Source organism: Microbacterium sp. Root280D1, from assembly GCF_001428975.1.
GTDB lineage: Bacteria > Actinomycetota > Actinomycetes > Actinomycetales > Microbacteriaceae > Microbacterium.
This window is the reverse complement of record NZ_LMJK01000003.1, coordinates 506,650-840,545: the sequence shown is the minus strand read 5'-3', so window position 1 is coordinate 840,545 and position 333,896 is coordinate 506,650. Positions and strand designations below refer to the sequence as shown.

Genomic DNA, 333,896 nt, shown 5'->3' with positions numbered 1-333,896 from the left:
CCAGCCGAAGCTGAATCGAGGTTATTTGGCATTTGACAAGTGCACGCTGTTGAGTTCTCAAGGATCGGATGCTCCCACGACCCAGTCATCACAACCAGGCCCGAAGGGCAACTTCTCTATCTTAGCCATCCCGTCCCGCTTGTCAAATCAGCGCGCCGCGCGGATCTTGGATCCGCTGCGCAGCTCTTGACAGCCGCAGATGGGGTGGATCTCCCATCCTAGACGCAGGCGCCTGTTCTCACAAGTGAGTGGATCGGGAGGTGGTTCTCCGCTTGAGGGGGGTGAAGCTCTCGGCTCCTCCGCTTCCCTGTGGGGCGAACAAGTAATAAGTTACGTGGGTTCTGGGGTTCTGGCAAATCGGGCCACCACCCCCGGGCGTGTCGCCGCACCAGGTGGCAACACTTTTCCCAGTCCAGCGCCGGTATTCCGCCGAGATCGCCGCCACGAGTACGATCGCAGCGTGACCCAGCTGCCGAATCGCGCCCCCTCCGCTGCTCTGTTGGACCGCGTGTGGTCCGCCCTCGGGCTCGCGCCGGTGGAGGTCGATTCCGGCGCCCCCTTCGTTCACGCCGTGCCTCTCGAGTCGCGCCTCGCGACGGCGGATCTGGCCTGGGCGAGCGTTCGGGCCGTGTGTCTGGCGGCCGGCGTCGACTCCCTCCCCGACCCCGATCGCATCGCCGTCGCGTACCGGAGCGATCGGGTGCTCACCGTCGACGGACGCGCCCCCGATGTCTGGTCTCCGTACTCGGGATTCTTCCGGGCGTCCGACGGGTGGATCCGCACCCATGGCAACTACCCCCACCACGCGATGCGCCTTCTGACCGGTCTCGGGCTCGGAATCGACGCAGCGGGCGAAGACGTCCGAGCGGCCATCCTGACTCAGTCGGCCGCCGACGCTGTCGATCGGATCGTCGATGCGGGCGGACTCGCCGTGCCCGTGCTGCCGGAGAACCCCATCCACGACGCTCAGCTGCGGTCCGCTCCCCTGCTCCAGGTCGATCGGATGCCCTCCCCGAGCGGCGAGGAGCCGCGCCGGCGAGACGGCGACGATCGTCGTGCACCACTCACCGGCACCCGCGTGCTCGATCTCACCCGGGTGATCGCCGGTCCCGTCTGCACCCGCACGCTCGCACTGCTGGGAGCAGACGTGCTGCGCGTCGATCCCCCGCAGCTGCCCGAGCCCGAGTGGCAGCACTTCGACACCGGTCACGGGAAGCGATCGACGCTGCTCGACGCCGGAACCGAGCGTTTCGACCAGCTGCTCGCCGAGGCTGACGTCGTCGTCCTCGGGTACCGACCGGCAGCCCTCGCGCGACTCGGCCTCTCCGCATCCGCCCTGATCGAGCGGCACCCGAGTCTGGTGATCGCGGAGCTCAGTGCGTGGGGCGACGACCACCCCTCTCGCGCAGGGTTCGACAGTCTGGTGCAAGCGGAGTCCGGGATCGCCATGATCGAGACGCCGGACGGCGACCGCCCGGGGGTCCTCCCCGCGCAGGCCCTCGATCACAGTGCCGGGTACCTGCTCGCAGCCTCGATCATCTCGCTGCTCGAGCGGCGCCGTCGAGAAGGTGGTGGCTGGGTGGTGCGCACGTCGCTGCGTCGAATGGCCGCCGAGCTTCTCGGGATGCCACGGTCCTCGGGATCGCGATCGGTACCGGCGTCGGAGCGGGAACGGGTGCTGGACCTCGCCGCCCACACCGCGACGTTCGACGTCGCAGGGCAGACGATCACCACGGCACGATCGGCGCTTCCCGGCCTCGATCTCGCCGCCCCCCATCGCTGGGGATCCGATCAGCCGCGCTGGTGAATGCGCCGGAACACCGGCAGCGACAGACAGAGCACGAAAGTGAGCACACCCCACAGGGCGCACGCCGGCGGCAGCATCCGGTAGGCCAGATGCCGGTAGGTGAACTCCTCGGTGAACGGCCCGTAGCCGGCGTAGCCGAGGGCCCACGCCGTGATCAGCACCACGGGAAGTGACAGCCACCAGGCGATTCGGACGCCCGACGGCAGCACGCGATCCACTCGTTCGCGGGGAACAGCGCGGTTCACCCGGAGAATCCCCCAGATACCGATCACGAGCAGGCCGATCACGCTCGAGCCGTACTGCAGCCACTTGTATCCGATGAACGGCCCCCACACATCGTCGAGCGCGGGAAGCACATCGACGCCCCAACGCCCCTCGTGCGTGAAGAGATCCCAGACGATGTGCGACAGCACTCCCAGCACCAGCGATGCCGCGAGCATCGCCGGGTACAGCCGATCTCGAGCACCGACGCCGACGGCGGCTCGGGCCGCTTCGACGCCGGACTGCGACCAGTCGACAGGAACCCGGCGAGCCAGCCAGAGCGGAGAGAGCTCACCGACGGCCGGGCGCAGCACGACGCGCCACAGCAGGAACAGCACGAAAGCGACCAGCGCGGTCCACACGACGTTGCCGAATGAGTGGGTGAACGAGTACGGCAGGCCGACCCCGCGGATGAACAGCGGAAGGTCGGGCGTCATGGCGCCGATCGCGATCGCAGCGGGCACGAGCGGCGTGCGGATGAACGGGAGGGCGACCACTGCATGACTCGGCGTGAACGGCATCGGCAGGCTCCTGTCGAGTGTGAACGGTGGAAGCGTGACGGCGGCCGTCCGAGGACTCTCAGACGACCGCCGTCAGGCGATCAGGGTCGGATGTTCACGCGAGGAAGACACCTGCGAGGGTCTTCTTGCCGCGACGGAGCACAGAAACCCCACCGGGCAGAGATCCCTTGACGGTGGCTGCATCGTCTTCCACACGCGATCCGTCGAGCGACACTCCACCCTGGCTGATCGCGCGTCGCGCTTCGGACGAGCTGGAGACCAATCCCGTGGCGACGAGCGCATCGACCACCGATGACCCGGAATCGACCGTCGCGTTCGGCAGCTCTTCGAGCGCCGTGCGCAAGGTCGACGCGTCGAGGGCAGTCAGGTCGCCCTGTCCGAACAGGGCCTCGGATGCCGCGATCACCGCAGCGGCCGCATCGATGCCGTGCACGGTGGCGACGACCTCGAGCGCGAGACGCTTCTGTGCGGCGCGACGGAAGGGCTCGGACTCGACCAGCGCCTCGTACTCCTCGATCTCGGCGCGGGTGAGGAAGGTGAAGACCTTCAGCCTGCCGATCACGTCGGCATCCGCGGTGCTCAGCCAGAACTGGTACATCCGGTACGGACTGCACATCTCGGGGTCGAGCCAGATGGCGTTCCCCTCGCTCTTGCCGAACTTGGTCCCGTCGCTGTTCGTGATCAGCGGTGTGCCGATCGCGTGCGCCGACGCACCCTCGGCACGACGGATGAGGTCGGTGCCGCTGGTCAGGTTCCCCCATTGGTCGGAGCCGCCGGTCTGCAGGACGCAGTCGTACTGACGGTAGAGCTCGAGGAAGTCCATCCCCTGCAGGATCTGGTAGCTGAACTCCGTGTAGCTGATGCCCTCGTCGGAGTTCAGTCGCGCGGCGACCGCATCCTTCTTGAGCATGGTCCCGACGCGGTAGTGCTTGCCGATCTCCCGCAGGAAGTCGATCGCCGACAGCGGCGCCGTCCAATCGAGATTGTTGACGATGCGGGCGGCGTTCTCGCCCTCGAAGCTCAGGTAGCGCTCGACCTGCGTCCGCAGGCGTCCCACCCACTCCTCGACGGTCTCGCGAGTGTTGAGCGTGCGCTCGGCCGTGGGGCGCGGGTCGCCGATCAGACCGGTGGAGCCGCCGACGAGACCGAGCGGCTTGTGGCCGGCGAGCTGGATGCGACGCAACGTCAGCAGCTGCACCAGGTTGCCCAGATGCAGGCTGGGAGCAGTCGGATCGAAGCCGCAGTAATACGTGATCGGGTCCCCGGCGAGAAGGGCGCGCAGCGCCTCCTGGTCAGTGGACACGTGGACGAGGCCGCGCCACAGCAGTTCGTCCCACACGTTCTCGAACGTGGGGTCGATCGCCGGCGGGGCGGTCGTCAGAGCGGAATTCGACACGCGCCCCAGGCTATCAGCGGTGAGGGTCGGTGAATCGCCGGGCCGCCGTGGATCAGGTGTGTGCCGCCCACCACACGAGGAACGCCGCGCCCAACCCGATGACCCAGCTGACGAGACTGCCGACGAGGAAGTACTCGGCCCTGGCACCTGTCTCACCGTCGCGGGAGATCTCAGGGAAGCGCACGATCCCCTTCGCCGCCAGCATCGCGGCGAGGATCGGATACGCCGCAGCCAGGGTGAGCAGCATCACCAGGACGCGCTCGAGCGGGCCGATCAGTCGACCGCCCTTGAATCCCGCGCGCGGGTCGCGCAGAGCCGTGGCTTCATCCGGTCGGCCGGGCTTGTCCGCCATCGTGGCGTCGGTCGACTCCCTGCCGCCGATCGCGTCGCCGGGCGTGGTGGCCTCGGGCGCCGCAGGTTCCGCGTCGACCTCGTCGCGCATCGCCGATCGACGCAGTTCAGCCGGTCGCCAGGTGTGCTCACCGTCGAGCGCCGCGCGCACCACGAGGTTCGCCGACTCCAGGAGGAAGACCCCGGTGCCGAGCGTCAGGATCGCAAGATCGAACGGGACGTCGCCGAACGGTGAACGGAGGTTCCACACGGTGCCGATCAGGCCGGCATCAGTGCGCGCCCCCAGCCATACGACCGATCCGATGCTCACGAGACCGAGCAGCACCGCGGGCCAGAACCCGAGCGGTGCGCGGCGCTCCGACGGCATGCACCAGACCCAGATCGCTCCGACCACGAGCCCTGCGAGCATGGGCAGCAGCGCGTCGCTCACGCTGCCGAGCAGCAGGAACATCACGGCCACCGTCAGGTACCCGGCCCATCGATGCGGAGCGAACTGGCGGACGAGATCGGCGGATCCGACCGCGAGCAGGATGAATCCGGCGACGATCATGCGCTCGCTCCCCTCAGCGTGATCGCACCTTCGATGAGTGCGGCGCTGCCGGCGTTGCGCAACGACTTCGAGACGCTGGGCTGCGAGATGCCCTCTTCGGCGGCGAGGTCGTGCTGCGATCTGCCGACCATCCGTCCGTAGGTGAGGCGGCGCTCGCGCTCGTTCATGGCGCCGACCAGCTCGTCACGGACGAGGAGGTAGGCGTTCGATGCTGCGATCACGCTCTCCATGACCTCATCCTGCCCCGGGGCTCCGACAATCCAGATCCGGGTGCGCGGCACGGTGCGTGCCTCTCTCGCGTGGACGGTCTCGATCGCCGCGCGCGCCGCATACCACCCCGGCCCGTCGGCGAGCTCGCCGTGGACGGAGTCGACGGTGCGCACCTCGCCGATCCCGATGCCGAAACGGAAGGCGATGCCGTCGGGAAGAGCGAGCTGGATCATGAGAAGGGACACCATAGCGTCTTCGAGCCGAAGATAGACACCCTGCTGCTCATCCCCCACCGTGGGGGTGAGCGGGTGATGTGCCAGAGGCAGGTCGGCCTCCACCCGAGCGATCGTGTCATCGAGCACGCGCTGCGCCGCCGTGCGATCGTCGAGCTTGCGCGATCCCACGATGTCGGCGAGTACGGCGATGACCATGTGATAACCGTATCACGAATAACTGTTATTTATGCCCTATTAGGTTATATACTTGGAACATGCCTGAATCAGACATCATCCGGTGGGACGAAGGTTCCTGGACCCACTCACCCGCCGCACTCACCACGATCTCCGCCGACGGGGTCGAGCACCTGGACGTGACCGCCGCGGAAGGCAGCGACGCCTGGCGACACACGGCGTACGGATTCGTCCACGACACCGAGCACGCGCTGCTGGCTCCCCTGGCCGTGGGCGAGGCGATGGACGTCTCATTCCGCGCGCCATGGGACGGCCAGTTCGACCAGGCAGGAGTCTTCGTGCGCATCGACGACGAGCACTGGATCAAAGCGGGCATCGAGTACGCCGACGAGCACCTCGGACTCGGCGCCGTCGTCACCGACATCCGCTCCGACTGGTCCGTCGGATACGTCGACGACTGGCACGGCCGAGAGATCACCGTCCGCGTGAGCCGGTGGCCGGACGCGGTGATCGTGCGCGCACGCGCGGACGACGAGGACTGGCGACTGGTTCGCGTCGCTCCGTTCACCGGCGACGCCGCTGCATCCGCCGGCCCGTTCCTCGCCGGTCCGACGCGCGCGGGACTCGTCGTGCGCTTCACCCGGTGGACGAGGTCGACCGCCGACGTCGCGCTGCACTGAGGTGCCCCGCCGGTCGCCGCACATCGCGTCGACCGGCGGTGCACAACCGACTACAGGCCCAGGGCGTGCGCCGCAGCCTGGGCTCTGGCGACGAGCTCGGCACGCTGCTCGGCGACTCGGACGGGAGCCGTTCCCCCGGCTCCGGCGCGCGATGCCACGGAACCCTCGATCGTGAGAACCTCACGCACCTCGGGGACCAGATGCGGAGAGACCGAGAGCAGCAGCTCGTCGGAAGCGTCCTCGAGACCGATCCCCTGTTCTTCGCAGGCCCGCACGAGCGCGCCCGAGATCTCGTGCGCGTCGCGGAACGGCACCCGGCGCTTCACGAGCCACTCGGCGACATCGGTCGCGAGCGAGAATCCCTGGGGGGCGAGTGCCGCCATCCGCTCGGTGTCGAAGCGCAGCGTCGCGATCATGCCGGCGAACGCGGGAAGGACGACCTCGAGGGTCTGGACCGAATCGAAGACCGGCTCCTTGTCCTCCTGCAGGTCGCGGTTATAGGCCAACGGGAGGCCCTTGAGCGTCGCCATGAGCCCCGACAGATTGCCGATCAGGCGCCCCGACTTTCCGCGAGCGAGCTCCGCGATGTCGGGGTTCTTCTTCTGCGGCATGATGCTCGACCCCGTCGAGTACCCGTCGTGCAGCGTGACGAAGCCGAACTCACGTGTGTTCCAGAGGATGATCTCCTCGCTCAGACGCGAGATGTCGACACCCGTCATCGCCGCGATGAAGGCGAACTCGGCGACGACGTCGCGTGCCGCGGTGCCGTCGAGCGAGTTCTCCGCCGGTCGATCGAGTCCGAGTTCCGATGCGACCAGCGCAGGATCGAGTCCGAGGGTCGAGCCCGCGAGCGCTCCCCCGCCATACGGCGAGACGCCTGCGCGACGACGCCAGTCGACGAGACGCTCGAGCTCGCGCACGAGCGGCCAGCCATGGGCCTGGAGGTGGTGCGCGAGGAGCACCGGCTGCGCGTGCTGCAGATGCGTGCGGCCGGGGAGGATCGCGTCGGGGTGGGCCTCGGCCTGCGCGACGAGCGCGTCGATGACACGGAGGATGTCGCGCGCGATCACTCGAGCGTGATCGATCAGGTACATGCGCACGAGAGTGGCGATCTGATCGTTGCGGCTGCGTCCGGCGCGCAGGCGTCCGCCCAGTTCGGGACCGAGCTCGGCGATCAGCGCCTGCTCGAGCGCACCGTGCACGTCCTCATCGGAGGGGACGGGCTGCAGCGTGCCGTCGGCGACCTTGCGCGCCACGGCATCGAGCCCCTCATGCATCCTGGCCGCCTCAGCAGGTTCGAGGTAGCCGGCAGCCGCGAGCGCCGTCGCGTGCGCATGCGAGCCCGCGATGTCGTACGGGGCGAGGATCCAGTCGAAATGCGTCGATCTGCTGAGCTCGACGAGCTCGGGCGACGGCCCGCTCGCGAAGCGGGCGCCCCACAGTGCGCCTTCGTTCGTGCCTTCGTTCTTCGAGTCGACCATCACGCGTCCTTCTTGCCGAGCAGCCAGACGAGCAGGGCCTTCTGCGCGTGGAGACGGTTCTCGGCCTCATCCCAGACGACGCTCTGCGGTCCGTCGATGACCTCGGAGTCCACCTCGTAGCCGCGGTCGGCGGGAAGGCAGTGGATGAAGATGGCCTCGGAATCGGCGATCTCCATCGTCTCGGGGGTCACCTTGTAGCCGCCGAGATCGCGGATGCGCGCGAGCTTCTCCTCCTCCTTGCCCATCGACACCCAGGTGTCGGTGACCACCACGTCGGCGCCGGCCGCAGCCTCGACCGCATCCGTGAACAGCGTGATCGAGCCGCCGGTCTCCGCAGCCCGGCGGTCGGCCGCCTCGACGACGTCGGCGCGCGGGGCGTACTCCGCAGGTGACGCGATGCGCACATGCATGCCGGCAGTGACACCGGCCAGTGCGTAGGAGTGCGCCATGTTGCTCTGCCCGTCGCCGAAGAACGTCAGGGTCAGCCCCTTGAGCTCGCCCTTGTGCTCTCGGATCGTGAGCAGGTCGGCGAGCAGCTGGCACGGGTGGAAGTCGTCCGAGAGGGCGTTGACGACTGGCACCGTGGTGCCGGCGGCCATCTCTTCGAGCCCCGCCTGCGCATAGGTGCGCCAGACGATCGCCGCGACCTGGCGCTCGAGAACCCGCGCGGTGTCGGACGGCGTCTCCTTGCCGCCGAGCTGGCTGCTCGCGGTCGAGATGATCAGCGGCGTGCCGCCGAGGTCGGCGATGCCCACCGCGAAGGAGACGCGGGTGCGGGTGGACGACTTGTCGAAGATCACCGCGACCGTCTGGGGACCGGCGAGAGCCTTGTTCGCCCAGCGGTCCTTCTTCAGCTCGATGGCGAGATCGAGGATCTCCGCCTGCTCGGCGGGGGTCAGATCGTCGTCACGCAGCAGGTGGCGGGTCATGCGAGGGCCTTTCCGGATTCGGCGAGGGATGTCTGTACGTCAGCGAGCGAATCGGCGAAGAGCTTGCGGAACTCGGCGAGTTCAGCGTCTCCGATCGTGAGAGCCGGGGCGATGCGCACCGTCTCGGGGTTGGCTGCGTTCACGATGAGGCCGCGCTCCTGAGCGGCGGCGACCACGTCGTTCGCGACGGGGGCGCCGAGTGCCACTCCGATGAGGAGCCCTCGGCCACGCACTCCCGTGACGAGGGGCGAGTCGATGTCCGCGATGATCTGTCGGATCTCCTCGCCGCGACGCGCAGCGTTCTCGACGAGTCCGGCGTTCTCGATCTCGGTGAGCACGGCGTCGGCCACGGCGGTGGCCAGCGGGTTGCCGCCGAACGTCGATCCGTGCGAACCCGGCGTGAAGAGCGAGCTCGCCGCACCGTAGGTGACGAGAGCGCCGATCGGGAAGCCTCCGCCGATGCCCTTCGCGAGCGTGATCGCGTCGGGAGTGATGCCCTCGTGGCTGAAGCCGAACCAGGCCCCCGTGCGTCCGGCACCCGTCTGGATCTCGTCGACGATCAGCAGCGCCCCGTGCTTCAGCGTGAGCGAACGGGCGGCCTGCAGATAGCCGTCCGGAAGCTCGACCACGCCGGCCTCGCCCTGGATCGGCTCCACGATGACGGCGGCGACCCGGTCATCGATCGCGGCTTCCAGAGCCTCGACGGTCGCCGGGATGTGCTCCACTCCTCCGGGCATCGGCTCGAACGGCGCGCGCATCGCGGCCTTGGCCGTCAGCGCGAGTGACCCCATGGTGCGCCCGTGGAATCCGTTCTCGAGCGCGAGGATGCGCGGCTTGTCCGTTCCCCCGTGGAGTCGGGCGAGCTTGAACGCCGCTTCGTTCGCCTCGGCGCCGGAGTTCGAGAAGAACACGCGGCCGTCGATCCCGGCGCCCGCGAGGCGCTTCAGCCGTGCGGCGAGCGCGAGCTGCCAGGGCGTCGCGAAGTAGTTCGACACGTGCGCGAGAGTCGCGGCCTGTCTCGACACGGCCTCGACGAACACCGGGTGCGCGTGACCGAGCGAGGTCACCGCGATGCCGGCGAGGAAGTCGAGGTGGCGCTTGCCCTCGGAGTCCCAGAGGTAGGACCCCTCGCCTCGTGTCAGCATCGCCAGGCGCGGGCCCGCGTTGAGGACCAGATCGCTCGCTGCGTCATCCTGCCAGTTGCTCATGCGTTCATCCCTGCGCTTCCCAAGACCACTTCAGTTCCGATTCCCTTGCTGGTGAAGAGTTCGACGAGCACCGAGTGCGGCACGCGTCCGTCGATGATCGCGGCGGCATCAACGCCGCCTTCGATCGCATCCAGGCAGGCCTTCATCTTCGGGATCATGCCGGATTCGAGTGTCGGCAGCATCTCTATGAGAGCCTCCGAGGTGAGGTGCGACACGAGCGAGTCGCGGTTGGGCCAGTCGGCATAGAGCCCCGGCACGTCGGTGAGGATGACGAGCTTGCGAGCGTTGAGCGCCACGGCGAGGGCGGCCGCCGCGGCATCCGCGTTCACGTTGAGCGACTGGCCGGGGTGATCGAGGTCGGGCGCGATGCTCGAGACGACGGGCACGCGTCCCGCCGCGAGGTGATCGAGCACGGGCGTCGGGTCGACCTCCACGACGTCGCCGACGCGTCCGAGGTCGATCTCCTCGCCGTCGATCACGACACCGCGACGACGACCACCGAACAGGCCGGCGTCCTCCCCGCTCAACCCGGTGGCGATCGGACCGTGCGAGTTGATCTTCGAGACGAGCTGCGGGTTCACCTGGCCCGTGAGGACCATGCGCACGACGCTGATCGCCTCGGTGTTGGTGACCCGGTAGCCGCCCTTGAACTCGCTCGGGATCTCGAGTCGCTGGAGCATGTCGGAGATCTGCGGTCCGCCGCCGTGCACGACGACCGGCAGCACGCCGACGTAGCGCAGGTACGCGATGTCCTGTGCGAACGCCTCCTGCAGCTCGTCGGAGACCATCGCATTGCCGCCGTACTTGACGACGACGATCTGGTCGCGGAACTTCTTCAGCCACGGGAGCGACTCGATGAGCGTCGCGGCCTTCACGGCGGCGACGTCCGGGGTGGTGTCCTGAATGTCGGTCATGAGGCGTAGGCGCTGTTCTCGTGCACGTAATCGTGGGTGAGGTCGTTCGTGAGGATCGTCGCGGTGGCATCGCCGACCTTGAGATCGATCACGAGATGCGTGGCACGCGGAGTGAGGTCGACCTCCTCGCGCGGACGGTCGGGGCCGCCCTCGCTGCACACCCGGACGCCGTTCATCCAGACGTCGACGTCGTACGGGTCGAACTGGGCGTTCGTGGTGCCGATCGCTGCGAGCACCCGCCCCCAGTTGGGGTCGTTGCCGAAGATGGCGGCCTTGAAGAGATTGTTGCGCGCGACGGAGCGGCCGACCTCGACCGCCTCCGCCTCGGTCGCGGCGTGCTGCACCTCGATGGTGATGTCGTGGCTGGCCCCCTCGGCATCGCCCTGCAGCTTGACCGCGAGCTCCTGGCATAGCTCTGCCAGCGCGGCGGAGAAGTCCTTGAGGTCGGGCACCACCTCGGAAGCGCCGTTCGCGAGCAGTGTGACCTGATCGTTGGTCGACATGCATCCGTCCGAATCGAGGCGGTCGAACGTCGTGCCGGTGGCGAATCGCAGCGCCGCATCCGCCTCGAGAGGCTCGAGCACGGCATCCGTCGTGATGACGACGAGCATCGTGGCGAGCCCGGGAGCGAGCATGCCCGCTCCCTTGGCCATGCCGCCGATGGTCCAGCCGTCTCGGCTGACCACGGCGGTCTTCGACACGCTGTCGGTGGTCATGATGGCCTCGGCCGCGACATCGCCGCCGTCTGTCGACAGCTCGGCGATCGCCTGTTCGGTGCCCGAGAGGACCTTCGCGCGGAAGACCTCGTCTCCGACTCCGATGAGGCCGGTCGAGCACACGAGCACGTCGCCGGCGCCGACGCCGAGCAGCTCGGCCGCCTTCTCTGCGGTCTGGTGCGTCGTCTGGAAGCCGAAGCTGCCGGTGAAGCAGTTCGCGCCTCCGGAGTTCAGCACGACGGCCTCGACCACACGATCGGCGACGGCCTGCTGCGACCAGATGATGGGGTTCGCCTTGGCGCGGTTGCTGGTGAACACAGCCGCACCGACCTTGCGCGGGCCACGATTGACCACGACGGCGACATCGGGCTTTCCGGTCGATTTGAGACCTGCGGCGACTCCGGCCGCTTCGAATCCTGCGGGGGCGGTGACGCTCACGGCGCGACTCCGTTCACTGAGAGGGCGCGGGACTCGGGCAGCCCCAGCGCGAGGTTCATGGATTGGACGGCAGCGCCGGCGGTGCCCTTGACGAGGTTGTCGACCGCGGTGACCACCGTCACGCGGTTCGCCGCGCGATCGATCGCGAGACCGATCAGGGCGGTGTTCGCACCGAGGACATCGGCCGTGCGCGGGAACTGACCGGCGGGCAGCAACTGCACGAAGGTCTCGTCGCGGTAGGCGTCCTCCCAGGCGGCGCGGATCTCCGCATCGCTGACATCGCCGACGATCGGCGCGGTCGAGGTGGCGAGGATGCCCCGCGACATCGGAACCAGCACAGGCGTGAACGAGATGCGGATGCCGTCGGCTGGGGAGCCGGATGCCGCGGCGAGCGCCTGGCGGATCTCCGGGATGTGCCGGTGCGTGCCCCCGACCGCGTAGGGATTGGCTGTGCCGAGGATCTCGCCGGCGAGCAGGTTGGTCTTGAGGCTCTTCCCCGCTCCGGACGGGCCGACGGCGAGCACCGAGACGATGTCCCCCGCGTCGATCACCCCTGCGGCGACCCCGGGGGCCAGGCTCAGGCTCACGGTCGAGGCGTTGCAGCCGGGAGCGGCGATGCGCTTCGCCTCGCGCAGCCTCTCGCGCTGCTTGACACCGCCGACGAGCAGCTCGGGAACGCCGTAGGCCCACGGTTCGTGGAAGTCGCCGCCGTAGAACGCGTCCCAGGAATCCTGCGACGTCAGTCGGTGGTCCGCTCCCGCGTCGATCACGAGCGGCGTGTCGCCGAGCGCGTCGGTGTATTGCCCGGACTGCCCGTGCGGCAGAGCGAGGAAGACGATGTCGTGCCCGGCGAGCGTCTCGGGCGTGGTGTCCTGCAGGGTGAGGTGTGCGAGCGACCGCAGGTGCGGCTGATGCTGCACGAGCGGCTGACCGGCGTTCGAGTGCGCCGTCACCGTGCGGATCTCGATGTCGGGATGAGACGCGAGGAGGCGCAGGATCTCGCCGCCCGCGTAGCCGGATGCGCCGGAGACGGCGACGGAGTACGTCATTCTTCTACCTTAACGGTCGGACCCCTCGGCGAACGCGGGGTGGAGTGTCGGGAACCGGGGCGGCGACACCGGCACTCGACCGCCGTGCGTACGCAGGCAGAAGCGCAGGGTCGCCTAGAGTCGGCGGCCGCTGCGGCGTCGGCGCACGGCGATGACGCTCGGAACGAGCGTCAGAGGAGCGGTGGCGGCCGAAGGCATGCCGCGACGATAGCGCGCTCGTCGCGGCATGCGCAAATCCGGTCCGTCATCCGCCGGACGCGCGGAGTGCCGGCGCCGCGAAGAAGGCGAGTTCGTGCGCGCTGGAGACCTCGAAGGCGCGGAGCATCCGTCGCCGCCCCGCGGCATCCGACTCCGTCGCCGCATGCATCACATGGTCGATCGCCTGCTCCGTCGCCTTCTCGAACGCGGGATCGGCATATGTCGCGAGCCACGATGCGTAGGGATGCTGCGGGTCTCGGGCGTACGCGTCGAACTCCCCCGCGTGCAGGCGGGTTCCGAGATCGGTGTACAGCCAGAAGCACGGCAGCACGGCCGCGATGAGCTCGGCGTAGTCGCCGCCGAAGGCCACGGAGCGCAGGTGGTCGAGGTACGCGACGGTCGCAGGCGCCGGATCGACGGCGAAGGTCGCCGCTTCCACTCCCGCGCCCGGCGCCAGCCACGATGCATGGAGCTCGAGCTCTCCGGTGATCGCCCCCTGCGCCGACTGAGCCCAGAACGCCTGCTCGTGCGGTGTGGGCGCGATCCGCGCGGCCGCTGCGAGCACTCGGGCGTACTCCCGGAGATAGAGGGCGTCCTGTCGGAGGTAGAAGAGGAACCGTTCGCGGTCGAGAGTCCCGTCGGCCAGAGCGCGGATGAAGGACAGCTCGTCGATGTCGGCCCGCACGTGCGCGATCCGGTCCCACCACCGATCGCGGAGGTCGGCACGGTCGGGTGCGGCCTCGAGTCCCCCTCGTCGCCAGAGGCCGCCGAAGTGGTTCACCGGTCCGTGACCGCTGCCGATGTCGAGCGCATCGCTCTGCCTCAGGGATTCCCGCAGCCAGGTCCTCGCCGATTCCACCGCGTCGACAGGGGACTCCCCTCCGGCGAGGCGGGTGGCGAGGGCCGACGACAGCGAGCATCCGGTGCCGTGCGTGTTGTGTGTCATGATGCGCGACCCGGGATAGCCGTGTCTGACGCCTCCGGCGACATCGATCAACGCGTCCGGAACGTCGTCGCCGTCGAGGTGCCCTCCCTTGACGAGCACCGCCCCGCCGATGCGGGCGGAGAGCTCGGCCCCGGCCTCGAGCGCGTCGTCCCACCCCGTGATCGGACGATCGGAGAGCTCGGCGAGCTCGGCGAGGTTGGGCGTCACGACATGAGCGCGCTCGAGGAGCCCGCGGAGTGCGCGCTCGGCATCCTCATCGAGAAGGCGATCACCGCTGGTCGCGACCATGACCGGGTCGAGCACGACGATCGGCGGACGGACGGCGTCGAGCCAGGCGGCGACGGTGGCGATCACCTCCGTGTTCGCCAGCATCCCGATCTTCACCGCGTCGATGACGATGTCGTCCGAGATGGCATCGAGCTGCTGCCGGAGGAACTCGGCAGGAGGCACGTGCACCGCTCGGACTCCCCTGGTGTTCTGCGCCGTGAGCGCCGTGACAGCCGCCATGCCATAGCCCCCGTTCGCGGCGATCGACTTGAGATCGGCCTGGATCCCCGCCCCGCCCGACGGGTCGCTCCCCGCGATGCTGAGCACGCGAGGTGTGCCCGAAGCCCTCCATCGGCTGAGGAATGCCCGGGCCGTCCTCGTCGGATCGACGGCGGCGCAGATGGCGGAGACGACGGCGAGCCCCGCCGCACCCGCATCCCGAAGGCGCTCGATGTCGTCGATTCCCACGCCGCCGATGGCGACGCATGGCAGTGCGGTCCTCGCGGCGAGCGCACCGAAGCCGTCGATTCCCAGGGCCGGCGGGTGATCCGGCTTGGTGGCGGTGGGACGGATCACGCCGACGCCGAGATAGTCGACCGTTCCCGCCGGCAGCGCGGCCACGGCGTCGAGATGCTCCGACGTGTTCGCCGTCAACCCGATGATCGCCTCGGGTCCCAGCCGCTCGCGTGCCCGCAGCACCGATACGTCGCCTTGGCCGAGGTGCACGCCGTCGACCCGCGCTCCCCTGGCGCGAGCGATCAGCGCCGCCTCGACGCGGTCGTTCACCACGAGCAGTGCACGGCCGTCGATCACCCGAGAGAGCTCGATCAACTGATCGGCGGTCTCGGCATCCGTCGCGCCCTTGTCGCGCAGCTGGACGATGCGCACGCCCCCGTCGACGGCGAGTCGCACCGTCTCCGCGACGCCCCGCGCGCCGCAGAGGGTGGGATCCGTGACGAGATAGAGGGAGAGGTCCGCGATCACAGCGCGTGCTCCTGCACACGCGCGGCGAGGGCGAGGTCCTCCGGCTGCACGGCGGCGAGCGCGTCGAGCAGTGCGACGGCGAAGCTGCCGGGGCCCGCGGCCCGCGCCGCGGCACGCTCGGCGGCGATCGTGTACACGAGGCTCGCCGCCGAGACGGCGGTGAGCGGATCCGCAGCCGTCGAGCGCGCCGCACCGAGGAACGCCGCCATGACGGCACCCAGCGCGCATCCGCCGCCGGTGACACGGGTGAGCAGTTCATGACCGTTCGCGATGCGGAGCAATCGTGCTCCATCCGTCACCAGGTCGACCGGTCCCGACACCGCGACCACCGCGCCGTGCCGCGAAGCGAGTGCGAGTGCCGCTTCGGCCGCGGCATCGGTCGTGTCCGTCGCATCGACGCCGCGCCCCCCAGCGCTGAGCCCCGCGAGGGCGAGGATCTCCGAGGCGTTCCCCCTGATCGCCGTGGGGCGTGCGTCGGCCAGCTCGTGCGCGAGTGCCGTGCGCACCGGCAGCGCGCCGATCGCGACGGGATCCAGCACCCACGGAGTACCTGCGGCGAGGGCTCCTGCCGCGGCTTCACGGCTCGCCGCACGCTGCTCCGGAGTCGGCGTACCGAGGTTGATCAGCACCCCGGAGGCCACCCCGGCGAACATCCCCGCCTCACCGACGATGTCGACCATCGCCGGCGCCGCGCCGAGGGCGAGCAGCACGTTCGCGGTGAAGCCCGTGACGACGCTGTTGGTGATGCAATGGGTCAAGGGTGGGCTGTCGCGCAGCCCTGTCAGGAGCTCAGCCGCCGAGGTGGCCAAGGTCGATTCGGAGTCAGGACGCAGACGATCGCTCAACGCGACATCCCTTCGCTAGTATGAACTAGATCAGGTTCGACGGGTCTGTTCTCAGCCGCGGATGCGGCACCCCGTGTCACTGATCGCAGTCTAGCGAGGCCCCGATCAGTCGATCAGCTGCAACAGCGCGAGTTCGTCGGCGCGAGTGAGCCCTGCCCGCCGGTCCCGATCGACGCCGCGCGCCTGCTCGTCATCGACCACGGCGGCGATCGTCTCGTCGAGCGGACGAAGCCGACCTCCTGCCGCGCGGTAGCGGGCGTTCGACCTGGTCATGAATCCGGTCATCTCGCTCGGCAGCCACAGCGGCAGCGACCGCTCCCCCGCCCAATACGCCACACCGTGCTCGACGAGCCAGGCGTCAGATGCCGCGACCGTGTCTCCCCGGTGCCCCGCACGTCTGCGCACGGCGTCGAGGACTTCGCTCAGCCGATGCCGATCGCCGATCGTGTTGATCACGCCGGTGGCCCCCGTGGTGGCGACGAACTCGGACAGGTCGTCGACGTCGATCACCTGCACGTCGCGCTCCTCGACAGGCGGAAGCAGCACCGGGCCGTCCTCGGCACGCAGAAAAGCGGCAGCCCAATACCCGAAACGATCACTCGGGTCGTCCGCCCCGACGATCAATCCCGGGCGCACGATCAGGGTGCGGTCGCCGAGTGCACGGACAGCGTCCTCGGCGGCCACCTTCTGCCGGCCGTACTCGTCGTCTCCCCTCTCAGCCGGCGGATGCAGCGTCGCCGACTCGTCTGCACCGACCGTCTCCTCGTCGGAGTATGCCGACATCGACGAGACGTACGTCCAGCGGCCCGCTCGCTCACCGAGTGTCGCGACCGCAGCGGAGACGTGGGCCGCGTTCGACGAGACGTCGATCACGTGATCCCACTCCCGACCGGACACCGCATCGTAGGCGTCCCTGGCGTCACGATCGGCCAGCACCAGGCTCGCGCCCTCCGGAGACGGTCGTCCTCCGCGCGCCAGGCACATCACCGTCGCCCCGCTCAGGAGCAGCCGTCTGGCGATGCGGCCGGACAGCCAGCCGGTGCCGCCGAGGATCAGAACATCCGTCATGACCCCATGCCACCATCTTCGCCGCGCGAGGGGAAGGGTCTTCCGCTCAGGGCGGATGCCGGTCAGCTCGTGCGAAGATCCGACAGGCCGGACAGTTCCGGGACCGTCCACGAGGGATCCGGGCGCCAGTAGCGCCATTCGGCGTCGAACGGCCAGTCACCGTGATGGAAGGACTCGATCGCCGCGTCCGCGTGTCGTTCGATCTGCGCGGCCTGCTCAGAGGTGAGACGTCCCTGCTCGACGGCCGCGATCACCTCGTCCTCGTCCTTGAGGTGCACCTGACCGTCCGCCTGGATCTCCACGTCGAGGATGTGATCCGATGAATACGTGTCGCGGTCGGTGCGCAGATGCGCGTTCTCGAGATTCACGTACCACCCGGCGAACTCCCACTCGGGACCGCTCACATCGCTCCAGAACAGCCACACCGACCACGCCGCACCGGCCGGAGCGATGCGGAGGATGCCGTTGCCCCACCACTCCTCCACGATCCGGGTACGCGGATCGAGCCACCGACGCTCGAGCGGAACGGTCCGGATGCGCTCGCCCGCCGGAGTACCCTGCCCCTCCTGGAGCGTGCCCGGAGCGAGCCATGCCACCAGACCGCGTTCATCGTCGCGGACCACCCGCATGGGCGTGATGGTCGACGCATCGCCGGGCTGCCAGCCGGGCTTGCGGTAGTGCCAGGAGATCTGGTCGCCGGGTTCGAGGAACGGCGCTTCACCCATCGGTCGGACACCATCGGGAACCGCCGCGGGAGTGCTGTGGGGCAGGATGCTCATCCCGACACGGTACCTCGCAGGTCCACCGCGCTCAGGTCGGCTCGGCGGCGTCGGCAGCATCCCGAGAGAGCACGCGCACGCGGACCGCACCGTTCGAGTGCGGTCCGCGTGCGGGTCGGTTCAGGCGGAGCTTCAGTCGCGCAGGGTCGCGTCGAAGCGCTCAGCTGCGACAGAGACACCCGCGAGCTTCGCCTCTGTCGCCTCGGCTGCGGTGAGCGTGCGGTCGTCCGCGCGGAAGCGCAGCGCGAAGGTGAGACTCTTCTGACCATCCGCGACGCCGTCCCCCCGGTAGTCGTCGACGAGGCGGATCGACTCGAGAAGCGCACCGGCGCCCTCGGTGAGCGCAGCGCGCACGTCGCCCGCCGGCACATCAGCGCCGACCACCAGCGACACGTCCTGTGTCGCAGCGGGGAACGTCGACAGCGAGGCGGCGACCGCACGGTTCCCGCCGAGCGCGATGACCTCGTCGAGGTCGAGCTCGAGCACGGTGGCACGACCGGGAAGGTCTGCTCCGGCGGCGACCTCGGGGTGGAGTTCGCCGACGTAGCCGATCTCGACGTCGCCGACGGAGAGCACGCCGGTGCGTCCGGGGTGCAGCGCCGCGCGCTGCCCCTGCACCACATCGAGGTCGACTCCGGCTGCAGCCGCGATGACTCTGGCGGCGTCGAGCGCCTCGGAGAGCCCGTAGGGCTCCGCGGCGCGTCCCGGCTGCTTGGTCACGACGTTGCCCGTGAACAGCGCCGCGACATGACGGTGCTGCGGTGGGATCGACGCGTTCAGTTCGGCGAGCGTGTCGTCCGACGGACGCTCGCCGAGCGGCGGCACCTCGTCCGTGCCGTACTCGACACTCGGCTCGGGCAGGAACACGACTCCGGTCTCGAACAGCGCGAGGTCCGTGAGGCCGCGCGAGATGTTGCGGTGCGCGGTCTGCAGAAGCCCGGGGATCAGCGATCGACGCAGGAACGGAGCGGAGCCGTCGAGCGGGTTCGCGAGCCGGATGCTGGGCAGATGCTCTCCCGACGCCGAGCCGTGCAGGTCGTTCTCCGCCTCCGTCGTGAAGGGGAACGAGGGCGTCTCGACGAGACCGGCAGCCGCCAGCGCGTCGGCGACGCGGCGACGACCCTGCTGGTGTGAGGTGAGACCGCGGCCGGACGGCGGCGTCGGCAGCACGGACGGGATGCGGTCGAGACCGTGGATGCGAGCGACCTCTTCGGCGAGAGACCACTTGTCGGTGAGGTCGGGACGCCAGGTCGGCGGGATCACGGTCCACCCGGCATTCGACCCGGAGACCTCTGCGCCGATGGTCGTGAGCGCGCCGACGATCTCGTCGTCGGAGTAGTCGACGCCGATGAGCCCCTGCACGAATCCGCGCGGGAGGTCGATGTCCGCGACGAACACCTCGGCGAACAGAGCGCCGCCCTCGTCGGTGAGCGTGCCGCCGGCGAATTCGACCATCAGGTCGGCTGCACGGCGGGCTGCCACGAACGGCACGAGCGGGTCGACACCGCGCTCGAACCGCTTGGATGCCTCGCTGGGCAGCTTGTGACGGCGTGCGGTGCGGGCGATCGTCACAGGGTCGAAGGTCGCGGCCTCGATCAGCACGTTGTGCGTCGTGTCGCTCATCTCGGTCGTGCCGCCGCCCATGACGCCGGCGAGACCGATCGGACCCGACTCATCGGTGATCAGGAGGTCCTCGACGTGGAGCTTCCGCTCCTGGCCGTCGAGGGTCGTCATCGTCTCACCGGCCGTCGCACGACGCACGGTGATGCCACCGGAGAGCCTGTCGAGGTCGTACCCGTGCAGCGGCTGCCCCAATTCGAGCATCACGTAGTTGGTGATGTCGATCAGGATGCCGAGCGAGCGCATGCCGGCGAGCGACAGCCGCGCGATCATCCACGGCGGGGTCGGCCGCGCGGGGTCGACGTCTCGGACGACGCGCGTGACGAACTCGCTGGCGCCGACGCGGCCGCGTACGGGGGCTGCATCGTCGACGATCGCCGTGTGACCGGCGCCCGGCTGGAGCTCGGTGAAGTCGCGCTCGGCCGGGTCGCGGAACGGTGCTCCGGTCGCGTGGGAGTACTCACGGGCGACACCGCGCAGCGAGAACGCGTACCCGCGGTCGGGCGTGACGTTGATCTCGACCGCGACATCGTCGAGTCCGAGCAGGCTGATGGCGTCTGTGCCGACGGGTGCATCGATACCGAGGTCCGCGAGGACGAGGATGCCGTTGTGTTCGTCGCCGAGCCCCAGCTCACGCGCAGAGGCGATCATGCCGTCGGACACGTGCCCGTAGGTCTTGCGGGCGGCGATCGGGAACGGCCCCGGCAGCACTGCACCGGGAAGCGTCACGACGACCTTGTCACCCGCGACGAAGTTGTGCGCGCCGCAGACGATTCCACGGATTCCGCCGTTCGCCTCACCGACATCGACCTGGCACCAGTTGATCGTCTTGCCGTTGGACTGCGGCTCGGCCTCGAGCGAGACGACCTGTCCGACGACGACGGGACCCGAGATCTCGAAGCGGTGGACGTCCTCCTCCTCGAATCCGACGGTCACGAGCGCTGCGAGGACGTCTTCCGGTGTCGTATCCGCTGCCAGATCGACGTACTCACGCAGCCACGAAAGCGGGACGCGCATCACACCACCATCCCGTACTGCTCGCTGAAACGGACATCGCCCTCTGCCATGTCCCGCATGTCCTGCACATCGCTGCGGAACATGAGTCCCCGCTCGACGCCCATTCCGAACGCGAAGCCGCTGTAGACGTCGGGATCGATCCCCGCCGCGCGGAGCACGTTCGGGTTGATCATGCCGCAGCCGCCCCACTCGATCCAACGGGCGCCGCCCTTGAAGGTGGGGTGCCAGAGGTCGAGCTCGGCCGACGGCTCGGTGAAGGGGAAGAAGTTCGTGCGGAAGCGCGTCTTGGCCTCGGGGCCGAAGAGCTGACGCGCGACGTGGTCGAGCGTTCCCTTGAGATGCGCCATCGAGATGCCCTTGTCGACGACGAGTCCTTCGAACTGGGTGAAGACGGGGAGGTGCGTCGCGTCGAACTCGTCGGTGCGGTACACGCGGCCGGGGCAGAGCACGTAGATCGGCACCTCGCGATCGAGCATCGAGCGCACCTGCACGGGGCTCGTGTGCGTGCGCATGACGAGGTGGCGCGACGGCGGGTCGACGTAGAAGGTGTCCTGTTCCTGACGGGCGGGGTGGTCGACGTCGAAGTTCAGAGCGTCGAAGTTGAACCACTCGTGCTCGAGCTCGGGTCCTTCCGCGATCTCCCAGCCCATGCCCACGAAGATGTCCGAGATCTGCTCGCTCAGCAGGGTCAGCGGATGCCGGGCGCCGACGCGTGTGCGCGAGGGTATCGCCGTGATGTCCAGCCGCTCGGCCTCGAGGCGCTCAGCGACCTCCGCGGCGGCGAGCTCCTCCTCCTTGGCGGCGAGGGCCTTGGTGACCTGACCGCGGCCCTGGCCGACGAGCTTGCCGAAGGCGGCCTTGTTCTCGGGGGCGACCTGACGCATCGAGGCGTTCAGGACGGCGAGCGGCGATCCGTCGGCGACGTGCGCGGCGCGAGCGGCTTTCAGTTCGGTCGTATCGGCGGCTGCGGCGATCGCTTCGAGCGCGGCCGCCACGGCGGCTTCGACCGCTTCCGGGGTGATTTCGGGAGACTCAGACACGAGACAGGAGTCTACCGGCGCGAGGCGGTCGCCCCGCGCCGGTGGACATCACTTCGGATCGGAGCTGTCCAGCCCGCCTACACCACCGGTGCCGCCGAAGCCGCTGCCCCCGCGCTGCAGCGTGATGAGCTCGGTGTCGGTGCCGTCGCCGTGCTGGCGGGGATCCTCTGCCGCGTGGATCGCCTTCACCTTCGGCGAGCGACGGGTCTGGATCTCGACCCACTTCGCGATGCCCGACAGGATGAGGCACATGACGATGTAGATGCCGCCGATGACGAAGGCCGACTGCAGGATCGGGCGACCCTGCTGCGACGTCAGCTGCTTCGCGTAGTACAGCAGCTCGGGGTAGGTGATGATGAAGCCCAGAGCGGTGTCCTTCATCGTGACGACCAGCTGCGCGACGATCACCGGGAGCATCGCCCGGATCGCCTGCGGCAGGAGGATGAGACGCATCACGCCGCTCTTGCGGAGCCCGATCGCGTAGCCCGCTTCTTTCTGCCCGCGAGGCAGGGACTCGATGCCGGCCCTCAGCACCTCGGCGAGCACGGAGCCGTTGTAGGCCATCAGTGCGATCACGACGGCCCAGTAGGGATCCATCTTGATTCCGACCACGGGGAGCCCGTAGTAGAGCAGCATCATGAACACCAGTACCGGAACGGCACGGAAGAGCTCGGTGACGGCTGTCACGGGGATCCGCACCCACGCGTGCTCGGAGAGCCGCCCGATGGCCAGCACGAAGCCGAGGACGACGCTGAGGACGGCGGCGAGCGCGAAGGCTGCGAGCGTGTTGCCCAGGGCCTTGAAGATACCCATCCACACGTTGGAGAACGTGAACACGTACCACTTCTCCGCCGAGAACTGGCCTGTCTCCACCATGCGGAGCACGATGAAGCCGATGGCGGCCAGGACGAGGACGACGGTGGCGACCGCGATGATCCGGTTGCGGGCGATCGCCCGGGGTCCGGGGACGTCGTACAGTACAGAGCTCATCGCGCGATCCTCCAACGGTTCTCGAGATATCGCTGCAGCCAGCTCAACAGCAGCACCAGGGCGACGAACACGACGGCGACCCAGAGGAGGACCTCCATCGGGTTGCCCGGACGGTCGGCCGAATCGTTGATGGTCGACCGGAGAGCCGCGAGCTCGGCGACCGAGAACCCGGCTGCGACGGTCGTGTTCTTCAGGAGCGCGATGAAGACGCTCATCATCGGCGGGACGACCGAGCGGAACGCCTGCGGCAGGATCACGAGACCCATCACCTGTCCGAAGGGAAGTCCGATGGCCCGCGCGGCCTCGGCCTGACCGACGGGCACCGTGTTGATACCCGCCCTCAGGACCTCGGCCACATAGGTCGCCGTGTAGATGCCGATGGCGAGGATGCCGAGCACGAGGTTCGACAGTTCGGGCAACCCGAGTTGCGGGTACCCGAAGATGAAGAAGAAGAACACGAGGGTGAGCGGGGTGTTGCGCACGGTGTTCACGTACACCGTGCCGACGCCGCGGGCGATGGGCACCGGGGAGACACGCATGGCCCCGACGATCAGACCCAGGATCAGTGCGATGATCCCGCCCGCGAAGAACACGATCAGCGTGTTGCTGATCGCCTGTCCCCACAGGTCGAGGTTGCCGAAGATGACGTCCACGCCACCCTCCCTTCTTCAGAGTGAATGGGCGGCCCCCCTGAGGGGGCCGCCCATGTCGATCAGTAAGCGTCGACCTCGGGCTGTTCGACCTCGATGCCGCTGGAACCGAGGTTCGCGTCGAAGATCGCCTGCCAGATGTCGCCACCGTCGGTGAAGAGCTCGTTGATGTGCGTGCGCAGCGCGTCGTCGCCCTTCGTGAGGCCGACACCGTAGCGCTCCTCGGTGAAGAGGCCGCCGGTCACCTTGACGTCATCCGGGTACTGGGCCGCGTAGCCGATCAGGATCGCCTGGTCGGTGGTCACGGCGTCGACCTTGCCGTCGATGAGGTCCTGGACGCAGGCGGAGTACAGGTCGTACTCCTGCGTCTTGATCTCGGGGAAGTTCGCCTTGATGTTCTGGATCGGCGTCGAGCCGGTCGCCGAGCAGACGGTCTTGCCGTTGAAGTCCTCGAGAGCCTCGGCGTCGTCCGCGTCGGCGGCGACCAGGAGTCCCTGACCGGTGATGAAGTAGGGACCCGCGAAGTCGATGAGCTCCTTGCGCTTGTCGTTGATCGAGTAGGTGCCGACGTAGTAGTCGATGTCACCGTTGGTGATCGCCTGCTCGCGGTTCGCCGAAGCGATCGGCTTGAACTCGATCTTGTCCTCGTCGTAGCCCAGGGATGCGGCGATCCACCGTGCGATGTCGACGTCGAAGCCGGTGCGCTCTCCGGTCGTGACATCGAGGTAGCCGAGCCCGGGCTGGTCCTCCTTGACGCCGACGATCACCTTGTCGCGCTCCTGGATGGCGTCGAACGTCGGGCTGCCCTCGAGCTGGACGTCGTCAGCGACCTCGAACCAGGTGGAGTCCTCGCTCTCTTCGCCGCCGGTTCCGGCGCCGGGGCTGGACGGGCTGCCGCTGTTGCAGGCCGTCAGCGCGAACAGTGCAACCGTCGCGATCCCGATTCCTGCCAGTGTCCGTGTGCGTCGCATGTGCGTCTCCTTCGTGTGCTGTGTGTGCAAAGGTCTGTGAGGCTCGTCAGTGCGTGAGGAGCTTGGAGAGGAAGTCCTTGGCGCGGTCGCTCTTCGGGTTCGTGAAGAACTCCTCAGGCGTCGCCTCCTCGACGATCTTGCCGTCGGCCATGAACACGACCCGGTTGGCGGCCTTGCGAGCGAAGCCCATCTCGTGGGTCACGACGATCATCGTCATGCCGTCACGGGCGAGCTCCACCATGACGTCGAGGACCTCGTTGATCATCTCGGGGTCGAGCGCGCTGGTCGGCTCGTCGAAGAGCATGACCTTGGGCTGCATGGCGAGAGCGCGGGCGATCGCGACGCGCTGCTGCTGTCCGCCGGAGAGCTGTGCGGGAAGCTTCGAGGCCTGCTGGGCGACGCCGACGCGCTCGAGAAGCATCATCGCCTCCTTGTCGGCATCGGCCTTCTTCATGCCGCGGACCTTGATCGGGCCGAGCGTCACGTTCTCGAGGATCGTGAGGTGCGCGAAGAGGTTGAACGACTGGAACACCATGCCGACGTCTGCGCGCAGATGCGCGAGGCCCTTTCCCTCAGCGGGGAGCGCCTTGCCGTCGATGCTGATCGTGCCGCTCGTGATCGTCTCGAGGCGGTTGATCGTGCGACACAGTGTCGACTTGCCCGAGCCTGAGGGACCGATCACCACGACGACCTCGCCGGCGTTCACCGTGAGGTCGATATCCGTGAGCGCCTGGAAGTCGCCGTAGTGCTTCTGGACGTTGTCGACAACGACGAGGGGCTTACCGGTGGTCATCATTTCTCCAAACTAGCCAGGTCGCTCACGTGGCTCCACAGTGATGCGTCGACATTTACACGTTCGTAACCACGCGATGGGGCCGATCCCGCCCGATAACCGGAGTGCCCCACGGTCCGCCCCCGCGGACCGTGGGGGCGTCCCTGCTGCTCCGTTCCTCCCCCGAGTAGAACGTGGCAGCAAGCCTCCGACCGGATCCGATCGCAGGACGACTCCGGAGAATGGCCGAGTCCGCGCCTCAATGAGGGGCGTGGACTCTGTGGCATCTGAATTCTCCGTTGAATCGAGCGCGATCGACCCCCACATTGGCAGAGTGACATGCCGGAATGAGACTTCTTGAGGATTTCTTGAGGCCTCAGTCCCGCTGGTCCCGGTAGTACTCGACGGCCCCCGGATGCAGGTCGACCGGCCCCGTGAAGATCGCCTGCCTGCGGTCGAGCAGGGACGCGACCGGAACCCGCTGCGCGATATCGGTGCGGACCGTGAAGAGGCTCGTGAGGACGTCCCGTACGACGCCGTCCGGAGTGTCGGACGAGGTGACCAGATAGTTCGGCACCGCCATCGTGGGCGCGGACTCGTCGAGTCCATAGAGCCCGACGGGGAAGTCGGACGGCCGATACGCATCGGAGTATCGAGCGTTGATCGTCGTGACCCATGTCTGCTCGATCGGCACCAGCCGCACGGGCGTCGTCGTCGCGAGCTCCGCGATGCCCGGTGTCGGGATGCCGCCGACCCAGAAGAATCCGTCGATCTCGGATCTCTCGAGCGCGCTGATCGACTCACCGAGATCGAGCCGGGGATCCGTGATCGTCGCGACGTCGACGTCGGCGGCGTCGAGTGCTCGCGCCGCGATCACATTGACGCCGGAATTCTCGGCCCCGAGCGACACCGTCCTGCCCGCAAGGTCGCTGAGGGCGGCGATGTCCGAATCCGCGCGTACGACCACGTGGAGGTACTCGTCGTACAGGCGAGCGACAGCCTGCACCGGCATGGGCTCGTCGAACGCTCCCGCTCCGGCGACGGCGTCGGCCGCGGCATCCCCTTGCGCGAAGCCGAGGAGGGCCTCCCCCGAGCTCACCCGCAGGAGGTTGTCGACGGACCCGGCGGTCTCGGCTGCCGACACGCGGATGCCCAAGGACTCCGACAGCTCCCGAGCGAGTTCGTCGCCGTAGGCGTAATAGACCCCGTTGGCTCCCCCGCCGGCGATCTCGTAGGCAGAGTCGTTCCACTCCGTCGATCGAGCGCTGCACGCGCTGCTCGTGGCGGCGAGCAGCAGCACGAGTGCCGTCGCCACCCCTCTGCGCCACCATGCGCGGCGGCTAGCCCGCCCGCTCATCCCTCAGCTCCGTCCGGCAGCATCAGCGACACCAGCAGACCGCCGTCGTCCGGCGTATCGACCCGCAGCTCGCCGCCGATCGACTCCAAGAGGTCGGTCGCTATCGCGAGGCCGAGCCCTGACCCCGGAACCCCGCCGCTGTCGTCGCTGCGCCAGAACCGGTCGGCGGCGTTCGCGGCCTGCTCTCGCGTCAGGCCGGGGCCGTGGTCGCGGACTGTCAGCACGCAGAGTCCACCGCTGCGGTGCGCGTCGACCTCGACGGCCGACTCGGCGGGCGAGAACTTCACCGCATTGTCGATGACGGCGTCGAGCGCGCTCTCGACGATCGTGCGGTCGGTGATGCTCATCACCGGGCCCACTCCTGTCGAGAGCATCCGGACGCGTCGCTGTGACGCGACCTCGCTCCAGGCGTCTGCGCGGCGGGTGGCGAGCGTCGTCAGATCGACGGCTGAGATCGTCGTGTCGGCGCGTCCGCCGCGCGCGAGTCCGAGGAGCGTCTCGAGGATGCGAGCCATCCGGCGCCCTTCCTCCCTCGTCTCCTCGACGTCGTCCTTCCAGTCGGCTCCGAGACCGGTCGAGAGGTGCTCGACACGCAGCAGCAGCGCGTTGAGGGGATTGCGGAGCTCGTGCGAGGCGTTCAGGGCGAACTCCTGCTGACGCGTCATGACGCGCTCGATCTCATCCGCCATGCCGTTGAACACGCGCGTCATCCGGCGTAGCTCAGGAGGCCCCGTGTCCTCCGCGACCCTCGCATCCATCTCGCCGCGTTCGATCGCGATCATCGCCTCATCGAGACGTCGGACCGGAGAGAGCACCCACCGGGCGAGTTGGAAGACGAGGAGCACGCCGAGTCCGATCGAGACGATCGACACGACCGTCAGCACAAGAATCTGCTGCAGGATCTGGGTCCGTGGCGCCTCGACGTCCGCGGAGAGCATCACGGCGCCGATCACGTCGCCGTCGTCGAAGACCGGCTCGACGAGCGAGGACTCTGCCGCGATCCAGGGGAACACCGGCTCGGGCGCCTCGGCGCGGCGCCCCGAGAGCGCGAGGCCGACCCGTGCGGCATCGTCCTCTGACAGGACTTCGCCGCCGCCGTCGCGCGCTGACCACACCCCACCGGAAAGATCGAAGACGATCACATCGATCCCGTACACCTCGTGGAAGCGGGCGACCTCGGCATCGATCACCGTCGCGCTGCCCGACCGCAGCGCCTGCCGCGCGCTGGTCACGAAATACCCGAGGTCACCGAGCTGCTCGGTGTAGAAGGCCTGCTGGATGCTGCGGGTCGCGCTCCACGCCGTGGCGCCGCCCAACGACAGCAGGATCGCGACGAGCGGCACCAGGAAGACGACGACGAGACGTCTGCGCATCGAACGCTACCCGGCCAACCGATAGCCGACACCGCGCACGGTCTCGATCAGATGCCGCTGACCCGCCTTCTTGCGGATCGCGCCGACGTGCACCTCGAGCGAGTGCCCGAAGCCGCGCCAGTCGGTGTTCCAGACCTCGCGGATGAGTCTCTCCTTCGGCACGGCGACGCCGGGGTACCGGGCGAGCACCGCCACGATGTCGAATTCCTTGCGAGTGAGTTCGATCGGAGCGCGTCCGATGATCACCTGCCTGGCGACGAGGTCGATCTCGATCTCGCCATCCTGCAGACGTACGCGCGCCTCGGATTCCGGTCGCACGGGTCGAGAGCGTCGTGTGACCGCCTCGATCCGGGCGAGGAGCTCGTGGACGTCGTAGGGCTTGACGACGAAATCGTCAGCGCCGGCACGCAACCCTCTGATGCGCTCCGTGACCTGGTTGCGTGCGGTGACGATCACGATCGGCACCTCGGAGCGTGCGCGGATCCGACGGCAGAGATCGATGCCGTCGACATCGGGCAGACCGAGGTCGAGGAGCACCACCTCGGTGTCCGCACCCAATTCCTGCAGCGCGGAGGCTCCGTCCGCGGCTCGCACGGTGGCGTACCCGGATCGCGCGAGGAAGGCCTCGAGTGCAGCGGCGACACGCTCGTCGTCCTCCACGATCAGAATCTGCATCGACCCTGGGTCCCCTTCTCCGCTCGAGCAGGGACAAACCTACCAGCAGGACGGGCGGCCGCTCGTCCGCCGGAGATCAGGCCGAGGATGCCGCCCGCTGCGCGAACGCGCTCTCGTACAGGCAGACGCTCGCTGCCGTGGCGAGGTTCAAGGATTCGGCGCGGCCGAAGATCGGCAGCTTCAGCACCTGGTCGGCCTGCGCGAGCGCCTCGTCCTCGAGACCGCGCGCCTCATTGCCGAACAGCCACGCCGTAGGCTCGGCGAGCACTCCGTCCGCCCGCGCATGAAGAAGATCCTCGCCCTTGACGTCCGCGGCCAGAATCCGGAGTCCGGCGGCGTGAGCCTTCTCGACCACATCCGAGAGCTCTGCGCCCACGGACACGGGCAGATGGAACAGCGAACCTGTCGTGGCGCGCACGACCTTCGGGTTGTAGGGGTCGACCGTGCGGCCCGTCAGCACGACGGCGTCGGCTCCCGCCGCATCGGCGGCCCTGATGATCGTGCCGAGGTTTCCCGGGTCCCTGATCTCCTCGCAGATCGCCACCAGACGGGGGGATGCCGCGAAGATGTCCCGCACCGACGTGGGCGCCTGCCGGACGACGGCCACCAGCCCCTGCGGAGTGACCGTGTCGGCCATCGCGTTCAGCACGTACTCCGTGACGTACTCCACGTCGATGCCGGCATCCGATGCCTTCGCGCGGATGTCCGGATGCTTCTCCCAGCCGGTCGGGGTCGCGAACAGCTCCACGATCGCCTGAGGACTGTAGGTCAGCGCCTCGCGAACCGCCTGGGGACCTTCGAGGAGGTAGAGCCCTGTCTCGGCGCGCGCGCTGCGCTTGGTCAGCTTGGCGACGGCACGGACTCGGGGCGAACGGGGGTTCTCCAGCACGTTCACAGTCTAGAGAACGGCAGGACCGTTCCTGCGCAAACGCCGGACGAACGACAGAGGACGCCCTCCCGAAGGAGAGCGTCCTCTGTGGTGAAGAGCTGCTTACGCAGCCGACTTCGGAGCGTTGACGTCGGAAGGCAGAGCCTTCTTCGCCGTCTCGACCAGCGTCGTGAAGGTCGCTGCGTCGTTGACCGCGAGGTCGGCGAGCATGCGACGGTCGACGGTGACACCCGCGAGACCGAGGCCCTGGATGAAGCGGTTGTACGTGATGCCGTTCTGGCGTGCAGCGGCGTTGATGCGCTGGATCCAGAGACGACGGAAGTCGCCCTTGCGCTTGCGACGGTCACGGTACGAGTAGACCAGCGAGTGGATGACCTGCTCTTTGGCCTTGCGGTAGAGGCGCGAACGCTGACCGCGGTAGCCGGAGGCGCGCTCGAGGATGACCCGACGCTTCTTGTGGGCGTTTACCGCCCGCTTGACTCTTGCCATTTTCCTGTGTTCCTATCGTGCGTTCGGGCGCGTCAGCGACCGAGAAGCTTCTTCGCGACCTTGGTGTCAGCCTTCGACAGCACCTGGTCCTGGTTGAGGCGGCGGGTGCGACGGCTCGACTTGTGCTCGAGGTTGTGGCGCATTCCGGCCTGCTGCTTCTTCAGCTTGCCGCTGCCGGTGATCTTGAAGCGCTTCTTAGCACCCGAGTGGGTCTTCTGCTTCGGCATCTTCTCTTCCTTCGTATGGCGCCTTCTCAGGCGACGGTGTCAACCCGCGGTGCGGGAGTCTGGGGGCGGGAGTTACTCCGCTGCGGCCTCGGCCGGCTCGTCGGCGTCGGTCTTGGCTTCGCGGGCGGCCTGCTTGTTCGCTGCGCGCTGGGCGTCGCGAACCGCATTCTGCTCCTGCTTCGCCTCGGACTTGCTCTTGAGCGGAGCCACGATCATGACCATGTTGCGGCCGTCGATGGTCGGGTTCGACTCGACGGTTCCGAGTTCGGCGACATCCTCGGCGAACTTGCGGAGGAGACGGACGCCCTGCTCGGGACGCGACTGCTCGCGACCACGGAACAGGATCATGGCCTTCACCTTGTCGCCGGCCTTGAGGAAGCCCTCGGCGCGCTTGAGCTTCGTCGTGTAGTCGTGCGCCTCGATCTTCAGTCGGAAGCGGACCTCTTTGAGGATGGTGTTCGCCTGGTTGCGGCGAGCTTCCTTCTCCTTCTGGGCGGCTTCGTACTTGAACTTGCCGTAGTCCATGATCTTGACCACGGGCGGCTTCGAGTTGGGCGCGACCTCGACGAGGTCGAGATCTGCTTCCTGCGCAAGGCGCAGCGCCGCCTCGATGCGGACGACGCCGATCTGCTCACCCGCGGGACCGACGAGGCGGACCTCGGGGACGCGGATGCGCTCATTGGTGCGGGGATCGCTGATGCGTAGCTCCTTAGACGATGGGATTCGGCCACCAGGATGCTGTCAGCACCCCGGGCGAAATCAGAATCGTCCCACCCACCGGCATTCAGACGCCGGCTCCGCACCCTGCCTGCCGGACCCCGTCTGACGACGCGATCCGGTGGAGTGCAAGACCCGGTAGCCTGGAACGGCAAGCGCGGGTGGGAAGTGAATCCTCTTTCGTACCGGAGCATGACGCTCCGGAGCCCGACAAAGTCTAACAGAAGGCAAGGCGAAGTGACGAACCAGGCATCGGATGAGGCTGCACGCGAGCGCGAAGAGCGCTGGGCACGGCAGGAGGAGGCGGCGTCCTCCGCCACGCGGGACATCGCCGATGTGCCGGCGGTCGAGGTCATCACGACCGCAGCCGTCCACCTCATGAGTGCCGCGGCGGTCAAGCTCGGCCTCGCCGACGACCCGCACGCGGCGGAGCAGCTCGACCTCGATGAGGCGCGCAAGCTCATCAACGCCCTCGCCGGGCTGATCACCGCCGGCGCACCGGAGATCAGCGACATGCACGCGCGGTCCCTCCGAGACGGGCTGCGCTCGCTGCAGCTCGCGTTCCGCGAGGCGTCGACCATTCCCGACCCGATCGGCAAGGGTCCGGGCGAGAAGTGGACAGGCCCGGTCAACTAGGGACTGCCGGCCGCTGCGGCTGACCGGTCGGTGGCAGCACCGAGCCGGTCAGGCCGAGCGACGCAGCTTCACGGTGAGAGAGTCGGCGAGCACCGCGATACGATCATCCGCCGCCCACCGCTGCGCCAGGCGCGCGAGCACGGCGTCGAGCAACTCGCGCTCGAGCCCGTCGACCAGCTCGAGGATGACGATCAGTTCTGGTCCGCGCAGACGGGCGTCCGGGTCTCCGGCCGCGACGGCGACGTCGATCACGGCGAGTTCATGCGCGACACTCTCCTGCAGAGCAGTCAAGACCTCGGGCGAGAGGAAACTCGGCTCCCACCGATGACCCTGCGCGACTGCCCACACCGCGGGACGACGGAGGACGAACTCGGTGTCGGACGTCGGGTCGAGAACGATCAGATCCGTCTCCTCCGCCGACGCTGCGAGAGCGGCGCGCACGGCTTCCACCGGGATCGGACGGGCCGTCGCGTCCCAGCGCTGCATCGCCTCGACCGACGAGAACACCGGCTGCACGCGACGGCCGTCGGGAGCCGCGACCGTCACGATCGAGAGCTCCTGAGTCTTGTCGACAGCGAGACCGCTCGGCGCCACGCCCTCCTCGCCCTTCTCGGCGATGAGCGGGATCAGGACCCGCGCCGAACGGAACGCGTCGACGACCTCGGTCTGAGCACCGTCGCCCGCCCGAAAACGCAGCAGCGCGTCGAGCAGAACCGGGTCGGCCGATCCGTCGTCGGCGGCATGAGGGTTCGACTGGAAGCTGCGGCCTTCCCAGGGCACACCGGCCGAGTCGCCCCGATCGCTGGACGGGTGCTCGTGCGACCCATGACGGTCGTGGGGACCGTGGTCCCCGGCGTCGTCAGTCCCCTGCGACATCCAGCGCCTCAGCCAGCGTGAACGCGCCGGCGTAGAGTGCCTTGCCGACGATGGCGCCTTCGACGCCCAGCGGCACCAGTTCGCGGAGCGCCACGATGTCATCGAGGTTCGAGATGCCTCCGGATGCCACGACGGGCTTCGGGGTGCGGGCTGTGACCTCGCGCAACAGCTCGAGGTTCGGCCCCTTGAGGGTCCCGTCCTTGGTGACGTCGGTCACGACGTAACGGCTGCAGCCGGCATCCTCGAGGCGCTCGAGCACCTCCCAGAGGTCGCCGCCCTCCTTCGTCCACCCGCGAGCGGCCAGCGTCGTACCGCGGACGTCGAGCCCGACAGCGATCGCTTCGCCGTAACGGCTGATCACGTCGGCGGCCCACTCGGGGTTCTCCAGCGCGGCCGTGCCGAGGTTGATGCGGGTCGCACCGCTCTCGAGAGCCGCCTCGAGCGTCGCGTCGTCACGGATGCCGCCGGACAGCTCGACGTTGACGTTCTTGAACTGCTTGATGACCTTGCGGAGGATCGGCGCGTTGCTGCCGCGTCCGAAAGCGGCATCGAGGTCGACGAGATGGATCCACTTCGCCCCCTGTGCGACCCACTCCCCCGCGGCGTCGAGCGGGTCGCCGTAGCTGGTCTCGGTGCCGGCCTCACCCTGAGTGAGGCGGACGGCCTTGCCCCCGGCGACATCGACGGCGGGAAGCAGGGTGAGAGCGGGAGACTGCGCGAAGTCGTTCATGACGTCCTCAGGTGAGATGGAGAGACCGATTCGTCGGCACGAGAATCGACACTAGCCCGCGTATCGGCCCGCTCCAAAACGATGACAGCAGAGAACCTCCCGTGCCACGCGGTAGCCTCGATGACGCCCCTGTTTCGGTGTGTGAGGAGATGTTCCATGGTGCGCGATGCGGAAGCGCGAGGAGGCGGACCCCTGCGACGCGGGAATGCGCTGCCTCCCGAGACTCCGGATGAGCGCGCTCAGATGCCGGCTGGACCCGACGCGGAGCCCACAGCCCCGCACCCCCGACCGGCACCCCAGCCCGCCCCCGCGCCGGGGACACGAGCCGCAGCGGCATGGGCAGCAGCCTCCGCCGCAACTCCTCCTTCCGATGATGCGCGACCGGCCACGCCCGCTGTACCGATCTCCGCACCGCCTTCGGTCCCCGCTGCGCCACCCGCCGCCCCTGCAGTACCGCCCGCGCCCTCAGCCGCATCACCCGCAGCCCCTGCGGTACCGACGACGCCGGCACCTTCCGGTGCGCCCGCTGCGACCGGATCGCTTTCGACCGCGTGGTCGGAACAGCAGAGCTCTTCGACTCAGGACAGCACCGCGCGGCCCGCCGTTCCGGCGGCCACGGCGCCGCGCCCCCAGTCTTCCGACGTACCGCCTGCTCCGCCGCTGCCCGTGCCCGCCTCGGCCCCGTCCGCGCCCAACGCCGCCGCTGCAGAGTCGGCGTCCTCGGCATCCTCGCGTCGTCAGCAGCGCGAGCAGGGCGTGGGGCGTCGCTCGTTCCTTCAGGAGGAGCGCCGTGAGGAGCCAGCGCGTCAGGGCGGACGCGGGCTGCTCAACCGCGTCGGGTTCACCCTCGGCCCGAGCGCTCGCGAACGCGCCGTCCGCGACGACGAGCACGCGGTGAGCCGCCATTGGCCGGGCCCCCGCACCGTCGCTGTCGTCAACGGGAAGGGCGGGGCGGGAAAGACACCGGCCACCGTGCTGCTGTCGGCGGTCTTCGCGCAGTACGGCGGCGCCGGGGTTCTCGCGTGGGACAACAACCAGACCCGCGGCACCCTCGGCTGGCGCACCGAGACGGGGGCGCACGATCGCACACTGCTCGAACTGCTTCCGCAGACCCAGCGCCTGCTGGGAGCCCAGGGACAGTCAGCCGACCTCGCGCACTTCGTGCATCACCAGCCGCAGGAGAAGTACGACGTCCTGCGGTCGAAGCCCGTCCGACTGGCCCACGAGAATCGGCTCCGGCCCAGTGACGTCGACTCCATCCACGCGATCGCGGCCAAGTTCTACCGTCTGATCATCATCGACTCCGGCAACGACGAGTCCGATCCGATGTGGCTGCGGATGATCGACCTCGCCGACCAGATCGTCGTGGCGACGACGACACGTGACGACCATGCCGAGGCCGGGGCTCTGCTGCTCGAGGCACTCGAAGACCGCGACGAGCGATCCGCACGGTTGGCTCGGGAGTCAGTGGTCGTCGTCAGTCAGGCGGACCCGAAGGCATCCCCCGCCGAAGTCGCAGACGTCATCGCCGGATATCAGCCGCTCGCGCGCGAAGTCGTCGGCATCCCCTTCGATCGGGAGATGGTCGACGGTCACCTCCGTCTTCGTGCACTTGCGGCGCCGACGCAGCGGTCGTGGCTCTCTGCCGCGGCCGCCGTCGCCCGAGGCTTCTGAGCCGTTCGGCAGAGGACCCGACGGACCGGTCGTCCGAGGTTCGGATCGACGGCGGCTCAGCGGGCTGCCGACGCGTCAGGACCGAAGGCTGTCGACCCAGTTGCGGAGCAGCTGGATTCCGGCCTCTCCGGACTTCTCGGGATGGAACTGCGTCGCGGAGAGCGGCCCGTTCTCGACCGCGGCGAGGAACGGATCGCCGTACGTCGACCACGTGAGCACCGGCTGAGGGAACGGCGGGATGACATCGAGCTCCCACGACTGCGCGGCATAGGAGTGCACGAAGTAGAAGCGTTCGTTCTCGATGCCCTTGAACAGCACCGATTCGGCGCCCGGCTCGACCGTGTTCCACCCCATGTGCGGCAGCACCGGCGCGTTGAGCTCCGTGACCGCTCCCGGCCATTCGCCGAGACCCTCGGAATCGTGCCCGCGCTCGACACCGTGCGCGAACAGAACCTGCATGCCGACGCAGATGCCGAGCACCGGGCGCCCGCCTGCGAGCCGGCGATCGATGATCTCGTCACCGCCGTGCGCGTAGAGCGCATCGCGGACGGCCTGGAACGCGCCGACTCCGGGCACCACGAGACCGTCGGCCTCGAGCGCCTCCGTGCGGTCGCGCGTCAGCACCGCATCAGCACCGGCGGCGATGAGCGCCTTGACAGCCGAGTGGACGTTGCCGGATTCGTAGTCGAAGACGGCGACCCGGGGAGCCCTGCTCACAGTGCGCCCTTCGTCGACGGGATGCCGTCGACCAGGGGGTCGAGGGCCTTGGCCTGGCGGAACGCCCGAGCGAATGCCTTGTACTCGGCTTCGGCGATGTGGTGGGGGTCGCGGCCCCCGAGAACGCGTACGTGCACCGTGAGTCCCGCGTTGAAGGTGATGGCCTCGAACGTGTGGCGCACGAGCGAACCGGTGAAGTGGCCGCCGATGAGGTGGTGCTCGAAACCGGCAGGCTCCCCCGTGTGAACGAGATAGGGACGCCCCGAGATGTCCACGACAGCCTGCGCGAGCGCTTCGTCGAGCGGCACGAGAGCGTCGCCGTATCGCGAGATGCCGGACTTGTCGCCCAGCGCCTCGCGGATGGCCTGACCGAGAACGATCGAGATGTCCTCCACGGTGTGGTGTGCGTCGATCTGCGTGTCCCCCGAGGCGCGCACCGTGAGGTCCGTGAGCGAGTGCTTCGCGAAAGCCGTCAGCATGTGATCGAAGAACGGCACCGACGTGTCGATACGGCTCGCACCGGTGCCGTCGAGGTTCAGCTCGAGCTCGACGGTGGACTCCGACGTGCTGCGCACACGCGTGGCGGTGCGCGGGGTCTGGGCGGGGCTGCTCATGAAGCCGATCCTATCGAGGCGAGGGCATCGAGGAATGCCGTGGTCTCCGCCTCGGTGCCCGCGGTGACGCGGAGGTGCCCGGGTATCCCGACGTCGCGGATGAGAACACCCTGCTCGTAGAGCTGCTGCCAGACCTTCTGGGGCTCTGCGACACCCCCGAACAGGACGAAGTTCGACCAGGACTCATGCGGGGTGTACCCCAGCGCCTCGAGCGTCGCGGAGATGCGATCCCGCTGCTCGACGATCTCCTCGACCATGCCGAGCATCACGTCGGAGTTGCGCAGAGCGGCGACGGCTGCGGCCTGCGTGAGAGCGCTGAGGTGGTACGGCAGGCGCACGAGCCGCAGAGCGTCGATGAAGGCAGGATCCGCGGCGAGGTACCCCACGCGGGCACCCGCGAAGGCGAAGGCCTTGCTCATCGTGCGGGAGACGGCGAGCCGCGGTCGTCCCTCGAGAAGGGTCAGAGCCGATGCCGCGTCGTGCGGCGCGAACTCCTGGTACGCCTCGTCGACGACGACGATTCCGTTCGACGCCTCGTACACGGCTTCGACGACGTCGAGGCCCAGCGGCGTGCCTGTCGGATTGTTCGGAGAGCACAGCAGGATGACGTCAGGATCGACATCTCGCACCTGCGATGCCGCCTCTTCGGGGGTGATCGTGTAGTCGGGCTGCCTGGTGCCGGCGACCCAGCGCGCTCCGGTGCCCTTCGAGATCAGCGGATACATCGAGTAGGTCGGGGCGAAGCTGAACGCCGTGCGGCCCGGCCCGCCGAACGCCTGCAGAATGTGCTGAAGGACCTCGTTCGACCCGTTGCCCGCCCAGATCTGAGCCGGTTCGAGACCATGACCGAGGTACTCCGCGAACCCTTCCCGGAGCGTGGTGAACTCGCGATCCGGGTAGCGGTTGACATCGCGGAGCGCGACCGCGATGTCGTCCAGGATGTCACTGGCGACCGCGTCGGGAACCGGATGCGTGTTCTCGTTGACGTTGAGTGCGATCGGAAGAGGCGCTTGCGGCGCTCCATAGGGCGTGAGCCCTCGGAGGTCGTCGCGAAGAGGGAGGTCGGCGAGTGATGCAGTCACCCTTCCCATGGTAGGCCGCCTTCGCTACACAGACGCCCGTGGTGACGGAGTGTGAACGCGCATCCGCGCCGCACCGCTCGATCGAACGGCCCTCACGGGTTCATTCCGAATACTGCGCCGGAATCGCCAGCTCCTGGCCGATCTGCAGCTCGCCGCCGCGCAGCAGGTTCAGACGCGTGATGTCGCCGATCACGTCGCGCGGATCCGCGCCGGGGGCCACGCTCTCGGCGATCGACCACAGCGTGTCGCCGGGCATCACCGTCACCGTCGCGAACGATGCCGTGGCGGTCTGTTCGCCTGAGGCCATCGCACTGCCGCCGCTGAGTGCGGCGAATGCGATCCCGGCTGCGAGCGGCACGGCCGCGACAGCGAGAACGACACGTCGACCGCGCGCCGTCAGCTTGAGCCGCGTCGCCGGACGAGCCGGAAGGACTGCTGCACTGCTGAAGGTGATGGTGCTCATGTCGTGCTCCTCTGCATCTACCGCGTGGGCGGTGAAGTTGGCGTAGCGTTCGCATTCGCGCCTCGGCCGGGAGCCGTGAATGCGAAGCTACGTTCCGAAGTTATCTTCGAATTCGAACATCTGTCAAGCGTTCTTCGAAACAGAAGTCCGGGAATCGGCCGACACGCTCGAACAGATCTTCCACTTCGGCGCGATTCTCGGATACGGTTTCGATGTCAACACCCCACCACGGGCCTCCGACATTCGAACTGAGACGCCGGAATCGCACACCTGAGGAGCACCATGAGCGACATCTCCGCCCCCGACGCCGACGTCCCGCGCACCCGTCGCCGCAAGAGCCTGAGTCCCAAGCAGATGGCGATCCTCGAGGTCATCCAGACGTCGATCAGCCGTCACGGGTACCCGCCGAGCATGAGAGAGATCGGCGACGCCGTGGGCCTCAAGTCGCTGTCCAGCGTGACCCACCAGCTCGGCCAGCTCGAGCTGAGCGGATATCTGCGACGCGACCCCGGCAAGACCCGTGCCATGGAAGTGCTCATCGACCTCCCCGGCACCAGCGGAGAGAATCCCGCCGATGTGGCGACCCCCGTGGGCGATGCGGCGCTCGTGCCGCTCGTCGGCCGCATCGCCGCAGGTGTCCCGATCACCGCCGACCAGCAGGTCGAGGAGATCTTCCCGCTCCCCCGGCAGCTCGTCGGCAAGGGCGACCTGTTCATGCTCAAGGTGTCCGGCGAATCGATGATCGATGCGGCGATCTGCGACGGCGACTGGGTCGTGGTGCGGTCGCAGAGCAGCGCCGAGAACGGCGAGATCGTCGCCGCCATGCTCGACGGCGAGGCGACGGTGAAGGTTCTCCGTCGACGCGACGGCCACACCTGGCTGCTGCCTCGCAACTCCGCATTCGAGCCGATCCTCGGCGACGAGTCCGTCATCCTCGGCAAGATCGTCGCCGTGCTGCGCGCGGTCTGACTCCCCTCCCACCCTGCCGGTGACGGCGGGCGTCGACGCACCATAGGCTCGAACCATGTCGTCGCCGTTCGGTACCTGGACCTCTCCGTTCACCCCCGACCGGATCGCCGCGTCGTCTCCGCGGATCGATGGCAGCGCCTTCGTGGCTGACGAGATCTGGTGGGGTGAGTCGATCCCTGCCGAGGGCGGTCGCCTGACCGTGCGAAGTTCGACGGGTGCCGAGATCCTTCCCGCGCCATGGAGTGCTCGGTCTCGCGTGCACGAGTACGGCGGCGGGGCGTGGACCGCGGATGCCGACGGCACGCTGTACTTCGTCGATGCCAAGGATCAGCGCGTGCACCGCATGCCCCGCGGCGGTGTCCCCGTTCCTCTGACACCCCCGGGCCCGGCGCACGGCGGTCTGCGTCTGCAGAGCGGCCGCCTGTTCGCCGTGCGGGAGGATCTGTCCGTCTCCCCTCACCGACGCGCCATCGTCGAGATCCCGACCGACGGGTCGGCATCCGACCGGCCTGCGCTGTTGAAGACCCTCGTCGAAGGCGAGTCGTTCTACGCTCATCCGGCACTGTCTCCCGACGGTTCTCGTGCCGCGTGGGTCGAGTGGTCCGGCGATCGGATGCCGTGGCAGCGAGCGTCGTTGGTGATCTCGGACGGCACCGCGCGCACAGAGCTGTCCACTCGCGCCGCGCTGCAGCCCGAGTGGACGGCTGACGACGAGATCGTGTACTCCGACGATCCCTCGGGCCGCTGGGCTCTGCACCGACAGCGTGTCAGCGGAGCCCAGGCGGTCGGCACGGCGGAGCAGATCACCGACGACGACGCCGACACGGGATACGGCCTCTGGGTGCTCGGCAATCGCTGGTACCGCCCGCTCGCCGACGGTCGCGTCGTGGCTGTGCGCACGAACGGTCGCGACCGGGTCGTCGTCATCGACCCCGACGGCAGCGCCCACCGCATTCCCCTCCCCGCAGACGGCCACGTGAGTGTCGACGATGTCGCGGGCTCCCGCGCGCTGCTCTCCGGAAACAGCTCGACGACAGAACCCGGGGTCTGGTGCGTCGACGTCGACACGGGTCGCGTCGAGGCCGTCGCGGGAGCTGCGCCGACCGATCCTGCGTGGATGCCGCCCGCATCCGAGGTCCTGGTCGACGGCTCGCACGGGCCCGTCCATGCCTTCGCGTACCCGCCGACGAATCCCTCGGCCCACGCTCCGGCCGCGGATGACGAGCTCCCGCCCTACATCGTGCTCGTCCACGGCGGCCCGACCGCGCATGTGACCGGCGCGGCGTCCGCCGCCGTCGCGTTCTGGACGAGCCGCGGCATCGGCGTGCTCGACGTCAATTACGGCGGATCGACGGGCTACGGCCGTGCGTACCGCGAACGGCTGGACGGCGGATGGGGCGTGGTCGACGTCGACGACGTGATCGCAGCGGCCCGCGGCCTCGCCGATGCCGGGCTCGCGGATCCCGCCCGCATCGCGATCAGAGGCGGCTCGGCGGGCGGTTGGACAGTGCTCTCGTCGCTGGTGCGGGGAGGGACGTTCGCCGCGGGGATCAGCCGATACGGAGTGGTCGACCTGCAGATGCTGAGCGCGCACTCCCACGACTTCGAGGCGCACTACATCGAGGGGCTGGTGGGTCCGCTGCCCGAGGCGGAGGCACTCTACGTCGCGCGTTCGCCCCTGACACACGCCGACCGGATCGACGTGCCGGTGCTGCTGATGCAGGGTGCGGACGACCGTGTCGTGCCACCGGCACAGTCCGAGGCGATCCGCGATGCGCTGGCGACGAGTGGTGTGGAGCACGAGTACGTGCTGTACCCGGGTGAGGGCCATGGCTTCCGGTCGAGCGAGACGATCATCGACGCCCTCGAGAGGGAGCTCGCTTTCCTCGGACGCGTGTTCGGATTCACGCCCGCGCGCTGATCACTCCCCCACGCGGTTGCGCAGGCGCATCGCGCGCTCGGCTTCGCGGGTGTCCTGACGCTCGCGGAGGGTCTGGCGCTTGTCGAACTCGCGCTTTCCCTTGGCGAGAGCGATCTCGACCTTGGCGCGACCGTCGGAGAAGTACAGCTTCAGCGGGATCAGCGTGTAGCCGCCGGCGGAGACCGCGTGCTGCAGCTTCGCGATCTCCTCACGGTGCAGCAGCAGCTTGCGGACGCGCTTCGCCGAATGGTTGGTCCAGTGGCCCTGCGAGTACTCCGGGATGTGCACCGAGTCGAGAAAGACCTCGTTCCCCTTGACGAACGCATATCCGTCGCTCAGGTTCGCGCGCCCCTGGCGCAGTGACTTCACCTCGGTGCCGGTGAGCACCATCCCCGCCTCGTACGACTTCTCGATGTTGTAGTCGTGACGTGCGCGACGATTGGTCGCGACGACCTTCTCCCCGCGTTCCCTGGGCATGATTCTCTCCTGATCCGCGTCGCGCAATGGTTCCGGTGCCCGTCACGGGCGCACGACAGCCTGTCAGTCTATACCGCCGCGCGGGTCAGGTGCGAAGCCAGCGACGGATCGCGAAACCCGCCGACAGCGCGGCGAGCACGACGCCGATGCCGATCAGCACCGGGACGACGACGGCAGCGTCCTGCATCGACACCCAGGTCGTGATGAACGGCACGCGTCCTCGGAGGTAGCCGTCGACGCCGAAGTGGACGCCGGCGACGACGGCCGCGCTTGCGAGGGCCGAGCCGAGGAAGGCAGCGAAGACGCCCTCCAGGACGAACGGCGTCTGGATGAAGCGGTTGGACGCCCCCACCAGGCGCATGATCCCGATCTCCTTGCGTCTGGCGTACGCGGAGAGCCTGATGGTCGTGCCGATCAAGAGGATGGCGGCGATCAGCATGAGCGCTGCGATACCGACCGCGATGTAGGTCGCGACCGTCAAGGCGGAGAACAGGGGTTCGAGGTACTGGAGCTGATCCTGGACCTGCTCCACCCCCGCGACACCGTTGAACGCCTCGGAGATGACCTGCGACTGGCCGGGATCCTTCATGGTGACGAAGAAGACCTCGAACGCCTGCTCGGGCGAGATCACGCTCGCCTGGTCCTCGCCGAGCTGATCGACGAGCTTGGCGTACGTGTCTTCCTTGGAATCGAAGCTGACCTCGCTGATGAGAGGAGCGAGCGCCTCGCCGTCGAGCTGTGCTCGCACGGCGTCGACCTGCTCCTCCGAGGCGCCGCCGTCGACGCAGGTGTCCTGCTCCGAGATGTCGGAGCACATGTAGACGGCGACCTGCGCCCGCTCGGTCCAATAGCCGCGCATCGTGCCGATCTGCGCCTGCATCAGGATCGCGGCGCCGACGAAGGTCAGCGAGACGAATGTCACGAGCACGACGGAGATGACCATCGAGATGTTGCGACGAAGCCCTCCGAGGGCCTCCGCGAGGATGAGTCCGATTCTCACGACGTCGGCCCCACTTCTTCCGTGCCGTCGTCGGACAGACCGAGTCGATCGGCCACCCCGAGCTCGGCGACGTCGACCTGCGGCAGCACGATGGGATGCGTCCGCGCCGCGAGGGCGACCGCCGGCTGCTCGTCTATCACCGGCGGCTCGATCGGCGCCGCCTGAGCCTCGGGAGTCTCGGATGCGGTCGGGACGGCGTCTGCGGACGCCGATTCCGCCTTGCGCTGCGCGCTGAGCTCCTCAGCGAGCGCGGCGCGGACCAGCGAGAGGTCGGCGGTCTGGCGCTGCACCTCCTGCACAGCAGTGAGTGCAGCGGCCGCGGCGGCACCGCGCACCTCCTCGGGAACCAGACGCGGGATGTTCGACGTGTCTCCGTAGCCGCCGTGCACCTCGTCTCGCACCATCTCGCCATCGCGAAGTTCGATGACCCGACGCTGCATCTGGTCGACGAAGCCCGCCTCGTGTGTCGCCATCAGCACGGTGGTGCCTCCGGCATTGATCCTGGCGAGGAGCTGCATGATGTCGACCGACGTCGCCGGGTCGAGGTTTCCGGTCGGCTCGTCCGCGAGCAGGACCTGGGGGCGATTCACGAGCGCCCGTGCGATCGCGACGCGCTGCTGCTCGCCGCCGGAGAGCTCGTGCGGCATCCGCTTCTGCTTCCCGTCGAGTCCGACCAGCGCGAGCGCCTCGGGCACGGCCTGCTGGATGAAGCCGCGCGACGAGCCCGTCACCTGCAGAGTGAAGGCGACGTTCTGGTAGACGGTCTTCGACGGCAGCAGTCGGAAGTCCTGGAACACGGATCCGATGTGGCGGCGGAAGTACGGCACCTTCCGGTTCGCAAGCGAACGCAGATCGCGGCCGAGCACGGCGACTCGACCCGTCGTCGGCACGTCCTCGCGGAGGATGAGTCGCAGACAGGACGACTTGCCCGACCCCGACGCGCCGACGAGGAAGACGAACTCCCCGCGCTGCACTTCGAAGTCGACATCGGACAGAGCGGGCCGCGAGGTCCCGCGATAGCGTTTCGTGACGTTCTCGAACCGAATCATGGCGGTTCGAGCCTAAGCGCGCACCCTCGTCTGCCTGCGAGCGACACCCCGCTCGACCCCCCTGCGTGTCGCACTCCACTGCTATACATGGAGGTGCCGATCCGTGCCGTCAGCATGGACGATACTCCGAGGGGGAACCATGACGACGCCTGCAGGCTGGTATGACGACGGATCCGGGCGTCAGCGGTGGTGGGACGGCACCCAGTGGACCGAGCACTTCGCCCCCATCGTGGAATCCGCCCCGTCTGCAGCAGGCGAGTCGGCCGGCGGTCTGACCGGCGAAGCGACCACGGACCGGGGTTCCGAGTCGGCTGACGTATCGGGCCACTCCTCGTCCGACGCGATTCCCGATTCGGCAGCAGCCGCGGAGACGGCCGCTGCGATCGAGTCGGTCGCCGCGGTCGAGAGCCAGTCGTGGAACACGCCCGCACCCTCCGACTCCCGCGCCGACGCGGAGACTCCGGCCGAGCCGTCCGCCCACCAGGACGCGGGCGCCGCGCCCTCATACGGCGCGCCCGTGACCGATGCCCTTGTCGACGAGGCCGGCACCACGCATGAGCAGGGTTCCACCTCTCCGGAGTCCCCGACGCCGACCGACGACATCGTGCCCCCGTATGCGAACACCGCGGGTCCCTCCGAAGGTGGTGCACCCTCCTACCCGGGCACCGCAGCCCCCTCGTATCCCCAGGAGTACCCGGTCGCGCCCGCATACCCGGGTTCGGCGGCACCCTCACCCTCGTACCCCGGCGCCGCCGCGTACGCTCCCGCCGGACAGCAGTATGGTGCGCCCGCCGGATACCCGCCCGCATACGGCGCCACGACCCCGGTGGCTCCGGCCCGCCCGTCGGTCCTCGGGCTCGTCGGGCTCGGACTCGCGGCGCTCGGAACGATCCTGTCGTGCATCCCGGTGATCTTCTGGCTCGGATGGCTACTGCTCGGCGTGGGCTTCATCGTCTCGCTCATCTCGCTCTTCCTCAAGGGCAGGAAGTGGCCCGGCATCTCCGGACTCATCCTCTCGATCATCGGCGCGATCATCGCGGTCGTCATGTTCTTCGTCATCGTCTTCGCGACGGTGTCCGAGGCCGTGCGCGATCTGCCGTCCGCGCCGCCGTCGAGCGATTCCGACACCGGAATCGACGACGGCACGACCGACGACGGCACGGGGTCCGCGCAGGTCGAAGAGGGCACGATCGGCGACACCGTCGCACTCACCTTCCTGGGCGGGAGCGGCGAGATCACTGTCACCGAGGCGCGCTGGGCGACCAGCGACGGCTCGAGCGTCCCCTCGACCAACGGCGGTTACGTGACCCTCGAGACGACGTGGACCGGTGTCGAGGGCACGACGGCCGCGAACCCGCTGTTCACCTCTCTGGAGACGGCAGAGGGAGTCGAGGGTCAGGTCGACTTCTTCGTGACGGGCGCACCGAACGAGCTCCTCGACCCGGGGCAGACGGTCAGCGGCCCGATCACCTTCGACATCGCCCAGAGCGAGTCCTACGTCTTCGTCGTCACTGACGAGGCCGGACGCGACATCGCGCGCATCGACGTCGCTCCGTCGGCCGGCTGAGACCCGAGCGGAACGGCGATCATGACGGTCCCGGCAGGGTGGTACGACGACGGAGCGGGCCGACAGCGCTGGTGGGACGGCGCAGTCTGGACTGAGCACACCGTGACCACCGAGACGTCGTCCGTGGCGAACACGCCACAGGGGCACGGCCAGCATGCCACGGAGGAGCCCACGGTCGCCGCATCGGCGGACCCGATCTTCGAACCGCCCTATGCCTGGCAGTCGTCGAATCCCTCCCCCGGGGCCTCCGCAGAAGTGCCGCAGTACGGGCGCGCGTCGATGCCCGCGACCTCGGCAGGCGTCGTCGCCTCCCACGATGCGACGGCAGGGTTCGGGTCGTACGGCCCTGTGCCCCCGAAGGCGAACACGAAGGTCTCTGTGCTCGGCATCATCGGTCTCGGCATGGCCGCGCTCGGCGTGGTCCTCTCGTGCATCCCGCCGATCTCGATGGCTGGTGGGGTTCTGCTCGGGATCGGATTCGTGCTCTCGCTGATCTCCCTGTTCCTCCGGGGTGCGAAGTGGCCGGGAGCGGTGGGCATCGCGGTGGCCGTGCTGGGTGGTGTCGTCGCGATCGCCATGATGCTGCTGACCCTGGGCGCCTCGGGGCTGTCGTCGATCGTGCCGACGTCCACCTCGACCCCTCAGGCGACCCAGAGCACAGAACCCGACGACACCGCCGAAGGCTCTCCCGGCAGCGCGGGAACCGAGACCGTGACGGTCAACGAACTCGAGGTCGGTCACTGCATTCCGCTCATCGAATGGGAGGAAGAGGTGTACGAGCTTCCGATCGTTCCGTGTGACGCGCCGCACACCGACGAGGTCTATTTCATCTTCGATGTGCCAGAGGGCGAATTCCCCGGGGACGACGAACTGCAGACCATCGCCGCCGAGAAGTGCGACGTCGCTTTCGAGGAGTTCGTCGGCATCCCCTATGCCGATTCGGAGCTCGACAACTATTGGTTCGTACCGACTGAGTCGTCATGGAAGCGGATGAACGACCGCGCAGTCCAGTGCATCGTGATCAGCTACGACGAGATCACGGGCACCCTCGAAGGCGCCGACCGCTGAGACGAGCGTCGCTCAGTCCTCGTCTTTGCGCTTGCGCCAGCGGATGCCGGCCGAGATGAACCCGTCGAGATCGCCGTCGAACACGGCAGCCGGGTTGCCCGACTCGTGTCCGGTGCGGAGGTCCTTCACGAGCTGCTGACCGTAGAGGAAGTACGAGCGCATCTGGTCGCCCCAGCTCGCCGTGATGTTTCCGGCGAGCTCCTTCTTCTTCGCGGCTTCCTCCTCCTTCTGCAGCAGCAGGAGTCGGGTCTGAAGCACGCGCATCGCGGCAGCACGGTTCTGGATCTGCGACTTCTCGTTCTGCATCGAGACGACGATGCCGGTCGGGAGGTGAGTCAGGCGCACGGCGGAGTCGGTGGTGTTGACGGACTGCCCGCCGGGACCCGACGAGCGGAAGACGTCGACTCGGATGTCGTTCTCGGGGATGTCGACCTCGGTCGCCTCCTCCATGAGAGGGATGACCTCGACAGCGGCGAAGGACGTCTGCCGCTTGTCCGCCGAGCCGAACGGGCTGATGCGGGCGAGGCGATGCGTCCCTGCCTCGACCGACACCGTTCCGAATGCGTAGGGAGCGTCGATCTCGAACGTCGCCGACTTGATGCCGGCACCCTCGGCGTACGAGGTGTCGAGAACCTTGACGGGATACTTGTGGCGCTCGGCCCAGCGCAGGTACATGCGCATGAGCATCTCGGCGAAGTCGGTGGCGTCGTCGCCGCCTGCACCCGAGCGGATGGTGATGATGGCGGAGCGCTCGTCGTACTCGCCGTCCATCAGCGTCTGCACCTCGAGCTGATTGATGATCTCGGTGAGCGCGTTGAGCTCGGCGCGCGCTTCGACGGCGGAGTCCTCATCGCCCATCTCGTTCGCCAGGTCGACGAGAACCTCGAGATCGTCGAGCCGACGACCGATGCCCTCGACTCTGGCGAGCGCCGACTGGCGGTGGCTCAGAGCACTGGTCACCTTCTGGGCGCGTTCGGGGTCGTCCCAGAGGTCCGGCACGCCGGCTTCCTCGCTGAGGCGCGCGATGTCGGAGCGGAGGGTCTCGACATCGATGACCTCGCGGATGTCACCGTAGGTGAGTCGCAGGGCCTGGATGTCGGCGGAGAGATCGAGTTCGAGCATGTCGCGTCCAGCCTAACGTGCCGCCCCTGCGGGCGGGGACGGCGTTCGAACGGGAGTAGCGTGAATCGGGTGAGCAGCGCATCCACGGTCCTCAGGCGATTCGGACCGATGGTGTACCTCCCGACCGTGCTGTTCTCGCTCGGTGAAGGCGCGGTGATCCCTCTGATCCCGGTGATCGCTGCGCGGATGGGCGCCGACGTCGCCTTCGCCGCCCTGGTGGCATCCGCCCTCGTCGTGGGTCAGCTGTGCGGCAACCTTCCTGCGGGCTGGGCCGTCGCGCGCATCGGCGAGCGCTTCACGATGGTGATCGCGGGTGCGATAGCGATCCTCGCCGGCGTCGGAATGGTGTTCGCCCCCTCGCTGGGCGTGCTGGCCGCCTCCGTGTTCCTCCTGGGGTTCTGCGCGGCCGCCTTCGGCCTGGCGCGTCATGCGTTCATGACGACGAGGGTTCCCCTCGCGTTCCGTGCTCGCGCGCTCTCGCTGCTCGGTGGCAGCTTCCGCCTCGGAATCTTCATCGGGCCGTTCGTCGCCGCTGGGCTCCTGCAGCTGTTCGGTTCGGAATCAGCCGCGATCTGGTTCTTCCTGGGCTGTCTCGTCGTGATGGTGCTGCTCGTGCTGCTGGGCCCCGATCCCGAGAAGACGATCGCCCCGACGACCCCTGTGCGCACCGCCGCACTCGCGGATGATTCCGGCGAACCGGTCACGGGCTCGATTCCGACGACCGCGCGCGCGGGCATCTTCCGCACGATGTGGCAACAGCGCAGCGTGCTCGGACGACTGGGACTCGCCGCCGCGTCGCTGTCCGCGGTGCGATCGGCACGTCAGGTCGTGCTTCCCCTGTGGGGACTCTCACTCGGACTCGACGCCTCGACCATCGCCCTCGTCGTCGGAATCTCGGGAGCGATCGACTTCGCCCTGTTCTACGCCAGCGGCCAGGTGATGGACAGGTTCGGGCGTCTGTGGGCGGCTATGCCGGCGATGGTGCTGATGGGCGCGGGGTTCCTCGCCCTGTCCTTCACGCACGACCTGGAAGCCGCGGTCCTGTGGTTCGGCATGTTCGCCGCCGTGCTCGGGGTGGGCAACGGGCTCTCGAGCGGCATTCTGCTCACACTCGGCGCCGACGTCGCGCCGAAGGAGGAGCCCGCCGCGTTCCTCGGCTCGTGGCGCACGCTGACGGATGCCGGCGGAGCGGCCGCTCCGCTGCTGGTGTCGGCGATCGTCGCGATCGCGTCACTGCCGATCGCCGCAGCGGCGATGGGTGCGATCGGCCTGATCGGCGCGGGTGGATTCATCCGCTGGATCCCGCGTTTCGTTCCGCGCAGCACACAGGAGGAGTCATGACCGCTGCCCTCCGCGCAGACGTGCGCCGCCTGGTCGTCGCGGCTCCGTCGTCGACGGATCACGATCGCGATGCCGCGGCCTACTTCGCGACGTTCTTCGCCGACGATCATGGGCCGGTCTCCCGCGACGACGGTCCCGATCACGCGACCGCTTCGGCGCTCGTGTTCGACCGCTCACTCACTCGCACGCTGCTCGTCTTCCACGCCAAGGGGCAGTTCTGGGTGCAGCCAGGCGGACATCTCGAACCCGACGACACCTCTGTGGCGGATGCCGCTCTGCGCGAGCTGCGGGAGGAGACCGGTGTGGACGTCTCCGCCAGCGCGGAACCGCTCGTGTACGACCTCGATCATCACGCGCTGTCCTCGGCGTTCGGTCGGTGCGCATCCCATCTCGACATCGGGATCGGCGTCGTCATCAGCGACGATGCCGACCTGATCGTGAGCGACGAGTCGGAGGACGTGCGCTGGTGGGCGATCGACGCGCTGCCGTCGCAGGTGCCGCAGGGCTTCGCCGGGCGGGTGCGACGACTGCGCGATCGTCTGGTGAGCTGACGTCGCATCCGGCGGAGGTCGCCCTCGTGCAGGTCGACCCGAGCGAACGATCACCCCAGAGCGGTGCGACTCATCCCCGTCGCCTCGAGGCGCACCCCGTCCGTCACGAACAGTGACACGAGCGGCGGATGCCACAGGGTCGAGACGGTCACGCGTGCTGAGTGCCCGTCGGGGCTCGACGCTGAATCGAGGTCCACGGGTGACGGCAGCGCGGCGAGCAGTGCGTCGACCTGCTCTCTGACCCCCTGATCGGTGAGGTCCGCCCGTGCCGTCGTTCCGTCCACAGCCAGGGTGAAGCCGTCCGCTCCGGCGAGCGCTGCGGCGTCAGCGATCGCATCCAGCCGCTTCTGCGAGATGTAGAGGTCGGTCGCGCAGACGCTCACGAAGATGAGTGCGAGCGCCAGCAGGGCATAGCCGAGCGTCAGCAGCAGCACGCTTCCGTCGTCACCCGCCCCTCTCATCCCGTGCCCCACAGGCGAGAGACCTTCTGGACCGCCGACCCCTCGACTCGGATCGCGGCCGCCGAGTCCGATCCGAAGACCGCCGGCATCAGTGGCAGGGACACCGACGCCGTGACCGTGACGGTCACGACCGCGCCGGCCGACGGACACTCCGTCCCGACGGGCACGCACGCCACAGACACCTCGGTCGATTCCTCATCGATGCCGTACTGATCGGTGACGTCGGCGAGCACGAGCTCACTCCGCACTGCTGCAGTGGCGGCATCCGGTGCGAGCACGATCGTGCGCGCGACGTGGCGCGCGGCCGCCCCGACTCCCAGTGTCTGCTCCTGAATCGCGCCCAGCGCGATGATCAGGTAGACCAACGGCACAAGCAGGATGACGCCCACCGTGATGAATTCGAGTGCCGCCGAACCCTCGTCATCGATCATCGAAGGACTCTTCCGGCGCATGCGCCTGCACCTCCAACGCGAAGGGCACCCCGAGCAGCCCGATCACGGGGAGCGTCGTTCGGACGCGCACCTCGATCGTCGCGCGATCCAGTGCCGTCGATCGAACGGCCGTCACATCGTGGGCGTACTCGGCCCCGACCGCGAGGGTGATCGCCGCGCGGGCGCGCTCCACGCCCTGTTCCATGGGCGTGTCTGCCAGGGCCGCGTAGTAGGCCCCTTCGACCGCCGCGTCGTGCACGACATTGCGCACGTAGACGGCGAGCGCGAGCTGCATGACAGCGAGAGTGAGAAGGGTGAGGAGCGTGCCCACGAGCACGAACTCCACGGGACTCGATCCGCGTTCATCGCCGAGAAGGCGCCGCGGTGGATCGACAGTCATCAGGGAGACCTGTCAGAGACCGGAGACGCGTTGGATGGCCTGCTCGAACAGTGCGCTGAGCGCCGGGCCGGCGACCGCCCAGATGAGCACCACGAGACCGGCGGTCATCAGTGTGACGAGCACCCATCCGGGTACGTCCCCCGATTCGTCGCCGACGAGATCGTCCATGAGATCGGGGGTGAGCGAGGCAACCCTGGTGGTGCCCAGTGGTCGAGAGGTGTTCATGTCGTCCTTTCGTGGTCGCTCAGCCGATGCCGAGTCGCAGGATGAAGAGACCGGGGTAGATGGCGAAGAGCACGGACAGCGGGAGGATCAGGAAGACGAGCGGGAGGAGCATCAGGATCTCCTTCCGACCGGCCTGTTCGATGAGGACCCGCTTGGCGTCCTCGCGAGCGTCCCCCGCCTGCGCATGCAGGACGGCCGAGAGCGGCGCGCCATGCTCGAGCGCGGCGGTCACCTGGTCGATCGCACGGGAGAGCCCCGGAAGCTGCAGTCGCGCGGCCATCTCCGTGAGCGCGTCGGCGAGCGGCGACCCCGTGCCGACAGCGATCACCACGCGGCGGAACTCATCGGTCAGTTCGCCGGAGCCGACCGCGGCCACCCGACGCAGCGAGTCCAGGAAGCCTTCACCCGCCGACAGGCACAGCGCGAGGAACTCGAGAGTGGTCGGCAGCTCGTCGGTCAACCGGGCGCGACGCGAAGCGACGCGAGCCGTGAGCCGCATGTCGTATGCGAACCCCGCTGCGGCTCCGAGGATCCCGGGCAGCAGGGCGATCGGCGGGCTCATCCGGCCCGTGATGGCGAACACGATGACAGCGATCGAGCCGATGACGATGCCGACGAGCACCCAGCCGAGCTGACGCCCGCGGAAGGCCCCCTGCTCCAGAGGAATCCCCGCCTGCTCGATCCTCCGATGCAGAGCGTCGCCGCCGCCCACAAGGCGTTCGAACAGCACACGTGACCGAAGCCAGAATGCGCGGTCACCCGCGGAGAGCACGCCGACTCGCGGGAGCGCGTTTCCGGGCAGGTCTTCATCGGCGACCGCATCGCGCACATAGGGCGCGATGCGCAGAGCCAGCGGCGCTGCCGACCACCGTGGAAGCGACGCGAGTATGCAGAGCAACCCCATGCCGAGTGTTCCGCCGCCGAGCACGGCGACAGCGATCGCGGACATCGGGTTCACCCGAACCACCGCCCCGGCTCGGGGAGCCGACCGATACGGATCATCAAGCGATAGGCGATCACCGACACGGCAGCTCCCGCGCAGATCACCAGCATCCCTTCACCGGTGCCGTAGGCGGCCGCGCCCTCGGGGCGCAGCACCAGCAGGCCGAGGATCACCCACGGCGCGACGGCACCGAGCACGGCAGCGCCTCGGATCCATGACTGTCTGGCTTCGACCTCGCCGCGCAGCACGGCGTCCGCGCGCACCGACGACGACAGCGCGCGGAGGACGCCTGTGAGCTCGGTGCCGCCGACCTGTCGCGCCATGCGGAGCGTCTCGATGATCCGATCGGCGATGGGATCAGCCAACGCCACCTTCAGCCGGTCGAGGCTCGTCTCGAAGCGGCCGGTGGCGCGCAGGTCTCTGGCGAACACGGCGAAGGCCGGCCGCATCATCGTCGGCGATGACTCGGCCAGACTCGCGACGGCGTCCGGCAGTGACAGTCCGACACGGATGGATGCGATCAGCAGGTCACAGACGTCGGGCCAGAGCTGGCGACGAAGTCTGCGCAGCCGGAGGCGTCGGGAACGCACGAAGACGATCGGCACGACGGCCGCGGTCGCGCCTGCCAAGCCCGCGAGGACCGGGATGGCTGTGAAGAGCCAGACAGAGGAAGCCGCGGCGAGCGCGACCGTCAGCATCACCAGCAGGAGCGTGCGCGGGCTGACAGATGCCATGCCGCCCTCTTCGAGAAGGCGAGTCAGACGGCCGCGGTGCCGGACCCTTCCTCCATCTTGAGGCGGAGGCCAGAGCCACGGCGATGCGCACAGCAGCAGACCGGCCGCGAGCATCGCACCGAGCAGGACCGTCACAGAGTGCCTCCGCGACGCCACGCCGTCTGTTCAGTGGACGCCTCGTCGCCGCGGATGTACACGGTTCGCGTGATGATCCGGCCGTCGACCATGGCGCCCGTCGGCGCGATGACCTCGTGCACCCGTCGCACTCCGGTGTCGTCACGCACGCAGTGCACCACGAGATCGACCGCGCCGGCGAGGGCCGGCACGATGAACGATCGATCGATGTTCCGTCCCGCGAGGAGCGGCAGAAGCGTGAGCTTGTCGAGCGCCTCGGCCGCGGAGTTCGCGTGCACGGTCGCAGCACCCGGCACCCCCGTGTTGAGTGCGAGGACGAGGTCGAGCGCCTCCGCATCTCTGACTTCGCCGACGACGAGGCGATCGGGTCGCATCCTCAGCGCCTCCTTCACGAGCCTGCGCAGCGTGATCTCCCCCGTTCCCTCCAGACTCGCCTGACGCCCCTGCAAGGACACGACATCCGGTCCCTGCACCGCGAGCTCGAAGGTCTCCTCGACGGTGATGATCCGCTGACGGTCGGCGCACGAGTCGAGCAGCGCACCGAGGAAGGTGGTCTTGCCTGCGTGGGTGGCACCGGACACGACGACACTCCTGCCCGCGCGCATCGCGTCACGAAGCATCGCGGCCAGGTCCGGAGTCAGCGCCCCGTGGTCGACGAGCGCCTCGAGGCTTCGATACCGGGGCAGGAACTTGCGGATGTTGACGGACCACGATCCGCGGACGACGTCCGCGATCGCGACATGCAGTCGCGCGCCATCAGGAAGAGACGCATCCACGAACGGCTGACTGATGTCGACACGGCGCCCTGTCGACTGCAGCATCCGCTCGATGAGATCGCGCAACGACGATTCCGTGAGACGCATCTCGATCCGCTCGGCGACCCCTCCGCGTGCGACGTGGATGCTCTCGGGGCCGTTGAGCCAGATCTCCTCGATCTCAGGGTCGTCGAGGAGCGACTGCAACGGACCGAAGCCGCTGACCGCCGCGAGCACGTCACTCACGCATGCAGCTTCGTCGTCGATCACCGCCGCGCCCCGCGCCAGCGCCAGATCGTTGAACTTGCGCACCTCGGCGAGCGTGACCGAGCGCGCTGCCGAGGAGTCGAACGTCGGGTCCGTTCCTTCGGCGCGGAGCCGCTGACGAACGCGCTCGGCGACGAGGACGGAGGGCTGGATCACCCGAGCATCCTCGCAAGGATCGGGTGACACGCGCCGGAGTTATCCACAGCGGCGGCGGTGCTCCTGCGGGCGGATCCCCAGCAACGCACGATCCCCCGATCAGTAGACTTATCCCAGCGCGCGGGAGTGGTGAAATTGGCAGACACGCAGGATTTAGGTTCCTGTGCCCTAGGGCGTGTGGGTTCAAGTCCCACCTTCCGCACCGATCTGTCGCACCCCCTGCGACCGACGACTTGACCGCCGCACAGCGCACGACGACGGGAAATCCATGCATCACGCCGCTCTCATCCCCTGGCTCGACCCCGCCACGATCATCGGCTCGGCCGGCCCCTGGGCGCTTCTCGTGGTGTGCTTCATCGTCTTCGCGGAGACGGGCCTTCTGGTCGGGTTCCTGCTTCCTGGCGACACGCTGCTCGTGATCTCAGGACTCCTGTCGCACCCGATCGCGGGCTCGGAGCACGGGGTGTTCGGCATCAACGTGTGGATCGTCGCGCTGCTCATCGGGCTCTCGGCGTTCGTCGGCGGTGAGGTCGGCTACCTCATCGGCCACAAGGGCGGACCCGCAGTCTTCGAACGCAAGGAATCGGGCCTGTTCAGCAAGAAGAACGTCGAGCGGACGAACGCCTTCTTCGAGCGTTTCGGCGGCATCACCGTCATCCTCGCCCGCTTCGTGCCGATCGTTCGCACCTTCGCCCCGGTCGCCGCCGGCGTGGGCCACATGCCATGGCGCCGCTACACGCTGTACAACCTCATCGGTGCGATCCTCTGGGGCTTCGGTCTGACGATGTTCGGGTACGCCATCGGCTTCATCCCGCCGGTCGCGCACTTCGTCGAGAGCTACATCGACCTGATCCTGCTCGCTGCCGTCGGCGGCACGGCACTCATCACGCTCTGGCACTACCTGTCCGAGCGTCACAAGGCGAAGAAGGAAGCCGCGGCCGGCGAGGGTGAGACAGACGCCACCGAGGCCGAAGGGCTCGCCCTCGACCCCGAGGTCTTCGACCGTGCTCCGGACTTCGACGGAGACGGCAAGCACTGATCTCGGTGCAGAAGAAGGCGCGCTGTCTCAGCCCGCCTTCTTCTTGCTCGGGCTCTTCTTCGTGCTCGCCTTGTCGCCGGTCGACTCCGACCGAGCGGCCTTGGTGCGAGCCACACTGGCGCGCAGCGCCTCCATCAGGTCGATGACCTCACCGCTCTTGGCATCGCCCTCGGCCTCGCCGAAGGTGTCCGAGACATCGAACGTGTCGCCCGCCTCGATCTTCGCATCGATCAGAGTGCGCAACTCCTTCTGGTACTCGTCGACGAACGACTCAGGATCGAAGTCAGCCGAATAGCTGTCTACGAGGGATGCCGAGAGCTCGAGCTCCTTCTTCGAAATCCTCACATCCTCGTCGAGCACCGGGAACGCCGCCTCACGCACCTCGTCGGCCCACAGCAGCGTCTGCAGCACGAGCACCTTGCCACGCACACGGAGTGCGGCCAGTCGGGTCTTCTGTCGCAGCGTGAAGCGCACGATCGCCGTGCGGTCGGTCTGTTCGAGCGTCTTGCGCAGCAGCACGTACGCCTTCGGTGACTTGGAGTCCGGTTCGAGGTAGTACGGCTTGTCGAGGGTCAGCAGATCGACCTGGTCGGAGGGCACGAACTCGACGACGTCGATCTCGCGGCTCTTCTCCGCCGGCAGCGCCGCCAGATCGTCCTTCGTGAGCACGACCGTCTGCCCTTCCTCGACGTAGGCGCGATCGATGTCGGCGTAGGCGACGGTCTCGCCGCACACCTCACAGGTGCGCTGGTACCGGATCCGGCCGCCGTCCTTCTCGTGCACCTGGTGCAGCGGCACATCATGGTCCTCGGTGGCGGAATACACCTTGACGGGCACGTTCACGAGGCCGAAGGTGAGCGCACCTTTCCAGATCGTTCTCATGACCCCAGTGAACACCAGCCGCGCGGCTCACGGCCAGTACCTTGACTACGCTGGCGTCATGGTCGCAGAGGCGCAGAACGTGCAGATCGATGGCCGCCGGCTGCGCATCACCAACCTCGACAAGGTCGTCTACCCCGAGACCGGCACCACGAAGGGCGAGATCATCGCCTACTACACGGCGATCGCGCCGCACCTCCTCCCTCTGCTCGCGGGCCGCCCCGTGACCCGCAAGCGCTGGGTGGAAGGGGTGGGGACCGCGGATGCTCCCGCCGACGCGTTCTTCACGAAGCAGCTCGAGCCGGGAGCTCCGGAATGGATCCCCCGACAGCCGATCCGGCACTCGGACGGTCCCAAGGAGTATCCCCTCGTCCAGGACGTTCCCACGCTGGTCTGGCTCGCGCAGGTCGCCGCGATCGAGCTGCACGTGCCGCAGTGGCGCTTCGCCTCCGACGGCATGCCGGGAAAGCCGGATCGGCTCGTCCTGGATCTCGACCCGGGCCCGGGGGTCGGGCTCGCCCAGTGCGCCGAGGTCGCACGGATCGCACGCAGCCTGCTCAGCGACATCGGACTCGATCCGGTGCCCGTGACCAGCGGAAGCAAAGGGATCCACCTCTACGCCGCCCTCCCCGGGCAGCAGACGAGCGCAGAGATATCCGCGGTCGTGAAGGAGATCGCCCGTCTGATCGAGACCGAGCATCCGGATCTCGCCACGAGCACGATGGCCAAGGCCGCGCGCGGCGGCAAGGTCTTTCTCGACTGGAGCCAGAACAACGGCAAGAAGACGACGATCTCGCCGTACTCGATGCGTGGTCGCGCGCACCCCTGGGTGGCGGCTCCGCGCACCTGGGACGAACTCGACGACCCCGACCTCGCGCAGCTCGACTTCGCGACGGTGCTCGAGCGTGCGGGTTCCGGGCAGGACCCCATCGCTCCGCTTCTCGCCGCCCAGGAGGGCCCCCCGGACACCACCTCTGCGCCGGGCCCCCGCGTCGACGCACACGGCGCGAACTCGCATGCGAGCCGCCACCGCCCGCGGACGACCGGTGCGGCACCGCTGGCCTCGTCGTCTCCCCCCTCCGTCTCCCCCATGCTGGCCGAGAACGGCACGCCGGCGATCGCCCGCACTCTGAGCTCTCCGTCGTGGGTGGAGGTGAAGTGGGACGGCATCAGGGCCATCGGAACCTGGGCGGACGGACGGATGCTGCTGCATGCCCGCAGCGGCACCGACATCACGGCCCGCTACCCCGAGCTGACTGCCGACGGCGCGCCGTTCCTGCCCGTGTCCGATGCGATCATCGATGGCGAGATCGTCGCCTTCGATGCGCAGGGCAGGCCGAGCTTCTCGATGCTGCAGAACCGCATGCACCTGACCCGGCCCCGCGAGATCGAACGCGAGGTCGTGCGCACGCCCATCGTCTACATGGCTTTCGATCTGCTCCGACTGAACGGTCACGACCTCAGCACCATGGCGCTGTCGGAGCGACGGACCCTCCTCGAGGAGGTCGTCGCCGACCTCGATGCGCCGGTGCAGGTCCCGCCCGTGTTCGACGATCTCGACGCCGCTCTCGCGGCGAGCGACGAGTTCGGCCTCGAGGGCGTCGTCGTCAAGGATCCGTCCTCGCGGTACCGTCCGGGCCAGCGCTCACCGGCCTGGCTGAAGATCAAGCACACCCGCATGCAGGAGGTCGTGATCGTCGGTATCCGCCCCGGCAAGGGCGACCGGGAGGGCACGTTCGGCTCCCTGCTGCTCGCGGTCCCCGAGTCCGGACGGCTGCGCTATGTCGGTCGCGTCGGCACGGGATTCACCGACCGGATGCTGCGCGACCTGCTGAGCCGGCTCGCTCCCCTGCGCACCGACTCCGCGCCCCTCGAGGACGTGCCCGCGCTCGATGCGTCGGATGCGCTCTGGGTCCGACCTGAGCTCGTCGGCGAGGTCGAGTTCGCGAACTGGACCCCGGACGGCGTTCTGCGTCACTCCCGTTGGCGGGGCCTCCGGCCGGATAAGACTCCCGACGAGGTGATCGTCGAGTCCTGACCGTCAGACGTGGTGCGGTTGGCAGTCGGACTGCTCCGCGGGCTCGATCTGGAAGGTCGAGTGAGCGACGTCGAAGTGGTGCGACAGACACGACTGGAGGTCGCTCAGCAGCTTCGCCGAACGTCCATCGGCGAGGAGGGCCGGGTCGACGCTGACGTGCGCGCTGAACACCGGAGCACCACGAGTGAGCTGCCAGACGTGCACGTCATGCACGCCGACGACTCCGTCGTAGTCGAGGAGGTGCTGTCGGATCTCGCTGACCGCAGTGCCCTGGGGCGCTGATTCGGAGAGCACCGAGAACACCTCGCGGAGCAGCGCGATGGCTCGCGGGATGATGAGCACGGCGATCATGATCGACGCGAGCGCGTCGGCGGGCATCCATCCGGTCGTGACGATCACGATCGCTGCGATGATCACCATCGCCGACCCGATCAGGTCGCCCATCACCTCGAGGTAGGCGCCGCGGACGTTCATGCTGGTGCGCTGCGCGCGGCTCAGCAGCCACATCGAGATGGCGTTCGCGACAAGACCCACGACGGCGACGATGAGCATCAGCCCGCCGACCACCTCGGTCTCCCCCGGGTTGATCAGACGACCGATGGCCTCCACCCCCACCCAGCCGGCGAGGAGGATCAGGATGATCGCGTTGATGAGCGCCCCGAACACCTCGGCGCGCTGGTATCCGAACGTGCGGCGGTCGTCGGCAGGTCGGGCGGCGACGGCCGCCGCGATGAGCGCGATCACCAGAGCCGAGGCGTCTGTGAACATGTGAGCCGCATCCGCCAGCAGCGCGAGAGAACCGGTCAGCAGTGCACCCACGATCTGCACGACCATGATCGTCGCGGTCAGTGTCAGCGAGATCGCCAGAAGACGGCGATGGTTCGCGGAGCGGATGCCGCCCGCGGCGGGCGCATGATCGTGCATGTCTCCAGGCTAGACCGGCTCGCACACCCGCCGGCGTGACTCAGCCCAGTCGGGAATGGTGATGATTCTCAGTAACCGCGGGGCCGTCAGCGCTGGCGAGAGTATTCGAGCACGACGCACCCGTTGTCGAACGAGCGCACCTGGTCGAGACGGAAATGGGTCGGGGCGAAGGGGTGGCTCGCCATCGGGATGCCGGACCCCGCGATCGTCGGGTACTTCTTGACGATGAGGCGATCGATCTCGTCGAGGAGCACCCCGGCGAGCCCGGCCCCACCCGCGAGGTAGATGCCGAGGCCGGGTTCCGCCTTGAGCGCGCGGACCCGCGCGACAGGATCGGTGCGCACGATCTCGACGTTGGCTTCGCCCGGATCGTCCAGCGAGCGACTGAACACGACGGTCCGCAACTGCGAGTACGGGTCTGTGATGCCGACCTGCAGTGCGGGTTCGTAGGTCCGACGCCCCATCACGACGGTGTCGAAGCGGGTGACCGCTGCGCTTGCGCCGCCCCGCGCCGCGCGCACATGCGCAGGCTGGATGTCGGGGAGTTCCGTGCCGAGAGCGTCGGCGAACGCAGCGGTCACGGGGAAGAAATCGACCTCGTCGTCCGGGCCGGCGATGAATCCGTCGAGCGTGACGCCGACGTAGTAGGTGAGTTCTCGCATGTCGTCAGAGTAACCACTACGCATGAAGTACGTCAAACGTAGTGAATACCGCCGACTCAGAGAGCGGCGAGCAACGGCAGCAGTTCCGCGAACGCGCGCGCACGGTGCGACTGCGCCTGCTTCTCGCCTGCAGTGAAATCGCCGACCGTGCGCTCCGCCCCCTCGGGCTGTCCGTCCGGGACGAAGATGGGGTCGTAACCGAATCCGCCGCCTCCGGATGCTTCGCGCGCGAGACGTCCCGGCCAGTTCCCGACGACCACGTGCTCGGCTCCGTCCGGAGTCACGAGCGCGATCGTCGAGTTGAAGTGAGCAGCGCGGTGAGGATCCGCGATGTCGCGCAGCTGGTCGAGCAGCAGCTCGAGGTTCGCCGCGGCATCCTTCTTCTGCCCCGCCCAATAGGCCGAGAAGACACCGGGCGACCCGCCCAGCACGTCGACGCAGATGCCGGAGTCGTCGGCGAGCGCCGCGAGTCCCGTGTGCGCCGACGCGGCGCGAGCCTTGATCAGCGCGTTCTCCGCGAACGTGACGCCGTCCTCGACGGGCTCCGGTCCGTCATACGCGATGATCTCGAGATCAGGGCGAGCGGATGCCACGATCTGTTGGAACTCCGCGACCTTGTGCGGATTGTGCGTGGCGAGGACGACCTTCATCAGCCCGCGAGCGCCTTCAGCTGGTGATCCTTCAGGTCGGCGCAGCCCGCGACGCCCAGGTCGAGCAGGGCGTCGAGCTCGCGCTTGTCGAACGGCGCTCCTTCAGCCGTGCCCTGCACCTCGACGAAGAGCCCGCGGCCCGTGACCACGATGTTCATGTCGGTCTCGGCGCGGACGTCCTCGACATATGCCAGATCCAGCATGGGCTCGCCGTCGATGATCCCGACCGAGATCGCAGCCACGGAGTCGAGCAACGGCGTCGCGTTCTTGCCGATGAACTTCTTCTCGCGTCCCCACTCGATCGCATCTGCGAGGGCGACGTACGCTCCGGTGATCGCGGCGGTGCGGGTGCCTCCGTCGGCCTGCAGCACGTCGCAGTCGATCACGATCGTGTTCTCACCCAGCGCCTTGGTGTCGACCACTGCGCGCAGAGCACGGCCGATCAGCCGCGAGATCTCGTGCGTGCGCCCGCCGATGCGCCCCTTGACGCTCTCCCGGTCGTTGCGGCTGTTGGTCGCACGGGGCAGCATCGAGTACTCCGCCGTCACCCACCCCTTGCCCTTGCCGGTCAGCCAGCGAGGAACGCCATTCGTGAATGATGCCGTGCACAGCACCTTGGTTCCGCCGAAGCTGATCAGAGCTGAGCCCTCGGCGTGGCTGCTCCACCCGCGCTCGATCGTGATCTCGCGGAGCTGGTCGGTGGAACGGCCGTCGGCGCGGACGATGCTGGTCATGGGATTCCTTCGGTGGAGGCGGATGAAGCGGATGCTGCGGTCGGGCTACTGTCCGGGGACAGGCTCCGGAAGCGTGATGACACCGGTCTGCACGAGCTGCACGTCGCGCACCTCCCGGCCCATCAGGCGGTTGGCGAGGGCGGTGAACTCGGTCGTCGAGTCCCCCGTCGCCTCGTAGACGTACGTGGCCGTGGCGTCGGGAGACGCGAGAAGATCGCCTCGCACGAGCTGGCGATAGACATCCCCGGCGGTCTCGTCATCACTCGAGACGAGGGTCACCCCCTCCCCCATCACGTAGCTGATCGCGCCACGCAGGAAGGGGTAATGGGTGCAGCCGAGAACGAGTGTGTCGACATCCGCCTCGCGGAGCGGCGCGAGGTACTCCTCGGCGGTGGCGAGCACTTCAGGCGTGCCGGTGATGCCCCCCTCGACGAACTCGACGAAGCGCGGGCACGCCGCGGTGAAGACCTCGAGCCGTTCGTTCACCTCGAGCATGTCCTGGTAGGCGCGGGAGCCGATCGTCCCCACGGTGCCGATGACCCCGACGCGGCCGTTGCGAGTCGTCGACACGGCTCGTCGGACTGCCGGGCCGATCACCTCGACGACCGGAATGTCGTAGCGCTCTCTGGCGTCGCGCAGCATGGCCGCCGATGCCGTGTTGCAGGCGATCACGAGCATCTTGACGCCCTGGTCGACCAGGGAATCGAGCACTTCGAGGCTGTACCGCCGCACGTCCGCGATCGGCTTGGGGCCATAGGGCGAGTGAGCCGTGTCGCCGATGTAGACGAACGATTCCCGGGGCAGCTGGGCTCGGATGGCCCGGGCCACCGTGAGTCCGCCGACACCGGAGTCGAAGATTCCGATCGGGGCGTCGTTCATGACTACCCAGCCTACCCGCGTGCGGCGCGCGTCACGCTCAGCGACCCGGACGGCTCCCCTCACTAAGCTGAGCGGATGACGACGTCCACGGCGCTTCTGACCGATCGTTACGAACTGACCATGCTCGCCGCCGCACTGCGCGACGGCACCGCATCACGGCCGAGCGTGTTCGAACTGTTCTCACGCAGGTTGTCGGGAGGACGACGTTTCGGAGTCGTCGCCGGTACCGGTCGGCTCCTCACGCTGCTGCGACAGTTCCGCTTCGAGGATGACGAACTGCGATTCCTGCGTGACAACCAGGTGGTGGATGCCGAGTCCCTGACGTACCTCGAGAACTACCGCTTCACCGGCTCCATCCGTGGCTACCGCGAGGGCGAGCTGTACTTCCCCGGCTCCCCCATCCTCACGGTCGAGGGCAGCTTCGCCGACGCTGTCCTGCTCGAGACCCTGGCTCTCAGCGTGCTCAACCACGACTCCGCCGTCGCCACCGCCGCCTCCCGCATGAGCATCGCGGCGGGCGAGCGTCCGCTGGCCGAGATGGGCTCTCGGCGTGCCGCAGAGCAGTCCGCCGTCGCAGCCGCGCGCGCGGCCTACATCGCCGGTTTCCGGGCCACGAGCAACCTCGAGGCCGGACGACGCTGGGGTATCCCCACCATGGGCACGGCCGCGCACTCCTGGACCCTGCTGCACGAGACCGAAGAGGAGGCGTTCCGCTCGCAGATCGACTCCCTGGGAACCGACACCACACTGCTCGTCGACACCTACGACATCCGCGCCGGAGTTGAGACGGCCATCCGCGTCGCAGGTACGGGACTCGGCGGCGTGCGGATCGACTCGGGTGACCTGCCGATCGTCGCCGCCGAGGTGCGGGCGCAGCTCGACGAGCTCGGTGCGACCGGGACACGCATCACGGTCACGAGCGATCTCGACGAGTATGCGATCGCCGCGCTGGCCGCGTCGCCCGTCGACGCTTACGGCGTGGGCACGTCGGTGGTCACGGGATCGGGATACCCCACCGCGAGCATGGTCTACAAGCTCGTGGCGCGACAGGACTCGGACGGCGCATGGATCGGCGTCGCGAAGGCGTCGACCGACAAGGCATCCCACGGCGGGCGCAAAGCAGCGTTCCGCACCCTCGTCGACGGGGTGGCGGAGGCAGAGACCGTCGTTGTCTCCGACGGATTCGAGGAACTCGACACCCCGGCCGAGCATTCGGACGGGCGGGCGCTGCAGACGACCTTCGTCGAGAACGGCGAGATCGACGACTCGTTCGAAGGACCCGAGGGAACGGCCTCCGCCCGAGCGCACCATCTGCGGGTGCGGGAGGAGCTTCCGGTCAGAGCGCTCGCCCTGAGCAAGTCCGACCCGGCGATCCCCACCGTCTACGTCGACGCGAGCTGACGCGGCCGAGGCGGTTCAGTTCAGCCGACCATCGATTCGTAGATCTCCTTGCACGTGGGGCAGATCGGGAACTTCTCCGGATCACGGCCCGGCGTCCACTTCTTGCCGCACAGCGCACGCACCGGCTTGCCGGTGATCGCCGATTCGAGGATCTTGTCCTTCTTGACGTAATGAGAGAAGCGCTCGTGGTCGCCCGGCTCGACATTCTCCTCGCGGAGGAGTTCTTCCAGTTCGCGATCAAGCGTTGCCACGCCGCCCTGATCGGGGCTGTCCAGCGGAGTACTCATGCCGAGAGTCTAGCCTCGGACGCACCCGGTTGGGCGGTCGTCACGCGGTCTCGACGAACTCCATCAGTCGCTCGCCCTCATGCTCGAAGATCCGCCCGCCGACGCCGACACCGATCGCGAAGAGCGCCGCCCCTGTCGCGAGTCCGGCCCAGAACGTCGCGGGGGCGAACTGCGATCCCTCGAGCATCGTGAGCACGAGCAGCCAGATGGTCGGCACGCTCACGAGGATCGCTCCGAGGAACGCCGCAGCAGGACCGTACGCGCCACGCGACGTCGGCCGCTGAGGCTGCTGGAACGGGCTGTCTCCGGGACGCGACACGGCGTACGGCGCGATCACAGAGACGATGCTCGAGAAACCGAGCGCCGACAGCAGCAGACTGGCCCCGAGGCCGGTGAGGGGCAGAAGGAGACGCCAGTCATCGATCCAGAGCATCGTGAGAGGCACAGCGATCGCGAGCACGGGAACGGCCACGAGCATCACCGGGACGAGTCGGCCCAGACGATCGGGGATGCCGCGCACGCCGCTCGCCACGTGCGTCCACAGTGCGGTGGAGTCGTAGGCGACATCGTTGTGCGGCAGCCAGCCGAAGAACAGGGCCATCACCGGAACGGGCACGAGAGCGGCGATCTCGAGCGGCACGCCCGCGACGAGGAGTGGCAGGACGGACAGCACGCCGGCGATCGGGACCACGATGAGATTCATGATGTAGCGGCGGTCACGCAGCCAGTAGACGAGGCTGCGAGACGCGATCGCACCGAAGGCGTTCGAGGGAAGCAGTCCGAACCAGCCGAGACCGGAGCGCTCGCGAGAGGCTACAGGACGCTCGGTCGTGGTGAGCAGTCTGCGAACCAGCCACGACCACACCGCCCAGAGCACCACCGCGGTGAGGAGGGCCACGATCCCGCTGATCGAGTTGCCGGCATCGTCATCCGTCGCGAACGAGAACAGGAACCTCGACGATGCGGCGAAAGGGGTGAACCCGATCGTCGCCGTCAGTGCCCCCACTGCGGCGGGGACCTGCCCGTCCCACTTGAGCGAGGCGAGGAACACCGCCACGGGGAATGCGATCACGATCACGGCCAGCGCGAAGAGGGCGGTGAGCTCGCGCGATCGACGCTCCGGCAGCAGCAGCGCGTTCACCGCCATGCCGATACGCGCCGCAAGCACCGTCGAGAACAGGCAGACGACGCTCATCAGCACCGCGATGAACCACGGCGCTCCGAGCCTGATCGCCACGATGCACACGCTGATGTTCACAGCGATGAGAGCCAGGCTGGGAACGCTGACCAGTGAGGCGAGCGCGAGGATCCATGGCATCTGCCGCTCGTCGACCCCGAACACGGCGAATCTGCGGGGATCCAGCTGATCCACGGCACCCACGAGGATGGGACCCACCAGGAATCCCAGGAGCAGTGCCGCGCTGCCGAGGACGATGACCGTGCGCGCGACAGCGACGGGTGCGTCGTCGAGGCTGAGGATCGCCGCGCAGACCACACCCGTGAGAATCGCCACGACGGCGAGCATGATGAGCGTCCGTACCCGACGTTCGCCGCGGAGCGATCCGATCAGGAGCGCGGCTCTCAGTCGGAGAACGTGTGCAGCCACTCGAGCCCCTCCACCTCGCCGATGCCACCGGACAGCTCGACGAACCGCGCTTCGAGCGTCTGGCCTGCGCGGACCTCGTCGATGGTGCCCTCGGCGAGCACTTCTCCCCCGACGATGATCGCGACGCGCGAGCAGACCCGCTCGACGAGATCCATCCCGTGGCTCGAGAGCACCACCGTTCCGCCGTGCGCGACATAGGCGCGCAGAATGTCGAGGATGACCGCGGAGGACACCGGATCGACGGCCTCGAACGGCTCATCGAGCACCAGGACCCTCGGCGAGTGGATCATGGCTCCCGCGAGCATGATCTTCTTGGTCATACCGGCCGAATAGTCGGAGACGACGCGATTGAGCGCCTCTCCGAGATCGAATGCGCGCGCGAGATCGGCGACGCGCTTCTCGATGACCGCCGAGGCGAGCCCCCGCAGGAGCCCGTAGTAGTAGAGCAGCTGCCGCCCGGTGAGTCGATCGAACGTGCGGAGCCGGTCGGGCAGTACACCCATCATGCGTTTCGCGGCAAGAGGCTTCGCCGACTGATCGATGCCGCAGATCACGATGTCGCCTGCATCGGCGCGCAGCAGCCCGGCGACGATCGACAGGGTCGTCGTCTTGCCGGCGCCGTTGGGACCGACGATGCCGTAGAACGAACCTGCAGGCACCGTCAGGTCGATGCCGTTGACCGCGGTGTGATCCCCGAAGTTCTTGACGAGGCCCCGAATGCGGATGGCCTCCGCACCGGAGGCCGCCTCGACTCCGGTGACAGCCTCCTCGGTCGCGTCCGCATCGGACACCGGCTCGGAGATCTCGGATGTCGTGCTCTCGTCGGCGGATGCCGTTTCTGCAGACGCGGTGGCGTCGGCGACGTCCGCCGTCGCGTCGTCGACCGGCGTGGCGTCGTCGACCGGCGTGGCGTCGTCGACCGGCGTCGCGTCGACAACCGGTGCGGCGTCGTTCATAGGGGTCTCCTCCGCCGGAGCGGGCAGATCTGTCTTCGCCCCCTCGGCTGCAGCCTCAGGCTCGTCTCCCTGAACGTGGGCAGGAGCCGGCATCTCGATCTCGATCGCCGCTTCGCTCTCGACCTGAGCGTCCGCCTCTGCCTCGGCCTCGGCCTCGGCCGCAGCAGCCTTCGCGGCAGCTGTCTTCGCCGCAGCGGCCTTCGCGGCCGCGGCCTTGGCCGCCGTGGTCTTCGCCGCGGAAGTGCGTGCTGCGGACTTCGCCGACGCGCTCTTCTCCACCGCAGCCTTGGCGGCGACCGTCTTCGCCGCGGCCGCCCTGGCGGCCGGAGTGGATCCCTGCGCGGCTGAGGTCTTCGCAGCAGCGGTCTTGGCCGCAGCCGTCTTCGCGGCTGTGGTCCTCGCAGCGGTGGTCTTGGCAGCAGCGGATCGCGCCGATGACGTCTTCGCCCCAGCCGCGCGGGCGGTCGTGTCGCGGGTCGCGTTCTTGGCGGCAGTCGTGCGAGCGGCGGCGGTCTTCTTCGATGCCGCCGATCGCGGAGCGCCGCTCTCGGTGGTCCGGTCGATCTTCAGCGCCGGTTCGGCGACCACCTCGACGGTGACTGCGGCCTTGTCCGCCGCAGCTTTGGAGGGAACGCGCGCTCCACCCGTCTTCTTGGCAGGCGTCGTGCGAGCGGAAGTCTTCTTCGGGGCGGCGGGCGTGGCGTCGACCGCCTGAGCAGCGGGATCGTCGGGGGAAGAAGCAGTCACCGTCCTACGGTATCAACGGGGGCAGGATTTCTTCGGGTCACCGCAACATTTCGCCGACCTGGTGAGCCCGTTGGACATTTCACTCCGGATCTGGACGAATCTGAGTGTTGGGTGTGTACTGGATCACGAATTGGCCACAGCGATGTCAACCCCCGCGGGTTCTCAGGCGGGATCGCTAGCATGGCTCTCGGCACGACGAAGTGTCCGGTCGGTGAACCGACCATGAACACATACTTCATTTAGGAGCACTCGTGACTCTTCAGACCGTCATCCTCGCAGCAGGCATGGGCTCACGCCTCGGCCGCGCGCTGCCGAAGCCGCTCACGGAGTTGAGCGACGGCCGCACGATCATGCGCCAGCAGCACGACAACATCCGCGCCGCCTTCGGATCGGACGCCCGCATCACCGCCGTCGTCGGGTACCGCGCAGAGACCATCATCGAGGCGTTCCCGAACGTCAATTACGTGCACAACGAGCGCTACGACGAGACCAACACGTCGAAGAGCCTGTTGCGCGCTCTCGGCGCCACCGGCAAGTCGGGCGTGCTCTGGATGAACGGCGACGTGGTGTTCGACCCGATGATCCTGGGCCGCGCTGCGGCGTACATCGAGCGCGACCAGTCCTTCGTCACGGTGAACACCTCCAAAGTCAGCGACGAGGAGGTGAAGTACACGGTCACGGCCGAGGGCTTCATCAACGAGCTGTCGAAGACCGTCAAGGGCGGTCTCGGTGAGGCTGTGGGCATCAACTACATCTCCTCCGCAGACAAGAAGGCGTTCATGCGCCAGTTGCAGCGCGTCGAAGACCAGGACTACTTCGAGCGCGGCCTCGAGCTCGCGATCGCCGAAGACGGCCTGCTCCTCGAGCCGATGGACGTCTCCGATCTCTACGCGGTCGAGGTCGACTTCGCCGAGGACCTCGAGCGGGCGAACCTGTTCGTCTGATCGCCTTCCACGAAAGCTCGGCCCCGTCAAGGGAGCCGGGCTTTCGGCTTTTTCGCGGCCTGGCTTCCTAGGATCGATCCATGGCCCCCAAGGTGCACAAGATCCACTCCCTCCCCGACGACGCCGCGTGGGACAGGGGGGTGCCGCCCGTCGGCTCGGCCGAGCATCCGCTGATGGTCCGCGGGCTGGACCGCGTTCTCGCGATCCAGCGCCCGCTGGTGCTGGCGCACATCCGCAGCATCCGCCTGCGCAACCCGCACGCTTCGCCCGAGCAGATCATCCGCATCCTCGAGCGGCGCTATCTCGCGGCGGTGACCACGGGCGGCGCGGCGGTCGGAGCGACCGCCGTCGTGCCGGGGATCGGCACCGGCATCACACTCGCCCTCTCCGGAGTCGAGACGGTGGGCTTCGTCGAATCGACGGCGCTCTTCGCGCAGTCCGTCGCAGAGGTCCATGGCATCGCGGTGTCGAACCCCGACCGGGCCCGCGCGCTGGTGATGACCCTCATGCTCGGCAAGGAGGGCGTGGCCCTCGTCGGACAGCTGGCAGGCGAGGCCACCGGCCGCGGCGGCTCGAGGTCGTCGTACTGGGGCGAGATGGTGACGAAGTCGTTGCCGCGCGCTGCCGTCGGCCCCCTCGTGGATCGACTGAAGAGCATGTTCGTGAAGCAGTTCGCGGCGAAGGGCGGTGCCTCGTTCATCGGGAAGGCACTGCCGTTCGGCGTCGGCGCGGCCGTCGGAGGCGCGGGCAACCACATTCTCGGACGCCGCGTGCTGACGACGTCGCACCACGCATTCGGAGCGGCACCTCTGGACATGCCGCTCGAGCTGGAGCCCGTCGCCGGCGCAGAGAAGATGGAGCTGCGAATGCTGCACGGTGCCCAGTTCGTCGGGGGCGCCGTGGCCGGAGCGGCCGGATCGGCGGTCCGCGGCGTCGGCTGGGCGGGACGGAAGATCGCGTCGGTCGGACGTGGCCGCAACAAGGACGTCGGCGAGATCGAGCAGGCCGGCACCCACGACCTGCCGGGCACGCTCGGTGCCGAACACCGCGAGTGACGGCCGCCCTCGGGACACGCGGGGTTCACGAGAGCCGCCAAAGGATCTGACGACCCGTTGTAGCGAGCATCCAACGGACGGGGCCACCGCGACGATAGGGTGGAATCCGTGACGGACAAGCCCGAACTCTCGACCACCGCCGGCAGAATCGCAGACCTCCGCGCTCGCTACAACGAAGCCGTTGTCGACGCCGAGAAGGTCGCGCAGGAGAAGCAGCACGCCAAGGGCAAGATGACCGCCCGCGAGCGCATCGAACTGCTCGTCGACCCCGGAAGCTTCGTCGAGTTCGACGAGTACGTGCGCCATCGCACCACCGCGTTCGGCATGGATCGCAACCGGCCCTACGGCGATTCCGTCGTGACGGGTGTGGGCACGATCCACGGCCGCACGGTCGCGGTGTACTCGCAGGACTTCACCACGTTCGGCGGATCTCTCGGCGAGGTCTCCGGCGACAAGATCATCAAGATCATGGAGTTCGCGCTGTCGGGCGGTATGCCGATCATCGGCATCCTCGACTCCGGTGGAGCCCGGATCCAGGAGGGCGTGCTCGCCCTCAGCAAGTACGGCGAGATCTTCCGCCTGAACACTCGGTCGTCGGGGGTCATCCCGCAGATCTCGATCATCATGGGCCCGGCCGCCGGTGGAGCCGTCTACGGCCCCGCTCTGACGGACTTCGTGATCATGGTCGACAAGACCAGCCAGATGTTCGTGACCGGCCCGGACGTCATCAAGACGGTCACCGGCGAGGACGTCGGCATGGAGGAGCTCGGAGGAGCCCTCACGCACAACACTCGCTCGGGTGTCGCGCACTACCTCGCCGAGGACGAGGACGACGCGATCGACTACGCCCGCACGCTCCTCGGCTTCCTCCCCGACAACAACATGGCGGAGATCCCCGCGTACGAGAGCGGCTTCGAGTGGGAGACCACGGATGCCGATCGCTCTCTGAACACGATCATCCCCGACTCCCCCAATCAGCCGTACGACATCCACACGGTCATCGAGCACGTCGTCGACGCGGGAGACTTCATCGAGGTCCAGCCGCTTTTCGCGCCGAACATCGTGATCGGCTTCGGCCGGGTCGAAGGGCGCTCGGTCGGGATCATCGCCAACCAGCCGTCCCAGATGGCCGGAACGCTCAACATCGAGGCGGGTGAGAAGGCCAGCCGATTCGTGCGGTTCTGCGACGCGTTCTCGATCCCTATCGTCACGCTCGTCGACGTGCCCGGGTATCTCCCCGGTACCGATCAGGAGTGGACCGGCGTGATCCGCCGCGGCGCCAAGCTCATCTACGCCTACGCGGAAGCGACCGTGCCGCTGGTCACGGTCATCCTGCGCAAGGCCTACGGCGGCGCCTACATCGTGATGGGATCGAAGCAGCTGGGCGCCGATGTCAACCTCGCCTGGCCGACGGCGGAGATCGCCGTGATGGGCGGCCAGGGTGCGGTCAACATCCTCTACCGCGGCGAGATCAAGCGTGCCGAAGAGGCCGGCGAGGACGTCGCCGCCGTGCGCACGCGGCTCGCGAACGAGTACACCTACAGCGTGACCTCGCCGTTCCTCGCCGCCGAACGCGGCGAGATCGACGGCATCATCGAACCGGCGAACACCCGAGTCTCGATCGCCAAGGCGCTCCGAGCCCTCCGTGGGAAGCGCGCCGAGCTGCCCCCCAAGAAGCACGGGAACATCCCGCTGTGACCGAGCCCGCGACGTCGGACGAGCGCCAGCTCCCGACGATGGAGATCACCCGGGGCGTTGCGACCGAGGAGGAGCTCGCCGCTCTCATCGCCGTGGTGAGCGACGCCTACTCGCAGGAGGCGGCGGATGCCGTGGCCGAGGAGCCTCGCGTATCGGCGTGGGCCCGCACCCAGCGACCGCTGCGACGCGCACTGCGACGAGACATCCCGTGGGGCCGCTTCGCACGCTGACGCCCTCGCATCGGAGAGTCTGCGAGACCCGGAGCCCCCCAGCTACCGGGCCACGCAGACGACCCTCCGATTGATGCGGGGCCGTCGCCCCTGGCACCTGTAAACCCCAGACGGCGCATCTCTTCGATAATACATCGACTGGAGTAATCACTGAGGGCGCTTCAACCGATATACCGGTATGCGAATTGATGGCTCCGTTCAATCCTCGAGGTAGAGGTCGGATGCTCGAGGCGTGAGCACCGCGTCGAGCACGACGCAGGCGGCCCCCACGGCACCGACATCCTCTCCCACCACCGCGCTGTCGACGCGCAAGGCCCGAACCGACCTCGTCGCACTGCGACGGTTCAGCTGCTCTGGGATCTCGCGCAGATAGACCTCGGACAGAGGGGCGCAGAACGGCCCGCCGAGCACCACACGATCGACATCGAGGATGTTCGTGAGCACCGAGATCAGCACTGCGAGATGTTCGGCAGAGCGACGCAGAACGCCCAGTGCGCGGATCTCGCCCGCGGAAGCGAGCTCGCACAGACGGGCGAACCGCTCCTCCACTCCGCGCGCACCTCCGTCGTCCGGCTCATCGCGGAACACCCCGGCCGCCTCCGCCTGCTCGACGATCGCCTGCGGGGTGCATACCACTTCGACGCATCCTCGCGAGCCGCACGCGCAGGGCGGCCCGTCTGGGTCGACCATGATGTGGCCGATCTCGCCGAAGTTGTGGGTGCTGCCTGTGACCACAACCCCCTCACGCGCTGCGGCGGCCCCGAGCCCCGTGCCGAGGTAGACGAACAGGAACGAGTCCTCGGCTGTCGCGGAGCCGGTCCACAGCTCCCCCACTGCGGCGGCAGTGGTGTCCTTCTCCAGCGTGACTTCGAAGCCCGTCGCTTCTGCGAGAACGGAACGCAGCGGCACCCGATGCCATCCGTCGAGCTTCGGGGGGTCCACCACCGTGCCCTTCGCCGCGTCGAGCGGCCCGGGGGCAGCGACGCCGACCCCGGCGACGAGTGCGCGATCGATGCCGGCCTCGTCGACGAGGCCATCGATCGTCTGCGCCATCGTCTCGACGATGCGGTGCGGGTCCCGGTCGTGCGTGCGCACGACTCGTCGTGCGATCACCGCACCGGACATGTTCAGCAGCACGAAGGTGATCACCGACGGGTCGAGATGCACCCCCACCGAGAAACGACTCTCCGCGACCAGGCGCAGCGTGACTCGCGGCTTGCCGGGCCCGTTGATGGTCCGCCCTGCTTCGGTGATCAGCCCCTCGTCGAGAAGGCGACGGGTGATGTTCGTGATCGTCTGCGCCGAGAGGCCGGTCGCATCGACGAGCTCGATCCGGCTGAGTCCCTCTCCGGACCGGCGGATGGCCTCGAGGATGACGGACTGGTTGAAGTCACCCATGCGGGGGAGATTGGTTCCGCGACGCATTCCCATGCCTCATCATCTCGCACCGGCGTCGATTCCGTGTCCCCCAAAATACCTACAGACAACGACTTGACTAACCATGAGACTGAGTAAGACGCTTCGCGTTCGGCTGGTCTCTCTGTCCCAGGGTAGATAGACGCAGACCGGCCACCAGCGGACGGTTTTCGGGTAACTGGTCCGCATGGCGAGGGGCTGGCGGATTCGCCGCCCCTCGCCCACTCTGTCTGACCTCGACTCTGACCCCCTCCCCCGGCCAGAGCCGAGGACAGGGGCCTCACTGGCGTGGAGCGTCTCTCGGGATCTCGTGCCACACGTCGACGGCATCGTCGTCGCTCTGCCCGCCGGCGCCGGCCCGGCCGACCACCGTCACGGCCGTGTGAGCATCCCTGGCCGCTCGGATGATCCACCGCTCCGCATCCGCATCGCGCAGCACCCGGGCGAGCTCGTCGCGGATCATCGCGCGTCGTCCCTCATCGACGTCGTCCAAGCCGCCCTCGTCGAAGACGGTGACGACGGCACCGCGGCGACGCGCGTCCTCGATCGCATCCCGCACCGCATCGTTGAGCAGATCGGCTCCCCGGAGCTCGTCGCGCAGGCGACCTTCCGCCAGACGCGCCTGCAGACGCTCCTCCTCGCTCAGCGCGCCACGCGATGCGACGGTGCGACTGAGCACCGGCCCCGCGACCGCCAGCGCGAACTGCGTGCGCAGACGACGTTCCTTCTGGCGCACCTGCTGGGTCGCGTGCCAGGCGGACACCGCCTGCTGGATGCCGGCGAGGCGCTCGGTGTCGCGGACGGCTCTGTCCCAGAAGATCACCAGGAGGTGAGCGATCGCGACCCACACGAGCGAGCCCACCAGGCCGAGGGACAGCGCCACGAAGACACCCAGATACACCGACGATGTGGCGACGAGGACGAGCACCACCAGCCAGCCGATCACGAAGCGGCGCCGGACGACGCACACCACGCCCATCAGACCGAGCGCACCGATGTACCAGGTGGCGAACGGCGCCGTGCGTGTCAGCGGATCGAGTGACAGCGTCACGAGAATCGGAATGAGGACGCTCGAGACCAGCGTCAGCAGCGCCGCCCAGAGCGGCATCCGCACCGAGATCGCCGAGTCCCAGAGGATCGCGACGTTGACGACGACGAGGTACAGCGCGATCGCCGCGACCATCAGCAGCGGCGCGGAGGGCTGCTCGATCCACCACACCCCTCTCGCGGCGAAGTACATCGCGAAGCCCACCGCGAGTGACGTCGCGACACTGCGCACCGTGCGATTCATGGCCGCTCCCAGCCCAGCGTCACGGTGGTGCCGCACTCTCTCGAATCGATCTCGGCGGTGCCCGCCACCCCGGCCATCCGTGCGAAGATCGACGCTCTGATCCCGAGGCGGTCGGCGCCGATCGCCCCGATATCGAATCCTGGGCCGGTGTCCGTGATCGTCACCGTGATCCCCTCGTCACCGCGGCCCTCGACGAGGATGTGCAGCCCGCGCCCACCCGCATGGGTGACCGCGTTGCCGAGCGCCTGTCTGGCGGCGAGCACGAGTGCTCTCGCGGCGCGCCCGGGGATCAGGCCGATCCCTCCCCGTTCCTCGACGATCGCATCCGCCCCGAGCTCGGACAGGGCACGACGGAGCTCGACGACGATCTGAGCGGCGCCCACCGGTTCGTCGCTGCCCTCCTGGGCCACCGCGGCCTCGGTGTTCGCCAGGCGGGTGAGAGCCTCCCGGGCCATCCCCACGGCGAGGTCCTGCGCCCGATCGCCTTCGGCCCGTTCCGCGGCGATCAGCGCTGCGAGGACGCTGTCGTGCATGAGCGCCGACATCGCCGCACGCTCCTCCTCGGCTGCGGCGGCTGCCGCTGCGCCCGCGTACGACGCGACGGCTCGGGCACGGGCCTCATCGACACCCGCGGCGACCGAGCGGAACATCCATCCCAACGCGATGATGACACATCCGAGGATCAGGGTGAACGACACGTCGAACGCCGTCGTCACCCAGAAGTCTCGCGAGAAATCGCCTTCGACGAGGCGGACATAGCCGTAGACGAACGGCAGGCACACCGCCCAGACGAACTGCAGCCACAGAGGGAAGGCGAGCATCGCAGCCACGACGCCCACGTTGACGAGGAAGAAGATCCACGGCTGGTCGGCGGCTCTGCCCACAGGGTCGACCAGACTCGGCCAGGCGGCGAGCGCGAGTGTGTACACGATGGCGAACGCGCCGGACGCGGTCCTGACGCCACGTCCGATGACGCACGCGACGAGCATGACGATCAGCGGCACGAAGACCACGAGCAGCATCGTGATGCGCGCGGCATCCGATCCCGTCGTCGTGACCCCCGCGATCAGTGCCTGTGCGCCGAGAACACCCGATCCGATCGCGACGACCGTGGCGAGGATGCGCTCCATGCGTTTGCCGGTGAAGCGCTCGAACTCGGTCTCCACGCTGCCGGGCGAAGGGATCTTGCTCCATGCCTCCCGGATGCTGAGCGGGTCAGCGGCCACTCGGCGCCCCGTCTGCGGCGACGATCCCATCCTCCATCGCTCGCCGCAGAAGGTCGACCTTCGTCGGGGCCGGTCGCCCGACCTCCACGTACTTGACCCGGATCCGGGTGATGTTCTCCTTGGCGGTCGAGTACGCGACTCCGAGGCGCTCGGCCACGGCCTTCAGCGGCAGGCCGGTGGCATACAGCCGGAGCACCTCCCGCTCGCGTGTCGACAGCTGGGCGTCCGCGAAGTCGCGATCCCCGTCGACAGCGCTCGCCCACTCGACGTTGTTGAGGGCTTCGCCCTGCGCGACGGTGCGGATGGCGTCGAGCACGTCGTCCAGCGCAGAGGATTTGCTCACGACGCCGGCGGCACCGGCAGCGAGGGCCTCGCGCACGGCCGCCGGTCGATCGGCGACGCTGTGGATCACGACGCTCGCGCCGTCGGCGACGAGCGACCGGACGTTCTCGGTCACCGTGGTGCCGTCTCCGAGGGTGAGGTCGAGCACCACCACGTCGGCAGGCTGCGGCGACGTCGTCGACCTCCACTCGAGGTAGGACACGACGGTGCTGCCGGAGAAGACGACGGTCTGCTCTCCGTCACGAGCGCACGCCGCCTCGAGACCGAGGCGGACGGATTCGTGATCGTCGATGAGTGCGACCCTGCTCATCCGCCCAGCCTACTGAGTACTCAGCCCCCGCAGATCACGATCACCGGGTGAGCAGCGCGACGACCTCGAAGTGATGCGAGTGCGGGAACAGGTCGAAACCGCGCAGCGTCCCCACGTTCCACCCGTGTTCGCGGAAGGTTCCGAGGTCCCGCGCCAACGCCACAGGGTCGCAGGCGACGTAGGCGATCGCCTCGGGGGCCAGAGAGTTCAGTGCATCGACCACCGCGCGTCCGGCACCGGCACGCGGCGGATCGAGTACGACCGCTCCTGCTCGCGTGTCGGAGGGGAGACCGGCGAGATAGCGGTCGACCCGTGCTGTGACGGCATTCACGGCGAGGGGCGCGAGGTTCTGCTGCGCGTGAGTCGTCGCCCGCCTGCTGGACTCGACGGTGACGATGTCGGTGCCACCGAGGTCTGCGAGCGATGCGGCGAAGAGCCCGACTCCTCCGTAGAGGTCGAAGTGCGTCGTCTCCGGATCGACGTGCCCGTCGAGGATGCCGTAGACGGCGCCGTCGAGCACCGAGGCGGCTCGCGGGTGCACCTGCCAGAATCCACCGGCGTCGACCTGGAACCGGCGATCGCCCACCTGCTCGTAGACGACTTCGGGCGCCGGGCGGCGGTGCTGCCCCCTGGCCGGTCGCTCGTCGAGGCGATCTCGTCGGATGACCCGCACCTGGCCGTCGCCCGGTTCGACCAGGTCGACGCTGCCCGCCTCGCCACCCGCGAGACGGAGGGCCGCCTGTGCGACCGCCGGACGCGCGAGCGGGTGGGAGCTGACCGGGATCACCCGGTGGCTGCGAGCGGCGTAGGGTCCGACGCGCCCCTGGTCGTCGACGTGCAGGGTCACCCGGGAGCGCCAGCCGGTTCCGTCGGTCGAGTCCACGGCCTCGATCTCGGGAGCCTCGAGACCGGGTCCGGCGAAACGATCGAGCGCCTCGGTGAGCACCTGACGCTTGAGCACGCGCTGATGCGCGAGATCGATGTGCCCCAGGTCGGCGCCCCCCGGCCGGTCCTCGGGCGCGCGGGAGACGTCGGCCTCCGCCCAGATGTGGGGGCGACGATGCGGCGAGGCGTCCAGGACCTCGACAGTCTCGGCACGCCAGAAGCTCTTGGACTCACCCGTGGAGTCCTCGGTGAGCCGCGCGCGGACCCGCTCACCGGGGATGGCGTCGGAGACGAAGACGACCCGGCCTTCGTGTCGGGCGATGAACGTGCCGCCGTGCGCGATGCCGGTGATGTCCAGATCGAGCAGGACTGGGGAGGAAGTCATCCTTCGAGGATACGGTGGTGAACATGCGCGTCTGCCTGGCCTCCACCTCTCCCGCCCGCCTCATGCTGCTGCGTCAGGCGGGTATCGAGCCTCTGACCCAGTCGCCGGGAGTGGATGAGGATGCGGTCGCCGCCGCTGCCACGGCCGAACGGGGCGCGGAGCTGACTCCGGCGGACCTCGTGCTCCTGCTCGCCCGGGCGAAGGCGGCGGACGTCGCGCAGCGCCTCTCTGCGGACGGCGAGTTCGACGGCATCGTGATCGGCGGAGACTCGATGTTCGAACTCGGCGGGCGCGTGTACGGCAAGCCCTACACGCCCGAGGAGGCGACCAGACGCTGGCAGGAGATGCGCGGGGCCACCGGCATCCTGCACTCGGGGCACTCGGTCTTCCGTGTCTCGCCGGGCACCGACCCGGTCGAGGCCACCGCCACGGCCGAGGCTTCGGTGACCTTCGCCGATGACGTCACGGATGCCGAGATCGCCGCCTACGTCGCCTCGGGTGAGCCCCTGCTCGTCGCCGGTGCGTTCACGGTCGACAGTCTGGGCGGCGCCTTCATCACCCGCGTCGACGGCGACCCGTCGACGGTGGTCGGGATGTCGCTGTCGACCGTGCGCCGCCTCGCCGCCGATCTCGGCGTCACGTGGACCGACCTCTGGTCGTAGAGTCTCGTCGACGTTTCTGCCTCTTTCTTGTGGAGAGTCGTCAAAGCGAACGGGAGCCTTCTCGCTAGGCTGGCAAGCATGCCTGATATCGCCAAGGTGCTCATCGCCAACCGCGGCGAGATCGCCGTCCGCATCATCCGTGCCGCTCGCGACTCGGGGATCGCCTCCGTCGCCGTGTACGCCGACCAGGACCGCGACGCTCTGCACACCCGCCTCGCCGACGAGGCCTATGCCCTCGGCGGCGCCACGAGCGCCGAGACCTACCTGCAGATCGAGAAGATCCTCTCGGTCGCCCGCCGCGCCGGCGCCGACGCCGTGCACCCCGGATACGGCTTCCTCGCCGAGAACGCCGAATTCGCCCGCGCCGTCATCGGTGCGGGGATGACCTGGATCGGGCCTTCCCCCGACGCCATCGAGGCGCTCGGCGACAAGGTCACCGCCCGCCACGTCGCCGAGAAGGTCGGCGCGCCGCTCGCTCCCGGAACGCCGGGACCCGTCTCCGGGGCCGACGAGGTCGTCGCCTTCGCGAAGGAGTTCGGTCTGCCGATCGCGATCAAAGCCGCGTACGGCGGCGGCGGTCGCGGCCTGAAGGTCGCCCGCGAGCTCGACGAGGTCGCGGAGCTCTTCGAATCCGCCACCCGCGAGGCGGTCACCGCCTTCGGCCGCGGCGAGTGCTTCGTCGAGAAGTACCTCGACAAGCCGCGGCACGTCGAGACCCAGTGCCTGGCGGATGCCGAGGGCAACGTCGTCGTCATCTCGACGCGCGACTGCTCGCTGCAGCGCCGCCACCAGAAGCTCGTCGAGGAGGCACCCGCGCCGTTCCTCACGGACGAGCAGAACGACCTGCTCTATTCCGCGTCGAAGGCCATCCTCAAGGAGGTCGGCTACGTGGGCGCAGGCACCTGCGAGTTCCTGATCGGCGCCGACGGCACCGTCTCGTTCCTCGAGGTCAACACCCGTCTGCAGGTCGAGCACCCCGTCTCCGAGGAGGTCACCGGCATCGACCTGGTGCGCGAGCAGTTCCGCATCGCCGCCGGCGGCACGATCGACTACGACGACCCGAAGCCGACCGGACACTCGATCGAGTTCCGCATCAACGGCGAGGACCCCGGTCGAGGGTTCCTCCCGCAGCCGGGTCCGATCCACGTCTTCAAGACCTTCGGCGGACCCGGCATCCGCCTCGACTCCGGCGTCACCGCGGGCGACTCGGTCTCGGGCGCCTTCGACTCGCTTCTCGCGAAGATCATCGTCACCGGCAAGGACCGCGCCGAGGCTCTGGAGCGCTCGCGCCGCGCCCTCGAGGAGTTCGAGGTCGCAGGTCTGCCCACCGTGCTCCCGTTCCACCGCAAGGTCGTGAACGACCCCGCGTTCACCGCGGAGAACGGCGAGTTCGGCATCTTCACCCGCTGGATCGAGACCGAGTTCGAGAACGACATCCCCGCCTGGGACGGCGAGCTCGAGTCGCCCTCCGCCGGCGAGAACCGGCACACCGTCGTGGTCGAGGTCGGCGGCAAGCGCCTCGAGGTCAGCCTTCCCGATCGCGTCGCGGTGGCGGCCGGCACGGCAGGACGACCGGCCGCGGTTCCGCCGTCCCGCCGCAGCCACGCGACCTCGGTCAGCGCCGGCGCATCGGGAGACGCCGTCAAGTCGCCGATGCAGGCGACCGTCGTCAAGGTCGCCGTCGAAGAGGGGCAGCAGGTCGTCAAGGGCGATCTGGTCGTCGTTCTCGAGGCGATGAAGATGGAGCAGCCGCTGCAGGCTCACAAGGACGGCACGATCGGCAACATCGGCGCCGTCGCCGGTGCGACGGTCTCGGCCGGACACCAGCTGCTCACGATCAGCTGACCACCCTCGCACACGAGAAAGGCGCCCCGCTGCTGCGGGGCGCCTTTCTCGTCTGATCCGCGGCGGATCTAGGAGATGTTCGCGTTGACGAGGTGCATCGCCCTGCTCGCGTCGGTGATGCTGCTCGACAGCGACGGGTATGCCGCGAAGACGCGAGAGACCTGGTCGACCGTCAGACGACGCTCCACGGCGACCGCGATCGGGTAGATCAGCTCGGAGGCCTTGGGCGCGACGATCACGCCGCCGATCACGGTGCCGGATCCCTTGCGTGCGATCAGCTTCACGAAACCGTCCTTGATGCCCATCATCTTGGCCCGAGGGTTCGCGGCGAGGGGCAGCTTGTAGACGAGGCCGTCCGCGACGCCGTCTTCGACGTCCTTCTCGGAATAGCCGACCGTGGCGATCTCGGGCGCCGTGAAGATGTTGGAGGTGATCTTGATCAGCTCCAGAGGGATCACGATGTCGCCCAGCGCGTGGAACACGGCCGTGCGGCCCTGCATAGACGCGACGGAGGCGAGTGGGAAGAAGTTCGTGCAGTCGCCGACGGCGTAGACGTTGGGCACAGAGGTGCGCGCGACGCGGTTGACCCGCACGTGCCCGGTCTCGTCGAGCTCGACTCCCGCGTCTTCGAGACCGATGCCAGCGGTGTTCGGGATCGAGCCGACCGCCATGAGGCAGTGGCTCCCCTCGACCGTGCGGCCGTCGGAGAGCGTCGCGCGCACGCCGTCCTCGGTGACCTCGACCTTCTCGGCGCGGGCCTTGGAGAGCACCGTCATCCCGCCGCGCTTGAAGACCTTCTCGAGAACGTGCGCGGCATCCTGGTCCTCACCCGGCAGCACCTGCTCGCGGCTGGAGATCAGCGTGACCTCGGCGCCGAGGTTCATGTAGGCGGACGCGAACTCGGCGCCCGTCACACCGGAGCCGACCACGATCAGGTGATCGGGAAGCGCCTTCATGTCGTAGAGCTGCGTCCACGTGAGGATCCGCTTGCCGTCGGGCTTGGCCGAATCCAGCTCGCGCGGCGACGCGCCCACCGCCACGATGATCGTGTCGGCCTCGACGCGGTCGAAGTCGGTGCCCTTCTGCCCGGTCGAGACCACGATCGCCGTCGGTCCCTCCAGACGGCCGTGGCCGGACAGGATGCGCACGCCGGCCTCGAGCAGCGTCGTGCGCATGTCCTCGGACTGCTGGCCCGCGAGCGCGATCAGACGTTTGTTCACCGCGGCGAGGTTGATGGCGATCTCGGGCTTGAGCGGCTTGCCGTGCTCGCCCTTGGCGTAGAACTGCACTCCGAGGTCGGAGGCCTCCGAGATCGCGACCGCGGCATCCGCCGTGGCGATCAGGCTCTTCGAGGGGACGACATCGGTGAGCACTGCCGCTCCGCCCACGCCCACACGCTCGACCAGGGTCACCTCGGCTCCGAGCTGAGCGGCCGCGAGGGCCGCCTCATAACCGCCGGGACCGCCGCCGAGGACGGCGACGCGCTGTGTGCGCTCAAAAGGGGTGGAAGACATGATCTCCATTCTTCCGCAATCCTGGCCCCGGAGCCTGCACCTTCCTAGAGTGGATCCATGTCTGAAACACACAGCAACCCCCTCGACGACCCGAATGCGAACCCGTTCGAGGTCGCAGCCGACGCAGCCGCCGACATCGCGCGCCTGACCGGAGTCGAGAAGCACGACATCGCCCTGACCCTCGGCAGCGGGTGGGGCAAGGCCGCCGACATCATCGGCGAGACCACGGCGACCATCCCCGCCACCGAGGTCACCGGCTTCTCGAAGCCCGCTCTCGAGGGCCACGTGGGCACCCTGCGCAGCATCCGCACTCCCGATGGCAAGAAAGTCCTCGTCATCGGTGCTCGCACCCACTACTACGAGGGCCACGGCGTGCGCCGTGTCGTGCACTCGGTGCGCACCGCCGCGGCCACGGGCGCCAAGATCATGGTGCTGACGAACGGCGCCGGCGGAGTGCGCGAGACCTGGACCCCCGGCCAGCCCGTGCTGATCAGCGACCACATCAACCTCACGGCCGACTCCCCTCTCGAGGGCGCGACGTTCATCGACCTGACCGACCTCTATTCGACACGTCTGCGCGACATCGCCCGGAGCGTCGACCCCACTCTCGACGAGGGCGTGTACACGCAGTTCCGCGGCCCGCACTACGAGACGCCGGCCGAGGTGCAGATGGCCAAGCACATCGGCGGACACATCGTGGGAATGTCGACAGCGCTCGAGGCGATCGCCGCTCGCGAGGCCGGTATGGAGATCCTCGGGTTCTCGCTCATCACCAACCTCGCCGCCGGCATCCAGAAGACGCCGCTCAGCCACGCTGAGGTCATCGAGGCCGGTCGAGAGGCCGAACCGGTCATCTCGGCGCTGCTGGCCCGAGTGGTCGAGGCGCTGTGAACGACGAGCGTCTCGCGCAGGCGCGCGCGTGGATGAGACAGGACCCCGATCACGAGACCCGCGACGAGCTGGCCGTGGTCATCACGCGGGCAGCGGATGGCGACGAGTCGGCCGCCGCCGACCTCGATGATCGCTTCAGCACCCGACTCGCGTTCGGCACCGCCGGTCTCCGCGGAGCCCTGGGGGCCGGCAGCAACCGCATGAACCGCGTGCTCGTCGCGCAGGCGGCCGCCGGGTTCGCCTCGTACCTGCGCGAGAAGTCGCACGGCCGCACGCCGACCGTGGTGATCGGCTATGACGGACGCCGCAACTCCCGCGTGTTCGCGACCGACTCCGCCGAGCTGTTCGCCGGAGCAGGGCTGCGCGCGATCCTGCTGCCCAGACTGCTGCCCACGCCCGTGCTCGCGTTCGCGGTGCGTCACCTGGGCGCGGATGCCGGTGTCATGGTGACCGCGTCGCACAACCCGCCGAACGACAACGGATACAAGGTCTATCTGGGCGGCGCCGATCAGGGCTCGCAGATCGTCGCACCCGCCGATGCCGAGATCGCCGCGCACATCCAGCGGGTCGCCGATGCGGACGACGTCACGTCGTCGCCTCGCTCCACCGACTATGAGACGGCCGGCGAAGCCGTGGTCGACGCGTACGTCGCCGCGACAGCGGCGGTCGCTCCCGCACCAGCCGGCGCGTCCGATCTGCGCTGGGTCTACACCGCTATGCACGGGGTCGGCTGGGAGACGCTGTCGAAGATCGTCGCGGCCGCCGGATACCCTCAGCCGATGGTCGTCGGAGAGCAGCTCGAACCCGACGCGACGTTCCGCACCGTGTCGTTCCCCAACCCGGAGGAGCCGGGGGCGATGGACCTGTCCTTCGCCCGGGCCCGCCGCGTGCAGGCGGACTTCATCATCGCCAATGATCCGGATGCCGACCGACTCGCCGTGGCGATCCCGGATGCGTCGTCGGAGGGCGGATGGCGGCGACTCACCGGCAACGAGGTCGGGCTCCTCCTGGGCGCTCGCGCCGCCAGGGCCGCCGAGGGCACGCCGGGTGCATCGCTCGCGTGCTCCCTGGTCTCATCGCCCGGCCTCGGCGCCGTCGCCGCCCATCACGGGCTCGACTTCCACGAGACGCTCACGGGCTTCAAATGGATCTCCCGCGCCCCCGGCATCGTCTTCGGCTTCGAGGAGGCACTCGGCTACCTCGTGAATCCCGAGACCGTGCGCGACAAGGACGGCATCTCGGCGACCGTGGCGATCCTCGGACTCGCCGCCGAGGCGCACGAGCGCGGACGCTCTCTCGCCGACCTGTTGTCCGAGCTCGGTGACACGTACGGTCACTTCGCCAGCGGTCAGGTGTCGGTCCGCGTGCAGGACCTCTCGGTCATCGGCACCGTGATGCTCTCGCTGCGCACGCTGCCGCCGACGCACTTCGGCAGCCACTCGATCGCCTCCGTGGAGGATCTGCTGCACGCCGACGCAGGGCAGCCCTCGGGCGACGTGCTGCGGTATCGACTCACGGACGGCTCGCGCATCATCGTCCGTCCGAGCGGCACCGAGCCGAAGCTCAAGGTCTACATCGACGCGGCCGCGGACTCCGCAGAGCGCGCCACCGCGACCGTCGCCGAGCTCGAGGCCGCGGTGCGCCTGCTCCTGGAAGAACGCTCGTAGGCCGCATGCCGAGAAGACATGTCGTGATCAGCGCGCACAACGGGGTGCACGCGCGCCCCGTCGCCGAGCTCGTGCGGCTCGTGCAGGCGCATTCGCACGCGGTGACCCTGCGGACGTCGTCGGGCGCGGTCGTGGACCTCAGCAGCGTTCTCGCGCTGATGGACCTCGCACTCGCGCCCGGCGATGCCGTGGTGCTCGAGACGGCGGACTCGGCCGGCGCCGACGCCGTGCTCGACACCCTCGCCGGCGTCCTCGACCCTCGGGGCTGACCCGGCGGTCACCCGTCGATGACGGCGACGAGCTCGTCGAGGAACGCCTCGAAGGTGGTGCCCCGGCGGAGGATTCGCTGCACGCTCTCCCGTTCGCTGAACACCTCGACGAGCTGCTCGAACACCGTCTGGAACGCGGCGCGGTCGCTCTCGCTGAAGGCGGCGAGAGCGACCACCTGCACGCGGCCCTCACCCCACGCTGCCGACCCGTCCGTCACGCCGATCGCGATCGCGGTGCGCGTGGCGGTCATCTGGAGCGCGTGCGGCACCGCGAGCGCGTCTGTGAACGCCGTCGACGACATCCGTTCGCGGAGGATGGTGTTCTCGACGTAGTCGTCGCCGATCAGCCCCGCATCCACGAGGAGACCGCCCAGTCGCCGGATGATCGCCTCCTCCCCCGCATCGGGCAGCGGATAGACGAAGGCGTCGGCATCGAAGTATCGTGCGAGCTCGCCACGGAGCCTGGTGAGGCGTCGGCCCCGCCGGACGCGTGCCGCGGCCTGCTGGATCCGGTCGACATCGGCATCCGTGAGGAACGGCTGGATGCGGACGAAGCGATCGCCGGCAGCGCCCGGCTCGATCGTGCTGAGCACCAGGTCGGTGTCGAACGACGCCCAGTCCGGGTCGACCTTGGTGATGACGCTGGTCACCTCGATCGCGGACCCGAGCGAGCGGTCGACGCTCGATCGGAGCAGCTCGTGCAGCTCGTAATACCCCGGGCACACGATGGTCGCGGTGAGGATCGACTCGGCCTTGCGGCTGCGCTCGAGTCGTCCGCCGACGTGCATCGCGATGTAGGCGATCTCGTCGTCGTGGATGGGCGTGCCGAGGCGATCGTGCAGTCCGCTGGCGATCGAGACCGCCACCTCGAAGATCATCGGATACGAGGTCTTGAGCGAGCGGGTGAGCGGATTGCGGGTCAGCGCGCTCTCCTCGGCGCGACGCATCAGGTTCTGCACGTGCAGGGCGAGGCGCAGCACGAAGGTCTCGTCGACCAGGTCGACTTGGAAATCCTCCGCCGCCCTCGCGATCTCCGCCCGCACGGCCGCCTCGACACCCGGGTCCACGCCGCTGCGGGCGACATCGCCCGCAGCGTCCTCCCCCGGAGCCACGATGCGCGTGAGGACGAGGGACGCGAGATGCCCGCTGTCCCCGTCGCCCAGCGCGACCGAGAAGTGCTGCTGGGCGAGCCGGGCGATCACAGCCCCGACCCGCGGGATCTCCTCCCGCGCACCGGCAGGACCGGCTTCGAGCGCGTGGCCGGCCGCAACCCTCTCGGCGGCGATCGCGATGTGCAGAAGGACATCGGAGATCGCGAGCTCGTTGACGTAGTAGCCCTGTTCTCCGAGTTCGCGCACGAGCTCGGACTTGAAAGGCCCGACGGCGTCGGCGGCGATGACTCCTCCGGCGAGCGCTCGGCGGAACGTCTCGGGGTGGAACGACGCGGCATCCATCTCGTCATGTGCGAGTCGCGACAGCAGACGACGCTGTGCCGCCTCGTTGCCTCGCAGTCGCACGATCTCGCGGTCTCTCTCGAGTGCGAGATCGGTGCCGTCGAGCAGTGTGCGGACGCGGGCGAGGTCCGCCTCGAGAGTGGCTTCGCTCACATGGAGCGCACTGGCCGTGGCGAAGACGTCGACACCTTCCGGCACATCGAGCAGGGTGCGGACGAGACCGTGCAGTCGGTCACGCGGGGCGGAGTCGCCGCTCTGACGCGTGCGCAGTGCGTCGCGAGCCCCCGACCCGGCGCGGTATCCCGCCGGGCCCGACTCGACGGCATCCGCTCCACCGGTTCTCGCGTTCAGCGCGGCGACGTACGAGCGGATGCTGCGCGGGGTGACCCCGAGCTGATCGGCGAGACTGGCGGCCGTCACCCACTCGCCCTGACGGAGCAGGGACGACAGGAGCTGATCCTGACGCTGTCGCGACATGATGCTCCCTCCTCCGTGCCGACCGCACTGTCCTGACGTGACTTCCATGATGTCAGCAAGCGGGGGGCGGTGCTCCGAAACCGAGGTTCCGCAGGGGCGGAAAGGAACCTGTTGGCGAGCACACCCCCCTTGTTCCCAGACTGTTCTCAGGAAAGGTGAGCATCGATGAAGATCCTCGTGGTGTGCGGCGCTGGCGCGTCGAGCACGTTCGTCGCGCAACGACTCCGCCGGGCGGCTTCCGAAGCCGGCCTCGACTGGGACGCCGCAGCCGGCATGGAGCAGTCCGTCGCCGGCAGCGACCACGACCTCATCCTCATCGGCCCTCATCTCGCCGATCGCCTCGAGGCGATCCGCCAGGCGGCGCCCGCTCAGGTGGCCGTGCTCCCCGACGACGTCTTCGCCGATCGGGACGGCACCCGCACGCTGGCACTCGCACAGTCGATCGTCTCCAGCGCCAGGAACACCCCGAAAGGAACATCATGACCGTCTCTCGCACCGTCCGCATCGGCTCATCCCATGGACTCCACGCCCGTCCGGCGAAGCTGTTCGCACAGGCGGCGAAGGACTCGGGGATTCCCGTGACCATCGCGAAGGACTCGGGGAAGGCGGTCAACGCGGCCAGCATCCTCGGCGTGATCGCACTGGCGATCGAGCACGGCGACTACGTCACGCTGACGGCCGACGGCGACAGCGCGGAAGGCGTGCTCGACACGCTCACCGAGCTGCTCACGACCGACCATGATCAGGACGCCGGAGTATGAGCGAACTGCGTGGAGTCGGCATCGGTCTCGGAGTCGCCCAGGGCGTCGTCGTCCGGATGACCGAGGCGCTGCCCGCCCCGGAGAACACCCCCAGCGGTCAGGGAGCCGACACGGAGCGCGCACGTGTCCGCGAGGCCGTGACGGCCGTCGCACAGGAGCTGACGGCCCGCGGCGAGGCCGCCGGCGGCTCGGCCCAGGAGGTGCTCGAGGCGCAGGCGATGATCGCCGAGGACCCGACGCTGCAGGACGAGGTCGACGCACGCATCGACGACGGCGCGACGGCCGAATGGGCCGTGCATGACGCGTTCGCCGGTTTCCGGGCGACGCTCGAGGCCGTCGGGGGCTACCTCGGCGAGCGCGCCGCCGATCTCGACGACATCGCGCAGCGGGTGCTCGCCCGGCTTCGCGGCGTGGATGCGCCAGGGGTCCCCGACCCCGGGCATCCGTTCGTCCTCGTCGCTCGCGACCTCGCACCAGCCGACACCGCGCTGCTGAACCTCGATCAGGTGCTCGCCCTCGTCACCTTCGACGGCGGACCCACCTCGCACACCGCGATCCTCGCCCGCGAGAAGGGCATCGTCGCGATCGTCGGAGCGGCATCAGCCTCGGAGCTCGCGACCGGCAGCCCGGTCATCGTCGACGCCGCAGCCGGAATCGTCACCGTCGATCCGACCGACGACGAGAAGGCGCGCGCCGAGCAGCGCGCCGCCGCCCGCCGTTCGGCGGACGCCGCACCACTCACTCCCGGCGCCCTCGCCGACGGCACGCCGATCCCGCTGCTGGCGAACCTGGGGAAGCCTGCAGACGCATCCGATGCCGTCGAACGCGGGGCCGAGGGCGTCGGGCTGTTCCGCACCGAGTTCCTGTTCCTCTCGTCGGCGCAGGCGCCGACGGTGCAGCAGCAGCGAGAGTCCTATCGGGAGCTGCTCGCGGCCTTCCCCGGCAAGAAAGTCGTCGTGAGGATGCTGGATGCCGGCGCCGACAAGCCGCTGGCGTTCCTCAACGACGCGCACGAGGAGAACCCGGCCCTGGGCCTGCGGGGGCTGCGTGCTCTGCGGGCGAGCGAGGACATCCTGCGCGAGCAGCTGACGGCCCTCGCCGAAGCGGATGCCGCGACCGAGGCGGACCTCTGGGTCATGGCGCCGATGGTGGCGACCGTCGAGGAGACGCAGTACTTCACCTCGCTCGCCCGGGAGTACGGCCTGAAGACCGCCGGTGTCATGGTCGAGATCCCGTCCAGTGCGCTGCTCGCCGACCGGATCCTCGCGCACGCCGACTTCGCCTCGATCGGCACGAACGACCTCACGCAGTACACGATGGCCGCCGACCGTCTGCTCGGCTCCGTCGCGGCGTTCCAGGATCCGTGGCACCCCGCCGTGCTCCGTCTCATCCGTGAGGTCGGCACGGCAGGTGCCCGGCTCGGCAAGCCGGTCGGGATCTGCGGTGAGGCCGCCGCCGATCCGATGCTCGCCGTCGTGCTCGTCGGGCTCGGCGCAACGAGCCTCTCCATGGCGCCGTCCGCCCTGGCGGACGTGCGTCACACCCTGTCGCAGCACACTCTCGACGAAGCCCGCAACTTCGCCGGACTCGCACTGGCGGCGGACGACGCCGCCGGTGCTCGCCTCGCCGTGGCTGACGCCGCGGCACCCCTCCCCCCTCACCAGAAAGAGACGACATCATGACGACGACGTCACCCGCCGCCACGAAGGCAGGCGGCCTCCGAACGGGCGTGCAGCGCTTCGGCACGTTCCTCTCGGGCATGATCATGCCCAACATCGCCGCGTTCATCGCGTGGGGATTCATCACGATGCTCTTCATCCCGGCCGGATTCTTCGGGTCCGAGAGCCCGTTCGGCTGGCACTGGGCCGGTGTCGCCGAGACCATCGGCGGCGGCGGCGATTCCGCAGTGGTCGGCTGGCAGGGCGCCATGACCGCGGTGGCCGAAGGCGCCGACGGCAACATCTTCGCGTACGTGGGCCTCGTCGGACCGATGGTCACGTACCTGCTGCCGCTCCTCATCGCCAACACCGCGGGCCGCATGGTCTACGGCGAGCGCGGTGGAGTCGTCGCGACGATCGCGACGATGGGTGTCATCGTCGGCACCAACATCCCGATGTTCCTCGGCGCGATGATCATGGGGCCGCTCGCGGCCTGGATCACCAAGCAGATGGACCGGATGTGGGACGGCAAGATCCGCCCCGGCTTCGAGATGCTGGTGAACAACTTCTCGGCCGGCATCCTGGGCATGATCCTCGCGATCGTGGGATTCTTCGCCTTCGGTCCCGTGATGCTCGGCATCAGCGCGGTTCTCGGCGGTGCCGTCGACTGGCTGGTCGCGCTGAACCTGCTGCCCCTCGTGTCGATCATCGTGGAGCCCGCGAAGGTGCTGTTCCTGAACAACGCCATCAACCACGGCGTGTTCACTCCGCTCGGCATCGAGCAGGCGGCCGAGACCGGCAAGTCGATCCTCTTCCTGATCGAGGCGAACCCCGGTCCGGGCCTCGGTCTGCTGCTCGCGTTCTCGTTCTTCGGCGTCGGTGCGGCCAAGGCGTCTGCGCCCGGAGCGGCGATCATCCAGTTCTTCGGCGGCATCCACGAGATCTACTTCCCGTACGCGCTGAGCAAGCCGACCACCATCCTCGCCCTGATCGCGGGTGGCGCGGCCGGTGTCACGACCAACATGGTGCTCGGAGGCGGCCTGGCGTTCCCGGCAGCCCCCGGCAGCATCATCGCCGTGACCGCGGCCGCCGTCGGCCCCGGCGTCCCGAACCTGCTCGTGGTCTACCTCTCGGTGATCATCGCCGCGGTCGTCACGTTCCTCATCACCGGCGTCATCCTGCGGGCCTCCCGCAAGCGCGACCTCGAGGCCGAGGGCGACAGCTTCGGCGACGCGATCGCACAGACCGAGGCGAACAAGGGCAAGTCCTCCGCCGCGATGGACGCCCTTCGCGCCTCGTCGGGTACGGGAACTGCCGGAGCAGCCGCTGCGGCTGGCACGGGCGTCGCCACGGACCGTCGCATCGAGAACATCGTGTTCGCCTGCGACGCCGGAATGGGATCGTCGGCCATGGGCGCGAGCGTGCTGCGCAACAAGTTCAAGAAGGCAGGGGTCGAGGGCGTCACCGTCACGAACCAGGCCATCGCGAACCTCGACGGCAGCGCCGACCTGGTCATCACCCAGCAGCAGCTGACCGACCGGGCGAAGGCGCAGTCGCCGAACTCGGTGCACGTGTCCGTCGACAACTTCATGAACTCTCCGAAGTACGAAGAGGTCGTCGAGATGGTGCGCGAACAGCGCGACACCGACGCGTGACAGACCAGGCGGGGCGGGTGCTGCGGCATCCGCCCCGCCTCCACATACTCAGAAAGAAGGAATCACCATGAGCGTTCTCACCCTCGATCAGGTCCGCATCCACTCCGGAAGCAGCACGCAGGAGGAAGCCCTCCAGGAGGCGACCGACATCCTCGTCGCGGCAGGCGCCGTCACCCCCGCCTATGTCGACGCGATGCGTCAGCGCGAGCAGACGGTCTCGACCTACATGGGCAACGGTCTGGCGATTCCGCACGGCACGAACGACGCCAAGGATGCGATCCTCGGATCCGCGCTGTCTGTCGTCCGCTACGACGGCGGAGTCGACTGGGACGGGGAGGCCGCGACGTTCGTCGTCGGCATCGCCGGCCGTGGCGACGAGCACCTCGAGATCCTCTCGCAGATCGCGATCCTGTTCTCCGATGAGGACGACGTCGCGAAGCTCAACGCGGCGCAGACGCCCGACGAGCTGTACGCCCTGCTCTCGGCGGTGAACGACTGATGAAGGCCGTGCACTTCGGCGCGGGCAACATCGGCCGCGGATTCGTGGGGCTGCTCCTGCACGAGGGTGGATACGAGGTCGTGTTCTCCGATGTCGCCGACGCTCTCGTCGACGCCATCAACGCCGTCGATTCGTACACGGTGCACGAGGCCGGACCCGGCGGCACCGACCACGTGGTGACCGGCTTCCGGGCGGTCAACAGCAGGACCGATCCGGATGCCGTGGCCGACGAGGTCGCGACCGCCGATGTGGTCACGACGGCGGTCGGACCGACCGTGCTGCGCTTCGTCGCCCCCACGATCGTCGCGGGCCTCGCCCTGCGCCCTGCCGGAGCCGCTCCCCTGCAGGTCATGGCCTGCGAGAACGCGATCGGGGCGACGGACACCCTCCGGGCGGAGATCGAGAAGGCGGCGGGCGCGGACGCCGAGGAGCTGCTGTCGCGTGCGGTGTTCGCGAACACCGCCGTCGACCGCATCGTCCCCGGTCAGCCCGCAGACGGCGGCGTCGACGTCACGGTCGAGCCGTACTTCGAGTGGGCGATCGAATCCCAGGCCTTCGGCGGCGCGCTGCCGAACATTCCCGGCGCTCATTTCGTCGACGATCTCGCCCCGTACATCGAGCGCAAGCTCTTCACGGTGAACACCGGCCACGCCGCGACGGCGTACTTCGGCGCACGGGCCGGCATCGAGCGCATCTCCGACGCCCTGGCCGACCCCGACATCGTCGCACGCGTCTCGGCCGCTCTCGAGGAGACCTCCGCGGTGCTGGTCGCCGAACACGGGCTCGACCCGGCCGAACTGGCCGCGTACCGAGCGACGATCCTCGAGCGGTTCCGCAATCCGGCGCTCGTCGACACCGTGCAGCGGGTCGGCCGTCAGCCGTTGCGCAAGATCTCCCGACACGAGCGCTTCATCGGACCGGCGGCGATGGCTGCCGAGAGAGGGCTCTCCACGATCGCGCTGGTCGGCGCGGTCACCGCAGCGCTCGAGTTCGAGGATCCCGATGACGAGCAGGCGGTCGAGCTGCAGCAGCTCCTGCGCACGGAGGATGCGCTGGCGTTCACCTCGTCCGCAACGGGGCTCGACCCCGAGCATCCGCTGTTCCCGGCGGTCCGCGACGCAGTCGTCTCCCGTCAGACAGCACTGAACGCCTCCTGACGACGTCGCACGCCGTGTTCTGCGCCCTCTGCCGATACGATCGGCGGAGGGCGCAGTGGCGAGCACAGCGAGGTGCGGGAGCAGCATGAACAGATACGCCGTCATCGGTGCAGGTCCGTCGGGCCTCGCCGCCGCTCGGGCGCTGACGAAGCGCGGCGTCGGGATCGACGGGTACGAGGCCTCGACCGGTGTGGGCGGCCTGTGGGACATCGACAACCCCCGCAGCACGATGTACGAGTCCGCGCATCTGATCTCCTCGCGCACGACGACCGAGTTCGCCGAGTACCCCATGCGTTCGACCGTCGACTACCCCGACCATCGGACGCTGCGACAGTACTTCGAGGACTATGCCGAGCACTTCGGTCTCACCGGGCTCTTCCGGTTCGAGACGACCGTCACGCGACTCGAGCCGCGGGACGACGGCTGGGATCTCACGAGCTCGGGGCCCGACGGCGAAGAGACCCGGTGGTACGCCGGCGTCGTGCTCGCGAACGGCACGCTCGCCGAACCGAACGTGCCGACCTTCGTCGGAGAGTTCAACGGCGAGATCATGCACACGAGCGAGTACAGGTCGGCCGCACAGCTCACCGGCCGGCGTGTGCTGCTGATCGGGGCGGGGAACTCGGGGTGCGACATCGCGGTGGATGCCGTGCACCACGCCTCCTCGGTCGACATGAGCGTCCGCCGCGGCTATTACTTCGTCCCGCGCTATCTGTTCGGCAGGCCGAGCGACACCCTGAATCAGGGCCGTCCCCTGCCCGCGCGCGTCAAGCAGGCGGTCGACAGCCGGGTGCTCCGGGCGTTCACCGGCGACCCTGCGCGCTTCGGTTTCCCGAAGCCCGACTACCGCATCTACGAGGCTCATCCGATCGTCAACACGATGATCCTCAATCACCTCGGGCAGGGGGACCTGCGTATCCGCCCCGATGTGGAGCGCCTCGACGGCACGACCGTGCGCTTCCGGGACGGGACGTCCGACGACTACGATCTGCTCCTGCTCGCGACCGGATACCGGCTCGACTACCCGTTCGTCGACCCACAGCACCTGCACTGGAGCGGCGCGGCACCACGGCTGTTCCTCCACGTCTTCCCCGCATCGTTCAACGGTCTCTTCGTGATGGGCATGATCGAGGCGTCCGGCATCGGCTGGCAGGGGCGGTACGAGCAGGCGGAGCTGCTGGCCGCATACCTGGACGCGGCGGAGAACGATCCGCCTCGGGCGGTGCGATTCCGCGATCGGGTGACCTCCGAGCCGTGGCCCGATCTGACCGGCGGCTACCGATACCTGCGCCTCGACCGCATGGCCTACTACGTGAACAAGGACGCATATCGGGGTGCGGTGCGACGCGAGCGATCAGCGCTCGAGCGGCCCCTCCCCGAGCACGCTCACATCCGCACCCCGTAACGTGGGGCGAGTGCAGAAGAAGCGTGGTCGTCGTGTCCTGAAAGTGATCCTCTGGGGAGTCGTCGGCGTCCTCGTGATCGGCATCGTCGGAATACTCGCCTGGAGCCAGATCGGCGTCATGTCGGCCGAGAAGGATCCGCTCGCCAGCGTCGAGGACAACTCCGCCATCCATGTCGAGGACACCGAGCAGGGGATCGTGCTCGCCCCGGCCGACGGCGAATCAGACCTCGGCCTGGTGTTCGTGCCCGGTGCGAAGGTCGATCCGTGGGCGTACGCACCGATCCTGCAGAGCCTCGCCGAAGAGGGCGTCACGGTGGTGATCACCCGCCCGTGGCTGAACCTCGCGTTCTTCGATCTGCGCGGTCTCGACTCCTTCACCTCTGCGGCCCCCGACATCGATGACTGGGCGGTCGGCGGACACTCGCTGGGCGGCGTGCGCGCGTGCCAGCTCGCCGCGGATGCCGAGGCACTCGTGCTGTTCGGCTCCTACTGCACGACGGACGTGTCGGACACCGATCTCGCCGTTCTCAGCATCTCGGGCAGCGAGGACGGACTGTCGACGCCCGAGAAGATCGCCGACGCTCGTGACCTGCTGCCGGCCGACGCCGAGATGGTCGAGATCGAGGGAGCGTCGCACGCGTCGTTCGGCGACTACGGGCCCCAGGCCGGTGACGGCGAGCCGACGATCTCGAGCGACGAGATGCACGCACAGGTCTCTGAGATCCTCGATGCCTTCATGGCGGACGTCGCCGCGCGCTGAGCAGCGTCGACTGCTCCGCTCAGCCGATGACGGGGTCGAGCAGCGGATGCAGGTGCCGTGTGCCCAGCACGGATGCCGCCGCGCGTGAGCCCGCAGCGAGGGCGTCCGGAACGCAGGCCCCCGAGAGCCGGGCATCGAGGACGCCGGCCAGGAACGCGTCGCCCGCGCCATTGGTGTCGACGACATCGACCGGCACGGCTGCGACACGGTGTTCGGTGCCGTCTGCGTCGATCGCGACCGCCCCGTCGGCGCCCAGGGTGCACACGGCGAGCGAGGCGCCGCCAGCGACGCATGACCGGAGGAAGCGCACCGGATCGGCCAGACGGTCGGCGTTGCAGAACACGGCCTGCGCTGCAGCGAGGAAGGGCCGGTGGAACTCGGATTCGCCGTCGTAGTCGTGCACGTCGACCCAGATCGGGCGCCCGGTCGCGACGGCCGCGGGGAGGAGTCGTAGCGGCTCGGCCGCGAGGTCGAGCACGATCACCTCAGCGCCGCTCATCGCGGTGTGCAGAGCTGAGTCATCTCTCCCGTCCGTCGCCGAGGGGGACGCGAGATACAGCGAGACTCGCTTGCCCTCGCGGGTCATGAGGTTCAGATGGCGCTCGGTGGCGTCGCCCGTTCCCCACCGCGCACGCACACCGGCATGTGCGAGCGCATCGCGCACGCGGTGTCCCGGTTCATCCGCCGCGGTGAGGGCGTACAGCAGAGCGGAGCGCCCGAGCGAGGCGAGTGTGAGGGCCTTCCCCGCGCTCGTGCCGCCGACGGTCTCCCAGGTCTCCTCGGCGAACTGCATGTGCGGCACCGGCTCAGGCAATCGATCGAGCACGACGATCGAGTTCCACGATGCCGGTCCGGCTATGAAGACGGTGGCGGTCATGAGTACATCCTGCCGTCCGAGACCCCGCTTCAGCCGATCCGCTTGATGAGCGAGTCCAACCCCATGCCGTAGTCGATCCGCACGACGGGCAGGGCGAGCTTGTCCGTGCCGATCTCGACATACCCGGGCTCGATGGTCCGCGCCATCTCGAACCCGGCCTGAGCGACGCCCTGCTTCGACGTGTCGTCGAAGTGACCGAACGGATACGCGATCACCTCGCGCACCCCGAGCACGTCGGCGGATGCGTTCAGATCGGCGGCGATCTCGTCCGCCGTCCAGTTCACCATCCGGCCCTTGCCGTTGTCGCCGGCCTGATGCATGTCGTGCGTGTGAGATCTGCGAAGGACGTACATCGACGGCGCGGGGTCCTGGCGGTCGGCGGTGATCATGAACGAGGTCGACAGCAGCCTGTGCGCATCGATCACCGGAACCGCGAGGTCGAACCAACTCTGGTCGGCGTCGTCGTCGGTGATGATCACCGAACGAGCAGGCAGCGACAGTCGACCGTCGATGAACGCGCTGAGCTCATCCCAGGTCGGCAGGTAGAAGCCCGTCGTCGCGATGTGGTTCATCTGCGCCTCGAAGTCGCCGATGTACGCGTAGTTGCCGCGGAGCCAGCCGGTCTCGCCCTCGGGGTTCGAGGTGAACTGGTGGTACATCAGGATCGGGACCTGCACGTCCGCCGCGGCATTCGCCTCGGGCGTCGTCCACGCCGCGAAGAGCTCGATCTGCTGATCGACGCACACGACGGGGTCGGCTCCGTTGATCCGCGCGGCGACCGTGCCCCCGGCGGCATCCGCTGCGGTCGAGTACCAGCCGGCGAACACCCGACCGTCCTGCGCCGGTATCGGAAGCGCCACGTACAGTGCGTCCTGCCGCTGCAGCATCGGTTCCTGCGGCGCACCGTCGCCGATGAAGCTCACCGCGCACGCGAGCGGGTCGCCGGCATCCGCGACGAGCTGCTGCGCAGGTGTCAGCGGACGCTCGATGGCGTCGCCGCCCGCTCGCGGCACGAGCACCTCGGGCACTCGGGTCGACCATGAGAAGGCCGCGATTGCACCGCCGACGACGATGACGACGGCGCTGACGATCACTGCGACGCCGATACGGCGTCGCTTCCCCCCGGAAGCCATGATCTAGATGTCGAATCCGTCGGCGATCATCTCGACAAGCTCCTCGCGCTCCTCGACGGGCAGAAAGGCTCCGGCCGCCGCGTTGAACTGGAAGGTCTCGAGATCGTCGAGATCGTACTCGAACGCCTCGACCAGGAGCGACAGCTCCCGGGTGAGCGAGGTCGCGCTCATGGTGCGGTTGTCGACGTTGACCGTCACGGCGAAGCCGAGCTGGTAGAGCAGGTCGAAGGGATGGTCGGCGAGCGTGTTGCCCCACGACGCGATCGCGCCGGTCTGCAGATTCGACGACGGGGACAGCTCGAGCGGGATCTCTCGGTCTCGCACCCAGCGGGCGAGGTCGCCGAACTGGACCTGCACCTCGTCGCCCTCCTGCGTGATGACCTGCAGGTCCTCGGCGATGCGCACGCCGTGGCCGAGTCGCAGCGCTCGCCCGTCGATGAGCGCCGAGCGGATCGAGTCCGGCCCGGCAGCCTCCCCCGCGTGGACGGTCACAGGGAAGAAGTTCTCCGCGAGGTAGTCGAAGGCGGCGCGATGGTTCGACGCCGGGAATCCGTCCTCGGGACCGGCGATGTCGAAGCCGACGACCCCTCGTCCGCGGAAGCCGACGGCGAGCTCGGCGATCTCGCGCGAGCGGTCTGTGTGGCGCATGGCGGTGATCAGCTGACCGACGCGGATGCTGTGGCCGTCGCGATCCGCGGCGTCCTCACCCTCCTCGATCCCCTGCTGCACAGCCTCGACGGTCTGCTCGAGGGTGAGCCCACGCGTGAGATGCTGCTCGGGCGCCCAGCGCACCTCGCCGTAGATCACGCCGTCGTGCGCGAGATCCTGCACGAACTCGCGAGCGACACGGGTCAGGCCCTCCTGCGTCTGCATCACAGCCGTGGTCAGATCGAAGGTCTTGAGGTACTCCACCAGCGACCCCGAGTCGCCCTGCTTCGCGATCCACCTGCCGAGAGCGGCCGGCTTCGATTCGGGAACCTCGAGCCCGATCACATCCGCCAGCTCGATGATCGTCGAGGGTCGCACCGCGCCGTCGAGATGGTCGTGCAGCGACACCTTGGGAAGGCTGCGCAGGGATGCCCCCTGGATGGTGACATCGCCGTTCGCGTCGATCGACATGGGGATTCCTCTCGGTCGCGGATTCGCTCTGTTCAGGCTAGCGGTCGGCGGATCAGGCCGTGATGCGCTCCCGCACGATCGGCCCTGCGGCCGGAGCCTCGTCGCCGATCGCCCAGGACCCCTCGAGCGCCTCGAGAGCGCGGGGGAACCGAGCCTCGTCGGCTGCCGAGAGCGTGAACAAGGGCTGTCCGGCCGCTACTCGATCACCGGGCTTGGCGTGCAGGTCGATCCCGGCCTCGAAGATCACCGGGTCCTCAGCCCGCGCGCGCCCCGCACCGAGACGCCACGCCGCGATGCCGAACGGCAGCGCGTCCATCTGCGACACCACGCCGTCGCGGGGAGCCGTGACCACATGGGTCTCGCGGGCCGTGGGCAGCGGCGCGTCGGGGTCGCCGCCCTGAGCGCGGATCATGGCCTTCCACCCGTCCATCGCGCGTCCGTCGTCGAGAGCGGCCTCCACGTCGGCATCCGGCTGTCCTGCGAGCGAGAGCATCTCGCGCGCCAGGGCGATCGTCAGTTCGCGGACGTCGGCGGGTCCTCCTCCGGCGAGCACCTCGACGGACTCGCGAACCTCGTTCGCGTTGCCGATCGCGCGACCGAGCGGCACGTTCATGTCCGTGAGGAGGGCGGTGGTGGCGACGCCGGAGTCCGTGCCGAGTGCGACCATGGTGCGCGCGAGCTCGCGTGCCCGGTCGATGTCCTGCATGAACGCACCGGAGCCGAACTTCACGTCGAGCACGAGAGCGTCGGTGCCCTCGGCGATCTTCTTCGACATGATGCTCGAGGCGATCAGCGGGATCGCCTCGACGGTGCCGGTGACGTCGCGCAGCGCGTAGAGCTTCTTGTCGGCGGGCGCGAGGCCTGAGCCTGCCGCGCAGATCACGGCGCCCACATCGCCCTGCATCTGGGCGAACATCTCCTCGTTGCTGAGCGCGGCGCGCCAGCCGGGGATCGACTCGAGCTTGTCGAGCGTTCCGCCGGTGTGGCCGAGACCGCGACCGGAGAGCTGCGGGACCGCCACCCCGAAGACCGCGACGAGCGGAGCGAGCGGAAGAGTGATCTTGTCGCCGACGCCGCCCGTGGAGTGCTTGTCGACCGTCTTCTTGCCGAGGGTCGCGAAGCTCATCCGCTCCCCCGACGCGATCATCGCGTCGGTCAGCACGCGGATCTCGTCGCGCTCCATGCCGCGCTGGAAGATCGCCATCGCGAACGACGCCATCTGTGCGTCCGAGACGTAGCCGCGGGTGTAGGCGTCGACCATCCAGCGCAGCGCCTTCTCGGGCACCGCACCGCCGTCGCGCTTGGCACGGATCACATCGACGGCGTCGAAGGGCTCAACGCTCATCGGGCGTCCTCCAGGTCTCGGGGGCCGAAGGCGTCCGGCAGTACTTCGTCGATGGTCCGGATGCCGGAGACGGTCTCCAGCAGCATTCCGGGCATCGCGTGTTCGTAGAGCAGCTGACGGCAACGGCCGCACGGCATGATGGTCTGCCCGTCGTTGTTGACGCACACGAAGGCGACGAGCTGGCCGCCGCCCGACATGTGCAGGTCGCCCACCAGCGCGCACTCGGCGCACAGCGTCACCCCGTACGAGGCGTTCTCGACGTTGCAGCCGGCCACGATGCGGCCGTCGCCGACGAGCGCGGCGGCTCCGACGCGGTAGCGGGAGTACGGCGCATAGGCCTTGGTCATGGCGTCGGTCGCGACCTGACGGAGCTCGTCCCAGTCGATGTCTGTCATGTCTCTCCTAGGACTTGATGTACGGCTTGCCGCTGGCTGCCGGACCGCGGATCTGACCGGCGAAGCCGGCGACCGCGAGCAGCGTCACGACATACGGGAGCATCAGCATGAACTCGCCGGGGATGGGGGTCTTGAGGATCGACAGCAGGTTCTGCAGGTTCGTGGCGAAGCCGAACAGCAGCGCCGCGAGCGTCGCGCGGATCGGATCCCACCGGCCGAAGATCACCGCGGCGAGGGCGATGAAGCCGAGGCCGGCGGTCATGTCCTTGCCGAACTGCGGCACCGAGACCAGCGTGAAGTACGCTCCACCGATTCCGGCGATCGCGCCCGCGAGCAGCACATTCCAGAACCGGGTCGCATTGACCTTGATGCCGACCGTGTCCGCGGCCTGCGGGTGCTCGCCGACCGCACGGACGCGGAGTCCCCACTTCGTGCGGTAGAGCCCCCAGGCGACGATCGCGACGGTGATGAACATCAGGTACACGATGAAGGTCTGATTGAAGAGCACCGGGCCGATGATGGGGATGTCGCTCAGCAGCGGGATCTCGATGCGGCTGAAGCGCACCGGCGTGTTGAGGGCGGCCTCGTTCGGCGCGAGCAGTGCGCCGTAGAGGAATCCGGTGAGGCCGCTGACGAGCACGTTGAGCACGACACCGACGATGACCTGCTCGACGAGGTACTTGATCGCGAATGCGGCCAGCACCGCGGCGACGAGCACGCCGCCCAGCATCGCTCCGAGGAGTCCGACGAACGGGCTGCCCGTGACGCTCGAGAGCAGAGCGGCCGCGAACGCTCCGAGCAGGAGCTGACCCTCGATCGCGACGTTGACCACACCCGCGCGCTCGCCGATGACGCCGCCGAGCGCGCCGAACACGAGCGGGACGGAGAGCGAGACGGCTCCGAAGAGCAGGCTGCTGACGGGCACGAGTCCACCCGCGCCCGCCCAGACGAGGAACCCGAAGACGGCGAGCACGCTGAACGCGATCACCAGCCAGATCGACGGCTTGCGATACGACCACGCCCGAAGGAACGCGAGCACCGACAGCAGCGCGAGGATCACGATCACGACCCAGCTGGTCGGCCCGGTCGGCAGAGCGATATCGGGCAGTGCGAACGGCGACGACGGGTCGTTCAGCCGGAAGCTGCTGGTGCCGCTGCGAGGCACGAGCAGGAAGAGGAGCGCCAGCAGCACCGTGGCTGCGGCGAGGACGATCGGCGCCTTCAGGTGCCGCTCGCGCACGGTGGCGAGCTGCACGGTTCCGTCGGCGGCTTCGCTCTGGACGAGGGAGGTCATGCGGTCACCGCCTTCTTCGCGGCTTTGGCTCTCGCCTTGGCCGCCTTCTCCGCGTCGGTCTTGGGAAGGAAGAACACCGTGCGCAGCAGCGGCGGCGCGGCGATGAACAGCACGACGAGCGACTGCACGACGAGCACGATGTCGACCGGGATGTCCTGAGCCTGCATCGAGAACGAGCCTGCCTTCAGTGCGCCGAACAGGATGCCGGCCGCGAACGTGCCCCAGGCGCGACTGCGGCCGAGCAGTGCGACCGTGATGGCGTCGAAGCCGATGCCGGCGTCGATCGTCTCGGTGATGCCGGTCGTGACGGCGCCCTGCACCTGGTTCATGCCCGCGAGACCGGCGAGACCACCGGCGAGGAGCATGGCGTAGACGTAGACGCGCTGGACGCTGATGCCGGCCGCACGCGCGGCGTGCGGGTTCTCGCCCACGGCGCGCATCCGCATGCCGAGGGAGGAGCGCTCGATCAGCCACCAGACGAACAGGGTCGCGATGATGACGATCACGAATCCGAGGTCGAGCAGAGGGAACTGCGGGCCGAGGAGCGAGGGGAACTGCGCGCTCTCAGGAGTGGCATAGCCGAGCGCCTGGTTCGTTCCGGGCTTCTGGAGCAGTCCGGGGGTGCGGATCATCCACAGCAGCAGGTAGTACGCCACATAGTTGAGCATGATCGTGAGGATGACCTCGTGGGCGCCCGTGCGTGCCTTCAGCAGACCGGCGATCGCCCCCCACAGCGCACCACCGGCGATGCCGGCGATCAGCGTCACGGGGATGTGCAGCCAGAACGGCAGGTCGAGCTGGAACGTGAGGAGTCCTGCCGCGGCGACGCCGATCAGCATCTGGCCGCGGGCACCGATGTTGAACAGACCGACGCGGAACGCGAGGGCGACACCGAGACCGGCGGCGATCAGCGGCGCGGCGAATCCGAGAGTATTGGTCAGCGGACGGATCTGAGCGGCGAAGTCCGCACCTCGTGCGTTGAAGATCGCTCCGCGGAACAGCGCCTCATAGCCGTTGTAGATGGCGTTCCATGCGGCGGCGATCGTGTCGGTCGGACGCGAGAAGAAGTACCCGGAGGCCTCGATCACGTCTTCGTTGGTGAAGGCGATCAGGATGCCGCCGACCACCAGCGCGAGGAAGATCGCGAGGATCGTCGTGACGGCGCTGCCGCGGAGCATCTCCTTGAGGATCACGTTGCCGCGCGGCGGCGGCGGGACGTCACCCGTGTCGCGCTGCGTCGTGGTCGTGTTCAGCGAGAGCTGGTCGCCGGACACGTCGCCCGCCGGTCCACTCCCCTGTGGCGTGATACCGCTCATGCGGCCACCTCTCCCTCGGCGGCGCCCGCCATCATCAGTCCCAGCGTCTCGCGCGGGGTGTCGCCGGGAACGATCCCGACGATGGTGCCTCTGTACATGACCGCGATGCGGTCGGCGAGAGCCGCGACCTCATCGAGCTCGGTCGAGACGACGACCACGGGGATTCCCGCATCCCTGGTCTCGATGATCCGCTTGTGGATGAACTCGATGGAGCCGACATCGACTCCGCGGGTCGGCTGCGCAGCCACGAGCAGCTTCAGCTCGCGACTCATCTCGCGGGCGATCACGACCTTCTGCTGGTTTCCGCCCGAGAGCGTGCCGGCCGGCGTGTGCGGTCCCTGGGTCCGGATGTCGTACTCGCTGATCCGCGCGCGGGCGAAGTCGTCGAGCGCGGCACGGCGGATGGTCCCACCACGGCTGAAGTCGGCGTCGCCCGTGCGGTCGAGGATCAGGTTCTCCGCCACCGAGAACCCGGCCACGAGCCCGTCCTCCGTGCGGTCCTCCGGAACGAAGCCGACACCGGCGTCGAGGATGCCCCGTACGCTCTTGCCGACCAGTTCCGCGCCGCCGAGGGTGATCGATCCCTCGACCCTCGCCGCGAGGCCGACGATGGCCTCGACCAGCTCGGTCTGACCGTTGCCCTGCACGCCGGCGACGGCGAGCACCTCGCCGGGTCGCACCGAGAAGTCGACGCCGTCGACGACGATCGCTCCCGCGGCGGTGAGCACCCGGAGCCCCGAGACCTCGAGGCCGCCTTCGCCGAGCCGCGGCGGATCCTTGTGCACCGTCAGCTCGACGGCGCGTCCGACCATGAGGGAGGCGAGCTCCGCGTTGGTCGCGGACGGCGACGCCTCGCCGACGATCTTGCCGAGGCGGACGATCGTGATGGTGTCGGCGACCTCGCGCACCTCGCGGAGCTTGTGGGTGATGAAGACGATGGCCGTGCCCTCGTCGCGGAGCTGACGCATGATGCCCATCAGCTCGTCGGTCTCCTGCGGCGTGAGCACGGCGGTGGGCTCGTCGAAGACCAGGACCTTCGCGTCGCGCGAGAGCGCCTTGATGATCTCGACCCGCTGCTGCACGCCGACGGGCAGATCGCCCACGATCGCGTCGGGGTCGATGTCGAAGCCGAAGCGGGCGGCGACGGCGCGGACGTGCTCACGCGCCTTCGTGATGTCGAGGGTGCCGAGTCCCTTGGTCTGCTCGTGGCCGAGCATCACGTTCTCGGCGACCGTGAAGACGGGGACGAGCATGAAGTGCTGGTGCACCATTCCGATGCCGGCGTTCATGGCGTCGCCGGGGCCCCGGAACCGCTGGACGACGTCGTCCAGGAGGATCTCGCCCTCGTCGGCCTGATAGAGGCCGTAGAGCACGTTCATCAGGGTGGACTTGCCTGCGCCGTTCTCACCGAGCAGCGCATGGATCTGACCCGGTTCGACCACCAGGTCGATGTGGTCGTTGGCCACCAGGGTTCCGAACCGCTTGGTGATACCGCGAAGTTCGAGCTTCATATCTGCACCTTATCCAGAAGTGTCATCCAGAGGAGTCCGAAGAATCTCCGGCGCATCGCACGGGGATCACCCGGATGCACCGTGAACAGTCGTCATGGTCCGTCCACGGCGCGGGGCGAGTGGCCACGTGCACCACTCGCCCCGCGCTGGAACTCGATGAATTACGGGGAGTTCGGGGACTCCACCGTGATGTCGCCGGCGATGATCTGCTCCTGCAGAGCCGAGATCTCGTCGAGCAGACCGTCGGGCAGGTCACCCTCGAAGGAACCGAAGCCCGAGAGCTTCACACCCTCGTTCTCGAGCGTGCCGACGTAGGGAGCCGGGTCGAAGTCGCCCTCGGACGCGGCGATCGTCGCATCCTCGACCGCGACGTCGATGGCCTTCATGATCGAGAAGAGGGTGACGTCCGCCACGCTCTCATCGGCGACGGCGAGGTCGCTGTCGACACCGACGAGGAGCGTGTCCTTGCCGCTGTCCGCGATAGCGGCCGCAGCGCTCTGGTAGATCGGTCCGCCGACGGGAAGGATGACGTCGACGCCCTGGTCGAGCACGCCCTGAGCGGTCTGCTTGGCCGTGTCGTTGGCGTCGAAGCCACCGGTGAACGAGCCCTTCTGCGTGGCGGTGTCCCAGCCGAAGACCTCGACGGCGCCCGACTTGTCCTCGTTGTACTTCTCGACACCGAGCTGGAAGCCGTCCATGAACACGGCGACCGACGGGATCTGCATTCCGCCGAAGGTGCCGACCTTGTTCACGCCGGACTCAGCCGACCAGCCGGCAGCGGCGTATCCGCCGAGGTAGGCGGCCTGAGCGGTGTCGAAGACGAGGGGCTTGATGTTCGGGGCATCGGTGGTGCCGTCGAAGTCGTTGTCCGCGTAGTCGTCGATGATCGCGTAGTTGATCTCGGGGTTCGCGAGCGCCGACTCGACGGTCGCGGCCGACAGCTTGAAGCCGACGGCGACGATGAGCGAGCAGCCTTCCGAGACGGCGGTCTCGAGGTTGGGCGCGTAGTCGTTGTCGTTGGCCGACTCGAACTCGAGCGGCTTGACGCCGAGCTCGTCAGCGGCACGATCCATGCCCTCCTTGGCGGACTGGTTGAACGACTTGTCGTTCCAGCCGCCCGCGTCCGAGACGAGGCAGGGAAGGAAGTCGGACTCAGCCTCGCCGCCGCCGGTGCCGCCCGATTCGGTCGGAGCCTGGCCGCAGCCGGCGAGTGCGAAGACGACGCCAGCGGCGATGGTTGCGCCGAGCAGCTTCTTGGTGGTGGAGATGGTCAACTCATGCCTCCTGAACGGTGCCGCGGCCCTCGCGGATCGCTCAAAGTTACCTAGTGTTTCGACTTTTGTGCACGTGCGAGGGCGAGGCGCTGACGAATGGTTACAAACCTGAAACCAAGACAGCCGATGAGCGGCGACCCCTGCTCATCAGAGCACGTCGCCCCGTCCGGTCAGCTTCAGGGACTCCACCACGCCCTTCACGCGCTGCGCGTGCTGCACCGTCGTCACGAGCAGAGCGTCCGGTGTGTCGACCACGACGATGTCCTGCACGCCCACGAGGCTGATCACCCTCGATGTCTGACTGACCAGGATGCCGCTGGCCGCGTCGGAGAGCACCCTGGCGTTCGGGCCGAGCACGGCCAGGTCGTTCTTGCGCCCGTTCGTGATGAGCTTGGTGAGGGAGGCGAAGTCCCCGACGTCGTCCCAGTCGAAGTGTCCAGGTACGACTGCGAGGCGTCCGCGACGTGCCGCCGGCTCGGCCACCGCATAGTCGATCGCGATCTTCTTCAGTCCCGGCCAGATGCGATCGACCGCAGACCCCCGACGATCGCGATCGTCCCAGGCTTCGGCGAGTTCGATCAGGCCGGCGTGGAGTTCCGGCTCGTTGGCCGCGAGTTCGTCGAGGAGGACGCTCGCCTTCGCGATGAACATGCCCGCGTTCCAGAGGTAGCCGCGATCCGCGATGTACGCCTGAGCCGTGGCGAGGTCGGGCTTCTCCACGAAGCTCTCGACGAGGGCTGCCTCGCGCGCGCCGTCGACGACCAGCTCCGGCCCCTTCTTGATGTAGCCGAAGCCGACGGCCGGCTCGGTCGGCGAGATGCCGATCGTGCAGATGTACCCCTCGCGCGCGACCTCCACGGCGTCGCGCACGGCGAACTCGAACACCCGCGTGCCGCGGATCACGTGGTCGGCGCTGAAGGATCCGATGATGACGTCGGGATCACGGCGGTGCAGGATCGCCGCGGCGAGGCCGATCGCAGCGGCGGACTCCCGCGGCTCGGACTCGAGGAAGACGTTCAGATCCGGTATTCCGGGCAGTTCGGCCTCTACCGCCGCCCGGTGAGCCCGGCCGGTGACGACGGCGATGCGATCGGCGCCGGCCAGTGGCTCGAGCCGGTCCCAGGTGTCCCGGAGCAGCGAGTGCCCCGAGCCGGTCAGGTCGTGCAGGAATTTCGGCGCGTCCGCGCGGGACAGAGGCCACAGCCTGCTGCCGATGCCGCCGGCGGGAATGACGGCGTAGAAGTCCTCGATAGGTTCGCTCACAGAGTCAGGGTATCCCGACGAAACCTCTCGACATCGAGACACTTAGGCTCGCCTTCGTCGCCCGCACCCGTCACACGGGAATAGGATGGTGTCCGATCGGCCGTGCCTGACGACAGCAGGCTCACGCTTGGAAGACGCATCGCACGCGACCGAGTCACATCGATCCAGGGAGGACGACCGTGTCCACAAGCGCTCGCTTGACACCGTCGATTTCGGAAACCACTTCCAAGACGCCGCGCGGCACCCTCTACCGGGGTCGCGAGGGCATGTGGTCGTGGGTGCTTCACCGCATCACCGGAGTCGCCATCTTCTTCTTCCTGTTGGTGCATGTGCTCGACACTGCACTCATCAGGGTGTCGCCCGAGGCCTACAACGCGGTCATCGGAACCTACAAGAACCCGATCATGGCCCTCGGCGAGGTCGTGCTGGTCGCCGGCATCGTGTTCCACGCGATGAACGGCCTCCGCATCATCGCCGTCGACTTCTGGTCGAAGGGCGCGAAGTACCAGCGTCAGCTGTTCTGGGGCGTGCTCCTCGTCTGGGGCATCATCATGGCCGGCTTCGTGCCGCGTCACCTGATGCTCGCGTTCGCCGGCTTCGGAGGAGGACACTGATGGCCGCTCAGACCGTCGCCGCGCCCATCCGCCGTCAGCGCGGCTTCAACCTCGAGAAGTGGGGCTGGGTGTTCATGCGCGCCTCGGGCGTCGTGCTCGTCGTGCTGATCTTCGGCCACCTCTTCATCAACCTGATGGTCGGCGAGGGCATCCATGCCCTCGACTTCGCGTTCATCGCGGGCAAGTTCGCCACGCCGTTCTGGCAGTGGTGGGACGTCCTGATGCTGTGGCTGGCACTGATCCACGGCGCCAACGGCATGCGCACGATCGTCAACGACTACGTGACGAACAACACCGCTCGCAAGGCGCTGACCTGGGCCCTCGGCCTGGCCGCGGCGCTGCTCATCATCCTCGGCACCCTGGTCGTCTTCACCTTCGACCCGTGCCTCGGCGTGACCGAGTCGAGCACACTGTGGGAACAGTGCCAGACGCTGGGCAAGTAGAAGAGAAGGCATACGAGAAGTGACTACCGAGACCCAGGATTCCGTCGTGCGCGACGGCGTGCATTACCACCAGTTCGACATCGTCATCGTGGGCGCTGGCGGCGCCGGCATGCGAGCGGCCATCGAGGCCGGCTCCGGCGCGAAGACCGCGGTCATCTCCAAGCTCTACCCCACTCGCTCGCACACGGGTGCGGCGCAGGGCGGCATGGCGGCGGCGCTGGCCAACGTCGAGGAGGACAGCTGGGAGTGGCACACCTTCGACACGGTCAAGGGCGGCGACTACCTCGTCGACCAGGATGCGGCGGAGATCCTCGCCAAGGAGGCGATCGACGCGGTCATCGACCTCGAGAACATGGGTCTCCCCTTCAACCGCACGCCCGAGGGCAAGATCGATCAGCGTCGATTCGGCGGCCACACCGCCGAGCACGGCAAGACCCCGGTACGCCGGGCCTGCTACGCCGCTGACCGCACCGGCCACATGATCCTGCAGACGCTCTTCCAGAACTGCGTCAAGCTCGGCATCAACTTCTTCAACGAGTTCTACGTGCTCGATCTGCTCACGGTGAAGGATGCCGACGGCAAGACCCAGGTCTCAGGCGTCGTCGCCTACGACCTCTCGACGGGCGAGCTGCACGTGTTCCAGGCCAAGGCCGTGATCTTCGCGACCGGCGGCTTCGGCAAGATCTTCAAGACGACCTCCAACGCCCACACCCTGACGGGTGACGGAGTCGGCATCGTCTGGCGCAAGGGCCTCCCCCTCGAGGACCTCGAGTTCTTCCAGTTCCACCCGACAGGTCTCGCCGGCCTCGGCATCCTCCTCACCGAGGGAGCGCGAGGCGAGGGCGCGATCCTGCGCAACGCATCGGGCGAGCGCTTCATGGAGCGCTACGCTCCGACCATCAAGGACCTCGCGCCTCGTGACATCGTCGCGCGCTGCATGGTCCAGGAGGTCGCGGAGGGCCGCGGTGCCGGCCCGCACAAGGACTACGTGCTGCTCGACTGCACCCACCTCGGCGCAGAGGTCCTCGAGACCAAGCTGCCCGACATCACCGAGTTCGCACGCACGTACCTCGGCGTCGACCCGGTCGTGGAGCCGGTTCCGGTCATGCCGACCGCGCACTACGCGATGGGCGGCATCCCCACCAACAACGCCGCCGAGGTGCTCGCCGACAACACCACCGTCGTGCCCGGCCTTTACGCGGCCGGCGAATGCGCGTGCGTCTCGGTGCACGGCGCCAACCGGCTCGGAACCAACTCGCTGCTCGACATCAACGTGTTCGGCAAGCGCGCAGGACGCAACGCGGTGGAGTACGTCAAGACCGCCGAGTTCGTGCCGCTGCCCGAGAACCCCGCGGCATTCGTCTCCGACATGCTCGAGGGCCTGCGCAACAACCAGGGAACCGAGCGCATCGCCGTCCTGCGCAAGGCGCTCCAGGACGAGATGGACAAGGGCGCGCAGGTGTTCCGCACGCACGACTCGCTCGAGCACGTCCTCGGCGTGATCGCCGAGCTGCGCGATCGCTACAAGAACGTGCACGTCGACGACAAGGGCAAGCGGTTCAACACCGACCTGCTCGAGGCTGTCGAGCTCGGCTTCCTCCTCGACATCGCGGAGGTCGTCGTCTACGCGGCCCAGAACCGTGAGGAGAGCCGTGGCGGCCACATGCGCGACGACTTCCCCACGCGTGACGACGAGAAGTACATGCAGCACACGATGGCCTACCTGACGGGTGACCCGCACTCCTCCACTCCGAGCGATCACATCAAGCTCGACTGGAAGCCGGTCGTCTTCACGAAGAACGAGCAGGGCGAGTTGAACTACCCGCCGATGGAGAGGAAGTACTGAGCATGTCGAACGCCATCGCCGAAGCTCCCGCGGACACGACGGAGGAGACGGGCATCCAGTCCTTCATCGTCACGTTCAACATCCGCCGGTTCGATCCGGAGATCGACTCCGAGCCGCACTGGGTCGACTACGACGTGGAGCTCTACTCCACGGACCGCGTCCTCGACGCACTGCACAAGATCAAGTGGGAGGTCGACGGGTCGCTGACGTTCCGGCGCTCGTGCGCCCACGGCATCTGCGGCTCCGACGCCATGCGCATCAACGGCCGTAACCGCCTCGCCTGCAAGACGCTGATCAAGGATCTCGACATCTCGAAGCCGATCTACGTCGAGGCGATCAAGGGTCTGCCTCTCGAGAAGGACCTCGTCGTCGACATGGAGCCTTTCTTCGCGTCGTACCGCGAGGTGCAGCCGTTCCTCGTCGCGAACTCGGTGCCCGAGAAGGGCAAGGAGCGCGTCCAGAGCATCGCCGATCGCGAGATCTTCGATGACACCACCAAGTGCATCCTGTGCGCCGCATGCACCTCGTCGTGCCCCGTCTTCTGGACCGACGGACAGTACTTCGGACCGGCGGCGATCGTGAACGCGCACCGGTTCATCTTCGACTCCCGCGACGACAACGCTGCGGTCCGTCTCGACATCCTCAACGACAAGGAGGGCGTCTGGCGCTGCCGCACGACCTTCAACTGCTCCGAGGCGTGCCCCCGCGGCATCGAGGTCACGAAGGCCATCGCCGAGGTCAAGCAGGCAGTCCTGCGCGGTCGTCCCTGACACCGTCGCCGACCTGAGAACGGGCGGGCACCCTGATGGGTGCCCGCCCGTTCTCGTCGCTTGGATAGGGTGAGGACGTGTCCGAACACCACGCCGCCCCCGAGCCCGGTCGCCTGGACGCGGCCGTGGAGAGGGCGACCGCTCTGACCCAGCGCACTCTGGGCCTGTTCCCCGTGCGTGTCTGGCGTCATTTCCTGCAGCACAACGGATTCCTTCTCGCTGCCGGGGTCAGCTATCAGGCCCTCTTCGCGATCTTCGCGGCTGTGTACCTCGCCTTCGCCATCATCGGGATCTGGCTCGGTGGCAGCACGGAGGCGGTCGACGGTCTGATCGTCATCATCAACAGCTACGTTCCCAATCTGATCCTCGATCAGGGCGGGGTGTTCACCCCGGATCAGGTGAAGGAGATCGCCGCGAGCACGGCCAGCCTCCTGGGAGTGACAGGTCTCATCGCCCTCGGCACGGTGATCTGGACCGCGATCGGGTGGGTGACCTTCTCACGTCGCGCCACGAGGGACATTTTCGGCCTCCCTCCGGACACTCGCAGTTACGTGATCCTCAAGGCTCGGGATCTTCTCGCCGCGCTGATCTTCGGCGTCTCGCTCATCGTGGGGTCGATCCTCAGCTCCGCCAGTGCGGCGATGCTGAGCTGGCTCCTGAGCCTCCTCGGCTGGGACTCGGGATCCGACGGGCTGAACCTCAGCATCCGCATCGGCACGGTCATCGTGTCGTTCGTCCTGATGTCCGCCGCTCTGGCCGCGATGGTGCGCTTCCTCACGGGGACGACGCTCCACTGGCGCACGATCTGGCCCGGCGCGATCCTCGGCGGCGCCGCGATGACGGTGCTGCAGTACGGTGCAGGGTTCCTCCTCAGCTACACGCCCTCCAACCCGCTTCTGGCCACGTTCGCGATCTTCATCGGCCTGCTGCTGTGGTTCCGGGTGAACGGGGTGGTGATGCTCGTGGCATCGTCATGGATCGCCGTCGCCGCCCAGGACCGGGATCTGCCGCTGCTGGCTCAGTCGGAGGCCGAGCGTCGGATCGTCGAGCATGAGACCCTGCTAATGGCCGCCCGCATCCGCGTCCGCGACGCGCACGCGGCACGCGACACCGCACCCTGGTACGGCGTATGGGGCGCGCGTCGAGCCGTGCAGGCGGCGGAGCGGGAACTGGCGGAGCTGGAGGCGTCCGCGCCCCCGCCCGTCGACACCGCGTCGCCACTCGCGCAGCGGCTGCTGGCCGAGCTGCAGCGGACACGCGATGTCGGTGGCGCTCGTTAGGCTGGAACCATGCCTCATCTGCGAATCGCCACGGTCAATGTCAACGGGATCCGAGCGGCGGCTCGCAACGGCATGAGCGCGTGGCTCGACGCGGCAGACGTCGACGTCCTCACTCTGCAGGAGGTCCGCGGCCAGGACGAGCATCTCGAAGCGGCCTTGCCCGGATGGACGTTCGTGCACGACGAGGCGACCGCCAAGGGTCGCGCCGGCGTGGCCATCGCCAGCCGGCTGCCGGCTCTCGCCTCGCGCACCGACTTCGGCGATGCCGACTTCGACTCGAAGGGTCGCTGGATCGAAGCGGACTTCCTCATCGGCGACCGCCCTCTCACGGTCGTGAGCGCTTACGTACACAGCGGCGAGGCCGACACTCCGAAGCAGGAGGAGAAGTGGAAGTTCCTCGACGCGTTCGGTGCCCGACTGGCCGAGCTCGGCGCGGACGACGGGGCACTCGCGCTCGTCACCGGGGACCTGAACGTGGGCCACCGCGAACTCGACATCAAGAACTGGCGCGGCAACCGCAAGAAGGCGGGATTCCTGCCCCGTGAGCGGGCGTACTTCGACAGATTCCTCGGAGCGGCGGGTGAGACCGTCGAGGGCGTCGACGGCTCGACCGGCACCGGTCTCGGCTGGGTCGACGTGGGCCGGGTGTTCCACGGCGAGGTCGAGGGGCCGTACACCTGGTGGTCGATGCGCGGGCAGGCGTTCGACAACGATTCCGGGTGGCGCATCGACTACCACCTCGCCACTCCGGCTCTCGCCGAACGGGTCACTGCCTATCACGTCGCCCGCGCGGCCGCCTATGACGAGCGCTGGAGCGACCATGCTCCGGTGGTCGTCGATTACACCTACTGAACAGCAGGCGGCGCCCGGGTTCGGACGGACCCGGTTCGCGCGGTCCGGCACGACCGGCGCCGCCTAGGATTGATGTCGTGACGAAACCTCGCCTTTACTCAGGAATGCAGCCCTCCGCCGACTCGCTTCAGATCGGCAATTACATCGGAGCGCTCCTGCAGTGGCGGGATCTGCAGAGCTCGTACGACGCATACTTCTCCGTCGTCGATCTGCATGCGCTCACCGTCGCACAGGATCCCGCCGAGCTGCGCGAGAAGACACGCCGCACCGCTGCTCAGTACATCGCCGCCGGCATCGAGCCCTCCCTCTCGACGCTCTACGTGCAGTCTCACGTCCGCGCGCACGCCGAGCTGGCCTGGATCCTGTCGACGATCACCGGTTTCGGAGAAGCCGGTCGCATGACGCAGTTCAAGGACAAGTCAGCGCGCTACGGAGCGGATGCCACCAGCGTCGGTCTCTTCACCTACCCGGTTCTGATGGCAGCTGACATCCTGCTGTATCAGACCGATGTCGTGCCGGTCGGCGACGACCAGAAGCAGCACGTCGAGCTGACCCGCGACCTCGCCGAGCGCTTCAATTCCCGTTTCGGGGACACGTTCGTCGTGCCCCGCCCCGTGATCCAGAAGGACACGGCGCGCATCTACGACCTGCAGAACCCGACGTCGAAGATGTCGAAGTCCGCCGAGAGCGATGCGGGAGTCCTCTGGATGCTCGACGACCCGGCGAAGTCGGCGAAGAAGATCATGCGGGCCGTCACGGACAACGAAGGATCGGTGCGCTTCGACCGCGACACCAAGCCCGGCGTGTCCAACCTGCTGACCATCTACGCCGCGCTGTCGGGACGTCAGGTTCCGGCGATCGAGGATGAGTACGCGGGCCGCGGTTACGGGGACTTCAAGAAGGGACTCGCCGAGGTCGTCGTGAACGAGTTCGAGCCGGTGCGTGCCCGCGCGCTCGAGCTGCTCGACGACCCTGCTGAACTCGATCGGATCCTCGCGCAGAACGCCGCGCGTGCGGATGCCGTCGCCGACGCCACTCTCGGAGCGGTCTACGACCGGGTCGGACTGCTTCGTCGCGTCTGACCTGGCCAGCCATAGGATGGGGGCGTGACTGATCCGCAGCAGCCCCCGTCCGGTGCCGTCCCCCCTGTGCCTCCCGCGCCCCGATCGGCCGACGAGCAGCAGCACTTCGCTCCGCCCGTGCCGCCAGCGCCCGCTGCGTACTCGTCGACTCCCCCGGCGCCGCCCGCATACCAGAGCGCTCCCCCGGCCTATCAGGGTGCTCCGCCCGCATACCAGAGCGCTCCCCCGGCCTATCAGGGTGCTCCGCCCTCATACCAGAGCGCTCCCCCGGCCTATCAGGGTGCTCCGCCCTCGTACCAGGGCGCTCCCGCACCGCAGGCGGCTCCTCCCGGCGCCTACCAGGTTCCGGTCGGAGGCTACGCAGCGCCCGCGGGCGCATACCAGGCACCGGTGATCGCGGAGAAGAAGTCAGGGCTGCTCGGCATCCTGGCTTTGATCCTGGCGATCGTGGCAAGCGTGGTCACGCCGATCGTCGCCGGCATCATGGGCTTCGAGATCGGACGTCGTCTTCCGGGCGGTCTCGACACGACGGCACCGGACTTCCTGTCGATCCTCTCTCCCGCGAGGGACCAAGTCCTGTGGGCGGAGATCTCGTTCTGGACGGGGACCATCCTCGGCATCGCCGCCATCGTCATCGGCATCATCGCCATTCGCAAGAAGCAGGCGCGCGGTGCGGGCATCGCCGCCCTCGTGGTCGCCGTGCTCGGCCCGATCATCTTCTGGGTCGTGCTGCTGGTGACACTGTCGACGGGAACGGCGACCGGCTTCCTGCCGTAGCCGCGGGGCACGCGACGGGTGCACCGCCCCGTCTCTCACCGTGGAGCGTGGTGCTTCTGCTGAGCGGCGAGCAGTCCGTCCTCGACGAGCAGCTCGACCGCGTCCGCCGCGTCGGACACGAGGATGGGCAGGTTCGCGCGCTCGTCCTTGCCGAACGGCGAGAGCACCCAGTCCGCGGGGTCCTGGCGCCCCATCGGTCGACCGATGCCGACCCGCACCCGCGGGAAATCCGGAGTGGTGATGGCACGGGCGATGTCTCGGACGCCGTTGTGCCCGCCGTGGCCTCCGCCGGTCTTGAGCTTGACGGTGTCGAACGGGATGTCGAGCTCATCGTGGACGACGATGATCTGCTCCGGCGGCACCGAGTAGAACCGCGCCAGGGCGGCGACCGGCGTCCCGGACACGTTCATGAACGTGTTCGGCTTGGCGAGCACGAGCTTGTCGCCGCCCGGGCGCAGCCAGGTCTCGACGACGCGCGCGCCGCCCTTGTGCTCCCGAAAGTTCTCGCCGCGGCGTGAGGCGAGCTCATCGACGACCATCTGGCCGATGTTGTGACGCGTATCCGCGTATCGGGGGCCGGGGTTGCCGAGTCCCACCACGAGCCAGGTGGATGCCATGTGGTCGTCCTCTCGGAATGCGGGCCCTTCGCGGTGCCCGGGTCAGAATATGACAGAGGGGGCGCGATATGCTCGCGCCCCCTCTGTGTTGCAGTCAGCTGTGCGCTGCGCCTGCGGAGATCACTCCGCGGCGGGAGCCTCCTCGGCGGCAGCCTCGTCGGCGCCGGCCTCGTCCTCTTCGAGCGACTCCTCGGCCGGGATCGAGATCGCGACGACGAGAACCTCGGGGTCGGTCAGCAGCGTCGATCCCTTGGGGAGCTTGACCTCGGCGGCGGTGATGTGCGTGCCGTCCTCGAGACCCTCGACCGAGACCTCGACGTTCTGCGGAAGATGCGTGGCCTCGGCCTCGATCGACAGCGTGTTCGCGTCCTGGTTGACGATCGTTCCGGGAGCCGACTCTCCGGTGACGACGACGGGAACGTCGATCGTGACCTTCTCGCCCTTGCGGACGACGAGCAGGTCGATGTGCTCGATGATCTGGTGCACCGGGTCGCGCTGGACGTCCTTGACGAGGGCGAGCTGGTCCCTGCCGTCGATGTCGAGCTCGAGCAGAGCGTTCGCACGGCGGATGATCAGCGAGACCTGGTGGCCGGGCAGTGCGACGTGCACCGGGTCGGTGCCGTGGCCGTAGATCACGGCGGGGATCTTGCCTGCGGCGCGCAGACGACGGGCGAAGCCCTTGCCGAAGCTCTCGCGGAGCTCGGCCTTGACCTTGGTGTCTTCAGACATGGGGTTCTCCTTCGGGGCACGCAGCGACAGCTACGCGGTGGTCTTGGAATTGTTCTCGAACGCAGACACGTGAGGAAAGCCACCGGCTTGCTTCGCCGCGTCGATAACGGATGCCAGCGCACGCGCAGAAGCATCCCTCGCCGAGGTACTCCTCTCATGGTACCGGATGAGCCGGTAGGCTGAGAACACCGATCCCCTCTCTGCAGAACACGGAGTTCTCTCATGCTCGACGGCGTCTTCTTCTCCCACGCGATCGCCTGGCTCATCGGCGCGATGACCGTGTGCGCCGCAGGCTTCACCTTCGCGGCCCTGTTCTCCCTGGGGCGCTCGGGATACCGCAAGGACTGACCTCCTCGCGTCCGTCACCACCCGTCACACGGGAGCACCACCCCGGACGCCGCGATAATCTGGGAGCATCCCCTTCTTCTCGATCTAGGAGCCATCTGTGCCCGAAGCATCAGCGAACATCGGAGTCGTCGGACTCGCCGTCATGGGTTCGAACCTCGCCCGCAACCTCGCCAGCCGCGAGGGCAACACGGTGGCGATCTTCAACCGCAGCTACGAGAAGACCGCGACGCTCGTCTCCGATCACCCTGAGGCCGGCTTCATCCCCGCCCAGACCTACCAGGAGTTCGCCGACTCGCTGCAGAAGCCGCGCACCGCGATCATCATGGTCAAGGCCGGCGGCCCGACGGACGCCGTGATCGACTCGCTGGTCGAGGTCTTCGAGCCGGGCGACATCATCGTCGACGGCGGCAACGCGTACTTCCCCGACACGATCCGCCGCGAGAAGGCGGTCCGTGAGACCGGAATCAACTTCGTCGGCGCCGGGATCTCGGGCGGCGAGGAGGGCGCACTCACGGGCCCGTCGATCATGCCCGGCGGCTCGGACGAGTCGTGGATCACCCTCGGCCCGATCCTCAAGTCGATCGCCGCGATCGCCGAGGGCGAGCCGTGCGTCACGCACGTCGGACACGACGGTGCCGGACACTTCGTCAAGATGGTGCACAACGGCATCGAGTACGCCGACATGCAGCTCATCGCCGAGGCCTATGACCTCATCCGCCGCGGCACGGGCAAGTCGCCCGCCGAGATCGCCGAGATCTTCGCCGAATGGAACAAGGGCGAGCTCGAGTCGTACCTGATCGAGATCACCGCAGAGGTGCTGCGCCAGGTCGATGCCGAGACCGGCAAGCCGCTCGTCGACGTCATCCTCGACCAGGCCGGAGCCAAGGGCACCGGAGCGTGGACCGTCCAGACCGCGCTGTCGCTCGGCGTTCCCGTCTCCGGCATCGCCGAGGCCACGTTCGCCCGCTCGCTGTCGTCGCACCCCGAGCAGCGCGAGGTCGCCGGAGCCCTCCCGGGCCCGGACGAGGAGTTCGTCGTCGCCGACGAGGCCGCTTTCATCGAGGACGTCCGTCTCGCGCTCTACGCATCGAAGATCGTCGCGTACTCGCAGGGCTTCGACGAGATCCGCGCGGGCGCTGCCGAATACGGCTGGAACATCGACCTGGGCGCCATCAGCAAGATCTGGCGCGGCGGCTGCATCATCCGTGCGCAGTTCCTCAACCGCATCGCCGATGCATACGCGGCAGAGCCCGGTCTTCCCGTGCTGCTGACGGCTCCGTACTTCACCGAGGCGATCACGCGCGCTCAGGCGCCGTGGCGTCGCGTCGTGGTCGCGGCGGCACAGGCCGGCATCCCGGCTCCGGCGTTCTCGTCGTCGCTGTCGTACTACGACGGCATCCGCGCCGACCGCCTCCCCGCAGCCCTCGTGCAGGGCCAGCGCGACTTCTTCGGGGCGCACACCTACAAGCGCATCGACAAGCCGGGCACCTTCCACACGCAGTGGTCGGGCGACCGCACCGAGATCGAAGCCGAAGACACGCACTGAGCGCGTCGCAGACATGAAGAAGGCCCCGGCGATTCCGCCGGGGCCTTCGTCATGTCTCACCGGGTGATGTCCTGCACCGTGCCCTTCGCCAGCCGAAGGCGTCTGGTGGCCCGGCGCGCCACCGCCGAGTCGTGAGTGACGACGATCATGGTGATCCCTTCCGCGCACAGCCCCTGGAGCAGCGTGAGGATCTCATCACGCATGCTCTCGTCGAGGTTGCCTGTGGGCTCGTCCGCGAGCAGCACGCGGGGTCGCTTCACGATCGCCCGCGCGATCGCCACACGCTGCTGCTGACCGCCCGACAGCTCGGTGGGCAGGTGGTCGCCGCGGTCGGCGAGCCCGACGTGAGCGAGAGCCTCGGCGACGCGAGCCGTCCGTTCGGTCCGGCTCAGGTCGGTGGGCTCGAGGGCCATGTCCACGTTCTCGGCCGCCGTCAGCGTGGGGATGAGGTTGAACCCTTGGAACACGAAGCCGATCTCTTGGGCACGGATGCGGCTGAGCTCCCTCGCGGATGCTGACGCCAGCTCGATGTCACCGAGCTTCAACGAGCCGGAGGAGGGCTTGTCGAGCGCGCCCAGCATCTGCAGGAGAGTCGACTTGCCCCCTCCGGTCGGCCCCTGGATGGTGACGAACTCACCGGGAAGGATCGTGAGGTCGACCCCCGTGAGCGCCTTCACCGTGCGTCCCTTCTGCGTGTACGTGCGAGTGACACCCTGCGCGCGGTACAGCGGCGCCGCGGCATCCGTGCCGCTCGCAGAAGGGGCGATGTCTGCGATGGTCATGTCGTATCTCCTTGTCGTGCGATGGGTGATCGAGGGTCCGTCAGGCGACGGAGCGCAGTGCCTCTGCCGGGCTGAGGCGGGCCGCGCGCCAGCCTCCGAATGCTCCTGCCACGAGACCGCCGAGCACGGCGAGGCCGACCGCGGCGACCAGCACCCACGGTGTGAACGGTGCGTGCAGCACGATGTCGGCCGCCTGTTGCGTCTGGAACATGTCGCCACCTCCGGTGGGCCCGCCGCCCATCCCGCCGGGGCCACCTTCCGCGGTGCTCGCGGCAGCAGCCGCGACGGTCGGCTTCACGAGATCGATCACAACGATGCCGGCGATGCCGAGTGCGAGCCCCACGACGCCACCGATCAGCCCCTGGACGATCGACTCGCCCGCGACCTGGCGCACGACGCGACCGTTCGACCAGCCGATCGCCTTGAGCGTGCCGAACTCGCGGGTGCGGCGCGAGACGCCGGACAGCGTCAGCAGCACCGAGAGCAGCACGGCCACGGCGAGCACGATGATCGACAGCCAGGTGCCGAGGTTCGTGATCAGCGACGTGGCACTGGACAGCGAACCGGAGACGGTGGCGGCGAGCTCGGACTGCGAGGTGATCGTCGCGTCGGGCAGCTCTTCTGCGAGGGCCGCCTGCACCGCGTCGATCGACGATGCGGACTCGGCCTGCACGTACACCGTGGAGACGATGTCTCCGGCTGCGGAGAGATCCTGCGCCGTGTCGAGGGGCAGATAGACGTCGGCAGCGGTGTCGGCGGAGTCCGCGGTGGAAGCCACGATCCCCACGATCTCCACATCGGAGCCTGCGACGTCGATGGTGTCGCCGACGGCGATCTCGTTCGTGGTCGCGTACGTCGCGTCGACGAGCGCGACGAGTGCCCCGGCGTCTTCCGTGTCGAGAGCCCGGCCATCGCCGACCTCGACCGAGGCGAGCGGACCCACTGACGTCACGGCCGGGTCGATGCCGAGCACGGTGAATGAATCGACGCCGAACGAGCCGCCACCCGTGCCACCCGCTCCACCTTGCGGCGGCGCCTGACCCTCGGCCGGCGCAGTGCCCTCTGTCGTGGCGTCCTGCTCGCCGAACCCGCCGCTGGGCAGCTCGCCCGAGAACGTCGAGTTCGTGAGGCTGAGAGCAGCGGATGCCGCCATCACGCCATCCGTCGAGGTCACCGTGTCGAGCACGGACGCGTCGAGCGTGCCGCGCATGAAGTCCGTCATGAGAGTCGACTGGCTCAGTGTGGTCGTGTCGCCCTCGGTCGCGCCGTCCTCCGAGCCGAAGTCGAAGCGCTGCCCGCCGCCCTCCCCCGGTTCCGCCGCGGCACCGGTGACCGTGAGGTCGGTGCCCACGCCGTACACCGATTCCAGCGCCTGCGCCTGCGCATCCCGAACTCCTGCCGTGAGGGCGTTCACGATGATCACCAGGGCGATCGCGATCGCGAGTCCGATCGCGACGATCATCGTCTGCTTCTTGCGGCCCGCCAACTCGCGCCGCAGATATGTCCCGTACATGTGTCTCCTTCTGCCGCGCCGTTCGCGGGGCCGATGTCGACGCTAAAGACCGGACTTTTGCGATATCGAGGGACCGATGATGAGAAGGCTATGGGTGCTTTCTCACAGGCGACGCATAGCGCACTCCATAGAAACCCCATAGGTGATTCCGCAGAATGTACTCATGAGCACTGATCTTCCCGAACTGCGCCGCCCCGACGGCTCCCCCCTGCGCATCCTCGCCGTCGACGACGAGCAGATGCTCACCGACCTGCTCGCGATGGCTCTGCGGATGGAGGGCTGGGAGGTGCGCACGGCGTCGTCCGGCCTCGAAGCTCTGCAGGTCGCGCGCGAGTTCGAACCCGACGCTCTCGTGCTCGACATCATGATGCCCGACCTCGACGGCATGGCCGTGCTGCGGCGCCTCCGCGAGTCGGGCAGCCTCGTGCCCGTGCTGTTCCTGACCGCGAAGGATGCCGTGGGCGACCGCGTCGCCGGCCTCACCGCCGGCGGCGACGACTATGTCACCAAGCCGTTCAGTCTCGAAGAGGTCATCGCACGTCTGCGCGCGATCATCCGTCGCACGGGACACGCGACCGCCGACGACGGTCAGTCGATCCTCCGCGTCGCCGACCTCACCCTCAATGAGGACAGCCACGAGGTCATGCGCGATGGCACCGAGATCGAGCTGACCGCGACCGAGTTCGAGCTGCTCCGCTACCTCATGCGCAACGAACGCAGAGTGCTGTCGAAGGCGCAGATCCTCGATCGCGTGTGGAGCTACGACTTCGGCGGCAAGTCCTCGGTCGTCGAGCTGTACATCTCGTACCTCCGCAAGAAGATCGACGCCGGACGCACCCCGCTGCTGCACACCGTGCGCGGTGTCGGCTACATGATCAAGGCGCCTCAGTGAGCAGCACGGGGATGGCCAGACGGCCGATGAGTCTGCAGACACGGCTGATGACAGCCGTGATCGGCTTCGTCTCGCTCATCCTCGTGATCGTCGCCGTGATCACCAGTGCGCTGCTCGGCAGCACGCTCGAACGGCAGCTCGAGGATCGCCTGCACAGCTACTCGAATCAGGTGACGCAGTGGGTCAGCCGGGTACCGGCCCAGTTCGCGAACATGGACAACATCCTCGAGATCAACGATGCGCGGGTTCCGGGACTCCTGCTGGCGGTGTCCAGCACCGAGGGTGGCACCAGCGGCGTGCTCTTCCCCGACACCAAGGACGAGTGGGGCGGCGTCCCGCAGAAGTTGACCAGCGCGGACCTCGAACGGATCGACGCAGCACTTGCCGGCCAGCCCAGCGCCACCGTCGCCCTGGACGACTTCGGTTCGTACATGGTCTTCGCGAAGCAGGCGCCCAACGGTGTGAATGTGGTCACCGGTCTCCCCCGGACCGAGATCCAGAATCAGCTGGCCACACTGCTCACCGTGATCGCCCTCGCAACGATCGGCGGTCTGATCCTCCTCGCTCTCACGACGGCGATCACGATCCGCGTCGGACTGAGACCGCTGCGTGCGGTCGCCGCGACGGCGACGCGGGTGGCGAACCAGCCCCTCGACCGCGGAGAGGTGCAGATCACCGAGCGGGTGCCTGCCGCGGAGGCCGATCCGCGGACCGAGACGGGTCTCGTCGGCTCCTCCCTCAACAAGCTGCTCGACCATGTCAACGCCTCTCTCGCCTCCCGTCAGAAGAATGAAGAGCGGATGCGTCGGTTCGTCGCCGACGCGAGCCACGAGCTGCGCACACCTCTGTCGTCGATCCGCGGCTACTCCGAGCTCTCTCTGCGTGCGCTGAAGCAGCAGGGCGGAGAGGCGGCCGTCGAGAGCACCACGACGTCGCTCGAGCGCATCCAGGCCCAGTCCCTGCGCATGACGCGCCTGGTGGAGGATCTGCTGCTGCTCGCCCGTCTCGACGAGGGACGAGAACTCGTCTACGGCACCGTCGATCTGACGCAGCTCGCGCTGGAGGGGCTCTCCGACGCGCGCCCGACCGCAGCCGACCACCACTGGAACATCGAGGCGCCGGACGAGCCCATCGTCATCGTCGGCGATGCGGGCCGCATGCACCAGGTCGTCGCGAACCTGCTCGCGAATGCGCGGACGCACACGCCTGCCGGTACGTCGATCACCCTCAGCGTGGCCCGTGAAGGCGACGAGGCCGTGCTGCGCGTGCACGACAACGGCCCGGGCATCGACCCCGGGGTGCGGGACGAGCTCTTCGCACGCTTCGCCCGCGGTGACAGCTCCCGCGCCCGCCAGACGGGCGGCACGGGGCTCGGACTGGCCATCGCGAAGGCGATCGTCGAAGGACACGGCGGTCACCTCACGGTCGACAGCGAGCCCGGAGACACGACCTTCAGCGTGCGGCTCCCGATCAACCCGGCGGCCGCCTCGGACTGACGGCGCCTTCGTCTCCCCTCGGTCCCGCAGAGCCGTCTGCGGGACCGAGGCACTTCTGCAAGGCGAACCGACGACTTTGATCCTGCAACCGTGCTCTCATCCTGCAGACGGAACACGCTCCCCTCTGTGCCGGCCCTCCCCCCGGGCCGGCTGCGGGGCCGCGGCACGCTTGCAGGACGAACCGACGACTTCGATCCTGCAACCGTGCTCTCATCCTGCAGACGGAACACGCTCCCCTCTGCGCCGGCCCTCCCCCAGGGCCGGTTGCGGGGCCGCGGCACGTTCGCAGGACGAACCGACGACTTCGATCCTGCAACCGTGCTCTCATCCTCCAGACGGTGAAGCAGACGACCGCACGGACCCACGACTTCTCTTCTGCACAGGTCGGGCTATCAGCCGATACCTTCCACGACCCTCGACTCCTCTCCGTCCCCCGCCTCAGAACGGGCAGGATCGATCAGATGCCGACCGCCGCACACGTCCTCTCTCACCTGGGTGATCTGGCCAGGGGTACGACTCTTCGCCAGTTCGGGCTGAGCAGACGGATGCTCTCGTCAGCCATTCGCGACGGCACGATCACTCGCGTCCGCAACGGCGTGTTCGCGACGCCATCCGCTCCCGCCGACGTTCTCACCTCTGCCGCGCACGGAGGCGCGCTGACCTGCTCTCGTGCACTGCGCATGCACGGCATCTGGACGCTCGAGGACGATACGAATCCGCATGTCTGGCTCGGCACGCACGGCCGAAACCACCACATCGCATGCACCTGCACCGGCCACTACTTCGGCGGACGGACGGTTCTCGGCCTCGCTCCCCTCGAGGACGCCCTTGTTCACGTCTATCTCTGCAAGGGCGATGAGTCGTTCTTCGTCTCGATCGAGTCGGCCCTGCAGCTGCGCAAGATCGGAGCGGCAGGGCGCGCCCGCATCCGATCCCGCCTCCCGGCGAAGGCTCGGTGGCTGGTCGATCTGGCTCGGACGGATGCCGACAGCGGCCTCGAGTCGCTGCTTCGTCTTCGGCTTCACCTGCTCGGGATCCATCTCGAATGTCAGGTCGACATTCCTTCGGTCGGGCGCGTGGACTTCGTGCTCCATGAGCTGCTCATCCTCGAAGCCGACGGGGCGGAGAATCACGACAGCGCATCGCACCGCCATCGAGATCTGCTGCGCGATGCGGAGGCATCCAGGCAGGGATATGAGACGTTGCGCTTCGACTACGCGATGATCGTCCACGACTGGCCGGTCGTGGAAGCCGCCATCCTTGCGGCCGTCGATCGCCTTCGCGCACGCATCTGACGTACCGGTTGCAGGACCAAGGCACGAATGCAGGATGGAATCAGGAAAACCACCCCGCAGAACGTGCTGGCGTCCTGCACGCGGCACGCGGCACCGGGAGACCCACCCCCGCGATCTACGGCGCGCTTCGGCGACGCACAGCCTGTACCACTTGCAGGACCGAGGCACGAATGCAGGACGGAATCAGGAGAACCGGCCCGCAGAACGTGCTGGCGTCCTGCACGTGGCGCCGGGCGACACCGAACAGACCGGACTCAGTACCCGGCGAAGGCGTCTGTCGTGAGCGACCGCGCCTTCTGCAGGGCGGGAGCGAGGTCGGCGATCAGCCGCGGCGGGCCGGAGATGTAGGAATGCCTCTCGCCGATGTCCGGGACGTAGTGCTCGAGAGCCGCCGCGTCGAGGCGCACACCCTGGGCCCAGGTCCAGCGCGAGGGCAGGTCGACAGGCTCGTCCCGGGTGAACACGATCACGCGCGCACCGGTCGCGGCCAGCTCGTCGCGGAACGCGAGCTCCGAGCTGTCGGATGCCACGTAGACGAGAACCACGTCACGCTGCTGCTCGGTCAGCATCAGCTGTCGCAGTTGCGACACGAACGGCGTGACGCCGATGCCCGCGGCCACCATCAGCACCGGGGTCTCGGCGCGTGGAAGCAGGAAGTCGCCCCATGTGCCGGTCACCGCGAGCGCAGCACCCGGCTCGGCGGCCGCCAGCGCGCGCTTGTAGCTCGAGGGATGCTTCTGATCGCCGTCCTTGTAGGCGATGCGCAGCGTCGGGAGGTCGGCCGGCGCCGAGACGATGCTGAACTCGCGACGGGTTCCGCGCGCATCCGGGCGGGCGTGCGGCACGTCCAGCTCGAGGTACTGCCCCGGCAGGAACTTCAGCGTGCCCTTCGCATGGAACGTCAGCTCCTGAGCCGTCGGCGTGATGAACTGCCGCTTCTCGAGCACGAGACGCACGGATCCGCGCAGCGCGAAGGCGAAGGCCAGGAGGTTTCCGATGAGCAGAGCACGCTCCTGCCCGAGCGTGAAGAGGCCGCCGATCGCGATCGGCCAGCCGGCGAGCACGCCGACGAGAACTGCCACCGAGAACTGCTGCCACCGGCGCGGCGGCAGAGTCAACGGCTCCGACAGCATGAACGCACCGAGGAACAGGAACGGAGACTGCAGGATCGCGAACGAGAGGGCGGAGCCGGCGTCGAAGTCGATCGCGAACTCCTGCGCCTGCACGGCCTGACGAAGGACCGAGACGGCGATGGCGACGACGAGGAACACGACGACGATCCGCACCTTCTCGGTGCGCCACAGCACGGCGAGCCCGAGGATCAGGACGGGGATGAAGAGTGACGGGGTGCCCACCCACCAGGACGACGAGGTCCCGAGCCATTCGAACGCTCCGAACGACCCGAGGATCGACACGACGGCAGCGCCGAACGCCGCCGGGTTGAGGATGTGCCGACCCCGCCACGCGATCAGGTACTTGGAGAGGCTCGCGACGGCTCCGGCGATGGCGAGGCCGAGCAGGGCATTTGGCTCGATGCCGGGGCGGAGCACGAAGAGCAGGATCAGCGCGGTGACCAGCGACGACTCGATACGCCATGGAAGGCGCAGGATTCGCTGGGCCGCTGCGTCCACCAGCGAGATGACCATGGCCAGGACGACGAAGGATGCGAGGATCTCGACCGGCGTGGGTGAGACGATCACGCCGAGAGCTGAGAGCACCACAGCGATGAGCGCCAGCGTCAGCAGCGCGAACAGCACCAGGCGATACATCGAGATGCCGCCGAGCAACGCAAGGACCCGCTGCCGCAGTGCGGTGATGGAGGTGATCACAGGTCTACTCTTCCCTACTTCGTTGATTCAACGGCGGGTGGTGAACAGCTGAGCGGGGCAGCCGTTCGAGCGTTCCGCCCGCCCGTCGGTCGTCATCCGCACCCACTCCACGCCCCACGATGCGGCGATCTCTGGCCCGCCCTCGAAGAACAGGGCAGTCGCGACCGCGTCCGCTCGCATCGCGTCGGGGGCGATCGCCCACGTGGCCGCCCATGTCCGCACGGGCACGCCGGTGCGAGCGTCGAGGACGTGATGCAGTCCGTCGCCCCACGCACGGCGATTGACCGCCGAGGCGCACAGCGCGGCATCCTGCAGTTCGATCACTCCGATCGCCTTCGTCGGATCGTATGGATGCTCGAGGCCCACCCGAACGGCATCGCCGCGAACTCTCATGTCACCGCCGGCATCGACCACGACACTCCCGGGAACGTCGGAGAGCACCGCGGCGACGAGGTCGACGAGGCGTCCCTTGCCGAGGGCCCCGACATCGAGGAGGGCGGGAACGGATGCCGTGGCCTCCCCCGGCGTCCAGTCCAGCAGGGACGTCCAGTCGCCGGGCGCAGCGACGGGATCGTGCGCGACGAGCGAGTACGACGAGTCGTAGCCCAGGGCCGACAGGCTGTCGGCGACGAGCGGGTTGACCGCCCCGTGGGTCGCGCGGGACAGCTCGCGGAAGGCATCGAGCATCGTTCCCGTATCAGGCGAGGAGATCGAGCCGCCGTCACGGCCGACCCGCGTGACCGAGGAGTCGTCACGGAACCGCGACCACTCTCGGTCGAACCGCTCGATCTCGGCCCCGACTCGCTCACGGTCACGCTCGTCGAGCTCGTGCGACGTCTCGATCTCCCAGGCCGTGCCGATCGCGTCGAAACGCCAGATCGCCATACGTGGTCAGGCGCCTCAGGCGGCCGCCTGCTCCTTGATCGACTCGACGGCCTCGTTGAACCCGCCGCTGGTGAGCGACGATCCGGCCACTCGACTGACCTCGATCTCGTCGAGCGACTTGCCCACGACCTCATCCGAGATCCCGTCGATGAACTGCCCCTGGTACTGCTCGCTCTCGCGTGCCTGCGGGTCACCGGTCACCTCGACCTCGGTGACCAGGCCGTCGGCGACGGTGAGGGTCACGCTGATCTTCTCGACCGTCTCGGGGGTCTGGTACGAACCGTCGGCCGTGTACGTGCCGTCGGTGTAGTCGCCGCTCGTCGATGCGCCCGAATCCGTCGACTCGGTGCTCGTGTCGGTTCCGGCGTCGGTGGACTGGTCTTCGGCATCCGCGGTGCCGGAGCAACCGGCGAGCACGAGGAGCCCGGCGACGCCGACCAGGGCGGCGCTCTTGCGAACAGAAGTCGGTACAGTCATGCGGATCATGATGGTCCTCCCGGCCTTGATCGATGTGTTGATTCGACCGTAGGGAGCCCGTCTATGTGCAGGCTGTGCCCGATATATGAGTCGCTTACGCGTCTCCGCCGAACATGCTCGTGACGGATCCGTCTTCGAAGACCTCGTGGATCGCACGCGCGAGCATCGGGGCGATCGGGAGGACCGTCAGCTTGTCCCAGCGACGCGACTCGGTGAGCGGGATCGTGTCGGTGATCACGACCTCGTCGATCGAGGCGTCCTGCAGACGCTCCGAGGCCGGATCGCTGAAGATCGCGTGCGTCGCGGCGACGATCACGCGATGCGCGCCGTTGGCCTTGAGCGCCTGCGCGGCCTTCACGATGGTTCCACCGGTGTCGATCATGTCGTCGACGAGCAGGCAGGTGCGACCCTCGACCGCTCCGACGATCTCGTGCACCGATACCTGGTTCGCGACCTTCGGGTCGCGTCGCTTGTGGATGATCGCCAGCGGGGCGCCGAGGCTGTCGGACCATGTGTCGGCCACGCGGACACGACCCATGTCGGGCGAGACGACCGTGAGGATCTCTCGGTCGGCGGGGCTCAGCGTGCGCTGGAAGTACTCGAGCAGCACGGGCTTGGCGAACAGGTGGTCGACGGGACCGTCGAAGAAGCCCTGGATCTGTGCGGCGTGCAGGTCGACGCTCATCACGCGGTCTGCGCCGGCGGTCTTCAGCAGGTCGGCGACGAGGCGGGCGCTGATCGGCTCACGGCCGCGGCCCTTCTTGTCCTGACGCGAATACGGATAGTACGGGGCGACGACGGTGATGCGCTTGGCGGACGCGCGCTTCGCGGCGTCGATCATGATGAGGGTCTCCATGAGCCACTCGTTGACCGGCTCACCGAAGGTCTGGATCAGGAAGAGGTCGCAGCCTCGGATCGACACCTCGAACCGGGCGTAGATCTCACCGGATGCGAAGGTGCGGTGCTCTGTCGGCACGACCTCTGTTCCGAGCGACGCGGCCACCGCCGCGGTGAGCTCGGGGTGCGATCGACCACCTGCGACCACGAGTCGCTTCTTGGTCTTGGCAACGAGACCCGGAGCGATGCCGTTGTCCCTGTCCAGATCGACCGTCTTCTTCTTGCGCGCCATCGTTCTGCCTACTCCGCCACTCGGGTTCGGGCTGCGGCGTCTGCCGCGCCCGTGCCTGCCCTGTTCTTCTCGACCCAACCCTCGATGTTGCGCTGAGGGGCGACGCTCATGGCAAGGGAGCCGGCGGGGACGTCCTTGCGGACGACAGCGCCAGCACCTGTCTTGGCGCCGGCTCCCAGCCTAACGGGCGCGACGAGGGTCGTGTGCGAGCCGGTGTGCACCTCGTCCTCGACCACCGTGCGGTGCTTGTTCACGTCGTCGTAGTTCGCGGTGATCGTGCTGGCACCGAGGTTGACGCCTCGCCCGATGGTCGCGTCTCCGACGTACGACAGGTGCGGCACCTTGCTGCCTTCGCCGATCTCGGCGTTCTTGGTCTCGACGTAGGCGCCGATCTTGCCTCTGGCCCCCAGGACGGTGCCCGGCCGCAGGAAGGAGAACGGTCCGACCGTGGCCTCGGCACCGATCACCGCGAGCGTCGCATCGGTGCGGCGGACGATCGCGTCCTCTCCCACCTCGCAGTCGACGAGGGTGGTGTCCGGTCCGATGATGGCGCCCTCGGCGATCGTCGTCGCCCGCAGGATGTGCGTGTTCGGGAGGATCGTGACGTCGGGCGCGAGGGTCGCGTCGTCGTCGATCCACGTCGTCGCCGGATCGATCACGGTGACGCCCTCGAGCTGCCAGCGCCGCACGATGCGGCGGTTGAGCAGACGACCGACCTCCGCGAGCTGAGCGCGGTCGTTGACGCCGTAGGTGACGGTGACGTCGGAGACGACGGATGCCGCCACACGGCTGCCATCGCGGCGGAGGAGCCCCGGCACGTCGGTCAGATACATCTCGCCCTGCGCGTTGTCGACGCCCACCGACGGCAGGTACTTGCGGAGCGTCGAGACGCGGAACACGTACATGCCCGCGTTGATCTCGCTGACGGCAGCTTCTTCGGTCGTCGCATCCTTCTGCTCGACGACGCGATCGACGCCGCCGTCGGCGTCGCGGATGACGCGGCCGTAGCCGGTCGGGTCCTCGACCACGGCGGTCATGAGGGTCGCCTCCGCCTGCGCGGCGCGGTGCGCGTCGAGGAACGAGCCCAGCGTGTCCGCATCCGCGAGAGGGCAGTCGCCCGAGAGCACGAGCACGTCGCCGTCGAAGTCGGCAGGGAGCGCGTCGACAGCCACCTGCACTGCGCGTCCGGTGCCGGGGACGTCGTCCTGATCGATGAAGACCGCGGTCGGGTAGTCCTTCTCGAGTGCGGCGACGACCTGGTCGCGTTCATGCCGCACGACGACCTCGATGTGATCGGCGCCGAGTCGCGTCGCGGTGGTCAGCACGTGGCCGACGAGCGGACGCCCGCCGATCGGGTGCAGCACCTTCGGAAGACGCGAGCGCATGCGGGTGCCCTGGCCTGCGGCGAGGACGATGATCGCGAGATGGTTCCCAGTCATGCTCCGCCGCCAGGACTCGAACCTAGACCTAACAGCTCCAAAGGCTGTCGTGCTGCCATTACACCACGGCGGACCGCGGCCCCCGAGGGCGCCGCGGATCAAGTCTGCCACGTCCACCTGCGTGCTACCGGCGATAATGGACGGATGACTGAGGCGGATGAGGTTGATCGGATCGTCGGCGCCTGGAACACCCAGCGCCCCGACCTCGACTTCTCGCCTCTCGAGGTGCTGTCGCGGATGGATCGCCTGACCAGGCTGCTCGACCGGGCTCGCAGAGATGTGTTCCGACGCAGCGACCTGGAGGCCTGGGAATGGGACGTGCTGTCGGCTCTGCGCCGCGCGGGCGCGCCCTTCCAGCTCTCCCCCAAGCAGCTGCTGCAGCAGACGCTGGTGTCGAGCGGCACCATGACCAATCGCATCGACCGTCTGGTCGGCCGACGTTTCGTGCGACGGGAGGGCGACCCGGCCGACGGCCGCAGCGTGCTCGTGACGCTCACGGACGACGGACGCATCCGGGTGGATGCCGCGATCACGCGCCTCGTCGACGTCGAGGACGACCTGCTGCAGGCGCTGTCCCGCGGTGACCGCGATCGGCTCGCTGCGTTGCTGCGCAAGCTGAGCCTGAGCTTCGACGCGTGAGGGGCTGACGGATGGGCATGCTCTCCCCTCTTCCGGTGCGCGGCGGCGTCGGCGCGACGCGTCTGCACGTGCCGATGAGCGGCGAATGGCCGACCGTCGGCGCGTACATGATCGAGCGCTTCTTCCACCTCGATCCCGAGGGGCTGCTCAGCCGCTTCGATCGCGGTGAGATCGTCGCCCGCGACGGCACCCCTCTCGCACGGGACACGCCCTTGGGGGTCGAGGAGTTCATCTGGTACTACCGCGACCCGCCCGTCGAGACCCGTCTCCCCGTGGAGATCGAGGTCCTCCATCAGGACGACGATCTGGTGGTCATCGACAAGCCGCATTTCCTGCCCACCATCCCCGGCGGGAAGTTCCTGCAGAACTCGGCGCTGATCCGACTGCGCAACCTTCTCGACAACGACGAGCTCGCCCCCATCCACCGCTTGGACAGGGCCACGGCAGGAGTGCTGATGTTCTCGGCGCGACCGGCCACGAGAGGGCCGTATCAGCTGCTCTTCGAGACGCGGCAGGTGCAGAAGGTGTACGAGGCCGTGTCGGCTCGTCCGGCCGACTGGGATGCCTCACGATTCCCGCTCGTCTACCGCAACCACATCGTGAAGCTCCGCAATGAGCTGAAGGTCCAGGTCGACGACGAGCGGGAGCCGAACGCCGAGACGCAGATCGACGTGATCGATGCCGACGATCGCGTCGTGCACACGCTCCTGCACCCGCACAGCGGCAAGATGCATCAGCTCCGCGTGCATCTCGCCGCGCTGGGGCTCGGCATCCTGAACGATCCGTTCTACCCCGAGTTGCGTGGCGAGAAGCCCGACGACTTCGAGAAGCCGATGCAGCTGCTCGCGCGCGAGCTGCACTTCGTCGATCCGCTGAGCGGCGCGCCGCGGGTCTTCACCACGACGCGCACGCTGCAGGAGGCTCCCGTCAGCGCCGCATGATCCTGCGCGCGAGCCACGTGCCGAGCATCTGCACGAGGTGGACGAAGACGACGATGAGGACGATCGCCGTCCACATGACGACCGGCTCGAACTGCCGGAAGCCGTAGATCTGGGCGAACGCGCCGAGGCCGCCGCCGCCGATGAGGCCTGCCATCGCGGTCATGTCGATCAGTGCCACCACGATGAACGTGTAGCCGAGGATCAGCGGTCCGAGCGACTCGGGGATCGCGACCGTGAACAGGATGCGCGCGGGACCTGCGCCCATGGCGCGCGCGGCTTCGATCACGCCGGGCGACACCGACACGAGGTGCTGCTCGACGATGCGGCCGATGGCGAACGCCGCGGCCAGACCGATCATGAACGCGCCGGCCGTGGTGCCGATGCCGGTGCCGACCACCGCGCGGGCGAACGGCTGCGCCACGGCGACGAAGAGCACGAACGGGATCGGGCGGAAGAAGTTCACCCCGAGGTTCGCGATGACCGACACGGCCCGGTTCTCGGCGAGCCCGCCCGGACGGGTGACATACAGGATGACGCCGATCGCGAGACCGAGGATGCCGCCCAGCACGAGTGCGAACGACGTCATGTACAGGGTCTCGAGGGCGGCCTTCCAGAGGTCGGGCCACAGTTCGTTCAGACGATCCATCAGCGTGCCTCCTCTTCTGCGATCTCGGTGACTTCGACGCGCTGGCCGATCTGCTCGAGCGCGCGGTCGATCACGGCGCTCTCACCCCGGATCGCGAGTGTGAGGTGGCCGAAGGCGCGCCCCCGGATGTCGTTGATCCCGCCGTACACGAGCTCGAAGTCGAGTCCGGCGCCGGCGAGGTCGAGGAAGACCTGAGCCTGCGACGAGTCGCCGTCGCGGAACGAGAACGTGACGAGGCGGCCCCGGTGGCGCTCCCGCAGCACGCCGAGCTCGGACGGCGACGGGACGCCCTTCACGACCGTTCCGACGAAGCGCTGCGAGGCCGGATTCTGCGGGGCGGAGAACACGTCGAAGACATCGCCCTGCTCGATCACCCGTCCGTTCTCCATGACCGCGACCTTGGTGGCGATCGTCTGGATGACGTCCATCTCGTGGGTGATGACGACGATCGTGACGCCCTGCTCCTGGTTGACCCGCTTGAGCAGGTCGAGCACCTCGTGCGTGGTCTGCGGGTCGAGTGCGCTGGTGGCCTCGTCGGCGAGGAGGATGGCCGGGCCGGTGGCGAGGGCGCGGGCGATGCCGACGCGCTGCTTCTGGCCACCGGAGAGCTGTTCGGGGTACGCCTTCGCCTTGTCGGCCAGGCCCACGAAGCTCAGCAGCTCGGCGACCCGCTTCTCGATGTCCGGCTTCGACCATCCGGCCAGCTTGAGCGGGTAGGCGATGTTCGCCTTGACGCTGCGCGAGGAGAACAGGTTGAACTGCTGGAAGATCATCCCGATGCCGCCGCGGACCTTGCGCAGCTCGCTCTCCTTGAGAGCTGTGATGTCGACGTCGTCGACGGTGATGGTCCCGCTCGTCGCCGGCTCGAGCGCGTTGATCAGTCGTACGAGCGTGGACTTGCCGGCGCCCGAGTATCCGATGATCCCGAAGACGTCGCCCTTCTCGATCGACAGGGTCACGTCGTCCACGGCCACGACCTCGGACTCGTCACGCGTGCGGGAGGGGTAGGTCTTCGAGACATTCGTCAGGGTGACGATCGGCATGCGGTACTCCGGTCTGTCTGCTTCGGGAACGAAGAATCGGGTGACGCACGAAGCGCCACCCGATTCTCCCTCATCGGACGGGGGTGTCACCCACCCCGGTCGTCCTACTTGTTGGCCTCGGTGTCCTTCTGGACCTTCTCGAGCGAGGCGACGAGATCCTCGACCGGGGTCTGCAGCGGCACGGCGGTGTCACCCGACGACTCGAGCAGGCCGGCCTGGACGTCCTCATTGGTCTGGAAGATCTCGACGAGCTTCAGGTACGTCTCGTTGTCGGCGTCCTCGGCGCGGGCCGCGAAGATGTTCACGTACGGCAGCGCGTTCGGGTCTTCAGGGTCGTCCTGAGCGATCGCATCCTCGAAGGTCAGACCCGCATCCTCGACGAAGTCGTTGTTGATGATCGCCGCCGCGACGTCGGGCAGCGACGTCGGGATCAGCGCGGCCTCGAGCGCGGTGACCTCGACCTTGGACTTGCCCGTGTCGATGTCGGAGAGGTCGGAGAAGATCGTGCCGCCGCTCTTGAGCTCGATGAGTCCGGCCGACTGCAGCACGAGCAGCGCGCGAGCCTGGTTCGATGCGTCGTCGGGAACCGCGACGGTCTCCCCCTCGGGGATGTCGTCGACATCGTCGTACTTCTGCGAGTACAGGCCCAGCGGGTAGATCGCCGTCGAGCCGACCGGCGTCAGGTCGGAGCCGGATGCCGTGTTGTACTCGGCGAGGTACACGATGTGCTGGAACTGGTTGAGGTCGATCTCACCCTCGGTCAGAGCGGGGTTCGGCTGCTCGTACGAGCCGAAGTCGACGAGCTCGACCGTGATGCCCTCGTCAGCGGCTGCCTCGACGAAAGGAGCCCACTGTGCGTCTCCCTTGCCGACGACACCGATCTTGACGGTCTCGTCCTCGGAGCCGCCGGAACCGGCGTCGGACGATGCGGTCGCGCAGCCTGCGAGTGCGACGAAGAGCGGGACCGCGGCGAGCGCGGCGATGACGGATGTGGTCCGACGGGATGCTGTGATGGACATGAGTGTTCGGGTTCCTCTCTTGGGGGACTCGAATACGTTAGGCAGGGCGACGCGCTGCGCGACAATCGAGTGTCACAGAGCGTCACAGCTCTCAGTCGTAGTCCTCGATGCCCTGCAGCCGGACCTGTTCGAGGTCGAGTCGTGCCGAGATCCGACGGACCACGAGGTCGTCGATCGTCCCGTCTCTGCGCAGCCCGAGCAGCACCTCGCGTTTGCGGTCGATGAGCGCGAGCTTGAGGCGCGTGTGCTCCTCGTGACGCAGCAGCGGCGACCGCTGCATGACGTCGACGTCGGCCGAGGTGGCGATCATCTGCAGAGTCCTGACCTCGCCGTCCGCGAGCTCACCGTCGTCGCCGACACGAGTCGCGTCCGGCAGTCGCAGCGCGACCGACGCCTCCGCGGCACCGGCATCCGCTCCCCCGCTCATCTGCTGGCCGCCGCCGAGCGGATCGGGCTCGTCGAGCATGACGTCGAGCGCCTGGGCCTCGGCATCGACGATCGCCTGTTCGCGCGCCAGCGCACGCGCGTTCGAGAACTCGAGCATCTGGTAGCCCTCGGCACGCACCTTGTCTCGGATCTCCTGACCGACGCCGTGCTCGACGGCGAGGTCGTCGAGGGCGGCCAGTGCCGCGCCCGAGATCGTCCGCTCGGCGAGCTCGTACTCCTCGGCCTCCATGTGATCGACCGGGAAACGCGCCCAGCGAACGATCGCCGGCAGCAGCGGCCCCTGTACGAGCAGGCTGAGCAGGATCACTCCCGCCGTGACGAAGACGATCTCGTCGCGTCCGGCGATCTCGCCCTCGGTCGCGCTGGCGGCCGGAACCGACAGCGCGATCGCGAGCGAGACGGCACCCCGCATGCCTGCGACCGTCGACACCGCCATCGATCGCGCCTTGGCACCACGGGACGGAAGCGCCGGATTGCGTCGCTGGAAGGGCGCGTTCAGCAGCTGGAAGAGATATCTGACGACGAGCAGCGTCCCCCACACCGCGAGGGTGATGAGCACGAGCCGGCCGATCGCTGCCGCGGAGATCTCATGCGCGACGAACTGCACCTCGAGCCCGATCAGCACGAACAGCGCTCCGTTGAGCAGGAAGACGCCGAACGGCCATGCGGCGTCGGCCTGCCGCCGCGACGAGGCTGTCGTCACCCGGGGGGAGACATAGGCGACGATGAGACCGGCGACGACGACGGCCAGCACGCCGGAGGCGTGCACGATCTCCGCGAGGAGGAACGCGCTGAACGGGATGAGCAGCAGCGCGACGTTGATGACGATCGTCGAAGAGGTGCGACGCAGCAGCAGGTACCCGAGGCCTGCGATCACGACACCGGCCGCTATTCCTCCGACATAGGAGGTGAGCACCGACATCGTCACCGACAAGGGCGTGATGTTGCCGCCGAGAGCCAGCGAGACGGCGATCGCGTAGAGCACGAGCGCGGTTCCGTCGTTCGTGAGGCTCTCGGCCTTGAGCTTCATGAACATGCGCCGGGGCAGCAGCCTGCCGAGGGCTGCCACGGCCGTCGCATCCGGCGGGGCCACTGCGGCGCCGAGGATCAGCGCGGTCTCCCACGGCATCCCGAACAGCAGACCGATGCCCGCGACGGCGAATGCGGATGCCACGACGAGCACCGTGCTCATCGGGAGGATGTAGCGGAAGTCACGGCGGATCGATCGCAGCGAGGTCGTGAGGCTCTCCCAGAACAGCATCACCGGGAGGAACAGCAGCAGGACCGTCTCAGGGGGCAGCTGGATCTCGCGGAGCTGCGGGACGAAGCCGAGCAGGAGTCCGAAGATCACGAGGACGAGCGGCAGCGCGAGTCGAACGCGCGGCGCGATCAACGTGCCCACGAGGATCGTGAGTCCGATCAGGACGGTGACCTCGAGTCCTTCCATCTGAACCTCCCGGGTACCGCAGGATCAAGCTGTGCGATCCCGGCTGGCATCGAACCCCGCCCAGAGCACAGCGCATTCGACTGCCACCGTATTCCCGCGAGGGCGGAAGGGCCAGACCTCTCGTCAGTCGAGCTCTTCGGTCAGCTCGAACCAGCGGAGTTCGAGTTCCTCGATCTCGGCCTGCTGGTCGCTGATCGCCTTCATCTTGTCGCCGAGGCCGGCGAAGTCCGACTGGTCGTGATCCGCCAGAGCGGTCTTCGCCTTGTCGACCTGCTGCGTGAGCTTCTGGATGCGGCGCTCGAGCGACGAGACCTCTTTCTGGGCGGCGCGCAGTGCGGCACCGTCGAGGCTGGGGGCCTTCTTCTCGGTGTTGACGGCCGTCTGCGACCTGCCCGGTGCCGAGGTCTGCAACTGGCGCAGGCGCAGGTACTCGTCGACGCCGCCGGGCAGGTGCCGCAGGTGGCCGTCGAGGATCGCGAACTGCTGATCGGTGACGCGCTCGAGGAAGTACCGGTCGTGGCTGACCACCAGCAGGGTTCCCGACCACGAATCGAGCAGATCCTCGATGGCCGCGAGCATGTCGGTGTCCAGGTCGTTGGTGGGCTCGTCGAGGATCAGCACGTTGGGCTGGTCGAGGAGCACGAGAAGCAGTTGCAGGCGGCGCTGCTGACCTCCGGAGAGATCCTTCACGGGGGTGGAGAGCTGCGCCGAATCGAAGCCGAGCCGCTCGAGGAGCTGGCCCGGCGTGAGCTCCTGCGCCTTCGAGCCGGATCCCATCGTGTACGAGGTGCGCAGTCGCGAGATCACGACACGCACCGGCTCGCGTCGGACGTCCTCGAGTTCGTCGAGGCGCTGCGTGAGCGTCTTCACCTTCACGGTCGTGCCGCGCTTCACACGGCCGACGGTGGGCTCGACGGTTCCCGAGATCAGGCCGAGCAGCGTCGATTTGCCGGCGCCGTTCACACCGAGGATGCCGGTGCGCTCCCCCGGTGCGATGCGCCACTCGACGTCGCGGAGGACTTCGCGGGTGCCGCCGTCGGCGGTCGGATAGGTCACTCCGACGTCGAGCAGGTCGACGACGTCCTTGCCGAGACGAGAGACGGCGAGCGACTGCAGGGAGACCTTGTCGCGGATCTCCGGCACGTCGGCGATGAGCTCGTTGGCCGCATCGATGCGGAACTTCGGCTTCGCGGTTCGCGCGGGCGCCCCTCGACGGAGCCACGCGAGCTCCTTCTTGGCGAGGTTCTGACGCTTGGCCTCGGTCGCCGCCGCCATGCGGTCGCGCTCGACGCGCTGCAGGATGTACGCCGCATAGCCGCCCTCGAAGGGCTCGACGATGCGGTCGTGCACCTCCCAGGTCTCGGTGCAGATCTCGTCGAGGAACCACCGGTCGTGAGTCACGACCATGAGCGCTCCGGAGTTCGGGCTCCACCGCTTCTTGAGGTGTCCGGCGAGCCAGGTGATGGCCTCGACGTCGAGGTGGTTGGTGGGCTCGTCGAGGGCGATGACGTCCCAGTCCCCCGTCAGCAGCTTGGCGAGTGACACGCGTCGGCGCTGGCCTCCGCTGAGGGAGCCGATCTCCGCATCCCAGGGCAGGTCCTTCAGCAGTCCCTCGATCACGTCGCGGATGCGCGGGTCGCCGGCCCACTCGTACTCCGGGGTGTCACCGACGACCGCCGCGCTGATGGTCAGGTCGTCGCTGAGGGTGTCGGCCTGGTCCAGGACGCCGATGGTCGTGCCACCGCGCACCGTGACGCGGCCCGAGTTCGGCTCCTTGATGCCGGCGAGCATTCCGAGGAGGCTCGACTTGCCGTCGCCGTTGCGGCCGACGATGCCGATGCGGTCACCTTCTTCGATGCCGAGGGTCACGGAGTCGAAGACGACCCTCGTCGGATATTCGAGATGAAGGGCTTCTGCCCCGAGAAGATGTGCCATGTCACTCCCCAGGGTAGTCGCGCGGTCTGGGTGGCCCGGTCAGCCTCCTGTCACGGCTGCCTCGCATCCGGCACCCTGCGCACGAGCGCGCCGGCCGAACAGCTCCGGGAGCGACGCCGTGAACTCCTCGAAGTGGCTGTACCAGACAGTGTGCGCGGCTCCGGGGATGCTGCGCACGTCGATGCCGTTCGCCTCGAACCGGGCGACGTCGGCGGCGGTCACCCAGTCGCTCGGGTCGGCGCGGACGATGATCGACCCCGGGTCGGGAAGCCACATGTGATCGCGGCCGCAGGAGACGGATGCCATGGTCGTCGGGTCGAAGCGGCGGGCGGCGAGGGCCTCGATCTCGGCATCCCTCTCCGAGTAGAACGGACGCGAGGCGCGGAGGTCCTCCGGCGACAGTCGCGCTTCGCGATCGCGGGCGTACCGCTCGATGAGATCGTCACGGTCGCTGCCGCCGGGGAGGACGAGTGCGGCATCGATATAGATGCCCGGTTCAGGTCGGAGCAGCGGGGCCGCCTGTGCGAGCACGCTCGCCCCGTAGGAGTGCCCGACGGCCGCGAGCGGCCGCCCCGGGGCGAGACTTCGGACGGTCTCGACCACCGACGATGCGGCCCGCTCGATCGTCAGACGCGGGTCTCGCGGGGACAGACCGTGACCGGGGAGATCGATCGCCAGCACACGGAAGCCCTGTGCAGCGAGCACCGGCATCACACGCCACCAGCTGTCGGCCGAGCCCATCATCCCGTGGAGCAGAACCACCGTACGAGGGCCGTCGCCGACGTCGACGGCGTGAAGGAGCATGACGTCAGTGTCGCATGAGTCATCACTCTTCCGGGATCATGTCGGTTCGGGAATGTCTCGAAGCTTTGTTCGAATGTCGGTGGTCCGTGATCTACTCGGAGACATGACAGCACTGCTCGACGCGACGGACACGCAAATCGCGAATCTCGCCGATCTCGTCGCCGCGTTGCAAGTCGCAGAGGCGACAGTGAGCAGCATGAGCGCCGCGCGCGACGGGCTGCTGGCGATCGCCGGTCGGCTCGCGGTCGACATCGCGAAGCAGGGGGATCACCCGGACCGGGGAGACCACTCGATCAGAACCATCGCGGCCGAGATCGGAGCCGTGCAGCATGTCAGCGATCGCACCATCGAGCGGCGGATGGCGGCGGCGGAGCTGCTGGTCGATCGGTTCCCCGCCGTCTGGGCCGCACAGGGAGCGGGGCGGATCAGCGCCGCGCACTCCCGCGTCATCGTCGACGCAGGTTCGGGCCTCGAGTCGCCCGATCACCGCGAGGCATATTCCGCGGTGATCCTTCCGCTGGCGGAGGTGGAATCGCCGAACCGACTGCGCGCGCTGGCACGCCGTGTGGCCGAGCGCTTCGCTCCGACGACAGTGTCGGAGCGGCATCGTCGCGCCAGATCTCAGCGGCGAGTCTGGGCGACGGATGGCGAAGACGGGATGGCAACGCTGCACACGCACGCGCCTGCCGCGCTCGTCCACGGCATGTTCGACCGTCTCTCGCAGATGGCGCACGCACTGCGCGTCGAGAACCTTCGCGCGAAGCGGCGGGCGGCTCGCGACGGCGATGAGTTCGAGGCGGATGATCGGACGGTCGACGAGATCCGCGCCGACCTGCTCGCCGACCTCGTGCTCAGCGGCCAGCCGACCGGGCACGACAGCGAAGACGGACTGCTGGCGACCATCAGTGCGCGCATTGAGATCACCGTTCCGGTGACGACCCTGATGGACGACGATGCGCACGAGGGGTCGGGTGCTCCGGATGCCGAGGCGGCGCCGCCCGCCGAGCTCGACGGCGTGATTCCGATCGACGTCGATACCGCGCGCCGATTGGCCGGGCAGACGAAGGGATGGGAGCGGGTGCTGACGCATCCGATCACCGGTCGCGTCCTCGCCGTCGACCGATACCGACCGAGCGGCCACCTGCGCAGGCACCTACGGGCGAGAGATCAGCGATGTCGATTCCCGGCATGCGGAGTGGCGGCGCGGAAATGCGACCTCGACCACAACCATGCTGCCTCGACGGGTGGCGCGACCTGCGAATCGAACCTGGCATCGTTCTGTCGCCGACATCACGTTCTGAAACATCACACGCCATGGCACGTCGAGCAGAAGCCCGGCGGGGTCATGGAGTGGACGAGTCCCATCGGGCGGACGTACATCGACACTCCCCCTGCACCGAACACGGTGATCTTCACCGAATCGGATGCCGTGCGTGCGCCGTTCTGAGCGGAGACGTTCGCGCTGGCGCGGACCTGTGGAGAAACGCGACGCGAGCCTGGCCGATTTCACTACGGTGGCGCGGTGACTCCTCCTCCATTGCGCCCCTTGTCCGTTCTTGCGATTCGTCACGGCAGAGGCGGTGGTGCGGCAGTTCCACGGTTGGGCGCGCGCATAGTTGCTGTCGCCGTAGTGGCGTTGGGGGTTGGCGCTCTCGCGGGATGCACCACTGAACCCGAGCCCGCCCCTACGCCCACCGCGGCCTTCGCCAACGAGGAGGAGGCGTTCGCTGCAGCGGAGAAGGTGTACCGGGCGTACAACGAGGCGTTGAACGAACTCGATCCGGCGCTCCCGGAGACGTTCGAACCGCTGTTTCTGCTAGCGAGCGGGGGTCTTGAGGCTGCGGATCGAGAGAACTTCTCGGTGATGCACGCGGAAGGCCACATCATCAGCGGCGACGCAAGGGTGGCGAGCTTCGAAGGCGAGTCGAGCTCGCCGCCCTATGACCTTGTCATCGCCGCGATATGTCTGGATGTGAGCGCGGTAAATGTGATGGATGCCAACGGCAATTCACTCGTCGCACCCGGGCGGCCGGACATGTACGCCCTATCCGTTGAGTTCGTGGCGGGGGATGACCGGCCGCTCACCATGGACTCCTCACGTCGCGTGGGAGACGAACAATGCACCGACTGATAGCTGTTGCTGCAGTCGCGGGCGCGCTCTGGTCGATGATGGCTACGGCTGACGGAAGCGACAGCGCGGGCGACTATCTGTACGGCACAGATGGTTCCTCCCTCACCATCTCCGGCACCCAGCAGCAGCCGAGCACTGATCCCGGCACCGACTCGAATTGGAGTGATGGCGGTCCGGGCGACGGCAAGGGTCCGAGCACACCGTCGGGACCGAGCCAGGAGGCGATCGACCTCGCGGCATGCATGGACGACTCGGGCACCACGCGCTGTGCGCCGCGCCCGAACCGGCCCGCTCCCCCGGCCTCCGCTCCGTCGACGCCGGGCGCGCCGACGATCACCATCTCCGACCTGGCGCGATTCGCACCGGCATCAATCCGTGCGACCGCCGAACCCGGCAACGTCGGGATCGCCGGGATGCCGACGAACTTCACGGCCGCAGCATCCACGCAGATCCAAGACGGCGAGCTGTTCGGCGCCCCGCTGCGTGTGCGCTTCGCGCCGGCCAGCTACATCTACACGTACGGCGACGGGAGCTCGGCGACCGTGACCACGCCGGGTCAGACGTGGGAGGCGCTCGGTCAGGCGCAGTTCACGCCGACCCCGACCAGCCACGTCTACCGCGAACCCGGCGTGTACCCGGCCCGCGTGGACATCCGATTCACCGCGCAGGTGGACCTCGGCGGCGGATGGATCGACATTCCCGGGCAGCTCACGACCAGCGGCGCCACGCAGGAGATCCGCATCCTCGAGGCCCGCACCGCGCTCGTCGCCCACACCTGCCACGAGAACCCGGCCGGCGTCGGCTGCTGAAGAACGCACCACAGCAGCACGACAACAAGAAAGAGCCGCCGGCCCCGAAGGTCCGAGCGGCCCTCTTCTGCCCGATGGCTGATCGCTTTCTCGTACGACTCGACGATCTCGAGGAGGCTCGGCCTTCCGAGAGCAAGTTCGCCTACGGCGCTCTGCTCCTCCAGAGGCAGCCGCCGACCGATCCCCTCCGGCTTAAACTAGGCAGGTGCCATGGAGTCGCCGGGTGTTCTCGCTCTCACTAGCCGACCGCAAGGCAAAGCTGGTGCAGTCGAGAAGGCGACCCGGTCGCTTCGAGCTCAGCGTGGATGGAATTGCGCAGTCCGTCGTCTCGATGACCGAGCCGACCGACCTCGAGTACAGCTACACCCAACACATCGCCCGCGCAATGGATGCCGCCGCCGAGCCTGGTGCGCCGCTGTTCACCGTGCATCTGGGGGCCGGAGCACTCACGCTGGCACGCTACGTCCAGGCGACGCGCGCCGGATCACCTCAGCTGGTGGTGGAGTTCGAACCCGCGCTCTACGCCGCCGTCATCGACGCGCTGCCGTTGCCTCCCGGGTCTGACATACGAGTCATCCTCGGTGACGCTCGAACGGTCGCGGACGCCGCTTTTCCGAATGAGAAGACATCGCCGGTGCAGTCATCTCCGTCCCCCGGACTTGACGACGCCGCGAGTTATCGCACCGCAATCGACACCGATTGGGTGGAGGCGTGCTTCACCGTCGTCGATCTCTGGGATGCCGCCGTCATCCGGCATCGTGTGGCCAGCCAGGAGTTCTATCGCCGGGTCGCCGCGCGCTCCGCAGCAGCGGGCGTGGTCGCCGTGAACCTGCTCGACGGGCATCCGTTCGAATACTCACGACGACAGGCCGCGACCCTGAGCACCGTGTTCGATCACGTCGCTGTCGTGCTCGACGCAGAGCCGGAAGATGCGGAAGGGCCACTCGGCAACGTCGTCATTTTCGCGAGCGATGAGCCGCTGGACAAGGTCACCGCCTCCGTTTTGCTCGACACACCGCGGCCTCATCTCCTCCGCGATGGCCCTCTGACGTCGTGGATCGCTGAAGCGCGCATCATGACAGATGCCGACGGCACAGACTCTCCCGATCCCGACGACCCCGTCTGGGGCTAGCGCCGTGTGCGGACGTCCTCCGACAGGACGTCCGCTTCCGGCCAGCGGCTCGTCCGCGCGCGGTGTGAAAAGTCGACCCGACATGGCGAAGAGCCGCCCGGACCCGAAGGTCCGGACGGCTCGTCTGCGGTGAGTGCGATGTCGCTTACTGGTACGACTTCACGATCTCGAGGAGGCTCGGCACGTTGGCGTACGCCTCAGCAGCGTTCTCCTTGGTGACGATGATCGGGTCGAGCAGGTACGCCGGAACGACCTTGGCGCCGTTGTCGTACGACTCCTCGTCGTTGACATCGACGGTCTCGCCCTTCTGCAGCTGGCCGACCATCTTGATCGACTGCTCGACGAGCAGTGCGGTGTCCTTGTTGATCGTGGAGTACTGGATGCCCTCCATGATCGACTTCACCGACTCGACCTCGGAGTCCTGACCCGTGACGACCGGAACCGGCTTGCCGGCCTGCTGCACCGAGGTGATGATGGCGCGAGCAAGGGTGTCGTTCGGCGACAGCACGCCGTCGACCACGGTGTCACCGCTGTACGACGAGGTGAGCAGCGTGTCCATACGGTTCTGCGCGTTCTCCGGAAGCCATCCCTCGGTCGCGGTCTGCGCGATCTCGGTCTGCTTCGACACGACCACCAGGTTGCCGTTGTCGATCTCCGGCTGGAGCACGTCCATGGCGCCGTCGAAGAAGACCTTCGAGTTGGCGTCATCCGGCGAGCCGGAGAAGAGCTCGATGTTGTACGGAGCCTCGTGGCCCGCACGCTCGGCGAGACCGTCGAGCAGGGCCTGGCCCTGCAGCTGGCCGACCTTGAAGTTGTCGAACGCGACGTAGTAGTCGACTGCCTCGGTGTTCTCGATGAGACGGTCGTACGCGATCACGTATGCGCCGGCATCCTTGGCCGCCTGCACCTGGGTGGCGAGCTGCTTGCCATCCTTCGCGCCGATGATGATGACCTTGGCGCCGTTGGTGACCATGGCCTGGATCTGGTTCTGCTGCTCGGCGACCGTGTTGCTCGCCGGAGCGTACTGCACGTCTGCCTTGAAGCCGGCCTCTTCCAGGCCGTCCGTGAAGAGCTGACCCGCGAGGACCCAGTTCTCACTGGTCTTGTCGGGAAGGGCGACACCGATCGAGGAGTCGGCGGCGAAGCCTGCTTCGGCCTCTTCGCCGGATCCCGTGTCGGTTCCGCCGCCGCGCTCACCGGAGCAGCCCGTGAGTGCGAAGGCAGCCGTCGCGACGAGCGCTGTCGCTGTGACGATGATCTTCTTCATGTGATCTCTTTCTGTGTGATGTGACGGATTCTGCGTGCGAGCACTGCGCGGAGAGTCCGCTTACTCGGCCCTCGTCTTATCGACGGGAGGGGCTTGGTAAGTCCTGTTGGGTTCGAAGGTCGCGGTGGCCTCCGGGTCGCTCCTGCGGCCCGACCGGCGGGTCAGGAGACCGATGAGCGACGGACGGCCCTGCTGCTTGTTCCAGACGTCGATGCCGACCGCGAGCAGCAGCACGAGGCCCTTGATCATCGAGACGACGTCGGCACCCTGGCCGAGCAGAGCGAGACCGTTGTTGAGGAACGCCATGACCAGACCACCGATGATCGAGCCGATCACGGTACCGATACCACCGGCGACCGCAGCACCACCGATGAACACCGACGCGATCGCGTCGAGCTCCCAGCCGGTGCCGTCGTTCGGTCCGGATGCCTGCGAACGGGCGACGAAGATCATGCCGGCGAGTGCGGCCATCATCGACATGTTCATCATGACGAAGAAGTCGACCCAGCGGTCCTTCACGCCGGAGAGGCGTGCGGCCTGGCGGTTGCCACCCACGGCGTAGATGTGGCGACCGAAGACGGTGTTCCGCGTGATGAACGAGTAGATGATCACGAGGGCGAGCAGGATCAGACCCGGAACCGGGAAGCTCGTGCCCGGGCGACCCGTCGCGAACATCCACGCAGCGGCGAGCACGACGACCGAGAGCAGCACGACCTTGACGACGCTGACCCACAGGGGCGCACTGTCGGAGCCCATCTTGTGCTGCTGGCGACGGGTGCGGATCTCCCAGAAGACCAGCCACGCCACCGCGACCAGCGCGAGGATCATGGTCGGCACGTTGAAGTCCAGCGGGAGCCCGACCTCAGGAAGGTAGCCGGTGCCGATCACCTGGAAGCCCTTGGGCACCGGGATCGTCTGAGCGTCACCGATCCACTGCTGCGCGCCACGGAAGAAGAGCATGCCGGCGAGCGTCACGATGAACGCGGGCACCCCGACGTAGGCGACCCAGAACCCCTGCCAGGCGCCCACCAGGGCACCGACGCCGAGGCCGAGCAGGATCGCCAGCGGCCAAGGGAGGTTCCAGTCGGCCATCGACTTCGCGACGATGATGCCGGTGAAGGCCGCCACGGAACCGACCGACAGGTCGATGTGCCCCATGATGATGACCATCACCATGCCGATCGCGAGGATCAGGATGAACGAGTACTGGTTGATGACGTTGATCAGGTTGCCCGACGTCAGCGTCGCGCCGTTCGGTCCGTTGCGCAGCAGCGTCAGCACCTCGAAGAGGACGATGATGACGATGAGGCTGCCCAGGATGCCGAACTGGCGCAGTGACGAGGTGCCGTTGCTTCCGAACATCTTGCGGATGTCGCCGAAGTGGAAGCCGCGCTTCGTTGTCGTGAGGTCGGTGGTCATGCGGATGCTTTCTGAGTCGCGGAGGTCATGCTGCGCATGAGAGCCTCGGGTGTCGCCTGGTCGGCCGGGATGCAGTCGGTGACCCGACCTTCGAAGACTGTGTAGATGCGGTCGGAGATGCCGAGCAGCTCGGGCAGCTCGCTGGAGATGACGATGACGCCCTTGCCCTGGGAGGCGAGCTCGTTGATGATCGCGTAGATCTCGTACTTCGCTCCGACGTCGATGCCGCGCGTGGGCTCATCGAGGATCAGCAGGTCGGGGTCCGTGAACATCCACCGGGCCAGCACGACCTTCTGCTGGTTTCCTCCCGAGAGCTTGCCGACGCCCTCTTCGACGCTGGGTGTCTTGATGCGCAGCGCCTTGCGGTAGCGCTCGGCGACCGAGTACTCCTCGCGCTCGTCGACGACGCCGCGCTTCGAGATCTTCGACAGCTTCGCCGCCACGACAGACCGCTTGATGGTGTCGAGCAGGTTGAGCCCCAGCACCTTGCGGTCCTCGCTGACGTACGCGAGTCCGTGCTTGATCGCCGAGGAGACGTCGGGGATGGTGATCTCCTGGCCGTCCTTGACGATCTGTCCGCCGAGGAACGTGCCGTAGGAGCGACCGAAGATGCTCATCATGAACTCGGTGCGGCCCGCGCCCATCAGACCGGCGATGCCGACGACCTCGCCACGACGCACGTTGAGGTTCGACCCCTTGACGACCATCCGCTCGGACACGGTCGGGTGCTGCACCCACCAGTCCTTGACCTCGAAGAACACGTCGCCGATCTCGGGGGTGCGGTCGGGGTAGCGGCTCTCGAGCGAGCGGCCGACCATGCCGCGGATGATGCGGTCCTCGTTGATCTCGCCGCGCGAGATGTCGAGCGTCTCGACCGTGCGACCGTCGCGGATGATCGTGATCTCGTCGGCGATCTGCTCGATCTCGTTGAGCTTGTGGCTGATCATGATCGACGCGATGCCCTTGGCCTTCAGACCCAGGATCAGGTCGAGGAGGTGCTGCGAGTCGTTCTCGTTCAGTGCCGCGGTGGGCTCGTCGAGGATGAGGAGCTTGACGTCCTTGTTGAGGGCCTTCGCGATCTCGATCAGCTGCTGCTTTCCGACACCGAGCGTCTTGATGGCGACGTCGGGGTCTTCGCGCAGGCCGACGCGGGCCAGCAGCTCGACCGTGCGCTGACGCTGGGCGCGCCAGTCGATCGCGCCGAAGTGGCGGATCTCGTTGCCGAGGAAGATGTTCTCGGTGATCGAGAGCTCAGGGATCAGCGCGAGCTCCTGGTGGATGATCGCGATCCCGGCCTGCTCGCTCGCCGCGATGTCGCGGTAGCGCTGCTCCTCGCCGTAGAGCAGGATCTCCCCCTCGTACGTGCCGTAGGGGTACACGCCGGAGAGGACCTTCATCAGGGTCGACTTCCCGGCGCCGTTCTCGCCGCAGATCGCATGGATCTCTCCGGCCCGGACGGTGATGGACACGTCGGACAGCGCCTTGACACCCGGGAACTCCTTGGTGATGCTGCGCATCTCCAGGATGGGGCCTGACACGACCGGCAACGTTGCTGTGGTGCTCACAAGATCTTCCTCGCGACGGGCGGTCACCTTCGATGTGACCGTTCACATTAGATTACATAGTCTACGCTCGCTGAGACGGTGTCAAGACCACTCGCGAAAATGTGGCCTTATCGAGGCGCGGACGATTCCCGCGTTCGAAGGGTCGTCTGCAGGGGCCCGAACTGCGGCACCTGCTCACCACGGATCTGCGCGAGCAGGATGCGCACGGCGCGGCGACCCAGCTCGGGGAAGTCCTGATGCACCGTGCTCAGCGTCGGTGCGACATGCGCCGCGACCGGGATGTCGTCGAACCCGACGACGCTCACGTCCTCGGGCACGCGGATGCCGGCATCCCTGAACCCGTGCAGCAGCCCGATCGCCATCTGGTCGTTCGCGACGAACACGGCCGTGAAGTCACGCCGTCGGGCGAGCTCCTGCCCCGCGAAATAGCCGAAGTCGGCCGTCCAGTCTCCGCGGATCGGCGGGAAGGTGGGCAGATCGGCCTCCCGCAGAGCATCGAGGTATCCGCGCATGCGCGACTCGGCCTCGATCCAGTCCTGCGGCCCGGCGATGTGGATGATGTCGCTGTGCCCGAGCCCGATCAGATGCTCGGTGGCGGTGCGCGCGCCCGCGACCTGGTCGGCCGACAGGGTCACCCCGTCGGAGCCGGAGGCCGTCTGCAGCGAGACGAACGGCATCTCGACCGCCATGCCCTTCAGCACATGGAACGCCCGGACCTGCGGGGCGAGCACCACGATGCCGTCGACCTGCTCGCGTGCCAGCTGCCGCAGGGCGTTGCCGATCGCCTCGGGCGTCGTGGCCGAGAGGTTCAGGGTCGAGACCGAGTACCCCTCCTCGCGAGCGGCGTCCTCGATGCCGACGATCGACGACGTCGGTCCGAACTCCCCCACCGTGGCCGAGAGGATGCCGAGCATGTTGGACTTGCTCGTCACGAGCGCCCGCGCCGCGAGGTTGGGGCGGTAGTCCAGCACGGCGATGGCGTCGAGGACCTTCGCCTTCGTCTCGGGACGGATGCTGGGGTGGTCGTTCAGCACCCGCGACACGGTCTGGTGCGACACCCCCGCGAGTCTCGCCACGTCGCGGATGCTCGGCATCCGGGCACGCTCGGAGGCAGTCGACATCACAGACCTCCTTGTATGTGCACGGTCACATCGTCTCTTCATTATGTATGCCAGGCGCGCGGAGCGCACCTCGCCGAGGCGAGGATGCGGGCGGGCCGGGTCAGGCGAGGATGCGCGCGCCGGGCACCGGCCCGTGCACGTGCAGCGACTCGAGTCCGTGCTCACGCAGCAGCGACTGGACCTCCTGCGCACCCTCGGGGCTCGGGCAGAGGAGAGCGACGGTGGGTCCCGAACCCGACACGATGCCCTGCAGAGCGCCGGCGTGGATGCCGCGCAGGATCGTGGTCTCCAGCTCGGGCCGCTCGTACAGGGCGGCCTCCTGCAGGTCGTTGTAGATGCTCTCGGACAGCAGCTCGGGATCGCCGGAACGCAGCGCCTGCAGCACGGGAGCCGGCACCTCGAGCGACAGCGGCGGATCGTCGGCGAGCGAGCCCTCAGCGTCTCGCAGCGCATCGAGTCGCGCATACACGACGGGCGTGGACAGCCCGTCATCGCTCGGGACGAGCACCCAGTCGAACCGCCCCCTCGCCAGCGCGGGATTCAGCTGATCTCCTCGGCCGGTTCCGACGGCGGTGCCGCCGTGCAACGCGAACGGGACGTCCGCGCCGAGCCGGGCGGCCAGCTCATGCAGGCGGGCGGTCGAGAACCCGGTACCCCACAGTGCGTCGCACGCGACGAGAGCGGCCGCGGCATCCGCCGACCCGCCGCCCATGCCTCCGGCGACAGGCACGCTCTTGCGGATCTCCAGCGCCACCCCGCCGTCGTACTCGGCCGCGGTCGCGAGCAGCTTGGCGGCGCGCATCGCGAGGTTGCGATCGTCCAGCGGCACGGTGTCGGGGTCGTCGACGCCCGAGACGGTGATCGAGAAGTCGTCGGCGTGCCGGGCGATCACGTCCTCATAGAGCGAGACCGCCTGGAACACCGTGGCCAGCGCGTGATACCCGTCGTCGTGGCGGCCGCCCACACCGAGATAGACGTTGATCTTGCCGGGCGCGCGCACGTGCACGGAGTCGACGGGGGCGGCGAAGCTCATGTCGGTGTTCCCGTCACAGCTCCGTCGACGTCGCCCACAGGTCGACGTCGATGGCACCGGCCGCCTCGTCGATGCGGCCGAGCTCGTCGTCGGTGAATGCCGGACCGTTGACGGCGGCGATGTTCTCGTCGAGCTGCTCGGGACGCGATGCCCCGACCAGCGCGGAGGCGACGACCGGGTTGCGCAGCGTCCATTGGATCGCCATCTGCGCCAGGGACTGCCCGCGCTGCTCGGCGATGGCGTTGAGCGAGCGGAGGGTCTGCACGGCGGCATCCGACAGCGGCGCATCCGGCAGCGAACCGCGCTTCTGCGCACGGGCGGCCGTGCCGTCGCCGAGGTACTTGTCGGTGAGGAGCCCCTGCGCGAGAGGTGTGAACGCGATCGTACCGACGCCGGACTGCTCGAGGGTGTCGGTGAGGCCGTCTTCGACCCAACGGTTGAGGATCGAGTAGGCGGGCTGGTGGATGACGAGCGGGGTACCGAGGTCGGTGGCGACGGCGACGGCCTCGGCCGTGCGCTCGGCGCTGTACGACGAGATGCCGACGTAGAGGGCCTTGCCCTGGCGCACGAGCGTGTCGAGCGCCCCGATGGTCTCGGCGACCGGCGTCACGGGATCGGCGCGGTGCGAGTAGAAGATGTCGACGTGGTCGAGGCCCATGCGGGTCAGCGACTGCTCGGCGCTCGCGAGGATGTACTTGCGGCTGCCGAAGTCTCCGTACGGACCCGGCCACATGTCCCAGCCCGCCTTCGACGAGATGATCAGCTCGTCGCGGTAGGGGCGGAAGTCCTCGGCGAAGATGCGGCCGAAGTTCTTCTCGGCCGAGCCGTAGGGCGGGCCGTAGTTGTTCGCGAGATCGAAGTGCGTGATGCCGCGGTCGAAGGCGTGACGCAGCAGCGCGCGCTGGTTGTCGAGCGGGATGTTGTCGCCGAAGTTCCACCACAGGCCCAGCGAGATGGGCGGCAGGAACAGCCCCGAGGTGCCGACCTGGCGGTACTCGAACTGCTGGTAGCGGCTCTCATCGGCGGCGTACGGCCGGTGGAGCTCGGGGATGTTCGGACGGAAGCGAGGAGAGTCGGTCACGGTGCCAGGTTAGTCGGTGACGACGGCGTCTTCGATCTGAGCGACGTGCCGCGCAATACGGTGATAGTCATCGACCGTGAGGTCCTCGCCACGAGCGGTCGGCGCGACTCCGGCCGCGATCAGGATCGCGGATGCCGCGGCGGAGCTGCCGAAGAGCTCGGACAGCGCCTGTCGCAGCATCTTGCGGCGCTGGTTGAAGGCGGCATCCACGATCTTGAAGGTGAGTCGGCGTTCGTCCTCTGTGCCGCGCTCGCCCTCCGACCGGTCGAATCCGACGAGCAGGCTGTCGACGTTCGGGACCGGCCAGAAGACCTGACGGGACACGGTGCCCGACAGCTTCCACTCGCCGTACCAGGCCGCCTTGACACTCGGGGTGCCGTAGATCTTGGAGCCCGGCTTGGCCGCGATGCGCTCGGCGACCTCGGCCTGCACCATCACGACACCGCGCTTCAGGTAGGAGAAGTTCTCGAGGAAGTGCAGCAGCACGGGGACCGAGACGTTGTAGGGCAGGTTCGCGACCAGCACGGTCGGCTCGCCCGGCAGCTCCGTGATGCGCAGCGCGTCGGCATCGACGACCGTGAGCATGTCGGCGGGAACGCCGTGCTCCTCGGCGGTCTGGGCGAGCCGGGCGGCGAGCCGGTGATCGATCTCGACAGCGGTGACGGATGCGCCGGCCTCGAGGATCGCGAGGGTGAGGGAGCCGAGCCCCGGGCCCACCTCGACGACCCGCTCCCCCTGCTGGACGCGGGCGGCGTGCACGATCTTGCGCACGGTGTTCGCGTCGACGACGAAGTTCTGTCCGAGCTTCTTGGTCGGGGTGACATCGAGCTCGGCGGCGAGCCGGCGGATCTCGGTGGCGCCGAGCAGGGTGACTGTCATTGCTCCATTGTCCCCCACCCCCGCCGGTGTCCGAGCCGCCCAGTAGTCTGCTGTGATGCCCTCCCTCGGTGAACTGATCGCACCACGGCGCATGGGCAGGGATTTCCGCTGGCTGCTCGCATCATCGTGGACGAGCAACGTCGGAGACGGCGTCGCCCTCGCGGCCGCTCCCCTGCTCATCGCGTCGATGACGTCGTCGCCCATCCTCGTCGCGTCCGGGGCGATCCTGCAGTTCCTCCCGTGGCTGCTGTTCGGGCTGCACGCCGGAGCCATCGCCGACCGGTTCGACCGTCGGCGCCTCGTGATGTTCGCCAACGCGGCACGGGCCGTGGCGCTCGCGGGGCTCTGCGCGTTCCTGCTCACCGGAACCGCGAACATCTGGATCGTGCTCGCCGTGGCCTTCCTCTACGGCACGGCGGAGGTCTTCGTCGACACCGCCGGCAGCACGCTGCTGCCGATGCTCGTGAAGCCGGCCGACCTCGGCATCGGCAACGCGCGGCTGCAGGCCGGGTATCTGGTCGCGAACCAGTTCGCCGGGCCGCCGCTCGGCGCGTTCCTCTTCGCCGCCGGCGCGGCGTGGCCGTTCCTGCTCGAGATCCTCTGCGTCCTCCTCGCGGTCGTGCTGATCTCGCGCATGGCCCGCACCCCCGTGCCGCCCCGGTCAACGGGAGACGGCGTGAAGTCGCACGTGCACACCGACATCGGCGAGGGACTCCGCTGGCTGTGGCAGAACCCGCCGGTGCGGATGCTGGTGCTGATCATCCTCGTCTTCAACGTCACCTGGGCGGCCCCGTGGGGCGTGCTCGTGCTCTATGCCACGGAGTATCTCAACATGGGCGCGGTCGGCTACGGCGCCCTGACGACCGCCTCGGCGGCCGGAGGAATCCTCGCCACCCTCTGCTTCGGCTGGCTCGAGCGCCACGTGTCGTTCGCGACGCTGATGCGCGTCGTCCTCTCGCTCGAGGTGCTGATGCACCTCGCGTTCGCACTCACCACCGCGGGCTGGGTGGCGCTCGTGATCATGTTCGTGTTCGGCGCCTACGCGTTCGTGTGGGGCACGATCTCGACGACCGTCCGTCAGCGTCTGGTCCCCGCCGAGCTGCAGGGCCGCGTGGCCTCGGTCAACATGGTCGGCGTGTTCGGCGGCATGGTCATCGGCCAGGCCCTCGGCGGGGTGATCGCCCAGGTCTGGGGTCTCACGGCTCCGTGGTGGTTCGCCTTCGTGGGCGCCGCGCTGACCCTTGTCCTGGTCTGGAAGCCGATCTCGCAGATCGTCAGTGCCGCACCGGCGGATCAGTCGGTGAACGAGCCGTAGACCCGCAGGGAGTTTGCGGCGAGTCGGGTCGACAGCTCGTCGACCTCGATGCCGAGCTCCGCCGCCATGAACCGCACCGTGATCGGCACGAGATAGGGGGCGTTTGGACGACCGCGCAGCGGCGTCGGGGTGAGGAACGGCGCATCGGTCTCGACGAGGATGCGGTCCAGGGGCGTCACCTTCAGCGCGTCGCGCAGGTTCTGCGCGTTCTTGAACGTGACGTTGCCGGCGAAGGACAGGTGGTAACCCGCATCCGCGCAGATCCTCGCCATCGCATCGTCGCCGGAGAAGCAGTGGAAGACCGTCCGCTCGGGCGCCCCGACGCGACTCAGCGTCTCGAGCACCGCGTCATGCGCGTCACGGTCGTGGATCTGCATCGCGATGCCGTGCTTCTTCGCCAGCGCGATGTGCGCCTCGAACGACTCGAACTGCGGCGCTCGGCGCTCGGGCTCGGTGCGGAAGAAGTCGAGACCCGTCTCGCCGATCGCCCGCGTTCGCGGGTGCGCCGCGAGCTCGTCGATCACCGCGATGGCCTCATCGAGACGACCCTCCTCGGCGTAGGCGGGCGCATCATTCGGGTGGATCGCGACAGCCGCGAGCACGCGCGGGTCCGACTCGGCGGCCTCGACCGCCCACCGGGACGACTCGATGTCACCCGATGCCTGCACCACCCCGGCGATGCCCACGGCCGCCGCACGATCGAGCTGCTCGGTCAACGAGAGCGGCTCATCGCCGTCGAGGATCTCGAGATGCGCGTGATTGTCGTAGACGGGCACGGCAAGGGGCTCCGGAGCCGCGGGATACCGGAGATCCTTGCGCCCGCCGCCGTCTCGCTGCTGCACGTACGTCATGCTCAGGCGGTGGACTCCACGCGCGGGAACAGCGGGGTGAGACCGTCGACGCTGGTGCCGGGACGCAGCACGCCCCAGGCTCCGGCCTCGCGGATCGGCTGGTCCTGCAGACGTCCGAGGCTCTCTGCGGCGCCGAGGGCGACCCAGAGCTTCTCCGTCGACTGCGGCATCACGGGCGAGAGCAGCACGGCGAGCGCGCGAAGTCCCTCGGCGCACGTGTAGAGAACGGTGCCGAGACGGCCGCGCTGAGACTCGTCCCGTGCCAATGCCCACGGCTCGTTCTCCGTGATGTAGCCGTTGAGAGCGTCGACGATCGTCCAGATCGACGAGATGGCCTCGTCGATGCGGAACTGCTCGATCGCGGCATCTGCATTCGAGGCGGCATCCGCGACGATCCTCTGGATCTCGAGATCCTTCTCGGTGTAGTCGGCGGGCGGCGGCACGATGCCCTCGAAGTACTTCTCGATCATCGCCGTGGTGCGCGAGGCGAGGTTGCCGAAGCCGTTGGCGAGCTCCGCCTGGTAGCGGGCCGAGAGGTCCTCCCACGAGAACGAGCCGTCCTGGCCGAACGCGATCGCCGAGAGGAAGTAGTAGCGGTAGGCGTCGGATCCGAAGACGTCGGTGATCTCGGTCGGCGCGATGCCGGTGAGCTTCGACTTCGACATCTTCTCACCGCCGACGAGCAGCCAGCCGTGCGCGAACACGCCCTTGGGCACATCGAGCCCTGCGGCCATCAGCAGAGCCGGCCAGATCACCGCGTGGAAGCGCAGGATGTCTTTTCCGACCACGTGATAGGCGGGCCAGCGGCGGTCGAAGGTCTCCTGATCGGAGCCGTAGCCGACGGCGGTGGCGTAGTTGAGCAGCGCATCGACCCAGACGTAGATGACATGCGACTCGTCCCACGGCAGCGGGATGCCCCAGTCGAACGTCGAGCGCGAGATCGAGAGGTCCTTGAGACCCTGACTGACGAAGGAGACGACCTCGTTGCGCGCCGAATCGGGGCGCACGAAGTCGGGCTGGGTCTTGTAGAGCTCGAGCAGACGGTCCTGGAACTCGCTCAGCTTGAAGAAGTAGTTCTTCTCCTGCAGCAGCTCGAGCGGCTTCGAGTGGATGGCGCAGACCTTGAGGCCCTCGAACGGACCGGTGCCGTCGACGATCTCGGACTCGGGCTTGAACTCCTCACAGCCCACGCAGTACAGCGCCTCGTACTCGCCCGCATAGATGTAGCCACGGTCGTAGAGACGCTGGAAGAACGTCTGCACGTTGGTCTCGTGGCGCTCCTGCGTCGTGCGGATGAAGTCGTCGTTCGCGACGTCGAGCGTCTCGAGCAGGGGGAACCACGCCTCGGTGACGAGCTTGTCGACCCACTCCTGCGGAGTGACGTTGTTCGCGGCCGCGGCACGGAGCATCTTCTGGCCGTGCTCGTCGGTGCCCGTCAGCATCCAGGTGTCATCGCCGCCCTGCCGGTGCCAGCGCGCGAGCGCGTCGACCGCCACCGAGGTGTACCCGTGACCGATGTGGGGCACATCGGAGGGGTAGTAGATGGGCGTGGTGATGTAGAACGATTCGCCTGCGGGCATGGGGACAATTCTAGGTGGGATGCAGGGGGTCGTTACGCTCAGGCGACAGACACCTCGATGCGGTGCCACCCCTGGGCGCCGTCGGGCACGACATCGGCCGGATCCGAGGTCTGCGTCTCCCCGTCGGCGCTGATCGCGCGACACTCGATCGTGTGCGCTCCACTCTCGGCCGCCCAGTCGAGACGCCACTGCACCCAGGTGTCGTCGGAGATCGCGGCGCCGAGCTCGGCGCGACGCCACTCACCGTCGTCGATCCGCACCTCCACACCCTCGACGCCCACGTGCTGCTGCCACGCCATGCCCGCGATGACGGCGTCGCCGGCCTCGATCCTGGTCCCCCGCCGGGGCACGTCGATGCGCGACTGCAGCTTCACCGGTCCGCGCTCCGACCATCCGCGGTCGGTCCAGTAGGCGGTCGTGCGGTCGAACCGGGTGACCTCGAGGTCCGTCACCCATTTGGTCGCCGACACATAGCCGTAGAGGCCCGGCACCACCATGCGCACCGGGAAGCCGTGTTCGAGAGGCAGCGCATCGCCGTTCATGCCGACCGCGAGCAGGGCATCGCGCTCGTCGGTGAGCGCCTCGATCGGCGTCGAGGCCGTGAACCCGTCGGATGAGGTCGACAGCACCATGTCGGCGTCGGGATCGACTCCCGCTCTCGCGAGCAGATCGCGCACCGGATGCCCGAGCCAGAGGGCGTTGCCGATCAGGTCCCCGCCGACCTGGTTCGACACGCAGGCGAGGGTGACGTGCGACTCCTGCATCGGCAGCGCGACCAGTTCGTCCCACGTGATCACGATCTCGCGATCGACCATCCCGTGGATGCGCAGCGACCAGTCGGCCGGGTCGATGCGCGGCACGATCAGTGCGGTGTCGATGCGGTAGAAGTCGGCGTTGGGGGTCACGACAGGAGCCAGGCCGGGGATGTCGAGCTCTGCACCGGCCGGCACCATCGGCGCGGGGGCGGCAGCCTTCGGCAGCCGCAACGTCGAGCGGATCGCCTCGATCGACCTCGTCGCGCCGCGGGCTGCGCTGCCGATGACGAGCGCCACGACGCCGGTCGCGGCGACGCCGACGGTCCACAGCAGGAACTGGCGGCGTTCCTCATGCTCGGCGCGGAGATAGGGGATCGGATGCACCTTGCGCATGAGCAGCCGCAGCGCGACGACCGCGGTCGCGCCGGCGACGAGACCGGGGAGCCAGGCGAAGGGGCCCGCGCCCGGACGGATCATCGCGGCCACCAGCGCCAGCACGCCGAGAGCGGCGAGGATCGCGGATCCCACGCCCGCGCGGCGGGATTCCAGGATGCCGGCGAGCGCGGCGACCCCGACGAGGACCACCGCTATCCCGGTGATCAGCGCCACCTTGTCGCCGGTGCCGAACAGTGCGATCGCCGCATCCTTCGCCCAGCTGGGGGCGAGATCGATGAGACCGCTGCCGATCACGGCGAAGGGGCTCGCGCTCGGCTCGACGATCGCTGCGACCAGCTCTGCCAGGCCGACCGCGACGACGGCCGCGCTCAAGCCGGCGGCCGCCGATCGAAGCCTGTCTCCGCGCTTCGCGCGGACTGCGTGGGTCATGATCAGAGCGTAACCCCGGGGCTGGGCCCCGGGGTCGTGCGGCTCAGAGCCCGTTGCGGCGTGCGACCTCTCCGAGCCAGGCGAGCGAGGGCTTCGGCGAACGCTCGAACGTCTCGTGATCGAAGCCGATCAGGCCGAAGGTCGGGCGGAATCCGCTCGCCCACTCGTAGTTGTCGAGTGCGCTCCAGTGCTGGTAAGCCTTGACCTCGATGCCGTCGGAGATGGCACGGTGGAGTCCCTCGAGAGCACCCTGGGTATAGGCGATGCGCCGCGTGTCGTCGCCGGTCGCGATGCCGTTCTCCGTGACGAGCACCGGCACGCCGCCGCTGCGCTCCCACGCGCTGCGCACGCCCATCTCGAGCGCCTCGGGGAAGAACTCCCAGCCGGTGAGCGTGGTCTCGACGTCGTCGGCGACCGGACGCGGACCCTCGGGGCCGATGAAGGTGCGGGTGTAGGCCTGCACGCCGACGAAGTCGTCACCGGCCGACTGATCGAGGTACCAGTGGTCGCGGGGGTCGCCGTACTCGGCCAGCATCTCGTCCGCCCCCGGCTCACCGGTGGAGTGGAAGGCCTGCGTCGCGATCGTCCATCCGGCCTGCACGCCCGAGACGGAATGCAGGATCTCGGAGGCCCGGTGGTGCGCGTCGAGCAGCGTGTCCGCGACGGCGAGGTCGGGGTTCGGCAGTCCGAAGGCGACGAGGTTCGAGGCATCCTCTCCCCCGGCGAGCATCGCCGCGATGTTCGGCTCGTTGATCGTGCAGACGTAGGTCACGCCCTCGAGGATCGGCAGCACGGTCTCGACGTAGCGGGAGAACAGGTCGACCGCGTCGTCCGCACGCCAGAAGCCGTCCTTCTGGAACCACTGCGGCACCGTGAAGTGCATCAGCGTCACCGTCGGGTCCAGACCGTTCTCCCGGGCCGTGTCGATCATGCGGCGGTAGTGATCCAGCATCGCCCGCGACACGAAGCCGCGCTCGGGCTCGATGCGCGCCCACTCCATCGAGAAGCGGTACGAGTTCAGACCGGCATCCGCCAGCAGCCGCATGTCCTCCGGGTACCGGTGGAAGTGGTCGGCGGCATCGCCCGAGGGCTCCACCATCGTCGAGCCCGGAGCATGCTCCATGGCCCACCAGTTGCTGGTCGTGTTGTTCCCCTCCACCTGATGGGCTGCGGTCGCAGCGCCCCAGAGAAAGCCGTCAGGGAATGTGAGCACGAGTGCTCCTCTCTATTTCGAGATTCGGGATGGGTTGGGCACGGCGTCGAGCAGCTGCACCGTGTACGGGTCCTCCGGATGCTGGAGGACCTGAGAGGTCTCACCGCGCTCGACGACGCGACCGCCGTTGAGCACGAGGATGTTCTCGGTGACGAGCCGCGCGCTGAGCAGGTCGTGCGTGATGTAGAGCATGCTGATGCCCCACCTCTCGCGCAGGTCTTCGAGCAGCGCGAGCACTCCGGCACGCAGCGACACGTCGAGCATCGACACCGGCTCGTCGGCGATCAGCACCTGCGGATCGCTCGCGAGCGCCCGGGCGATGACCACGCGCTGACGCTGACCGCCTGAGAGCTGATGCGGCAGCTTGGCCGCGAACTGCTCGACAGGTGTCAGGCCCACGGTCTCGAGGAGCTCGAGCACGCGGGCTCTCGCCTCGTCACCGCGCAACGGCGTGTAGTTGCGGATCGGTCGGCTCAGCGCGTACTCCACCGTGTGCAGCGGGTTGAGCGCGGCATACGGATCCTGGAACACCATCTGCACGTCCTTGCGCAGGTCGCGCAGGCCCGCACGGCGCAGGGCAGCGACGTCGACATCGCCGAAGCGCACCGTGCCCTCGGTCGGCTTCTCGACACCGGTGATCAGCTTCGCGATCGTCGACTTGCCCGAACCGGAGGCGCCGACGAGTGCCAGGGCCTCGCCGGGTTCGAGTCGGAACGACACATCGTCGACCGCGGTGACGGGCTGCTCGCCCCGACGCGGAGCCGGATACCGCTTCGACACGCCCTCGACCACGATCGCGGCGTCCGCCCGGCGCGTGTCGCGCTGCGACACGGTGGGCAGGGTCTCGGTCAGGTCGGTGCGTGAGCGCCCCTCGCGACGGCGCGTGCCGAGGTCGACGAACCCGGGGATCGAGATCGACTCGGCCCGAGGATCGGCGTAGTGGCTCAGCAGCATCCGCGTGTACTCGTCCTGAGGACGCTGCAGGATGTCGAGGCTCGGCGCGTCTTCGACGATCCGACCCTCATGCATGACCATCACCCGATCGGTCGCCTCGAGCACGATGCCCAGGTCGTGGCTGATGAGGATCGCGGTGAAGTGCTCGGTGCGCTGGAGATCCTTGATGGTGTCCATGACGGCGTGCTGCACGAGCACGTCGAGCGCCGTGGTCGGCTCGTCGAACACCATCAATTGCGGCTCGAGCGACAGTGCCAGCGCGATCGAGGTGCGCTGCCGCATGCCGCCCGAGAGCTCGCTCGGGTATCTGGCCAGCACTGCGGGGTCGAGACCGACCTTGCCGATCAGCTCGCGCGCCCTCGCATCCCGATCGCCGCGGGCCACGTGTCCGTGCGCGGCGAAGATGTCGCGGAAGTGGTTGCCGATCGTGCGCACCGGGTTCAGCGCGTTCATGCCCGACTGCAGCACCATCGCGAACCCGCCCTGGCGCTGACGGCGCAGCTCCTCGGCGTCGAGCTCGCGGATGTCGCGCCCGTCGAACAGGATGCGCCCGCCGCTGATGCGAGCCGGCGGCTTCTGGAGCCGTGTCAGCGCGAAGCCGAGCGTCGACTTGCCCGAGCCGGACTCGCCGACGAGACCGACGAACTCGCCGCGACGCAGCGTGAACGAGACGTCCTCGACGGCGGTGACCGGCGTGGTGCCGGGCGAGGCGTACTCGACCGACAGGCCCTGGACATCGAGCAGCACGTCATCCGTGGGGATGTTCGCTTCCATGGCGCTCATCGGCCCTTCCCCTCTCGCAGGCGCGGATTGGAGATCCCATCCACGCCGAAGTTGATCAGTGTCAGGCTCAGGGCGAGCAGGGCGATGCAGAGACCAGGGGCGAACAGCAGCAGCCACTGCCCGGTGAGCAGCGAGTTGGAGTTCTGCGCCCAGTAGAGCATGGTGCCCCAGCTGACGATGCTCGAGTCGCCGAGCCCGAGGAACTCGAGGCCCGCCTCTGCGAGGATCGCCGCGGTCGCCGCTCCGAAGAGCGTGCCCGCGATGATCGAGGTCATGTTCGGCAGGATCTCGCGGAACACGATGCGCGCCCTGCTGTCACCCGAGAACTGCGCCGAGGTGACGAAGTCGTTGCCTCGCAGCGACTGCGTCTGGCTGCGCAGCACGCGCGCACCCCAGGCCCAGCCGGTGACGACGATCACCGCGATGATCATCAGGATGCCGCCGTTCTGCAGGTACGCGGCGATCACGATCATCAGCGGCAGACCGGGGATCACCAGGAAGAGGTTGACGATGAAGCCGACCACCTCGCCCAGGAATCCGCGCATGTAGCCCCAGCTGAGCCCGATCAGCACTGCGACGATCGTCGAGAGGATGCCGGCGGCCATGCCGACCAGGAGGCTGATCTGCGAGCCGTAGATCAGCTGACTCAGGACGTCTTCGCCGGCGGCGGTGGTGCCGAGCCAGTGCGCGGCCGACGCGTCGGCGTTGCGCTCGAAGGTGTTCTCCTTCGGTCCGTACGGGGCGAGCAGCGGAGCGAACACCGCCACCAGCACGAACAGACCGAGGATGATGAGGCCCAGACGGGCCTTGCCGTTGGACCAGAGGGTGCCCACCATCCGGGCGAACGAGCGCCACGGGCTGGGAGCCGCGATCCGGTCGGAGGGAACCTTGACATTCATGGTGGAGGTCATCGGCGGGTCCTTGGATCCAGCACGCCGTACAGGATGTCGACGAGGAAGTTGGCGACGAGCACGCTGACGGTGATCATCAGGAAGAGCGCCTGCATGAGCGGGTAGTCCTGCCCGATCACGGCGTTGAAGAGCAGGTATCCGATGCCGGGATAGCCGAACACCTGCTCCACGAGGATCGATCCGCCGACCACGCCGCCGAGCGTGAGCCCGAAGCCGGTGAGGTTCGGCAGGATCGCGTTTCGTGCGGCATAGCGGAGGGCGATGGTGCGACCGTGCAGGCCGTTCGCCTCGGCGAACGTCACGTAGTCGTCACCCAGGGTGTTGATCATCGCGTTGCGCATGCCGATGATCCATCCGCCGAGAGAGGTCAACAGGATCGTGACCGCCGGGAGGATCGCATGCTGCACGAGATCGATGAAGAAGTCCCAGGTGAAGCCCGGCGTGGTCGTCGCCGAATACGCGCCGGTGGTGGGGAACCAGTGCAGCACGTACCCGAAGAAGAACAGCAGCAGCAGCGCTGTCCAGAAGTAGGGGAAGGTGCTGAGGAAGGAGCCGGTCAGCGTCGGCAGCGAGTCCAGCCACGTGCCGCGGCGCCAGGCGGCGGCGGTGCCGATCAGGGTGCCGATCACGAACGCGAGGATCGTGACGATGCCGACGAGGCCGATCGTGTACGGCAGCGCGGTCGAGACCATGCTCGACACGGTCTGAGGGTAGAACGTGTACGAGACACCGAAGTCGAGTCGTGCGACCTGACCGAGGTAGGCGACGTACTGATCCCAGATCGAGCCGGTCGGCACACCGAGCTGCGCCTCGATCGCGGCTCGCGTCGCATCGGACACCGGGCCGTTCTGCGAGAGCTTGGCGATGGCGGCGTCGGCAGGCGAGCCGGGCATCAGCCGCGGAAGGAAGAAGTTCAGGGTGATGGCCGCCCACAGCGTGAGGACGAACAGCCCGATCTTCTGGAAGACGTACTTCATCGGTCGTCCTCCTTCACGCGCTCGAGCCGGGTGAAGATGCCCAGCGGTGCCGAGTCGTAGTTCTGCGGGATCATGTACGGGTCATCCTCTGAGGGCCAGCCGGTGAACTTGGAGTCGTTGAACAGGCCCCAGATGCCGCCGTAGTAGAGGCCGATGACCGGCATCTCCTCGTAGACGATGGCCTGCAGCTCCTGCACGATCTCGGTCTGGCGGGCGGGGTCGACCGTCTCGCGATACTCGGCGAGCAGCGCGTCGGCCTCATCCGACCGATACCGCTCGAAGTTGTTCGCGGTCGTCTCGCCGGACGGCACGTAGAACTCGCTCGAGAGCAGGTTGTTGTATGCCTGGTAGACGTCGCCGTTGCCCATGCCGCCGATGGCCATCTCGAAGTCGCCGTTGCTGATGGCGCTCTGGTATCCGGCCGGCTGCGGGAGCTTGAGCGTCACCTTGACGCCGACGTCGGCGAGTTGGCTCTGCACGGTCTGCGCCGCACGGGTCCAGTCGGAGAATCCGTTGGCCGTCGTGAGCGCGAACTCGAGCTGCTCGCCGTCTGCACTCACCAGCCGGTCGCCGTCGAGGGTGTACCCCGCCTCGGCGAAGGCCGCGAGTGCGGCATCCCTGTCCTGCGTGATCATGCCCTGATCGGGGATGCCGGGGTCGAGGAACTCCTCCTGGTTCGGGAGCACGAGGCCGGTCTGCCCTGCGGGCTCCATGTAGCCCTCGGAGGCGGTCTCGGCGATCTCCTCGCGGTCGAGCGAGAGGGCGATGCCGCGGCGCACGTTCACGTCGTCGAACGGCGCGACCTCGAGGTTGGGCATCAGCGCGATCACGCCTCCCGGCGGGAACCACCAGTCGTTGTTCTCACTGGCCGCACCCCACGTGCCCTCGACGTCGGAGATGAACGAGTACGCCCAGTCGTAGCCGCGGGTGACGGTGTCGAGCTGCGAGTTCGTCGACGGCAGGATGATGTGCTCGATCTCGATCTTGTCGGCCTGCCAGTAGTCGGGGTTCTTGTCCATCGAGTACTGCTGGTCGTTGTAGTTGCCCAGCACGAACGGGCCGGTGCCGACCGGGTTCTCATTGCGGTACGTGCCCGGGTCCTTCACGTCCGACCAGAGGTGCTCCGGCACGATCATGGTCTGGCCGAGGATCGGCAGCGAGGGCGCGTCATCGGTCTGCAGGTGCATGATGACGTCGTCGCCGTCGACCTCGACGGTCTCGAGGTGCTGCCAGGCGCCCTTGATGTCGAGGGAGGGGTTGTCCTTCAGCAGCTGGAACGTGAACGCCACGTCGTCGGGCGTCAGCTTCTCGCCGTCGCTCCACTCGACGTCATCGCGGATCGTCATCACGACCGTCCGGGCATCGGGCTGCGACCATTCGCTCGCGAGCCACGGGTTCTCGGTTCCGTCGAGCGGGTTCACCAGGATCAGGGGCTCATAGATCCACCGCGACGCGGTGCGCGTGTTGGTGAGATACGGGTTGAAGTTCCGCGTGAAGAACGGGTTCCCCTTGTCCGCGTTGATGAGCATCGTGTCGTCGCCGATCGATGGATCGGGCTGCGAACTGATCTGGATGCTGCAACCGCTGAGCACGACGGCCGCTGCCGCCAGTCCCACGATCGCGGCTCTCCGCCAGCGCCGGAGCATGTGCGTCTTCGCCACACTGCCACCTCATGTCGTCTGTGTCATGAAGGGGGTCCCACGGGTCGGGGCACCCCGCGGCCGAAGCCGCATCAGCAATTGTAAGCGCATACATTTGGCGGCTGCAACCCCCCTCGCATGACGCCGAGAGCCCCCACTCCCCTGCGACGACCGGCGTGGGAGCGGTGTCAAATCCCGTCTCAGTGGGGGGCGCGGCGCAGCGAGTCGATCATGCTGCGCAGAGCGCGGAGCGCGGCGGACTGCTCTGCCGGGGTCATCCCGGTCAGCATCCTGACCTCGACCGAGCGGACGGCGGCCGTCGCCGCGGCGAGGCTCTTCCGCCCCTTCGGCGTCAGGCTGGTCGGCAGCACCTTGCCGACCGGAGCCTCGTCGGCCCGCGAGACGAATCCGTCACGCTCGAGAGACTGGAGGAGCACGTTCATCGACTGACGCGTGACGAACGCACCTCGGGCGAGTTCCGAGTTCGAGAGCCCAGGTCGCTGAGCGAGGAGTTCGAGACACGAGTAGTGGGTGATCGTCATGCCGAGGGGCTTCAGCACTTCCTCCATCGCGATGCGGAGAGCGCTCGACGCCTCCTTCAGCAGGTAGCCCAGCGAGGTGTCGAGGTCGATGCCGGCTCGGTCTTGACTCATGTCAGTATTCTGACATAGATTCAGACATGTCAGATAACTGACACGACAACGAAAGAGCGCGATCATGCCCGTCACCGGACCCGACTTCATCTCCCTGCAGGTGCGCGACCTCGACGCCTCACAGGCGTTCTACGAGCGCTATCTCGGACTCGTCAGATCGCCGGCGGGTCCGCCTCACGCCGTGGTCTTCGAGACGACGCCGATCGCCTTCGCGCTGCGCGACCTCGCCCCGGGAACGGACCTCGACTCCGTCGACCAGCCCGGGATCGGCACGGCGGTCTGGCTGCACGCCACGGATGTCCAGGCGATCCATGACGCCCTCCTCGCCGACGGCCGCGCGATCGTGTCCGAGCCGATCGACGGCCCGTTCGGTCGCACGTTCACTTTCGCCGACCCCGATGGCTACCGCATCACCCTGCACGACCGCACCTGAACGCCGCCAGCCGTTCAGTCGGGGCGCTGGGAGCTCTCGCGGACGAGGATCTGCACGGGCAGGCGCACCGTCATCGGCTCGCCGTCCGGGTTCTCGAGACGTCGCGAGAGCAGCTGCACGGCGGCCCGCCCGAGATCGATCATCGGCTGGCGGACGGTGGTGAGGGCGGGACGCGACAGCGCCGCCGCCTCGATGCCGTCGAAGCCCGTGACCCGGACATCGTGGGGCACGCGGATGCCGGCCGATCGGAACGCGTCGATCGCCCCGAGGGCCATCTGGTCGTTCGCGGCGATGAGTGCGGCGGGGACGCCGTCGGCGATCAGCTGCTCAGCCGCCCGCCGCCCGGATGCGCGGGTGAAGTCGCCGCGCAGCACCGTCACGGCATCCGTCGCGATGCCCGCCTCGGCGACCGCCGCGGCGAAACCCTCCCAGCGCTGGGCGCCGTCGGGCGAGTCCTCGGGGCCGGCGAGAAAAGCGAGCGTCCCCTGATCGGCCTGCGCGAGCACCAGTCTGGTCAGCTCCGACATCGCCTCGGCGTTGCTGACGGTCACGTGGTCGTAGCTGTCGCCGCGCGCCGGCCCCGAGAGCACCACCACGGGGATCCGCTGAGCGAGCCGGGCGAGCACGTCGTCGGGCACGCTCTGCGCCAGCACCATCAGCCCGTCGACGCGTCCGGCGATGTCCCGCACGGTCTCGCGCGTCGGATCGTCACGGCCGACGCCGATCATGAGCACGAAACCCTGCTTCCAGGCTTCGAGCTCCGCTCCGCGCAGCACCTCGTCGAGGAACAGCATGGTCGGATGCTCTGCGCCCGCGTCGGCGGACGCCTGCTCGACCGTGAACGGCGGCGCCTCGCCCTGGTCATCGGCCAGCACGTCGAGGACGGGCGCGTCCTCCGAGGCATCGAAACCGGGGAAGTACAGCCCGAGCACGCCGGTGCGGCGCTCGGCCAGACCGCGCGCGCTGCCGCTGGGCACGTAGCCGAGCGCCGAGACGGAGTCGAGCACGCGCTCGCGCGTGGCGGGGCGCACGGCATCCGGCTGCCGCAGCACGCGGGAGACCGTCGCGATCGACACTCCGGCGCGGTCTGCGACGTCGTAGACGGTCGCCCTCTTGCTCACGCTCGGTCCTCCTCCGCTTGCGTGTGCACCAGGCTACCCGGCGAGCGAGTCACCGCCTGCGTGCTTCGAGTGAGCCGTGAGGGCGGGCGCTGATCTCGCCGGGTTCGCGGCCCCGGGTGTCACTCGACACGACCTCGAAGCCCGCGTCGGCGAGAAGCCCGGCGAGCGCCTCGGCAGACCAGAAGTACGCCGGCGCGACGGCATGCGCGAACGGCTCGCGCGGCTCGCCGTCGAAGAAGCCGATCAGGATGCTGCCTCCGGGAGCCAGCACGCGGGCGAACTCTTCGAGGATCCCGGGGATGTCAGCCGGCGAGGTGTGGATCAGTGAGTACCAGGCGAGGATGCCTCCGACCGACCCCGCCGCGAACGGCAGGTCGCGGAACGAGCCGACGTCGAAGGAGATGCCCGGATGCCGTTTCCTCGCCGTCGCGATGAACTCCTCCGACAGGTCGATCCCCTGCGCCACGCGTTCGCCGAGACTCAGGAACTGGGTCCAGTGCCCGGGCCCGCAGCCGGCATCCAGCAGCAGGCCGGGGGCCGTGTCACGCCAGGCCTCGATGACCGCAGTATCCCGGGCATCCATCTGCTCGATCGCACCGGCGAGCTCCACGTACTCCGCGGCCCGCGCGTCGTAGGCAGCGGCGACGCCCGCGTCCGAGGTGCCTTCCATCAGCTGCGCGCGGCGAGGGCTGCCTGATACAGGTCGCGCGACGACAGGCCCGTCGCCGCGGCGACCTCGGCGCAGGCCTCCTTGAGACGCACGCCGGATGCCACGAGTCGCTGCACCTGCGCGAGAGCGTCTTCCGCCGACGCCTCACGAGGCGCTGCACCCTCGACCACCACGACGATCTCACCCTTGACGCCCGCCGTCGCCCACTCGACGAGCTCGGCGGAGGTGCCGCGGCGCACCTCTTCGTAGAACTTGGTCAGCTCGCGGCAGACGGCGATGCGGCGGTCGTCGCCGAAGGCTGCGCCCATGTCGGCGAGCGACGATGCCAGGCGGGCGGGAGATTCGAAGAAGACCATGGTGCGTGGCTCTGCGGCGAGCGCCCGCAGCGTCGAGCGCCGATCCCCGGGCTTGCGCGGCAGGAACCCCTCGAACGTGAAGCGGTCGGTCGGCAGTCCCGAGATGGAGAGCGCCATCAGCACGGCGCTCGGCCCCGGGATCGCCGTCACCGTCACTCCCTGAGCGACCGCCTCGGCGACGAGCCCGTACCCGGGGTCGCTGATGGCCGGCATCCCCGCGTCGCTCACGACGACGACATCCGTCTCGACCGCGAGTGCGGCGAGCTCCGCCGCTCTCTGCTTCTCGTTGTGATCATGGAGTGCGATCAGCCGGGGGCGGTTCGAGATCTGCAGAGCCTGCATGAGCCGCTGCGTGGTGCGCGTGTCCTCCGCGACGACGACCTCGGCATTCTCCAGCACCTCGACGAGGCGACGCGAGACATCCCCGAGGTTTCCGATCGGTGTTGCGGCGAGGATGATCACCCGCCCAGCTTAGGCGGCGCCCATCGGCGGAGTGTCTAGGCTGGTGCGGTGACCGCGCCCCTGCCTCTGCTGCCTCCGCCCGAGCAGCGACTGACGCGCTACGAGCGACTGCGCGACCGCGTGCTGCAGGACCCCGACTGGGGGCGCATGGTGCGCTGGTTCGCGCCGCTCGTGGTGACGGCCCTGGCCGCCGTGCTGCGCCTGGTCAACCTCGGCCATCCGCACCAGCTCGCCTTCGACGAGACCTACTACGTCAAGGACGCCTGGTCGCTGTGGACTCTCGGATACGAAGGCACCTGGGGCAAGGACGCGAACGAGGCGTTCATCACACTGCAGCAGCTGCCGCTGTCGGATGCCGGGTCGTTCGTCGTGCATCCACCCCTGGGCAAATGGCTGATCGCCCTGGGGATGGCCATCGGAGGACCCGACAACACGGTGGGCTGGCGCATCGCGACGGCACTGCTGGGCGCCGCCACCGTGCTGCTCGTCTATCTGGTCGCCCGCCGCCTGACCGGCTCGATCGTGGTGGCGACGGTCGCCGGCACCCTGCTGGCGATCGACGGCCTCAGCATCGTGATGAGTCGCACGGCCCTGCTCGACGGCCCTCTGACGTTCTTCCTCATGCTCGGCGCGCTCTTCATCCTGATCGACCGCGACCGGGTGATCCCCGTGCTGGAACGCGCAGACCCCGATACCGACCCCGACTCCCCCGCGCCGATGTGGGGTCCTGTGCTCTGGCGGCGTCCGTGGCTGATCGCCGCAGGTGTCGCGCTCGGCGCCGCCTGCGCCGTGAAGTGGTCGGGGCTCTATGCGCTCGCGGCCTTCGGCCTGTACGTCGTGGTGACGGATGCCCTGGCACGACGCCGCGCGGGCGTCGTGCTCTGGCCCACCGCGGCGGCCTTCCGTCAGGGACCGGTCTCCTTCGTGCTGCTCGTGCTGCCGGCGCTCGCCACCTACCTCGCCAGCTGGACCGGGTGGCTCGTCACCGCCGGCGGCTATGCCCGGCAGAGCGATCCGAATCCGCTGATCGCGCTGTGGAACTACCACGAGGCGATCCTGAACTTCCACGTCGGTCTCAGCAAGGGCCACCCGTACGCGAGCCCCGCGTGGGAGTGGCCTCTGCTGCTGCGCCCCACAGCCGTCTGGGTGGGCAGCGACCCCGGGCCCTGCGGCGTCGATCACTGCATCGCGGTGATCTCGACGATCCCCAACCCGCTGATCTGGTACGCCGGTGTCGCCGCGGCTCTCTACCTGCTCTACCGCCTCGTGCGCGGGTGGGCCGAACGTCGCCCCGTCGGTCCAGCCCTCACGTTCCCCCTGGTCGGGCTCGCGGCGACGTACGTGCCCTGGCTGCTGTTCCCTGAGCGGACGATCTTCCAGTTCTACACGGTCGCGATGGCGCCGTTCCTCGTGCTCGCACTCGCGGTCGTTCTCCGTCAGATCGCGGGACGCCGGGAGGATCCGCTGCACCGCCGGCAGTCGGGCGAGCGCACCGTGATCGTCTTCCTCGCCGTCGTGGTGCTGGTCTCCGCGTTCTTCTACCCGGTGTGGACCGGCATGAGCGTGCCCTACCAGTTCTGGCTCCTGCACAACTGGCTGCCCGGCTGGATCTGACCCGACCAGCGGCAGCACGTGCGCGCGGTCAGCCCTCGACCACTCCGTCGCGCTCGCCGGCCACCCCCGGGCGAGAGACACCGCGTGTCAGGCGGGCGACGACCAGCAGCACCGCAGTGAGGCCGATCGTGAGCAGCAGCTGCACACGCGCAGCCTCGTCGATCATGGTGAGCGCGATCACTCCGGCGAGCAGCGCCAGGCACAGCCACGACAGCCAGGGGAAGCCCCACATGCGCATCGGCATCGCCGCACCCTCACGATCGGCACGGCGGCGGAGGATGATCTGCGAGACCGCCGTCGCCGTCCAGATGATGAGCAGCGTCGATCCGACCACGTTGAGCAGCGCCGGCAGCACCACATCGGGGAACGCCCAGTTCAGCCCGACCGTGATGAAGCCGAACGCGACGGAGGCGAGCACGGCCACGACCGGCACGCCCGTCGACGTCGTTCGCGTCGCCGCGAGCGGTGCGAGCCCGCGCTCACCGAGCGAGTAGGCCATTCGCGACGCGCCGTAGATGTTCGCGTTCATCGCCGACAGCAGCGCGATCACGACGATGAGGTCCATCACGAGGCCGACGCCCGGCAGCTGCAAAGTGTCGAGCACTGCGGAGAAGGGACCGTCCTTGACGGCGGGATCGTTCCACGGGAGCACCGACACGATCACGAAGATCGAGCCGACGTAGAAGATCAGGATGCGCACGAGGACCTCGCGCACGATCCGGCGGATGTTGCGTGCGGGGTCGTCGGACTCCGCCGCCGCGATCGCGACGACCTCGGTGCCGCCGAACGCGAAGACCACGATGAGGAGCGCCGCCGCGATGCCCGTGAGGCCGTTCGGAGCGAAGCCGCCGTTGTCGACGAGATTACCGATGCCGGTCGCGGGCACGCCGGGGATGAAGCCCAGGATCGCGCACACGCCGACCACGAGGAACACGATGATCGCCGCGACCTTGATCGCCGCGAACCAGAACTCGAACGTGCCGTAGTTGCGCACCCCGAAGAGGTTGACCGCGGTCAGGGCGACGACGAAGACGAGCACCCACACCCAGGCCGGGATGCCGGGGGTCCAGGCCGCGATGATCCCGGCGGCGCCGGTGGCCTCGGCGGCGATCACGACGACGAGCTGGATCCAGTAGAGCCACCCGACCGCGCTGCCGGCGCTGCGGCCCATCGCCTTCTGCGCGTATGAGCTGAAGGCTCCTGAGCTCGGGCGGGCGGCGACCATCTCGGCGAGCATCGCCATGATCAGCACGACGATGCCGCCGGCGACGAGGTACGAGATGAGCACGGCAGGACCGGCGATGCTGATCGCCTGTCCCGACCCGACGAACAGTCCGGCGCCGATCGCCCCGCCGAGTCCCATCATCGAGATCTGCCGACGGGTCAGCCCGGGGTGCAGACCCTTGGTCGTGGTCGTCGTGGTGGGAACCTCGGTCATGCGCGTGCCTCCTGCGTGCGATGAGCAGACTGCTCAGCCTACGCGGCTCCGCCCGCCGTCCAGGATCGCAGCCTGAGCTCACCGCGCGAGCGGGAGGTCTGCGGGGTCGCGCACCGGGAGCCGGCACACGAACGAGCGGCAGTCGAACGCCTGCTCCATCGCGTCGCCCTTGCCGTCGAACAGCTCGAAGCCGGCATCCGCGAATGCCTGGGCCTGCACCGGGGTGACGATCGCGACGACGTCCGCGTCGGCCCTGCGGGCTGCCGAGGCGAGTGCACCCTCGGGCGTCTCGGTGACGACGACGAGCTGCCTCGGCGCATCGACGAGACCCGCTGCCACACGCAGCAGGCTGCCGTGCGCGAACGGCTGTGCAATGGCGGGCGCGGCATGCTCGCGCACGCGTTCCGCGGCTGCCTCGCGATACCGATCCCCCGCGCCGAGACGCCAGGCGGTGAGAGATGCCGCAGCCACGGCCGCCGAATCCGACGGCAGATCGCCATCGGTCTGATCGGGCGCTGCGGCGATGCCGTGCTCGGCGAGCAGCGGGTCGCCCACGAGGCCCTCGATCGCCGCGTCGAGCAGTGTGCGTGCCTCCACCGCCCACGCCGCCTCACCTGTGGCCGCGGCGAGCGCGAACAGCCCGTCGGCCAGGAGAGCGACATCGGCCGCGGTGGCGACCGCACCCGAGGCGACCCCGTCGAGCGAGGCCCGCACGAGAGCCCCGGTCGCATCCCTGTTGACTCGCAGCACGTACTCGGCAGCCTCGGCCGCGGCCCGCACCCAGGACCCTTCCGCCAGAGAAGCTCCCGCGCGGGCGAGACCGGTGATGGCCAGACCGTTCCATCCCGTGATGACCTTGCCGTCGACGGCAGGGAGCTCGAGACCGGTCCTCTCGGAGGGCGGTCGCAGGTAGTAGCCGCCCTCGCTGCGTTCGCCGTCGATCCACGACTCCGAGTCCTGAGCCGCGCCGAACCCGCCGCCCGCCCTGCGCAGCGTGCCCAGGAGGAAGTCGGCGATGCCGCGTGCGGTCGCGTCGTCACCCGCGTCGAGCGCCACGTCGAGCAGCTGCGCGTTGTCGGTCAGCATCCGCTCGTAGTGCGGCACGCTCCAGTCGCGTCGGGTCGCGTAGCGGAAGAACCCCCCATCGGCATCGCGCAGATCGGAGGCGGCCATCGCGGCGAGCGCCCGGTCGGCCGACTCGGCGGCATCCGGGGCCTCTCTGCGCACGAGCGGCGTCTGCAGCATCCTCAGGGTCGTCGCGACCGGGAACTTCGGCGCATCGCCGTAACCGCCGAAGCGGCGATCCTCCCGAGCCGCGATCGTCCGCGCCGCGCCGGCGAGAGCATCGGCGTCCGGAAGATCGGAGGGGGTCGAGGCGCCTGCGCGGGCGAGGGCGTCCGTGACGGCATCCGCAGACTCCTCGGCCTGGGCACGGCGCTGGGTCCACGCCTCCTGCACCGCGGCGAGCACGTCACGGAACGCGGGCATCGGCTGTCGTGCCTCGGGCGGCCAGTAGGTTCCGGCGTAGAACGTGCGGCCCCGCGGCGTCGTGAAGACGGTGAGGGGCCAACCGAGATTCTGCGTGAACGCCGAGGCAGCTGCCATGTAGGCGCCGTCGACGTCGGGATGCTCCTCGCGGTCGACCTTCACCGCGACGAAGTCGCGATTGATCAGCGCAGCCGTGTCGGGGTCGGCGAACGACTCCCTGGCCATCACATGACACCAGTGGCAGGTCGAGTACCCGATCGAGATCAGCAGCGGCACATCGCGGCGCTGCGCCTCGGCGAAGGCCTCCGGGCCCCAGGGATACCAGTCGACAGGATTGTCGGCGTGGGCGCGGAGGTACGGGCTGAGCGTGTCGGCGAGCCGGTTCGTCATACGTCCACGCTACGCCGATCGGCGCCTGACGAGACGGTCAGGAGACGAGCAGCTCCGCCGGCCGGGATGCCGCATAGCCGACGAGCGGCAGCGCACGCTCGGCAGCGAGGGCGATGCGCGCGTGGAGCACGTCGGAGGCGATCACGTAGCCGTCGAAGTCGGTGTCGCTGGCGTAGACACCCAGGGGCAGCGTCAGCGCCTGGAAGAACGCGAACAGCGGCCGCAGCTGGTGCTCGATGATGAGCGCGTGGCGTTCGCCGCCGCCGGTCGCCGCGAGCAGCACCGGCTTGCCGACGAGCTCGTACTGACCCACGAAGTCGAACAAGTGCTTGAAGAGGCCGGTGAAGGATGCGCGGTAGACGGGGCTGCCCACGATCAGCAGGTCTGCCGCCTCGATCGCCACCAGCTTCTCCTCGACGCGCGCCGGAAGCTGGTCGCGACGCAGCGCTCCTGCGAGCGACGGGCCGATGTCGGTGAGCTCGATGACCTCGATCTCGACCTCGGCGCGCTCGGCGATCGCCCCGGCGATCGCACGGATGAGCGCCGTGGTCTTGCTGGGCTCGTGCAGAGATCCGGAGACGGCGACGACGCGGTAGGGAGCTGTCATGCGGACGACGCTACTCACGACGACGCCCCGTGTCGCGGGAAGCGACACGGGGCGTCATCTGTCGACACGGAGCGTGTCAGTTCACGTCGTCGGGGTGCGATCCGACCCGACCAGAGCCGTCGAGCGGGTCGAGGGCGTCGATCGCCGCGACCTCGGCGTCGGTGAGCTCGAACCCGAACACGTCGAGGTTCTCGCGCAGGCGCTCGGCGCGCACCGACTTCGGGAAGACGATGAATCCGCGCTGCAGGTGCCAGCGCAGCACCGCCTGCGCGGGGGTGACGCCGTGCGCCGCCGCCGCCTCGGCCACCGCCGGCGTGCCGAACAGGTCGTACTTGCCCTGGCCGAGCGGGCCCCACGACTCGATGCGGATGCCGTGCTCGGTCGCCCAGTCGACGACGTCGCGCTGCTGGTAGGCCGGGTGCAGCTCGATCTGGTTGACCGCCGGCGTCACGCCGGTCTCGGCCACCACGCGCTCGAGGTGCGGAACGAGGAAGTTCGAGACGCCGATGCTGCGTGTCAGTCCTGCCTCGCGCAGCTCGATGAGCCGAGCGAAGGCGTGCACGTAGTCGTCCTTCGCCGGAGTGGGCCAGTGCACGAGGTAGAGGTCGACGACATCCAGCCCGAGCTTCTCGAGGCTCTCGCCGATCGCCGCACGCGGCTCGTCGTCGTGGTGGCGGTCGTTCCAGAGCTTGGTCGTGATGAACAGCTCGTCGCGCGGGATGCCGGAAGAGGCGATCGCCGCCCCGACGCCCTCTTCGTTGCCGTAGATGGCGGCCGTGTCGATGTGGCGGTAGCCGATCTCGAGCGCCTCGCTCACGGCGCGCTCGGTCTCGTCGGCCGGAACCTTGAACACCCCGTAGCCGAGCTGCGGGATGGAATGGCCGTCGTTCAGTTCGAGTGCAGAAATCGTCATGAATCCACCCTACGACCTGTGATGACAGGTCGACCAGGAGGAACCTCCGCCATCCTCGAGGCGACCCAGCCGACCAGCCTCTCGAGCGGGCCCCTCCCGAACAGGATCGACCACAGCGTGGTCGCGAGAAGCAGCGCGACGGCCGTCGCCAACCAAAAAGCGTTGCTCGAGAAGAAGCCGCCGGGTCCTGCCACGAGCGCGACCGAGACGACGTGCACGCTGTAGGCCGACAGGGGCATCGACCCCAACGCCCCGAGCGGAAGGAGCACCGCACGCAACGGCCCGCTGAGCAGCACGCACAGCGCGATGACCGACAGTGCGAACCCGCCCGAGCCGAGGATCTCGGCCGTTCCGCCGGAGTGCGGTTCGACGGCGAAGATCGCCCGGACGACGGCCCCTGCCGGATCCGCTGCGGCCAGCGCGTCGGAGTAGGTGCTCCACCCCGCGGCGGGCTCGCCGCCGAAGATCGCCGAGCCGGAGCCGAGGCGGGTGACTCCTCCGACGAGGCCCAGTCCGTAGCCGACGACCATGAGTCCGACGCCCGCGCCCAGCGTGATCGCCGCGGTCTCGAGCTTCTCGACACGCAGGCGCCCGAGCGCCATACCGGCGAAGACGAACGCGAGCCACGCGGTGATCGGATACGAGCCGTAGAGGACGAGGCTGACGCCCGCGCCGGTGGGGTTCAGGGTGAGTGCGGCGAGCAACGCGAGCAGCGCCGGTGCCGCGAGTGCCAGGATGCCGGCGGCGATCAGCAGCTTCCACGGCTGCCACCGGAGGAACGGGATGACGGCGACGTAGAGCAGTCCGTAGAGCGTGAGGATCACCGCGATCGGCGTGTTCAGCATCTCCAGCGCCAGACCGATCAGGAAGATGACCGCTCCGCGACCGATCAGCTGCAGGCGGAGGCTCGGCATCCGCTCGGGATCGGGCAGCACGCTGCGGCCGGTCATCAGGGCGATCGAGACGCCGGCGAGCACGGCGAACAGGATCGACGATCGCCCGTGCACCAGGTCGGTCCAGGTCGACAGGTCGAAGGGATCGAACGCCTCGGTCTCGCCGATGTGCGCTCCGGCCATGCCGAGGATCGCCAGCCCTCGGGCGACGTCGAGTCCGAGGATGCGCGGAGCCCGCCCGAACTCGTGGAACCACCGCGATGCGGGAGGAGGCTTCGACACAGTGCTCACGGATGAATCGTACGATGGGAGTTCTATGCCTTCCCCCGTGATCTTCTATCCTCCCGAGCTGCCGGTCAGCGCTGCGCGGGAGGAGATCGCCGACGCCATCCGCGACAACCAGGTCGTCATCGTGGCGGGAGCGACGGGCTCGGGGAAGACGACGCAGCTGCCGAAGATCTGCCTCGATCTCGGGCGCGAGCGCATCGCGCACACGCAGCCCCGACGACTCGCCGCCCGCACGATCGCCGAGCGCGTCGCCGAGGAGCTGCAGGTCGAGCTCGGCGGCCTCGTCGGATACAAGGTGCGCTTCACCGACAAGGTGTCCGACGACACGCGCATCGCGCTGATGACCGACGGCATCCTGCTCAATGAGATCCACCGCGACCGGCTGCTGCGCCGCTACGACACGATCATCATCGACGAGGCGCACGAGCGCTCGCTCAACGTCGACTTCCTTCTGGGATACCTCGTGCGGATCCTTCCCGAACGACCGGATCTCAAGGTGATCATCACGTCGGCGACGATCGATCCCGAGAGCTTCGCCCGACACTTCGCGACGCCCGAGGGTGTGCCCGCGCCGGTGATCGAGGTGTCCGGCCGTACCTTCCCCGTCGAGATCCGCTACCGCGAGCAGACGGAGGAGACCGAGGAGTCCGACGAGGTGACCGCCATCGTCGCGGCCCTCCGTGAACTCGACCGCGAGGAGCCGGGCGACGTGCTGGTGTTCCTGCCGGGCGAAGCCGAGATCAGGGATGCCGCCGATGCCGTGCGCGGCGCGTACGCGAAGGATCGCTCCCCCACCGAGGTGCTGCCGCTGTACGGCCGGCTGTCGGCGGCGGAGCAGCACCGGGTGTTCGAGAAGAGCCGCGTCGCCGGTGTGCGGCGCCGGGTCGTGCTCGCCACGAACGTCGCCGAGACCAGCCTCACCGTTCCCGGCATCCGCTACGTGATCGACACCGGCACCGCGCGCATCTCGCGATACAGCAACCGCTCGAAGGTGCAGCGGCTGCCGATCGAGGCGATCTCGCAGGCCTCCGCGAACCAGCGTTCGGGCCGCGCCGGGCGCACGAGCGACGGCATCGCGATCCGCCTGTACAGCGAGGAGGACTTCGACAAGCGCGCGGAGTTCACCGAACCCGAGATCCTGCGCACCTCGCTCGCCTCGGTGATCCTGCAGATGCTGTCGCTCGGCTTCGGCGACATCACCGCCTTCCCGTTCCTCACCCCGCCCGACTCCCGGGGAGTCAAGGCCGCCGTCGACCTGCTCACCGAGCTGGGCGCCGTCATCGGCAGCGGAGACGCACCTCGACTCACCCGCATCGGTCGAGACATCTCCCGAATCCCGATCGACCCCCGCTTCGCCCGCATGCTGATCGAGGCCGGACGCCCCGGCGGCGCCGACGTCACCCGTGACGTGCTCGCGATCGTCGCCGGAATGTCGATCCAGGACGTGCGCGAGCGGCCGTCGCAGGAGGCGCCGCAGAGCGTGCGCGACGAAGCCGACCGCATGCATGCGCGCTTCACCGACCCGACGAGCGACTTCCTGTCGATCCTGAACCTGTGGAACCACCTCAGGGAGCAGCAGCGCGAGCTCGGTTCGAGCGCCTTCCGTCGCCTGTGCCGTTCGGAGCATCTCAACTACGTCCGGGTGCGTGAATGGTTCGACGTGCACCGTCAGCTGCGGTCGCTCGTGCGGGAGAAGGACTCCTCGCGCGGGGGGACCGCGGATCCGGATGCGATCCATCGGGCTCTGCTCGCCGGACTCCTGTCGCAGATCGGCATCCTCGACGAGCGCAACACCGGCAAGGGCCTCGATCCGAAGAAGAAGAGGATGGCGGAATACCGTGGCGCCCGCGGCATCCGCTTCTCGATCTTCCCCGGATCCGCCCTGCGCAAGAAGGCCCCGCAGGCGGTCATGGCCGCCGAGATCGTCGAGACCTCACGCACCTACGCCCGCACGGTCGCCGCGATCGACCCCGCCTGGGCGGAGGCGCTCGCGGGCGATCTCGCGAAGCGCCAGGTCACCGAGCCGCACTGGTCGAAGGATGCCGGCGCGGCGGTCGCGTACGAGAAGGTGACGCTGTTCGGGGTCGAGATCATCCCCCGGCGCCGTGTGCAGTTCGCCCGCATCGACCGGGCGGCGTCGCGTGAGATGTTCGTGCGACACGCCCTCGTCGAGGGCGAATGGGATCCGACGCGCATCGACAAGCGGGTCAGCGCTTTCTGGCGCAGCAACGCCGAACTGCGCAAGCGCCTCGAGAAGCTCGAGGAACGTGAGAGGCGTCGCGACATCCTGGCCGGCGACGAAGCGGTGTTCCGCTTCTACGACGAGCGGATCCCGACCGACGTCTTCGACGTGCGCTCGTTCGAGAAATGGTGGCGCGACGCGCTGGCCGCGACCCCGAAGCTGCTCGTGATGCGCGAGGCCGACCTGCTCGACGACGAGAGCAGGGCCGATCAGAGCGAGTTCCCCACCCGGTGGACGCAGGGCGACCAGGTGCTCGGGCTCGCGTACCGTTTCGAACCGGGGGCGGCCGACGACGGCGTGAGCGTCGTGATCCCGTTGCCTCTGCTCGCGCAGATCGAGGACAGGGGCTTCGACTGGCAAGTGCCGGGGCTGCGCGCCGAACTCGTCACCGGCCTGCTCCGCGCACTGCCCAAGGCGATCCGACGGCACGTGGTGCCTGCGGCCGATTGGGCCGACAAGTTCGGTGCCGAGCTCGCCGGAGACGGCCCCGAGTCGCACGGCGGCCTTCCTCATCGCACGCTCAAAGAGGCGCTGGCACGCCTCATCCAGCCGCTCGCGAATCAGCTCGTCTCGGCTGCCGACTTCGAAGACGATCGCGTGCCCGCACACCTGCGGATGAACTTCCGCGCCGTCGACGAGCGCGGGCGCGTCGCGGGATCGAACCGCGACCTCAGTGCGCTGCAGGCCGAGCTCGCCGACCGTGCGCGCAGCAGCGTGGCCCGGTCGATCGCGACCCCGCCCCGCCGCCCCGGCCCCTCGAAGGGACCGCAGCCCGCTGCCGCCGCCACCTCGATCGAGAAGGACGGCCTCACCGCCTGGACGTTCGGCGACCTGCCCGAGGTGCTCGACACCCGCGTGGCCGGCGGAGTGGTGCGCGGGTACCCGGCGATCGTCGACCAGGGGAAGACCGTCTCGGTGCGCGTCGAGTCCACGGCGGATACCGCCGCCACCGCCACGCGGGCGGGCGTGCTGCGCCTCGTGCTGCTCGGTGTGCCCTCGTCCTCGTCGTACGTGCAGCAGCACCTCACCAGCCAGGAGAAGCTCGCACTCGCCGCGTCGCCCTACCAGTCGGCCGCCGCGCTCATCGAGGACTGCCGGGCCGCGGTCGTCCAGAGCACGATCGATCGGCTGGCGCCGGGCGGCCTCGTGCGCACCGAGGCCGAGTTCGTGCGCGTGCGCGACGCGGTGTCGGCGTCGCTCGTCGACGACCTCTTCGCCTGCGTGTCGCTCGTCGCTCGAATCCTCACGAAGACCCGCGATGTCGAACGCGGCATCCGTTCGCAGAACTCCCTCGCACTGCTCGGGCCGCTGAACGACATCCGCACGCAGCTCTCGGGACTCCTGCACCCCGGGTTCGTCTCGGCGGCAGGCGTCGAGCGCCTCACGCACTTCCCGCGATACCTCGACGGGATGCTCGAGCGGCTGAAGACGCTCGCGAACGAGCCCGGCAAGGACCGCACGCGCATGAGCGAGTTCGAGCGCATGGCGAAGGCCTTCGAGGATGCCGGGGGCGCGATCCCGCTGCCCGCCGACGCGCCGCCGGCCCTGGTCGAGACCCGCTGGCTGCTCGAGGAGTACCGGGTGAGCGTGTTCGCGCAGCGTCTCGGCACCGCGCAGCCCGTCTCTCCGCAGCGGATCATGAAGGTGCTGTCGTCTCGGGGGTAGCCTGAATCCATGGCTCGCGCGATCGTCTACACAGAGTTCGGTTCTCCTGATGTGCTGCACCTGATCGAGATCCCCGATCCGATCGCGCTCAGCGGCGAGGCCGTGGTGCGCATCGAGGCGGCGGGTGCCAACCCGATCGACGCCAAGCTGCGCAGCGCGAAGCGCCCCTCGCCGCCGATCACCGAGCCGCGTGCCGTCGGGTTCGACGGTGCCGGGGTCATCGAATCGCTCGGCGACGACGTCGACGGATTCGCGGTGGGCGACCGCGTCGCGATCCGCGACACCGTCGGCACCTACTCGAGCATGCTCGCCGTACCGGTCGACAAGCTCGTCGCGCTGCCCGATTCCGTCACCGCAGCGGAGGGTGCCGGCATCGGCATCCCCGCCGGCACCGCCTATCAGGCGCTCCGCTCGCTCGGAGTCACGGACGGTGACGTGCTGCTCGTGCACGGCGGTTCGGGCTCGGTCGGCCAGGCAGCCGTGCAGTTCGCCGTCGCCTGGGGCGCCACCGTCATCGCGACCGCCAGCCCGGCCCGACACGATCAGCTGCGTGACCTCGGTGCGATCCCGGTCGCATACGGAGACGGGCTGCTGGAGCGCGTACGCGAGGCCGCACCGGTCGGGGTGACGGTCGCGCTCGACTGCGCGGGGACCGATGAGGCCATCGAGGTGTCGCTCGAGCTCGTCGCCGACCGCGACCGCATCGCGACGATCGTCCGCGGCCCCGATGCCGCGTCGTTCGGCATCCGGGCGTTCTCGGGCGGTTCACCCGTGCCGCTCACCGAGCAGGAGCTCGCGTGGCGCGCGGAGGCCCTCGGCGCGACCGTCGACCTGCTGGCGGCGGGCGACTTCACGATCGAGCTCGGCCCCGAACTGCCGCTGAGCGAGGCGGCACACGCTCATGAGCTCATGGAGTCCGGAGCCGCCTCGGGCAAGATCGTGCTGATCCCGTAGGCCGCTCAGGACCAGACGCGGGCAGCCGTGGACGCCGTCGCCATGGAGAGGGAGTTCGCGGCGATCAGTCGGCGCGTGGCTTCGGCCAGCAACGCTCTCATGCTCTCGAGCGCGTTCGACCACTCCCGCTGGGCACGGTCATAGGCCCGTTGCGCTTCCCCGTCCCAGGTCGATTTCAGTAGCGTCGCCTCGGAATCGAAGGCATCGAGTTCGTGCTCGATGGCTTTCACGGTGAGCGCGAGCTCGGCGACGGTCTGTGCCACGGCGTCGTGACGAACAGCGACCTTCATCGTTCCTCCGAGAGTTCGTTCGAGAGATCCAGCTCGCGAAGCACGCACGGCTGCGAGACGGCATCGGTGAGGTAATACGTGTAGAAGATCACCGCGGCTTCGTCGGCGGTGAAGATCTCGTTCGAGAACACGCGCACCGCTCGGTCGTCGCTGATGGGGATGAGGGTGGTCCTGCCGTCTGCGGGCTCGGGCCGTCCGACCGTGTACAGGTGCGACTCACCGTCGGGGCCGGGAAGCCGCACCTCGACGGTCATAGCGTCCGCGGAGCCTGCGGCCTGCATGAAAGAGTCCGTCGCCCGCTCACGAAACCCAACGATGCTGCGTGAGTCCGCGCCTCGCCAGATGACGTACGTGTGCTCGTTCTCGGTACCCAGGAGGCGGAGCATAAGTCGCAGGTGTTCGGACGCGGGGCGTCGATTCTCCGTGATCCACCCCATCTGGCCACTGGTGAACTGTTGGGCGTGAGTTCTGCGATTGGTCACGGCACAATCTCTATTTCCACTCGTGTGACAAGGATCTCTTCCCCGTCCAGCTTTCCGCGGGCCGGTGTCCCTCCGTCGACGGCTTCATCGAACTGTCGTTGGGTGCTGCCCGGTCTGTTGTAGCCGTCGATGGCGTTCCCGGATTTCACTTCAATGCCCGTATACGTGTTGGGGCCATCATCATTCTTCACCAGGCCGTCGTACGACCGTCCATTCTGCGGCGAACCCTCATAGTCGACTTTCACCTTCGAACGGATCACATCAGACTGCTCCCGCCTCTCATATTGCTCGAGCCCGATCTTCTCTTTGTCGACCCAAGGCGGGGGATTCTCACCGGCAGCGAACTTTCCCTCGTAATCGCGCCGATCTCCGCGGTTGAGGCCGTGAACGCGGTCACCAGCCCCGTGGCTCTCGGTGAGCCATCGGCAGGCGGCGTCGCCCATCATCGTCGCGCCTGCACCGGCCACTCCGACTCCGGCGACGACCAGTGCGGGCGAACCTGCCAGCGCACCGGCTCCGGTGAAGGTGATGGCGCCGCCTCCGGCTGCCAGCGCCGCGCCGCCGAGGAAGGTTGCAGCGCCGCCCAGGAGTTCGAGGATGATGTCGGGGTGTTCCCAGAGCGTCTGCGCCGAGATCGCGAGCATGTCCATCGCGGCTCGGAACGGCTGGACGACAGCGAGGTTGACGATCACCTCGGTCGTCGCGTGCTGTGTTCGTGTCGCGGCCTCCGCGTCGGTCAGCGGAATCCGCGCCGCATCCGCGGCATCGTCCAACCGGATCGCGCAGTCGCGCGCATAGACCTCGAGAGTCGCCCGGGCGTTGAACAGGACCTCCCGCGCTTCATCGTGTGCAGGACCTGACGGATCGACGAAGGGCACGTCGGCCTCGGGGTGCCGGAGCCCTTGCCCGACGCGCAACTCCCGCACGTGTGCACGGTGGGCGGCCAGCGCCGCAGCAGCCTGTTGCTCTGCCTCGTTCCAGAGAGTGGGTGCCTTCGTCGAAGATCCGAGCGGTCGTGCTCAACCTGTCTACGAAGTCTTCGGTGTCGGCCACACGGACGCAGAGCCCGTCGGACCATGCGCTGCTGAAACGCGTCGCGGCTGCGACGACCCACTCGTGTCCGGCGTCAGCAGGCTTCGCGGCATCGGACGAGCCCAGCTCGCCGACGATGCGACGTGCCTTCGACGCCATAGCACGCAGCACGTCGGTATCGACTTCGTAGAATGCTCCGCCCGCGGCTGCCATGCGTCGACGTTAGCAAGCGATACGTCGTCATATGGGGACAGCAAGAAGTATGCCGATACTCTCGCAAAAGGACACCAGCCCACCCCCGACGGTGACACGTCAGAGGTGGGCCGGTGCTGATCTCTCGACCGATCAGGCAGGCGCGACCGGCCTCCCGATCGACAACATCAGACGGTTCGCCCAATTGAAGAACGCGGCGCCATGGATCACGTCGGCGATCTCGAGGTCATCGAGTCCCGCCGCCCGCAGCCGGGCGATCCCGTCGGCGCCGAAGGTGCTGGGCGTGTCGGTCAGGGCGACGGAGGTCGCGACAACCGCGTTCCACCGCTCCCCGAGGTCGGCGTCGACTCCCTGATCCAGCAGGAGATCGACGTCGTCGACCCGCTTGCTGTGGTGCGCCGCGAAGCGCGAGTGCACCGAGGCGCAGAACACGCAGCCGTTGCGACGCGAAGCCGCGGTTGCCGAGAGCTCGCGCTCGGCCCGGGGAAGACCCTCCTTGGCGTTGTAGAAGATGTCCTTGTCGACGAGCGTGCGCGCCTTGAGCACCTCGGGGTCGCGCGCCAGCAGCCGGAAGTAGTCGTTCTTCGCCCGAGAGGCGTCGACCAGACCGTCGTAGTGGCGCTCGGTGAGCTCCTCCTCCGCGAGCGGCGGCAGATGCGGGGTCCACCCCACCTCGGCTCGCGTGAACGCCTCGGGGTGCGGTGCGTCATCGCGCAGAAGCTCGGTCATGCTGCCTCCTCCTCGGAGTCGGATGCCGCGGCGATGCCGGCGGCGGAGAGAACCCTCAGGCCCGTGATGACGCGCTGCTGGAACGCGAGGAACGAGACGAGCTGCGAGAGGGTGACGATGCCGTCGGCCGACCACCCCGCATCCACCAGCCGCTGGATGTCGACGGCCGCGGATTCGCGCGGCCGGAACACGAGCAGGTGCGTGTGCGCGAGCGCGGCGGCGACCCGCCCGCCGAGCACCTCTGCGATGTCGGGCGACGGCGCGTAGCGCTCGCCCTCGGTGTTCTCGTCCTGCAGTCCCGCTTCGGTGTACGAGCCGAAGGGCCCGGTCACCGCAGCGTTCGTGGCCTCGGCGATCACGACGGTGGCGCGCTGCGGGTCCACAGCCAGGGCCCGGTCTGCGTAGAACTCGGCCGTCGCATCCGCGTCGCCGGCGAGGCGCGTCGCGAACGCGGCGATCAGCTCGCGCTCGGCCTGCGACACCTCCTCCGTCGACACCGGCGCGAAGAGCGCGTCGAAGCTCGCCTGCAGCTGCTCCCTGGTGACGGGCCGACGGCGCCGCAGCGCATCGAGCTCGGGCGTCACCCCTACGATCTGATCGACGATGTCGGTGGTCATGCCTTCTCCTTGATGGTGTCGGTGAGGGTGTATCCGAGAGCGGGGGCGACGTGCTCTGCGAAGAGCTCGATCGAGCGCAGCACGTGCTCGTGCGGGGCGTCGACCGAGTGCACCTGGAACGCGACCTCGGTCGCCCTGTCGAGCGTGGCGTCTGCGGCGAGGGACTCGGCGACCTCCTCCGGGGTGCCGAGGTGGGTGTCGAGGGCCACGATCAGCTCATCGAGGGTGTCGCCGGGGATCGTCTGGCCCTGTCGGCGGAACCCCTCGGCGGCACGACGCAGCCCGACCTCAGCGAAGCGCAGGGCCTCCGCGCGGTCATCCGCGACGAACACGGTGCGCGAGGCGGTGACACGCGGGGCGACGCCGTCGGGGAGAGCCTCGAGGTACGCGTCGATGATCGGATCCTGCAGCGCCGAGAGCGGGGCGTGCAGCGCGTCCGTCGACCGCGGCTGAGTGCGCGAGAGCAGGAGGCCATGCCCGTGGATGCCGGCGCGATGGCCGCCGGGGGCCGAGAAGGTCGCCTGCCAGATGCGGTCGCCGAGAGTGCCGGCATCCGGATAGAGGGTGTTGTCGGCGCCGATGTCCCGCCCCCCGAGCGCGTCGAGCAGCAGTCGCAGCTTGCGGTCGTAGGTCGGCGCCTTCTCGCGCACGTCCTCACCGAACGGCACGAAGGACGAGGGGGTTCCGCCGCTGCCGAGCCCCAGGTCGATGCGTCCGCCCGAGAGCAGGTCGGAGACCACCGCATCTTCGGCGACACGCACCGCATCTTCGAGCGGCAGCGTGACGACCCCGGTGCCGAGACGGATGCGCGAGGTCTGCGCGGCCACGTTGGCGAGATAGACGAGTGGCGAGGGCAGGCCGCCCTCCGCGGCGCGGAAGTGGTGCTGTGCGACCCAGGCGCGACCGACGCCGTGCCGTTCGGCGTGCCGGATCTGCTCGGTGGCCAGCGCGTAGCGCTCGGCGGGCGACGCGTCGTCGAGCAGCCGGGTGAAGAAGGCGATCGTGGGTGCGGTCATGCGGGCTGCTCCGTTCGTCCGGGGACGGCCGCGAGCAGCTCCCGGGTGTAGTCGTGCTGGGGGTCGTGGAAGAGCTCCTCGGTGACGCCTTCCTCGACGATCCGCCCGCGGCGCATCACCGAGACGGTGTGACTGATCCTGCGCACCACGGCGAGGTCGTGCGAGATGAAGAGGTAGGTGAGACCGAGTTCGGCCTGCAGCGAGGTGAGCAGTTCGAGGATGCGCGCCTGCACCGTGACGTCGAGGGCCGACACCGCCTCGTCGAGCACGACGATCTCGGGGTCGATCGCGAGGGCCCTGGCGATCGCGACCCGCTGTCGCTGCCCACCCGAGAGCTCACGCGGTGTGCGCTGCGCGAGGTCGCTCGGCAGCGACACCCTGTCGATCAGGGCGAGCGCCCGATCCCTGCGGTCGGAGCGGGAGCCCACCCCGAAGTTCTGCAGCGGCTCGGCGATGATGTCGACGACCTGCTGTCGCGGATCCAGCGATGCGAAGGGGTTCTGATAGACGAGCTGGATGCGCCGGCGCAGCGCGCGCAACCGCTGGCCCGACAGCCCTGTCACGTCTTCGCCGTCGATCTCGATGGCCCCGGCATCCGGTTCATGGAAGCGCGTGATGAGGCGCGCGGTGGTCGTCTTGCCCGATCCGGACTCGCCGACCAGCGCGTGCGTCGTGCCCCGGCGCACCCGGAACGACACGTCGTCGACGGCCCGGAATCGCTCACGCCCCGCGACCCTGAACTCCTTGACGAGACCGCTCGCGGTGATCGCGAAAGGGTTCTCGGCCGCGACCGCCGCGGCATCCCGCAGGAAGGGCGGCGCCTCGGGGCGGCGGAACCCCGTCGTGAACGCCGGGGCGTCGGCGAGGAGCTGCTTCGTGTATCCGTCCGAGGGTGCCGCGAGCACCTGGGCGCTCGCTCCCTGCTCGACGATGCGGCCGTCCTTCAGCACGACGAGCCGTTGGGCGCGGTCGGCCGCGACGCCGAGGTCGTGGGTGACCAGCAGGATGCTCGTGCCTTCCTCTCGACGCAGCTCGTCGAGCAGATCGAGCACCTTGCGCTGGACGGTCGCGTCCAAAGCACTCGTGGGCTCGTCGGCGATCAGCAGCCGTGGCCGCAGCGCGATCGCCGAGGCGATCAGCACACGCTGGCGCATACCGCCCGAGAGCTCGTGCGGGTACTGCCGCGCTCGGAGGTCCGGATCATCGATGCCGACCCGGTCGAGGAGCTCGATCGCCCGCGCGCGCCGCGAGCGACGATCGCGGTGGCCGTGCAGCTTCAGCACCTCTTCGACCTGGGCGCCGATCGGGCGCACGGGATCGAGCGAGGTCACCGGGTCCTGCGGCACGAGTCCGATCTCCGGACCCCGGATGCCGCGCAGTGCGCGATCCGTCCAGCCCGAGATGTCGAGCTCGCCGAGGCGCACCGTGCCGCCGTCGACCCTGCCGCCCTCGGGCAGCAGACCGAGCAGGGCGTGCGCGGTGGTGGACTTGCCCGATCCCGATTCGCCCACGAGCGCGAGTGCCTCTCCCTCGGCGATCTCGAAGGAGACCCCGTGCACCACCTCCCGGCGACCGGCTCTGGTGGCGTACGAGACGGCGAGGCCGTCGACGGTGAGCACGCTCATCGCGAGTTCCTTCCGATGCGGTGCGAGATGCGGTTGGCGCTGAGCACGACGACGACCACGATGAGTCCTGGCAGTGCCGTGAGCCACCAGGCGGTCGCGATGTAGTTGCGTCCCTCGGCGATCAGCAGCCCCCATTCGGGGGTGGGTGGCGGAGCACCGTAACCGAGGAATCCGAGGGTCGAGATCGCGAGGATCGCGGTGCCGAACTGCAGGGCGGCGAGCGCGACGATCGGCGTGAGCGAGTTCGGCAGGACATGGCGACGGAGCACCGTGAAGAAGGTGCCCCCGCTGCCGTACGCCGCCTCGACGTATTCGCTGCGGCGCACTCTGGCGACCTCCGACCGCATCAGGCGGGCGAAGGCGGCGACGCTGCCGAGGCCCACGGCGATCGCGGCGTTCACCGTGCCGAAGCCGAGGAGGATGATCACCGACAGCGACAGCAGCAGGCCGGGGATGGCGAGCAGCACGTCGACGACGCGCATCAGGATGTCGTCGACGACGCCGCCGATCGCGCCGGCGATCGCACCGAGGATCGTCCCGAGCGCGAGGCCCACGGTGACGGCGATGAGCGCTCCCGAGAGCGAGTGCACGGCGCCGTGGACGACGCGGCCGAACAGGTCGCGACCGAGCGTGTCGGTGCCGAAGAGATGCGCCGCGCTCGGTGGCAGCAGCTTGTCGGCGGGGGTGCCGGTGAGAGGGTCGCCGGGTGCGAAGACCCCGGGGATCAGCGCCCAGAGCACGGCGAGCGAGACGACGGCGATCGCGAGGTAGAGCCCCCACGGCAGAGCGAGCAGTCCGCGCGCGCGTCGAGGCGATCGGGTGAGCGTTGCGGCATCCTGCTGCGGTGTCTCGGGCGGGGTGTCGACGGATGCGGCCACGGCGGCGACGGTCATGCCGATGCTCCTGACTTCGAGAGGGCGCGCTGGCGCGGATCGATCAGCGGGGTGACGAGGTCGACGGCGAAGCTGATGAGCACGAAGCCGAGGGCCGACAGCAGCACGACGCCCTGCAGCACCGGGATGTCCTGGTTCGACACGGCCTGCTCGGTGAGGCGGCCGATGCCGGTGCGACCGAACACGGTCTCGGTGACCACGGCCCCTCCCACGAGCTCGCCGAACAGCACCCCGGCGATCGTGAGCGTCGGCAGGGCCGCGTTGCGCGCGACCGACCGGGTGAGCACCCACGACGGCGGCGCGCCCTTGGCACGGACGACGGTGATGAACGGCTGCGCCTGCACCTGATCGATGGCGCGCACCAGCACCTGGGCGAGCGGAGCGGAGATCGGCACGGCGAGGGTCAGCACGGGAAGGACGAGCCCGGCGACAGGGTCGGCGCCGACGATCGGCACCCACCCGAGACCGAACGAGAAGACCTGGATCAGCAGGATGCCGAGCCAGAACACCGGCACCGCGACGAACAGCCCCGGCACCTGACGGATGCCGTCGCGCAGCCACGCGAACGGTGCGAGAGACGAGAGCCCTGCGACGAGCACGGCGATCAGCAGCGCGACCACGAGTCCCAGCGACGCGAGCAGCACGGTCGACGGCAGTGCCTCGGCGAGCATCTCCAGCACCGGGGTGCCGAACTGCGTCGAGTAGCCGAAGTCACCGGCCGCGAATCCGAGACCTGCGTGCACGTACTGCTGCCACCACGGCAGATCGGTGCCGTAGGTGGCGCGGATGCCGTCGAGCTGCTCCGGCGACAGCCCGAGGCTGGGGTCGGAGAACTTGATCAGGATCGCATCCCCCGGCAGCAGCTGCAGGAGGAAGAAGGTGGCCGTGAAGGCCGCGATCAGAACGATCGCGGCCTGCCCGGCTCGTCGGAGGACGAAGCTCATCGGTGCACCGTCTCAGTCATGCTCAGTGCTCGGCGAGCCAGACGCCCGAGAAGGTGGGGCGACCGACCGACTCGAAGTCCACGCCGTGCACGTAGGTGGCGGCGCCGTAGACCTGCGGCTCCTCGAACAGCGGGATGACGTAGGCCTGCTCGGCGATGTAGTCCTGCACGGCCTGCGAGGCCGCCGCTCGCTTCTCGGTGTCCGGCTCCGAGGCGACCGCCTCGAGCAGGGCGTCGAGCTCGGCGTCGTTCGAGATCAGCGCGTCACGGTTCTTCGTGTAGTACTGGCTCTTGATCACGTCGAAGTCGGCGCGGCCGACCATCGAGTGGTAGAAGCCCGTCTTGAGCGGGTCACGGGTGTCCTCGGCATACGACCCGGCATCCGCCGGCTTGACCGTGAGCTCCACGCCGACCTTCGCGAGCTGCTGGGCGACGAGCTCGAGCGTCTGCTTCGACAGCGGCTGCGGTGCGGCCTCGTACACGGTGATCGCGAGGCGCTCGCCGTCCTTCTCGCGGATGCCGTCGGCCCCGGCCGTCCAGCCCGCCTCGTCGAGCAGCTTCTCGGCCTTGTCGGGGTCGTATGCGTAGTGCTCAGACTCGTCCTTGTATCCGAGCGCCTCCTGCGACAGCACCGAGGTCGCGACGGGGTAGTTCTCGGTGAACAGGGTGTCGACGACCTCCTGGGCGTCGACCGCGGCGACGAGCGCCTGACGCACCCTGATGTCGCTCAGCAGCGGGTTCTCGGGACGCAGCGAGATGGAGTTGTTCACGCCACGGGTCTGCGGTGCGTACAGCGTGAAGCCCGCGCTCTCGACCCGGTCCTCGTCGAAGGCCTGCACGTAGCGGACGTAGTCGGCCTGACCCGCGAGCAGCGATCCGATGCGCACGGAGTCCTCGGGGGTGACGAGCACGTGCACGGCGTCGACGTACGGACGGCCCTGGTTCTCGGCGCTCTCCGGCGCCCACGCGTAGTCCTCGCGGGCGGTGAGGGTGAACTCTGTGCCCAGCTTCTCGTCGGTGAGGGTGAAAGGCCCGGCGCCGATGATCTCCTCGGCGTTGCCCGCTCCGAAGTCCTCGATGGTGCCGTCGAGCGTCTCGGGCGAGAGCAGGCCGGAGTTGATGGTCGACGTCGCCTGCAGGAACCCGGGGGCCGGGGCCGAGAAGCGGAAGGTGACCGTGTCGTCGTCGACGACCTCGCTCGAGGCGTAGTTGTTGATCGCCTCGGAGACCGTGAGGCCGCGCTCGGGGTCGCCGAGGCCGTACGTGTCGAAGTTCTTCGCCACGGCCGCGGCGTCCAGCGGCGTCCCGTCCGAGAAGGTGACGTCGGGTCGCAGGTCGAACGTGTACTCGGTGGCGTCGTCGTTCACGGTCCAGGCCGAGGCGATCCACGGCTCGATCTCGAGCGAGTCGGGGTTCTGCCACGTCAGGCGCGCGGCGATGTTGTTGACCACGCCTCCGTTCGGGTAGAACCCGGCCTGCGGCGGGTAGAGGTTCGTGAAGGTCTGGTGCTCCAGATAGGTCAGCGTTCCCCCGGTGACGGGGTCGCCCGCGTCGGCGGAGGCGCCGCTCGGGGCCGGCGAGGACGCGCAGGCGGCGAGTCCCGCCGCGAGGACGAGCGGAAGCGCGACGGCGGCTGCGCGGATGAGACGGCGGTTCATGCGGGTCCTCCTGGACGGGATGCTGTGGTTCGGTGTGCGGGTGAACGTCACGCTAGGGACTCTCACGGTCGTGACGCGAATGGGGTCGTCATGTGCGGACCCGGCCTGTCACGAGGCGTCATGACGGGTCACCAGACGCAATCCGATGTAATGGATGACGCGGTTCAGCGGACGAGAAGCGATGATGCGGCACGCTGCTCGCTGCCGACCTCGACGCCGACGCCGACGCCGACGCCGAGACGGTCCCGCAGCGGGGTGGGCGCTCCGTCGCTGCGACCGAGCAGGCCCCGTCGACGCAGTTCGGGCGCGGCGAGGCGGGTGAAGGCCTCGAACTGTGCGGGCTGGAACGCGGAGAGCACGTTGAACCCGTCGGCTGCACCCTGGTCGCGCCAGGTCTCGAAGTGGTCCGCGATCGTCGCGGCGTCGCCGACCACGAATGCGGCGGGCACGGCATGGGCCGCGACGAGGTGGCGCCAGGTCAGCGCCGTCTCGCCGTCATCCCCGACGCGGAGTCCGGCGATGAGTCGCAGGCGCTCGATCAGCGCCTGCCCTGCCTCCCCGAGGCGCCCGGCCTGATCGCGGGTCACGACCTCGTCGAAGCCGGCGGAACGCAGCGGTTCGTCGGCGCCGACGCCCAGGGCGTCGGCCAGCGCGACGACCGATCTGTTCGCGGGGAATGCCGTGCGGGACGACTGATGCCCCTCGTCGAGCGGGACGAGCGCGAGCAGCCGTTCGACGATGCGGTGAGCGTCGGCATCCGTCGGTGCGACCACAGGAAGCACGGGCGCGATCACCGCCAGCCCCTCGGGCGCGCGGCCTGATCGGAGCGCGATGTCGCGCAGCTGCCGCCGGGTGGCGATCGCATCGGCGATGTTCGGGGCGGCGATGAGCGCGAGGTCGGCCTCGGTCGCGGCGAGCGCGCGCGACCGCGGCGAAGTGCCCGCGTGCACGAGAGGGATCCGCCCCTGCGGGGGGCGGGCGACGTTCAGCGGTCCGGAGACGCGCACGTGCTCGCCCCGGAGGTCCGCACCCCGGAGCCCGTCCGGGTCGATGAGCACGCCGCGTGCGGCATCCGCGATCCAGGCGTCCTCGCTCCACGAGTCCCACAGACGGCGCAGGGCGACGACGAACTCCTCGGCGCGGTCGTATCGGCTCTCGTTGTCGGCGTGCGCTTCGCGACCGTGGTTGCCCGCGGCTCGTGGCTCGGCTCCGGTGACGAGGTTGACGCCGGCGCGACCGCCTGTCAGCAGGTCGAGGGATGCGAGCGAGCGCGCCGTCGCATACGGATCGGCGTAGGTCGTGTTCACCGTCGCGATGAGGCCGATGCGAGAGGTGACCCCGGCGAGGTACAGCACGGCGCTCACCGGGTCGATCCGCGCGAGCAGGTACGGGTCGCGGAATTCGAGGTCCGGCCCGGTGGCCAGCCAATCACCGAAGAACAGGTAGTCGAGCCCCGCGTCCTCTCCCTCTCGCGCGATGCGACGGAGGATCTCGGCATCGGCCGAGGGGTCGCGATGCGCGCCCGGCTGACGCCAGCCGGAGGGATACGCGCCGAGAGTGCGCACCATGGCGCCGATGATGAGGGGTTCGGTCATGCACCCGAAAGTATGAGCGAGCTCGGCAGCGGGCCAATCGGCGGGGAAGCGCAGCGAAACGGATCGCAACACGGCGACACATCCTCCCCGAGTGTCGGAGCCCGATCGGAGGATGGGACCATGACCTCGACCTCCTCCCCCGCGCTCTGGGCACCGCGGTGCTGACCGCATGACCGAGTTCGCCACGAAGCGCCTGTCGGCCGGGCTGGAGGATCCGAGCGATCTGATCGCCGACCTCGACCGCGCGTTCGCGCTCGTCTGAACGGCATCCGTTCCGGCCGCCCCCGGATGCCCTGGTCTGAACACCCCGTGCTCAGCCTCCACCCCCTACGCTGAGATGATGACTGGTCTTCGTTGGGGAATCCTCGCGACCGGCGGCATCGCCGGCGCGTTCGCATCCGATCTGCGCACCGCCGGGCTCGATCTCGTGGCGGTCGGCTCGCGCTCGCAGGAATCGGCCGACGCCTTCGCCGCCCGCTTCGACATCCCGCGCGCGCATCCCTCGTACGAGGCGCTCGTCGCCGACCCCGAGGTCGACATCATCTACGTCTCGACCCCGCACCCGATGCATCATGAGAATGCCCGCCTCGCGCTCGAAGCCGGCAAGCACGTGCTGGTCGAGAAGGCGTTCACCCTCAACCACTCGGAGGCGGAGGACCTGCAGCGTCTGGCCGCCGACCGGGGTCTGCTCGCGATGGAGGCGATGTGGACGCGCTACCTGCCGCACATGGCCCGCATCCGCGAGATCATCGCCGCCGGGACCCTCGGTGAGATCCGCGCCGTGAGCGCCGACCACACCCAGCTGCTCCCCTCCGACCCCGAGCACCGCCTCAACGCCCTCGAGCTCGGCGGCGGTGCCCTCCTCGACCTCGGGATCTACCCGATCTCCTTCGTGTGGGACATCCTCGGCGCCCCGACCGGCATCCACGCCGTCGGGCGCCTGATCGAGACCGGAGCGGATGCCGAGGTCGCCACCGTCATGACCCACGACGGCGGAGCGATCTCGACGACGCTCTCGTCGTCGCGTGCCGCGGGCCCCAACGCGGCGAGCATCATCGGCACGACGGCGCGCATCGACCTCGACCGCGTCTGGTACACCCCCACCACGTTCCGCGTCGTGCAGCCGGACGGCACGGTCGTCGAGGAGTACGTGTCGGAGGTCGACGGTCGCGGCATGCAGTACCAGGCCCTCGCGGCCGAGCGCCTCGTGGGCGACGGCGTGCTCGAGGGCGACATCCTGCCGATCGCCGAGAGCGTCGCGATCATGGGCACCCTCGACGAGATCCGCGCGCAGATCGGCGTGCGCTACCCGCGCGAAGGAGTGAACCATGGCTGAGGCCACCGACGCCCGCGTCGCCGTCTACCTGGACTTCGACAACATCGTCATCTCCTGGTACGACCGTGTGCACGGACGGAACGCCTATGGCAAGGACCGCCAGCGGATCACCGAGAACCCGACCGATCCGGAGGTCACGGAGCGGCTGTCCCGCGCCATGATCGAGGTCGGCGCGATCATCGACTACGCGGCCTCCTTCGGCACGCTCGTGCTCACCCGGGCGTACGCCGACTGGTCGTCGCCCGTGAACGCGGTCTACCGGTCGCAGCTCGTGGCCCGCGCCGTCGACCTCGTGCAGCTGTTCCCGGCCGCCGCCTACGCGAAGAACGGCGCGGACATCCGCCTCGCCGTCGACGCGGTCGAGGACATGTTCCGTCTGCCCGACCTCACGCACGTCGTGATCGTCGCCGGAGACAGCGACTACGTCCCGCTCGCACAGCGCTGCAAGCGTCTGGGTCGCTACGTCATCGGCGTCGGCGTCGCGGGGTCCACCGCGAAGTCCCTCGCCGCCGCGTGCGACGAGTTCGAGGCGTACGACTCGCTTCCCGGTGTGGTGCGCCCGAGCAAGACCGCGCCCGCGCCCGTCGTCACCGTTCCCGAGGTCGCCGTCGAGCCTGTGGCCGAGCCGGCCGCCGAGCCCGCCGCGAAGGCCAAGTCGCGACCGCCGACGAAGGCCGCCAAGGCGAAGGCCGCCGCAGCGGCGGCGACCGCTGCGGCACCGTCGTCGTCCGCGAAGCTCGACGAGCACGGAGAGGGCACCGAGCAGGGCGAGGCGACGGAGCTGCTGCATCGCGCGCTGCGCCTCGGGCACGACAAGGCCGATGCCGACGAGTGGCTGCACAGCTCGGCGGTGAAGACGCACATGCGTCGCATGGACCCGTCGTTCAGCGAGAAGGCCCTCGGCTACCGCTCGTTCTCGGACTTCCTCAAGTCGCGCGAGAGCATCGCGGAGCTCGAGGAGACCGGCCACGAGCGCCTGGTGAAGCTGCGCGACTCGGTCTGATCCGCGCCGCCGGTCACGTCGTCACTCCTCGAAGTCATACTCCTGGAACGCCGCGACCTCGGGCACCCAGCGTTCCGAGACGAACGCGGTGTGCGCGGGGTGCGCGTCGTAGGAGCGGTACGCATCGCGGTCGCGGAACACCATCGAGAACTGATGCTCGAGGTCGCTCTTCGGGCTCACCTGGCGACGGATCGTGAAGTCCTCGACACCGGGGATCGACGTGAGCACCGCTCTGCCCGTCGCGAGGAACTCGCGCTCCTCGGGGCTGCCCGCCTCGTGCACGAGGCGGAAGACGACGGTGTGCTGGATGGTCATGCGGGATCTCCGGTCTGCTGGCTGCTGAAGGCGGCGTCGAACGCGGCGGTGGGCGCGGGCCAGAGCAGCGACCGCACGTAGGCGAGGGCCTCCGGCGCGCCGTGCAGGCGGTCCATTCCCGCGTCCTCCCATTCGATCGAGATGGGGCCGTCGTATCCGATCGCCTCGAGCGCGCGGAACGCGTCCTCCCAGGGCACGTCGCCGTGGCCGGTCGAGACGAAGTCCCACCCGCGTCGGGGGTCGCCCCACGGCAGATGCGATCCGAGCACGCCCGCACGCCCGTTGTGCGGTCGCATCCGGGTGTCCTTGCAGTCCACGTGGTAGATCCGGTCGGCGAAGTCGACGATGAACCCGACGGGATCGATGTTCTGCCACATCATGTGCGACGGGTCCCAGTTGAATCCGAACGCCCCGCGGTGGTCGATCGCCTCCAGCGCCCGCACGGACGACCAGTAGTCGTAGGCGATCTCACCGGGGTGCACTTCGTGCGCGAACCGCACGCCCTCGCCGTCGAACACGTCGAGGATCGGGTTCCAGCGCGCGGCGAAGTCCTCGAACCCGCCTTCGATGACGGATGCCGGTACCGGCGGGAACATCGCCACATAGGGCCAGATCGATGAGCCGGTGAATCCGACGACGGTGTCGACGTCGAGCTTGCGCGCGACCCGCGCCGCCCGCTTCATGTCGTCCGCCGCACGGGCGCGCACGCCCTCGGAGTCGCCGTCGCCCCACACGTAGTCGCGCAGGATCGCCTGGTGACGGAAGTCTATGGGGGCGTCGCACACCGCCTGGCCCGCGAGATGGTTCGAGATCGCGAAGATCTGCAGACCGTGCCGGTCGAGGATCTCGCGGCGCGAGGCGACGTAGGCGTCGTCCTCGTCGGCTCGCCGCAGGTCGAGATGGTCGCCGGATGCTGCGACCTCGAGGCCGTCGTATCCCCACTCGGCCGCCAGCCGGGCGACCTCCTCGAACGGCAGATCGGCCCACTGGCCGGTGAACAGGGTGACCGGGTGCGTGGTCATGGACACTCCTTCGTATCGCGTGACGGGTCAGGTGCCGAGCGCTCTCAGCGCCTGGATGCTGCGGGCCGCGAGCTCGTCCTGGCTCGCCGCGAGTGGTCGCCAGACGGATGCGGCGACGGCTATCGTCGCGTTCTCGCCCGTGAAGCTCTCCAGCCCGAGCGGCCCTCGATAGTCCGCATCGTCGAGGGCACGGAGGATCTCCGGCCAGTCCGTGTGGTCGTCGCCCACGGCGCCCCGATCGCTGCCGCACACCTGCACGTGCGCGATCGCCGAGCCCGCCGCGCGGATGGCCTCCGCGGGCTTCTTCTCCTCGATGTTCAGGTGGTAGGTGTCGAGCGCGAGCCCGACGCCTGCGCCGAGCAGCGGTGCGAGCGCGTCGAGGCTCTGCTCGACCGTGTTGAGCACGCTCGTCTCGTAGCGGTTGAGCGGTTCGACGGCCAGGGTGATCCCGGCGGAGGCGGCCTCGGCCGCGACCGGCTCGAGGTTCGTGCGCAGCTCGCGCACCACTCGCGAACGGTCCTCGACGGACATCCGCCAGGTAGCCCCGGTGGGTGCGTAGAAGGGACCGGCGACGACCGCGGAGCCGAGCGTCGCGGCCGCCACGATGCACGAGCGCAGGTAGTCCTGTGTGGCCCCGACATCACCGGCCTGCGCGAGCAGCGAGCGCCGCGGGCCCATGGCCCCGACGACGATCGAAGCGAGGCCGAGGTCGTCGAGCACGTCGCGGGCTCGCGACGGATCCCAGTCCCCGACGCTCTCGAGCGGAAGCTCGAGCGCCTGATACCCCATCCCCGCCGCCTTCCGCGCGAGCGGCTCGAGAGTCGCGTCGGTCAGTGGAGACGTCCACACCCACGTGTTGACGGCGATCGTGCGAGGCATCCTGCTCCTTCGGGGATGACGCGAGTGCTCCCACCCTCCCATCCGCGAGGCGCAGAGGGGAAGGGTGGGAGCATCACCGCGGGTTACGGGATCTGGCGTTCCTGCCAGACGGTCGGGTAACCGGGAAGGTTCTCCCCGCCGAACTTCGCGTAGTGCCCGTCCGGCATTCCCTCGTTGGCGGCGAGGTAGTCGTCGAGCTCTGCTTCGGTGATCGGCTTCTGCGGGAGCACCCACTCCTTCGGAACCTCTTCGCCGGCGAAGATCATCTGCGCGGCGAGCAGCGGCGTGCGCCACTGGAAGTTCGAGTACACCGGGGCAAGGCCCGTGAGACCCGTGTCCTTCCACTTGCGGAGGAAGCTCATCTCGTCCTCGCCGGTCATCACCGGGTAGTCGGCGCCGGCATCTTCGAAGGCTTCGATCGCGGCGACAGCGCCGTCACCGGCATCCATCCAGATTCCCTGCACGTCGCCCTTGGCGAGCTCGTCGCTGATGATGCTCTTGATCTCCGCGGGGTCGGCGCCCGTGAAGTAGTCCACGGCCTCGATCCCCGCCTCGTCGAAGAGCTTCTCCGCAGCGGCCCACCGGTGCTCGAGCACGTCGACTCCGGGGAGGATGCGCAGCGCCACGACCTTGTCGCCCTCTTCGAGGTTGTCGATGAGGAACTCGGCCGTGTCGATGCCCCACGCGAATCCGCCGATCGGGTGGATGAACGTGACCGGGCAGTCGGTGTCGACGCCGCGGTCGAACACGATCACCGGCTTGCCGGTCTCGCATGCGCGCTCGACGGCCGGCGTCATCGCCGCGGTGCTGTTGGGCGAGATGAGGAAGACGTCGCAGCCGCCCTCGGAGATGAAGTAGTCGATGTCGGCGATCTGCGTGTCATCCGAGTCCTGCGCGTCGCGGGTCTCCATCTCGCTGATCGCACCGGCCTCCTGCAGTGACTTGAGCTGCTCGTTCATCGTGATCCAGCCCGTCTGCCGCCACGGGTTCGAGATCGAGGCGTTCGCGAAGCAGGCCTTCTTGGGCCCCTCGCTGGCGAACTCCGACGTGTCGACCATCTCGGCGTTGATGTGCTGGAGATACGGCTCGGTCGCCGGCCCCTGGGGCTCGACACCCCGCTCCTCCATCTGCTTGTCGAACAGCTCCTGGTCGAACCATTCGGTGGTCTCGGTCGACTCCTCCGGGTTCTCCGACTCCGCCGGCGCCACGGACGGGTCTGTCGTACACCCGGCGAGCGCGATGAGGCCGAAGAGAGCCACCCCTGCGGTGGCGATCTTCATCGATCGTCGCATTGCTAATCTCCTCTGGTTTCTGTGTGGATGGTGCTGGTTGTTACGGGTTCTGAGGTCTCTGTGAGCGGAACGTCCGGAGACGACTGCGGGCCTCGCCGGCGCCGTGCCCGGAAGGCGACCGCGGAGTACGCCACTGCGGCGATGATGATCACGCCCTGCACGGCGTCTCGCAGCGTCGAAGGGACCCCCGCGATGTTCAGCAGCATGAAGAGGGCCTCGAGCGCGAAGGCTCCCGCCGCCGCCGCGACGATCCATCCCCGGCCTCCGCCGAGCACGACCCCGCCGAGGACGACGGCGGTGATGGCGACGAACTCGTAGCCGCGGCCGACCGAGGGATGCACCCCGGCGTACCCGACGAGCAGCACGGCGGAGAGCGTGGCCGAGAGCGACGAGATCACGAACGCCCGTGTCGTCACCCAGGCGCTGCGCGCCCCGGCGAAGTCGACCGCGGTCGAGTTGTCGCCGACCGCGATGAGGAGCTTGCCGAGCGGGCGCTTGGTGATCCAGATGCCCAGCGCGAGCCACCCGATCAGGATGAACACCGCCCAGGGGATGAACTCGAGCACCGGCACGTCACGGATGCCGCCACGGCCGATCTCGCGGAAGCTGTCAGCCGGGTTGCCCGTGGCCGCTCCCCCGGTCCACCACATGACGCCGCCGAGAAGGGCGAGCATCATGCCCAGCGTGACGATGAAGGAGGGCACCTTGAGCAGCGTGGTGATGACGCCGTTCACGAGTCCGACGACCACCCCGAAGACGATCATGAGCAGCAGCACGGGCACGGTCCGGGAGTCGTCCTGCCCGACGAGGTTGCCGGCGACGATCACCTGCGCGGTGATCAGCGAGCCCTGCGACAGGTCGAACTCGCCCGCGATGATGACGAAGTACTGGCCGATCGCGACGATGGCGATCGGTGCGACGCGCTGGATGAACCTCATGAACTGCCCCGGCTCCGCGAAGCTCGGGTTGAGGATCATGACGGCGACGAGCAGGATCACCAGCAGCAGGAACACCGCGCCCCGAGGGCTCACGAGTGTGCGCAGAGCGTTCACGACCGGCCTCCTTCCGCCACGGTGCTCGTATCGGCGAGTTCGGATGCTGCGGCCGCCATCTCGGACTCGGCCGCCTTGGCGGCGTCGTCTCCCCCGGTTCTCGTGCCGCCGGCGCCGAAGCGCGGACGGCGACTGACGATCGACCGACGACTGTAGACGGCCACCGCGGCGACGATCACCACGCCGCGGACGACGTCCTTCAGGAACGGGTTGACCTGCATGACGCTCATCACGTTGTCGACGACCGCGAGGATCGCGACACCGCCGATCGCACCCCAGATCGAACCGCGTCCGCCGAGCAGCAGGGTGCCTCCGAGCACGACGGCTGCGATCGACAGCAGCGCGTAGCCGCCCTGCTGCCCGACCGTGGGACTGCCGACGCCGAGACGGCTGGCGAGCAGCAGGCCGGCGAGGCCCGCGAAGACGGAGCACAGCACGTGCGCGGCGATCAGCGGCGGGCGGGTGCGCACCCCCGACAGGCGCGCGATCTCGGGGTCGCCGCCGACCGCATACAGGTGGGCGCCGGTGCGCGTGCGGTTCAGCAGCAGCCAGACGACGACGGCGAGCGCGATCATGATGATCGTCGACACCGGCACGGGCCCGACGCCGGTGGCGCCGATGAGCTGGAACTCCCACGGCACGCTGCCCGCCGAGCCCTCGAAGTTGGTGTTCAGGATCCCCTGCAGGATCAGCCCCACGCCGAGCGTCGCGATGAACCCGTTGACCTTCAGCACGGTGACGATGAGTCCGTTGACCAGACCGATCCCGGCGCAGACGAGCAGAGTGATCGAGACCGCGGCCGGGATGTTCCCGGGGTTGCCGTTCATGATCGTCGCCGCCAGGAGGCTCGACAGACTCACGACGTAGGTCACCGACAGGTCGAGCGACGCGCCCAGCACCACGAGGGTCTGCCCGATCGCGACGAGCCCGAGGACGCTCATGCCGGTGAGGATGTCGCGGATGTTGCCGGGACTGAAGAAGTTGCGACCGACGGTGCCGACGAGGATGGCGCCGACGATGAGCGTCAGGATGAGGATCCCGAGGACGATGACGGTCGAGTCGATCCGAAGTCTCTTCATCGTGCACCCCCGTCGACCGTCGCGCCCGTGGCTGCGCCGAGGATCTCGTGCTCCGCGGAACCCGCCGGCAGCTCGGCGACCAGCTCGCCGTCGTGCATCACGAGAATCCGATCGCTCATGCCGATCACCTCCGGCAGCTCGCTCGACACCATCAGCACCGCCTTGCCCTGTGCCGCGAGGTCGCGCATGAGCTGGTACACCGCGTACTTCGCACCGACGTCGATACCGCGGGTCGGCTCGTCGAAGAGCACGATCTGCGGCTGTGTGAGCAGCCACTTGGCGAGCACGACCTTCTGCTGGTTGCCGCCCGAGAGGAAGCGCACCTCCTGGTCGAGACCGCGGGAGCTGATCTCCAGCGAGCTGAGCACCCCCGGCACCTCTCGACGGGACGAGGCGGTGCGAGCGGTGAAGACGCTGCGGATCACGAGCAGGGTGTTGTCGAGCACCGACTGCCCGAGCGCCAGTCCCTGGGCCTTGCGATCCTCCGAGACGAGGGCGAGTCCCGCGCGCACCGCCGCCCTGGCGCTCGTGATGCGCGTCGATGAGCCGTCGACCCGCATCGAGCCCCGCACGAACGGGTCGATGCCGAAGATCCCCTCGACCAGTTCGGTGCGTCCGGACCCCTGGAGCCCGGCGATCCCGACGATCTCCCCGGCGCGGAGGGTGAGCGAGACGCCGTCGACGAAGGCGTTGCCGCAGCCGTCGAGCTCGAGCCGCGGCTCGCCGACGACGGTGCCGGCCACGGCATCCGGGTAGTACGACTGGATGGATCGGCCGACCATTCGGCGCACGAGTTCGTCGGTCGTCAGGGCGCTCGTCTCATCGGTCGAGACCAGAGCGCCGTCTTTGAGGATCGTGATGCGGTCGCACAGGTCGAAGATCTCCTTGAGCCGGTGCGAGACGTAGATCACCGCCACCCCGCGAGACGTGAGCCGGCGGATGATCGCGTACAGCAGCTCGACCTCGCGGTCGCTCAGCGCGGCGGTGGGCTCATCCATCGAGATGACCTGCGCCTCGAACGACAGCGCCTTGACGATCTCGACGATCTGCTGCTCGGCGACGGTCAGCGAACCGACCCGGGCCTGCGGGTCGATGAACGAGACGCCGAGGTCGGCGAGGAGCTCGCCGGTGCGACGGATCATCGCCTTCTGATCGACGAAGCCGCCGCGTCGGGGCTCACGTCCGAGATACACGTTCTGCGCGACCGTGCGCTCGGGCAGCAGCGTGAACTCCTGGAAGACGGTCACGATGCCGTCATCCATCGCCTGCCGCGGGTGTGCGTGCCGCACCTCCGCGCCGCGGTAGCGCACCACGCCGTCGTCGGCGGGCTGCACCCCGGCGATGATCTTCATGAGCGTGGACTTGCCCGCGCCGTTCTCGCCGACGAGTCCGTGCACCTCCCCCGGACGCACATCGAAGTCGATGCCCTTCAGCACCTCCACTCCGAAGAACGACTTGCGGATGCCCGAGACCTCGAGCACCGGCTGTGTGATCGTCGCGGTCATGCCGCCACCTCCGTCCATCGTCCGTCCGCGGCCGCCGAGGCGAGGACCGCCTCGGTGAGCACCGCCGAGCGGACACCGTCCTCGAACGTGGGCAGCCCGTCGGGGGTCGCGCCGCCGATCGCCGCATACACGTCGGCGATGAAGCCGTTGAACGCGTCCTGATAGCCCATGGCATGCCCCGAGGGCACCCGCTGCAGACGAGCCGAGTCGGGCGATGCGGTGGAGGGGTCGCGCAGCAGCAGCCGGGACTCCTCTCGCATGCCGATCCACAGCTCCTCCGGGCGTTCCTGCTCGAAGCGCAGGGTCTGCCTGGTCCCGTGGAGTTCGAGAGTCAGGGCGTTCTTGCGTCCGGCGGCCATCTGCGAGACGAGCAGGGTGCCGAGGGCACCGGACTCGGTCTCGACGAGGATCGCGACGATGTCCTCCGTGTCGACCGCCCGTCCGGCTCGCTCGGCGAACACCCGGCGGGTGCGGGCGCTCAGCGACCGGATCCGCTGGCCCGTCACGAACTCGATGAGGTCGCAGAGGTGCGAGCCGATGTCGGCGAACGCCCGTGATGCCCCGCCGGATGCCGACCGCACCCGCCAGTCATCGTCCGTGGAGAGGAGCATCCAGTCCTGCAGGTACGAGCAGTCGAGGGTGAGGAGCTCCCCGATGCCGCCCAGGGCGACGCGGGCCCGCGCCTCCCGCACCATCGGGTGGTAGCGGTAGACGAAGGGAACCGCGGTGACGCGGCCGAGAGACCCGGCGACCCGTGCGAGTTCACGGGCGTCCGCCGCGTTCGTGGCGAGGGGCTTCTCGCAGATGACATGCTTGCCGGCTTCGAGCGCGCGCAGCGCAAGTCCGGCGTGCGTGGCGTTGGGGGTGCAGATGTGGACGACGTCGATGTCATCGGCCGCGAGGAGAGCGGCGGCATCGGCCTCAGCACGCACGGCGCCGAGTTCGTCCGCGGCCTGACGCCCGCCCGCGAGGGAGCCGGTGGCGACGGCGCGGAACTCGCCTCCCGCGTCCCTGGCCGCGGTGCGATGCACGCGAGCCATGAATCCCCCGCCGAGGATGCCGACTCGGATCGTCCCGAGACCGGTGTCTGTGACATCCGTTGTCATGGCGGTGAGTCTGACACGGCTCCTCGACTTTTGCTAGGTATTCGTCAAAAGTTCTTCGTAACGAATCGGAAGTCGACCGAGCGGTGGCGCAAGTCTGTGGTTTACTGACGCAATGGTCGACGCACTCCGCACCGCCGCGGCGGCGAATCCCGGGGCGGGCGAGATCTTCCAGATCCTTCGCGACGGCACCGCCCGCACCAAAGCCGAGCTCGCGACCATCACGGGTCTCGCGCGGTCGACCGTCGCGCTGCGGGTCGATGCCCTGCTCGCCGCCGACCTGCTGCGACCGGCAGGCGAGGCGGTCTCGACGGGCGGCCGACCGCCTGCGCGACTCGCCTTCAACTCCCGTGCCGGAGTCGTGCTCGCCGTCGACCTCGGTGCCACTCACGCCACCAGTGCCGTCGCCGATCTCGCCGGCGTGATCCTCGACTCGCGCACCCGCACGATCGACATCGGCGACGGGCCCGAGAGCCTCCTCGATCTGATCCTCGACGATGCGGGCGCTCTCCTCGAGGCCTCCCGCGCTGCCGGCATCCCGCTGCTCGGGGTGGGCATCGGCGTGCCGGGTCCCGTCGAGCATTCGACCGGGCGACCGACCAACCCGCCGATCATGCCCGGCTGGGACCGCTTCGACATCCCCGCCTACGTGCAGCGCACGTTCGACGTGCCGGTGCTCGTCGACAACGACGTGAACATCCTCGCGCTCGGCGAGCAGGCCACCACGTGGCCGCACGTCGATGACCTCGTGTTCGTGAAGGTCTCGACCGGCATCGGGTCCGGCATCATCGCCGGCGGACAGCTGCAGCGCGGCGCGCAGGGATCGGCCGGCGATCTGGGGCACGTCCAGGTGCCGAGCGGCGCAGGCTCGACGAGGGAGCCCGGCGACGAGCGCGACCTCGAAGCGCTCGCGAGCGGGTCGGCGCTGGCCGCAGCTCTGCGGGAGGCCGGGCTTGCGGCGCACAGTCCCGCAGATGTGGTCGACCTCGTCCGCTCGGGCAATGCCGCTGCGATCGAGGCGACCCGTCAGGCCGGCCGAGATGTCGGCGAGGTGCTCGCGACCGTCGTCAATCTGCTCAACCCGTCGATCATCGTGCTGGGCGGCAGCATCGCCCGCGCCGGCGAGCACCTTCTCGCCGGGGTGCGCGAGGTCGTCTATCGACGATCCATCCCCCTGGCGACCCAGCACCTCGCCATCGTGCAGTCGCAGGCGGGTGACCGGGCCGCCGTGCTGGGCGCCGCGATCATGGTCGCCCGCGAGGTGCTCTCACCCGCGAACGTCGACCGCTATGTGGCGACGAAGGCGCGCTGACCGCACCGCCGCCGCCACAGCGGCTGACCTCAGAGAGTCGCCTCGAAGGGATCGAAGTCGGCATCCAGCGAGCCCACCTCGTCGATCGTGCTCTCGACCTGCACGAAGCTGCGCGATTCGGCGGCCTCTTCGATCGACAGCAGCGTGTCGAGCACGTGATAGCCGAATTCCCCCGTGGCGACATGCGTCCGGCCGGCGGCGATCGACCGCGCCATGTCCAGCAGACCGACGCCGCGTCCCGAGAGCACGCCCTCCTGCTCGACGTCGACGACGTCCTGCACGGTCGGTTCCGGCGGCACGAACACGCGGGACAGCGGTCGCGTGATCGTGATCGGTCCGCCGAACGTGTTGGGGTCGGGGATCACGATCGTGCCCTCGGTGCCCGTGATCTCGACGATGCCCTGGCGCAGCAGAGGTGAGTCGGTGCTGTAGAGGCTCTGCGCCTGTCCGCCCTGCTCGAAGTCCATCAGCACGCTCAGCGTCGACGGGATCTCGACCGGGAACTCCTGTCCGGCGAGCTCTCCCACCTGCACCGTGCGCGTCGGAGCACCCTGGAGTCCGAGGGCTGCGACGGCCGCCACCGGACCGAACACGTGCACGAGCGCCGAGACGTAGTACGGCCCCATGTCGAGCAGCGGACCCGCACCCTTGGCATACAGGAACGCGGGGTTCGGATGGAAGATCTCCGGCCCCTGCCACTGGAACGTGGTCTGGGCGAAGAGGGGACGACCGATGTCGCCGCGGGCGATCGCGCGCTTCGCGGTCTGCACGCCGGGTCCGAGCACGGTGTCGGGGGCGACGCCGACACGGAGACCGGCGGCCTCCGCCCTCTGCAGCAGGCGCTGCGACTCGTCGCGGCTGACGCCGATCGGCTTCTCCGTCCACACGTGCTTGCCGGCGGCGAGGATCGCCTCCGACACCTCGACGTGCACGGAGGGGATCGTCAGGTTCACGACGATGTCGATCTCGGGGTCGTTCAGCACGAGCTCGACACCGCCCGCGCGAGGAACGCCGTACTTCTCGGCCTGCGCCTTCGCGCGGTCCTCGAGCAGATCGCCGACGGCGATCACGCGCACGTCGGGGAAGGTCGTGAGGTTCGACAGATACTGGTCGCTGATGTTGCCCGCGCCGATGATCCCGACGCCGACGGGTCCGTTGCCGATCGCCATCAGCCGGCGACCTTCTCGTCGAGGTAGACGCGGCTGCGCTCGACCGCATCCCAGAGGTCGCCGTCGAAGTGGTCGAACTCGACGATCGCGAGCTCGAGAGCGGGGGCGGCCGCGATGGCCTCGATGAGCGGCACGGTGCCCTCGCCGGCTGCCACCTGATCGGCGGGCGGGTAGGCGCTCAGGAGCGCGGGATCGAGCGTGCCGTCCTTGGCGTGCACCGCGATCACGCGGTCCCCGAGGCGCTGCAGCAGGGCGACCGGGTCGACCCCGCCGCGTGCGACCCAGTAGAGGTCGACCTCGAGCACGACACGCTCGTCGAGCAGGCCGGCGAGCACCTCGAGTCCGGTGACGCCGTCGAAGACGGCCTCGAGCTCATGGGCGTGGTTGTGGTAGCCGACGCGCACGTCGACGGTCGCGCCGACGGCGGCCGCCTCGTTGAGCAGGCGCGCGGTCTGCTCGATCTGATCGATCGACTCCCAGCGCGCGGGCTCCGTGTAGGGGTCGATGACGGTGCCCATGCCGAGCACCTTCGCCGCGGCGAACACCTCGGCGGGCGACGGCACCGGAAGAGTGGTTCCACTGCCGTCCGGGTTGACGAACGACTCGGAGGCGAGGAACGCGTGGCCGGAGGGAGCGGTCAGGCCCGCCGCAGACAGGGCGTCGGCGAGCGGCTGAGCCCGGCGCACGAAGTCGTAGGGCTCGACGGCCGTGAAGCCTCTGGCGGCCACCTCTTTCAGCGAGCCTTCGAGGTCGGTCTCGAGCTGATCCTTGATCGTGAACAGCTGGATGGAAGTCTGAATCGCCACGGGGTCTCCTTCGGTCGTCGGTGACGTGCGGGCTGCCTTCACCCGTCTGTCCGAGCACGCTATCACCAAATACCTCCGCGCGGAAGTTTTCAATCTGTAGACTCGCCTCATGAGTCAGGATCAGGATCGCCCGCGGCAGCGCGGTGCCTACGCGAAGGGCATCGCCCGTCGCCAGGAGATCCTCGATCGCGCCATCGAGGTCTTCGCCGCACGCGGAGCCGACCGCACGAGCCTCCGCTCCATCGCCAGTGCCGTCGGCGTCACTCACGCGGCCCTCACCCACTACTTCGGGTCGCTGGAGGAGCTGCTCGTCGCGGTCTACCAGGAGAGCACGGCGCCCGGTCGCCAACAGCCCGACGCCCTCCCGGCCGAGGCGACGCCGGTCGAGCGGATGATCGAGTCCGCGCGCACCAACCGCGAGGTCCCCGGGCTCGTCCAGCTCTACTCCATGCTCGTCGCGACCGCACTCGAAGAAGGGCACCCGGCTGCCCGCGAGTTCGCGACGACGCGCTTCGCGCGGTTGCGCACAGACATGGCCGCGCTCGTGCGAGAACAGCAGGACACGGGTCTCATACGCGAGGACGTGGATGCCGAGGCCGTCGCCGCCCTGGTCGTGGCCGCCTCCGACGGCCTGCAGACGCAGTGGCTCCTCGACGACACCGCGCCGCAGCATGAGGCACTCGCCCTGCTCGATCGACTGCTGCGTCCGACCTCTCGCTAGGGTGAGGGTGTGACAGCACCCGGCACTGATCGACGGTCGCCCTACGAGCGCGCGCTCGGCGAACGCATCTCGGAACTCCACCCGAAGACCGCCTGGTATTTCCGCACCATCCCCGACGGGCATGTCGGAGTCGGCACGGGCGTGTTCACGAGCGCGGGCTCGCGCCATCGCTGGTTGTGGCCGGTGTTCCGCATCGCGGAATCCCTCGGAGTCGCGTTCGCCGGATGGGAACACGACGTCCCGTTCCGCATCGAGAACCGCACGGTCGCGGGCGAGGCGCTGGCCGTCAGGCACTTCGATCTCCCAGGACGCACCTGGGTCATGCCCGACGTCGTCTCCCTCGGCGCGAACCGCATCCTCCGCAACGAGATCGGCCCCCGTCGCACGGTCGTCACGACCTTCGACATCGACGTGCGTGACGGTGCCGTCGTGCTGACCATCCGCCGGGTCGGGATGCGGTTCGGGCGGCTGCGCATCACCGCTCCGCGCTTCCTGAGTCCGCGCATCGGTCTCGTCGAGCGCTGGGACGAACAGCGCGAGCGGCACCACGTGAACATGACCATCGACGCCCCGCTGCTCGGCCGCGTCTACGAGTACACGGGATTCTTCGAGTACGCGATCGAGAGCGAGACCCCGTGACGGATCCGATGCCCCGCTCCGCAGGACCCGTCGTGATCGGCGGATCGACCGGCTTCATGGGGCAGTACCTGATCCCCCGTCTGCGGTCAGCGGGGCGGGAGGTGATCACCGTCTCGCGATCCGGCGCCGACATCTCCTGGGGAGACCAGGCGGCGATCGATCGGGCCGTCGACGGTGCGTCGCTCGTGATCGGCCTGGCGGGCAAGAGCGTGAACTGCCGCTATACGCCCGAGAACCGCGCCGCGATCTTCCGCTCGCGGCTCGACACGACCTCGTCGCTGAGCTCCGCCATCGCGAAGGCCGCGAATCCTCCCCCACTGTGGGTCAACTCCTCGACGGCGACCGTCTACCGTCATGCCGAAGAGCGTCCGATGACCGAGTCGTCGGGCGAGATCGGCACGGGGTTCTCCGTCGAGGTGGCCAAGGCGTGGGAGCGCGCGTTGTTCGCGGACGACCTCCCCCGGACGCGGCGGGTGGCCCTGCGCAGTGCGATCGTGCTCGGCCACGGCGGCGTGCTCGGCCCGCTGAAGAACCTGGCACGACTCGGCCTCGGAGGGGCGCAGCACGACGGGCGCTGGCCGATCAGCCGCGCACGCCGCGCCGCGGGCACGGGCCACCGCCCCGGCGCACGCCGCGGACGACAGCGGTTCAGCTGGGTGCACGTCGAGGACGTCGCCCGCATCATCGATTTCCTCGAGGTCACGCCGACCCTCGACGGGCCCGTGAACGCCGCATCTCCGAATCCGACCGACAACGCCGACTTCATGGCCACCGTGCGGCGGTTGCTGGAGGTGCGCGTCGGTCCGCCGATGCCTCGGTGGATGCTCGAGCTCGGCGCCATCGGCATCCGCACCGAGACCGAGCTGATCCTCAAGAGCCGGTGGGTCATCCCCGAGAAGCTGACGCTCGCCGGGTTCGAGTTCGCGTATCCCCACCTCGAAGACGCCCTGCGGGAGTCCTTCGATCTCGAGCGCGTCGGCTAGCTCGACGTGTCCGCGGCCCCGCTCGACGACGCGTCGCCCTCGTCTCGCCGGCGCTTCTCGATCTCCTGACGCAGCCGCCACTCCTCGATCTCACGATCGAGATCCGCGATCTGCTGCTCCGTGCTGCGAGCGTCGACCGGCGGGGCCTGGCGTAGCTCGGGTCGGCGGGTCGCGGGGCGCGCAGCCGGCCGCATCCGGGGCAGCCGCAGACCCGCCTCCGAGTACTCCCTGCCGATCGCGAACCACAGCAGACCGCCGATCAGCGGCAGGAGGATCACGATGATGATCCACGCCATCTTCGGCAGGAATCTCACCTGCGCGTCGTCTCGGCGGATGATGTCGACCAGCGCGCCGATCATCAGCGCGATGACGAGGAGCGAGAACAGGAACGGCATGTGTTCAGGGTAGACGACGCCCGCGTCTCGCGCGCCTGCTACGGGAGCAGGTGACCCGCCGCGCGGAAGAGCTCGTACCACTCGGCGCGCGTGAGCTCGATGTCGGCGCCGGCAGCGGCATCCTGCACCCGCTGCGGGGTCGTGGTTCCGAGCACGACCTGCATCTTCGCGGGGTGACGCGTGATCCACGCCGTCGCGATCGCGATCGGTGCGACCGCGTACGACGCAGCCAGCCGATCGATCACGGCGTTGAGCTCGGCATACTCGGGGTTGCAGAGGAACACCCCCGTGAAGAAGCCGCCCTGGAAGGGCGACCATGCCTGGATCGTGATGCCGTTGATGCGGCAGTACTCGACGATGCCTCCGCCGTCGCGGACGATGCTCTGGTCCTCGCCTGCCATGTTCGCGGCGACCGGCTGCGCGAGGATCGGCGCGTGCGTGATCGACAGCTGCAGCTGATTGGCGACCAGGGGCTGAGTGACCGCGGTGCGCAGGAGGTCGATCTGCCGCGGCGTGTGGTTCGAGACGCCGAACGAGCGGACCTTGCCTGCGGCCTCGAGCTCGTCGAACGCCCTGGCGACCTCCTCGGGCTCGACCAGCGCGTCGGGGCGGTGCAGCAGGAGAACGTCGATGTGGTCTGTGCGAAGCGCCGCGAGCGACCCCTCGACCTGGCGGACGATGTGCTCGTATGAGAAGTCGAACGTGCCCTCGGCGGGGTGGATGCCGCACTTGGTCTGCAGCACGATCTCGTCGCGCTCGGCGGCCGTGAGGTCCAGCGCATCGGCGAAGCGGCTTTCGCAGAAGTGCATGCTGCCGCCGTAGATGTCGGCATGATCGAAGAAGTCGATGCCGGCATTGCGGGCGGTGTCGTACAGTTCGCGGATCTGCGCATCATCCTTGTCATCGATGCGCATCATTCCGGCGACGACGGCGGGGGCTGTGGCGGATCCGAAGGGGATGGTCTTCATACCCCCACGCTAGTGCGGTCAGGGCGTGAGCCGTGCGACCGATATGTCGAGCGCCTGCGCGATGTCGGCCAGATCGGCCACGGTGAAGTCGGCCTCACCCGCGAGCTTCCTGCGGAGCGCTGCGCGGGCGATTCCCGCTCGATCGGAGAGCCAGGGTGCGTCCCGGCCCCCGCGACGCAGTTCTTCTTCGATCGCATTCGCCACCGCACGTCGCACATCTGTCGTCATTCATAGACAGTATCGCCGCATACGGGGTGCGACAAGCGTTCAGCGCACCAGTATGACGGCATCCTGGCTTCATGCCGGTGCTATCGTGACTCACGTGAAGACACCGGGCGAGCAGTTCAATGCGGCGGTAGGCCGCCAGCTCCGCGCCGAGATCGCCGCCGCCGGAAGCAGCATCGCCGCGATGGCGCGCGAGGTCGGCATCGCGAGGAGCGCTCTCGACAACTACGTCACGGGCAAGCGCTCGATCCCGGTTCCCATCCTGTACGCGGTCAGCGCGGCCCTCGACATCGCACCGCACGTGGTGATCACGCGTGCCGAAGAGCGGCTCCGTTCCGAGGGCTTCCGCGGCGGCGCCACGATCACCGCCCTGCACCCCCGCACCGATGTCCGTGGTCGACGCCAGGATGAATCCGAAGTCGCGTTCGAGTCTCCTCTCGCGCACGCTGACGACACCGACGATCTCTACGACTGACGACCACCCGGCGAGGAGGATCATGGAGGCCCTCCTTCGCCTGCTCGAAGAGAACGGGCTGCACCTCATCGAACGTCGAGGTCGGCGCCCCGGCGGCTACGAACCGCACACCGCGACCATCCGGGTCACCCCCGGTCTCAGCGCGAGGGCCACATCCAGCGTGATCGCGCACGAGCTCGGGCACGCGATGCTCGGTCACACCCCCACCGCGGATTCGTCGATCCGCGCGCGACAGGAGCGCCGAGCAGATGAGTGGGCGGCCCGACTGCTGATCGACGCCGACGCGTACGCCGAGGCCGAGAGAGCGCGAGGCACCCACCCCGCCAGCCTCGCCTTCGAGCTGGGAGTGACCGTCGAGCTCGTGACCGCCTATCGACGGCTGCTGCGTCGCGTCGGGGACACCACGTACGTCGGCGCGAGGATGGGGCGGGGCCAATGGGAGCATCGCGCCCCGATCGTGTGACATGGCGCCGGGCGCGGCGCTGATTGAATGGCTGCATGACCTTCCGCACCGCTCCGGCCCCGATCACCCTCACCGGCCGCCTCGTCGAACTCCGACCTCTGGAGACGTCTCATCACGACGGCCTCCTCGATGCGCTGCTCGAGGGTGAGCTGTGGAAGCAGGCGTGGTACACCTCGGTGCCCTCCCCCGACGGGCTCGCCGCCGAGATCGACCGTCGGATCGGCCTGATCGACACCGGTGGGATGATCCCGTTCACCGCGTTCGACGCCGAAGGACGGATCCTCGGCCTCACGTCCTATTACGACCTGGAGGCCGACGTCCCCCGGCTGCACATCGGCTACACCTGGAATCGCCCGTCGGCCCACGGCACCGGCACCAACGCCGAGTCGAAGCTGCTGCTGCTCCGGCACGCGTTCGAGGACCTCGGCGTGTTCCGTGTGGGCCTGACGACGCAGTGGGTCAACTTCCAGTCGCGGGCGGCGATCGAACGTCTGGGAGCGAAGCAGGACGGTGTCATGCGCGCGATGAGCCGATACCGCAACGGCGCGCTGCGCGACAGCGTCGAGTTCTCGATCATCGAGCCCGAGTGGCCCGCGGTGAAGGCCAACCTCGAGGCGAGGCTGGCCAGACGCGCCTGACTACTCGGTGGCGTTGCCCGACCAGTTGTCCTTGCGACGGGTGGCCGAGCCGCTGGCGCGCATCACGAACGCGAGCGACAGACTCACGATGAGCAGGCCGGCGATGAAGACGATCGCCTGGAAGTCCTCGAGCGACTGCGCGAGCCCCATGAGCCAGATGCCTCCGAGGAAGAGGATCATGAAGAAGATGAAGCTGAGGATCACGGGATCTCCTGTCGTAGCGGCCGTCATCCAGGATACCGCCTAGCGCACACGCGGCAGCGACGGAACCCCCTGGGCGATCGCCCGCGGGGGTGATTGCGTGCAGGGATGAGCACACGACTGACTGCCCTCGCCATCTCCTGCACCCTCAAGCCGTCTCCCGCGGAATCGAGCAGCGACCTCCTGGGGTCCCAGATCCTGCAAGCTCTCGCGGAGCACGGAGTCGCCGGCCAGCTGGTGCGCGCCGTCGATCACTCGATCAGTCCCGGCGTCGAGACCGACATGGGCGAAGGCGATGAATGGCCGACTCTGCGCGAGCAGGTGCTGGCGGCCGACATCCTCGTGTTCCTGACCCCCACCTGGATGGGCCAGCACTCGAGTGTCGCGCAGCGGGTGCTGGAACGCCTCGACGCCGAACTGAGCGAGACCGACGATGCGGGTCGACCGATCCTGTTCGACAAGGTCGCGATCGCCGGAATCGTCGGCAACGAGGATGGAGCCCACCACATCGCCGCGATCCTGTTCCAGGCGCTGAACGACGTCGGGTACTCGCTGCCCGCCCAGTCGTCGATCTACTGGAACGGCGAGGCGATGCAGACCATCGACTACAAGGATCTGTCCACGACCCCTGAGAAGGTCGCGCAGGCCACGGCGACGGCAGTGCGCAATGCCGTGCACCTGGCCCGCAGTCTCCAGGCAGACGGATACCCCGCGGAGTAGTTCAGGACTTCGGCGCGCTCCCGCTGTCAGCCTTCGGCTGCACGTAGTCGTCGATCACGAGCTCGCCCGTCGCGTTGAGAGCGCGCATCATCTCTTCGATGCGCGCCTTCTCGATGTTGTGCGGGTCCGGAGAGGTGAAGAGGAACTGCAGCGGGATCGCCGGGTGCATCCAGACGGTGAGACGGCCGGGGTCGCCGCCTTCGCGAGGATGCCAGGTCATCATGAAGCTCTCCTGGCGACGGAGCTTCGTGCCGACGATGACCTTCAGATGAGCGAGCGTCTCGTCGTCGATGAGGATCGGCTCCGAAGTGCCGTCATATCGCAGTCTTCCCATGAAGGAAACCGTACCCCGACGCGCGTGTCATCGAGTACTCGCGTGCGCGCTCTGGCGCGGCGAGAACGTCACAACCTCATCACGGCGCGAACGCTCCACGTCGAGCCCTGCGAGCTCGAGTCGTCGGAAGACCCGACGCGGAAGCACGGGCAGTTCGGCCGTGCGGCCCGACGGCGGCTTCGCGAGCCCGGTGATCAGCGAGAGATCGACGCCCGCGCCGCGCACCTCGATGCGGGCGTAGTCCGATCGCGTCCGCCAGACGAGGTGCTGCAGCTGCCGGAAGGGGATGCGGTGGGTCGCGTTTCCGGCGCGGATGCGCAGGTCGTCATCGCCGAACGCGACGCTGCAGGACAGCGTCCGTCGCCTCAGCACGGCGCGGAGCGTCAGATAGACCGGCAGTCCGACGACCGCGCCCGTGAGGATGATCGCGAGGCGGGCGCCCATGTGCATCACCGCGTCGTCGAATGCGATGAGCAGCACGGTGCCCGCGGTGCCGACGACGAGGACCACCGCCACGATGGCGACCGTCAGCGCCCGCATGCGCAGGTCGATGGCGGAGAACTGGACGTGGGATCCGTCGCCGTTCTCGTCACGCTCCCATTCGGGTGCGACAGGAGGCGGGCGCCTGAGGGCATCACGCCGTCCGATGCGGTCCGTGAGGCGCGACAGAAGGCCCAGCCAGATCCATCCCGCGGCGGGACCGGCGGCGATCTGCAGCACGACGATGACCGCCCGCACGGGTTCGGGCAGGCCGGCGAGCAGCTCGCTCCCGGCGTCGATCACGACGATCATCACAGCCGTCAGCACCACGGCGACACCGAGGTGCACGGCGACGCCGGCGCGCACCGGGCGCATGTCCATCGTCGCGTTGACGAAGGAGAAGGCGATGCTCCAGCCGCCGAGCAGCATGAGCAGGAACGGGAAGAAGCTCAGGTCGTCGCCCGCGATCGTCCACACCGTCGCGGCCACCAGCAGGAGCACTCCCCACGCGAGCGGAGCCCGCACGAGCCGGCGACCGATCTCGCGCCGCAGCCTCCGCTCCGAGGTCGTCGTGGGCGCGGTGTCGGTCATCGCCCCCATCCTAGAGCGAGGCCGGACGTCATCACGGGGTCACGACGTCGCGTGCGGCAGTACCGTGGATCCATGACCGCTCCTGTTGATCCGACACTCACTCCCGCCTGGTCCGAACTCGCCGCGCTGCGCGAGTCGATCACCGCCGATCTGCGAGGCTGGTTCGCCGCGGATGCCGACCGTGCGGAGCGATTCTCGTTCCCGCTCGCAGACCTCCACGTCGACCTGTCGAAGAACCTCGTCACCGACGACGTTCTCGCAGCGCTTCTGCGCCTCGCCGAGCAGACGGGAGTCGCCGAGCGATACGCCGCGATGCTCCAGGGAAGCCACCTCAACACGTCCGAGGACCGCGCCGTGCTGCACACGGCACTGCGTCGACCGGCCGACTCCTCCCCCGCGCTCGTCGTCGACGGACAGGACGTGGATGCCGACGTGCAGGCCGTGCTCGACGCACTCAGCGCTTTCGCCAGCAGAGTTCGCTCCGGAGAGTGGCTCGGCATCACCGGACAGCGCGTCACCCACGTCGTCAACATCGGCATCGGCGGCTCCGACCTCGGGCCCGTCATGGTCTACGAGGCGCTCAAGCCCTATGCGGATGCCGGGATCGAGGCGCGGTTCGTGTCGAACATCGATCCCACCGACCTCGCGCAGAAGACCGCGGACCTCGACCCCGAGACGACCCTCTTCATCGTCGCGTCCAAGACCTTCACCACCCTCGAGACGCTCACCAACGCCCGCCTGGCGCGCGATTGGCTGTGGGCCGGACTCCAGGCCTCGGGAGCCATCTCCGACGACGAGGACGCCCGCACCGACGCCGTCGCGCACCACTTCGTGGCGGTGTCGACCGCCCTCGACAAGGTCGCGGCCTTCGGGATCGATCCGGCGAACGCCTTCGGATTCTGGGACTGGGTCGGCGGCCGCTACTCGGTCGACTCCGCGATCGGCCTGTCGCTCGCGATCGCGCTCGGACCCGATACCTTCCGCGATCTGCTGGCCGGCTTCCATGCGGTCGACGAGCACGTGCGCACCACGCCTCTCGAGCGCAACGTCCCGGTGCTGATGGGTCTGCTCAACGTCTGGTACGTCAACTTCCACGGCGCGCAGTCGCATGCGGTGCTGCCCTACGCACAGCAGCTGAGCCGGTTCCCGGCCTACCTGCAGCAGCTGACGATGGAGTCCAACGGCAAGTCGGTCCGCTGGGACGGCACCCCGGTCACCACCGACACCGGCGAGGTGTTCTGGGGAGAGCCCGGAACCAACGGCCAGCACGCGTTCTACCAGCTCATCCATCAGGGCACCCGGCTGATTCCGGCCGACTTCATCGCGTTCGTGAACCCGGCCTACCCTCTGACCGACGGCGGGCAGGACGTGCACGAGCTGTTCCTGGCGAACTTCCTCGCGCAGACGAAGGCTCTGGCCTTCGGCAAGACCGCCGCAGAGGTCGAGGCCGAGGGAACCACCGGAGCGCTCGTCGCGGCACGCACGTTCGCCGGCAACCGCCCGACGACCTCGATCTTCGCAGCCGCGCTGACACCGCAGGTGCTCGGTCAGCTGATCGCCCTGTACGAGCACATCACGTTCACGCAGGGCACGATCTGGGGCATCAACTCGTTCGACCAGTGGGGCGTCGAGCTGGGCAAGCAGCTCGCGATGCAGATCGCTCCGGCCATCGGCGGGGACGAGGCGGCCATCGACGCGCAGGACGCCTCCACGAAGGCGCTGCTCTCCTACTACCGCGCGAACCGGAAGTAGGCGAGACAGCGGGAGCGGCGGATGCAGTCGGTCACACGCGGCGACGCGCACGTCAGTGCGCGTCGCCGGGCACTGGTCGTCGTCGCCGTCCTGGTCGTCGCGGCCGGTCTCGTCACACACGTCGCCGGTCGGGGTCCGATCGCGGACGCACTCGGCGACGCCCTCTATGCGGTGATGATCTACGTCGTCATCGCGATCGTGCTCCCACGAGCCCCGGCCTGGATCGTGGGTGCGAGCGCCGCGGCGCTGTGCATGCTGATCGAGTGCTTCCAGCTCACCGGTCTGCCGGCGATCTGGTCCGAGGCCTTCTGGCCGGTGCGACTCGTCCTGGGCGTCGGATTCGATGCGCGCGACCTCGTCGCCTACGCGGTGGGCGCGGGTGCCGCCGCCCTCTGCGACCACGCGATCGGTCGCCGTCTCTGCGCACGCGCACAGTAGACAGAAGAAAGACCCCCGAGCGATGCTCGGGGGTCTTTCTCGTCGGTGGACCTAAGGGGATTCGAACCCCTGACCTCCTCGATGCGAACGAGGCGCGCTACCAACTGCGCCATAGGCCCTGACGTCTTCTACGCTATCACGCTCGAAGACCCTCTCGTGCCGCGAGGATCAGCCCGCTGCACGCTTCGCGAGGAGGTCGCGCACATGCGCCTCGATCTCCGCGTCGTCGACGTATCCCATCTTCGCGAACGGAGACGCAGCGGCCTGCGCGGCCGCCGGAATCTGCACGGGTGCGGCGGGCGCCATGCGCTCCGCTCGCTCACGAAGCTCGGCGAGACGAGCCGCAGCGCGGCGCTTCTCCTGCGCATCCAGCTCCGCTCTCGCCACCTGCGCGCGCGAGCCTGCGACCGACACCAGCGGCTCGGGCAGCGGACGCGGGGTCCATGTCGCCGGGCCCTGATCGTGCAGTTCGGGCTCTGCCCTCTGCACGGGCTGCTCGACGACGCGCACCGAACGCCGGGCGGCGCGGGCGGCGACAGCCGACATGCGCTGCAGGGCGAAGCCGGCGACGACGATGATCGACCCGCCGACCCAGAGCAGCAGCTGCGCCTGAAGCGCGATCAGCTGCCACACGCCGAGCCCGGTGACGACGAGACCGAGAAGCAGGGTCGAGGTGGCGACGATGCGCACACGGCGACGCGCGCGGGCCTGTCGCATGACGGGATCAGCCCTCGTGGCAGCCAGCTCTTCGCGGAGCTTCATGAGCTCCGCGGCTTCCTTCTCGGACTGCAGGCGCTTCGCGAGCTTCTGCTGCGCGAGGGCGGTCCGCGCGTTGAGTTCGAGGCGGACCTCGCCGGGGGTCTCGCTGGTCTCGGCCAGCACCCGCAGGGCCTGGTTCAGTCTGACGGCGTTGCGCTCCGCGGCGTCGTACTGGAAGCGCCCACGCCAGGAGGGCAGCAGGTAGAGCATCCACAGGAGCACAGCGACGAGGACTATCACTCCCCCGCTCAGCACCGGCCCGTCCATGTCGACAACGGTACGGGAACATCGCTGGTCACGACGCTCAGTCGGAGCGTGTGTCGCGAGGAGTTCTGAAGTCAGCGGCGTGTCAGAGCGCGAAACGGTCCGACGGCGGGATCGTCGCGGCGTCCGGAGGCACCTCGCCGTTCAGCCACCGGGCCAGCACGCCCTGCGGCACATCCTCGCGAGTGAGGGCGAACGCGTAGTGATCCCGCCAGTCGCCGTCGATGTGGATGTAACGGCGACGCAGCCCTTCGTAGCGGAAGCCGAGCTTCTGCACGACCCTCAGGCTCGCGACGTTCTCGGGCCGGATGCAGATCTCCATGCGGTGCAGCGCATACTCCGTGAAGCAGGCATCGGTCGCGAGCGCGACGGCTGTGGGCGTGATGCCCTTGCCTGCGAAGCGCTCGCTCACCCAGTACCCGATGGTCGCCGAGCACAACGACCCCCTGGCGACTCCCCACACGTTGAGCTGCCCGGCGATCTCACCCTCGTACTCCATGACGAACGGATAGCCCGCGCCGTCGCGGTACTGCTGCAGCAGACGGCGGATGCTGAGTCGCATGTCGAACGAGACCGATCCGTACGGGACGGTGGCCTCCCACGGCTGCAGCCAGGAGCGATTGCTCAACAGCTCGTGCTGAAGAGCCCTCGCATCCCGAGAGCGCACGAGGCGCAACTCGATGGGACCATGCCGCATCCCCGTCGCCTGATCCATCCGCGCGCTCCCGACGCCGCGTCGACGCCTAGAGGCGTTCCGCGAACTCCTTGAGCCACGGCCGCAGCTCGGGGCCGAGGTCGTCGCGGTCGGAGGCGAGCTGGACGATCGCCTTGATGTAGTCGACGCGGTCGCCGGTGTCGTACCGGCGACCACGGAAGATGACGCCCACCACACCGGGGCCGTCGGCACTGGTGGCCAGCTCCTGCAGCGCGTCGGTCAGCTGGATCTCGCCGCCCTTGCCGGGTTCGGTGCGCTCGAGCACCTCGAAGATCGAGGCGGGCAGGACGTAACGGCCGATGATCGCCAGGTTCGACGGCGCGTCCTCGGGTGCGGGCTTCTCGACGAGGTCGGTGACGCGCACGGCATCCGATCCCTCGATGTCCTCGACGGCGGCGGCGCCGTACATGTGGATGCTCGCGGGGTCGACCTCCATGAGGGCGATCACCGCGGCGCCGCTGCGCTCGTGCTCGGCGATCATCTCGGTGAGCAGCTGGTCGCGCTCGTCGATGAGGTCGTCGCCGAGGAGCACGGCGAAGGAGCTGTCGCCGACGTGCGTGCGGGCACGCAGCACCGCGTGACCGAGTCCCTTGGGCTCACCCTGACGGACGAAGTGGATGTCGGCGAGGTCGCTCGAATGGATGACGCGCTCGAGACGCCCCGTGTCGCCCTTCTCCATCAGCTTGACCTCGAGCTCGGGGACCGAGTCGAAGTGGTTGGAGATCGCGTTCTTGTTGCGGCCGATGATGACGAGGATGTCATCGATCCCGGCGCTGGCGGCCTCTTCGACGACGTACTGGATCGCCGGCTTGTCGACGACCGGCAGCATCTCCTTCGGCATCGCCTTCGTCGCCGGCAGGAAACGCGTTCCCAGACCGGCAGCAGGAATGACAGCCTTCATCTTCCGTATACCCATCCACCCAGCCTAGTGGGGATGCCGCCGTAGACTCGGAGCCATGTCCCACGACGTAGAGCATGAGAAGCGCGCGCTTCGCGCCGAGCTCCGCGAACGCCGCCAGCTGCTGAGCGACTCGCAGCGGGAGGCCGCGGCATCCGCCATCACGCAGCGCCTCGACGAGCTGGTCGACGCGCTCGGCGCCCGGTCGATCTCATGCTTCCTCTCGACCACGACCGAGCCGGGCACCCGGGAGTTCGTCACCGGCGCGGTGCGCCGCGGCATCCGGGTCCTGCTTCCTGTGACACGGGCCGACGGCCTTCTCGACTGGGCCGTGGCGACCGATGACGACGACGTCGCGGAAGGCCTCTTCGGGCTTCCCGAGCCGACCGGCGAGGTGCTCGGTCCGATCGCCGTCAACGATGTCGACCTGATGGTGATCCCCGCCGCGGCCGTCGACCGCACCGGGATGCGCATGGGCTGGGGGCGCGGGTACTTCGACAAGACCATCGGTTCGATGGAGAAGTGCCCTCCAGTCTACGCAGTCATCTATGATTCCGAGGTACTCGACTTCCTGCCGAGGGAGGTTCACGACCAGCCGGTCACCGGCGTCGTGACTCCCACGCAGACCCTCCACCTGTCGCCCACGCGACGCTGACCCGCGAGGATCGCAATGCCCACCTATGCCTATGCCTGCCGTTCGTGCGGTCACGCCTTCGACGCCGTGCAGAGCTTCTCCGACGACGCCCTCACCGTCTGCCCCGAATGCGGCGGCGAGCTGCGCAAGCAGTACGGATCCATCGGCGTGACGTTCAACGGATCCGGCTTCTATCGCACCGACTCGCGAGCGGGCTCCGGCTCTTCCGCATCCGCCCCGGCATCATCGAAGGCAGAGCCGGCCAAGACCACGACCCCGGCCCCCGCGTCGACCAGCACATCTTCTTCCTGACCCCATCAACTCCCCGGAGGCATCCATGCTCAAAGGTTTCAAGGACTTCATCCTCCGCGGCAACGTGATCGACCTCGCGGTCGCGGTCGTCATCGGCACCGCGTTCACGGCGATCGTCACCGCCGTGGTGAACAGCATCATCACCCCGCTCGTCTCGCTGTTCTTCAAGGCGGATGCGACGGGCAACTTCGGACCGCAGGTGCAGAGCATCTACGGAGATACCGTCACGTTCCCCATCGGCGATCTCATCTCGGCGATCATCAGCTTCCTCTCGGTCGCTCTGGTGGTGTACTTCGTCTTCGTGCTGCCGATGAACACGTTCAAGGCCCACGTCGAGGCTCGCAAGGGCACCGCGGCCGAGCAGCCGGAGGAAGAGCCGGCGGCCGCCACCGAGGCCGAGCTGCTCGTCGAGATCCGCGACCTGCTCGCCGGGAACAAGCCGCGCAGCTGACTCGCAGTCCGCACCGCGAAGCGCACGGTCCGATTCGGCCCGTGCGCTTCGTCGTCTCCCGAACACGCCTGAGCCGCCGGTGCTCAGTAGTGCGGGGGCACGTCCTGCATCAGACGGTCGTCGTTGGGCCCCTTCGGGCCCGTCGTCCGCTGAGGTTCCCGGACGACCCGATCCGGGTCCGTGTCGGTGCCCGGCACGGGAGTCAGCCGGGCACGCCGCGATCCGGCGACCCGCACGACCTTCTGCCGCGGGGCACCGGAGTCCGGCTGATCAGTCATTCTGCGGATCGGTGAGATCGATCGGCTGCGTGTCGTTGTCGGCTCGAGCCGCGGATGCCGAGATTCCCAAGACTCCCGCGATGCGCGTGGCCGCCGTGACGGGGTCGCTGTAGAGGTCGAAGGCGTGCACGCGCACGTAATGCCACCCGAGGCGGCGAAGCACGTTCGGGCGCAGCCGCAGGGCCTCGCGCAGTGACTCGCCCCGAGACTCCGGGTCGGACTCGATGACGACGGCCTTGCCGTTGTGCTGTGCGACGAGCGGCAGCAGACCGCGGTAGTCGACGTCGACCGCTGCGCCGAGACGGCGAAGCTCTCGTGCGAGGGCGAGCGTCAGCGGGTCGGCGAGATCCTCCAGGCGTGCGTCGCGTCCTCGGGTGGCGAGGCCGCCGAGAATCGACATCAGGGTGGCGGCGCCGAACTCGAGGCGGCCGTCGTCGAACGACGAGGGGCGGATCGACGAGACGATCACCATGGACCGGCGGGCGCGGGTCATCCCGACCGTCAGCAGCCGCTCGCCATCCGGCGTGGACAGGTCGCCGAAGTCGCTGAGCACTCGGCCGTGCTTGGTCAGGCCGTAGCCGAGTGAGAAGATCACCCGGTCGCGGCTCTCAGCCACGGACTCCTCGAGGGTGAGCACCGCGAAGGGCTCGGCCGTGTCGCGACCGACGAAGTCGGCGACGTCGGAGCGCCCGGCGAATGCCGAGGTGACGGCGGCCCTCACGCGCTCGGCGTGACGCCTGCTCGCGGTGACCACCATGAGCGACTCGTCCGGGCGATGCACGGCGTGCTCCACGACCAGCGTGACGACGCGTGCGACCTCTGCCTCGGGGCTCTCCACCGCACCCGACACGGGGTCGGGCGCCCCGGTGCCGCCTTCGACGTAGTCGACGGTGAGGCTGCCGCGACCCAGGTACGAGCCCGCCCAGGGCAGAGAGACGATCTCGCCGCCGTAGAACGCGTCGTTGATGAGTTCCGCGAGGTCCTCGCCGCCCGCGCGGTAGCTGCGCGTGAGGGTCATCACGGGAAGCAGTTCGGACAGGCGCTCGAACACCGACACGGAGTCGAAGGGCACCTCGTGCTCCCATTCGGGGCCGGGGTCCACGGCGACGTGGAACGCTGTCGGAAGCTGAGTGACCGGATCGCCGAAAGCGACGACCTGACGGGCACGGCGGATCGCCGGGGCCGCTTCGGCGAGGTTGATCGCGGCCGCATCGACGAGGAGCACCGTGTCGAACTCGACGGAGTCGGGGATCTGCGGCACGAGGTAGGGAGACGAGATCCATACCGGCGCGAGCACGCCGACGAGGGTGGGCGCGGAGCTCACGATCTCGGCTGTCGTCGTCGCCGGCTGCTTCAGTGCGCGCCTGAGGTTCTGCGACTCCTGCGGTTCATCGACGATGGCGATCTTCCACTGGTTCGCGAGCTGCCAGGCGAGCAACGGACCGGCCATCGCGGCGTGCGCCTCGTCGACGAGACGGAAGTCCCGCTCGAGCCGGTCGACCACCGCCGTGTTCGCACCGAGCAGCGCTCGATCCTCCTGCAGAGCCCGTTCCAGCAGTGTCTGCCACCAGGCGAACTCCAGCTCGTCACCCACACGCGACTCGGCGACGTGGCGAACGGACAGCTCCGCGAGCAGCGGCTCGAGACCGAGGTCGGCCAGCCGATCGCGCAGCTGCGCGCGCTCCACGAGGTTGTCGAAGACGTCGGACTTCGCCGCGAGACCGGCGAGAGTGCGCACGAGGCGGGCGACGGGGAGCGTCGACAGCGGTTCCCTGCGGCCGAGCGCGACATCGAGCTCGGCGAGCTCAGCCGTGACGCGCTGCCACGAGGAGTGGACGTCGGCGAGCCCGAGTGGAACCTCGGGCGCCACTCCGGCTTCCACGAACCGCTGCCACTGGGTGCGCTGCGCCTGGATGCGCAGCAGCGACTCGTGCATCTCGGTGACATGGACGCCCGGGCGCACGTACTCCTTGGCGAGACGACGCAGCCGACGCCGGTTCGCCCCGGACATCGCGGGCGCGTCGCGGCGCGATCCGTGAGCCTGGATGAGCTCGCCCAGCGGACGCTCGAAGACGGTGGGGCTGAACCGATCGAGAGAGTCGCGGATGCCCTGCAGCAGCCGCAGGTACTCACCGAGCTCGTCGATCGTCGAGAACGGGCGCATATGCGTCTGGGCGATGAGGGCGTACCCGCGCTCGAGGAGTGCCGGCACGCTGTCGGAGTGCAGACGCGCTGCCAACTGGTGCGCCGACTTCGCCGCCTCGGTGCTCGAGAACGTGACTCCGTACCAGGGCGAGTCGTCGGGTCCGAAGCGGAACTCGCCGAGGCGCGCGGCCTGCGCGAGCGCCGCTGCCGCCGACGAGCGATCGTCAGCGAGACGGCGGAGGGTCTCGGCGCTGAGTCGCGCCGTGGTCGACGGCGGGGTGGGCAGGGAGGCGAGCCTCGTGAGATGCCTGGTGGCGTCGAGCACCGACGAGTTCGTCCCCGCGACCGGAGCGGTGAGAGCGCTGCGGTAGTCCCTGAGCACCGTGCGGAGACGCACGAGAGCGTCATCGACGTCGCTGACCTTCGGAGCCGTCGCCTTCTCGTTCCGGCCGATCGCGCGGACGAGGTCCCGACGCACGTTCGCGGGCGATACCGCCAGGCTGTCGAGGCCGATGCCCGCAAGACGGTGCCGCACGCCGTCGAGGGTCGACCGTCGCGCCGAGACGACGAGCACCCTCTTGCCGGCCCGCACGAGTTCGCCGAGCGCGTTGATCACGGTCTGTGTGCCGCCTGTGCCGGGGAGCGTCGCGACGGTCAGCGAATGTCCGGCCGCGATCCGGGCGAGGAGCGCCTCCTGCTCGGCATCCGCATCGAGCAGCAGATTGTCGGATGCCGGCGCCCGGTCGTCCGGTCCGGTGTGGTGCGGCGCGGGTCGGCGGGCCGAGACCTGCTCGCGGTCACCGACGTGACCGGCCAGAGCGTTGAGCACGACGTGGTCCAGACTCCCGCCGTCGCGGGACATGGCACCGCCGACATCGGCGAAGGTCGAGACCACGAGCCGCGGCAGCACCGTGAAGGTGTCGATCGACCGCGTCGTGGCCCGAAGGCTGTCGATCACGGGCTGCGGCTTGAAGATCCCGCCGTCGTAGGCGAGGGAGGCGAGAGCCGCGGCGTCGATCGTGATGCCGAAGTGCTCACGCGCGATGCGCACGAGCTCGGGGTTCACCTCGAACGCGCCCTGCAGCTTGAGTTCGAAGTCGGAGTGGTGCCGACGGATGGCGAGGGGGCGAAGCAGCACGGGCGCCGAGAAATCCGCCCCGCCGATGCGCCAGCCGGCGACGCCGACTGCGAGGTGCACCGCCTCGATGCCGCGAACGGTGCGCAGCTCGGTGTTCTTCGCCGTGATCCGCTCGGCGGCGAGCCTCGCAGTGCGCAGACCGACCTCGTCGCGATAGAGATTCGACAGCAGGGTCGATTTGCCGGTGATGAACTGGGGAAGACTGCCGGGGTGGGCCTTCGAGATGTCGATGCTGGATTCGACCGTGTCGCGGAAGTTCACGAGCGGCGATGAACCGCCGAGGTCAGCAGCTTCCGCACGCAGCCGAGTGCGCTCGGCCTCTGCCGCATGCGCGATGCCGATACCGGAGACCGGCTCGTGCGATTCGCCGAGGGTCACTGCGGCATCGGTCGCTGCGTCATCCGCAGCCTTGCCTTCACGTCGCCACACACCTCACACACTAAGCGCGCCTCGCCCCGCAGGCGGTATCCCGGGCGGGTTTCACCGTATTTCCGCCCGCTCGAGGGCGGAGCGACGACCCTGCGGACTGCTTCTGCACCCGAGCGACGAGTCGGTGCGGTCTCCCCCGGTCGCGCTCGTGGGGACGCCCCCGTACCCCCGCTCCGGTCAGTATGGAGGCATGACCTTCCGCTATGACTTCGCACCGACTCCGTTCGGCGACGCCCTCGCGGTGTTCTCCGACGAGGGGCTCGTCCGATTCGACCTCTCGGAGTCGAATGATCCATCGGTTCCCTGGCTCCTCGAGAACGTCGCGAGCCAGCTCCGGGCCGTCCCGGAACCCGACCCCGGTGCGGCAGACGAGGTCACCGAACTCCTCGACGCGTACTTCGGTGGATCGCCGGTGCTATTCCACGATCACCTGGCGCTCGACTGGCGCCTCATCGACGGGTTCGCGCGCACGGCGCTGCAGACCATCACCACCATCGAATGGGGAGAGACGATCAGCTACGGGGAGGTCGCGGTGCTGGCCGGGCGCCCCGGTGCCGCGCGGGCCGTCGGCACCGCCTGCCGTCTCAGTCCCTTCTCCATCGTCGTCCCCGTCCACCGCGTGGTGCGGTCGGATGGCACGACGGGTCAGTACGGCGCGCATCCCGAGCGCAAGAGGTTCCTTCTCGACCTCGAGTCGCACGGCTGACCGCACACGGGGACCCCGACGAGTAGGCCGTCGGGGTCCCCGTTCGCGTCATCGGCCGCTCAGTGGTCGACGGCCTTCTCGGCCCCGAAACCGGTGAGCGAGCGCACTTCCATCTCGGCCGCCAGGAGCGGCGACTCCTTGGTCCGGCTCGTGACCGTCCCGAGCCAGCCGAGGAAGAAGCCGAGCGGGATCGACACGATTCCCGGATTGTTCATCGGCCACAGCACGATGTCGATCCCGGGGATCATCGAGGTCGGCGACCCGGAGAACACCGGCGACAGGATGATCAGGATGATCGCCGCGGCGAGGCCGCCGTACATGCTCCAGACTGCACCGCGGGTGTTGAACCGTCGCCAGAACAGCGAGTAGAGGATCGTCGGCAGATTCGCCGAGGCGGCGACCGCGAACGCGAGCGCCACCAGGAAGGCGATGTTCTGCCCCTGCGCACCGATGCCACCGACGATCGCGAGGATGCCGATCACGACCACCGTTCGGCGTGCGACGCGCACCTCGCCGTTGGGATCCGGCTCGACGGGGTTTCCGGCCGAGTCCTTCTTCCCCTTCTGGATCACGTTCGCATAGATGTCGTGCGCGAACGAGGCTGCTGCCGTGATCGTGAGTCCGGCCACCACCGCGAGGATGGTCGCGAAGGCGACGGCCGAGATGAACCCGAGGAGGACCGGCCCGCCGAGATACAGGGCGAGCAGCGGCGCCGCCGAGTTCGGCCCGCCGGGTGCCGCCGCGATCACGTCCGCGCCGACGAGCGCGCCTGCTCCGTAGCCGAGCACCAGTGTCAGCAGGTAGAAGCCGCCGATCAGCCAGATCGCCCACACCACCGAACGACGAGCCTCCTTGGCGGTGGGGACCGTGTAGAAGCGCATCAGCACGTGCGGGAGCCCCGCCGTTCCGAGCACGAGAGCCATGCCGAGAGAGACGAAGTCCCAGGGGTTCGCTCCGTACTGCAGTCCCGGCGCGAGGATCGCGTCGCCCTTGTCGGAATTCGCCACAGCCGCCTCGAGCAGCGTGTTGAGGCTGAATCCGTTGATCGCCAGCACCCAGATCGTCATCGCGATCGCACCGCCGATGAGCAGGAACGCCTTGACGATCTGCACCCAGGTCGTGCCCTTCATGCCGCCGATGAGGACGTAGACGATCATCAGCACGCCGACGACGGCGATCACGATCGACTGACCGAGTCGGCCGTCGATTCCGAGCAGCAGGGAGACCAGCCCGCCGGCTCCCGCCATCTGGGCGAGCAGGTAGAAGAAGCACACTGCGAGCGTGGTGATCGCTGCCGCCATGCGCACTGGCCGCTGCTTCAGTCGGAACGACAGGACGTCGGCCATCGTGAACTTGCCGGTGTTGCGCATCAGCTCGGCGACGAGAAGCAGTGCGACGAGCCAGGCGACGAGGAATCCGATCGAATACAGGAAGCCGTCGTAGCCGTTGATCGCGATCGCACCGCAGATTCCGAGGAAGGATGCCGCAGACAGATAGTCGCCGGCGATCGCGAAACCGTTCTGCGGCCCCGTGAACGAGCGGCCCGCGGCGTAGTAGTCCGCCGCCGTCTTGTTGTTCCGGCTCGCACGGATGACGATGAACAGTGTCACCGCCACGAAGGCGACGAAGATCGAGATGTTGAGAACAGGATTGCTCTCCACCGCGATCTCCCCCGCGGCGGCGTGAATGCGGTTCATGCGTCAGCCTGCGCCTTCTCGAGCTCTTCGCGGATCTCGGTCGCTATCGGATCGAGTCTCCGGTTCGCGAATGCGACGTACCCCATCGTGATCGCGAAGGTGGTGACGAATTGTCCCAACCCCATGAGCAGCCCGACGGTGATATCTCCCCACACTCTCTGCGACATGAATTCGGTCGCGAAGGCAGCGAGCAGGACGTAGACGAAATACCAGATGAGGAAGAATGCCGCGAGCGGGAAGATGAATGAGCGCTGCGTCTTCTTCAGTTCGCGGAATCGTGGTGATTCCTCGACAGCGATGTAGTCGATCGCTCCCGGCGAATCTGCCGTCGGATGGTCGGTCATGGGGCCTCCTTGCCTCATGTTCTGCGGCTCGCCCCGCATTGCCAGGCGAATGATAGGGTCGACGCTACGAAACGGGGACACAGCGCCGTCACCCCCGAAAGTAGGTAGTCGTGAGCACATCGACCGAGATGGAATCAGAGACCGAGCTCGTCGCCAGAGCAGTGCGCGAGCTCGCGCAGCGCACCCGGTTCCCGGTCGCCTTCGGCGGCCTGATCGACGAGGGCGTGGTCAGCGTCACCAGCATCGTCGGAAACCGCACGCACAGCCTCGACGGGTTGCGCGTCAGACCCGAACGCGGTCTCGGCGGACGGGCGATGATGGAGCTGCGCCCTCGCATGACGAGCGACTACGGGTCATCGCAGCAGATCACGCACGACTACGACGTGTTCGTGCTCGGCGAGGGCCTCAGGACTCTGCTGGCCCTGCCGATCGTCGTGAGCGGCCGTCCCCGAGGAATCCTGTACGCGGGGGCCTGGGACCGGACACCCGTCGGCGGCGTGACCACGGCGCCGGCGATGCAGGTCGCACAGTCCGTCGCAGAGGAGCTCCGAGTTCGCGACGAGGTGGAACGTCGCCTTCGCTCGGTCACGCCGTCGTCCGCATCCGTCCCCCCGCGCCATCGCGAAGAGCTGCGGGAGAGCTTCGCCGAGCTTCGCAGCATCGCGGCATCCGTCGATGATGCGGATCTTCGGGCGCGCATCGCACAGGTGGAGCAGCGCCTCGTGATGCTCGCGGACGACGCGGTCTCCACCGGCACCGGGCCGATCCCGACGGTTCATCTCTCCCGCCGCGAGACCGATGTGCTCGCCTGCGCCGCCCTCGGCGCGACGAATGCGGAGATCGGCGGGCAGCTCGGCCTTCGCGAGGGCACCGTCAAGGCGTATCTCGGCACGGCGATGTCCAAGCTCGACGCCTCGACCCGCCATGCCGCCGTGGCCAAGGCGCGGCGGGCCGGACTGCTCCCCTGAGTCACGCGCGGCGCTCCGCGGCACAGCGCTGCACAGGCCCTGCCCAGCGCTCAGGGCTATCGTAGATACTGGTCGGTGAACCCCGGCCCCGGACGAGGCAGACCAGTACCCGGTGAGCGAAAAGACTGGTCCGAAAGGACCGTCATGTCGTGGATCGTGCTTATCGTCTCCGGAGTCCTCGAAGCTGTATGGGCGACTGCGCTCGGCAAATCCGAGGGATTCACCAAGCTGTGGCCGAGCATCATATTCGCGGGCGGTCTGATCCTCTCGATGCTCGGGCTCGCATTCGCCATGCGTGATATCGCCACCGGCACCGCCTATGCGGTGTGGGTCGGCATCGGCGCGACTCTGACAGTGGTGTGGGCGATGATCACCGGCGACAGCGACATCTCCTGGCCGCGGATTCTGCTGCTCCTCGGCCTCGTCGGCTGCATCGTCGGCCTGAAATTGATCGACCCTGGTCACGAATAGCACTGCGGGCTCGGATATTCGGCAGTACTGTATTCCCATGGCAAGAAGAATTGTGCACCAGCTGGTTGACGACATCGACGGAAGCATCCTGGAAGTGGGCGAAGGCGAAACGGTCCATTTCTCGCTGAATGGCACTTCTTACGAGATCGATCTGAATTCCGCGCACGCAGAAGAACTGCGCGCGGCATTGGAACCGTATATCTCGGCTGGACGACGGGCCGGCTCGGCGGCCTCGTCGCGGTCAGCAGCACCGCGGAAGCGCGCGGGTCGCAATCCCGAGGTCGCGGCGATCCGCGCCTGGGCGAACGACAACGGCTACACGCTCTCAGAGCGGGGCCGCATTCCCGCCCCGGTCGTCGAGGCGTACAACGCCGCGCACTGACTCAGTCTGAGGTCGCGACTCCGGGTTGAGCCCACGGCTCATCCCGGAGCGTGATCTCCTGGGCCATGTCGGACAGGAACCGGATGACGACGTCACGCTCGTCCGGAGTGAGTCGCGCCGCCGAGTAGAAGCGCTTGGCCTGCTGACGACCCACCGTCTCCATGGCCGCCTGCCGCGTCTCCGGCGTGATGGTGATCGCGAGAGCGCGCCGGTCCGTCGGATGCGGCGCCCGCCGGATATGTCCGCCCTTCTCGAGGCGGTCGAGCAGCTTCGTCGTCGACGCGGTCGATATGCCGAGGTGTGTCGCGATCCCCCCGGGAGTGGCCGTGGCCCCGCGGTTCGCGCACACGATCAGGTAATGCAGTGCGCGCATGTCCGTGTCGTTCAGGCGCATGTAGCGCCGTGAGGCGAGTGACAGCTTCTGCTCCGCGTCGCGGAGCTCACCGAGGGCGCCCATGACGAGCGCGATCTGGCGCAGGTCCTCGGGGTCGACACCTGATCGATCGATCAGCGTGCTCCGCGGATCCGCCGACTCGACGTCGTAGATCGCCGCGTGCGCGAGGCCATCCGGAGAGATCGGGTCCTTGCGAGACAGCACATCGGACGCACCGCTTCCGCGGGGGGTGGCGTCCGGTCCGTCGTGCATGCCATCATGCTACACACGATTGTTTCGTGTTATGTTGATTATTAGCTAAGCTAGCGAAAATCGAGGAGGTTCCCCGTTGGATGAGGTCACCCTCCTCTCTGCAGACGGAGTCGCGATAGGCGTGTTCGCGAAAGACGCGGTACACACCACCGATACTCCTCTTCACCTCGCCTTCTCCTGCCATGTCTTCGACCGGCAGGGGCGTCTTCTCGTCACGCGGCGAGCGCTGACGAAGCGCACCTGGCCCGGCGTCTGGACCAACAGCTTCTGCGGTCACCCCCGCCCGGGCGAGGACATGACACAGGCAGTGCATCGACGCGCGCAGGACGAGCTCGGACTCCGTCTCACCGACATCTCCCTGGTGCTGCCTGACTACCGCTATCGCGCGGTCGACGCGAGCGGGATCGTCGAGAACGAGATCTGCCCCGTGCACGTCGCCATCGCAGACGGCCCCCTCTCCCCCGATCCCGACGAGGTCGCCGAGTGGGCCTGGGTCGATCCGGCCGAGTTCGCCGACGCCGTCATCGGCGCCCCCTTCGCGTACAGTCCCTGGCTCGTGGAGCAGCTGCCCCGGCTGCGCGACCTCGGGGTGGTGTGATCATGACCGCGACCGTGACGCAGACCGCGCCGCGAGAGGACATGAGCACCCGTGTCGAAGAGGTGCTCCGACAGCGCTTCGCCATTCACTGCGAGAACGCCGAGGTGTACGGAGCCGAGTTCGCCGCCCTCTGGCGCGCGACCGCCGACCACGCTCTCGGCGGCAAGCTCGTGCGCCCGCGGCTGTTGCTCGACATCCACCGCGCGCTCGTCCCGACCGCAGGCGAGGACGCGATGATCGGGGCCGTCGACATAGCGACCCATATCGAGCTCCTTCACTATGCCTTCCTCCTTCACGACGACGTCATCGACGGAGACCTGACCCGCCGCAAGCGACCCAACCTGATCGGGCAGCTCGCCGCCGGCACACCGGGCGCCTCCGAGCAGGACGCGCTGCACTGGGCCAGGTCCAGCGCGATCCTGATGGGCGATCTGATGCTCTCGGCCGCGATCATGGGCTTCGCCCGGGCGGATGTGCCGGCGCACACACGAGGACGCCTCCTCGACCTGGTCGAGCAGACGATCCTCGAGACGGTGGCCGGCGAGCACACCGACGTCGCATTGAGCCACGGGATCATCGCCTCCGACGTCGACACCGTCCTGTCGATGAGCGTCTACAAGACGGCCACCTATTCGTTCTCGCTCCCGCTGCGCGCCGCGGCGCTCCTCGCCGACTCCTCCACCTCGGCCGAGAAGACGCTGCAGGCCGTCGGCCGCCATCTGGGTCTCGCCTACCAGCTTCAGGACGACCTGCTCTGCGTCTTCGGCGACCACCGGACACACGGCAAGGACCCCTTCTCCGACCTGAGAGAGGGCAAGGAGACGGCCATCATCGCCTTCGCGCGGTCGACGAGCGCCTGGCACGACATCGAACCGCGGTTCGGTTCGGCGGACCTCAGCCTGCAGGACGCCACCTCGATGCGCGAGCTGCTCCGCGAGTGCGGAGCGGAGCGATTCGTGATCGGCCTCATCGGCGATCAGCTCGACGCGGTCTACGCGCTGCTGTCCGAGGCGGAGCTCGCCGGCGAGATCAGCTCGGATGCCGCACGGTCGATCCTCGTCTCCACCTCCCGCCTCGAAGGGCGTCACGCATGACCCCGAACCCTCACGACGCATCGGGTGCGAGTCTGGGGCGGTTCAACCGCGCCGCCGACACCGCATCCACCGAGGTCATCCGCACATATTCGACATCCTTCGGACTCGCGACGCGCCTGCTCGGCGAGAGACACCGTCAGCACGTGCGCAACATCTACGCGATGGTGCGCATCGCGGACGAGATCGTCGACGGAGTCGCCGCCCAGGCGGGGCTCGACGAGTCGGCGCAGAGCGGAGCGCTCGCGTCGTACGTCTCGGAGACGCACCGGGCGATGCGCGTGGGGTACAGCACGGACCTCGTCCTGCACGCCTTCGCGCGAACGGCGAGGGAGTGCGGGATCGGCGAAGATCTCACGCATCCGTTCTTCGACTCGATGGCCGCCGACATCGCTGCGGAGTCGCACTTCACGTCCTACGACGCGGCGGCTCATGAGCGCTACGTCTACGGCTCTGCCGAGGTGGTCGGCTTGATGTGCCTGCGCGTCTTCCTGCGGGACGAGCGGCGCACCGACAGAGAGCTCGAGACCCTGACGCACGGAGCACGGCAGCTCGGTGCGGCATTTCAGAACGTGAACTTCCTGCGCGACCTCGCGGATGACACGGATCGACTGCAGCGCGGTTACCTCGGCGACGGCGGCCGCCTCACCGACGGCGATCGGGACGAGTGGGTGCGCACGATCACGGCGCAGCTCGATGATGCGGCGCGCTCGATCCCGCTGCTGCCCAAGGACTCTCGCGCCGCGGTCCGCAGCGCGCTCGCGCTGTTCGCGGCTCTCACGCGCCGGGTCGCGAAGACTCCGGCCTCGAGTCTCTATGAGCAGCGGGTGCGCGTACCCGATCCGGTGAAGGCGATGCTGGCCGCGCGCTCGGTGCTCGTGACCGCGATGGAGCGGAGCCGATGAGCCGGGTAGCGGTCATCGGCGCAGGCGTCGCCGGTCTCGCCGTCGCCGGGCTGCTCGCCCGTGACGGCCACGATGTGACCGTCTATGAGAAGAACGGCCGTGTCGGTGGTCGTGCAGGCACCATCGAGCGCGACGGCTTCCGCTTCGACTCCGGGCCCTCGTGGTACCTCATGCCCGAGGTGTTCGATCACTTCTTCGAGATGATGGGCACCTCGACCCAGGAGCAGCTCGATCTGACCCTCCTCGATCCCGGGTATCGCGTATTCCGTGCGCCCCTCGCGGACGGGCGCACGGCGCCGTCCGTCACGGTTCCCACCGGTCGTGACGCGGTCTCGCGCCTCTTCGAGTCACGCGAGCCCGGCGCCGCACAGGCCCTGGATGCCTACCTCGACTCGGCGCACGACGCCCGCGTGATGGCCGAGCGCTATTTCCTCTACAACCCGTTCACGAGGCTGCGCACGCTGATGACGCCGGAGGTGCTGCGCGCACTCCCCCGTCTCTTCAGCCTGCTGGGCACACGCCTGCAGTCATTCGCCGCGCGGCGTTTCCGTGACCCGGTCATCCGGCAGCTGCTCGGGTACCCCGCCGTGTTCCTCGGCACCGACCCCCGCACCGCACCGGCGATGTACCACCTCATGAGCGCTCTCGACCTCGATGAGGGCGTCAGCTACCCCCAGGGCGGATTCTGGCGCGTCGTCGAGCGCATCGCGGAGCTCGCGGAGGCGGCCGGAGCCGAGATCGTGCTGAATGCCGATGTCACGGCGATCAGCACCGGCGTCCGGTCGGGTGCTCCGACCGTCACGGGCATCGAGTGGCGCGATGCCGACGGAATGGCGCACCGGGCCGAGGCGGACATCGTGGTGTCCGGCGCCGATCTCCACCACACCGAGACGGCGCTGCTGCCGCCGCACCTGCGCACCTACCCCGATTCCTGGTGGCAGCAGCGCACGAGCGGTCCCGGCGCCGTGCTGGTGATGCTCGGCATCCGTGGTTCCGTCCCCGAGCTGCCGCATCATTCCCTGTTCTTCACGGAGGACTGGGATGCGAACTTCGACGCGATCTTCGGCGACGACCCCGAGATCCCCTCGCCCGCCTCGATCTATGTCTGCCGCCCGAGCGCGACCGACCGCACCGTGGCCCCCGAGGGCCACGAGAACCTGTTCGTGCTCGTGCCGATCCCCGCCGACACGGCGTTGGGAGCGGGCGGCTCCGACGGTGCAGGCTCCGCCGCGATCGAGGAGGCCGCGGATGCGGCGATCGACCAGATCGCGAGCTGGGCCGGCATCCACGACCTGCGTGAGCGCATCGTGGTGCGCGAGACCAAGGGCCCCGCGGACTTCCTCGAGGACTACAACTCGTGGCGCGGCGGGATGCTGGGGCCGGCGCACATCCTGTCCCAGAGCGCGATGTTCCGTGCTCAGAACGAGTCGCGCCAGGTGTCGGGCCTGTACTACGCGGGTGCCACGACCGCGCCGGGCGTGGGGGTGCCGATGTGCCTCATCAGCGCGGAGATCGTTCTCAAGCGCATCCGCGGCGACCATTCCAGCGGCCCTCTCGATGTCACGGCCCCGGCAGGGTCGACCCGCGGGGAATCCTGATGGGCTTCCTGTATCTCGCGCTCCTGCTCATCACGCTCGGCTGCATGCTGCTGCTCGACCGGCGGTTCCGACTCTTCTTCTGGAGCGACGCGGTGACCGCGGCGATCGTCACGGCGATCGGACTCGCCTTCTTCCTCGCGTGGGACGTCGCCGGCATCGTCGGAGGGATCTTCTTCCGGGGCGAGGCCGCCGTCGCGACGGGGATCGTCCTCGCCCCCGAGCTCCCCATCGAAGAGCCTGTCTTCCTGCTCTTCCTCGTCGTCTGCACCATGGTCGTCTACACCGGGGCTGTGCGGATCCTCACCCGACTGCGCCGACGCCCGGTGGAGGTCGCCTCGTGACCTACATCGAGCTCTCCGCATGGTTCGTCGGCGTCGCCGTCGTGGCGGCCGCCGTTCTCTCCGTGGTCGCTGGTCGGAACAGAGCCCATCTCGGCGCGATCGCCGCGACCGTCGTCGTGCTCTTCCTCCTCACCGCCGTCTTCGACACCGTCATGATCGCCACCGGACTGTTCCACTACTCCCCCGATCACCTCCTCGGGGTGCACATCGGTCTCGCACCGCTCGAGGACTTCGCCTATCCGCTCGCAGGGGCCGTGCTGCTGCCGACCCTGTGGGCAGCGCTGCGCGCACGTCGACGCGCTCGCGCCGGCCTCCGAGGCGCCGAGGAGGATCCCTCGTGAGCTCCTCGACCCGCGGATCCACCGGTCGCGACGCCCGGCAGATCGTCCTTTCCTCCCGCCCCATCAGCTGGATCAACACGGCATTCCCCTTCGCGGCCGCCTACCTCCTCAGCACGCGCGAGATCGACCTGACGCTGATCATCGGCACCCTCTACTTCCTCGTGCCGTACAACCTGGCCATGTACGGCATCAACGACGTGTTCGATTACGCGTCCGACCTCGCCAACCCGCGCAAGGGCGGGATCGAGGGCGCGCTTCTCGCCCCCCGCATACACCGCGCGACCCTGTGGGCGGCGGTCGTGACGAACGTCCCGTTCCTGGTCTACCTCGTGGCGGTCGGGAATCCCGCATCCTGGCTCTGGCTCGCGATCAGCGTGTTCGCGGTGATCGCCTACTCCGCACCCGGGCTCCGGTTCAAAGAGCGGCCGTTCCTGGATTCGACGACCTCGAGCCTGCACTTCGTCACTCCGGCGATCGTGGGGCTGACCCTTGCCGAGGGCGCCGTCACCTCGACAGCGGTCATCGTGCTGCTCGCGTTCTTCCTGTGGGGCATGGCCGCGCACGCCTTCGGAGCGGTGCAGGACATCGCACCCGACCGCGAAGGGGGCATCGGCTCGATCGCGACCGTGATCGGAGCACGGGCGACCGTACGGCTGTCGATCGCGCTGTGGGCACTCGCCGGCATCGCCATGCTGTTCACGTCCTGGCCGGCGCCCTTGGGCGCCGCCCTCGCGCTGCCGTACATCGTCAACGCCGCACCCTGGTGGAACGTCACCGACGACACATCGGCGGGGACCAACCGCGCGTGGCGGCGCTTCATCTTCCTCAACTACTTCGCCGGGTTCCTCGCGACGATGATCCTCATCCTCGCCTGGGTCTCCTGACGCACCCCGATCCCCTGCACCTTCCGAGAGGAATCTGATGTCCACCCCTGAGCACGCGCCCACCCCGCCGACCCGAGAGCGCACGCGTCGGCACTCCTGGGCGCGCGTCTTCATCCCCGTCGCCCTCATCCTCATCTGGCTGGTGGGCGCAGGGCTCGGCGGCCCGCTGTTCGGCAAGGTCGACGAGGTCTCATCGAACGATCAGACGAGCTACCTGCCTGAGTCGGCCGATGCGACGCAGGTGCAGAAGCTCCTCGGCGAGTTCAACGACAGCGATGCCATTCCGGCGATCGCGGTGTTCGTCGCCGATGACGAGCTGTCGGAGTCAGACCTCCAGACCATCTCGGATGCGGTGGCCGACGCGCCCTCCGTCGAGGGCGTGAGCGAGGACGTCTCTCCCGCTCTGACGTCGGACGACGGCAAGGCCGTCCAGGCGTTCATCCCGATCGAGGGCGACGCGGAACTCGCCGACGCGATCGATGCACTCGGCACTCAGCTGCGGGATGCCGCGCCTGACGGCGTCACCGTCTACATCACGGGTCCTGCAGGATTCAGCGCCGACCTCGTCGCCGGGTTCGCCGGCATCGACGGCCTCCTCCTGGGCGTGGCCCTGCTCGCGGTGCTCGTCATCCTCGTGCTGGTCTACCGCTCGTTCCTGCTGCCGATCGTCGTGCTCTCGACGAGCCTCTTCGCACTCTGCGTCGCGCTCCTCGTGGTCTGGTGGCTGGCGAAGTTCGAGGTGCTGCTGCTCAGCGGCCAGACCCAGGGCATCCTCTTCATCCTGGTCATCGGAGCGGCCACCGACTACGCGCTGCTCTTCGTGGCGCGGTTCCGCGAAGAGCTGCGCGTCACCCGAGACAAGGGGGCCGCCGTGCTGGCGGCCTGGAAGGGCTCCTTCGAGCCGATCGTGGCCTCCGGCGGGACTGTCATCGCCGGACTGCTCTGTCTGCTGCTCAGCGACCTCAAGTCGAACAGCACCCTCGGTCCGGTGGCCGCCATCGGCATCGTGTTCGCGATGCTCGCCGCGCTCACACTGCTGCCGGCTCTCCTGCTGTTGTTCGGCCGCGCGGTGTTCTGGCCCCGTCGCCCGAAGTTCGAGCCCGAGGTCGTCGCTGACGAGCACGGCATGCGCAAGACGGGCCTGTGGGCACGGCTCGCGAACCTCATCACCCGCCGCCCGCGCGTCATCTGGATCGTGACGACCCTGGTGCTGCTCGCCGGCGCTTCGGGCGTCCTGCAGCTGAACGCCGTCGGCGTGCCCCAGTCCGATCTCGTGCTCGGCGCGTCCGAGGCGCGCGACGGTCAGGTGGCTCTGGGCGAGCACTTCCCCGGCGGCTCCGGCAGTCCCGTGTACGTGGTCGTCGCGGAGGACGAGCTGCAGGATGCCGCCGACGTGCTGCTGGCCGACGATGGAATCGACGGGGTCTCTGTCACGGCCGCTGACTCGCCGAGCGGTTCGGCGCCGGTCACGGAAGACGGCCTGGTCGCCGTCGGCCCTCCCGGGACCCCGGCGCCCGAGCCCACCGTCGTCGACGGAGACGTTCTCCTTCAGGGCACTCTGACCGACGCGGCCGACTCTGACGCGGCGGCCGCGACGGTGCGGGACCTGCGCACCCAGCTGGACGAGCTCGATGCTCTGGTCGGCGGAGTGACGGCGACCGCGATCGACACGAACGACGCCTCGATCCATGACCGCAACCTGATCATCCCGGTCGTCCTGGTCGTGATCATGCTGATCCTGATGCTGCTGCTGCGGTCGATCCTCGCGCCGGTGCTGCTCATCATCACCACGGTGCTGTCGTTCGGCACGGCGATGGGCGTCTCGGCACTGGTCTTCAACGGAGTGTTCGACTTCCCCGGTGCCGATCCTGCGGTTCCGCTCTACGGATTCGTGTTCCTCGTGGCACTCGGCATCGACTACAACATCTTCCTGATGACGAGGGTGCGCGAGGAGTCGCTCGAGCACGGCACACGCGAAGGCGTGCTTCGCGGACTCTCGATCACCGGCGGCGTGATCACGTCTGCGGGTCTCGTGCTCGCAGCGACCTTCGCCGCCCTGTCGGTGATCCCGATCCTGTTCCTCGCGCAGCTCGCGTTCATCGTCGCGTTCGGAGTGCTGCTCGACACCTTCGTGGTGCGCTCGCTGCTCGTGCCGGCACTCGCCTACGACCTGGGTCGAGTGATCTGGTGGCCGTCGAAGCTGTGGCGCAACGGCCGTGACTGAGATGTGCCCTCGACTGGATTCGAACCAGCGACCTGCCCTTTAGGAGAGGGCTGCTCTATCCTGCTGAGCTACGGGGGCGAGGATTCCATTCTAGAGGAAGCCTCGCCCCCGCCTTCCGTTCACGCGGCGAGGGCCAGGTACGGCTCCCATCGCGGGTCGCTCCGCTCCGTGCCGCGGACCGTCCACGCCGTCCCGTGCGGAGGACGAGGCGCGAACCTCAGTTCCCAGCGCATCTCCTGCGGCGTGCGGTCGCTCTTGGTGTTGTTGCAGCGCAGGCAGCACGCGACGAGGTTCTCCCACGAATCAGCCCCTCCGCGCGAACGCGGCATCACGTGGTCGATGGTCGAGGCGGCCTTGCCGCAGTAGCCGCAGCGATGGTTGTCACGGCGGAGGACCCCCCGCCGTGTGACCGGGACGCGTCTGCTGATCGGAATGCGCACATACCGCGAGAGGACGATGACGGCAGGACGGTCGTAAACGCCGTGACTGCCCCAGACGGGGTCGTCCTCGACACGTTCGATGACCGTCGCCTTGTCGTTCATGACCAGGACCAGGGCTCTCTTGAACGACACGATCGCGAGCGGTTCGTATCCTGCGTTCAGTACAAGTGTGCGCATCGTCATCCTCTCGATCCGCCGGGACGGCTTCCCGGCACTCTCGACTCACACGAAGCCGCACAGGACGGAAGCGTTCGCGGGGATGAAAAAAGGCGCTGTCTACAGACAGCGCCTCATGCGCACGGCAAGACCGTGGCGTCCCTGCGGACGATGCAGAAGGACGTGACGACCGAGGGCATCCATGGTTCGGATGTTCGGTATTCGCTCCATCAGCTTCTCCCGACTATGCGACAACGGGTTCAGGCTAACCCATCAGCAGCACAGGAGGGTCAAACTGCGGGTGAACGCACGAAGGCGTGTCCGCGCGGGAAAGATGAAGGTGCGAGCGATCAGCCCGCGTTGGCGCCGAGCCAGGCGATCGGCTCCATGAGGCCGCCGTTGACCCAGACCTCGAAGTGCAGGTGGTTGGCTGTCGAGCGTCCGGTGCTGCCGACGAAGCCGATGAGCTGTCCGGCGGCGACGGTCTGCCCCGCCTGGACCTGACGCGAACCGTAGATCATGTGACCATAGGTCGTCTGCACGCGCTGACCGCCCACGACGCTGTCGAGCATGACGGCGACGCCGTATCCGCCGATGCTCTCGGCAGAGGCACGGACGACGCCCGCAGCCGCAGCGTAGATCGGGGTGCCGGCCGGGGCGAGCATGTCGGCGCCCTGGTGAGCGCCGCCGACGGTGCGGCTGACGTTGTAGGAACCCTGGGGAAGCGGGTACCGGACCTCCCCGGAACCGGGCGACACCAGCGCGTAGCGACCGATGTCGAAGCTGGTGTTCGACGCAGAGGCGACGGAGGCTGCAGCAGCGGCCGCGCGGGCCTTTGCGGCCTCTTCGGCCTTCTTCTTCTCGATCTCGTCCGGAGTCGTGGCGCTGAAGGTACCGCGACTCAGCGGAGCGGCGGTCGCGTCTGACGCGACGACCAGCGACTGGGCGTCGACAGCAGCGAGCTGCTGGACGGTCGCCGCGGTCTCTGCCGGCTTCGATGCGGCGTAGGCGGGAAGAGCGACAGCAGCGACGAGAGCACCGACGGCCCCGAAGATGGCGATCGAACGCAAGGGCTTAACGACCTTGCGAGCGTCGACGCGGCTGCGAGAGCTGCGGGCGACTGCTCGATCTTCAGTTGTCTTCTCGGGCGATTCGATGTCTTTGGCCAAAACTTAGTCCTCCTGCGCCTGCACGCTCGGGAAGCGCTGGCTCGTCGGCACTCTGCTCTCGTGGCACGTATGTAGCTCGGGTACGTTGTGCGGTCTGACCGGGAGGTCGACGAGCCTGGAAGGCGAATCCTCTCGGGTGTCGTCAGCGGGCTTCTTCGACGACTCGTCCGAGGTTACCGGAAGATAACGATCCTGTCACCCTGCGAACCTGGCAATCCTCGGAGAGGCGGAATCACGCGGATGTCGGGCCCTTCAGCCTCGAAGTTCAGGCGGGCTCGCCGACCAGGAAGATGTGCGAGGCGAGTTCGACGGGGAGCTCCAGACCGTCTTCCTTGCCCTCCATCTGGATGAGCACGTAGCCCTCGTTGAAGCGATAGTCGCCCTTCGCACCGGGAACCACGCCTGCGTCTCGCAGCTGCTCGAGCAGCTCCGGGTCGACCTGAGCGGGCTCGGCGAGACGGCGGACGGTGCCATCGATCGGAGCGCCGGCGGCGTTCAGCTTCTGCACGAGCCCGATGACGCCCTCCTCGAACGTGCGCGCAGGCGCGTCGCCGAGCTGGTCGAGGCCCGGGATCGGGTTGCCGTACGGGGACTCCGTGGGGTGGCCGAGCAGCTCGACGAGACGACGCTCGACCTGCTCGCTCATCACGTGCTCCCAGCGGCACGCCTCTTCGTGGACGAACGCCCAGTCGAGGCCGATCACGTCGGAGAGAAGGCGCTCGGCGAGGCGGTGCTTGCGCATGACGTTGACCGCCTTGCGGCGGCCGGCGTCGGTGAGTTCGAGGGTGCGGTCTTCGGAGACGACGACGAGGCCGTCGCGCTCCATGCGCCCGACCGTCTGCGAGACCGTCGGCCCCGAGTGGCCGAGCCGCTCGGAGATACGCGCACGCAGCGGCACGATGTTCTCCTCCTCGAGTTCGAGGATGGTGCGGAGGTACATCTCCGTGGTGTCGATCAAGTCCGTCATGTGGCCCTCCGGGTCTTCTTAGGCAAGCCTACATTCCCGCGCGGACACCAGGGCGTCATGCGGTGAAGGCACCGGGGGCCCACGCCGTAGAATCAACGCATGGCGATCGAGATTCCCCGTGACCTCCTGCCCGCTGACGGCCGCTTCGGCTGCGGTCCCTCGAAGGTGCGCACCGAGCAGCTCGATGCGCTGCTCGCCGCAGGTCCGACGTTGCTCGGCACCTCGCACCGACAGGCACCCGTCAAGAACCTGGTGGGCAGCGTCCGCGAGCAGCTCGCAGCACTCTTCCGCCTTCCCGAGGGATACGAGATCATCGTCGGCAACGGCGGCTCGACGGCGTTCTGGGACGCCGCCGCCTTCGGCCTGATCGAGCGCCGCAGCCAGAATCTGGTGTTCGGGGAGTTCGGCGGCAAGTTCGCCGCCGCCGCTGCCGCACCGTGGCTCGAGGCGCCGGATGTGCGCAAGTCCGAGCCGGGCTCGCGCACCGCTGCAGAGGTCGTCGACGGCATCGACGTCTACGCCTGGCCGCACAACGAGACGTCGACCGGCGTCTCGGCACCGATCGAGCGCGTGGTCGCCGACGGCGCTCTGACCGTCATCGACGCGACCAGCGCGGCCGGTGGCATCGACTTCGACGCCTCTCAGGCGGACGTCTACTACTTCGCGCCGCAGAAGAACCTCGGCTCCGACGGGGGCCTGTGGTTCGCCGCGGTGTCGCCCGCCGCCGTCGACCGCATCGAGCGCATCGCCGCTTCGGGTCGGTACATCCCGGAGTTCCTCAGCTTGAAGAACGCCGTCGACAACTCGCGACTCAACCAGACGCTGAACACTCCCGCACTGACGACGCTGCACCTGCTCGACAGCCAGCTCAGCTGGATCCTGTCGAACGGCGGCCTCGCCTGGGCCGGCGCCCGCACGGCGGAGTCGTCCGGCATCCTCTACGACTGGGCGGCGGCATCCGAGGTGGCGACCCCGTTCGTCACGGACGCGGCGCACCGGTCACCGGTCGTCGTGACCATCGACTTCGACGACAGCGTCGATGCGGCGGCGGTCGCCAAGACCCTGCGCTCCAACGGCATCGTCGACACCGAGCCGTACCGCAAGCTCGGTCGCAACCAGCTGCGCGTCGCGACCTTCGTCTCGATCGAACCGGACGACATCCGACAGCTCACCCGCTCTCTCGACTACGTCCTCGGGCAGCAGGGCGCCTGACACCCACCGACGAAGACGAAAGGGGCCGCGTGCGAACGCGGCCCCTTTTCTCATTCGTCCCGTGGACGATCATTCCTCGTCGTCGGAGTCCTCGTCGTCGTCGGAGTCGTCGGAGTCATCATCCTCGTCGTCGGAGTCGTCATCCTCGTCGGAGACGTCGTCCTCGTCGTCATCCGACTCGTCCTCGTCGTCGTCGTCCGCGTCGTCGTCGTCCGCGTCGTCGGAGTCGTCGAGCTCGTCGATGTCGACTCCGTCGAGGTCACCGGCGTGCAGCTCTCGCGGCTCCGCGGCCAGTTCGTCCTCATCGATGTCGTCGTCGTCGTCGTCGAGTTCATCGTCGTCATCGTCGTCGAGGTCATCGCCGTCGAGATCGTCATCGGAGTCGTCGTCCTCGACCGATGCGGCATCCTCGTCGTCCGCGGCGGCCGCGGCCGCCTGCTCCGCGAGCTCCACCTGGTGGGCGCGGTACTCGGCGAGGCGTTCGGCCCACGGCACCCATTCGGGTGCGAGCAGGGCGCCGTCGCCCGGCAGCAGCTCGAGTTCGAGCACCGTCGGCTCCTCGTCATCGACGCGAGCGACCGTGACGGTCCAGAACCAGCCGGGGTATCCGGGGAGCCGGTTCTCGAAGCGCAGCGAGACCGAGCCGTCCTCCTCGGGGAGATAGTCGGCTGCGGGTCCGACGGTCGACGCCGGAGTGATCTCGTGCAGGGCGGCGAGCGCGAGATCGTGAGCGTCGATCAGACGCTGGTCCGCCTCAGGCTTCGAGGTCATCGGCTACCTTGCGCAGAACTGCCGCGATCTTGCGGCCTTGTGCAGACGAGGGGTAGCGGCCGCGACGCAGGTCGCCGCCCATTCCGTCGAGGAGCTTCACGAGATCCTCGACGATGATCGCCATGTCGTCCGCGGGCTTGCGCTTCGCCTTCGCGAGGCTCGGCGGCGCTTCGAGCACCCGGACGGACAGCGCCTGCAGGCCGCGCTTGCCGTCGGCGACACCGAACTCCACGCGTGCACCCGCCTTCACAGCGGCGCCGGCCGGCAGAGCGGAGGCGTGCAGGAAGACGTCCTGGCCGTCATCGGCGGCGATGAAGCCGAAACCCTTGTCTTCGTCGTAGAACCTGACCTTGCCGGTGGGCATGGAAGAAACCTCGCTGAGTCGGTGTGGAGCTGGATGGGACGCACGTGTGCGGCCACCCCCAGCCTACCGGTCGCCGGGCACGGAATCCGTAGGTCACGATGCGGAACCGTGCCACCCCGCAACGACTAGGCTGAGACGGATGAGCACCAAGAGTCCCGAACCTGAGGTTCCCGTTCGCCGCATCGATCGCATTCTGGCGTTCACGGCACTCGGACTCGCTGCGGCGTCCATCATCTGCTTCTTCGCGATCATCATCGGCACAGCGGTCGGCATGCAGCAGGAGGACTTCGGTTCAGGCGCATGGCCGTTCATCGCCGCGATCCCCTACTGGGGGCTCCCCGCCGCCTTCGTCATGATCATCGTGCTCCTCGCCATGAGCTTCATCCGCAAGGGGCGCGCGGCATCGCGGCCCTGAGGTATCCGGCATGAGCACGCACGCCCGACCGCTGGCCGAATGGCTGTCCGCGGCGAGCGACGAGCAGCTCAGCACCCTCTTCGCGGCACGGCGCGTGCGCCCGGACGTCAACTGGCAGGACTTCTTCGACGCCGCCGAAGCGCTTCTCGATCCCGCGTCGCTCGCTCGGGTCCTCCCCACCCTGACGCGCGACGAGGCCGCAGCCCTTCTCGCGTTCGCAGCGAGTCCCGCGTCGGAACACTCCGCGCAGCGCGAGACCCTCGAAAGCCTCGCGCTGCTGCGCCCGGACGGGGCGCCCTTCCCGCCGGTGGTCACCGCCGTCGCAGATCGTGCGGAGCCGAGTGCGCCCAGCGACACCGTGCCGGAGCCCACGACCGACACCGAGACGGCCCACGCTGCCGAGCGCGCCTTCACCACCGTCTCGGCCCTGGCCGATCTGCTCCTGCTCGCCCGCGAGAAGCCCTTCACCCTGCTGGCCGGCGGCAACGTCAGCGCCGGCGAGAAGCGACAGCTCGGCGAGTCGGGCGTCGTGGCCGAATCGATCGACGCGCTGATCGCCATCGCCGTCGACTCGCGCCTCGTCGCACCGGACGCGCGCAGACTGCGCACGACGCCACAGACCGAGGAATGGCTGCGATCGTCCGTGGCCGATCGGTGGAGCACCCTGGTCGAAGGCTTCCGCGACGCTCTCCCCCGCGGTCTGCGCACCACGGAGGGCGGGTGGATCCCCCCGAGCGACTGGGCCGACGCTCACCCCTGGGACCCTGCCTGGGCAGAGCAGAGCACGGCTCTGCTGGAGCGCGCCCGTCTGCTCGGGCTCATCGCCGACGAGGGCCGTGAGCCCGCATGGGCGGCGGCGATCCGGCGCGGCGCGAGCGTCGACGCCACTCCCCTCACGGCACTCCTCCCGAGCGAGGTCGATCGCATCTTCCTCCAGAACGATCTGAGCGCGATCTCCCCCGGCCCGCTGGCCCCCGGTCTGGACGTGCGGCTGCGCACGATCGCCGCGCGCGAGTCCGCCGCTCAGGCCTCCACCTATCGGTTCACTCCCGAATCGATCGCGCACGCACTCGTCGCCGGCGAGACGGAGCAGTCGATCCTCGAGTTCCTCGAGTCGCTCTCGCTCACCGGCATCCCCCAGCCGCTCCGGTATCTCGTCACCCAGACCGCCCAACGGCACGGCCTGGTGCGGGTGTCGACAGACGCCGAGACCGGGCGAACGCGCATCGAGAGCAGCGACCAGCATCTGATCGAGGCCATGTCCGTCGACCAGGGGCTGCGGCCGCTCGCCCTCACGAAGCACGTCGCCTCGCTCACGACCCGCGTCGGGCGCGACACCGTGTACTGGGCGCTCACGGATGCCCGCTACCCGGCGACGCTCGTCGACGAAGACGGACACGCGGTGGCCGGCGAACGGAACCCGGTCTCGGCGGCGACGCCCGACCCGGCGCCGGACTACTCGGGCCTCATCGCCGCGCTGCGCTCGCACCAGGGTGCCGACGCCGACGCGGCCTGGCTCGACCGCGAGCTCGAGGCCGCCGTGCGCGCGAAGGCCGTGCTGCGGGTCAGCGTGGGCATGCCGGACGGATCGACCAGGGAGCTGATCCTCGAGGCGACCGGGCTGGGCGGAGGCCGGCTGCGCGGGCGCGACCGGGCGGCAGACGTCGAGCGCACGCTTCCGGTGTCGAGCATCCGCGCCGCCACCGTGATCGCACAGTAAACTGGACAGCTATGTCTGATGGCCCCCTGATCGTCCAGAGCGATCGCACCGTGCTGCTCGAAGTCGCCCACGCCGATGCCGAGAGCGCCCGCCACGAGCTGGCGATCTTCGCGGAGCTCGAACGCGCGCCGGAGCACATCCACACCTACCGGATCACGCGGCTCGGCCTGTGGAACGCCCGCGCCGCCGGGCACACCGCCGAGGACATGCTCGACACGCTGGACCGCTGGTCCCGGTTCCCCGTGCCCCCGTCGGTGGCCGTCGACCTGCGCGAGACCGTGAACCGCTATGGGCGCCTCGTCATCGAACGCGACGACGAGGGCACCCTGATCCTGCGTTCGACCGACCCCGCCGTGCTCGCACAGGTGGCGAACAACAAGCGCATCCAGCCGCTGCTGATCGGCCACCCGGCGCCCGACACGTTCGTCGTCGATGCCTGGGCGCGCGGTCAGATCAAGCAGGAGCTCCTGAAGATCGGCTGGCCTGCAGAAGACCTCGCCGGCTACACCCCCGGCACCCCGCACGAGATCGAACTGGCAGAGGACGGATGGGCGATCCGCCCCTACCAGCAGGATGCCGTCGACGCCTTCTCGAAGGACGGCTCGGGCGTCGTCGTCCTCCCCTGCGGCGCCGGCAAGACGATCGTCGGCGCCGGCGCGATGGCCGCGACGAAGACCACGACCCTCATCCTCGTCACCAACACGGTCTCGGCTCGGCAGTGGCGCGACGAACTGCTCAAGCGCACGAGCCTCACGCCCGAGGAGATCGGCGAGTACTCGGGGCAGGCCAAAGAGGTCAAGCCGGTGACGATCGCGACCTACCAGATCCTCACGGCCAAGAGAAAGGGCGAGTACGCCCACCTCGCCCTGCTGGATGCTCTCGACTGGGGCCTCATCGTCTACGACGAGGTCCATCTGCTCCCCGCACCGGTGTTCAAGCTGACCGCCGACCTCCAGGCGCGTCGCCGGATCGGCCTCACCGCCACGCTGGTCCGCGAGGACGGACGCGAGGGAGACGTGTTCAGCCTGATCGGGCCCAAGCGGTTCGACGCCCCGTGGAAGCAGATCGAGGCGCAGGGTTTCATCTCCCCCGCCGTCTGCTACGAAGTTCGGGTCGACCTCCCGCCGGACGACCGGCTCGAATACGCCGCCGCGACCGACGACGAGCGCTACCGCCTCGCCGCCTCCGCCCCGGCGAAGATCGACGCCGTGCGCGAGCTCATCGCGAAGCACAAGGACGAGCGGATCCTCGTGATCGGTCAGTACCTCGACCAGCTGGACTCCCTGTCGCAGTCGTTGAACGCGCCGCAGATCACCGGCGCGACGCCCATCGACGAGCGCGAGGAGCTCTACCGCGCGTTCCGCGAGGGCGAGATCTCGCTGCTCGTGGTGTCGAAGGTCGCGAACTTCTCGATCGACCTCCCCGAGGCGTCCGTCGCCATTCAGGTGTCGGGTTCGTTCGGTTCCCGCCAGGAGGAGGCTCAGCGCCTCGGCAGGCTCCTGCGTCCCAAGCAGTCGGGCCGCACGGCGAGCTTCTACACGCTCGTCGCACGCGACACGATCGACCAGGACTACGCCCAGAATCGCCAGCGGTTCCTCGCCGAACAGGGATACAGCTACACGATCATGGATGCCGACGCGATCGCGGCCTGACCGTCTTCACTCCCTCGGAACAGCGCCGCTACGCGGAGGGCGAAAGCGCCGCTCCGAAGGATAGTCAGCATCCGCATGGCCGAAGTCACCATAATGGGGACATGACTGATGCGCGCATCCTGGTCGTCGACGACGAACCCAACATCCGCGACCTGCTCTCGACGGGTCTCAGCTTCGCCGGGTTCCAGGTGAAGACCGTCGCCAACGGCGCCGCCACGATCTCGGCGGTGCTCGAGGAGGAGCCGGACCTCATCATCCTCGACGTGATGCTTCCGGACATGAACGGCTTCAGCGTGACCAAGCGTCTTCGCGGCGCCGGGTTCACTGCGCCGATCCTGTTCCTCACGGCGAAGGACGGCACGGACGACAAGATCGAGGGGCTCAACGCCGGCGGCGACGACTACGTCACCAAGCCGTTCAGCCTCGACGAGATCGTCGCCCGCGCTCAGGCCATCCTGCGCCGCACGATGCAGGCCGACGAGGAGTCGATCATCCGGGCCGGCGAGCTGTCGATGGATCAGGACACCCACGACGTGCAGGTGGGCAAGGAGTCGATCGAGCTGAGCCCGACCGAGTTCAAGCTGCTGCGCTATCTGATGCTGAACCCGAATCGCGTGCTGTCGAAGGCCCAGATCCTCGACCACGTGTGGGAGTACGACTTCAACGGCGATGCCGGCATCGTCGAGAGCTACATCTCGTACCTCCGCCGCAAGATCGACCCGCACACCGAGGAGTCGGTGATCCAGACGAAGCGCGGCTTCGGATACATGCTCAAGGTCGGCAAGTAGTCCGGCACACCGCCGCACGCTGACGCCGCACAGCATCCGTCTCCAGGGAGGTCCGCATGGCGCACAAGCCTGACGCGATCACCCGGTGGTGGCGGTCGATCAGCCTGCGCGCCAAGGTGACGGGTGTCACGGTCGCAGTGCTCGCACTGGGTCTTCTCGCCGCGGGCATCGGCACCGTGCCGATCCTGCGCAACTCGCTCATCAGCAACATCGATGCGCAGCTTCCGGCCCTGGTGTCGGCGGATCTCGCGAGCCGCTACTTCGAGGTGACGGTCGAGGACGGCGAGACCGTCTACACCCCCACCGACTCGCCGCGAGACTTCTTCGTCGCGATCTACGACGCCGAGGGCGTGCTGCAGACGACCACCGGGAACTCCGCCAACGGACAGCCGCTCTTCCCCGCGACCTATTCGCCTCTCGACGTGCAGGCGAACGAGGACACGCCGTTCACGATGGAGGGGACCGAAGGGTCGAGCTTCCGCGCCGCTGTCGCGCGGGTGCCCGGAGAGGGCGACGGATCGCTGCGTATCCAGATCGTCGCGATGCCGCTCGAGTACGCGGATCGCATCATCAGCCAGTACTTCGGCATCTACATCACGGTCGCGTTCGTCACGATCTTCCTGGCCGCTCTGCTGACCCGCGGTCTGGTGACGCTGACATTCCGTCGGCTCGGGCAGGTCGAGTCGACCGCCATGTCGATCGCCGCCGGCGATTTCACCCAGCGTCTCACCGATCTCGAGCCCACGACCGAGGTCGGCCGCCTGAACAGCGCGATCAACACGATGCTCGACCGCGTCGACGCGTCGCTCGCGCAGCGAGATCGCACCGTGCAGCACATGCGGCGCTTCATCGGAGATGCCAGCCACGAGCTGCGCACTCCCCTGGTGAGCGTGCGCGGATACGCCGAGCTCTACCGCATGGGCGCGATCAAGGGCGAGGAAGACACCGCACGCGCGATGGAGCGGATCGAGAAGGAGGCGATCCGCATGGGCGTCCTGGTCGAGGACCTCCTCGCTCTTGCGCGCCTCGACGAGGAGCGGGAGCCCGAGATCGAAGCCCTCGATCTTCGACCGATCGCGCGGGACGCCGCTCTCGACCTGCGCGCGGCGGCTCCGGCGCGCACCGTGACCGTGGTCGATCGCACCGTCGAGGCTCCGCTGATCGATGTCACCACGCGCTCCACACCCGTCGTTCCCTCCGCTCCGGAGACGCCAGCACCCCGTGGACTCTCACGCGGAACGCTCGCGCGCCTGCGCCGTCGCCCCCGGAACTCCGGTGCGGCCGTGCCGGCGATCGACTTCACCGAAGCGGCGGACATCCCCGTGCGCACGCCGCCGATCGTGCTCGGCGAGGAGAACAAGGTCCGCCAGGTCGTCACGAACCTGCTGGGCAATGCGCGACGCTTCTCGGCGGAGGAGAGTCCGATCGAGATCGTGGTCGACGCAGATCGTGTGCGAGGCACGGGGAGCATAGCCATCGTCGATCATGGTGAGGGGATCCCGCCGCAGATCCGCGAGCAGATCTTCGAGCGCTTCTGGCGCGCCGACACCTCGCGCGCTCGCGAGACGGGAGGGTCGGGCCTGGGTCTCGCGATCGTCTCGTCCATCGTGAAGGCGCTGCACGGAAGCGTCGCGGTGTCGGAGACGCCCGGCGGCGGAGCGACGTTCACCGTCACCCTCCCCCTCGCACCTTCACGCGCGACACCTGCGCATCTTCTCGAGGACACCCAGCCGATCGAGCCGCTCGACATCTGACGGCTCCTGCTGCACGGAGAATCCTCCGCGCAGGTTCTCCACAACGGCTGCGGGCGATCGCGCCGCATCGGCATCCGGCAGTCGCCCCTCCCCTACCGTCGGAGAACCGAACGAGAGGAGTTCCCATGTCCGTCATCACCGTCGACACCGAAGCAGTAGGTGCCGCCCAAGGAGCCGCACTGGCCACGATGGAGCGTCTGCAGACCGAGTCTGCGACGCTCATGTCCCAGCTGACGCAGCTGCAGGCATCGTGGGTCGGCACCGCCTCAGCCGCGTTCCAGTCATGCGCTGAAGAGTGGCGAGGAGCCCAGCTGCACGTCGAGCAGGTGCTCGAGTCCATCGGGCACTCGCTGGGCAGTGCGGCGACGCAGTACGCGGATGCCGATCAGTACTCGGCGAGCCTGTTCCGCTGACTCACGGGTTCGACCGCCCGCGAACGCAGAAACGCCCCGACCGAGGTCGGGGCGTTTCTGTTCAGCAGTGATGGATCAGAAGTCCATGCCACCAGACGGGTCACCCATCGGGGCCGGAGCCTTCTCGGGCTTGTCAGCCACGACGACCTCGGTGGTGAGGAAGAGAGCCGCGATCGATGCTGCGTTCTGCAGCGCCGAGCGGGTCACCTTCGCCGGGTCGATGATGCCCGCTGCGAACATGTCGACGTACTCACCGGTAGCCGCGTTGAGGCCCTGACCCGAGGGAAGCTCGGAGACCTTGTTCGCGACCACACCCGGCTCGAGGCCGGCGTTGAGGGCGATCTGCTTCAGCGGAGCCTCGATCGCGACGCGAACGATGTTCGCACCGGTCGCCTCGTCGCCCGAGAGCGAGAGAGCGTCGAGAGCCTTGGTGCCGGACTGGATCAGCGCGACGCCACCACCGGGGACGATGCCCTCCTCGACGGCTGCCTTCGCGTTGCGGACGGCGTCCTCGATGCGGTGCTTGCGCTCCTTGAGCTCGACCTCGGTTGCCGCGCCCGCCTTGATGACGGCGACGCCACCTGCAAGCTTGGCGAGGCGCTCCTGCAGCTTCTCGCGGTCGTAGTCGCTGTCGGTGTTCTCGATCTCGCGACGGATCTGCGTGACGCGACCCTCGATCTGGTCTGCCTCTCCGGCACCCTCGACGATCGTGGTCTCGTCCTTGGTGACGATGACCTTGCGAGCGCGACCCAGCAGGTCGAGCGTGGCGTTCTCGAGCTTCAGGCCGACCTCTTCGGTGATGACCTGACCACCGGTGAGGATCGCGATGTCCTGCAGCTGCGCCTTGCGGCGGTCGCCGAAGCCGGGTGCCTTGACGGCGACCGACTTGAAGATGCCCTTGAGCTTGTTGAGCACGAGAGTCGCGAGAGCCTCGCCCTCGACGTCCTCGGCGATGATGACGAGCTCCTTGCCGTCCTGGATCACCTTGTCGACGATGGGCAGAAGGTCCTTGATGTTCGAGATCTTCTGGTTCGCGATGAGGATGTAGGCGTCTTCGAAGACAGCCTCCTGGCGCTCCGGGTCCGTCACGAAGTACGGGTTCAGGTAGCCCTTGTCGAACCGCATGCCCTCGGTGAGCTCGAGCTCGGTGCCGAAGGTCTGCGACTCCTCGACGGTGACGACGCCCTCCTTGCCGACCTTGTCGATCGCCTCGGCGATGAGCTCGCCGATGGCGGGGTCAGCAGCCGAGATCGAAGCGGTCGCAGCGATCTGCTCCTTGGAGTCGATCTCCTTCGCGCTGGCGAGGAGCTCCTCGGTGATGGCCGCGACGGCCTTCTCGATGCCGCGCTTCAGCGAGATCGGGTCTGCGCCGGCTGCGACGTTGCGCAGACCCTCGCGGACCAGAGCCTGGGCGAGCACCGTGGCGGTGGTGGTTCCGTCACCGGCGACGTCGTCGGTCTTCTTGGCGACCTCCTTGACGAGCTCCGCACCGATCTTCTCGTACGGGTCGTCGAGCTCGATCTCCTTGGCGATGGAGACGCCGTCGTTCGTGATCGTGGGGGCGCCCCACTTCTTCTCCAGCACGACGTTGCGACCGCGCGGGCCGAGCGTCACCTTGACGGCGTCGGCGAGAATGTTGAGGCCGCGCTCGAGGCCGCGGCGGGCCTCCTCATCGAAAGCGATGATCTTTGCCATGAGTTTTGTCGTCCCTCCTGGACGTAGACGTTGGGTTTAGCACTCAGAGTGAGAGAGTGCTAACGCCATTCTGGCACTCGACCCCATCGAGTGCAAGCTGCGGGGAGGGACCGCGCGGCGCTCTACGGGGCAGGGGTGTCTGCGGGAGTCTCGGGAGCGGTGGTCGCGCGATCGAGTCCGATGACCACCGTGAGCTGCTTCGCGCCGGTGTCGTTCAGATCGGTGTAGAAATCGCTCTGCTCCACCTGCGCTCCGCCGATGAGGTTCGCGAGGCCGATGGCCGCGAGCTCGTCCTCGTCGGCGACGTAGTAGACCGTCGTCGTCGAGAAGTCCTGGCTCGCGCTGTCGGTCGCGAACACGACGTCCGCTGCCCAGCCGTTGTTGATCAGGACGTCGCGCATCTGCTCGTCGAGCCCCTCGTCCGGGGATGCGTTGAGGATCATCACCGAGTAGGTGACGTCGACGACTCCGGTCTCGACGGGTGCAGGACTGGCCGTGGGGACGGCCTCCGGGAAGAGGCTGATGCGCCCCATCACCACCAGCGAGCCGAAGATGCCGCCGATGATGAGCACCAGAGCGGCCACGAAAGACCAGAGGAGCACGACCCAGCCGTTCATCCCCGGGGCTTCGGCGCGATGCGCTCCGACGCGTCCGGATGATCGGGGGACGTCGTCGAATCGATCTCGGCTGGGCTTTGACACCCCTCGATGCTAACGGCACCGACCTCTGTATCCGCATCGAGCGCCGTCGGCGCGTGGCGGACGCGCGAGTCAGCCGACGAAACCGGGCGTGCGAGCGGCTCTCTGGAATGATCTCGAGTCGCGGATGCGCCGCAGCCGACGCACCAGCATCGGGTCGTACTCGAGGGCGGCCTCCGACTCGATCAGACGTCCGAGGAGCTGGTAGTAGCGCGCGGCGCTCATACCCAGCTGGGCGCGGATGGTCTCCTCTTTCGCGCCGCCGTGGCGCGGCCACGCGGTCTCCAGCGCGAGGATCGCACGATCGCGCTCGCTCAGCTCTCCCAGCATGAGATCAGATTAGGTCGCCGCCCCGCCGATTCCGGCACGCCACTCCCACCATCGCCCGAGTGGGTCGGCGGCTGCGCGCACCTGCCCGTCGAGCGCCACGACGAAACCGGGCCACTCCGCGGCGACGACGGGCGGATCCCAGGCGTCGAGGAGCGCGGGAGGGTCGATGGTCAGCCAGCGCGCGCCGAGTCCCCGGATGCGGTCGACGAGGGCTTCACGGGCCTCCCGGGGAATGTGCACCAGCACGCCGGGAGTCGTGACGACGAGGGCGGCGCCGCGGGGCGCCTCGGCGGCGAGCTCGTCGATCTGCTCGAGCGCGTCGCCTGCGACGAGGTGGGGAGGGGCGGATGCCGCGATGTCGAGCGCCGCCGACACCCGTTGCTCGCGCCCCTCCTCCCCCGGCCACACCAGACCCAGCAGCCAGCGCCGGTCACGCTCGTCTCGCGCGTCGAGCGGCGCGAGGTCGATGCCGGCTCGCCACACCACATCGGGCATCCGCATCGGCGGGAGGGCTCCGTCGACACGGCTCTCGAGGATCACGGTGGAGGGGCCGTCCGCGGGGTCGAGCGACGCGCGCAGCCGCCCGTCCGCGCCCACGAAGCGATACGAGTACCTGTCCGGATAGAGGCACAGTCCTGCGGCGGCTCCGACCTCGAGCAGCGCGATCGGGCCGTCGATCTCCGACAGCGCGGGCAGAAGCGGCGCGAGACGCAGAGGTTCGTTCGTCTGCAGGCGCCGGCCGCTGCACTCGGCCACGATCTCATCGGCGCGCGCGATCACGAACGACCGCCAGGCGCCGTAGCCGACGAGGCCGGCGCCCAGCATCCGTGTCACCGCGAACACGAGCGGGGGCTGCCGTCTGTTCTCCGGAATCCGCGCGAGCACGCCCTGTACCTCGGAGTCGGCGGCGACACCGTCGGCCCACTCGACATACAGGTCGCTGCGCCCCGGCGCCTCCTGCTCGGCGAAACGCGCGTAGCGCTGCTGCACGGCATCCGTCATGGATCCATTGTCTCGTGGCGCCGAGCGCCTCTGAACGCGAGAGAATGGATCAGACCCCCAGGAGGACCGATGTCGTACAGCGTGGACAAGACCGAAGAAGAGTGGCGCGAGGAGCTCGGCGAGGAGCAGTACGCCGTGCTGCGCGAAGCCGCCACCGAGCGCGCCTGGACGGGCGAGCTTCTCGACGAGGGCCGAGCGGGCCTCTACACCTGCGGCGCCTGCGGTGCCGAGCTGTTCAAGAGCGGCACGAAGTTCGACTCCGGATGCGGCTGGCCGAGCTTCTACGAGTCGATCCGCCCCGACGCGGTGCAGCTCATCGAGGACACGACGCTCGGCATGGTGCGCACCGAGGTGCGCTGCGCGAACTGCGGCTCTCACCTGGGCCACGTCTTCCCCGACGGATTCGGCACGCCCACCGGCGACCGCTACTGCATGAACTCGATCGCCCTGAACTTCACACCCGAAGAGTCGTGAACGCCCTCGAGGCGGTCCGCGCACGGCAGTCCTGGTCGAAGGTGACCGACGACGCGCCGTCGCGCGATGAGCTGCTGACGCTCGTCGCCGCAGCGGGTCGTGTGGCCGATCATTCGTCGCTGCGCCCGTGGCGTCTCATCGAGCTCCGCGGGTCCGACCGCGAGGTGCTCGGCGCGGCGATCGCGAAGGCGGAGGGTGACAAGTCCCCGTCGACCAAGCCTCTTCGCGCTCCGCTGCTGATCGCCGTGGTCGCCAGCTATCGCAAGAGCGACAAGGTTCCCCGGTGGGAGCAGGAGGCGGTCGCGTCAGGCGTCGCCCACATGCTCAGCCTGCTGCTCGACGAGGCCGGCTGGGGTGTGCTGTGGCGCACCGGTCGGTACACGCGCTCGAAGGCCATCGCGAAGGCTCACGGCATCGGCAAGAACGAAGAGCTGCTCGGCTGGCTGTATGTCGGCGGCAAGCCGCAGGGCAAGAAGCCGGGACGCCGCAAGCCGGTCGACGCCCGGGCACTCGTGACGCGGATGCCGCAGCCGAAGAAGAAGTAGGGCGCTCAGCTGCGTCGGCGCCGCGGGAGTGCGACGACCACGGATGCCACGGCGACGATCACCATGCCGACGATCTGCCAGAGCGCCGGCCCCGCGGCCGCGGGCCAGATGAGGTCGATGATCACCGACGTGGCGAGCTGACCGAGCACCGAGCCGAGGCCCATCAGCAGCACGCCGGTATGCGCGACGATGAAGGCGCCGAGCAGGATGTACGCCGCGCCGAGGAATCCTCCGAGGTACAGCCACGGCTCGGTCGGCAGCGCATCGGGCACCCCTCGCACGGCGATGCTGATGCCCGCGGCGGCCAGCAGCGCGACGGTGCCGGCGATGAAGCTCATGAAGGTGGCCGCGAGGGGCGACCTCACGCGCTGAGCCAGCCTGCCGTTGGTCGCCGCCTGCCAGGCGATGCCGACACCCGCGGCGAACGGCAGCAGCAGCATCCAGAGCGGGGCGGTGGCCAGCACGTCCCCGCTCAGGGAGATGCCCACTGCGGCGAGCGCGAACGCGCCGCCCAGCACGCGTCCCGGCGTGATCGCGACCACTCCCGCCGGGCCGAACCCGATCCTGTCGAGGACGAGGCCGTGCAGCGTCTGTCCCGCCACCACGCCGACCGTGAACAGCGAGACGCCGAGCACGCCGGCGGTGATCCCCTGGGTCGATACGGTGAGTGCGCCGCAGGCGCCGCCGAGCAGCATCCAGAACGGGATGGTCCGATCGCGGATGCCGCCGCGCAGTCGTCCGACGCCTCGACGAGCCGAGGGAAGGCAGACGATCACGATCGCCAGGGCCGCGAGTCCCACGGAGAACGAGATGAGACCGGCCGCGATGCCGTTGTCGATCTCGACGCCCAGCACCCCGTTGATCCGCGCCTGGACAGCCGTCATGACGCCGATCGCGACCGCTCCGCCGAGCGCGAGGGGCGGGGAGAGACGACGAACCTGGGTCACCCGTCGACCCTAGCCGAGCGAGGATCCTCCTCCCGCAGCGTGCACGATGTCCGTGGCCGGGCGTACCCTGACGGCATGTGCGCGAGCTACGGACTTGACCCCCGGTTCACCGACACCGAACTCCTCGCAGCGGCCGACGAGGCCGTGCTCGACGGGCTCCGGGAGTGGGCTGAGCAGAATGCCCGCGAGACCGTTCGCCCCACCGGCAAGAACCTCCGCAATCTCAATCCGATCGTGGTCCAGCCCGACACCGCTCCGACGCTCGAGCCGGCGTGGTGGGGATTCCTCATCAACGGGGAGCCGTCGAAGTTCCCGTCGATCAACACCCGCTCCGAGCGGCTGCAGGAGCGCCCCGGCGGATTGAAGAGTCGCGCGCTCGTCCCTGCGACCAGCTGGTACGAGATGAAGAAGCCCGAGCGCGTGTGGCACGAGTTCCTCGTCGACGAGGGGGCCCTCTTCGGGATGGCCGCGGTCACCCAGAGAGGTCGCACCGCCGACGGCGAGTCCTTCACCTGCTACTCGATCGTGATGCGCCCGGCTCCTCCGCACCTCGCGGACGTGCACGACCGGATGCCGCTGCTGATCCCCGCGTCCCTGAGTGAGGAGTGGCTCACCGCCGAGCCCACGAAGGACATCATCGACGAGGCGCTGCTCGCCGCTGCGACGCTCGACGAGCGCGTGCACGCCGCGCCGCGCGCGAGCGACAAGGGCGCGGATCGGCTGTTCTGAGCTCATGGATTCGACGAATCTCGTCGCCACCGCGGCGGAGCGTGCAGAGGAGCTGCCGGGCGCGGCGCGGGAGAACCCGTTCGGTCCCGAGTGGGACGTGTACAAGGTGCGCGGACGCGTGTTCCTGCTGATCCCTCTCGACCAGACCGGGAGGGTCACGCTCAAGTCGCACCCCGACGACTCGGTCGCATTGCGCGAGACCTTCGCCGACATCGTCCCGGGGTACCACATGAACAAGAAGCACTGGATCACCCTGATGCCGGGGCCGTCACTCGACGAGGAACTCGTGTCCGAGCTGGTCACGGAGTCGTACCGTCTGGTGGTCGAGAAGCTCCCACGCGCCCAGCGGCCCGTGGATCCCGACCTGTTCGGGCGCCCCTCGTCCTGACGATTCCGCACCGGCCATCCACCGTGAGGATGACCCGCTGCCTCCGGGGAACGGTACCCAGGGAGGACGCGCGGGCCGCGGCGCCGTCGATAGCGTCGTAGACATGATCACAGCAGAAGGCCTCACGAAGAGATTCGGAGACAAGACAGCCGTCCAGGACGTGTCGTTCACGGTCAAGCCGGGCACGGTCACCGGGTTCCTCGGTCCGAACGGCGCGGGAAAATCCACCACGATGCGCATGATCGTCGGCCTCGACCGGCCGACGTCCGGCATCGCGACCGTCGCCGGCCGGGAGTACCGGAAGCTTCGCGCCCCGCTCACCGAGGTGGGGGTGCTTCTCGACGCGAAGGCGGTGCACACCGGCCGCACCGCTCGCAATCATCTGCGTGCGATGGCGGCGACCCACGGCATCCCCGCGTCGCGCGTCGACGAGGTCATCGACCTGGCGGGCATCGCGCCCGTCGCCCGCAAGCGCGCCGGGAAGTTCTCACTCGGCATGGGGCAGCGGCTCGGAATCGCCTCGGCCCTGCTCGGGGATCCGCACACGCTGATCCTCGATGAGCCTGTCAACGGCCTCGACCCCGAGGGGGTGCGATGGGTGCGACAGTTCGTGCGCCATGCGGCGTCCGAGGGGCGCACGGTCCTGTTGTCCAGCCACCTGATGAGCGAGATGGCGCAGACCGCCGATCACGTGATCGTGATGGGCCGGGGCAGAGTGCTCGCCGACGCTCCGCTCGAAGAACTCGTCCGCGCCTGGACGACGAACACCGTGCGCGTCCGCACGCCCCGCGCAGCGGATCTGGCCACAGCGGTCGGCGGTCCGTCGGTCGAGATCGTGAGCTCGGCTCCCGACCTTCTCGACATCGTCGGCCTGCCGGCCTCCCGCATCGGCGACCTCGCCGCTCGCCACGGCATCCCCCTGCACGAGCTCACCCCGACCACCGGGTCGCTCGAAGACGCCTATCTGGCGCTCACCGGCGACTCGGTCGAGTACCGCACGAAGGAGATCTCATGACCGTCCAGGCTCCTGCCCGCACGCGCCAGCACGTCGACACCGGACACCGCCTCACGTTCGTCCGCGCGATCCGCGGCGAGTGGATCAAGCTCTCCACGCTTCGCTCCACCTGGTGGTCCATCGGCATCGCCGCAGTGCTCACCGTCGGCATCGCGGTGCTCATCGCTCAGGCGATCGACCTGCCGGGCTTCGACCCCATTCAGGCCGTGGTCATGCCGATCCAGTTCACGATGCTGCTCGCGGGCATCCTCGGTGCGATCTCCGTGACGGGTGAGTACTCGACCGGAATGATCCGCTCGACGCTGGCAGCCAACCCGAAGCGCGGCTCCGTGCTCGCCGCCAAGGCCGTCGTGATCGCGGTCTTCCTGTTCGTGTCGTCTCTGGTGATCTTCTCAGCCGCAGCTGTCGCCGTCTCCGCGGTCGTCGCGTCGCGCGATCAGAGCATCGACTGGTCCGATCCGGCGGCATCGCTCCTTCCGATCGTCGTGTCGTCGCTTGCCATGTCCGTCTTCGCTCTCATCGGCGTCGCATTCGGCTTCATCCTGCGCTCGGGCGCCGGAGCCATCGCCGCGACCGTCGGCCTGCTGTTCGTCCTGCCGATCGTCGCGAGTTTCTTCACGATCGCCGGCGACGCGTGGACGTGGCTCCTCGAGACCGCGAACTACCTGCCGGTCGCCGCCGCTCAGAGTGCGATCCTTCCCGAGGGAGCCGCCCTCGAGGGCCCGGTCGCGTATCTCACGCTGGCCGGCTGGGTGGCTGCGGGCATGCTCGCCGCGTGGGGCGTGCTCCGCACCCGCGACGCGTGACCGAGAGCCGACCGATGACCGATCCGCGTAGAGTCGGCCGGTGACCACCCCGATCAGCCGCAGCACCTCAGTCCGCGAGGACGAGGGGCTGCGGCTGCCGCGTCCCCCCGGCGTCCTGCGCCGTTTCTGGGCGCGGCATCCGGTGGTCGCCGACGTCGTCATCACGATCCTGTGCCTGCTCCTCTCGCTCGTTCCCGCTGGTGCGATCACCCGCGATCTTCCGATGCCCCTCGCCATCGGCGTGGCGATCCTGGTCCCCGCCGCCGTGCTCGGCACGTGCGCGACTCTGCTCTGGCGGCGCAGGCACCCGCTGGTGCCGTTCGTGGCATCTTTCGCACTCGAAGCCCTGTTCCTCTTCGCGCTTCAGCCGATAGGCGCTCCTGTCCTGCTGGTCAGCTGCTACTCGCTCGCCGTGTACCGCTCGTCGCGGGCGGCGTGGACCGGCTTCGGCATCGCGATCGCATCGCTCGCGGCGCTCGCCGGTGCGCTCACCCTCACCGGCGTCATCACTCTGCAGATCGCCGCGAACGCCGTCGTGATGTCGCTGGTCCTCGGACTCATCGGCACTTTGATCGGTGTGAATGTCGGAGGACGCAAACGCTACCTGGCTGCGGTGATCGACCGCTCCCGCCAGCTGCTCGTGGAACGCGATCAGCAGGCCCAGCTGGCCGCAGCAGGCGAACGCGCCCGCATCGCCCGCGAGATGCACGACATCGTCTCGCACTCGCTCACGGTGATCGTCGCCCTGTCCGAGGGCGCAGCCGCGACACCGGATCCCGTGCAGGCGCGAACGGCGGCGTCCTCCGCCGCCGAGACGGCTCGCAGCGCGCTCACCGAGATGCGCGCGATGCTCGGAGTCCTCCGCGCCGATGATTCGCCACTCCCCCTGGCACCTCTCGAGCCGACGCCACCGCAGGAGACGGTCGCAGTGGCGCAGCGCGCCGGTTTTCCGGTGACGCTCTCCGTCACAGGCACCGCCTCGATCTCCACCGCTCTGTCGCATGCGCTCGGCCGCATCGTGCAGGAAGGCGTCACGAACGCCATGAGGCACGCGCCGATGGCGACGTCGATCGAGGTCAGGCTGATCTACGCCTCGGATTCGGTGATCGTCGAGATCCTCAACGACGGCGTCTCCGGCCCTGTCGGCACGACCGGGTTCGGCCTGCGCGGGCTCGTGGAACGTGCCGCGCATTCGGGCGGCACGATCACCTCTGAACCCGTCGAACGCGGTCGGTGGATGCTGCGCGCCGAGCTGCCTGTGTCGCCCGCCGATCCTGCTGACCTCGAACCGAAGGATGCACCATGACCGAGCCGATCAGGCTTCTCCTCGTCGACGACCAGGCTCTCATCCGCGTCGGCTTCCGGATGGTGCTCGACGCGGAGGCCGACATGGTCGTGGTCGGCGAGGCCGCGGACGGGCATGACGCGATCCTCCAGGCGTCCGGACTCCGTCCCGACCTCGTGCTGATGGACATCCGGATGCCGGGGCTCGACGGGATCGCGGCGACCGAGGCCATCGTCCGCGAGAATCCGGACACCCGTGTTCTGGTGCTCACGACGTTCGATCTCGACGAGTACGCCTTCGGCGCGATTCGCGCCGGCGCGAGCGGATTCCTCCTGAAGGACGCGCAGAGGCACGAGATGATCTCGGCGATCCGAGCCATCCACCGCGGTGACGCGGCCCTCTCACCGCGGGTCACGCGGATGCTGCTGGAGCATGTGACCCCGACGCTCGGCGCGACACCTGCAGCGTCCGCCACTGCGACCGAGGACCTGACGGCAGACCTCACCGACCGCGAGCGCGACGTCTTCGTCGAGATCGCGCGCGGCCTCACGAACGCGGAGATCGCTCAGGCGCTGTTCGTCAGCGAATCCACCGTGAAGACGCATGTCGGCAGGATCCTGTCGAAGCTGGGATCCCGCGACCGCATCCACCTGGTCATCCTGGCTCACAGGATGGGTCTGGTCGACGGCGGCCTGTCCTCGGGCTCTTAGCAAGGGCGGAGGACAGGCCGACAGCCTCAGGCCTTCGCCGGTGTCCACTCGGAGACGCGGTTCAGCGTCTCGATCTCGTCCTCGCGCAGTTCCAATCGCGCTCCGGCGAGAAGGTCAGGAACCTGCTCGACCGTCCGAGCACTCGCGATCGGGGCGGCGACCGTCGGCTGAGCACGCAGCCACGCCAACGAGGTCGCCGCGATCGAGGCGCCGTGGGCGTCGCCGATCTCCTCAAGAGCGTCGATGATGCGCAGCCCCGCCTCCGTCGCGTATTTGGCCGCACCGGAGGCGCGCGGCGAGGTCTGACCCTCGACGGCCGTCGAACGGTACTTGCCGGTGAGGAATCCGCTCGCGAGCGAGTAGTAGGGCACCAGGCTCAGACCGAACTCCTGCGCCACCGGGATGATCGTCTCCTCGACGTCGTTGCGGTGAACGAGGTTGTAGTGGGGCTGCACGGCGACGGGCGACGCCGATCCCGTGCGACGGGCGATCTCCACCCACTCACGGATGCGCTGCGCGGTGTAGTTCGACACCGCGACGTTGCGTACGAGGCCGTCTGAGACGAGCTCGCCGAATGCGGTGACCGTCTCCTCCAGCGGCACGGTCTCATCGTCGAAGTGCGCGTAGTAGAGATCGATGGCGTCGACGCCCAGTCGGGCGAGCGATGCCTCGGCGGCCCTGCGCACGTTCGACGCCGACAGCCCGGAGAACTCCGGGTGCTGGCTCACCTTGGTCGCCACGATGACGCCTTCGGGCTTGCGTGACGCGAGCCACTCACCGATGATCGTCTCGCTCTCGCCGCCCGAGTTGCCCGGCACCCACGAGCTGTACCCGTCTGCGGTGTCGATGAAATCGCCACCACCCGCCACGAAGGCGTCGAGCACGGCGAAGGAGGCATCACGGTCGGCCGTCCAGCCGAACACGTTGCCTCCGAGCGAGAGCGGGAAGACGTCTAGGTCACTGTTTCCGATACGAGTCATACCGGGGAGAACGTGTGCTCTGCTCGCACTATTTCCCGTGTGACGATCTGTGTCGTCGAGGGAGTCGCGGATGCGATCCGCTGGACGGTGCCGACTACAGGACTCGAACCTGCAACCCCCGTATTACAAGTACGGTGCGCTACCAATTGCGCCAAGTCGGCGGACACCACCCAGCTTAGCGATGGGCGGCGGGCACCACGAACTACGGCGCCGGGGTCTCCGAGGGTGCGGGCTCCGTGGTCTCGGTCGGCGCGGGAGTGGGAGTCTCGGTGGCGTAGTACGCGTCACTTGCGACCGTGAGCACGAACTGGGAGAACTCGCTCGGGTCGTCGAGGGCGCCGACGTAGGCCTCGCCGTTCACGACGATCATGGGCGCGGCAGTGAGCACGAGGTCGTCCGAACCGACGAGCGGGCCCTCCAGCGCACGGGACGTGGCTTCCTTCGCCCAGGTGACGTAGTCCTGATCCTCGATGCACGACCGGACGCTCTTGACGTTGTCCGAGCCGACCGCGCCGGCGATGTCGGCCAGCTGAGAATCGGAGAAGCCGTCGGTGTTCACCTCGGGCTGGTCATCGAGCAGGTCGTGGTTGAACGCGTAGAACTGTGCCGGCGAGTGCGTCGCGACACAGGCCGCGGCCGCCGCCGAACGCAGGGAGTACTTGGTGCCGTTCGAGCTCGCGGTGAGCAGTGCGACCGGGTGGTAGGTGACCGTCGCCGCACCCTCCGAGATCCAGTTGACGAGCTGGCGCGCGTTGGCGCGCTCGAATTCACCGGCATCCGGCGACAGGTAGTCGACGTAGATGTGGATGTCGACCGTGCTCGACGTGGTGGGCTCCGGGGTCGGCGTCGTCTCGCCACCCGCCTCGGTCTCCTCCGGGCTCGGAGGCGCGACCGTCTCGTCGGACATCGCGGACGCGCTGATGTCGGAGACGAGGATGCCGTCGTCGTTCATCCCGCCCGGGGTGAGCTGCGGCTTCGAGACCTGTGCGGAGACGGCGAGCGTGATCGCGGTGCCGATGGCGCCGACGGCGACGACGGCGATCGCCCCGAGGATGATTCGTCGCATCACGCGCGCCCTCGACTGCTGGGCATGCACCTTCTGTGCCTTCTCCCGCACGACCTCACGCGAATTGCGAGGGCTGGGGACGTTCGGCGTCTCGTCGCTCGACATCGTTCCTCTAGACAGTCTCAGGGGGGCAGGGTGGCCCCGGACGCCACTCGGGCGGCGAACGCCGCGTTAAGCGGCCGAGATCGATGTTAACCAGCCAGGCTGAGAAATACCCAGATGCACGGGCATCTGCCATACTGATCCCGACCCGATGAGGGGTCACGGCGGATCGCTCCGCCGCTCTATCACTACGGATCGTCCGGCACGTACCTGCCGGTGAAGGAGAAACACAATGGCATCTGTGACTTTCGACGAGGCCACCCGCCTCTACCCCGGCGGAACCCGCCCGGCTGTCGACAAGCTCAACCTCGAGGTCGCTGACGGCGAGTTCCTCGTTCTCGTCGGCCCGTCCGGCTGCGGAAAGTCCACCTCGCTGCGTATGCTCGCCGGCCTCGAAGAGGTCAACGCCGGCCGCATCCTCATCGGTGACCGCGACGTCACCGACGTGCCGCCGAAGGACCGCGACATCGCGATGGTGTTCCAGAACTACGCGCTGTACCCGCACATGACGGTCGCCGAGAACATGGGCTTCGCGCTCAAGATCGCCGGCGTCGGCAAGGAAGAGCGCGCCAGCCGCGTGCTCGAGGCCGCGAAGCTGCTCGACCTCGAGGAGTACCTGACCCGCAAGCCGAAGGCCCTCTCGGGTGGTCAGCGTCAGCGTGTCGCGATGGGTCGCGCGATCGTCCGTCAGCCCCAGGTCTTCCTCATGGACGAGCCGCTGTCGAACCTCGACGCCAAGCTCCGCGTCCAGACGCGCACGCAGATCGCGTCGCTGCAGCGCCGCCTCGGCGTCACCACGGTCTACGTCACGCACGACCAGACCGAGGCTCTGACCATGGGCGACCGCATCGCCGTGCTGAAGGACGGACTCCTCCAGCAGGTCGGTTCGCCGCGTGACCTGTACGAGAAGCCCGAGAACGTCTTCGTCGCCGGCTTCATCGGCTCGCCCGCGATGAACCTGTTCAGCGCAGACCTGGCAGACGGCGGCGTGCGCTTCGGCACCGAGGTCGTCCCGCTCGACCGCGACACCGTGGGCCGCGCCAACGGTTCGCAGGTCACCGTCGGCGTCCGCCCGGAGGACATCACCGTCGGCCCCGCCGACGGCAAGGGCCTCTCGGTCGTCGTCGACCTCGTCGAGGAGCTCGGCGCTGACGGTTACCTCTACGGTCACACCGAGATCAACGGCAAGCGCGCCGACCTGGTCGCACGTGTCGACGGTCGCAGCCACCCCAACGCCGGTGAGACCGTCACCCTCGCGGCGAACGCGGGCCACGTGCACGCGTTCGACATCGAGTCGGGCGTTCGTCTGAACGACAAGCCGATCGTCTCCGCCTGATCGGACCCACTGACGCGGCGCGGGCTGACTTCGGTCGCCCGCGCCGCTTCTTTCTTTTCCGCCCCGACCCACTGGAGAGACATGCAGGATGCGCTGCGGATCACGGCGAGCTCGATCGACCCGGCCCTGCTCGCCCTCCCCTGGTCGACCCCCCTCGGCAAGTGGCCGTCCGAGCAGATCGTGTCGCTTCCCAAGGGGCTGTCACGGCATCTGGTGCGCTTCGCCGACCTCTCGGGCAAGGTCGTCGCGGTCAAAGAGACGACCGATGAGATGGCGAGGCGCGAGTACGAGATGCTCGGCAACCTGGCCAGGCTCGATGTGCCCTGCGTCGACCGCGTCGCCGTGATCGCGGGGCGATCGGATGCCGCCGGCGAGCCGCTCCCCGCCGCGCTCGTCACCTCGCACCTGCGCTTCTCCATGCCGTATCGCGCCCTCTTCACCCGGGTGCTGCGCCCCGACACGGCGAATCGCCTGGTCGACGCCCTCGCGGTGCTCCTGGTGCGCTTGCACAACGTCGGCTTCTACTGGGGCGACGTCTCGCTCTCGAACACGCTCTTCCGCCGGGACGCCGGCGCTTTCGCGGCCTACCTCGTCGACGCCGAGACCGGTGAACTGCACGAGGAGGGGCTCACCGACGGGCAGCGCCTCTACGACCTCGACCTCGCCCGCACCAACATCGCCGGGGAGATCATGGACCTCGCGGCCGGCGGACGGCTCGAGCACGGCGTCGACGCGGTCGCGATCGCCGACGGCATCGTCTCGTCGTACCACTCGCTGTGGGCGGAGCTGACGGTGCAGGAGTCCTTCGCCGCGGCGGAGACCTGGCGCATCACGGAGCGCGTCGAACGCCTCAACGCCCTCGGATTCGACATCGACGAGATGTCGATGTCGACGACCTCCGACGGCACGGTCGTCGAGATCCAGCCGAAGGTGGTGGATGCCGGACACCACCAGCGCCGCCTGATCCGCCTCACGGGCCTGGACGTCGAGGAGAACCAGGCCCGCCGCCTGCTCAACGATCTCGACGAGTTCCGTGCCCGTTCGACCAAGCAGTGGGTCGACGAGGAGATGTACGCGCACGAATGGCTGACCCGCGTGTTCGAGCCCGTGGTGCGTGCGATCCCCTGGGAGCTGCGCGCCAAGCTCGAACCCGCAGAGGTGTTCCACCAGGTGCTCGAGCACCGGTGGTATCTCTCTCAGGCGCAGGGACGCTCAGTCCCGCTCGCCGAGGTCCTCACGAGCTATATCAACGAGGTGCTGCGCCACCGCCGCGACGAGGCGACCATCATGGGCCCGCCCACCGAGACGATGAGCCTGCCCGTCATCACAGGCACGCACTCCGTCGCCGATGACGACGACGAGGTCGACTGGCGCGACCTCGTCTGACGTCAGTACCCGACCGTGAAGCGTCCGCGACGGTGCGCCGGACGCTCGATCTCGTCGACCACCGCGACCGCGAAGTCCGCCCCCGAGATGAAGGACTTGCCCTCGGCGTCACGCACGAGCACATCTCCACCATCGCGATAGTGACCGGTGCGCTCACCCTCGGCCCAGGGTCCGAAGACCTCGGCCGGGTGGATGAAGAACCAGTCCAGCGACCGGTCCGTGCTCTGGAGCAGTGCGAGCGAGTCGATGCCGACCTGTGCCTCGTGCTTGTACTCCTCAGGGAAGTCGAGGTCGAAGAGGCGCGGGCCATGCGGGGCGACCAGGCTTCCACCGGCGCCGCCGACCACGCCGAGACGGGTGCTCGTATCGGCGAGCTCCGCGATGACGTTCGTCAGCGCCTCGAGCACGCGGTCCGCCATGTCGCCACGCGGCGAGAGGGCCGAGACGACGGCATCCGCTCCGTCGAAGGCGTTCGCGAGCGACGAGGCGTCCAGCGCCGAGCCCTGCACGTACGAGGCGCCGTCGACAGCATCGGTCGGCGTGCTGCGTGAGATCGCGATCACGTCATGGCCGCGGCTCACCGCCTCGGACACGATGTGGCGTCCGGCGTAGCCGGTTCCTCCGAGCACGACGATCCGAGCCATGACTTCTCCCCTACTTCTTCGCGTTGCGGATGGACGACACCTGGTAGAGCGCGACCGAGGTCGCGATGCCGGCGTTGAGCGATTCGGTCACGGCCGAGATCGGGATCGACACGATCTGATCGCAGGTCTCGGCGACCAGACGCGAGAGGCCCTTGCCCTCTGAACCGGTCACGATCACGACGGGGCGGTCCGCCAGCTGGAGCTCGGGCAGCAGCACGTCGCCGTCGCCGTCGAGGCCGAGCACGAACACGCCCTGCTTCTTGAACTCCTTGAGCTGCGTGGTGAGGTTGGTCGCCAGTGCGACCGGCACGCGTGCCGCAGCACCGGCACTCGTCTTCCAGGCTGCCGAGTTCACACCGGCCGAACGACGCTGCGGCAGGATGATGCCGTGTCCGCCGAACGCACCGGTCGAGCGGATGATCGCGCCGAGGTTGCGGGGGTCGGTGATGCCGTCGAGGGCGACGAACAGCGGGACCTCGCCCTTGTCGATGACGGCCTCGAGGAGGTCCTGCGGGTGCGCGTACTCGTACGGCGGCACCTTGACGGCGACGCCCTGGTGGACTCCGTCGAAGCCGGCCATGCGGTCGAGCTCCTGACGCGTGACCTCGAGCACCGGGATTCCGCGGTGGGTGGCGATCGACAGCATCTCCTTGACGCGGTCGTCCATCTCGACGCGCTGCGCGATGTAGAACGCCGACGCGGGGATCTTCGCCCGGAGAGCCTCGAGCACCGAGTTGCGGCCGGTGACGACCTCGACCTCAGTGGTGTTGTCCTTCGCGCGGGCCGAGCGGTTCGGGTTGCCGCCGGACGTCTGACGCTGCCCCGGCTTGCCCTTTCCGCCCGATGCCGCATAGCGCTCGGCCGCGGCCTTGCGCTTGCCGGCCGGGTGCCAGGCGCGGTCCTCCGCCTTCGGGGTCGGTCCGCGTCCCTCGAGGGACTTGCGTCCGAGTCCGCCGGTGCCCTTGGTCGGGCCCTTCTTCTTGCCGTTGCTTGCGCCGGGGCGCTGTGGCTTAGCCATCGATACTCCAATGAGTTCCGGCCGGAGAGTCCTCCAGCGTGATTCCTGCCGCGGCGATCGCATCACGGATGCGATCGGCCGCCGCCCAGTCCTTGTCAGCGCGCGCCTGCGCGCGCTGGGTGATCATCGTCTGCACGAGCGCGTCGAGAGCAGAGGCCTGCGCATCGCCCGTCGACGCGACACCCACGCGCTCGAATCCGAGGACGTCGAGCATCGCGAGCACCTCGCTCCTCGCCGTCCCGGCGCCGTCGGCATCACCGGCGTCGAGCGCCGCATTGCCCGCGCGCACGGTGTCGTGCAGGACTCCGAGCGCCTGCGGGATGCCGAGGTCGTCATCCATCGCGGTGGCGAACGCCTCGGGCAGCGACGTGCGCTCCCCCCAGCCGAAGGTCTTCGGAAGCATTCGCTCTGCGCGCTCGACGAACGTGCGGATGCGGCCGAGTGCCGCCTCTGCCTCGGTCCACGACGACTCCGAGAGGTCGAGGCTCGAGCGATAGTGCGCGGCGGCGAGTGCGTAGCGCACCACCTGCGGATCCCGCTCCGAGAGCACGTCGCTCGCCAGGGTGAAGTTGCCCAGAGACTTCGACATCTTCTGCCCGCCGACCGTCACGAGGCCGTTGTGCACCCAGTAGCGTGCGAAGCCGTCTCCGGCGGCGGTCGACTGGGCGAGCTCGTTCTCATGATGGGGGAAGCGCAGGTCGAGGCCTCCGCCGTGGATGTCGAACTCGGATCCGAGGTAGCGCTTGGACATCGCCGAGCATTCGATGTGCCAGCCAGGGCGACCTGCGCCCCAGGGCGACTGCCACACGGCATCCGCCTGCTCGTCGGGCTTGGCACCCTTCCACAGCGCGAAGTCCTGCGGGTTGCGCTTGCCGCGAGGGTCGGCATCCTCCGCCGCCTCCATCGCGTCGACGGACTGGTTCGTCAGCGACCCGTACTCCGTCCACGAGCGGACGTCGAAGTAGACGTCGCCGGAACCGTCCGGTGCAGGGTACGCGTGGCCGCGCTCGATGAGGATCGCGATCAGCTCCTGCATCTGCGGGACGGACGCCGTCGCGCGCGGCTCATAAGTCGGGGACAGGATGCCGATGCCGGCATACGCTGCGGTGAACTCCTGCTCCATGCGGTATGCGAGCGCCCACCACGGCTCGACGTCCGTCGCGTTGACGAGCACCTTGTCGTCGATGTCGGTGACGTTGCGCACGAACGTGACGCGGCCGTAGCGGTGAGTCAGCCAGCGCCGCAGGAGGTCGAAGCTCAGCGCCGCTCGGACGTGACCGATGTGAGGGCCGGACTGCACGGTGGCTCCACAGACGTACATCGTGATGTTCTCGGGATCGAGAGGCACGAAGTCGCGCAGCTGCTGTGCGCGGGTGTCGTAGAGGCGGAGAGTCACCGCACAAGCTTACCGGGCGGCGCAATCCGAAGACTGGGTGTGACCCCGGCCCTGCCGCCGCTCAGTCGACCGGGTAGACCTGCCCGGTCTGCACGCCGAGCACGCTCTTCGCGAAGGCCTGCCCCACGCGGTGCGACGACACGGGCACGAAGCCGGGGAACGACGAGTGATACGACGGCGCATCCGCGAGCACCGACGGGCTCACGGCGTTGATGCGGATGCCGCGGGGCAGCTCGGTCGCCGCGGCGACGACGAAGGACTCGATGGCTCCGTTCGCGAGCGACGCCGCGGCGCCGGTGGCGATCGGCTCGCGCGAGAGGATGCCGGAGGTCAGCGTGATCGAGCCGCCGTCGCGCACATACGACGTGCCGATGCGCACGACGTCGAGCTGCGACAGCACCTTGCCACGGAAAGCCGCTTCGTAGTCGCTCCGGCTCAGCTCGTCGAGCGAGCGGAAGGGCACCTCTCCCACGGCGACGATCACGGCATCGATCTGTCCGACCGAGGCGAAGAGGTGCTCCACCGACGCCGAGTCGGTGACATCGACGGACGGCTCGCTGCTGCGCGACGCCGAGATGACCTCGTGTCCGGCCAACGCGTCGACGGCCGTGCGGCCGACCTGTCCACTGGCTCCGATGACCAGGATCCTCATGCTGCCTCCTCCGGATCGCGCGACGATCGCACGACGTTCTCCGACAACGAGCGCGGATGCTGAGACATTCCCGCGCAATCCGCGACGCCTGTCAGACCGCATGCACCATCGCGACTGCCGTCACCGCGATCCCCTCGCCTCGCCCGGGAAACCCGAGTCCGTCGGTCGTGGTCGCCGTGACGGAGACCGGCGCGCCACCGAGCGCGGTGGACAGGACCTGCTCCGCCTCCGCGCGTCGCGTGCTGAAGCGCGGTCGATTGCCCTGGAACTGCGCCGAGACGTTGCCGATCGCGAAACCGGCCTCGGTGAGGATCTCCCGGGTGCGGGCGAGGAAGACGTCCGCGTGTGCGCCGGCGTACTCGGGGTGTGCGGTGCCGAAGTGCTCGCCGATGTCTCCGAGCCCTGCTGCGCCGAGCAGCGCGTCCACGATCGCGTGAGCGACGGCATCGCCGTCGGAGTGCCCGGAGAGCGCCGGCTCCCCCGGCCACTGCAGGCCGGCGAGCCACAGGTTCCCGTCTCCACCGAATGCATGCACGTCGGTGCCGAGGCCGACCCGGGGCCCCGTCCACGTCGGGGCGAGCTCGGGTGCCGGAACGGCGACAGCCGCCAGCAGCTGGCGGGCGCGCTCGAGGTCGGCGGGCGTGGTGATCTTGAATCCGCTGGGTGAACCCGGGATCTGACGCACGAGGTGTCCGGCAGCGGCGAACAGCGCCGCATCATCGGTGTACTCGACGTCCGAGCCGCTCGCAGCATCGTAGGCGGCCTCGAGCAAGGCTCGCGGAAACCCCTGCGGCGTCTGCGCTGCCGCGAGCTCGGAGCGATCCACCGGCGCGATGACCGCGTCTCCGTCGACCCGCTTGAGCGTGTCGACGACGGGGAGCGTCGGGATGACCCCTGTCTCGCCGTCGATCGCCCGGGCCACGGCGTCGATCACTTCCGGCGGGGTCAGCGCGCGCGCCGCGTCATGCACGACAACTCGCGTGATGTCTCCCCACAGGGCCTTCAGACCGGCGGCGACCGACTGCTGCCTGGTCTCTCCGCCCGTCACGACCCTGCCGAGGTCGACGCGATCGCCGGCCGCAGCACGCACCTCGGTCTCCGCGTCGCCCTCGAACCCTGCGGGGGCGACCACGATGACCTGCGCGGGCGCCGCCGCGAAGACGCCGTCGAGCGCGTGGCGGAGGATCGAATGGCTGTCGATGCCGACGAACGCCTTGGGCGCTCCGGCATCCAGTCGCGTGCCGGAGCCGGCGGCGACGACGATGATCGCGGTGTCAGGGACGGGAAGCATGCTCACCAGGTTCACGTTACCGGCGCGCACGAAAAAAGGCGGATGCCGAAGCACCCGCCTTGTCTCGATCCGCTCAGGAAGCGAGGACCTCGTCGAGCAGCGCGCTCGCCTTGTCCTCGTCGGTCTTCTCCGCCAGAGCCAGCTCCGAGATGAGGATCTGACGAGCCTTCGCCAGCATCCGCTTCTCACCGGCCGACAGACCGCGGTCCTGATCCCGACGCCACAGGTCGCGGACGACCTCGCTCACCTTGATCACGTCGCCGGAGGCGAGCTTCTCGAGGTTCGCCTTGTAACGACGAGACCAGTTCGTGGGCTCTTCGGTGAACGGAGCGCGGAGCACCTCGAACACGTTGTCGAGCCCCTCCCGGCCGATGACATCGCGGACCCCGACCAGATCGACGTTCTCCGCAGGCACCTCGATGATGAGGTCCCCCTGGGTCACGTTGAGCTTCAGGTATTTCTTCGCCTCACCCTTGATGATGCGCTCCTTGACCTCGATGATGGTCGCAGCGCCATGGTGCGGATAGACGACAGTTTCGCCAACCTCAAAAAGCATAAAAACTTGTCCTTTCGGCAACCTCAAGGATACCACAGGGGACATGCGCTAAGGTTCGCGCCGCCGCGTCCTCGGGCGGTGCCCCGCATGCGCATAGAATGGGACGCGGATATCCCGTCGTACCTCAGGAGGACCCGTGAAATCGCGCCTTGTTGCGTCTGCCGCCATCAGCGCCCTCGTTCTTCTGGGCGCGACGGGCTGCACGTTCATCTCGCCGCAGGCGACGACGATCGAATACTCCGCCTCCGACGGCGTCAACGTCTCGGACTCCGACGGTCCCATCGACGTGCGCAATGCCTTCATCGTCGCGAACGAAGACGGATCGGTCGGCAACTTCATCGGCGCCGTGGTCAACCCGACCGCCGACAAGGCGACGCTCACGATGACCGTGTCGGGCTCCGATGAGCCGTTCACCGTCTCCGTGCCCGCGGGCAAGACCGTCAGCTTCGGTGCCGACGAGGAACCGCTGCGCATCGACGGACTCGACACCATGCCCGGCGCGACCATCGAGATCCACTTCCAGTCGGGCGACGGTGCCGGCACGAAGACTCAGGTTCCCGTTCTCGACGGCACTCTGCCGTACTACGCCGACCTCGTGCCCACGGAGCAGAAGTCGACACCGACGCCCGAGCCGGCCCCCACGGACACGGCTGCCCCCGCTCCGGCGGAGTGAGCCGGCGCATACGCTGACGAAGAGGCCGACACCCTGCGGGGTGCCGGCCTCTTCTCCGTCATGGGGACGGGCGTGCCGTCCGACGACTGCGTCAGCCCTCGAAGCGGTACCCGAGACCGCGAACCGTGACGAGCATGACGGGCTCCCCCGGGTTCTCCTCGATGCGGGAGCGGATCCGCTTGATGTGCACGTCGAGCGTCTTCGTGTCTCCGAAGTAGTCGCTCCCCCACACGCGGTCGATCAGCTGACCGCGCGTGAGCACTCGACCCGAATTGCGCATCAGCACCTCGAGGAGCTCGAATTCCTTCAGAGGCATGTTGATCTGCTGTCCGGCGACCGAGACGGTGTGGCGATCGATGTCGAGCGAGACGCGTCCCCCGTCGAGCACGCGCTCGTCGAGCTCGCTGTCGGCCTGCACCACGCGACGAAGGACCGCGCGCATCCGGGCGAGCAGCTCGCGGGACGAGTACGGCTTTGTGACGTAGTCGTCGGCGCCGAGCTCGAGTCCGACGACGATGTCCACCTCCGAGTCCTTGGCCGTGACCATGATGATCGGCACCGCCGAGGTCGAGCGGATCTGCCGGCACACCTCGGTGCCCGGCATGCCAGGCAGCATCAGGTCGAGGAGCACGACGTCGGCGCCGCACTCGCGGAAGGCGGCCAGCGCCCCTGGACCGTCCTCGGCGATCTCGACCTCGTACCCCTCTCGGCGCAGGAGGTAGGCGAGCGGGTCGGCGAGGTCGGGCTCGTCTTCGACGAGAAGGATGCGGGTCATGCGTTCTCTCCGTTTCGGACGCGAGCAGCGGCCTTGGCCGCTTTGCGCTCGCGCTTCTTCTTGTTCTTCTGGTCCTTGTCGATGCTCGGGGGAGCGTCGATCCTCGGAAGCCTGATGGTGAAGGTCGAGCCTCGTCCGGGGCGCGACCAGAGGCGTACTTCGCCGCCGTGGCGCTGTGTCGCATGCTTGACGATCGAGAGTCCGAGCCCCGTTCCGCCGGTGCGGCGGGACCGCGCCTCGTCCGCCCGGTAGAAGCGCTCGAAGATCCGCTCCCGATCCGCCTCCGCGATCCCGATGCCCTGGTCCGAGACCGCCACTTCGACCACCCCTTCATCGGCCTTCACACCGATGCCGACGCGCGATCCCTTCGGGGAGTAGACGATCGCGTTGGCGATGAGGTTGCCGAAGGCCTCGATGAGGATCTGCGAGTCGCCGCGCACCCAGACTCCGCGATCGCCACCGCGGGCGAGTTCGACCCCGGCGGAGTCGGCCTGCACCACGTGCGCCTCGAGCGCGGTGGCGAGAACCTCGTCGATCGAGACGGGCCGCACATCGGACAGCGCATCGTCGGTCTGCAGTCTCGAGAGACTCATGATCCGACCGGTCAGCTGACCGAGACGTGCGGCTTCGGCCGAGATCCGGGTGGCGAAGTGGCGCACCTGAGCAGGGTCGTCGGCCGCCGATTCGATCGCCTCGGCGAGCAGAGTGACGGCTCCCACAGGGGTCTTGAGTTCGTGGCTGGTGTTCGCCACGAAGTCTCGGCGCATCTGATCGAGGCGCTCCTGCTCCGTGACGTCGCGGATGATCAGCAGCGTCATGCGCGGACTGATGGCGCTCGCCCGAGCCGACACGAGCCGTGGATCGAGGCTGAGCCCGCCGCGCGTGATGCGCAGCGACTCGGTCGCCGAACTGCCCTCGATGCGTCCGCCACGCACGAGCTGACGCAGCTCGGGGTTCTCCAGGGGTGCGCCCACCTCGATGCCGAACCTGGTCGCCGCCTTCGAGACGGCGAGCACGAGTCCGGAGGAGTCGACCACGCATGCCGCATCGTCCATGCTGCCGAGCACGGCGGTCACACCGTCCGGGACCACGAGCGAGGTCTCATCGGCCACGCGCGCCCGCGCACGGTATGCCCAGGCCACGAGAAGGGAGAGGCCGACGCCGATCACGAGGCCGACGGCCAACGCGAGCAGCGCGATCTGCGGCAAGGTCATAACCCCAGCGTAGAGTGCGTTCACCCGCGGATCGGCGGGTTCGCGCGCCCCTGAGCCACGGCGAGAAGTACTATTCACGTGCTGGGCACCGTTCGTTAACCTTCGGAGCAGACAATCGCTTTCGGGCCTGTGCGGGAGCGCTGTGCTCTCCTCTCGTGCGAGCGGCCCGGCCGTCTCGCGTTGACACCACAGCCGAGACCCGAACGAAAGGTTGCGCCGACATGCGCGAAGTCTTCCATCAGTCCCTCGAGGACCTGCAGTCCCAGCTCGTGGAGATCGCCGACCTCGTCACGGTCTCCATCGACAAGGCCACCCGCTCCTTCGCCACGAGCGATGTCGAGCTGGCCGAAGAGGTCATCGCCGATGACGCCAAGATCGATGCGCTGGCCGTGGCGCTCGACGAGCAGGCCATCGAGATCCTGGCCCGCCAGCAGCCGGTCGCGCGCGACCTGCGCGTCGTCGTCACCGCGCTGCGCGTGAGCGCCTCGCTCGAGCGCATGGGCGACATGTCCGAGCACATCGCCCAGCTCGCACGCCTGCGCTTCCCCGAGCGCGCGATCCCGAAGGGCCTCAAGGGCACCTTCACGAAGATGGGCGAGCTGGACGTCGAGATCTCGCGCACGCTCTCCGAGCTGCTGCGAACCCAGGACCTGAAGCTGGCCGACACCATCCGCAACACCGACGACGACATCGACGAGCTGCACGCCAGCGTCTTCGAGAAGGTGCTCAGCGACAACTGGAAGGGCGAGGCCACGGCGACGGTCGACGCGACGCTCGCCAGCCGCTACCACGAGCGCTTCGCAGACCACGCGGTCGCGGTCGCCAAGAAGGTCATCTACCTGGCGACCGGCGACTGGCGCATCGAGGAGGAGGACATCGCCCTCGCGGTCGAGCAGCAGCAGGAGCTCGGCCACGCCTGAGCGCCGATGACACGACGAAGGGGGCGGATGCTGTCAGCATCCGCCCCCTTCGTCTGCGGTGTTACTTCTTGCCCTGCGCTGCCACGGCGGCAGCACCGGCGGCGGCAGCCTCGGGGTCGAGGTAGCGGCCGGGACCGGTGGGGACGTTGTTCTCGTCGAGCTCGTACACGAGCGGGATACCGGTGGGGATGTTCAGCTCGGCGATGTCATCGTCGCTGATGCCCTCGAGGTGCTTCACGAGGCCGCGCAGCGAGTTGCCGTGCGCGGTGACGAGGACCGTCTTGCCTGCTTCGAGGTCGGGGACGATCGCGTCGTCCCAGTACGGCAGCAGGCGATCGATGACGAGCTTCAGCGACTCCGTCCGCGGCACCTCGCCGTCGATGCCGGCGTAGCGCACGTCATTCACCTGGCTGAACTCGCTGTCGTCGTCGAGCACGGGCGGCGGCACGTCGAACGAACGGCGCCACAGCTGGAACTGCTCCGGACCGAACTCCTCGAGCGTCTGCGCCTTGTCCTTGCCCTGCAGAGCGCCGTAGTGACGCTCGTTGAGGCGCCACGAGCGCGTGACCGGGATCCACAGGCGGTCGGCCGCGTCGAGCGCGATGTTCGCGGTCTGGATCGCACGGCTGAGCAGCGAGGTGTGCAGCACGTCGGGCAGGATGCCCGCCTCGGCCAGGAGCTCGCCGCCTCGGCGGGCCTCGTTCCGGCCCTGCTCGTTCAGGCGGACGTCCACCCATCCGGTGAAGAGGTTCAGTTCGTTCCACTCGCTCCGGCCGTGACGGAGCAGGATCAGGGTGCGCTTCGAAGTCATGGCCCCAGTTTATCGGCGCAGCCGGACGCGTACACGCCCATGCCCTGCGAGGATTGACGCATGGCGTCATCTCCCCTCGGTCGGCCGACCCGCGGCACCACCGGGACGAACAGGCTGCGCCGCAACGACCGCTGGATCGCGGTGAGCCCCGCGTTCCGCCGCGCCGTGGATCCGCTCGTCATCGACCTCGGCTACGGCGCCAGCGGGGTGACCGCCTTCGAGCTCGCCACCCGACTGCAGCGCGTGCGAGCGGATGCCGAGGTGCGCGGCCTCGAGATCGATCCGGTCAGAGTCGCGACCGCGACTCAGCAGCTGGTCGAGGTGCAGGCAGGGAACACCGCCTTCTCGCCCGATCTGCGCGTCTCCTTCGCCCGCGGTGGATTCGAGGTGCCTCTGCCTGCCGGGCGGCGCCCCGCGGTGATCCGCGCGATGAACGTGCTCCGCCAGTACGACGAGTCCGATGTCGCCGCGGCCTGGAGCACGATGGCCGGGCGCCTCGCTCCCGAGGGCCTGCTCGTCGAGGGCACCTGCGACGAGATCGGTCGGGTGTCGAGCTGGGTCGACGTCGACCCGACCGCATCGCCGCTCCGGTTCACGATCTCGCTGCGTCTCGCGGATCTCGAGCATCCGAGCATCGTCGCGGAGCGGCTGCCGAAAGCGCTGATCCACCGCAACGTGCCCGGCGAGCGCGTGCACGCCCTGCTCGTCGACCTCGATCGCGAGTGGAGCCGTGCGGCGCCGTTGTCGGCCTTCGGAGCGACGCAGAGATTCCTGGGCGCGGTCGCCGCTCTGCGCGATCAGGGCTGGCCCGTGCTCGGCGTCAAGAGCCGGTGGCGACTCGGTGAGCTCACGCTCCCCTGGGATGCGGTCGCGCCGCTCCCCTGAAGGGAGCTTCTCGCCCCGCGAGTCAGCCCGCCTGGCGCGGATCCGGTGCGCTCGGGCGTCGGGACAGTCGGGTGATACGAGGGATGTCGGCCGTGGCACCGGCATCCGCCGGCACGATCACCTGCTGCGTCGCGGCGATGTCGACCCCCTCGGCGCGGACGACGAGATCGCCGACCGGCGTGCGACGCGACAGGATCGCGAGCGCGATGGGTCCGTCTTCATGGTGCCGGGCGACCGACGTGATGTGACCGACCTCGTCGTCGCCCGCGAGCACCGCATCGCCGACCGCGGGCAGCACGGCCTCGCTGCCGTCGAGGTGCAGTGCCGCGAGCCTGCGCGGCGGGTGACCCAGGTTGTGGACCTTCGCGACGGTCTCCTGTCCGCGGTAGCAGCCCTTGTTGAGGTGCACGGCGGTGCGGATCCAGTCGGACTCGTGCGGCAGCGAGCGCTCGTCGACCTCGGCCGACCACCGCGGTCGCCAGGCGGCGATGCGCAGTGCCTCGGCGGCGAGGAGTCCGGCGACCTCTTCCGGTGAGAGCGTCGCTGCCAGCGCATCTGCTGCCTCGGCGGTCGCGATGGCCACCTTCCAGGCGAGGTCTGCACCCGGGTGATCGAGGACCTCGGCGTACTGGTGACCGCCCGCGCTCACGCGCTGCCACGGATCGGTCCAGATCAGCGGTGCGCCTGCAGGAGCGGATGCCGCAGCAGTCCCACGCTCAGCCGCCGCGCCTCCGTCGACGAAGCCGAGCAGCGCGAGATCGGGACGCACCGCGACGGTGGCCTGTGTGCGGAACTTCATCCGCGTCAGCCAGGTCGCCAACGCCTCGGCGTCGCCGGCATCCGCGATGAGCCAGGTCGATGCCCCGTCGTCGAGGACGCCGGCGGCGTGCTCGACGCGCCCCTGGGGATCGAGCACGAGCATCTCGGTGCTCTCGCCGGGCGCGAGCCGACCGACGGACTGCGAGGTGATGGAATCCAACCATCCGAGTCGTTCGGGGCCCGCGACCTCGATGACCGTCCGGTCGTCGAGCGGCACGATCGCCCCGCCTGAGGCGAGGCGACGCTGCTCACGGAACGCGTCGCCGAAGTGGGCGATCCCGCCGTCGCCGGTCACAGCGCCGGGGATGCCGGAGAAACCGGTCATGTCAGACCTTGGCCAATCGTGCCGACGCGTGCGCCCGCATAGGAGTGCCGAGAGCCGCGATGTCCCAGGCCCAGAGCAGGTGGTTGTCGACGAGTCCGTACATGCGCGTCGCGGCGCCGTACTCCTTGGCACCCGCACCGCGGACGATCGCGTCGGAGGCGATGTCGATGCGCGGACCGTTGATCTCGCCGAGGTAGAGCTCGAGCGTCCCGTCGGCGTGTGCGAGAGAGACCTCGATCGGGAATCCGCCCGATGCCGCGCGCAGTTGCTCGACGTCGTCGACGCCGCGCGTGACCGGCTCGGTCAGCGGCGGCAGCAGCCCGGGGCCGGGATCGGCGGCGGTGGCCGGACGGCTGAGTCTCCAGAAACCGGTCTCGGCGACGAGCGGGAGGGAGACCGCCTGGTCGTCGCCGGTGAACGTCGCAGTGGCCGAGTAGTTGAGGAACGGGCCGCCGTCGTGGCTGAAGCTCACGCGATGCGTGAACTCACCCTGTAGACGCTCGTCGCCGACCGGATAGTCGATGACGCCGGTTCCCTCCCAGACGCCGATGAGCCACGAGAGCGGCGCGAGGTCGGCGGGGAGATCGGTGGGGAGCTCGAGCACGATGCTCAGCGCTGGCCGCGGAAGAGGTTTCTCAGCACGACGACCGAGACGAAGGCGATCGCGAGGCTCGCCAGGCCCAGGAGGCCGATGAAGAAGAGTTCGAGCGCCATGAGGTCCATGGCCACCACTTTACCCTGCGGTAGACCCGGTGTCTCGTCTGCGGATCAGGTGAGGAGTGCGGCCAGGCCGAAGCCGACGGAGATCACGCCCATCAGCAGCAGCGCACCGATCGTGCTGGCACCCACACGGAAGATGAAGCCCTGTGTGCGCCCGTACTGCAGCTGCACGGCGAAGGAGAGGAGCACGATCGCGCCGAACGCGACGAGCAGCCACGGCACCCGCCACTCCTCGGCGACGAAGATGCCCACGCCGACAGCGGCCACCAAGGCGACGGCCCAGACGATGAGCACGCCGACGAAAGCATTACGCGGTGCGAGCGCTGGATCCGTCATGACTCCATTGTCACCCATCAGCGCCCGGTATCATTGCGGCACGGCGTACCCCGCCGTCCGGAAGGAGTGCGTGTGGCCCAGGTCCTGGTGTTGACCAATGCTCCGGTCTCGGAGCAGGTCCTGCCCGCACTCGAGCTCCTCAGCCATCGAGTGCGTCAGATCCCGGCCGAGCCCGCCCAACTCGTGAGCGCCCCCGAGTACGACATCGTGATCGTCGACGGTCGTCTCGATCTCGTCGGGGCGAAGTCCCTCTGCCGCCTGCTGCGGGCCACAGGGCAGGACGCCCCGCTGCTGCTCGTCGTCACCGAGGGCGGCATGAGCGCCCTCTCGGGCGAGTGGGGCATCGACGACGTGCTGCTGTCGACTGCGGGGCCGGCCGAGACCGACGCGCGGGTCAGGCTCGCACTCGCACGCCGTGACGAGGTCGCCGAACCGACCCGCGTACAGGCGTCGGGCGTCACGATCGACGAGCAGTCCTATTCGGCGAAGCTCCGCGGACGCCCGTTGGACCTCACCTACAAGGAGTTCCAGCTGCTGCACTTCCTCGCCACGCACCCCTCTCGCGTGTTCACCCGCGAGCAGCTGCTCAGCGAGGTGTGGGGATACGACTACTTCGGCGGCACCAGAACGGTCGACGTGCACGTCCGCCGACTGCGGGCGAAGCTGGGCGACCAGGAGCAGATCATCGGCACGGTGCGCAACGTCGGCTACCGATTCAACGTCTACGACGAGGAGCCGGTCGCCGCTGCGCGCTGACGCACGAGAGGTCAGTTCACGCGCGCGACACCTCACGGTGCTTAGATGTACCCCATGATCGATCCCGCACTCGCCGACGCAGGTCTCGGTGACGCTGAAGATGACGACTTCGATGCCATCGAGTCCCCGGACGCGCTCCTCCCCGACCACCGCTACCTCGATCGTGAGCTGAGCTGGCTCGCGTTCAACCAGCGCGTGCTCGAGCTGGCGGAGGATCCCTCGCTCCCCGAACTCGAGCGCGCGAACTTCCTCGCCATCTTCGCGAGCAACCTCGATGAGTTCTTCATGGTCCGCGTCGCCGGGCTCAAGCGTCGCATCGTGACCGGCCTGGCCGTGCCCACCAACATCGGCCGCTCCCCCGCCGACGCCCTCGCCGACATCGCTCGCGAGGCGCACGCGCTGCAGCTGCGCCACGCCGACGCGTGGAAGTCGCTGGTGCGACCGGCTCTCGCCGAATCCGGCATCGAGATCACCGAATGGTCCGAGCTCAGCGACGACGAGCGGTCCAAGCTCTCCGAGTACTTCGGCGCGCAGGTCTTCCCCGTCCTCATGCCGCTCGCGGTCGACCCCGCGCACCCCTTCCCGTACATCTCGGGACTGTCGCTCAACCTCGCCATCCGCATCCGCAACGCCCGCACCGGCCGCCAGGAGTTCGCCCGCCTCAAGGTGCCGCCCATGCTTCCCCGCTTCGTCGAGGTGCCCGGAACCGGCGAGATCAAGCGCTTCCTGACGCTCGAGGAACTGATCGCCAACCACCTCGGCGACCTCTTCCCCGGTATGGAGGTCCTCGATCACCACGCCTTCCGCCTGACCCGCAACGAGGACGTGGAGATCGAGGAGGACGAGAGCGAGAACCTCATCCAGGCGCTCGAGGCCGAGCTGCTGCGGCGCCGCTTCGGCCCGCCCATCCGCCTCGAGATCACGGACGACATGGACGAGGTCACGATGGACCTCCTCGTGCGCGAGCTCGAGATCACCGACCAGGAGATCTACCGCCTGCCCGGGCCGCTCGATCTGCGCGGCCTGTTCGACCTGTCGCGCATCGACCGACCCGATCTCCGCTACCCGCCGCATCTGCCCACCACCGCGGTCGCCTTCCAGCCCACCGGCAGCAACACGCGGGCCGACATCTTCAAGGCGATCCGCAAGTCGGACGTGCTCGTGCACCACCCGTACGAGTCGTTCACCACCAGCGTCGTGGCGTTCCTCGAGCAGGCGGCGCGCGACCCGCACGTGCTGGCCATCAAGCAGACGCTCTATCGCACCTCGGGTGACAGCCCGATCGTCGAGGCGCTGATCAACGCCGCCGAGTCCGGCAAGCAGGTGCTGGCGCTGGTCGAGGTCAAGGCCCGCTTCGACGAGGCCAACAACATCGTCTGGGCGCGCAAGCTCGAGAAGGCGGGAGTCCACGTCGTCTACGGCCTCGTCGGACTCAAGACCCACTGCAAGCTCGCCCTCGTCATCCGCGAGGAGGACGGCGTGCTGCGCCACTACTCGCACATCGGCACGGGCAACTACAACCCGAAGACCAGCCGCATCTACGAGGACTTCGGGCTGTTCACCACCGACGCCCAGGTGGGCAAGGACCTCACGCGTCTGTTCAACGAGCTCAGCGGCTACGCGATCGAGAAGAAGTTCAAGCGCCTCCTCGTGGCGCCGCTTCACCTGCGCAAGGGACTGGTGCGCCAGATCGACCACGAGCGCCGCAATGCCGAGGACGGCAAGCCCGCCGGCATCCGCATCAAGGTGAACTCGATGGTCGACGAAGAGGTCATCGACGCGCTGTACCGCGCCAGCGCCGCCGGCGTGAAGGTCGACGTGTGGGTCCGTGGGATCTGCAGCCTGCGCACCGACCTCGAGGGCATCAGCGACAACATCACCGTCCGCAGCATCCTCGGCCGGTACCTCGAGCACTCGCGCATCTTCGCATTCCACAACGACGGCGACGCCCAGGTCTACATCGGCAGCGCCGACATGATGCATCGCAACCTCGACCGCCGCGTCGAGGCGCTGGTGCGCGTCACCGACCCCGTCCACATGAAGGATCTGCTCGATTTCTTCGATCTCGCCATGGACCCGGGAACCACGTCGTGGCGCCTCGGAGCCGACGGCGTCTGGACCCGCCACGCCGAGGATGCCGCAGGCAAGCCCCTCGTCGACCTGCAGGACAAGACCATGGGGTTGATCCAGCGGCGTCGTCGAGCACGGGCGGTTCGATGAGCGCGCACACGAGCACCCAGACCGCACGGTCGAAATGGACGGACAAGGCCGTGTATGCGGCCGGCGCGGTCGTGTGGAGGCTCATCGACGGCAAGCTGCGCATCCTCCTGATCCATCGCACGAAGTACCGCGACGTCACGCTCCCCAAGGGCAAGGTGGATCCTGGCGAGATGCTCGCCGAGACCGCGGTGCGCGAGGTGCATGAGGAGACCGGCATCCGCGTCTCCCTCGGCGTGCCCGTCGGCGTCAGTCGGTACCACCTGCCGTCGAGCAAGCAGAAGGTCGTGCACTACTGGGCGGCCGAGGCGACGGCCGACGCGATCCGCGCCTCGACCTTCGTGCCGAACCGCGAGATCGCCGCGCTCGAATGGGTGAGCGTCAAGAAGGCCCGCGCCCGGCTGAGCTACCCCGTCGACATCGAGATCCTCGACTTCTTCACGCAGCTCGTCGACGACGGCGTGCTGCGCACCTTCCCGATCATCGCTCTGCGTCATGCGAAGGCGCTGTCGCGCTCGGACTGGGACGGGGCGGATGCCGCACGGCCTCTGACAGACCGCGGCGAGCAGCAGGCGAAGTCGATCGTCGGTCCGCTGCGGGCCTTCGGTGTGCGCAAGATCATCACGAGCGATGCCGTGCGCTGCATGCAGACCGTGGCGCCCCTCGCGAAAGCCCTCGACCGCAAGACCGTCACCACCCCGAAGATCAGTCAGGATGCGTGGGAGGACGGCGACGACGATCTGCGTTCCGTGGTCGGCCGGCGCGTGCGCTCCGGCAAGCCCGCGGTGCTGTGCAGCCATGGCCCGGTCCTCCCCGGAATCCTGACGGAGATCGCGCTGGCGACCGGCACCGTCCGCGGCTCGTACGTGAGCAGCGCAGCCGACCTCGAACCGGCCGCCTTCTCGGTCGTCCACCTCTCGGCGTCGAATCCGGGGTCGGGGATCATCGCGATCGAGACGCACATCCCCAAGGCGTGACACGGACCGGCTCGCGCTGCGAGCTGTGGGAAGGCCGCACCCGGTTCCGGGTGCGGCCTTTCGCATGCCCCAGAGAGACGCGTGCCGTTCACCTCCCGTTCACCTGCGCGGGAGAGTCTCGTTAACCGCCGCACATAGCGTCACTGTGTGCCCTGCACCGGGCCCCACCCATCAAAGATCGAAGGATCCACAGTGAAGATCTCCCGAATCGCACGTATCGGCGCCGTCGGCGCCGTTGCCGCTCTCGCACTCGCCGGCTGTGCCGCGAACGAAGGCGGAACCGGCGGCTCCACCGACGCCCCGAGCGAGTCCACGCTCTCCGGCACGATCGAGGCCACCGGCGCCTCCTCGCAGGAGGCCGCGCAGCAGTCCTGGGTCGCCGCATTCCAGACCGCCAACCCCGACACGACGGTGAACTACACCGCCACCGGTTCGGGCACCGGCCGCGAGAACTTCATCGCCGGCTCCTCGAACTTCATCGGCTCCGACCGCGCGTTCGACGCCGACGAGCTCGCCGCAGGCGGCTTCGGCTCCTGCACCTCCGACGACATCGTCGAGATCCCCGTCTACATCTCGCCCGTCGCCGTCGCGTTCAACCTCGAGGGCATCGACGAGCTGAACCTCGACGGCCAGACCATCGCGAAGATCTTCTCCGGCGCCATCACCAACTGGAACGACGCCGCCATCGCCTCGCAGAACGAGGGCGTGGAGCTTCCCGACCAGGCGATCGTCCCCGTGCACCGCGCAGACGCGTCGGGCACGCAGGAGACCTTCACGAAGTACCTCAGCGCCGTCGCCCCCGACGTGTGGACCTACGAGGCCAGCGACGAGTGGCCGCTGTCGACCGGTGAGGCCGGCGACGGCACCTCGGGCGTCGTCGACGCGATCACCAACGGTGTCGGCTACATCGGCTTCGCCGACGCATCGCGCACCGCTGACCTGGGCCAGGTCGCCGTCGAGGTCGAGGGCGAGTACGTCGCGTACTCCGCCGAGGCAGCCGCAGCGCTCGTCGAGGCTTCCCCGCTCGAGGAGGGTCGCTCCGACCACGACCTCGCGTACGCCGTCGACCCGGCCGCAGCGCCCGCCGGCTCGTACCCGATCGCACTCGTCTCGTACCTCATCGGCTGCGTCGAGTACGACGACGCCGAGACCGCCGGTCTCGTGAAGGCGTACTTCCAGTACGTCGCGTCGGCCGAGGGCCAGGACGCTGCAGCAGAGGCCGCGGGCAGCGCCCCGATCTCGGACAGCCTGCGCGAGCAGATCAACACGGCGATCGACGCGATCGTCACGGAGTGATCGACGGCTCAGCACACCGCTGAGCCCCGGTCCCGACGCCCCCGTGGTGTCGGTCGTAGGACTCGACCGACACCGCGGGGGCACCCGCATGAAAACCCCGAACGTCCCTCAGAGCCTGGAGTCGCTCCGATGACCACAACCTCAACGGGTCCCGATACCACCCGTTCCACCGGGACGCGCACCGCTCCCCGCCGCCGCGGCGACCTCGTCTTCTCGGGCACCGCGCTGGCGGCGGGAATCATCATCCTCGTCACCCTCGCCGCGGTGGCCGTCTTCCTCATCGTGCAGGCGATCCCCGCACTGTCGTCCGACACCTCCAACAACCACATCCTCGAAGGGCAGTCGTTCCTGTCGTGGGTGTGGCCGTTCGTCTTCGGAACGCTGTGGTCGAGCTTCATCGCCCTCGTCATCGCCGCCCCGATCGCCATCGGCATCGCGCTCTTCATCTCGCACTACGCCCCTCGCCGCCTCGCCGGCGTCCTCGGCTACATCATCGACCTGCTGGCAGCCGTGCCCTCGGTCGTCTTCGGCCTCTGGGGAGCGCTCACCTTCGCGCCGATGCTCGTGCCCTTCTACAAGTGGCTGAACACGAACCTCGGCTTCATCCCGCTCTTCAGCGGAACGCCCTCCGGAACCGGCAAGACGATCCTCACCGCCTCCCTGGTGCTCGCGGTGATGATCCTGCCGATCATGACCGCGATCTGCCGCGAGGTCTTCCTGCAGACGCCGAAGCTTCACGAAGAGGCGGCCCTCGCGCTGGGAGCCACGCGCTGGGAGATGGTCCGGATGGCCGTGCTCCCCTTCGCACGCAGCGGAATGGTGTCGGGCGCGATGCTCGGTCTCGGTCGCGCACTCGGCGAGACGATGGCAGTGACCCTCGTGCTCTCGCCGCTCGGCATCGTCACCTTCAACCTGATCAACCCGGAGAACCCCACGACGATCCCTGCGATCATCGCGCTGCGGTTCCCCGAAGCCCACGACGAAGGCGTCAACACGCTGATCGCCGCGGGTCTGATCCTCTTCATCGTCACCTTCGCGGTCAACTTCGTGGCCCGCTGGATCGTCTCGCGCCGCGCCGAGTTCTCGGGAGCCAACTGACATGACCGCCACTCTCACGCCCTCACCGTCGCCCGCGTCCGTCGTCGCCCCGACGCACATCACCTCGGCCGGCCACCTGCCCAAGTGGGCCCCCTGGGCACTGCTGCTGGTCGCATTCGTCGTGTCGGCGACGATCTTCGCCTTCATGAACGTGGGCAACGACCCCGCCGACTTCAACATCGCGCTGACGCTCGTCGTCGGCCTGCTGTTCTACATGGTGCTCATCATGGTGATCTCCACCGTGGTCGAGAGCCGTCGCCACGCGATCGACCGTCTCATGACGGCGCTGGTCTCCGGCGCCTTCGTGGTCGCGCTCCTGCCCCTGATCTCGCTGCTCTACACCGTGGTCGTCAACGGCCTCATGCGGTTCGACGGAGAGTTCTTCAGCTTCTCGATGCGCAACATCGTCGGCGAGGGCGGCGGCGCGGTGCACGCCATCTGGGGCACGCTGCTCATCACCCTCGGCGCGACGATCATCTCGGTGCCGATCGGCCTGATGACCTCGATCTACCTCGTCGAGTACGGCGAAGGCCGCAAGCTCGCGCGCGGCATCACCTTCCTCGTCGACGTCATGACCGGCATCCCGTCGATCGTCGCCGGTCTCTTCATCTACTCGGTCTTCTCGATCATCGTCGGACCGGGCACGCGAATGGGCATCATGGGTTCGCTCGCGCTCTCGGTGCTGATGATCCCGGTCGTCGTGCGCGGCTCGGAAGAGCTGCTGCGCATCGTGCCGAACGAGCTCCGCGAGGCGGCCTACGCACTCGGCGTGCCGAAGTGGCTCACCATCCTCAAGGTCGTGCTGCCCACCGCGATCGCCGGAATCCTGACGAGCATCATGCTGGCCATCTCGCGAGTGATCGGCGAGACCGCCCCGCTGCTGCTCACCGTCGGAATCGTGCAGGGCATGAACCTGAACATGTTCAGCGGCCAGATGGCCACACTGCCGGTGTTCTCGTACATGCAGGCCAAATACCCCGGCATCCCCGTCGATGCCTACCTCGAGCGGGCCTGGGCAGCCGCCCTCACCCTGATCGTCATCGTGATGGTGCTGAACCTCCTGGCTCGCGTCATCGCCAAGGTGTTCGCCCCCAAGATCAACGGCCGCTGAGCCGTCATACCCGACTGAAGAAGAAGAAGGATTTCACGTGTCCAAGAGCATCGAAGTCAACGACCTCAACGTCTACTACAGCGACTTCCTCGCGGTCGAAGGCGTCAGCATCGACATCAAGCCCAACACCGTCACGGCCTTCATCGGCCCCTCGGGCTGCGGCAAGTCCACGTTCCTGCGCACCCTGAACCGCATGCATGAGGTCATCCCCGGCGCGCGCGTCGAGGGCGAGGTGCTGATCGACGGCAAGAACCTCTACGGCACCGGGGTCGACCCCGTGCTCGTGCGCCGCCAGGTCGGCATGGTCTTCCAGCGCCCGAACCCGTTCCCGACCATGTCGATCAAGGAGAATGTGCTCGCGGGCGTCAAGCTCAACAACACGCGCATGGCCAAGAGCGACCAGGATGCCCTGGTCGAGAAGTCGCTGCGTGGGGCGAACCTCTGGAACGAGGTCAAGGACCGCCTCGACCGCCCGGGCTCCGGCCTGTCCGGCGGTCAGCAGCAGCGTCTCTGCATCGCGCGTGCCATCGCCGTCTCCCCCGACGTGATCCTCATGGACGAGCCCTGCTCGGCGCTCGACCCGATCTCGACCTTCGCGATCGAGGAGCTCATCGCCGAGATCAAGACCCAGTACACGGTCGTCATCGTGACGCACAACATGCAGCAGGCGAGCCGCGTGTCCGACAAGACGGCGTTCTTCAACATCGCGGGCACCGGCAAGCCGGGCAAGCTCATCGAGTACGACGACACCCGCACGATGTTCACCACTCCGTCTGTCCAGGCCACCGAGGACTACGTCTCGGGTCGCTTCGGATAAGCATCCGCCTCAGCTTCGACCCGGACGCCCGTTCTTCGCGGGCACAGCTTCGGAGCTGCTGGTCCGAAACGCCGTGCGACCCTCTGGTCCCACGGCGTTTCGTCGTTTTAGTCCGAATCGGTGCCCGGGGCCAGACCGCGGCACTCATCCTGCAGAGACGAGCCAGGACGAATTGCGTCCACAGATGCCGGCATCATGGTCGAGAACGAGCATCGGGATCGCGGATGCTCCTCTGATGTGCAGCTCATCATCGATCGAGATCTGGACCTGGCGCGATCTTCGGGCGAGAAGCTCACGCCGGGCTCTCGACGCTCGCGTGCGGCGCGGGCAGCTCCGTCGAATCCGACGGGGGGTCTACGCTGCCGACACGGCCTGCGCGAGCGCCGTCGAGGCTGCTGAGCATGGAGGCTCTCTGGGATGCGCCAGCGCAGCACGGCACCTCGGCATCTGGGTTCTCGAGGATCCAGCTCTGCACGTCTGGCTTCGCGCAGACAGACACCATCACCCAGGCGTCAGCCGTGAGTGCACCTGCATCCGTCATTGGGATTCAGGCGCTTCCTCGCGAACGTTCGGGCTCCCTTCGGCACCTCGGATACTGCTGCAGATGCTCCACTGCCGCGGCGGCGAGGCGTTCTTCGTCGCGCTCGAGTCCGCGCGCCGCCTCGGCCTGATCGACGGCGATGGGCTGCGATGGCTGCGGCTGCACGTCGATACCTTTGGACGAGACCTGATCGACTTCTCCCGCGCGGATGCCGACAGCGGCCTGGAGTCACTCGTTCGGCTGCGACTCCGCAAGTACGGATGGTTCGTCCGCTGCCAAGTGCGGTTCGTCGCGAGCGGCATCGTCGATCTCATGATCGATGATTGGCTTCTCATCGAGACGGATGGCAAGGCGAATCATGAGGGACAGTCGCATCGACACCGCGATCTCACCCGGGACGCCACGGCCGCAGCGTGGGGGCACGCCACACTTCGGTTCGACTATGCGATGGTCATACATGACTGGGATCTCGTCGAGCGAGCGATTGTCGGAATGATGGCGCTCAGGCCCTGATCATACTCGGATCAGCGCCCCATTTACGGGCACAACTTCGGATGCCGGTCGACGACGCGCCGATCCGGGTGATTGCGCGCGGCGGGTCGGTCGAGAGCTCCGAAGTTGTGCCCGTAGCGGGCGGTCGGGACAGGCGCACGGCACCTCAGTCGCGGGGCGAGAGGAGGTAGTCGTTCAGCTCGGCCGTCAGGGCGTGATCGACCGGGATGTCGACTCCGTCGACGGCGGTGATCGGGGCGGCGAGGCGAACGCTCGAGACCAGCCATGCGGCGTCAGCCCGGGGAAGGTCGGATGCCGGCACTCGGCTGTATTCTGCGACGAGCCCCTTCCCGGCAAGGTAGTCGTAGACGCTCAGCTGCGTCGTGCCGTGCAGGATGCCGCCGTTCGGGGCCGGTGTCACGAAGCGATCCCCGACACGCAGGATCAGCGACGCGGTCGGCGCCTCGAGCACGAAGCCGTCACGCGACAGGAAGATGGCGTCGTCGGCTCCTCGTCGATGCGCCTCGCGAAGCGCCGCCATGTTCACGGCGTAGGAGAGCGTCTTGGCGCCCAGCAGCAGCCACGGTGCTTTCTCGGCCACGTCGAGGTCGTATCCGCGGTCGAGGGTGACGACGCGGATTCCCTGTTCCCGCACAGTCGAGAAGTCGGATGCCGGCGCCGCCGTTACCCAGGCCGTCGGCGTGGGGCCGTGCTCGACGCCTCGGCTGAGGATGAGCTTGATGACGTACTCGCCCTGCTCGCAGTGTGCGGCGGCCCGCTCGATCGCCTGGTGCCACTGCGCCTGGTTGGGGAGCGGCAGATCGCACAGCTGCGCCGAGTGAGCCAACCGCTCGAGATGCGGCACGACCTCCTGCGCATGACCGTCGATCACGCCGATCGACTCGAACACTCCGTCGCCGCGCTGCGTGCTCAGCTCCCCCACGCTGAGCGCGGGAGCGGCCGCATCGACGAGAGTGAAAGTCTCTGCGAAGTCGGAACGGTCGACGTCAGCCGCCGCAGGATCGATCATCAGAGCAAAGCGCCGTGTCATGATCCGAGCCTAGGGCCCCGGGAATAGCTGCAGCATGATCTTGTTACAATGGAGTGGCCGGGCCGCATAACCCCGGGCTCCAATTTTTGCCGCTGCGAGCGGCCTTCCGCCGAGAGGCGTTTTTGCGGCCCGGTCTTTTCATACCCGGGCCGGGGTTGTGCCCGTGGCGAGTCCGCGAGGGCGCGCACTCACCCGGACGCGTCCGCTCAGGCGAGGGCTCCGGAACGCCACAGCACAGCGGAGGCCGACAGATCCTGCGCATAGCTGCTCAGCCGCAGGGCGCGGGTGGTGAGCTCGCTGGCGCGCGACGGCTCGGTCGGCTCGTAGTCGTCCGCCGTGTGCGTCGCTCCCGAGGCCTGGACCCGGCAGAACGCGGCCGCCCGGTCGAGGGCGACCGCGAAGTCCCCCCGGAACGCGCCACGGAGGATCGTGTCGATCAGCGCGACGAGCTCATCGGGGTTCGCCGGCACCGGCGCCCCGGCGATCACGGCATCCACCGACGCCAGTTCCACCCTGCCGCGCTCGTAGAGCAGGGCAGCGGTCTGCGGGTCGCCGTGGATCGCCAGCTGCAGGATGTAGAGCCGCCAGAGGGCGCCCGGCAGGGTGCGGGACGGTGCCTTCGACCAGAGCTCGGCGATCTCGTCGATGCCGTGCTCATCGGTGAAGGCGACGAGTCTGTCAGCGCTCACACCGCTCTCGTCGGCACGGACACGGGTCAGCAGAGCGGATGCCGTCGCGTGCGCGATGCGCGTCTCCTCGGCGGGATCGTGACTGCCGACGATGTTGTCGAAGGCGCTGGTGGGCCGGCGCACCGGACGGGAGAACTGCTCAGGCATCAGTCCAGGGTACGCGCGATCCGGGAGGTCAGGCTGTCGGAATCACGACGACGGGGTCGGTCGTCGGCAGGCCGGAGGGCGAACCGCCGTCCTGCTCCACCGTGACCGCGATCACGTCGCCCGCCTGCATCTCTCCGGCGAGCACTGCCGTCGCTTCGCCGTCTTCGGCCGCGAACACGCCTGCCGGCACCGGGGTGTCGCCTCGGACGTACCAGAGCTCGTAGGTCTCCCCCTCGGCGAGCGACGGGATGCCGTCGGTCACGAGCACGGACTTGCCGAGCGACGCCGACCAGTGCGCGGTCGCCGTGCCACCGCTCTCGAGAGAGACGCTGGCCTGCTGAGCATCATCGGCCGACTGGATGTCCTCGAGAGCGACGACGCTGGCCGGACGGTTGATGTACGTGTTGATCGCGACAGCGCCCGCTCCCACACCGACGAGCAGTGCGAGGCACGCGGCGAGCGCGAAGAGGAAGCGGAGGCGGTGTGCCGGAGCCTTCGGCGCGGCTTCCCCACCGAGAGCGGTCGGAGCGGAGTCCTCCGCAGGCGCGGCATCCGACGTCTCGTCCGCCAGCGCGTCAGGTGTCGAATCGGCGAGCACGATGTCGCCGTTCTGCGGTGTCTCCGCGATACGTGCGAGCAGCGTCGCGCGGATGTCGGGCGACGGAACCACCGGAGCTGCGCCGTCGGCGAGGAATCCTGCGCTGTCGGCATCCGCATCGACGATGCTCTGCCACTCGGGATGCGCTGCGAGAGCGGCGTGATAGCGCTGCTGGTCATCGGGCGACAGCGCGTCGAGTGCCGCTCCTGCCGCGAGTTCTGCGAATTCCTGCTCGTTCATGCCGTCACCCCCATAGCTGTCCTCAGACGCGAGAGCCCATCTCGCATCCGTGTCTTGATCGTCCCCAGCGGTGCCCCGACGAGCACTGCCACTTCGTTTTGACTGTAACCGCCGTAGTAGGCCAGGACGAGAGCTTCGCGCTGAGCCTCAGGAAGGCCCGAGAGTGCGTGAACGACCTTCTCGCCCTCGATGCCCAGCTCCACCGTCTCCGCGACACTGTCGTGCGCGACTCCGATATCCCTGAACCCGGCTCGCACGTCTCGGTCCGCACTGGACTGGGACGCCCGAACCCGGTCGACCGCACGACGGTGCGCGATCGTCATCACCCAGGTTCTTCCCTGTCCCTTGTTCGGAGCGAACTTCGTAGCGGATTGCCAGATCTCCAAGAAGACTTCCTGAAGCACCTCTTCGCTCTGCGAGCGATTGACGAGAACCCTGAGGATGAGGCCGAAGACACGGGACGACAGACTGTCGTAGAGCTCCGCGAACGCGCGCTGATCGCCGCCGCCGATGCGCAGAAGCAGGTCAGCGACAGCATCCCGAGCCGTACCGTCTTCCGGTACGTCCATTCCGTCGATGACCATCTCTACCAGCATGCCGCATTCACCCCGCTTTCCCGTGCAACCGCCACCCGAAAGTGACGGAAATGAGTCCTCTTAAGTGCGGTTCGTCGAATGATGTTCGCGGCCGACCCCCGGAACGGATTGGATTCGACGACTCGAAAAAAACTTTGCGATTTCTCCCATCCGATCCCGACGGGGCTCCGAACGACTGTCAACGCCACGGAGAGGCCGTGGCAGTGTTCTGAAGGAGCTTGAGATGTTCAGCACCAAGAAGAAGGTCACCGCAGCCATCACCCTCGGCCTTGCGAGCGCATTCCTGCTCTCCGCATGTTCCATGGGCGGCACCACCGAAGAGCCGGCAGAGTCGACGGCCCCCGAGTCGTCCGAGACGATGGCTCCCGAGACCGAGACGATGGACCCGGCCGCCAACCTGGTCGGCCCCGGCTGCGCCGCATACGCAGAGGCTGTGCCGGACGGCGCAGGCTCCGTCGAGGGCATGGCTCTCGACCCGGTCGCCACCGCCGCATCGAACAACCCGCTGCTCACCACGCTGGTGGCGGCAGTCAGCGGACAGCTGAACCCCGACGTCAACCTCGTCGACACGCTCAACGGCGACGAGTTCACCGTCTTCGCTCCGGTCGATGACGCCTTCGCGAAGATCGACCCGGCCACCATCGAGGCTCTCAAGACGGACAGCGCCACGCTGAGCTCGATTCTGACGTACCACGTGATCCCCGGACAGCTGACCCCCGATGAGATCGTCGGAACGCACGCCACCGTGCAGGGTGCAGACGTCGAGGTCACCGGCAGCGGCGACGACCTGATGGTCAACGACGCGACCGTCATCTGCGGTGGAGTCCAGACCGCGAACGCCACCGTGTACCTCGTGGACACGGTTCTGATGCCCCCGGCCGAGTAAGGCCCGGGAACGCCGAGGCGGACACTCGGTAGGCCATCTCACCTCTCGGGGGAGGTCGGTGGGATGGTGCAAGGAGCCGCTGACGACATCGTCGTCAGCGGCTCCTTCTTTGCGCCCTAGACTGGAGGGGCGGGCCTCTAGCTCAGTTGGCAGAGCATCGGACTTTTAATCCGCGGGTCGTGGGTTCGAGCCCCACGGGGCCCACCGTTATCACCGTCGGCCGGATCCGGCCACCCCCTTCACCGCATTCGCGTCCTGCGAGAGAGTCGTGGCATCCCCATCCGGGACATCCACCCCACGAAAGGACGCATCATGGCGACTCTCACCGACAGCCGAGTGGCATTCCTCGCGACAGACGGATTCGAGGACAGCGAGCTGACCAGTCCGTGGGAAGCGGTGCAGGGCGAGGGCGCGAGCGCCACGCTCATCGCACCGGACGGACAGCAGATCACCGGCAAGAACGGTCACGTGCAGCACGTCGACCTCACCTCCGAGAAGGCCACGGCCGACGAGTTCGACGCTCTCGTGCTTCCGGGCGGTGTCGTGAACGCCGACCACCTGCGGCTCGACAAGGCATCCATCGACCTCGCGCGCTCGTTCTTCGAGCAGCACAAGCCCGTCGCCGTCATCTGCCACGGCGCCTGGATCCTGATCGAGGCCGGCGTGGTCGACGGACGGACGCTGACCAGCTACCCGAGCCTCGCGACCGACCTCCGCAACGCCGGAGCCACCTGGGTCGACGAGGAGGTCGTGGTCGATGCGGGGCTCGTCTCGAGCCGCACGCCCGACGACCTTCCCGCGTTCAACGCGAAGCTGATCGAAGAGGTCGCTGAAGGCAAGCACGCCGAGCAGACCGCGTGATCTGAGCACCGGGCGGTCCGGTGTCAGGCGCCCGCGCGCGCCCGGTGACGCCGGACCGCCGCTCTGTTCGCACAGCGCACCGAACAGAACCGCTGGCGGCCGTTGCGCGTCACATCGACGACCACGTTCGTGCAGGGCGAGGCCTCGCAGCGCCCGAGTCGATCCATGCCGCGGGTGACCAGGTGCAGCGAGGTTCCGACGGCGAAGATCGCACGGAGAACGTAGGGCAGAGACTGGACGTCGTCGCGGTAGTGCAGGTGCCAGCCTTCGCCGTCGTGGTTCGTGAGGCGAGGGTAGGCCGCCGCCTGGGCCATCTGCGCGTTGAGGATCTCCGCGCGGGCGTCCGGGTCCCGTGCGTCGACGATCGTCAACCAGTCGTCGACCACTTCTCTCACGCGTGCGCGGTCGTCCGCCGCGGGTGGGAACGTCATCGTCATCCCCATCTCGAGTGTGCGCTCCTCGATGCCCGGACGGTCGGCGGGGAAGTCGTCGGCGAGGGATGCCGCGAGAAGCACCGCGTATTCTCCGTAAGGGTTGAGATGCATAAGGCCATTACATCACGCTGGAGTCATGACCTCCCTGCACACTCTGCCGATCCCTCACCAGACAGCGAGAATCCACGAGCACGCCTGGACCGCGGACTCCCGGCATCCGACCAGCGAGGGCGTCGTCGTGTACGTCCGCTGCGCTGAGTGCGGCACGCATCGCGTCGATCTCGAGACGCACCCGCAGCGGCCGGCGACGGCCTTCAGCGCCGAGTTCGTCCGGACCCGCCGAGACGAGACATCAGACCGTGACGATGTCTCCGTTGTGCGGCATCCACGGCTGCTGCCCTGACCGCTGGAAGGCCATCGGGATGCCGCGCGCATCCCGCTCCAGCGTGTCCGACACCTGCAGATGCAGGTGGGGCTCGGTGCTGTTGCCGGAGTTTCCGCAGTCGCCGATCCGATCACCCGGAACGACGAGATCGCCGACCCGCACGGTCACGCTGCCCGCACGCAGGTGCGCCAGCAGTACCAGTCCCCTGTCGCATCTGACGGCGACGTGGTTGCCGGCGACAGCCCCCGCGCCCCGACGCACACGCGAGGGCTGCGTGAGGGCGTATCCGAGAAGGGCACCCACCGAACGACGCGCGACGTGGTCGACCTCGCCGTCATGGACACGGACGGCCTCGCCCGACACCGGCGAGAGGATCGAGCGCCCGAAACCGACGAAACCCTCCGGGCTCTCGGTGCCGAGCAGGCTCCGGACCGTGCGCGGCGCGCTGCGCCCGTCCGCGCCCACCGGGACGAAGTCGATCGCATACGAGCTGCCGAACAGCGTGGTGCCGTGGCTCGGAACGCGGGACGCCGGGCTGTTCTGCACCAGCCATCGCCCCGTGAAGGGCAGGGACAGCACCGCCGGCTCCGAGGGGGTCATTCCGTCAGCTCGATGAGCTTGCGCACGGTGCGCGCATTGCGTGCCGTCCCGGCGACGCCGAGCAGCCTATCGAGCACCGCCTTGGTGAGCTTGGTGGTGTGCACGCCTCCCTCGGCGTAGTCGATCCACAGATCGTCGTCGACGAGCGCTATCCGCTCCCCCGGCACGAGCCGCTCCTGCAGGGCGTCGACCGCACCTGCCGACGCGGGGCCCTCGAGGAACATGGCGTGCAGCAGATTCTCGGATGCCCCGGGGAACGGCTGGTTCGAGTGCGACCGCACGAGCTGGTCGTGCGTGCGATGGACGACGGGCGTATCGACGCCGAACTCGGTCGCGATCATTGCGCGCACGTCGGCGCAGACCGATCGCGGGTCACTCGGCTGCTCGCAGATGATGTTGCCGCTCGCGATGTAGGTCGAGACCTCCCCCAGCTCGGGCGCGATCAGTTCGCGCAGCCGCGCCATCGGCACCCTGTTGCGGCCCGAGATGTTGACCGCTCGCAGGAGCAGGACACTGCGGCTCACGCAGCGTCGCTCGCGATGAGCTCGGCGCCTGCGTGTGCGAGCTCTGCGAGGGCTGCCGTGCTCGGCTCCGGAGCGACACCCGCGATCAGGTCGGTGAGGATCCGGACGCGGACTCCGTGTGCGATCGCATCGAGAGCAGAGGCGCGCACGCAGTGGTCTGTGGCGATGCCGACGACGTCGGCCGTGATGACCCCGGCGGCGGTGAGGATCGCTCCGACCGTCTCCCCCGACTCGGTCGCGCCCTCGAACATCGAGTATGCCGGGCGACCCTGCCCTTTGTGCACATGGTGCGTGACGGCCTCCGTCACCAGCAGGGGATCGTAATCCGCACCCGGCGTGCCCGCGACGCAGTGCACGGGCCAGGTGTCGACGAAATCCGGAACCTCCCCGAAGTGGCCGCCGTTGTCGCCCTCGGCGTCGTGCCAATCGCGTGAGGCGACGATGACGTCGTACTCCGATGCATGCAGGGCGAGGAAGTCCGATACCGCGGATGCCACGTCGTCGCCGCCCGCCACGGCCAGCGCCCCGCCCTCGGTGAAGTCGTTCTGGACATCGACGATCAGAAGCGCTCTGCTCATGATCCGAGGGTACGCCGCCCCCGCGCGCCCGCCCAACCCCGGGAAACCAAAAGGCCCCGGGATGTTGTTCACATCACGGGGCCTGCTGGAGCCGCTTGTCAGAATCGAACTGACGACCTTTTCATTACGAGTGAAATGCTCTGCCGACTGAGCTAAAGCGGCGCGATCATCGATATTACCCGTTCCGGAGCCGCACCGCGAATCGAGCCGACATCACTCGCAGCGGACGTCGCTCTCGGGCACCACGTCGTCGAGCAGGAAGGCCTCCACAGTGCTGTCGACGCAACTGCTGCCCTTGTTGTATCCGGTGTGCCCTTCGCCCACGCGGGTGATCAGCACGCCCTCTTCGAGCTGCTGAGCGAGCGACTCGGACCACTCGTACGGGGTCGCCGGGTCATTGGTCGTGCCGACCACGAGGATGGGGCCCGCGCCCTCGGCGTTGATCTCGCCCCGGGTGCCGGTCGGCGGATAAGGCCACACCGAGCAGGAGTCGGGTCCGTTCCAGTACGGAGCGATGGTCGGAGCTCCGTCCGCGATCTTCTTCTCGGTCGCCGCCTCGGCGGCAGGATCGTCCTCGACCGGGTAGTCCATGCAGTTGTACGCGCGGAACGCCTCGCTCGAGTTGTCGAGGTACGTGCCGTTCTCGCGACCGTTGTAGAAGTCGGCGAGGAAGAACGCCGTCGTCGGGTCGCCCTGCAGCGCCTCGTCGAGGGCCTGGGTGAGGTACTGCCAGCTGTCCGCCGAGTACAGTGCCGCGATGATGCCGGTCATCAGCGAGTCCGCGCCGAGCATGCGTCCGTCGCCGTTCTCGAGCGGAGCGGCGTCGACACTCGCCAGCAGCGCACCGAGGTCGGCCATCGCCTCGTCGACCGTGCCGGTGAACGGGCACTCCCCCGAGTCGAGGCAGTCCTGCATGTAGGCGCGAAGGGCCGACTCGAATCCGAGCGCCTGGGTCGCGCCGACATCGAGGCCCGAGACGGCAGGGTCGATCGCGCCGTCGAGCACGAGGCGACCCGCCTTGTCGGGGTAGAGGTCGGCGTACGTCGCACCGAGGAAGGTGCCGTACGAGTAGCCCAGGTAGTTGAGCTGCTTGTCGCCCAGCACCGCACGGATCAGATCCATGTCACGCGCCGCGTTGATCGTCGTCACGTACGGCAGGATGCCGCCGCTGTTCGCCTCGCACGCGTCTGCGAACTCCTTGTGCGCATCGAGGAGCTCCGCCTCCCACTCGGCGCTCCCGCGCTTGCCCGCGGGGATCGAGTAGAGGTAGTCGTCCATGCCCGCAGCATCGAAGCACGTCACGGCCGTCGATTCGCCGACGCCGCGGGGATCGAAGCCGATCACGTCGTAGTTCTCGATGAGGGCGGCTCCGACGGCGAAGTCGAGGCTGTCGCGGATGAGTTCGACTCCACTGGCGCCGGGACCGCCCGGGTTGGTCAGCAGCGAGCCCTGAGCCGTTCCCGTCGCCTGGTGGCGCACGACGGAGAGGGTGATCTCTCCCTCCCCCGGGTTCTCCCAGTCGAGCGGCGCGGTCACGTCGGTGCAGTCGAAGCCCGTGCCGCATTGACTCCAGGTGAGCGTCTGCCCGTAGAACGGCAGCAGGTCGTCGGCGACGCCCTCCGTGTCAGGAGCGTTGGTGGTCGACGGCTTCGGCTCGGCCTGCTCGGGGATCATCGAATACAGACACCCGGAGAGTGCGACCGATGCCGCGGCGAGGCCCGCGATCACAGCGACGGCACGTCGGATGCGGGAAGTCGGTCGATTGTTCACGGTGTCCTCCCGCTCGTGACAGTCACGAGCAAGCTCTCCAGGGCGAGCAGCGGTGCGACATTGCGCTCCAGCGACTGGCGTGTGTCGGCAAGGTGGTCGAGTACGACAAGAGTACGGGTCTCGGGCCAGGCCGCCGCGAGAGCAGCCAGATCCTCACGAAGCTCACGGTTGATCAGCTCGTCGTCCCTGCCGAACTGCAGCATCACGACGTCACGGAACAGCGACTGGAGATCGGTGAGCACCCTGTCGATCCCGTCGCGCAGACTTCGGGTCGCGCGCTTCTTCTGATCGTCTTCCAGGGCTGAGATCTGCGCTCGCAGGGCGGGCGGGACAGCCTGCCCCTCGGCGATCCCGACGGTGCGGAGCAGGGAGGCGCGCTCGGCCGCATCGCGCTCGGCAGTGAGCGCCTTGGCGTCGTCCGTGGCCGCCTGGATGATGCGCCCGGCGACCTCGACGGCGTCGTTGACACCGCGAACTCCCAGCACCGACCTCAGGGTCTCGTCGCGGCGGCGACGGGCGGATTCGTCGGTGGCCAGACGCTGGGCCATGCCGATGTGACGCTGTGCGTGGCGGGCGGCCTGCTCGGCGATGGCTTCGTCGACCCCCGTGCGGAGGGTGATCAGACGTGCCACGTCTGCGACATCGGGCTCACGCAGTCGCAGCGAGCGGACGCGGGAGCGGATCGTCGGCAGCAGGTCGGCTTCGCTCGGCGCGCAGAGGATCCAGACGGTCTGCTCGGGCGGCTCCTCGAGCGCCTTCAGGAGCACGTTGGAGGTTCGCTCGACCATGCGGTCGGCATCTTCGACCACGATCACGCGGTAGCGGCCCGCAGAGGGCGCGAAGTACGAGCGCTCGACGAGCGCACGGGCCTCCGCGATCGTGATGATGACCTTGTCGGTGCGCAGGGCCGTCACATCGGGATGTGTTCCCGCGAGGACCTGACGCATGGCCGCCTCGTCGTCCGGGTGATCCGCGACGAGCGCCGCGGCGAAGGCATGCGCGAGGGTGGATCGTCCCGACCCGGGAGGACCAGTGATCAGCCAGGCGTGCGAGAGCGCGGACGGATCGTATGCGGCATTGCGCAGCGTGTCGACCGCGGCATCCTGCCCCCACACGTCGGCCCACGGGAAAGGGGCGGCGACAGTCTGGGGCATGCCCTCAGCCTAATCGGGAGCACCGACGTACGCGGCACCGCCGGGCGATGTACGCGGCACCGACCGGGTGAAGCCCTGGCCATGACGTGGTCGGGCGCACCGCCGGGCGGATCAGCCGATGAGCGTCGAGACCCGATCGCGGATCTGCTCGGCGATGTTCTCCGGAGTCGCGGCGGCATCGAGAACCAGGAACCGCTCCGGTTCGGCCTGGGCCAGGGCGAGGTACGCGTCACGGACGCGGGCATGGAACTCGGTCTTCTCGGCTTCGAGCCGGTCGAACGGCTTGTCGGCGGAGTCGAGTCGCACGCGCGCCGACTCGGGATCGAGGTCGAGCAGCACGGTGAGATCGGGAAGCGCTCCCTCGGCTGCCCAGAGCGACAGGTCGCGGATCTCGTCGCCGTCCAACACACGCCCCGCGCCCTGATAGGCGACGGACGAGTCGAGGTAGCGGTCCTGCAGCACGACCTCGCCGCGGGCGAGCGCCGGTCGAACGACGGTCGCGACGTGGTGCGCGCGATCGGCCGCGTAGAGCAGAGCCTCTGCCCGCGGGGCGATGTCGCCGCGATGGTGGAGCACGATGTCGCGGATCAGCTGGCCGACCTCCGACCCACCCGGCTCACGGGTGCGCACGACCGTCCGCCCCGCATCCGTCAGCCACTGCCCGAGCAGGTTCGACTGCGTGGTCTTCCCCGATCCGTCTCCGCCTTCGAGCGTGATCCAGACTCCGGAGTCAGACGTCACGAACCGGCCTTCTTCGCGGCGTTCGCGGCACGGGTGGCAGCGGCCTTCTTGGCGGCTGCGGACCGAGCGGCTGCCTTCTCCGCATCGGTCGCGGTCGCCTTCTTCGCGGGCGCCTTCTTCGCGGGCGCCTTCTTGGCCGCGGGCTTCTTCGCGGCGGGCTTCTTCGCCGCGGGCTTCTTGGCCGCACCGCGTTTGGGCGCCGGCCCCTTGGCTCGCTTGTCTGCCAGCATCTGCACCGCGGTCTCGAAGGTGATGTCCTCGACCTTCTGGCCCCGGGGAATCGTGACGTTGGTCTCGCCATCGGTGACGTAGGCGCCGAAGCGTCCGTCGCGGATGCGGATCGGCTTGCCGCTCACGGGATCTGCCTCGAACTCGGCGAGCGCGCTGGATGCTCGGCGCGATCCGGCGCCGTACTTCGGCTGCGAATAGATCTCGAGGGCCTTCTCGAGGGTCACATCGAAGATCTGCGATTCGCTCTCGAGCGAGCGCGAGTCGGTGCCCTTCTTCAGGTAAGGCCCGAACCGGCCGTTCTGCGCGGTGATCTCCTCGCCGCTCTCCGGGTCGGCTCCCACGACGCGCGGCAGGCTGAGAAGCTGCAGCGCCGTGTCGAGATCGATCGTGTCGACCGACATCGAACGGAACAGCGAAGCGGTGCGCGGCTTCGGCGCGGCATCCTTCTTCGCCCCACGCTTGGGCTTGGGCGCCTCGACGACCTCGCCGGTGGCTTCGTCGACCGCCGCATCTTCAGAGACGGGGTCGTTCTCCTGGACGTAGGGACCGAATCGGCCGTCCTTCACGACGACGATCTTGCCGTTGTCCGGGTTCGTGCCGAGCACGCGGTCGCCGGCGACCGGCGCATCGATGAGCTCCTGCGCCTTGGCCTCGGTCAGCTCGTCAGGAGCGAGGTCTTCGGGAACGTTGACGATGCGCGGCTTCTCGTCCGGAGCGTCGGGGTTCGCGACCTCGAGGTAGGGTCCGTACTTGCCGAATCGCAGGGTGGCGGTCTCGGTGATCGGCGTGGAGTTGAGCGCACGTGCGTCGATCTCGCCGAGGTTGTCGACGGTCTGGCGCAGTCCGACGTGCGAATCCGAGCCGTAGTAGAAGGAACGCAACCATTCGACGCGCTTCTGCTCGCCACGGGCGATCGCGTCGAGGTCGTCTTCGAGAGCTGCGGTGAAGTCGTAGTCGATCAGGTCGGCGAAGTGCTCCTCGAGCAGGCGCACGACACTGAAGGCGAGCCACGTCGGCACGAGAGCCTGGCCGCGCTTGGTGGCGTAGCCGCGATCGATCACGGTGCCGATGATGCTCGCGAACGTCGAAGGGCGGCCGATGCCGTGCTCCTCGAGCGCCTTGACGAGCGATGCCTCGGTGAAGCGCGGCTTCGGGGTCGTGCGGTGCCCCTTCGCCTCGGCATCGGACATCCGGAGGTCATCGCCGACGGCGACCGCAGGGAGCGACTGGTTCTCGTCGGCGTCCTTGTCGTTGCGCTTCTCGTCGCGTCCCTCTTCGTATGCCTCGAGGAAGCCCTTGAAGGTGTAGACCGTGCCCGATGCGGTGAACTCGGCCTTCTGCCCGTCGGCGTCGACCGCGATCGTGACGGTCGTGGTCTCGTACTTCGCGTCGGCCATCTGGCTGGCGACGGTGCGCTTCCAGATGAGGTCGTAGAGGCGGTGCTCCTCGCGGTCGAGTTCGGCGGCGACCGACTTCGGGGTGCGGAAGTTCTCACCCGACGGGCGGATGGCCTCGTGCGCCTCCTGGGCGTTCTTGCTCTTCGACTTGTAGACGCGCGGCTTGAGCGGCACGGCGCTGTCGCCGTACAACGCGACGGCCTGGCTGCGAGCGGCCTGCACCGCCTGGGTGCTCAGCGCCACCGAGTCGGTTCGCATATAGGTGATGTAGCCCTTTTCGTAGAGCCGCTGGGCGACGCTCATCGCCTGCTTGGCACTCATGGAGAGCTTTCGCCCGGCCTCCTGCTGCATGGTGGAGGTGGTGAACGGCGCGTATGGGCTGCGGGTGCCGGGCTTCGCCTCGACCTTGGTGACCGTGCCCGTGCCTGCGGCGTCGATCGCCAGCGCGAGGGCCGCCGCCTTCGCCTCGTCGAGGATGATGACGGCCTTCTTGAGCTTGCCGTCGTCGTCGAAGTCGGTGCCTCGGGCGAGCTGACCGCCGTCCACGCGGACCAGACGGACCTTGAATCCGGACGACGAGGACGCGAGCGCCTCGACGTCCCAGTACTCGGCGGACACGAACGCCATGCGCTCGCGCTCACGCTCGACGATCATGCGGGTGGCGGCGGACTGCACTCGGCCGGCAGACAGACCGGTCTTGACCTTGTACCAGAGCACGGGCGAGACATCCCACCCGTACAGTCGGTCGAGGATACGGCGGGTCTCCTGCGCGTCGACCAGGTCGGTGTCGAGCTCACGCGTGTTGCCGATGGCCGCTTGGATCGCGTCCTTGGTGATCTCGTGGAACACCATCCGCTTGACGGGGACCTTGGGCTTCAGCGTCTCGAGCAGGTGCCACGCGATGGCCTCGCCCTCGCGGTCCTCATCAGTGGCGAGCAGAAGCTCGTCGGCAGTCTTGAGCGCCCGCTTGAGTTCGGCGACGGTCTTCGTCTTGCGATCGGAGACCACGTAATAGGGGTCGAAGTCGTTGTCGACGTCGATCGAGTACTTTCCGTACGCCTGCTTGTCCGCGGCGGGGATGTCCTTCTTGTCTGCGAGGTCGCGAATATGGCCGACCGAGCTGAGCACCTCGTAGCCATCGCCGAGGTACCCCTGGATCGACCGCATCTTCGTCGGAGACTCGACGATGACGAGCTTCTTGCCTTCAGCCAAGGGAGCATCCTTTCTTCGAAGCACACCATACACACCGCCGTGATGGGTTGGTCACAGAGGTCGCCTGCATTTTCGCCGGAAAGTGCCTCGCGCCGCAGTCAGATCCCCTCGGGTGGCCCAGCACGGGCTCGGGAGACGGCAGCGAGTCCAGCGTACTTCGCCTTGACCTGCACGGTCGCCACGAAGCCGTCGACGGCGCATTCGGTGAGTGCTGCACCGGAGGCCGCGGCGACCCGCGCGGCGAGGGTGCACGGGTCGACCGTGACGACGACTGCGCCGCTGGCAGCGTCGGCCGCTGCCAGGGCCGCGGCGTCGGCAGCTCCCGCTGCGCGCTGCGCAGTGACTGCCGCGCCGCCGACGGCGGCGAGTCCGAATGACAGAGTCGCGCCGACCACCAGCACGCCGGCCGCGAGCACCGACCCCGCCATCAGTGCTCCACCTCCACCGTCGAGAACATCAGAGTCCTCCGGCGAGCGCGCAACTCGACGCGCGCACGCCCACCCTCACGAAGCCGCCGACGGTGAAGTCGGTCTCTGCGGACACGCACACGAGATCGCCCGACGTGCTGCTCGACATCGACGCACCGGGCACTGCAGCCGACACCGCATGTGCGGCGGCCCCCTCGTCTTCCCCTCTGCCGAGGAGCCGGGCCGCGTCAGCGGTCGCATCCTGCAGTGCCACCTGACGGGAGGCTGCGCCCAGAGCGCCGGCTCCGAGTAGGAGGACGAGCACGACGGCGGGAACCGCGAGCGCGAGCTCCGCAGTCACGGAGCCGCGCTCGCCGGCATGGACGGAAGTCATCACGACACCGTCAGTGCCCGACGCACCAGGTCCGTGAGGATGCCACGCACCTCGTCTGACCTCATGATCACGACCAGGAGGCCGGCGAAGGCGACGGCCGCCATCGTGGTGATGGCGTACTCGGCGGTGGCCGCGCCACTGTCGTCGCCGAAGAGGGTTGCCGCGCTGCGCCGGGTGAGCGAGGGGATGGTGTTCATGTGTTCCTTCTTTCTATGGGACGGATACGCGGTGCATCCGGTGGAACTCGGCCGTCACAGCGGCAGCGGAGTGGAGGCGAGCACGCTCAGCAGAAGCGGTGCGACGCCGAGCAGCAGGAAGGCCGGGAGAGTGCAGACTCCGAGCGGGATGAGCAGCGTCGTCGAGAGCTTGGCCGCGCGAAGGCGTCCGTCCACCCGTGACGCGTGTCTCTCCTGGCCGGCGGAAGCCCGAAGCAGTTCACCCGCCGCGACCCCGGCAGCATGCGACAGCTCGAGCACCGCGCCGATGCGAGCGTCGTCACCGGGAGACGATGCCGGGCTCTCGGCGACGAGGCGCAGGGCTCGTGGGATCGACGCGCCTCCTGAGAGGGCGACCGCCATGAGCTCGGCTCGCATGCCCGGTGTTCCCGGTTCGGGACGCGCCCGCGTGAGGAGTCGCCCGGTCCACGCGCGCGCCGCGGCGACGAGCAGGAGCCCGGCGACCACGCACCCGGCGCCGGCGGGCGTCCCGACGATGACGCCGACAGTGTCGAAGCCGAGTGCGAAGCCGAGGAAGAGGCCGGCGAACGGCATCCAGAGCAGGAGCTTGGCGGTTCCCGCGGGCTCGGCGAGCGCGATGCGCACGTCGTCCGCGGCGGATGACGCGTCGCGCAGCGTCTCAGCGAGCATCCTCAGCACCTCGGCGAGCGGTGCGCCGACGGTCGTCGCGATCTCCCAGGCGGCCGCGAGGTCACGCCACGCGCCACCCTCCGCTTCGATGGCCGCGATGAGCGGGACGCCGCCATCCACACGGGCGATCACGGACGCAGCGTGACGGTCGCCGATCGAGGCAAGATGGCGCCATGCGACCATCGGCACCGCGCCGGCTTGGAGAAGCACCGCGAGCGTCTGCACCGATGTCGCGGCGTCGCCCCCGGTCTCGACGACCGGACGACGCCATCCCCTCACCACGGCCGCACCTCCTCGATGCTCAGCCGATCCCCGCTCACCGCGAGCTCGCCGGCGTGCGCGATGCGTCTCCGCCCGCCAGGCGCCCTGTCGAGATGAAGGACGATCGTGAAGGCGCTCACAGCCTGGCGCGCGAGCGCCGTGGCATCCATCGCCGCGAGGGCGCCGAGCGCTTCGAGCCGGGCCGGCACGTCGCTGAGACCGCTCGCGTGGAGAGTTCCCGCTCCCCCGTCGTGTCCGGTGTTCAGAGCAGTCAGGAGTTCTCTCACCTCCTCGCCGCGGCATTCTCCGACCACGAGACGGTCGGGGCGCATGCGCAGCGACTCGCGGACCAACCGGGCGAGGCTGATGCCGCCGGCTCCCTCGAGATTCGACTGCCGTGCCTCCAGAGCGACGTGGTGGGGATGCTGCGGGCGCAGTTCGGCGACGTCCTCGATCGTGACGATGCGCTCAGAGGCCGGGACGGCTGACAGCAATGCCGACAGCAGCGTGGTCTTGCCCGTTCCCGTCCCGCCGGTGATGAGGATGTTGGCGCGCTCGGCGACGAGCTCGAGAAGCCAGCTGTGCTGGGCCGCGTCGAAGGAGCCGAGCGCCGCCAGCGCGTCGAGATCGGCAGCGCGCACTCTGGGCACACGGATCGAGAGCGCCGTCCCCGACGTCGAGATCGGCGCGAGCACGGCATGGACGCGGATGCCGGAGTCGAGCCTGACATCGACGCACGGAGCCTGGTCGTCGAGATGTCGACCGCCGAGTCCGACGAGCCCGACCGCGAGGTCGCGGACCTCCCGCTCGGACGCGCTCCACCCGAGCACGGGTTCCGCACCATGCCCTCGGTCGATGAACAGCCCGGATGCGCCGTTGACGAAGATGTCGGTGACCTCCTCGTCTGCGCAGTGCTCGGCGAGGAGGCCGAAGGCGGGATCGACCTGCAGCGGCGAAGGAGCACCCCGGACGGTTCCGTCGACGAGCGCCGCCAAGCCGCGCGGCTGAATGACGAAGGGATCAGGCATGCCCCGAAGCTAGGGCTCACGGCGGATCCGCGGGGTCGCCGCGGCGCTCCCGCGACGACCACTGTGAGCAACGTCTGGACGATGGCATCCGTGCAGAGCGGGTGTGGACGGCGTCAGATCGCGAGCCACAGGATGGGAGCGCTCCCGGCATAGAGATGGGCGGCACCTCACGGGGGGAATGAGATGCCGCCCACGGCGTCCCTCATGGGGGAATCGGGCACGCCAAGGCCAGAATGAGAATTCGGCTGTCGTCGAGTGTACGCAAGGCGACCGTCCTGACAAAACCCGTCGGACTACCGACTTTCGGCAGTAATGCGATGTCCGTGCCCGGGACTAGATTCGCCCTGACCTGATCGCGTCAGAGATGCGTTCATGCCCGCACGACCTGCCACGCCGCAAAGGAGCGCCTGCCGATGAGCAGCCAGATCGATCACCTTCTCGATGAGACCCGCCAGTTCCCGCCGTCCGAGGAGTTCGTCGCCCAGTCGGTCTCGTCTCCCCGGCTGTATGAGAGCGCGTCGACCGACCGCGAAGCCTTCTGGGCCGACCAGTCACGCGAACTGCTGGAGTGGCACAAGCCGTTCACTCGCGTGCTCGACTGGTCGACCCCGCCGTTCGCGAAGTGGTTCGACGACGGCGAGCTCAACGTCGCGTACAACTGCCTCGACCGCCACGTCGAGGCGGGCAACGGCGACCGTGTCGCTCTCCACTGGGAGGGCGAACCGGGCGACTCCCGGGCGATCACCTACGCCGAGCTGACCGAGGAGGTCAAGCGCGTCGCGAACGTGCTGGAGGGGCTCGGCATCGGCCATGGCGACCGCGTCGCGATCTACCTGCCGATGATCCCCGAAGCGGTCGCATCGATGCTCGCCGTCGCCCGCGTCGGCGCCATCCACTCGGTCGTGTTCGGCGGGTTCAGCGCCGACAGCCTCCGCTCGCGCATCGATGACGCAGGGGCGAAGCTCGTCATCACCGCCGACGGCGGCTACCGCAAGGGCCGCGTGTCCGCGCTCAAGCCGGCCGTCGACCAGGCGCTCGCCGACCGCGGCGACGGCGAGCAGCAGACGGTCGAGCACGTGCTCGTCGTCAAGCGCGGCGAGAACGAGGTCGACTGGGAGGACGGTCGCGACCTCTGGTGGCACGAGGTCGTCCCCGCGGCCTCCCCCGAGCACACTGCCGTGGCCTTCCCCGCCGAGAACCCGCTGTTCATCCTCTACACCTCCGGGACTACGGGAAAGCCCAAGGGAATCCTGCACACCTCCGGCGGGTACCTCACTCAGGCCGCCTACTCGCACAAGTACGTGTTCGACCTGCATCCCGAGACCGACGTGTACTGGTGCACCGCCGACATCGGGTGGATCACCGGACACAGCTATGTCACCTACGGTCCGCTGGCGAACGGCGCGACCCAGGTCATCTATGAGGGCACGCCTGACGCGCCGCACCCCGGGCGCTGGTGGGAGATCATCGAGAAGTACAAGGTCTCGATCTTCTACACGGCGCCCACCGCGATCCGCTCGTTCATGAAGATCGGCCGCAGCGTGCCCGCGAAGTTCGATCTGTCGTCGCTGCGCCTGCTCGGCTCGGTGGGCGAGCCCATCAACCCCGAGGCGTGGATCTGGTACCGCGACGTGATCGGCGCGGGCAAGACGCCCATCGTCGACACCTGGTGGCAGACCGAGACAGGCGCGATCATGGTCTCTGCACTGCCCGGAGTCACCGCCACCAAGCCGGGATCCGCCCAGGTGCCGCTGCCCGGAATCTCGATCGACGTCGTCGACGAGTCGGGCGCCGAGGTGGGCAACGGCAACGGCGGCCTCCTCGTCGTCACCGAACCGTGGCCGAGCATGCTCCGCGGCATCTGGGGCGACCCTGAGCGGTTCACGGAGACGTACTGGGAGAAGTTCGAGAAGCAGGGCTACTACTTCGCCGGTGACGGTGCGCGCCTCGACCAGGACGGCGACCTCTGGTTGCTCGGCCGGGTAGACGACGTCATGAACGTCTCCGGACACCGCCTCTCGACGGCCGAGATCGAGTCGTCGCTCGTCGCACACGAGGCGACGGCCGAGGCGGCGGTCGTCGGCGCGGCAGATGAGACGACCGGTCAGGCCGTCGTCGCATTCGTGATCATCAAGGAGAGCTACCTCTCGGCGCACGACCCCGCCGGACTCGCGCAGCAGCTGCGCCTCTGGGTGGGTGAGCAGATCGGCGCGATCGCACGGCCCCGCGACGTGTACATCGTGGGCGAGCTTCCGAAGACGCGCTCGGGCAAGATCATGCGGCGTCTGCTGCGCGATGTGGCTGAGGGGCGCGAGGTCGGAGACACCACCACGTTGGCCGACACCGCGGTGATGAGCATCATCTCGGCGCAGGTCAAATAGCGCGGATGCAGCAAACGCCCCCTTCCGAACCGATCCGGAAGGGGGCGTTGCCGTGTGCGCGTGGTGAGGGGTGGCGACCTCAGGCCAGGATGAACGTGGCCTCGACTTCGACCGGGCTGTCGAGCGGGAGCACCGGCACACCGACGGCCGCGCGGACATGCTGCCCGGCGTCGCCGAAGATCTCGCCGAGGACCAGGCTCGCCCCGTTGATCACGCCGGGCTGGCCGGTGAAATCGGGGGTGGATGCCACGAAGCCGCCGAGCCGCAGCACTCCGGCGATCCTGTCCACGCCCCCGGCCGCAGCCGCAGCCGCCGCGAGAGCGTTCAGGGCGCAGGTGCGCGCATAGGCGTTGGCGTCCTCGGCCGTGACCTCTGCCCCGACCTTGCCCGTCGCGGGAAGCGCTCCCTCGACGAAAGGCAGCTGGCCGGAGGTGTAGACGAGTCCGTCGTGCACGACCGCCGGGACGTAGGCTGCGACCGGCGCCGCGACGACGGGGAGCTCGATGCCCAGCTCGGTCAGGCGCTCAGAGACGCTCATGCCGCTCCCCCTTCGAACTGGCGGGACGCCTCGGCTGCGGCAGCGAGACCGGCGTTGCCCGAGGCATCCGCCGTCACCGGGCGCTTGAAGTAGGCGACGAGCCCACCCTCGGGGCCCTGGATGACCTGCACGAGCTCCCAGCCCTGCTTGCCCCAGTTGTTGAGGATCGCTGCGGTGTTGTGGATCAGCAACGGGGTGGTCAGGTACTCCCAGGTGGTCATGGCACTCCTGTCTGGCGGCATCCGCGCTGGCGGCTGCGTCAAAGGCGGTATTCAGGGAACTCCCCTACGATCAAGCGTATGCCTCAAAAGAATCGCACGGTGAAAGGTGCGCTCGGCGGAGTCCTCGGACTCGTCGGGCTGAGCGCCGTCGCCGGCCTCCTCGTCGCGGCCAGCGTCACCCCGGTCCTCGCCATGACCGGTATCGCCGGGTCGCAGGCCCTCACCATCTTCGAAGACCTGCCGGAGAACCTTCAGGTCGGCGCGCCGATGCAGCAGTCGACCATCTATGCGACCGGTCTCGACGGCAACCCCGTCGCCCTGGCGTCGTTCTACGAGCAGAAGCGCATCCCCGTGGCGTACGACCAGGTCGCGCCGGTGATGTACGACGCGATCCTGTCGAGCGAGGACAAGAACTTCTACACCCACGGCGGCATCAACCTCGGCGCGACGCTGAAGGCCGCGGTCGGCAACGTCGCAGGCACGACCGATCGAGGAGCCTCCACGATCACGCAGCAGTACGTGAAGAACGTCCAGGTGCAGGAGTGCGAGCAGGACGTCGACCCCGCGGCCGAGGACTACTCCAAGCAGATCGAGCAGTGCTTCCTCGATGCGGCGGTCGCGGACGGCGGCAAGGGCGTCGAGCGCAAGCTGCAGGAGATGCGTTATGCGCTGAAGATCGAGAAGGACTACTCGAAGAACGAGATCCTCCTCGGCTACCTCAACATCGCCAACTTCGGCGGCACCATCTACGGCATCGAGGCCGCAGCGAACCGGTACTTCTCCACCAGCGCGGCGAATCTCAGTCTCGCGCAGGCGGCGACGATTGCCGGCATGGTGCAGGAGCCCAACCGATTCCGCATCGACCGCCCCGAGGGAATCTGGACGGATGACGCCGGCGTGGCGCACAACGGGGACGCCGACGGCTACAAGGACACGAAGGATCGCAGAGACTACGTCCTCAATCGGATGCTCGCGGACGCGAAGATCACGCAGGCCGCGCACGACGAGGCCGTCGCCTCGCCGGTCACGCCGCTGCTGAGCGAGCCCCAGCAGGGCTGTGCGGCCGCGGGCGACAACGCGTACTTCTGCCAGTACGTGAAGGCCGTCATCGAGAACGACGAGGCGTTCGGCGCCACGGAAGAGGAGCGTCGCTCGAACCTCCGCCGCGGCGGAATGGAGATCTACACCTCCCTCGATCTGCGGGTCCAGCAGCCCGCGATCGACGCGGTCAGGGCGCAGGTCCCGCAGGCGATGCCCGGGATCCTCGTCGGTGGCACCGGAGTGTCGATCGAGGCGTCCACGGGTCGGGTACTCGCCATGGCACAGAACACCGTCTTCAACGAGACGACCGAGGCCAACCTGGCTGCCGGCGAGACCTCTCAGGTCTTCGCGGCCGACAAGGCGCATGGCGGCTCGACCTACGGGTTCGAGACGGGATCGACCTACAAGCTGTTCACGCTTCTGAGCTGGCTGGAGTCCGGCCACTCCGTGAACCAGGTCCTCGACGGTCGCCTCAAGACCTTCAGCCCCTTCACCAGGTGCGGGGACAAGGTGACGAACAGCTCCAAGATCAACAACTTCGGCAACTCCGGCGGCTCGGTGGGCAGCGTGCGACAGTTCACCGCGCAGTCCCTGAACACCGGTTTCCTCGCGATGGCGCAGCAGCTCGATCTCTGCGACATCAACGAGGTGGCGAAGCGACTCGGCGTCCACTACGGCAACGGCGACGACATCACGGTCGGCGGAACGAACGCCAACACCGCTCCGAACGATCCGTTCCCGACGGTTCTGGGCTCGAAGAGCGTGGCTCCTCTGCAGATGGCCGGCGCCTACGCCACCGTCGCCAACAACGGCGTCTACTGCGAGCCTCGCGTGATCGACCGGGTCGTCGGCGAGGACGGCGCGGAGATCACCCCTCCCGCGCAGAAGTGCTCCCAGCAGCTCACCCCCGAGGTCGCCGCGACTGCCGCGTACGCACTGCGAGGCGTCATGGAGGGCAACGGCACCGGAACGAGGGCCAACCCGTACGACGGAACCCAGCTGATCGGCAAGACCGGTACCGCCGAGAAGGAGCACACCATGCTCGTCGAGTCGAGCACCAAGGTCACGACAGCGGTGTGGGTCGGAAACGTCGACGGCCGCGTGCCGCTGAACGACTTCCGCAACGGCGACGGGACGCGACTCGGCGACATCCGCTACGGCCTCGCCAAGGCGATCCAGGGTGCCGCGGATGCCGTGTACCCCGCGGAGGACTTCCCTCGCCCCGACGACAAGCTGGTTCGTCAGGTTCTGACGAACGTTCCCGACGTGGTGGGCAAGTCCGTCGGCGAAGCGACCTCTCTCATCGAGGCTGCGGGCTTCACCGCAGCCGTCGGACCCGCCGTGGACGGTCCCGCCGGCGATGTCGTCATGGCGCAGGACCCGTCCGGACAGGCCCCGAGCGGCGCGACGATCACGATCTCGCCGAGCAACGGCCAGGGCGCGACGGTGCCCGACATCACCGGACAATCGAAGGCCGAAGCGCAGAGCGCGCTGTTCGGGGCAGGGTTCTCGTCGATCGACTTCGACGGGTCATGCAACGGTCAGAACGCCGCGGTCACGTCCACCGACCCGGCCGCGAACACACCGACCACGAAGAGCACGTCCATCAAGGTCCGCTGCAAGTGACGTCTCGCCACGCGGCGCACCCGGCCCTCATCGCGCTCGGCGCGGTGGGGGCCGCTGGTGCCGCAGCCGCCGTCTGGGGCATCGGCATCGAGCGCTACCTCTTCACGGTGCGTGAGGCGACCGCATCCGCTCTCGCCCCGGGTTCCGCACCGTTGCGCGTGCTGCACATCTCGGACGCGCACATGGCTCCGTGGCAGCACCGCAAGCAGGACTGGCTCGCGTCACTCGCGCAGCTGAAGCCCGATCTCATCGTCAACACCGGCGACAATCTCGGACACCGCGACGGTCTCGCCGGGATCAGACGTGCCTTCGAGCCGTTCGCCGGAATCCCCGGTGTCTTCGTGCACGGTTCCAACGACGTCATCGGCCCCTCGCCGCGGAACCCGATCCGCTACTTCGCCGGCCCGTCGCAGCGCCCGCGAGAGCTGAACTTCCTCGACACCGATGCGATGGACGCGTACTTCACCGACGAGCTCGGATGGACGAGCCTGAACAACGCCGCAGCGCGACTCACGGTGGCCGGCAGTCCCCTGGACCTGTTCGGCGTGAGTGATGCGCACTGCGACTGGGACCGGCTCGAGGACCTGCCGGACGCCATCGATGCTCTCGGCCCGCGGACTGCCGGCACATCCGTTCTCGGCGTCACGCACGCGCCCTATCAGCGCGTCCTGAACGGGTTCGTGGAGATGGGCGCCGACGCCATCCTGGGAGGCCACACGCACGGCGGTCAGGTGTGCCTGCCCGGTTTTGGTGCTCTCGTAGCGAACTGCGACATCCCGCTGAAGCAGGCGAAGGGTCTCAGCACGTGGACTCAGGGCGATCGCGCCGTGCCCCTCAATGTCAGCGCGGGCTGCGGACACTCGATCTACGCGCCGATACGCTTCGCGTGCCGCCCCGAGGCGACGCTGCTGACCCTGACGGCGCGCGGTTGATGCCTCGATTCGGCGCTGGGAGCATTTCGCTGTAGACTCGGAGGGTTGCAAAACGGGGTGTGGCGCAGCTTGGTAGCGCGCTTCGTTCGGGACGAAGAGGTCGCAGGTTCAAATCCTGTCACCCCGACAAGTAACACCGGAAGGCCGTCCTCACGGGCGGCCTTCTCTGTATCCGGAACGAGGAGAAAGGCACCGCATGAGTCGCTTGCTCCCCCCGCCTCGACGACTGACCCGAGGCATCGCCCTCGCTCTCGCCCTGCCGTTCTTCGGCGGCATCGCGCTGCTGACGCTCACGCCGACGCGCATCGAGCAGTCCATGCCGAACCTGCTCGATCTCGTGCTGTCCGTTTCGCACCGACTGGGGTGGGAGTCTCTTGATTTCACCCGCCTCGAGGTCATCGCCAACGTTCTGGTCTTCGTGCCCATCGGCATCCTGGCTTTCATTCTCATCCCCCGCCGCCTCTGGCCGCTGGCGCTCGCCCTGGGCCCGGCAGTGTCCCTCTCCATCGAGGCCGCCCAGCGCCTCGCCCTGCCAAATCGTACGGCCACCGTGTCCGATGTGATCGCGAACTCCGGCGGCGCGCTGATCGGCGTAGCGCTCGCGATCCTGTGCACCCTCCTCTTCGCTCCGCGTGTCTCTCAGCACCGCCCGTCTACTCTGGAAGCATCATGACCTCGCCTGCACTCGTCGCCTTCGATCTCGACGACACCCTCGCCCCGTCGAAAGAGCCCATCGATGCTCGCATCGCCTCGTTGCTGCTCGCGCTGCTGCAGCGGGTCGAGGTCGCGATCATCTCGGGCGGCAACGAGGCGCAGTTCCGCGCTCAGGTGATCGCGCGGCTCGGAACCATCGACGAGGCGGCCGCGGCGCGGCTGCACCTGCTCCCCACCTGCGGCACACGGTACCTGCGCCACGACGGCACGGATTTCTCGCCGCTCTACGCCCATGACCTCACCGCGGAGCAGAAGGCCGGCGCTCTCGCCGCCCTGCGCGAGGAGGCGGAGCGTCTGGGGCTGTGGGAGTCTCAGCCCTGGGGTGAGATCCTCGAGGACCGCGGATCCCAGATCACCTTCTCTGCGCTCGGGCAGAAGGCTCCCCGCGATGCCAAGCACGAGTGGGACCCGTCCGGTGCGAAACGAGAAGCTCTTCGGGACGCCGTGGCGGCGAGACTCCCCGAGCTCGAAGTGCGATCCGGCGGTTCGACCTCCATCGACATCACTCTGGCCGGCATCGACAAGGCCTTCGGCATGAAGCAGCTCGCCGAGCACACCAGCATCCCCCTCACCTCGATGCTGTTCTACGGTGACCGACTCGATGAAGGCGGCAACGACTACCCCGTCCTGGCGATCGGAGTGCCCTCGGTCGCGGTCGAGGGGTGGGAGGACACCGCAGACAAGCTCGACGAGCTTCTCGCGACCCTCTGACCGCCCACCCCTCCCCTCGAATCCGGGGACGAGGTCAGCGGACGACGGCCTCCGACGCTGCCCGTGCGACCGGCACGAGGCGCGTGAGCTGAGTGACGTGCGACGGCTCGAGCTCCGCGAGTGAGGCGACGCCCAGAAGACGCATGGTGCGTTCGATCTCCGTCCGCAGGATCTCGATCGTGCGGTCGACGCCCGCACGGCCGCCAGCCATGAGGCCGTAGAGGTAGGCGCGTCCGATGAGGGTGAAGTCCGCTCCGAGCGCGACCGCCGCGACGATGTCCGCGCCGTTCATGATCCCCGTGTCGACCATGACCGTGAAGTCGTCACCCACGGCGGTCCGGACCTCCGGCAGAAGGTGGAACGGAATGGGCGCGCGGTCGAGCTGCCGCCCGCCGTGGTTGGAGAGCACGATGCCGTCGACGCCCGCGTCACGCAGGCGCACCGAATCCTCGACGTTCTGCACGCCCTTGATCACGATCTTGCCCGGCCAGATGTCACGGATCACCGCAAGGTCGTCGTAGCTGATCGTGGGGTCCATAGCCGCGTCGAGCAGCTCGCCGACGGTGCCGCCGGTGGTGCTCAGCGACGCGAACTCCAGCTTCGGGGTCGTCAGGAAGTCGTACCACCACCACGGACGCGGGATGGCATTGATGATGGTGCCGAGCGTGAGCTGCGGCGGGATGCTGAAGCCGTTGCGCTTGTCACGCAGCCGCGCTCCGGCGACCGGGGTGTCCACCGTGAACTGCAGCGTGTCGAAGCCCGCGGCGGCAGCACGGCGAGTGAGTTCGTAGGAGATCTCGCGGTCGCGCATGACATAGAGCTGGAACCAGTTGCGTCCGTGCGGGTTGGCCGCCTTCACGCCCTCGATCGACGTCGTGCCCAGGGTCGAGAGGGTGAACGGGATGCCGGCCGCCGCCGCCGCTCCCGCGCCGGCGACCTCGCCCTCTGTCTGCATGAGACGCGTGAAGCCTGTCGGCGCGATGCCGAACGGGAGCGCCGACGGGCCGCCGAGGATCTCGACCGCGGTGTCGACGTCCGGAGCCGGCCGGAGGATGCCGGGGTGGAACTCCACATCCTGGAATGCCTGGCGTGCCCGCGTGAGCGACAGCTCGCCCTCGGCGGCGCCATCGGTGTAGTCGAACGCGGCCTTCGGCGTGCGCCTCTTGGCGATCGTGCGCAGGTCGTCGATCGTGAGCGCCGAGTCGAGACGGCGCTTCTTGCCGTTGAACTCGGGCTTCTTGAACTTCATCAGGTCGAGAAGCTCTGCGGGGTTGGGAACCTGGCGCTGGACCATGGCTGTCCTCTCAGTCGGTGGGTCGGACGCTGCGGGTGAGCCCCGCCGCGGTGTAGTAGCCGGTGATGTGCGCTCGGACGAGGGTCTGGGCGGTCGCCGCGTCACCCGCGGCGATGGCCTCGATGATGGCTCGGTGCTCGGCGCGCAGCAGATCTGCCATGGCATCCCAGTCGGCGATGGATGAGGCGCCCTGCTGCACGTACGACTCGATGGAGGTGCGCAGGCCCGCCATGATCGCGGCGACGACGGTGTTGCCACTCGATTCCGCGAGGGCGAGGTGGAGCTGGGCATCGAGGGCGAGGAACTCGTCAGGCGTCAGGGCGCCGACGTCCATCGCATCGAGCACGCTGTGCGCCGCGGTGAGATCGGGCGCGTGCTGGCTCGCGAGAGCGGCGACGACCGCGTCTTCGAGCAGCAGTCGGGTCTGCACCACGTCCGCGAGCGGAAAGCCCTGTGCGGCGACCTGGAGGCGCAGAAGCGTCGACATGCCACCGGACGGGGTCGCGATCACGATCGCGCCCGACTGCGGCCCCGAGCCGGTCGAGGTGCGGATCAGCCCCATGACCTCGAGCACGCGCAGCGCCTCTCGGACGCTCGAGCGCCCGACACCCAGGTCCGCGGCGAGCTCGCGCTCCGAGGCGAGACGATCACCGGGGCCGAGACGCCCGTCGAGCAGGTCGCGCTCGACATGTTCGAGCACGAGCCTCCAGGCGCGCGCTGGCTGCTCCGGCATCCGCTCTCCTCATCGTGTGCATCGGCGGCATCGATCCCCGACGCACCTGTGGTCTGACCACAGTAGCGTGTGTGGTCAGACCACGCAACCGGGGTACGCCGACACACCGCCCGAGGGCGGAGGATGACGCGAGGGCGTTCAGCCCAGCCGCCCACCCGACTCTTCGAGGTAGCACGCGCCGCACAGCGACTCGTAGGTCGTGATCTCCGGCGCCAGCGATCCGTCAGCGCCCTCGTCGATGGCGACCTGGTCGCCGTCGAAGACGAACCGACCACCGATCACACGACCGTTGAAGACGGCCTTGCGCCCGCAGCGGCAGATGGTCTTCAGCTCCTCGAGGGAGTGCGCGATCGCGAGCAGACGAGCCGACCCCGGGAAGGCGTGGGTGAGGAAGTCATTGCGGATGCCGTAGGCGATCACCGGGATGCCGTCCTCGATCGCGATGCGGAAGAGGTCGTCGACCTGCTCCGCCGTGAGGAACTGCGCCTCGTCGATCAGGAGGCAGGCGACATCGATCGACCCCCCGCGGACCGGTTCATCGGCGACCGCACGGCGCACGCGATCCCGGTGCTCGTCGAAGAGCTCGCGGACGTCCGCATCGGGAGCGATGAGATAGTCGACGTGCCGCGTGACACCGAGTCGACTCGCGATCTCGGATGCACCCTTGGTGTCGATCGCCGGCTTCGCGAGCAGCACGTGCTGGCCGCGCTCCTCGTAGTTGTACGCGGCCTGGAGCAGCGAGGTGGACTTGCCCGAGTTCATCGCCCCGTAGCGGAAGTAGAGCTTCGCCACCGGCGCGCTACTCGTTGATGCCGAGCGTGGCCGCGGTCGCCGCGGTGGACTTCGCCGCCAGCTCGGGATCCTTGTTCAGCTGCTCGCCGAATGTCGGGATGAGCTCGCGCAGTTCCGACTCCCAGCCGGGGTACTCGTCGGGGAAGCACTTCTTCAGCAGATCGAGCATGATCGGCACGGCGGTGGAGGCGCCGGGCGAGGCCCCGAGCAGACCGGCGATCGAACCGTCGGCCGCGGACACCACTTCGGTGCCGAACTGCAGGATGCCGCCCTTCTTGGGGTCCTTCTTCATGACCTGGGCGCGCTGCCCCGCGTCGATGAGCGTCCAGTCCTCGTCCTTCGCCGTCGGCATGAACGTGCGCAGGCTGTCGACCTTCTTGGCGTGGTTCTTCAGCAGCTCCCCCACCAGGTAGGTGATGAGGTCGGGATTCGCGAACGCGACGCGCAGCATCGGCCACAGATTGTGCGTGCGCACCTGCGACACGATGTCGAGCATCGAGCCGTTCTTGAGGAACTTCGGGCTGAAGGTCGCGAACGGGCCGAACATCAGGGAGGCCTCGCCGTCGACCACGCGCGTGTCGAGGTGCGGGACCGACATGGGCGGGGCGCCCACCGAGGCCTGCGAGTACACCTTCGCCTTGTGCTGTGCGACGATCTTCGGGTTCGAGGTCTTGAGGAACTGCCCGCCGATCGGGAAGACACCGTAGCCCTTGATCTCGGGGATGCCCGAGCGCTGCAGCAGCTTGAGCGCCCAGCCGCCGGCGCCGACGAACACGAAACGCGCCTTGATCTGGTTCGGCGTGCGACCGATGGTCGTGCGGTAGTTGATGAGCCAGGTGCCGTCCTTCTGCTTCTTCAGGCTCTTGACCTCGTGGTTGGTGCGCAGCGCGACGCCCGACTCGGTGAGGTGGTCGAAGAGCTGGTGCGTCAGCGCACCGAAGTCGACGTCGGTTCCGGCGGGCACGCGGGTGGCCGCGAACGGCTCGCCCTTACGGCGCTGCTGCATGAGCAGCGGCGCCCACTTGTTGATGACGCGGGAATCCTCGCTGTACTCGATGCCCTCGAACAGCGGCTGCTTCTTCAGGACCTCGTAGCGGTCCTTGAGGTACTTGACGTCCTTCTCACCGCGTACGAACGTCATGTGCGGCGTCGCGTTGATGAAGGTCGACGGCGCATCGAGCACGCCGCGATCGACCAGAGACGACCAGAACTGACGACTCTGCTGGAACTGCTCGTTGATCGAGACGGCCTTGGCGGGGTCGAGCGGAGCGCCCTTCTGCTGCGGCATGTAGTTCAGCTCGCAGAGCGCCGCGTGGCCGGTGCCCGCGTTGTTCCACGGGTTCGACGATTCCTGAGCCACATCGGAGAGTCGCTCGAACGCGACGATCTTCCAATCCGGCTGCAGCTCGTGCAGAAGGGTACCCAGGGTGGCGCTCATGATGCCACCACCGATCAAGACGACATCGACGGTTTCGGTCACCACGACAGTCTAGTTCGCGGTCACGGCACGACAGACCACGCGGGGCCGTCCGGCGAGACCGGATCCGCATGACCGCGATGCGGTCAGGCTATGGCGACCAGGCGCTCGGCGAGGATCTCGGCGATCTGCACCGCGTTCAGCGCCGCGCCCTTGCGCAGGTTGTCGTTGCTGATGAACAGCACGAGGCCCTTGTTCTCGGGAGCGGACTGGTCGGCGCGGATTCGTCCGACGAAGCTCGGGTCCTTGCCCGCGGCCTGGAGCGGCGTGGGCACCTCGTCGAGGACGACACCGGGGGCTGCGGCGAGCACCTCGGCGGCGCGCTGCGGCGTGATGTCGCGGGCGAACTCGACGTTGATCGAGAGCGAGTGGCCCGTGAAGACGGGAACCCGCACGCACGTGCCGGCGACACGGAGGTCGGGCAGCTCGAGGATCTTGCGGCTCTCGTTGCGGAGCTTCTTCTCCTCGTCCGTCTCGTTCTGACCGTCGTCGACCAGGTTGCCCGCGAACGGGATGACGTCGAACGCGATCGGAGCGACGTACTTCTCGGGCTCCGGGAAGTCGATCGACGAGCCGTCGTGCACGAGGCGCAGCGTGTCGCCCTGGGCGAGGACGCCCTCGACCTGCCCGAGGAGCTCCTGCGCACCGGCGAGACCCGAACCGGAGACGGCCTGGTAGGTCGAGACGATCAGGCGCTCGAGACCCGCTTCGGCGTGCAGCGCCTTCAGCACCGGCATGGCGGCCATGGTCGTGCAGTTCGGGTTGGCGATGATGCCGCGAGGGCGGTCGTCGATCGCGTGCGGGTTGACCTCGCTGACGACCAGCGGAACCTCGGGATCGTTGCGCCAGGCGCTGGAGTTGTCGACGACGACGGCTCCGGCCTCGGCGAAGCGGGGAGCGTATGCGCGGCTGGCGGTCGCGCCGGCCGAGAAGAGGGCGATGTCGATGCCCGCGGCATCCGCCGTCTCGACATCCTCGACGATGACGGTCGCGCCGCCGAACTCGATGGCGGTGCCTGCAGAGCGCGACGACGAGAACAGGCGCAGCTCACGGATCGGGAAGGACCGTTCGGCGAGAATCTCGCGCATCACGGTGCCCACCTGGCCGGTGGCGCCGACGATGGCGACGGAGAGTCCTGAGTCGGAGATGCGGGTCATGATGTTCCTTGGCGTCGTGCAGTGCTGCATGCGAGGCTTCAGGCGCGACGTCGGGATGCGGATGCCGCGCCTGGCGCCGATGTCAGGGTTTCGGTGAGTCTACCGTGCCGTCCGGTGATCGAGGACCGACCGTCGGGCGGGGTGCGGGCCGGGTCAGCATCCCGAGTCAGTTTTGCGGATCGGGTCACGATTCGCGGACGGGATCAGCTGACACTTCCGCAGATCGTGCGGTCATCCGCAGATCGTGCGCGATCGGCGGAGGTCAGCGACCGGTGCCGGCGTGGACCGTGGCCTCGGCGTCGCCGTCGAGTCCGTACGCGGTGTGCACGGTGCGGGCGGCCTCGGCCAGGTCGGTGTCGCGGAGCACGACCGAGATGCGGATCTCGGACGTCGAGATCATCTCGATGTTGATGCCACCGGCCGACAGCGCCTCGAACAGCGTCGCGGAGACGCCCGAGTGCGTCCGCATACCCGCTCCGACGACGGACAGCTTGCCGATCTGGTCGTCGTGCACCAGGTTCTGGAAGCCCACTTCGGTCTGCTCCCCCGCGAGCGCCTTGAGCGCAGCCGAGGAATCGGCCTTGGGAACCGTGAACGAGATGTCGGTGCGACCCGTGGCCGACACGTTCTGCACGATCATGTCGACGTTGGCGCCGGACTTCGCGACGATCTTGAAGATCTCCGCCGCCTTGCCCGGCACGTCCGGAACGCCGGCGACGGTGATCTTGGCCTGGCCGAAGTCGGTGGCGACACCGGCGACGATCGGTTCTTCCATGGCTGCTGCTCCCTCGGCTTCGCGAGGGTTCTTCATACCCTCGCCCAGAACGTATGTGCCCTCGGACGACGAGAACGTCGAACGGGCGTGGATCAGGACGCCGTGACGGCGTGCGTACTCGACAGCGCGGATGTAGAGCACCTTCGCGCCGTTGGCGGCGAGCTCGAGCATCTCCTCGCTGCCGATGTGGTCGAGCTTCTGCGCCTTCGGGATGACGCGGGGGTCGGCCGTGAAGATGCCGTCGACGTCGCTGTAGATCTCGCAGACGTCGGCGTCGAGGGCCGCGGCGAGAGCGACGGCCGTCGTGTCCGAGCCGCCGCGTCCGAGCGTGGTGATGTCGCGGGTGTCGCGGTTGAAGCCCTGGAAGCCGGCGACGATGACGATGGCCCCCTCGTCGAGCGCTTCGCGCAGACGGATCGGGGTGACATCCACGATGCGGGCGGCGCCATGCTGCGAGTCGGTGATCATGCCCGCCTGGCTGCCGGTGAACGACCGCGCCTCGAAGCCCATCGAGTGGATGGCCATGGCCAGGAGCGCCATCGAGATGCGCTCACCGCTCGAGAGCAGCATGTCGAGCTCACGCGGAGCGGGAATCGGCGCGACCTCGTTGGCGAGGTCGAGCAGCTCGTCGGTCGTGTCGCCCATCGCGCTCACGGCGACGACGACGTCATGGCCGGCGCGACGCGTGTCGACGATGCGCTTGGCGACGCGCTTGATGCTCTCTGCGTCGGCGACTGAGGAGCCGCCGTACTTCTGCACGATGAGGGCCACGTTCACTCCCTGGGATGTCGGGCGGATCCGCCCACCCCCATTCTACGTTTGGCGCATATGCGCTTCTTCGCATGTGACGGTCGCGCCCGGGTGGGTCAGGGCGCGGGCGGCAGGGGCACTGCAGGCAGGTCGGCTCGGGCAGCGGCCTGGGGACGGAGGCGTCCGCCGGTGGCCGCGAACCAGCAGCCCGCGATGATCAGCGGGAATCCGATGAGCAGCCCCGGCGTCAGCGGCTCGGCGAGCACGATCGCACCGAGGATGATCGCCACGACCGGGTTCACGTAGGTGAACAGCGGCGCGCGGACGGGGCCGACCTCGCGGATGAGAGCGAAGAATGCCAGGAAGGCGACGGCGGTGCAGATGACGGCCAGCGCGAGGAGCGCGAAGATCGAGGGAAGCGTCGGCATCTGGTGCTGCGTGAGCAGCCCGATGGGCAGGTAGATCACGCCGATCATGAGCAACGACAGCGTGATGGTGCCGAGCGACGGGACGTCGTTCAGCTTTCGGGCGACGATGAAGGGGGCGATGGCATAGAGGATCGCGACCAGCAGCACCTCGCCGGCCGCGAGCAGACTGACCTCGCCTCCGAACAGTCCGGGCCCGGCGACGACGATCGCGACGCCGATGAATCCCACGAGAAGACCGATCCCCCGCGCCGGGCGCAGGACTCCCCGGTCTCCCCCGCCCAGTGCGATGAGCGCCGCGAACAGCGGCACGGTCGCGACGAGCAGACCCGTCATGCCCGAGGGCAGGGTCATCTCGGCGTGGCCGAGCAGCACGAACGGACCCGCCATCTCGACGAGGCCGAACGCGAGCACCCAGGGCCAGTGCTTCCACGCCGCTCTCAGCGCACCGCCGCGAAGCGCGAACGGGAGGAGGAGCAGCGCCGCGATGAGGGTGCGCCCGGCGACGATCGCGGGGGGCGACAGGGACTCGACCGCGATGCTGATGAACAGGTACGGCACGCCCCACAGCAGCGCCATGGCCCCGAAGAGCAGCCACCCGCGTCGCGAGAAGCCGCCCTGTGCGTTCACAGCACGCGCCGACCCTCGAATGCGCGCCCGAGGGTGACCTCGTCGGCGTATTCGAGGTCGCCACCGACCGGAAGGCCGGAGGCGAGGCGGGACACGGTGATCTGCATCGTGGTGAGCAGGCGGCTGAGGTAGCTCGCAGTCGCCTCGCCCTCGAGGTTGGGGTTCGTCGCGAGGATGACCTCCTGCACCGTGGCGTCGCCGAGACGCGACATCAGCTGGGCGATGCGCAGGTCGTCGGGGCCGATGCCGGCGATCGGGCTGATCGCGCCCCCGAGCACGTGGTACAGGCCACGGAACTCGCGGGTGCGTTCGATCGCGGCGACGTCCTTCGCGTCTTCGACCACGCAGATGACGGCCGGATTGCGTCGGGGGTCGCGGCAGATCGCACAGCGTTCCTGCTCTGCCACGTTGCCGCAGATCTCGCAGAAGCGCACCCGCAGCCGCACTTCCACGAGCAGCTCGGAGAGACGCGCGACGTCGAATGTCGGCGTCTGCAGGATGTGGAAAGCGATGCGCTGCGCGGACTTGGGGCCGATTCCGGGGAGCCGACCGAACTCGTCGATCAGCTCCTGGACGATGCCGTCATACATCAGGAGAACCTCGTCGGGGGCTCGTAGGGCTCTTCGCGAACGAACGTCGCGCCGAGCACCTGGCGGATCACGGCCTCGCCGTAGCGCTGGACTCCCCCGGCGGGGGCGCGCTCGGTGATCGCCGGGGCTGCGGCGGCCGAAGCCACTCTGCGCGCAGGGGATGCCTGTGCGGTCGTCGACCGCGCGGAGGGAGCGGTCGACGGCGAGCCTCCGGCGGGCGGCGCCGCCTGCGACATCGGCGCCGGCTCGTACGACGGGTCGTAGGGCGGCTCGTCGTCGAAGTACGGCGGCTCATCGTCGATGGGCGGAGGTGCGTCGTCTCGGATCTCCGGTGAGACGTCACTCGTCGCGCGGCTCGGAGGCGCCGCCGTCTGAGGCGCCGCCGTCTGAGGCGCCGCCGTCTGAGGCTCCGCTGCGGCAGAGGTGGCAGCAGGCACAGACGCCGCCGGCGGAGCGGTCACCGGAGCGGGCTCAGCGAGCTCGGATGCCGGGATCGACGCCACCGCCCACTCGGTGACGGGGGCCGAGGAACTCCCTGTCTGAGGAGCCGACGACCGAGCGGCCACGGTCTCCGTCTTCGGCGACTCACCACGCGGCTTCTCGGCGTGCGGGGTCTGCGATCGCGGTGACTGAGCTCGCGGTGACTCCGCTGACGCAGGCTCCGATGCGGGCGCGTCGTCGGTCGGGCGTGCCGATGAAGGCGTCGCGGGCTGGCGAGGCGCTCCCCCCGCTGGCATCGGAGCAGGGAGGTACTTGACGCGCACGCCGAGCTCCTGCTCGATGGCGCCGCGCAGATGGTCGGAGGGACCCGAACCCGGCGTCGTGCCCTTGAACTTGGCGACATCGTGCTGGCTGGTGAAGCCCAGAGTCAGCACCTCGGTGTCCGTGACGTATGCGAGCGGCTGGACGGCGGTGGCCAGCAGCCACGACGTGCGGCTGACGCTCTCGAGCCGCTTGAGGACGGCCGGCCAGGCGGCGGTGATCTGCTCGAAGGCGACCGGCCCGGAGGGCGCTGCGACCTCGGCGGCCGGTGCGGCGTCGACAGCCGGTGCAGCGCTCGACGTCGCATCGGCAGGGGTCGCTTCGGCCGTGTCGGACTCCCCGGTCTCCCCGCCGGCCGGTTCGGTCGTGGTCGCCGGCCGATCGGCCGCAGCCTGAGGAGCAGCGGCGGGAGCGGCGGGAGCAGCAGCTGCGGGAGCAGCCGACGAAGCAACGGGAGCGGCGGGAGCCGCCTGTGCAGGCGCGGACGCCCGCGGCGGGGCGGAGGCGGCAGCGGCCGGTGCGGACGGGACGGCGGCGACGGCATCCGCTCCCGCAGCGAGCACGCGAGCGACCATCAGCTCGAGGTGCAGTCGGGGCGAGGTGGCGCCCGACATGTCGTCGAGGGCGGCGCTGACGATGTCGGCCGTGCGCGAGAGTCGGGCCGACCCGAAGGAATCGGCCTGCGTGCGCATGCGCGCGAGCTCGTCGTCGGCGATTCCACGGAGCACCGACGACGCTCCCGCACCCACAGCCGCGATCACGATGAGGTCGCGCAGACGCTCGAGCAGATCGTCGACGAAGCGACGCGGGTCCTGGCCGGTCTGCACCACGCGGTCGATCGCCGGGAACGCCGCTGCGGCGTCGGCGCCGGCGAGCGCATCGACGATCTCGTCGAGCAGCGCGGCGTGCGTGTAGCCGAGGAGCGCCACGGCGCGCTCGTAGGCGACGGTCACGGTCTCGGAACCTGCGGGCGAGTCGGAACCGGCGATCAGCTGGTCGAGAAGAGACAGGGTGTCTCGCGGCGACCCTCCCCCGGCGCGGACCACCAGAGGAAGGACACCGCGCTCGGCGACCACGCCCTCTTCGCCGCACAGCTTCTCGACGTACTCGAGCATCGCCGCCGGGGGCACCAGTCGGAACGGGTAGTGGTGCGTGCGCGAGCGGATCGTGCCGAGCACCTTCTCGGGCTCGGTCGTCGCGAAGATGAACTTGACGTGCTCGGGCGGCTCTTCGACGAGCTTGAGGAGAGCATTGAACCCCTGCGGCGTCACCATGTGCGCCTCGTCGAGGATGAAGATCTTGTAGCGATCGCGGCTGGGGGCGAACGTCGCCCGCTCGCGCAGATCACGTGCGTCGTCGACGCCGTTGTGGCTGGCCGCGTCGATCTCGACGACGTCGAGCGAGCCACCGCCCGCCCGCGACAGCTCGACGCAGCTCGGGCACTTTCCGCAGGGCACGTCGGTCGGGCCCTCCGCGCAGTTCAGGCAGCGGGCGAGGATGCGCGCAGACGTCGTCTTTCCGCATCCACGGGGTCCGGAGAAGAGGTAGGCGTGGCCGACACGGTCGCCGCGGAGCGCAGTCATCAGCGGTTCGGTCACCTGGGACTGCCCGATCATCTCGCCGAACGACTCGGGGCGGTAGCGGCGGTAGAGGGCTGTGGTCACCAGAACAGCCTACGGCGTGCCACGGACGTTCAGGCAGACGAGCGCCGACGATCGCGCCCGGGATCCGCGACGCGCCGCTGAGACGGCCGAGGTTCGGCGAAGGCTCACGACGACGCGGCCTCGAAGACGCCGCCGACCACCTCGACGACCCCGCCCGTCGCGTCGACCAGCTCGCCGACCGCACTCACCAGATGCACGACGCCACCCACCGCTTCGATCACCTCGACCACGGCTCCCGCGACCTCCATCGCGCCCTCGATCCCCTCGGCGACCCGCAGGGCCTGCGACTCGGTCTGCAGCACAGCCGTCCATGACCGTTCCAGACCGAAGAGCACCGCATAGGGCAGCAGTCGCTCGTTCAGCAGGAACCTCCGCAGTCGTTCCGCCGACGCCGCCGACGAGACGTCCGCCCGCAGATCCGCCCCGTCCGTCGACTGCGAGAACCGCAGCGGCTCCGCCTCGGCGAGGGCGATGTACTCGCGCATCCCGGCGAGGTGCGCGCGCAGCGGCTGCGCCGCAGGGCGGAACCGGCGCCACGCCCGCGGAGCGACCACGATCGCCGCGACCGCCGCGACCAGGCCGACGACCAGCACGGCGTAGAGAGCCGCACCCGGCTCGCTCACCGACCAGGCGGCGATGAGCAGCAGAAGGCAGATGCCCCCCACCAGCACCGCGGCGACGCGGATCAGGAACGTGGCCCACCCGCGTCGACTCCGGTCGATGAGCCCCGCGGCCGCGAGCCGCTTCTCCGCCTCGTCGAGGACACCGCGCACCCGGCGGTGCAGAGCCCGGGCATCCGCACTGAACCGTCGCACCCGCCCCGGGGTGTGATCCGGCCCGAACAGCGCCTCGAGCACGCTGAGCTCCTCGGACGTGAACGTCGCACCGTCGACGACCTCCATGCCGACGGGTGCACGCCGGTGCGACCTGCCGGTCGTCGCCGCGTCGGCGTCGACCAGCAGCCGCACCTTGCGCTGCACGGCCAGATCGATCAGCGCGGCGGCTACGGCCTTCCGATCCGCGTTCAGCAGCAGCGCGTCGTGCAGCACGGTCGCACCCTCGGCCGGGCTGAACCGCGCACCGGGGGACGCGACGCGCTGCACCGAGCGCGCCCGCTCGACCACCGCGAGCACGAACAGGAGCAGCGCGGGCGCGAGTCCGAACAGCGCTGCGGTGATCAGCACCTCAGTCGATCGGCTCGATGATGGGGATGGCGGTCGTGATCACCGGGACGGATGCGGACAGCCGCGTGCCGTCCTCGCGCAGCGCGTCGGCGAACTGCCGCAGCGACGGGCGACCGGGGATGAGCGGTCCCTGATCCGCGAGTGGGACGACGACCTCCTGCTCGGTCGTGGCGATGTATGCCACATCGCGCACCGTGAACGGCACCGGGTCTCCGGAGAGCACTCGCACGCGCAGCTCACCCGTCGTGAGCGTGACCTGCAGAGAGGCCCCCTGCCACTGCAGCGGGTACGACAGCGACGGCCAGTCGGCGGGCAGCCGCGGGTCGAAGCTGAGCTCGCCGGCATAGTCGCGCATACCGCCGAAACCGCAGACGAGAGCGGTCCACACGCCTCCGGCCGACGCGACGTGCACACCGTCCGCCGCGTTGTGGTGCAGGTCGTGCAGGTCGACGAACAGTGACTGCCGGAAGTACTGCAGAGCGAGATCCTGGTAGCCCACCTCGGCGGCGAGGATCGACTGCACGACGGCCGACAGCGTCGAATCGCCCGTGGTCAGCGGGTCGTAGTAGTCGAAGTCGGCCTTCTTCTCCTCGGGCGTGAAGTGGTTGCCCTGCAGGAACAGCGCGAGCACGACATCCGCCTGCTTGAGCACCTGGAACCGGTAGATGACGAGCGGGTGGAAGTGCAGCAGCAGCGGTCGCTGCTCCTTCGGCGTGTGCGCCAGATCCCAGACCTCGCGCTCGAGGAACAGCGAGTCCTGCGGGTGGATGCCGAGCCGTTCGCTGAACGGGATGAACATCGCGTCGGCGGCGCGCTCCCAGCCTTCCGCCTCGCCCTCGGCGAGTCCGGTGCGCTCGACGACCCTGGCGAACTCCTCGCCGTTGGCCTCCTGCGCCTCACGAACGACCTTCGCCGCGTAGCGCAGGTTGTAGCGCGCCATGACGTTCGTGTAGAGGTTGTCGTTGACGACGGTGGTGTACTCGTCAGGACCTGTCACACCGTGGATGTGGAAGGTCTCGATGCCGTCGTCGTCCTTCGTGTCGGCGACGAGGCGCGAGGTGCGCCAGAACCCGAGTGTCGCCCACAGTCGCGCCGTCTCGATCGCGATGTCGATGCCCTCACGCCGCAGGAAGTCGTCGTCGCCCGTCGCGCGCACGTACTTGCCGAGCGCGAAGCTGACGTCGGCGTTGATGTGGTACTGCGCCGTGCCGGCCGCGTAATAGGCGGAGGCCTCTTCGCCGTTGATCGTGCGCCACGGGAACAGCGCGCCCGCCTCGTTGAGCTGCGCGGCCCGTCGGCGAGCCGCCGGAAGCATGAGCACTCGCGCCCGGAGCGCGTTGCGCGCCCACTGCGGCGACGTGTAGGTGAGGAACGGGAGAACGTAGATCTCGGTGTCCCAGAAGTAGTGTCCGCTGTATCCCGACCCCGAGACGCCCTTCGCGGGCACGCCGGTTCCGTCGGCGCGGGCCGAGGCCTGTGCGAGCTGCAGGAGGCACCAGCGGGTCGCCTGCTGGATGTCGTCCTGTCCGCCGATCTGCACGTCGCTGCGAGCCCAGAAGGCAGCGAGCCACTCGGCCTGTCGATCGAACTGCGCCTGGACGCCCTCGACCGCGACGCGGTCGAGGGATCGACGGCAGCGGTCGACGAGCTCACGGGCCGGCACACCGCGGGAGGTGTGGTAGCTGACGAGTTTGGTGACCGTGATGGGCACCCCGGCCTTCGCCTGCACCCGGAACACGTTCTTCGAGATGTCCGCCTCGATGAGAGTGCGCGAGGTGTAGTCGTTCTCGGTCTCGATGATGTGGTCGGCGACCACTGCGACCGTCATGCCTGATGCCGCGACGCTGTAGGACAGCGCGGAGCGCAGTCCGTCCTGCCAGTACTCGCCGGGCTCGAGCACGCGCTCGGCGATCTTCTCGGCCTTGCGCGGATCGAATCCGCCCTTGGCCTGGTTCGGGGTGCCCGCGTACACGCCGGCACCGTCCTGGCGGTTGATCATCTGGCAGCTGACGGTGACCGGGGCGTCGGCGTTCTCGACGACGACCTCGAGTCGCAGCACGGCGAGGTGGCGCTCCTCGAAGCTGACGATGCGCTCATCGCGCATCCGCACGCGCTTGCCCGACGGGGTCTCCCACACCACGGTGCGCTCGAGCACGCCGGTGCGCATGTCGAGCGTGCGGCGGTACTCGCGCACGTCCGCCTCGTCGAACGAGATCGGCTCGTCATCGACATAGACGCGCATGACCTTGGCGTCGGGGGCGTTGACGATCGTCTGCCCCACCTCGGCGAAGCCGTAGGCCTGCTCGGCGTGCCGGATCGGCCACGTCTCGTGCAGTCCGTTGATGAAGGTGCCGTGCTCGTGGGCGCCGCGCCCCTCGATGTGGTTGCCCCGGAGTCCGAGGTAGCCGTTGCCGACGGCGAACAGGGTCTCGGCGACGCCGTCTTCGGAATAACGCGTCTCGATGAGGCGCCAGGGGTCTACGGGGAAGCGGTCGCGGTCGATCATGCGGTCTCCTCGTTGTCGGAGCGGGGTGCCTGAGCGGCGGAGTCGGACGGCGCGGACTCGTCGGCCGCGGGGTCGAGGAACACGTCGAGATCGTCGACGACGACCGTCGCGCCGGCGGCGCGCAGCGCGTCGGCCCCGGTGCCGCGGTCGACGCCGACGACGGTGGCGAATCCGGCTGCGGCGGCAGAGGCCGCGCCCGAGGTCGCGTCCTCGACGGCGATGCTGCGGGCCGGGTCGACGCCCAGCGCCACCGCGCCGGCGCTGAACATGTCGGCGGCGGGCTTGGAGGCGAGGTTCTCGCGCTCTGCGACGACACCGTCGACCACGATGCGGAAGAACGAGCGGATGCCGGCGGCAGCCAGCACCTCTTCGGCGTTCTTGGAGCTCGAGACGACACCGAGCGGGATGCCGGCGGCGGAGAGCTTCTCGACGAGTGCGAGCGATCCGGGGAACGGGGCGATGCCCTCGCCACGCAGGGACTCGGCGAACGCGGCGTTCTTGCGGTTGCCGATGCCGCAGATCGTCTCGGCCTCGGGCGGGTCGTCGACCGCACCCCAGGGGATCTCGACGTTGCGGCTGCGCAGCAGACTGGCCACGCCGTCATAGCGCTTCTTGCCGTCGACGTAGTCGAAGTAGTCGGCATCCGAATACGGAGGAGTGATGCCCCAGCGCTCGAACACGTCGTCGAAGACGACCTTCCACGCGCGCATGTGCACTTCGGCGGTCGGCGTCAGCACGCCGTCGAGATCGAACAGGACGCCTTCGGCGCGGAGCGGATCGGGCAGGGCTTCGGGCACAGCAGCCTCCAGGAGAAGGACGAGGGTTCCGGCACCTCTCCGTGCCACTGTGCAAGCGTAGTGCGGCTCGGCACCGAGCGGTAACCCCCGAGGGCGTATCGGTCAGAGCAGACGGAACGTCTGCCGGGCGATCTCGAGCTCTTCGTTCGTGGGCACCACGAGCACAGCGACTCTGGACGCGTCCGTCGAGATCCGCCGGACTCCGCGCTGGCGGGCGGCATTGCGCCCGTGATCGATCTCCACGCCGGCGAATCCGAGCGTCGCCATCGCTTCCGCGCGCACGGCCGCTGCGTTCTCGCCGACCCCCGCGGTGAAGGAGATCACGTCGACTCCGCCGAGCTGCGCGATGTACGACCCCGCATACGCCCTGAGCCGGTGGATGTAGACGTCGAACGCGAGCGTCGCCGCCGCATCTCCCGCTTCCCTGCCCGCGAGGATGTCGCGCATGTCGCTGCGCCCTGCGAGGCCTTTGAGCCCACTGCGCGTGTTGAGGAGCGCGTCGAGATCGTCGATCGAGTACCCGGCTCGACGCGAGAGGTGCACGAGCGCCGCAGGATCGAGATCCCCGGACCGGGTCCCCATGACGAGCCCCTCGAGCGGAGTGAGCCCCATCGAGGTCTCCACCGATCGGCCGCCCTCGATCGCGGTCACCGAGGCGCCGTTGCCGAGATGGAAGACGAGCTGGCGGAGTGTGCCGAGGTCGCGCCCGAGGAACGCGGCGGCCGACTCGCTCACGAACTGGTGGCTGGTGCCGTGGAATCCGTATCGGCGCACCCGGTGCTCCGCGGCGAGCTCTGCGTCGATCGCATAGGTGTAGGCGGCCGGAGGCAGTGTCTGATGGAACGCCGTGTCGAACACGGCGACGTGCGGGACGCCGGAGAACACCGCCCTCGCCGCGACGATCCCGGCGAGGTTCGCGGGGTTGTGCAGGGGGGCGAGCACCGAGAGCTCCTCGATCTGCTCCTCGACGTTCGGTGTGACGAGGGTGGGTGCGTAGAACCGTGCCCCGCCGTGCACCACCCGGTGTCCGACGGCGACGGGCGGATGCTCGTCGAGCAGCGGACCGTGCTCGGCGAACTGGTCGAGCATCACCGTGAACGCGGCATCGTGATCGGCTACGGGCTGCTCGGAGTCGTACGAGGCATCGAGCATCGTGACGACGGCATCCCCTCCGGCCTCCGGACGCACCGTGTGGCGGACGGCACTGAGGTCCTGTCCGATCCGGTCGATGAGTCCCGTCGCGAGCTCGTTCTCGTTCTCGATGTCGATCAGGCTGTACTTGAGCGACGAGGAACCGCTGTTGATGACGAGGATCGCGCTCATGCGGTCGCTCCTTCGGACTGCGCCTGGATCGCCGTGATCGCGACGGTGTTGACGATGTCGTCGACCAGCGCACCGCGCGAGAGGTCGTTGATCGGCTTGTTGAGACCCTGCAGCACGGGGCCGATCGCGACGGCACCCGCCGATCGCTGCACCGCCTTGTACGTGTTGTTGCCGGTGTTCAGGTCGGGGAAGACGAAGACGGTCGCCCGCCCTGCCACCGCCGAGTCGGGGAGCTTCGCCTTCGCCACCGCTGCGTCGGCCGCGGCGTCGTACTGGATCGGGCCTTCGACGAGCAGCTCGGGTGCACGCTCGTGCACGAGTGCGGTCGCGGCTCTGACCTTGTCGACGTCGGCACCCGAGCCGGACTCCCCCGTCGAGTACGACAGCATCGCGATGCGCGGCTCGATGCCGAACTGCTGTGCGGTCGCTGCCGACGAGATCGCGATGTCGGCCAGCTGCTCGCTCGTCGGATCCGGGATCACCGCGCAGTCGCCGTAGACGAGCACCCGGTCGGCGAGCGCCATGAGGAAGACGCTCGACACGACGGTGACGCCCGGCTTGGTCTTGATGATCTCGAACGACGGGCGGATCGTGTGCGCCGTCGTGTGCGCGGCACCCGAGACCATGCCGTCCGCGAGGCCCAGGTGGACCATCATCGTGCCGAAGTACGACACGTCGGTGACCGTGTCGGCGGCCTGGGCCAGCGTGATGCCCTTGTGCGCCCGCAGCCGCGCGTACTCGGCCGCGAAGCGCTCGACCATCTCGGGATCGTTCGGGCTGATCACCTGGGCCGCCGAGATGTCGACGCCCAGCTCGACCGCCCGAGCCCTGACCGCCGACTCGTCGCCGAGGATCGTGAGATCCGCGACCTCCCGGGCCAACAGGGTCGCCGCCGCTCGGAGGATGCGGTCGTCATCGCCCTCCGGCAGCACGATGCGTCGACGGTCGGAGCGTGCTCTCTCGATGAGGCCGTACTCGAACATCAGCGGAGTGACGACGCGCGACTCCGCGAGACCGAGCTGAGTGGTGAGCTCGGCGATGTCGACGTGGGTCTGGAAGAGCCCCAGCGCCCGGTCGTAGCGGCCCCGCGACTCGGGCGAGATGCGGCCACGGGCCCCCATCACGCGCACCGCGGTGTCGTAGGTGCCGAGGTCGGTCGCGATGATCGGCACGGTCGAGGTGAAGCCGTCGAGCAGCTGGACGATCGGCTCGGGAAGCGGGAAGGGGCCGTTCAGGATGATGCCGGCGACTCGGGGGAACGTGCCGGACGCATCCGCGAGCAGCGTCGCGAGCAGCACCTCGGTGCGGTCGGCGGGGATCACCACGACCGACTCCTCCGTGAGCCGGGGAAGCACGTTCACCATCGACATGCCCGCGACGACGATCGTCAGCGCCTCGCGTGCGAGACGGTCGCGGTCACCCTTGATGAGCCGGCCGTCGACCGCGGCGAGGATGCCGTCGATCGACGGTGCCACCAGGGTGCGGTCCTCGGGGATCGCCCACACCGGCGTGGTCTTCTGCGGGCGCACCGCCGCGACGGCCTGTTCGATGTCGTCGAGCCGATCGGGGTCGGCCCGGTTCACGATGATCGCGAACAGCTCCGCACGCTCGACCTCGAGTTCGGCGAGCGCGAGCGCCCCGATCTGTCCGACCGCGGCGGGAGTGCGGGCGGTGGTCGTGCCCAGCTGCTCGGCCTGCCGCTGCTGATCGCGACCGCTGAGCACGAGCAGCACGGGCGCCGCCAGGTTCGCGGCGATCCGGGCGTTGTACCCCAGCTCTGCGGGGCTGGCGACATCGGTGTAGTCGCTGCCGATGATGACGACCGCGTCGCACTGGGCTTCGACCGCCTTGAACCGGGCGACGATGGTCGACAGCGCCCGGTCGGGGTCGTCTCGCACATCGTCGTAGGTCACGCCGATGCAGTCCTCGTAGTCGAGGTGCACCCCGTCGTGTGCGAGCAGCAGCTCGAGCACGTCGTCGCGCTCGGTCACCGACCGGGCGATCGGGCGGAAGACGCCGACCCGCGGGGTGACGCGCATGAGCGCGTCGAGCACGCCGAGGGCGATGGTCGACTTACCGGTATGGCCTTCGGCCGAGGTGATGTAGATGCTCTGCGCCACAGTCCCACCCTAGGTGCACGACCTCATGATCTCGCTGGGTTGACAGCCGTGCGAAACAGCTCAGCAGGGCGTCGAGAGCGCATCGACCACGGCTGCGGCGTCCGAGGCGTAGCGCGTGTAATAGGTGGGGTCGAGGTTGATCTGCACCCGGTGGATCGCGAGCGACGGATCCATCGACTGCCAGTCGGGGACCCTCGCGAGGCGCTCGTAGAACAGCGTCGCGGCGGTCGCCGGGTCCATGCGCTGCTCGGCCGAACCCCACCAGTGCTGCTGTTGGAAGAGTCCGATGCTCGTCGTCCGGCTGCCGTCGGGGTTCGTGAACCCGCTCGTCTCCCAGTCGCCGTAGTCGATGTTGTTCAGGCTGCTCTCGCCCATCGCCGTCATGACGCCCAGGATCTGCCCGTCTCGACCGAAGCCGAGCGCGGTCGCCGTCTGCATGATGGTCGCGGCGTTCTCGAGCTGCTCCCCCTGCCAGCCCGCGACACCCGCCTCCGGGAACGTGGTCGGATCGGAGATGCAGATCGCCAGCGGCTTCTCGTGGGCGAGTCCCAGCGGGATCAGCACCGCGGCGAGCGCGACCACGATCACCGCCGCCGCAGAGAGTGCGACGCGTCGCAGCACCTTCGCCCGCCGCATCCGCCGCTGCGCTCGACGTCGCGGCGACGCGCGGTGCGTGCGTGCGCGCTGCCGACTCGCCGTCTTGCCGTCAGTCGCCTTGCGGGCGCCTGCCTTCCTGCGAGCCGCCGTCTTCCTCGTCGACGGCGTCTTCCTCGTGGTCGCGCCCCGAGAGCTCATACGCTGCGGGTCTCGCGTCCGCCTCTGCCGACGAACGCGGCGAGGCCGCCCCCGATCGCACCGAACAGATGCGCCTGCCACGAGATGCCCTCGCGAACGCCGACGACGCCGGCGAGCATCGAGCCGCCGTAGAGTCCGATCACGATGAGCGCGACGATCGCATAGAGCACGCGATGAGCGACTCGTCCCGGCGCGAAGACCCGCATCACGGTGTATCCGAAGTATCCGAAGACGAGTCCTGATGCCCCGACGGTCAATGCTCCTGGCGCGTTCACGAGCCAGGTGCCGAGGCCGCCGACCACGGCGGCGAATGCGGTGACGGTCCAGAACCTGCGGGTGCCCTCGACAGCGACGAGGCTGCCGAGCACGAGAAGCGGCACGGTGTTGCCGATCAGGTGCGCCCAATCCGCGTGCAGGAGAGGCCCGACCACGATGCCCCCGAGCCCCGAGAGGTCCCAGGACCGAAGACCGAAGCCCGTGAAGGACCCGGGGAGGATCGCGTCGACGAGCTGCACGAGCCACATCAGGGCGACGAGCAGCAGAGGCGCCGCGAAACGGCCGAGAGCGCTGGAGCGCGGGGAGTCGGCGGTGCGGGTCACGTCGGGCCTTGTCACGTCACGATCCTGTCAGGACTGCCCCGGAGGACCCTGACAAAAAGAAAGTGACCCTCCGCGCACCCAGCAGAGCCCGGTTACCCTTGCTGCGTTTCCGCCCTGGGGGAATTGGCCTGGATGCCGCCACGCGGAGAGCCGTCGACAAGTCTAGCCGATGTCTGCCCCTGCTCTTTGACAGACTGGGCAGGTCATGGATCCCGTCGCCGCCCCTCCCCTCTCGACGTGGCATTTTCCGGGCACGCTGCGCACCTACCAGGCCGAGGTCCTCGACCGGATCCCTCCGGGAGGCGCAGCCCCGCTGCACATCGTCGCCCCGCCAGGCTCCGGGAAGACGCTGCTGGGCCTGCTGCTCGCCGCACGCGAAGGCCACCGCACTCTCGTGCTGTCGCCGACGGTGACCATCCGCCATCAGTGGGTGCGCACCGCGTCGGAGCTGGCGCCGGACGCGGCGGCCGTCTCGGATGATCCCGAGCGTCTCGGCGATCTGACGGTGCTCACGTATCAGCTGCTCAGCGTGACGGGAGACGGCTCACCCTTCGACGACCTCGCCAGGGCGATCTGGACGGAGGAACTCGTCGCGAGCGGCCGCACCGAGGCGGATGCCGCGACGTGGCTCGCCGAGCTGGCGGTCGACAACCCCGCCCGCCACCGCTCCGGCATCCGCAGTCGTGCGCGCCGACTGCGTTCGCGTTTCACCCGCCAGCGCCCTTCGGAGCTCGCTCGCGTGCTGCACCCGAACGCCGTCGCGCTCATCGACCGACTCGTCGAGGCGGGGGTGCGCACGGTCGTGCTCGACGAGTGCCATCATCTGCTCGACCACTGGGCGATCGTGGTGGCCTATCTGGTCGCCCGCATCCGAGAGAGCGGCGCGGAGCCGACGCTGATCGGCCTCACCGCGACCCTGCCGTCGCCCGACGACGAGACCGAGTACGAGAACTACAGCCACCTGCTCGGCGAGGTCGACTACGAGGTGCCGACACCGGCGGTGGTCAAGGAGGGCCACCTGGCTCCGTATCGCGATCACGTGATGTTCACCGAGCCCCTGCCCGCAGAGGCCGCGTTCATCCGACGGCACGAATCGCTGCTGCACGACCTGATCACGCAGGTGCTGTCGACCCCCGACGCGCTGTCGTACCTCGAGCATCACCTCCAACCCGCAGAGCCGCAGGACGCCTCTCTCGCCGAGACCCCGCTCGCCCGCCTCGACCGGGCCTTCGCGACGGACTTCGCCCTCACCCGGTCATGCGCTCTCGTGCTGCGCGAGGTCTCTCCGCAGCATCCGCTCATCGCCTCCATCCCGCCGGCCCTGCTCGACCGATGCACGACCGACGACCTGCTGACGGTCCTGGCACGGTTCGCCCAGGCACGGCTGCTCTCGGATCCCTCTGCCGTGCGCCAGTGGGAGTACGTGCGGCGCTCGCTCGCGGACTTCGGGTACGCGCTGACCGACCGGGGTATCCGACGCGGCCGGAACCCGATCGAGACCACTCTGGCGTTCTCCGCCGCGAAGGACCACGCGGCCGTCGAGATCCTCCAGCGAGAACTCGCCGGCGCCGACGGCCATCGGATCCGCGCGGTCGTCGTGACCGATTTCGTCGAGCACGGCAACAGCCGCGGTCTGGCCGGTGACGCACCCGCCGGGGCGCTCCGCACGTTCGGCCTCCTCGCCGTCGACGCTGTCACCTCCCGACTGCGCCCCGTGCTGCTGACCTCGCAGCACCTGCGTGTCCGCGCCGACGACGCCGCCGACATCGCGGTCGCGCTCGAAGAACTGCTCGGCGAGCCGGTCGGCATCGCGGAGGGCACCGGTCCCGTGCGCGACCTGCAGGTGCGCGCCGCCGGAAGCGGACGAGTCGTCGCGGCCGTGTCCGAGCTGATCCGCCGAGGCGATGTGCGCCTGCTCGTCGGCACCCGGGGGCTGCTCGGCGAAGGCTGGGACTGCCCGTCGGTGAACACCCTCGTCGATCTCACGACCGTGGCCACCTCATCCGGCACCCAGCAGCTGCGGGGGCGCACCCTGAGGCTCGATCCGGCATGGCCCGAGAAGGTCGCGCACAACTGGTCGGTCGTCTGCCTGATCCCGTCGCACGTCGACCTCGACGATGCGTCCGAGTCCCTGCGACTCCGTCGTCGGCATTCGCATCTGTGGGGGCTGAGCGCCGAGGGCGACGGCCGCATCGTCAGCGGACTGGGTCATGCACTCACCCCACCCGCCGTCGAGGCGTGGACTCGTGTGCTCGACAAGGACCCGTCGACGACGATCGCGGATCTCGGCGCCCTCGCGCGCGCGCAGTGGCCCTCTCGGAGTCGGACGAGGGAGGAGTGGCGGATCGGCGAGCCGTACCGTGCCCACGAACGGGAGACGGTGTCGATCCGTCGGACGACCCGCGCCCCACTGCTTCGCGCCGCGCAGACGGCGAGGGCGGGAGCGGTCGGCGGCTTCCTCGCCGGCGCCGCGACGACAGGCGTGCTCGTCACCCTGCTCGCGCTCTTCGGGGTCTCCTTCGCCCCTGCCTTCGGGGTCGCGCTCGCGCTGATCGGGGGCGCTGTCGCTGCGACCGCATCCGCTGTGCGCATGCTCGTCCGCTCTCTGCGCGATCGCTCGAGGCCGGCCGAGATCTACCGAGCCGCGGCGGTCGCCGTCGCCCGCACGCTGGAGGAGGCAGGACGCGTCGGGCGGATCGACGAGTCAGCGATCACTGCGCGGCCGGACGACGCCGACCCCACCTGCATCCGCATCGAGCTCGGCGGCTCCGTCTCGGACGCACGCGTGATCGCCGATGCCGTCGAGGAGCTCTTCGCACCGGTGCGCACACCCCGGTTCCTGCTGCGCATCGACGCGGCCGGGCTGCCGCGGGTCCGGGTGCTCGAACGCCTCGCCGACCGCCTCTCCCCCGGACGCACGCTTCTCGCAGTGCCTCGCCTGATCGCCCGGCGGCGCGGAGACGCCGAGCGCTTCTGCGACCATTGGCGGGCCCTGATCGGCACGTGCTCACTGCACGAGCTGAGCGGGGTGCAGGGACTCGCTCTGCTGCGTGTCGCGCGCAGCGCCGACAGCCGGGTGGACCCCGCAGAACCCCGGGCTCGTGTCTGGGGCTGATGCCCGACGCCGGTTCTCACCCCAACCGTAGGCAGCCGGGTTACGATCGGTTCACGCGCACCGCAGCGCCCACGCGAGAGGGAACGCATGCCAGAGAACCCGCCCCTGATCCCGGCCGTCGTCGACGCCGAGCAGTTCGCCGCGCAGACGTCTGCCATCGTCGAGTCCGTCGGACGGGTGATCGACGGCAAGCCGGATGCCGTGCGGAGCGCGCTCGTGTGCCTGCTCGCCGAGGGACACCTGCTGATCGAGGACGTGCCAGGCGTCGGCAAGACGATGCTGGCACGCGCGCTGGCCGCGAGCGTGGATGCGACCGTCCGCCGCATCCAGTTCACTCCCGACCTCCTCCCCGGCGATGTGACGGGCGTGAGCGTCTACAACCCCGTCGATCGCGAGTTCGAGTTCAAACGCGGCGCCGTGTTCGCGCACATCGTGATCGCCGACGAGATCAACCGCTCGTCGCCCAAGACGCAGTCGGCGCTGCTCGAGGCCATGGAGGAGGGGCAGGTGACGGTCGACGGGTCGACCCACATGCTGCCCGATCCGTTCCTGGTCGTCGCGACCCAGAATCCGCTCGAGATGGAGGGGACCTATGCGCTGCCCGAAGCACAGCGCGACCGCTTCATGATGCGCATCTCGATGGGCTACCCGGATGCGGCGGCCGAGGCGCTCATGCTGCGACAGCGAGACACCGTGAACCCGCTCGCCGCGGTGCGAGCGGTCGCCGACGCGGCGTCGATCTCGGGACTGATCGCCTGGGCGCGCTCCGTGCATGTCGCGCCGGCGCTCGAGGAGTACACGGTCGCTCTGGCGCAGGCCACCCGAGCCGACCCCAATCTGCACCTGGGTGCGAGCCCGAGGGCGACTCTTCAGCTGATCCGCGCCGCGAAGGTGTGGGCGGCACTCGACGGACGCGACTTCGTGATCCCGGACGACGTGACCGCGCTGATCGTCCCGGTCTTCGCCCACCGACTCCTTCCCGCCCGCGGCGCGCACCGCGCCGGAGCCCAGCCGGTCGAGGCGGCCCTGCGGCAGATCGTCGAGCGCGTGCGGGTGCCCGTGACCGCGCGCTCCTGACCCGCCGCTCGCCATGCCTCGCCGTCGAACCCTCACCCTGCGGGGAACGGGTGCGCTCCTCTCCGGTCTCGGCTGCCTGATCGCGGCGAACATGCTGGGCGCGCCGATCCTCCTCTACATCGGCATCCTCCTTCTCGTGCTCACCGTCTTCTCGGTTCTCGTCGTGCGGCTGCCGCGGCGCACGGGCACCGTCACGCGGCAGGTCTCGACCGACCTGCTGACCGTGTCGGAGACCTCGCGAGTGACCCTGCGCTTCACCCTGCGGGCCCTGCGCGTTCCCCGCGGCCTCTGGCGCGACGTGCTACCGCCCGCGGTGAGCGGCGACTCGGCGGGCGAGTACCCGTCCGAGACCGGCCAGCTGACCTATCTGATCACCGGCGTCCGTCGCGGCGTGTGGCCGATCGGCCCACTGGTGGTGCGCACCGTCGACCCGTTCGGTCTCGCGCAGCGCGAGCAGGCGTTCGGCGAGACGCGCACGGTCACCGTCGTCCCTGAGGTGTTCACGCTCGCGCCGCTGACCGTCAAGGTCGGGGCCGCCGGCGGGACCGCGCACACGTCCTCGAGTCGGCTCGGGCAGGGCAGCGACAATCTCTCGCCGCGCCGCTACATCCCGGGCGACTCGATGCGCCGCATCCATTGGCGGGCGACCGCGCATCGCGGACAGCTGATGGTGCGGCAGGAAGAGGAGGAGTCCAGCCCCGACGCTCTCGTGATCCTCGACCGCAGCGCCGCACGCTGGGCGCGCCCGGGTGATGCCGAGGACCCCGCTTTCGAGACCGCGGTGTCGATGTGCGCCTCCGTCGCCGTGCACCTCGTGCAGGAGGGATACGGCGTCGATGTGATCGACAGCGGCGGGACTCTGCTGGGCACGCTGCGCGGCCACGAAGACGATCGGGACGGCCTTCTCGTCGCCCTCGCGCTGGTCGGCCCGCGCGGCGAGCCCCGCGACCTCCCGACTCTGGTCGGTGGCACACCTCCGGGTCCGCTCGTCTACATCACAGGCGAGATCGACGACGAGGATGCCGCCCTGCTGCGCCCGTCCGGAGCGGCAGCGCCGATGCTGTTCGCGACCGCACCGGGCGCCGGCGTCGTCGCGGCGGCCGAGCGGAACGGCTGGCGCTTCGCGAGACTCGGCGACGACATCGCAGAGGCGTGGGAGGACGTGCTGCCCGACCGCATCGGCGGCACCGCGGACCACCGGGGAGCGACCGATGTCCCGAGCTGAACGACAGGCCGAACGCGGATCCCGCCTGTCGTGGCACCGCGAGCACGAGCTGCCCGTCGGCACCGTCCTGCCGTCGGTGCTGGCTGCGGCGGCCGGGCTCGTCGCGATGTGGCCGTTCACCTCGGTCATCGAACCCGGCAGCTGGTCGTTCGCGGTCCTCGCCGTGATCGTCGTCACGGCGCTCACGGGCATGACGTGTCGCACGCTGATGCGCGGCCGTCCGGCCTGGGCACGCGACCTCGTCACGATCGCCGTCCAGATCCTGGTGGTGATGGGCACCGTCATCCTGCTCGTCGCGGGCGACACCGCGGTGTTCGGCGTCGTGCCCACCGAAGCGACGTTCTACACCTTCCAGGCTCTCGCCGCCGCCGCCTGGGAGGAGATCGCTTTCGGTTCGGCCCCGCTCGCCGCATCACCGGGGCTTCAGGCGGTGATGGGCCTGGGGTTCGGCGTCGTCGCCATCCTGCTCGACCAGCTCGTCGCCCAGCGCGGCGCGATCCTCGCCAGCCTCCTCACCGCCGTCGTCGGATCCATGCCGATGATCGCCACTCTCGGGGGTGTGAACGTCGTCTGGTTCGTGCTGCTCGGCATCCTGATCCTCGTGCTACTGCGGTACACGGCGGCGCAGAATCCCGATTCGCCGCGGCGGACATCCGTGGCGGTCGCCGCTGGCGTCGGCGTCGCTGCGCTCGCGGCGACGGTGATCGTCGCACCGGTGCTGCCGGTCTCGGCCACTCTCACGGGTACAGGTACGGGGGTCACCGTCGATGCGTCGCTACGCCTCGGCGATGACCTGCGACAGCCGAACCCTGTCGAGGTGCTCACGTTGGCGACGACGGCGGACACCGCGCCCTACCTGCGACTCACGACGCTGTCGTCGTTCGACGGGCGCGTGTGGGAGCCCGATCGCGGTGACCTGCAGGCGCAGAGCGAGGGATTCGGCCCCGACGAGTGGGCGGACGACATCGAGACGACCGACCAGAACACCTCCATCCGCGTGATCCGGATGTCGAGTTCATGGCTCCCCGTGCCGTACCCCGCGACCGGCGTGCAGGGACTTTCCGCCGCCTGGCGGGTGAGCCCCGAGAACCGCAC

General features: G+C 68.5%; 324 protein-coding genes, 8 tRNA genes, 1 other RNA gene and 2 riboswitches (1 of these 335 running past the window's edge). Of the genes, 124 read left to right on the top strand and 209 right to left on the bottom strand.

All coding sequences use genetic code 11. From position 1 onward, the window contains the following. Together ASE34_RS18220 and ASE34_RS16560 are read left to right on the top strand one after the other, a co-directional pair. The coding region (locus tag ASE34_RS18220; protein ID WP_235567520.1) for a hypothetical protein at window positions 1-190 on the top strand (190 nt) is incomplete at its 5' end. 270 nt (window positions 191-460) lie between these two features. Next, entirely contained in the window at window positions 461-1,807 is a 1,347-nt protein-coding gene (locus ASE34_RS16560) for a CoA transferase (protein WP_230101264.1), read from the top strand. Here the strand turns inward: ASE34_RS16560 and ASE34_RS16555 are convergent. The 4 genes from ASE34_RS16555 to ASE34_RS16540 form a co-directional block, all read right to left on the bottom strand. After that, window positions 1,792-2,589: a DUF4184 family protein gene (locus tag ASE34_RS16555; RefSeq protein WP_056280191.1), complete on the bottom strand. Its 798-nt coding sequence runs from the start codon at window positions 2,587-2,589 to the stop codon at window positions 1,792-1,794. The genes ASE34_RS16560 and ASE34_RS16555 overlap by 16 nt on opposite strands. A gap of 94 nt (window positions 2,590-2,683) precedes the next feature. Beyond that, complete coding sequence (tyrS, locus tag ASE34_RS16550; RefSeq protein ID WP_082586687.1) at window positions 2,684-3,985, bottom strand: tyrosine--tRNA ligase; 1,302 nt, start codon at window positions 3,983-3,985, stop codon at window positions 2,684-2,686. 52 nt (window positions 3,986-4,037) lie between these two features. After that, complete coding sequence (locus ASE34_RS16545; RefSeq protein ID WP_056280186.1) at window positions 4,038-4,886, bottom strand: hypothetical protein; 849 nt, start codon at window positions 4,884-4,886, stop codon at window positions 4,038-4,040. Further along, entirely contained in the window at window positions 4,883-5,527 is a 645-nt protein-coding gene (locus tag ASE34_RS16540) for a SatD family protein (protein WP_056280183.1), read from the bottom strand. The genes ASE34_RS16545 and ASE34_RS16540 overlap by 4 nt, the downstream gene beginning before the upstream one ends. A gap of 59 nt (window positions 5,528-5,586) precedes the next feature. Here ASE34_RS16540 and ASE34_RS16535 point away from each other — a divergent pair, with 59 nt between their 5' ends. Next, entirely contained in the window at window positions 5,587-6,186 is a 600-nt protein-coding gene (locus ASE34_RS16535) for a DUF1349 domain-containing protein (RefSeq protein WP_053096868.1), read from the top strand. Window positions 6,187-6,236: 50 nt separating this feature from the next. On the opposite strand, the gene argH is transcribed toward ASE34_RS16535, so the two are convergent. The 23 genes from argH to infC form a co-directional block, all read right to left on the bottom strand. Then, window positions 6,237-7,667 carry an argininosuccinate lyase gene (gene argH, locus ASE34_RS16530; protein WP_056280181.1) on the bottom strand — a complete coding sequence of 477 codons (1,431 nt, stop codon included), beginning with the start codon at window positions 7,665-7,667 and terminating at the stop codon, window positions 6,237-6,239. Beyond that, window positions 7,667-8,596, bottom strand: coding sequence for an ornithine carbamoyltransferase (argF, locus tag ASE34_RS16525; protein WP_056280178.1), 930 nt, complete (start codon window positions 8,594-8,596; stop codon window positions 7,667-7,669). The genes argH and argF overlap by 1 nt, the downstream gene beginning before the upstream one ends. Beyond that, window positions 8,593-9,804 carry an acetylornithine transaminase gene (locus tag ASE34_RS16520; RefSeq protein WP_053096873.1) on the bottom strand — a complete coding sequence of 404 codons (1,212 nt, stop codon included), beginning with the start codon at window positions 9,802-9,804 and terminating at the stop codon, window positions 8,593-8,595. Before ASE34_RS16520 ends, argF begins: the two co-directional genes overlap by 4 nt. Further along, window positions 9,801-10,718 (bottom strand): acetylglutamate kinase, encoded by a 918-nt coding sequence (gene argB, locus ASE34_RS16515; protein ID WP_053096875.1) that lies wholly within the window; start codon window positions 10,716-10,718, stop codon window positions 9,801-9,803. Before argB ends, ASE34_RS16520 begins: the two co-directional genes overlap by 4 nt. After that, complete coding sequence (gene argJ / locus ASE34_RS16510; protein WP_056280175.1) at window positions 10,715-11,872, bottom strand: bifunctional glutamate N-acetyltransferase/amino-acid acetyltransferase ArgJ; 1,158 nt, start codon at window positions 11,870-11,872, stop codon at window positions 10,715-10,717. Before argJ ends, argB begins: the two co-directional genes overlap by 4 nt. Continuing rightward, entirely contained in the window at window positions 11,869-12,921 is a 1,053-nt protein-coding gene (argC, locus tag ASE34_RS16505) for an N-acetyl-gamma-glutamyl-phosphate reductase (RefSeq protein WP_056280172.1), read from the bottom strand. Before argC ends, argJ begins: the two co-directional genes overlap by 4 nt. 244 nt (window positions 12,922-13,165) lie before the next feature. After that, window positions 13,166-15,316, bottom strand: a complete 2,151-nt coding sequence (gene thiD, locus ASE34_RS16500; protein WP_056280168.1) for a bifunctional hydroxymethylpyrimidine kinase/phosphomethylpyrimidine kinase — start codon at window positions 15,314-15,316, stop codon at window positions 13,166-13,168. Further along, window positions 15,313-16,161, bottom strand: a complete 849-nt coding sequence (gene thiM, locus ASE34_RS16495; protein ID WP_082586709.1) for a hydroxyethylthiazole kinase — start codon at window positions 16,159-16,161, stop codon at window positions 15,313-15,315. Before thiM ends, thiD begins: the two co-directional genes overlap by 4 nt. Further along, a riboswitch (TPP riboswitch) is annotated at window positions 16,152-16,245 on the bottom strand. Its footprint overlaps the gene before it by 10 nt. Window positions 16,246-16,266: 21 nt before the next feature. Next, window positions 16,267-17,229 carry an NAD-dependent epimerase/dehydratase family protein gene (locus tag ASE34_RS16490; RefSeq protein ID WP_056280166.1) on the bottom strand — a complete coding sequence of 321 codons (963 nt, stop codon included), beginning with the start codon at window positions 17,227-17,229 and terminating at the stop codon, window positions 16,267-16,269. Between the two features lie 62 nt (window positions 17,230-17,291). Next, window positions 17,292-18,008, bottom strand: coding sequence for a DUF402 domain-containing protein (locus ASE34_RS16485; RefSeq protein ID WP_162253868.1), 717 nt, complete (start codon window positions 18,006-18,008; stop codon window positions 17,292-17,294). A 132-nt stretch (window positions 18,009-18,140) separates the two neighbouring features. After that, window positions 18,141-20,645 (bottom strand): phenylalanine--tRNA ligase subunit beta, encoded by a 2,505-nt coding sequence (gene pheT / locus ASE34_RS16480; RefSeq protein ID WP_056280160.1) that lies wholly within the window; start codon window positions 20,643-20,645, stop codon window positions 18,141-18,143. Then, entirely contained in the window at window positions 20,645-21,685 is a 1,041-nt protein-coding gene (gene pheS / locus ASE34_RS16475; RefSeq protein WP_053096893.1) for a phenylalanine--tRNA ligase subunit alpha, read from the bottom strand. The genes pheT and pheS overlap by 1 nt, the downstream gene beginning before the upstream one ends. A gap of 48 nt (window positions 21,686-21,733) precedes the next feature. Next, window positions 21,734-22,675 carry an amino acid ABC transporter permease gene (locus tag ASE34_RS16470; protein ID WP_053096895.1) on the bottom strand — a complete coding sequence of 314 codons (942 nt, stop codon included), beginning with the start codon at window positions 22,673-22,675 and terminating at the stop codon, window positions 21,734-21,736. Continuing rightward, on the bottom strand, window positions 22,672-23,328 hold the full coding sequence (locus ASE34_RS16465; protein WP_053096897.1) for an amino acid ABC transporter permease: 657 nt from the start codon (window positions 23,326-23,328) through the stop codon (window positions 22,672-22,674). Before ASE34_RS16465 ends, ASE34_RS16470 begins: the two co-directional genes overlap by 4 nt. A 59-nt stretch (window positions 23,329-23,387) precedes the next feature. Next, on the bottom strand, window positions 23,388-24,296 hold the full coding sequence (locus ASE34_RS16460; protein WP_053096898.1) for a glutamate ABC transporter substrate-binding protein: 909 nt from the start codon (window positions 24,294-24,296) through the stop codon (window positions 23,388-23,390). A gap of 46 nt (window positions 24,297-24,342) precedes the next feature. Continuing rightward, window positions 24,343-25,092, bottom strand: coding sequence for an amino acid ABC transporter ATP-binding protein (locus ASE34_RS16455; RefSeq protein WP_372984152.1), 750 nt, complete (start codon window positions 25,090-25,092; stop codon window positions 24,343-24,345). A 352-nt stretch (window positions 25,093-25,444) separates the two neighbouring features. Then, the gene (locus ASE34_RS16450; RefSeq protein WP_056280156.1) at window positions 25,445-26,425 is read right to left on the bottom strand and encodes a TAXI family TRAP transporter solute-binding subunit; all 981 of its coding nucleotides are present in this window, start codon (window positions 26,423-26,425) and stop codon (window positions 25,445-25,447) included. Further along, window positions 26,422-27,798 carry a sensor histidine kinase gene (locus tag ASE34_RS16445; protein ID WP_056280153.1) on the bottom strand — a complete coding sequence of 459 codons (1,377 nt, stop codon included), beginning with the start codon at window positions 27,796-27,798 and terminating at the stop codon, window positions 26,422-26,424. The genes ASE34_RS16450 and ASE34_RS16445 overlap by 4 nt, the downstream gene beginning before the upstream one ends. Before the next feature lie 6 nt (window positions 27,799-27,804). Beyond that, entirely contained in the window at window positions 27,805-28,473 is a 669-nt protein-coding gene (locus ASE34_RS16440; RefSeq protein ID WP_053096904.1) for a response regulator transcription factor, read from the bottom strand. A gap of 76 nt (window positions 28,474-28,549) precedes the next feature. Beyond that, window positions 28,550-29,362, bottom strand: a complete 813-nt coding sequence (locus tag ASE34_RS16435) for a TrmH family RNA methyltransferase (RefSeq protein WP_056280340.1) — start codon at window positions 29,360-29,362, stop codon at window positions 28,550-28,552. Between the two features lie 102 nt (window positions 29,363-29,464). Further along, window positions 29,465-29,851 (bottom strand): 50S ribosomal protein L20, encoded by a 387-nt coding sequence (gene rplT / locus ASE34_RS16430; RefSeq protein ID WP_045252681.1) that lies wholly within the window; start codon window positions 29,849-29,851, stop codon window positions 29,465-29,467. Between the two features lie 32 nt (window positions 29,852-29,883). Beyond that, a complete protein-coding gene (rpmI, locus tag ASE34_RS16425) occupies window positions 29,884-30,078 on the bottom strand; it encodes a 50S ribosomal protein L35 (RefSeq protein WP_017828564.1) in 195 nt (64 codons plus the stop codon). Between the two features lie 72 nt (window positions 30,079-30,150). Then, a complete protein-coding gene (infC, locus tag ASE34_RS16420; protein ID WP_072591506.1) occupies window positions 30,151-30,801 on the bottom strand; it encodes a translation initiation factor IF-3 in 651 nt (216 codons plus the stop codon). Window positions 30,802-31,032: 231 nt separating this feature from the next. Between infC and ASE34_RS16415 the strand changes: the two genes are divergently transcribed. Next, window positions 31,033-31,431, top strand: coding sequence for a DUF1844 domain-containing protein (locus ASE34_RS16415; protein ID WP_053096908.1), 399 nt, complete (start codon window positions 31,033-31,035; stop codon window positions 31,429-31,431). Between the two features lie 48 nt (window positions 31,432-31,479). Here the strand turns inward: ASE34_RS16415 and ASE34_RS16410 are convergent, their stop codons facing one another. Both ASE34_RS16410 and priA read right to left on the bottom strand, forming a co-directional pair. Beyond that, window positions 31,480-32,307 (bottom strand): SseB family protein, encoded by an 828-nt coding sequence (locus tag ASE34_RS16410; protein ID WP_056280148.1) that lies wholly within the window; start codon window positions 32,305-32,307, stop codon window positions 31,480-31,482. Continuing rightward, window positions 32,291-33,037, bottom strand: a complete 747-nt coding sequence (gene priA, locus ASE34_RS16405) for a bifunctional 1-(5-phosphoribosyl)-5-((5-phosphoribosylamino)methylideneamino)imidazole-4-carboxamide isomerase/phosphoribosylanthranilate isomerase PriA (protein WP_053096912.1) — start codon at window positions 33,035-33,037, stop codon at window positions 32,291-32,293. The genes ASE34_RS16410 and priA overlap by 17 nt, the downstream gene beginning before the upstream one ends. 666 nt (window positions 33,038-33,703) lie before the next feature. Between priA and ASE34_RS16400 the strand changes: the two genes are divergently transcribed. Continuing rightward, window positions 33,704-34,711, top strand: coding sequence for a MinD/ParA family protein (locus ASE34_RS16400; RefSeq protein WP_053096914.1), 1,008 nt, complete (start codon window positions 33,704-33,706; stop codon window positions 34,709-34,711). A 75-nt stretch (window positions 34,712-34,786) separates the two neighbouring features. Here the strand turns inward: ASE34_RS16400 and hisH are convergent, their stop codons facing one another. The 4 genes from hisH to ASE34_RS16380 all read right to left on the bottom strand — a co-directional run bounded on the left by hisH (window position 34,787) and on the right by ASE34_RS16380 (window position 37,587). Beyond that, window positions 34,787-35,428: an imidazole glycerol phosphate synthase subunit HisH gene (hisH, locus tag ASE34_RS16395; RefSeq protein WP_056280145.1), complete on the bottom strand. Its 642-nt coding sequence runs from the start codon at window positions 35,426-35,428 to the stop codon at window positions 34,787-34,789. Next, window positions 35,425-36,042 (bottom strand): imidazoleglycerol-phosphate dehydratase HisB, encoded by a 618-nt coding sequence (gene hisB / locus ASE34_RS16390; RefSeq protein WP_053096918.1) that lies wholly within the window; start codon window positions 36,040-36,042, stop codon window positions 35,425-35,427. The genes hisH and hisB overlap by 4 nt, the downstream gene beginning before the upstream one ends. Then, window positions 36,039-37,133: a histidinol-phosphate transaminase gene (locus ASE34_RS16385; RefSeq protein WP_198032320.1), complete on the bottom strand. Its 1,095-nt coding sequence runs from the start codon at window positions 37,131-37,133 to the stop codon at window positions 36,039-36,041. Before ASE34_RS16385 ends, hisB begins: the two co-directional genes overlap by 4 nt. 91 nt (window positions 37,134-37,224) lie before the next feature. Beyond that, window positions 37,225-37,587, bottom strand: a complete 363-nt coding sequence (locus tag ASE34_RS16380) for a LysM peptidoglycan-binding domain-containing protein (RefSeq protein ID WP_053096921.1) — start codon at window positions 37,585-37,587, stop codon at window positions 37,225-37,227. Window positions 37,588-37,869: 282 nt separating this feature from the next. Between ASE34_RS16380 and lexA the strand changes: the two genes are divergently transcribed. Further along, entirely contained in the window at window positions 37,870-38,556 is a 687-nt protein-coding gene (lexA, locus tag ASE34_RS16375; protein WP_056280140.1) for a transcriptional repressor LexA, read from the top strand. A 55-nt stretch (window positions 38,557-38,611) separates the two neighbouring features. Next, the gene (locus ASE34_RS16370; protein ID WP_056280138.1) at window positions 38,612-40,477 is read left to right on the top strand and encodes a prolyl oligopeptidase family serine peptidase; all 1,866 of its coding nucleotides are present in this window, start codon (window positions 38,612-38,614) and stop codon (window positions 40,475-40,477) included. On the opposite strand, the gene smpB is transcribed toward ASE34_RS16370, so the two are convergent. The 3 genes from smpB to ftsE all read right to left on the bottom strand — a co-directional run bounded on the left by smpB (window position 40,478) and on the right by ftsE (window position 43,003). Then, on the bottom strand, window positions 40,478-40,954 hold the full coding sequence (smpB, locus tag ASE34_RS16365; protein ID WP_053096927.1) for an SsrA-binding protein SmpB: 477 nt from the start codon (window positions 40,952-40,954) through the stop codon (window positions 40,478-40,480). An 85-nt stretch (window positions 40,955-41,039) separates the two neighbouring features. Then, window positions 41,040-41,954 (bottom strand): permease-like cell division protein FtsX, encoded by a 915-nt coding sequence (gene ftsX / locus ASE34_RS16360; RefSeq protein WP_056280135.1) that lies wholly within the window; start codon window positions 41,952-41,954, stop codon window positions 41,040-41,042. Beyond that, window positions 41,951-43,003 carry a cell division ATP-binding protein FtsE gene (gene ftsE, locus ASE34_RS16355; protein ID WP_053096931.1) on the bottom strand — a complete coding sequence of 351 codons (1,053 nt, stop codon included), beginning with the start codon at window positions 43,001-43,003 and terminating at the stop codon, window positions 41,951-41,953. The genes ftsX and ftsE overlap by 4 nt, the downstream gene beginning before the upstream one ends. Window positions 43,004-43,142: 139 nt before the next feature. On the opposite strand from ftsE, the gene ASE34_RS18215 reads away from it, so the two are divergent. Further along, a complete protein-coding gene (locus ASE34_RS18215; RefSeq protein ID WP_056280132.1) occupies window positions 43,143-44,570 on the top strand; it encodes a DUF2510 domain-containing protein in 1,428 nt (475 codons plus the stop codon). Between the two features lie 21 nt (window positions 44,571-44,591). After that, window positions 44,592-45,638, top strand: a complete 1,047-nt coding sequence (locus ASE34_RS16345; protein WP_056280128.1) for a DUF2510 domain-containing protein — start codon at window positions 44,592-44,594, stop codon at window positions 45,636-45,638. 12 nt (window positions 45,639-45,650) lie between these two features. Here ASE34_RS16345 and prfB read toward each other — a convergent pair whose 3' ends face one another. After that, on the bottom strand, window positions 45,651-46,760 hold the full coding sequence (prfB, locus tag ASE34_RS16340; protein WP_053096937.1) for a peptide chain release factor 2: 1,110 nt from the start codon (window positions 46,758-46,760) through the stop codon (window positions 45,651-45,653). Between the two features lie 108 nt (window positions 46,761-46,868). On the opposite strand from prfB, the gene ASE34_RS16335 reads away from it, so the two are divergent. Then, a complete protein-coding gene (locus tag ASE34_RS16335) occupies window positions 46,869-48,101 on the top strand; it encodes an MFS transporter (RefSeq protein ID WP_056280127.1) in 1,233 nt (410 codons plus the stop codon). Beyond that, on the top strand, window positions 48,098-48,652 hold the full coding sequence (locus ASE34_RS16330) for an NUDIX hydrolase (RefSeq protein WP_056280124.1): 555 nt from the start codon (window positions 48,098-48,100) through the stop codon (window positions 48,650-48,652). The genes ASE34_RS16335 and ASE34_RS16330 overlap by 4 nt, the downstream gene beginning before the upstream one ends. Window positions 48,653-48,702: 50 nt before the next feature. On the opposite strand, the gene ASE34_RS16325 is transcribed toward ASE34_RS16330, so the two are convergent. The 7 genes from ASE34_RS16325 to ASE34_RS16295 are packed head-to-tail and all read right to left on the bottom strand — an operon-like array spanning window position 48,703 to window position 53,159. After that, window positions 48,703-49,113, bottom strand: coding sequence for a hypothetical protein (locus ASE34_RS16325; RefSeq protein WP_056280337.1), 411 nt, complete (start codon window positions 49,111-49,113; stop codon window positions 48,703-48,705). Then, entirely contained in the window at window positions 49,110-49,544 is a 435-nt protein-coding gene (locus tag ASE34_RS16320) for a TadE family protein (protein ID WP_230100306.1), read from the bottom strand. The genes ASE34_RS16325 and ASE34_RS16320 overlap by 4 nt, the downstream gene beginning before the upstream one ends. Then, window positions 49,534-49,944: a TadE/TadG family type IV pilus assembly protein gene (locus tag ASE34_RS16315; RefSeq protein WP_056280118.1), complete on the bottom strand. Its 411-nt coding sequence runs from the start codon at window positions 49,942-49,944 to the stop codon at window positions 49,534-49,536. The genes ASE34_RS16320 and ASE34_RS16315 overlap by 11 nt, the downstream gene beginning before the upstream one ends. 12 nt (window positions 49,945-49,956) lie before the next feature. Continuing rightward, on the bottom strand, window positions 49,957-50,169 hold the full coding sequence (locus ASE34_RS16310; RefSeq protein WP_053096947.1) for a hypothetical protein: 213 nt from the start codon (window positions 50,167-50,169) through the stop codon (window positions 49,957-49,959). A gap of 19 nt (window positions 50,170-50,188) precedes the next feature. After that, on the bottom strand, window positions 50,189-51,118 hold the full coding sequence (locus tag ASE34_RS16305) for a type II secretion system F family protein (RefSeq protein WP_230100329.1): 930 nt from the start codon (window positions 51,116-51,118) through the stop codon (window positions 50,189-50,191). A gap of 5 nt (window positions 51,119-51,123) precedes the next feature. Continuing rightward, the gene (locus ASE34_RS16300; RefSeq protein WP_056280114.1) at window positions 51,124-51,981 is read right to left on the bottom strand and encodes a type II secretion system F family protein; all 858 of its coding nucleotides are present in this window, start codon (window positions 51,979-51,981) and stop codon (window positions 51,124-51,126) included. Next, window positions 51,978-53,159 carry a CpaF family protein gene (locus ASE34_RS16295; protein WP_056280112.1) on the bottom strand — a complete coding sequence of 394 codons (1,182 nt, stop codon included), beginning with the start codon at window positions 53,157-53,159 and terminating at the stop codon, window positions 51,978-51,980. The genes ASE34_RS16300 and ASE34_RS16295 overlap by 4 nt, the downstream gene beginning before the upstream one ends. 120 nt (window positions 53,160-53,279) lie before the next feature. Here ASE34_RS16295 and ASE34_RS16290 point away from each other — a divergent pair. Both ASE34_RS16290 and ASE34_RS16285 read left to right on the top strand, forming a co-directional pair. Continuing rightward, window positions 53,280-53,361 (top strand) — tRNA-Leu (locus ASE34_RS16290). Window positions 53,362-53,427: 66 nt separating this feature from the next. Then, window positions 53,428-54,198, top strand: coding sequence for a DedA family protein (locus tag ASE34_RS16285; protein WP_053096952.1), 771 nt, complete (start codon window positions 53,428-53,430; stop codon window positions 54,196-54,198). 27 nt (window positions 54,199-54,225) lie between these two features. Here ASE34_RS16285 and ASE34_RS16280 read toward each other — a convergent pair whose 3' ends face one another. Continuing rightward, window positions 54,226-55,080, bottom strand: coding sequence for a Ku protein (locus ASE34_RS16280; protein WP_053096954.1), 855 nt, complete (start codon window positions 55,078-55,080; stop codon window positions 54,226-54,228). A 58-nt stretch (window positions 55,081-55,138) separates the two neighbouring features. Here ASE34_RS16280 and ligD point away from each other — a divergent pair, with 58 nt between their 5' ends. Next, entirely contained in the window at window positions 55,139-57,115 is a 1,977-nt protein-coding gene (ligD, locus tag ASE34_RS16275; RefSeq protein ID WP_056280332.1) for a non-homologous end-joining DNA ligase, read from the top strand. Between the two features lie 3 nt (window positions 57,116-57,118). On the opposite strand, the gene ASE34_RS16270 is transcribed toward ligD, so the two are convergent. The 5 genes from ASE34_RS16270 to murI all read right to left on the bottom strand — a co-directional run bounded on the left by ASE34_RS16270 (window position 57,119) and on the right by murI (window position 60,964). Continuing rightward, window positions 57,119-58,039, bottom strand: coding sequence for a cation diffusion facilitator family transporter (locus ASE34_RS16270; RefSeq protein ID WP_056280109.1), 921 nt, complete (start codon window positions 58,037-58,039; stop codon window positions 57,119-57,121). Window positions 58,040-58,125: 86 nt separating this feature from the next. Continuing rightward, window positions 58,126-58,701 carry a dihydrofolate reductase family protein gene (locus ASE34_RS16265; RefSeq protein WP_056280107.1) on the bottom strand — a complete coding sequence of 192 codons (576 nt, stop codon included), beginning with the start codon at window positions 58,699-58,701 and terminating at the stop codon, window positions 58,126-58,128. A gap of 56 nt (window positions 58,702-58,757) precedes the next feature. Then, window positions 58,758-59,351: an RdgB/HAM1 family non-canonical purine NTP pyrophosphatase gene (rdgB, locus tag ASE34_RS16260; protein ID WP_053096959.1), complete on the bottom strand. Its 594-nt coding sequence runs from the start codon at window positions 59,349-59,351 to the stop codon at window positions 58,758-58,760. Continuing rightward, window positions 59,351-60,085, bottom strand: a complete 735-nt coding sequence (rph, locus tag ASE34_RS16255) for a ribonuclease PH (protein ID WP_042536503.1) — start codon at window positions 60,083-60,085, stop codon at window positions 59,351-59,353. The genes rdgB and rph overlap by 1 nt, the downstream gene beginning before the upstream one ends. Window positions 60,086-60,130: 45 nt before the next feature. Beyond that, on the bottom strand, window positions 60,131-60,964 hold the full coding sequence (gene murI / locus ASE34_RS16250) for a glutamate racemase (RefSeq protein WP_053096961.1): 834 nt from the start codon (window positions 60,962-60,964) through the stop codon (window positions 60,131-60,133). A 75-nt stretch (window positions 60,965-61,039) separates the two neighbouring features. Here murI and ASE34_RS16245 point away from each other — a divergent pair, with 75 nt between their 5' ends. Continuing rightward, window positions 61,040-62,365, top strand: coding sequence for a nicotinate phosphoribosyltransferase (locus tag ASE34_RS16245; RefSeq protein WP_056280104.1), 1,326 nt, complete (start codon window positions 61,040-61,042; stop codon window positions 62,363-62,365). A 20-nt stretch (window positions 62,366-62,385) separates the two neighbouring features. Here ASE34_RS16245 and ASE34_RS16240 read toward each other — a convergent pair whose 3' ends face one another. From ASE34_RS16240 to ASE34_RS18310, 3 genes are read right to left on the bottom strand one after another with little or no spacing between them, the layout of a single operon-like run. Then, window positions 62,386-62,652, bottom strand: a complete 267-nt coding sequence (locus ASE34_RS16240; RefSeq protein WP_053096965.1) for a DUF3039 domain-containing protein — start codon at window positions 62,650-62,652, stop codon at window positions 62,386-62,388. A gap of 40 nt (window positions 62,653-62,692) precedes the next feature. Further along, entirely contained in the window at window positions 62,693-64,258 is a 1,566-nt protein-coding gene (locus ASE34_RS16235; protein ID WP_056280101.1) for a hypothetical protein, read from the bottom strand. Further along, the gene (locus ASE34_RS18310) at window positions 64,234-65,961 is read right to left on the bottom strand and encodes an ABC transporter ATP-binding protein (protein WP_321163944.1); all 1,728 of its coding nucleotides are present in this window, start codon (window positions 65,959-65,961) and stop codon (window positions 64,234-64,236) included. Before ASE34_RS18310 ends, ASE34_RS16235 begins: the two co-directional genes overlap by 25 nt. 251 nt (window positions 65,962-66,212) lie before the next feature. Here ASE34_RS18310 and ASE34_RS16225 point away from each other — a divergent pair, with 251 nt between their 5' ends. From ASE34_RS16225 to ASE34_RS16210, 4 genes are all read left to right on the top strand, one after another. Beyond that, window positions 66,213-66,905, top strand: a complete 693-nt coding sequence (locus tag ASE34_RS16225; protein WP_053096968.1) for an NTP transferase domain-containing protein — start codon at window positions 66,213-66,215, stop codon at window positions 66,903-66,905. A gap of 80 nt (window positions 66,906-66,985) precedes the next feature. Next, entirely contained in the window at window positions 66,986-67,960 is a 975-nt protein-coding gene (locus tag ASE34_RS16220) for a hypothetical protein (protein ID WP_056280098.1), read from the top strand. Between the two features lie 108 nt (window positions 67,961-68,068). After that, window positions 68,069-69,658 carry an acyl-CoA carboxylase subunit beta gene (locus ASE34_RS16215; protein WP_372984169.1) on the top strand — a complete coding sequence of 530 codons (1,590 nt, stop codon included), beginning with the start codon at window positions 68,069-68,071 and terminating at the stop codon, window positions 69,656-69,658. Then, complete coding sequence (locus ASE34_RS16210; protein WP_308418038.1) at window positions 69,655-69,888, top strand: acyl-CoA carboxylase subunit epsilon; 234 nt, start codon at window positions 69,655-69,657, stop codon at window positions 69,886-69,888. The genes ASE34_RS16215 and ASE34_RS16210 overlap by 4 nt, the downstream gene beginning before the upstream one ends. 198 nt (window positions 69,889-70,086) lie before the next feature. On the opposite strand, the gene ASE34_RS16205 is transcribed toward ASE34_RS16210, so the two are convergent. The 5 genes from ASE34_RS16205 to ASE34_RS16185 form a co-directional block, all read right to left on the bottom strand. Beyond that, complete coding sequence (locus tag ASE34_RS16205) at window positions 70,087-71,286, bottom strand: ROK family transcriptional regulator (protein ID WP_053096975.1); 1,200 nt, start codon at window positions 71,284-71,286, stop codon at window positions 70,087-70,089. A gap of 298 nt (window positions 71,287-71,584) precedes the next feature. After that, entirely contained in the window at window positions 71,585-72,595 is a 1,011-nt protein-coding gene (locus ASE34_RS16200; RefSeq protein WP_056280096.1) for a hypothetical protein, read from the bottom strand. Next, window positions 72,592-73,821 carry an ATP-binding protein gene (locus tag ASE34_RS16195; RefSeq protein WP_056280093.1) on the bottom strand — a complete coding sequence of 410 codons (1,230 nt, stop codon included), beginning with the start codon at window positions 73,819-73,821 and terminating at the stop codon, window positions 72,592-72,594. Before ASE34_RS16195 ends, ASE34_RS16200 begins: the two co-directional genes overlap by 4 nt. Beyond that, window positions 73,811-74,473, bottom strand: a complete 663-nt coding sequence (locus ASE34_RS16190) for a response regulator transcription factor (RefSeq protein WP_056280091.1) — start codon at window positions 74,471-74,473, stop codon at window positions 73,811-73,813. The genes ASE34_RS16195 and ASE34_RS16190 overlap by 11 nt, the downstream gene beginning before the upstream one ends. A 40-nt stretch (window positions 74,474-74,513) precedes the next feature. Continuing rightward, window positions 74,514-75,743, bottom strand: a complete 1,230-nt coding sequence (locus ASE34_RS16185; RefSeq protein WP_056280088.1) for a class I SAM-dependent RNA methyltransferase — start codon at window positions 75,741-75,743, stop codon at window positions 74,514-74,516. Window positions 75,744-75,766: 23 nt separating this feature from the next. On the opposite strand from ASE34_RS16185, the gene ASE34_RS16180 reads away from it, so the two are divergent. Together ASE34_RS16180 and ASE34_RS16175 are read left to right on the top strand one after the other, a co-directional pair. Further along, on the top strand, window positions 75,767-76,405 hold the full coding sequence (locus ASE34_RS16180) for a Maf family protein (RefSeq protein WP_056280325.1): 639 nt from the start codon (window positions 75,767-75,769) through the stop codon (window positions 76,403-76,405). Window positions 76,406-76,483: 78 nt separating this feature from the next. Next, window positions 76,484-78,250 carry an acetyl/propionyl/methylcrotonyl-CoA carboxylase subunit alpha gene (locus ASE34_RS16175; RefSeq protein WP_056280083.1) on the top strand — a complete coding sequence of 589 codons (1,767 nt, stop codon included), beginning with the start codon at window positions 76,484-76,486 and terminating at the stop codon, window positions 78,248-78,250. 68 nt (window positions 78,251-78,318) lie between these two features. Here the strand turns inward: ASE34_RS16175 and ASE34_RS16170 are convergent, their stop codons facing one another. Further along, a complete protein-coding gene (locus ASE34_RS16170) occupies window positions 78,319-79,773 on the bottom strand; it encodes an NAD(P)H-quinone dehydrogenase (protein WP_200955185.1) in 1,455 nt (484 codons plus the stop codon). A 48-nt stretch (window positions 79,774-79,821) separates the two neighbouring features. Between ASE34_RS16170 and ASE34_RS16165 the strand changes: the two genes are divergently transcribed. From ASE34_RS16165 to ASE34_RS16155, 3 genes are read left to right on the top strand one after another with little or no spacing between them, the layout of a single operon-like run. Beyond that, window positions 79,822-80,655 carry a purine-nucleoside phosphorylase gene (locus tag ASE34_RS16165; RefSeq protein ID WP_056280080.1) on the top strand — a complete coding sequence of 278 codons (834 nt, stop codon included), beginning with the start codon at window positions 79,822-79,824 and terminating at the stop codon, window positions 80,653-80,655. After that, a complete protein-coding gene (locus tag ASE34_RS16160; protein ID WP_056280076.1) occupies window positions 80,652-82,322 on the top strand; it encodes a phospho-sugar mutase in 1,671 nt (556 codons plus the stop codon). Before ASE34_RS16165 ends, ASE34_RS16160 begins: the two co-directional genes overlap by 4 nt. Window positions 82,323-82,327: 5 nt before the next feature. Beyond that, a complete protein-coding gene (locus ASE34_RS16155) occupies window positions 82,328-82,591 on the top strand; it encodes an HPr family phosphocarrier protein (RefSeq protein ID WP_072591532.1) in 264 nt (87 codons plus the stop codon). 8 nt (window positions 82,592-82,599) lie between these two features. On the opposite strand, the gene ASE34_RS16150 is transcribed toward ASE34_RS16155, so the two are convergent. Further along, window positions 82,600-84,522, bottom strand: a complete 1,923-nt coding sequence (locus tag ASE34_RS16150) for a BglG family transcription antiterminator (protein WP_056280070.1) — start codon at window positions 84,520-84,522, stop codon at window positions 82,600-82,602. Between the two features lie 165 nt (window positions 84,523-84,687). On the opposite strand from ASE34_RS16150, the gene ASE34_RS16145 reads away from it, so the two are divergent. The 8 genes from ASE34_RS16145 to ASE34_RS16110 all read left to right on the top strand — a co-directional run bounded on the left by ASE34_RS16145 (window position 84,688) and on the right by ASE34_RS16110 (window position 92,417). After that, window positions 84,688-85,005, top strand: coding sequence for a PTS sugar transporter subunit IIB (locus tag ASE34_RS16145; protein WP_053096993.1), 318 nt, complete (start codon window positions 84,688-84,690; stop codon window positions 85,003-85,005). Then, window positions 85,002-85,283 carry an HPr family phosphocarrier protein gene (locus ASE34_RS16140; RefSeq protein WP_053096995.1) on the top strand — a complete coding sequence of 94 codons (282 nt, stop codon included), beginning with the start codon at window positions 85,002-85,004 and terminating at the stop codon, window positions 85,281-85,283. Before ASE34_RS16145 ends, ASE34_RS16140 begins: the two co-directional genes overlap by 4 nt. After that, window positions 85,280-86,965, top strand: coding sequence for a phosphoenolpyruvate--protein phosphotransferase (gene ptsP, locus ASE34_RS16135; RefSeq protein ID WP_082586683.1), 1,686 nt, complete (start codon window positions 85,280-85,282; stop codon window positions 86,963-86,965). The genes ASE34_RS16140 and ptsP overlap by 4 nt, the downstream gene beginning before the upstream one ends. Continuing rightward, complete coding sequence (locus ASE34_RS16130; protein WP_056280068.1) at window positions 86,962-88,596, top strand: PTS mannitol transporter subunit IICB; 1,635 nt, start codon at window positions 86,962-86,964, stop codon at window positions 88,594-88,596. Before ptsP ends, ASE34_RS16130 begins: the two co-directional genes overlap by 4 nt. Window positions 88,597-88,663: 67 nt before the next feature. Further along, the gene (locus ASE34_RS16125; RefSeq protein ID WP_056280066.1) at window positions 88,664-89,095 is read left to right on the top strand and encodes a PTS sugar transporter subunit IIA; all 432 of its coding nucleotides are present in this window, start codon (window positions 88,664-88,666) and stop codon (window positions 89,093-89,095) included. Further along, entirely contained in the window at window positions 89,095-90,252 is a 1,158-nt protein-coding gene (locus tag ASE34_RS16120; protein ID WP_056280064.1) for a mannitol-1-phosphate 5-dehydrogenase, read from the top strand. The genes ASE34_RS16125 and ASE34_RS16120 overlap by 1 nt, the downstream gene beginning before the upstream one ends. A gap of 85 nt (window positions 90,253-90,337) precedes the next feature. After that, complete coding sequence (locus ASE34_RS16115; protein WP_056280063.1) at window positions 90,338-91,657, top strand: flavin-containing monooxygenase; 1,320 nt, start codon at window positions 90,338-90,340, stop codon at window positions 91,655-91,657. Window positions 91,658-91,667: 10 nt separating this feature from the next. Further along, complete coding sequence (locus ASE34_RS16110; RefSeq protein ID WP_082586707.1) at window positions 91,668-92,417, top strand: alpha/beta hydrolase; 750 nt, start codon at window positions 91,668-91,670, stop codon at window positions 92,415-92,417. 19 nt (window positions 92,418-92,436) lie between these two features. Here the strand turns inward: ASE34_RS16110 and ASE34_RS16105 are convergent, their stop codons facing one another. The 10 genes from ASE34_RS16105 to ASE34_RS16060 all read right to left on the bottom strand — a co-directional run bounded on the left by ASE34_RS16105 (window position 92,437) and on the right by ASE34_RS16060 (window position 103,944). Beyond that, window positions 92,437-93,294, bottom strand: coding sequence for a carbohydrate kinase family protein (locus tag ASE34_RS16105; protein ID WP_053097007.1), 858 nt, complete (start codon window positions 93,292-93,294; stop codon window positions 92,437-92,439). A gap of 29 nt (window positions 93,295-93,323) precedes the next feature. Then, entirely contained in the window at window positions 93,324-94,427 is a 1,104-nt protein-coding gene (locus ASE34_RS16100; RefSeq protein ID WP_056280060.1) for a polysaccharide deacetylase family protein, read from the bottom strand. Between the two features lie 3 nt (window positions 94,428-94,430). Continuing rightward, the gene (locus ASE34_RS16095; protein ID WP_056280058.1) at window positions 94,431-95,546 is read right to left on the bottom strand and encodes an adenosine deaminase; all 1,116 of its coding nucleotides are present in this window, start codon (window positions 95,544-95,546) and stop codon (window positions 94,431-94,433) included. Between the two features lie 52 nt (window positions 95,547-95,598). Next, entirely contained in the window at window positions 95,599-96,891 is a 1,293-nt protein-coding gene (locus tag ASE34_RS16090) for a thymidine phosphorylase (RefSeq protein ID WP_056280056.1), read from the bottom strand. Further along, window positions 96,888-97,286, bottom strand: a complete 399-nt coding sequence (locus ASE34_RS16085) for a cytidine deaminase (RefSeq protein WP_042536471.1) — start codon at window positions 97,284-97,286, stop codon at window positions 96,888-96,890. Before ASE34_RS16085 ends, ASE34_RS16090 begins: the two co-directional genes overlap by 4 nt. Window positions 97,287-97,293: 7 nt before the next feature. Next, complete coding sequence (locus ASE34_RS16080) at window positions 97,294-98,580, bottom strand: ABC transporter permease (protein ID WP_056280054.1); 1,287 nt, start codon at window positions 98,578-98,580, stop codon at window positions 97,294-97,296. Beyond that, on the bottom strand, window positions 98,577-99,896 hold the full coding sequence (locus tag ASE34_RS16075; RefSeq protein WP_056280053.1) for an ABC transporter permease: 1,320 nt from the start codon (window positions 99,894-99,896) through the stop codon (window positions 98,577-98,579). The genes ASE34_RS16080 and ASE34_RS16075 overlap by 4 nt, the downstream gene beginning before the upstream one ends. Continuing rightward, window positions 99,893-101,407 (bottom strand): ABC transporter ATP-binding protein, encoded by a 1,515-nt coding sequence (locus ASE34_RS16070; RefSeq protein ID WP_053097019.1) that lies wholly within the window; start codon window positions 101,405-101,407, stop codon window positions 99,893-99,895. Before ASE34_RS16070 ends, ASE34_RS16075 begins: the two co-directional genes overlap by 4 nt. Before the next feature lie 161 nt (window positions 101,408-101,568). Beyond that, complete coding sequence (locus ASE34_RS16065) at window positions 101,569-102,681, bottom strand: BMP family lipoprotein (RefSeq protein ID WP_053097021.1); 1,113 nt, start codon at window positions 102,679-102,681, stop codon at window positions 101,569-101,571. A gap of 147 nt (window positions 102,682-102,828) precedes the next feature. Further along, window positions 102,829-103,944 carry a mannose-1-phosphate guanylyltransferase gene (locus tag ASE34_RS16060; RefSeq protein WP_053097023.1) on the bottom strand — a complete coding sequence of 372 codons (1,116 nt, stop codon included), beginning with the start codon at window positions 103,942-103,944 and terminating at the stop codon, window positions 102,829-102,831. Window positions 103,945-104,123: 179 nt separating this feature from the next. On the opposite strand from ASE34_RS16060, the gene sdhC reads away from it, so the two are divergent. From sdhC to ASE34_RS18210, 8 genes are all read left to right on the top strand, one after another. Continuing rightward, on the top strand, window positions 104,124-104,558 hold the full coding sequence (gene sdhC, locus ASE34_RS16055) for a succinate dehydrogenase, cytochrome b556 subunit (RefSeq protein WP_072591539.1): 435 nt from the start codon (window positions 104,124-104,126) through the stop codon (window positions 104,556-104,558). After that, window positions 104,558-105,001: a succinate dehydrogenase hydrophobic membrane anchor subunit gene (locus ASE34_RS16050; RefSeq protein WP_053097025.1), complete on the top strand. Its 444-nt coding sequence runs from the start codon at window positions 104,558-104,560 to the stop codon at window positions 104,999-105,001. Before sdhC ends, ASE34_RS16050 begins: the two co-directional genes overlap by 1 nt. Before the next feature lie 19 nt (window positions 105,002-105,020). Then, window positions 105,021-106,847, top strand: coding sequence for a succinate dehydrogenase flavoprotein subunit (gene sdhA / locus ASE34_RS16045; RefSeq protein ID WP_053097027.1), 1,827 nt, complete (start codon window positions 105,021-105,023; stop codon window positions 106,845-106,847). A 2-nt stretch (window positions 106,848-106,849) separates the two neighbouring features. After that, window positions 106,850-107,617: a succinate dehydrogenase iron-sulfur subunit gene (locus tag ASE34_RS16040; RefSeq protein WP_053097029.1), complete on the top strand. Its 768-nt coding sequence runs from the start codon at window positions 106,850-106,852 to the stop codon at window positions 107,615-107,617. A gap of 77 nt (window positions 107,618-107,694) precedes the next feature. Beyond that, a complete protein-coding gene (locus ASE34_RS16035) occupies window positions 107,695-108,897 on the top strand; it encodes a YihY/virulence factor BrkB family protein (protein ID WP_056280051.1) in 1,203 nt (400 codons plus the stop codon). A 9-nt stretch (window positions 108,898-108,906) separates the two neighbouring features. Then, window positions 108,907-109,749, top strand: a complete 843-nt coding sequence (locus tag ASE34_RS16030) for an exodeoxyribonuclease III (RefSeq protein WP_053097033.1) — start codon at window positions 108,907-108,909, stop codon at window positions 109,747-109,749. A 77-nt stretch (window positions 109,750-109,826) separates the two neighbouring features. Then, entirely contained in the window at window positions 109,827-110,831 is a 1,005-nt protein-coding gene (gene trpS, locus ASE34_RS16025; protein ID WP_072591541.1) for a tryptophan--tRNA ligase, read from the top strand. A 24-nt stretch (window positions 110,832-110,855) separates the two neighbouring features. Further along, window positions 110,856-111,608, top strand: a complete 753-nt coding sequence (locus ASE34_RS18210; RefSeq protein ID WP_235567519.1) for a hypothetical protein — start codon at window positions 110,856-110,858, stop codon at window positions 111,606-111,608. 35 nt (window positions 111,609-111,643) lie between these two features. On the opposite strand, the gene pth is transcribed toward ASE34_RS18210, so the two are convergent. Both pth and ASE34_RS16010 read right to left on the bottom strand, forming a co-directional pair. After that, window positions 111,644-112,225, bottom strand: coding sequence for an aminoacyl-tRNA hydrolase (gene pth, locus ASE34_RS16015; RefSeq protein WP_056280049.1), 582 nt, complete (start codon window positions 112,223-112,225; stop codon window positions 111,644-111,646). 120 nt (window positions 112,226-112,345) lie between these two features. Continuing rightward, window positions 112,346-112,954, bottom strand: a complete 609-nt coding sequence (locus ASE34_RS16010) for a 50S ribosomal protein L25/general stress protein Ctc (RefSeq protein WP_056280047.1) — start codon at window positions 112,952-112,954, stop codon at window positions 112,346-112,348. Window positions 112,955-113,176: 222 nt separating this feature from the next. Between ASE34_RS16010 and ASE34_RS18295 the strand changes: the two genes are divergently transcribed. Further along, entirely contained in the window at window positions 113,177-113,302 is a 126-nt protein-coding gene (locus tag ASE34_RS18295) for a hypothetical protein (RefSeq protein WP_256381367.1), read from the top strand. Between the two features lie 97 nt (window positions 113,303-113,399). Next, window positions 113,400-114,848 (top strand): NADP-dependent phosphogluconate dehydrogenase, encoded by a 1,449-nt coding sequence (gndA, locus tag ASE34_RS16005; protein ID WP_053097041.1) that lies wholly within the window; start codon window positions 113,400-113,402, stop codon window positions 114,846-114,848. Between the two features lie 56 nt (window positions 114,849-114,904). Here gndA and ASE34_RS16000 read toward each other — a convergent pair whose 3' ends face one another. Both ASE34_RS16000 and ASE34_RS15995 read right to left on the bottom strand, forming a co-directional pair. Next, on the bottom strand, window positions 114,905-115,630 hold the full coding sequence (locus ASE34_RS16000; protein ID WP_082586682.1) for an ABC transporter ATP-binding protein: 726 nt from the start codon (window positions 115,628-115,630) through the stop codon (window positions 114,905-114,907). 40 nt (window positions 115,631-115,670) lie between these two features. Then, entirely contained in the window at window positions 115,671-117,143 is a 1,473-nt protein-coding gene (locus ASE34_RS15995; protein ID WP_056280045.1) for an ABC transporter permease, read from the bottom strand. 163 nt (window positions 117,144-117,306) lie between these two features. On the opposite strand from ASE34_RS15995, the gene ASE34_RS15990 reads away from it, so the two are divergent. The 3 genes from ASE34_RS15990 to ASE34_RS15980 all read left to right on the top strand — a co-directional run bounded on the left by ASE34_RS15990 (window position 117,307) and on the right by ASE34_RS15980 (window position 120,826). Then, window positions 117,307-118,035 carry a response regulator transcription factor gene (locus ASE34_RS15990; protein WP_056280043.1) on the top strand — a complete coding sequence of 243 codons (729 nt, stop codon included), beginning with the start codon at window positions 117,307-117,309 and terminating at the stop codon, window positions 118,033-118,035. A gap of 26 nt (window positions 118,036-118,061) precedes the next feature. Beyond that, window positions 118,062-119,531, top strand: a complete 1,470-nt coding sequence (locus ASE34_RS15985; protein WP_056280042.1) for a sensor histidine kinase — start codon at window positions 118,062-118,064, stop codon at window positions 119,529-119,531. 461 nt (window positions 119,532-119,992) lie between these two features. Next, window positions 119,993-120,826, top strand: a complete 834-nt coding sequence (locus ASE34_RS15980) for a DUF559 domain-containing protein (RefSeq protein WP_056280040.1) — start codon at window positions 119,993-119,995, stop codon at window positions 120,824-120,826. A 254-nt stretch (window positions 120,827-121,080) separates the two neighbouring features. On the opposite strand, the gene ASE34_RS15975 is transcribed toward ASE34_RS15980, so the two are convergent. The 6 genes from ASE34_RS15975 to ASE34_RS15950 all read right to left on the bottom strand — a co-directional run bounded on the left by ASE34_RS15975 (window position 121,081) and on the right by ASE34_RS15950 (window position 126,658). Next, window positions 121,081-122,655, bottom strand: a complete 1,575-nt coding sequence (locus ASE34_RS15975) for an FAD-dependent oxidoreductase (protein WP_056280038.1) — start codon at window positions 122,653-122,655, stop codon at window positions 121,081-121,083. 27 nt (window positions 122,656-122,682) lie between these two features. Continuing rightward, window positions 122,683-123,540: an FAD:protein FMN transferase gene (locus tag ASE34_RS15970; protein WP_056280036.1), complete on the bottom strand. Its 858-nt coding sequence runs from the start codon at window positions 123,538-123,540 to the stop codon at window positions 122,683-122,685. 15 nt (window positions 123,541-123,555) lie between these two features. Further along, the gene (locus ASE34_RS15965) at window positions 123,556-124,026 is read right to left on the bottom strand and encodes an FMN-binding protein (RefSeq protein WP_056280034.1); all 471 of its coding nucleotides are present in this window, start codon (window positions 124,024-124,026) and stop codon (window positions 123,556-123,558) included. Window positions 124,027-124,111: 85 nt separating this feature from the next. Beyond that, the gene (locus ASE34_RS15960) at window positions 124,112-125,146 is read right to left on the bottom strand and encodes a ribose-phosphate diphosphokinase (protein WP_053097056.1); all 1,035 of its coding nucleotides are present in this window, start codon (window positions 125,144-125,146) and stop codon (window positions 124,112-124,114) included. An 8-nt stretch (window positions 125,147-125,154) separates the two neighbouring features. Further along, window positions 125,155-126,585 (bottom strand): bifunctional UDP-N-acetylglucosamine diphosphorylase/glucosamine-1-phosphate N-acetyltransferase GlmU, encoded by a 1,431-nt coding sequence (glmU, locus tag ASE34_RS15955; protein ID WP_056280032.1) that lies wholly within the window; start codon window positions 126,583-126,585, stop codon window positions 125,155-125,157. Window position 126,586: 1 nt separating this feature from the next. Beyond that, window positions 126,587-126,658: transfer RNA gene (locus ASE34_RS15950), tRNA-Gln, on the bottom strand. A gap of 71 nt (window positions 126,659-126,729) precedes the next feature. On the opposite strand from ASE34_RS15950, the gene ASE34_RS15945 reads away from it, so the two are divergent. Together ASE34_RS15945 and ASE34_RS15940 are read left to right on the top strand one after the other, a co-directional pair. Beyond that, on the top strand, window positions 126,730-127,224 hold the full coding sequence (locus ASE34_RS15945) for a MarR family winged helix-turn-helix transcriptional regulator (RefSeq protein WP_053097060.1): 495 nt from the start codon (window positions 126,730-126,732) through the stop codon (window positions 127,222-127,224). Between the two features lie 17 nt (window positions 127,225-127,241). Beyond that, window positions 127,242-128,165, top strand: coding sequence for a pseudouridine synthase (locus ASE34_RS15940; RefSeq protein ID WP_200955190.1), 924 nt, complete (start codon window positions 127,242-127,244; stop codon window positions 128,163-128,165). Here ASE34_RS15940 and ASE34_RS15935 read toward each other — a convergent pair. The 6 genes from ASE34_RS15935 to ASE34_RS15910 all read right to left on the bottom strand — a co-directional run bounded on the left by ASE34_RS15935 (window position 128,152) and on the right by ASE34_RS15910 (window position 135,506). Continuing rightward, window positions 128,152-128,811, bottom strand: a complete 660-nt coding sequence (locus ASE34_RS15935) for a methionine ABC transporter permease (protein ID WP_053097064.1) — start codon at window positions 128,809-128,811, stop codon at window positions 128,152-128,154. The genes ASE34_RS15940 and ASE34_RS15935 overlap by 14 nt on opposite strands. Then, on the bottom strand, window positions 128,811-129,854 hold the full coding sequence (locus ASE34_RS15930; RefSeq protein WP_056280029.1) for a methionine ABC transporter ATP-binding protein: 1,044 nt from the start codon (window positions 129,852-129,854) through the stop codon (window positions 128,811-128,813). The genes ASE34_RS15935 and ASE34_RS15930 overlap by 1 nt, the downstream gene beginning before the upstream one ends. A gap of 104 nt (window positions 129,855-129,958) precedes the next feature. After that, window positions 129,959-130,873: a MetQ/NlpA family ABC transporter substrate-binding protein gene (locus ASE34_RS15925; protein ID WP_053097067.1), complete on the bottom strand. Its 915-nt coding sequence runs from the start codon at window positions 130,871-130,873 to the stop codon at window positions 129,959-129,961. Between the two features lie 91 nt (window positions 130,874-130,964). Further along, window positions 130,965-132,767, bottom strand: coding sequence for a Na+/H+ antiporter (locus tag ASE34_RS15920; protein ID WP_056280027.1), 1,803 nt, complete (start codon window positions 132,765-132,767; stop codon window positions 130,965-130,967). Between the two features lie 123 nt (window positions 132,768-132,890). After that, on the bottom strand, window positions 132,891-134,702 hold the full coding sequence (locus ASE34_RS15915) for an ABC-F family ATP-binding cassette domain-containing protein (protein ID WP_056280025.1): 1,812 nt from the start codon (window positions 134,700-134,702) through the stop codon (window positions 132,891-132,893). 39 nt (window positions 134,703-134,741) lie between these two features. After that, window positions 134,742-135,506 (bottom strand): alpha/beta fold hydrolase, encoded by a 765-nt coding sequence (locus tag ASE34_RS15910; RefSeq protein ID WP_056280023.1) that lies wholly within the window; start codon window positions 135,504-135,506, stop codon window positions 134,742-134,744. 103 nt (window positions 135,507-135,609) lie between these two features. On the opposite strand from ASE34_RS15910, the gene ASE34_RS15905 reads away from it, so the two are divergent. The 4 genes from ASE34_RS15905 (at window position 135,610) to ASE34_RS15890 (ending at window position 139,578) form a co-directional block, all read left to right on the top strand. Beyond that, on the top strand, window positions 135,610-136,953 hold the full coding sequence (locus tag ASE34_RS15905) for an HNH endonuclease signature motif containing protein (RefSeq protein WP_082586706.1): 1,344 nt from the start codon (window positions 135,610-135,612) through the stop codon (window positions 136,951-136,953). 99 nt (window positions 136,954-137,052) lie between these two features. After that, window positions 137,053-137,637: a hypothetical protein gene (locus ASE34_RS15900; RefSeq protein WP_157538294.1), complete on the top strand. Its 585-nt coding sequence runs from the start codon at window positions 137,053-137,055 to the stop codon at window positions 137,635-137,637. After that, the gene (locus ASE34_RS15895; protein WP_230100334.1) at window positions 137,625-138,446 is read left to right on the top strand and encodes a PKD domain-containing protein; all 822 of its coding nucleotides are present in this window, start codon (window positions 137,625-137,627) and stop codon (window positions 138,444-138,446) included. Before ASE34_RS15900 ends, ASE34_RS15895 begins: the two co-directional genes overlap by 13 nt. Window positions 138,447-138,747: 301 nt before the next feature. Beyond that, on the top strand, window positions 138,748-139,578 hold the full coding sequence (locus ASE34_RS15890; RefSeq protein WP_157538293.1) for a hypothetical protein: 831 nt from the start codon (window positions 138,748-138,750) through the stop codon (window positions 139,576-139,578). A 145-nt stretch (window positions 139,579-139,723) separates the two neighbouring features. Here the strand turns inward: ASE34_RS15890 and ASE34_RS15885 are convergent, their stop codons facing one another. The 7 genes from ASE34_RS15885 to rsmA all read right to left on the bottom strand — a co-directional run bounded on the left by ASE34_RS15885 (window position 139,724) and on the right by rsmA (window position 147,943). Continuing rightward, on the bottom strand, window positions 139,724-140,845 hold the full coding sequence (locus ASE34_RS15885; RefSeq protein WP_053097082.1) for a sugar-binding protein: 1,122 nt from the start codon (window positions 140,843-140,845) through the stop codon (window positions 139,724-139,726). Window positions 140,846-140,905: 60 nt separating this feature from the next. Next, window positions 140,906-142,264 (bottom strand): multiple monosaccharide ABC transporter permease, encoded by a 1,359-nt coding sequence (gene mmsB / locus ASE34_RS15880; protein WP_053097084.1) that lies wholly within the window; start codon window positions 142,262-142,264, stop codon window positions 140,906-140,908. Beyond that, window positions 142,261-143,781, bottom strand: coding sequence for a multiple monosaccharide ABC transporter ATP-binding protein (gene mmsA / locus ASE34_RS15875; protein WP_222839478.1), 1,521 nt, complete (start codon window positions 143,779-143,781; stop codon window positions 142,261-142,263). Before mmsA ends, mmsB begins: the two co-directional genes overlap by 4 nt. Window positions 143,782-143,936: 155 nt before the next feature. Continuing rightward, window positions 143,937-144,950 (bottom strand): LacI family DNA-binding transcriptional regulator, encoded by a 1,014-nt coding sequence (locus ASE34_RS15870; RefSeq protein ID WP_053097086.1) that lies wholly within the window; start codon window positions 144,948-144,950, stop codon window positions 143,937-143,939. A 100-nt stretch (window positions 144,951-145,050) separates the two neighbouring features. After that, a complete protein-coding gene (locus tag ASE34_RS15865; RefSeq protein WP_056280016.1) occupies window positions 145,051-145,983 on the bottom strand; it encodes a 4-(cytidine 5'-diphospho)-2-C-methyl-D-erythritol kinase in 933 nt (310 codons plus the stop codon). Window positions 145,984-145,996: 13 nt separating this feature from the next. Beyond that, window positions 145,997-147,064 carry an L-glyceraldehyde 3-phosphate reductase gene (gene mgrA, locus ASE34_RS15860; protein WP_056280014.1) on the bottom strand — a complete coding sequence of 356 codons (1,068 nt, stop codon included), beginning with the start codon at window positions 147,062-147,064 and terminating at the stop codon, window positions 145,997-145,999. Between the two features lie 9 nt (window positions 147,065-147,073). Next, entirely contained in the window at window positions 147,074-147,943 is an 870-nt protein-coding gene (gene rsmA, locus ASE34_RS15855; protein ID WP_056280012.1) for a 16S rRNA (adenine(1518)-N(6)/adenine(1519)-N(6))-dimethyltransferase RsmA, read from the bottom strand. 55 nt (window positions 147,944-147,998) lie between these two features. On the opposite strand from rsmA, the gene ASE34_RS15850 reads away from it, so the two are divergent. After that, on the top strand, window positions 147,999-149,258 hold the full coding sequence (locus ASE34_RS15850) for an MFS transporter (protein ID WP_056280009.1): 1,260 nt from the start codon (window positions 147,999-148,001) through the stop codon (window positions 149,256-149,258). On the opposite strand, the gene ASE34_RS15845 is transcribed toward ASE34_RS15850, so the two are convergent. The 9 genes from ASE34_RS15845 to ASE34_RS15805 all read right to left on the bottom strand — a co-directional run bounded on the left by ASE34_RS15845 (window position 149,237) and on the right by ASE34_RS15805 (window position 160,400). Then, window positions 149,237-150,109 carry a TatD family hydrolase gene (locus ASE34_RS15845; RefSeq protein WP_056280008.1) on the bottom strand — a complete coding sequence of 291 codons (873 nt, stop codon included), beginning with the start codon at window positions 150,107-150,109 and terminating at the stop codon, window positions 149,237-149,239. The genes ASE34_RS15850 and ASE34_RS15845 overlap by 22 nt on opposite strands. Before the next feature lie 2 nt (window positions 150,110-150,111). After that, window positions 150,112-151,689 carry a methionine--tRNA ligase gene (gene metG, locus ASE34_RS15840; RefSeq protein ID WP_056280006.1) on the bottom strand — a complete coding sequence of 526 codons (1,578 nt, stop codon included), beginning with the start codon at window positions 151,687-151,689 and terminating at the stop codon, window positions 150,112-150,114. A 38-nt stretch (window positions 151,690-151,727) separates the two neighbouring features. Continuing rightward, window positions 151,728-153,269 carry a molybdopterin-dependent oxidoreductase gene (locus ASE34_RS15835; protein WP_056280004.1) on the bottom strand — a complete coding sequence of 514 codons (1,542 nt, stop codon included), beginning with the start codon at window positions 153,267-153,269 and terminating at the stop codon, window positions 151,728-151,730. 43 nt (window positions 153,270-153,312) lie between these two features. Beyond that, window positions 153,313-154,482 carry a glycoside hydrolase family 1 protein gene (locus tag ASE34_RS15830; RefSeq protein WP_053097102.1) on the bottom strand — a complete coding sequence of 390 codons (1,170 nt, stop codon included), beginning with the start codon at window positions 154,480-154,482 and terminating at the stop codon, window positions 153,313-153,315. A gap of 12 nt (window positions 154,483-154,494) precedes the next feature. Continuing rightward, entirely contained in the window at window positions 154,495-156,219 is a 1,725-nt protein-coding gene (locus tag ASE34_RS15825; RefSeq protein ID WP_053097103.1) for an ABC transporter ATP-binding protein, read from the bottom strand. After that, window positions 156,216-157,130: an ABC transporter permease gene (locus tag ASE34_RS15820; RefSeq protein ID WP_053097105.1), complete on the bottom strand. Its 915-nt coding sequence runs from the start codon at window positions 157,128-157,130 to the stop codon at window positions 156,216-156,218. Before ASE34_RS15820 ends, ASE34_RS15825 begins: the two co-directional genes overlap by 4 nt. Continuing rightward, the gene (locus ASE34_RS15815; protein WP_056280002.1) at window positions 157,127-158,107 is read right to left on the bottom strand and encodes an ABC transporter permease; all 981 of its coding nucleotides are present in this window, start codon (window positions 158,105-158,107) and stop codon (window positions 157,127-157,129) included. Before ASE34_RS15815 ends, ASE34_RS15820 begins: the two co-directional genes overlap by 4 nt. After that, complete coding sequence (locus tag ASE34_RS15810) at window positions 158,104-159,768, bottom strand: ABC transporter substrate-binding protein (RefSeq protein WP_232224459.1); 1,665 nt, start codon at window positions 159,766-159,768, stop codon at window positions 158,104-158,106. Before ASE34_RS15810 ends, ASE34_RS15815 begins: the two co-directional genes overlap by 4 nt. A 179-nt stretch (window positions 159,769-159,947) precedes the next feature. Further along, window positions 159,948-160,400: a MarR family winged helix-turn-helix transcriptional regulator gene (locus tag ASE34_RS15805; protein WP_053097109.1), complete on the bottom strand. Its 453-nt coding sequence runs from the start codon at window positions 160,398-160,400 to the stop codon at window positions 159,948-159,950. A gap of 64 nt (window positions 160,401-160,464) precedes the next feature. On the opposite strand from ASE34_RS15805, the gene ASE34_RS15800 reads away from it, so the two are divergent. Beyond that, window positions 160,465-160,833 (top strand): VOC family protein, encoded by a 369-nt coding sequence (locus ASE34_RS15800; RefSeq protein ID WP_053097114.1) that lies wholly within the window; start codon window positions 160,465-160,467, stop codon window positions 160,831-160,833. A gap of 14 nt (window positions 160,834-160,847) precedes the next feature. Here ASE34_RS15800 and ASE34_RS15795 read toward each other — a convergent pair whose 3' ends face one another. From ASE34_RS15795 to rsmI, 3 genes are read right to left on the bottom strand one after another with little or no spacing between them, the layout of a single operon-like run. After that, window positions 160,848-161,954, bottom strand: coding sequence for a LacI family DNA-binding transcriptional regulator (locus ASE34_RS15795; protein ID WP_056279997.1), 1,107 nt, complete (start codon window positions 161,952-161,954; stop codon window positions 160,848-160,850). Window positions 161,955-162,003: 49 nt separating this feature from the next. After that, a complete protein-coding gene (locus ASE34_RS15790; RefSeq protein WP_056279995.1) occupies window positions 162,004-162,624 on the bottom strand; it encodes a class I SAM-dependent methyltransferase in 621 nt (206 codons plus the stop codon). Continuing rightward, a complete protein-coding gene (gene rsmI / locus ASE34_RS15785) occupies window positions 162,624-163,442 on the bottom strand; it encodes a 16S rRNA (cytidine(1402)-2'-O)-methyltransferase (RefSeq protein WP_056279993.1) in 819 nt (272 codons plus the stop codon). The genes ASE34_RS15790 and rsmI overlap by 1 nt, the downstream gene beginning before the upstream one ends. A 48-nt stretch (window positions 163,443-163,490) precedes the next feature. On the opposite strand from rsmI, the gene ASE34_RS15780 reads away from it, so the two are divergent. Then, the gene (locus tag ASE34_RS15780; protein ID WP_056279991.1) at window positions 163,491-165,056 is read left to right on the top strand and encodes a dolichyl-phosphate-mannose--protein mannosyltransferase; all 1,566 of its coding nucleotides are present in this window, start codon (window positions 163,491-163,493) and stop codon (window positions 165,054-165,056) included. A 28-nt stretch (window positions 165,057-165,084) separates the two neighbouring features. On the opposite strand, the gene ASE34_RS15775 is transcribed toward ASE34_RS15780, so the two are convergent. The 5 genes from ASE34_RS15775 to ASE34_RS15755 form a co-directional block, all read right to left on the bottom strand. Further along, window positions 165,085-166,494: an amino acid permease gene (locus tag ASE34_RS15775; RefSeq protein WP_056279989.1), complete on the bottom strand. Its 1,410-nt coding sequence runs from the start codon at window positions 166,492-166,494 to the stop codon at window positions 165,085-165,087. Window positions 166,495-166,572: 78 nt separating this feature from the next. Next, window positions 166,573-168,372: a thioredoxin domain-containing protein gene (locus tag ASE34_RS15770; protein WP_056279986.1), complete on the bottom strand. Its 1,800-nt coding sequence runs from the start codon at window positions 168,370-168,372 to the stop codon at window positions 166,573-166,575. A 37-nt stretch (window positions 168,373-168,409) separates the two neighbouring features. Next, window positions 168,410-168,979 carry an FMN reductase gene (gene msuE / locus ASE34_RS15765; RefSeq protein WP_053099190.1) on the bottom strand — a complete coding sequence of 190 codons (570 nt, stop codon included), beginning with the start codon at window positions 168,977-168,979 and terminating at the stop codon, window positions 168,410-168,412. Window positions 168,980-169,055: 76 nt separating this feature from the next. After that, window positions 169,056-169,892 (bottom strand): aldo/keto reductase, encoded by an 837-nt coding sequence (locus tag ASE34_RS15760; RefSeq protein ID WP_056279984.1) that lies wholly within the window; start codon window positions 169,890-169,892, stop codon window positions 169,056-169,058. Beyond that, window positions 169,889-171,076, bottom strand: a complete 1,188-nt coding sequence (locus ASE34_RS15755; protein ID WP_230100342.1) for a heparan-alpha-glucosaminide N-acetyltransferase domain-containing protein — start codon at window positions 171,074-171,076, stop codon at window positions 169,889-169,891. The genes ASE34_RS15760 and ASE34_RS15755 overlap by 4 nt, the downstream gene beginning before the upstream one ends. A 25-nt stretch (window positions 171,077-171,101) precedes the next feature. Between ASE34_RS15755 and hrpA the strand changes: the two genes are divergently transcribed. Further along, window positions 171,102-174,980 carry an ATP-dependent RNA helicase HrpA gene (gene hrpA / locus ASE34_RS15750; RefSeq protein ID WP_056280309.1) on the top strand — a complete coding sequence of 1,293 codons (3,879 nt, stop codon included), beginning with the start codon at window positions 171,102-171,104 and terminating at the stop codon, window positions 174,978-174,980. Between the two features lie 9 nt (window positions 174,981-174,989). Next, on the top strand, window positions 174,990-175,934 hold the full coding sequence (locus ASE34_RS15745) for a quinone oxidoreductase family protein (protein ID WP_056279981.1): 945 nt from the start codon (window positions 174,990-174,992) through the stop codon (window positions 175,932-175,934). A gap of 5 nt (window positions 175,935-175,939) precedes the next feature. Here the strand turns inward: ASE34_RS15745 and ASE34_RS15740 are convergent, their stop codons facing one another. The 11 genes from ASE34_RS15740 to ASE34_RS15690 form a co-directional block, all read right to left on the bottom strand. Then, window positions 175,940-176,224, bottom strand: a complete 285-nt coding sequence (locus ASE34_RS15740) for a WXG100 family type VII secretion target (RefSeq protein ID WP_056279979.1) — start codon at window positions 176,222-176,224, stop codon at window positions 175,940-175,942. Next, window positions 176,221-176,505, bottom strand: coding sequence for a hypothetical protein (locus ASE34_RS15735; RefSeq protein ID WP_235567518.1), 285 nt, complete (start codon window positions 176,503-176,505; stop codon window positions 176,221-176,223). The genes ASE34_RS15740 and ASE34_RS15735 overlap by 4 nt, the downstream gene beginning before the upstream one ends. Before the next feature lie 197 nt (window positions 176,506-176,702). Continuing rightward, a complete protein-coding gene (locus ASE34_RS15730) occupies window positions 176,703-177,632 on the bottom strand; it encodes a hypothetical protein (RefSeq protein WP_157538289.1) in 930 nt (309 codons plus the stop codon). Window positions 177,633-178,083: 451 nt separating this feature from the next. Then, window positions 178,084-178,680 carry an alkylhydroperoxidase domain protein gene (locus ASE34_RS15725; protein ID WP_056279974.1) on the bottom strand — a complete coding sequence of 199 codons (597 nt, stop codon included), beginning with the start codon at window positions 178,678-178,680 and terminating at the stop codon, window positions 178,084-178,086. Then, the gene (locus ASE34_RS15720; protein ID WP_056279973.1) at window positions 178,677-179,297 is read right to left on the bottom strand and encodes a CMD domain protein; all 621 of its coding nucleotides are present in this window, start codon (window positions 179,295-179,297) and stop codon (window positions 178,677-178,679) included. The genes ASE34_RS15725 and ASE34_RS15720 overlap by 4 nt, the downstream gene beginning before the upstream one ends. Next, window positions 179,294-180,313, bottom strand: coding sequence for a putative FMN-dependent luciferase-like monooxygenase (locus ASE34_RS15715; RefSeq protein WP_056279971.1), 1,020 nt, complete (start codon window positions 180,311-180,313; stop codon window positions 179,294-179,296). The genes ASE34_RS15720 and ASE34_RS15715 overlap by 4 nt, the downstream gene beginning before the upstream one ends. Then, window positions 180,310-181,938: a dipeptide ABC transporter ATP-binding protein gene (locus tag ASE34_RS15710; RefSeq protein WP_056279969.1), complete on the bottom strand. Its 1,629-nt coding sequence runs from the start codon at window positions 181,936-181,938 to the stop codon at window positions 180,310-180,312. The genes ASE34_RS15715 and ASE34_RS15710 overlap by 4 nt, the downstream gene beginning before the upstream one ends. Further along, window positions 181,935-182,831 carry an ABC transporter permease gene (locus ASE34_RS15705; RefSeq protein WP_053097148.1) on the bottom strand — a complete coding sequence of 299 codons (897 nt, stop codon included), beginning with the start codon at window positions 182,829-182,831 and terminating at the stop codon, window positions 181,935-181,937. Before ASE34_RS15705 ends, ASE34_RS15710 begins: the two co-directional genes overlap by 4 nt. Then, window positions 182,828-183,775, bottom strand: coding sequence for an ABC transporter permease (locus ASE34_RS15700; protein ID WP_053097150.1), 948 nt, complete (start codon window positions 183,773-183,775; stop codon window positions 182,828-182,830). Before ASE34_RS15700 ends, ASE34_RS15705 begins: the two co-directional genes overlap by 4 nt. A 22-nt stretch (window positions 183,776-183,797) precedes the next feature. Continuing rightward, window positions 183,798-185,432, bottom strand: coding sequence for a TIGR04028 family ABC transporter substrate-binding protein (locus ASE34_RS15695; RefSeq protein ID WP_056279967.1), 1,635 nt, complete (start codon window positions 185,430-185,432; stop codon window positions 183,798-183,800). Window positions 185,433-185,596: 164 nt separating this feature from the next. Beyond that, window positions 185,597-187,027, bottom strand: coding sequence for an NtaA/DmoA family FMN-dependent monooxygenase (locus ASE34_RS15690; RefSeq protein WP_082586681.1), 1,431 nt, complete (start codon window positions 187,025-187,027; stop codon window positions 185,597-185,599). A 340-nt stretch (window positions 187,028-187,367) separates the two neighbouring features. Between ASE34_RS15690 and ASE34_RS15685 the strand changes: the two genes are divergently transcribed. Both ASE34_RS15685 and ASE34_RS15680 read left to right on the top strand, forming a co-directional pair. Continuing rightward, the gene (locus ASE34_RS15685) at window positions 187,368-188,363 is read left to right on the top strand and encodes a Gfo/Idh/MocA family protein (RefSeq protein ID WP_056279965.1); all 996 of its coding nucleotides are present in this window, start codon (window positions 187,368-187,370) and stop codon (window positions 188,361-188,363) included. After that, the gene (locus ASE34_RS15680; RefSeq protein ID WP_053097157.1) at window positions 188,356-189,366 is read left to right on the top strand and encodes an NYN domain-containing protein; all 1,011 of its coding nucleotides are present in this window, start codon (window positions 188,356-188,358) and stop codon (window positions 189,364-189,366) included. Before ASE34_RS15685 ends, ASE34_RS15680 begins: the two co-directional genes overlap by 8 nt. Window positions 189,367-189,387: 21 nt before the next feature. Here ASE34_RS15680 and ASE34_RS15675 read toward each other — a convergent pair whose 3' ends face one another. The 8 genes from ASE34_RS15675 to ASE34_RS15640 all read right to left on the bottom strand — a co-directional run bounded on the left by ASE34_RS15675 (window position 189,388) and on the right by ASE34_RS15640 (window position 197,616). Next, window positions 189,388-189,681 (bottom strand): Dabb family protein, encoded by a 294-nt coding sequence (locus ASE34_RS15675; RefSeq protein ID WP_053097158.1) that lies wholly within the window; start codon window positions 189,679-189,681, stop codon window positions 189,388-189,390. Continuing rightward, on the bottom strand, window positions 189,678-190,703 hold the full coding sequence (locus ASE34_RS15670; RefSeq protein ID WP_056279963.1) for a sugar phosphate isomerase/epimerase family protein: 1,026 nt from the start codon (window positions 190,701-190,703) through the stop codon (window positions 189,678-189,680). The genes ASE34_RS15675 and ASE34_RS15670 overlap by 4 nt, the downstream gene beginning before the upstream one ends. A gap of 27 nt (window positions 190,704-190,730) precedes the next feature. Beyond that, window positions 190,731-191,582: a sugar phosphate isomerase/epimerase family protein gene (locus ASE34_RS15665; RefSeq protein WP_056279961.1), complete on the bottom strand. Its 852-nt coding sequence runs from the start codon at window positions 191,580-191,582 to the stop codon at window positions 190,731-190,733. An 83-nt stretch (window positions 191,583-191,665) separates the two neighbouring features. After that, complete coding sequence (locus tag ASE34_RS15660) at window positions 191,666-192,862, bottom strand: substrate-binding domain-containing protein (RefSeq protein WP_372984213.1); 1,197 nt, start codon at window positions 192,860-192,862, stop codon at window positions 191,666-191,668. A 14-nt stretch (window positions 192,863-192,876) separates the two neighbouring features. Beyond that, the gene (locus tag ASE34_RS15655; RefSeq protein WP_056279958.1) at window positions 192,877-193,926 is read right to left on the bottom strand and encodes an ABC transporter permease; all 1,050 of its coding nucleotides are present in this window, start codon (window positions 193,924-193,926) and stop codon (window positions 192,877-192,879) included. Beyond that, complete coding sequence (locus ASE34_RS15650; RefSeq protein ID WP_056279956.1) at window positions 193,923-195,005, bottom strand: ABC transporter permease; 1,083 nt, start codon at window positions 195,003-195,005, stop codon at window positions 193,923-193,925. Before ASE34_RS15650 ends, ASE34_RS15655 begins: the two co-directional genes overlap by 4 nt. Then, on the bottom strand, window positions 195,002-196,510 hold the full coding sequence (locus ASE34_RS15645) for a sugar ABC transporter ATP-binding protein (RefSeq protein ID WP_053099192.1): 1,509 nt from the start codon (window positions 196,508-196,510) through the stop codon (window positions 195,002-195,004). The genes ASE34_RS15650 and ASE34_RS15645 overlap by 4 nt, the downstream gene beginning before the upstream one ends. Next, window positions 196,507-197,616 (bottom strand): Gfo/Idh/MocA family protein, encoded by a 1,110-nt coding sequence (locus ASE34_RS15640; protein WP_053097173.1) that lies wholly within the window; start codon window positions 197,614-197,616, stop codon window positions 196,507-196,509. The genes ASE34_RS15645 and ASE34_RS15640 overlap by 4 nt, the downstream gene beginning before the upstream one ends. A 112-nt stretch (window positions 197,617-197,728) precedes the next feature. Between ASE34_RS15640 and ASE34_RS15635 the strand changes: the two genes are divergently transcribed. Further along, on the top strand, window positions 197,729-198,925 hold the full coding sequence (locus ASE34_RS15635; protein WP_056279954.1) for an ROK family transcriptional regulator: 1,197 nt from the start codon (window positions 197,729-197,731) through the stop codon (window positions 198,923-198,925). 29 nt (window positions 198,926-198,954) lie between these two features. Here the strand turns inward: ASE34_RS15635 and ASE34_RS15630 are convergent, their stop codons facing one another. Then, on the bottom strand, window positions 198,955-200,094 hold the full coding sequence (locus ASE34_RS15630) for a Gfo/Idh/MocA family protein (protein ID WP_056279952.1): 1,140 nt from the start codon (window positions 200,092-200,094) through the stop codon (window positions 198,955-198,957). Further along, a complete protein-coding gene (locus tag ASE34_RS15625; RefSeq protein WP_056279950.1) occupies window positions 200,094-200,900 on the bottom strand; it encodes a sugar phosphate isomerase/epimerase family protein in 807 nt (268 codons plus the stop codon). The genes ASE34_RS15630 and ASE34_RS15625 overlap by 1 nt, the downstream gene beginning before the upstream one ends. Window positions 200,901-201,009: 109 nt before the next feature. Between ASE34_RS15625 and ASE34_RS15620 the strand changes: the two genes are divergently transcribed. Genes ASE34_RS15620 through ASE34_RS15610 form a run of 3 tightly spaced genes read left to right on the top strand, consistent with a single transcriptional unit; the run spans window position 201,010 to window position 203,243 of the window. Then, window positions 201,010-201,621 (top strand): TetR/AcrR family transcriptional regulator, encoded by a 612-nt coding sequence (locus tag ASE34_RS15620; protein WP_056279948.1) that lies wholly within the window; start codon window positions 201,010-201,012, stop codon window positions 201,619-201,621. 9 nt (window positions 201,622-201,630) lie between these two features. Further along, window positions 201,631-202,260: a DUF4166 domain-containing protein gene (locus tag ASE34_RS15615; RefSeq protein WP_053097179.1), complete on the top strand. Its 630-nt coding sequence runs from the start codon at window positions 201,631-201,633 to the stop codon at window positions 202,258-202,260. A gap of 8 nt (window positions 202,261-202,268) precedes the next feature. Continuing rightward, the gene (locus tag ASE34_RS15610) at window positions 202,269-203,243 is read left to right on the top strand and encodes an epimerase (RefSeq protein WP_056280306.1); all 975 of its coding nucleotides are present in this window, start codon (window positions 202,269-202,271) and stop codon (window positions 203,241-203,243) included. On the opposite strand, the gene ASE34_RS15605 is transcribed toward ASE34_RS15610, so the two are convergent. From ASE34_RS15605 to ASE34_RS15595, 3 genes are read right to left on the bottom strand one after another with little or no spacing between them, the layout of a single operon-like run. Further along, the gene (locus tag ASE34_RS15605) at window positions 203,240-203,638 is read right to left on the bottom strand and encodes a PLDc N-terminal domain-containing protein (RefSeq protein ID WP_056279945.1); all 399 of its coding nucleotides are present in this window, start codon (window positions 203,636-203,638) and stop codon (window positions 203,240-203,242) included. The genes ASE34_RS15610 and ASE34_RS15605 overlap by 4 nt on opposite strands. 38 nt (window positions 203,639-203,676) lie before the next feature. Beyond that, a complete protein-coding gene (locus ASE34_RS15600; protein WP_056279943.1) occupies window positions 203,677-204,606 on the bottom strand; it encodes an aldo/keto reductase in 930 nt (309 codons plus the stop codon). Window positions 204,607-204,624: 18 nt separating this feature from the next. Beyond that, complete coding sequence (locus ASE34_RS15595; protein WP_056279941.1) at window positions 204,625-204,834, bottom strand: hypothetical protein; 210 nt, start codon at window positions 204,832-204,834, stop codon at window positions 204,625-204,627. Between the two features lie 94 nt (window positions 204,835-204,928). Here ASE34_RS15595 and ASE34_RS15590 point away from each other — a divergent pair, with 94 nt between their 5' ends. Genes ASE34_RS15590 through ASE34_RS15580 form a run of 3 tightly spaced genes read left to right on the top strand, consistent with a single transcriptional unit; the run spans window position 204,929 to window position 206,407 of the window. Next, window positions 204,929-205,306 carry a helix-turn-helix domain-containing protein gene (locus ASE34_RS15590; RefSeq protein ID WP_232224461.1) on the top strand — a complete coding sequence of 126 codons (378 nt, stop codon included), beginning with the start codon at window positions 204,929-204,931 and terminating at the stop codon, window positions 205,304-205,306. A gap of 22 nt (window positions 205,307-205,328) precedes the next feature. Then, window positions 205,329-205,769, top strand: a complete 441-nt coding sequence (locus ASE34_RS15585; RefSeq protein WP_082297859.1) for an ImmA/IrrE family metallo-endopeptidase — start codon at window positions 205,329-205,331, stop codon at window positions 205,767-205,769. A 35-nt stretch (window positions 205,770-205,804) separates the two neighbouring features. Beyond that, the gene (locus tag ASE34_RS15580) at window positions 205,805-206,407 is read left to right on the top strand and encodes a GNAT family N-acetyltransferase (RefSeq protein ID WP_056279940.1); all 603 of its coding nucleotides are present in this window, start codon (window positions 205,805-205,807) and stop codon (window positions 206,405-206,407) included. On the opposite strand, the gene ASE34_RS15575 is transcribed toward ASE34_RS15580, so the two are convergent. Then, window positions 206,408-206,638 (bottom strand): hypothetical protein, encoded by a 231-nt coding sequence (locus ASE34_RS15575; protein ID WP_150115093.1) that lies wholly within the window; start codon window positions 206,636-206,638, stop codon window positions 206,408-206,410. It abuts the gene before it with no gap. A 78-nt stretch (window positions 206,639-206,716) separates the two neighbouring features. Here ASE34_RS15575 and ASE34_RS15570 point away from each other — a divergent pair, with 78 nt between their 5' ends. Then, the gene (locus tag ASE34_RS15570; RefSeq protein ID WP_056279938.1) at window positions 206,717-207,328 is read left to right on the top strand and encodes a flavodoxin family protein; all 612 of its coding nucleotides are present in this window, start codon (window positions 206,717-206,719) and stop codon (window positions 207,326-207,328) included. 1 nt (window position 207,329) lies between these two features. On the opposite strand, the gene ASE34_RS15565 is transcribed toward ASE34_RS15570, so the two are convergent. After that, window positions 207,330-207,662, bottom strand: a complete 333-nt coding sequence (locus tag ASE34_RS15565; protein ID WP_053097194.1) for a hypothetical protein — start codon at window positions 207,660-207,662, stop codon at window positions 207,330-207,332. A gap of 27 nt (window positions 207,663-207,689) precedes the next feature. Beyond that, the gene (locus ASE34_RS15560; RefSeq protein ID WP_056279936.1) at window positions 207,690-208,733 is read right to left on the bottom strand and encodes a hypothetical protein; all 1,044 of its coding nucleotides are present in this window, start codon (window positions 208,731-208,733) and stop codon (window positions 207,690-207,692) included. A gap of 72 nt (window positions 208,734-208,805) precedes the next feature. Here ASE34_RS15560 and pgi point away from each other — a divergent pair, with 72 nt between their 5' ends. Together pgi and ASE34_RS15550 are read left to right on the top strand one after the other, a co-directional pair. Continuing rightward, on the top strand, window positions 208,806-210,485 hold the full coding sequence (pgi, locus tag ASE34_RS15555; RefSeq protein ID WP_056279934.1) for a glucose-6-phosphate isomerase: 1,680 nt from the start codon (window positions 208,806-208,808) through the stop codon (window positions 210,483-210,485). 21 nt (window positions 210,486-210,506) lie between these two features. After that, window positions 210,507-210,923, top strand: a complete 417-nt coding sequence (locus ASE34_RS15550) for a DUF2809 domain-containing protein (RefSeq protein ID WP_056279932.1) — start codon at window positions 210,507-210,509, stop codon at window positions 210,921-210,923. A gap of 46 nt (window positions 210,924-210,969) precedes the next feature. On the opposite strand, the gene ASE34_RS15545 is transcribed toward ASE34_RS15550, so the two are convergent. The 4 genes from ASE34_RS15545 to galU form a co-directional block, all read right to left on the bottom strand. After that, window positions 210,970-211,042: transfer RNA gene (locus ASE34_RS15545), tRNA-Ala, on the bottom strand. A gap of 49 nt (window positions 211,043-211,091) precedes the next feature. Further along, window positions 211,092-211,949 (bottom strand): hypothetical protein, encoded by an 858-nt coding sequence (locus ASE34_RS15540; RefSeq protein WP_053097199.1) that lies wholly within the window; start codon window positions 211,947-211,949, stop codon window positions 211,092-211,094. 82 nt (window positions 211,950-212,031) lie between these two features. Next, entirely contained in the window at window positions 212,032-212,643 is a 612-nt protein-coding gene (locus ASE34_RS15535) for a GNAT family N-acetyltransferase (RefSeq protein WP_053099195.1), read from the bottom strand. 46 nt (window positions 212,644-212,689) lie between these two features. Beyond that, on the bottom strand, window positions 212,690-213,577 hold the full coding sequence (gene galU / locus ASE34_RS15530; RefSeq protein WP_053097201.1) for a UTP--glucose-1-phosphate uridylyltransferase GalU: 888 nt from the start codon (window positions 213,575-213,577) through the stop codon (window positions 212,690-212,692). Window positions 213,578-213,617: 40 nt separating this feature from the next. Between galU and ASE34_RS15525 the strand changes: the two genes are divergently transcribed. Genes ASE34_RS15525 through mscL form a run of 3 tightly spaced genes read left to right on the top strand, consistent with a single transcriptional unit; the run spans window position 213,618 to window position 214,956 of the window. Beyond that, window positions 213,618-214,214, top strand: a complete 597-nt coding sequence (locus ASE34_RS15525; protein WP_053097203.1) for a 5-formyltetrahydrofolate cyclo-ligase — start codon at window positions 213,618-213,620, stop codon at window positions 214,212-214,214. Between the two features lie 15 nt (window positions 214,215-214,229). Then, window positions 214,230-214,505 (top strand): FmdB family zinc ribbon protein, encoded by a 276-nt coding sequence (locus ASE34_RS15520; protein ID WP_053097205.1) that lies wholly within the window; start codon window positions 214,230-214,232, stop codon window positions 214,503-214,505. Window positions 214,506-214,530: 25 nt separating this feature from the next. After that, entirely contained in the window at window positions 214,531-214,956 is a 426-nt protein-coding gene (gene mscL / locus ASE34_RS15515; RefSeq protein ID WP_053097207.1) for a large conductance mechanosensitive channel protein MscL, read from the top strand. Window positions 214,957-215,039: 83 nt separating this feature from the next. Here the strand turns inward: mscL and ASE34_RS15510 are convergent, their stop codons facing one another. Next, complete coding sequence (locus tag ASE34_RS15510; protein ID WP_053097209.1) at window positions 215,040-215,234, bottom strand: hypothetical protein; 195 nt, start codon at window positions 215,232-215,234, stop codon at window positions 215,040-215,042. Next, window positions 215,227-218,946, bottom strand: a complete 3,720-nt coding sequence (locus ASE34_RS15505; RefSeq protein ID WP_056279930.1) for an ATP-binding protein — start codon at window positions 218,944-218,946, stop codon at window positions 215,227-215,229. Before ASE34_RS15505 ends, ASE34_RS15510 begins: the two co-directional genes overlap by 8 nt. A 190-nt stretch (window positions 218,947-219,136) precedes the next feature. On the opposite strand from ASE34_RS15505, the gene ASE34_RS15500 reads away from it, so the two are divergent. Continuing rightward, a complete protein-coding gene (locus tag ASE34_RS15500; protein ID WP_056279929.1) occupies window positions 219,137-219,652 on the top strand; it encodes a methylated-DNA--[protein]-cysteine S-methyltransferase in 516 nt (171 codons plus the stop codon). A gap of 59 nt (window positions 219,653-219,711) precedes the next feature. On the opposite strand, the gene ASE34_RS15495 is transcribed toward ASE34_RS15500, so the two are convergent. Both ASE34_RS15495 and ASE34_RS15490 read right to left on the bottom strand, forming a co-directional pair. Next, the gene (locus ASE34_RS15495; RefSeq protein WP_056279927.1) at window positions 219,712-221,349 is read right to left on the bottom strand and encodes a cation acetate symporter; all 1,638 of its coding nucleotides are present in this window, start codon (window positions 221,347-221,349) and stop codon (window positions 219,712-219,714) included. Next, the gene (locus ASE34_RS15490) at window positions 221,346-221,693 is read right to left on the bottom strand and encodes a DUF485 domain-containing protein (protein ID WP_053097216.1); all 348 of its coding nucleotides are present in this window, start codon (window positions 221,691-221,693) and stop codon (window positions 221,346-221,348) included. The genes ASE34_RS15495 and ASE34_RS15490 overlap by 4 nt, the downstream gene beginning before the upstream one ends. A 110-nt stretch (window positions 221,694-221,803) precedes the next feature. Between ASE34_RS15490 and ASE34_RS15485 the strand changes: the two genes are divergently transcribed. The 3 genes from ASE34_RS15485 (at window position 221,804) to ASE34_RS15475 (ending at window position 223,514) form a co-directional block, all read left to right on the top strand. Continuing rightward, a complete protein-coding gene (locus ASE34_RS15485; RefSeq protein ID WP_056279925.1) occupies window positions 221,804-222,661 on the top strand; it encodes a LuxR C-terminal-related transcriptional regulator in 858 nt (285 codons plus the stop codon). A 66-nt stretch (window positions 222,662-222,727) separates the two neighbouring features. After that, window positions 222,728-222,795, top strand: a riboswitch (guanidine-III (ykkC-III) riboswitch). A 10-nt stretch (window positions 222,796-222,805) separates the two neighbouring features. Then, a complete protein-coding gene (locus ASE34_RS15480) occupies window positions 222,806-223,132 on the top strand; it encodes a DMT family transporter (RefSeq protein WP_053097219.1) in 327 nt (108 codons plus the stop codon). A gap of 37 nt (window positions 223,133-223,169) precedes the next feature. Continuing rightward, complete coding sequence (locus tag ASE34_RS15475; protein WP_053097221.1) at window positions 223,170-223,514, top strand: histone-like nucleoid-structuring protein Lsr2; 345 nt, start codon at window positions 223,170-223,172, stop codon at window positions 223,512-223,514. A 1-nt stretch (window position 223,515) separates the two neighbouring features. Here the strand turns inward: ASE34_RS15475 and ASE34_RS15470 are convergent, their stop codons facing one another. Continuing rightward, entirely contained in the window at window positions 223,516-224,160 is a 645-nt protein-coding gene (locus tag ASE34_RS15470; protein WP_082297860.1) for a MarR family winged helix-turn-helix transcriptional regulator, read from the bottom strand. 76 nt (window positions 224,161-224,236) lie between these two features. Between ASE34_RS15470 and idi the strand changes: the two genes are divergently transcribed. From idi to ASE34_RS15430, 8 genes are read left to right on the top strand one after another with little or no spacing between them, the layout of a single operon-like run. Next, window positions 224,237-224,758: an isopentenyl-diphosphate Delta-isomerase gene (idi, locus tag ASE34_RS15465; RefSeq protein WP_056279923.1), complete on the top strand. Its 522-nt coding sequence runs from the start codon at window positions 224,237-224,239 to the stop codon at window positions 224,756-224,758. Between the two features lie 2 nt (window positions 224,759-224,760). After that, window positions 224,761-225,852 (top strand): polyprenyl synthetase family protein, encoded by a 1,092-nt coding sequence (locus tag ASE34_RS15460; RefSeq protein WP_082586704.1) that lies wholly within the window; start codon window positions 224,761-224,763, stop codon window positions 225,850-225,852. Continuing rightward, window positions 225,849-226,754, top strand: a complete 906-nt coding sequence (locus ASE34_RS15455; RefSeq protein ID WP_056279921.1) for a phytoene/squalene synthase family protein — start codon at window positions 225,849-225,851, stop codon at window positions 226,752-226,754. The genes ASE34_RS15460 and ASE34_RS15455 overlap by 4 nt, the downstream gene beginning before the upstream one ends. Next, on the top strand, window positions 226,751-228,352 hold the full coding sequence (gene crtI / locus ASE34_RS15450) for a phytoene desaturase family protein (RefSeq protein WP_056279919.1): 1,602 nt from the start codon (window positions 226,751-226,753) through the stop codon (window positions 228,350-228,352). Before ASE34_RS15455 ends, crtI begins: the two co-directional genes overlap by 4 nt. After that, the gene (locus ASE34_RS15445) at window positions 228,352-228,693 is read left to right on the top strand and encodes a lycopene cyclase domain-containing protein (RefSeq protein WP_053097229.1); all 342 of its coding nucleotides are present in this window, start codon (window positions 228,352-228,354) and stop codon (window positions 228,691-228,693) included. Before crtI ends, ASE34_RS15445 begins: the two co-directional genes overlap by 1 nt. Continuing rightward, a complete protein-coding gene (locus ASE34_RS15440) occupies window positions 228,690-229,034 on the top strand; it encodes a lycopene cyclase domain-containing protein (protein WP_053097231.1) in 345 nt (114 codons plus the stop codon). Before ASE34_RS15445 ends, ASE34_RS15440 begins: the two co-directional genes overlap by 4 nt. Next, window positions 229,031-229,918 carry a prenyltransferase gene (locus ASE34_RS15435; RefSeq protein ID WP_056279918.1) on the top strand — a complete coding sequence of 296 codons (888 nt, stop codon included), beginning with the start codon at window positions 229,031-229,033 and terminating at the stop codon, window positions 229,916-229,918. The genes ASE34_RS15440 and ASE34_RS15435 overlap by 4 nt, the downstream gene beginning before the upstream one ends. A 37-nt stretch (window positions 229,919-229,955) precedes the next feature. Then, window positions 229,956-232,142 carry an MMPL family transporter gene (locus tag ASE34_RS15430; RefSeq protein ID WP_056279916.1) on the top strand — a complete coding sequence of 729 codons (2,187 nt, stop codon included), beginning with the start codon at window positions 229,956-229,958 and terminating at the stop codon, window positions 232,140-232,142. Between the two features lie 4 nt (window positions 232,143-232,146). Here ASE34_RS15430 and ASE34_RS15425 read toward each other — a convergent pair. From ASE34_RS15425 to ASE34_RS15410, 4 genes are all read right to left on the bottom strand, one after another. Next, a tRNA-Arg gene (locus tag ASE34_RS15425) sits at window positions 232,147-232,220 on the bottom strand. Between the two features lie 41 nt (window positions 232,221-232,261). Continuing rightward, a complete protein-coding gene (locus tag ASE34_RS15420) occupies window positions 232,262-232,759 on the bottom strand; it encodes an HNH endonuclease (RefSeq protein ID WP_053099198.1) in 498 nt (165 codons plus the stop codon). A 329-nt stretch (window positions 232,760-233,088) separates the two neighbouring features. After that, a complete protein-coding gene (locus ASE34_RS15415; RefSeq protein ID WP_082297861.1) occupies window positions 233,089-233,907 on the bottom strand; it encodes a M23 family metallopeptidase in 819 nt (272 codons plus the stop codon). Window positions 233,908-234,172: 265 nt separating this feature from the next. Beyond that, window positions 234,173-234,874: a metal-dependent transcriptional regulator gene (locus tag ASE34_RS15410; RefSeq protein ID WP_056279914.1), complete on the bottom strand. Its 702-nt coding sequence runs from the start codon at window positions 234,872-234,874 to the stop codon at window positions 234,173-234,175. A gap of 99 nt (window positions 234,875-234,973) precedes the next feature. On the opposite strand from ASE34_RS15410, the gene serC reads away from it, so the two are divergent. Next, window positions 234,974-236,086 (top strand): phosphoserine transaminase, encoded by a 1,113-nt coding sequence (gene serC, locus ASE34_RS15405; protein WP_056279913.1) that lies wholly within the window; start codon window positions 234,974-234,976, stop codon window positions 236,084-236,086. A 69-nt stretch (window positions 236,087-236,155) separates the two neighbouring features. On the opposite strand, the gene ASE34_RS15400 is transcribed toward serC, so the two are convergent. Continuing rightward, the gene (locus tag ASE34_RS15400; protein WP_056279911.1) at window positions 236,156-236,857 is read right to left on the bottom strand and encodes a DUF3027 domain-containing protein; all 702 of its coding nucleotides are present in this window, start codon (window positions 236,855-236,857) and stop codon (window positions 236,156-236,158) included. Beyond that, on the bottom strand, window positions 236,841-237,221 hold the full coding sequence (locus ASE34_RS15395) for a cold-shock protein (protein WP_053097241.1): 381 nt from the start codon (window positions 237,219-237,221) through the stop codon (window positions 236,841-236,843). Before ASE34_RS15395 ends, ASE34_RS15400 begins: the two co-directional genes overlap by 17 nt. 139 nt (window positions 237,222-237,360) lie before the next feature. On the opposite strand from ASE34_RS15395, the gene ASE34_RS15390 reads away from it, so the two are divergent. The 6 genes from ASE34_RS15390 to ASE34_RS15365 all read left to right on the top strand — a co-directional run bounded on the left by ASE34_RS15390 (window position 237,361) and on the right by ASE34_RS15365 (window position 243,963). Further along, window positions 237,361-237,636: a hypothetical protein gene (locus ASE34_RS15390; protein WP_053097244.1), complete on the top strand. Its 276-nt coding sequence runs from the start codon at window positions 237,361-237,363 to the stop codon at window positions 237,634-237,636. Between the two features lie 10 nt (window positions 237,637-237,646). Then, window positions 237,647-239,356 carry a helicase-associated domain-containing protein gene (locus tag ASE34_RS15385; RefSeq protein ID WP_056279910.1) on the top strand — a complete coding sequence of 570 codons (1,710 nt, stop codon included), beginning with the start codon at window positions 237,647-237,649 and terminating at the stop codon, window positions 239,354-239,356. A gap of 11 nt (window positions 239,357-239,367) precedes the next feature. After that, complete coding sequence (locus tag ASE34_RS15380; RefSeq protein WP_056279908.1) at window positions 239,368-241,008, top strand: DNA repair helicase XPB; 1,641 nt, start codon at window positions 239,368-239,370, stop codon at window positions 241,006-241,008. Window positions 241,009-241,109: 101 nt separating this feature from the next. After that, on the top strand, window positions 241,110-241,796 hold the full coding sequence (locus ASE34_RS15375) for a response regulator transcription factor (RefSeq protein ID WP_053097249.1): 687 nt from the start codon (window positions 241,110-241,112) through the stop codon (window positions 241,794-241,796). Window positions 241,797-241,852: 56 nt separating this feature from the next. Next, the gene (locus ASE34_RS15370) at window positions 241,853-243,550 is read left to right on the top strand and encodes a sensor histidine kinase (protein ID WP_072591604.1); all 1,698 of its coding nucleotides are present in this window, start codon (window positions 241,853-241,855) and stop codon (window positions 243,548-243,550) included. A 125-nt stretch (window positions 243,551-243,675) separates the two neighbouring features. Then, window positions 243,676-243,963, top strand: a complete 288-nt coding sequence (locus ASE34_RS15365) for a WXG100 family type VII secretion target (RefSeq protein ID WP_056279906.1) — start codon at window positions 243,676-243,678, stop codon at window positions 243,961-243,963. Between the two features lie 75 nt (window positions 243,964-244,038). On the opposite strand, the gene groL is transcribed toward ASE34_RS15365, so the two are convergent. From groL to ASE34_RS15345, 4 genes are all read right to left on the bottom strand, one after another. After that, window positions 244,039-245,658: a chaperonin GroEL gene (gene groL, locus ASE34_RS15360; protein ID WP_053097253.1), complete on the bottom strand. Its 1,620-nt coding sequence runs from the start codon at window positions 245,656-245,658 to the stop codon at window positions 244,039-244,041. Between the two features lie 122 nt (window positions 245,659-245,780). Beyond that, window positions 245,781-246,359: a LytR C-terminal domain-containing protein gene (locus ASE34_RS15355; protein ID WP_230100374.1), complete on the bottom strand. Its 579-nt coding sequence runs from the start codon at window positions 246,357-246,359 to the stop codon at window positions 245,781-245,783. A gap of 69 nt (window positions 246,360-246,428) precedes the next feature. Then, a complete protein-coding gene (locus tag ASE34_RS15350; protein WP_053097256.1) occupies window positions 246,429-246,686 on the bottom strand; it encodes a DUF3263 domain-containing protein in 258 nt (85 codons plus the stop codon). Window positions 246,687-246,695: 9 nt separating this feature from the next. Continuing rightward, on the bottom strand, window positions 246,696-247,688 hold the full coding sequence (locus ASE34_RS15345) for a DUF2332 domain-containing protein (protein WP_056279904.1): 993 nt from the start codon (window positions 247,686-247,688) through the stop codon (window positions 246,696-246,698). Window positions 247,689-247,757: 69 nt separating this feature from the next. On the opposite strand from ASE34_RS15345, the gene msrB reads away from it, so the two are divergent. Together msrB and ASE34_RS15335 are read left to right on the top strand one after the other, a co-directional pair. Next, the gene (gene msrB / locus ASE34_RS15340) at window positions 247,758-248,162 is read left to right on the top strand and encodes a peptide-methionine (R)-S-oxide reductase MsrB (protein ID WP_056279902.1); all 405 of its coding nucleotides are present in this window, start codon (window positions 247,758-247,760) and stop codon (window positions 248,160-248,162) included. Then, the gene (locus ASE34_RS15335; protein WP_053097263.1) at window positions 248,159-248,707 is read left to right on the top strand and encodes a nitroreductase family protein; all 549 of its coding nucleotides are present in this window, start codon (window positions 248,159-248,161) and stop codon (window positions 248,705-248,707) included. The genes msrB and ASE34_RS15335 overlap by 4 nt, the downstream gene beginning before the upstream one ends. Window positions 248,708-248,712: 5 nt before the next feature. Here the strand turns inward: ASE34_RS15335 and ASE34_RS15330 are convergent, their stop codons facing one another. Continuing rightward, window positions 248,713-249,654, bottom strand: coding sequence for a DMT family transporter (locus ASE34_RS15330; RefSeq protein WP_056279900.1), 942 nt, complete (start codon window positions 249,652-249,654; stop codon window positions 248,713-248,715). A 75-nt stretch (window positions 249,655-249,729) separates the two neighbouring features. Here ASE34_RS15330 and ASE34_RS15325 point away from each other — a divergent pair, with 75 nt between their 5' ends. The 6 genes from ASE34_RS15325 to ASE34_RS15300 all read left to right on the top strand — a co-directional run bounded on the left by ASE34_RS15325 (window position 249,730) and on the right by ASE34_RS15300 (window position 254,587). Next, entirely contained in the window at window positions 249,730-250,383 is a 654-nt protein-coding gene (locus tag ASE34_RS15325; RefSeq protein WP_056279898.1) for an SOS response-associated peptidase family protein, read from the top strand. 4 nt (window positions 250,384-250,387) lie between these two features. Continuing rightward, a complete protein-coding gene (locus tag ASE34_RS15320) occupies window positions 250,388-250,771 on the top strand; it encodes an MmcQ/YjbR family DNA-binding protein (RefSeq protein ID WP_056279896.1) in 384 nt (127 codons plus the stop codon). A 103-nt stretch (window positions 250,772-250,874) separates the two neighbouring features. After that, on the top strand, window positions 250,875-251,786 hold the full coding sequence (locus ASE34_RS15315; RefSeq protein WP_053097271.1) for an ABC transporter ATP-binding protein: 912 nt from the start codon (window positions 250,875-250,877) through the stop codon (window positions 251,784-251,786). Further along, window positions 251,783-252,592: an ABC transporter permease gene (locus ASE34_RS15310; protein ID WP_053097273.1), complete on the top strand. Its 810-nt coding sequence runs from the start codon at window positions 251,783-251,785 to the stop codon at window positions 252,590-252,592. The genes ASE34_RS15315 and ASE34_RS15310 overlap by 4 nt, the downstream gene beginning before the upstream one ends. Before the next feature lie 40 nt (window positions 252,593-252,632). Further along, window positions 252,633-253,898 carry a sensor histidine kinase gene (locus ASE34_RS15305; RefSeq protein ID WP_056279894.1) on the top strand — a complete coding sequence of 422 codons (1,266 nt, stop codon included), beginning with the start codon at window positions 252,633-252,635 and terminating at the stop codon, window positions 253,896-253,898. Continuing rightward, entirely contained in the window at window positions 253,895-254,587 is a 693-nt protein-coding gene (locus tag ASE34_RS15300; RefSeq protein WP_056279892.1) for a response regulator, read from the top strand. The genes ASE34_RS15305 and ASE34_RS15300 overlap by 4 nt, the downstream gene beginning before the upstream one ends. Window positions 254,588-254,613: 26 nt before the next feature. On the opposite strand, the gene ASE34_RS15295 is transcribed toward ASE34_RS15300, so the two are convergent. From ASE34_RS15295 to ASE34_RS15285, 3 genes are all read right to left on the bottom strand, one after another. After that, the gene (locus ASE34_RS15295; protein WP_056279890.1) at window positions 254,614-255,567 is read right to left on the bottom strand and encodes an aldo/keto reductase; all 954 of its coding nucleotides are present in this window, start codon (window positions 255,565-255,567) and stop codon (window positions 254,614-254,616) included. A gap of 88 nt (window positions 255,568-255,655) precedes the next feature. Next, window positions 255,656-255,728, bottom strand: a tRNA-Thr gene (locus tag ASE34_RS15290). Window positions 255,729-255,769: 41 nt separating this feature from the next. Beyond that, complete coding sequence (locus tag ASE34_RS15285; protein WP_053097290.1) at window positions 255,770-256,738, bottom strand: DsbA family protein; 969 nt, start codon at window positions 256,736-256,738, stop codon at window positions 255,770-255,772. Window positions 256,739-256,967: 229 nt separating this feature from the next. Here ASE34_RS15285 and ASE34_RS15280 point away from each other — a divergent pair, with 229 nt between their 5' ends. Continuing rightward, window positions 256,968-258,071 (top strand): ABC transporter ATP-binding protein, encoded by a 1,104-nt coding sequence (locus ASE34_RS15280; protein WP_053097292.1) that lies wholly within the window; start codon window positions 256,968-256,970, stop codon window positions 258,069-258,071. Between the two features lie 81 nt (window positions 258,072-258,152). Beyond that, window positions 258,153-259,457 carry a DUF4032 domain-containing protein gene (locus ASE34_RS15275; RefSeq protein ID WP_053097294.1) on the top strand — a complete coding sequence of 435 codons (1,305 nt, stop codon included), beginning with the start codon at window positions 258,153-258,155 and terminating at the stop codon, window positions 259,455-259,457. A 2-nt stretch (window positions 259,458-259,459) separates the two neighbouring features. Here the strand turns inward: ASE34_RS15275 and ASE34_RS15270 are convergent, their stop codons facing one another. The 6 genes from ASE34_RS15270 to ASE34_RS15245 all read right to left on the bottom strand — a co-directional run bounded on the left by ASE34_RS15270 (window position 259,460) and on the right by ASE34_RS15245 (window position 265,014). Next, the gene (locus ASE34_RS15270; protein ID WP_056279889.1) at window positions 259,460-260,101 is read right to left on the bottom strand and encodes an NAD(P)-dependent oxidoreductase; all 642 of its coding nucleotides are present in this window, start codon (window positions 260,099-260,101) and stop codon (window positions 259,460-259,462) included. 10 nt (window positions 260,102-260,111) lie between these two features. Next, complete coding sequence (gene rlmB, locus ASE34_RS15265) at window positions 260,112-261,119, bottom strand: 23S rRNA (guanosine(2251)-2'-O)-methyltransferase RlmB (RefSeq protein WP_053097298.1); 1,008 nt, start codon at window positions 261,117-261,119, stop codon at window positions 260,112-260,114. Continuing rightward, the gene (gene cysS / locus ASE34_RS15260; protein ID WP_056279887.1) at window positions 261,112-262,515 is read right to left on the bottom strand and encodes a cysteine--tRNA ligase; all 1,404 of its coding nucleotides are present in this window, start codon (window positions 262,513-262,515) and stop codon (window positions 261,112-261,114) included. Before cysS ends, rlmB begins: the two co-directional genes overlap by 8 nt. Before the next feature lie 61 nt (window positions 262,516-262,576). After that, window positions 262,577-263,167, bottom strand: coding sequence for a short chain dehydrogenase (locus ASE34_RS15255; RefSeq protein ID WP_056279884.1), 591 nt, complete (start codon window positions 263,165-263,167; stop codon window positions 262,577-262,579). Window positions 263,168-263,258: 91 nt separating this feature from the next. Next, on the bottom strand, window positions 263,259-264,458 hold the full coding sequence (gene ispD, locus ASE34_RS15250) for a 2-C-methyl-D-erythritol 4-phosphate cytidylyltransferase (RefSeq protein ID WP_056280300.1): 1,200 nt from the start codon (window positions 264,456-264,458) through the stop codon (window positions 263,259-263,261). A gap of 73 nt (window positions 264,459-264,531) precedes the next feature. After that, complete coding sequence (locus ASE34_RS15245; RefSeq protein WP_053097304.1) at window positions 264,532-265,014, bottom strand: CarD family transcriptional regulator; 483 nt, start codon at window positions 265,012-265,014, stop codon at window positions 264,532-264,534. A 136-nt stretch (window positions 265,015-265,150) separates the two neighbouring features. On the opposite strand from ASE34_RS15245, the gene ASE34_RS15240 reads away from it, so the two are divergent. Further along, window positions 265,151-265,687, top strand: coding sequence for a hypothetical protein (locus tag ASE34_RS15240; protein ID WP_053097306.1), 537 nt, complete (start codon window positions 265,151-265,153; stop codon window positions 265,685-265,687). A 91-nt stretch (window positions 265,688-265,778) separates the two neighbouring features. Here ASE34_RS15240 and ASE34_RS15235 read toward each other — a convergent pair whose 3' ends face one another. Further along, a complete protein-coding gene (locus tag ASE34_RS15235; protein ID WP_056279882.1) occupies window positions 265,779-266,462 on the bottom strand; it encodes a response regulator transcription factor in 684 nt (227 codons plus the stop codon). Further along, entirely contained in the window at window positions 266,459-267,676 is a 1,218-nt protein-coding gene (locus tag ASE34_RS15230) for a sensor histidine kinase (RefSeq protein ID WP_053097309.1), read from the bottom strand. Before ASE34_RS15230 ends, ASE34_RS15235 begins: the two co-directional genes overlap by 4 nt. A 221-nt stretch (window positions 267,677-267,897) precedes the next feature. On the opposite strand from ASE34_RS15230, the gene phoU reads away from it, so the two are divergent. Next, window positions 267,898-268,596, top strand: coding sequence for a phosphate signaling complex protein PhoU (phoU, locus tag ASE34_RS15225; protein WP_053097311.1), 699 nt, complete (start codon window positions 267,898-267,900; stop codon window positions 268,594-268,596). Between the two features lie 61 nt (window positions 268,597-268,657). Here the strand turns inward: phoU and ASE34_RS15220 are convergent, their stop codons facing one another. Next, complete coding sequence (locus tag ASE34_RS15220) at window positions 268,658-269,407, bottom strand: phosphoglyceromutase (protein WP_053097313.1); 750 nt, start codon at window positions 269,405-269,407, stop codon at window positions 268,658-268,660. 60 nt (window positions 269,408-269,467) lie between these two features. On the opposite strand from ASE34_RS15220, the gene ASE34_RS15215 reads away from it, so the two are divergent. Further along, window positions 269,468-270,292 carry a class I SAM-dependent methyltransferase gene (locus ASE34_RS15215; RefSeq protein WP_056279881.1) on the top strand — a complete coding sequence of 275 codons (825 nt, stop codon included), beginning with the start codon at window positions 269,468-269,470 and terminating at the stop codon, window positions 270,290-270,292. 22 nt (window positions 270,293-270,314) lie between these two features. Here ASE34_RS15215 and ASE34_RS15210 read toward each other — a convergent pair whose 3' ends face one another. The 3 genes from ASE34_RS15210 to ASE34_RS15200 all read right to left on the bottom strand — a co-directional run bounded on the left by ASE34_RS15210 (window position 270,315) and on the right by ASE34_RS15200 (window position 272,492). Further along, window positions 270,315-271,436, bottom strand: coding sequence for a YgfZ/GcvT domain-containing protein (locus ASE34_RS15210; protein WP_056279879.1), 1,122 nt, complete (start codon window positions 271,434-271,436; stop codon window positions 270,315-270,317). 1 nt (window position 271,437) lies between these two features. Beyond that, entirely contained in the window at window positions 271,438-272,040 is a 603-nt protein-coding gene (locus ASE34_RS15205) for an FABP family protein (protein ID WP_053097319.1), read from the bottom strand. A gap of 164 nt (window positions 272,041-272,204) precedes the next feature. After that, window positions 272,205-272,492, bottom strand: a complete 288-nt coding sequence (locus ASE34_RS15200) for a hypothetical protein (RefSeq protein WP_053099202.1) — start codon at window positions 272,490-272,492, stop codon at window positions 272,205-272,207. 72 nt (window positions 272,493-272,564) lie between these two features. Here ASE34_RS15200 and ASE34_RS15195 point away from each other — a divergent pair, with 72 nt between their 5' ends. The 8 genes from ASE34_RS15195 to ASE34_RS18205 all read left to right on the top strand — a co-directional run bounded on the left by ASE34_RS15195 (window position 272,565) and on the right by ASE34_RS18205 (window position 281,818). Next, the gene (locus ASE34_RS15195; protein WP_053097321.1) at window positions 272,565-273,248 is read left to right on the top strand and encodes a winged-helix domain-containing protein; all 684 of its coding nucleotides are present in this window, start codon (window positions 272,565-272,567) and stop codon (window positions 273,246-273,248) included. Between the two features lie 54 nt (window positions 273,249-273,302). Further along, window positions 273,303-275,468 carry an RNA degradosome polyphosphate kinase gene (locus ASE34_RS15190; protein ID WP_056279877.1) on the top strand — a complete coding sequence of 722 codons (2,166 nt, stop codon included), beginning with the start codon at window positions 273,303-273,305 and terminating at the stop codon, window positions 275,466-275,468. Next, a complete protein-coding gene (locus ASE34_RS15185) occupies window positions 275,465-276,442 on the top strand; it encodes an NUDIX hydrolase (RefSeq protein WP_053097325.1) in 978 nt (325 codons plus the stop codon). Before ASE34_RS15190 ends, ASE34_RS15185 begins: the two co-directional genes overlap by 4 nt. Before the next feature lie 192 nt (window positions 276,443-276,634). Further along, complete coding sequence (pstS, locus tag ASE34_RS15180; protein WP_053097327.1) at window positions 276,635-277,738, top strand: phosphate ABC transporter substrate-binding protein PstS; 1,104 nt, start codon at window positions 276,635-276,637, stop codon at window positions 277,736-277,738. Between the two features lie 129 nt (window positions 277,739-277,867). After that, entirely contained in the window at window positions 277,868-278,836 is a 969-nt protein-coding gene (gene pstC, locus ASE34_RS15175; RefSeq protein WP_053097329.1) for a phosphate ABC transporter permease subunit PstC, read from the top strand. Between the two features lies 1 nt (window position 278,837). Continuing rightward, window positions 278,838-279,947 (top strand): phosphate ABC transporter permease PstA, encoded by a 1,110-nt coding sequence (pstA, locus tag ASE34_RS15170; protein ID WP_053097332.1) that lies wholly within the window; start codon window positions 278,838-278,840, stop codon window positions 279,945-279,947. A gap of 37 nt (window positions 279,948-279,984) precedes the next feature. Further along, window positions 279,985-280,764: a phosphate ABC transporter ATP-binding protein PstB gene (pstB, locus tag ASE34_RS15165; protein ID WP_045254296.1), complete on the top strand. Its 780-nt coding sequence runs from the start codon at window positions 279,985-279,987 to the stop codon at window positions 280,762-280,764. A 604-nt stretch (window positions 280,765-281,368) separates the two neighbouring features. Continuing rightward, window positions 281,369-281,818, top strand: a complete 450-nt coding sequence (locus tag ASE34_RS18205; RefSeq protein WP_230100380.1) for a DUF559 domain-containing protein — start codon at window positions 281,369-281,371, stop codon at window positions 281,816-281,818. 145 nt (window positions 281,819-281,963) lie between these two features. Here ASE34_RS18205 and ASE34_RS15155 read toward each other — a convergent pair whose 3' ends face one another. From ASE34_RS15155 to sigK, 4 genes are all read right to left on the bottom strand, one after another. Then, on the bottom strand, window positions 281,964-282,848 hold the full coding sequence (locus ASE34_RS15155; protein WP_056279875.1) for an aminodeoxychorismate lyase: 885 nt from the start codon (window positions 282,846-282,848) through the stop codon (window positions 281,964-281,966). Between the two features lie 206 nt (window positions 282,849-283,054). Continuing rightward, the gene (locus ASE34_RS15150) at window positions 283,055-283,684 is read right to left on the bottom strand and encodes a hypothetical protein (protein ID WP_053097335.1); all 630 of its coding nucleotides are present in this window, start codon (window positions 283,682-283,684) and stop codon (window positions 283,055-283,057) included. Window positions 283,685-283,712: 28 nt separating this feature from the next. Beyond that, window positions 283,713-284,522 carry an anti-sigma factor gene (locus ASE34_RS15145; protein WP_056279873.1) on the bottom strand — a complete coding sequence of 270 codons (810 nt, stop codon included), beginning with the start codon at window positions 284,520-284,522 and terminating at the stop codon, window positions 283,713-283,715. Further along, a complete protein-coding gene (gene sigK / locus ASE34_RS15140) occupies window positions 284,519-285,118 on the bottom strand; it encodes an ECF RNA polymerase sigma factor SigK (RefSeq protein WP_200955184.1) in 600 nt (199 codons plus the stop codon). Before sigK ends, ASE34_RS15145 begins: the two co-directional genes overlap by 4 nt. Window positions 285,119-285,341: 223 nt before the next feature. Here sigK and ASE34_RS15135 point away from each other — a divergent pair, with 223 nt between their 5' ends. The 3 genes from ASE34_RS15135 to ASE34_RS15125 all read left to right on the top strand — a co-directional run bounded on the left by ASE34_RS15135 (window position 285,342) and on the right by ASE34_RS15125 (window position 286,865). After that, window positions 285,342-286,004 carry a fasciclin domain-containing protein gene (locus ASE34_RS15135; protein WP_053097339.1) on the top strand — a complete coding sequence of 221 codons (663 nt, stop codon included), beginning with the start codon at window positions 285,342-285,344 and terminating at the stop codon, window positions 286,002-286,004. Between the two features lie 131 nt (window positions 286,005-286,135). Further along, a tRNA-Lys gene (locus ASE34_RS15130) sits at window positions 286,136-286,208 on the top strand. A 108-nt stretch (window positions 286,209-286,316) separates the two neighbouring features. After that, window positions 286,317-286,865, top strand: a complete 549-nt coding sequence (locus ASE34_RS15125; RefSeq protein WP_053097341.1) for a type 1 glutamine amidotransferase domain-containing protein — start codon at window positions 286,317-286,319, stop codon at window positions 286,863-286,865. Between the two features lie 23 nt (window positions 286,866-286,888). On the opposite strand, the gene ASE34_RS15120 is transcribed toward ASE34_RS15125, so the two are convergent. The 14 genes from ASE34_RS15120 to ASE34_RS15055 all read right to left on the bottom strand — a co-directional run bounded on the left by ASE34_RS15120 (window position 286,889) and on the right by ASE34_RS15055 (window position 298,847). Next, complete coding sequence (locus ASE34_RS15120; RefSeq protein WP_056279871.1) at window positions 286,889-287,410, bottom strand: CGNR zinc finger domain-containing protein; 522 nt, start codon at window positions 287,408-287,410, stop codon at window positions 286,889-286,891. Window positions 287,411-287,651: 241 nt separating this feature from the next. Then, window positions 287,652-288,284 carry a M23 family metallopeptidase gene (locus ASE34_RS15115; RefSeq protein WP_056279869.1) on the bottom strand — a complete coding sequence of 211 codons (633 nt, stop codon included), beginning with the start codon at window positions 288,282-288,284 and terminating at the stop codon, window positions 287,652-287,654. Next, window positions 288,281-288,808, bottom strand: coding sequence for a DUF1697 domain-containing protein (locus ASE34_RS15110; protein ID WP_056279867.1), 528 nt, complete (start codon window positions 288,806-288,808; stop codon window positions 288,281-288,283). The genes ASE34_RS15115 and ASE34_RS15110 overlap by 4 nt, the downstream gene beginning before the upstream one ends. Beyond that, window positions 288,805-289,386: an isochorismatase family protein gene (locus ASE34_RS15105; RefSeq protein ID WP_056279866.1), complete on the bottom strand. Its 582-nt coding sequence runs from the start codon at window positions 289,384-289,386 to the stop codon at window positions 288,805-288,807. Before ASE34_RS15105 ends, ASE34_RS15110 begins: the two co-directional genes overlap by 4 nt. Before the next feature lie 86 nt (window positions 289,387-289,472). Beyond that, a tRNA-Thr gene (locus ASE34_RS15100) sits at window positions 289,473-289,548 on the bottom strand. A 51-nt stretch (window positions 289,549-289,599) separates the two neighbouring features. Then, window positions 289,600-291,156: an alpha/beta hydrolase gene (locus ASE34_RS15095; protein ID WP_056279864.1), complete on the bottom strand. Its 1,557-nt coding sequence runs from the start codon at window positions 291,154-291,156 to the stop codon at window positions 289,600-289,602. Continuing rightward, the gene (locus ASE34_RS15090; protein WP_056279862.1) at window positions 291,153-292,310 is read right to left on the bottom strand and encodes a DNA polymerase III subunit delta'; all 1,158 of its coding nucleotides are present in this window, start codon (window positions 292,308-292,310) and stop codon (window positions 291,153-291,155) included. Before ASE34_RS15090 ends, ASE34_RS15095 begins: the two co-directional genes overlap by 4 nt. A 111-nt stretch (window positions 292,311-292,421) precedes the next feature. Then, a complete protein-coding gene (tmk, locus tag ASE34_RS15085) occupies window positions 292,422-293,051 on the bottom strand; it encodes a dTMP kinase (protein WP_056279859.1) in 630 nt (209 codons plus the stop codon). Continuing rightward, window positions 293,048-295,891 (bottom strand): type I DNA topoisomerase, encoded by a 2,844-nt coding sequence (gene topA / locus ASE34_RS15080; protein WP_056279857.1) that lies wholly within the window; start codon window positions 295,889-295,891, stop codon window positions 293,048-293,050. The genes tmk and topA overlap by 4 nt, the downstream gene beginning before the upstream one ends. Before the next feature lie 98 nt (window positions 295,892-295,989). Further along, window positions 295,990-296,319: an Rv3654c family TadE-like protein gene (locus tag ASE34_RS15075; RefSeq protein WP_056279855.1), complete on the bottom strand. Its 330-nt coding sequence runs from the start codon at window positions 296,317-296,319 to the stop codon at window positions 295,990-295,992. A gap of 28 nt (window positions 296,320-296,347) precedes the next feature. Beyond that, complete coding sequence (locus tag ASE34_RS15070; protein WP_053097363.1) at window positions 296,348-296,692, bottom strand: TadE family type IV pilus minor pilin; 345 nt, start codon at window positions 296,690-296,692, stop codon at window positions 296,348-296,350. After that, a complete protein-coding gene (locus ASE34_RS15065) occupies window positions 296,692-296,889 on the bottom strand; it encodes a DUF4244 domain-containing protein (RefSeq protein WP_053097366.1) in 198 nt (65 codons plus the stop codon). The genes ASE34_RS15070 and ASE34_RS15065 overlap by 1 nt, the downstream gene beginning before the upstream one ends. A gap of 54 nt (window positions 296,890-296,943) precedes the next feature. Beyond that, the gene (locus ASE34_RS15060) at window positions 296,944-297,840 is read right to left on the bottom strand and encodes a type II secretion system F family protein (RefSeq protein WP_082586679.1); all 897 of its coding nucleotides are present in this window, start codon (window positions 297,838-297,840) and stop codon (window positions 296,944-296,946) included. After that, window positions 297,834-298,847, bottom strand: a complete 1,014-nt coding sequence (locus ASE34_RS15055; RefSeq protein WP_056279853.1) for a TadA family conjugal transfer-associated ATPase — start codon at window positions 298,845-298,847, stop codon at window positions 297,834-297,836. The genes ASE34_RS15060 and ASE34_RS15055 overlap by 7 nt, the downstream gene beginning before the upstream one ends. Window positions 298,848-299,260: 413 nt before the next feature. Between ASE34_RS15055 and acs the strand changes: the two genes are divergently transcribed. Beyond that, window positions 299,261-301,228, top strand: coding sequence for an acetate--CoA ligase (acs, locus tag ASE34_RS15050; RefSeq protein WP_056279851.1), 1,968 nt, complete (start codon window positions 299,261-299,263; stop codon window positions 301,226-301,228). A gap of 79 nt (window positions 301,229-301,307) precedes the next feature. On the opposite strand, the gene ASE34_RS15045 is transcribed toward acs, so the two are convergent. Next, entirely contained in the window at window positions 301,308-301,766 is a 459-nt protein-coding gene (locus tag ASE34_RS15045; RefSeq protein WP_056279849.1) for a RidA family protein, read from the bottom strand. Further along, on the bottom strand, window positions 301,763-301,987 hold the full coding sequence (locus ASE34_RS15040; protein WP_053097373.1) for a DUF4177 domain-containing protein: 225 nt from the start codon (window positions 301,985-301,987) through the stop codon (window positions 301,763-301,765). The genes ASE34_RS15045 and ASE34_RS15040 overlap by 4 nt, the downstream gene beginning before the upstream one ends. Before the next feature lie 78 nt (window positions 301,988-302,065). Here ASE34_RS15040 and ASE34_RS15035 point away from each other — a divergent pair, with 78 nt between their 5' ends. The 5 genes from ASE34_RS15035 to ASE34_RS15015 all read left to right on the top strand — a co-directional run bounded on the left by ASE34_RS15035 (window position 302,066) and on the right by ASE34_RS15015 (window position 307,011). After that, window positions 302,066-304,654: a transglycosylase domain-containing protein gene (locus tag ASE34_RS15035; protein WP_056279847.1), complete on the top strand. Its 2,589-nt coding sequence runs from the start codon at window positions 302,066-302,068 to the stop codon at window positions 304,652-304,654. Next, a complete protein-coding gene (locus tag ASE34_RS15030) occupies window positions 304,651-305,586 on the top strand; it encodes a metallophosphoesterase (protein WP_053097377.1) in 936 nt (311 codons plus the stop codon). Before ASE34_RS15035 ends, ASE34_RS15030 begins: the two co-directional genes overlap by 4 nt. Window positions 305,587-305,639: 53 nt before the next feature. Continuing rightward, window positions 305,640-305,713, top strand: a tRNA-Pro gene (locus ASE34_RS15025). Window positions 305,714-305,782: 69 nt separating this feature from the next. Beyond that, window positions 305,783-306,259, top strand: a complete 477-nt coding sequence (locus ASE34_RS15020; RefSeq protein ID WP_056279845.1) for a VanZ family protein — start codon at window positions 305,783-305,785, stop codon at window positions 306,257-306,259. After that, window positions 306,256-307,011, top strand: coding sequence for an HAD-IIB family hydrolase (locus ASE34_RS15015; protein WP_056279843.1), 756 nt, complete (start codon window positions 306,256-306,258; stop codon window positions 307,009-307,011). The genes ASE34_RS15020 and ASE34_RS15015 overlap by 4 nt, the downstream gene beginning before the upstream one ends. A 34-nt stretch (window positions 307,012-307,045) precedes the next feature. On the opposite strand, the gene ASE34_RS15010 is transcribed toward ASE34_RS15015, so the two are convergent. From ASE34_RS15010 to ffs, 17 genes are all read right to left on the bottom strand, one after another. After that, a complete protein-coding gene (locus ASE34_RS15010; RefSeq protein WP_053097383.1) occupies window positions 307,046-308,305 on the bottom strand; it encodes an alpha-hydroxy acid oxidase in 1,260 nt (419 codons plus the stop codon). Window positions 308,306-308,315: 10 nt separating this feature from the next. Continuing rightward, window positions 308,316-309,038, bottom strand: coding sequence for a FadR/GntR family transcriptional regulator (locus ASE34_RS15005; protein ID WP_056279841.1), 723 nt, complete (start codon window positions 309,036-309,038; stop codon window positions 308,316-308,318). Window positions 309,039-309,176: 138 nt separating this feature from the next. Beyond that, window positions 309,177-309,830, bottom strand: coding sequence for a thymidine kinase (locus ASE34_RS15000; protein WP_056279839.1), 654 nt, complete (start codon window positions 309,828-309,830; stop codon window positions 309,177-309,179). Between the two features lie 7 nt (window positions 309,831-309,837). After that, window positions 309,838-311,310 (bottom strand): malate:quinone oxidoreductase, encoded by a 1,473-nt coding sequence (locus ASE34_RS14995; RefSeq protein ID WP_053099206.1) that lies wholly within the window; start codon window positions 311,308-311,310, stop codon window positions 309,838-309,840. 83 nt (window positions 311,311-311,393) lie between these two features. Next, window positions 311,394-312,464: an aspartate-semialdehyde dehydrogenase gene (locus tag ASE34_RS14990; protein ID WP_053097389.1), complete on the bottom strand. Its 1,071-nt coding sequence runs from the start codon at window positions 312,462-312,464 to the stop codon at window positions 311,394-311,396. A gap of 262 nt (window positions 312,465-312,726) precedes the next feature. Then, on the bottom strand, window positions 312,727-314,010 hold the full coding sequence (locus ASE34_RS14985) for an aspartate kinase (RefSeq protein ID WP_053099207.1): 1,284 nt from the start codon (window positions 314,008-314,010) through the stop codon (window positions 312,727-312,729). Window positions 314,011-314,105: 95 nt separating this feature from the next. Further along, entirely contained in the window at window positions 314,106-315,044 is a 939-nt protein-coding gene (locus ASE34_RS14980) for a DMT family transporter (RefSeq protein WP_082586678.1), read from the bottom strand. Then, the gene (recR, locus tag ASE34_RS14975) at window positions 315,041-315,634 is read right to left on the bottom strand and encodes a recombination mediator RecR (RefSeq protein ID WP_053097391.1); all 594 of its coding nucleotides are present in this window, start codon (window positions 315,632-315,634) and stop codon (window positions 315,041-315,043) included. Before recR ends, ASE34_RS14980 begins: the two co-directional genes overlap by 4 nt. Next, on the bottom strand, window positions 315,634-318,060 hold the full coding sequence (locus tag ASE34_RS14970) for a DNA polymerase III subunit gamma and tau (protein WP_200955183.1): 2,427 nt from the start codon (window positions 318,058-318,060) through the stop codon (window positions 315,634-315,636). Before ASE34_RS14970 ends, recR begins: the two co-directional genes overlap by 1 nt. Window positions 318,061-318,164: 104 nt before the next feature. Continuing rightward, window positions 318,165-319,244, bottom strand: a complete 1,080-nt coding sequence (locus tag ASE34_RS14965) for a DUF2207 family protein (protein ID WP_056279835.1) — start codon at window positions 319,242-319,244, stop codon at window positions 318,165-318,167. 1 nt (window position 319,245) lies between these two features. After that, window positions 319,246-321,750 (bottom strand): glycoside hydrolase family 65 protein, encoded by a 2,505-nt coding sequence (locus tag ASE34_RS14960; protein ID WP_056279834.1) that lies wholly within the window; start codon window positions 321,748-321,750, stop codon window positions 319,246-319,248. Then, the gene (locus ASE34_RS14955) at window positions 321,747-322,595 is read right to left on the bottom strand and encodes an HAD-IA family hydrolase (RefSeq protein ID WP_400341846.1); all 849 of its coding nucleotides are present in this window, start codon (window positions 322,593-322,595) and stop codon (window positions 321,747-321,749) included. The genes ASE34_RS14960 and ASE34_RS14955 overlap by 4 nt, the downstream gene beginning before the upstream one ends. 54 nt (window positions 322,596-322,649) lie before the next feature. Then, the gene (locus tag ASE34_RS14950) at window positions 322,650-323,870 is read right to left on the bottom strand and encodes an acetate/propionate family kinase (protein ID WP_056279831.1); all 1,221 of its coding nucleotides are present in this window, start codon (window positions 323,868-323,870) and stop codon (window positions 322,650-322,652) included. Beyond that, entirely contained in the window at window positions 323,867-325,990 is a 2,124-nt protein-coding gene (gene pta, locus ASE34_RS14945; protein WP_056279828.1) for a phosphate acetyltransferase, read from the bottom strand. Before pta ends, ASE34_RS14950 begins: the two co-directional genes overlap by 4 nt. Window positions 325,991-326,050: 60 nt before the next feature. After that, on the bottom strand, window positions 326,051-326,785 hold the full coding sequence (locus tag ASE34_RS14940) for a hypothetical protein (RefSeq protein ID WP_056279826.1): 735 nt from the start codon (window positions 326,783-326,785) through the stop codon (window positions 326,051-326,053). Beyond that, window positions 326,782-327,399, bottom strand: coding sequence for a rhomboid family intramembrane serine protease (locus ASE34_RS14935; protein ID WP_230100382.1), 618 nt, complete (start codon window positions 327,397-327,399; stop codon window positions 326,782-326,784). Before ASE34_RS14935 ends, ASE34_RS14940 begins: the two co-directional genes overlap by 4 nt. A 43-nt stretch (window positions 327,400-327,442) precedes the next feature. Beyond that, window positions 327,443-327,539: signal recognition particle sRNA small type (gene ffs / locus ASE34_RS17670), an RNA gene on the bottom strand. A 50-nt stretch (window positions 327,540-327,589) separates the two neighbouring features. On the opposite strand from ffs, the gene ASE34_RS14930 reads away from it, so the two are divergent. The 4 genes from ASE34_RS14930 to ASE34_RS14915 form a co-directional block, all read left to right on the top strand. Then, a complete protein-coding gene (locus tag ASE34_RS14930; RefSeq protein ID WP_056279822.1) occupies window positions 327,590-330,499 on the top strand; it encodes a DEAD/DEAH box helicase family protein in 2,910 nt (969 codons plus the stop codon). Window positions 330,500-330,586: 87 nt separating this feature from the next. Then, window positions 330,587-331,576: an AAA family ATPase gene (locus ASE34_RS14925; protein WP_056279820.1), complete on the top strand. Its 990-nt coding sequence runs from the start codon at window positions 330,587-330,589 to the stop codon at window positions 331,574-331,576. 13 nt (window positions 331,577-331,589) lie between these two features. Next, window positions 331,590-332,801 (top strand): DUF58 domain-containing protein, encoded by a 1,212-nt coding sequence (locus ASE34_RS14920; RefSeq protein ID WP_056279818.1) that lies wholly within the window; start codon window positions 331,590-331,592, stop codon window positions 332,799-332,801. After that, window positions 332,788-333,896, top strand: the 5' portion of a protein-coding gene (locus ASE34_RS14915) for a transglutaminaseTgpA domain-containing protein (RefSeq protein ID WP_056279816.1). Its footprint extends 1,147 nt past the window's final position; the window shows 1,109 of its 2,256 coding nt (coding positions 1-1,109); the start codon lies at window positions 332,788-332,790; the stop codon falls past the right edge of the window. The genes ASE34_RS14920 and ASE34_RS14915 overlap by 14 nt, the downstream gene beginning before the upstream one ends.

Bases quoted from the DNA above. Each gene is read 5' to 3' on its own strand.
- ASE34_RS16245 (WP_056280104.1), top strand. From the start codon at position 61,040: ATGACGACGTCCACGGCGCTTCTGACCGATCGTTACGAACTGACCATG.
- ASE34_RS16190 (WP_056280091.1), bottom strand. From the start codon at position 74,473: ATGAGCAGGGTCGCACTCATCGACGATCACGAATCCGTCCGCCTCGGT.
- ASE34_RS15685 (WP_056279965.1), top strand. From the start codon at position 187,368: ATGACTGGTCTTCGTTGGGGAATCCTCGCGACCGGCGGCATCGCCGGC.
- pheT (WP_056280160.1), bottom strand. From the start codon at position 20,645: ATGCGCGTCCCGCTTTCGTGGCTGCGTGAGTACGTCGATCTGGCAGCG.
- priA (WP_053096912.1), bottom strand. From the start codon at position 33,037: ATGAACGACTTCGCGCAGTCTCCCGCTCTCACCCTGCTTCCCGCCGTC.
- ptsP (WP_082586683.1), top strand. From the start codon at position 85,280: ATGAGCGAACTGCGTGGAGTCGGCATCGGTCTCGGAGTCGCCCAGGGC.
- ispD (WP_056280300.1), bottom strand. From the start codon at position 264,458: ATGCTTCCCGTCCCTGACACCGCGATCATCGTCGTCGCCGCCGGCTCC.
- ASE34_RS15915 (WP_056280025.1), bottom strand. From the start codon at position 134,702: ATGGCACATCTTCTCGGGGCAGAAGCCCTTCATCTCGAATATCCGACG.
- ASE34_RS15560 (WP_056279936.1), bottom strand. From the start codon at position 208,733: ATGACCGACACCGCGCCCACGACGACCTCGGAGCGGAGGCTGCGGCGC.
- ASE34_RS16385 (WP_198032320.1), bottom strand. From the start codon at position 37,133: ATGGGAAGGGTGACTGCATCACTCGCCGACCTCCCTCTTCGCGACGAC.
- ASE34_RS15320 (WP_056279896.1), top strand. From the start codon at position 250,388: ATGGATTCGACGAATCTCGTCGCCACCGCGGCGGAGCGTGCAGAGGAG.
- acs (WP_056279851.1), top strand. From the start codon at position 299,261: ATGAGCAGCCAGATCGATCACCTTCTCGATGAGACCCGCCAGTTCCCG.
- serC (WP_056279913.1), top strand. From the start codon at position 234,974: ATGGCGATCGAGATTCCCCGTGACCTCCTGCCCGCTGACGGCCGCTTC.
- ASE34_RS16285 (WP_053096952.1), top strand. From the start codon at position 53,428: ATGCATCACGCCGCTCTCATCCCCTGGCTCGACCCCGCCACGATCATC.
- ASE34_RS15385 (WP_056279910.1), top strand. From the start codon at position 237,647: ATGAGCACGCACGCCCGACCGCTGGCCGAATGGCTGTCCGCGGCGAGC.
- ASE34_RS15925 (WP_053097067.1), bottom strand. From the start codon at position 130,873: ATGTCCATCACAGCATCCCGTCGGACCACATCCGTCATCGCCGCGCTC.
- ASE34_RS16170 (WP_200955185.1), bottom strand. From the start codon at position 79,773: ATGGAGATCATGTCTTCCACCCCTTTTGAGCGCACACAGCGCGTCGCC.
- ASE34_RS15495 (WP_056279927.1), bottom strand. From the start codon at position 221,349: ATGAACCGCATTCACGCCGCCGCGGGGGAGATCGCGGTGGAGAGCAAT.
- ASE34_RS15805 (WP_053097109.1), bottom strand. From the start codon at position 160,400: ATGAGTCAAGACCGAGCCGGCATCGACCTCGACACCTCGCTGGGCTAC.
- ASE34_RS16555 (WP_056280191.1), bottom strand. From the start codon at position 2,589: ATGCCGTTCACGCCGAGTCATGCAGTGGTCGCCCTCCCGTTCATCCGC.
- ASE34_RS15510 (WP_053097209.1), bottom strand. From the start codon at position 215,234: ATGACTGATCAGCCGGACTCCGGTGCCCCGCGGCAGAAGGTCGTGCGG.
- ASE34_RS16310 (WP_053096947.1), bottom strand. From the start codon at position 50,169: ATGAACACCTCTCGACCACTGGGCACCACCAGGGTTGCCTCGCTCACC.
- ASE34_RS16180 (WP_056280325.1), top strand. From the start codon at position 75,767: ATGCGCGTCTGCCTGGCCTCCACCTCTCCCGCCCGCCTCATGCTGCTG.
- ASE34_RS16130 (WP_056280068.1), top strand. From the start codon at position 86,962: ATGACGACGACGTCACCCGCCGCCACGAAGGCAGGCGGCCTCCGAACG.
- ASE34_RS15985 (WP_056280042.1), top strand. From the start codon at position 118,062: ATGAGTCTGCAGACACGGCTGATGACAGCCGTGATCGGCTTCGTCTCG.
- ASE34_RS15825 (WP_053097103.1), bottom strand. From the start codon at position 156,219: ATGAGCGCCATGGAAGCGAACATCCCCACGGATGACGTGCTGCTCGAT.
- ASE34_RS15345 (WP_056279904.1), bottom strand. From the start codon at position 247,688: ATGACGGATGCCGTGCAGCAGCGCTACGCGCGTTTCGCCGAGCAGGAG.
- ASE34_RS15945 (WP_053097060.1), top strand. From the start codon at position 126,730: ATGACTGAGGCGGATGAGGTTGATCGGATCGTCGGCGCCTGGAACACC.
- ASE34_RS15125 (WP_053097341.1), top strand. From the start codon at position 286,317: ATGGCGACTCTCACCGACAGCCGAGTGGCATTCCTCGCGACAGACGGA.
- hrpA (WP_056280309.1), top strand. From the start codon at position 171,102: ATGCCTTCCCCCGTGATCTTCTATCCTCCCGAGCTGCCGGTCAGCGCT.
- ASE34_RS15200 (WP_053099202.1), bottom strand. From the start codon at position 272,492: ATGACGGATCCAGCGCTCGCACCGCGTAATGCTTTCGTCGGCGTGCTC.
- ASE34_RS15575 (WP_150115093.1), bottom strand. From the start codon at position 206,638: ATGACGGCCGCTACGACAGGAGATCCCGTGATCCTCAGCTTCATCTTC.
- ASE34_RS15980 (WP_056280040.1), top strand. From the start codon at position 119,993: ATGCCGACCGCCGCACACGTCCTCTCTCACCTGGGTGATCTGGCCAGG.
- ASE34_RS15570 (WP_056279938.1), top strand. From the start codon at position 206,717: ATGAGCACACGACTGACTGCCCTCGCCATCTCCTGCACCCTCAAGCCG.
- pstC (WP_053097329.1), top strand. From the start codon at position 277,868: ATGACCACAACCTCAACGGGTCCCGATACCACCCGTTCCACCGGGACG.
- ASE34_RS16450 (WP_056280156.1), bottom strand. From the start codon at position 26,425: ATGAGCGGGCGGGCTAGCCGCCGCGCATGGTGGCGCAGAGGGGTGGCG.
- ASE34_RS18205 (WP_230100380.1), top strand. From the start codon at position 281,369: ATGCTCCACTGCCGCGGCGGCGAGGCGTTCTTCGTCGCGCTCGAGTCC.
- ASE34_RS15720 (WP_056279973.1), bottom strand. From the start codon at position 179,297: ATGACCACCGACATCGTCGATCAGATCGTAGGGGTGACGCCCGAGCTC.
- argF (WP_056280178.1), bottom strand. From the start codon at position 8,596: ATGACCCGCCACCTGCTGCGTGACGACGATCTGACCCCCGCCGAGCAG.
- ASE34_RS15660 (WP_372984213.1), bottom strand. From the start codon at position 192,862: ATGAAGATCGCCACCGCAGGGGTGGCTCTCTTCGGCCTCATCGCGCTC.
- rdgB (WP_053096959.1), bottom strand. From the start codon at position 59,351: ATGAAGGTCGTCCTCGCCACGCACAATCCGCACAAGGTCGCGGAGTTC.
- ASE34_RS15580 (WP_056279940.1), top strand. From the start codon at position 205,805: ATGACCTTCCGCACCGCTCCGGCCCCGATCACCCTCACCGGCCGCCTC.
- ASE34_RS15070 (WP_053097363.1), bottom strand. From the start codon at position 296,692: ATGACTTCCGTCCATGCCGGCGAGCGCGGCTCCGTGACTGCGGAGCTC.
- ASE34_RS14950 (WP_056279831.1), bottom strand. From the start codon at position 323,870: ATGAGCGCGATCCTCGTCATCAACAGCGGTTCCTCGTCGCTCAAGTAC.
- ASE34_RS16410 (WP_056280148.1), bottom strand. From the start codon at position 32,307: ATGTCGCAGGGGACTGACGACGCCGGGGACCACGGTCCCCACGACCGT.
- murI (WP_053096961.1), bottom strand. From the start codon at position 60,964: ATGAACGACGCCCCGATCGGAATCTTCGACTCCGGTGTCGGCGGACTC.
- ASE34_RS15535 (WP_053099195.1), bottom strand. From the start codon at position 212,643: ATGCGGCATGGTCCCATCGAGTTGCGCCTCGTGCGCTCTCGGGATGCG.
- ASE34_RS16320 (WP_230100306.1), bottom strand. From the start codon at position 49,544: ATGATCGATGACGAGGGTTCGGCGGCACTCGAATTCATCACGGTGGGC.
- rplT (WP_045252681.1), bottom strand. From the start codon at position 29,851: ATGGCAAGAGTCAAGCGGGCGGTAAACGCCCACAAGAAGCGTCGGGTC.
- ASE34_RS16200 (WP_056280096.1), bottom strand. From the start codon at position 72,595: ATGAATCGCACGGTGCGCAGTGTCGCGACGTCACTCGCGGTGGGCTTC.
- ASE34_RS15640 (WP_053097173.1), bottom strand. From the start codon at position 197,616: ATGACAACGGATGTCACAGACACCGGTCTCGGGACGATCCGAGTCGGC.
- ASE34_RS14940 (WP_056279826.1), bottom strand. From the start codon at position 326,785: ATGAGCTCTCGGGGCGCGACCACGAGGAAGACGCCGTCGACGAGGAAG.
- ASE34_RS15680 (WP_053097157.1), top strand. From the start codon at position 188,356: ATGGCTGAGGCCACCGACGCCCGCGTCGCCGTCTACCTGGACTTCGAC.
- ASE34_RS15430 (WP_056279916.1), top strand. From the start codon at position 229,956: ATGTCCACCCCTGAGCACGCGCCCACCCCGCCGACCCGAGAGCGCACG.
- ASE34_RS16330 (WP_056280124.1), top strand. From the start codon at position 48,098: ATGACCGCTGCCCTCCGCGCAGACGTGCGCCGCCTGGTCGTCGCGGCT.
- ASE34_RS15745 (WP_056279981.1), top strand. From the start codon at position 174,990: ATGGCTCGCGCGATCGTCTACACAGAGTTCGGTTCTCCTGATGTGCTG.
- phoU (WP_053097311.1), top strand. From the start codon at position 267,898: ATGCGCGAAGTCTTCCATCAGTCCCTCGAGGACCTGCAGTCCCAGCTC.
- ASE34_RS16080 (WP_056280054.1), bottom strand. From the start codon at position 98,580: ATGACCTCCCTCGTCCAGAGCGAAGCCGCCGACGGAACCGTGCAGCTC.
- rph (WP_042536503.1), bottom strand. From the start codon at position 60,085: ATGACCAGCATCGTCCGCGCCGACGGCCGTTCCACCGACCAGCTCCGC.
- ASE34_RS15715 (WP_056279971.1), bottom strand. From the start codon at position 180,313: ATGACCGCACCCACGATCGCCTTCTTCACCCGGCTGCTCGACGACGCG.
- argB (WP_053096875.1), bottom strand. From the start codon at position 10,718: ATGACCGACATTCAGGACACCACCCCGGACGTCGCCGCCGTGAAGGCC.
- ASE34_RS15035 (WP_056279847.1), top strand. From the start codon at position 302,066: ATGCCTCAAAAGAATCGCACGGTGAAAGGTGCGCTCGGCGGAGTCCTC.
- ASE34_RS16090 (WP_056280056.1), bottom strand. From the start codon at position 96,891: ATGAGCGTTGAGCCCTTCGACGCCGTCGATGTGATCCGTGCCAAGCGC.
- ASE34_RS15295 (WP_056279890.1), bottom strand. From the start codon at position 255,567: ATGACTCGTATCGGAAACAGTGACCTAGACGTCTTCCCGCTCTCGCTC.
- glmU (WP_056280032.1), bottom strand. From the start codon at position 126,585: ATGACTGGGAACCATCTCGCGATCATCGTCCTCGCCGCAGGCCAGGGC.
- ASE34_RS16370 (WP_056280138.1), top strand. From the start codon at position 38,612: ATGTCGTCGCCGTTCGGTACCTGGACCTCTCCGTTCACCCCCGACCGG.
- ASE34_RS15645 (WP_053099192.1), bottom strand. From the start codon at position 196,510: ATGACCGCGACGATCACACAGCCGGTGCTCGAGGTCTCGGGCATCCGC.
- ASE34_RS15490 (WP_053097216.1), bottom strand. From the start codon at position 221,693: ATGACCGACCATCCGACGGCAGATTCGCCGGGAGCGATCGACTACATC.
- ASE34_RS15270 (WP_056279889.1), bottom strand. From the start codon at position 260,101: ATGGCTCGGATCGTCGTGCTCGGAGGAACCGGCTACGCCGGACGCCAC.
- ASE34_RS15310 (WP_053097273.1), top strand. From the start codon at position 251,783: ATGACCGTCCAGGCTCCTGCCCGCACGCGCCAGCACGTCGACACCGGA.
- ASE34_RS15670 (WP_056279963.1), bottom strand. From the start codon at position 190,703: ATGACCACGCACCCGGTCACCCTGTTCACCGGCCAGTGGGCCGATCTG.
- msuE (WP_053099190.1), bottom strand. From the start codon at position 168,979: ATGACAGCTCCCTACCGCGTCGTCGCCGTCTCCGGATCTCTGCACGAG.
- ASE34_RS15610 (WP_056280306.1), top strand. From the start codon at position 202,269: ATGCCCCGCTCCGCAGGACCCGTCGTGATCGGCGGATCGACCGGCTTC.
- lexA (WP_056280140.1), top strand. From the start codon at position 37,870: ATGAGCGACATCTCCGCCCCCGACGCCGACGTCCCGCGCACCCGTCGC.
- ASE34_RS15650 (WP_056279956.1), bottom strand. From the start codon at position 195,005: ATGAAGAGACTTCGGATCGACTCGACCGTCATCGTCCTCGGGATCCTC.
- ASE34_RS15190 (WP_056279877.1), top strand. From the start codon at position 273,303: ATGATCGATCCCGCACTCGCCGACGCAGGTCTCGGTGACGCTGAAGAT.
- ASE34_RS15870 (WP_053097086.1), bottom strand. From the start codon at position 144,950: ATGTCGACTGCCTCCGAGCGTGCCCGGATGCCGAGCATCCGCGACGTG.
- ASE34_RS16145 (WP_053096993.1), top strand. From the start codon at position 84,688: ATGAAGATCCTCGTGGTGTGCGGCGCTGGCGCGTCGAGCACGTTCGTC.
- ASE34_RS16335 (WP_056280127.1), top strand. From the start codon at position 46,869: ATGGTGTACCTCCCGACCGTGCTGTTCTCGCTCGGTGAAGGCGCGGTG.
- ASE34_RS15075 (WP_056279855.1), bottom strand. From the start codon at position 296,319: ATGGCGGGGTCGGTGCTCGCGGCCGGCGTGCTGGTGGTCGGCGCGACT.
- ASE34_RS15370 (WP_072591604.1), top strand. From the start codon at position 241,853: ATGGCGCACAAGCCTGACGCGATCACCCGGTGGTGGCGGTCGATCAGC.
- ASE34_RS15475 (WP_053097221.1), top strand. From the start codon at position 223,170: ATGGCAAGAAGAATTGTGCACCAGCTGGTTGACGACATCGACGGAAGC.
- ASE34_RS16490 (WP_056280166.1), bottom strand. From the start codon at position 17,229: ATGACGGATGTTCTGATCCTCGGCGGCACCGGCTGGCTGTCCGGCCGC.
- ASE34_RS15445 (WP_053097229.1), top strand. From the start codon at position 228,352: ATGGGCTTCCTGTATCTCGCGCTCCTGCTCATCACGCTCGGCTGCATG.
- ASE34_RS14920 (WP_056279818.1), top strand. From the start codon at position 331,590: ATGCCTCGCCGTCGAACCCTCACCCTGCGGGGAACGGGTGCGCTCCTC.
- ASE34_RS16010 (WP_056280047.1), bottom strand. From the start codon at position 112,954: ATGTCTGAAGACACCAAGGTCAAGGCCGAGCTCCGCGAGAGCTTCGGC.
- hisB (WP_053096918.1), bottom strand. From the start codon at position 36,042: ATGAGCAGCCCCGCCCAGACCCCGCGCACCGCCACGCGTGTGCGCAGC.
- ASE34_RS15665 (WP_056279961.1), bottom strand. From the start codon at position 191,582: ATGCCTCGCACGATCGCCGTCAACACGTGGGTGTGGACGTCTCCACTG.
- ASE34_RS15020 (WP_056279845.1), top strand. From the start codon at position 305,783: ATGAGTCGCTTGCTCCCCCCGCCTCGACGACTGACCCGAGGCATCGCC.
- ASE34_RS16445 (WP_056280153.1), bottom strand. From the start codon at position 27,798: ATGCGCAGACGTCTCGTCGTCGTCTTCCTGGTGCCGCTCGTCGCGATC.
- ASE34_RS15815 (WP_056280002.1), bottom strand. From the start codon at position 158,107: ATGAAGTACGTCTTCCAGAAGATCGGGCTGTTCGTCCTCACGCTGTGG.
- ASE34_RS14960 (WP_056279834.1), bottom strand. From the start codon at position 321,750: ATGATCGACCGCGACCGCTTCCCCGTAGACCCCTGGCGCCTCATCGAG.
- ASE34_RS15015 (WP_056279843.1), top strand. From the start codon at position 306,256: ATGACCTCGCCTGCACTCGTCGCCTTCGATCTCGACGACACCCTCGCC.
- ASE34_RS16205 (WP_053096975.1), bottom strand. From the start codon at position 71,286: ATGGGTGACTTCAACCAGTCCGTCATCCTCGAGGCCATCCGCCGGTCC.
- ASE34_RS15940 (WP_200955190.1), top strand. From the start codon at position 127,242: ATGCTCTCCCCTCTTCCGGTGCGCGGCGGCGTCGGCGCGACGCGTCTG.
- ASE34_RS15790 (WP_056279995.1), bottom strand. From the start codon at position 162,624: ATGGAAGGCACCTCGGACGCGGGCGTCGCCGCTGCCTACGACGCGCGG.
- ASE34_RS15380 (WP_056279908.1), top strand. From the start codon at position 239,368: ATGTCTGATGGCCCCCTGATCGTCCAGAGCGATCGCACCGTGCTGCTC.
- ASE34_RS16030 (WP_053097033.1), top strand. From the start codon at position 108,907: ATGCCTCATCTGCGAATCGCCACGGTCAATGTCAACGGGATCCGAGCG.
- ASE34_RS16270 (WP_056280109.1), bottom strand. From the start codon at position 58,039: ATGCACGATCATGCGCCCGCCGCGGGCGGCATCCGCTCCGCGAACCAT.
- ASE34_RS15470 (WP_082297860.1), bottom strand. From the start codon at position 224,160: ATGCACGACGGACCGGACGCCACCCCCCGCGGAAGCGGTGCGTCCGAT.
- ASE34_RS15285 (WP_053097290.1), bottom strand. From the start codon at position 256,738: ATGTCGAGCGACGAGACGCCGAACGTCCCCAGCCCTCGCAATTCGCGT.
- ASE34_RS15280 (WP_053097292.1), top strand. From the start codon at position 256,968: ATGGCATCTGTGACTTTCGACGAGGCCACCCGCCTCTACCCCGGCGGA.
- argC (WP_056280172.1), bottom strand. From the start codon at position 12,921: ATGACGTACTCCGTCGCCGTCTCCGGCGCATCCGGCTACGCGGGCGGC.
- ASE34_RS15460 (WP_082586704.1), top strand. From the start codon at position 224,761: ATGACCGCGACCGTGACGCAGACCGCGCCGCGAGAGGACATGAGCACC.
- mmsA (WP_222839478.1), bottom strand. From the start codon at position 143,781: ATGCGCAGCATCACCAAGGAGTTCCCGGGTGTCAAGGCGCTGTCCGAC.
- ASE34_RS15895 (WP_230100334.1), top strand. From the start codon at position 137,625: ATGCACCGACTGATAGCTGTTGCTGCAGTCGCGGGCGCGCTCTGGTCG.
- ASE34_RS15045 (WP_056279849.1), bottom strand. From the start codon at position 301,766: ATGAGCGTCTCTGAGCGCCTGACCGAGCTGGGCATCGAGCTCCCCGTC.
- ASE34_RS15540 (WP_053097199.1), bottom strand. From the start codon at position 211,949: ATGGACGGGCCGGTGCTGAGCGGGGGAGTGATAGTCCTCGTCGCTGTG.
- ASE34_RS15910 (WP_056280023.1), bottom strand. From the start codon at position 135,506: ATGCTCCTTCACGCCGTCGACGTCGGCGACGGCCCTCGTACGGTGGTT.
- ASE34_RS16240 (WP_053096965.1), bottom strand. From the start codon at position 62,652: ATGAGTACTCCGCTGGACAGCCCCGATCAGGGCGGCGTGGCAACGCTT.
- ASE34_RS15775 (WP_056279989.1), bottom strand. From the start codon at position 166,494: ATGACCGAGGTTCCCACCACGACGACCACGACCAAGGGTCTGCACCCC.
- argH (WP_056280181.1), bottom strand. From the start codon at position 7,667: ATGGTCGACTCGAAGAACGAAGGCACGAACGAAGGCGCACTGTGGGGC.
- ASE34_RS15230 (WP_053097309.1), bottom strand. From the start codon at position 267,676: ATGACCTTGCCGCAGATCGCGCTGCTCGCGTTGGCCGTCGGCCTCGTG.
- ASE34_RS16140 (WP_053096995.1), top strand. From the start codon at position 85,002: ATGACCGTCTCTCGCACCGTCCGCATCGGCTCATCCCATGGACTCCAC.
- ASE34_RS15275 (WP_053097294.1), top strand. From the start codon at position 258,153: ATGCAGGATGCGCTGCGGATCACGGCGAGCTCGATCGACCCGGCCCTG.
- ASE34_RS16520 (WP_053096873.1), bottom strand. From the start codon at position 9,804: ATGAGCAACTGGCAGGATGACGCAGCGAGCGATCTGGTCCTCAACGCG.
- ASE34_RS16150 (WP_056280070.1), bottom strand. From the start codon at position 84,522: ATGTCGCGACAGCGTCAGGATCAGCTCCTGTCGTCCCTGCTCCGTCAG.
- ASE34_RS15760 (WP_056279984.1), bottom strand. From the start codon at position 169,892: ATGACGATTTCTGCACTCGAACTGAACGACGGCCATTCCATCCCGCAG.
- ASE34_RS15400 (WP_056279911.1), bottom strand. From the start codon at position 236,857: ATGACCTCGAAGCCTGAGGCGGACCAGCGTCTGATCGACGCTCACGAT.
- ASE34_RS15145 (WP_056279873.1), bottom strand. From the start codon at position 284,522: ATGAACGAGCAGGAATTCGCAGAACTCGCGGCAGGAGCGGCACTCGAC.
- pgi (WP_056279934.1), top strand. From the start codon at position 208,806: ATGACCGCTCCTGTTGATCCGACACTCACTCCCGCCTGGTCCGAACTC.
- smpB (WP_053096927.1), bottom strand. From the start codon at position 40,954: ATGCCCAGGGAACGCGGGGAGAAGGTCGTCGCGACCAATCGTCGCGCA.
- ASE34_RS15325 (WP_056279898.1), top strand. From the start codon at position 249,730: ATGTGCGCGAGCTACGGACTTGACCCCCGGTTCACCGACACCGAACTC.
- ASE34_RS16155 (WP_072591532.1), top strand. From the start codon at position 82,328: ATGCCGAGAAGACATGTCGTGATCAGCGCGCACAACGGGGTGCACGCG.
- ASE34_RS15735 (WP_235567518.1), bottom strand. From the start codon at position 176,505: ATGCAGGCCGCAGGCTCCGCGGACGCTATGACCGTCGAGGTGCGGCTT.
- ASE34_RS15965 (WP_056280034.1), bottom strand. From the start codon at position 124,026: ATGATCCGCATGACTGTACCGACTTCTGTTCGCAAGAGCGCCGCCCTG.
- ASE34_RS15255 (WP_056279884.1), bottom strand. From the start codon at position 263,167: ATGAGGATCCTGGTCATCGGAGCCAGTGGACAGGTCGGCCGCACGGCC.
- ftsE (WP_053096931.1), bottom strand. From the start codon at position 43,003: ATGATTCGGTTCGAGAACGTCACGAAACGCTATCGCGGGACCTCGCGG.
- ASE34_RS15065 (WP_053097366.1), bottom strand. From the start codon at position 296,889: ATGAACACCATCCCCTCGCTCACCCGGCGCAGCGCGGCAACCCTCTTC.
- ASE34_RS16075 (WP_056280053.1), bottom strand. From the start codon at position 99,896: ATGAGCGGTATCACGCCACAGGGGAGTGGACCGGCGGGCGACGTGTCC.
- ASE34_RS15700 (WP_053097150.1), bottom strand. From the start codon at position 183,775: ATGAGCTTCGTCCTCCGACGAGCCGGGCAGGCCGCGATCGTTCTGATC.
- ASE34_RS15410 (WP_056279914.1), bottom strand. From the start codon at position 234,874: ATGACGGACTTGATCGACACCACGGAGATGTACCTCCGCACCATCCTC.
- ASE34_RS15885 (WP_053097082.1), bottom strand. From the start codon at position 140,845: ATGAAGAAGATCATCGTCACAGCGACAGCGCTCGTCGCGACGGCTGCC.
- ASE34_RS16115 (WP_056280063.1), top strand. From the start codon at position 90,338: ATGAACAGATACGCCGTCATCGGTGCAGGTCCGTCGGGCCTCGCCGCC.
- ASE34_RS15235 (WP_056279882.1), bottom strand. From the start codon at position 266,462: ATGACCCGCATCCTTCTCGTCGAAGACGAGCCCGACCTCGCCGACCCG.
- ASE34_RS18215 (WP_056280132.1), top strand. From the start codon at position 43,143: ATGACGACGCCTGCAGGCTGGTATGACGACGGATCCGGGCGTCAGCGG.
- ASE34_RS16050 (WP_053097025.1), top strand. From the start codon at position 104,558: ATGGCCGCTCAGACCGTCGCCGCGCCCATCCGCCGTCAGCGCGGCTTC.
- ASE34_RS15390 (WP_053097244.1), top strand. From the start codon at position 237,361: ATGAGCACCAAGAGTCCCGAACCTGAGGTTCCCGTTCGCCGCATCGAT.
- ASE34_RS15850 (WP_056280009.1), top strand. From the start codon at position 147,999: ATGCCCTCCCTCGGTGAACTGATCGCACCACGGCGCATGGGCAGGGAT.
- ASE34_RS15960 (WP_053097056.1), bottom strand. From the start codon at position 125,146: ATGGCGCGCAAGAAGAAGACGGTCGATCTGGACAGGGACAACGGCATC.
- ASE34_RS15135 (WP_053097339.1), top strand. From the start codon at position 285,342: ATGTTCAGCACCAAGAAGAAGGTCACCGCAGCCATCACCCTCGGCCTT.
- pstA (WP_053097332.1), top strand. From the start codon at position 278,838: ATGACCGCCACTCTCACGCCCTCACCGTCGCCCGCGTCCGTCGTCGCC.
- metG (WP_056280006.1), bottom strand. From the start codon at position 151,689: ATGCCCGCAGGCGAATCGTTCTACATCACCACGCCCATCTACTACCCC.
- ASE34_RS15365 (WP_056279906.1), top strand. From the start codon at position 243,676: ATGTCCGTCATCACCGTCGACACCGAAGCAGTAGGTGCCGCCCAAGGA.
- ASE34_RS15565 (WP_053097194.1), bottom strand. From the start codon at position 207,662: ATGGGAAGACTGCGATATGACGGCACTTCGGAGCCGATCCTCATCGAC.
- ASE34_RS15220 (WP_053097313.1), bottom strand. From the start codon at position 269,407: ATGACTTCGAAGCGCACCCTGATCCTGCTCCGTCACGGCCGGAGCGAG.
- crtI (WP_056279919.1), top strand. From the start codon at position 226,751: ATGAGCCGGGTAGCGGTCATCGGCGCAGGCGTCGCCGGTCTCGCCGTC.
- ASE34_RS15905 (WP_082586706.1), top strand. From the start codon at position 135,610: ATGACAGCACTGCTCGACGCGACGGACACGCAAATCGCGAATCTCGCC.
- ASE34_RS15935 (WP_053097064.1), bottom strand. From the start codon at position 128,811: ATGGATCGTCTGAACGAACTGTGGCCCGACCTCTGGAAGGCCGCCCTC.
- mmsB (WP_053097084.1), bottom strand. From the start codon at position 142,264: ATGACCACCGACCTCACGACAACGAAGCGCGGCTTCCACTTCGGCGAC.
- ASE34_RS15300 (WP_056279892.1), top strand. From the start codon at position 253,895: ATGACCGAGCCGATCAGGCTTCTCCTCGTCGACGACCAGGCTCTCATC.
- ASE34_RS15040 (WP_053097373.1), bottom strand. From the start codon at position 301,987: ATGACCACCTGGGAGTACCTGACCACCCCGTTGCTGATCCACAACACC.
- ASE34_RS15605 (WP_056279945.1), bottom strand. From the start codon at position 203,638: ATGCCGTTCCTGTTCTCGCTCCTCGTCATCGCGCTGATGATCGGCGCG.
- ASE34_RS15835 (WP_056280004.1), bottom strand. From the start codon at position 153,269: ATGACCCACGCAGTCCGCGCGAAGCGCGGAGACAGGCTTCGATCGGCG.
- msrB (WP_056279902.1), top strand. From the start codon at position 247,758: ATGTCGTACAGCGTGGACAAGACCGAAGAAGAGTGGCGCGAGGAGCTC.
- rsmA (WP_056280012.1), bottom strand. From the start codon at position 147,943: ATGACAGTCACCCTGCTCGGCGCCACCGAGATCCGCCGGCTCGCCGCC.
- ASE34_RS16100 (WP_056280060.1), bottom strand. From the start codon at position 94,427: ATGGCTTCCGGGGGGAAGCGACGCCGTATCGGCGTCGCAGTGATCGTC.
- ASE34_RS16345 (WP_056280128.1), top strand. From the start codon at position 44,592: ATGACGGTCCCGGCAGGGTGGTACGACGACGGAGCGGGCCGACAGCGC.
- ASE34_RS14925 (WP_056279820.1), top strand. From the start codon at position 330,587: ATGCCAGAGAACCCGCCCCTGATCCCGGCCGTCGTCGACGCCGAGCAG.
- ASE34_RS15675 (WP_053097158.1), bottom strand. From the start codon at position 189,681: ATGACCATCCAGCACACCGTCGTCTTCCGCCTCGTGCACGAGGCGGGC.
- ASE34_RS15995 (WP_056280045.1), bottom strand. From the start codon at position 117,143: ATGTACGGGACATATCTGCGGCGCGAGTTGGCGGGCCGCAAGAAGCAG.
- ASE34_RS16175 (WP_056280083.1), top strand. From the start codon at position 76,484: ATGCCTGATATCGCCAAGGTGCTCATCGCCAACCGCGGCGAGATCGCC.
- ASE34_RS15710 (WP_056279969.1), bottom strand. From the start codon at position 181,938: ATGAGCGTGCTCACCGTCGACGGCCTCGCCGTCTCGTACGCCACCAGA.
- ASE34_RS16040 (WP_053097029.1), top strand. From the start codon at position 106,850: ATGTCGAACGCCATCGCCGAAGCTCCCGCGGACACGACGGAGGAGACG.
- ASE34_RS15600 (WP_056279943.1), bottom strand. From the start codon at position 204,606: ATGAAGACCATCCCCTTCGGATCCGCCACAGCCCCCGCCGTCGTCGCC.
- recR (WP_053097391.1), bottom strand. From the start codon at position 315,634: ATGTATGACGGCATCGTCCAGGAGCTGATCGACGAGTTCGGTCGGCTC.
- ASE34_RS15245 (WP_053097304.1), bottom strand. From the start codon at position 265,014: ATGCTTTTTGAGGTTGGCGAAACTGTCGTCTATCCGCACCATGGCGCT.
- ASE34_RS15420 (WP_053099198.1), bottom strand. From the start codon at position 232,759: ATGCGCACACTTGTACTGAACGCAGGATACGAACCGCTCGCGATCGTG.
- rpmI (WP_017828564.1), bottom strand. From the start codon at position 30,078: ATGCCGAAGCAGAAGACCCACTCGGGTGCTAAGAAGCGCTTCAAGATC.
- ASE34_RS16545 (WP_056280186.1), bottom strand. From the start codon at position 4,886: ATGATCGTCGCCGGATTCATCCTGCTCGCGGTCGGATCCGCCGATCTC.
- ASE34_RS16265 (WP_056280107.1), bottom strand. From the start codon at position 58,701: ATGCGAGAACTCACCTACTACGTCGGCGTCACGCTCGACGGATTCATC.
- ASE34_RS16535 (WP_053096868.1), top strand. From the start codon at position 5,587: ATGCCTGAATCAGACATCATCCGGTGGGACGAAGGTTCCTGGACCCAC.
- ASE34_RS16315 (WP_056280118.1), bottom strand. From the start codon at position 49,944: ATGACTGTCGATCCACCGCGGCGCCTTCTCGGCGATGAACGCGGATCG.
- ASE34_RS15525 (WP_053097203.1), top strand. From the start codon at position 213,618: ATGTCCCACGACGTAGAGCATGAGAAGCGCGCGCTTCGCGCCGAGCTC.
- ASE34_RS15740 (WP_056279979.1), bottom strand. From the start codon at position 176,224: ATGAAGGTCGCTGTTCGTCACGACGCCGTGGCACAGACCGTCGCCGAG.
- ASE34_RS15480 (WP_053097219.1), top strand. From the start codon at position 222,806: ATGTCGTGGATCGTGCTTATCGTCTCCGGAGTCCTCGAAGCTGTATGG.
- ASE34_RS15005 (WP_056279841.1), bottom strand. From the start codon at position 309,038: ATGCCGGAGCAGCCAGCGCGCGCCTGGAGGCTCGTGCTCGAACATGTC.
- ASE34_RS16440 (WP_053096904.1), bottom strand. From the start codon at position 28,473: ATGCAGATTCTGATCGTGGAGGACGACGAGCGTGTCGCCGCTGCACTC.
- ASE34_RS16305 (WP_230100329.1), bottom strand. From the start codon at position 51,118: ATGTCCGCGATCGCTGTCGCCGTGCTCGGCGGCGGAACACTCGGCATG.
- ASE34_RS15315 (WP_053097271.1), top strand. From the start codon at position 250,875: ATGATCACAGCAGAAGGCCTCACGAAGAGATTCGGAGACAAGACAGCC.
- ASE34_RS16380 (WP_053096921.1), bottom strand. From the start codon at position 37,587: ATGAGCACCATCACCTTCAGCAGTGCAGCAGTCCTTCCGGCTCGTCCG.
- ASE34_RS16280 (WP_053096954.1), bottom strand. From the start codon at position 55,080: ATGAGAACGATCTGGAAAGGTGCGCTCACCTTCGGCCTCGTGAACGTG.
- ASE34_RS16185 (WP_056280088.1), bottom strand. From the start codon at position 75,743: ATGACTTCCTCCCCAGTCCTGCTCGATCTGGACATCACCGGCATCGCG.
- ASE34_RS15210 (WP_056279879.1), bottom strand. From the start codon at position 271,436: ATGACCGGTTTCTCCGGCATCCCCGGCGCTGTGACCGGCGACGGCGGG.
- ASE34_RS15010 (WP_053097383.1), bottom strand. From the start codon at position 308,305: ATGGTCCAGCGCCAGGTTCCCAACCCCGCAGAGCTTCTCGACCTGATG.
- ASE34_RS16125 (WP_056280066.1), top strand. From the start codon at position 88,664: ATGAGCGTTCTCACCCTCGATCAGGTCCGCATCCACTCCGGAAGCAGC.
- ASE34_RS16095 (WP_056280058.1), bottom strand. From the start codon at position 95,546: ATGTCGATCGACGCGAACGGCGATGTCACCATCCAGGGGGCATCCCTG.
- groL (WP_053097253.1), bottom strand. From the start codon at position 245,658: ATGGCAAAGATCATCGCTTTCGATGAGGAGGCCCGCCGCGGCCTCGAG.
- ASE34_RS15585 (WP_082297859.1), top strand. From the start codon at position 205,329: ATGGAGGCCCTCCTTCGCCTGCTCGAAGAGAACGGGCTGCACCTCATC.
- galU (WP_053097201.1), bottom strand. From the start codon at position 213,577: ATGGGTATACGGAAGATGAAGGCTGTCATTCCTGCTGCCGGTCTGGGA.
- ASE34_RS15055 (WP_056279853.1), bottom strand. From the start codon at position 298,847: ATGCCTGATCCCTTCGTCATTCAGCCGCGCGGCTTGGCGGCGCTCGTC.
- ASE34_RS15550 (WP_056279932.1), top strand. From the start codon at position 210,507: ATGCAGTCGGTCACACGCGGCGACGCGCACGTCAGTGCGCGTCGCCGG.
- rlmB (WP_053097298.1), bottom strand. From the start codon at position 261,119: ATGGCTAAGCCACAGCGCCCCGGCGCAAGCAACGGCAAGAAGAAGGGC.
- ASE34_RS15500 (WP_056279929.1), top strand. From the start codon at position 219,137: ATGACCTTCCGCTATGACTTCGCACCGACTCCGTTCGGCGACGCCCTC.
- mscL (WP_053097207.1), top strand. From the start codon at position 214,531: ATGCTCAAAGGTTTCAAGGACTTCATCCTCCGCGGCAACGTGATCGAC.
- ASE34_RS16070 (WP_053097019.1), bottom strand. From the start codon at position 101,407: ATGAAGCTCGAACTTCGCGGTATCACCAAGCGGTTCGGAACCCTGGTG.
- ASE34_RS15820 (WP_053097105.1), bottom strand. From the start codon at position 157,130: ATGACCTCCACCATGAATGTCAAGGTTCCCTCCGACCGGATCGCGGCT.
- ligD (WP_056280332.1), top strand. From the start codon at position 55,139: ATGGTCGCAGAGGCGCAGAACGTGCAGATCGATGGCCGCCGGCTGCGC.
- ASE34_RS15800 (WP_053097114.1), top strand. From the start codon at position 160,465: ATGCCCGTCACCGGACCCGACTTCATCTCCCTGCAGGTGCGCGACCTC.
- ASE34_RS15705 (WP_053097148.1), bottom strand. From the start codon at position 182,831: ATGACCGTCGCCGCCGTGGCCGCATCCGTCGACACCCCGCCCGAGACA.
- ASE34_RS15455 (WP_056279921.1), top strand. From the start codon at position 225,849: ATGACCCCGAACCCTCACGACGCATCGGGTGCGAGTCTGGGGCGGTTC.
- ASE34_RS16220 (WP_056280098.1), top strand. From the start codon at position 66,986: ATGGCCCCCAAGGTGCACAAGATCCACTCCCTCCCCGACGACGCCGCG.
- ASE34_RS15635 (WP_056279954.1), top strand. From the start codon at position 197,729: ATGGTCGACGCACTCCGCACCGCCGCGGCGGCGAATCCCGGGGCGGGC.
- ASE34_RS15970 (WP_056280036.1), bottom strand. From the start codon at position 123,540: ATGGCGATCTGGCGTTTCGACGCGATCGGCACGGCCTGGGAGATCGAG.
- ASE34_RS16485 (WP_162253868.1), bottom strand. From the start codon at position 18,008: ATGAGCATCCTGCCCCACAGCACTCCCGCGGCGGTTCCCGATGGTGTC.
- ASE34_RS18295 (WP_256381367.1), top strand. From the start codon at position 113,177: ATGCTCGACGGCGTCTTCTTCTCCCACGCGATCGCCTGGCTCATCGGC.
- ASE34_RS16325 (WP_056280337.1), bottom strand. From the start codon at position 49,113: ATGAGAGGGGCGGGTGACGACGGAAGCGTGCTGCTGCTGACGCTCGGC.
- ASE34_RS15865 (WP_056280016.1), bottom strand. From the start codon at position 145,983: ATGAGCTTCGCCGCCCCCGTCGACTCCGTGCACGTGCGCGCGCCCGGC.
- ASE34_RS15395 (WP_053097241.1), bottom strand. From the start codon at position 237,221: ATGCCCACCGGCAAGGTCAGGTTCTACGACGAAGACAAGGGTTTCGGC.
- ASE34_RS15620 (WP_056279948.1), top strand. From the start codon at position 201,010: ATGAGTCAGGATCAGGATCGCCCGCGGCAGCGCGGTGCCTACGCGAAG.
- ASE34_RS14990 (WP_053097389.1), bottom strand. From the start codon at position 312,464: ATGACCCGCATCTCCGACTCAGGACTCTCCGTCGCCATCGTCGGCGCC.
- ASE34_RS15695 (WP_056279967.1), bottom strand. From the start codon at position 185,432: ATGAACCGCCGTCTCATCCGCGCAGCCGCCGTCGCGCTTCCGCTCGTC.
- ASE34_RS16120 (WP_056280064.1), top strand. From the start codon at position 89,095: ATGAAGGCCGTGCACTTCGGCGCGGGCAACATCGGCCGCGGATTCGTG.
- ASE34_RS16455 (WP_372984152.1), bottom strand. From the start codon at position 25,092: ATGATGACCACCGGTAAGCCCCTCGTCGTTGTCGACAACGTCCAGAAG.
- ASE34_RS15120 (WP_056279871.1), bottom strand. From the start codon at position 287,410: ATGCATCTCAACCCTTACGGAGAATACGCGGTGCTTCTCGCGGCATCC.
- ASE34_RS15185 (WP_053097325.1), top strand. From the start codon at position 275,465: ATGAGCGCGCACACGAGCACCCAGACCGCACGGTCGAAATGGACGGAC.
- ASE34_RS16165 (WP_056280080.1), top strand. From the start codon at position 79,822: ATGTCTGAAACACACAGCAACCCCCTCGACGACCCGAATGCGAACCCG.
- ASE34_RS15845 (WP_056280008.1), bottom strand. From the start codon at position 150,109: ATGACGTACGTGCAGCAGCGAGACGGCGGCGGGCGCAAGGATCTCCGG.
- ASE34_RS15725 (WP_056279974.1), bottom strand. From the start codon at position 178,680: ATGACCGAGCTTCTGCGCGATGACGCACCGCACCCCGAGGCGTTCACG.
- prfB (WP_053096937.1), bottom strand. From the start codon at position 46,760: ATGCTCGAACTCGATCTCTCCGCCGACATCCAGGCCCTGCGACTCACC.
- ASE34_RS15990 (WP_056280043.1), top strand. From the start codon at position 117,307: ATGAGCACTGATCTTCCCGAACTGCGCCGCCCCGACGGCTCCCCCCTG.
- ASE34_RS14930 (WP_056279822.1), top strand. From the start codon at position 327,590: ATGGATCCCGTCGCCGCCCCTCCCCTCTCGACGTGGCATTTTCCGGGC.
- ASE34_RS15090 (WP_056279862.1), bottom strand. From the start codon at position 292,310: ATGCCCCAGACTGTCGCCGCCCCTTTCCCGTGGGCCGACGTGTGGGGG.
- ASE34_RS16470 (WP_053096895.1), bottom strand. From the start codon at position 22,675: ATGAGCTCTGTACTGTACGACGTCCCCGGACCCCGGGCGATCGCCCGC.
- ASE34_RS16085 (WP_042536471.1), bottom strand. From the start codon at position 97,286: ATGACAGACATCGACTGGGACGAGCTCCGTCAGGTCGCGACCGACGCC.
- ASE34_RS15690 (WP_082586681.1), bottom strand. From the start codon at position 187,027: ATGACCGAACCCCTCATCATCGGCGCCATGGTGCGCACTCTCGGCGCG.
- ASE34_RS16000 (WP_082586682.1), bottom strand. From the start codon at position 115,630: ATGACCATCGCAGACATCGCCCCTTCTGCGAGCGGCACGGATGCCGCG.
- ASE34_RS16460 (WP_053096898.1), bottom strand. From the start codon at position 24,296: ATGCGACGCACACGGACACTGGCAGGAATCGGGATCGCGACGGTTGCA.
- ASE34_RS15215 (WP_056279881.1), top strand. From the start codon at position 269,468: ATGGCGTCATCTCCCCTCGGTCGGCCGACCCGCGGCACCACCGGGACG.
- ASE34_RS16105 (WP_053097007.1), bottom strand. From the start codon at position 93,294: ATGACCGCCACCGTCTTCATAGCCGGACCGGCATCGTGGAACTCGATC.
- ASE34_RS15930 (WP_056280029.1), bottom strand. From the start codon at position 129,854: ATGCCGATCGTCACCCTGACGAATGTCTCGAAGACCTACCCCTCCCGC.
- ASE34_RS15150 (WP_053097335.1), bottom strand. From the start codon at position 283,684: ATGCCTGAGCAGTTCTCCCGTCCGGTGCGCCGGCCCACCAGCGCCTTC.
- ASE34_RS15105 (WP_056279866.1), bottom strand. From the start codon at position 289,386: ATGAGCAGAGCGCTTCTGATCGTCGATGTCCAGAACGACTTCACCGAG.
- ASE34_RS15375 (WP_053097249.1), top strand. From the start codon at position 241,110: ATGACTGATGCGCGCATCCTGGTCGTCGACGACGAACCCAACATCCGC.
- sigK (WP_200955184.1), bottom strand. From the start codon at position 285,118: ATGCTGGTAGAGATGGTCATCGACGGAATGGACGTACCGGAAGACGGT.
- ASE34_RS15520 (WP_053097205.1), top strand. From the start codon at position 214,230: ATGCCCACCTATGCCTATGCCTGCCGTTCGTGCGGTCACGCCTTCGAC.
- ASE34_RS15630 (WP_056279952.1), bottom strand. From the start codon at position 200,094: ATGGCGATCGGCAACGGACCCGTCGGCGTCGGGATCATCGGCGCGGGC.
- ASE34_RS15115 (WP_056279869.1), bottom strand. From the start codon at position 288,284: ATGACCCCCTCGGAGCCGGCGGTGCTGTCCCTGCCCTTCACGGGGCGA.
- ASE34_RS15350 (WP_053097256.1), bottom strand. From the start codon at position 246,686: ATGCTGGGAGAGCTGAGCGAGCGCGATCGTGCGATCCTCGCGCTGGAG.
- ASE34_RS15595 (WP_056279941.1), bottom strand. From the start codon at position 204,834: ATGACGACAGATGTGCGACGTGCGGTGGCGAATGCGATCGAAGAAGAA.
- ASE34_RS15770 (WP_056279986.1), bottom strand. From the start codon at position 168,372: ATGACGAACCGGCTCGCCGACACGCTCAGCCCGTACCTCCGCGCCCAC.
- ASE34_RS15920 (WP_056280027.1), bottom strand. From the start codon at position 132,767: ATGGAAGGACTCGAGGTCACCGTCCTGATCGGACTCACGATCCTCGTG.
- ASE34_RS15155 (WP_056279875.1), bottom strand. From the start codon at position 282,848: ATGACACGGCGCTTTGCTCTGATGATCGATCCTGCGGCGGCTGACGTC.
- pth (WP_056280049.1), bottom strand. From the start codon at position 112,225: ATGGCATCCACCTGGCTCGTGGTGGGACTCGGCAACCCCGGCCCCCGA.
- ASE34_RS16540 (WP_056280183.1), bottom strand. From the start codon at position 5,527: ATGGTCATCGCCGTACTCGCCGACATCGTGGGATCGCGCAAGCTCGAC.